At 38.8% G+C, this 461,373-nt stretch carries 379 protein-coding genes, 4 tRNA genes, 2 rRNA genes, 1 other RNA gene, 1 pseudogene, 3 CRISPR repeat arrays, 3 riboswitches and 1 other annotated feature (2 of these 394 cut by a window edge); of the genes and pseudogenes, 246 read left to right on the forward strand and 141 right to left on the reverse strand.

Annotated features, from left to right (window positions below; translation table 11 throughout):
• The 3 genes from RT761_RS08430 to tkt all read left to right on the forward strand — a co-directional run.
• On the forward strand, positions 1-1,027 hold the 3' portion of the coding sequence (locus tag RT761_RS08430) for a DUF4919 domain-containing protein (protein ID WP_218110981.1). 701 nt of this gene lie to the left of the window's left edge; 1,027 of the gene's 1,728 nt are visible here — the last part of the coding sequence; its start codon lies beyond the left edge, outside the window; the stop codon is at positions 1,025-1,027.
• A 723-nt stretch (positions 1,028-1,750) separates the two neighbouring features.
• The gene (locus RT761_RS08435; RefSeq protein WP_218110940.1) at positions 1,751-2,755 is read left to right on the forward strand and encodes an IS110 family RNA-guided transposase; all 1,005 of its coding nucleotides are present in this window, start codon (positions 1,751-1,753) and stop codon (positions 2,753-2,755) included.
• A gap of 260 nt (positions 2,756-3,015) precedes the next feature.
• Positions 3,016-5,049, forward strand: coding sequence for a transketolase (gene tkt, locus RT761_RS08440; RefSeq protein WP_218110982.1), 2,034 nt, complete (start codon positions 3,016-3,018; stop codon positions 5,047-5,049).
• 66 nt (positions 5,050-5,115) lie between these two features.
• Here the strand turns inward: tkt and RT761_RS08445 are convergent, their stop codons facing one another.
• The 5 genes from RT761_RS08445 to RT761_RS08465 form a co-directional block, all read right to left on the reverse strand.
• Positions 5,116-5,913, reverse strand: a complete 798-nt coding sequence (locus tag RT761_RS08445; protein ID WP_218110983.1) for a hypothetical protein — start codon at positions 5,911-5,913, stop codon at positions 5,116-5,118.
• Between the two features lie 90 nt (positions 5,914-6,003).
• Positions 6,004-9,678, reverse strand: coding sequence for a tetratricopeptide repeat protein (locus RT761_RS08450; RefSeq protein ID WP_218110984.1), 3,675 nt, complete (start codon positions 9,676-9,678; stop codon positions 6,004-6,006).
• A gap of 510 nt (positions 9,679-10,188) precedes the next feature.
• Positions 10,189-12,369, reverse strand: a complete 2,181-nt coding sequence (locus RT761_RS08455) for a DUF4919 domain-containing protein (RefSeq protein WP_218110985.1) — start codon at positions 12,367-12,369, stop codon at positions 10,189-10,191.
• Between the two features lie 645 nt (positions 12,370-13,014).
• Complete coding sequence (locus RT761_RS08460; RefSeq protein ID WP_218110986.1) at positions 13,015-13,185, reverse strand: hypothetical protein; 171 nt, start codon at positions 13,183-13,185, stop codon at positions 13,015-13,017.
• A 64-nt stretch (positions 13,186-13,249) separates the two neighbouring features.
• Positions 13,250-15,166 carry a S9 family peptidase gene (locus tag RT761_RS08465; protein WP_218110987.1) on the reverse strand — a complete coding sequence of 639 codons (1,917 nt, stop codon included), beginning with the start codon at positions 15,164-15,166 and terminating at the stop codon, positions 13,250-13,252.
• A 259-nt stretch (positions 15,167-15,425) separates the two neighbouring features.
• Between RT761_RS08465 and RT761_RS08470 the strand changes: the two genes are divergently transcribed.
• A complete protein-coding gene (locus RT761_RS08470) occupies positions 15,426-18,299 on the forward strand; it encodes a PD-(D/E)XK nuclease family protein (protein WP_218110988.1) in 2,874 nt (957 codons plus the stop codon).
• Positions 18,286-21,903 carry a UvrD-helicase domain-containing protein gene (locus RT761_RS08475; RefSeq protein WP_218110989.1) on the forward strand — a complete coding sequence of 1,206 codons (3,618 nt, stop codon included), beginning with the start codon at positions 18,286-18,288 and terminating at the stop codon, positions 21,901-21,903. Before RT761_RS08470 ends, RT761_RS08475 begins: the two co-directional genes overlap by 14 nt.
• 198 nt (positions 21,904-22,101) lie before the next feature.
• On the opposite strand, the gene RT761_RS08480 is transcribed toward RT761_RS08475, so the two are convergent.
• The 6 genes from RT761_RS08480 to RT761_RS08505 all read right to left on the reverse strand — a co-directional run bounded on the left by RT761_RS08480 (position 22,102) and on the right by RT761_RS08505 (position 29,334).
• On the reverse strand, positions 22,102-22,935 hold the full coding sequence (locus RT761_RS08480) for a carbohydrate ABC transporter permease (RefSeq protein WP_218110990.1): 834 nt from the start codon (positions 22,933-22,935) through the stop codon (positions 22,102-22,104).
• Positions 22,932-23,843 (reverse strand): carbohydrate ABC transporter permease, encoded by a 912-nt coding sequence (locus tag RT761_RS08485; protein ID WP_218110991.1) that lies wholly within the window; start codon positions 23,841-23,843, stop codon positions 22,932-22,934. Before RT761_RS08485 ends, RT761_RS08480 begins: the two co-directional genes overlap by 4 nt.
• A gap of 173 nt (positions 23,844-24,016) precedes the next feature.
• On the reverse strand, positions 24,017-25,207 hold the full coding sequence (locus tag RT761_RS08490) for an ABC transporter substrate-binding protein (RefSeq protein ID WP_218110992.1): 1,191 nt from the start codon (positions 25,205-25,207) through the stop codon (positions 24,017-24,019).
• A gap of 477 nt (positions 25,208-25,684) precedes the next feature.
• Positions 25,685-27,208 (reverse strand): sugar ABC transporter ATP-binding protein, encoded by a 1,524-nt coding sequence (locus tag RT761_RS08495; protein WP_218110993.1) that lies wholly within the window; start codon positions 27,206-27,208, stop codon positions 25,685-25,687.
• Positions 27,209-27,282: 74 nt separating this feature from the next.
• Complete coding sequence (locus RT761_RS08500; RefSeq protein ID WP_218110994.1) at positions 27,283-28,299, reverse strand: sugar ABC transporter substrate-binding protein; 1,017 nt, start codon at positions 28,297-28,299, stop codon at positions 27,283-27,285.
• Between the two features lie 66 nt (positions 28,300-28,365).
• Complete coding sequence (locus RT761_RS08505) at positions 28,366-29,334, reverse strand: ABC transporter permease (protein WP_218110995.1); 969 nt, start codon at positions 29,332-29,334, stop codon at positions 28,366-28,368.
• A gap of 687 nt (positions 29,335-30,021) precedes the next feature.
• On the opposite strand from RT761_RS08505, the gene RT761_RS08510 reads away from it, so the two are divergent.
• The 5 genes from RT761_RS08510 to RT761_RS08530 all read left to right on the forward strand — a co-directional run bounded on the left by RT761_RS08510 (position 30,022) and on the right by RT761_RS08530 (position 36,655).
• Positions 30,022-31,560, forward strand: coding sequence for a xylulokinase (locus tag RT761_RS08510; RefSeq protein WP_218110996.1), 1,539 nt, complete (start codon positions 30,022-30,024; stop codon positions 31,558-31,560).
• 46 nt (positions 31,561-31,606) lie between these two features.
• Positions 31,607-32,284 (forward strand): deoxyribose-phosphate aldolase, encoded by a 678-nt coding sequence (deoC, locus tag RT761_RS08515; RefSeq protein ID WP_218110997.1) that lies wholly within the window; start codon positions 31,607-31,609, stop codon positions 32,282-32,284.
• 119 nt (positions 32,285-32,403) lie between these two features.
• A complete protein-coding gene (gene hxlB / locus RT761_RS08520; RefSeq protein WP_218110998.1) occupies positions 32,404-32,961 on the forward strand; it encodes a 6-phospho-3-hexuloisomerase in 558 nt (185 codons plus the stop codon).
• A gap of 296 nt (positions 32,962-33,257) precedes the next feature.
• Complete coding sequence (locus RT761_RS08525) at positions 33,258-35,450, forward strand: bifunctional alpha,alpha-trehalose-phosphate synthase (UDP-forming)/trehalose-phosphatase (RefSeq protein ID WP_218110999.1); 2,193 nt, start codon at positions 33,258-33,260, stop codon at positions 35,448-35,450.
• Positions 35,447-36,655, forward strand: coding sequence for a glycosyltransferase (locus RT761_RS08530; protein ID WP_218111000.1), 1,209 nt, complete (start codon positions 35,447-35,449; stop codon positions 36,653-36,655). The genes RT761_RS08525 and RT761_RS08530 overlap by 4 nt, the downstream gene beginning before the upstream one ends.
• A 17-nt stretch (positions 36,656-36,672) precedes the next feature.
• On the opposite strand, the gene RT761_RS08535 is transcribed toward RT761_RS08530, so the two are convergent.
• Entirely contained in the window at positions 36,673-37,899 is a 1,227-nt protein-coding gene (locus RT761_RS08535; RefSeq protein WP_218111001.1) for a hypothetical protein, read from the reverse strand.
• A gap of 191 nt (positions 37,900-38,090) precedes the next feature.
• Here RT761_RS08535 and RT761_RS08540 point away from each other — a divergent pair, with 191 nt between their 5' ends.
• The 13 genes from RT761_RS08540 (at position 38,091) to RT761_RS08600 (ending at position 52,830) form a co-directional block, all read left to right on the forward strand.
• On the forward strand, positions 38,091-39,101 hold the full coding sequence (locus RT761_RS08540; RefSeq protein ID WP_218111002.1) for a substrate-binding domain-containing protein: 1,011 nt from the start codon (positions 38,091-38,093) through the stop codon (positions 39,099-39,101).
• Between the two features lie 77 nt (positions 39,102-39,178).
• The gene (locus RT761_RS08545; RefSeq protein ID WP_218111003.1) at positions 39,179-40,078 is read left to right on the forward strand and encodes an acetamidase/formamidase family protein; all 900 of its coding nucleotides are present in this window, start codon (positions 39,179-39,181) and stop codon (positions 40,076-40,078) included.
• Between the two features lie 14 nt (positions 40,079-40,092).
• Positions 40,093-41,604 (forward strand): sugar ABC transporter ATP-binding protein, encoded by a 1,512-nt coding sequence (locus RT761_RS08550; protein ID WP_218111004.1) that lies wholly within the window; start codon positions 40,093-40,095, stop codon positions 41,602-41,604.
• A gap of 29 nt (positions 41,605-41,633) precedes the next feature.
• On the forward strand, positions 41,634-42,710 hold the full coding sequence (locus RT761_RS08555) for an ABC transporter permease (RefSeq protein ID WP_218111005.1): 1,077 nt from the start codon (positions 41,634-41,636) through the stop codon (positions 42,708-42,710).
• 33 nt (positions 42,711-42,743) lie between these two features.
• Positions 42,744-43,379, forward strand: coding sequence for a GntR family transcriptional regulator (locus tag RT761_RS08560; protein ID WP_218111006.1), 636 nt, complete (start codon positions 42,744-42,746; stop codon positions 43,377-43,379).
• 44 nt (positions 43,380-43,423) lie between these two features.
• Positions 43,424-44,386, forward strand: coding sequence for a sugar phosphate isomerase/epimerase family protein (locus tag RT761_RS08565; protein WP_218111007.1), 963 nt, complete (start codon positions 43,424-43,426; stop codon positions 44,384-44,386).
• Positions 44,387-44,397: 11 nt separating this feature from the next.
• Complete coding sequence (locus tag RT761_RS08570) at positions 44,398-45,255, forward strand: sugar phosphate isomerase/epimerase family protein (RefSeq protein ID WP_218111008.1); 858 nt, start codon at positions 44,398-44,400, stop codon at positions 45,253-45,255.
• Between the two features lie 5 nt (positions 45,256-45,260).
• Complete coding sequence (locus RT761_RS08575) at positions 45,261-45,662, forward strand: cupin domain-containing protein (RefSeq protein WP_218111009.1); 402 nt, start codon at positions 45,261-45,263, stop codon at positions 45,660-45,662.
• Between the two features lie 212 nt (positions 45,663-45,874).
• Complete coding sequence (locus tag RT761_RS08580; RefSeq protein ID WP_218111010.1) at positions 45,875-46,666, forward strand: electron transfer flavoprotein subunit beta/FixA family protein; 792 nt, start codon at positions 45,875-45,877, stop codon at positions 46,664-46,666.
• A complete protein-coding gene (locus tag RT761_RS08585; RefSeq protein ID WP_218111011.1) occupies positions 46,663-47,649 on the forward strand; it encodes an electron transfer flavoprotein subunit alpha/FixB family protein in 987 nt (328 codons plus the stop codon). The genes RT761_RS08580 and RT761_RS08585 overlap by 4 nt, the downstream gene beginning before the upstream one ends.
• Complete coding sequence (locus tag RT761_RS08590) at positions 47,646-49,061, forward strand: FAD-binding oxidoreductase (RefSeq protein WP_218111012.1); 1,416 nt, start codon at positions 47,646-47,648, stop codon at positions 49,059-49,061. Before RT761_RS08585 ends, RT761_RS08590 begins: the two co-directional genes overlap by 4 nt.
• 165 nt (positions 49,062-49,226) lie before the next feature.
• On the forward strand, positions 49,227-50,963 hold the full coding sequence (locus tag RT761_RS08595; RefSeq protein WP_218111013.1) for an ABC transporter ATP-binding protein: 1,737 nt from the start codon (positions 49,227-49,229) through the stop codon (positions 50,961-50,963).
• A complete protein-coding gene (locus tag RT761_RS08600) occupies positions 50,956-52,830 on the forward strand; it encodes an ABC transporter ATP-binding protein (protein ID WP_218111014.1) in 1,875 nt (624 codons plus the stop codon). The genes RT761_RS08595 and RT761_RS08600 overlap by 8 nt, the downstream gene beginning before the upstream one ends.
• 597 nt (positions 52,831-53,427) lie before the next feature.
• On the opposite strand, the gene RT761_RS08605 is transcribed toward RT761_RS08600, so the two are convergent.
• Entirely contained in the window at positions 53,428-60,399 is a 6,972-nt protein-coding gene (locus tag RT761_RS08605) for a PKD domain-containing protein (RefSeq protein WP_218111015.1), read from the reverse strand.
• Positions 60,400-61,140: 741 nt separating this feature from the next.
• Positions 61,141-61,397: a binding site (T-box leader), on the forward strand.
• A 68-nt stretch (positions 61,398-61,465) separates the two neighbouring features.
• Here RT761_RS08605 and trpB point away from each other — a divergent pair.
• The 9 genes from trpB to RT761_RS08650 all read left to right on the forward strand — a co-directional run bounded on the left by trpB (position 61,466) and on the right by RT761_RS08650 (position 72,673).
• Positions 61,466-62,656: a tryptophan synthase subunit beta gene (trpB, locus tag RT761_RS08610; RefSeq protein WP_218111016.1), complete on the forward strand. Its 1,191-nt coding sequence runs from the start codon at positions 61,466-61,468 to the stop codon at positions 62,654-62,656.
• On the forward strand, positions 62,649-63,449 hold the full coding sequence (trpA, locus tag RT761_RS08615) for a tryptophan synthase subunit alpha (protein WP_218111017.1): 801 nt from the start codon (positions 62,649-62,651) through the stop codon (positions 63,447-63,449). The genes trpB and trpA overlap by 8 nt, the downstream gene beginning before the upstream one ends.
• A gap of 68 nt (positions 63,450-63,517) precedes the next feature.
• Complete coding sequence (locus RT761_RS08620) at positions 63,518-64,426, forward strand: sugar ABC transporter substrate-binding protein (RefSeq protein WP_218111018.1); 909 nt, start codon at positions 63,518-63,520, stop codon at positions 64,424-64,426.
• A 21-nt stretch (positions 64,427-64,447) separates the two neighbouring features.
• Complete coding sequence (locus RT761_RS08625) at positions 64,448-65,962, forward strand: sugar ABC transporter ATP-binding protein (RefSeq protein WP_218111019.1); 1,515 nt, start codon at positions 64,448-64,450, stop codon at positions 65,960-65,962.
• The gene (locus RT761_RS08630) at positions 65,959-66,894 is read left to right on the forward strand and encodes an ABC transporter permease (protein WP_218111020.1); all 936 of its coding nucleotides are present in this window, start codon (positions 65,959-65,961) and stop codon (positions 66,892-66,894) included. Before RT761_RS08625 ends, RT761_RS08630 begins: the two co-directional genes overlap by 4 nt.
• Positions 66,895-67,165: 271 nt before the next feature.
• On the forward strand, positions 67,166-68,671 hold the full coding sequence (xylB, locus tag RT761_RS08635; protein WP_218111021.1) for a xylulokinase: 1,506 nt from the start codon (positions 67,166-67,168) through the stop codon (positions 68,669-68,671).
• A gap of 385 nt (positions 68,672-69,056) precedes the next feature.
• Complete coding sequence (locus RT761_RS08640; protein ID WP_218111022.1) at positions 69,057-70,379, forward strand: DUF5018 domain-containing protein; 1,323 nt, start codon at positions 69,057-69,059, stop codon at positions 70,377-70,379.
• 684 nt (positions 70,380-71,063) lie between these two features.
• Positions 71,064-71,714, forward strand: coding sequence for a TMEM175 family protein (locus RT761_RS08645; RefSeq protein WP_218111023.1), 651 nt, complete (start codon positions 71,064-71,066; stop codon positions 71,712-71,714).
• A 197-nt stretch (positions 71,715-71,911) separates the two neighbouring features.
• On the forward strand, positions 71,912-72,673 hold the full coding sequence (locus tag RT761_RS08650) for an SDR family oxidoreductase (protein WP_218111024.1): 762 nt from the start codon (positions 71,912-71,914) through the stop codon (positions 72,671-72,673).
• A gap of 295 nt (positions 72,674-72,968) precedes the next feature.
• Here RT761_RS08650 and RT761_RS14375 read toward each other — a convergent pair whose 3' ends face one another.
• Entirely contained in the window at positions 72,969-73,418 is a 450-nt protein-coding gene (locus RT761_RS14375; RefSeq protein ID WP_218113412.1) for a zinc metallopeptidase, read from the reverse strand.
• A 719-nt stretch (positions 73,419-74,137) separates the two neighbouring features.
• Here RT761_RS14375 and RT761_RS08660 point away from each other — a divergent pair.
• From RT761_RS08660 to RT761_RS14380, 3 genes are all read left to right on the forward strand, one after another.
• Positions 74,138-74,683, forward strand: a complete 546-nt coding sequence (locus tag RT761_RS08660) for a chromate transporter (protein ID WP_218111025.1) — start codon at positions 74,138-74,140, stop codon at positions 74,681-74,683.
• Between the two features lie 4 nt (positions 74,684-74,687).
• Positions 74,688-75,206: a chromate transporter gene (locus RT761_RS08665; protein ID WP_218111026.1), complete on the forward strand. Its 519-nt coding sequence runs from the start codon at positions 74,688-74,690 to the stop codon at positions 75,204-75,206.
• A 546-nt stretch (positions 75,207-75,752) separates the two neighbouring features.
• Positions 75,753-75,890, forward strand: coding sequence for an IPT/TIG domain-containing protein (locus tag RT761_RS14380; RefSeq protein WP_425491275.1), 138 nt, complete (start codon positions 75,753-75,755; stop codon positions 75,888-75,890).
• A gap of 195 nt (positions 75,891-76,085) precedes the next feature.
• On the opposite strand, the gene RT761_RS08675 is transcribed toward RT761_RS14380, so the two are convergent.
• The 7 genes from RT761_RS08675 to RT761_RS08705 form a co-directional block, all read right to left on the reverse strand.
• A complete protein-coding gene (locus RT761_RS08675; protein WP_218111027.1) occupies positions 76,086-76,949 on the reverse strand; it encodes a carbohydrate ABC transporter permease in 864 nt (287 codons plus the stop codon).
• 1 nt (position 76,950) lies between these two features.
• Positions 76,951-77,847, reverse strand: coding sequence for a carbohydrate ABC transporter permease (locus RT761_RS08680; protein WP_218111028.1), 897 nt, complete (start codon positions 77,845-77,847; stop codon positions 76,951-76,953).
• Positions 77,848-77,870: 23 nt separating this feature from the next.
• Positions 77,871-79,214: an ABC transporter substrate-binding protein gene (locus tag RT761_RS08685; protein ID WP_218111029.1), complete on the reverse strand. Its 1,344-nt coding sequence runs from the start codon at positions 79,212-79,214 to the stop codon at positions 77,871-77,873.
• Entirely contained in the window at positions 79,207-80,640 is a 1,434-nt protein-coding gene (locus RT761_RS08690; RefSeq protein ID WP_218111030.1) for a trimethylamine methyltransferase family protein, read from the reverse strand. Before RT761_RS08690 ends, RT761_RS08685 begins: the two co-directional genes overlap by 8 nt.
• 153 nt (positions 80,641-80,793) lie before the next feature.
• Positions 80,794-81,561, reverse strand: a complete 768-nt coding sequence (locus RT761_RS08695) for a hydroxypyruvate isomerase family protein (RefSeq protein ID WP_218111031.1) — start codon at positions 81,559-81,561, stop codon at positions 80,794-80,796.
• Between the two features lie 90 nt (positions 81,562-81,651).
• Positions 81,652-82,902 (reverse strand): ROK family transcriptional regulator, encoded by a 1,251-nt coding sequence (locus RT761_RS08700; RefSeq protein WP_218111032.1) that lies wholly within the window; start codon positions 82,900-82,902, stop codon positions 81,652-81,654.
• A 45-nt stretch (positions 82,903-82,947) separates the two neighbouring features.
• Positions 82,948-84,255 carry a DegT/DnrJ/EryC1/StrS family aminotransferase gene (locus tag RT761_RS08705; RefSeq protein WP_218111033.1) on the reverse strand — a complete coding sequence of 436 codons (1,308 nt, stop codon included), beginning with the start codon at positions 84,253-84,255 and terminating at the stop codon, positions 82,948-82,950.
• Between the two features lie 284 nt (positions 84,256-84,539).
• On the opposite strand from RT761_RS08705, the gene RT761_RS08710 reads away from it, so the two are divergent.
• The 10 genes from RT761_RS08710 (at position 84,540) to RT761_RS08755 (ending at position 93,846) form a co-directional block, all read left to right on the forward strand.
• On the forward strand, positions 84,540-84,998 hold the full coding sequence (locus RT761_RS08710) for an IPT/TIG domain-containing protein (RefSeq protein WP_218111034.1): 459 nt from the start codon (positions 84,540-84,542) through the stop codon (positions 84,996-84,998).
• A gap of 167 nt (positions 84,999-85,165) precedes the next feature.
• Positions 85,166-85,534 (forward strand): cupin domain-containing protein, encoded by a 369-nt coding sequence (locus RT761_RS08715; RefSeq protein WP_218111035.1) that lies wholly within the window; start codon positions 85,166-85,168, stop codon positions 85,532-85,534.
• A 117-nt stretch (positions 85,535-85,651) separates the two neighbouring features.
• Positions 85,652-86,644 (forward strand): autoinducer 2 ABC transporter substrate-binding protein, encoded by a 993-nt coding sequence (locus RT761_RS08720; protein WP_218111036.1) that lies wholly within the window; start codon positions 85,652-85,654, stop codon positions 86,642-86,644.
• A 98-nt stretch (positions 86,645-86,742) separates the two neighbouring features.
• A complete protein-coding gene (locus RT761_RS08725) occupies positions 86,743-88,236 on the forward strand; it encodes a sugar ABC transporter ATP-binding protein (protein ID WP_218111037.1) in 1,494 nt (497 codons plus the stop codon).
• A gap of 1 nt (position 88,237) precedes the next feature.
• Positions 88,238-89,257: an ABC transporter permease gene (locus RT761_RS08730; RefSeq protein ID WP_218111038.1), complete on the forward strand. Its 1,020-nt coding sequence runs from the start codon at positions 88,238-88,240 to the stop codon at positions 89,255-89,257.
• An 11-nt stretch (positions 89,258-89,268) separates the two neighbouring features.
• Complete coding sequence (locus RT761_RS08735; protein WP_218111039.1) at positions 89,269-90,261, forward strand: ABC transporter permease; 993 nt, start codon at positions 89,269-89,271, stop codon at positions 90,259-90,261.
• A gap of 74 nt (positions 90,262-90,335) precedes the next feature.
• Positions 90,336-90,806, forward strand: coding sequence for a VOC family protein (locus tag RT761_RS08740; RefSeq protein ID WP_218111040.1), 471 nt, complete (start codon positions 90,336-90,338; stop codon positions 90,804-90,806).
• Between the two features lie 666 nt (positions 90,807-91,472).
• Positions 91,473-92,201 (forward strand): sulfurtransferase TusA family protein, encoded by a 729-nt coding sequence (locus RT761_RS08745; RefSeq protein WP_218111041.1) that lies wholly within the window; start codon positions 91,473-91,475, stop codon positions 92,199-92,201.
• Between the two features lie 61 nt (positions 92,202-92,262).
• Complete coding sequence (locus RT761_RS08750; protein ID WP_218111042.1) at positions 92,263-93,450, forward strand: anaerobic nitric oxide reductase flavorubredoxin; 1,188 nt, start codon at positions 92,263-92,265, stop codon at positions 93,448-93,450.
• 15 nt (positions 93,451-93,465) lie between these two features.
• A complete protein-coding gene (locus tag RT761_RS08755; RefSeq protein ID WP_218111043.1) occupies positions 93,466-93,846 on the forward strand; it encodes a RidA family protein in 381 nt (126 codons plus the stop codon).
• Positions 93,847-94,012: 166 nt separating this feature from the next.
• Here the strand turns inward: RT761_RS08755 and RT761_RS08760 are convergent, their stop codons facing one another.
• Positions 94,013-95,158, reverse strand: a complete 1,146-nt coding sequence (locus tag RT761_RS08760) for a site-2 protease family protein (protein ID WP_218111044.1) — start codon at positions 95,156-95,158, stop codon at positions 94,013-94,015.
• Between the two features lie 589 nt (positions 95,159-95,747).
• Here RT761_RS08760 and RT761_RS08765 point away from each other — a divergent pair.
• Together RT761_RS08765 and RT761_RS08770 are read left to right on the forward strand one after the other, a co-directional pair.
• The gene (locus RT761_RS08765; protein ID WP_218111045.1) at positions 95,748-96,143 is read left to right on the forward strand and encodes an FMN-binding protein; all 396 of its coding nucleotides are present in this window, start codon (positions 95,748-95,750) and stop codon (positions 96,141-96,143) included.
• 136 nt (positions 96,144-96,279) lie between these two features.
• Positions 96,280-97,002, forward strand: a complete 723-nt coding sequence (locus tag RT761_RS08770; protein ID WP_246465123.1) for an ABC transporter ATP-binding protein — start codon at positions 96,280-96,282, stop codon at positions 97,000-97,002.
• A 45-nt stretch (positions 97,003-97,047) separates the two neighbouring features.
• On the opposite strand, the gene RT761_RS08775 is transcribed toward RT761_RS08770, so the two are convergent.
• Genes RT761_RS08775 through RT761_RS08785 form a run of 3 tightly spaced genes read right to left on the reverse strand, consistent with a single transcriptional unit; the run spans position 97,048 to position 100,353 of the window.
• Positions 97,048-98,193: a hypothetical protein gene (locus RT761_RS08775; RefSeq protein WP_218111046.1), complete on the reverse strand. Its 1,146-nt coding sequence runs from the start codon at positions 98,191-98,193 to the stop codon at positions 97,048-97,050.
• Positions 98,186-100,045, reverse strand: a complete 1,860-nt coding sequence (locus tag RT761_RS08780; RefSeq protein ID WP_218111047.1) for a glycosyltransferase family 2 protein — start codon at positions 100,043-100,045, stop codon at positions 98,186-98,188. Before RT761_RS08780 ends, RT761_RS08775 begins: the two co-directional genes overlap by 8 nt.
• Positions 100,042-100,353: a hypothetical protein gene (locus RT761_RS08785; protein ID WP_218111048.1), complete on the reverse strand. Its 312-nt coding sequence runs from the start codon at positions 100,351-100,353 to the stop codon at positions 100,042-100,044. Before RT761_RS08785 ends, RT761_RS08780 begins: the two co-directional genes overlap by 4 nt.
• A gap of 155 nt (positions 100,354-100,508) precedes the next feature.
• Here RT761_RS08785 and RT761_RS08790 point away from each other — a divergent pair, with 155 nt between their 5' ends.
• Positions 100,509-101,576 carry a mannose-1-phosphate guanylyltransferase gene (locus tag RT761_RS08790; protein ID WP_218111049.1) on the forward strand — a complete coding sequence of 356 codons (1,068 nt, stop codon included), beginning with the start codon at positions 100,509-100,511 and terminating at the stop codon, positions 101,574-101,576.
• A 20-nt stretch (positions 101,577-101,596) separates the two neighbouring features.
• On the opposite strand, the gene RT761_RS08795 is transcribed toward RT761_RS08790, so the two are convergent.
• The 4 genes from RT761_RS08795 to RT761_RS08810 form a co-directional block, all read right to left on the reverse strand.
• A complete protein-coding gene (locus tag RT761_RS08795; RefSeq protein ID WP_218111050.1) occupies positions 101,597-102,199 on the reverse strand; it encodes a phosphomannose isomerase type II C-terminal cupin domain in 603 nt (200 codons plus the stop codon).
• Positions 102,200-102,279: 80 nt separating this feature from the next.
• Positions 102,280-102,366, reverse strand: a riboswitch (cyclic di-GMP riboswitch).
• Between the two features lie 209 nt (positions 102,367-102,575).
• Positions 102,576-103,202, reverse strand: coding sequence for a DUF6062 family protein (locus tag RT761_RS08800; RefSeq protein WP_218111051.1), 627 nt, complete (start codon positions 103,200-103,202; stop codon positions 102,576-102,578).
• 245 nt (positions 103,203-103,447) lie between these two features.
• Positions 103,448-104,470, reverse strand: coding sequence for an endo alpha-1,4 polygalactosaminidase (locus RT761_RS08805; protein ID WP_218111052.1), 1,023 nt, complete (start codon positions 104,468-104,470; stop codon positions 103,448-103,450).
• Between the two features lie 45 nt (positions 104,471-104,515).
• Positions 104,516-104,947, reverse strand: coding sequence for a hypothetical protein (locus RT761_RS08810; protein ID WP_218111053.1), 432 nt, complete (start codon positions 104,945-104,947; stop codon positions 104,516-104,518).
• Between the two features lie 649 nt (positions 104,948-105,596).
• Between RT761_RS08810 and RT761_RS08815 the strand changes: the two genes are divergently transcribed.
• Genes RT761_RS08815 through RT761_RS08825 form a run of 3 tightly spaced genes read left to right on the forward strand, consistent with a single transcriptional unit; the run spans position 105,597 to position 108,175 of the window.
• Entirely contained in the window at positions 105,597-107,000 is a 1,404-nt protein-coding gene (locus RT761_RS08815) for an NfeD family protein (protein ID WP_218111054.1), read from the forward strand.
• A gap of 4 nt (positions 107,001-107,004) precedes the next feature.
• Positions 107,005-107,982, forward strand: coding sequence for a flotillin-like protein FloA (gene floA, locus RT761_RS08820; RefSeq protein WP_218111055.1), 978 nt, complete (start codon positions 107,005-107,007; stop codon positions 107,980-107,982).
• Complete coding sequence (locus RT761_RS08825; protein WP_218111056.1) at positions 107,975-108,175, forward strand: hypothetical protein; 201 nt, start codon at positions 107,975-107,977, stop codon at positions 108,173-108,175. The genes floA and RT761_RS08825 overlap by 8 nt, the downstream gene beginning before the upstream one ends.
• 97 nt (positions 108,176-108,272) lie before the next feature.
• Here the strand turns inward: RT761_RS08825 and RT761_RS08830 are convergent, their stop codons facing one another.
• The 9 genes from RT761_RS08830 to RT761_RS08870 all read right to left on the reverse strand — a co-directional run bounded on the left by RT761_RS08830 (position 108,273) and on the right by RT761_RS08870 (position 120,863).
• The gene (locus RT761_RS08830) at positions 108,273-109,088 is read right to left on the reverse strand and encodes a carbohydrate ABC transporter permease (RefSeq protein ID WP_218111057.1); all 816 of its coding nucleotides are present in this window, start codon (positions 109,086-109,088) and stop codon (positions 108,273-108,275) included.
• Positions 109,076-109,951: a carbohydrate ABC transporter permease gene (locus tag RT761_RS08835; protein ID WP_218111058.1), complete on the reverse strand. Its 876-nt coding sequence runs from the start codon at positions 109,949-109,951 to the stop codon at positions 109,076-109,078. The genes RT761_RS08830 and RT761_RS08835 overlap by 13 nt, the downstream gene beginning before the upstream one ends.
• A gap of 115 nt (positions 109,952-110,066) precedes the next feature.
• Positions 110,067-111,347 carry an ABC transporter substrate-binding protein gene (locus tag RT761_RS08840; protein WP_218111059.1) on the reverse strand — a complete coding sequence of 427 codons (1,281 nt, stop codon included), beginning with the start codon at positions 111,345-111,347 and terminating at the stop codon, positions 110,067-110,069.
• Positions 111,348-111,595: 248 nt separating this feature from the next.
• Positions 111,596-113,305: a C-GCAxxG-C-C family (seleno)protein gene (locus RT761_RS08845; RefSeq protein ID WP_218111060.1), complete on the reverse strand. Its 1,710-nt coding sequence runs from the start codon at positions 113,303-113,305 to the stop codon at positions 111,596-111,598.
• A gap of 152 nt (positions 113,306-113,457) precedes the next feature.
• A complete protein-coding gene (locus RT761_RS08850) occupies positions 113,458-114,972 on the reverse strand; it encodes an FGGY-family carbohydrate kinase (protein WP_218111061.1) in 1,515 nt (504 codons plus the stop codon).
• A gap of 561 nt (positions 114,973-115,533) precedes the next feature.
• On the reverse strand, positions 115,534-116,319 hold the full coding sequence (locus RT761_RS08855; protein WP_218111062.1) for a hypothetical protein: 786 nt from the start codon (positions 116,317-116,319) through the stop codon (positions 115,534-115,536).
• Positions 116,320-116,773: 454 nt separating this feature from the next.
• Entirely contained in the window at positions 116,774-117,247 is a 474-nt protein-coding gene (locus RT761_RS08860; RefSeq protein ID WP_218111063.1) for a VOC family protein, read from the reverse strand.
• A 69-nt stretch (positions 117,248-117,316) separates the two neighbouring features.
• Positions 117,317-118,093, reverse strand: a complete 777-nt coding sequence (locus RT761_RS08865; RefSeq protein ID WP_343073780.1) for an ABC transporter permease — start codon at positions 118,091-118,093, stop codon at positions 117,317-117,319.
• Positions 118,094-118,115: 22 nt separating this feature from the next.
• Complete coding sequence (locus RT761_RS08870) at positions 118,116-120,863, reverse strand: LamG-like jellyroll fold domain-containing protein (RefSeq protein WP_218111065.1); 2,748 nt, start codon at positions 120,861-120,863, stop codon at positions 118,116-118,118.
• Positions 120,864-121,094: 231 nt separating this feature from the next.
• Here RT761_RS08870 and RT761_RS08875 point away from each other — a divergent pair, with 231 nt between their 5' ends.
• Entirely contained in the window at positions 121,095-121,886 is a 792-nt protein-coding gene (locus RT761_RS08875; RefSeq protein WP_343073781.1) for a PhzF family phenazine biosynthesis protein, read from the forward strand.
• A 131-nt stretch (positions 121,887-122,017) separates the two neighbouring features.
• On the opposite strand, the gene RT761_RS08880 is transcribed toward RT761_RS08875, so the two are convergent.
• Entirely contained in the window at positions 122,018-122,428 is a 411-nt protein-coding gene (locus tag RT761_RS08880; protein WP_218111067.1) for a DUF4064 domain-containing protein, read from the reverse strand.
• Positions 122,429-122,913: 485 nt separating this feature from the next.
• Between RT761_RS08880 and RT761_RS08885 the strand changes: the two genes are divergently transcribed.
• The 3 genes from RT761_RS08885 (at position 122,914) to RT761_RS08895 (ending at position 128,001) form a co-directional block, all read left to right on the forward strand.
• Positions 122,914-124,470 (forward strand): S10 family peptidase, encoded by a 1,557-nt coding sequence (locus RT761_RS08885; RefSeq protein ID WP_218111068.1) that lies wholly within the window; start codon positions 122,914-122,916, stop codon positions 124,468-124,470.
• A gap of 5 nt (positions 124,471-124,475) precedes the next feature.
• Positions 124,476-125,357 carry an MBL fold metallo-hydrolase gene (locus RT761_RS08890; protein WP_218111069.1) on the forward strand — a complete coding sequence of 294 codons (882 nt, stop codon included), beginning with the start codon at positions 124,476-124,478 and terminating at the stop codon, positions 125,355-125,357.
• Positions 125,358-125,847: 490 nt separating this feature from the next.
• Entirely contained in the window at positions 125,848-128,001 is a 2,154-nt protein-coding gene (locus RT761_RS08895; RefSeq protein WP_218111070.1) for a PKD domain-containing protein, read from the forward strand.
• Positions 128,002-128,348: 347 nt separating this feature from the next.
• Here the strand turns inward: RT761_RS08895 and RT761_RS08900 are convergent, their stop codons facing one another.
• The gene (locus RT761_RS08900) at positions 128,349-128,654 is read right to left on the reverse strand and encodes an antibiotic biosynthesis monooxygenase (RefSeq protein WP_218111071.1); all 306 of its coding nucleotides are present in this window, start codon (positions 128,652-128,654) and stop codon (positions 128,349-128,351) included.
• 118 nt (positions 128,655-128,772) lie between these two features.
• On the reverse strand, positions 128,773-128,979 hold the full coding sequence (locus RT761_RS08905; RefSeq protein WP_218111072.1) for a hypothetical protein: 207 nt from the start codon (positions 128,977-128,979) through the stop codon (positions 128,773-128,775).
• A gap of 396 nt (positions 128,980-129,375) precedes the next feature.
• Between RT761_RS08905 and RT761_RS08910 the strand changes: the two genes are divergently transcribed.
• From RT761_RS08910 to RT761_RS08945, 8 genes are all read left to right on the forward strand, one after another.
• Positions 129,376-130,386 (forward strand): LacI family DNA-binding transcriptional regulator, encoded by a 1,011-nt coding sequence (locus RT761_RS08910; protein WP_218111073.1) that lies wholly within the window; start codon positions 129,376-129,378, stop codon positions 130,384-130,386.
• Positions 130,387-130,593: 207 nt separating this feature from the next.
• Positions 130,594-131,826, forward strand: coding sequence for a M24 family metallopeptidase (locus RT761_RS08915; RefSeq protein ID WP_218111074.1), 1,233 nt, complete (start codon positions 130,594-130,596; stop codon positions 131,824-131,826).
• A 233-nt stretch (positions 131,827-132,059) separates the two neighbouring features.
• A complete protein-coding gene (locus RT761_RS08920) occupies positions 132,060-133,340 on the forward strand; it encodes an ABC transporter substrate-binding protein (protein ID WP_218111075.1) in 1,281 nt (426 codons plus the stop codon).
• Between the two features lie 137 nt (positions 133,341-133,477).
• Positions 133,478-134,371 (forward strand): carbohydrate ABC transporter permease, encoded by an 894-nt coding sequence (locus tag RT761_RS08925; protein WP_218111076.1) that lies wholly within the window; start codon positions 133,478-133,480, stop codon positions 134,369-134,371.
• Position 134,372: 1 nt separating this feature from the next.
• Positions 134,373-135,236: a carbohydrate ABC transporter permease gene (locus RT761_RS08930; RefSeq protein ID WP_218111077.1), complete on the forward strand. Its 864-nt coding sequence runs from the start codon at positions 134,373-134,375 to the stop codon at positions 135,234-135,236.
• 37 nt (positions 135,237-135,273) lie between these two features.
• A complete protein-coding gene (locus RT761_RS08935; RefSeq protein ID WP_218111078.1) occupies positions 135,274-137,829 on the forward strand; it encodes a glycoside hydrolase family 38 N-terminal domain-containing protein in 2,556 nt (851 codons plus the stop codon).
• Between the two features lie 2 nt (positions 137,830-137,831).
• A complete protein-coding gene (locus RT761_RS08940) occupies positions 137,832-138,749 on the forward strand; it encodes a nucleoside hydrolase (RefSeq protein ID WP_218111079.1) in 918 nt (305 codons plus the stop codon).
• A 276-nt stretch (positions 138,750-139,025) separates the two neighbouring features.
• Complete coding sequence (locus RT761_RS08945; protein WP_218111080.1) at positions 139,026-139,838, forward strand: SDR family NAD(P)-dependent oxidoreductase; 813 nt, start codon at positions 139,026-139,028, stop codon at positions 139,836-139,838.
• Here RT761_RS08945 and hydF read toward each other — a convergent pair.
• The 6 genes from hydF to RT761_RS08975 form a co-directional block, all read right to left on the reverse strand.
• Positions 139,816-141,039, reverse strand: a complete 1,224-nt coding sequence (gene hydF / locus RT761_RS08950; protein WP_218111081.1) for a [FeFe] hydrogenase H-cluster maturation GTPase HydF — start codon at positions 141,037-141,039, stop codon at positions 139,816-139,818. The genes RT761_RS08945 and hydF overlap by 23 nt on opposite strands.
• Positions 141,040-141,606: 567 nt before the next feature.
• Positions 141,607-143,040 carry a [FeFe] hydrogenase H-cluster radical SAM maturase HydG gene (gene hydG, locus RT761_RS08955; RefSeq protein ID WP_218111082.1) on the reverse strand — a complete coding sequence of 478 codons (1,434 nt, stop codon included), beginning with the start codon at positions 143,038-143,040 and terminating at the stop codon, positions 141,607-141,609.
• Entirely contained in the window at positions 143,021-144,115 is a 1,095-nt protein-coding gene (hydE, locus tag RT761_RS08960) for a [FeFe] hydrogenase H-cluster radical SAM maturase HydE (protein WP_218111083.1), read from the reverse strand. The genes hydG and hydE overlap by 20 nt, the downstream gene beginning before the upstream one ends.
• A gap of 12 nt (positions 144,116-144,127) precedes the next feature.
• Positions 144,128-144,379 carry a TM1266 family iron-only hydrogenase system putative regulator gene (locus tag RT761_RS08965; RefSeq protein WP_218111084.1) on the reverse strand — a complete coding sequence of 84 codons (252 nt, stop codon included), beginning with the start codon at positions 144,377-144,379 and terminating at the stop codon, positions 144,128-144,130.
• 451 nt (positions 144,380-144,830) lie between these two features.
• Positions 144,831-145,166 (reverse strand): hypothetical protein, encoded by a 336-nt coding sequence (locus RT761_RS08970; protein WP_218111085.1) that lies wholly within the window; start codon positions 145,164-145,166, stop codon positions 144,831-144,833.
• Positions 145,167-145,444: 278 nt separating this feature from the next.
• Positions 145,445-146,026, reverse strand: coding sequence for a DUF2179 domain-containing protein (locus tag RT761_RS08975; RefSeq protein ID WP_218111086.1), 582 nt, complete (start codon positions 146,024-146,026; stop codon positions 145,445-145,447).
• A gap of 564 nt (positions 146,027-146,590) precedes the next feature.
• Here RT761_RS08975 and RT761_RS08980 point away from each other — a divergent pair.
• Both RT761_RS08980 and RT761_RS08985 read left to right on the forward strand, forming a co-directional pair.
• Entirely contained in the window at positions 146,591-147,109 is a 519-nt protein-coding gene (locus tag RT761_RS08980) for a cysteine hydrolase family protein (RefSeq protein WP_218111087.1), read from the forward strand.
• 57 nt (positions 147,110-147,166) lie between these two features.
• Complete coding sequence (locus RT761_RS08985) at positions 147,167-148,636, forward strand: tetratricopeptide repeat protein (protein WP_218111088.1); 1,470 nt, start codon at positions 147,167-147,169, stop codon at positions 148,634-148,636.
• A gap of 1,257 nt (positions 148,637-149,893) precedes the next feature.
• Here RT761_RS08985 and RT761_RS08990 read toward each other — a convergent pair.
• On the reverse strand, positions 149,894-150,604 hold the full coding sequence (locus tag RT761_RS08990; protein ID WP_218111089.1) for a 4Fe-4S double cluster binding domain-containing protein: 711 nt from the start codon (positions 150,602-150,604) through the stop codon (positions 149,894-149,896).
• Between the two features lie 317 nt (positions 150,605-150,921).
• Here RT761_RS08990 and RT761_RS08995 point away from each other — a divergent pair, with 317 nt between their 5' ends.
• From RT761_RS08995 to RT761_RS09010, 4 genes are all read left to right on the forward strand, one after another.
• Positions 150,922-152,064, forward strand: a complete 1,143-nt coding sequence (locus RT761_RS08995; protein WP_218111090.1) for a uroporphyrinogen decarboxylase family protein — start codon at positions 150,922-150,924, stop codon at positions 152,062-152,064.
• Between the two features lie 108 nt (positions 152,065-152,172).
• On the forward strand, positions 152,173-153,315 hold the full coding sequence (locus RT761_RS09000) for a uroporphyrinogen decarboxylase family protein (protein ID WP_218111091.1): 1,143 nt from the start codon (positions 152,173-152,175) through the stop codon (positions 153,313-153,315).
• 90 nt (positions 153,316-153,405) lie between these two features.
• The gene (locus RT761_RS09005) at positions 153,406-154,512 is read left to right on the forward strand and encodes a DUF4432 family protein (RefSeq protein ID WP_218111092.1); all 1,107 of its coding nucleotides are present in this window, start codon (positions 153,406-153,408) and stop codon (positions 154,510-154,512) included.
• Between the two features lie 34 nt (positions 154,513-154,546).
• A tRNA-Thr gene (locus RT761_RS09010) sits at positions 154,547-154,622 on the forward strand.
• Between the two features lie 22 nt (positions 154,623-154,644).
• Here the strand turns inward: RT761_RS09010 and RT761_RS09015 are convergent.
• From RT761_RS09015 to RT761_RS09035, 5 genes are all read right to left on the reverse strand, one after another.
• Positions 154,645-155,061: a VOC family protein gene (locus RT761_RS09015; RefSeq protein WP_218111093.1), complete on the reverse strand. Its 417-nt coding sequence runs from the start codon at positions 155,059-155,061 to the stop codon at positions 154,645-154,647.
• 25 nt (positions 155,062-155,086) lie between these two features.
• Entirely contained in the window at positions 155,087-155,995 is a 909-nt protein-coding gene (locus tag RT761_RS09020; protein WP_218111094.1) for a class I SAM-dependent methyltransferase, read from the reverse strand.
• Positions 155,996-156,210: 215 nt separating this feature from the next.
• Positions 156,211-157,014, reverse strand: a complete 804-nt coding sequence (locus tag RT761_RS09025; protein WP_218111095.1) for a hypothetical protein — start codon at positions 157,012-157,014, stop codon at positions 156,211-156,213.
• Positions 157,015-157,228: 214 nt separating this feature from the next.
• Complete coding sequence (locus RT761_RS09030; RefSeq protein ID WP_218111096.1) at positions 157,229-157,969, reverse strand: class I SAM-dependent methyltransferase; 741 nt, start codon at positions 157,967-157,969, stop codon at positions 157,229-157,231.
• A complete protein-coding gene (locus RT761_RS09035) occupies positions 157,969-158,355 on the reverse strand; it encodes a DUF3795 domain-containing protein (RefSeq protein WP_218111097.1) in 387 nt (128 codons plus the stop codon). Before RT761_RS09035 ends, RT761_RS09030 begins: the two co-directional genes overlap by 1 nt.
• Before the next feature lie 243 nt (positions 158,356-158,598).
• Here RT761_RS09035 and RT761_RS09040 point away from each other — a divergent pair, with 243 nt between their 5' ends.
• Positions 158,599-158,877, forward strand: a complete 279-nt coding sequence (locus RT761_RS09040; RefSeq protein ID WP_218111098.1) for a DUF3303 domain-containing protein — start codon at positions 158,599-158,601, stop codon at positions 158,875-158,877.
• A 159-nt stretch (positions 158,878-159,036) separates the two neighbouring features.
• Positions 159,037-159,720 carry a cyclase family protein gene (locus RT761_RS09045; protein WP_218111099.1) on the forward strand — a complete coding sequence of 228 codons (684 nt, stop codon included), beginning with the start codon at positions 159,037-159,039 and terminating at the stop codon, positions 159,718-159,720.
• Here RT761_RS09045 and RT761_RS09050 read toward each other — a convergent pair.
• Entirely contained in the window at positions 159,713-160,177 is a 465-nt protein-coding gene (locus RT761_RS09050) for a putative immunity protein (protein WP_218111100.1), read from the reverse strand. The genes RT761_RS09045 and RT761_RS09050 overlap by 8 nt on opposite strands.
• Positions 160,178-160,581: 404 nt before the next feature.
• Here RT761_RS09050 and RT761_RS09055 point away from each other — a divergent pair, with 404 nt between their 5' ends.
• Positions 160,582-161,280 (forward strand): flavodoxin family protein, encoded by a 699-nt coding sequence (locus tag RT761_RS09055; protein WP_218111101.1) that lies wholly within the window; start codon positions 160,582-160,584, stop codon positions 161,278-161,280.
• Positions 161,281-161,408: 128 nt separating this feature from the next.
• Here the strand turns inward: RT761_RS09055 and RT761_RS09060 are convergent, their stop codons facing one another.
• Together RT761_RS09060 and RT761_RS09065 are read right to left on the reverse strand one after the other, a co-directional pair.
• On the reverse strand, positions 161,409-162,668 hold the full coding sequence (locus tag RT761_RS09060) for an anaerobic sulfatase maturase (protein WP_218111102.1): 1,260 nt from the start codon (positions 162,666-162,668) through the stop codon (positions 161,409-161,411).
• A 142-nt stretch (positions 162,669-162,810) separates the two neighbouring features.
• On the reverse strand, positions 162,811-164,454 hold the full coding sequence (locus RT761_RS09065; protein WP_218111103.1) for an arylsulfatase: 1,644 nt from the start codon (positions 164,452-164,454) through the stop codon (positions 162,811-162,813).
• A 478-nt stretch (positions 164,455-164,932) separates the two neighbouring features.
• Here RT761_RS09065 and RT761_RS09070 point away from each other — a divergent pair, with 478 nt between their 5' ends.
• The gene (locus tag RT761_RS09070; protein WP_218111104.1) at positions 164,933-165,790 is read left to right on the forward strand and encodes an EFR1 family ferrodoxin; all 858 of its coding nucleotides are present in this window, start codon (positions 164,933-164,935) and stop codon (positions 165,788-165,790) included.
• Between the two features lie 489 nt (positions 165,791-166,279).
• The gene (locus RT761_RS09075) at positions 166,280-166,489 is read left to right on the forward strand and encodes a hypothetical protein (protein ID WP_218111105.1); all 210 of its coding nucleotides are present in this window, start codon (positions 166,280-166,282) and stop codon (positions 166,487-166,489) included.
• 21 nt (positions 166,490-166,510) lie between these two features.
• Here RT761_RS09075 and RT761_RS09080 read toward each other — a convergent pair whose 3' ends face one another.
• Together RT761_RS09080 and RT761_RS09085 are read right to left on the reverse strand one after the other, a co-directional pair.
• The gene (locus RT761_RS09080) at positions 166,511-167,323 is read right to left on the reverse strand and encodes a hypothetical protein (protein ID WP_218111106.1); all 813 of its coding nucleotides are present in this window, start codon (positions 167,321-167,323) and stop codon (positions 166,511-166,513) included.
• A gap of 649 nt (positions 167,324-167,972) precedes the next feature.
• A complete protein-coding gene (locus tag RT761_RS09085; RefSeq protein WP_218111107.1) occupies positions 167,973-168,974 on the reverse strand; it encodes an AraC family transcriptional regulator in 1,002 nt (333 codons plus the stop codon).
• A 425-nt stretch (positions 168,975-169,399) separates the two neighbouring features.
• On the opposite strand from RT761_RS09085, the pseudogene RT761_RS09090 reads away from it, so the two are divergent.
• The 4 genes and pseudogenes from RT761_RS09090 (at position 169,400) to RT761_RS09105 (ending at position 176,935) form a co-directional block, all read left to right on the forward strand.
• Positions 169,400-170,594, forward strand: a pseudogene (locus tag RT761_RS09090) (IS256 family transposase).
• A 920-nt stretch (positions 170,595-171,514) separates the two neighbouring features.
• Entirely contained in the window at positions 171,515-173,062 is a 1,548-nt protein-coding gene (locus tag RT761_RS09095; protein ID WP_218111108.1) for a class I SAM-dependent DNA methyltransferase, read from the forward strand.
• Complete coding sequence (locus RT761_RS09100) at positions 173,052-174,527, forward strand: restriction endonuclease subunit S (protein WP_218111109.1); 1,476 nt, start codon at positions 173,052-173,054, stop codon at positions 174,525-174,527. The genes RT761_RS09095 and RT761_RS09100 overlap by 11 nt, the downstream gene beginning before the upstream one ends.
• Positions 174,524-176,935 carry an AAA family ATPase gene (locus RT761_RS09105; RefSeq protein WP_218111110.1) on the forward strand — a complete coding sequence of 804 codons (2,412 nt, stop codon included), beginning with the start codon at positions 174,524-174,526 and terminating at the stop codon, positions 176,933-176,935. Before RT761_RS09100 ends, RT761_RS09105 begins: the two co-directional genes overlap by 4 nt.
• A gap of 230 nt (positions 176,936-177,165) precedes the next feature.
• Here the strand turns inward: RT761_RS09105 and RT761_RS09110 are convergent, their stop codons facing one another.
• The gene (locus RT761_RS09110) at positions 177,166-177,321 is read right to left on the reverse strand and encodes a hypothetical protein (protein WP_218111111.1); all 156 of its coding nucleotides are present in this window, start codon (positions 177,319-177,321) and stop codon (positions 177,166-177,168) included.
• Positions 177,322-177,338: 17 nt separating this feature from the next.
• Between RT761_RS09110 and RT761_RS09115 the strand changes: the two genes are divergently transcribed.
• The 4 genes from RT761_RS09115 (at position 177,339) to RT761_RS09130 (ending at position 181,950) form a co-directional block, all read left to right on the forward strand.
• Complete coding sequence (locus tag RT761_RS09115) at positions 177,339-177,839, forward strand: hypothetical protein (RefSeq protein WP_218111112.1); 501 nt, start codon at positions 177,339-177,341, stop codon at positions 177,837-177,839.
• A 65-nt stretch (positions 177,840-177,904) separates the two neighbouring features.
• A complete protein-coding gene (locus RT761_RS09120; RefSeq protein WP_218111113.1) occupies positions 177,905-178,096 on the forward strand; it encodes a hypothetical protein in 192 nt (63 codons plus the stop codon).
• Between the two features lie 33 nt (positions 178,097-178,129).
• A complete protein-coding gene (locus RT761_RS09125; RefSeq protein ID WP_218111114.1) occupies positions 178,130-178,780 on the forward strand; it encodes a four helix bundle suffix domain-containing protein in 651 nt (216 codons plus the stop codon).
• Complete coding sequence (locus RT761_RS09130) at positions 178,777-181,950, forward strand: type I restriction endonuclease subunit R (protein ID WP_218111115.1); 3,174 nt, start codon at positions 178,777-178,779, stop codon at positions 181,948-181,950. The genes RT761_RS09125 and RT761_RS09130 overlap by 4 nt, the downstream gene beginning before the upstream one ends.
• A gap of 164 nt (positions 181,951-182,114) precedes the next feature.
• On the opposite strand, the gene RT761_RS09135 is transcribed toward RT761_RS09130, so the two are convergent.
• Positions 182,115-183,008, reverse strand: coding sequence for an EFR1 family ferrodoxin (locus RT761_RS09135; protein ID WP_218111116.1), 894 nt, complete (start codon positions 183,006-183,008; stop codon positions 182,115-182,117).
• Between the two features lie 358 nt (positions 183,009-183,366).
• Here RT761_RS09135 and RT761_RS09140 point away from each other — a divergent pair, with 358 nt between their 5' ends.
• The 6 genes from RT761_RS09140 (at position 183,367) to RT761_RS09165 (ending at position 189,450) form a co-directional block, all read left to right on the forward strand.
• A complete protein-coding gene (locus RT761_RS09140) occupies positions 183,367-184,185 on the forward strand; it encodes an SDR family oxidoreductase (RefSeq protein WP_218111117.1) in 819 nt (272 codons plus the stop codon).
• A 66-nt stretch (positions 184,186-184,251) separates the two neighbouring features.
• Positions 184,252-184,947 carry a DNA alkylation repair protein gene (locus RT761_RS09145; protein WP_218111118.1) on the forward strand — a complete coding sequence of 232 codons (696 nt, stop codon included), beginning with the start codon at positions 184,252-184,254 and terminating at the stop codon, positions 184,945-184,947.
• 210 nt (positions 184,948-185,157) lie between these two features.
• Positions 185,158-185,523 (forward strand): DUF4180 domain-containing protein, encoded by a 366-nt coding sequence (locus RT761_RS09150; protein WP_218111119.1) that lies wholly within the window; start codon positions 185,158-185,160, stop codon positions 185,521-185,523.
• A 539-nt stretch (positions 185,524-186,062) separates the two neighbouring features.
• Positions 186,063-186,638 carry a GNAT family N-acetyltransferase gene (locus tag RT761_RS09155; protein ID WP_218111120.1) on the forward strand — a complete coding sequence of 192 codons (576 nt, stop codon included), beginning with the start codon at positions 186,063-186,065 and terminating at the stop codon, positions 186,636-186,638.
• Between the two features lie 107 nt (positions 186,639-186,745).
• On the forward strand, positions 186,746-187,414 hold the full coding sequence (locus RT761_RS09160; protein WP_218111121.1) for a dihydrofolate reductase family protein: 669 nt from the start codon (positions 186,746-186,748) through the stop codon (positions 187,412-187,414).
• A gap of 393 nt (positions 187,415-187,807) precedes the next feature.
• Positions 187,808-189,238: direct repeats of the CRISPR family, unit length 30 nt; unit sequence GTATTTAGCCTACCTATAAGGAATTGAAAC.
• Between the two features lie 20 nt (positions 189,239-189,258).
• Positions 189,259-189,450, forward strand: coding sequence for a hypothetical protein (locus tag RT761_RS09165; protein WP_218111122.1), 192 nt, complete (start codon positions 189,259-189,261; stop codon positions 189,448-189,450).
• Between the two features lie 101 nt (positions 189,451-189,551).
• Here RT761_RS09165 and csx2 read toward each other — a convergent pair whose 3' ends face one another.
• The 6 genes from csx2 to cas10 are packed head-to-tail and all read right to left on the reverse strand — an operon-like array spanning position 189,552 to position 197,126.
• Positions 189,552-191,261 carry a TIGR02221 family CRISPR-associated protein gene (gene csx2 / locus RT761_RS09170; RefSeq protein WP_218111123.1) on the reverse strand — a complete coding sequence of 570 codons (1,710 nt, stop codon included), beginning with the start codon at positions 191,259-191,261 and terminating at the stop codon, positions 189,552-189,554.
• Positions 191,262-191,263: 2 nt separating this feature from the next.
• Positions 191,264-192,394 (reverse strand): type III-A CRISPR-associated RAMP protein Csm5, encoded by a 1,131-nt coding sequence (gene csm5 / locus RT761_RS09175; protein WP_218111124.1) that lies wholly within the window; start codon positions 192,392-192,394, stop codon positions 191,264-191,266.
• Positions 192,391-193,425, reverse strand: coding sequence for a type III-A CRISPR-associated RAMP protein Csm4 (gene csm4, locus RT761_RS09180; RefSeq protein ID WP_218111125.1), 1,035 nt, complete (start codon positions 193,423-193,425; stop codon positions 192,391-192,393). The genes csm5 and csm4 overlap by 4 nt, the downstream gene beginning before the upstream one ends.
• Positions 193,426-193,430: 5 nt before the next feature.
• On the reverse strand, positions 193,431-194,189 hold the full coding sequence (gene csm3, locus RT761_RS09185; protein WP_218111126.1) for a type III-A CRISPR-associated RAMP protein Csm3: 759 nt from the start codon (positions 194,187-194,189) through the stop codon (positions 193,431-193,433).
• A gap of 16 nt (positions 194,190-194,205) precedes the next feature.
• A complete protein-coding gene (gene csm2, locus RT761_RS09190; RefSeq protein ID WP_218111127.1) occupies positions 194,206-194,685 on the reverse strand; it encodes a type III-A CRISPR-associated protein Csm2 in 480 nt (159 codons plus the stop codon).
• 47 nt (positions 194,686-194,732) lie between these two features.
• Positions 194,733-197,126, reverse strand: coding sequence for a type III-A CRISPR-associated protein Cas10/Csm1 (gene cas10, locus RT761_RS09195; protein WP_218111128.1), 2,394 nt, complete (start codon positions 197,124-197,126; stop codon positions 194,733-194,735).
• Positions 197,127-197,540: 414 nt separating this feature from the next.
• Here cas10 and cas6 point away from each other — a divergent pair, with 414 nt between their 5' ends.
• From cas6 to RT761_RS09220, 5 genes are read left to right on the forward strand one after another with little or no spacing between them, the layout of a single operon-like run.
• Positions 197,541-198,236 (forward strand): CRISPR-associated endoribonuclease Cas6, encoded by a 696-nt coding sequence (gene cas6, locus RT761_RS09200; protein ID WP_343073745.1) that lies wholly within the window; start codon positions 197,541-197,543, stop codon positions 198,234-198,236.
• 18 nt (positions 198,237-198,254) lie between these two features.
• Positions 198,255-200,042, forward strand: a complete 1,788-nt coding sequence (locus RT761_RS09205) for a TIGR02556 family CRISPR-associated protein (protein WP_218111130.1) — start codon at positions 198,255-198,257, stop codon at positions 200,040-200,042.
• Positions 200,023-200,940 carry a type I-B CRISPR-associated protein Cas7/Csh2 gene (cas7b, locus tag RT761_RS09210; RefSeq protein WP_218111131.1) on the forward strand — a complete coding sequence of 306 codons (918 nt, stop codon included), beginning with the start codon at positions 200,023-200,025 and terminating at the stop codon, positions 200,938-200,940. Before RT761_RS09205 ends, cas7b begins: the two co-directional genes overlap by 20 nt.
• 12 nt (positions 200,941-200,952) lie before the next feature.
• The gene (cas5b, locus tag RT761_RS09215; RefSeq protein WP_218111132.1) at positions 200,953-201,702 is read left to right on the forward strand and encodes a type I-B CRISPR-associated protein Cas5b; all 750 of its coding nucleotides are present in this window, start codon (positions 200,953-200,955) and stop codon (positions 201,700-201,702) included.
• Entirely contained in the window at positions 201,659-202,168 is a 510-nt protein-coding gene (locus RT761_RS09220; RefSeq protein ID WP_218111133.1) for a CRISPR-associated endonuclease Cas3'', read from the forward strand. The genes cas5b and RT761_RS09220 overlap by 44 nt, the downstream gene beginning before the upstream one ends.
• Positions 202,169-202,500: 332 nt before the next feature.
• On the opposite strand, the gene istB (RT761_RS09225) is transcribed toward RT761_RS09220, so the two are convergent.
• Positions 202,501-203,244 carry an IS21-like element helper ATPase IstB gene (gene istB / locus RT761_RS09225; RefSeq protein ID WP_218110943.1) on the reverse strand — a complete coding sequence of 248 codons (744 nt, stop codon included), beginning with the start codon at positions 203,242-203,244 and terminating at the stop codon, positions 202,501-202,503.
• The gene (istA, locus tag RT761_RS09230) at positions 203,237-204,790 is read right to left on the reverse strand and encodes an IS21 family transposase (protein WP_218110944.1); all 1,554 of its coding nucleotides are present in this window, start codon (positions 204,788-204,790) and stop codon (positions 203,237-203,239) included. Before istA (RT761_RS09230) ends, istB (RT761_RS09225) begins: the two co-directional genes overlap by 8 nt.
• Positions 204,791-204,906: 116 nt before the next feature.
• On the opposite strand from istA (RT761_RS09230), the gene RT761_RS14185 reads away from it, so the two are divergent.
• The 9 genes from RT761_RS14185 (at position 204,907) to RT761_RS09270 (ending at position 215,684) form a co-directional block, all read left to right on the forward strand.
• The gene (locus RT761_RS14185; protein ID WP_281387960.1) at positions 204,907-205,032 is read left to right on the forward strand and encodes a hypothetical protein; all 126 of its coding nucleotides are present in this window, start codon (positions 204,907-204,909) and stop codon (positions 205,030-205,032) included.
• 172 nt (positions 205,033-205,204) lie between these two features.
• Positions 205,205-206,779: a CRISPR-associated helicase Cas3' gene (gene cas3 / locus RT761_RS09235; protein ID WP_246465341.1), complete on the forward strand. Its 1,575-nt coding sequence runs from the start codon at positions 205,205-205,207 to the stop codon at positions 206,777-206,779.
• The gene (gene cas4, locus RT761_RS09240) at positions 206,773-207,267 is read left to right on the forward strand and encodes a CRISPR-associated protein Cas4 (protein ID WP_218111135.1); all 495 of its coding nucleotides are present in this window, start codon (positions 206,773-206,775) and stop codon (positions 207,265-207,267) included. Before cas3 ends, cas4 begins: the two co-directional genes overlap by 7 nt.
• Positions 207,268-207,319: 52 nt before the next feature.
• A complete protein-coding gene (cas1b, locus tag RT761_RS09245) occupies positions 207,320-208,312 on the forward strand; it encodes a type I-B CRISPR-associated endonuclease Cas1b (protein WP_218111136.1) in 993 nt (330 codons plus the stop codon).
• Between the two features lie 5 nt (positions 208,313-208,317).
• Entirely contained in the window at positions 208,318-208,581 is a 264-nt protein-coding gene (gene cas2 / locus RT761_RS09250) for a CRISPR-associated endonuclease Cas2 (protein WP_218111137.1), read from the forward strand.
• A gap of 277 nt (positions 208,582-208,858) precedes the next feature.
• Positions 208,859-209,956: direct repeats of the CRISPR family, unit length 30 nt; unit sequence GTTTGTAGCCTACCTATAAGGAATTGAAAC.
• A gap of 174 nt (positions 209,957-210,130) precedes the next feature.
• A complete protein-coding gene (gene istA / locus RT761_RS09255) occupies positions 210,131-211,684 on the forward strand; it encodes an IS21 family transposase (RefSeq protein ID WP_218110944.1) in 1,554 nt (517 codons plus the stop codon).
• Complete coding sequence (istB, locus tag RT761_RS09260; RefSeq protein ID WP_218110943.1) at positions 211,677-212,420, forward strand: IS21-like element helper ATPase IstB; 744 nt, start codon at positions 211,677-211,679, stop codon at positions 212,418-212,420. Before istA (RT761_RS09255) ends, istB (RT761_RS09260) begins: the two co-directional genes overlap by 8 nt.
• A gap of 387 nt (positions 212,421-212,807) precedes the next feature.
• Positions 212,808-214,702: direct repeats of the CRISPR family, unit length 30 nt; unit sequence GTTTGTAGCCTACCTATAAGGAATTGAAAC.
• Positions 214,703-214,722: 20 nt separating this feature from the next.
• The gene (locus RT761_RS09265; RefSeq protein ID WP_218111138.1) at positions 214,723-214,905 is read left to right on the forward strand and encodes a hypothetical protein; all 183 of its coding nucleotides are present in this window, start codon (positions 214,723-214,725) and stop codon (positions 214,903-214,905) included.
• Between the two features lie 197 nt (positions 214,906-215,102).
• Entirely contained in the window at positions 215,103-215,684 is a 582-nt protein-coding gene (locus RT761_RS09270; RefSeq protein ID WP_218111139.1) for a GNAT family N-acetyltransferase, read from the forward strand.
• Between the two features lie 81 nt (positions 215,685-215,765).
• On the opposite strand, the gene RT761_RS09275 is transcribed toward RT761_RS09270, so the two are convergent.
• The 3 genes from RT761_RS09275 to RT761_RS09285 all read right to left on the reverse strand — a co-directional run bounded on the left by RT761_RS09275 (position 215,766) and on the right by RT761_RS09285 (position 218,668).
• The gene (locus RT761_RS09275) at positions 215,766-216,245 is read right to left on the reverse strand and encodes a YbaK/EbsC family protein (RefSeq protein ID WP_218111140.1); all 480 of its coding nucleotides are present in this window, start codon (positions 216,243-216,245) and stop codon (positions 215,766-215,768) included.
• Between the two features lie 147 nt (positions 216,246-216,392).
• On the reverse strand, positions 216,393-216,761 hold the full coding sequence (locus RT761_RS09280) for a hypothetical protein (RefSeq protein ID WP_218111141.1): 369 nt from the start codon (positions 216,759-216,761) through the stop codon (positions 216,393-216,395).
• Between the two features lie 122 nt (positions 216,762-216,883).
• Positions 216,884-218,668 (reverse strand): TIGR03768 family metallophosphoesterase, encoded by a 1,785-nt coding sequence (locus tag RT761_RS09285; protein ID WP_218111142.1) that lies wholly within the window; start codon positions 218,666-218,668, stop codon positions 216,884-216,886.
• Between the two features lie 1,115 nt (positions 218,669-219,783).
• Here RT761_RS09285 and RT761_RS09290 point away from each other — a divergent pair.
• Both RT761_RS09290 and RT761_RS09295 read left to right on the forward strand, forming a co-directional pair.
• Positions 219,784-220,581, forward strand: coding sequence for a tetratricopeptide repeat protein (locus RT761_RS09290; RefSeq protein ID WP_218111143.1), 798 nt, complete (start codon positions 219,784-219,786; stop codon positions 220,579-220,581).
• Positions 220,582-220,619: 38 nt separating this feature from the next.
• A complete protein-coding gene (locus RT761_RS09295) occupies positions 220,620-221,648 on the forward strand; it encodes a right-handed parallel beta-helix repeat-containing protein (protein ID WP_218111144.1) in 1,029 nt (342 codons plus the stop codon).
• A gap of 507 nt (positions 221,649-222,155) precedes the next feature.
• Here the strand turns inward: RT761_RS09295 and RT761_RS09300 are convergent.
• From RT761_RS09300 to RT761_RS14295, 4 genes are all read right to left on the reverse strand, one after another.
• Complete coding sequence (locus RT761_RS09300) at positions 222,156-223,295, reverse strand: M28 family metallopeptidase (protein ID WP_218111145.1); 1,140 nt, start codon at positions 223,293-223,295, stop codon at positions 222,156-222,158.
• A 160-nt stretch (positions 223,296-223,455) separates the two neighbouring features.
• Positions 223,456-223,773, reverse strand: a complete 318-nt coding sequence (locus RT761_RS09305; protein ID WP_218111146.1) for a DUF6506 family protein — start codon at positions 223,771-223,773, stop codon at positions 223,456-223,458.
• Positions 223,774-224,108: 335 nt separating this feature from the next.
• Positions 224,109-224,393, reverse strand: a complete 285-nt coding sequence (locus RT761_RS14290) for an HD domain-containing protein (RefSeq protein ID WP_218111147.1) — start codon at positions 224,391-224,393, stop codon at positions 224,109-224,111.
• Positions 224,394-224,417: 24 nt separating this feature from the next.
• Complete coding sequence (locus RT761_RS14295) at positions 224,418-225,338, reverse strand: HD domain-containing protein (protein WP_218111148.1); 921 nt, start codon at positions 225,336-225,338, stop codon at positions 224,418-224,420.
• A 508-nt stretch (positions 225,339-225,846) separates the two neighbouring features.
• Here RT761_RS14295 and RT761_RS09320 point away from each other — a divergent pair.
• The 5 genes from RT761_RS09320 (at position 225,847) to RT761_RS09340 (ending at position 230,067) form a co-directional block, all read left to right on the forward strand.
• Positions 225,847-226,206: a cupin domain-containing protein gene (locus tag RT761_RS09320; protein ID WP_218111149.1), complete on the forward strand. Its 360-nt coding sequence runs from the start codon at positions 225,847-225,849 to the stop codon at positions 226,204-226,206.
• A 20-nt stretch (positions 226,207-226,226) separates the two neighbouring features.
• Positions 226,227-226,514, forward strand: a complete 288-nt coding sequence (locus RT761_RS09325) for a DUF3795 domain-containing protein (RefSeq protein ID WP_218111150.1) — start codon at positions 226,227-226,229, stop codon at positions 226,512-226,514.
• Positions 226,515-226,556: 42 nt separating this feature from the next.
• On the forward strand, positions 226,557-227,873 hold the full coding sequence (locus RT761_RS09330; RefSeq protein ID WP_218111151.1) for an acyltransferase: 1,317 nt from the start codon (positions 226,557-226,559) through the stop codon (positions 227,871-227,873).
• Between the two features lie 530 nt (positions 227,874-228,403).
• Complete coding sequence (locus tag RT761_RS09335; protein WP_218111152.1) at positions 228,404-229,051, forward strand: M48 family metallopeptidase; 648 nt, start codon at positions 228,404-228,406, stop codon at positions 229,049-229,051.
• 140 nt (positions 229,052-229,191) lie between these two features.
• Positions 229,192-230,067, forward strand: coding sequence for a hypothetical protein (locus RT761_RS09340; protein ID WP_218111153.1), 876 nt, complete (start codon positions 229,192-229,194; stop codon positions 230,065-230,067).
• 58 nt (positions 230,068-230,125) lie between these two features.
• Here the strand turns inward: RT761_RS09340 and msrB are convergent, their stop codons facing one another.
• Positions 230,126-231,211, reverse strand: a complete 1,086-nt coding sequence (gene msrB / locus RT761_RS09345; RefSeq protein WP_218111154.1) for a peptide-methionine (R)-S-oxide reductase MsrB — start codon at positions 231,209-231,211, stop codon at positions 230,126-230,128.
• Positions 231,212-231,503: 292 nt separating this feature from the next.
• Here msrB and RT761_RS09350 point away from each other — a divergent pair, with 292 nt between their 5' ends.
• Complete coding sequence (locus RT761_RS09350; RefSeq protein WP_218111155.1) at positions 231,504-232,634, forward strand: DUF362 domain-containing protein; 1,131 nt, start codon at positions 231,504-231,506, stop codon at positions 232,632-232,634.
• Positions 232,635-232,640: 6 nt separating this feature from the next.
• Here RT761_RS09350 and RT761_RS09355 read toward each other — a convergent pair whose 3' ends face one another.
• The 6 genes from RT761_RS09355 to RT761_RS09380 form a co-directional block, all read right to left on the reverse strand.
• Complete coding sequence (locus tag RT761_RS09355; RefSeq protein ID WP_218111156.1) at positions 232,641-233,684, reverse strand: ABC transporter permease; 1,044 nt, start codon at positions 233,682-233,684, stop codon at positions 232,641-232,643.
• A complete protein-coding gene (locus RT761_RS09360; protein ID WP_218111157.1) occupies positions 233,674-235,200 on the reverse strand; it encodes a sugar ABC transporter ATP-binding protein in 1,527 nt (508 codons plus the stop codon). The genes RT761_RS09355 and RT761_RS09360 overlap by 11 nt, the downstream gene beginning before the upstream one ends.
• Positions 235,194-235,961 (reverse strand): SDR family NAD(P)-dependent oxidoreductase, encoded by a 768-nt coding sequence (locus RT761_RS09365; RefSeq protein WP_218111158.1) that lies wholly within the window; start codon positions 235,959-235,961, stop codon positions 235,194-235,196. Before RT761_RS09365 ends, RT761_RS09360 begins: the two co-directional genes overlap by 7 nt.
• Before the next feature lie 176 nt (positions 235,962-236,137).
• A complete protein-coding gene (locus RT761_RS09370; RefSeq protein WP_218111159.1) occupies positions 236,138-237,256 on the reverse strand; it encodes a sugar ABC transporter substrate-binding protein in 1,119 nt (372 codons plus the stop codon).
• Positions 237,257-237,812: 556 nt separating this feature from the next.
• A complete protein-coding gene (locus RT761_RS09375; RefSeq protein WP_218111160.1) occupies positions 237,813-238,154 on the reverse strand; it encodes a GIY-YIG nuclease family protein in 342 nt (113 codons plus the stop codon).
• A gap of 15 nt (positions 238,155-238,169) precedes the next feature.
• Entirely contained in the window at positions 238,170-238,931 is a 762-nt protein-coding gene (locus RT761_RS09380) for a DUF2087 domain-containing protein (protein WP_218111161.1), read from the reverse strand.
• A gap of 809 nt (positions 238,932-239,740) precedes the next feature.
• Here RT761_RS09380 and RT761_RS09385 point away from each other — a divergent pair.
• Complete coding sequence (locus RT761_RS09385) at positions 239,741-241,192, forward strand: right-handed parallel beta-helix repeat-containing protein (protein ID WP_218111162.1); 1,452 nt, start codon at positions 239,741-239,743, stop codon at positions 241,190-241,192.
• 13 nt (positions 241,193-241,205) lie between these two features.
• Here RT761_RS09385 and RT761_RS09390 read toward each other — a convergent pair whose 3' ends face one another.
• The 3 genes from RT761_RS09390 to RT761_RS09400 all read right to left on the reverse strand — a co-directional run bounded on the left by RT761_RS09390 (position 241,206) and on the right by RT761_RS09400 (position 244,258).
• On the reverse strand, positions 241,206-241,457 hold the full coding sequence (locus tag RT761_RS09390) for a hypothetical protein (RefSeq protein WP_218111163.1): 252 nt from the start codon (positions 241,455-241,457) through the stop codon (positions 241,206-241,208).
• A 467-nt stretch (positions 241,458-241,924) separates the two neighbouring features.
• Complete coding sequence (locus tag RT761_RS09395; protein WP_218111164.1) at positions 241,925-243,874, reverse strand: IS4 family transposase; 1,950 nt, start codon at positions 243,872-243,874, stop codon at positions 241,925-241,927.
• 27 nt (positions 243,875-243,901) lie between these two features.
• On the reverse strand, positions 243,902-244,258 hold the full coding sequence (locus tag RT761_RS09400; protein ID WP_218111165.1) for a hypothetical protein: 357 nt from the start codon (positions 244,256-244,258) through the stop codon (positions 243,902-243,904).
• 468 nt (positions 244,259-244,726) lie between these two features.
• Between RT761_RS09400 and RT761_RS09405 the strand changes: the two genes are divergently transcribed.
• The 5 genes from RT761_RS09405 to RT761_RS09425 all read left to right on the forward strand — a co-directional run bounded on the left by RT761_RS09405 (position 244,727) and on the right by RT761_RS09425 (position 251,389).
• Entirely contained in the window at positions 244,727-245,209 is a 483-nt protein-coding gene (locus RT761_RS09405) for a UPF0158 family protein (protein WP_218111166.1), read from the forward strand.
• Between the two features lie 169 nt (positions 245,210-245,378).
• Complete coding sequence (locus RT761_RS09410) at positions 245,379-246,449, forward strand: DMT family transporter (RefSeq protein ID WP_218111167.1); 1,071 nt, start codon at positions 245,379-245,381, stop codon at positions 246,447-246,449.
• Positions 246,450-246,711: 262 nt separating this feature from the next.
• Positions 246,712-247,959 carry a Glu/Leu/Phe/Val family dehydrogenase gene (locus tag RT761_RS09415; protein WP_246465129.1) on the forward strand — a complete coding sequence of 416 codons (1,248 nt, stop codon included), beginning with the start codon at positions 246,712-246,714 and terminating at the stop codon, positions 247,957-247,959.
• 82 nt (positions 247,960-248,041) lie between these two features.
• Entirely contained in the window at positions 248,042-249,685 is a 1,644-nt protein-coding gene (locus RT761_RS09420; RefSeq protein WP_281388067.1) for an NAD+ synthase, read from the forward strand.
• A gap of 198 nt (positions 249,686-249,883) precedes the next feature.
• Complete coding sequence (locus tag RT761_RS09425) at positions 249,884-251,389, forward strand: tetratricopeptide repeat protein (RefSeq protein ID WP_218111169.1); 1,506 nt, start codon at positions 249,884-249,886, stop codon at positions 251,387-251,389.
• Positions 251,390-251,709: 320 nt separating this feature from the next.
• Here RT761_RS09425 and RT761_RS09430 read toward each other — a convergent pair whose 3' ends face one another.
• A complete protein-coding gene (locus RT761_RS09430; RefSeq protein ID WP_218111170.1) occupies positions 251,710-252,816 on the reverse strand; it encodes a lysylphosphatidylglycerol synthase transmembrane domain-containing protein in 1,107 nt (368 codons plus the stop codon).
• 205 nt (positions 252,817-253,021) lie between these two features.
• On the opposite strand from RT761_RS09430, the gene RT761_RS09435 reads away from it, so the two are divergent.
• From RT761_RS09435 to RT761_RS09465, 7 genes are all read left to right on the forward strand, one after another.
• Complete coding sequence (locus RT761_RS09435) at positions 253,022-253,258, forward strand: hypothetical protein (protein WP_218111171.1); 237 nt, start codon at positions 253,022-253,024, stop codon at positions 253,256-253,258.
• Positions 253,259-253,351: 93 nt separating this feature from the next.
• On the forward strand, positions 253,352-254,344 hold the full coding sequence (gene lplA, locus RT761_RS09440) for a lipoate--protein ligase (RefSeq protein ID WP_218111172.1): 993 nt from the start codon (positions 253,352-253,354) through the stop codon (positions 254,342-254,344).
• Positions 254,345-254,367: 23 nt separating this feature from the next.
• Positions 254,368-254,715 (forward strand): cupin domain-containing protein, encoded by a 348-nt coding sequence (locus RT761_RS09445; RefSeq protein ID WP_218111173.1) that lies wholly within the window; start codon positions 254,368-254,370, stop codon positions 254,713-254,715.
• A 117-nt stretch (positions 254,716-254,832) separates the two neighbouring features.
• Positions 254,833-257,751: an HD domain-containing phosphohydrolase gene (locus RT761_RS09450; protein WP_218111174.1), complete on the forward strand. Its 2,919-nt coding sequence runs from the start codon at positions 254,833-254,835 to the stop codon at positions 257,749-257,751.
• A gap of 165 nt (positions 257,752-257,916) precedes the next feature.
• Entirely contained in the window at positions 257,917-258,864 is a 948-nt protein-coding gene (locus RT761_RS09455) for a uroporphyrinogen decarboxylase family protein (protein ID WP_218111175.1), read from the forward strand.
• Between the two features lie 51 nt (positions 258,865-258,915).
• On the forward strand, positions 258,916-259,812 hold the full coding sequence (locus tag RT761_RS09460; RefSeq protein WP_218111176.1) for a DNA-processing protein DprA: 897 nt from the start codon (positions 258,916-258,918) through the stop codon (positions 259,810-259,812).
• Positions 259,813-259,836: 24 nt separating this feature from the next.
• The gene (locus RT761_RS09465) at positions 259,837-260,526 is read left to right on the forward strand and encodes a SagB/ThcOx family dehydrogenase (protein ID WP_218111177.1); all 690 of its coding nucleotides are present in this window, start codon (positions 259,837-259,839) and stop codon (positions 260,524-260,526) included.
• A 68-nt stretch (positions 260,527-260,594) separates the two neighbouring features.
• On the opposite strand, the gene RT761_RS09470 is transcribed toward RT761_RS09465, so the two are convergent.
• Positions 260,595-261,581 (reverse strand): substrate-binding domain-containing protein, encoded by a 987-nt coding sequence (locus tag RT761_RS09470; protein WP_218111178.1) that lies wholly within the window; start codon positions 261,579-261,581, stop codon positions 260,595-260,597.
• A gap of 126 nt (positions 261,582-261,707) precedes the next feature.
• Between RT761_RS09470 and RT761_RS09475 the strand changes: the two genes are divergently transcribed.
• The 12 genes from RT761_RS09475 to RT761_RS09530 all read left to right on the forward strand — a co-directional run bounded on the left by RT761_RS09475 (position 261,708) and on the right by RT761_RS09530 (position 273,744).
• On the forward strand, positions 261,708-262,415 hold the full coding sequence (locus RT761_RS09475; protein ID WP_218111179.1) for an SOS response-associated peptidase: 708 nt from the start codon (positions 261,708-261,710) through the stop codon (positions 262,413-262,415).
• A 737-nt stretch (positions 262,416-263,152) separates the two neighbouring features.
• The gene (locus tag RT761_RS09480; RefSeq protein WP_218111180.1) at positions 263,153-263,461 is read left to right on the forward strand and encodes a DUF4342 domain-containing protein; all 309 of its coding nucleotides are present in this window, start codon (positions 263,153-263,155) and stop codon (positions 263,459-263,461) included.
• A gap of 25 nt (positions 263,462-263,486) precedes the next feature.
• A complete protein-coding gene (locus RT761_RS09485; protein ID WP_218111181.1) occupies positions 263,487-263,999 on the forward strand; it encodes a flavodoxin family protein in 513 nt (170 codons plus the stop codon).
• Between the two features lie 219 nt (positions 264,000-264,218).
• Positions 264,219-265,427 carry a tetratricopeptide repeat protein gene (locus tag RT761_RS09490; protein WP_218111182.1) on the forward strand — a complete coding sequence of 403 codons (1,209 nt, stop codon included), beginning with the start codon at positions 264,219-264,221 and terminating at the stop codon, positions 265,425-265,427.
• Positions 265,424-265,915, forward strand: a complete 492-nt coding sequence (locus tag RT761_RS09495; RefSeq protein ID WP_218111183.1) for a GNAT family N-acetyltransferase — start codon at positions 265,424-265,426, stop codon at positions 265,913-265,915. The genes RT761_RS09490 and RT761_RS09495 overlap by 4 nt, the downstream gene beginning before the upstream one ends.
• A gap of 515 nt (positions 265,916-266,430) precedes the next feature.
• Positions 266,431-267,234 carry an amidohydrolase family protein gene (locus tag RT761_RS09500; protein WP_218111184.1) on the forward strand — a complete coding sequence of 268 codons (804 nt, stop codon included), beginning with the start codon at positions 266,431-266,433 and terminating at the stop codon, positions 267,232-267,234.
• 31 nt (positions 267,235-267,265) lie between these two features.
• Entirely contained in the window at positions 267,266-268,609 is a 1,344-nt protein-coding gene (locus RT761_RS09505; protein ID WP_218111185.1) for an ABC transporter substrate-binding protein, read from the forward strand.
• Between the two features lie 82 nt (positions 268,610-268,691).
• Positions 268,692-269,558: a carbohydrate ABC transporter permease gene (locus RT761_RS09510; protein WP_218111186.1), complete on the forward strand. Its 867-nt coding sequence runs from the start codon at positions 268,692-268,694 to the stop codon at positions 269,556-269,558.
• Entirely contained in the window at positions 269,555-270,379 is an 825-nt protein-coding gene (locus RT761_RS09515; protein WP_218111187.1) for a carbohydrate ABC transporter permease, read from the forward strand. The genes RT761_RS09510 and RT761_RS09515 overlap by 4 nt, the downstream gene beginning before the upstream one ends.
• A 17-nt stretch (positions 270,380-270,396) precedes the next feature.
• On the forward strand, positions 270,397-271,428 hold the full coding sequence (locus RT761_RS09520; protein WP_218111188.1) for a LacI family DNA-binding transcriptional regulator: 1,032 nt from the start codon (positions 270,397-270,399) through the stop codon (positions 271,426-271,428).
• A gap of 307 nt (positions 271,429-271,735) precedes the next feature.
• A complete protein-coding gene (locus tag RT761_RS09525) occupies positions 271,736-272,902 on the forward strand; it encodes a M24 family metallopeptidase (protein ID WP_218111189.1) in 1,167 nt (388 codons plus the stop codon).
• Positions 272,903-272,982: 80 nt separating this feature from the next.
• Positions 272,983-273,744 carry a carbohydrate ABC transporter permease gene (locus tag RT761_RS09530; RefSeq protein WP_246465343.1) on the forward strand — a complete coding sequence of 254 codons (762 nt, stop codon included), beginning with the start codon at positions 272,983-272,985 and terminating at the stop codon, positions 273,742-273,744.
• Between the two features lie 29 nt (positions 273,745-273,773).
• On the opposite strand, the gene RT761_RS09535 is transcribed toward RT761_RS09530, so the two are convergent.
• The 3 genes from RT761_RS09535 to RT761_RS09545 form a co-directional block, all read right to left on the reverse strand.
• Positions 273,774-275,990: an amylo-alpha-1,6-glucosidase gene (locus tag RT761_RS09535; RefSeq protein WP_343073746.1), complete on the reverse strand. Its 2,217-nt coding sequence runs from the start codon at positions 275,988-275,990 to the stop codon at positions 273,774-273,776.
• Positions 275,971-277,032 carry a glycosyltransferase family 4 protein gene (locus RT761_RS09540; protein WP_218111192.1) on the reverse strand — a complete coding sequence of 354 codons (1,062 nt, stop codon included), beginning with the start codon at positions 277,030-277,032 and terminating at the stop codon, positions 275,971-275,973. The genes RT761_RS09535 and RT761_RS09540 overlap by 20 nt, the downstream gene beginning before the upstream one ends.
• 256 nt (positions 277,033-277,288) lie before the next feature.
• A complete protein-coding gene (locus tag RT761_RS09545) occupies positions 277,289-280,474 on the reverse strand; it encodes a transporter substrate-binding domain-containing protein (RefSeq protein WP_218111193.1) in 3,186 nt (1,061 codons plus the stop codon).
• 295 nt (positions 280,475-280,769) lie between these two features.
• Here RT761_RS09545 and RT761_RS09550 point away from each other — a divergent pair, with 295 nt between their 5' ends.
• The 3 genes from RT761_RS09550 to RT761_RS09560 all read left to right on the forward strand — a co-directional run bounded on the left by RT761_RS09550 (position 280,770) and on the right by RT761_RS09560 (position 286,475).
• On the forward strand, positions 280,770-282,110 hold the full coding sequence (locus RT761_RS09550) for a DUF2254 domain-containing protein (RefSeq protein ID WP_218111194.1): 1,341 nt from the start codon (positions 280,770-280,772) through the stop codon (positions 282,108-282,110).
• Between the two features lie 177 nt (positions 282,111-282,287).
• Positions 282,288-282,593 carry a ferritin family protein gene (locus tag RT761_RS09555; RefSeq protein ID WP_218111195.1) on the forward strand — a complete coding sequence of 102 codons (306 nt, stop codon included), beginning with the start codon at positions 282,288-282,290 and terminating at the stop codon, positions 282,591-282,593.
• A gap of 372 nt (positions 282,594-282,965) precedes the next feature.
• Complete coding sequence (locus tag RT761_RS09560) at positions 282,966-286,475, forward strand: PAS domain S-box protein (protein WP_218111196.1); 3,510 nt, start codon at positions 282,966-282,968, stop codon at positions 286,473-286,475.
• Positions 286,476-287,070: 595 nt separating this feature from the next.
• Here RT761_RS09560 and RT761_RS09565 read toward each other — a convergent pair.
• The 7 genes from RT761_RS09565 to RT761_RS09595 form a co-directional block, all read right to left on the reverse strand.
• A complete protein-coding gene (locus RT761_RS09565) occupies positions 287,071-289,344 on the reverse strand; it encodes a glycoside hydrolase family 3 N-terminal domain-containing protein (RefSeq protein ID WP_218111197.1) in 2,274 nt (757 codons plus the stop codon).
• A 48-nt stretch (positions 289,345-289,392) separates the two neighbouring features.
• Complete coding sequence (locus RT761_RS09570) at positions 289,393-290,346, reverse strand: ABC transporter ATP-binding protein (protein ID WP_218111198.1); 954 nt, start codon at positions 290,344-290,346, stop codon at positions 289,393-289,395.
• The gene (locus RT761_RS09575) at positions 290,339-291,331 is read right to left on the reverse strand and encodes an ABC transporter ATP-binding protein (RefSeq protein ID WP_218111199.1); all 993 of its coding nucleotides are present in this window, start codon (positions 291,329-291,331) and stop codon (positions 290,339-290,341) included. Before RT761_RS09575 ends, RT761_RS09570 begins: the two co-directional genes overlap by 8 nt.
• The gene (locus tag RT761_RS09580; protein ID WP_218111200.1) at positions 291,332-292,186 is read right to left on the reverse strand and encodes an ABC transporter permease; all 855 of its coding nucleotides are present in this window, start codon (positions 292,184-292,186) and stop codon (positions 291,332-291,334) included. It lies immediately after the preceding gene.
• A gap of 10 nt (positions 292,187-292,196) precedes the next feature.
• Positions 292,197-293,201: an ABC transporter permease gene (locus RT761_RS09585; RefSeq protein ID WP_218111201.1), complete on the reverse strand. Its 1,005-nt coding sequence runs from the start codon at positions 293,199-293,201 to the stop codon at positions 292,197-292,199.
• Positions 293,202-293,263: 62 nt separating this feature from the next.
• Positions 293,264-295,159 (reverse strand): ABC transporter substrate-binding protein, encoded by a 1,896-nt coding sequence (locus tag RT761_RS09590; protein ID WP_218111202.1) that lies wholly within the window; start codon positions 295,157-295,159, stop codon positions 293,264-293,266.
• 137 nt (positions 295,160-295,296) lie between these two features.
• Positions 295,297-296,325: a LacI family DNA-binding transcriptional regulator gene (locus RT761_RS09595; RefSeq protein WP_218111203.1), complete on the reverse strand. Its 1,029-nt coding sequence runs from the start codon at positions 296,323-296,325 to the stop codon at positions 295,297-295,299.
• A gap of 190 nt (positions 296,326-296,515) precedes the next feature.
• Here RT761_RS09595 and RT761_RS09600 point away from each other — a divergent pair, with 190 nt between their 5' ends.
• Positions 296,516-298,261, forward strand: coding sequence for a dipeptidase (locus RT761_RS09600; protein ID WP_218111204.1), 1,746 nt, complete (start codon positions 296,516-296,518; stop codon positions 298,259-298,261).
• Positions 298,262-298,384: 123 nt separating this feature from the next.
• Here RT761_RS09600 and RT761_RS09605 read toward each other — a convergent pair whose 3' ends face one another.
• From RT761_RS09605 to RT761_RS09645, 9 genes are all read right to left on the reverse strand, one after another.
• Positions 298,385-299,197 (reverse strand): DUF6544 family protein, encoded by an 813-nt coding sequence (locus RT761_RS09605; protein ID WP_218111205.1) that lies wholly within the window; start codon positions 299,195-299,197, stop codon positions 298,385-298,387.
• Between the two features lie 43 nt (positions 299,198-299,240).
• Complete coding sequence (locus RT761_RS09610; RefSeq protein WP_218111206.1) at positions 299,241-300,143, reverse strand: polysaccharide deacetylase family protein; 903 nt, start codon at positions 300,141-300,143, stop codon at positions 299,241-299,243.
• A 285-nt stretch (positions 300,144-300,428) separates the two neighbouring features.
• Positions 300,429-301,349, reverse strand: a complete 921-nt coding sequence (locus RT761_RS09615) for a sugar ABC transporter substrate-binding protein (protein WP_246465345.1) — start codon at positions 301,347-301,349, stop codon at positions 300,429-300,431.
• A 117-nt stretch (positions 301,350-301,466) separates the two neighbouring features.
• Positions 301,467-302,402 (reverse strand): ABC transporter permease, encoded by a 936-nt coding sequence (locus tag RT761_RS09620; RefSeq protein ID WP_218111208.1) that lies wholly within the window; start codon positions 302,400-302,402, stop codon positions 301,467-301,469.
• Between the two features lie 233 nt (positions 302,403-302,635).
• On the reverse strand, positions 302,636-304,162 hold the full coding sequence (locus RT761_RS09625) for a sugar ABC transporter ATP-binding protein (protein ID WP_218111209.1): 1,527 nt from the start codon (positions 304,160-304,162) through the stop codon (positions 302,636-302,638).
• Between the two features lie 239 nt (positions 304,163-304,401).
• Positions 304,402-305,277, reverse strand: coding sequence for a sugar phosphate isomerase/epimerase family protein (locus RT761_RS09630; protein WP_218111210.1), 876 nt, complete (start codon positions 305,275-305,277; stop codon positions 304,402-304,404).
• A gap of 15 nt (positions 305,278-305,292) precedes the next feature.
• The gene (locus RT761_RS09635; RefSeq protein WP_218111211.1) at positions 305,293-306,330 is read right to left on the reverse strand and encodes an ABC transporter permease; all 1,038 of its coding nucleotides are present in this window, start codon (positions 306,328-306,330) and stop codon (positions 305,293-305,295) included.
• Entirely contained in the window at positions 306,314-307,843 is a 1,530-nt protein-coding gene (locus RT761_RS09640; RefSeq protein WP_218111212.1) for a sugar ABC transporter ATP-binding protein, read from the reverse strand. The genes RT761_RS09635 and RT761_RS09640 overlap by 17 nt, the downstream gene beginning before the upstream one ends.
• A gap of 67 nt (positions 307,844-307,910) precedes the next feature.
• Positions 307,911-308,921 carry a sugar ABC transporter substrate-binding protein gene (locus RT761_RS09645; RefSeq protein ID WP_218111213.1) on the reverse strand — a complete coding sequence of 337 codons (1,011 nt, stop codon included), beginning with the start codon at positions 308,919-308,921 and terminating at the stop codon, positions 307,911-307,913.
• A gap of 234 nt (positions 308,922-309,155) precedes the next feature.
• Here RT761_RS09645 and RT761_RS09650 point away from each other — a divergent pair, with 234 nt between their 5' ends.
• The 5 genes from RT761_RS09650 (at position 309,156) to RT761_RS09670 (ending at position 314,288) form a co-directional block, all read left to right on the forward strand.
• Entirely contained in the window at positions 309,156-310,634 is a 1,479-nt protein-coding gene (locus RT761_RS09650) for a DUF1538 domain-containing protein (RefSeq protein ID WP_218111214.1), read from the forward strand.
• A gap of 7 nt (positions 310,635-310,641) precedes the next feature.
• Positions 310,642-311,310: a P-II family nitrogen regulator gene (locus tag RT761_RS09655; RefSeq protein WP_218111215.1), complete on the forward strand. Its 669-nt coding sequence runs from the start codon at positions 310,642-310,644 to the stop codon at positions 311,308-311,310.
• Positions 311,311-311,678: 368 nt separating this feature from the next.
• Positions 311,679-312,056, forward strand: coding sequence for a cupredoxin domain-containing protein (locus RT761_RS09660; RefSeq protein WP_218111216.1), 378 nt, complete (start codon positions 311,679-311,681; stop codon positions 312,054-312,056).
• 228 nt (positions 312,057-312,284) lie between these two features.
• The gene (locus RT761_RS09665) at positions 312,285-312,692 is read left to right on the forward strand and encodes a hypothetical protein (protein WP_218111217.1); all 408 of its coding nucleotides are present in this window, start codon (positions 312,285-312,287) and stop codon (positions 312,690-312,692) included.
• 306 nt (positions 312,693-312,998) lie between these two features.
• Positions 312,999-314,288 (forward strand): iron-containing alcohol dehydrogenase, encoded by a 1,290-nt coding sequence (locus RT761_RS09670; protein ID WP_218111218.1) that lies wholly within the window; start codon positions 312,999-313,001, stop codon positions 314,286-314,288.
• A gap of 141 nt (positions 314,289-314,429) precedes the next feature.
• Here the strand turns inward: RT761_RS09670 and RT761_RS09675 are convergent.
• Positions 314,430-314,505 (reverse strand) — tRNA-Lys (locus RT761_RS09675).
• Between the two features lie 348 nt (positions 314,506-314,853).
• Here RT761_RS09675 and RT761_RS09680 point away from each other — a divergent pair.
• The 19 genes from RT761_RS09680 (at position 314,854) to RT761_RS09770 (ending at position 333,829) form a co-directional block, all read left to right on the forward strand.
• Positions 314,854-317,864: ribosomal RNA gene (locus tag RT761_RS09680) — 23S ribosomal RNA — on the forward strand.
• 57 nt (positions 317,865-317,921) lie between these two features.
• A 5S ribosomal RNA gene (gene rrf, locus RT761_RS09685) occupies positions 317,922-318,038 on the forward strand.
• A gap of 212 nt (positions 318,039-318,250) precedes the next feature.
• On the forward strand, positions 318,251-319,000 hold the full coding sequence (locus RT761_RS09690; RefSeq protein ID WP_218111219.1) for a YebC/PmpR family DNA-binding transcriptional regulator: 750 nt from the start codon (positions 318,251-318,253) through the stop codon (positions 318,998-319,000).
• 6 nt (positions 319,001-319,006) lie between these two features.
• Positions 319,007-319,519 (forward strand): crossover junction endodeoxyribonuclease RuvC, encoded by a 513-nt coding sequence (ruvC, locus tag RT761_RS09695; protein WP_218111220.1) that lies wholly within the window; start codon positions 319,007-319,009, stop codon positions 319,517-319,519.
• Entirely contained in the window at positions 319,482-320,108 is a 627-nt protein-coding gene (gene ruvA / locus RT761_RS09700; RefSeq protein ID WP_218111221.1) for a Holliday junction branch migration protein RuvA, read from the forward strand. The genes ruvC and ruvA overlap by 38 nt, the downstream gene beginning before the upstream one ends.
• Positions 320,105-321,109, forward strand: coding sequence for a Holliday junction branch migration DNA helicase RuvB (gene ruvB, locus RT761_RS09705; protein WP_218111222.1), 1,005 nt, complete (start codon positions 320,105-320,107; stop codon positions 321,107-321,109). Before ruvA ends, ruvB begins: the two co-directional genes overlap by 4 nt.
• Positions 321,106-321,675 (forward strand): epoxyqueuosine reductase QueH, encoded by a 570-nt coding sequence (locus tag RT761_RS09710; RefSeq protein WP_218111223.1) that lies wholly within the window; start codon positions 321,106-321,108, stop codon positions 321,673-321,675. The genes ruvB and RT761_RS09710 overlap by 4 nt, the downstream gene beginning before the upstream one ends.
• 38 nt (positions 321,676-321,713) lie before the next feature.
• The gene (locus tag RT761_RS14300) at positions 321,714-321,869 is read left to right on the forward strand and encodes a DUF2905 domain-containing protein (protein ID WP_246465346.1); all 156 of its coding nucleotides are present in this window, start codon (positions 321,714-321,716) and stop codon (positions 321,867-321,869) included.
• A gap of 3 nt (positions 321,870-321,872) precedes the next feature.
• Complete coding sequence (locus RT761_RS09720) at positions 321,873-323,309, forward strand: SpoIID/LytB domain-containing protein (RefSeq protein WP_218111224.1); 1,437 nt, start codon at positions 321,873-321,875, stop codon at positions 323,307-323,309.
• Complete coding sequence (gene queA / locus RT761_RS09725; RefSeq protein ID WP_343073782.1) at positions 323,309-324,334, forward strand: tRNA preQ1(34) S-adenosylmethionine ribosyltransferase-isomerase QueA; 1,026 nt, start codon at positions 323,309-323,311, stop codon at positions 324,332-324,334. Before RT761_RS09720 ends, queA begins: the two co-directional genes overlap by 1 nt.
• A gap of 81 nt (positions 324,335-324,415) precedes the next feature.
• Positions 324,416-325,537, forward strand: a complete 1,122-nt coding sequence (tgt, locus tag RT761_RS09730; protein ID WP_218111226.1) for a tRNA guanosine(34) transglycosylase Tgt — start codon at positions 324,416-324,418, stop codon at positions 325,535-325,537.
• Positions 325,538-325,565: 28 nt separating this feature from the next.
• Positions 325,566-325,901: a preprotein translocase subunit YajC gene (gene yajC, locus RT761_RS09735; protein ID WP_218111227.1), complete on the forward strand. Its 336-nt coding sequence runs from the start codon at positions 325,566-325,568 to the stop codon at positions 325,899-325,901.
• Between the two features lie 37 nt (positions 325,902-325,938).
• Positions 325,939-327,132, forward strand: a complete 1,194-nt coding sequence (secD, locus tag RT761_RS09740; protein ID WP_218111228.1) for a protein translocase subunit SecD — start codon at positions 325,939-325,941, stop codon at positions 327,130-327,132.
• 18 nt (positions 327,133-327,150) lie between these two features.
• Positions 327,151-328,026 carry a protein translocase subunit SecF gene (gene secF / locus RT761_RS09745; RefSeq protein ID WP_218111229.1) on the forward strand — a complete coding sequence of 292 codons (876 nt, stop codon included), beginning with the start codon at positions 327,151-327,153 and terminating at the stop codon, positions 328,024-328,026.
• A gap of 5 nt (positions 328,027-328,031) precedes the next feature.
• Positions 328,032-329,735, forward strand: a complete 1,704-nt coding sequence (recJ, locus tag RT761_RS09750) for a single-stranded-DNA-specific exonuclease RecJ (RefSeq protein ID WP_218111230.1) — start codon at positions 328,032-328,034, stop codon at positions 329,733-329,735.
• A gap of 14 nt (positions 329,736-329,749) precedes the next feature.
• Positions 329,750-330,265, forward strand: a complete 516-nt coding sequence (locus tag RT761_RS09755) for an adenine phosphoribosyltransferase (protein ID WP_218111231.1) — start codon at positions 329,750-329,752, stop codon at positions 330,263-330,265.
• Positions 330,266-330,510: 245 nt separating this feature from the next.
• Positions 330,511-332,721 (forward strand): RelA/SpoT family protein, encoded by a 2,211-nt coding sequence (locus tag RT761_RS09760; RefSeq protein ID WP_218111232.1) that lies wholly within the window; start codon positions 330,511-330,513, stop codon positions 332,719-332,721.
• The gene (gene dtd, locus RT761_RS09765) at positions 332,718-333,173 is read left to right on the forward strand and encodes a D-aminoacyl-tRNA deacylase (RefSeq protein ID WP_218111233.1); all 456 of its coding nucleotides are present in this window, start codon (positions 332,718-332,720) and stop codon (positions 333,171-333,173) included. The genes RT761_RS09760 and dtd overlap by 4 nt, the downstream gene beginning before the upstream one ends.
• Positions 333,170-333,829, forward strand: a complete 660-nt coding sequence (locus tag RT761_RS09770; protein WP_218111234.1) for an MBL fold metallo-hydrolase — start codon at positions 333,170-333,172, stop codon at positions 333,827-333,829. Before dtd ends, RT761_RS09770 begins: the two co-directional genes overlap by 4 nt.
• A 250-nt stretch (positions 333,830-334,079) precedes the next feature.
• Here the strand turns inward: RT761_RS09770 and glmM are convergent, their stop codons facing one another.
• The gene (gene glmM, locus RT761_RS09775; RefSeq protein WP_218111235.1) at positions 334,080-335,429 is read right to left on the reverse strand and encodes a phosphoglucosamine mutase; all 1,350 of its coding nucleotides are present in this window, start codon (positions 335,427-335,429) and stop codon (positions 334,080-334,082) included.
• 327 nt (positions 335,430-335,756) lie between these two features.
• On the opposite strand from glmM, the gene RT761_RS09780 reads away from it, so the two are divergent.
• The gene (locus RT761_RS09780; protein WP_218111236.1) at positions 335,757-336,446 is read left to right on the forward strand and encodes a GAF domain-containing protein; all 690 of its coding nucleotides are present in this window, start codon (positions 335,757-335,759) and stop codon (positions 336,444-336,446) included.
• A 5-nt stretch (positions 336,447-336,451) separates the two neighbouring features.
• Here RT761_RS09780 and RT761_RS09785 read toward each other — a convergent pair whose 3' ends face one another.
• Positions 336,452-337,231: a metal ABC transporter permease gene (locus RT761_RS09785; RefSeq protein ID WP_218111237.1), complete on the reverse strand. Its 780-nt coding sequence runs from the start codon at positions 337,229-337,231 to the stop codon at positions 336,452-336,454.
• Between the two features lie 70 nt (positions 337,232-337,301).
• On the reverse strand, positions 337,302-338,153 hold the full coding sequence (locus tag RT761_RS09790; RefSeq protein WP_218111238.1) for a metal ABC transporter ATP-binding protein: 852 nt from the start codon (positions 338,151-338,153) through the stop codon (positions 337,302-337,304).
• A 144-nt stretch (positions 338,154-338,297) separates the two neighbouring features.
• Here RT761_RS09790 and RT761_RS09795 point away from each other — a divergent pair, with 144 nt between their 5' ends.
• The 3 genes from RT761_RS09795 to RT761_RS09805 all read left to right on the forward strand — a co-directional run bounded on the left by RT761_RS09795 (position 338,298) and on the right by RT761_RS09805 (position 341,101).
• Entirely contained in the window at positions 338,298-338,714 is a 417-nt protein-coding gene (locus RT761_RS09795; protein ID WP_218111239.1) for a secondary thiamine-phosphate synthase enzyme YjbQ, read from the forward strand.
• 87 nt (positions 338,715-338,801) lie between these two features.
• Complete coding sequence (iorA, locus tag RT761_RS09800; protein WP_343073784.1) at positions 338,802-340,526, forward strand: indolepyruvate ferredoxin oxidoreductase subunit alpha; 1,725 nt, start codon at positions 338,802-338,804, stop codon at positions 340,524-340,526.
• Positions 340,523-341,101, forward strand: a complete 579-nt coding sequence (locus RT761_RS09805) for an indolepyruvate oxidoreductase subunit beta (RefSeq protein WP_218111241.1) — start codon at positions 340,523-340,525, stop codon at positions 341,099-341,101. The genes iorA and RT761_RS09805 overlap by 4 nt, the downstream gene beginning before the upstream one ends.
• A 78-nt stretch (positions 341,102-341,179) precedes the next feature.
• On the opposite strand, the gene RT761_RS09810 is transcribed toward RT761_RS09805, so the two are convergent.
• Together RT761_RS09810 and RT761_RS09815 are read right to left on the reverse strand one after the other, a co-directional pair.
• A complete protein-coding gene (locus RT761_RS09810; RefSeq protein WP_218111242.1) occupies positions 341,180-342,442 on the reverse strand; it encodes a hypothetical protein in 1,263 nt (420 codons plus the stop codon).
• Between the two features lie 1,263 nt (positions 342,443-343,705).
• Positions 343,706-344,521, reverse strand: coding sequence for an alpha/beta hydrolase (locus tag RT761_RS09815; RefSeq protein WP_218111243.1), 816 nt, complete (start codon positions 344,519-344,521; stop codon positions 343,706-343,708).
• 206 nt (positions 344,522-344,727) lie between these two features.
• Here RT761_RS09815 and RT761_RS09820 point away from each other — a divergent pair, with 206 nt between their 5' ends.
• From RT761_RS09820 to pckA, 5 genes are all read left to right on the forward strand, one after another.
• Positions 344,728-345,741, forward strand: coding sequence for a substrate-binding domain-containing protein (locus RT761_RS09820; RefSeq protein WP_218111244.1), 1,014 nt, complete (start codon positions 344,728-344,730; stop codon positions 345,739-345,741).
• A 79-nt stretch (positions 345,742-345,820) separates the two neighbouring features.
• Complete coding sequence (locus tag RT761_RS09825; RefSeq protein ID WP_218111245.1) at positions 345,821-346,615, forward strand: ATP-binding cassette domain-containing protein; 795 nt, start codon at positions 345,821-345,823, stop codon at positions 346,613-346,615.
• A complete protein-coding gene (locus RT761_RS09830; protein ID WP_218111246.1) occupies positions 346,608-347,591 on the forward strand; it encodes an ABC transporter permease in 984 nt (327 codons plus the stop codon). Before RT761_RS09825 ends, RT761_RS09830 begins: the two co-directional genes overlap by 8 nt.
• 44 nt (positions 347,592-347,635) lie before the next feature.
• Positions 347,636-348,655: an ABC transporter permease gene (locus tag RT761_RS09835; RefSeq protein ID WP_218111247.1), complete on the forward strand. Its 1,020-nt coding sequence runs from the start codon at positions 347,636-347,638 to the stop codon at positions 348,653-348,655.
• A gap of 58 nt (positions 348,656-348,713) precedes the next feature.
• Positions 348,714-350,261, forward strand: a complete 1,548-nt coding sequence (gene pckA / locus RT761_RS09840) for a phosphoenolpyruvate carboxykinase (ATP) (RefSeq protein ID WP_218111248.1) — start codon at positions 348,714-348,716, stop codon at positions 350,259-350,261.
• A 54-nt stretch (positions 350,262-350,315) separates the two neighbouring features.
• Here pckA and RT761_RS09845 read toward each other — a convergent pair whose 3' ends face one another.
• Both RT761_RS09845 and RT761_RS09850 read right to left on the reverse strand, forming a co-directional pair.
• Positions 350,316-350,744, reverse strand: a complete 429-nt coding sequence (locus tag RT761_RS09845) for an ACT domain-containing protein (RefSeq protein ID WP_218111249.1) — start codon at positions 350,742-350,744, stop codon at positions 350,316-350,318.
• Between the two features lie 28 nt (positions 350,745-350,772).
• Positions 350,773-352,044 (reverse strand): phenylacetate--CoA ligase family protein, encoded by a 1,272-nt coding sequence (locus RT761_RS09850; protein WP_343073785.1) that lies wholly within the window; start codon positions 352,042-352,044, stop codon positions 350,773-350,775.
• A 256-nt stretch (positions 352,045-352,300) separates the two neighbouring features.
• Between RT761_RS09850 and RT761_RS09855 the strand changes: the two genes are divergently transcribed.
• The 13 genes from RT761_RS09855 to RT761_RS09915 all read left to right on the forward strand — a co-directional run bounded on the left by RT761_RS09855 (position 352,301) and on the right by RT761_RS09915 (position 365,145).
• Positions 352,301-353,023: a cytochrome c biogenesis CcdA family protein gene (locus RT761_RS09855; protein ID WP_218111251.1), complete on the forward strand. Its 723-nt coding sequence runs from the start codon at positions 352,301-352,303 to the stop codon at positions 353,021-353,023.
• Between the two features lie 27 nt (positions 353,024-353,050).
• On the forward strand, positions 353,051-353,851 hold the full coding sequence (locus RT761_RS09860; protein WP_218111252.1) for a DUF4032 domain-containing protein: 801 nt from the start codon (positions 353,051-353,053) through the stop codon (positions 353,849-353,851).
• A complete protein-coding gene (locus RT761_RS09865) occupies positions 353,833-356,466 on the forward strand; it encodes a calcium-translocating P-type ATPase, SERCA-type (RefSeq protein ID WP_218111253.1) in 2,634 nt (877 codons plus the stop codon). Before RT761_RS09860 ends, RT761_RS09865 begins: the two co-directional genes overlap by 19 nt.
• Positions 356,467-357,183: 717 nt before the next feature.
• Positions 357,184-357,666 carry an adenosine-specific kinase gene (locus RT761_RS09870; RefSeq protein ID WP_218111254.1) on the forward strand — a complete coding sequence of 161 codons (483 nt, stop codon included), beginning with the start codon at positions 357,184-357,186 and terminating at the stop codon, positions 357,664-357,666.
• Between the two features lie 28 nt (positions 357,667-357,694).
• Positions 357,695-358,192 (forward strand): nitroreductase family protein, encoded by a 498-nt coding sequence (locus RT761_RS09875; protein WP_218111255.1) that lies wholly within the window; start codon positions 357,695-357,697, stop codon positions 358,190-358,192.
• An 18-nt stretch (positions 358,193-358,210) separates the two neighbouring features.
• Complete coding sequence (locus RT761_RS09880) at positions 358,211-358,690, forward strand: metallophosphoesterase (protein ID WP_218111256.1); 480 nt, start codon at positions 358,211-358,213, stop codon at positions 358,688-358,690.
• Positions 358,691-358,928: 238 nt separating this feature from the next.
• Complete coding sequence (gene phoU / locus RT761_RS09885; RefSeq protein WP_218111257.1) at positions 358,929-359,591, forward strand: phosphate signaling complex protein PhoU; 663 nt, start codon at positions 358,929-358,931, stop codon at positions 359,589-359,591.
• Entirely contained in the window at positions 359,575-360,186 is a 612-nt protein-coding gene (locus RT761_RS09890) for a pyruvate kinase alpha/beta domain-containing protein (RefSeq protein ID WP_218111258.1), read from the forward strand. Before phoU ends, RT761_RS09890 begins: the two co-directional genes overlap by 17 nt.
• Positions 360,187-360,252: 66 nt before the next feature.
• A complete protein-coding gene (locus tag RT761_RS09895; RefSeq protein WP_218111259.1) occupies positions 360,253-360,690 on the forward strand; it encodes an OsmC family protein in 438 nt (145 codons plus the stop codon).
• A gap of 377 nt (positions 360,691-361,067) precedes the next feature.
• Positions 361,068-362,105 (forward strand): alcohol dehydrogenase catalytic domain-containing protein, encoded by a 1,038-nt coding sequence (locus RT761_RS09900; RefSeq protein ID WP_218111260.1) that lies wholly within the window; start codon positions 361,068-361,070, stop codon positions 362,103-362,105.
• Between the two features lie 2 nt (positions 362,106-362,107).
• On the forward strand, positions 362,108-363,157 hold the full coding sequence (locus tag RT761_RS09905) for a galactitol-1-phosphate 5-dehydrogenase (RefSeq protein ID WP_218111261.1): 1,050 nt from the start codon (positions 362,108-362,110) through the stop codon (positions 363,155-363,157).
• Between the two features lie 61 nt (positions 363,158-363,218).
• Entirely contained in the window at positions 363,219-363,899 is a 681-nt protein-coding gene (gene rpe / locus RT761_RS09910) for a ribulose-phosphate 3-epimerase (protein ID WP_218111262.1), read from the forward strand.
• A gap of 13 nt (positions 363,900-363,912) precedes the next feature.
• Entirely contained in the window at positions 363,913-365,145 is a 1,233-nt protein-coding gene (locus RT761_RS09915) for an amidohydrolase family protein (RefSeq protein ID WP_218111263.1), read from the forward strand.
• A 411-nt stretch (positions 365,146-365,556) separates the two neighbouring features.
• Here the strand turns inward: RT761_RS09915 and RT761_RS09920 are convergent, their stop codons facing one another.
• On the reverse strand, positions 365,557-366,744 hold the full coding sequence (locus RT761_RS09920; protein WP_218111264.1) for an acetate/propionate family kinase: 1,188 nt from the start codon (positions 366,742-366,744) through the stop codon (positions 365,557-365,559).
• Positions 366,741-367,688: a PP-loop family protein gene (locus RT761_RS09925; RefSeq protein WP_343073748.1), complete on the reverse strand. Its 948-nt coding sequence runs from the start codon at positions 367,686-367,688 to the stop codon at positions 366,741-366,743. Before RT761_RS09925 ends, RT761_RS09920 begins: the two co-directional genes overlap by 4 nt.
• Positions 367,689-368,265: 577 nt before the next feature.
• Here RT761_RS09925 and RT761_RS09930 point away from each other — a divergent pair.
• The 15 genes from RT761_RS09930 (at position 368,266) to RT761_RS10000 (ending at position 381,445) form a co-directional block, all read left to right on the forward strand.
• A tRNA-Met gene (locus RT761_RS09930) sits at positions 368,266-368,342 on the forward strand.
• 39 nt (positions 368,343-368,381) lie between these two features.
• Positions 368,382-369,761 (forward strand): tRNA lysidine(34) synthetase TilS, encoded by a 1,380-nt coding sequence (gene tilS / locus RT761_RS09935; protein WP_218111266.1) that lies wholly within the window; start codon positions 368,382-368,384, stop codon positions 369,759-369,761.
• Positions 369,762-369,765: 4 nt separating this feature from the next.
• Entirely contained in the window at positions 369,766-370,311 is a 546-nt protein-coding gene (gene hpt, locus RT761_RS09940) for a hypoxanthine phosphoribosyltransferase (RefSeq protein ID WP_218111267.1), read from the forward strand.
• A gap of 181 nt (positions 370,312-370,492) precedes the next feature.
• Positions 370,493-372,373, forward strand: coding sequence for an ATP-dependent zinc metalloprotease FtsH (gene ftsH, locus RT761_RS09945; RefSeq protein WP_218113417.1), 1,881 nt, complete (start codon positions 370,493-370,495; stop codon positions 372,371-372,373).
• Positions 372,370-372,780 (forward strand): thioesterase family protein, encoded by a 411-nt coding sequence (locus tag RT761_RS09950; protein ID WP_218111268.1) that lies wholly within the window; start codon positions 372,370-372,372, stop codon positions 372,778-372,780. The genes ftsH and RT761_RS09950 overlap by 4 nt, the downstream gene beginning before the upstream one ends.
• 51 nt (positions 372,781-372,831) lie before the next feature.
• Positions 372,832-373,512 carry a potassium channel family protein gene (locus tag RT761_RS09955; protein ID WP_218111269.1) on the forward strand — a complete coding sequence of 227 codons (681 nt, stop codon included), beginning with the start codon at positions 372,832-372,834 and terminating at the stop codon, positions 373,510-373,512.
• Positions 373,512-374,363 carry a damage-control phosphatase ARMT1 family protein gene (locus RT761_RS09960; RefSeq protein WP_218111270.1) on the forward strand — a complete coding sequence of 284 codons (852 nt, stop codon included), beginning with the start codon at positions 373,512-373,514 and terminating at the stop codon, positions 374,361-374,363. Before RT761_RS09955 ends, RT761_RS09960 begins: the two co-directional genes overlap by 1 nt.
• 255 nt (positions 374,364-374,618) lie before the next feature.
• Positions 374,619-375,035 (forward strand): NUDIX hydrolase, encoded by a 417-nt coding sequence (locus RT761_RS09965; RefSeq protein ID WP_218111271.1) that lies wholly within the window; start codon positions 374,619-374,621, stop codon positions 375,033-375,035.
• 172 nt (positions 375,036-375,207) lie between these two features.
• Positions 375,208-375,468 carry a stage V sporulation protein S gene (locus tag RT761_RS09970; RefSeq protein WP_218111272.1) on the forward strand — a complete coding sequence of 87 codons (261 nt, stop codon included), beginning with the start codon at positions 375,208-375,210 and terminating at the stop codon, positions 375,466-375,468.
• A gap of 40 nt (positions 375,469-375,508) precedes the next feature.
• Positions 375,509-375,799 carry an HU family DNA-binding protein gene (locus RT761_RS09975; protein WP_218111273.1) on the forward strand — a complete coding sequence of 97 codons (291 nt, stop codon included), beginning with the start codon at positions 375,509-375,511 and terminating at the stop codon, positions 375,797-375,799.
• A gap of 111 nt (positions 375,800-375,910) precedes the next feature.
• Positions 375,911-376,723 (forward strand): histidinol-phosphatase HisJ, encoded by an 813-nt coding sequence (gene hisJ / locus RT761_RS09980; protein WP_218111274.1) that lies wholly within the window; start codon positions 375,911-375,913, stop codon positions 376,721-376,723.
• A gap of 60 nt (positions 376,724-376,783) precedes the next feature.
• A complete protein-coding gene (locus tag RT761_RS09985; RefSeq protein ID WP_218111275.1) occupies positions 376,784-376,954 on the forward strand; it encodes a hypothetical protein in 171 nt (56 codons plus the stop codon).
• Positions 376,947-378,389: a pyruvate kinase gene (gene pyk / locus RT761_RS09990; protein ID WP_218111276.1), complete on the forward strand. Its 1,443-nt coding sequence runs from the start codon at positions 376,947-376,949 to the stop codon at positions 378,387-378,389. Before RT761_RS09985 ends, pyk begins: the two co-directional genes overlap by 8 nt.
• A 102-nt stretch (positions 378,390-378,491) precedes the next feature.
• Positions 378,492-379,067 (forward strand): glycerol-3-phosphate responsive antiterminator, encoded by a 576-nt coding sequence (locus tag RT761_RS09995; protein ID WP_218111277.1) that lies wholly within the window; start codon positions 378,492-378,494, stop codon positions 379,065-379,067.
• A 104-nt stretch (positions 379,068-379,171) separates the two neighbouring features.
• Positions 379,172-381,445: a PAS domain S-box protein gene (locus RT761_RS10000; RefSeq protein ID WP_218111278.1), complete on the forward strand. Its 2,274-nt coding sequence runs from the start codon at positions 379,172-379,174 to the stop codon at positions 381,443-381,445.
• Positions 381,446-381,495: 50 nt separating this feature from the next.
• On the opposite strand, the gene RT761_RS10005 is transcribed toward RT761_RS10000, so the two are convergent.
• The gene (locus RT761_RS10005) at positions 381,496-382,245 is read right to left on the reverse strand and encodes a hypothetical protein (RefSeq protein ID WP_218111279.1); all 750 of its coding nucleotides are present in this window, start codon (positions 382,243-382,245) and stop codon (positions 381,496-381,498) included.
• A 113-nt stretch (positions 382,246-382,358) separates the two neighbouring features.
• Positions 382,359-383,318, reverse strand: a complete 960-nt coding sequence (locus RT761_RS10010; protein ID WP_218111280.1) for a tetratricopeptide repeat protein — start codon at positions 383,316-383,318, stop codon at positions 382,359-382,361.
• Positions 383,319-383,558: 240 nt separating this feature from the next.
• Here RT761_RS10010 and deoC (RT761_RS10015) point away from each other — a divergent pair, with 240 nt between their 5' ends.
• The 14 genes from deoC (RT761_RS10015) (at position 383,559) to speE (ending at position 398,168) form a co-directional block, all read left to right on the forward strand.
• Positions 383,559-384,308 (forward strand): deoxyribose-phosphate aldolase, encoded by a 750-nt coding sequence (gene deoC, locus RT761_RS10015; protein ID WP_218111281.1) that lies wholly within the window; start codon positions 383,559-383,561, stop codon positions 384,306-384,308.
• Between the two features lie 420 nt (positions 384,309-384,728).
• Positions 384,729-386,840, forward strand: coding sequence for an oxidoreductase (locus RT761_RS10020; RefSeq protein ID WP_218111282.1), 2,112 nt, complete (start codon positions 384,729-384,731; stop codon positions 386,838-386,840).
• 264 nt (positions 386,841-387,104) lie between these two features.
• On the forward strand, positions 387,105-388,022 hold the full coding sequence (locus tag RT761_RS10025; RefSeq protein ID WP_218111283.1) for a sugar phosphate isomerase/epimerase family protein: 918 nt from the start codon (positions 387,105-387,107) through the stop codon (positions 388,020-388,022).
• Between the two features lie 125 nt (positions 388,023-388,147).
• Positions 388,148-389,194 carry a substrate-binding domain-containing protein gene (locus RT761_RS10030; RefSeq protein WP_218111284.1) on the forward strand — a complete coding sequence of 349 codons (1,047 nt, stop codon included), beginning with the start codon at positions 388,148-388,150 and terminating at the stop codon, positions 389,192-389,194.
• Positions 389,195-389,301: 107 nt separating this feature from the next.
• Complete coding sequence (locus tag RT761_RS10035; protein ID WP_343073749.1) at positions 389,302-390,801, forward strand: sugar ABC transporter ATP-binding protein; 1,500 nt, start codon at positions 389,302-389,304, stop codon at positions 390,799-390,801.
• A 24-nt stretch (positions 390,802-390,825) separates the two neighbouring features.
• Entirely contained in the window at positions 390,826-391,842 is a 1,017-nt protein-coding gene (locus RT761_RS10040; RefSeq protein WP_218111286.1) for an ABC transporter permease, read from the forward strand.
• 14 nt (positions 391,843-391,856) lie between these two features.
• Positions 391,857-392,840, forward strand: coding sequence for an ABC transporter permease (locus RT761_RS10045; RefSeq protein ID WP_218111287.1), 984 nt, complete (start codon positions 391,857-391,859; stop codon positions 392,838-392,840).
• 795 nt (positions 392,841-393,635) lie between these two features.
• Positions 393,636-394,085, forward strand: coding sequence for an SsrA-binding protein SmpB (gene smpB, locus RT761_RS10050; RefSeq protein WP_218111288.1), 450 nt, complete (start codon positions 393,636-393,638; stop codon positions 394,083-394,085).
• Between the two features lie 9 nt (positions 394,086-394,094).
• Positions 394,095-394,450, forward strand: a transfer-messenger RNA (tmRNA) gene (ssrA, locus tag RT761_RS10055).
• Positions 394,451-394,760: 310 nt separating this feature from the next.
• The gene (locus tag RT761_RS10060) at positions 394,761-395,432 is read left to right on the forward strand and encodes a DUF1405 domain-containing protein (protein ID WP_218111289.1); all 672 of its coding nucleotides are present in this window, start codon (positions 394,761-394,763) and stop codon (positions 395,430-395,432) included.
• Complete coding sequence (locus RT761_RS10065; RefSeq protein ID WP_218111290.1) at positions 395,402-395,911, forward strand: acyltransferase; 510 nt, start codon at positions 395,402-395,404, stop codon at positions 395,909-395,911. Before RT761_RS10060 ends, RT761_RS10065 begins: the two co-directional genes overlap by 31 nt.
• Positions 395,911-396,654 carry a peptidoglycan editing factor PgeF gene (gene pgeF, locus RT761_RS10070; protein WP_218111291.1) on the forward strand — a complete coding sequence of 248 codons (744 nt, stop codon included), beginning with the start codon at positions 395,911-395,913 and terminating at the stop codon, positions 396,652-396,654. Before RT761_RS10065 ends, pgeF begins: the two co-directional genes overlap by 1 nt.
• Positions 396,655-396,992: 338 nt before the next feature.
• Positions 396,993-397,337: an adenosylmethionine decarboxylase gene (speD, locus tag RT761_RS10075; RefSeq protein WP_218111292.1), complete on the forward strand. Its 345-nt coding sequence runs from the start codon at positions 396,993-396,995 to the stop codon at positions 397,335-397,337.
• Positions 397,338-397,340: 3 nt separating this feature from the next.
• The gene (gene speE, locus RT761_RS10080) at positions 397,341-398,168 is read left to right on the forward strand and encodes a polyamine aminopropyltransferase (RefSeq protein ID WP_218111293.1); all 828 of its coding nucleotides are present in this window, start codon (positions 397,341-397,343) and stop codon (positions 398,166-398,168) included.
• Between the two features lie 845 nt (positions 398,169-399,013).
• On the opposite strand, the gene hisD is transcribed toward speE, so the two are convergent.
• From hisD to hisZ, 3 genes are read right to left on the reverse strand one after another with little or no spacing between them, the layout of a single operon-like run.
• The gene (gene hisD / locus RT761_RS10085; protein ID WP_218111294.1) at positions 399,014-400,315 is read right to left on the reverse strand and encodes a histidinol dehydrogenase; all 1,302 of its coding nucleotides are present in this window, start codon (positions 400,313-400,315) and stop codon (positions 399,014-399,016) included.
• The gene (gene hisG, locus RT761_RS10090) at positions 400,308-400,949 is read right to left on the reverse strand and encodes an ATP phosphoribosyltransferase (protein ID WP_218111295.1); all 642 of its coding nucleotides are present in this window, start codon (positions 400,947-400,949) and stop codon (positions 400,308-400,310) included. The genes hisD and hisG overlap by 8 nt, the downstream gene beginning before the upstream one ends.
• The gene (gene hisZ, locus RT761_RS10095) at positions 400,942-402,153 is read right to left on the reverse strand and encodes an ATP phosphoribosyltransferase regulatory subunit (RefSeq protein ID WP_218111296.1); all 1,212 of its coding nucleotides are present in this window, start codon (positions 402,151-402,153) and stop codon (positions 400,942-400,944) included. Before hisZ ends, hisG begins: the two co-directional genes overlap by 8 nt.
• A gap of 291 nt (positions 402,154-402,444) precedes the next feature.
• Between hisZ and RT761_RS10100 the strand changes: the two genes are divergently transcribed.
• The 15 genes from RT761_RS10100 to RT761_RS10170 all read left to right on the forward strand — a co-directional run bounded on the left by RT761_RS10100 (position 402,445) and on the right by RT761_RS10170 (position 419,148).
• A complete protein-coding gene (locus RT761_RS10100) occupies positions 402,445-403,467 on the forward strand; it encodes a phosphoribosylaminoimidazolesuccinocarboxamide synthase (protein ID WP_218111297.1) in 1,023 nt (340 codons plus the stop codon).
• A 19-nt stretch (positions 403,468-403,486) separates the two neighbouring features.
• A tRNA-Arg gene (locus tag RT761_RS10105) sits at positions 403,487-403,562 on the forward strand.
• Between the two features lie 374 nt (positions 403,563-403,936).
• A complete protein-coding gene (gene ypfJ, locus RT761_RS10110) occupies positions 403,937-404,779 on the forward strand; it encodes a KPN_02809 family neutral zinc metallopeptidase (RefSeq protein WP_218111298.1) in 843 nt (280 codons plus the stop codon).
• A 144-nt stretch (positions 404,780-404,923) separates the two neighbouring features.
• Positions 404,924-406,378: an IS4 family transposase gene (locus RT761_RS10115; RefSeq protein ID WP_218111299.1), complete on the forward strand. Its 1,455-nt coding sequence runs from the start codon at positions 404,924-404,926 to the stop codon at positions 406,376-406,378.
• A 152-nt stretch (positions 406,379-406,530) separates the two neighbouring features.
• Complete coding sequence (locus RT761_RS10120; protein WP_218111300.1) at positions 406,531-407,481, forward strand: sugar-binding transcriptional regulator; 951 nt, start codon at positions 406,531-406,533, stop codon at positions 407,479-407,481.
• Positions 407,482-407,593: 112 nt separating this feature from the next.
• Positions 407,594-408,934 (forward strand): ABC transporter substrate-binding protein, encoded by a 1,341-nt coding sequence (locus RT761_RS10125; protein ID WP_218111301.1) that lies wholly within the window; start codon positions 407,594-407,596, stop codon positions 408,932-408,934.
• 99 nt (positions 408,935-409,033) lie between these two features.
• Positions 409,034-409,921, forward strand: a complete 888-nt coding sequence (locus tag RT761_RS10130) for a carbohydrate ABC transporter permease (RefSeq protein WP_218111302.1) — start codon at positions 409,034-409,036, stop codon at positions 409,919-409,921.
• A 26-nt stretch (positions 409,922-409,947) separates the two neighbouring features.
• A complete protein-coding gene (locus RT761_RS10135; protein ID WP_218111303.1) occupies positions 409,948-410,784 on the forward strand; it encodes a carbohydrate ABC transporter permease in 837 nt (278 codons plus the stop codon).
• A 359-nt stretch (positions 410,785-411,143) separates the two neighbouring features.
• On the forward strand, positions 411,144-412,229 hold the full coding sequence (locus RT761_RS10140; RefSeq protein WP_218111304.1) for a uroporphyrinogen decarboxylase family protein: 1,086 nt from the start codon (positions 411,144-411,146) through the stop codon (positions 412,227-412,229).
• A gap of 30 nt (positions 412,230-412,259) precedes the next feature.
• A complete protein-coding gene (locus tag RT761_RS10145; RefSeq protein ID WP_218111305.1) occupies positions 412,260-413,474 on the forward strand; it encodes a uroporphyrinogen decarboxylase family protein in 1,215 nt (404 codons plus the stop codon).
• Positions 413,475-413,597: 123 nt separating this feature from the next.
• Positions 413,598-414,893 (forward strand): ABC transporter substrate-binding protein, encoded by a 1,296-nt coding sequence (locus RT761_RS10150; RefSeq protein WP_218111306.1) that lies wholly within the window; start codon positions 413,598-413,600, stop codon positions 414,891-414,893.
• Positions 414,894-414,997: 104 nt separating this feature from the next.
• Complete coding sequence (locus RT761_RS10155; RefSeq protein WP_218111307.1) at positions 414,998-415,882, forward strand: carbohydrate ABC transporter permease; 885 nt, start codon at positions 414,998-415,000, stop codon at positions 415,880-415,882.
• Between the two features lie 16 nt (positions 415,883-415,898).
• Complete coding sequence (locus tag RT761_RS10160) at positions 415,899-416,738, forward strand: carbohydrate ABC transporter permease (RefSeq protein WP_218111308.1); 840 nt, start codon at positions 415,899-415,901, stop codon at positions 416,736-416,738.
• Positions 416,739-416,830: 92 nt separating this feature from the next.
• Complete coding sequence (locus tag RT761_RS10165) at positions 416,831-418,033, forward strand: alcohol dehydrogenase catalytic domain-containing protein (protein ID WP_218111309.1); 1,203 nt, start codon at positions 416,831-416,833, stop codon at positions 418,031-418,033.
• A gap of 2 nt (positions 418,034-418,035) precedes the next feature.
• The gene (locus tag RT761_RS10170) at positions 418,036-419,148 is read left to right on the forward strand and encodes a mannitol dehydrogenase family protein (RefSeq protein WP_218111310.1); all 1,113 of its coding nucleotides are present in this window, start codon (positions 418,036-418,038) and stop codon (positions 419,146-419,148) included.
• A gap of 866 nt (positions 419,149-420,014) precedes the next feature.
• Here RT761_RS10170 and RT761_RS10175 read toward each other — a convergent pair.
• The 5 genes from RT761_RS10175 to RT761_RS10195 all read right to left on the reverse strand — a co-directional run bounded on the left by RT761_RS10175 (position 420,015) and on the right by RT761_RS10195 (position 427,021).
• Positions 420,015-420,410 (reverse strand): HEPN domain-containing protein, encoded by a 396-nt coding sequence (locus RT761_RS10175; RefSeq protein WP_218111311.1) that lies wholly within the window; start codon positions 420,408-420,410, stop codon positions 420,015-420,017.
• Positions 420,410-420,730 (reverse strand): nucleotidyltransferase domain-containing protein, encoded by a 321-nt coding sequence (locus RT761_RS10180; protein WP_218111312.1) that lies wholly within the window; start codon positions 420,728-420,730, stop codon positions 420,410-420,412. Before RT761_RS10180 ends, RT761_RS10175 begins: the two co-directional genes overlap by 1 nt.
• A 267-nt stretch (positions 420,731-420,997) precedes the next feature.
• Positions 420,998-422,377 (reverse strand): MATE family efflux transporter, encoded by a 1,380-nt coding sequence (locus RT761_RS10185; RefSeq protein ID WP_218111313.1) that lies wholly within the window; start codon positions 422,375-422,377, stop codon positions 420,998-421,000.
• A gap of 250 nt (positions 422,378-422,627) precedes the next feature.
• Positions 422,628-424,706, reverse strand: a complete 2,079-nt coding sequence (locus RT761_RS10190) for a thioredoxin domain-containing protein (protein WP_218111314.1) — start codon at positions 424,704-424,706, stop codon at positions 422,628-422,630.
• Between the two features lie 638 nt (positions 424,707-425,344).
• Positions 425,345-427,021 (reverse strand): thiamine pyrophosphate-binding protein, encoded by a 1,677-nt coding sequence (locus RT761_RS10195; RefSeq protein WP_218111315.1) that lies wholly within the window; start codon positions 427,019-427,021, stop codon positions 425,345-425,347.
• A 636-nt stretch (positions 427,022-427,657) separates the two neighbouring features.
• On the opposite strand from RT761_RS10195, the gene RT761_RS10200 reads away from it, so the two are divergent.
• Positions 427,658-429,496 carry an ABC transporter substrate-binding protein gene (locus RT761_RS10200; protein ID WP_218111316.1) on the forward strand — a complete coding sequence of 613 codons (1,839 nt, stop codon included), beginning with the start codon at positions 427,658-427,660 and terminating at the stop codon, positions 429,494-429,496.
• Positions 429,497-429,574: 78 nt separating this feature from the next.
• On the opposite strand, the gene RT761_RS10205 is transcribed toward RT761_RS10200, so the two are convergent.
• From RT761_RS10205 to RT761_RS10250, 10 genes are all read right to left on the reverse strand, one after another.
• Positions 429,575-430,996 carry an ABC transporter substrate-binding protein gene (locus RT761_RS10205; RefSeq protein WP_218111317.1) on the reverse strand — a complete coding sequence of 474 codons (1,422 nt, stop codon included), beginning with the start codon at positions 430,994-430,996 and terminating at the stop codon, positions 429,575-429,577.
• Positions 430,997-431,003: 7 nt separating this feature from the next.
• Positions 431,004-431,858, reverse strand: a complete 855-nt coding sequence (locus RT761_RS10210; RefSeq protein WP_218111318.1) for an ABC transporter ATP-binding protein — start codon at positions 431,856-431,858, stop codon at positions 431,004-431,006.
• Positions 431,855-432,910 carry a FecCD family ABC transporter permease gene (locus tag RT761_RS10215; protein WP_218111319.1) on the reverse strand — a complete coding sequence of 352 codons (1,056 nt, stop codon included), beginning with the start codon at positions 432,908-432,910 and terminating at the stop codon, positions 431,855-431,857. The genes RT761_RS10210 and RT761_RS10215 overlap by 4 nt, the downstream gene beginning before the upstream one ends.
• The gene (locus tag RT761_RS10220) at positions 432,907-433,800 is read right to left on the reverse strand and encodes a sirohydrochlorin cobaltochelatase (protein ID WP_218111320.1); all 894 of its coding nucleotides are present in this window, start codon (positions 433,798-433,800) and stop codon (positions 432,907-432,909) included. The genes RT761_RS10215 and RT761_RS10220 overlap by 4 nt, the downstream gene beginning before the upstream one ends.
• 100 nt (positions 433,801-433,900) lie before the next feature.
• A riboswitch (cobalamin riboswitch) is annotated at positions 433,901-434,070 on the reverse strand.
• Positions 434,071-434,144: 74 nt separating this feature from the next.
• Positions 434,145-434,843 carry a precorrin-2 C(20)-methyltransferase gene (locus RT761_RS10225; RefSeq protein ID WP_218111321.1) on the reverse strand — a complete coding sequence of 233 codons (699 nt, stop codon included), beginning with the start codon at positions 434,841-434,843 and terminating at the stop codon, positions 434,145-434,147.
• Positions 434,840-436,540 carry a cobalamin biosynthesis protein gene (locus RT761_RS10230; RefSeq protein ID WP_218111322.1) on the reverse strand — a complete coding sequence of 567 codons (1,701 nt, stop codon included), beginning with the start codon at positions 436,538-436,540 and terminating at the stop codon, positions 434,840-434,842. The genes RT761_RS10225 and RT761_RS10230 overlap by 4 nt, the downstream gene beginning before the upstream one ends.
• Entirely contained in the window at positions 436,512-437,273 is a 762-nt protein-coding gene (cobM, locus tag RT761_RS10235; RefSeq protein ID WP_218111323.1) for a precorrin-4 C(11)-methyltransferase, read from the reverse strand. Before cobM ends, RT761_RS10230 begins: the two co-directional genes overlap by 29 nt.
• Positions 437,270-438,463 carry a precorrin-6Y C5,15-methyltransferase (decarboxylating) subunit CbiT gene (gene cbiT, locus RT761_RS10240; RefSeq protein ID WP_218111324.1) on the reverse strand — a complete coding sequence of 398 codons (1,194 nt, stop codon included), beginning with the start codon at positions 438,461-438,463 and terminating at the stop codon, positions 437,270-437,272. The genes cobM and cbiT overlap by 4 nt, the downstream gene beginning before the upstream one ends.
• The gene (gene cbiD / locus RT761_RS10245; RefSeq protein ID WP_218111325.1) at positions 438,456-439,517 is read right to left on the reverse strand and encodes a cobalt-precorrin-5B (C(1))-methyltransferase CbiD; all 1,062 of its coding nucleotides are present in this window, start codon (positions 439,515-439,517) and stop codon (positions 438,456-438,458) included. The genes cbiT and cbiD overlap by 8 nt, the downstream gene beginning before the upstream one ends.
• Entirely contained in the window at positions 439,514-440,137 is a 624-nt protein-coding gene (locus RT761_RS10250) for a precorrin-8X methylmutase (RefSeq protein ID WP_218111326.1), read from the reverse strand. The genes cbiD and RT761_RS10250 overlap by 4 nt, the downstream gene beginning before the upstream one ends.
• A gap of 89 nt (positions 440,138-440,226) precedes the next feature.
• Positions 440,227-440,396: riboswitch (cobalamin riboswitch) on the reverse strand.
• A 93-nt stretch (positions 440,397-440,489) separates the two neighbouring features.
• On the opposite strand from RT761_RS10250, the gene RT761_RS10255 reads away from it, so the two are divergent.
• Positions 440,490-441,875: a cobyrinic acid a,c-diamide synthase CobB gene (locus tag RT761_RS10255; RefSeq protein ID WP_218111327.1), complete on the forward strand. Its 1,386-nt coding sequence runs from the start codon at positions 440,490-440,492 to the stop codon at positions 441,873-441,875.
• Positions 441,876-442,350: 475 nt separating this feature from the next.
• Here RT761_RS10255 and RT761_RS10260 read toward each other — a convergent pair whose 3' ends face one another.
• Positions 442,351-442,491 carry a hypothetical protein gene (locus RT761_RS10260; RefSeq protein ID WP_218111328.1) on the reverse strand — a complete coding sequence of 47 codons (141 nt, stop codon included), beginning with the start codon at positions 442,489-442,491 and terminating at the stop codon, positions 442,351-442,353.
• Between the two features lie 665 nt (positions 442,492-443,156).
• Between RT761_RS10260 and argS the strand changes: the two genes are divergently transcribed.
• The 15 genes from argS (at position 443,157) to wecB (ending at position 458,130) form a co-directional block, all read left to right on the forward strand.
• A complete protein-coding gene (gene argS, locus RT761_RS10265; RefSeq protein ID WP_218111329.1) occupies positions 443,157-444,821 on the forward strand; it encodes an arginine--tRNA ligase in 1,665 nt (554 codons plus the stop codon).
• A gap of 15 nt (positions 444,822-444,836) precedes the next feature.
• The gene (pyrG, locus tag RT761_RS10270) at positions 444,837-446,480 is read left to right on the forward strand and encodes a CTP synthase (RefSeq protein ID WP_218111330.1); all 1,644 of its coding nucleotides are present in this window, start codon (positions 444,837-444,839) and stop codon (positions 446,478-446,480) included.
• Positions 446,473-447,339 carry a glutamate racemase gene (murI, locus tag RT761_RS10275; RefSeq protein WP_218111331.1) on the forward strand — a complete coding sequence of 289 codons (867 nt, stop codon included), beginning with the start codon at positions 446,473-446,475 and terminating at the stop codon, positions 447,337-447,339. The genes pyrG and murI overlap by 8 nt, the downstream gene beginning before the upstream one ends.
• A gap of 21 nt (positions 447,340-447,360) precedes the next feature.
• The gene (gene ispE / locus RT761_RS10280; RefSeq protein WP_218111332.1) at positions 447,361-448,287 is read left to right on the forward strand and encodes a 4-(cytidine 5'-diphospho)-2-C-methyl-D-erythritol kinase; all 927 of its coding nucleotides are present in this window, start codon (positions 447,361-447,363) and stop codon (positions 448,285-448,287) included.
• Entirely contained in the window at positions 448,280-449,032 is a 753-nt protein-coding gene (locus RT761_RS10285) for a nucleotidyltransferase family protein (RefSeq protein ID WP_218111333.1), read from the forward strand. Before ispE ends, RT761_RS10285 begins: the two co-directional genes overlap by 8 nt.
• A gap of 233 nt (positions 449,033-449,265) precedes the next feature.
• Positions 449,266-450,534, forward strand: a complete 1,269-nt coding sequence (rho, locus tag RT761_RS10290) for a transcription termination factor Rho (RefSeq protein WP_218113418.1) — start codon at positions 449,266-449,268, stop codon at positions 450,532-450,534.
• Between the two features lie 162 nt (positions 450,535-450,696).
• Positions 450,697-450,903, forward strand: a complete 207-nt coding sequence (rpmE, locus tag RT761_RS10295) for a 50S ribosomal protein L31 (protein ID WP_218111334.1) — start codon at positions 450,697-450,699, stop codon at positions 450,901-450,903.
• 356 nt (positions 450,904-451,259) lie between these two features.
• Positions 451,260-451,916, forward strand: coding sequence for an FAD-dependent thymidylate synthase (gene thyX, locus RT761_RS10300; RefSeq protein WP_218111335.1), 657 nt, complete (start codon positions 451,260-451,262; stop codon positions 451,914-451,916).
• 56 nt (positions 451,917-451,972) lie between these two features.
• A complete protein-coding gene (locus tag RT761_RS10305) occupies positions 451,973-452,794 on the forward strand; it encodes a DUF1385 domain-containing protein (RefSeq protein WP_343073787.1) in 822 nt (273 codons plus the stop codon).
• 1 nt (position 452,795) lies between these two features.
• Entirely contained in the window at positions 452,796-453,866 is a 1,071-nt protein-coding gene (gene prfA, locus RT761_RS10310; RefSeq protein WP_218111337.1) for a peptide chain release factor 1, read from the forward strand.
• Positions 453,867-453,869: 3 nt separating this feature from the next.
• Positions 453,870-454,736 (forward strand): peptide chain release factor N(5)-glutamine methyltransferase, encoded by an 867-nt coding sequence (prmC, locus tag RT761_RS10315; RefSeq protein ID WP_218111338.1) that lies wholly within the window; start codon positions 453,870-453,872, stop codon positions 454,734-454,736.
• Positions 454,737-455,044: 308 nt separating this feature from the next.
• Complete coding sequence (gene rpiB / locus RT761_RS10320; protein ID WP_218111339.1) at positions 455,045-455,485, forward strand: ribose 5-phosphate isomerase B; 441 nt, start codon at positions 455,045-455,047, stop codon at positions 455,483-455,485.
• Positions 455,482-455,943 carry a deoxycytidylate deaminase gene (locus RT761_RS10325; RefSeq protein ID WP_218111340.1) on the forward strand — a complete coding sequence of 154 codons (462 nt, stop codon included), beginning with the start codon at positions 455,482-455,484 and terminating at the stop codon, positions 455,941-455,943. Before rpiB ends, RT761_RS10325 begins: the two co-directional genes overlap by 4 nt.
• Positions 455,940-456,998 (forward strand): glycosyltransferase family 4 protein, encoded by a 1,059-nt coding sequence (locus tag RT761_RS10330; protein WP_218111341.1) that lies wholly within the window; start codon positions 455,940-455,942, stop codon positions 456,996-456,998. Before RT761_RS10325 ends, RT761_RS10330 begins: the two co-directional genes overlap by 4 nt.
• Positions 456,970-458,130 (forward strand): non-hydrolyzing UDP-N-acetylglucosamine 2-epimerase, encoded by a 1,161-nt coding sequence (wecB, locus tag RT761_RS10335; protein ID WP_218111342.1) that lies wholly within the window; start codon positions 456,970-456,972, stop codon positions 458,128-458,130. The genes RT761_RS10330 and wecB overlap by 29 nt, the downstream gene beginning before the upstream one ends.
• On the opposite strand, the gene atpC is transcribed toward wecB, so the two are convergent.
• From atpC to RT761_RS10355, 4 genes are all read right to left on the reverse strand, one after another.
• Positions 458,131-458,556 (reverse strand): ATP synthase F1 subunit epsilon, encoded by a 426-nt coding sequence (gene atpC, locus RT761_RS10340; RefSeq protein WP_218111343.1) that lies wholly within the window; start codon positions 458,554-458,556, stop codon positions 458,131-458,133. It abuts the gene before it with no gap.
• Positions 458,553-459,962 carry a F0F1 ATP synthase subunit beta gene (gene atpD / locus RT761_RS10345; protein ID WP_218111344.1) on the reverse strand — a complete coding sequence of 470 codons (1,410 nt, stop codon included), beginning with the start codon at positions 459,960-459,962 and terminating at the stop codon, positions 458,553-458,555. The genes atpC and atpD overlap by 4 nt, the downstream gene beginning before the upstream one ends.
• A gap of 36 nt (positions 459,963-459,998) precedes the next feature.
• Positions 459,999-460,877: a F0F1 ATP synthase subunit gamma gene (locus RT761_RS10350; protein WP_218111345.1), complete on the reverse strand. Its 879-nt coding sequence runs from the start codon at positions 460,875-460,877 to the stop codon at positions 459,999-460,001.
• Between the two features lie 98 nt (positions 460,878-460,975).
• Positions 460,976-461,373, reverse strand: partial view of a F0F1 ATP synthase subunit alpha gene (locus tag RT761_RS10355; RefSeq protein ID WP_218111346.1) — the 3' end only. The gene runs 1,126 nt beyond the window's last position; 398 of the gene's 1,524 nt are visible here — the last part of the coding sequence; its start codon lies off the right edge, out of view; it ends in the stop codon at positions 460,976-460,978.

Raw genomic sequence — 461,373 nt, forward strand, 5'->3', positions numbered from 1 at the left:
ACCCATCACCACCTATACCGATCCCACCGGTCAGTTTTCCATTCATTTTCCTGCTGGTTTTTCCCTTCTGGCTTCACAAACCAACCTTATACAATGTTTAACCCCCAACAATGGCAATCTCTATCTGATCATCTCTGATTATGCGAATACGATGAAAGCTTTTTCCGATGAGGTCCTAAACAGACCGGCGTCTTTCTCCGGGGAAAGCCAGTTCCAGGCTGGAAACCTATCGGGAAAAATTCAGCTCTATACTATGTCTGGATCTTTTCAGGTTCTGGATGGAAAAAGTTACGCCGTTCTCCTCGTCACCTATGCTGGGATAGACTATGGCCTGGTGGTGGTACTTCCAGCCGAATCATATTCAGCTGCTCAAAACTGGCTCTCCGCCCTGGTAACTGGGGTTCAATACCAGCCCGCCACCTCACCACCACCAGTGGTTTTAACTCCAACTGTAACTCCCACTTTCCAGGTTACAAACTCTCTGGAATATACTGTGCTCGATGGATTATTCCAAGTTTTACTTCCCGCTGGATCGAGTCAAGGAGGGAAGTGGCCAAATATTGCTGAATACCAAACTCCCAGTCAGGGGACTCTCTATATTCTCAGTGGGGACACTGCCGGAACTCTGAATCTTTTCCGTCAAGACTTGACCCAAAAACAGGGCAAGATGCTGAGTCAGCCGGTGCTTTTTCAAACCGATGAAGGTGTCCAAGGAAGGATGGAAATAAACACCATGGTAGGAAACTTTCAAGCAGCCGATGGGAAAGACTATATTAGTTTTCTGGTGAGCTATGAACGACCCGAAGGTGCCCTGGTGATTATTGTTCCCAACAACCTCTATACTGAAGCTCAGGGCTGGATTTCCCCCCTCATCACCGATGTGACGTTTCAGGCTATTCAACCAACCCCATCTCCCTTTCTAACACCGATGCCGACTGCAACCACAATGGTAACACCTCCTCCCTCTCCATCAGTTTCAACAACCACACTCCCATCCGAAACCTTACCACCTCTATCCGGTTTATAGGTTCTTGTTCAACGATATTTTTCTTGAATAGCTTTTTCATTTTTAATTTGTATGGCATAATAATGAAACTGGACAACCATTTATTTTGTAGCGGCAAATATTGAACGGCCGGAAAAAATTCGTCCTCACAAAATTAATTCTTTTATAGAGAAGTTGATAGGGGCAGACACACCGGTCTGCCCCTACAGAAAATATTGTTTTTATCCGAAAATATAAAAATTGATAAACGGAAACCCGAGGGGCGGATACATTGGTCCGCCCTTCGGAGAATAAAAAATAGTGAAAAATGATAATAATTTTATGAATAGACTGTCATGCCGATAAAAGGCATCCGATGAGGATGATAGTACCTATCTAAAACAGCTGTTGCGAGGAATGCAATCATTCTTTAATTAGACGACGTGACAATCTCATCAGCTCATTCCGTTATTTAGAGGAGTCCGGTGTTTTGAGAATCCCATTCACCCACTTCGTCATCGTATATTGATTCCTATACCAAAAATACCAAATAATTACTAAAATGTTTTATAAAAGAAAAAAGAAGGTGGAAAAAGGACATTTTCGTCATTGGTTAAAAAACCGTTCAGAATGTTGTCCACCACCTTCTTCTCTTCCCCAAGACTTTACAGAACATGAGGCAACTAAAGCCTGAATAAAAAAACGATGAAAGTCCAAGGAAGAATAGATCAAAATACCAACCAAAAGAAAAGGGAGATAAAAAACATGAAGTACCAACAAGTAGTGGGCATGGATATTGCGAAAGACTCAGTGCAAGCCAGTCGCTTTGATGGAACAACTTTTTTTGATTTTTCCTTTCCCAACCAAGAAAAGTCGTTCCTGAAAGAGGTTCAGAAAAGCATCCCAAAAAGTGATCCCTCTCACACTCTTTTTGTCATGGAAGCAACTGGAGCGTATCATCTCAAACTCGCCACTACCCTCTATAAGAAAGGTTACTCCGTTGCCGTCGTCAATCCCTTCATCATCAAAAAATATGCCGAGATGCTCTTAAAAAGAGCCAAGACTGATAGGAAAGATGCTCGGTTGATTGCCCAATTTGGTTTTTATCAGGAGGTCACTCTCTTTGCTCCCAAAGAGAGCATGGCTGAAGAAATAACTCAAGTCTTAAAAGGTCTAGACCAACTCAAAAAAGAAAGAACCAACTTGAAGAATTACCGAGAAGCATTCACCTGCCATAACGAGATCAACCCAGTGGTGAGGGATATCTATCAAAAACAGCTGGAAGAGATCGAAAAAGCGATCAAAACCCTCGAAGCCGAAGCAAAACGACTGGTTTCCCAGTATGCTCCGAAAGAATACCAACTGCTCCTGAGTATCAAAGGAATCGGGAAATGCTCGGCGACTGCTCTTTTAGGACTCCTCCAAAAGATGGATCGCTTCTCTCGAGGGAAAGAAGTGGCCAGTTTCTTAGGCCTTGCTCCCCAGATCTCTCAATCTGGAAAAGACAAAGGCAAAGCCTGGCTGAGTAAAAAGGGGAACGGCTATCTCCGTAGGCTTCTCTATCTTGCGGCTCTTTCGGCTTCACGGTCTAATGCTCAATGTCGGGAACTCTATCAGCGACTCCTTGCGAAAGGAAAACCGAAGAAAGTCGCTCTCATAGCAGTCGCCAATAAGCTCTTAAGACAGGCCTTTGCAGTATTAAAAAGTGGTTGTCCTTATGATCCTCATTACCTAAAACTAAAAAGTAATCTTGAAGTAGTTTTGACTTGACAATTAACACAGAACATTCTGAGGAGCGTCTTTTGCGACGTGAGAATCCCATCTTTTAAAATATTTATAAAGAATAAAGAATGAAAAGATGAGATCCTCACGCCCTCGAAAAGAGAGGGCTCAGGATGACGGATATGGTGTCAGATAAGATCCTCACGGCTTCTCAATACGAAGCTTCAGGATGACATGATTTTTTACTGGTTCCTGTATTTTCAGAATAAATCAAGAAATGAATAATTGGAAGGAAAGGAGAATTTTTTATGAACATTGAAGAACTTTCGGTTAAAACCATACGTATGCTGGCTTTGGATACCATTCAAAAAGCCAATTCTGGTCACCCTGGACTACCTTTGGGAGCAGCTCCAATGACCTATGCTATATTTAAAAAATTTCTATCCATCAACCCCAAAAATCCTTGCTGGGTGAATCGGGATCGTTTCGTTCTTTCCGCTGGTCATGGTTCGGCACTTTTATATGCAATGCTTTATTTATCTGGATTTGAAAAAATGACCCTGGAGGAGTTGAAATCTTTCCGCCAATGGGAGAGCAAAACTCCTGGGCATCCAGAATATGATTTAGAGTGTGGAATAGAAATTACGACTGGACCATTAGGACAGGGTTTTGCCACTGGAGTAGGGATGGCTATTGCGGAAAGTCATTTAGCTGCAACTTATAATCGCCCTGGATTTAACCTGGTTGACCACTATGTCTATGCTATCGTGAGTGATGGTGACCTCATGGAAGGAGTTGCTGCCGAAGCAGCCTCACTAGCTGGCCATCTCCAATTAGGGAAACTCATTTACCTTTATGATAATAACCATATTAGTTTAGCATCAGAAACTGGGCTTCATTATACCGAAGATGTAAGGAAAAAATTTGAAGCTTTTAATTGGCAAGTGTTAGAAGTTAAAGATGGCAATGATTTAGCTGCAATCGAAAAAGCCATTCAGGAAGCCAAAACCGAGAGCACCCATCCGAGTTTAATTATGGTTTCCACTCATATCGGGTTCGGAAGCCCAAAACAAGATAGTTTTGGGGTTCATGGTTCTCCCCTAAAGCCCGAGGAAGTGGTTGCTACCAAAAAGTTTTATGACTGGCCGGAAGATAAACCTTTTTTTGTACCCGAGGATGTCTTAAGTCATATGAGAGAAACCGTCAATAAAGGATCTCAGATAGAAAAGGAATGGGATGCTTTATTTGCTGAATATACCAAAAAGTATCCAGCTGAAGCTGAAGAATTTGAAAAAAGAGTGAAAGGAATCCTTTCCGAGAATTGGGCACAAAACATTCCTTCTTATTCTTCGGAAACAAAAAGCATTGCCACTCGTAGCGTTGGAGGAGAAGTCATGAATGCTATTGCTAAAAATTGCCCGTCTTTGATGGGTGGTTCAGCTGATTTGGATCCTTCTACCAACACTGTTCTTAAGGGAAAAGGGACCTTCCATCCACCAGTTCCTGGAGCAGAAAAAATGCAGGGAGTAGTCGCCGGTCCTTTTGGTTACTCTGGAAGAAACATAATGTTTGGTATTCGAGAGCATGCCATGGGAAGCATTCTTAACGGAATGGCACTTCATGGCGGTATTATTCCGTATGGTGCTACTTTCCTTACCTTTTCCGACTATATGCGACCGGCTATCCGTCTGGCAGCGCTTTCCAACCTCCATGTTATCTATGTATTTACCCACGACTCAATCGGTCTCGGCGAAGATGGACCAACCCATCAACCAGTAGAACAAATCAGCAGCTTAAGAACAGTTCCTAACTTAATGGTTATCCGTCCCGCTGATGCCAACGAAACCGCCCAAGCCTGGAAAATAGCGATTCGTGCCAAAAGTCCGGTAGCTTTAATTTTCTCCCGCCAGAAACTACCGGTGATCGATCAAACCAAGTACGCATCAGCTGAAGGAGTCACCCGGGGAGCTTATATTCTTTCTGATTGTGATTCTTCAGCTCCTGATCTTATTTTGATTGCATCCGGTTCTGAGGTTGGACTTGCTTTAAAAGCTTCCGAAAAAATGACAACTGAGGGAACCAAAGTTCGAGTGGTCAGTATGCCATCCTGGGAACTTTTTGAACAGCAATCGGAGGAATACCGTCATCAAGTGCTCCCACCATCGGTTAAGAAACGGATTTCAATTGAAGCTGGAGTTTCAATTGGATGGGAAAGATATGTTGGAGAACAGGGAGTTATTATTGGAGTGAATCGATATGGTGCATCGGCTCCAGGTGAATTAGTTATGGAGAAATTTGGTTTCTCAGTAGATAATATTATTCAGAAAGCTAAAAGCCTATAATCTTTTAAGCGGTATGAACTGTTGGCATGGGGAATAGATAAAAGAGCTTACCCCATGCCTCTTTTTTTATTTTAAGGAATTTTTATAAGAAGTCATCATCCGGCTAAAAAAGTCTTTATATTTTTGCTGATAAACTGAAGATGGAGCCCAATATATAACAGCATTACCTAAATTACTCTCGTAAAGCGAATATACCCAGGTTTCGATACACATTGTCATCTCGGTTCCTTGGAAATTTCCCTGTAGTTCATAACGAGCAATGGTTTCGTTCGCCCCATAGGAAGCTACCGCTTGATTGGTGATATTTTGCTCGTCCTTATTGATAACTCGAATATTAGAAACAGTTGAGGAAAGCATTTGGACAATGGCGGCAACATAATCGGTGGCATTGGAATACCTCACGTAGCTAATGATATAAAGCCTTAAAGATACTAAGCCACTGGCATCCTCATTCAAACTAACCATCCGGTTGAAGCTGTCGGGAATAACCTGCCAGTTTTCCGGATATTCGATTTGGCCTCTTCCCACCTGATCCATGGTACCGACTACGTCTTTAAGATTAAATTTTTTCCAGACTGCAGGGATTGGTTGTCCTTGGTTTTGAGTTTGGTTGGGGTCAAGGATCTGAATTTGGCCAGGTTGAGGTGTGCTTGGAATTGGAAGGGACGGTTGCTGAGAGGGAGTTACCGGTTGACTTTGGGAGAAATCAAGAGTTGGGAGCTGGCCGGGAGTTTGACCGGAAGAAGGGGTAGGTTGGCCAACACCGGGAAGATTGAGAATATTTTCACTATTTTGGGCTAATCCCAGTCCAGAAACCCAAGTTATCATGAAAGCAACGAAGATGACAAATCTTAATCTTTTCATATAATGGACTCCTCCTTTAGAGATGTATTACTTTCTCCTGAAAATCCAGTAATGAACGTAGTATTTTCAGTGACATTAAAACGCTTTCCCTTATTTCTTAATTTTCACTCCAGTGATAGCTGGCATGATCCAGGATTGGGCTGATTGATATTCTTCTGATGGGACGATTATAAGAAGGAGTACACCGGTTCCTGGATAGATTGCGCTCAGAAGAGCATAGTTTTTCTGATTCCGAGAATAAGTATAAGCCTTGACTATAGCATCATCATCTTCGACCTTGACTGCTACTTCCCATTGAAAAGGTTGACCAGCAACAATCTGGTTGACTTGCCCTTGAATATCAACCTCAGGTGGGTAATCAAACAAATATAACTCACCATTGTTTGGGGTTGAATAGCGGGTTCCATATTGAATATCCTGTAAAAAGTTTATTCCGTTTGGTGGCGTAAAGATCAGCTGAGATGTTTCATCGAGGGGTGTTGTAATCTGATTGGTAGTATACAAAGGAAAATCCAGACCCTGAGTGAAGGTTTGAGGGGTTTGGTCTCCGGAAGAAATTGATAATACTTTCTCCTGAAGAAATTGTGAAACTTCACTGACCAAGATATTCCCATCCCGATTATAGTCAGCATTCGATGTAAATCCATAGAGTTTCATGGCGGTTTTTTGGTCAGAAAGAATCGTGGTATCGCCGCTTAATGCATAGAGAAGAGAGAAGGTGAAATACCCAGATTTGGTAATTGCTGACTCATAAGCGCTTTCAGTTGCCGATGAAGCGGCAAAAACCACAACACCGATGTTTCTATATAAATTACGAACAGCCTGTTCTTGAGCAAGTACCCCTCGCTGGTAAATATCGACCGCTGCTCCGGAATGACAAGTGTCTAAAATGGTAATCTGTTTTCTGGCTTTGACCCGATAAAAGAATTCGGAAATGAGATTGGAGGTAACCATATCTTGATCGAGTTGATAAATAGATCGAGGTACAACAAAAACATCTTCCGGTAAAGCAAAAAAGAGGGGAGGTTCCCACCCCTCCTGACGGGAACCACCGTGCCCACCCCAGTAAAAAATGACTACATCCTGCTCTTGAGCTTGATTTATAATTTTATTCATCGACTCAACCACCTTAGCACGAGTGGCATCCTTATTAATAAGAAGAGTGGGAATGATTTCCTGATAAAGCAATCCTTTTTGAGCTAACAAAGTCTCAACAAACATTATGGCATCATACTGGGGAGCATACAGGTCATTGACTTGAGGATCTTTATAATCACTGACCCCAACTGCCAGGATATATAATTTCGGAAGGAGTTTTTCTTTTTTACAATGAACTAGAATTTCAGTCGGATTTGATTCGGTATGTTCTTGGTTTAAGGCTTTAATTTTTATCTGGTTATCACCTGCTATGAGTTTTAAATTGAGTGTTTGAGTTATTTTTTCCTGGTTCAGGTTTTCGGTTATCCGATTGAAAAGTTTTCCGTTCAGATAAATTAAAATTTCTTCGATTCCGCCACCCTGGTCGGTTATTTCAAAGGTAACAACAGCAGTATCTCCATCATAGGTTTGTTGGTTTTGAGGCGATAAAATTTTAACCAGAGGAGGTTTTTTGATGGATTCTATTTGTACCCGAGGATGGATTTGTTCTTCCGCAATGATTTCTTGATCGGTCATAGTTTTTTCTATAATTTGCTGGATAAGATAAGGGTGATAGAATTCCTCAAAAAAACGGGAAGCCGGATAAAATTCAGCTGCACTATCCTTTCCCTGGTTGAGATGCCATCCAATAAGCTCATCCGCTCCTTCGCTGGCATCGAAATATCCTTGAGGAGTCCAAATCGTCCACAGATTTTGATCGGGGAGCAAAAAAGCACCAAATAGTTCACGCCCATCTTTTAAACGGTACCAGTGGAGCGTGCCATCCCCATAAGCAGCGACTACCTTTAATCCGTCATGAGATATATTGACTCCCCAACAGGCTCCAGGAGTACGAAAATGCCATATTTCTTGCCCATTTCGATCCAAACAGCGGAGATACCATTCAGTTCCTAAGACTACCCATTGACCATCAGGTGAAATAGTCAAGCTTCGACATCTTTCATTAGGCTTGAGGACAACCGTTTTTCCATTTATACGAGGTGAATATTCGTTCCACCAGCCGGTAACCATAAGGCCAGGTGACTGGGTGAGTGGGGAGTAAGAATCGGTCATTGGCTGGCTGACATCGAGAAAGCGGCGTTCTAATATAGAGAAGCGAAAGGGTTTAGATGATTGATAAGGCAAAATTTCAATGGTTTTTCCATTTGAGCTGAGGGTGAAGTTCTCGACCGCCGCTCGAAAGTCAAGAAGCGGAGATTGATGATGAAATTCTTGTTTCCCTGAAGCATCAAGTTTTCCCCAGGCAGGATCGTTGGAGGTATAAATCAACCCACTAAAGTCAACGGTGGTTAGTGCCATCAGGGTATTGCCAGCAACGGGAATGGCAACCGCTGAGCCTCGACCGGCATCTGACCATCGGACCAAACTCACTCGATCTTGTAAGTGAAAACGTCCTCCTGCATAGAGGTAGAGTGACTCCCCATCACGTGACCAAGCAACTAAGGGAAGATTTCCGTTATTGATTTGGCTACAGTCAGGAGAGAAAAGGTGGGTGAGGTCAGGGATTGAATAAACATCTACTCGAGGGGAATCAAAAAAGCCGACAGCAGCTTGATTTCCTTCGGGTGAGAATGCCACGGTATGTGGCCGGTTTGATCCAGAAAGAACCAGTTTTTTTTCTAAATTTATTATTCCCTCTTGATCGATTTGATATAAGCGGATAGTTCCACCGAGACTCGTGGTCATGATTTGATTGCTTTTATTCCAATCGAGACCCAATGCGTCTTCTTCACCATAATCAAGGTCTTTTGAGGCGAGAGAATAATCTTCGGTATTATAAATCCGAAGTCCTGAACCTTCGGCACCAAGGGCGGCTAAAAATTTTCCGTCGGGAGAATATTGGATTTGGGTTATAGAAGCCGGAAATCCCGTCATAGTACCCAGCAGTATTCCGCTTTCACGGTCGAAAAACATCATGACTTCGGTTTCTTCCCATACTCCGGCAACACTTCCACAAGCAATAGTTTCGCCGTCTGGAGAAAGGGCAACTGAAGATATCTGACCGTCAATTCCATCGCCGATCGGTGGTCGAATGATCTTTAGCAACCGGCCAGTTTCCTGTTCCCAAATCCGGATGGTTTTATCATCGGAACCAGTAACTATAAAACGAGACCATTCTCTATCGATTGCAACACTATTTATGGCAGCGATATGCATATCGGTATTGATTTGGAAAATTGGTTTTTCAGGGGGTTCGGAGAAAAGTTTTTTAGCTATTTCGCGAGCAATCTCAGGATCAAGGTTTTTTAAAATGGAATATTCTTTTTGGGCGGATTCTAAGTCATTGTTGATTAAATAAGCAATAGCGAGATTGGCATGAAAAATATCACTATTCGGTTCAAGTCGGATCGATTCTTGGAAAGATTGAATGGCCTGGTTGGTTTCACCTGCCAGCAAGTAGGTTTGACCGAGTTTAGAGTATACCAAAGCCCAATCGGATTTTAAGTCCAGAGCGTTTTCGAAAGCATCAATAGCCTCTTGATATTTTCCCTGTTCATAAAAAGACTGACCCAAATCAAAAAAATCCTGAGCTTCATTCGCATAGATCGATAAAGAAATTGAGAGGAGAAGCAAGATAATCAGTGCTGAAATCAACCGATGAAACACATCAAACCACCCTCCTTAATAATAAAAAGACAATCACCCTTCCATTTTGGAAGGTTCTAAAGTCTTATCTTTCCATTCTATCCTGAAAATCTATATGAAAGCATGATAAATTAGGCTCCAACAAAAGATTATTAATTGTAGGAGCGCAATGTATTACGCCCGATGTTTATATAATGTAGCGACATGCCATGGCATGTCGAATCTTGGATTTTCATTCTCATCTGGTGCTACCAAACTGGTATGAAAGTCTATCCTGAAAATACCGAAATATTTTTAAGATAATTCTTTTAGAACAACTTACCAGGAGCCTTATCCTGGGCTTTCACCATCATCCTAACCTTCTCCTCATCAAGGGAGAAGGAAATATTAATTCTTTTGTTCTTTTTTTCCTTGCCCCTCCGTAGGAGAGAGGGGCAAGGGTGCAACTCATATTCATCCTCATCTAGTGTTGTTATGGAGCATGAGGATCTATGCTATAAGTCCATGAGCTTGATTTATTTTGTCCGCTATTTACCGAAATTGAATTCCAGTTATGGTAGGAATTATCCAAGCTTGTGAGGCATTATATTGATCAGCTGGAATAATGATGATCACCAGAACAGAAGTTCCAGGATAGGTTGAAATTATCATGGCATAATTGGTATTGTTTTGAGCAAAACTGTAAATTTTTACCTGAGCTTGACGATTCCCAGCGTTTAAAGTTGTTTCCGCCCGGAAGCTTTTCCCTCCAGCCAAACCCCCAACCGTGTTTTGGGCTTCCATTTCTGATGAGAAATTCATAACGTAAATTTCACCATTATTAGGACTGGTATAAACGACTCCATTCTGAATATCCTGTTTTTTTGAAGAGGCCGAAGGTAGAGGAACGCTAAAAGTATTGGATGGATGCTGATACCAATTTCCAGCTATCGGTTGTTGGGGAGTAGGAGAAGTATAGGTATCGATCGAAGGTAGAGAGGTATTTGGTGAAATTGGTTGAGATCCGGCAGAACCCTGGATAGAAACAGTGGAAAGAGCTTGAATAAAAATACTCTCAAGGTTGGGGAAATCACTCACTGTGCTATAAAAGAGGAATGAATAGGCATTATTCCCAAGGACAACGAGAATCGCCATAGCTTTAAGTTGTAGATTATCTACAGTAAAGAGAAAATCATGACGTAAAGCTTGAAGACCCAAAAAGCTGGTTTCAATAGTTTGTTGAGGAACATACCCATTGAAGTCAGGAGGCTTTAAATATGCTTCTTGAAGATAACTGAGATATCCTTTCGGGTCAAGGGGAGAAGGAAGTTTTTCAAGATTTATTAAATATTCAGCTATTACGATATTTTGTTGATTAACAAGTTGGTAATACCCAATTTCAGAAGGATCTTCAGTGGGTTGGGTAACCCATCCTGGTGGTGGATTAACGATTAAACTTTGGGGAGCAGAAGCAATGGTAGGCTGGGGAAGAGTTGTAATGGAAGGCGAAGGTGTAACTGGAGGCATTAATGATGGTTCGGGAATAGGAATCATCGCTGTTGGGGCAACGGGTGCTGCTGGAGTTGCAGTTGGATAAGAAGAAATTCCACTTATAGTTGCCTGTCCCAGTTTGGTTAAAACCTCAGTTCCCTGAAGATTTGGGTTGAGTTGGGCATACTGATATGCAACTGTTCCCTCCAGATTTTTAATAGTCGGATCCGCGCCGGCCATTAATAAAGCCTCAATAATTCTTGGTTCGGAGGTTAAACTGGCAGCATAGATGAGAGCGGTATCGCCTTTGTTGTTTTTGGCATTAATATCAATCCCTAAGCTAAGCAAATAATTTATCACATCAAGATTACTGTTGCCCATGGCTGCAATCATGAGGGCAGTGTTCCCATCTTTATCTCGAAGCCTTAAATCAACTTTTTGATCTTTGATCATAGTCTCAATTTCCTGTTTGGTTCCTGTGACTAAGGTGGCGATAAATAAATTATCTAGAAATTTTCCCGATTCTATAACAGAAGTTGGTTCTACTTGAGAGGTAGTTTCTGGAGTAAGGCTGCTTTCTTCATCAATTTCAACGGCTTTATCGTAAAATAGGTCAATATTAAAATAAAAATCACGGGTTTCTCCAGTTTCTGTATTTTTGGCAACCAGGAAATCGAACCTTTTCCCATCTTTTTCAACTAATGTTTGGGATTCTTGCTCAAACCCTAAAACGTCAAGAACATCATATTCTTCCCTAACCTCGATGACCGTCATAGCTGTTTCAGGGCTTTTTCCATCTCCAGATTGAATAATAGAATCGACTAAACCAAAAAAGACATCTTCGTGGAATTTTTGTTTTTGGGTATCACCTAATTTTCCATAGGCTTCAGAAAAAATATAATGGGTCATAATTCTTAAATAGTTCGTTTCTAGAATCGAGGTTCCTATTTCTAAGGCTTTATCATAGTTGCCGCTTTTATACTCTTGCCACATTTGATCCTCTTTTTCCTTAAGATCCTGCATTATTTTATAAGGATTATAGTTGGGAAGCTGAGCATAAAGGACTCGTAATTCTGCAAAATTGATACTGGTATCCCCATTTTTAAGACGATCGAGGAGAGTTTGATAGTAATTGGCTGGATTATCTTGAGTATTTCCCTGGTCAACAACAATAAGAAAAACTATACAAAAGATCAATAAAAAAGAATAATAATAAAAAAATCTGGATCGATAGGACATCATGATCCCTCCTTATAATCAATAATCACGGCTTTTTGAATTAAAAACATCTATAAATATTTTAATAATTGTATCATTCAATCTAATCAAAATCAGAACAAAAGAACTTTTTTTAGAAAAATTTTTGATAAATATTAATAGGAGAAACCATTATGTTACCTAGCAGCATCAAATAATAGTGAAAATCCAAGATACGACATGCCATGGCATGTCGCTACATTAATCAGGCACGATAAAGGCTGAGGACCGATGGGAGAATGGGGGTGAGGGTAAATAAAAAAAAGAATGAAAGGATAAAAGAAAAAATTACAAGATGAGATCCTCACAAGGAAAAGCACCACTCAGGACGACGCTTTTTAAAAATCTTTTGTAGGGGCTTGATTTATCATGCCCGTAAGTTATCAGAATAGACTTTCATGCAACTTTGGTGATACCAGATGAGGATGAAAATAGTTACCTCCTCACCCTGACCTTGTGTACGGAGAGGCGAGGAAAGAAAAGAGTGGCTCTCCTATCTGGGGAGAGGAAAAAAGAAATGGAGAAAGGTGACAAGTGGGGGCAAATCCCCACTTTAAATTTATTGCCTAAATTCTTATTCATTTAGAAACGAGAGTATTCCATTGGTGAGAAACCATCACTCGGTTAAACTCAAGCTTTGTTTTTCCACCTTAGAATAGCCATGACGATAAAACCAACCCCTAACCCCATCATAATTCCTGCCCAGGTATGTTTAAAAAGAATTCCCAACCCCATTCCAATAAAAAGGCATCCAGCAAAAGCAATACCGCTCAATGACCAATCATGGTTTTCATCAGTCATGAAAATCCCTCCTTAAATTTTTAAACTATATTATTCATTGAAATCAAAAAACTTTTGGCCAACATTAGGGTCCAACTTTTCCGCCTAAATGTTCTGACAAGAATCCTTCCATGGCTCGATAGAAATCAAACCGGTTCTCTTCGTTGGCAAACCCATGGCCTTCATTTTCTTTTACCATATATTGAACGCTGATTCCTCTTTTTTCCAAAGCAGCCACAATCTGATCCGACTCAGCTTTTTTTACTCGAGGATCGTTAGCACCCTGGGCAATAAAGAGTGGGGTTTTGATCCGATCGACTAAAAAGACTGGAGAAACCGATTCCAAGAGTTCTTTATCTTCCGCTGGGTGACCGATCATTTCGTAAAATTGCTGACGGAGTGGTTCCCAGTATGGTGGGATGGTTTCTAAAAGTGTAAAGATGTTAGAAACGCCAACGTAATCTATGGCAGCGGCGTATAAGTCTGGGGTGATCGTGATTCCGGCAAGTGCAGCGTAACCCCCATAGGAGCCACCGTAGATACCAATTCTCTTTGGATCGGCAATGCCCTGGTCGATAAGCCATTGAACTCCATCAGTTATATCATCCTGCATTTTTCTGCCCCATTGTTTAAAACCGGCTGTCCAAAATGTACGCCCATAGCCAGTGGAACCGCGGAAATTCATTTGTAGTAAAACATAACCTCGGTTGGCTAAAAATTGAACTTCGGCATTATATCCCCAACTGTCTCGATACCATGGACCACCGTGGGGATTGATCACTACCGGTAAATTTTTTGATTCAACACCCTTGGGGAGAGTGAGATATCCATGAATGGTTAAGCCATCTCGCGAAGGGTAAGAAATTGGTTCCATATCAGCCATATACTTTTCATCAATCCAGGGGCTGATATCGGCAATCTTTTGAAGTTTGCTGGTTTCGACATCATAGAGAAAGTAGGACCCCAATGATTTATCGCTATAGGTTCTTATTATAAAGCGATTTTCGTCTCGATTCACACTTGAGAGAGCCAATTCATATTCAGGGATTTTCTTGGTAAGGTCTTGAAAAATGGATTCAACTTCTTCATCAAAAAAATGATAATGGAGTTTATCAGTTAAATAGGTAACAGCAATCAGCTTTTTTTTCTTGTCTGATATTAACAATCCGCTTACATCAACATCGGTATTTTCATAAATGAGTTCGAGCTCTTTTTGAGTTTTAGGATCAAACACTATCAGAGCGGATTTATCGCGGCCTAAATTGGAAAAAGCATACAAACGTTGATTATCATAGGTAAAGGATACTGGAGTGAGTGTTTCTTTAAAATCAGTAGTCAAAATTGTTTGGAAGGGTTGTGACTCGTTATCTCGGTAAAGAATACTGGTGTTAACTCCATCACTGGTTATGGCGAGTCGCAGTAGGCCTTCATGATCGGTTAACCAGCCGATGATATTACCCGGGTTTTCGCCAATTAATTTCAATTCACCAGTTTCAATATTAATTCGATAGGCGTCGTAAAACCTTGGATCTCTCTTGTTGAGAGAAATAAGCATGTCTTGATCGTTGTCCCTTAAATCGTCAATTACACCGGCACGAACTCCCTCAAAGGGAGTTAAATCAACGGGATTTGAACCATCAATATTCACGGCATACAAATGAAAATTTTCTTCTCCAGCTTGATCACGAGCATAGACGATTCTTTCATTGCTTGCCCAAAAATATCCCACTAAATCTCGATCGGTAACTGACGTGACCCGCTTGGCTTCAGTTTCACCAAACTTTTGGATAAAAATATTTAACCGATTTTCCCAGGGAGCGAGAAAAGCGAAATATTCACCTTCAGGAGAAAGAAAATAACCAGCTTTCTCGGGATTACGGAAGAAATCTCGCAAGGGAATGAGTGATATTTCTTCTGAAGAAGCGTTTGCTAAATTTCCGAAGCTTACTAGAGAAAAGAAAATAAAAGCCAGTAATAAACAATTATAAGTATTTCTTTTCATTGTGAAAACACCTCAAATATAATTTAATTGGTTTGCAATTAAACTTTAAGAAAAATGTAGGTTCCCTTTCTATTTAATTTTCTGGTTTGAATGGTTGATAAAAATGATAATCTAATAAAGTCGATAACAATAAAGAAATCTGATTTCCATTATAATAGAATACATTATAGGTTGAAAGTGAATAAATCTTTGAGAAGGAAAAAGAATGATTGGAAAGAACTATAAAGTTTAAAAAATAGCATGAGGAAGGTTTTCTAAATTGCCGTTTGAAGTATTTCATTATAAACGTTTAAATGATGTCAAAGAATATCTTGGTCAATTAACTACTCAAGTAATCAATCCGATTATTATTGTTCCTTCTTTATCAGATAAAAGTGAATTTCGTGAAATGAGTCCTTTTGAAGAATCCAAAATTTTTCAATGGAACGACTTATATAATGAAATTCATACATTTTTAAAAAACCAGGTGAGTATGCCGCCGAAAAGGAAAGAAGTCGATCAGAGTATAAATTGGTTGTTGATTCATAAACTTTGGAAAGAATTGAATGAAAAAACTAAAACTATCGAGGTTCCGGAGGGATTACGAAGAATAGAAAGTGTCACTCATATTTTAGAAAGCATCCGTGAACTCCTCCGTGAAGAAGTGAGTTGGAGCGATTTCAATCGCTTTATGGGTTGTGATGATTGTTTTGATGATTCCCTTTGTAATCAAATCCAGGACCCGACCAGCTGGTTATGTTGGATTTACCGGAGATACCTTAAGGAATTTGAACAGTATCAACTCAGTGATAACCTTCAAATACCAGGTTTAACTGCCGATCTGATAAGAAAATCCTGGCAAAATGAAGAGTTAAAAAAGTGGATTAATAAAAATACTTTTATTTTTATTGGTTTTTTTCAATTCACTCCAGGGCAAAGGCAATTATTGCATAGTTTGAATTCGAACTCTGGTCAGGTTTACATTATCAAACCTTGGTGTGGAATCCCTCTATTTGATAAAGATTTTTCTGTGCAACCAGACCATTCTAATTATCCCCTACCGATAAATAATCCAGTTCCAATTGGTGAAATTGCTGCTGGAGATGCCCGCCATCAGTATGAAACCATTGCACGTGAGTTGGTTTTATGGTCGGCAGAGAAGGGTCAACTTTCCCGGTGGGGTCAATTCCCCGGTTGGGATGATATTGTGACGATCATTCCTCCCCAAAGAAGAAAAACTTTTCAAGAAGTTTTGCAGAAATACCAGATTCCCTTTCAATTCCTGCAAGGATTTTCAGCCAAGGAATCCCCTTTGTGGGGAATTCTCAAACGATTACGAAGTGCTGGTCAAAATAATTGGCCAGAAGAAGAAACTCTTCATCTTCTAACCGAACCATTATTAGGAGAAACGGATATTTCTGTCAAAGAGGCTTATCACCTATCACCTCGGGGAATTGAAGGATGGAGAGATTTCTTAAAAGATTCTCCCCAATCTTTATTGAAATTTGATCAGCTGGTCAAATCTTGGCGAACTATTGAATCCTGCAGAACACCACAAGAGGTTTATCACGTCCTTCACCGGATTTTTAACAAAACTTTCAATATTTCTATTAATGCCTCAAAACTTTCTGGGTTAGATCCTTCCCGAGATGAGTTGGTTGCTTTGCTAACAGCTTTTTTGATGGAAATTGAGCAAAAAGTTCTTTATTTTTCTGAAGATGAGACTTTGGCATCCTTTGTTCAGCAAATAAATTTTGCTTCAACTAATGAAGTTTATGGTTTTTTGGAGACATGGATTAATCACGCCACCCTCCGCCCACCACTTATCGAAAAGGGATCCTTGAGAGTGTATCTCAGTTCTCCCCCATCGTTGACCGAAGCACCAGTGGTGATAATTACTGATATAATTTCAGCTTTCTGGCCGGGAAGCTTTTTGAATACCCCTTTTTTGGAAGACGAACTGAAAAAAAAATGGAATCAAAATCCAGGATTAAATCAGGCCACTCTTCCTACCATACATCAAAAGAGAGATGAAAAACGAGCTTTATTTCGAAGACTCATTGCCACTGGATTCCAATATACCATTGTGACCTACCCATTACAGGACGAAGCAGGACGGCCAACATCACTTTCTCCTTATTATGATGAAATATTTACAGGTGATGATCCTTGGGCAGGAAAAGTGGTTTTCTTTAAACGACCATTGAGTGCTATCCTTCCTCAAGCCATTGAACCATATTTAAAACCGGTGGAAATCCCAGAGGATGTACCCTTGATTGCTCGTAGTCTTCCTTGGTTACCCAATCAAATTTCAGAGATACCTCCGATACCGATCAGCGAGTTGGACACCTGGGTAGAATGCCCTTTTTTGTTTTACCTCAAAAATTTCTATAAATTAACCGAACCGACTCCACCCGGTTTTGATCCCCGTCGAGGTGGAATAGTTTTGCATGAATTGTGGGGAAAAACGTGGGATACCTATTTAAAAGGAAAATCAACCAGTCTTCGGGAACTGGTGTTGTCGCTATGGCCGGAAATTGTCCAACGGGTTTATCCAGAGCTTTTGACGATTTTTACTAGCGATGAACTTCGCTTGAGGCTTGATGCTTTAAGATTGGCCGACTACCAGGAACATATGGAAAGTTTTATAAATCATTACCGTACCGAAGAAAAAAATGAATTTGTACTCCCGCCGTATGAAATAAACCAACTTTCTTTTACTGGTCGTTGCGACCGTCTGATTGGTTTAAAAGACGGATACTGGCTGATCGTAGATTATAAAAGTGGGAAATCAAATTATGCGAGAACATCGTTGCAGTTGGCTGGATACAGCCACGTTTTAACCAATAATGGATATCCTGTTGTTGGGTATGTTTATCTCTGTCATGGCGATGGAAAGGCAACCGGAGCGTTTGAAGGAACTTTCTTTGGCAATGAACTGAGAAAGTCGTTTTTGGGGTCGAGTCGCTCTGGTAAAGATTTAAGCGTCGAAATAGATCTTGCTCGACAAAAAATGAAGGAACTCTCCTTGGGTTTGGCAAGCGGTGATGTCCAACCAAATTATCATAGCCAAACTTGTAGTGGATGTTTTGGGAGATCACTTTGTCGAAGAGACGAGATGCGAAGTCGTGGAGGAGAAGATGAAGAGAGTTGAAAAAAAAGAATTCCTGGAGCTTATTGCCGATTCCCGACCAGCTCAACAGGAAGCAATCATGGCTGATGAAGATTTGGTGGTGGTGAATGCTGGCGCTGGCACCGGAAAAACCGAAACCTTAGCTCGCCGCTATGCCTGGTTGGTCACCACTGGACGAGCAAAATTCAATCAAATCCTGACTCTAACCTTTACCGAAAAAGCCGCCCTTGAAATGAGAGAGAGAATTCGAATGCGACTGCGGAACTGGTATAAGCAATTATCTAATCAGGGAAACTTTCAACATCTTTACGAAGCAATTGATAACCTCGATGAAGCTCCCATATCCACCATTCATTCTTTTTGCATGAGAATAATTCAAAAGGCAAGTTTGTATTTTAATATTGATCCAAATATCCGAGTCATTTCATCACCGGAAGAGTTCGGATTTTGGAATAATCTTCAAAATATTTTAAGTCGAAATGACTGGAATTGGTTTGATGAAAACGTTTCTGATCCGGTATGGCGAAGTCGTTTGTCGGTATTAAACCAAGAACCATTTTTTCTCCTTTTAAACCATGGTGGTGCTGATGGTTTAGTTCAGTTGGTCAATAGTCTTACCGACCTTTTTGGAAGTTGGGGAGAAAAACCTGAATGGCTTTGGCAGAAAGGTGAAAGAGTTGAAAGGGATTGGGAAGAAATCCAAGAAAGCCTCCTATCCTGGTATGCACCTGAATGGGACAAGGAATGGTCGTTTTGGATAGAGCAAATTTTGCCTTTAATAGGTTTACGCGGATCGAGTAAAGTCATTGATACCTTTATCGATTTTAATCTAAAGTGGCATAATCGACCAGACAAAAGACAACTTCCCTATTTTATGAGTGATTTAATTGATTCCCTCGCGGCCATTGCCAGGAGCTCAAGGAATGCAGTATATCTGAAAATCCAAGATCAGCTTTTACTTTCAAGGCCTTTCCAATCTATGATTGAATACCGAAATCAATTAAAAGAGAAGTACATTCGTCTCATTGATATCTTGTGTGGGAAGGGGGAATTAACCGAAGACCTTCGTTGTCGTCAATTACTCATACAATCATCAGCCATTTTCTGGCATATCTGGGAAGAATTTAAGAAGAAAAAAAGTGTGCTGTCCTTTAATGATATGATTGCCTATGCCGGTGAGGCAGTAAAAAGGTATCCCACTTTAACTGCACAATATTGCTCTATTATGGTTGATGAGTTTCAAGACACCGATCTCCTCCAGGAATCCTTGATTCGTAATATAGTCCAAAACAACCAAGCCTCACTCTTTGTTGTTGGGGATTTGAAGCAGTCCATATATCGTTTTCGCCATGCTGACCTGAGTATTTTCCATCAATATATTCAAGAAACTCAATATAATCCAGAGGGTGGAAGACATATCGTGCTTAGTGAAAGCTTTCGTAGTCGGGATGATTTGGTCAGCGAAATGAACAGTTTATTTAGTTTTATCTGGAAAGATGGATTAAGTCAAAAAATCCTTCATGAATATGAACCACTCCAAGTTCCCAATGAGCTCTCCTGGTGGGAAGAGCGCTCAACATCGGTATCGGCTCCTCATCTGCGGTTTCTCTTCCTAGGAAACACCGATCAACCGACCAAAGAAACCGAAAAACGCTGTCTTCTGACACGATACTTAGCAGATGAGGTCAATAATTTGGTAGGGAAAGCAATAGTTTGGGATAAAGCAGAAAAAAAAGCCCGCTTGTGTCAGTACCGAGATATTGTGATCTTGGTTCCCACTCGAACTTTTTATAAACCGCTCGAGCAAGTGTTACAAGATGAATTAAATATACCAGTTATTTTCGTTACCGATGTCAATTATTTTTCTCGAGGAGAAACCTTGGATGCCGTAGCCTATTTAAAAACCGTTGTTGATCCTCAGGATGACCTGGCTTTAGCTAACTATCTTTCTTCCCCCTTTTCCGGACTCAGTTTGGCTGAGGTACACGACTTGTTTGTCAATGCTGATAAATCATGTAAAAACGGTTGGTTGTGGAAAAATTTGCAGGAGCAATATCCAAATTTCTGCGAAAAGTTGATTGATTTGAACCAAAAGATGAAATTAACGGGTCCAGCTTCAATTTTGTCCGAGCTTTTAAAAGAATCCTCCCATTTAAAAGCAATCCCACGGTCTTTGCGAAGAAGAGTGGCAGTCAACCTCCGGCGGGCCATTGATTTAGCCCGAGAATATGAAAATACCATTGGAAACAGCGGATTGGGTTGCACCCGTTATTTACAAGATGCCATTTTGAAAGAAGTCAAAAGTGAGGAGGCCAATCCAGTAGGAGAAGAAGAAGATGTAGTAAGAGTGATGACTATTCACTCTGCGAAAGGTTTAGAATTTCCTGTCGTTGCTCTTTTTGGTTTGGAATATACTCCCTATCGACGCCCAAGGAACAAATTTCAATCCTCGCGTGAACTGGGAGCGATAACCAGGTATTTCCCGGATTATTGGGAGATGAATGGTCAACCACATGTGGAGAGTGATGTTGATTTTCCTTCTTTTTTTATCGAACAGCAACTCCAGCAAGCCGAGGAAGTTTCTGAACAACAGCGGTTATTTTACGTAGCTTGTACGCGGGCTCAAGATACTTTGATTTTATCGGGTGTTTGTCCGATCAGCAACGGAGAAATAGTTATCAAACCGAAAACCTGGTTGAGCTGGGTTTGGGATTGGATTGAAAAGGAAAGAAATGAGGATCCTCGACAATACCTAATCAAATTTTTCCCTGGCTACCAAGATTCTTTATTCATTTCCACTTCAAAGGCAAATGAAGAGATGGAGGGAGGGATGGAGCTTCCTCGGCAGCCTCTTCCTCGTTTACAACGCCTGACAGCAACCGCTTATGCCTTTTATCGGTTTTGTCCCCATGCCTATCGAATGAGATATCGGCAGGGGATCACTTTACCGTGGGAGCTTCCTTCTGATGATGAAAAAGGGGGAGCCGATCTGGGGAATATGGTTCATTGGATTCTGGCTCAATGGGATTTTAATGAACAAAGTCTGAATCATTGGTTGCCACTTCATCAGGATAAATTTCTGGAAATAAAATCGCAGCTTTCGATTGAGCTTCGACCTTTTTTGAATACCAACCAAGATTGGGAGAAAGTAAAAATTTGGTTAACCAATTTATCTCAAAGCCATCTGGGCTTATCTCTCCAAAAAAATTACAATGACCAAAAACTTGAGCGGGAAAAGCCTTTTGAAATCAAGATTAATGGAGGATTGGTATTGGCAGGGATACGAGATCTTTTGTGGAAGGATGAACAGGGAGTGCATATTATTGATTACAAAACCTCTTCGCCCGATGAGTCAGTATTTCCTCTTTATCGAGAACAAATGTACTTTTATGGCTTGGTAGCCCAAAAGCAATATCCTGGCCTTCCGATCCATCTTGGTTTATATTTCGTTCGAGAGAATTTATACCAGAAAATTCATGACTTACCGACGGAAGATAAGATGATGCTACAAGTGGGTGCGGTCGCTCAAAATGCCGCTTCTCAAGGAAGCTTTCAGCCAGCTATCGAAAAATGCCCATCATGCCCCTGGAAAAACCATTGCTCTTTTTATTCAACTAAAGAGTAAATTATTCTTAAATTGTGGTTTTTTATAAAGTTAAAACCTTATGTTTTTGAAGCATAAAATGACAATTCAAAATTCCTCTCTCTTGATGGGAGAAAATCAGGACGGAGGTAAAATCCAAGATTCTAATCCAAGTTTGATGTTAAGAAATTGGCCAAAGGGAAATATCGAAGTTTCCTCTCAACTTAATTTTGTCCCTTCTTATTTGGTTGTCCAGCCAACTAAGCCTTTAATATAGTATTTTTGTAAGAAAGCAAAGATAAATAGGGGAGCAATCATCGAGACAATTGACGCAGCAGTGAGAACTCCCCAGTCGACATGATATTGGCCTCTCATAAGAGGAATTCGTTGGGTTGCGAGAAGTTTGCCGGGGGTATAGACGAGGATAAGAGCCAGGAAAAAATCACTCCAAACCCACATAAATTGAAGAACAATCGAAGATATAAGTGCAGGCCAGGATATTGGAAGGATAATTCGAGAAAATACTACAAAATCCGAAGCTCCATCAATCTTGGCGGATTCTTCGATCTCAATGGGAAGAGTAATAAAGAAATTTCGAAGAAAGAAGATAATCCAAGGCATGCCCCAGGCTGAATGGATAAGAATTAATCCAGTGTAAGTATTCAGGAGGTTTAAATTTTTCATCAGCTGGAAAATTGGAATCGCAATCATTTGTTGGGGGAGAGCCATCAGTATAATCACTAGAATAAAAAGCGAGGTTAGCAAAGATAAACGAAAACGCGCAAAACCATAGGCTGCCAGTGAAGCGGCGAGGATGGGAATGAGTGTTGAGGGGAGAGCAACCAGCAAGGAATTAAAAGTACCCTGAGAGAGAGGGGCGGTAGGATGATTCCAAGCATTTATGTAATTCACCATCGAAGGGGTAAACGGTTTCAAATTCCACCAACCATAGATGACTTCTTGTAAGGGTCGAATTGAAGTCATGACAATTCCTAAAAAAGGAAGAATCCAAATGATGGATATCAAAATTGCTATAAAGTATTTTATTGTAGTGGTAATTTGATTTCTCTTCATCTTTCCTCCCCCAAGCTACTCTTAATTAAGGGAATAGTTACAAACAGGGTGAGTAACATCAGCAAGGTTGCGATAACTGAAGCATTTTGGAAATTGAATTGACGAAAGGCATAGAAATACATTTGTAGAGCCATAACATTAGAAGCTCCGCCAGGGCCACCCATAGTAGCTACATAAACTAAATCAAAAATTTTGAGTTCCCAGAGGATGGTCATAGTGATGACGACAACAGTCATTTGTTTTAAAAGTGGTATGGTTATTCTAAAGAAGATGACAAAAGGAGTAGCGCCATCTAAAGCAGCAGCTTCGTAGTATTCTTTGGGGATGTTTCCCAAGCCAGATGAATAGATAATCATGCTGAATCCGGTCCATAACCAGACAGAACCGAATATGAGCGAAAGAAGGGCAGTTTCTGGATAGGCTGTCCAGGTAAAAGCTTGGAATCCAAGAAGCTCCAGGATCGCATTGATAATACCCACCTCTTTTTCATAGATAAATCGTAAAATAACACCACCAATTACCATAGGGGTAACCATTCCTAAGAATATTGATGATTTAAATATATAGTTATACTTCAAATCTTTGAAAAGGACCGCCAAAACTAGACCTAAGAAAGTAGTAAGGGGGAGGTGGATTAAAATCCATAGAAAATTATGAGGGAGTGCCCCCAGGGGAAAACCCTGGGTAAATCCTTTCTGGTTAAAAACATCTTTGCTGGATAAAACCTTTTTATAGTTATCTAAAAAAACAAACTGATGGTCTTCTGAAGTAAAGCTCGTCCAAAGGGTATTTAAAACTGGATAGAGCAGGAATATGATCATTAAAATTAACGCAGGAAGAAAAAAAACTATTTGATGAAGAGTTGTTTTCAAGCTTTTTCGTCGTTTTCGACGATGGAAAAGATCCATAAATCCCTCCCGAAGTTAGAATGGGCAAGGAGTTAATTCTTCACTGAATTTTTTAGACAGAAATGAGGATGGTGACTTTGAGGGAATATGCTCACTGCACCATCCTCATTTCTGTATTCAGACTGAGGAAGAGCTTTTCTTTTAACGGACTTTTTTTAGAGCCCTTCATAGAATCATTGTTCAAACACCGATTCCAGTGTATCTAAGACATCATCTACTTGCTCGGGTTTAACCCAGAGGAGTTTCAACTGATCCCAGAATTTTGATTGGAATTCACCTCCAATGGTATCATCCAAATCAGGGAGAGCCATTTTCCCTTCGAGTATTTGAGCAACATTTCGATCTACTTCAGGATAAAACTCGATTGGTACATTTAGATAAGTTGCCAGGTGGCCTCCTTGCTGAACCTGAAGTTCTTGTCCTTGAGTTACCAAGAAGGCTAAAAGTTTTTTAGCGTTTTCTGGATTTTGGGTATAAGCAGGAATGAAAAGGTAATCTGGAGCGAAAACCAATCCCTGGGTTCCGGGGAGCGAGAAAACGCTAAGGTCAGATGGGTCGTCTACCATTCCAGTGATCCAACTTCCCATAAAGAACAAACCATAATCACCATTCCACCATTTTTCCAAAACCATCGTCCATTCAGAAGGCTCACCAAAGTAATTTTCCTTGAGAAGAACAGCAAGCCTATTTTCAAAGATTTCTTTAACTTTTGCATCATTCCAATGAATAGAATGGTTGATAAGATTATGGAAAAGCTCGGTACCGCCAAAGGCAACTATAAAGTGCTCGGTTATATCAGATAGAGGCCAACCTACTCCATTGCCACTGGCTATCGGAGCCGAAATACCCTCGATACCTTTCATTTTTTCTAAAAGTGCTTGGAAGTCTTCCCAATTATTTGGAACCGTCAGTTGATTTTTTTCGAAAAATGATTTTCGAAACCAGAAGCCAGGTTTTACCTTACCGGTATAGGCAGCTCCATAAAGCTTGCCGTCTACTTTTAATCCGTCCAAAGACCCTGGAATGAAGTCATCCTCAGTTATGACAGCTGAAATATCCATTATATGGCCTTTTTTAGCTTGGTCTTGAATGAACCAGCTCTGCATGAAAATAAGATCACCAAGAGTACTTTCGGCAGTAAATTGGGCGGGGAGAAGCGTGGAAAGGTCTTCAGCTCGGTAGGTCAGAAATTCAACTTTTATGCCAGTTTCTTCCTCAAAAGCTTTTAAAACCGGGAGAAAGGCATCCATTTCACCTCCAGACCAAGGACCAATAACGGTAAGAGAACTATCTTGAGAGTAAACCGGAAGTCCAATGAAAAGAATAGCCGAAAAAATTACCACAATCCAGGTTATAAATTTCATCTTTATCCCTCCTAATCAATAATACCCAAAAGAAATTGGGCAGATTATAAACGGCTTTAAGTCATTCCGAAAATACTAGTAGGTTTTAGAAGGGAATCGATATTAAAGAAAATAATGAGGTTAATGGCTAATTTACTGTTAGCTTAAAAACAGATTTTCTGTTGTGAATAATAACTCATTAAATCAAATTAACTTTGTTTTTTATAAAATTACGATAACAGATATATTCAATGTATCTATTCAATTTTTTTTATAATATCATTTGGATTAAAAAGGGTCAAGTTACTTTAGAAAAGACTTTCCTATGATTACTCAAAGTTGGTTAAGCCAGCTGAAAGTTAAAGAAATATGAGGCAATAATAGCTAAGATATAAGAAAGAAATTAACCAGTTGATTTTATCGAAAGTATGCGGCTTCAATTAAGACCTTTTTTTATCGATAAAAATCAATTAAAAGCTACAGGCTTGAGGATTAATTTCAAGAAGCTCTTTCTTTGTTATTCTCCAAAGTGAAACTCATAATTTTGACTTGATCAGCTTCTTGATGGTGAAGAACCCCTTTTAATTGACCATGATGCATGACCATAATCCGGTCACAAAGGGCGAGAACTTCAGGAAGCTCTGATGACAGGAGAATAATGGAAACGCCCATCTTGGAAAGGTCGTCTATAAGTTTGTATATTTCTGCTTTTGCTCCAACGTCGATTCCATGGGTTGGTTCATCCATAAACAATATTTTTGGTTGATGCATAAGCCAGCGAGCGATAATGGTTTTTTGTTGGTTTCCACCGCTGAGGTTTTTCGAAATTTGTTTCAAGCTAGGAGTTTTAATTGACAATAAATTAACATATTTATTAGAGATTTCTTTTGATTTCTTTTTATTTATAAACTGTAATGCACTGGATAGCTCTTTTAGGTGAACGATGGTCATGTTATCCTGCACCGATAATTTTAACAACATACCTTGTTCTTTACGATTTTCGGCTATCATACCCAAACCGAGTTTTATAGCATCCACTGGATGATTGATTTTAACCTCTTTTCCTTTAATTAATACCTTACCGGAAGCCTTCTTTTCCATACCGAAAATACTCTGGAGCAATTCAGTTCGTCCTGACCCAACTAAACCAGTTAAACCTAAAACTTCACCTTTGTAAAGTTTGAAACTGACGTTTTTTACTTGATCTGAAGCGGTTAAGTTTTGAACTTCTAAAATAACCTCTCGATCGGAGTAGTCTTGTATAAACTCTCGATGAGCTTTTTTTTCAAAATTACGACCGACCATAAGAGACACCATTTTTTCCAAGGTTGCATCTTCTTTCTGAAGTGTATTTATATAACTCCCATCTCGTAAAACGGTTATTCGGTCGGCAATTTCTAAAACTTCTTCAAGTTTATGGGTGATAAAAAGAATCGAAACACCTTCGTTTTTTAAAGATTTCATAATTTTTAGAAGAAGAGTTATTTCACCAGTAGTGAGTGATGAAGTCGGTTCGTCCATGATGAGGAGCTTGGCATTTAACGAAACTGCTTTAGCAATTTCAACTAATTGCATTTGAGATACGCTGAGATATTTCACCAAAACTCTCGGATCTATATTATCTACTCCAAGGCTTCTTAAGTATTTCCAACATTCTGAAACCATTTTTTTGCGATCGATAAAGCCAAAAGATTTGGTTAGCATTCTGCCTTGATAAATATTTTCAGCGACACTCATGTAACGAGACAATGAGAGCTCCTGATGGATCATAGCTATTCCGGTATGCTGGGCGTGTCTTGGATCCCTAAATTTGACAACGTTTCCTTCAAATTCGATGTGGCCTTCATCGGGATGATAGACACCCGAAAGGATATTCATCAAGGTAGATTTTCCTGCTCCATTTTCACCAATAATGGCATGAATTTCACCCTTTTTAATATCAAAACTAACATTATTTAGGGCAACAACTCCTGGGAATGCCTTGGTTACATTTACAATTTTACAAATGATTTCTTCACTCATTATGCGCTTCCTCCATTGTTGTTGAGTAACAAGGCGGTTTTTACCGCCTTGTTACTTTAATCAATATGATTCATTTATTGCGGGATCTTCTCGTTCACATTTTCTGGAGTAGCAACATCCCCTTCGAAAAAGTTAATTTCTTCTGGAACAATACCAGCGACGATCTGATTGAAAGCCGAAATCACTGGTGCATACCCTTGGTTGAAAGGATCCTGATCGAGGCAGGCAGTGACTTCACCCGACCGAATATAAGCAACAGTTTCTTCCATCCAGTCATGGCACACCAATTTCAATTTCCCAGTCAATCCAGCATCCTTAATGGCTTTGGCTGCTCCAAAAGGACCACCGGCAGTGACATAGATACCTTTCAAATCAGGATTAGAAGTAATCAAGTTCTGGGTAACGTTATAGGCTTCCTCAGCTTTATCTTGGTTTTCAAATTCTCCCACCAGAACCATCTTCTCGTTTTTGTCGATGACATCTCGAGCACCAGTTCTTCTCAATTCATGGCCCAACACATTAAAGGAGCCAGTTATGATGGCATATTTTCCTTCTCCATCCATGGCATCCATTAAGAGCTGACCGCACTTTTGACCACCGGCAAAACCGTCTTGGCCCCAGTAAGCGATTCTCTTTGACTCCATGCCGGGCTCAGTGTTAAAAGAGTATACTTTAACTCCGGCATCCATGGCTTTATCTACCACTGGTTGAAGAGCTTCGGAAAGACCGAAGAGGGTGACAGCATCATATTGGGCGGTAATGACATTCTGCATGGCATCTTCAAACTTTTTGGGATCAAAGTCTGGAACCGAGATCCAATCGACTCGGCAGTTCCGGTCTTTTAAAACTTCCTTGGCGAAGAGAGTCCCCTTCATAACTGCCATTCCAAAAGGATTGTTCTGCACCATAATAGTGGCAATGCGCAAGGGTTTTTCAGATACTTGGTCAACAGGTAATACATAGAGTGACGCACCGGCTGGAGCTTTGAGTTCAGCTGCCGGAACAAAGTCTGCAGCAAAAACGATTCCGGTAAACAATGAAGCACAGAAAATTCCAAGCAGTGCTATTAATAATAGCTTTGTTTTTGACATAATCTTACCTCCTCAAGGGTTTTTATATTTTAATAGCATAAGCTATTAAAACCAATGAAAATACGGTTAAGCTGTTCCTTTTCTTCTTAAGCTATCTATTGAAACAGCTCCAATTATTACTACTCCGATTACCACGGTTTGCCAGTAACCAGGAACAGCCAATAGGACAAAAGCATTTTTTAGAACTCCCATTAATGCTGCACCTACTATAACCCCCAAAGGATTTCCTTCTCCTCCGGACATACTAATACCACCAATAACCGCGGCAGCGATAACATCTAATTCATATCCATTCCCGTAAAAAGCATCTGCTCCTTCAAGCTGACCCATGAGAATAAGGCCACATATTCCGGCTAAAAAACCAGTTATGGTGAAAACCATGATTTTTACTTTTTCGACTTGGATACCGGAAAGTTTGGCAGCTTTTTCACTGTTACCTACTGCATAAACATTTCTCCCAGGAACAGTATTATTAGCAAATATGTAACCAATTGCTACGATTATTAGCATAACTAAAACCGAAACTGGTACATTTCGAATATAACCGCCTCCAAATACCGATATCCAAGTTGGATTATAGTGAATAGGAACTCCCATAGTAATGAGAAGCGAAAAACCTCTGGTTATACTCATCATACCCAAAGTTGCAACAAAAGCCGGAAGGCCTATTTTACTAACCAGTAAGCCATTGGATAAACCAACCACAGCACCCATTCCCAGAATTGCAATGAGCGTTAATAAAGGAGAGGCTCCGGATTTCGCAACCATAGCACCAAAACATGCAGTAAAACCTACTAAAGATCCCACCGAAAGGTCAATCCCACCAGTAATGATGATAAGAGCTTGTCCAACAGCCAATATGGCTATGAGTGAAAATTGTCGGAAAACATTTACGATGTTTCTTGCGGTTAAAAAGTACGGACTGGCAATGGATAGCCAAACGCAGATTGCTAATAGAGCAAACAAAACGCTAATTTCCGGTCTCCCCAATATAGCCTTGATATTATTATTGAATGAAGTATTTTTAGAACTCATAGTTCTCCCCTAGGTACATTAGATTTTTTATTTCATCAGATTATCTAAACTATGGTACAACAAAAAAATGGCATGATTATTAGACTTTAGTCCATTCTTTTGCGGAGCAACCAAGGAGCCCCGAATCGATATGGTAAAATGTTTGAGATTCAAAACATAATTCTGAGTAAGTCAATTAATTTTCATTGAAAATCTGGTTATTTTTTGATGTTTTATAGTGAGATGATCGTAAGATTGAAGAAGGGGACGAAAAAAGAGCACACCTATATATCGGGATAAAACTGAAGAAATTATGAATAGAGAAAACAGAAGCTTATTAGGAAAAACGAAGTTAAATAGAAAAATAGGACTTAAAAAAAATGAAACTAACCATTTTTTAGAAAGAGTATCAGGAAAATGATAACTCATCGTTGTTCTTTCAATGGTTTTGCTTCCCTTCAAGTAATTCACAAGAGATTCTTGCCCCCCTCAGAAGACCATTAATCAAACAACTTTTTAAAAAACTTTATATTACAATTTATAGATGAAGTAAGAAAGCTTTCTTTATTATAATTCCCGGAGTTAAAAAGTCAATCAGATAATGATGATTATTGTCCCGACTATCTTGCTATAGCTTCTAATTCACATTATTCTTGATAGAATATCTTAAACATTTTATTATTTTGAAATTTCTTAGAGGATGGAAAAATGGCTAAACATATCATTGTTTGGGATTTAGGAACCGGAGGAAACAAGGCTTCTTTATACGATGAAGAAGGGAACTGCCTGGCAGGAGTATTTGTTCCTTATGATACGATTTATCCTGCCCACGGGTGGCATGAACAAAAACCAAATGATTGGTGGAAAGCAATCGTTCAAAGCACCAGGCAATTACTAGATAAAACCAATGTTAAAAAGGAAGAAGTATACTGCTGCAGTATTTCAGGCCATAGTTTGGGCGCAGTTCCCTTAGATAAAAAGGGAAATCTATTGAGAGAACAGACGCCGATTTGGTCCGATGGTCGAGCAGTAAAACAAGCACAAAAATTTTTTGATGGTTTTGATGAAATAAGATGGTATTCGATAACCGGAAATGGTTTTCCACCCCAATTATATTCTTTGTTTAAAATATTGTGGTATAGGGATGAAGAGCTGGAAGTATTTAAAAAAATAGATAAAGTAATTGGAACGAAAGATTATATTAATTTTAAATTAACTGACAGAGTTACAACTGATTTTTCTTATGCTTCCGGATCGGGAGTGTATGACCTAAAAAATTGGAACTATTCCGAAGAACTTATAGAAGCCAGTGGGCTCTCTGCTTCAATTTTCCCCGAAATAGTTCAATCAACCGAAATTATCGGTCAAATTAGACCAGATCCAGCAGAAGAACTTGGTTTGCACTCCAGTGTTTATGTGGTATCGGGTGGGGTGGATAATTCTTGCATGGCCCTTGGTTCAAAAGCCTTTAAGGAAGGTAGAGCATATAATTCTTTGGGTTCTTCTTCCTGGATTGCCGTCTCTTCTCGTTATCCCTTACTCGATCCAATTGCCCGTCCCTATGTCTTTGCTCATGTCGTTCCTGGTTTTTTCGCTTCAGCTTTGGCGATTATTTCAGCAGGTTCAAGTTTCCGGTGGTTAAGAGATCACATTACCATTGATCTAAAAAACCAGGCTAATAATCAGGGGGTAGATGTTTATGAATTGATGACTGCAGAAGCTTCTCAATCGAAGGTTGGTTCTCACAAACTATTATTTAATCCCAGTCTAGGCGGTGGAATGCCTATTGATAAAAGTATCCATATTCGTGGGGCTTTTGTCGGAATTGATTTAGCCCATACCCGAGCTGATATGATTCGAGCAGCGATGGAAGGCATTGCTCTTGGGTTAAAATGTTGTCTGGATAAACTTGAAGAGATGACGAGTTTGAGCAATGAAATGTTATTGGTCGGTGGAGGGAGTAAGAGCAAGCTCTGGCGTCAAATCTATGCTGATGTATACAATATGAAAGTCAGTAAAACTAATATCGATGAACAGGCAGCGGCATTAGGGGCTGCTGCCTGTGCAGCAGTTGGAACTGGCTTATGGAAGAGTTTCGAGAGGATCGATGAATTGCATGATCTTGTAGAAAGTATTACTCCTATTCCCGAGAATGTAGAGAAGTACCAAAAGATTTATGAGGTATATAAGAGAGTTTCAAATAGTTTATCGGACATTGGCGATGAAATGGGAAAGCTGGTTATTTAGTTATAAATCATAAAAATCATAATTTAGAAAAGAGGCATTATTTTAAATGAAAATTCATCCGAAAGAATTGGTTAAAATGATTGATGTCAGTATGTTGCAGTCGGTGAATACTGAAACCGATATTCAATATTTAATTGAAAAGACTAAGAAATACCAATTTATTTGTGCTTTTGCTTTACCTTGTTACTCTCAAACTTTGGTGGAAGCTTTTAAAGATGAAGATATAATGGTTGGAGCACCAATAGGCTTCCCAACCGGAGCTGAGTTAACCAAAGTGAAGGTATTCCAAGCAAAAACTCTTTATGATATTGGATGTGACGAGTTTGACATGGTTATGAATGTCGGATGGCTTAAATCAAAACAGTTCGGAAAAGTAGCAAAGGATATTCAAGCCGTTTATCAAACAATAGTGGAAAAACCATTGAAAGTCATTGTCGAAGCTATGTATCTTACTGATGATGAGCTAACTGATGCCTGTAAAATTGTTATGAACAGTGGAGCTGAATTTATAAAAACCGGGACTGGTTGGGCATCGAAACCAACAGAAATTCGACACGTTGAAATAATGGCTAAAGCTATTCAAGGAAGAATAAAAATGAAAGCCGCTGGTGGTATTAGAGACTACGAAACTCTTTGTAAAATGCATGATATGGGTGTTTCACGATTTGGAGTAAGTTTGAGTTCGGGAATCAAGATTGTTGAAGAAGCGAATTCAGAGCAGTAATAATTTTATTTAAAAAAAATCCGGATGATTCTCTCTATTTATTAATAAACCGCGAACTCTTTTGAAATTTATTGCTTTTCCTTAATTTATAGTTACCACTATTAAAAGGGGTGAAAAAGATGATAATTCGAGAATTAGCTGCAACTGTTGTGAATGAGTTGAAACAGGTTTTTGAGAGATTAAATGAGGATGAAGTGGAAAAATTTACTCAAGCAATTGTTGATGCCAAACGGGTATTTTTGGTTGGTGGAGGGAGAGAAGGATTATCTTTAAGAGCTTTTGCTATGAGGTTAACCCATCTTGGCAAAATTGCTCACTGGATTTGGGATGATACAACACCGGCTATAGGTGAAAGAGATTTATTGGTTGCCACTTCTGGAGGCGGAAATGTTCCCCATATTCATCATATTGTTGTGGAATCAAAGAAAGCAGGAGCCAAAATTGCCATTGTAACTGGTAATCCCAGTCGAGAAACCCCCAAGCTGGCAGATCTTATTCTCATGGTTCCGGCTTCGGTTTATCGAGGAGGACTTAACACTGTTCCTTCCATTCAACCCATGGGATGTCTCTTTGAGCAGTCTCTTTATATAGTCTTTGATTTGATAGTCCTCATCCTTGCTGATAAGATGAAAGTTAGCCGAGAAGAAATGGAAAAACGTCATCGAAATGTTGAATAAAAAGTAAAATTGCTTTGATCAATGATTAGCGATCAGTGGAAAATTTCACTTTTATCATCCCCTGGTCTTGAAAGAAGGCAAGGTTAGGGGAGGTATTATTTTTCAAATAATTCAATCTATGGTATATTTTATTATATGATACGAAGGTTAAAGAGATTTTCTATTGATTTTTATGGTGAAGGATTTTCGTTCTTTTCAGTCATAGCTCACTATACCCTTTAATTATATCGTAGAAAAAACTGCTCATTTCTTTCGTGTTCATTCCAAACCAAGACTGAATGATAAGGAGGTAGAAAATGCCTCGATTAGTGATTATTTCTAACCGATTGCCGATTAGTATTCAGAAAAAACCTGGAGGTAGTATTGAATATCAAAGAAGCGCTGGGGGACTAGCCACCGGCCTTGGTTCTTTTTACAAAAATTATGAAAGTTTATGGATAGGCTGGCCAGGCATAGTCCGTGAAGGTTTAAAATTAGAAGAGACCAAACTGGTTAAGGATTCTTTAAAAGAAGAAAAATGTTACCCAGTCTTTATGGGAAGAAGAGATATTGATTGGTATTATAATGGATTCTGTAATCGAACCATTTGGCCTTTGTTCCATTACTTTCCTACATATGTAAAGTATGATAATGAATATTGGGAAACGTATAAAAAAGTCAACAAGATATTTTTCGATACCGTTGCGGACATTCTTCAGCCGGACGACTTGGTCTGGATTCATGACTATCAACTGATGCTTCTTCCTAATTTGATACGTGAAATGTATCCTGAAATCGTTATTGGCTTTTTTCTCCATATCCCATTCCCTTCTTATGAATTATTTCGCTTGCTTCCCTGGAGAAATGAAATATTAATGGGTTTTCTTGGGTCTAACTTAATTGGTTTTCATACCTATGACTATGCTCGGCATTTTCAATCCAGTGTTCGGCAATTATTGGGATTGGATTCTTTATTAGGACAAATTAATGTGAATGGAAGAATTGTAAAAGTGGATGCCTTTCCCATGGGTATTGATTATCATTTTTACTCGCAAGCGAGTAAAAATAAGGAAATTATTAATGAAAGTGATAAATTGAAAGAAAAATTTGGCAATCGTAAAATCGTTATTTCGGTTGACCGATTGGATTATACCAAAGGAATAATAAAACGATTAAAAGCCATTGATCTCTTTTTGGAAAAAAATCCTGAATATGAAAAGAAATTCACCTTGGTACTGGTGGTGGTTCCATCGAGAATCGGGACTAAGAATTACTTTCTTTTAAAAAAGCAAATTGATGAAATGGTTGGCTATATAAACGGAAAATATGGTTCAATTGATTGGATACCCATTTGGTATCTCTACCGGCAATTACCGCTCATGAATCTCACAGCTCTTTATAACATCGCTGATGTTGCATTGGTAACGCCATTGCGAGATGGTATGAACTTGGTTGCTAAAGAATATTTAGCGACGAAAGCTGAGAGGAAGGGGGTTTTAATTCTTAGTGAAATGGCCGGAGCAGCTCGAGAATTAGGAGAAGCCATTATCGTCAATCCAAACGATGTAGAAGCAATTGTTGAGGCCATAAAAAAAGCATTCTTGCTTTCTGCAGAAGAACAGGTTGAGATGAATCGAACCATGAACCACCGCTTGTCACGTTATACGATCGAAAAATGGGCGAAAGAATTTCTGGATAATTTAATCAAGGCAAGAGACACCCAGCTAGAATATTCGACAAAAAAACTGACTAAAACCATTCGAAATCGTATTCAGAATGAATATATCTCTGCTCACCAACGCCTATTGTTGTTAGATTATGACGGAACACTGGTTTCTTTTGCTGACGCTCCTCGAAAAGCGAAACCCGATGAAAAGCTCCTTCATTTATTGGAAAAATTGACCAGAGACCAAAGAAACCAGGTGGTGATAATCAGCGGGAGAAAGAAAGAAACCTTAGAATCCTGGTTTGATTTTTCCAGATTGATATTGGTTGCTGAACATGGCGCTTGGATTAAGAGAATCCCAGATGATTGGCAAACTATTGAACCTTTGTCGAACCAATGGAAAGAACAGATACGTCCACTTATGGAACATTATGTCGACTGGACACCCGGTTCATTTTTGGAAGAAAAAGACTTTTCATTGGTATGGCACTATCGGAAAGCTGATCCAAACTTAGCCGATGTTCGGACAAAAGAATTGGAAAATGCTTTGCTGGATTTGATTGCCAATCTTAATTTAGGAGTTTTAAGAGGGAACAAGATTGTCGAAGTTAAAAATGTGTCCATCAATAAAGGTCGAATAGCGAGCTTATTGTTAAACGATTATCCTTCTGATTTTATCCTGGCTATCGGTGATGATTATACCGATGAAGATATATTCACGATGTTACCTGAAACTGCCCATTCAATAAAAGTGGGAATTGGATCGACATATGCCAATTACAGCATTCAAACACCGGGAGATGTTCGGCAACTCCTTCTGGAAATAACGGAGGTGACTAAATGAAGAGATTAGAAGATTATCAAGAAATTGTAGGAGATGAAGTAATATTTCGAATTCATAACAAAATGACGAAATTGTATGGAAAACATGTCGTGCATGTCAACTCGACCTATCAGGGTGGTGGGGTGGCTGAAATGTTATCTTCTCTAGTCCCTTTGATGAATGATATTGGCCTTGATGCTGGATGGAGAATTTTACATGGGAACCCTGATTTTTTTGGAATTACTAAAAAATTTCATAATGCGCTTCAAGGTGACCCTCTTCACTTTACACACATTAAAAGGGATTTATATGTTAATAATAATGAAGATTTTTCACAGTTTACTCACCTTGATCATGATGCCTGCATTATTCACGACCCCCAACCTTTGCCCTTGGTTCGTTTTTATAAAAAAAGACAACCGTGGATTTGGAGATGTCATATTGATTTGACTGATCCCAATCAGCGTCTTTGGAATTTCCTTAAAAGTTTTATATTAAAGTATGACTTAGTAATTGTTTCGAATGAAAAGTATCTCAGAAAAGATCTTCCAGTTAAACAGATTATCATCCCACCAGCCATTGATCCCCTTTCACCAAAAAACAAACCACTCACTGAATATACCATCCAAAAAACTATGAAGAAATTTAGAGTTCCCCTCAATAAACCTATCATTACTCAAATTTCTCGTTTTGATAAATGGAAAGATCCTGAGGGAGTCATAGACATTTATCGAGAGGTCCGAAAGGCAATTGATTGCCGTCTGGTTTTGTGTGGAAGCATGGCTAGCGATGATCCCGAAGGATATAAGATTTATTCAAAAATTATGAAAAAACATGATGCTCTCATAAAAAAGCGAGAACTAATCCTGCTTACCACCGAAAACAGTATTCTGGTTAATGCCTTACAGAGACAAGCGAATGTGGTCATTCAAAAATCAACTCGCGAAGGTTTTGGACTGACTGTTACCGAAGCTCTTTGGAAAGGAAAACCGGTAATTGCTTCCAATATTGGAGGTATACCTTTACAGATTCAAGACGGAGAAAGTGGTTTTCTCATCGATCCTCAAGACAAAAAAGGAACTGTCGAGAAAGTCATTTCTCTCCTTAAAAACCCTGAAATGGGAATAGAAATGGGAGAAAAAGGGAAGGAACACGTACGAAAAAATTTTCTTATAGTCAGATTATTAGAAAATTATCTCGACCTCCTAGCTGAAGTAATCAAATAAAGAAAAGTACTTTTTCTTTAATCGTTTATTCGAATGAGTAGTGGTAGAGTTTTGGTGACGGTGGCTTGGAAGGCTCCTAAGAGCCAAATATCGTTTTCAACTTGTAGAAATTGAACTGGGCTTTCGTCATTTAAAGTTCCCAGGCATTTATTTTCCAAAATATTACCATCTCGGTCCAGTTGAATGACCCAGATATCCCAACCGCCTTGGTTATTAAGGATGTCTCCATCTTTTGATTCGGTCATTCCTGCTATCCAAATGGTTTCTTGTTCATCATATAAAACAGTTATTCCAATATCCCGATATTGGCCTCCCAGTCGCCGTAACCATTTTATATTTCCATCAATATGGTATTTTAAAATGATCAGATCACTCTTCCCTTTTGGAAGTCCCCAGTCGTTATTATCTGAGTCAGTTGTTCCAATTATTAAAAAATGATCATCATCAATTTTTTCGATATCATTTACTAGATCTGAGCCTGAACCATTCATGATGGTTTTTTCGTTGATCACTCGGCCGAAATTATTAAGCCCAACCATCTGTATATTCCATCTCTCACCAGGAAACCAGGTGTTATAGACCACGTAGAAAAGCTGGCCAATTTTTATCATTTGTCCCATAACATTATCTTGTTGATTACCAATTTCCGTGGTCCAAATATTCTCTCCGTTGAAACCAAGACAATCTAATCTTATCTGCCAATCATTCCTTGTCTTTAGTCCTTGCGATAGAGTAGTATGGGTTCCGCTTAGGAGAAGGATTTCTTTAGCCTGCTGATTGATTAGTAGACTATTATTAAAAGTCAAATCAATGTTTTTCAAAGTGGCAATGTTTAGAATTTCGCGGTCAAAATTGGTTGAGAGAGTTACAACTTGGGTATCGGGCAAGGGATTTTTTTCATCATTCATAGAGGGTGTGGATACGAAGATCAGCTTTCCCGGGTTCCAGTAAGCTGCTTTTGAAATGAGCCCAATGGTAGACTGATCAATCACTTTCTCTTCAATAAGCTCTCCATCCTTTGAAAAAAACCAAAAATGATTAAACCTTTTACCAATCTCATCTTCGGCAATCCCAATGAGGATAATTTTTTGCTCGGTTTCATCCCAAACTAAATTTACAGGAGTGATGCTGGGAAAGGATTGAGAAGATTGAATTGATAAGTATTTAGCAAAAGATAATGATGAAAATAAAAAAGGAATTAGAAAGCCTGTCAATACCATTCTAAAAAGTTTTCTTGGAAACATGAGACCTTCCTCCTGATAATTTATAACTAAGAATTTAATTCAATTTTGAGATGATAATAGCATATATGTAAAAAGTTAATTTTTTCTTGACAAATCAATTCATTCCTATATACTCTAAAGGTACACTGTATACTGTATACAAAGAATTATAATACAGGATACAGTAAAAAAACCAGTAAGGGGGGTTCGTAGTGAAATTAAAAGTTTTGTTCATGATATGTGTTTTAGTCTTTAGTTTGGTATTTGCTTCAACACTTCCAGTTTTTTCCCAAGAAAAAGAGCAGTATTACTGGATAGCCAGTGTTTCAACCCTTCCGCTTTTTTTAACCCATGATTATCCAGCGTTAAAGGAAGAAGCCGACCGGGTAGGTGCTGAGATTCATTTCATGGGACCGCAAAACATTGATATTGAAATGCAAAACAATGTCCTCCAGCAAGTCATGGCTAAAAATCCAGATGGAATACTTTTTATGCCTTTTGGAGAAGGTCACAATACCGTTATTGACCAGGTTTTAGCTCAGGGAGTGCCTCTGGTTTGCATTGACGGTGATGCACCAAATACCAACAGAATTTGTTATTCCGGAACCGACTGGGAAGAATTGGGAAGATTTCAGGCAAGACTCATGGCTGAACTCATTGGAGAAAAAGGGAAAGTAATGTTGAGTGCCGTTATTCCAAACGATAATACCTTAAAAGCACGGAACGGTATTGAGAAAGAAATGGAGAAATATCCAAACATTGAAATTGTTGGTCTCCAAAACGACCAAGGTTCAGTTATCGAAGCGGCCAGGCTCACTGCCGAAGCCATTCAAGCTAACCCAGAAATTAATGGATTCATTGGCATCAATGCCTCGAGTGGTCCGGGTATTGCCCGAGCTATTGAGGAAGCAGGAAAAGTTGGAGAAATCAAAGTGGTTTGCGTTGACAATACACCTGACATTATTGAAGCAGTTAAAAAGCAAACCATCCAAGCTGCCGTAGTTCAAAAGCGGGAAGCCTTCGAAATTTGGGGATTCCGAGTTCTTTATGAATACAATCACCCCAGCACACCAATCTTGCAGAAATATAAAGATATGGGTTTCCCCATGGTGCCGAAATTGATTATGACCGGTGTTTTGGTTATGACTCCCGATAATGTCGATCAAATGATTGATGTTTTGGATTACCAAGAACAAGTCTATAAGGATATGGGATTAATGTAAGAGGAAACAAAAGGGGCGAAACCTCTTTACGCCCCTTTTGTTTTAATTATTAAAATTTGAGGAGGGAAAACAGGAGAATGTTCCACGTTATTCCAAAGTCTTACCGAACCTTTCGTTTTTCATCACATTTTCAGCCAACTATAATTGTTTCACCGGGAGATTATCTTCTTTTTCATACTCAAGATGCTCATAATGGAACCATTGACATATCTCAACCATGGACTGATGTGCCTTTTCCTGAGCTTGATCAAGATAGTGGGAATCCGGTGACGGGGTTAGTTTCAGTTAAAAATGCGTTGATTGGAAAATTGCTTCGGGTAAAAATTTTACAAATCATTCCTGATCCGGTTGGGATATTGCCGGTGAGGTCATATATGGGAATAATGCGCAATGTGGTTTCAGACCGTTTAGCACGAACTGTAAAATACCAAGATAAAAAGATATGGATTTCTCAGGAATTAGCACTTCCCGCTCGACCAATGGTTGGAACCATTGGCATTGCGCCAGAAAAGGGTGAGATTCCGACTATTACAGCTGGTTCCCATGGTGGAAACATGGATGATAACTTGGTTGATGAACATGCTGAGGTTTTCTTTCCCATCCAACAGCAAGGGGCATTGCTCGGTTTAGGAGATGTACATGCTGCCATGGGAGAAGGTGAGCTCACTGGTGGAGGGGTCGATATTTCTGCCCAAGTATTAGTTCAAGTTGATGTTGTTGATTCTTTCTTTCCATCAAAAAACCCGGTTATCATAAGAAAAGGGATGGTTAGTACTCATGGGTTTGGTAAGGACTATTCAGAAGCGGCTAAGATAGCCTCAGAAGAAATGGCCCAACTTTTAATATACCAATTAAAATTATCCAAATATGAGGCAGTCCTCCTTATGGCAGCTCGGGGTGATTTAGGGCTTTGCCAGGCTTGCTTGTCCGATTCGTCAGCTACCGGAGTGAGAATGACTTTCCCAATCCTATGGTAAGAGGAGGTTTATCTTTGAAAGAAGCCATTTTAGAGATGAAGAGTATTACCAAGGCTTTTCCTGGCGTTATTGCTCTTGATTCAGTGAATTTTTCTGTATTTCCTGGGGAAATTCATGCTTTAGTTGGTAAGAATGGAGCCGGAAAAAGCACACTTATATCAATCATTTCCGGAGTATATGGTCCAGATAAGGGTGAATTATTTGTTGATGGATCGAAGGTTTCATATTCCCATTTGCATAATCTACCAATATCTACGGTATACCAGGAAAGTACTGTTTTTCCAAATCTATCAATTGCTGATAATGTTTTTGCCGGTGATGAACCTATCAATCATTTATCTTTAGTTTCAAATCAAACCAAAATTGGAGAAACTAAAAAGCTTTTAGAAATTTTCCAGTTGAATTTCGATCCTTTGACCTTGGTAACCCAACTCTCCCCAGCTGAAAAAAAATTAGTGGAAATTCTTCGAGCATTGCAAAAAAAGAGTCGAATTATGATTTTGGATGAACCAACTGCTGCGTTAACTTTGTCGGAAACCAAAAAACTTTTTCAACTCCTTCATAATTTAAAAAAATCTGAAATTGGAATTATCTATATTTCTCACCGCTTGGAAGAAATATTCGAAGTAGCCGATAGGGTTACAGTTCTTCGAGATGGAGTTTGGCAAGGAACTGAATATATCAATCAAATTGACATGCCACGTTTAATTACGATGATGGTAGGAAAAAAGAAGGAATTAATTGAGGAGGTAAAAAAAGACGAGGTAGAAGTTAGAACCAAGGGTGAAGTGCTTTGTGAAGTTAAAAATTTAACTCACTATTATCGAAAATTTAAAAATGTAAATTTTCAAGTTCGAAAAAACGAAATTTTAGGTTTAGCTGGTTTAATTGGAGCAGGAAAGACCGAATTGGCCAAAGCGATTTTTGGCCAAGAAAGATTGGAAACCGGGGAAATTGAACTTGAAGGGGAAAAGATTTCTATTCATAGCCCCTTAGATGCGATTCACTATGGAATTGTTTATATTACTGAAAACAGGAAAGAAGAAGGATTGTTTTTAGATACTTCAATTAAAAATAATATTGTTGCTCCGGATTTAACTACAGTAGCAAACAATCTGGGTTTTATAAGTGATCATAAGATTAATCAAATATCCAATCAGGTCATTCAGCAATTTAATATTAAAGCTTATGACGCCGATCAAATTACCAATACCTTAAGTGGTGGAAATCAACAGAAAGTCCTCCTGGGGTTATGGCTTCATCTCAAACCAAAAGTATTGTTGGTAGATGAACCGACTGTAGGAATTGACGTTGAATCAAAAACTGAAATTTACAAACTTCTCAGAAAAATAGCCGACTCTGGAGTGGCTGTTATCATGATATCTTCTGAAATTAAGGAGTTGCTGAATAACTCTGATCGAATCATCACCATGTATAAAGGAACCATCATTGAAGAATTTATTGCTTCACAAGTGAGTGAAAAGGAACTTCTGGCATCGATTTCCGGGATTTCCAATCGAGAATAGAGAAGGTATCTTTTAAAAGGGGGTTTATTATGTCCAATCGGATTAAGCAAGATGAAAATTCTCGTACTTCAAAAGAGAAAATGATACCAGAGCAGAAATCGTCGGGAACAAAGGGATCTTTCTCAATTCCTGAAGAATCGATTTTAACAAAACTTTTAACCCGACGAGAAATAATTCTCATCATCTGCATCGGAATTATAGTTATTTTTGTTCCATTCTTTAATAAGAACTTTTTAACCTTCTCAAATTTAAAGATATTGCTCCTTAGCAACTCAACGGTTGCAATTATGGCTCTTGGAATTGGTATGCTCCTTATAATGGGAGAAATTGATTTAAGTATTGGAGCCAATATGGCTTTGTCGGGAGTTTTGGCGGCTATTTTTATGCAAACCTATGGCTATAGTGTGCCAGTATCCATCGGAATTGCTTTGATTGCAACCCTTTTGGTAGGGTTAGTTAATGGACTTTTGGTTGTAAAGGTTGGTATTAATTTTCTGATTACAACCTTAGCTATCCAAGGCATTATTCGAGGAACCGTCATCATTTTGGCGGAAGGAGGAGTAGCTTTCCTTCCCCCGGCTTTTAATAAGATTGGCCAAAACACATTACTAGGATTTCAACTGCCGGTTTGGTTTATGTTTATACTAGTCTTATTTTTTGGTTTGATGGTTGCGAAACATCGATTTTTCCGTCAGCTCTATTTCATCGGTGGAAATATTAAGGCAGCTCGTTTGGTAGGAATATCCACTGACAAAACTCGGATGATTGTCTATCTTTTATCAAGCCTACTAGCTGGAATGGCGGGTATTCTCAATACTGCCCGTTTTGGTTCTGCTTTTCCTTCTGCAGGAACCGGTGCTGAGATGAGCTGTATTTCAGCAGCAGTGTTGGGAGGATGTAGTCTTTCCGGCGGACAAGGAAATATGTTCGGAGTATTTCTGGGTGTTATTTTTATTGGTCTTTTGTCCAATGTGTTAGTCATGTTGAATGTTTCAACCTATTGGCATCAGATTATTAATGGCATGGTTCTTATTGCTGCCATAACCTTTGATATTGTGATGCAGAAGGTTAGAAAAGAAAAACAAAGGAAAATGTTATTACAATAAAGTGTCGTCGAAAGTCGAAGGGAGACTTGTAACTTGGCGCTTATAAAAAAAGACCTTTTTGAAGAAGCTTATACCATCATTAAAGAAATGATCATGGAGGGAAATTTAAAACCGGGAGAAAGATTGGTTCAAGAGCAAATTGCCCGAAATTTGGGCATTAGCCGAACCCCAGTCATGCATGCATTAAGAATTCTTGAGACAGAAGGATTATTAACCGCAAACCCTCGAACCAAAGTGATGCAGGTTCGTGATCTCTCTCAGGAAGAATTGGTGACGATATTTGAAATACGATTATGTATTGAACCTTTAGCAACACGATATGCCTGTCAAGTTATTACTGATGAAGCTGTTGAAGAATTAGAAAAGAATTTTACCGCAGCATTTAAAAACAAGAATGAAAAAGAATATCGTCGTTTAGATAACAAATTACATACCTATATTTCAGAAATCTGTCCTAATCGCGACTTAAGAGACTTTACCATTCGATCCGGTTTAATTTCCAGATTTCTCATCAAGGGACTTATTCGTCCACCCCGGGAAACCTATTATGAGCATCTCCAAGTATTGGAAGCATTTCGTAAAAAGCAACCACAAGAAGCCGAAAAAGCAATGAGAGAACATATCAAAATTACTTTAGCTTATATTCAAAGAAGCGGAAAAGAAGAATAGTCGGGAAGTTCTTTTCTGAACTGAATATTAGAGGGGGTTTAATCATGACATTACAATTTGCAACTATTACAGGTTTTTTTGGACAACTCAAAGATCGTTTTAAATTTTACCATGAGACAAAAATTTTGGAAGAAAAGTTGAGCTTAATCAGCCAGGTGGAAGGAAATCAGGGAGTTGAACTGATCTATCCTTATGATTTTAAAGATAAATATCAGACTAAAACTCAGCTTGAAAAAAATAGATTAATTGGAGCAGCGGTTAATGTCGACATTAAAGGCGAGATGGTCTGGAATCAACGATCTCTTACTGCGCTCTCAGCAGAGACACGGAAGAAGGCTTTCGATTATATTGCTCAAGGAGCTGAAATGTCTCGTTTTTTGGGTGCAAATTTAGTCACTGTTTGTCCCCTTCAAGATGGTTATGACTATCACTTTGAAGTTAATTATGAAAGAAGTTGGCAGTATCTTATTGATGGATTAAAAGAAGTAGCCCAATCTTATCCCGATGTAAAAATAAGTATAGAGTATAAATTCCAAGAACCACTCTCCCATTATTTGGTGGGCACAGCTTTCAATGCTCTTTATGTTTGTCTCAAGGCTAATGTTCCTAACCTGGGCGTGACTCTCGATTTTGGACATGCCTTGCAGGCGGGAGAAAATCCGGCTGAAACCATGACAATCTTAGCACGAGAAAATAAACTGTTTCATGTCCATATTAATGATAATGATGGGAAGTGGGACTGGGACCTCATATCCGGGAGTAGGAATTTAATGTCCTATCTTGAATTTCTTTACATAATGAAAAAAATTGATTATCGAGGATGGATTGCTTTAGATGTCACTCCAAGACACCGTAATCCAATTGAAATATTTTCTACGAGCATTTATATCACCAAAAAATTAGCCAAGCTGGCTGAGAGGTTAGATGAATTTCCGCTCCAAGAATCGATGGAAAAGGATTCTCCCCAACTGATTATCAGAAAAATTTATGATGAACTTATTAAATGAAAGGATATCTTATGGACTGGCCAATAGTGGTTGGATTAGTGAATTATCAAGGATACGGTATTGATCAGGTTTTTAGAAATTTGTATGGTCTTGGTGCTGAGTATGTTGAAGTTGATTATATTAAAACACCCTTGGGAGTTGTCAATGAGTATGGCCTTACTCATTTAAACGAAAGCGATCTTCAAAAACCAAAGGATTTTTTTCAACTACTGAATCAGTATCAACTCAAAGCTCTCACCTTCAGTGGGCATGTAAAATTATCCATAGAAGAAGATGTGGAATTATTTCTCAAAAAAATGGAATTTGCCAAGAAAATTGGAGTGAAATACATTACCACTGGAGAAGGTCCAGCTGAAAAAAGACAAGAAATTTTTAAGCATATCCGGTGGATTGAAAAGAAAGCGCGAGAACTGGATTTATTGGTTTGTCTTGAAACCGAAATGTCCAATACCTTGATTACTCGAGGTACTGAAGGGATTCCGATTATTAATGAAATAGCCTCACCCTATATTAAAATGACTTATGACACTGGGAATATTTACTACGCTCAGAAAGGAAATATTGATATAATCGAAGATTTAAGGAGTGCTATTGATTACATCGAGGTCATTCATTTTAAAGATCCATATATTATTGATGGAACAATCCAGTTTGGTGAGATAGGAAAAGGAGAAATCAACTTTTTCGAGTTGGCAAAAATAATGAAGGCAAAGGGTCGGATAATACCGATCACTATTGAAATTCCCTATTTTTTCCAAAGTAATCAATGGGGTCCATTTGAAGTATCAGAAAAAATTCTTCCGATTGAGGATGTTAATCGTTTATTAAGCAAGTCAATAGGTTTTATTCAGGATCTATTTAAGGAGTAACCGATATGAAAATCAAAAAAAGCCATGAACTGAATGGAATACAAGTTTCTAAACCCTTTAGCAGAGAAGTCCGAGTGATATTTTCACCAGATGTTGATGAAGGGTGTGGATGTAATCTCATTCGAGCGACCATTTATCCTTTCAGCAAAACTGATTATCGTCCGAGGGATCGAGTTGAAATTGTCTTTATTGTATCGGGGAAGGGGATATTTGTTTGTAACGATAAGAAATATCCCATCGAGAGTGAAACAGCACTCTACATCGAAAAGGGCGATAAGATACAGATAATCAATACCGAAAGCCAAAATCTCAATCTGATTTCTTTCTATACCAACCCCTATAATTCCTATGACCTTTATCAAAAACTTCTTAGTGCTGCTGAAAGAGCTCAAAGAGAAGTTGATTAAATAAAACGTCTAGCGGCAGCTTCTTTATAAGTTCTACTTTAAGATGCCTCATTGAAAATTGAGTGTTCACTCTTTTTTTATTGCCAAGAAAAAACAGATGTTCCTATAATTTGTATAATTGCTATTCGTGGTGCAAAAAGATAACATTAAATAAAAAAGAATTGGTTCTTTTATATATAGATTGACATTGAAAATCGAAGAGGTTTTTATCTATGGAAATAATTGTATTGATAAAGCAAGTACCAGAAATTGGAGAGGCAAAGATTGATCCGAAGACTGGAACCTTGAATCGGAAAGGGATATCACTTACCATTAATCCAATTGATTTGAATGCCATTGAATTGGCTCTTCAGATAAAAGAAGAGCAAGGTGGCAAGATACGAGCAATAACTATGGGACCAGAATCAGCCGAGAAAGCTTTACGAGAAGCGTTAGCTCTAGGATGCGATGAGGCTTTTCTTCTCACCGGTCAGGAATTTGCAGCCTCCGACACTTATGCGACTGCTTATGCCTTAGCTCAATTAGTTACTTTTTTAAAACCTTGGGAAGTTATCATTACCGGAGAAAAAGCCATTGATGGTGATACTGGCCAGGTTGGCCCGGCTGTAGCATCGTTTTTAAATATTCCCATTCTCACCTATGCCATTCAGTGTCAATTGGTTAATCGCTCTCTTTTTTTAATCGAAAGAACCATTGAATCCGGAGTTCAAAGAATCACGTTACCTCCTCCTTTTTTGATTACCGTTACCAAAGGGATGAATGCCCCACGATTTCCCACACTGAGAGGAAAAATATTCGCCCGGCAACAAGAAATTCAAAAATTCAATGCTCAGTCTCTGGGCATTTCTGTTGATTCGATAGGGTTATCAGGTTCACCCACCCGAGTTGTGAAAGTTGAAAACTTTAAAATTGAACGAAAGGGAAAGATTTTAAAAGATATGGATCCAGTGCTTATGGCAGATCAATTGGTTCAGTTTTTAGTTGAACGAGGAGCTTGTAAATGAATCACCATTTGCTGATAATAGGTGAAATTCACCGAGGGAAAGTCGAACCGACTACATTTGAAATATTGGGAGCGGCACAACAACTTCGCAATAAAGGCGTTGAAAAGGTTGGCGTTTTTTTTGGATCTGGAAAGATTAATATAGAAGAATTACAAAAACCGCTTCAGTTTGGAGCAAATTATGTTTACGGGATTAAAAATCCTATATTCGATGAGTTAGCCTTTCACCAGTCAACTCAATTCATTATAAATGTGATTCAAAAATTTAAACCAACCATCATTCTGGCAGCAGCTACCACCCGGGGAACTACCCTCATGCCCTATCTAGCAGCCAAACTCCATACTGGCTTAACCGCCGATTGTACCGGTTTTGATATCGATTCCGAAGATGGATCACTATTGCAAATCCGACCGGCTATTGGTGGAAACATTATGGCAACTATAAAAACCAGAACCTTTCCCCAAATGGCGACAGTTCGTCCCAATACTTTTAAACCAATTCAGAGTGAATATCCTGATTCAACTCTTGTGATTGAGGAAGATAGTACAACCTACTCCAGTGGATTCATAAAAAATGAATTTATCGAGGAAGATCATAATCTTGATATTGCCAAAGCGAAAATCCTGTGTAGTGGTGGTCGGGGATTAAAAAATGCTACTAACTTTTCTCACCTTGAAGAATTAGCGCAATGTTTAAAAGGTTGCGTGGGTGGAAGTCGAGTGGCGGTAGAGCAAGGATGGACCTCTTTCCCCCATCAAGTAGGTTTGAGCGGGAAAACCGTATCACCTGAATTTTATCTTGCTTTTGGAATATCAGGAGCGATTCAGCATTTAGCTGGGATGCAAACCTCTCGTTATATCATCGCTATCAACCGGGACCCAGAAGCCCAAATCTTTCATCTTGCCGACTTTGGTATTGTTGGAGATGTATTGGAAATTCTCCCGCAAGTCATTCGAATATTAAAACAAAGGAAAAATAAATGAATCAGTTTAAACCGATCGATGATCGGGATATTCAATATTTTAAGACTATTATTGGTGAACAATTCGTTTCTGGAGATCCAGAAGTCCTTAAAAACTACTCAAAGGATGAGACTCCTGATGAAACCCTGCGATTGTTGCCCGAAGTGGTTATAAAACCAAAAACAACCGAAGAAATCCAACAAATAGCCCGGTATTGTTTTGAAAAAAATATAGCGATAACACCACGAGGAGCAGGCAGTGGACTTTCAGGGGGATCGATACCGGCTTATGGTGGTGCTGTCTTGTCTTTGGAAAGAATGAACCGGATTTTGGAAATCGATACTGAAAATTTGATGGTGGTTGTCGAACCAGGAGTTATAACCAATGACATTAACCGTCAGTTAAAAAGCTACAGTCTTTTTTACGCCGGCTATCCAATGAGTCTGGAAACTTGTCAGATCGGAGGAAATGTTGCCGAAAATGCTGGAGGTGGAAAGGCGGTTAAGTATGGTGTTACCGGTAATTATGTTCGAGGAGTGGAGTTTGTCACTGCAACGGGAGAAATGGTTCATTTCGGGGGGAAAGTTTATAAAGATGTTTCCTCTTATGATATCGTTCATCTCATGGTAGGATCAGAAGGAACACTTGGAATCATAACCAAAATTTATCTCAAGATTATTCCCCTTCCCAAGGAAAGAATTGTTTTGCTGGCTCCCTTTGATGATGTAAACCAAGCTTTGCGACTGCCAGTGATTTTACTGAAAGAAATGAAGATATTGCCCACTTCCCTGGAATTCATGAACCATGAAAGCTTATGTTTTGCTTATAAATATTGTAACCGCTCCTATCCCTTTCCAGATGCAAAATCACATGTATTGATTGAGATAGATGGAGATGATGAAGAGAGAGTATTTTCGCTATCGGAAAAAATAGGGAATCGCTTATTTGATGTGGGGGCGAAAGAAATCTATATGGCCGATAATTCGATTTTAATCGAAGAAATATGGAAAATGCGACGGGCAGTACCGGAAGCCATTCATCTTGCCCTCCCAGTGGAAATGAACGAGGATATATCACTTCCGATTCAAGAAATTGGTAACATTCTCCTTGTTATTGATGATTTGAGCCAACACTATCATTTATTTTCCCCGGTATATGGACATATTGGAGATGGGAATTTACACGTTACTTTGGCACCAAAACAAATTGAACACTGGAAGAAAGATGAGCCAATTATTCGCAAAATGTTTTATGAAAAAGTAAAAGAATTGGGAGGAGTTTTGAGTGGGGAACATGGAATTGGATTAAAAAGAAGAAACTATCTCTCTCAATTTTATTCGCCGGAAGAAATAAGGTTGATGAGAAATATTAAAAAAGCTTTTGATCCAAAAGGAATTCTTAACCCCGGGAAAATCTTCCCTGACCAGGAATAGCTCCTGATTTCTTCAATTAAATTAAAAAATTAATGGACATTCAGAGTTGACAGAATTTGGTCTCGGGATTATGCTTTATTTTCTTGGATAATTTTTTTATAAGGGAATATGACAAATTGAACTCAGAAGACTCCTTTAAAGGTCATAATTCCGGGAGGTAGATGCTTGGGCAAGCTGTTATCCTATTTAAAGCCTTATTGGAAGTTTGTGGTTTTGGCACCACTATTAATGGTAGTTGAAGTCATAGTCGACCTTCTTCAGCCAACTTTATTAGCAAAGATTGTGGATGTTGGGATTGCCGGTCAAGATTTAACCTTTGTTATGAGAACCGGCCTTTTAATGATTGGCATAGCCGTTATTGGTATGTTAGGAGGAGCGGGCTGTACAGTTGCGGCCAGTATTGCCAGTCAGAACTTTGGGACCGACCTTCGGTCTGACCTCTTCAAAAAAATCCAAAGCTTTTCTTATGCAGACCTTGAAAAGTTTAAGATTTCAACTTTAATTACCCGTCTTACCAATGATATAGCCCAAGTGCAAATGTTAGTCCTCATGTCATTAAGGATTATGGTAAGAGCTCCGCTTTTAGGTGTAGGGGGAATTATCATGGCTATCTCAATTAACGCTCGGTTAGCCATGATTCTCTTCGCATCTGTACCCGCACTTTTACTGATCCTATATTTTGTTATTCAAAAAAGTTTTCCTTTATTTACTACAGTTCAAAAGAAGTTGGATCGAGTAAATGCGGTAATGAGAGAGAATTTATCAGGTGTTCGTTTGATAAAAGTCTTTAATCGTTCAGATTACGAAAAAAAACGGTTTTCTGTAGCCAACAAAGAATTAATGAACACCACAATAAAAGCTTTTAAATTAGTCATATCAATAATGCCGGTTATGATGTTAATTATGAATTTAAGCTTGGTGGCAGTGATTTGGTTTGGTGGTATACAGGTCAGTGGTGGAACGATGAAAGTTGGAGAGATCATGGCTTTTATTAATTATTTTATGCAAATTCTTTTCTCGCTGATGATGGTGAGCGCAATATTTATATTCATAACTAGAGCAAATGCATCTGCAGAACGTATTCATGAGGTTTTATCCATTGTTCCCCAAATTCAGAACCCATCCCAACCTGACTCAACTCCAATAAAAAAGGGAATAGTTGAATTTGAAAAGGTTACCTTTCAATTTGGAGAAGACGGGGAAGAACCGGCTTTGAAAGATATTTCCTTTGTTGCTCAACCTGGGGAAACCATTGCTATATTAGGAAGAACTGGATCGGGGAAATCAACTCTTATGAACTTAATTCCTCGACTCTATGATGTAAATAAAGGAAGAGTTAAGATTGATGAAAGAGATGTCCGGGTTTTCGATTTCGAAACTTTAAGATCGTCTATTGGTATCGTTCCACAAGATACTATCCTTTTTTCCGGGACCATAAAAGAAAATATTAAATGGGGGAATCCCCAGGCATCTGATCAAGAAGTTATTGCTGCTGCAAAAATTGCCCAAGCCGATCAATTTATCATCCAATTTCCTGAAGGCTATAATACACTAATTAATCAAAGAGGGACTAACCTCTCTGGTGGCCAAAAACAACGAATTGCTATTGCCCGGGCGATTGTAAAGGAGCCGGCCATATTAATACTTGATGATAGTACCAGTGCTGTCGATTTGGCAACGGAAAAAAAGATCCTATCGGCTTTAAAGAAAACTTTGGTTGACACCACAATTTTTATTGTTGCCCAGAGAATTAGCACTGTTTTAGATGCCGATTGTATTTTACTTTTAGACAATGGGCAGATTGTTGGACAAGGAAATCATTCCCAGCTTATGATGAATAATTCTATCTACCAGGAGATATATCAATCTCAACTGGGAGAAGGGGTGACAATTTATGATTGATCCGAGAGCTTCAAAGCCTGGATTTTATTCAGGACCTCGACAACCAGGTCGCCCCATGAGTGGAATGGGAGGACATGGTCCTCATCAAATACCGGGACCGGTTTCAAAGCCAAAAGATACCAGGAAAACCATAAAGCAATTATGGATTTATTTAAAAGACCATCGTGTTACCCTTATCTTTATTTTTATATCGGTGGTAATATCTTCGCTATTGAATTTGATTGGACCTTATTTAATTGGGAAAGCCATTGATGATTTTATAATCCCAGGTGATTTTATAGGTTTAATGAGGATAGCTTTGATGATGGTTAGTATTTATGCCCTGGTTTCACTTTTTACCTATATACAAAATCGTCTTATGATTCAGATTGCCCAAAAAACAGTGTTTAACTTGAGAAAGAATTTGTTTTCCCGGCTACAGCATCTTCCGATAAAATTTTTTGATAACCACCTGCACGGGGATTTAATGAGTCGTTTAACTAATGATATTGATTTGATCAGTAATGCTCTCAGCTCAAGTATTGTACAGGTTTTTACCAGTATTATTTCTCTGATTGGTACAGTTATTATGATGCTCTGGCTCAGCCCTACGCTAACCATGGTTAGCGTAACTGTTGTTCCCTTAATGTTTTTATTCACCCGGATGATTGCCAGTCGAACTCGTGAATCCTTTCTTCAGCAACAATCACAATTAGGCGATTTGAATGGTTTAATTGAAGAGAATATTTCTGGGCAAAAGGTGGTGAAAATCTTTAATCGTGAAAGCCAAGAGATTGATGAATTTGAAAAACAAAATTCTGCCTTAAGAGGGATTGCTATCCGTGCTCAAATTTATTCAGGCATTCTCCCTCCCTTAATGAATTTGTTAAATAATTTTGGTTTTGCCGTTGTGGCAGGAGTAGGTGGATATATGGCAATTCGCCAAACCATAACCATAGGTATTATCGCTAGCTTTATAACCTATTCACGCCATTTTGCCCGTCCTTTGAATGAATTAGCCAATCAGTTTAATTTAATTCAATCGGGATTATCAAGTGCTGAACGAGTTTTTGAAGTTATGGATGAACCACCCGAAATGGCTGACTTGCCTAATGCTGCTGGGACTGAAGCTGTTCGGGGAGAGGTTGAGTTTAGCAAGGTGAGTTTCGGTTATAAACCGGAAGAACCAGTTTTAAAAAATATCAATTTCCATATTTTCCCTGGTCAAACTGTTGCTATAGTCGGGCCAACCGGAGCGGGAAAAACAACTATGGTTAATCTTTTAACTCGTTTTTACGACGTCGATTCCGGTACTATATTGATTGATGGGATTGATATTCGTAATATTAAGCGTTCTACTTTACGATCGTTGTTAGGTATTGTCTTGCAGGATACTTATCTTTTTGCCGAATCAGTAAGGGATAATATTCGCTATGGGTATCTTGAAGCCTCCGATGAAGAAATTGAAAATGTCGCACGTCTGGCTAACGCTGAACAGTTTATCCGACATTTACCAAACGGTTATGATACTATCCTGACTGAAGATGGGAGTGATCTCAGCCAGGGACAAAGACAGCTAATTGCCATTTCTCGAGTTTTGCTGGCAAATCCTTCAATTTTGATTTTGGATGAGGCTACCAGCAACATTGATACCCGAACGGAAAAATACGTTCAAAAAGCTATGCTTAATCTTATGAAGGGAAGAACCAGTTTGGTAATCGCTCACCGATTAAGTACTATACGAAATGCCGATTCGATTCTGGTTATCAATAAAGGAGAAATTGTTGAGCAGGGAAATCACCAACAATTATTGGATAAAAAAGGATTTTATTACGACTTGTATATGAGCCAGTTTAACTCCAAATCCATCCAAAACTTGGAGATTTAGTGCTTATTATAGTAATAATTATTTCATGGTATCATTTTTTTAATTATAGTATGCATGGAAAATGAGATGGATGTCTTTCGTTAGTAAAATTCTCAGGTATTAATTGATTGATTTTTTTCCCCTGAAAAGGGCACGAATAATTTTATTATTTAATTAATAATTGATATTATTTTTTATAGAAGAGACTTGCAATTTTTTTAAAAATATGTATCATGTATTGGTGAGGTTAGGTAAAGTATTTTATATGAAATCGTATTCATTCTAACCCTCATTCTAGTTTCCCCCTCAGGGGAGGAGAAGGCTTAGGTTAAAATGAGCTAGGGGTGAGCTTGTTCAAACCTGAGCCTCTCCCGTTCAGTAAAATCCGGATTTGTTTTTATTTCCTCAAAATACTTCTTAAATTAGTTCATAATTTTAATCCAAGAATTCAGGTCCAGTGTTTATTGTTTTAAAATTAAGCATAAGAAGGATATGCATGTATCTTCTTTATGCTGATCTTCTTTGGCAGAGTGGTGATGAAAAAAAATTGAAAAAGAGAGGATATTGAAGAAATTTTTCTATTCACCTCTTACAATCTTTATCACAAAGATTCTTTTATTAAGATGGCGGAACAAAAATATAAATATATTCTTTCTCAGGATCTTTATTATATTTTTTACAGTTTTTAATTGCATCATTTTGAGCTTTGGTACAAGCATCGATGGCTTTATCAAAAGGTACCGATTGGGGATCAATTTTTACCACAGCATAGGTCAAAAACTGACCAGGCGTGCTCGTTACTTTTTTGATATACGGTGATACTTCAATATCAAAAAGTTTTAAAGCGAAATGGACGATTTCTGATCCAATAATCCAGGACCCCATAATGAAACCCCCTAAAGGTTCAACAACGCTGATACCTGCATCGATAGCAGTTGCACAGGTGTTACGGGCGGCTTCTTTTTTGCTGAGTACATCGTCGGCTTGAGTGTAAAGGTAGAGATTATATCCAGTTTCAATGGTACCAGTGACCATCCCAATTACATTGAGAGAACCGCTTACGCTTTTGATTGGAATCCCTTTTACCCAGAAGCTTTTTTCTGGCATAACGAGATAAGAAGGTAAATACGCTCCAAGCCGGGTTTGAGCTGCGATTCCTGCTAATTTAAAAGCTTCACCAGATAATTCAAGACCTCCCTTAAAGATATAAACACTGACTCCCACCCAATCATCCTGGGAAGAACAGGCATAAATTTGGCTTCCACTGCTAATAAGAATAGTCCCAACTTTCGCTCCAGAGATGAAAGCCTTGAATTGGAGAGAATGGTGCATTTGACTGAGGAGCGATGATTGATTGAGTTCGGTTTCCTGTACAATCTCGGTTTTTTCCTTAACCCGTATCAGAGTTTCTTGTTGGAGAGTTTGGGTTTGAGTTGTGGTTTCTTTGGCAAGAATGGTTCCCGAGGATGTTTTTTGAGTTAAAAGAGTTTGAAGAGATTCAGTATTGGAAAAAGCCTCGTCTCCCGATTCAATCCAAGAGGTATCGACTTTGGTTTCGATGGGTTGAGCGCTGGCAATTTTTTGCCAAGAACTATAGATTTTTATTCCAGCTGAAATCACGTTTTTCACTTTTTTGAGGTTTTCGAGGAGAGGATCTGCTGATATATCAGATTGAGGAGCAACGCCTCCAAATCCACTTTCAGAAAGCAGAAAAGAGGTTTCTTCTCCGGAGATACTTTTTCCTTCCGACCACCACTGTCCGGGTAAATTCCAGGGAAGGTTTTGGAAAAGAAGAGAAAGTTCATACTGGTTTGGAGCAACCAAACAAACAACATCGACCTCATCCAGTGAACTTCCCTGGATCAAATTTTTAAGTTGAGGTTCTAACCCTGCTCTTTTCCATTGGTTACGCATTCCGATAGAATTGATACATCGGATGGCATAATTCACTCCGTCTATGGTTTGAAAATAGTCATAACAACCATAAGGTGAAGGCCAGCTATTTGCCGATGATGAAAGAGATGTTATGAGCTGTTCCAAAATCTGATCATTGAGAGGATGATTTGGTCGAGGTAAAAGGCGGGGGATCCATTCCTGAGTTGGACTGAGAGTCTCGACAATAACACCGGAAACTGTAATAGGAGAGTAAGGAGGATCTTGAATAATTGCCATAACTTGTTGATTATTGTCCAGAGTGATTGATTGAGTGGTCTTGGCTGGAAGCGGGAACGGTTCGAAAGTAATTTTGGAGCGAGATTTTTTAACCCAAAAAGGAGTGAGTTTTATAAACAATGAATTTCCAGGAGTTAATCGTTCACCTGGCAATTTGACTGAAGCATAGTAAAGGTGATTACCCTGAGGCTGAGCCAGGACCTGATCGGTATAGAGAACTGTATTCCAGGGAAGGATTGGTCCGGGTTTTAGAAGTGGACTCGATGAAGATACGGGGAGGTTTATCTGAATACTGTTTCCTGGAAATTGAATAACCTGATCGGAGTGGTAGACTTCCACTAACCAGCCTAATTGGGCAAACCCATCTCCCGGAGAAGAGGGGAGTTTGGTTTGGTCAGCATCTTCTTTAATACGCCATTGAAAAGTAAGGGTTCGGTCAAGAAAATCATCGCTTCCTGGAACTTCGACCATCATATAGCCACGGTGAATACCGGTTTCGGTAAATGTAACCACATCTATGGGTTCAACGTTGTTGATCAAACCTACTCCGCCCGCAGTCTTAGAATGATAATAAAAATCAACATATTCTTGATTTTTTTTGATAGCGAATTCGTACATTCCTAAAAATTCATCCCTCCAATTTAATTGAAGATTGCCTCCCTCAAAGGAAGTGATAGCGAATGGTGGCACACTTGGTTCGGTTTTCCCTGATGAAGGAGGTCTAAGATGAGGTTGGGCATGATCGTCAAAAGGGAGTTGGGGAATTTCAATGTCGATTACATTATTCCAATCATCTTGAAGCTGGCTTTGAATTGAATCCCAAGATGGAGCATCAAATTGGTTCTGGCTTTGTATAGAAAACTGCATATTTTGGGAAACAGGTAATATGGTAAAAATATTGAGTTCACCAGTTTGACCGGGAAACAACATTGAGTTAGCCAGCTCTTTATTGTGCTGAGCTGACGTGACTTCGCTTTCGATGATTCCTTCTCTTCCTAAATCGTGAAAAAGTTTGAATTTTTCGTCTGGGTCGTCATAGCAATAATAGGACCACCGGACTGTATGACTTCCCGGACCACCTATTCCGTAAAAGCAAAGCGGGAGAGCTTTCCCTAGCATGCTGGGATGGTAAATTTTATGCCAGCATTCCTGATAGGTCGTTCGCGGTGCTAAATCCTTCCCATCGATGACCCCATCTCCATCGGAATCGGGATGGTTTAAAAAGGTGGAGCAATAATCGTCGTTTTCGGCCAGTATTTCACGGATATCAGGCATCCAGTCTTGATCTTCATCTTTCATGACCAAAAGATTGAATTCAGCCTCCAAGAGGTTGCTTACTCCATGGTCGGCAATCACAATTTGGTCGCTGCGAGGGAGGGCACAGCGTACTGTTACTGATTGAGAGACAACATCAGGGCTTTGCCACAAAACGGTGTTTTGAGATTGAATATACGTGCCAGCGTCAAAGGAAATGTGAAGGAGGGCATGAGGAAGAGGACGAGGTTTCTCCGGATTGGTTACATCAACGACGTAAAAATGGAGTTCATGTTGAGAATCAGTAAAAAAGTAGGGGGTGACTAAGGTTTGAAGATCGGTCTGAATTTCAATATGGGAATATTGTCGAGGATTGGTTCCCAAGGCTAATTCTTCACTATTGCTAATTCCATCACCATCATCATCAAAGGCAACCTGGGCGATTGATTCGCTGGAATTTCCGGCAGTATCCCAGGCTACAACCCTGACTTCCACACCCGCATCCCGATAATCATTGGAGAGATACCAACTCGCTAAAATATCATCTTGAGGGTTTTGTTTTTCATTAAAAGGAGGAAGGGCTAAATTGACTTGATTCCAACCTCGTTCGCTCCCAGCTTTACGATACCACACTCCATAATGATCAAAGTTTTTCTCTTCAATATGTCCTTTGAGAGTATACTGGTCTTGGTCTATTGTAGCCATTCCCGATGAGAGGATGAATACTTTGGGAGGTATATTATCGATTTCGACTTGACCACGAGCCAGAATCACTTCTTGACCGATGGACCACTTTTCAATTCGGATTGGTAAAGGTTCGTTGTACGACCAATCGGATTCCATTATTTCAAGTTCATTCTCCTGCGCCAGGAGTCCAGGAATCATAAAAGACCAGCCGGGTTCCTGCCCCAATGACCATTGAAAGTTCCCTGACCGATCATAGGCAACCACCGACTGAAAATAAACCTTATAAAAAAAGTCTTTGCCAACGGCAAAAGGTGCTATGAGATCATCCTCGATATCGTAATTCATCCGGGGGACAATCCCATTTTTTTCATCTTCCAGATTTCGAGGAATAATGAGGCGTACCTTATCGGTTTTGAGATCCAATTCACAAAATGCAGGTTCAAAATCTCCTTTTTGGTTTTGGTGCATGACCTGAACATAGATACCATCTTCAGGAGCTGAAACAACAGGACCAAAGAATCCTGGTTTTTCTGCCCAGTGGTGAGATTCATGGGCGGTTTTCTCATGAGTTGTCGAATTCACTGCCAGTGATATGGTTTTTACCGCTTGACCTTGAGGGTCAAAAATCCAGATCTTCCCCGGGTAACCTTCGGAGAATATCATATTCTCCTCTTGATCAATGAACAAACCTCCCCAGCCACCCGATGGGGTTTCTTTTTTTAAGTCCAAAGGAATTATTTTTTTGAAAACACCTGTGGAAGAGAATAAAGCAACTTGCTTCATTCCTGGTAGATATATATCACCATTCGGACCAACATAAACTCCTTTTACTTGTTGTGATGTGTTGAAATAAGCCCATATCGGAAAGACCTGTTCGATTATTCCCTCGTTGTTCATGATCACACATCGTTCTAAGGCATTATCCAAAACGACCAAGCGATTTTGGTCAAGGCGAGCCATTCCTACTGGATTAAGGTAGGTGTCAGGCGGAGTTACAATTTCGGAGAGGATATGACCTTCTTGATCCATGATGACTATTCGATGGGAACCCTGCTGGTCGGTGACGTAGCAGATATCATCCTTGATGTTTAGGGAACGAATATAACTCAAATCTCCTGGTTGCCCCCAAGTATCAAGAACCTCGCCGAGGGGAGAAAGTTTGCAAAAAAGAAAAAAGGAGGAAGACGATTTTTCATCAGAAAATTCCAGAGGATGGAAAAATTGAGATGTTGCGATTAAGATTGAACCATCAGAGAAAATCCCTATTTCTCCCAACGCTGGGAGTGGAATGGGACCCCCACCATACAGGTTGGTGATCGTGTGGATAAGAACTCCTTCCGGCGAGAATATCTTAATCATCCCCGTTGGTATATTTTTTTGAAATTCCATCATGGAGACATAGAGATACCCATCTGGTCCAAAAGTAATATCGTATATTTCATTATGAAAAGACTGGTTTTCGACGACTGGTATTTCCCGAAGAAAGTGACCATGGTCGGAAAAGACCAGAATACTCCCCCAATCTTTACAGCTGATGAATATTTCTCCGCTGCTATGTACTGCTAATTTATCTTGATGATCGATTTTTATTTCAAGATCTTGAAAGCGACAGAGGATCATTTCCGACCGCTGGTCAGGATTAATTTTAAAAAGATATTTGGTATTGATTCCAATAATGTCTCCCTGGGGAGAATATGCCAACGCGGTGGTTGTTTTTTCTTTTCCCAAAAATCGGATAAAATCCCCAGTTGGACTCAAGATCTGTAAGGGGCAACCCTCACTGGCTAATACCAAGTTACCGTTATTGTCAACAACCAAGGCTTGGGGTTGGTGGATAATCGCTTTTTGTTCTTGGCTCAGATTTCCGGTTTGTCGGATTAACTGAACTGGGGTCGATACTTCGATATCGTAAACTTGAGAAGGAAGAGCTTCGTTACAAAGCCCATTCCACCGAGAACGATCGGAATCCATGTGTGCTATATTGGCTCCCTGATAACGATTAATATCTTTTGGTAATATCTTATCAATGAGTTTCCCTCCTGAATAAAAACGGATACTGAGTGGGATTTCTCGATTTAGTTTCCCTCCAATTTTGGTAATATCCTTTTTATCGGGGCTCCAAGCTGGCGAGAAAGGATTGGGATCGACGGATAAATCACTAAACATAAGAGTGGTATCAGCTGGTGCCGAGCGCCGAACAATGAGTTGGTAGTCTTGCAACCTTTCTCCCTCCGGTGATCGAGTAAAGATATGAATTGAATTGGTACCGACCTCCAAAGGAATGGGAGTGGAGGCAGTGCCACTGGAAACCGGGGTATCAGAGATCTCAATAGCGAGTTCAGGACAATTGGAAATTGGGGTAACGGCGATGGTCTCGGTTGCATATCCGACATTCACCTTATATAACTTGATCTCAGGATCGAAATGAGGTTGGAGATCCCCGTGGTCGAGGGTAAACCCGGTAAGTTGAGGATCAGGGCAGATTAGATTGAGTGAAAGCACATCCAAAGTATGGTTTTGATTACAGTTGTTGGTGACGGTAAGGGAGACGGAAAAATGTCCATAATGAGTATAACTATGAGTAATGGTTGGCTGATCAGAATGTTGGCTGTTCCCGTCACCAAAATTCCAGAAATAATCTAAAATGGTTGATTCCATGCCAGGATCAGATCCAGTGCCGTTGAATTCAACCTTAAGCGGGTTTTCATGAGACTGTTGAGAAGTGAGTGTCGCTGTTGGAGTTGGGCAGGGAATGGTTGTCGGGATCGGTGTTTCGGATGGTGTTGGTGAAGGAGTTTCAATTGGCGGTGGAGATGGGGTCTCGGTTGGACTCGGTTCGGTAACGGTTATGGTCGTTTCAGTTGTTTTAAATTTATGACAAGAGTTGGTTACTCTCAGTTGGACTTGATAGACCCCAGGTTCAGAAAAGGTATGGGTGGGATTGGCTTGGTTTGCCGGCAGGGAAAGGTCACCAAATGTCCATAAACAGCTTGAAATTGTTTCGCCTTCACCAGGATCTGATTGATTCGAATAAAAGTTGACGGTAAAGGGCGCATTCCCCGATAATGAAGGAGTGACAGTGATGCATGGAGAAGGATCAGGGCAGGGAGGAAGAACGGTAATTATTTGATAAAAAGACAGGCTTTTTTGATTATTGTTATTGGTAACCTGAAGCGAAACAGTAAAGGAACCGGGATTTGAGTAAGTATAAGTTGAACATGGATCACTGCCGGTACTAATCCAGTTGTCAGTTACCCTCTCGAATTTCCAATCGTATTGAGTGATATATGTCCCTCTACCAGGGCTTGAAGCGCTGGCATCAAAGGCAACGGTGAAGGGGGCAACTCCCGAGGAAGGAGTGGGGGTGAAAGAAGCCTGGGGAAGGATAGCATTATCTGATAAAGCGAGCGTTGAAAAACTTAGAATACTGGTTAAAATAAGGAAAATGAAGAATAATCCTTTCCACGGAAAAACCATTCGATACCCCTCCCTCATTCATAGAGACTAAAAAAATGAAAGATATTAAAATAATACCTTATCGAGTGGGAAAATACATCATTTTATTTTCTTTACCTTAAAATAAAAGGCACCCTCCTCGACATGGAGTTTCACTCCTCGAGGATGGGAATTGCCTAATTCATTCTTTAACATTTTTTAGATTATATTTTAACCGTTTTTTGTATTTGCAGGATAGACACTCATGCTGCTTTCGCAGCACCAGATGAGGATGAAAATATAAACTCAGAAACCAATCTCCCCCTATAAAAAAGGGGTAAGGGGGATTTGAATTTTTGGAAACCAAACGAATCCTAAAACATCTCCCTTTATCCAAAGGGAAAGGAATAAAAAAGATTGATCTCATGAGATTGCCACGTCACTTCGTTCCTCGCAATGACGACTAGAATTCCTTCTCCCTTGATGGGAGAAGGTGAGGATGAGGGTGAAAACCCAGAATGAGATCCTGGTGAGTTGCTCTAAAAGAATTCCCTTAAAAAATGTTCCGGTATTTTCAGGATAGAACATCTTGTTGCTTAGCAGTAACCAATGAAAAAAATGGGGAGGATATAAATTTAGAAATCGACATCTCATGGCATGTCGCTACCCTAAAAAATCTGGTTTGAGATCGTTTTAACCCTTAAGATGAAATCCTGTTGTAGTTGATGGATTGGTATTGACAAAAGACGAGTCATGTGGTCAAATATTCAAAATCGAGAATAGGTAAACGCTGGGAAAAGGAAGAGTAACCTCCGAATCATGCATCCAAAGAGATCCAGGATAAAGGGTGGGAGCCTGGTGTTGCAACGGGAGTGAATGGACCTTGGAGCGGCTCTGCGAAAGCGAAGGCGAGTAGGGTGAGAAGGGTCTTTCCCTTTAAAGGAAGCTGGGTATCGGAGTGATCCCGTACCTGAGAGAGTGAATGGCAAGATCTGCCATTAATAAGAGTGGTACCGCGAGTGAAAGCCCTCGTCTCTTGACGAGGGCTTTTTTTATTGCTGGTGATAGGTTGGAAGGCCAATATAATTAAAAAGAGGAAGTGAGAGCTATGCATGCCAAAGGATTTATAGGAGAATTCGGAGGACGGTTTGTCCCCGAAATTCTCATGTATCCCTTGAGTGAATTAGAAAAATCCTACGAATATTATTTGAATGACCGGTCATTTCACGAGGAACTTGGGTATTACTTATCCCGTTACGCCGGACGTCCCTCACCATTGTATTACGCCTCAAGGCTGAGTGAGTATTGTCAGGGACGGAAAATATATCTGAAACGAGAGGATCTCAATCATACTGGTTCCCACAAGATTAACAATACGCTGGGACAAGTATTGTTGGCAAAAAAGATGGGGAAAAAACGAATCATCGCTGAAACCGGAGCAGGCCAGCATGGAGTGGCAACTGCCACTGCCTGTGCCCTTCTTGGAATGGAATGCCAAGTATATATGGGAGCTGTTGATGTAGAAAGACAAAAACTTAATGTTTATCGCATGCAAATATTAGGAACTGAGGTTATACCGGTTAAGTCTGGTACTCAAACCTTAAAAGATGCGATTAATGAGGCGATGCGAGATTGGGTACAAAATGTAGATAATACCCACTATGTCATCGGGTCGGTAGTGGGACCGGATCCATATCCTCGCATGGTACGAGATTTTCAGTCAATTATTGGTGGTGAAGCTCGCCAACAGATTCTTGATGTTGAGAATCGACTTCCCGACAAAGTTATCGCCTGCGTTGGGGGAGGAAGTAATGCCATGGGAATTTTTCAAGGTTTTCATAAGGATCTCCAGGTTGAGCTCATTGGAGTAGAAGCTGGAGGTTTGGGATTAGAGACTGGAAAACACTCGGCAAGTATTGGGAAAGGCTCGAAAGGGATTCTCCACGGGAGTTTGAGTTACGTTCTTCAAGATCAATATGGACAAATCCTTGAAACACATTCAGTTGCAGCAGGCCTTGACTATCCAGGAGTTGGCCCGGAACATAGCTTTCTTTCGGTCAACGGACGAGCACGATATGCCGCAGTCACCGATTCAGAAGCAGTTGAAGCTTTCTTAGTTCTTTCCCATTTGGAAGGTATTATCCCAGCTCTGGAAAGCGCTCACGCAGTCGCATATGTGTTACAGATGGCTGCAAGTGTTCCGAAAAATTCAATTATTTTAATTTGTTTATCGGGACGGGGAGATAAAGACGTGGAAGAAGTTATTAAATATCAGGAAGGGATGAAAAAAAATGACTGATCGGTTAGCGGAAACATTAAACGTCAAGAAAATTGAAAAAAAGAAACTTTTCCTTCCTTATTTAACCTTTGGATATCCAAATATCCCGATATTTTTAGATTTATTGAAGATATGCCAGGATCAAGGTGTAGATGCTATTGAAATTGGTATTCCCCATTCTGACCCAGTTGCCGACGGTCCGATACTTCAAGAATCTTCCTATCATGCCTTGAAAAATGGAGTCACACCGAAGATGATTCCAGAGGTTCTCTCCAGTGTCCAGCTCAAGGTTCCTCTTATTGCAATGACTTACGGAAATATTGTTTTTCAGTATGGAATCGAGCGTTTTGGAAAGGATTATCACCAAGCTGGTTTTCAAGGTTTAATCGTAGCTGATTTCCCCTTGGAAACTTCCCGGATGCTTGATGACCTGAAAGAAATGCTTTCAGTTATCATCCTTGCTTCAACCAATACATTGGCTGAAAGACTACGAAAAATTGGGCAAGAAAGCTGTGGTTTCGTTTATATCGTTTCTGGAAAAGGAATCACCGGAAAAACCAATATCGACCTTGAACAAATCAAACCGGTGATTACTGGCTTGAGAAAAACAACCACAGTTCCTCTCCTCATCGGTTTTGGTGTCAATTCGCCTGAAATAGCCCGGGAATTAGCGATGATTGCCGATGGTGTGATAGTGGGGAGTGCAGTAGTCCGTTTTATTGCTCAACACATCGATGACCCTGAATTGATGTGCGGATTTGCCAGGTATCTATCCCAATATCGTCAGGCATTGGATCAAGTGAGTGTTATTTAGGATTTTAAAAGGGAGTTTAATCAAATACTCCTTTTAAAATAGAAGAATAGAAGGAAGGTGAAAGAAAAATGAAAAAATTATTATTCTCAATTTTAGTTTGTATTATTATTTTAGTTATTCCGTCGGCATTTGCTGAAGAAACAAAAACTGTAGCCATGCTAACTCCCTACTTGGCTTCAGTAACAACCAACCAGATGATTAAAACCTTCGAAAAAGAAGCAAAAGTCAGGGGATGGGATGTGGTTACTATAGACACCAAAGGTGATTTTGGAGCTCTGGCAAGCCGGATGGAAGATATGATCGCTCGGAAGGTTGATGCAATCGTATTGGGATCAGCAGATCCCAACCAACTTAAAGATCAAATAAAGAAGTCAAATGAGGCTGGTATCCCGGTTTTAGGAGCCGATGCCGGTTGGATTCCGGGAGTGACCTGTAATGTCACTTCTGACAACTATGTTATGTCGGAGATGATGACCACATTTTTGTTTAATGCAATCGATCGAAAAGGGAATATTGTGGTTTTCACTCACCGGCCTCACCACGGAGTGAGAAAAAGAACATTGATTTTGGATGCCATTTTAATTGAAAATCCGGATATTAAAGTCATCACTGAGCACCACGTTCAAGTTCCAGGTCCCATAGAAGATGCGCGAAAGGCAATGGAAAGCATCTTGATTGCCAACCCTCAACCTGGCTCCATTCAGGCTGTTTGGGCAGGGTGGGATGAACCAGCTATTGGGGCAACTCAGGCGATTATTGCTGCCGGCAGACAAAATGAAATTGTAGTCGCAGGTGTTGACGGAACCAGCCAAGCAATTGAGCTTATTGAGAAGGGGATACCTTTGATTGCCACCGTATCCCAGGATTTCGAAGGTATGATGGTGATCCTCGTTGAGCAGTTGGAACGAATTTTTAGCGGGAAGAACCCCATATCCATTGAAGTCTACACACCATCGAAGTTAATTTATATGGATTAAAAAGAGTAGAATGGGTCGAACATGGCATATCTTCTAGAACTCAAGGGAATAACCAAAAAATTTCCCGGGGTGGTTGCGCTCCAAGATGTCGATTATTCATTACAAAAAGGGGAGATTCATGCCTTAGTAGGGGAAAATGGAGCAGGAAAATCGACTTTAATAAAAATCATAACCGGTGCTCTCCAACCCGATGTTGGCTCTCTATTTTGGATAGGTCAGCCAGTATCTCTGGATTATCCTTGGCAAGCACGTCAGATTGGTATAGCTTTTATCCATCAAAATAGAAGCTTAATTCCCTTTTTTTCTGGATTTGAGAATATTTATCTTGGTCGACCCTATCCTCGAAAACGAACCGGTCTGGTTTATTGGAAAAAAATGAGGGAAGAGGTGAACGCAGTCATTTCCCAGTATCACCTATCGGTCAATTTGGACAAGCCAATCCAAGAACTACCAGCTGGCCAACAAACCATGGTCGAAATTGTCCGAACTCTTCTGGATAAAACCAATTTGATTGTATTGGATGAGCCCACGGCAACACTCACGAACGCCGAAACTCAGCTCTTATTTCAAGCCATCAGAACCCTAAAAGAGCAGGGAGTTGCATTTGTCTATGTTTCTCATCGTATTGATGAAATATTTGAAATTGCTGATTTTGTCACGGTTTTGCGAAATGGAAAGGTTGTAAAAACCCTCCCTATTCATGAAGCAAAAAAATCGGATATCATTTCTTTGATGGCTGGGGAAACAGTAATAAGCACATTCCCGCCACCTCCACCAATTGAATTTTCGCAAACTGTTTTATCGGTTCAATCGCTCACAGTTACACGGAAGCAAATGAAAAATATCAATTTCTCTCTCAGAAAAGGAGAAATATTGGGAATTTTTGGATTAATTGGCGCTGGGCAGAGTGAATTGATAGAAACATTGTTTGGGATGCATCATCCTTTTTCGGGTACCATTTTAGTAGATAGCGAAAAAGTAAACATAAAAAATTCCCGGTCTGCAATACAAAATGGAATTCTACTCGTTCCCGGAGATCGATTACTCCAGGGTCTGATTTTCCCCTTTAATGTGAGAGAAAATATCACTTTGCCCATGTTGTACCGGTTTCGAAAAAATAGGTATTTTCCAATTCCCAATCGAAGGAAAGAAATGAAGCTGGCCAAAGAAATGATTACCAATCTGAATATACGAACATCGGGAGTAGAACAGAATGTGGCTACACTGAGCGGGGGAAACCAGCAAAAGGTTGTCTTATCCAAGTGGATTGGATATGGTGCCAAGGTCTTATTGTGTAATGAACCGACTTGTGGTGTCGATGTTGTTTCGAGAAGAGAGATTTACCGTTTTCTCTATGATCTTGCCCGTAAGGGGACGGGAATTATTGTTTGTTCAGCGGACATTGAAGAAGTATTAGCAATTAGTCATCGGATAGGAGTTATGAGCCAAAGAGAGTTCGTTGGTATATTTCCTAATGAAAATATAACCAAAACAGAAATTTTATCACTATGCTGTTTAAGGAATGGAACAGAATGAGTAATAAAATTCTAAGACAATATGGAACTCTTATTGCTTTATTGGTGGTTGTGGTCATATTCTCAGTTTTAAAACCTGGAGCCTTTCCAACCTTTGCCAATTTGGTCAATATTACTCGTCAAATTTCACTTCTCACTATTATTTCGGTTGGGGCGACCATTGCCATGGTGGTTGCAGAATTTGATCTTTCTGTTGGAGCGGTAGCTAGTTTCGGTGGCGTCTTGGCTGCCGGGTTTGCTGTTCAAGGAATGAATATCGTTCTCTCAATACTCATTCCAATTGGGCTGTCGTTTTTATTCGGACTGGGAAATGGATATCTGATCACCCGCTTTCGGATATTTTCATTCATTGCGACCCTTTCAACAGGAACAGTGTTAGGAGGAATTACCTTTTGGTATACTGGAGGGGCAACTATTTTTGGTGGTATACCTGATTCTTTTCTGTGGCTCGGTCAAGCGAAAATCGGCTTTGTTCCGATTCCGACCATTCTGATGATAATAGTGGTGATTTTTTTCTGGTTTGTTTTTAGCTGGACGGAGTTCGGTCGCCGGTTATACGCAATTGGGGGGAACCCGGTGGCGTCTCGATTGAGTGGCGTTCATGTAAGTCGAGATAAAACTTATGCATTCGGGCTTTCTTCACTATTATCGGCTTTTACTGGAGTAATTTTGGCATCTCGGCTTGGTTCTGCCCATCCTACCGCCGGAAGCGGAATGCTTCTTCAGGCGTATGCTGCTGTTTTCCTAGGAATGACAGCATTTAAGGCTGGCATTCCTAACATCTGGGGCACCTTCATTGGGAGTCTGCTCATCGGGGTTGTTGCGAATGGATTGACTATGCTCCAGGTTCCCTATTTTCTTCAAGACATAGTGACCGGAATGATTGTGATTCTTGCGGTCATATTGCAGCATATCGATGAATGGAAGGGATAATTAACGAAATAAAAGCCATACCACTTTCATGACAGCAGATGAGGATGAAAATGACTTGTTTAATAAATTAGTTCTCTTTTAATACGGAGGGATAAATCGATTTAAAAGGAATTTTTATGCAGCTGTATTTTCAGGACAAACTCTCAAGCTGCTTCGCAAGATCTTTTGAATAGGAAAACTTGGAGAGTCTATCTTTTCGATATTTTAAATATTTTTATTTAACACCGTAGGTTGATTTTCTGTAAAAATTGTTAAGAAGGATGTTGATGCAATGAAATTGATTCCAAAACAACCCGGGGTTCTTGGAATAGATGTTGGGACCAGCGGGATGAAAATGGCTTTTTATGATTTTGAAGGGAATGAAATCCTTTCGACGAGAGAAGAATATCCAACTTATCATCCCCATCCAGGATGGATTGAGCAATCGCCGGAGGATTGGTGGAATGCGGTCATTCATGGGTTGGATACTTTTTGGAAGAGGAATTTAAATCCTCATCAAATTGCAGCAATTGGTTTGAGTGGCCAGATGGAAAACTGCTTACTTCTTGATCAATCTGGTAACCCCCTTCATCGAGTATTACTCTACTCCGATTCTCGTGCAATTCGAGAAGCCGATTTGATAAATAGAAAAATTGGGAAAAAAAGAATCTTACAAATTTTTGGAAATCGAATTGACCATGCCACGACGATAGCAAAACTACTCTGGATAAAAAGGAATCATCCAGAATGGTATCATTCAGCTGAAACAATGGTCTGTGGCGCAAAGGATTATATCATTTTCCGTTTAACTAACCATCTTGTAACCGACCCGACCAATGCTTCAACGACCGGTTCTATGAATATTCTTTCAGAACAGTGGGAAAAGTCTATAATAGAAGAAGTCGGTTTGCACAGTTCACTTTTCCCCGCTATCGTTTCGGCAACGGAGCAGGTTGGCGTCGTCAGTAAAGATGCATCTATACCAACCGGAATCACTACCGGGTGTCCGGTTTTTTGTGGGTTAGGGGATGCAGGGGCATCACAGGTAGGAGCGGGCGTGATCGGCTCCGATCGTATACATTGTTATCTGGGAACCACCGGCTGGGTTGCAATAATGAAACCTGAATACCATCTACCCCAATCTGAAGGACTTTTTGTTCTCAACGGCCCGGAGTTACGCCAATATTTATATATTGCACCATTGCTCAACGCCGGCCGTGCCTATGATTGGATTTTAAGGATTACAACGGGAGATAAGAAAAAAAAATATCATGAGATGGAACACCTTCTCTCTACTGTTCCTTGCGGATCGAATGGGGTATACTTTTTGCCCTATTTAGTAGGAGAACGGTGTCCCAATCGAGATTCAAATGCAACCGGTGTATTTTTTGGCCTCACAGATCAGACAACCGATCTTGAGATGATCCGAGCAACTTTAGAGGGAGTGACGTATGGAATTCGGCAGTCTCTTGAAATAACGATGGATTCGACTACACTGAATGAGATTGTTGTAATCGGTGGTGGAAGTCAGAGCAAACTTTGGTGTCAAATGATAGCCGATGTATGCGGAAGTAAGGTAACAGTTCCAATTAGAAGCACCGCAGGTCCTTGTTTTGGTGCTGCGCTTTGCGCTTTGGTGGGGATGAAGGTAAAGAGAGATTTTTCCGATATTGAACCTTTACGGACTCAAGGCCAACAATTTTATCCTCGAGAAAAGAACCGAGAGATATATCAAAACTTGTTTCAATTCTACACAAAACTGTATCCAACTTTGAAACCTTTATTTAAAAAAGAATAAAAATGACGAAGGATCGAGCAGATATGATGATCCATAAAAACTGAAAATAGTAACAACCAAAGCAATGAGCCATTATTATCTTAAAGAATCGTTAAATTTTACTCTTTCATATTAAAATAAATTCTAATTCTTGAGAATTAATACATTTCATGAAATTGACGATTATCTCCATAGAATTAGTGATATTTAATTATTATCCAAAGGAGAGGAGTTCGGTTTATTTGTATAATTTTATAATAATTCTAAAAAAAGGTTGATGGAAAAAATAAGTTGAGTTTTTGTAAGACCCCATGATGTATGCATATTAACAAACCTTTCGTATTAATAAAAAAAATAACAAAGTTACTTTTATTATGTTACTATTGGAAAAAAGGAGGGTTATAAATTGCGGTATTTTAAGGTTTTGATACCTATCATTATTCTTGTCTTGGCAATAATTGTTGAAGGAGGATGTTTTCAAAAACCAATATTTTCACCAAGTAAACCCATCATCAAAGGAAAAATTGTCAATCAGATTATTCATAAAATGGAAAAAAAGATGAGTGAACAAGCAGTAACCGACGCTATAATCAATGTAATTGATCCTAAAACGGGTTTTACTCTTGCTCGGTCAACAACTGATCAAAATGGTTTTTATTCTCTCCAAGTCCCATCGGGAGGACCTTATGTTGTTCAAGCCGAAAAAGAAAAATTAAGATTAACAAAAGTAATTCCAATACTGAAAGCTGGAGAAACCAAGATTATTCAATTAACCGATGCTCGAAATACTGCCTTGGTTTTAATATTTCAAGAATTAAAAAAAAGAGGTCAATATGCCGAAGATTTCGATGAGAATTGCTATTTAAATAACCAATATTTTTCTGATTTAGAGAGTTTGGTTAATGCCTCATTATTAAATAGTAAAGATCCAGCTAAAAATCAAATGGTTCAGAATTATATGCTCTTAGTTCTTTCCCAGTCTGGCTTAGACGCCCAAAACAATCTTGGGCAAACAGCTTCTCTTTATCCGGCTTACCGATCGGATAAAAAAAGTGGGTTTTCCACTCTTAAACTGCAATTAAATGATCAAGCTGCAGCCTATGCTATGGATTTCAGTGAGAACGATTCATCGACTCAAACCAATATTACCCTTACCGTACCCTATGGGACCGATGTTTCTAACCTGGTTGCGACATTCACGACTTCAGAAGGTGCAACGGTAAGGGTTGGAAGCGCAATCCAGGAGAGTGGAATAACTCCCAACGATTTCTCCCGACCGGTAGAATATGTGGTCACGGCTCAAGACGGTGTTTCTAAAAAGACTTATACTATTGCAGTGGTGGTTGCTCCCAATACCGAGTGTGAAATCACTGAAATGAAATTTTCCTCTTTGGATTCAGAGGTAGTTGGGATTATTAATGATAATAATATTACCCTTACCGTACCATACGGAACTGATGTTTCCAACCTGGTTGCGACTTTCACGACTTCAGAAGAGGCAACAGTCACAGTAGGAAACGTAGTCCAGGAGAGCGGAGTCACTCCCAACGATTTCACTAAACCAGTTGAATACTTAGTCACTGCCCAGGATGGGGTTAATAAAAAGAACCTTACTGTTACTGTGGATATCGCTCCCAATACTGAATGTGAGCTAATTACGTTTGGTTTTATTGACCCACCGGTTAAGGCGAAGGTGACTGATGAAGAAGGAGCGTTATCACGACCCTGATTGAATGACCTAAAAACGTACTTTGAATGAAAAGTCTATCCTGTATGTAAACCGCGACAGGATTTCAGCCTACGGCGTAAGATGAAAAAGAAAGAGAGTAAAAAAATAAAACTGATTAGGATAAGCCTTCCCCGTTTTCATTGTCATGTGGTGCTGCTATGAGACATGAGGGTCTATCCTGTAAATACCATCAAATATTTATTCGCCCATTGAGGGGGGGGTGTGCCTTTAATCGGTCATCCTGAGCCCTCGCTTTTTGAGGGCGTGAGGATCTCATCTTTTAAGTTTTTTCTTCATAAATACTTTAAATGATGAGATTCTTACGTCGTCCGGCAAAAACACCGGACTCCTCAGAATGACTAAGTGGATGGTAGAGATTGCCACGTCGCACAAGACGCTCCTCGCAATGACGGATTTAGATAGGTATTTTCATCCTCATCTGGTGCTGCAAAGCAGCATGACGGTCTATCCTGTAAATACCATCAAATATTTATTCGCCCATTGAGGGGGGATTCAGGGGGGGGTGTGCCTTTCATCAGTTTTCCTGAGTGATGCTTTCCCGCGTGCGGATCTCATCATTTCGGATTTTTCCTTAAAAATATTTAAAAGATGAGATTGCTCTCCTTTAATTTTGCAATTTGTTGAGAGACGATTTACTATGTTACTCTATTGGTTTGTGGGAATATGAATATTGAGAAAACACCTCAAAAAAATAAGTTTTTTTTAGCCAGTGACCGGATACAGGCCCTTACCGATGGAATCTTTGCCATCGCTATGACCCTCATGGTTTTGAGCATTGACCTTCCCAAGTCAGTGGATGAAATTGATCCCAATTCGTTGGGAAAATATCTACTCAGCCTGAAACCGGATTTTATCCATTATGCAATGAGTTTTATACTTTTAGCTCTTTTTTGGGTTGATCACCATCAACAATTCTATTACATTAAAAAAATTAATAGGAAAATCCTTTGGATCAATATATTTAATCTTCTTTTCGTAGCTTTATTTCCATTTTCCACCTCCTTAATGGGTGATTACCCCAATCAACCAGTAGCAGCCGTTTTTTTCATTTCAAACCTTTTGTTGATCAGTCTTTTTCTTTCCTGGAATTGGTCAGCAGCTACATCTCATTCCGACCTCGTTGACCCAAATCTGGATAAAACTATTATTGTTCGGGAAAAAAGGTATCGTCTTATTTTCATAGTTATATCTTTAGTATGTTTAGTTTTGGCGTTTGTGATACCCGAGTGGAGTACGATCCCTTACGTTTTTTCGTTTTTTTTCCATTTCTTCCTAAAAAACAAGAATCAAAAAAATTTGGAAGAGATTCAATAAAGAACTTCTCTTTGTACTGCGGAACTTACGAGAAATGGAATATGAAAACTTCTACTTGTAAACTCCACAGGATAGCAGCCTAAGGCGTACGATGAAAAAGATAAAAAACCAAACCTGATGCAATAAAAATGAACCTAATTTGTTAGCACCTAAAAAGAAGGGGGGAAATTATCCGAAAAAAATAAGGAGGGTTGAATATGAACAATACCTTTCGTGACAAAGTCGCTTTAATTACTGGTGGTGCTTCAGGAATCGGAAAAGCAACAGTATTAGCATTTGCCGAGGCTGGTGCTAAAGTTGTCATTGCCGATGTTTTAGAAAAAGAAGGAGAAGAAATAGCTCGATCTATCCAAGATAAAGCGAATGAAGCAGTTTTTATCAAGACAGATGTTTCGGATACCACTCAAGTTAGAAGTCTTATTGAAAAGACGATATCTCGTTTTCAGCGATTGGATTGTGCCTGTAATAACGCCGGAATTGAAGGGGAAAATGCTCTAACCGCTGAGAGTTCCGAAGAAAACTGGGATCGAGTGATTGCCATTAATTTGAAGGGAATCTGGTTGTGTATGAAACATGAGTTACAGGTTATGGTAAAAAATGGAGGAGGAGCTATCGTGAATATGGCATCAGTCGCTGGATTGGTTGGATTTCAAGGGCTTTCAGCGTATTGTGCTTCTAAGGGTGGAGTTATTTCTTTAACCCAAACAGCGGCCCTCGAGTATGCCCAACATGGCATTCGAATTAATGCGGTTTGTCCTGGAATTATCCGCACTGCGATGGTCGATCGGGTTATTGGCGGAGACCCAAAAAAAGAAGAACAATACACCGCCTTGGAACCCATAGGAAGGTTGGGAAAACCGGAAGAGATTGCTAAAGCTGTGCTATGGCTATGTTCGGATGAAGCATCCTTTGTTGTTGGACATCCTATGGTAATCGATGGAGGGTTTGTTGTTCAATAACCGAATGAAAGTATTTTTAAGTATTGATGCTATTAAGCAATAGGAGACAATCTCGCATTTGTTCACTTTTTTTGAGATTGTCTCCTAAAAAATAAGTTTTTATTCATTAAAGGAATCAAGCATATTTACGGATCAAAAAATCTCTTCATTCTCATTTACCACCATTTAAAATTAGACAATATATTTAAAAATGAATGATGTTACGAGAAAGAAGACCGATTACAGTGATAAATAGGAATATTGAAATCTGCCGAAAAAGTCCTGTAAGGTAAGTTAAGGCTGCTGATCTCAAAACCTATTGTACGCTTTCTTCCTCTTCTTTAACCATAATTTTACTCTTTTTAAGGAGGGAAATTGCCCTCTTACTAGCATTCAGCTCGACGGGGAGGGTGATAATAGTAAATACAACAAAGGCTCCGAGCATAAAAAGAGCTAAAATCCTAAAAATGGGAATTCCAAACCATAGGCCACCAATAAATACCAATGGGCTAAATTGGCTTAAAATACTTAAGCGCTTGGCCAGTTTATTGCGTATTTTAATATATCGATATCCTTCTGCATCCTGTAAGGCATGACCAACTTCATGGGCGACAACTCCTAAAGAGGTGATAGAATCGGATTCAGAAATACTTGCTGATAAGGTGATTTTTTTGGATTTAGGATTATAATGATCGATGAAGTATGCCGGAATTTCCTCGACTATGACATCCTTTAACTGGTTTTCATCTAGGAGTTGTCGAGCAATATTTTTTCATTTATGTTTTTATGGTTTTTTACTATCGGTATTGTTGAAGAATATTTTGGACACGAAATTGTGCATACCAACTGAATAAAATAGGGGTAATAAGAAGCAAGTGTAAAAGACTCATAGGAGATTCCCTCCCTTTATTGGTACGAGATAGTAAACAAATATACAGATTTATAAATCAGATCCACCCCGTCATTCCGCGATATTCCTCCTTTGAAAGGGAATTGTTTAGTCGTCATTGCGAGGAGCAAAGCGACGTGGCAATCTCTTAAGAATAATTTTTATTCTTTATTCTTTATTTTCCCTTTGGCGAAAGGGAGATGGTTCGGGATTCGATCTATTCCCATTGGAGCCAAATCCCCCTCACTCCCTTTTCTAAAGGGGGACATTGATTCCTGAATACATATTTCCATCCTTATCTGTTGATGGAAAGCAGCATGGTAGTCTATCCTGAAAAAGTTATTTATTACGCTTATTAAAAATTGATTCATAATAAAAGGAATATTAAAAAACTACAAAAACACATCGTTAAAATATCGTAAATTCGGAATGCATTCTTTCTATTCGAATGCATTCATTTTATTATTCTTTGTTTTTAAGTGAGCAAAAAGTTAATTGTCTCAACAAAAGAAAGAGATTCAAACTAGTGTACCATGTTGATAGATAAAAAAAATAACTTGAATTCATCAAATTTACTGAGCAAAGGTGCAAGAATAATGGAAGAAAAAAAACAATTAAAAGTTGTATTCGAACTTTTTTCAATTTTTTTGTACGTTTCGGTTTTTACCGTCGGTGGTGGCATTGCAATGGTTCCTTTATTAGAAAGGATTTTAGTGGATAAGAAAAAATACCTTAAATTGGAAGAATTTATGGAAATATATTCTATATCCCAAATTGTACCGGGTTCACTCATGATCTGTATGGCAACATACATTGGTTATAAGATTAGGAGGTTTTGGGGAGCCATTTTTTCTTGCATGGCAATTATCATACCACCGTTGGCCATAATAACCATGATTGCATTTTTTTATCAAAGTTTTATAGAAATTGCGCTAATTAAAAAATTGATGCTGGGTATTTTATGTGGTGTTGTTGGAGAAGTCGGTGGGATAATTTATAAAATGTTTAAAAGAATACGATTTAATTTAGTTAAAGTTTTGATTCTTTTCTTTTCAATTACCTTAATTTTTATTTTTAAAGTAAATCCTATTTATACCGTTTTAATTGCTGGAATTATGGGCATATTTTTATTAAGGAGCTAAAGACATGTTATTCAAAGTATTTTTAGAATTTTGTAAAATTGGTGTTATTGCTTTTGGAGGTGGAAATGCAATTTTCCCAATATTGCATAAAGAAATTGTGGAAGATCTGAATTGGATTTCAATGAAAGATTTTCTTTCCATGGTATCCATTGCTGAAACGACTCCCGGTCCAATTGGCATGAATCTTTCTACTTTTATAGGATACCGCTTGGAGGGATTTCCTGGAGCATTAGTGGCTACTCTGGGTTATAACTTTCTACCTTTTCTCATTATGTTTTTTCTTGCTATAACCCTTTTAAAAATTAAGGAAAACACAATTTATCAGCGGTTTTTAAGCGCTATAATGGTTGTTGTGCTTGTTCTCCTTATGCGCTCGATTTATCTTATAACAAGTAGTGGTTTTTTGGGCTTTCGTCCTTATTTGCTTGCCGTGGCTGCATTCTTTGTTTTTATGTTTTTTAAAAAATTAAATCCTATCTATTTACTTCTCATCTCGGGTTTAGTTGGAATGATAATCTTTTAAATGAGCACGTTTCGATACATTATGAGTATATAAAAATCGATGGAGATCCGGTTAAGAGCCAATAATAGTTCGACTTATTAAGAATGAAAAGGTATCATATTTTAGTAAACCACGGGCTCTGAGGAATTAATTCCTGGAGAACTGGGGAAAAGGACCGTCTTTTCAAAGAGGGCGTTCGAAGTTTTTCCAGGTGGAGAAAAGAAGTCCAATTCTGAAGCGTAGAGGATGTAAATGACATGATCAAAAACACCTCGGCGAGAAAAAGGAAGAGGTTTGTTAAAATCTGTTTTTTTGTGTTTCCGCAAGAATTGGTTCATTATGAACTCCTTTTTTTTGTATTATTTTGCCTGGAAATGTATTCATTAAAATTTCATTGCGTTCACTCTGTTATTTATAATTCGACGTGAAAAAACGAGGAGGAATTAATGTTAAAACAATAGCGTTTTTTTACTTTTTAAGATAACGTTGATTGTTTTTTTTAAATGTTTACCCCAAGCAATATAACCAACTCCATTAATTTTACCTTCGCCCACTCCATCACCACACATTAATACCATTACTCCTCAATCGGGACCGTCGGGTACGAAAATTACCATTGCCGGTTCAGAATTTGGTTCCTTACAAGAGCAAAGTCTCCTGATTTTTAAAAGAGGAGATGATAAAATTTTAAGGGTAAGATTATAATCTGGTCGGATAACACCATTATTACTCGTGTTCCTCAACTCATGAAAGATACCTATCGGGTTTTAGTTATAGTTAGTTATAGTGAATGGAATCCAAAGCGATGAGGTCGAGTTTAGGTTGCAGGTGCCAAGTTCTTGTCCGCAGTGTGCCAGGTGATAAATATCATAAACATTTATTATTTAAAATAAAATTGGCTTATCCTTTGACCGCACCGGCAGTCAATCCCTCAACCAGATATTTTTGGAGTATTAAGAAAACAATCAAGACCGGAAGCGTGGCAACTACGCTGGCAGCCATCATATCCTCCCAGCGAACGTCAAATTCGCCTACAAAAGAGAGAACTATTCCGGGAGGAAGAGTCCGCATAGCATCTTGAGACATGAGGGTGAGGGAAAACATAAACTCATCCCAGGCAGAGAGAAATGCAAAAATGCCAATGGCAACAACCCCAGGAGATACTAAAGGAATGACTACTCGCCAAAGAGCACTCATCCGACTACAGCCATCGATCAAGGCAGCTTCTTCAAGTTCTAAAGGAATTTTGTCGAAAAACCCTTTTATCATCCAGATACAGAAAGGCAATGAGAAGCTGGTGTAGGCAATAATCAAGCCGGTATAGGAATTTAAAAGTTTCAATCGCATAAACATGATATAAAAGGTGATTAAAAACATTGGAAGAGGAAACATTTGAGTTATCAGGATGCTGGTAAAAATACTTTTCCTTCCCCGCCGATGGAAACGAGAAAGTGCATATCCTGAAAAAATTGCTAATAGGATACAGAATATTACAGTAGCACCGCAAACTATGAGGCTATTTTTAAAATAAGTTAGAAAATTTACTCCTCCAGCCCCAGCTCGGGAGATAAAAATCCGTTGATAGGCAGCTGCGGTTGGATTGCGGGGAATCCAGCGTGGTGGTGTTTCAAAAAGATCATGATGATCTTTGAAAGAAGTCGATACCATCCAGGCAATTGGAAACAGAACAGCTATGAGCAAAATTATGATAACTAGGTACTGAGTGGTACTCGACAGGAGGCGGATGTTTCGGTAGCGCGACATGTCAATCTCCTTCCCCGAATTTTAAGGTTTTAATGTAGGATAGACTGAAAATCAACATAGCTATTAAAGACAAAGAACCCATGGCTGCTCCCATCCCCATATCATAATTTCGAAAAGCAGTTCGGTATATCTGAATCCCCATGGTTGTCGTCTGATATACTGGGCCTCCCTTGGTAAGAATCCAGATGATAGTAAAGTTTTGGAATTCCCAAATGATTTCCAGGATGGTTACGATGATGATTATTTCTTTGAGGCTAGGCAGAATTATATATCTCAGTCGCTGAAAAAAGGTTGCCCCATCAATAGTTGACGCTTCAAAAAGTTCCTTAGGAATAGTTTCGAGGCCGGCTAAAAGCATGAGCATAAAGAAGGGAAAATATTTCCAACTAGTGGCTAGAATTACCGAAGGTAACGCTAAGCTGGGATTAACCAGCCACGATTGGAATTGTCTGATTAATCCCAAATCTTTCAAAAGAAAGTTCAATATTCCATACTGGGGATTGAATATCCAAAGCCATAATAATGCTACAACTGTAGATGGAATGACCCAAGGGAGAAGAAACAGGCTGCGAAAGAGACTACGATTTCGAATCGGACCATAGAGCAGGAGAGCAATAAGGAAACCGAAGAAAAAAGAAACCCCGGTAGAACCAAGACAATAGAGAAAGGTTCGATAAAGGGATATCCAGAATATCCGATTTCCAAACAACAGCATCCGAAAGTTCTGAAGGCCATTAAAGACCACTCCTCGTGCAGGATCGGTTAGCCGGTAATAATGGAATCCAAGAATGATCCCATTAATCAGTGGGTAGCCTATGGTTAAGATTAAAATGGTAGCCGAAGGAAGTATCAGGAGAAAATAGAGCCTTTTATCGCTTCGTTTTTTTCCAATTAGCATTTTAAGTTCTTCTCCCAGTTCATTTACATTGAAAGTTCTATATCAATCTGACGGACAGCTTCATCCAGAGCACCTTGAACATCCCGACCCATTAAAACCACTTCTTGGACGGCTGCCATGACGATTTCTCCAACTCGACCCCAACGAGGTCCCCAGCCAAGCGGTTTTTTCATGTACTCGGTCTGGTTCAATACTTGTCGGACAAAAGGATCGTCCTTGTATATCGGATCGTTAAGGAGTGAAATCCGTGTGGGCATGAGACCGGTATCTTGGTAGTAGGTCTTGGTGATTTCAGGATCGCTGATGAGAAATTCCATATATTTCCAAGCTGCTTCTTTATTTTTACTATCTTTTGACAGGACCAGCATATGAGAACTTGGGTTTGAATATCCATAGGGAACATCATCAGGGATGGCTGAACCCTTAGGAATAGGAGCCAGCGCCCAGTCTTTATCGAATTCTTCTTCACGAGGATTCAATCCACGCAAAATTCCTCGAATCCAGGGTCCTTCCAGCATAAAACCGAGCTTTTCCTGAGCAAAAATGACTCGAATTTCTCTAATGCCAAGACCCGGATCCATGTATTTATTCTTTACCAGACTATTTACCCATTCCACGGCTTCGACTCCAGCAGCATTGTTGAGGATCACATTTCCTTCTTGGTCAAAAACCTCAGCTCCAAAATTCCATAACCAAGGATGTAAATAATCAGCTGAGAATGAATCTTTGGACATATTCAGTTCTATCCCTAAGATGTCATCTCCCAACCCGGATATTGCCGCAATAGCTTGATTGAAGTCATCCATGGTTGGAGGCGGTTGATCGGGATTGAACCCAGCTTTTTCTAAGAGTACTCGATTATAGCAGAGGAGATTTGGATTATCATTCCAAACTAAAGCATATTGATCTCCTTGCGCCTTCCCCAAATCAATAGAACTGGGGAAAAGATCTTTTGAAAGATCTTCGGAAAGATAACCACTTAAGGGCTCCAAGCCACCCATAGCTGCCAATTGTTCCAACCAGATAACATCCACGGTGGTAATGTCTGGTGGATTCCCTGCTGCTATCATAATGGCCAATTGGTCAGGCGTTTCTTCATAAGGGAGAGGGACGGTTTCAACGTCAATGTCTGGATTCATCTCTTCAAATTTCTTCTCCGCCTCCTGTAAAACGCTAATTCCCCCCGAAGTAACCTCTGCTGCCATCCAACTATGAAAAGTGACTGTGGATTTCGCAAAAGCGGGTATAGCAAGAGTGAAACTGAATATTAAAAGAACCACGGCTAATGCCCATCGACTTTTATACATGGCAATTCCCCTTTCGTATAGGTTTTTTATTACTCTTAACTTTTTTAATTTTTTACTCATTTTCCCTCCTTTCCTCAAAGGAATTGATGATTTGATCCATTTTGTAAACAATGTTCTGAGAAAGTACTTTTTTTGAAATTCGGGTTAAATATCTATCGATCTTTTGTTGAGCAGATAAAACAACATCGTTCATTCCAGAGTTCTGACAATTTTGATAATGGTCCAGGATAGAAATCGAGCTTTTCCAAAATTGACCACTTCTCAAGTGAGTGAGAGTAGAATCTTCAGTAAGGTAATTCCCTCGCTGACCAACTCGGCTTATTTCATTGAGATATATCATCTCCTGACTTACTTCCATACCCCTTAAAATTCGTTTGATTTGCCCAATGATTTCTGCGTCAAGTATGAGTTGTTCCAAGCTTATGGTAAGACCGGTAGCGAACATTCCAGCATTAACGATTAAATGATTACCAGCCAACGCTGAAATAAAAGCGCTGAGGGTTCTTTCCCAAGAGTTTTGCTCATCGTGAAAATGGGAATCAGAGTTGGGAGCTGTGGTATGAGAAGGGATGTGATAAAATGCAGCCATTTGGGCACCAGCAACTCTTAAAATATTAGTTTCAGGGGTACCGATAACTGCCATATTCGATCGCATATCATAAACCGTCCAGGAACTGGCATACATGACCGGTGTTTTTTCTCGTATCAGTTGTGAAAAAACAATACCTGAGAGGCACTCAGCATTATGCATGGTTAAAAGACCAGCTAAAGAATAAGGAGCGGAAGCTCCAGCAATTGGTTCGGGAAGAACGGCAAGAGGAATACCGCTCGAACATACCTCATACAAAGCTTCAATAGTCCCTTTTTCCCAAAAAAGTGGACTGGTGGGGGAAAGCTGGCTAATTAAGAAGGGGCGTTTAGAAACCTCCGGATTAATGGCTTTGGCCATTTGAATTATTGCTCGGTTTATAAAAGCACTTTCAGACGAATAAAAGAGAGGCTTGGTTGAATTGTTTAGAGCAGCCTTGACAGCATAGAGAAGAGTAGATTCAGCCGGTGTATCCTGTGGCATAACCGGAATACCTATCAGGTCAATTTCATCCAGCTGGTCAGCTATACAGACAAATTTTTCAACATCTTCAACCAAAGAATCTCTTCGTATTCCAGTTTGGTGATCAAGAAAAAAAACCGCATTGTGCCCGCAGGCAAAAAGAGGCTCCCCCTGTCCGATCCTTTTCCAAGATTTATCGTCCACAGCAAAGAGGGCGAAAGAAGATGGAACTTGTTTCAAACAAGAGTTTACCACCGATGAGGGTATCCGGACCACTCCCGAATTATGGTCGACCGGTAAGCCTTTCTCAGCTAAAAAACTTCGGACCATATCACTGAGTACAACCACACCCTCTTGCTCGAGTATTTCGAGAGTTGCATCGTGGATGAGGTGGATTTCTTCTTGAGATAATACTTCCGTTTGATTCAGTTTCAAGACGACTACCCTCCTTTATTATTATTTATATCATACATTCTGGCAAAATTTTCCCCAATTTTTTTAATTTTTAAAATAGATTTACCTTTCAACCATTTACAAGTATTTTAAATAGTAAAGATTGATAAAATGAACTTAAGAATTGATCACGAGCTATTCATCAAGAAAATACTCCCGGACTTTTTCTAATGATTTTTCATCAGACAGGGTTGGCCAATATTCGAGTCCAAAAAAACCATCATATCCGGTTTCCTGTATGGCTAAAAATATATTTCTATAATCTAATTCACCATAAAAATGTTCATGTCGTCCAGGAACACCGGCAGAATGGAAATGACCAATTAGTTCGATATTCTCTTGAATGGTTGAGATAATATTTCCTTCCATGATTTGCATATGATAAATATCGTAGAGCACTTTGATTGAAGGGCTATTGACCTGTCGAATGATATCAAAACCAAGTACTGATGAATCTAGGAAATACCCTTTATGATCGACTTTTGAATTTAAAACTTCTAAGCAAACCACGATTCCAGCTTTTTCAGCCAAACTGCTAATAGCTTTTAAATTTTTTATGATTTGATTCTTTTGAATTTCTATGGATTGTCCGTCATTTTCTCCGGTTAGAACAATAACTCTTTTAGAACCAATTAATTTGAGCAATTCGAGAGATTCGGAAAAGTGTTGAAGGTATATATTGGTGTCGGTGTGTAAACGGATATTTCCCCAGGGATCTTGCAGAGTACAGATGCCAATTTTAATGCCGGTTTTTTGGCAGTAATCGGCAATTCCCTTAAGATCCTTTCCGGATAAATCCCAAAATTCCACTGCGTTGTAACCGAGCCTATGGATGGACTGGATTTTTTCTAGATCAGTTTTTCCATTAAACAGCGGTTCAAAACAGACTGAAATCTCTACCATTTTAACTCCTCCTCGAGGATAAATTGATTTGATTTTGGTGAGGGTAACAATAATTTACCCTCACCAAAAAAAGGGACTAATTTCTATAATTTATTGATTCCAAATCCGAGGGTTGTGTCTTTTTAAAAAGGCGGAGGTTAACCCTTGGTTATTTCCTGTTAAACGTTGGAAGTAATCATCGATCGCAAAAAAGAGAGTGCACATGATTTCTTCATTTTTTCCCAGAGTCACAGTTTTTACCCGAGGTAGGAAAAGGACTGATCGTTGAAGTCTTTGGACTATCCTTTCTTGAAGAATTTCAGAAAATATTTCGGTTACCTTGCCTCCAAGGACCAAAAAATCTGGGTTGAGCATTGCAACCAAATTAACCGCTATTCCCTCGGCTTTTTCTAAAACCGGTTTTAAAATTGTTTCACAGTGGGAATTGCCCTTTAAAAAAGTATTGCGTAAAATCATAATTTCATCGCTTTCCGATTGCCTTTGATTCCCGGGAAAAGAGTTGGGACATTTTTCTCGAAAATCCTTAAGGATAGTATTTAAAGAGATTTCGCTTTCCAGGGGAGGTATATCATGAAGAGAAATGGGGCCCATTTCATCCACAGGGTTACAAACCATATAACCAACTTCTCCAGCGGCTCCTTGAGAGCCCCGATAGATTTTTCCATTTAGGAATAAACCAGCTCCAACTCCCCTTCCCAGGTGCAGATAGACTAAGCTGACATTTGGAACATCAGAACTCAGTATTCCTTCACCAAAAGCCATAGCGACTACCTTGTCAAAGACCAAAACCGGACAGGGAAATTCTCGAGAGAAAATTTCACGAATTTTTGCTCCTTCCCATTCAAAAAGGCTGGAAATTTTACCCATTTTATGGATAAGGTCTAATTCGGGATCGTAAATACCCGGGATTCCTATTCCCAAGGAAACCAATTGTGACCAGGACTTGTGATTTCTGATTAGAAATTCATTTAATATTTTTTTGAGAAACGCAGCTAACTCTATAGGGGTAGGGTATTTTTTGGTTATTATTTCTTCTTTATAAAGCAGTTGGCCAGAAAGATTAGATACGGCAAATTCGGTTATATTCCCGGGAACTAATCCTGCTACCAATTTGTTGTCGGGAACAAAAGAAAGAAGGATTGGTTTTCGCCCACCTCGAGAGATCCCCTCAGAATCCTCACGAATTATTCCTTCCTTTAAACATTCTCTAATAATGTGGGAAACGACTGCTGGGCTGACATCAGCTTTTTCAGCTAGATCAGCCCGACTAAGAAGTGAATGATTCAATAAAAAACTAAGGATTTTTCCTCGGTTTAAAAACTTCATATCCCGATGTTTCAAAGGATTACCTCACAAAAAAGAATTGAGGGAAAACTGTTAAGAATTTCATAAATAGGCTCGAGCAACTTTACGAATTGCCTCTACAGTAAGGTCACAATCTTCTTCACTCATTTGGGGCGGAATGTCAAGGTGAACAGAACGATCTAATAGAACCAAGGTTTGGGGACACATTTCTCGATTGTAATTGGGAACTGATCCTTGATGGTAGGGGCAGTTATATGGACAACCTTCGGGAGTTGGAGTCCATTTATTCATGATCATTTCCCAATGGGAGTAAATATGCCAGTCGGGGATCCCTTTATTGAAAATAGAACTGGCTTCAATACCTTCAGCCTTTAAAGCAGTGGCAAACTTTTCGGCTAATTGCCCGTTTTCTAAATAGAAAACCAATGAAACCCCTGTGTCCCCAGCTGGGTCATGAACGTACCTTAGCTCGATTCCTGGAATATCACTGATGCCATTTTTAATTCTGGATTTATTTTTGCGCATTCTGTTGAGTATGCCGTCAAGTTTGTGAAGCTGAGCAAGCATCACCGCACCGATGAGTTCGGACATCCGGAAATTAACTCCGGGGAAAAGTTCTCCCTGGTAACGAGCTGAAGCAAATCGCTTGGCTGGACCACCCGGTCTCCAACAAGCAGCAGTATCATGATAAGCTTGAGCACGATCAAAAAAGAGATCGTTTTCGGTGGTAACCATACCACCTTCACCAGCAGTGATAATTTTATGAAACTGGAAACTAAAGGCGTTGCAATCGCCAAAGCTCCCCAAATACTTTCCTTTATAGCTTCCCCCACAAGCTTGAGCAACATCTTCAACGACTTTAAGATTGTGTTTTTTTGTGATTGAGAGAATTCGCTCCATATTGCAGGGGACTCCGCGCATATGCACGGGAATTACTGCTTTGGTTTGTGGGGTGATTTTCTTTTCCAAATCAACGGGATCAATGGTGAGCGAATTGTCTACCTCAGCGATAACTGGAATCGCTTTTGCCGCTAATATTGCAGCACAGGAGGCAAAGAAAGTATATCCCGGGACAATCACTTCATCACCAGGACCAACACCGACTGCCACAAGAGCAGTGATTAGCGCTGAGGTGCAAGAATTCACCGCCAATGAGTGTTTGACTCCTATTTTGCCGGAAAATTCTTCTTCGAGCATTTTGACTCGAGATGGATATTCTCCAGGTCCGTAATAACGGAAAAGATATTTATTATCCAGAACTTCCAATACGGCTTGCTTTTCTTCTTCACCGATTTCCAAACCACCAGGAAACATAGGTATGGATGGAGTGGTTTTTACCGGTTTTCCACCTTCAATGGCAAGTTTTTCTTTGTCTGAGTTAGGTGACATAAATATTCCCTCCTATTTTAACTTCGTTTTTATTATAAAAAAATAAAGTTTAAAGTCAATAAATAAACAATGTTTATTTGTAGTCTATAAATATTTTTTTATAGCTATTTGGAATGGATTGGTTGCATGAAATGTAAAAAGAGAATAGATTTTGAAATTGTGGAATTAAGAAAAGATAAAATAGTGATTCGATATCTCGGATTTATTTAACTTAGGATTTAAAAAAATGTACTAAATAAAGTATCATATATTAGTATTTATTATAAAATTAAGGAGGAAATACTATGAACTTAAAGAAAATTTTTTGTTTTTTTATTCTCCTGTTTCTTGTTGTTGTTCTTCTTCTTGTGATATCTGGATGTTTACCACAATCGTTAGAGCCTTCACCGACTCCCTCCCCGACAACCACACCTTCTATCGGTTCAGAGCCCCATATTGAATCTATGTTTCCTCTTTCTGGTACACCTGGAACGAAATTAACGGTTTTGGGATCAGGATTTGGAACCTCTCAAGGTTCAAGCCAACTCATATTTAGAAGATGGAAGCAAACATCTATTGACTTAAACGTAATCACCTGGTCAGATACAAGTATTACTGCCGGCATTCCTCTGACAGCCGAAGGTATATACCAGCTTATTGTTTTAGTTAACGGTGTTGAAAGTAATGCACTTGAATTTAAGGTTTTTGAAGGAACAAATGCTTCACAACAGACAGTGCCATCATGTCCAAGTTGTGGAAGATAGAATAGATTTTTAAAATAATGCACGTTTTAAAATAAAAAGGAAAAAATAGCTTATTTAATCATTTATGTTTAGTATTGTATTGAATGGAAGAAAAAATGTTCTTCGAATGCTCTTAAATTTAAAGAGGGCAGATTATTGCTAAAAAAGAATAAACAAAGGAGGAAGAATTGAAGGGAAGGATAATAAAAAGAGGTCAAGGAAAAATAATTATGGAAGGAGACGAATTAACTGAGATTTATGCTTTTACCGATAAAATTGTTTTTTCCGTAGGTACTCTCCTTCCCGGTCAACGTGCCTGTTTAGGTTTTGGTCATAAAAATGCCGATGAAATCTGTTATGTGATCCAAGGGAAAATTGTGATTCATTTTCCCGATGAAGAGGAGTATCATTTATTGGAAACAGGTGATGCGATCTTGATTCCTCCGAGTGTATCTCATTATTCCATCAATGTGGGAGAAGAAAAATCGATCACGGTTTGGGCTGGTGCTGGACCAGATATGGAACATTTTCTAACTGAAGAAAAAGTTAAAACTTGAAGAGGAGAAAATAGATTTTTGGTTCAAATTTTCATTGACAATAAAAATATGGTGTGTTAATTTCATTTTATTATATGCAACACCGATCAAGGATTGTTGCGAAAAAGGAGGAAAAATATGCGGAATTTAGCTCGAGTATTTGTACTGGTCATGCTGGTTTTATTGGTTTTAAGCGCAACCGTGCTCGCCCAGGATAAGTTTGAAATCGTTATGGTTGCAAAGCATGAAGGAATTTCTTGGTTTGACGATATGCGAACTGGTGTTGAAGAATTTGGTAAGGATCATGAAGATGTCACTTCTTACCAAATTGCTCCAGAGGGTGGAGACCCTGCCAAACAGGTTCAAATGGTTGAGGACCTGATTGCCAAAGGTGTTGACGCCATACTGGTAGTTCCAAATGACCCGAAATCAATGATTCCGGTCATCAAAAAAGCCAAAGATGCTGGTATTATTGTAATCAGCCATGAAGCAGAAGAGCTGAAAGGGATTGTTGATTATGATATGGAAGCTTTCCGGAATGAAGATTTTGGCGTTTTAATGTTCGAAAGTCTTGGCCGAGAGATGAACTATGAAGGCGAATATGTTGGTATGGTTGGTGCCTTGACCATGCAAACCCACATGCAATGGTTCCAAGCCGGGCATGATTACGCAGCAGAGAAATATCCCAACATGAAATTCATCCTTCAAGAACCGGTTGAAGATTTTAACACTGAACAAACTGCTTATAATAAAGCAAGAGAATTGCTTCGTACCTATCCCAATATCAAAGGAATGTTTGGCTGTTCCGCTTCATCAACTATCATGCAAGCCCAAGCTGTTGAGGAACGTGGTTTGCAAGAACAGGTAGCTGTAGTCGGATTAACTCTTCCATCTATGAGTAAAACCTATCTGGAATCTGGTTCTCTCCGTCAAGCACAATGTTGGCGACCAGCTGATGCAGGTTATGTGTGCGCAATGATTGCTTATAAAGTTCTAAAAGGAGAACCACTTGAAACTGGTATTAGCCTTGGTAAAGAAGGATATGAGAGCGTGACCGTAGAAGATGGTATTATCTATGGCAACGCACCCCTGGTACTTACCAAGGAAAATGTGAATGATTTCCCCTTCTAAAAACTCCTTTTAATAATAATGAAAACTTATCCAAATCTATGCCCAGCTTCCTAAAGGCTGGGCATAGATTTGGATAAGCCTCTTAAGGCGGAAGAATCATGGGACCACAATTAATTTTAAAGCTAAGCAATATCAATAAAACTTTTCCTGGTGTGCAAGCTCTAAAAGGTGTTGACATGGATGTACACTATGGAGAAGTTCACTGTTTGGTAGGTGAAAACGGTTCGGGAAAGTCCACCTTAATCCGCATTATCTCTGGTGTTGAATCACCTGAAAGTGGAACAATAGAAATTAACGGAAATACCTACAAAAAACTGACCGTTCGACAAGCCATGCGTGAGGGAGTACAGGTTATCTATCAGGATCTTTCTCTCTTTCCTGATCTCTCTGTTGGAGAAAACATTGCTTTTAATTGGCTGGTAGAAAATTCACAGTGGTTTATTAACCAGAAAGAATACCTTCAAAGAGCGAATGAAGAACTCGAACGCCTTGATTCTAAGATTGATATGAAGGAACAAGTGAGCAATTTATCAATGAGCCAAAAACAAATTGTGGCGATTGCCCGGGCATTGGTTTTAGATGCTAAATTGCTTATATTTGATGAACCAACTACAGCTTTGACTAAAAAAGAAATTGATACACTATTAAAAACCATCGAAGAGCTGAAACAAAGAAATATTACCTCGATATTTGTCAGCCATAAATTAAACGAAGTATTTCGCATCGCTGATATCATAACAGTTTTGCGAGATGGAGAAAAAATCGGTGATTTCGCTGCCAATGAATTAGATGAGAACAAATTGGCATTCTATATGACAGGGCGGGAGATAATATATGAAACATTTGAACCAGACGTTAAAAATGGGAAGCGAATTATCGAATTAAGGGAATTAACTCGAAAACCCCATTTCAGTAATGTTAGCTTATCAGTCGATGAAGGAGAAATCGTTGGTATTACTGGACCTCTTGGTGCTGGACGAACCGAGCTGGCACTATCTCTTTTTGGTTTAAATCACCCGCAGTCAGGTGAAATATTATTCGAAGATAAACGGGTACATATTGGCAATCCGGCCAAAGCTCGTGAACTTGGAATTACCTTATTGCCCGAAGATAGGCACAGCCAAGGGCTTTTTAGAACCAAATCCATCACCGACAACCTAACAGCTGCAACCCTTGAACAATTGAAGCATTTTCTTGTAATTGATCAAACCAAGGCAAAAGAAGAAAGCAATAAAGTTTTCAATGAGCTTCGCATCAAAGCTTCTTCTATGGATACAATTGTTGAAACATTGTCTGGTGGAAACCAGCAACGAGTCGTGTTGGGAAAATGGCTGGCGACTAATCCAAAATTATTTATCCTTGATAGCCCAACGATTGGAATCGACGTTGGGTCTAAGTCGGAAATTTATGAAATAATCCATGAATTAGCCCGAAATCGAATGGCGATTATTATGATTTCTGATGAAATTCCCGAAATATACCATAACTGTAATCGTGTAATTGTCATGAGGGATGGGAAAATAACTGCAACTGTTAATACCAGTGATACCACCGAGGATGAACTTCGTAGCCTGGTGGAAGGAAGGTCTTAGGATGAATGGAAGAAGGTATCCAATCAGAGACTTAATGAAACGACAAGAATCGGTATTGTTTCTTATTCTGTTTGCCTATTGTGCATTTGTTAGTATAGTGAATCCGGCATTCTTAGCGCTGGATAATATTTTTGATATTATAAAAAGTAGTGCCGGAATGATGGTATTAGCTATGGGAGTATTAGTGGTATTAGTTTCTGGTGGAATTGATGTATCCTTCACGGCTATGGCCATCTTTAGTGGATACATTACTATACGAATTATGATAGCGTTCGGCATCGATAGTTTGTTTTTAGCTTATTTAGCTTCGGCTTTAATTGGTTTAATACTGGGTTTTTTAAACGGTATCATTATACATAAATTTAGATTAAAGCCCCTTATCGTTACTTTAGGAACACAAAATATTTTCATCGGGGCTTTATCGGTATTCTTTGGAACCAAATTCATTCCAGTTGGGCAGATGCCGAAATCTATTGTTCGATTCGGTACCAATTCCCTCTTATCCATTCCTCTATCGACTGGAGGAACAGCGAATCTCACTTTATTCCTCATTCCAGTTGCCTTGGTTGTATTTGTAACCTGGTTTATTTTAAATCGGACCATGTTAGGAAGAAGCGTATATGCTTTGGGAAGTAGCCCAGTTGCTGCACAAAGAGCTGGGTTAAATATCGCATCAATTCGTTATTTTGTTTATTCTTACATGGGTGTTTTGGCAGGAATTATGGGGATTATATACGCAGCTGAAGTTCGTTCACTAAATCCAATTTCCTTAGTAGGTGAAGAACTCACCATTATTGCTGCAACAGTCCTTGGTGGGGCTAAATTGACCGGCGGGAGAGGAACGGTTTTAGGGGCATTTTTTGGAGTGCTCATTATTTCTGTTTTAAATACAACTTTAATTCTTATCGGTCTTTCTTCTTCTTGGAACAATTTCTTTGTTGGAATCATCATTCTCCTCAGTGTTGGAATAACCGCTTATCGAAATAAAAAAGAGAGCGAAAAGAACCTGATCTTTCTGTGAGGAAAACACAAATGGTAAAAATATCCAAAGAAATGATCATCCTTTTTGTAATATTTGGGATTGTATTGGTTGGAATTGCATTTCTATTGGGAGGAAGTTTCTATAACAGTCGTAACTTTGTCTCGATGGGTTTTCAAATTCCTGAGTTTGGTTTTTTAGCTTTAGCCATGTCCTTGGCAATGCTAACTGGTGGGATTGACTTATCCATAATTGGGAATATGAACCTATCCGGAATTTTAGCTGCCCTAATCCTTACCAACCAAACCTTGCTTACCACAGCTGGAACGGTAGTAACAGTTGCTTTAGCAATATTAGTAGCACTCTTATTTGGTTTAATTTGTGGTGCTTTAAATGGGATACTTATTGGCTTTATAAGAATACCTGCAATGTTAGCAACCATAGGTACTATGTTGTTTTATACCGGTATTGGTATGGCAATTACCGGAGGACGAGGAGTGGTAGGCTTTCCAGAGGTTTTCATGTTGTTTGGGAATTCTCGATTTCTTGGATTACCAATTCCTTTACTCATCATGTTTATTGTTTTTGCCCTGATTGCCTTAGCTTTGGAACTCACCGTATGGGGACGAAGTGTTTATTTGACGGGAAATAACTATTTAGCAGCTCTTTTTTCCGGTATACGAACCAAGAAAACTGTTATTTTAACCTACATGATCGGCGGATTAATGTGCGGTTTCAGTGCCCTGATCCTTATATCGAGAGTGAATTCAGCACGGATTGGTTATGGAGATACCTATCTTCTCCAAGCAATTCTAGTTTCAGTGATGGGAGGAATCAATCCTGAGGGTGGTTCGGGGAAGGTATTAGGAGTATTAGTGAGTATTTTAATACTTCAATCACTTTCCAGCTCTTTTACCTTGTTTGCGATAACTCCCTATGCAAGAGGATTAATCTATGGTTTGATGCTTTTGATCATCATGATTGTCAATTATGTTTATGGAGAAGGATCTAAAAGATCATTAAGAAAAGCAAAAACAGAACAATAACAATGAAATATCGAGAAAAATATTCCAGTTAAGAGGGTATTGGAATATTCGAGATGTAATAAGGAGGAATCGTTATGCAAGATGGAGAATTAATTCAGATTGGGTATTTAGTAAAGGATTTAGAGGGCGCCGTAAAGTTTTACATGGAAACCTTGGATGTTGGCCCCTGGGAAATATATACTTTTGCTCCTCCAGTGCTTCGCGAATCAATGGTACGAGGGAAGCCCTCAAACCATGATTTTCGCATTGCTATAGCTTCACCAGGTCATATTCAGGTTGAACTCATTCAACCATTGACTGGTCGGAGCATTTATAATGAATACCTGGAGCAAAAAGGAGAGGGGTTGCATCACGTCAAGTACTATTATAAGGATTGTCAAAAAGCAATTCAGGAATTTGGGAAAAAAGGAATAACCGTAATTCAAAGCGGAAAGTTTGATGAAGATGAATATTATTACCTGGATACTTTAAAGTATTATGGAATGGTTATTGAAATCGGGAATGGGGGAAAGATCAGACCTCCTGAAAGAGTTATTTCAAAGTAAATTGATTTTAATTATCTGAATAAAATCCAAGGCTATTGGGTTATTATTTTGGTTGTAGGCTTCATAACAGGGTGCAAAGAAATTGCACCCTGTTTTTTATTTATTATTTTATTTAAATCTAATATTTAATTATAGAAGGGTTAAAAAGATGAAATCCTAACGAATTAATAAAATGAGGATTTAAATTAATGGTGATGATAATACTTATAAAAAATATTGATTTTGGTCTTAAGAAAATACCTCAACAATTGGCTCTGTAAGTACCGGCATAAATTTTATTTAATCTGACAATGAATGAACTGTAGGGTTTGTGTTTTCCAAATCAAACTAGACGATATAGAAGTGAACTGTATTGATTGCCTTTTCCGAGTATTTTCATTAGACTGATCACGAATTACTTGTTTATTATTATTCCTCTTTTTTGTTAAGTTCTTTGTTGTTTATTGAGCTTATCGATTGTTGTAACCTTTTAATAAATAAAAAGCTTCTCTCAACTTAATGCAAAGCAATAAACACCCAAAATTTAGTTAGGTTAAAATATTGAATTGTAAAGGGGAAAAGAGTATTTTTAAATTATTATGCATCATTCATCAAACTAATTATGGGATAAAATAAAATTGAAATTCATGAAAAAAAAGAACCCTAAGAATGAAAGGAAAAATAATAATGGAAAAAAATTGGATAAACAAAAAAGAATCATTTGAAGTAGTGGATGTAAGAAAATTAATGATTAACTTTTTACCCATTTTACTTAAAAAAGCCCAAAATATTCCCGTAGGGAAAGGACTTTGTATTATTCAGAGTTTTGAACCCATTCCACTTTACTCGGCTTTGGCGGATCTGGGATTTGATTATATTACAGAAAAAAAGTCCGAAAGGGAGTATCGGGTATATTTTTATAGATTAGAAGAAAGAGACGTCACCTATGAAACCGGAGCAGATATGCCTTTTAAGCCCACAGCGATCATTAATTACAAAAAAATTGATGATTTATTTGCCAGCCAGGTAGTAAATTTTTGGAAATATATTTGGGAAAAAGAAAACCCAGCTATTGATCTCAAAACAAAACTCCTTCTGTCTATGAGTAATGCAGTGGGTGGTTCACGTTTTAGACAGGCAACCCGAGAGCTCATCAAAGCCTATTCGTTAGGAACGACCACTGAAGAGCTGGATGAAATCTTTGCATTATTTGTTTGGAATCAGGGAATCGGCAATTTTTCGTCAGAAATCGGACCTTCAACTTTATTCGGAGCCTATCAACAGATTAAAAACAGTGAAAAAAAAGGTATGGAGAGAAAAAAGATCGTTGACTCTCTGCTTGAAATTTTTGGAGATCAAAATCCTGAAGTTAACACGTTATATGAAAAAAGAAAAAAATTATGTAAAAAGTGTTAAAATTTGAAAGAGAAGCAGGAAGCGAGATATGGATTGAAATTATAATAAAGGGGATGGGTTCATGAAGAAAAAAATAAAAAATAACGTATATTGGGTGGGAAAAGTTGATTGGGAACTGAGGAAATTCCATGGAGATGAATTTTCCACGAATCATGGTTCTACCTATAACTCCTATTTGATTCAAGAGGAAAAAAATGTTCTCATTGATACAGTTTGGATTCCTTTTGCCGAAGAATTTGTTAAGAATTTGGCACAAGAAATTGATTTAAATAAAATAGATTATATTATAGCGAATCATGGAGAAGTGGACCACAGTGGCGCCCTTCCAGCCCTCATGAAACACATTCCCAATACTCCCATTTATTGCACTGCGAATGCCGTGAAATCATTGAAGGGTCAGTACCATCAAGAATGGAATTTTCAGGTGGTAAAGACCGGGGATAAATTGAGTGTTGGCGGAGGAAAAGAGTTAGTATTCGTTGAAATGCCAATGCTCCATTGGCCGGATAGTATGGCAACTTACTTAACTAAAGATAATATCTTATTTAGCAACGATGCTTTTGGTCAGCATTTTGCCACTGACAAATTATATAACGACTTGGTGGATCAATGTGATTTATTTAAGGAAGCAATGAAGTATTATGCCAATATCTTGACCCCTTTTAGCCAAATTTTAAAGAAGAAATTAGCCGAAGTCATTTCATTGAACTTAACCATTGATATTATTGCAACCAGCCATGGGGTTATTTGGAGAGACAATCCCATGCAGATTGTCGAGAAGTATTCCCAGTGGGCAAATGATTATCAAGAAAATCAGATAACAATTATTTATGATACCATGTGGAATGGGACAAAAAAGCTTGCTGAGAGAATTTCTGAAGGAATTGGAATGGCTGATCCGGATGTTGAAGTAAAAGTTTTTAATCTGGCTAAAAACGATGACAATGATTTGATTACCGAAGTGTTTAAATCCAAGAAAGTTATTATTGGATCTCCAACAATAGGTAATAGTATTCTTCATTCTATTGCCGGTTTTATTTATTTGATGAAAGAAATGAAATTTAAAGGGAAAAAAGCAACATCTTTTGGTTGTTATGGCTGGAGCGGTGAATCAACGAAAATTATGAATGAAAGTTTGGCTAATGCTGGATTTGAAATTATTAATGAAGGCTTCAGGAACAATTGGAATCCCGATGAAAGGCAGCAAAACGAAGCTATAGAATTCGGGAAAAAGATTGCCAAAGCATAAAAAGGAGTGATAGCGATGGATAGTATTCAAGTAGTAGTTGCTGGACCCAAAAACGTTCCGTATTCCGGTGCATTGTATGCTGGAGATTTTATTTATGTTTCAGGACAGGTTCCTCTTGATGAATCAAAACAAGTAGTGGGAGAGGATATTGAGACACAAACAACTTTTGTTTTGGAAAAAATAGAAACCCTACTAGCAAAAGCTGGAGCAAATTTAAATCACATTGTGAAAACCACAGTTTTCTTGACAGATATGAAGAATTTTTCAAAGATGAATGAAGCTTATGGCAAGAAATTCAAAGATATCTATCCCTGCCGGAGCTGCATCGAAGTTGGGCAATTACCTGCGCCGGTTCTAATTGAGATCGAAGCCATTGCCTATTTTCCGAAAAAATAAAAAGATCTCTTAAAGCAAACTCTCCCTGAATAACTAAAATATCATCCTTATCTCCCCTTTGCTAAAGGGGAGATAAATTTGCGAATAAGTGACTTTTATCCTTATCTAATGCCACACAAGTGATGTAGGAGTTAATTATCGGTTTCTCGTTACCATTATTTTCCGCTCACTTATTAAGGTATTTATCTCCTTCCAATTCCATTTTTAAAGAGAAAAATTGGAGGAGATCTTTCAGGGTGATGACCCCTATCAATTGATCGTTCTCAACAACCATCAAGCGACTATTCCCGGTGCGATTCATTAAGGATAGCGCTTGAGTGGCATCAGCATCAGGATGGATGGTATTATCGATTGAACAAGATTTAGAGACTTCTCCAGCGGTTTGGGTGTTCCATTCTTCCTTGGGTATTTCTTTAATATCACGGGTAGTTAAGCATCCAACTAATTTACTATTCCGAACAACCGGAAACATTTTATAATTGTAACGGTAAATATAATCCTCAACCACATCTTTAAGGACAACAGCTTCTGAAATAGTAACTAGATCGGTTTTCATAAATCGGCGAACAGTTTCACCTTCTAAGGCTTTGGAGACCATGAGTCTTTGCATCGAAACCTGAGAGGCATTTTGAAGAAACATTCCAATTAAAAATAACCAAATGCCACCAATAAAGGACCCCCGAAAAATGCTAAAAACACCAAGGAAAATAAGAGTAAAACCGAATATTTCCCCCATTCGTGAAGCAATGCGAGTCGCCCAACGCAAATCTTTTTTTCTCCACCAGAGAATTGAGCGCAGAATTCGACCACCATCCAAAGGGAATGCAGGAATCAAGTTAAAACCAGCTAACGCCCAATTAATTATTCCTAAGTATCCAAAAACACCGGTAATTCCCATTGAGATTCCAAGTCTTTTTAGGATTAAATAGATACTGTAGAAAATCAAACCCAGGATAATACTAGTTACTGGACCAGCTAACGCCATATAGAATTCAGTTTTTGCATTAGCTGGTTCCTCGGTCATTTCGGCAACACCGCCAAACATAAACAGGGTAATCCCCCGAATTGGCAACCCGAAACGCCGGGCAACCAAGGAGTGAAATAGCTCATGAATGACAATCGAGACAAATAAACCGACTGCTCCAAATATACCCATCCACCAGTAAGTTATTGAAGATAAACCTTGATAATATTGGGGAAAGACTCCTAGTGATAACGACCAAATCATGAGAAAAAGGACGATTATCCAGCTAGGATCGATTTTTATTTCAAATCCGAATAATTTGATTATGGAGAGCGACTTACCAAACATATCAATCACCTCATTTAATTAGAGGTATTAGTAATAATTGACTTGCTCCAATATTTTCATTAGAAACCATAGCTGAGATAAAAAAAGGCTTGATTTGGAGTTTTTATTGTAGATGTTAATAGTATTTTTGCTTGATTGCTTCTTAGAGAAAAGTTAAATAGTGAGTTTTAAGATTATTGATCTATCCATTTAAAAAAACAACTTAAATGTGATAATTATTCCTTTATCATTAAGATGGATTGGTAAAAGTTAAAATGGTGAGACAAGAGGAAAAGATAAGTGGAAAAAAAATGTAAGATTAAAATTTTTATGGAGAATAATAAAAAATGAAAATCTCACAACCTTAATAAGCGAGGACTCAGGACGAGGTCATTATTAATTGTTCTTTTTTTAAAAAGTAAGAAATATAATCCCCATAGGCAATGAAAACACTGGGATTAAAGGAAGAACACTTTTATGGTTTTTTCATATCTATTCATTATCCAACAAATACCTTTAAACTTGTATTTTGTTGATATTCAAAATATATTCAGAATAGGCGAAAAGTGATACCATTAATCAAATATTAAAAAAAAGAGGGGAAATTTGTATGAAAAAATGGAAGAAATGGTTGCTTATAATCGGTATTATAATTGGTGTCTTTATTATTGGTATGTTTTATTATGCTATGGCTGGTATGCAAGAGATAAAGGAAATGGTAATAACTGATATTGATTTATCAGAAGTAAAAGATGGAGTATTCTCCGGTGAGTTTAGAGGAAATAGATGGTCTAATACTTTGGAGGTTACAGTTGAGGATCATAAAATAACCGATATAAAAGTTATTAAAGATTTTGGGATCTCAATACCTGGATTTTCACAAAAATTTATAGAGAGCCTAAAAGAAAAGCAAAGTTTAAATATTGATGCTATTTCTCAGGCGACCATCAACACTAAAGCGTATTTAAAGTCAATAGAAAACGCTCTCAAAAAAGGAATGGAATAGGTCAGACGCAATAATGACCGAGGGAGGAGAGGGGGTGAGAAAAAAAGAGAAACGGTAGAAGGAAAAGATGGGAATGAAAACCTAAAGGTCTTTACGGGTAAGAAAGGAGGAGGGAAAGATTGAGAAACCAATAATAATGGTTTCAGAATTAACTAAGATATATCGAACTGGATCAGTTGAGGTCATTGCTCTAAAAGATGTAAGTTTCCAAGTTAATAAAGATGAATTTATTGCGATAATGGGACCATCTGGTTCAGGAAAATCAACCTTAATGTATATTATTGGGTGTTTAGACCGAGCAACCAGAGGAAGTTATTATTTTGAAGGCCAGGAAGTATCCCGATTAAAAGAAAATACTTTAGCTATCATACGAAATAAAAAAATTGGATTCGTTTTTCAGACCTATAACCTGCTTCCACGTCTCAACGCTTTTCAGAATGTAGAACTCCCCTTAATCTATGCTGGAATCTCTGGTACTCAAAGGAAAAAAATTGTTAAAAATGCACTCATCCAAGTTGGGTTGGAAGACCGACTATTCCATCGTCCAAACCAACTTTCAGGAGGAGAATCTCAACGAGTGGGTATTGCTCGAGCATTGGTTAACGATCCAAGCATACTCTTGGCGGATGAACCAACTGGAAATCTTGATAGCAAAACCGGTGAAGAGGTAATGCAAATATTTCAGAACTTAAATGAGCAAGGTAAAACGATTCTTCTAGTTACCCACGAAAGAGAAATTGCACAACATACTAAGCGGATCCTTCACTTTCATGATGGAAGGTTAGTTGGAGATGAATTAGTCGAAAAACCGCTACAAGCCAGCGAACAACTAAAGCATATATCAACGTCGGTTCCCTAATGGGCGAAGATTTTTTGAATAAATACTACCTTACTTATTAGCGATTTAAAAAGGTGGCCATTCATAGTTTGGTGAAAGATAAGTATCTTGACCAAAATTGATGAAGGACAAGGGAACCGTGTGGGTAGTTTTCTGCACTATCGGTTGGTTAGGAGTAAGAGTATTTTGATATGAGCCTTGAGCTGAAAAATAGGAATCCTGTCGGTTTAAAAAGAAATACCACCCTAAGCCTGAAGCTATAAGGAAAACGATAATGCCAGTAATTAGCTGATAACCACTTTTTTTATTCCAAAGAAGAAGACCAATGATAGTCAAAAATGAAATCGGAAGAAACAGCAGCTGATTTTGAAAAAGAACAAAAGAGAGAAAGATGACGCTAATCATCCAGAAAATTCTTACCTTACCTTGAAAAAAGAGCAATCCGAGAAAGGGATAAATAAACCAGAGTTTAGAAAAAAACATCAGTAAATTATATAAAGATGTAGTCAAAAATTCTGGGAATGAATATATCAGGTTCATTGGAGAAGTATTGAGAAATAAAAAGGGATTACCGGAAAAAACCCAATTAAAAAAGAGAATAGTAATTAGGAAAAAAGATGGAGGGAAGAGTGATACCAGAAAAAGAGATACTTTTCTTGAGAGTGAATCGTGGAAAAATAACCATTGAAAAATAATAACCGGAATACAAAACCAGAGGAATGATAGATGAGTTAAAGTTCCCACACCAAGGCTTATGCCTGCGAGAAAGAAAAAGTAAATTGATTGGGTTTCGTGGTATTGAACGATATAAGCTATGACGATGACGATAAAAAGAGCGAGCAGAAAATATGATGGTGAGGAGATTGACAAAAGAAAAAAAGGAGAAGAAATAATCAAGAGAATAAAAAAAGGGGGAAGATTTTTATTAATAATAATTTTGGATAATAGCCAAACTGCAAAAGTTCCTATTACCGGAGGTATGAGGTTGGGAAAATAGCCAATCAAAGCAAAGAAGAAAGGCAAAAAGGGATAGGCAAGAAAGAGTATTTTCGGTTGTTCGGCTCCGGAAGAAAAGAAGATTTGTGCCCGGTTACTATAAAAATCGACTTCGGACGATATCAACCCTTTTTCTCGTGCTAAAAGAGTAAAGAAATAAAAGAGAAAAAAGCAGAATACATAGAAAATAATAGCAGGAATGGTTTTTTTATTCATCTTGTTTTTCCTCTAACTGTAACCCATGAATAGTTTTTTCCCAGAAGAAGGGACGAGTAAAGAGCTGGAAAATACCTTTCCAAGCAGCAATGCTAGTCAACCACCAATATAAAGGATTTAAAAGTGAATAAAAAATTAGCTTGTCAATACCTCTTCTGAAAACTGCCAACATGCTTAGATAAATCCCTAAAAAATTACCGATGATAAGGTTAAAAACTCCTAAGTATAAAATGGGTCCGGAAAAATAGCTTTGCAGAAATTCACCCCGATTGAAAAGCCAGATAAAAAAGAGAATCCACAAAATGAGAGAACATGCCTGCCCAAGAGTGGTTCCACCAATAAATACTTGGAGGGTAAACCATCCTTTCCAACCTGAATTTCGGATAACCTGGAGAGGATGGCGATTATGAACTAAAAAAGTTTGTAGGTACCCCTTCAGCCATCGTGAACGTTGTCGAATCCAATTTTTTATCTGGCTATTCGCTTCTTCAAAAGTTGTTGAAGGAAGAACTCCGACCCGATAGCCTCGATAGCTGGCTCTCATGCCTAAATCAGCATCTTCAGTAACATTATACGGATCCCATCCTCCTAATTCTCGTAGGATTTGGGTACGAAAATGATTGGATGTTCCTCCGAGAGGTATGGGTAAATGATTGATATAAAGACCTGGAAGGAGGTAATCAAACCAGTAGGAATATTCTAAAGTGAATAATCGAGTGAGGAAATTTTGGTTGGCATTATAGAAATTGAGAGCGTTTTGAAAACACATAATATCCGGGGATGATGAGCGAAAATAAGCTACCGATTTTTTTAGCTGATCTCTTTCTGGGATATCCTCTGCATCATATATAGTGAGAAATTCACCCCGTGCAAAAGCCAGCCCAAAATTGCAGGCTCGAGGTTTGGTTTTGGGTATTCCTTCGGGAACAATGACAAAGCGAACGTTGTAAGGTGGTTTTTCGGCTTTACAATGAATCAAGGTTTCATGATCATCTTCTTCGATAAGAAATATGACATCAAGTTTTTCAGGTGGATAATCAAGATTTCGGATAGCGGTTGTCAGTTGACGAATCACGCTTTGTGGTTCGTAGTAAAGAGGTAATAAAATGCTATAAATGGGAAGATCACCGGAACGAATCTGATCCTCATTTTTTTTGAATAACGAGCTTGTTGCGTCAAGCTTTGCTCCGGAAGAGCTCAGTACGAATCGAAATATTACATTCATTGCATAAAAAAGATTAGCTAAACCCAATAAAATTAGGACAGTTAATCGGGGGAGAGTAAAAATGCCAATAACAATGAGAGCACACAAAAATCCTAAGCCAATCCACTGAACAGGAGTAAAGACTCTTATTGCTGATTCCTCTGGAGAGCGATAAAAAAGACCGGAAGTTGCTTCTTGTAAAAATTTATCTTTAAAAAAGATGTGAGCCAGCCAATCTAATTCATAGAGCGTGATCAATTTAAAAACCAGTTTTTTTTCAGGAAACTTTTTCTCTAAAAAATGTTGAAGAGAAGAGTTTTTGGGGTTGGGAGTAAGGATTTCTAATTCATCCTGATTGTAGCGATAGGGGAAAAAGGAAAATTGAAAAAAGTCTTGGGAACTAAAAACCGAAAGCAGTTCCGGATCGATTTTTTGAGTAAGAAGTTTTAAATTTTCTCCAGCGTATTCAAAAGAACCTTGTTGGGTGATAACCTGATAGAGTTGGATAGGATTTACAAAACCAAGAGAAATAAGAATTTCTCCCAAAAGACTCCCGGTTTCCTTTTGGAGTTCAAGAGCCTGAGCTAACTGTTCTTTGGTTATTAAATTTTTTTCAAGTAATATTTCACCTATGGGTTTACTAATCATTTTTTTATTGGGGGTTGAGTCATTCTTGAGTAAAAAACCCCAAAAAAGACCCCTACCAGGATGAGAGAAAGAGTTAAGAGATAAATTCGAAAACGTTGATAGAAATTTCCACCTATAATATTTTCAAAGAATGTATGAAAATTGAGCCCACCTATTAGAAATTTAGAAGATTTTTGGACGAAATACTGGTTTTTCAAATAAAGGGTATCTGATTTATATAGGTGATGATATAATTCCAAGTTCTCAAAACCAAAACTAATAGTGGTTATGGTAACAATAAACAATACTACTAGAAAGAATGTTTTCATTATTTCTCCCTCCATGATAGTTTATCGGACAAATGGTGAATTTTATTATGTGTAACCGGGTTATGTTTTAGCAATTATCAGAAAATGAGTCGATAGATAGCTGGGAAGGATATAATATGATTATTCTTTCATGATGGTAAATGGAGATGATGATTATGCCGATTGCCCTTATAATGGCTGGTGGGAAAGGTGAGCGTCTCTGGCCGTTAAGTACCTCAAAAAAACCAAAACAATTTACAGCGTTAATGGACAAAACATTTTTTCAAATGACTGTTGACCGAGTTCTTCCTTTGGTGGGAGAAGACGGTATTTATGTGGTAACCCAGGAAAATTTTAAATCCGAAATCTTAAAGGAAGTTCCTTATTTATTAGAAAAAAATATCATCCTTGAACCAGTTGGGAGAAATACTGCTCCCTGTATTGGGTTAGGTGCACTCACAATAGCTCGTAAGAACCCCAATGAAGTCATGATTGTAATTCCATCTGATCACCTGATTTTCGATGAAGAAAGATTTCGTGAAGTTGTTCGTTTTGGTTGTGAAGTCGGGATGAAAGATTATCTGATTACTTTAGGAATAACACCAACTGAAGCCCACACTGGTTATGGTTATATCCATTATGGGGATGAAAAATTTTGCAAACAAGATATAAAAGCCTGTCAGGTGCTTGGATTTATTGAGAAGCCGGATATTAAAAAAGCAAATTACTATTTTTCCAATCCTACCTATCTGTGGAACAGTGGAATATTTATTTGGAAAGCTCAAACCATTTTAGAAGAAATAACAACCCATATGCCCAGTCTTTTTCAGGGACTTAACACCATTCAACACTATTGGGGAAGGCCAGAGTTAGAAACCGTGAAATCTCAGGTATTCAATACACTTCCATCGACTTCCATCGATTACGGTATTATGGAGAAATCAGAGAGAGTGTTGGTAATCCCAGCTACTTTCCAATGGAACGACATTGGATCTTGGTCGGCACTGGAAAAAGTATTTTCTCAGGATAAATCAAAAAATTTATCCATTGGTTCCTATTATGGATTACAGAGTCAAAATAATATTATCTATTCCCAAAAACCAATTATAACCTTTGGAGTTAATGATTTGATTATTGTTGAATCGGATTCTGCTGTTTTGGTGATGCACAAAAGTCTTGATCAAAAAATCAAAGAGTTAATACAGGAACTTAAAAACAACGACCAGTTCAAGCATCTTACCTAACTTTTTTTATTGGTTTAAAGCTAAATTATTTCACTTCGGTTAAAATCGTCTTCAATACGAACAATATCTTCTTCGGAGATACAATTACCGTTTTGAACTTCAATTATTTCCAGGAGTTCATCGCCGCGATTTTCCATTCGGTGGAAGGTCTGCATGGGAATATAGGTACTCTGATTCGGATCTAAAATGAAGGTTTGATCTCCAACGGTGACCAATGCTACTCCTTTGACTACCAACCAGTATTCATTGCGATGGTAATGCATTTGTAAGCTTAAACGGTAACCAGGATAAACAACAATTTTTTTAACCTTGTAGTGAGGTCCCTGGTCGATAATGGCATAATATCCCCAGGGTTTTTCGATTTGAGTCGGTTCTTTTTGTGCAGAATCTTCAGAAAATTCATTTTTATTTCTTAGGTTTACTTCATTTTCAAGACAAACTGATAAATTACTTTTTTCGTTTGCTTTTAGATAAATCGGAGTAGAAGGTGTTGATTTTTTTTCAGGTATAAAGAGGCCATTTGATAAAAAGTGATCAGTTTCAACCTCATCTAAGCTTTTTTTGTCAAATTGCTGGCTTATATCACTCTTTGAAGTTGGAGATTTACTATCTTTACGAGCCATTTTATAAATCCTCCTATGGAAAACTTTCCTATGGAAATGGTTCGTATTTTACAAGTCATCATTTCGTTTTTTAGGTGGATTTTGGCGGCTCGACTGCCATGGCATATAAACGCTTTAGGCTCTTAGCTTTGCGCCTTTTCCTTTAGGAAAGTTTGCCTTTTCAGGTACCCATACTTTTTCATATATTATCGGCAAAAAAGAAATTTCCTTTAGAATAGAATTAATATATTTAATAAGTTAGACAAAAAATAAATATACTATTTGAATCAGAAAATTTATCGAATAAATAGCCATGCTACTTGATGGTAGCAGATGAGGATAAAATACTTATCTAAAAGCGTCAAAGTGAGGAGCGCATCGATACATCTATAAAAAACTACTTTCTACTATGTATACGATGAGATTTTCTTAATCGCTGACTGGCAAAAAATTCTAAAACCTCTTGCCAGGAATTGCTTTCTTCAATTGAGATGGTATCTTTATTTGCTTGATAATCAAATTTTTGAATGAAGGATTTAAGATTTTCGTCTATATTTTTTAGACTTTTAAGAGTCTGTTCCCTAAGTTCCGATGAAATTGAAGGAGTAAGTTGTAATTCATTTTGGTGAATGATACAAACGAAGGTATATTTTCCCCAGACATTTTTAAAATCCTTCCAATGCTTTTGAAGAATATTTTCAAGATGATGGATTTTATCTTTCCAAAGATTGCAGAGTGGACAATTTTTTAGGGTGGGATGGTTTTCATTTTTTAAATAGGTATTGAGCAAATCCTCATAGACAATACTCATACCCAAAATTGATGGTCGAGTATCGAAAACCCTTCGTAAATGATCCTGACAAAAACCTCCTTGATCGCGGAGTTTTTGACGGATCTCTGGATCGGTGACAAATTCATAGAATAATCCATCTAAAGATTGTTCTTCAAAAGTTTTTTTATAACTGCAAATTGGACAACCATTTTCTGAGAAGAGTTCCAGTAAATCGTAATAAGTTTTATCCACGCTTCATCTCCTTGTAACAAATAAGCTCCATTTCGGGATGTTATCACAAATTTATTAAAGGAGAAAGAAATGAACCCAGCTGTGAACATAATTATTTGCAAATAGGAACCTGTTATTGTGAACCGGAGCAATTTAAGGTTGACTCAAGTGTCGATAAGAATGACAGTTTTATAATAAAAGGTGAGAAGGTTATCGTTAACATAGATGATTATACTTATTGGATTGATATTTCCAATCAATTCTATTTATTGAAGTTCCTCGAAATATTCAAAAGAATCAATCAAATCTAAGTAAACTCCATCAAAACCAGCTTTGAGTATTTTATCAAGATAAGCATCTGGATTTCCAAAAATTATTTGCTGCCAATTTTTATCCCAGTAACGAATTTTATAATTTCCACTCCAATCTGGGTTTTCTTCTTCTAACCAAGGTGGAGGATTGATATCCCATTCTTTTTGCCAATAATAGCGATAATTTTCTGCTTCTCCAATTGAGAGATAGGATAGGACTAAACGCTTACCACCATTCATTTTTTCTTTTAAATGGTCAATATCTTCATGGGTAAACATTTCATCCTTTGAAAAAAAGGCATCAATTATGAATAGGTCGTAATTGGTGCGAGAAAGAGCTTCAATCATTTCTTCGGTATTAGAAAAGCTTGAAGGATTAATGAAATAGAGAAAATTCTTGGCATGAATTATTTTTTCAATATTTTCGGAGTTTGCACGATAGGGCACCGAAGAGTTATCCGGAATAATATTGAGTTCTCGGCTTTCAGCAGGGAAACTAATAAATTGCTGTAAATTGTTACTTTCAAGGGAGTTCTTGATGTTGAAAGGCTCTGAGCAATAATCGGTAACTAAGACTGCTTTACCCAAAACTCGAATTTTATTCAAGAAACCAAGCCAATTTGAAGTTATGATTTCCGGTGTATGTTCATCATCGCCAAGAAAACCAAAATATAATTCTTCTTGGCCAACCCCATCTATTGCTGAGAGGTATTTGGAGATCAGCACACCTTCCGGTTCGCCATTACTAGTAAGAAGGCTAAGTCCATTCTGAGGAACAATTATAAAATAGGGATGAAATAGATGAGAATATCGGGAAATTACCTGGATAAAATGTCGCATCTCATCTCGATAAAAAAAAGAATCACTATCAGAAAGGTTTTGGTTTATCAAATCTTGGCAATAGGTTACTCCCGATAGTACGATAATAAAAAGGAGAATAGTATAAGCAATCTGATTTAAAAAGAATATTTTTCGCATTGCTTATTTTCATTGATAATTATTTAAACGAATTTTAAGAATTTTCTAAATCACCTCGATTTTAATATTGACCGGTCCACCGATATTTGATCCATCAAAAATAATATATGTATAGGTTCCAGATTGGGTGAGAATAAGTTCAGAGATATTGACACCATTTAATGAACTACCCAAGTCTGGCGTATAGATACTCGTCATCCCATCTGGATATTCAAGGGAACCGTAAGGTTCCATCATTGAGCTTGAACCGGTTAAGGTGATTCGAATTCTTTGCCCGTTATTGGCAAGAAATGTTACTTCTGCAAAACCACCACCTGCTCCTATCGTTCTATTCGTATTGACTATAGTTGATGGGAGTTGTTGACCAGCTGGTAGGGGGGGTGGATTGAGTGAAAGGGTATTGATATTGCAACCAACGGCTATTGACAGAACGAAAAACAAGGTAAAAAAAGACAACCACAGAATGAATTTTCTCATCTTTTTCCCTCCTTAACTAAAATATATAGATTTATTATATTACTTCATATTTTTTTAGTATATCTAAAAATGGGAGAGGAAGTTGAAAATTTACCGGGATAATACAGTAATAAAAAAATTACTTCCTCATCATGGCTTTCACCCCATTTTTCTTTTTTTCTCTCTCCTGGTGAAAGAGGAACTCTTTATTCCGTCATCCTGAGGAATCGTTTTTAATCCGTGAGGATCTCATCTTTAACAAATTGTGGATTTGAAGAATTGGAAAAGATGAGACTCTCTCTCGCCTTAGTTGGTAAAATTCTACCGACCTCCTTTGAATAACAAATTGGCTAAATGAGATTGCCACGTTGTCCAACCGAAGAACGGTTGAACTCCTCGCAATGACGGATTTAGATATAGATTTTCTTCCTCATCTAGTCTTATAAAATACTACCAGGTTTAATCCGGAAAAAGGTTATAATTACTTTATGTTATTATTAACTGATAACCGGAAAGTTGACCAAAATTAAATGATTTTTTTCATCGAAAAGTGCAATGTTTTTATTAAGTTATTCTTTGCTAAATTGAATCGAAAAGCTATCATATATAAAATAGTTAATAAGAATATTTAATTATGTTTGAAAAAAACGAGATAAAGGAATATTATTAAATGAAAATTGCTTTATTGAGTATGAAAGAAAAACTTATTTTTCGAGAGACAATGAGAATATTCCACTATTCTATAATGTTGATACTGATTGTTTTATCCCTTTCTTTATCTGCTTATTCTGCTGAAAAACCTGTGGTTTTTTGGATTCCACTTAAGGATATTCCTGACTTTGGAGCCGTTGAATGGGGGTTGGCCAGCTTTGCTAAGAGATCTCTTTCCGAGGCTGAAAAACAGGGTGCTGAAATCGTCGTTTTCGAAATTGATACTTTCGGGGGACGGGTTGATGCTATGCTCTTTATGAAAGACCTGATCATGCAAGCTCCAATGAAAACCGTGGCTTTTATTAACTCAAAAGCCTGGTCGGCGGGTGTCTTTTTGGCACTGGCTAGTGAAGTGATTATTATGGTACCGGATGGAAGCATGGGAGCCGCTGAACCGAGAACCGGCCAGGAGACGGCAGAAACCCCGCCTGATCCCAAAACTGTTTCAGCAATTCGGGGGCAAATTGAAGCTTTAGCAGAAGCTCGTAATCGCGACCCTCAGCTATTCGCTGCAATGGTGGATCGAAACGTAGAAATAGCTGGTTTAAAAGAGAAGGGGGAATTGTTAACCCTGACGGCAACAACTGCCTTAGAAAGAGGAGCTGCCGATCATCTAGCTCAAAACCAGCAAGAAGTGTTTAAGGCATTGGGATTAGAAGATCCGGTTGTTGTTACACCATCTCCTTCCTGGTCGGAAACTTTAGCTCGGATTTTAACCCATCCCACGATTATTCCAATTTTACTCCTTATTGCTTTTGGAGGAATTTTTCTTGAAATAATGACACCTGGGTTTGGATTCCCGGGTATAGCCGGTATTATTGCTTTGCTTCTCTTTTTTGGAGGGAGATATTTTGCCGGTCTCGCCGGATGGGAGCCTTTAATGCTTTTTGTGGTTGGGATACTCTTATTAGCCTTGGAATTATTAGTCATTCCGGGCTTTGGTATAACGGGCATTACTGGTATTGGTGCTTTAGTGATTTCTCTCTATATGGTTTTAAGGACTACCAGCATTCTATTCTGGGAAATTGCTTTTAGCCAATTACTATTTTATATCGCTATAATGGGAGGAATCTTTTTAATCCTCCTTTTCTTTTTACCCAATAATCCCATTTGGAAAAAACTGGGGTTACATAAAAAAGAGAAAGAAAAGGAAATTCCCGAAGAAAAAATTTTAAATTACCAGAGCCTGATTGGGAAGAAGGGAGTCACTAAGTCTGTACTCCGGCCTTCGGGTATAGTGGAAATTGATGGCAAGCGATATGACGTGGTTACTCGTGGTGAATTTATCGAACTGGGCAAAGTGGTAACTGTTGACGAAGTGCAAGGGAACCGGATCATAGTCCAAATTAAGAGAGAGGTGTAAATATATGGATATTACCGGATACTTGGTACCGGCAATCATTATATTGATTCTGGTTATTGTATTTTTTTCACTGGTTCCATTGGGACTTTGGATATCAGCCTTAGCGGCTGGGGTGAAAATTAGCATTCTTAACTTAATCGGTATGAGACTGAGGCGTGTTCCTCCCGCGAGCATTATACTACCATTTATTAAAGCAACCAAAGCTGATATAAAGCTTGATGCCGAGTTGTTGGAAGCTCATTATTTAGCTGGAGGGAATGTTGACAGAGTAGTTATTTCAATGATTGCAGCCGAGAGAGCAGGCATACCGCTTTCATTTCAAAGAACCTGTGCCATTGACCTAGCTGGAAGGAATGTTTTAGAGGCGGTTCAGTTGAGTGTTCTCCCTAAAGTTATTGAAACACCGGAAGTTGCAGCAGTTGCCAAAGATGGAATAGAGCTTATTGTAAAGGCTCGAGTTACTGTCCGTACTAATATTGATCGTTTGATTGGTGGAGCAACCGAAGAGACTATAATCGCTCGGGTTGGAGAGGGCATTGTAACCACCATTGGATCATCGCTTACTCACAAAGCAGTGTTAGAAAATCCAGATTCTATTTCTAAAACCGTTTTAGAAAAAGGTTTGGATGCTGGTACAGCTTTTGAAATTCTCTCTATAGATATTGCTGATATTGATGTTGGAGAAAACATTGGAGCCCGTTTACAAACTGACCAAGCTGAAGCCGATAAGAGAGTTGCTCAAGCCAAAGCCGAGGAAAGGAGAGCCATGGCTATTGCCAAAGAACAGGAGATGTTAGCTTATACCCAGGAAATGAGGGCAAAAGTTGTTGAAGCTGAAGCCGAGGTTCCCAAAGCGTTGTCACATAGTCTGCGAGAGGGAAAGTTTGGATTTATGGATTATTATTCCCTTCAAAACTTACAGGCAGATACCAAAATGAGGGAAAAACTGGGTAAAAAGGAGGATAAGGGAAAACGTGAGTGATTGGAATTATAAGAATGAAAACCCCTTCGCCGATGATTTGGGAAACGATTCATTTGAACAAGTCATTGAGGAAAATTTTGATTCCTTTTACCTTTTTCATGAGGTTTTTTCGAAACCAGCTTGCTATCGAATGAATCCACTGCTGGCTTTATATCCTTGGAAACCCCAGACATTGAGAATGTTTTATAAGTAGTCAAATGGAATCTTTAGAGTGATTTGGAATTAAAATAAGGATATGTTTTAAAAAGATCCTCATATCAATTTAAATCAATGAGGATCTTTTTAATTGTTTAATTAACCTTAAAGAAGTAAGGAAGGAATTTCACAAAGAAATAGGACAAAATCAAAGGTGGGATGGAAAGAAGGATAACCGATGCGCAAATTTGTCCCCAAGGAACTTCCATTCCAACCACCGCAAAAGCAGCTGAAGCAACCGGCATAGTCACTGCACGTTGAGAAGTAATGACAAAGGCTAGGAAGAATTCATTCCACAAAAGAATAAAGATAAAGATACACATACCCAAGATGCTGGGAATTGCTAAAGGTAAAGCTATGCGAGAAAAGACTTGAAATTGGGTACATCCTTCTAAGTGAGCAGCTTCCTCGCATTCAACGGGCACCTGCTTGAAACATTCAATTGTTAACCAGATCATGGTGCTAATTGCAATGGTCAGATATGTAAATATGACTGCTGGCATGCTGTCCAGAAGCCTTAACCGCATCCAAATCAAGAAAAAAGGGAGGGCAACCGCGACCGGAGGCATGAATCTTAAAGACAGGATAAAAAAGCGAAGATCGGCACTTCTTTTAAACTTTATCCGAGCAAAAATGTATCCAACGGGAACCCCAAAAATAAAACCCAAGAGAAGCGATATGGGAACTATGATAAGACTGTTACGGAGACCGTGCATAAGAGTTGGCATTTGAAGAACTCTTTTATAGTTATCCATTACTGGAGTAAAGATTAACTTAGGAGGATAACTAATGATATCAACCCTTGACTTAAACGAAGACAAAAACATCCAGAGAATCGGGGCTAAAGCAATGATTAGAACGATAATTATGATAATTTTATAGAAAATATTCTTTCCATTTAATCGTGCCATCTGACTAGCCCCCTCCATACGATAGTAATCAAAACAATGGTGATCACCAGCATAACAATTGACATTGAAGAGGCGTAAGAGACCCGACCTGCTGAACCAATTCCCTGCCAATAAGCATACATATCCAAAGTTTCGGTAGCAATACCAGGACCACCTGCAGTTAGCACAAATATGAAATCAAACGAACGGAGGGATTCCATCATTTTAATAAAAAAGATTGAGAGAAAGGGCGGAATAATCACCGGGAAGATAATGAAGCGATAGAGTTGCCACCTTTTGGCTCCATCGAGTGAGCCAGCTTCGACAATTTCCTTGGGAATATCTTGTAAAAGAATAATGGTTAAAGCCGCAATCAAAAAGGACCACTGCCAGATGTCGATAGCCGCTACTGAGTAAAGAGCATAGGTGGGATTTTCTAAGAAGCCAATAGGTCCGATTCTAAAAAAGCTTAAGAAGTAATTAATGATTCCAATTGATGACGAATACATTAATCGCCACATATAAGCTGCCCCCACACGGGGAAGCAGGGCAGGAATAATAAAGATAAAGAGACAGATGGTTCTAAAACCACCTTTTGCATTATCGTTTATTAGAGGAGCTAACAATCCGGCACCAAAAAAAACCGAAAATCCAACAGTAATAACCGACCAAAACAAAGAAATACGGAGAGAATTGAGAAAACGCCCATCAGTGAAGAGTTGTATATAATTTTTCAATCCGACGAATCGAATTGGGCGGGAATTTCTTAGGTCCCAATTTTGCAGTGAATAATAAAAAGCGTTGAGCAGTGGATAGAAGGCTAAAAAAAACAGAATAATAAAAGTTGGAATCATAAACACTAAAAAAAATTGTTTTTTGGTCACTATTGAGCCCCCTTCTTGTCATGCGGTTTAAATAAATAGGGAATAATCTTATTATTGATTTTTTAAAAAGTGAGAAAGGGGGTTTCAGAGAACCCCCTTTCTCACGGAAAAACAACTATTTTCCTAAGACTTCTTTTGCATAAGAAACTGCATCATCCAAAGCAGCCTGAATATCATATGATTGACCGGCATAAGCTTTAGTGAAGAGTTCTTCGAGCTTGACACCCAGATAATCACCAATTTCTGGCCATTCCGGTATTTGTAGTATGCACATTTGTTGAATTTTCATCATCTCAACCTGGGCTTCAACAAATTCTGCCGGATAGGCAGCGGCAAATTCGGGGCTGGCAAAAGTTGATTTACGTGCGTTGGTGAGACCAGAACCTGCTACAACCTTCCGAATTTCATTTTCTTTACTGGTAAACCAACCTATGAACTTTCCGGCAGCAACTTTTAGTTCTTCAGTTGGACAACCTGCAACAGAAATTCCCAAACCATGAACCGCAGTATTGGAGATGGCACCCATGGGACCGGCGACTGGTTTTGAGTAGCCTACTTTGTCGTACACAACCGATCCTTTGGGATCCATAGTGTAATCCATTTTTAGGTTGGCATATTCAACAATTGCAACCTTTCCGGCATTGAAGTTATCCATTGCATCCGACCAGGAAAGGGTAGGACTAGGGCTGTGTTTAATGAGTTCAATATAATACTCAACTGCTTTTACGGCTTCTGGCGAATTAAAAACTGGGACTCCATTTTCATCAAGATACTGACCGCCAAACATCTTGAGATAGGGGCTAAATCTCCAGACGTTCATTCCCGACCCACGAAGTCCACGGACGGCGGTTCCGTATAGCTCAGGAGGATTATGGAAGTGTTTGACAACTTCTAAGTACTCATCGAGGGTTTGTGGGACGGCAATCCCATCTCTTTCAAAGAGATCTTTCCGATAAAACATAACATTTCCTTCAAATGTCATTGGAGCACCGTAGGTTATATCATTGAAAGTTAGAACAGCTACTAGTGGTTCGGAAAAATCAGCGAAATCATTTTCTTCGGGGTAATAATCTTTAATGGGGACTAACCAGTTGTTGACTGCAAACTCGGCGACATTGGCTTCATCCATGTAATACACCTGATATTGACCAGCTTTGGTTGAGGCATCAAGACGGGATTTTGATCTTCGTTCTAATTCAGCAAAATAATGAAACACAACATCGATATTTTCTTTTTCTTCAAATTCTGGGAGGTATTGCTCAAGAAGTTCCCATTCTCGCCGGGGTTGGGTGAGAACGTTGATGGTAATTTTATTCTGTGCAGAAGCTAAACCGGGGATAAACAATAAACTCATAGTTATTGTGATTAATAAGAGTACAAATAGTGATTTTTTCATTCTTTCAGCCTCCTTAATTATTTATAAATGATAAAAATGCTACTTTGAGAAATTTGTCACTATCACCTCCTAAAACAGAATTTAAATCATTATAACTAATATACACGACCAATAATGAAAAAACATCGAAATCTCAAAATATATCAATTATTCACTCAATGGTTTTAAATAGTATTTTTATTTTTTTAATTAAATTAAATAATTTATTATTAAAGAATCAAAAATATAAAAAAAATCAAATAAAAATACTATAAATATCCTTCATCCCTTAGAATGTCGGCTACCCAGGAGGCGGCCATAGCTACAACTGTGGTACATTTGTCGAGGTGAGCTCCAGCTTCTTCGAACTCTTTTCGAACTTCTTTTGATTTTAAACAAAAGGATTTTCCGAAGATTTGTTTGTGAATGTCAGCACAAATCACGCTTCCATAGGTTTCAATAAATTTATCATGGAGTTTTTGCGCCATTTCATAGGCTTTGTACTGGGTTTCTTTATCACCATCAATGTCTAATTTTTCAAGTCGCCTTCCGACGTAGCTTCCCATTATCATTGTGCCCCCTGAATAACCACCACAGGGACCGTCGCCAGTAATCGCCATGCCTCCGGAAAAACCACTCGCTGATTGGAAGAGAGAAGGATTTGATTTTCCGACATACTTAAAGAAAGCGGCAATGAGGCATTGAGCACACCCTCGATATTCCTTTTCGTACTCAAACCCAATTTCGTAAAGTTGTTTTTTTACTTTTATTCTGGATAAATCTTCATTTACATTTTTTGTTTCACTGAGTTTTTGATAATGATCGGAAATCAATTGAATCAATTCAACTTCCCGATCAAGCTGGCAAAACTCTCGAATGGCCTCTTTTATCGAGTGATTTTTTAAGTATTCCTGAATGGTTCGTGATGCTTGATCTTCTTCTGAAACAAAAAGAAAGGCAGCAGCAACGGCTTTCGCCAGAAAATAGGGCATAATGCCATTTCGGATGCACATGAGAGCAGGTCCGATAAGCCGATCTTCTTTTTTCAGCTTTCGAATGGGATCGGCTCCTACCCGGTTAATTTTATCTTTTAACATGGGGTTTGCCATATTTTTTAGAACTCGGTTATTCCATTCCTTCATTTCCTCATCAGAATAACCAAACTCTTTTTGTAGCGCTCGGCTTGATTCGTTGAGTGCTTCGACTGCCATTTGTTGAATTGCTTGATCTTGAATGGATTCAATAATATATTGATATTCTTTTTGCTCTCCCAGGTAGGCATACACAGCGTGAATGGTATTATAGGTATACATTTTTCTCTTTTCCTCGTGCGACATATTGGTGGTGTAAACAAAGCTTTTAAATTGGGGTGGTTCTCCCTTGAATGACTTTCTATCCAAGGTAAGTTCCGGGTATCCATTGGTTAAAACGGTTAGCGCATCCTTTTCTTTCATTTCTGGAGTGGGCTCAATTCCCATTCGGATAATTAAGGTATCTACCAACCCAATATATTGGTAAAAATATTCCCTTCCGGCTTTAGAAAGCTCTTTAAAAAGATATTTTTTGAATTGCTCTGAGGGCTGAAAGGTATTTGTGCTCATGAGAATATCAAGAGGACGATTAATTTTATTCATAGATCGTTTTTCAATAATTAAAGCAATGTCTTTGGCGATCTGTTCGAAAGCTGATGGGAAGACAACCAGTGATAAAATCGAACGTTCATTTATTTTTTGGAAAATTTGGTCTTTTTCGCTGATATGAAAAGCCTGAAAATCTTTAATAATGACTTCTTCTTTTTCTTCAAGACTGGGGAGGTTTACTATAGTGTATTGCTTTTGGGAATTTAATTGCTTTATTAACTCCCAATTGGAATCGACAAAGGTTAAGTTGTATCCTGCCTTAAAAAATAAATCTGCGATAAATCCTCGACCAATCTTTCCTGCTCCCCAAATGATAATATTTTTTGCTTGATTTGACATATTCGTTATCCTTTCTTAGGTTTTTAACTTAGAGACATATTGTTTCGAAAAAAAATATGGTTTTTTTGAAGTAGTGTTGTCAATATTTTCGGTTATTCATTGAAAATGGAAAAAATGCTTTTTTAGAAGTTTTTTCCCATCCAAAACTGATATTAAATGAAAGAAAACAGTTGACTTATAGTTTTATTGAGTGTTTTATATTCATGGTATTTTTCATTATACACTTTATTCATTTCTCTATTTGGAGAAAATTCCTGATATTCTAAATTTCGATTGACAGCATCAATACCTTCTTCGAAATTTGTAAATATACCGACTCCGATACCGGAAAGAATAGCTGCTCCTAAACAGCCGGCTTCCACATTTTTTGAAGATAATATTGTTTTACCGGTAATATCCGCTTTTAATTGAAGCCAAAAGTTTGATCGTGACGCTCCGCCCACCGATTTCATTTTATGAATTGTAGTTCCTGATATAGATTCCATCAGTTCGAGATTGATCCTCATTTCGTAAGTTATCCCTTCGAGAACAGACCGTGCTATGTCATTTTTGTTCGTTGCTAAAGTCAAACCATAAAAAACACCTTTCGCGTTTGGGTTCATAGTTGGATTTCCACTCCCTGATAAATAGGGAATGAAATAAAGATTTTTAGGATGGCTTGGCATGTTCGCTTCAATCACTTGATAAACATTCTCTTGAGAGTCTTTTGTTTGATCATTATTTGTTTGGAAAAAATTGTCTTTAAACCATTGATAGGCAGCACCAGCAGTTAAAACTTGAGAAAAAGAGCAGTAGGTATTGGGATAGCAATGGTTATAACAGCAAATTTTTGCATTGAACATGGTCTCATTGAGGTGAGGTTGTGAAAATGGGACAAGAATGACTTCAATGGTACCAGTTGTGTCCAAGGCCGAACCTTCAGAAACGACACCCATACCAATTGCTCCACAAGGTTGATCATGCCCTCCGCAGATAATTTGGGTTTTTTCTGAAAGAGCAGTTTCTTTGGCAACTTTTTTACTGAGATGGCCAATGGAGATGCCCGAAGGACAGGGTCGAGAAAGCTGATCTTCCCGTACAGAGCAAAGGTTTAAGATTTTCTCATTCCAGGATTTTTGATGTAAATCGAAAAACAGAGTTCTTGCCGCGCTTGAATAGCTAATTGTATAATCTGCCCCCAAACGAGACGCAATAAAATCTTCATAACATAAAAACTTTACTGTTTTATCAAATATTCGAGGATAATGATTCTTTAACCATAATATCTTACAGGCTGAGTAGGTTGAATGAATCGGCATACCGGTTGTTTTAAAGACCCATTTTTCTCCGAGTTTTTCACTCAAAAAGGTTGTTTCACGCGCAGACCTGGTATCGAAAGCCAGAAGGCTGTTATGTAAGGGAACCAATTGGTGATCAAAGGGAGTAACTGTATCTCCCATGGCGGAAATGCTGATTGCTTTTATATTCCGTTTGTTATCCAGAGAGGCGAGTTCATTTAAGATTGAGACTATAGCTTCCCAAACCTGGTTAGGAGTAAGTTCAAAGTGGCTTTTACTTTTTGAGGAAACCGCATATCCTCGATAGGACTTACCAATAACCTGGCCTCGATTTGATAGCAGAATACCTTTTGCCGAAGAAGTGCCAATGTCTAATCCGATAACACTCATACCATTCACAACTTTCATTTTAATTGAAAAAACAACGAGACTTCACTGGAGAATCTCGTCTTTTCTATTTTATCATCGAATTTTAAAATGGGATTAACCTTGCTTGAGAAAGATGGGAATATTTTCTATCCTGGGAATCCCATCAAATACATTCCACCATTGAGGAGTGATTCAGGGGTGTGTGCCTTTCAATAGTCGCCCTGAGCGATGCTTTACCGCGTAAGGATCTCATCTGACACTGAAGGTATCATCCTGAGGATTCGTATTGAGAAGCCGTGAGGACCTCATCTTTACGTCTTTTTCTCGCCCTCTCCCCCTCGCACCTTTGCCACCTCTGCTTTTTCATTGCTATCTGGTGCCGCGAATAAGCAAGAAAATCTGTTCTGTAAATACAATGAAAGAGGATGGTAGGAATAAATTCTTTCTGTGTTAAGGAATTGTGTAAATCACTGAAAAGGAGCTGTTAATGGCTATTGGGTTTGTTTAAGAACGGAATAAATGGAAGGATTCCCGGTAAAAATGAGAATCCTTCCATTTAAAACAAAACGTATTTATAGAAATTTATTGATGGGTAGGTGGTGGAGGGCTATAGGGTGGAAGAGGGCTGGGTGTTGGAGTTGGATAGACTTCGGTACATTTAATCGTTACTGAAAAACAGGCGGTTTCTTTTTGATAGGTTGCATCTTTGGGAGTAAATTCCCATGACCCAACTAAAGGGATATCATTAGCTGAAGTCTCAATGTCAGTAACATCTAAAAAAGTGACAGTAGAATCAAGGTCAGTTTTTTTCAAGCTCCATTTATTCCAAAAACTTCCATCAGTACAAGGGAGTGTTTTGATGAGATTAACAATTATACTTGTACTGGTTGTGACCGGCGATACATCAACGACCCATACACCGGTTTCCGGGCTTCCCTTAGCTATTAAGGTTTGGGTTTCACCACCAGCGACAACGTGAACTGTCACTTTTTTTTCAAAATTGCAATTACCCTCGACAGTTAAGGTATAATCGGTGGTGGCTAGAGGACTCACATTTTGAGAACCAGATAAGGCTGTAAATGGTCCATAAGATGTTCCGAATTCAGAGGTAATTTTTATTGAGGTTACATCGCTTGAAACATTCCAGTATAGAACGGCTGTTTCGCCGGGACAGATAAGGACTTCGGACGGACATTCGTTAATCTCATTTGGGGATGGTGCTCCGATAAGAGTGGCAGCACAAAACCGAGCCCATGTTGTACATACTTCAGGAGTGCAGCTATTCATAAGGAAAGTGAAACCAACAAGGGAAACGACGAAAATGATTAAAATTAAAATTTTTATGAAATGATATAATTTAAAACTCAAGACCTTTCCCCCCTTTAAAAAATCAAACTACTTATATATTTAAATACGAAAAAAATGGAATAGGGTTAACAGGGGGGTCAAGAGGGGGAAAAAAAGACCACGGAATCTAACGAACCTTCCTACCTTCATCTCACCAAGGAAATTATATGGCCACTCAACTCCCTCAGTGTTTCAGAACCGGACTTCCTTCTCTCCTGGTAGAGAGGTTTCGAACACTCACTTTCGCAAGGGAGGTTCTTTTTTCCAATTCTCCGGTTCTCCGATTCCTCAGAATCCGTGGTGTTAATATATTATCTTTAACTTATAAAAATGTCAAATTGTAGATGATTAAAAAAACCTTGATTATAGCCATTTATTAATGGATAAAATCCTTAAAACCCTTCCTTGACCAGCAAAACGCAATTCAAAACAAAAAACTTTAGTTCCCTTTCCTCTTGGCCTATTTGCTTCTCTTTTAAGTTTCAGGATACCTTCTTTCCGGCTCGCGAATTTTTCCATTGTTACCAATTTCGTAAATTGTTCCTAAGGATGCTTCGGTATCAAGATAATAAAATTCGTCCTCATCGAATTTTCCACTTTGAATGACTTCAATACCCTTTTTCTTAAACTCTACAAGGGCTTTATGACAATCCTCATAAAATAATTTTATATGGTGTAGACCTTCGCCTTTTTTCTCCAAAAACTCATCGTAGACACTGCGACCGGTTAATGGCTGCATGAGTTCAATTTGAATGCTTCCAGCCCAAGTAACGGCAAGGAGATATTTGTGGTTAGAAGGTTTCCCCCTTACCATAGAATCTCGGACATCTGGAGGTCCAAAGGTGTAAATATCCCAAGGACCAATATGAAAAGCTTCCCAAAAATATTTCATCGCAGCATCAAGATCTTTTACTACATGAGCAACTTGGATGACATCGCCATCTTTCATACTTTTTACCTCCCTTTCATTGAAAATATCAGTATAATATTAATATGTTGCCTCTATCTATTGAGCCAATTAATGGCTGGAAATCGCTTTTTTTCGAGATTTGGATTTTTCATTAAAGTAATTTATTGCAAGGACTGCAATGATAATAAAACCCCACATAGCTCTGATGAAAAAAGGATCCATACGTAATAAATTAACCCCACTGGAAATAACTTGCAGAATAACCACCGAAACGACCATACCAGACACCTTACCGACTCCTCCAGAAGGATCTACACCACCCAAGAAGCAGGCAAGGATAGAAACCAGGAGATAGGACTCAACATAGTTGGCTTTTACCGAGTTGAGCTGGCCAATCATGATGAAGGCAGTAATAGCTGAAAAAAGAGACGAGAGCAAGAATCCCTTAAGAATAATGGATTTGGTATCGATATTTGAAAATTTAGCTGCTGTATAATTGGAACCTAACATATACAGACTGTAACCAAAAGTTGTTTTATCCAAAATAATGTATAAGATAAAAGTAAAAATAACAAATATATAAAATGGTATTGGGATTCCGAGGAATAAACCATTTCCTATGGTAATCAGAGACTTAGGGAAACCGGTTAGAGTATATCCCTTGGTGAGAACAATATTTACTCCATTTAAAAGGGTCATAGTGCCGAGCGTTGCTAACATATCGGGTACCCTTAAATAACCGGTTAAAAAACCACTCAAAAGACCAGCACCCATAGCGGCAAGAATACCCATAGTCATTGAAATGATGACCAACAAACCTGATGCTTCTGTTGGGTTCCCTCCGGTGAGGTGGCGAAGAGCCAGAGCTGTGATTATTCCAGTGATTTAACTATTTGATAATTTGTTTTCACATAGTCTTATCAGTAAATTTAAGCGATTCAATAAAGTGTTTTTCAATTGGCAAAAAAGAATTCCAGAGTGAGTCCTTAGCTGCTAAAAAAATGAGCAGATTTTCTTGTTCAGCGTTGACTTTTTCAAAAAAGTAAAAACGAGCCCGAACCTTGTTTTGAACGTAATGCCCTTCAATAAATTGAGCCATTTTGTTATCAATAATAAGACTATTTTCGTGATCAATAATTAAGTCCTCTTTTACTGGATCAAGAGAGCTTACTTTCATTACCGAAATAATACCATCAGGCAGGTTGGGATCTTCGCCGACATACCATCCACCAAGATTCATATTATCAGTTTCCGTGGATTTCCAGTGTTGAGGAATTTCAAAGGTAAAGTTTCCTCTTTGGACAGATATCCATTCACCAATCTCAAAGGGATTTAATTTATCATTATGGGATGGAGATACAGATACTGTAAACATCGATTGAATTTCTTCATCGCTAAGCACTCGATTGTAAACTCTCACTTCGTCGATGAGTCCATCGAAGAATTCAGAAAAGTCGGCTGGATTATCTCCTAAGGTAAAAGTATTGTTGCTAATCACACCGGTTACACCAGTGGTTCCGTAGGAGATTTTTTCTCCATTTTTATAAAAAATAACATCGGTTGGGGTAAACACGACTGCAAGAAACTGCCATTGGTCCAAATCAACACTTTGTCCGGTTGCCCAGTCAGAACCGCCGATAAAAACGCTCCATCCATCGTTTTCAATCAGGAGCGAACGATCATATCCGCCATCGTCATGAGACCAAATCTGTCTGCGTCCATTACCAGAACGGGGATACACCCAGCAAGTAATCGACAATATTGGTATTTTTTCCGGGTTGATGTCAAGAGGTGTTATAACTGTACTGTCTATTCCATTGAAATCATATGCCTTTCCAAATTTCCCCAGAACGATTTTAGTAGAAGTTGAGAATCCATGATTTCCCGAGCCACTCATATCTTGGGAATCATTATCGAAAGGGAGATAAAGAACCATACCGGTTTCCGGAGAAAGTGAACCAATTGGTGGGGAAGGGGGTAATATCGGAGATTCTTGATCAATCACAGTAAAGGGATCGCTGATTGCCAGTCGGGTATACCCATCGTTAATAAAAAAGCGAGCATCATATTCTCCGGGTTCGGAAGGAACCTCAAAAGTGAGTGAACCCTCTTTTTTCCCGTCGGTATATTGCCAGGTTAGATAATCCCTATCAGAGGCATCTTTTTTGTATAAACCAATCCAATCTCTTTCATTAGTCGAAGCATTGAAGAAAGACACAGTTATAGTCTGGCCAGGCTTAAATACTTTATTGTTTAGCGACAAGCTGGGTTGGGGAAGAACTATTTTAAAGGACACCGAGGCAATTTCTTTACCATTGGAATCGGAGTCGTGCATACGAAAATCGTATTCTCCTGGTTCAGAAGGTGCAGTAAAGACCATTTCTCCTTGTGTTTGTCCAGATAAATATTGATAGGTTAAATCATTTTGATCGTTAACATTTTCATCACCATGTGGAATGTCGGAGGGAATGATTCCAATCCAAGCGCTGGATTCAAGTCCAGGAGGAGCAAAAAATAGGAGTTTAATTTCTTCGCCAGGGGAGAAGCTATCTTTTTCTAACTGAAGTTTAGTATGAACAGTTGATTTTTTAACCAAGAAAACAGCGCTTTTACCAAGTAAAGTCATCCCGTCATTTTCAAATATACGAACGTTGTATTCTCCTTCCTCTTCGGGAGCAGAAAGAGTTATGGTTCCAGAAGTTTTCCCATCTAAATATTTCCAGGTGAGGTAATCCCGATCGGAAGCAGAATTTTTGTAAAGACCAATCCAGTCCTTTGGATTGCCAGGTACTCCTCTAAATTCGATGTTGAATTCGGTAGCGGGGTAAACCGGTTGTTTTGGTATATTGATAGTCACACCTGTTTCAGGGATGGTAATTTTTATTGATTCTAAGATTTGGTTGAAAACCGGTTCGGCTTCTGACCATAGAAAATTGCGACTACCAGCTATGAAACCATAGGTTTTCTCAGTATGTAAAGGATTTTTCGAAAGTAATAGCCATATTTTTATGTTTGAGTCTGGAATCTGTCCTTCTATGAAACGAAATGGAACTTCGTTTATTATTTTCTCACTTTCCCGTTCTATGGTCATATAATTTAATTGATTTTCGATATCGGCTGTATTGATAATTCCAAAAGCAATATCTGGATCAGAAGGGTCTCCCTGGTACCAACCAACCATTTCTTCGTCGGGGGGCATTGGTTGCCAGTTTTTGGGAATTGTTAAAGTTGTAAAATCAATAGTCACCTCTTCCCAACCGCTGACCTCAACTTTTATTTTTTTGGCTTCAAAAATTTCACTTTTACCTAGTAATTTCATGCCATCATTAGCAAAACCCCGGAATTGATAAGCTCCTTCTTCTGCGACGGGATTGAAAATGAGAGAGCCCTTGTTTAAGCCGTTTAGATATTGCCATTCAAGGTAATCCCGGTCGGACGCATCAGCTTTATATAGCCCAATCCAGTCTTTGGGGTTTACTAAATCTGAACTAAACTCAATGGTAATTGGTTCACCAGGACGAACCGGTAAAGATTCCACATTTATTAACAGATTTTGTTCACTTTCTTGGGCGAAAAGAAAGGAACTGATGAAAAGCATGGTCATCAAGAACAAAAAGAGGATAAACGATTTGAAAAACCATCGTGATGAATACATTCGATTTCCCTCCCTCAGGTTTTTTTGAGATATAAATCGGATTTCAGGAACTAAGACTTTGATATACTATTTCTATTATAATAGTTGAGAGTAAAAAAAAGTAACCCACTCCGATAATTTTTTCTCATTAATTTAAAAATACGATAAAATTGAAAAGAGAAGATTTGGTAGATTACCAATTATTTAAGTAAAATAGTTCAAAATTAACCTATCTTGGGGGAATATAAATTGATTAACATACCAGTATTTCAAATCGATGCCTTTACCGATAAACCTTTTATTGGGAATCCAGCTGCAGTGTGTTTGTTGATGGAAGAAAAAAGTGATGAATGGATGCTGAATGTGGCTCGAGAAATGAATTGTTCTGAAACAGCATTTTTGCTCAATAAAGAAATGGGAATATCGTTGAGATGGTTTAGTCCCAAAACTGAAGTCGGTTTGTGTGGCCATGCAACCTTAGCCAGTGCCCATGTTCTCTGGGAAAAAGGGATTGTCCCCAGAAATGAGGAAATTTTATTTTTCACCAAGGGAGGTTTATTAACGGCTCAATATAAAGAGGGTTGGATAGAGCTTAATTTTCCAGCCATTGAAGAAAAAAAAGTGCTTCCTTCAGAAATATTGCTTGATGCCCTAAAAGTACCGGTCCTTTATGTTGGAAAAAGTAAATACGATTACTTGGTGGAAATTGAGACCGAAGAGATATTAAAAGACATGAACCCAGATTTTGAAACGTTAAAAATAGCAGTACCTCGAGGAGTTATCGTTACTTGTCAATCGGATCGACCAAAATATGATTTTATTTCTCGGTTTTTTGTTCCTTCTTTGGGAATCAATGAAGACCCGGTAACCGGATCGGCTCATTGTGTATTAGGCCCTTACTGGCAGAAAAAGCTCAATAAGTCCGAACTAATCGCCTACCAAGCTTCAGAGAGAGGTGGGGTTATCAAAGTCAAAATTGATGATGATCGGGTTTATATCAGTGGTAAAGCGGTTACCATTACTGATGGAGTTCTCTTGGTGTAGCTTTCAAAAAAAGATTTGACTAGGTGCTATTTTGAAAAAATAAGTTTTTCACAGCATCAAACGACGTAACTATAGAATAAGGATATTTTTCCTTATCACTGTATTTTTCTTAATCTTGGTCCTTTCACTGATCATTGATCTCTAAGTATTTCTTCATACTCAGGAACGCTATCTCTGCTAACCAGAGCCAGAATACCTCCTATAATAAATAAAACTCCTGGAACGATAAAACCGACTAAGAGAAAAACATATCCAGCAATGGCGGAAATAAGAAGAAAAACTCCTGCTAATTGATGCCGTTTCTTCACGTTTATTCCAGCAATTAAGCCAATAATGGCAAAGACCAGAGCACCGATTCCTCTTGCAACGACCATATCCCCAAATAAGGGTAAGAGACGATGAATATTCATAGGAACCTCAACTTCGTTAGGCATTATAGTTCCTACAAATTGCATGGCAATTCCGGCTATTATAACCACCGCAGAAAATATCATTCCTAAAATGCCACCAACTATTCCTAAAATTGTGGCAGTATTCCTCATGCAATGAACCTCCTAATCATTTCTTGGTATAGAGTTTAACTGATTAGAGCTTTTCTTTAAATAGGAAAAGGAAAAGGTAATAAATATTATTTGACTTTGAACTATCAGATGAGATCCCCATATCCTCGAAAAACGAAAGCTCAAGATAACTTTAGTATTTATATCAAACTAAATCTTCATTAAAGCAAATCCATTTTTATTACCTTTTTATCAATTCAAGATCTTCGAATAGATTTAAAAAGAAAAATTAACACTATTAAAATTCTTAAAAATGACGATATTCGTATAAAATAGAAGATAGTTTTCTGTTATTAAAAGGAGAGTTTTAATAGTGAAAACAAGTTATTCTAACATTTCCTCTTTTTTGGCTTAATTATTATGCTTTAACTATTACAATATTGATTAATTTATTCCTTATTCCTAGTTCAGCAAAAAGATAAATTATAAACTCGGTTTTAGCTTTGAGGTGAGGAGGAACATTTAAAATGATTTTTGGTGCTTGTTTCATAAACAAAAAAATTTGGTTGATCTTTCTTATTTGTGGATTTCTCATTGTATATTTCGGATTGAGGGCTATAAATCCAAGCTGTATGGCATTAGCAAACCCGGAGAACGATACAAAAGTCACCTATCATACTTTGTTGATCAATAATAATGAAGAAATCACCTATTCGGCAACGGTTGGTTTCATCCCGATTATTGACCAAAAAAACCAAACCGAGCAAGCTCGAATTTTTTATATTGCCTATAACCGACAAGGAATTGAAAATTTGGAAAAACGTGCAGTTACTTTTGCCTTTAACGGAGGACCGGGAGCGGCATCAATGATGCTTCATCTAGGAGCTTTAGGTCCACGAGTAGTGGAAAAAAGTGCTGATGGAACCAGGTTGATAGCTCCACCTTTTCGATTGGTTGATAATCCTAATACTCTAATAGATATTACTGATCTGGTTTTTATCGATCCAGTAGGGACTGGCTATAGTCGGGTAACTGATGGAACTGATCCAACCCAGTTTTGGGGAGTTAATGAAGATATACATTGTGTTGCTCAATTCATCCAATTGTACTTGAATAAAAACGGGAGGAGCACATCACCGGTTTTTATAGCTGGGGAAAGCTATGGTGGAGTTCGAGGAGCAGGACTAGCTAAAGTTCTTCAAGATATTGGAGTATACCCATCAGGTTTGATATTCATATCACCGGTTTTTGATTTAGGAACGATTCAGTGGAGTTCATTAGACGATCGTGCTTTAGCGCTCACCATTCCTACTTATGCAGCCGCTGCCTGGTATCATAAAAAAATTGATCCAGATTACCAGGGAGATTTGGATTTGGTGTTGCGAGAAGTCAGAGCTTGGGTTGAAGACCATTATTTAAAGGCACTCTGGAAGGGAAGTGCTATGAATGAAGAAGAGAGAGATAAAATTGTTGAAAAATTAAGTCAATATACTGGTATTGCCGAGGATTTCATTCGGGAAAAAAATTTAAGAGTCTATGAAGATGATTTTGCTTCCGAGTTGCTCAACAATGCTGGTTTAGCACTGGGTATTTATGATATCAGGGTAACCTTTCCTGGAGACTATACCGATGAAGATGATCCTAGTTACTTTTTGATAGGCGGTCCTTTTAAGTCTTGCATGGCCAATTATCTTAAAGATGATCTTCAATTCGAAAGCAACCTTTCCTATCTTTCTGGTTCAGCAGAAGTGTATGAAAAATGGAATTGGGAATCGGGGCGTCCAGCATCAAAGTATGAGGGAACAGTTAGCCTCGGGTATCCAGATATAAGTGATCAATTATCCAAATCAATGCACCGTAGTGATTTTTTGAAGGTTTTTATTGCCAGTGGGATATATGATTTGGAATGTCCATATGATTCTGTTCTTTACAGCGTAAATCACCTTGACCTTCCAGCCGAACGACGGGACAATATTACCCATCGAGTCTATATGGGGGGCCATATGCTCTATACCAATCCAGAAGCCCATGCCCAATTAAAAAAGGATTTACATGAATTCTATAAGGATATCCTTGGAGAGTGAAATATATGGTTCTGAAAAAAAATGGTGTGAAGCCCTCTGAAAAAATTAAAATCTATACCTTGGTTGATAACACAGCCGGTTACGGTTTTCAGGGAGAATGGGGGCTTAGTTTTTATATAGAAGCTCAAGGACATAAAATTCTATTTGATACCGGAATGACCTCTCTGGCCTCCGAAAATGCTCGACTAGCAAAAATCGATCTTTCATCGATCGATACTTTGGTTCTGAGTCATGGGCATAATGACCATACAGGAGGTTTAGCTGATTTCTTGAAATATACTGGGGATGTTCCAGTTATTTCTCACCCGGATATTTGGACCAAAAAATATGTCCAAGAAAACCAAAATTCTTTAGATTATATTGGAATTCCGGTTTGTCGAGAAGAATTAGAGAGCAGAGGAGCACAATTTCATCTAACTACAAAAACTTTTGAAATATGTCAATCCATCATAACCACCGGTGAAGTAGAGCTCAACAATCCTTATGAAAAAATTGATGGTGATTTATTGGTGAAAACCGCTGGAGAATTTTATTGTGATCCAATGATGGATGATTTGTCTTTAATTATCCAAACCGATCGAGGTTTAGTGGTTATTACTGGTTGTGCTCATCGGGGAATCGTGAACACACTCCAGCACGCTCAAAAAATTACCGGGGATCAGCGAATTTTATTTGCTATCGGAGGATTCCATCTCTACCAGGCTTCTCAAGAACGGTTGGATTGGACGGTTCAAACCCTGCTTTCTATGGGTATCCAAAAAGTGAGTCCCTGCCATTGTACTGGATTCCATGCCATGGCTCAGATTTATCAAAATATGCCCAAACAGTATCAACCGATTTACGCTGGATCAGTTATTGAATTAGAAACCGGGCTTGGTAACGGGTGAGATCCCCCCCCCTCAATGGGGGATTTCATTTGATGGTATTTTCAGGATAGATCCTCATGCCACTTGTGTGGCACCAGATGAGAATGAAAATACTTACCCAGGAATCGTTTCCCCCTTTAGAAAAGGGGGTTAGGGGGATTTGAGTTTTTGGAAACCAATCGAATCCCAAACCCTCTCCCTTTATCCAAAGGGAGAAGAATAAAAAAGATTAAGCTCAAGAGATTGCCACGTCACTCCGTTCCTCGCAATGACGAATCAGAGTTCCTTCTCCCTTGATGGGAGAAGGTGAGGATGAGGATGAAAACAAAGATTCGACATGCCATGGCATGTCGCTACATTAATCGGGTGCAATAAATTGTGTCCCTCCATTTTATATTCTTTGATAGGGACTTGATTTATCATACCTATGTATTTTCAGGATAAAAAGGAACAATAAATATAAATTATTCAATAAAATATTTAAAATAAACCAGGAAAGGAGGGAAATAAAATGAAATTGAAATGGGCATTTTTGATAGAAGTATTTTTGGTAGTCTTTATGGTTGCTTCTTTTTCCATTCCAGTTTTTTCCTACAACAACGATAACCAAGCCCGAACAATGGAGGGCGGACCCCATCGAGCCATTAATTATTATGCCATTCAGTCATTTTTAAATAATAGAAGAAGCGATTCCATCTTTAACAAGTACGATTTTACCAACGGAAGTGATTTAGCCGGGATCACGGTCATTCAACCTGGTGATTGGAAAGATGACATTCTTGAAGGGGAAAGAGAAGGAAAATGGTATCAATGGGTGGTAGAAGGTGGCTATACCGCCGATGAGCCGGAAAGGTACATGTCACTCCGTCATTTTTATGACCCATTAGGTGTTAATCAAGGAGCAAACTATCTCACCGATCATGTCAATGAATTTATGACGTCAATTATTATGGGAACCAATCCCAAAATAGATGCAAAATGGTGGGGAGCATTGTATTCGCCCTATTCGATTGATGAGGGGAAGGAATTTATGATTTTGGCTTTTTCGTCGGCGAATTTGCCGGTAAAGGAAAAACTGTTCGCAGCTGCTTGGAGGTCATTGGGTGAAACCATGCATTTATTAGCCGATATGACAGTTCCTGCTCATGTTCGTAATGATTCCCATCCTGGCGTTGAATGGACGCAGTATATCACCGATAAATATCGGGCCGATCCTTATGAAGAATTTGTTGATCAAAAGGTTGTTGAAAATTGCTTGGGTTCTCCTGATTCAGAGTTGGTTGAGGTAATTAACCAAATTCCCAAAAATGAAGATGGTTTCTTGAATGTTTTAAGTCTGTTTGATTGTGTGGCAACTTACACCAATCGAAATTACTTTTCACTTGATACCATAGCGGGTATTGAAAAAGCGCTAGGTCAAGCAATAACCAACAGTAATGGTATGCCAGAATACCCATCGCCACGTTTGGAGGACTTGGAAACTGATGGGGAAGGGTATTATTACCGAAATGACTATTTTGGGAAAGTCTATTTAGTTCGAATGCTTTATCAGGAAAAGTTTTCGTTATTTGGTAAATTAAGCCTAATTCCAAAACCTGAAATTGATGATCAATGTTCTTTAAGCCAAGCCCAGCGTTTAATACCGGCAGCTATTTATGCCAACGAGAAATTAGTAGAATGGTTTATTCCAAGAATTGAAGTTATAATTGATTCTTTTATTCTCAATGAAGCAGGAACAGATGGAAGAGAAGGTATCATCAAGGGTCGAGTCGTTCATAGTCCATCAGGTATGTATGATCAACCCCTTTTGTTTACCATGCCGACCGATGGAATGATTAGTATGGAGATAAATGGAGAAATCTTCGAAATTCAACCGGGAGCAATTTCAATTCAAAAAGGAGTCATAGAGGGAAAGGTTCAATCGGTACCTGCCGGAACAATCAAAGATTTAAGCTTATTGGTGGATATCGGTGGGATTCTCGTTTCATCGTCAGATCTGAAAATCTATAATCTTCAGATGCATCCTGAGAAATTAGATGGTTTGAGTAAAAAGAAATATGGCTTTTACGTGCAATCGGATAATCCTCCTTCCTGGGTGAGCTATATTTGGGATTTTGGTGATGGAAGGGTCGAAGAAACCAGTGGCACATCATTAACCCACACTTATGAATCAGAGGGAGAATATCAGATTCGAGTTCAGATGAAAGATTCCAATACTGGAAAGGTTTTAGCTATCACTCATGGAAAAGCATATATTTCTCGTCAAGAAGAATCTCCAGAGGAAGTTGTAGTCGTTACGCCTAAACCAACAATAATAGCTGAGCCAACCCCAATCGAAGTGATTCCTTCCCCGGTTGTTACCCAAACACCAGCTCCAACTCCTAATGAAGAAGCACACCGACAACAGGTTCTTACCGAATACCGATCAATTTATCCTGGTTATTTATCCTGGTTTCATAAAATCGGTCGTGTTGAGGTTGTTGCCAATGCCGATGAAGTTGGATCCGATCTCTATCGGGTAGCTTATATACTATGGCAGATTATCGAAGATGGGCCCAGAAAAGGCGAAGAATACAAGGCAGTTGAACTTGATTTGAATTTTAATTTAGGCCAGCTGGAGGCTGATTTGGGGCTGATGAAGAAAAATTTAGGATTAGAAGAATAAATTTGTTTAGTTCGTGAGGTTTTTTAGCAGCAAAAGATGAGGGTAATAAAAGACCGAGGGGGAGAGTGGGAGAAGGTCATGTCTTTTTCGTCATTTTGTGGAGCGTATTGTCCGACGTGAGAATCTCATCCTTTAATGTATTTATGAAGAAAAGACCTAAAAGATGAGATCCTCACGCGCAAAATTGTGCAGTACCATATGAGGATGAAAAAAAGATTCGACATGTCATGGCATGTCGCTACCTTAATCGGGTGCAATAAATTGCACCCCTACATTTTAAATTATTTTGTAGGGGCTTGATTTATCAAGCCCGCAAGTGGATTTACAGGTTAGATATTTATTTCATTTTACGATAATGGAATCTGTGGTGCAAGGGCTCGATAGGGTATGCCTTCTCGTGGTTTGGCCATCCAAGGCGCAACGGTTTCTTTCCATCTCAAGTAATGGGGAGTCTGTTTATGGGCTGCAGCAGCTTCTAAAGAATCATAAGCCTCATAGAGGAGAAATTGAATCGGATCATTATTGCTTTGCAGGACATCAAAACGAAGATTACCTGGTTCTTTGGCTGAATAATTATGGTTTTCCAAGCTCGCTTGTATGAAATCATTCACATTTTCCGGCTTCACCCAGACATATACGCAGGTCACATACATAATTCAACCTCCATCTATTCATAAATTTTAAACAATATTCATCAACTTGTTTTAGGAAATCCCTGACCACCTGGAGGTATTCCTCGGTCTTTTCTAAGTGGTGACTGTGTGATGTGCTTTAAAAAATGACCGGCCGTTCATTTCCGATAAGTGCAACGGGTTCTAAATAATCATGAGGAAAACCGGGACCTCCATGAAGAGCGAGCAGTGGAATTCCTTGGCTTTCAGCCCCACTGATTTGATACCAGACTTTTTTCCCTCGACTAGTGATAAAACCTTCCTGGGAAGAAAGGCCATTGATGGAAGAAATGCGATTTTTGTTCATCAAAAAAACCTCGAATGGAAAGGAATTGATTATAAATCAATTTCTAAAATTATAAACAATTTTAAGGAATCGTCAAAATATATCATTAGCTTTTTTAGATTCTCTATGCATTGATTGGAAACAATTGAAAAGTTTTGGAGATATTTTAAAGAGCTGTTTGTTGAATGGAGAAAAGGATGCCTTAGCTCTGGAAAAAATCGAGCAAGAAAGATTTTTATAGAAGGTTTTTAGTCTTATAAAAGAAATGATGTCTTTGTAAATAGCAATCCCTCTCTGAGCAATACAAACGATTGTAATATATAACCCTAATAAAATGGCACTCAAATAATCATTTATATTAAAAAATAGTTGACACAAGACAAACGTTTGTTATACTGATGGCATGGAGGGAACAAGATGCCGACAACTATAAAAGATATTGCGAAATATTTAGGTATTTCACCAGGGACGGTTTCCCGAGCTCTTCAAAGAAGCGCTAGAGTTTCAAAAGAAACCATCCAAAAAGTAGAAGAAGCAGCCAAAAAGTTGAAATATCGGCCAAACATAACTGCTCAAAGGTTAGTATCAGGAAGAACTCACAATATTGGAGTTATTTTAAGTAAAGATATCCGCGAGTATACCTCAGTTCAATTATTTAACTCAATCATCCTCAATGGTATTTTGGAAGTTGCTGAAGCTCATAATTATAATCTTAATTTTGCCATAGACTCTCAAGGCAAAAAGCAAGGGGCTTTATTCCGAATTTTACAAAACCACGATGTTGATGGGGTATTAATCATCAATGTTGTGAGTGAAGATATCATTGCTACCCTTCGGACTAGCGGGATACCTGTTGTTTTAATTGATAATCATTTTGATAACCACTCGGAATTCGCTGTGAATAATGACGATCGCTATGGCGCTTATATTGCAACCAAGCATTTGATAACTTTAGGGTACCCATCAGTGGGAATGATGGGGATTACTGAAGAAGCATTTCATCGGGAATGTCTATCCGGATATATGCAAGCCCTTACTGAATATGGGTTAAGAGTAGAACCATATTTTATTCAAAAAGGAACTGGAAGTATGGAATCCACTTATGAATTAACACGAAAAATGATTAAAAACAACCATCTCCCCAAAGCCTTTTTTGTTGTAACCGATGAAATGGCGATTGGTGTTATACGGGGTCTTATTGACTCTGGATTAAGTGTTCCACAAGATGTTGCTGTGGTTGGTATGGATGATATCCCACTGCTTGATTATGTAGACCCTCCTTTGACCACGGTGAGAATTTATATAGCAGAAATGGGCAGAACCGCAGTAGGGATGCTTCTTGATTTAATTCGGGGACAATATCATGGAAAAAACCAAATTGCCATCCAACCGAAGTTAGTTATTCGTAAAACATGTGGGGCAAAATAGCGGTTTATTATGCTACTACGTATTTAAAAAAAACAAAAAGTCAAGCGAATGCTAAGCAGCTAAAAGATTAGGGGAAAGGAAATAAAAGTGGTATTGAAACTCTTGGCTAAGAGCCGGTTACTGGCTTTATAAACAAGGGTGATAGATTTAAAAAATTAAATTATTAAAAACGACTCAGTAAGACATTAACAATTGGGAGGATAAAAAATGGGATTTAACTTAGAAAGTTTTATTGCACAATGTCAGCCAATTGATCTTTCGGTTCACATCCCTCGACAAGAATTTGAAGACCGAGTTGAAAGAATCCGAGCCGAAATGAAAAAACGCCAGGTTGATGTTGCAATTGCTTTTGGCAATGAATTAAGGCCTGGTGATACCGGCTGGATTACTAATTATGATCCACAAATTGAACCAACTGCTGTTGTGATTGGTCTCCAGAAGGTTTTTGTTTTAGGTGGTCCAGAAGGGAAACTTTATGCAGAACAATCTATGCAAGTTGGAGAATTTCGTTGTCTCCAGGAACTTAAAATCCCCGAAGAAGACTATCCAGGTTTTGATTTTTTTACACTTAATGAAATCTTCAATGAAGCATCTAGTTTTCCACCAAAATCTGTAGGTTTACTAACCTGTTTGGATATCATCACTCAGGCTTTTTATGAGCTTATTATTAATACTCCCGTTCAAAAAGTTGATATGACCGATTTTCTACTCAAAGCTCGATATTTTAAAAGTAAAAATGAACTAAAGTGTATGCGGGCAGCTTCGCAAATTGCAACTTATGCTATGCAGGCAATGATTCAATCCATAAAACCAGGTAAACGAGAGTTGGAGATAGCAGCCGTTGGAGAATTTGTGATGAAGCATTTTGGAGCCGACCGCATTGGGGTATCAACCATTGTTGCCTCTGGGGAGAGGGCTTCTTCGGTTTTAGGAAGGGCTTCGAATCGGATTATTAAAGAAGGAGAAATGATTTTATTCTCGATAAGCCCTCGTTATGAAGGAATGGCATCTTGTGTGGGTCGATCGGTCATTGTGGGAGAGCCAAACACCAACCAGAAAGAGATATTTCAACATGTTCATCATGCGTATCAGCTTTCTATTGAAAGAATTCAATATAACGCACCCGCCCGAGATGCAGATTTGGTGGCACGGAATTATTTAAAACAATATGACTTAGAGCCCCTTTATAGCCAGATTCATAATATTGGATGGACAGAAGCTATGGAAGGGTATGGGGCGGCAACTCAATATTCAGAGTTCTTATTCCCCAAAGGAATTGCTCTGCAGTTAGATATCGGAATATTTGCAAAACCATTTAAAAGCCTTAAGGCCGAAACTGTAGGAATAAGATTGGAGGATCCTCTCTGTATTACCCATGAGGGCATTACTGAAAATATGACAACTTTACTGCCCGATGTTCAAGAGTTAGTTAAATTTTAAAAAAAAGGAGGCGATACCAAAAATTACTTGTAGAAAAGGTAGCGAGATGGGGAGAGTAAGTCACCCCCACAAAGTTGTTACTCTCCCATTTACCCCGCACTCCCTCTTTTCTGTTATTTGGGTATAGAAAAGAGGGAGTTGAACCATAAAAAAATTGATGGTTGATTGGAAGGGGGAAGTGTTGTTTGGGAGAGTGAAACCAGATCAAATTAAAAATTTTAGGGAGGGTTGTTATGGACAGCTTAAAAATATTTCGTTCAATTATGATGTTCACTATAGTTTTGCTTATGATAATAGTACTATTTTTACCTGCTTTTGCACAAAAAACGACCATTGAATATGCAGTTTGGGGTCAACCTTATGAAGTCGAAATGGAGCAAAAATATCTTGACCTTTTTATGAAAAAAAATCCGGATATTCAAGTAAACCTCACAACCGCACCATTTGGGCCACATCATGAGAAACTTTTAGTTCGAATTGCCGGTGGAAACGCTCCCGATGTATTTGTTTTATCTGAATTAGCCGTAACACAATATATTCAGCGCAAACTTCTTGCAAATCTCGATGAATACATTAAAAGAGACAACATTGATCTATCTCAATTTTATGATGCCTGTCTTGCTTATGTCGATTCCGATGGTGAACCTTATGCTATTGGAAGAAGAGGTGGGAGTATTTATGGGTTGCCCACATGGAATAGTCCCTGTCTCATAAGTGTCAATTTAGACATGATGGGTGAAGCCGGTTTAACTGTAAATGAGGACTGGGATTGGGATATTTTTCTTGATTACTGTAAAAAGTTGACTTTGGATAAAAATGGAGATGGAAAAAGTGACCAATTTGGAACTCAAAATATCCTGGCCTGGCAGCCAGCAGCGTGGTCCTTTGTAGCCAGTAATGGTGGAAAATGGTTTAACGATGACGAAACCGAATCGACCTTAACTTCTCCTGAAACTATGGAAGCTTATAAGTTCTTAGCTGATATGAGCTTAGTCCACCACGTTGCTCCTACCAACCGCGAAAGGAAAGGTTGGGCTTTAGCTGAAGAATTTGTTGGTAAAAATGTTGCCAGTGCATGGAGCCATCCTTGGGGATTGGAAGCTTGGAGCGCCGCTGATTTTGAATGGACTCCGGTTCTCCCGCCGATGAAAAATGGAAACCGGGCTCTTGAGTTTGAAACTTGTACTATTGGAATGTTTTCGAATACCAAGCATCCCGAAGAAGCCTGGGAATTGGTGAAATTTTTAGGAACCGATCCTGAATGTCTACAAATTATGCTTGACTACAATGTAGCTCCAGCTATTAAGTCTTGGGCGGATAAGGTAAGCGATCCCAAAATGAAGAAATTCATTGAATCCATGGCTTATGGGGTCGCACCTCAATTTATTGCTCAGTGGCCAGAAGTTGAAGAAATATTAAATTCTGAGCTCGATTTGGTATCAGAAGAGTTAGCCACTGTTGAAGAAGCCCTCGAAGCTGCTCAGAGCAAAATTAACGCCTTACTTCAGGAGTAATTGGATAATGAAATTGGTGTCAGTTTTAAAAAAGGGAAAATTCTAATTTTAAGCTGTATTAATTTCCCTAAGGGACAGAGTGCTGGAGATGTTCTTAATCTCCAGCACTTAAAAAAAGATAAGGATGGATCGGCTACATGTTATCAAGGGTTAGAATCAAGGAAAACCTCTGGGGTTATTTGTTTATTATGCCCTGGCTTATTGGGTTTATTCTCCTATGGGGAGGACCGGTAGTAAGTTCATTTATTATCAGTCTTTACAACTGGTCAATTCTCGATCCACCCAAGTGGTTAGGATTAAGAAACTATGAAAGATTGGTTACCGATCAGTTATTTTGGCAATCTTTAAAGGTTACCGGAATTTATATCATCATCGTTGTCCCGGCCTTATTATTTTTAAGCTTATTTGCTGCTATGTTACTAAATAATAAACTTCGTGGGGTCCGACTTTTCCGCACCATCTACTATACTCCAGTGGTTGTCTCGGGAGTAGTGCTGGCAGTAGCCTGGCTCTGGCTTCTTAACCCAAATTATGGTTTTGTGAATTATTTCCTACGTACAGTATTTGGAATTGAAGGACCCCGCTGGTTAAATAGTTCTTTTTGGGCGCTCCCATCGGTAATCACAGTGAGTTTATGGCGAATTGGAACTACTATGGTTATTTTTCTTGCTGGTATACAGGAAATTCCTGCCCAACTTTATGAAGCAGCGGATATCGATGGTGCAAAATGGTTAGCTAAATTTCGATACATTACCTTGCCCATGCTTTCTCCGGTAATCCTATTTAATGTGTTTATGTTAATTATCGAATCATTTCAAGTATTTACACCAGTGTACGTAATGACCGAAGGAGGACCTCACTATGCAACTCTGATGTATGTTTTATACCTCTATAACAATGCTTTTGGTTTTCTCAAAATGGGTTATGCATCAGCGTTAGCTTGGGTTTTCTTCATGATTATGATGGTATTTACCATTATTTTGTTGAAATCATCCAGCCGATGGGTATTTTATCAGGGAGGAGAGAAGTAATATGACAAAAAAACCACCTCAAGTTCAACTCGGTTATTCAAAACCTTCTCTTACTCGAATTTTTTTGTATATCATTATGATTGCTGGCGGAGTAGTGCTTATTTTTCCTATTGTTTGGATGGTGATCACCGCTTTAAAGGGATCAGAAAGCCTGACTGCCTATCCACCAAACCTCTTTCCTTGGCCAATGATGTGGAGAAATTTCATCGATGGTTTAAAAATTCTTCCCTTTGCAACCTTTTATAAAAATTCTCTGATTATTACCACCAGTTGTATGGTTGGAGATGTTTTAACTTCGGCTCTGGTGGCTTATGGTTTCAGTCGTTTTAAATTCTATGGCCGTGAAGTGTTGTTTATTCTGGTTCTTTCGACTATGCTGCTTCCTTTGCAGGTAACTATTGTTCCACGGTTTATCCTTTTTCGAAAATTTGGTTGGGTGGATAATTTTTGGCCAATCATAATTCCAGCTTTTTTGGGAGGAAGTGGGTTTTATATATTTCTTCTTCGGCAATTTTTCTTGGGGATTCCCAATGAAATTGCCGATGCGGCTAAAATTGACGGGTGCGGTCCTTTGGGGATTTTTTGTAGGATATACCTTCCACTTTCTAAACCGGCTTTGGCAACCATCGCCATATTTTCCTTTATGTATAATTGGAATGACTTCTTTGTCCCCCTGGTTTTTTTAAACTCTAAAGAAAAATACACTGTACAACTGGGTTTAAATCTATTTATGGACCAATATAATGTTAATTGGAGTTACCTGATGTCTAACGCTATTTTAGCAACGCTCCCCTGTTTTATCATATTCTTTTTTGCCCAGAGGTTTTTCATTCAGGGAATTGCAATGTCCGGTGTAAAGGAATAACGATAATTGATCGAGAAATGAGGAGGAGACTGATACCATGGAAAAAAATAAAAAATGGATATGGGTTTGCTGCCAACACCCAATGCCACTTTTGGTTCAAGATCAGGGAATACCTGATGTTTTAGAAAGAATTCCACCCTGGGGTGATCCGGATTTACCCAGTTATATAAAAAAATTCAAAGAAGTATTTGACTCTTTAGATAAATTTCCTCATCTTCGTATTGACTTCGAAATATCGGGAAGAGAACTTGAAGATGTAGCTGAATGTGATCCAGCCCTAATAACACGCATGAAGGAACTTATTAAAGCTGGAAAACTCGGTTTTGTGGGTGGAGACTATTCCCAATCTCACTGTCATGTTTATGGGTCAGAATCCAGTATACGACAAATCCAATATGGGAAAGAGGTCTTTCGGAAATTGTTAGAGTATGAAATTGATATTTTCTTCCATCAGGAAACCGGTTTACATGATCAACTTCCCCAACTCCTCAATTCCTTTGGGTATTCAATTGCAGTTCCACCCCGTTTTCCCTATGTTATTCGTTTTGTAGAGAATAAATCTCCAGAAATAACTGTCCATTATGGAGTTGTTGAGTATGTCAATGGTGAAGATTTTACTCATTGGAAAGGTTTGGATGGGTCGGTCATCCCACTCTATCTCTCCATGCCAGCTCCTAGTGAATCGAAGGAAATATATGATGTCTTCGATCGGTATAGTCGTCCCAATAGCAGGAAAAGAAGAACCGGAGGTGCATCACCCTTTGAGTCATTCATGGAAAGGGAGAAGCAGAAAGACCCAGTCAACGTACCAACACTTTTAATTGAAAATCCTGACATGAAAAGGTTGGACGATGGATATTACTTGGAAAGAGATAACACTGGTGAATTTTCCTTACTTGGATCAGCTCTCCATCAACGCTTGCAATCCTCATCGATAACCTCGGCAGCCCACCTTTATGCCTATTGGTCGTATATTGAAGGAGTTTGGGCAGAAGAAATGTCTCGAAATAATAAAAAAGCTGAAATAGCAGCACTTCAAGCTGAAGCTTTGAATGCTATGAATTGGATTTTAAATGGTACTTCGGAAAAACCTGAACAATTTGATGAAATTTGGAAAATGATTCTTTCCTCTCAACACCATGATGTATATTGGATTGAAACCACTGATTTAAAGAGAAAATCTCTCTCATGGTTGGATGAGGCTATAAAAAGTTCAGAAATGATCTCCCATGATGTAGAATCAGAATTAGCCAATCAAATTGATACCAGCTGGATATCATCGGGGAAAGCCTTGGTTCTCTATAGTACTCTTTCTCGAACTCGCAAATTGGCAGAAAAGTTTTTTCTCCAATTTGAAAAAGGAGAGTATTCTTCGTTTCATCTTTACAATTCTAAAGGAGAAAAACAAGAGTTTCAGTTAGTTGAAAAAGAAACCTGGGAAGATGGAAGTATAAAGAAATGCGATGTCCTTTTCCAACCTGATATACCAGGTTTTGGATACCAAACCTATATGATTCAAGCTTGTGATTCTAATCCATCAGATCCCATTGAGATTGAACTTTCCTTTTATAACTACGAGAATGATTTTTATTCGATTAAAATTTTAGGTGATGGAACCATCTCTTCCTTACAGGAAAAGAAAAGCGGAGTAGAGCTTATAAATCCGGAAAAATATTATGGAAATGAAGTACGGGGGCAGCTTAGCGATGGTGATTGGGTTACCAATCGCTCATCGAGTTCCAGTGTTCGATTGATAAAAGGAGACTTGGCTGATATCTTATTCACTCAAGGTCAAATTGGACCAATAATGTCGCAATTAAAAATTTATCTTTATCGTGATTTGCCGGTAATTGACTTTAATCTATCCCTCGATTTTGGAAATGAGGGACTGAGTCTGGGTGATTTCTGGGATGATACGATGAAGTTGAACCTCTATTGGCCGATTAATACCAACCAGCATATCTGGTACGATATCCCCTTTGGAACAAGAACGGGAAGACCTGGTCGACCATTATATTGTATTGACTGGATTGATATAGGAAATGAAAAAGCTGGATTGAGCTATTTCAATCGGGGAACGACCAAACACCGAATAGAAGACGGGGTTTTGATGAATTGTTTGGCTTGGGGTGGAAATAATTTTTCCAACCGCAATCCTGGTCTTTGGGAAAATGTAGAACGATATGATATTCGTTTATATGGAAAACACAACATTCAGTATTCGATTCTTGCTCATTCCAGAGATTGGAAAACCGCCAATAGCTATAAGTGGGTGGAAAAATTAAGTCATCCCATCCACGCGAAGCTTACCGGAAAACATCCTGGTGTATTCCCAAATAGCTTATCGATTTATGAAAATAATAACCCGGAACTGATTCTAACTTCAATCCGCCGAGGAGAGAAACCTCAGGAAATTGTGGCTCGGGGCTTTGAGAACCAAGGAAAAACCATATTAGTTCAGTCTGGCTTTCTGACGGAAAATGACCAGAGAATTCAATACCATTCACTGAATGGAAAGAATATTCAATCGGTTTCACCCTACCAAATATTTGAAATCACACTTAAAAAAGGAAATCGAGATTTAGGAGGCTAAAAATGCCAAAGATTATTCTTGATACCGACATAGGGTCCGATGTTGATGATGCCATGGCTCTGCTTTTTGCTCTTCACTCCCCAGAATTGGATATAAAAGGGGTGACCACCGTTTATGGTGATGTTCGTCTGCGAGCAGAAATAGCTTTAAAACTTATTGATTTGGATGGAAAGAAAGGAATTCCAGTTGCTGTTGGTTCGGAATTTTCCTTGCTTCGAGAAAGAAATATTTGGAGAGATGGTATTGAGGGGAAGGGGATAATTACCGGAGAAGAGACCGATCTCATCCCAATCAATGAATCGGCAGCGGATTTTATCATACGGATGGTCCATGAAAATCCTGGAGAAATTGTTTTAGTTGCGGTTGGGCCTTTAACAAATCTCGCGGTTGCCTTAATTAATGATCCAACTATAATTCCAAAGATAAAAGAGATCATTTTTATTGGTGGGATGGCTCGGGTTGGTGACAATAGCTTGGACGTGCCGGCTATAGAATACAATGTTCGTTGTGATCCCGAAGCTGCAAGATTAGTCTTTCGTTCGGGTATTCCAATAGTTATGCTAGGCATGGATGTAACCCGAAGAAATGCAACTTTTATCGATAGTAAAGATTTAAAGAAAATAAAAGAGGTTGGAGCTCCAGTTCATCTTATGGCGGTAACCCTGCTTGAGATTTATTGGGATTATCTTCAGAAAGATGGGAGTTGGATGCACGATGCCCTGGCTCTGGCTTTTACCATTGATCGCTCATTAGTTAAAACCAGAAAATTATTTGTAGAAATCGAAACCAAGGGAATTTGTACAACTGGTCTCACCCTGGTGACCGACCAAAAAGATAGAAGCAATGTTGAGGTTGGGGTTTCACTTGATGAGAAACGATTTCTTCCATTTTTTTTGGAACGGATCTGTCGTCAAACTTAAAAAATATAAAAGTCAGTAAATTGGGAAATTCCCCTTTTGTCTCTCTTTGCTAAGGGGGAAGATTGAATTCTAAGTAAATATTATCATCCTCATCTGTTGTTAGGAAGGTGGTTTGGAAGACTATCAAGTAGATACATCTAATGGCTGGATAAATCAAACCACAAAGAATGATTAAAAATTTAGTGGTGCAATAAATTGCGTCCATATTTAATGTAGCGACATGCCACGGCATGTCGAATCTTGGGTTTTCATCCTCATCTGGTGCAGCTATGCAGCATGAAGGTCTTTCCTGATAATCAAAAAAGCGCATGGTATAATGACCAAGAAATAACTGAAAGGAAAGGAGAGATTGATCTGTCTCAAACCATATTTTTAAAAAATAGAGTGGCTATAGTAACAGGTGCCAGTCGGGGAATAGGAAGGTCAATAGTCAAATCCTTAGCCGATGAAGGAGTTCACTTGGCACTGGTTGCACGTTCGCTGGAAAAGATGAAAACCCTAGAACAAGAAATCCAAACCAAAAGGATAAAAGTTCGCATTTTTCCGGTTGATATTGCTGACCCAGATGTTCCCGAAGAAGTTGTTAAAGAAACCATCGAGGAATTTGGAAGATTGGATTTTCTTATCAACAACGCGGGGATAGCTCTCTCCAAACCCGTGGTTGAAACTACCGTCGAGGAATGGGATCGACAAATGATGGTCAACGCTCGAGCTCCCTTTTTATTCTCTCGAGAAGTTATTCCTTTTTTAAAAAAATCTGATATACCATCAATAATAAATATTTCCTCGGTGGTTGGCTATAAAGGATACGTTCTTCAGGGAGCCTATACAGCATCAAAGCATGCTCTCATGGGAATGACCAAGGTGTTAGCCCAGGAAGTGCACCAGGATGGTATTCGAGTCTATGTGATAGCTCCAGGAGGAGTCGATACCGATTTGGCTTGGAATATGAGACCAGATCTCGATCGATCTATTCTCATCTCACCTCAAGAAATTACCGACCTAATTCTCTATCTCCTTAAACACCGAGGAAACGCTATGATTGATGAGATCAATGTTCGTCGGGTTACCAACCAGCCCTGGAAGTGAAGAGAAGGTCGAATTCTGGAAAAATTTTTAATACTCGGGGAATTAACCCCTGAACATAGGCAATAAAAACGCCGTAATTAGTGATTGCCACTCCCGATTCCCGAGCAGAATGAAGACGATACAGCATTTCCTTATGATTGATCATGCATCCTCCGCAGTGTATAATTAGCCGATATTCATTGATGTTTTCCGGAAAGTCATTACCAGCGGTAATATCAACTTCAATACCAAAGCCAACTCTTTGTCGAAGCCAGCGGGGTATTTTCAATCGTCCAATATCATCAGCCTGAGGATGGTGGGTACAAGCTTCAGCTATCAGAACTTTGTCCATCGGCTTGAGAGAGTCAATCACCTGAACTCCTTCAACCAGAGTGGTTAAGTCTCCTTTGTTTCGAGCGAATAAAATCGAAAAACTGGTCAAAGGTTGATCAGGAGGGAGGACAGCGGCTACTTTGTGAAAAACCTGAGAATCGGTGACCACCAAACGAGGGGGATATTTTTGCTTATTCAAAATTTCGGCTAATTCACTTTCTTTGGCAATGATGGCTGAAGCTCCGGCATCTAATATTTCACGTATGGTTTGGACCTGGGGGAGGATCAGCCGCCCCTTGGGAGCACCGAGGTCAATCGGGACAACTAAAAGTACTACGTCTTTAGGCTGAATTAAATCTTTGATCAAGGGTTTTTCTTCATACTGACGTTTTAGGATTTCAACCAATGAATTTTTTAATAATTCGATGCCTTTTCCGGTTTGAGCATCGATTTGAAAAAGAGGGATCTGAAACTGATCGAGTTCTGAATTCTGGAGAGTTTTCCCATTGGTTTTGTTTTGAACCCCAATGGTGAAAATTTTGTTTTCTTTGAGCAAGGCGATCAGTTCTTTTTCAAAGAAAAAATCTCCCCCCTGGTTATCCCAAACCAATATAGCGATATCACAACGGCGAAGAATTTCCAATGATTTCTTTTTTCTTAATTCACCTAAAAACCCTTGGTCATCCAATCCAGCAGTATCGATAAAAACTACCGGTCCAAAAGGTAAGAATTCAATAGATTTGAAAACCGGATCGGTAGTGGTTCCTGGCTCACTGGAAACAATGGCAACTTCTTGATTGGTCAGAGCATTGATCAGTGATGATTTGCCGACGTTTCTCCGGCCAAAAATACCGATATGGGGTCGAAGGCTTCGTGGAGTTCCGTTCATAACTTAACCTCCAATTATTTCTATCCTGTAAATACTGAAATGAGTAATAAATGATTAAAAAAATAAGAAAGGCATACCTCCCTTAAATCTCTCCTTGATGGAGGAATAAATACAACAATTCCTCTCCTTGGAGGGGTGCCGCTTTCGCGGCAAGGAGGGTGCTTTTGGTTTTTTTGGTTACCCTGAGATAATGAGAAAGTAACAAAAAAATTTTGCTAAATGAGATTGCCACGTCACTCCGTTCCTCGCAATGACGGAGCAGTAAAAACTCAAATCCCTCTTACCCCCTTTGCTAAAGGGGGAAATGATCGACATATAATTTTTTCATTGTCAACTGGTGCTACTAAGCAGCATGAAGGTCTATCCTGAAAACCCACGGGCATGATAAATCAAGCCCCTACAAAAGAATATAAAATTGTAGGGGCATAATGTAATGTTCATGATTAATGTAGCGACATGCCATGGCATGTCGAATCTTGGGTTTTAATCCTCATTCTCAACTTCTCCCATCAAGGGAGAAGGAAAAAATGATCAGAAGGAAATTTTAAAAAATTGCATCGTCTCCGGTTAAAAATATAAATCTCGTTCGCCATTTTCGATGAGCCTTAGGCGTTCCTCGGTTAGTTTTCTCACTTGTAAATTGGGAATGGCTTCAAGATGTTCCTTGATAGTTAATTCACCAATTTTTTTAGTTTCTTCTGAAGCATAATCTTCTAAAAATTCCTTAAAAGTAAGGATGGCATTGGGCTGACACACATTTTGAATCTGTCCGGATTTTGCCAAAGGCATGAAACGATCTCCAGTTCGACCTTTACGGTAACAAGCGGTACAAAAGCTGGGAATATACCCCGATTGGCATACACTCCTTAGGACTTCATCAGGGCTGCGGTGGTCTTCTACTTGAAATTGAGGAGAATCCTGAATTATTCCAGCCCTTTCCTTTATTTGATCATATTCTTCCCGATACCCGCCAACACCGGTACAAGAACCAGCACTAAGCTGAGAAATCCCCAGCGAAGCTAACTCATCTCGAAAAGAGGCTTTTTCCCGGGTGGAAAGAATGATCCCGGTGTAGGGTACTGCCAGACGGAGCACGGCAATAATTTTGCGGAATTCATTGTCATTGACTAAATGCTGAGAGAGGAGTGAATCAACTCCCAAAGCTGGTCGTAAACGAGGTACCGAAATAGTGTGCGGGCCAACTCCGAAAATTTCTTCGAGATGAAGGGCATGCTGCAGCAACCCGAGAACTTCAAATTTATAATTATAAAGACCAAACAAAACTCCAGCACCAACATCATCGATGCCGGCTTCCATGGCTCGATCCAAAGCAGTGGCATGATAATCATAATCGCTTTTTGGTCCCTGAGGATGCATATATTGATAGGTTTCACGATGGTAAGTTTCCTGGAAAAGAATGTAGGTTCCAATTTTAGCTTCTTTCAATTTTCGGTAGTTATTGATGGTGGTGGCGGCGATATTGACGTTGATCCTTCGAATACTTCCTTTTCCCTCATTGACTCCATAAATGGTATGAATGGTTTCAAGAATATACTCCAAAGGACAGTTTACCAGATCTTCCCCGGCTTCCAAGGCTAATCTTTTGTGGCCCATGGATTCGAGAATTTTTACTTCTTCGACGACTTCTTCTTGACTTAAACGACGACGGTGAAACTCGTTGTCTTGTTGATACCCACAATATCGGCAATTATTAATGCAGTAATTACTAATATAAAGAGGAGCAAAAAAAACTAATCTTTTTCCGTAAATTTTTAACTTAATTTCTTTGGCAACATGATAAATTTCTTCTAGTATTGCTGGATCATCGGTTTGGAGGAGGATGGCGCATTCTTCAGGAGAAAGGCCTTGAGCCATTCGAGCTTTCTCGATGATATCCATAATTTCTTTTCGATGACGATTTTTCCCCTTTTCTAATAAATCCTCAATACTTTTTTCGTCAATAAAATCAGCTTTTTTTCTTTCATTGAGAACCAAAACCATGATAAGCCTCCTTTTTAGTTAAAGAATATTTTTTTATTTTTACCGCGTGGCCATAACTCATCGAAATAGTCCGATTCATTTCTTTCAAGAGTTTTTTCAGATTGTTCATGCTTTGTTTAGGATCTTCGATGATGTCGATTTTTTGAGGATAGATGGAATATTGATCGCGAACTGTTAGAGGCGTGAAATTAGGCATGATGACGTTTGCTCCCGATCCTAAAGCTAAGCGACGAGCATCATCATTTACCGTACTAATAGCGGTGGTAGCCGGAAGATGAATGGTTGGAAGAACGATTCGGGTAATAGCCAGAATTTTTAAGGTTTGTGAGAGAGAACCAGCCGAATAACATCCCAGTGGTGTGTCGGGATGGGGAAGAAAAGGCCCAATACCGGCCATTTCAACATTTAATTTTTTCATAAGGAGAACATCATCAATCAGTGATGTTAAAGTTTGGCCAGGAAGCCCAACCATATTTCCCGAGCCAATTTGATAGCCGAGATCCTTTAAATCCATCAAGCAATTGATTCGATCTTGAAGGTTTTTCCCCGGTCTTATTTTCTGGTAAAGAATTGGGTCGGCGGTTTCATGTTTTAATAAATAGCGGTCAGCCCCAGCATTCAGCCAGATTTGGTAACTCTGATGGGGGTGTTCTCCTAATGATAAGGTAATCGCTACGTCAAAATGCTTTTTAATGAATTCGATGACGTGTGCAATATCATAAGGTTGATAAAACCGGTCTTCTCCTGATTGAAGGACGATGGTTTTTAATCCGTATCTAACTGCTGTTTGGACCGATTGGTAAATTTCCTGATTGGTTAAGCGATACCGAGATATTTTGTGGTTTCCTGCCCGTAATCCACAGTAGAGACAATGACAGGAACAGTAATTGGAAAACTCAATAATCGCCCTGAGGTGAACTTCATCACCAACCTGCTTTTTACGAATTTGATTGGCGTATCTTAGAAGAGCAGGAAGTTCAAACTCGCCTAAATCAAACAGTTGTCGAAGAGATTCTTGATTAAAATTTCCCGGTTCTTTGGTTAGCATAGGCTGGTTATCTATTGCTTCTCTCACTCGTTTCCTCCTTTATCGAGTGACCAAGGTACTTTTAACTTTGATACCGGGAATTTGTCCCAAACGGCCGGTCAAAGCTCCAATTTCATCGGTACTTCCGTCAACAATAATGGAGATAATTGACAATGATCTCTCGTGATAGGGGAGCCCCATTCGACCGATAATGACTTCGTTAAATGTACTAAGAAGTGAGTTGACCTGAGGAACTTGTTGCCGGTCTTCGATAATGATACCAATGACACCAATCCGTTTTTCGGAAACCATATCTATCACCCCTGGAAACTTATCTTTGCTGATAACCTATGCCGGAGGAGGGATAGTTCGGTATCGTAAGAAGAAAAAAAGAGGCAAAAAAGGATTTATCCAATAAAAAAGCCTGTTTATTAATCAAACAGGCCAAATGGATTCAAGGTTAAACTTCGCTGCCCCTTGACCACAGGACCGTTCGCCCGTTTGCCTCAGGTATACGATATCTTTTCATCCCATCCGGTTAGAAAAACTTCCTTCCGGTCAGGTGTCTTAAATATACTACAAATTTGAAGAATTTTCAACAGATCGAGGATTTTAAGTGGATAATTAAAATTAAGAACCTTGTTTTACTTAAAAAAGATTGAGAAGTGAGTTGTATAGTAAAAAAATACACCATCGAACTCACCTTCTCCTTTTTATAGGAGAAGGTGAGAATGGAAATGAAAAAGCAACGAGAAACCGCTTTTTAAACTTCGTTACAAACCGGTTGGAATTTTTGAATGAGTGTATTGAGAGTCTTTTTTCTAATTAAGGCTTCGGCATCTGGCATTTTCAATTGGGTGATAAAGAGGTTTTTTTCTGATCCGGCTTGTTTTGTCCAGCAAGAATATTTTATGTGAGAGCGAAAGAAAGTTTGATCACTTAAATTTTCACATTCACCAAAAAAGAGCACCAGGTATGGCTTAGGTTTCACTTTAGGGTCATGAGCCAGTACTGCATAGATGCAGGGTTGTTTGGGTGGTTGCCATTTCCCAAAGGGGGTCGGCTCGTCAAAGATATGGTCACCAAATTGAATACTCATAATTTCCCTCCTTTAAGCTTGAACCACATCTTAACAGAAAAAATGGTTCTTTTTAGTTTTTTTTAATCTTTTGACTTCAAAGGTTTCAATAAAGAATAAATCGGTGTTGGTTAGGGAAAAATGGTTATGCAGTTCTTGAAGAAAAATAACTTTCACTCTGACTTCAATCATTTATGAAAGCGTTACTGCTTATTTAAAGGAATGAATTGAATATATTTTACTCTAAAATACCTTTCTGAACAAGAATTTAATTTCATCCCTAAAATAACAGCTTTAAATCATTTACGTAAAGATTTAAAAGATGATAAGCCAGGAAAATTTAACCAGCTTCCCTTACGAGGGAAGATACCTTCATTTATTTGCCTCACATCTTCTAAAGAATAAAAAGCCTGAGGATTAAATTGATTAATGAATTGAATAACCTCGCGAAGGTCCTTTCTTTTAATAATGACAAAAACAACTGTGACTGGTCCCTCGGATCCTTGACCGGAAATACAGGTTACTCCGATATTGCGATTTCGGAGTTGATCTAGGAGCAGTTTAATGTCTTTGTTGGTTATGATTCGGACAATAGTATGTCCCATCGCCAACCTTTCTTCGAACCACATTCCGACATAATTCCCGGCAGCAAAACCACTGGCATAAGCGAGAAAGTAGGAAACTTCGGTCAAATTCATCATTATCTGCCGAATAGCTAAAAGCCAAATTATAACTTCAAAAAAACCAACTATAGGAGCTATATTTTTTAAGCCCCGAGAAACCATAATAATTCGCAGTGTTCCTAAGGTTACATCCGCCATACGGGCTAAAAAAATAAGTGCCGGAAACAATATATAGTAAATAAATACCGAATCGTTCATTTTATTCCCTCCGAAAAAAGAAAAAGCTGTCTTTTGTATTATGATTAAGTATGAGAATTAGTTTTTTCTAATTTTATTTCTTTTTTATTATATGACATAATTTAAGAATTAAAAAATTTCCTGCAATTATAAAAAGATTTTGCAGAGGCTTGATTTATCATACCCGTTCTAAATCCGTCATTGCGAGGAGTCTGATCGTTTTTTGATTAGATGACGTGGCAATCTCATTTAGCCAATCTTTTTTGTCCTTTTCCAAGGATAAGCAATAAAAAAATTAAAAAATAAAGACACCCTCCCCGCTGCAAAGCTCCACCCTCCAAGGAGGGGAATTGTTATGTTCATTCCCTCATTAAAGGGGGGACTAAGGGGGGTGTGCATTTCTCATTTTTGTTTGATCACTTTTCACTGTTTCCGGTATTTTCAGGATAGACTCTAATACCACCATGTCATTTCTCATCGTAGTGTTTATCAATAATAAAAACCTATGGAACCGATAACCGAAAGGATTTATAATAAAATTATAAAAAAGAAACATAAATCCATATTTTGATATGGGGGAGATAGATGATGAATGCTTTAATAATTATCGATTTGCTGAATGATTTTATGCGACCCCAAGGGGCTTTATATATAGGTGATCATGTTCAACCGCTAATTCAATTTTGCCAAGAACTCATTAACCAGAAGAGAAAAGAAAACTACACTATTATTTATTCTTGTGATACACACTGGGAAAACGATGAGGAATTTTTACTTTTCCCACCTCATGCAATTCGAGGAAGTTGGGGACAAAAAATCATCGAAGAAGTAAAGCCACAAGAGGGAGAATTTATTATACCGAAACGGCGATTTAGCGCTTTTTTTGGCACTGAACTGGACTTGCTCCTTCGGGAAAAAAAGGTCGAAAAAGTAGAAATCGTTGGTGTTTTAACCAATATCTGTGTTCTTTATACCGCAGCCTGGGCGCAAATGCTCCATTATCAGGTTGCAGCTTATCGTCAGGGATTAACATCAAATGACTTGCAAGCACATGAATTTGCCTTAAAAGAAATGAAAAATACCTTAGGAATTGAAATACTTTAAAACAATTGAATAAAAGAAAGTTGCGAATACCATTATTTTATAAGGAGGAGCGGGTATTTGATAAATTTCAAATCCTACTTTTTTTTTGGAATCATCCTGGTATTTCTTGGATTCATGGTTTCAGTTGGATATGGAGCACAACCAATCACCCTTCTAACTGTTCGATATGGTTCTTATTCTGAAGAACAAAAAACCAGAGTGGCGTTTGATTTTTCAGCTGATCTTCCACATTTTAGCTACAATACTGATTTGGAAAAGGGTGAAATACAATTCATTTTTGAAAATACTCAGGCTGCTAAAGGAACGCTTAAAACCTTTCTCATTCAAGACGAAAGAGTTGATAATCTTTCTGTAAAAGAAACCGAAAAGGGTATTGAAGCTACTTTTGTTTTGAAGGTACCATGCGAAATAACCGAGGGGAATATACAAAAAACCACCTTATATTTTGACTTAACAAAAAATTTAACCTTAGCAGATAGTTCGACATCGTTATCGGAAGAACCAACTGGTTTTGGAAAAATAACCGGTAAAATTTATGACAATCTAAGCGGAAAAACAATTTCTGGAGTGAAGATCAGCATTGTTGATCAGAACCAGCAAACAATATCAAACGATAACGGTTCCTATTTTTTCCAAAATATTCCTGTGGGCAAAGCGATATTAGATTTTTCTCATCCCGAATATAATAATGAATCCAGAATGGTTGCTATTAGCGAAAATCAAGAAACCTATTTGAATATCGCTTTAAAACGAGTTGAAGGCCTTGCTTCGCCAACCCCAACAGCAAAGCCAATTTTGACAACTCCAGCACCAGATTCTATTCCTTCCACTCCCACGATTGACCTTTTTTATAATCAGGAAGCGTTAGAACTCTTTCAACTTGGAGAATATCATTTTCAATCCAATCATTTTGAAGAAGCAATCGATGCTTATCAAAAGGCAATCGAGCGTGAACCTACCTTTGCCGAAGCTTATTATAAGTTAGGGATTTCCTTGGGAAAGCTAGGGAAACCAAAGGATGGAATTTTAACTCTCGAAAAAGCACTTTCTTTAGATCCTTATAATGCTAGTGTTTATAACGCCTTAGGGGCAATGTATGGAATGCTACAGCTATATGACCAAGCTATAGAACAGTTTGAAAAAGCAGTTGATATTGATCCCCAATTATCTTTGGCATATAACAACATGGGAATCCTTTTTGGAAAACAAGGAGATCACAAACGAGCTCTGGAAGTATTAAAGCTGGCTGTTCAAATTGATCCTGAATCGGCTGAAAGCCAAGGGGCTTTGGGTGTTGCTTACGCTATGGCTGGGCAACCTCATAACGCTATTAAGCCACTGCAAGAAGCTGTTCGCATCGATCCCAATTATGCCAAAGCTCATTTTAATTTAGGGATTACCTATCTGTGGTTAGGGGATTTCCTTCGGGCAAAAGAACAGTATGAAATACTAAAAAAATTGAATACTGAGATGGCTCAAGATTTATTGATTGAGCTTCAATCTATGGAGGGAGCTATTGAGCAGTGAGGGTGAAGTTCGAACATGGAGGGGAATTGTTCAATATATTTTCCCAAAGAGGGGGGATTCAGGAGGGTGTGCCTTTTTCATTTTGTTTTAATCACTTTTCATTATTTTTAATTTTAGGATAGACCCTCATGATGCTTTAGCAGCACCAGATGAATATGAAAATAAGTTGTCCCCTCACCCTGACCCTCTCCCACGGAGGGGCGAGGGAAAAAAGAACAAAAAATTCAGAGTTCCTTCTCCCTTGATGGGAGAAGTTGAGGATGAGGGTGGATTTTTAAACTGTTCACGATTTACACTTCACAGTTCACGGTATTTTCAGGATAGACCCTCATGCTGCTTATGCAGCACCACATGAGGATGAAAATGCCTTCCCAGGAATCGTTTCCCCCCTTAGCAAAGGGGGTAAGGGGGATTTGAGTTTTTTTCCTGCTCGGTCATTGCGAGGAGCGTCTTGTGCGACGTGGCAATCTCTACCATCCACTTAGTCATTCTGAGGAGTCCGGTGTCTTCTGCCGGACGACGTCAGAATTTCATCCTTTAAAGTATTTATAAAGAAAAAAAAACTAAAAAGATGAGATCCTCACGCCCTCAAAAAGCGAGGGCTCAGGATGACCGATTAAAGGCACACCCCCCTTTATCCCCCCTCAATGGGGGAATTTATAAGATGGTATCTTCAGGATAGACCCTCATGCTGCTTATGCAGCACCACATGAGGATGAAAATGCCTTCCCAGGAATCGTTTCCCCCTTTAGCAAAGGGGGTAAGGGGGATTTGAGTTTTTTTCCTGCTCGGTCATTGCGAGGAGCGTCTTGTGCGACGTGGCAATCTCTACCATCCACTTAGTCATTCTGAGGAGTCCGGTGTCTTCTGCCGGACGACGTCAGAATTTCATCCTTTAAAGTATTTATGAAGAAAAAAAAACTAAAAAGATGAGATCCTCACGCCCTCGAAAAGCGAGGGATCAGGATGACGGAGGGGTTGGATGGAGATCCTCACGCCCTCAAAAAGCGAGGGCTCAGGATGACCGAGGGGTTGGATGGAGATCCTCACGCCCTCAAAAAGCGAGGGCTCAGGATGACCGATTAAAGGCACACCCCCCTAACCCCCCTCAATGGGGGAATTTATAAGATGGTATTTTCAGGATAGATCCTTATCCCAAATCAAAACTACAGATATTTCACTAATACTATATTTTTAAAGTGTATTGTAATGCGTGAGAATCTCATCTTTTCTTATTCCTTAATTCAAGACTTTAATTCAAAGCGATTTTGGTTTATGACTCGTAAGATACTGCTGGGTCCAAGGACAGGAGGCAATGCAGATTCCACAGACAGTTCCTTCAATTCCAACTGGTTTGGAAAGTTTAATAATAGTTTCTAAGCAAGTAAAGGCATTAAAGAAATTTTCACGGGGATGATTTATGTCCCAATTATTTCCTAATGGAGCATGGCCCGGACAACTATCAACGCATACCATACAATCACCACATTGACTTTTATTGTTAGGTTCTGCAGTCGGCAGGGGGCAATCAGTAAGCACCGAGGTAAGACGTATAGCACTTCCGTATTGCTTGGTGGTGAGGAGGGCTGATTTTCCAATCCAACCGAGACCGGCACGGGTAGCTATTGTTTTATGAGGCAAAAAAGTTGTTAGAGTTTTGCGATTGAAATTCTCAGTTGTCGGCTCGAGAGGAAATGATTTATATCCATGATTAAATAGTAATTTTGCGGCAAATTTTCCCAAATCGGAAAGAAAAAGATTCACTCTTTTGTATTCTTCGAAATAGTCTGCAGTAGGTCCATTGTTAATTTTTGCAATTATAGCTGGGTTCAGGGCAACTGCTATTGAAATAGCATAAGGAAATGATTTGGTAATATCAGGAGAAAGACCACTTAGATCAGCAAAACCAACCAGAGAAGCTCCTTCTTCTAAAAGTGACTGAGTTATTTTTTCAACGTTAAATTTCATTCATAATCGCTCCTGTTTGTTTTAATTAGACTTTGTTCTATTCCTTTTTTCCAATTATAACCTTTAAACTGATTCATTGGTTTAATTAATGAAGTCCTTCCATAAATTTTTTATTTCGGAAATCATTAATTAATTGGATATGGAGATGAGATTGAAAAGAAATATGTTATAGTAAACAAGAGAATAGCTTGTTATTTCGCACTTTTTAACCGGAAGTTGATGAAGTTTAATATTTCTTTTTCGGTAGGACATTGGTTTATTTTTTATGAGCAGTTCGTATATCAACTTGAAACCAAAGACAAAAAGGGGAAAAATCAATGAATGATATGACCTCAAGAGAGCGTTTTCGAAAAGCATTAAATCATCAAGAACCCGACCGTGTTCCCATCGATGTTGGTCAAGATTTTCATAATGGAATCCACGAAGTTGCCTATCGAAATCTTCTTGCCTATTTGGGAGAAGAGGATGATATCCGGTTATATGATCGGATTCAACATTTGGCGGTTTGTAAGAAAAGCATTTTAGAGAGGTTGCATGCTGATACCCGGTATGTATTTGCCAGTGCTCCTTCCAATTGGCAATTAAAAGTTCACGCTGACTCCTCTTGGGTTGATGAATGGGGAGTCGTACGAAAAAATGTTGGGCTATACGACGAGAGCATCCAGTGTCCTTTGGCAGGTGCATCAATTGACGAAATTAAAAATTACCAAATGCCTGATCCGGTTGATCCTACTCGTTTTGCTGGTTTGAAAGAAAGGGCGAAAGAACTTTACGAAGGAACCCAATATGCCATTATTGGCGGTAGCGCCGCTTCACTATTTTACCTTTCTTCCGAATTGATGGGTTTTCAGGAATACATGGAACGTTTGGCTCTCGAACCTCAAGTTATAGAAATCCTGGTGGATCGCATTTTAGAATGGGAAATACAGTTTTTTGAGAAGTACCTGGAGCAAGTTGGTAAATATGTCGAATTGGTTTGGATGGGCGACGATTGGGGAATGCAGTCAGGTCCGATAATGAACCCAAAAATATTTAAAAAAATATTTATGCCTCGTTATAAAGAATTTACTCATTTTGTAAAATCCAAAACCCAAGCAAAAATTGCTTTGCATTCATGCGGATCAGTCCTTTGGGCTATGGAAGACTTATATGAAGCTGGAATTGATGTCATTCACCCTTTGCAAGCGACTGCCTTTGATATGGGGGATCCGGAAAAAATCAAAAAGAGATTTGGCAATAAACTGGTTTTCTACTCCAACCTTTCCAATCAATCCATCATTCCCCATGGTACTCCCGAAGAAGTGACAAAAGAAGTCCGGGAAAAGATCAAAGTCTTAGCTCCAGGCGGGGGCTATATCATTTCCGGGGGTCACAATATTCAGGCAGACGTTCCGCCCCAAAACATCCTTGCCTTATTTGATACTGCCTATCAGGAAGGTCATTATCCGATCCAAATTTGAGATAAGGGCAATTAAAACCAATGTAAAGCTATACTGGAAATTATTCAAGCTATTAGTCACGAAAACTTGTTATAAATCTGAATAAATCAATAGGGAGGAGATAAGCCAATGAATGCACGGGAAAGACTCATCACCACCTTTCAGGGAAAAAAAGCCGATCGAGTGCCAGTTTCACCGTTTATTTTCTTAAATAATATATATGAAATGTTTCAATATAAACCGGATATTGACCATTTTCTTAGTCCTCAGGATTTTGATGTTGCAGAAAAATTTGTTGCCCATCATGACTACTTTGGTTTTGATGTGCTTTTTTCACCTGGACTATTATGGGACTCATATATTCCCGAAACCTCGGAAAATTGGGAGGTTACTATAACCAAGGAGGGTGATGCCGACTCTCAACTCCGAACCACCCTGGTCAAGACCCCTGAAGGAAATTTAACCCAGGTCATGCGCTTCAATCGGAGTTCAACCTACATGGTCGTATTAGCAGTTGAAAAATATATCATTGAGAATAAGCAGGATTTTGAAATATTTGCCAAATATGCTCCCCCAGCTCGGTTTATCGATTGCGAGTTGATCAGTAAAGCTCGAAAAGTGGTTAAGGATAAAGGTCTGGTTAACGTCGCAACTCATGGTGCTTTTAATACTCTGAATCAATTTCGAAAATTAGAAGACGTGATGATGGATCCGGTGGTAGATGAAGGGTTTTACCGAGCCATGATGGAATTTTTCCTGGACTGGAATATGGCTCATCTGCGGGAAGTCATTGCCGCTGGTTCCGATTCAGTCGAAATCGGTGGCAATTTAGCTACCAGCGGAGTGGGGCCTCGATTTTTCCAGGAATATGTCATGGAGTACGAAAACCGACTCTGTCGGCATATTCATGAAGCCGGAGCTTTTGTCGTGTACCACAACTGTGGAGATGCCCAAAAAATCATGCATTTATATAACGACCTGGATATCGATGTGTGGGGATATGTAACTACTCCTCCATTTGGAGATGTGAATCTTGATGATGCCTTACGGATTATTCGTCCCAATATGGCTCTTCGAGGAAATATCGATCAGGTTGAATTCCTACGTCAAGCATCACCCCAAGAAATAAAAGAAAAAGTCAAATGGCTGCTTGATAAAGTAAAACCACGAGGAAACTGGATTCTCTGTACCAGCGACTTTTTCTTCGATGAAACACCTTATGAAAATATCCAGGCTTTTGCTGATGCTGGTCTTGAATATGGAAAATATTGATCGAATCCAATCAACTAACCATCAAGAAAAGTGAAATGCTTTACATGCTTTGAATGGATTATCAATTTGTGACGAGTGGGGTTTAAGAGAATGGACAAACCGGTCTATAACAATTTTTATCACTATAACCGTAATTACGGTTGTCGGGTACAGGAAATAATTTGGAATGGCTTTAAAACTCTTATCATTGAAAACGAGAAGTTGCGAGTTAGTATTTTAGTTGATAAAGGGACGGATATTTTTGAACTGCTTTATAAGCCCATGGATATTGATTTTATGTGGCGGAGCCCACTTGAAGTAAACACCTTGAATCCAAATTTACCAACCAAGAGTTTCGATGTGGGAAATTATATGGATACGTATGAAGGCGGCTGGCAGGAAATCATCCCGAATATCAGCACCCCGAGCAATTACAAAGGGGCAGCGATGGGTTTTCATGGGGAATTGGTTTTATTGCCCTGGAAATATGAAGTTATTACCGATACACCCTATGAGGTAAAAGTTTTATTGAAAGTCAGAATGAAGAGGGCACCTTTATTAGTAAAAAAGTATATCACTCTCAAATCCAACGAATCCCTTCTGGAGTTCGAAGAGATCATTCAGAACGAAGCCGATGAGGAATACCAATTCATGTGGGGGCATCACCCAACCTATGGAATACCCTTCCTCGATGAAAATTGTGTTATTGATCTCCCTCAGGGTGTGATTGGTCAGGTTTATCAGGAGGATTTTTCTGGAACCAGTATTTTTCCAGCCAACAAAGAATTCACTTGGCCTTACCTGAAAGACTTGCGAGGAAATCAGGTAGACCTCAGCCGAACCATGACCCCGGAAATGAAGACGGCATTTAATATTTATATTAAAAATCTGAAAGATGGTTGGTATGGGATCACCAATCTATCCAAAGGGATTGGCATTGGTTTTCAATGGGATGTCAATATTTTTAAGTATCTGTTGATGTGGTCGGTCTATCGCGGTTTTTATGGATTCCCTTTTTATGGCAAAACCTACAACCTGGCTTTGGAACTCTATTCTGCCATTCCCGATGATTTGGATGAAGTTATCCGGCTCAATCGTGCACTGTGCCTGAAACCAGGTGATGAACTACACACCATTTTTCATACCATCGTTTATCAATCTTCATCCCGAATCCAAGGTTTTAACCAACAGCACCAACCGATTCTTCTTGACGAATAAATGCAGCTATTGTAGTATTTTGATTTGCATGGATGCCGGTGTAGCTCAGCAGGTAGAGCAGTTGATTCGTAATCAACAGGTCACCAGTTCGAATCTGGTCGCCGGCTCCAGAAGACTTATTTATAATCACCTCTAATCCGTATCCTGGATGAATTGCCAGGGAATACCAAATTTATCAATTAGCATTCCATAGCATTTGCTATAAAAGGTTTCTTGTAAATCCATCAAGATTCTTCCACCATTTTTCATCTTACTAAACAACGATTTAACCTCATCTAAATCTTTACTTCTAATGGTAAGAACAATGTTATCTCCTTGGTTGACTTGCATATCAGGAATTGTATCCATAAACATCACAACAGTGCCAAAAATTGTAAGGCTGGCATGCATGACTAAGTTTTTGGTTTCTTCGGTCACCGGCATTTGGGAATTAGGCGGAGCCTCTCCGTAGGTCATGATGTTTGGTTCTTCTAAATCAAAAATCTGAGCATAAAACTTTAATGCCTCTCGGCAGTTTCCGTTAAAATTAATAAAGACATCTAAAGGCATTTTCATTCCCACCTTTTAAATATGTTTATTTTTTTGTTCCCCAGGAAAAAATTACATCACAGGTGTTTTTAGAAATATTATTCTTCTGAAAATAGGTACGAACTTTCTCTGTTTCATTGCTCCTGAGCTCGGGAGGCAATCGATGATACCACCAAAGCCCAGATGTAGAAGCAAAAAAGTCAAATAATTTCCCTCCATTCTCAAATTCATCGATCCAGGTCAATCGCTTGGTTTGTATTTTATCTAAGTTTGCTTTTATAAGAAACATCCTCACCTTTTTTTCATCTCGCGGCCAATATTCAAAGCGATGAGTAAAATAGTAACGCTTATTCATTGATTTCACCAGTGCTTCGATAGGTTCTACAAGATGATCAGGACCATGTATGGATAGTGCAAGGGTGCCACCGGGACGAAGTATCCGAGCTAATTCGGAAATCGCTTCTTGCTGATTGGGGACCATCCCTAAAACCATATTACAAAAGACAATATCAAAGGAGGAATCACGAAAGGAGAGTTTCTCAATATCACCTTCATAAAAGGAGATTACATCATCAGGATATCCATTATCAATACTTTTTTTCTTGCACTTTTCTAACATTAACGGAGATATATCAACACAACTAATTTTCTTGGCGGCTTTTTCTAATACCATGAAAGAAAGAATCCCTGTCCCGCAACCAACATCGACAACTCTTTTTCCTTTACAGTCAATTTCTTGAAGGAGAATGTTTGCTATTTTCTCGTAATGAAAGGTTGATAATTCATCATATTGATGAATATAATCGGAGAATTTGCCATTATAGCCATCTTTCATTTTCTCTTTCATAGCTGAAGAATCCCGAGCATTCCCAGTTATCCAAGCAATAATGCCGCTCATCGTTGTCATAAGCCTTAAAGGGAATGCCATCTTACCAGTATAAAATAGGGTTGGCATTTTCCCCTCCTTAGGAGCATTTACTATCTATATAATGCTTACACTCAACAGTGGCAATGGAGTGCAGAAAGTTAATGATACCCTTTGAATTAATCCACATTGCCACCTATGACAATAAATTGGTTCAAACCGATAATGACTCACCCTTTATTCGCTATTTCAAAAGATGAATTAATAGAAACACCTATCGAGTTAACTGGGAACAGATTAACCCCTTATCGCGGACTCCTAGTTGGCCATGGTGTCGGGGTTGGAGGTGGATAGATATCAGTTTTTTCACAGCGAATAGTAGCTATGAAACAGGCAGATTTTTCTGAATAAGAAAAGGTACCACCAAGACCAACAGGGTCGAAGCGCCAACGTCCGGGGAGGTGAGTATTATTCGCTGAACCATCTCTTTCAGTGATATTAAAGAAGATAGGATAAGAACCATCCCAATTGGTTTTCTTACAGCTCCAATTTTCCCAGTATTGGGAAGCACCAGCACACTGAGCAGACCGGATTGCTTCTACAACTAAATTCTTAGACACGCTTTTGGGATTGATATCACAAAAGAATCCAATATCGATGTTTCCATTAGCTACAATGGTATAAGGTTCTGGACCTTTGATTACACGAACAGTAATTGATTTCGTAAAAGTGCATTTCCCTGAAAATGTCACTTTCCACTCTCCTGAAACGTGGGGCATCACGGTCGCATATCCTTCTGAAATGGGAAAGTCAAACACTTCTCCCCCGGGTCCAATGACATGGACATTGCTGGTTAAAGAAGCATCAGCTTTCCAAAACAACACGATTTCTTCTCCATCGCAAATAGTTAAATTATTGTGACAATCTTCGAGTCCGGCTTGAACCGAAGCGGGAGCATATTCTTTAATAACGGCGCAAAACTTGGTGTTATCAATAGAACAGGGGTCAATTTCTCCTGGGCAACCAGCTACTATGAGCATCAATCCACCAATAAACAAGCTGAGGATGGCAAAAAGGAATATTTTACTCCTTGTTGGACTCCTTTTCATTTCTTCCTCCTCCTTGAAAAAAAGATTTAATCAAAAGAGTATTTTTCTTGGCAGGTTAGAAACAGCATAGAAATTGCTGTGTGAGCTAAGTAAGAGTTTTTGAGTGTTTTTCATTATACTCTTTTTTTTATATTTTCAATAGATACCACCATAAGCAATGTTTTTAAGCTCATGCTCTCTTTTTTGAAGCTCGTTACGCTGTCAAAAAAAAGCATTAAACCCGTTGAAGAATAAAGAAGGCATAACCGTAACTTTCTTCGGAGCAGTGAAAAATTTTGATTTCCTTGATAATATCGGCAGCGAAGTCTCTTACCGATGAATCAGGGTGATCAAGCAAGTTTTTCGCTCGAGGTTCAAGAATATCGTAATAATCTTTTACCCAAGTTTCTTTGGGAAGAATAAATGTTTCAAGTACCTGATAACCGGCAGTTTCGGCAATTTCACAAATTTGTTTTATAGTATGCATATCCGGATAAACGGATAAAAAGAATTCCTTTACCGTATTGGGAATCTTATTATGAAGCCAAGATAATTCACTAACAACGACAAAGCCAGATGGATTTACTACTGATGCCCAACTTTTTAACGCATTGGAAAAGCCAATAGTATAGGCAGCTCCTTCCGACCAGAGGAGATCGATTTGCGGGAATATAGAAGGAATATCCTTCATGTCCATGCAGTGAGTCTGTATAAGATGATCGATTCCAACTTTCTGAGCGCATCGGGCTAATTCATTTAAAAAGGGTTGATGAGTATCGATAGCATGAATTAAAGCGTTAAGTTCTTTGGCCAGAATTAAGGTTTGGCGACCGGTCCCGCACCCAGCGTCAACAACAACTGAAAACTGTTGTGTCGGTAGGCGACGAAGAGCTCGCAAAGTATAAGCGTCATCTCCTGGCCCTTGCTTTTTCAGTCCTCCAAAAAAAAGATCAATAATCTCGGGAGTGAAGTTCATTATTTTGCCACCTTATAATATTTTTTATGATGAACACAAAAAATACTGTCTTCCTTCATCCATCTTTCTTTTTCATGTTCTATAAATTTTCGGATTCCAAATTCCTCAATAAATTGTAAATTTTCTAACATGCTCATTTGGTATTTGGTTCGGTATCTTTTATCCAAATTTTTCAATCTGGTACAGGGGAATTTTTCGCATTTACTTGAGCAGTATTTTAATTGTTTCTGTTGAAGAATCTCACAGTTTTTAATGATACATTTCCTACAGGAATTTAAGATATTTTCATCATTTTCCCGACAACCAAGGCATCTATTTTTTTCTCTCAAATAACCAATACATAGACTGCAATTCATCCCACAAGGAGCAATTAAGTTTGATTTCATAGAAGATCCTCTTTTTTAAAAATTATATTTATAATAACCTTTGGTTTTAAAATTGGAAAGCTGCTCTTGAGAGGTTTTCCAATGAGCAATAAATTAAATATTGCACCCCAATTCTTTATAAATCAAAAACCGAGTGATATAATTTTTTTTACTCAATAAGATTACCATCAGATAACTCACTCTTTTCCTACGATACTATCTTCCTTAAAAACCGATACAAATTTAATCAGGGAGGGTAAGGGAATGTTATTTGTCGTTTTAAGCAATTCAAAAAATGGGACCTGTAAGGAGAGAATAGCCCGTCGAATGCAGTGGAAAAATCCAGAAGGGACTAATTTGATAGCTGAATATTGGCTGACGACTGAATTTCCCAACGTAATCCAAATCGTTGAAACTGATAATGCTCAACTTTTATTGAGTGCCGTTGCTGAATGGGATGATGTATTTGATATCAGCATTTATCCGGCGATTACAGGAGAAGAAGGAATGAGGAATGCCCAAGAGATGATGAAAAATTTGTAATGTTAATGTTGAATGTGTAACATTACTTCCCCTGTAAGGAAACTAATTACAGGGGAAGTAAATGATGGTTTCTTTATCAAGATAATAAACAACAGGATATAATGAAAAGGGTCTGGTTTAAGTTGTGACAAATTGAGAGATACAAGGAGAGAGACGAAAATGCAAAAAATCGATCAAGCAGAAATACGCACTATCGACATCACAAGTACCATTATTCCGCCGGAAGAGCCATTTGGTCCTGATCAAATTTCCACTCGGGTTATAAACGAATCATTGATATATCCTTTAAAAAAATATCAGTCGGCCATTGATGATTCCACTTATTTAATGGTAACCCTCAAAAGTCATCTCGGTACTCACGTTGAATGTCCCAATCATTTGCTTCCAAATGGAAAAGACATTACAGAATTTCCTGTTGAAACCTGGTTTGGAAGAATGGTGTTTTTTAAATTTGATCTTCCCCCACAAACGCCTATTACCCGAAGCCACTTAATAGAAATGGACCAAGGAAGGTTAAAAGGAAAGGATATTGTTCTTCTCCATAGTACGGCAACCAAAAAAGATGAAGTCCCTCAATTAACTCCGGAAGTTGGACACTACTTTCTTGAGAAAAAGGTTAAAATGGTAGGGTTTGATACTTCAATCGGATTTGCCTTGCCGGCAAAGGGGAATACTCATGATATCTTGCTGGAGAACAACGTTCCCCTGCTTGAATGGGTTATCAACTTGGATAAGCTTCAACAGGATGTTTCCTATCTGATATCATTACCGGGATTGAAGGTAAAAGGCATGGATGCATCACCAGTTTGGGCGGTGGTGCTAGAAGGGATGGAAGTTAGGTAGCTTTTTCCAAATCGAGTAAATGCTCCAGTTGCCATTGACGTTCCTTGACGGTATTTGTATAAGCTTGGTTTAGATTGGAAGAATAGAACACAGCCTTAGCAGCATACGATGCAGCGTGGACTGCATGACTGGCAACATGAGCTGTTGAAGCTGCCTGACCGGCAGCGCGAGCAGCGAATTTAGCAGCTTGATTATTCGTTTCCCGTGCTGCAGCATGAGCGGCGAAGGCAGCTAGACGGACATCATGCACAGTAATTTCTCCACGAATCCAGGCTCGTCCTGCTTCGATGGTTTTTCGCGGTCGATTGTCATTAACATGAATATCTTCAAAATTTGGCAGGACTCGTTGAGCGCAATCGGTTGCCCAGATTACCAGGGTTTTATGGTTCTGGTTGTTCGCCAGCTTAAGAATCGACATTTTTAATTCCAAAATATCTTTAAATTTCATTTTTTTCATTTATAAAACCTTCTTTTGTAAAAACACGAGAATGTTCAAGAAGATTATTCTTCGCCTCATAGCTATTCTTCATTGTGAAATATTATAATTCATTCATGAAGCCTACCTTCCCAAGGGTATTATCTTTTTCTGTTTTACGTTGCAATTCGTGGAATAGAAACACCCAAGCTAACCCTCATTTGAGAAGGATTTACTTCAATTTTCTTATAAATCTATAGTTATCCGTTTGTTACTCTTAAGTAAAACTTGAACTTGAAAAAAGATTTGAGTATGTATTTGACATCAATCAACGCGGCTTTAATAGATACTTGGACAATATGTAAGGAATCTGGTTGAAAATATATTTTCCAGGTAAAATAATATAAAAAAATTATAAGAGTTTTTTGAAAAAGTTGGAGGGAATAGTGAAAATCACCGTCATCCATGGGCAGTCACACCGGGGAAGCAGTTATCATATTACACAACAGATTTTTGATAAAATTTCGAATACCAATAAAGAAATCTATGAATATTTTATGCCCAATGATACGCCAAGCTTTTGTGTAGGTTGTTATCAATGCATTATGAAAAGCGAATCCGCCTGTCCTCAGGCGGAAAAAGTACAAAACATTGTTGCTTCTATGGAAGCATCCGACCTCATCGTGATCAATTCTCCAACCTATTGTCTTGAAATGACTGGACAGTTGAAAACTTTTTTCGACCATCTTGGTTATATGTGGCTTTCTCATCGTCCCAAACCAGTAATGTTTCAGAAGATTGGTATTGCTATTTCAACAGCCGCCGGAGGTGGATCGAAGAAAGTGGCCAAATCTATAGCAAAACAGCTATTTTGGATGGGAGTTCCTAAAGTTTATCGGTTGAATAAAAATATAAAAGGTTCTACCTGGCAGACGATATCTAACAAAATGAAAGAGTCAATAGACAAGGAGACTACCAAGCTCTCCCGAAAAGTGGAGGCAAACATAGGGATAGTTCGTCCTGGGTTAGGGCTAAGATTTTTGTTTACCATAATGAGATCGATGCAAAAATCAAACAATTGGAATGAGGTTGATAAGAATTATTGGAAGGAAAATGGCTGGCTGGATAAGAAAAGGCCGTGGTAAGGAGAAAAAAATCAAATATTTATTGCCTTGTGTTTTTTAAATCATATATCGAAGCTTGATTTATTAAACCTTCAAATGGATTGACAGAATGGATGCCATGATGCAACCTATTTGCATAGCGACTCCTATTATCTCAGCTTATATCCCGGAAGATTTTTCATCAGTTCTTTTGCCATATCTTGCATATACGGATCGATATGAGAAAAGTATTTTCGCAATCCACTGCATAGGTAATTCAACCCGGTTTCACCATCAGGGGTTTTGAGAAAACGGTTTTTAGGGCATTCTCCCCGACAAGCAAAAAGATAAGGACACTTCCGACACCATTGGGGGAGGGATTTTTGTTTGGATAATCCGAAATTACTTTGATTGGTGGAGTACACCAAATGACTCAAGCCCTCAGTAATATGACCTAAACGGTATTCAGGATAAACAAAATGATCGCAAGAATAAATGCTTCCATCGGCTTCCAAAGCCAAAGCCTGCCCGCACGTTTCAGCAAAAACACAAAGCGAACTTTGCATCCCCATCCACTGACCTAATGCACATTCGAATAAAAAAACAAAAGCTTTTCCTATGTCTCGCTTATACCATTCATCAAAAACTCGGCACAAAAAATAGCCGTAGTCGTCTGCATCAACCGACCAATCGGTGACGAATGAATCGGGATACCCAGGTCGGGCTTCCATAGAATCATAATCAGGCAGGAGATTTTGGTCCCAGTGTTGAGGAGCAACGGTACGGAATTCTTTGGGTTCGACCAATGGGATAAACTGAATTCGGGTGGAACCGATCTCTTGTCTCAGGAATCGATACACATCCAAAGGGAACTTGGCATTCTTTCGGTGAACCACGGTAAGGGTATTGAAGGGTATTTCAAACTTCTTTAAAAGCTTGGCAGCTTTTACAATCTGTTGCCAGGTTGGCTGCTTGGAGGCATCAATCCGGTAGCAATCGTGGAGCGGTTGAGGTCCATCAATACTCAGGCCAACCAAAAAATTGTTTTCCTTTAAAAAACGACACCAATTTTCATCAATGAGTATACCGTTGGTTTGAAGGTCATTTTCAATTTTCTTCCCTGGAGGGCAGTATTTTTTCTGAAGGTTAATGGCTTTCTGAAAAAATTCAAGGCCAAGAAGAGTGGGTTCTCCTCCTTGCCAGGTAAAAACGACTTCAGGGACTTCCTGAGCATTGATGTATTGCCGGATATATTCCTCTAAATTATCGTCAGAAATTGCTTTGGTGCTTCCGATGAGATCCTTTTTACTTAAGTAAAAACAATATTCACAACGGAGATTACATTGGGCACCGATGGGCTTGGCCATAAGGTGAAAAGTTCGTTTTGGGGTTGGTGATAAGATGAATTTATAGGTTTGATTGGAGTTCACATAGCCTCCCATTTATCGGTAGATCTTTATACGATTCCTTGTTGCTCTTTGCAGTTATTATAATCTTAAATTATCAATTCTCACACAGGAGGGAGACGAATTCCCTCCTGTGATCGGAAAAAAGAAGGAAAGTATCTCCTCCTCAATCGCCTAATATATCTTTAGGAGGATATTTTTGGAAAGTAGCTAAATGACTTTTCATCGGTCCTAAAAATATATCCGAGTAAATGACCTTACGAAGAAAAAAGTTATGGTTTTCCTTTGGATCAAGATAGAGATTAAATGCTTTTCCAAAATAATAGTTCATAATGTATCCCGAAAATCCCCCCTGGAGACAATTATCCCGGTCATCATCGGATTCGGCTAACATCATGTACTTATATTCACCAACTCGTACTGCCGAAAAGTTTCTACCCAACCAGTAGTAAATATATTTACGATTGGATTGCCCGTTATTGGAGAGTAAGAAAGAGGTTTGGTCAATGCCGTCGATATAACGGTCGGTTGGCATCTGATCTTTGGCACCACTTAAAGCAAGAGAGGTGTTGAATAAATCGGCAAGGTCAAACAGCCCATCGGATATTCTCCCGGGCGAGATCATGTCTTTCCAATAAAATATACCCGGCACTCGCATTCCACCTTCCCAGGTCGATCCTTTCGCACCCCTAAAGGGGCTGAAGCCGCTATCCGGCCAGAGCTCCATTTCAGGGCCATTATCGGAAGTTATGAAAATTATGGTATTTTCCAACTGACCAGTTTCTTCCAGGGCACTTACCAGTCGTCCCAGGATATAGTCCAGCTCAATCATGACATCCTTGTAAGGATATTTAGCGGGAGATTTTCCCAAGAATTGAGGATTGGGGTAATTGTCGAAATGAGCGCCTCGGGTGCAGTGATAGAGGAAAAAGGGTTGGTCGCTATTTGCCATATTTTTAATAAATTCCACCGAGTAATCAGCCCATTTTTCGTCGAGGATCGAACAGGTAGGGATATCGATTTCGGCAATTGGTTCGACTTCACCGCCTTTTTTAGCGTGAACCCAGTTTTTCTCAAAGGCTAAATTTCTTATCATTTGAGTTCTTTCCGGGCTCAAAGCTACGTCCGGGTTGAAATAAGGATCACGCCATTCGGTATAGTAATCCGATACGCTTAAAAATCCATAAAAATCATCAAATCCCACATTTTGGGGTTGTGAACCTTTATTTTCTCCAACATGCCACTTCCCAACTGCCTGGGTCACATAACCAGCTTCACTCAGGATCTGAGGAAGGGTGATTTCTCCCTCTAATCCTCCGGTTTCATCTTTACCGCTTGGCCGTAAAATACCATGCCGCATAGGAAGACGCCCGGTGAGAATGGTAGCTCGAGTAGGAGAGGATGAAGGTTGAGCATAAGCAGAAGTCAATTGAAGACCTTCTCGGGCTAACCGATCCATATTGGGAGTCGGTGCTCCAGCCATAGCACCTCCGCCATATACCCCTAAATCTCCCCATCCCACATCATCCATAATGAAGAAAAGGATGTTTGGTTTTTTTCCAGTTTTTTCTTCAAAAGCGATCAGTTTATCAAGAGCCTCTTTTTCTTGGTCGGGATGAGGTATGACTGGTTCCAGATTTGGAGCGACTTGCACCGTTTTCTGAACCAAGGCATCTTCAAGGTCTGCTGCTGACGCCGACCCTACCAGCAGCAGACAACCGGCGGCACCAAAAAGTGAAGCGGCTGTTTTAAGACGAAAGGCTTTTTTTCTATCAAAATAATCATTGTTATTTGACGAAATACTGACCATGGTTCCCTCCTTAAAATGGTATGATTTAAATGCTTTTTAAATTTGATTCACGAATCAATAAAAAACTACACTCCTCTCATTATAATGGTTTATTGTTTAAATATATTGAGGAAAAATATATTCATAATTTGTATTATCGGTATAAATAAGTGTTTGATTAGGAATGATGCAGTCTCAAATTTGAATTTATCACTTGGAATAATTGGGTTAAAGAATATAAGTGTAAAAAATTTCCGAGCTTTTTAATGTTGAAATTGTGCTCAATTTAAAAAAATAATGTTAATTTAAAAGCTATTGAAGGGTATTTTTATTGATTTGGCAGTTATTATTAACTTTAAACATTTCTCAAACTCTAATAATTGAAAATTCAATGTTGATTTTTTGATATGTTCTTAAATAATATATTATTTGGAAAATGAAATTAAATTTTTAAAATACAAGAAGTAGAACGGTAAAGAAAAGAAGGGGAGAGAGCCAGATGAGTACCGAAATATTTTACTTTTCAGGGACGGGGAATTCTTTGTACGTTGCCAAGGAACTGCAAAAGCGTATTCCAGATACTCAACTTATTCCGATGGTAAAGCAATTATCTAAAGAGGTTATAAAAACTGAAGCAAAAGTTGTAGGCTTTGTCTTTCCGGTACATGCCATGACCCTCCCCATACCGGTGAGGAAATTTCTTAGAAAAATTGATCTGAAAACTAGCCAATATGTTTTTGCGGTTGCTACTCGGTTGGGCTTGGTATTCAATGATTTTAAAAAAGTTGACCAGCTATTGAAAAAGCAAAGAAAGCGATTGGATTCACATTTTCTGATTAATATGTATAGTAACGACGTAAAGTTTGAGAATTATCAAACGCCAACTCCACAAGAAATTCAAAAAATTGAGTCTAAGGTTAATGAACACTTGGATGCTATTGCTAAAGTTATCCTTAATCGAGAAAGAAGTCTTGAGAAAGATACTGATTATTTAATTGGCTTACCTTATAACCGGTTTTTTAATTTCTTCTTGGAACGGTTAGTGGTATTTGCCCATGGTTTTTCTGAGTATATCGGTGGGGTGAATTATTTTTACACAGATTCTCGTTGCAACGGTTGTGGAATATGCTCCCGAGTTTGCTTGTCTCAAAAAATCAGGATGATAGATAAAACCCCGGTATGGGATAAAAAAGTACTTTGCTACATGTGTTATGCTTGTGTCAATTTCTGTCCAAAACAGGCAGCTCAGATAAAAGGTATTCCGGGAGTTATCAAATCCTATTCTCAAGCCAATGGCCGGTATCCCCACCCTTATGCAACAGTCAAAGCCCTGGAAGATCAGAAATTAAGAGTATAAACCTACGACCTTTTCCGCAAAGAAGATAAAGAGGGATTTGAGTTTTTTACTGCTTCTTCATTGCGAGGAACCCGGCGATGTGGCAATTTCATCCAACTTCTCAGTTATCCTGAGGCTTCGTTTTATGAATCCGTGAGGATCTCATCTGACGCTGAAGGTGTCATCCTGAGGCTTCGTTTTTCGAAGCCGTGAGGATCTCATCTTTTGTTCATATTTCTTTTCCTTTTCTCGGGATAATCATTAAAGATATAAAAGCACCCTCCACGTTCGTAAAGCACCCCCCACGTAGGGAAATTGTTGAATTCATTCTTTATCTTTTTTTGTTTCATCACTTTTCATTTATTCTGGTCTTTCAGGATTGTAAGCGGTAAATTTTAACTCCTAAGAAAGGAACGAAAAAGAGAAATACCATTTTACAGAGATGATACAATAGATAGAGAAGTTTTTAATGCGTGAATAAAAGTTACTTTGAAATGAGGAGTAAAAAAATTGAACTACCAAAATCAACAAGATGATAGTAAAAAATTAGTTTGTGAGGAAAGAAAAGTCGAGAAAATATCCCTTCATTTATCTACTTTGGAAACACTTCGTGAAACTTGGTTTGCCCTTGGGTTTAAAAAGGGTGCAATGATAGGGAAAGAAGCCAGTGATGAAGAAATAAAGAGATGCTATCTTAAGATTCGTGGCACAGCAAAATGATTTATCTTTAAGTTAAATTTTTTATCTTCTAACGAATTCCAAGAATTCATTTTGAAATTCAGAAAAAGCAATATTAAAAATCTTCTTGAAAACTACATCATGATTGGTATTAGTAAAAAGCCCGGTCATATATTGGTGGAATTTTTCTTCTCCATATCTTTCTATCAAATAATCAACGATATAGGCAAATTCAGAATATAAAAAAGCGATCTTATTTTCCACATTCATTTGAATATCCTCTTCCTGGCTGGTTTTGTAAAACTGCGGAGGGAAATAATTACCCTCTCGGATTAATTCATAAACCTGACTTTTACTGGGATATATAGAAGTTCCCGTTTGTTCAGCAGTATACATGGCAATGCCTTCCATAAGCCATTTTGGATATCGAAAATCAGCGATTAATCCCATATTTTGATTCAAAAGAATATGGGAAAGTTCATGTTTGAGATATATTTCCAAGGAAATGACTCCTTTTTGCGCTTCATCAATTGCCCAAGGTGAAGCCATTAAACTTCTGTCTGGATAGGCAATGAACCGAGCATTGGTTCTCGCTCTTTTTAAATAGGAATTTTCATCGGAAAAAATAAATATTTTCGGCTTTTTTGAAAATCTGAGATCATGGGAAGACTCGACGATTTTAGGATAGGAATCAATAACCTGGTAATCTTGAAAGGTGCTACCGTTTTGAATATAGACAATAGTGTTTTCCTGTTCGTACTTTTGAAATCCAAAGGCCACAGGAGAGAAGGGAAATAGCCTTCCAAAGAGGAAGAGATAAAGGAGGACAAAAAAGACAGCAACTGGAATGATGATGTAGATATATTTCCGTTTCATTTTTATTTTCAGCCTCTTTTTTTTATATATTATTAGAAAATTATGAATTCGTTCTCTGCAAAACTACAATTCTTTATAAGCCGAATGTCAGCAACTCCTAATTACTGGATTTCGATTTACTTCATAGCGGAATTGCGGGTTTTTCCTATTTCCCTTCAATTCAAGATTTGCAGGATATTTGAAGGGAAAATCTTCATCTTTGTTGAGCAGGTTAGACCTTCATGCCACATTGTGGCACTAGATGAAGATGAAAATGATAGCCCCCCTCATTCAGACCCTCTCCCACTGAGGGGCGAGGGAAAAATTAGTTCCCCCCTTGAGCAAAGGGGGTCAGGGGGATTTGAGTTTTTTGGAAACCAATCGAATCCCTCTCGTTCTCCCTTTGTCCAAAGGGAGAGGAATAAAAAAGATTGAGCTCAAGAGATTGCCACGTCAATCCGTTCCTCGCAATGACGAATTAGAGTTCCTTCTCCCTTGATGGGAGAAGGTAAGGATGAGGGTGAAAGTCCTAATTAAAACCAGGCTTGGAATTTCATAATAATTCTTGGGGAAAAATTTGTGCCATTATTAGGTGTGACGAGGGAAATAAAATTATAGATTGTTGAGTCAGGTGAGAAGATATTATTCCTAAACACCTGACTCGGGTATTTTATAACGGTTTTACACCGACACAGATATCGACGATTGATTTCCCTTCGGGATGGGTTTTCGGATCGTTGTAATACATCTCAAAGCAAGGTCGATCATCGGGTTGGTAGCCACTCTCAGGAAGCCAAGTGCCGTAAACCCAATCCCAGGCTTCCTGGTATTCATCATCGCTTAACTCAAAACGAGCCATGGCATACTTGCCGGCAGGAAGAACCATCTTGCCGATTTCTCCGTCAACGACTGTGTCGGCGGGAACAGAGACACAAACACTAACCCGCAGTTTTGATTCATCGGTAATGTCCGGATTGTCGTGATAGATGATGATAGTTTTAGTATCGGGAAAGCGCAATAAATTGCGGGAGCCTGCCCACTGGAACAGCTTGTTAAAAAGCCCTTCAAAGAGCTGACCGTCGCCTTTGTATGGACCAACATAACGCACGTAAGCCAGCGTCATTTCCGGAAGCTCCTTTACTTCAACAACCCTATTCACATTTTCCATCAATTCATACCTCCATATCTGAGTATTGTCTGCATACTCAATATAGACGTTTGACGGAACACTTGCTTTTCCAGCATTGCGAAGCTGTTGTCCCTGCTTGCTATCTTCTTTTCCGAGATTGCTTTTGCTTATAGAAGCGGCATGGCTCTGATCACGCCAATTGGTCGCTGTACACCCAAAATACTGCTTAAAGCTTTTCGCAAATGAAGCTGAGCTGGCAAAACCACATTCTAGGGCAATATCAATTACTGGCTTAGCGGGATCGTTAAGAAGCATGGTGGCTCCTTTTTCCAGCCGCAGCCTCTGGATAAATTGGAAGAGGGTTTCCTCAGTAAAGATATGAAAGATCCTGTGGAAGTGGTATTTTGAAAAACCAGCAACAGAAGCAATCTCTTCCAGGGTAAAATCCCTGTCAAGATTACCTTCAATATAATCTACAGCTAAATTTATCCTGCTCCAGTACTGTGTAGCCATCTTGGAGCGTTTGGCTTGTTCAGCCTTCATAGAAGGAAATCCTTTCAAGTTGTGCCCAAAAGATATGTAGAGATTAACGAAAAAAGAAAACGCATCCAAAAGTGAAGTTCAAGCATTGCCAAGAAACCACTTAGATCCACGAAAGGAAAATACACCTCGAGAAAATAAAAGCATTTTTTGAAAAAAGTGTCAAAGTAAATCTAGGTTTGTATCCATTTCATTTTTTATAAATCAAGACCATTATTCTTCCTATTTAATGCTAAACTCCAATAGCCATATTGATGTATTTTCTTTTCCAATGCTATAAGTGCGTAATCGAGTTATAACTAAAGAATATTTTTATTTGACGAGATAACGTATACTAAAGTTCGCAATTTCGCACCTTGAAAAAAGCCACCGGAGACTCCAAAATGAAGGTTGTACGAAACAAAAACTTCATCGAGGAGGAATATCCGATGGCTCAAAATAATCATACACCATTTCTCAAAAAAATGCTCCTTGAATTCATGACTGAACCTGATCCGCTTTATGCAATGCTCGAGTGGTTGACCAATGAACTCATGAAACTGGAAGCTCAAAAACAAAGTAGGAGCTCACAAGGGAGAACATTGCCCAACCCGAACCACCCATTTCTCTGGAACCCGAGTCAGACGATTTGATACGAGGTTAGGAACCATCTACCTTCTGGTTCCAAAACTAAGGAAAGGAGGCTATATTCCTTTTTTTGTGACCGAAAGGAAACGCTCGGAGCAAGCCCTCCTCCAGGTGGTTCAAGAAGCCTTCATCAATGGTGTCTCCACCCGAAAGATGGAGCGCCTTGCTCAAAGCTTAGGGATTGAGTCCCTCTCTGCTGGTCAAGTATCAGAAATCACCAAAGACCTCAATGAACAAGTGGAATGGTTCCGTACCCGTCCTTTAGAAAAAGAATATCCAGTCATTTGGGTTGATGCCCTCTACGAAAAGGTTCGCTGTGAAAGACACATCATCAGCATGGCCATTGCTGTCGTTCAGGGTCTGACAAGTGAGGGAAACCGAGAGATCCTGGCGGTCGAACCCATGTTTGCTGAATCAGAAGACACCTACACTCATCTCTTTGAACAGCTTAAAAGACGAGGAGTGGAAACAGTCTGGCTGTGCATCTCCGATGCTCATACTGGACTGAAAAATGCCATTCAGAAATGTTTCCTAGGATCAAGTTGGCAACGGTGTAAAGTACACTTTATGCGAAATATATTAGTCCATATCCCTCATAAAGAAAAAGAATCTTTTGCCGCGAAACTGAAACAAATATGGTACCAGCCTGACCAAGAGTGTGCCAAGCAATATGCCCATTTAATCATCCAGGAATACCGAGATCGCTTTCCTCAAGCCATTGCTCTTTTAGAGGAAGGACTGGAAGACTCGTTACAATTCCTGGCTTTCCCTCACCTTGACCAACGAAAGATCTCCTCGACCAATTCGCTCGAGCGAGTTCATAAAGAGATTCGTCGCCGCACCCGAGTGGTAGGGATCTTTCCTACCACTGATTCCTATCTCCGGTTGGTCACCAGTTATCTCATTGAGTATACTGAAGATTGGGTGAGTAGTAAAAAGTACATTAGTTCTGAAGCCATTACCAAGCAACAAGTAGAGCTTCTAAAGATAGCCTAAAAAAAGAAAAGAAAACAAAAAGAAAGAAAGAGGCTGTGGATAGATGGACAACCCTGCGGGTTGACCACGGATCCACAGCCCGACGACTCATGAATAGTTATTCACTAAAATACCAGAAAGAATTGACCAAATAGAAAGATTGTATTCTTCTCTTTGTTTATTTTCCATATTCATAAAAAGGAGGTGAATAAATCGAGTCATTTTTCAAAGAGAGATGGCTTTTCATTCAAGTAAGGTCATCTCTGTGTTTAAAAAGAGTCTCCGGTGTTTGCTAAGAGTAAATTGCGAACATTATTTGACACATACTTTGACGATATAATATAGATAGTTAATAATAACAACTATTTATGGAAAAAAGAGGAAAATATCTATATAATGAAGATATGATCTCAGCTTCGGAGGGGAAGCGGTGGTCTCGAATATATTATTGTAAGTTTAATATTACTGGGCATTTATACGAATTCCCCCCCCTTTTTTATCCTGGCCTTTTTATCAATAATTACGAGAATAACATTAGTGATTAAAAATTATCCAATAAATAATTCAAAGAAAGAGCTATTTAAACCCGGAGTAAACGGTGATTAATCTTATCCGTTCCTATCTATACATTATCTTCAACCATAATTAATTAAGGAATGCTCGAAGTTTTTTTCGAAAGTTACTCTCTACACCCTGTTGAATAAGCCGTAAAAGGAGTATTTCAATATAAAAGAAATGGACAGGATTAAATGAAGACGGTGCTGTACTGTTACAAATTGTGTATAGTGTAAACAAGTCGGTTTTGGCTTTAAGTATTTTTGGTATCGAATTAATGAGGTGAGTGCTCATATGAATTAAACAATAGATACCAAACCGGCACGCCTGTCGTTTATATCATATTTTAAGTTAAATTTGAATTCTTAATTTGAAAGGGAAAAAAAATGGAAAAGAAAGGAAATGGTGCTAATCTCGGTTTTGAAAACCAGATGTGGGCTGCCGCCGACAAACTCCGAGGGCATATGGACGCCTCCGAGTACAAGCATGTGGTGCTCGGATTGATTTTTCTCAAATACATTTCCGACGCCTTCCAGGCTAAGCATAAGCAGCTTGAAGCGACGATGGATACCGACTATACCGATCCAGAAGACCGTGATGAATATTCAGCAGCAAACATCTTTTGGGTACCGAAGGAAGCCCGCTGGACTAACCTCCAAGCCAACGCCAAGCAACCGACCATCGGCAAACTGATTGATGATGCGATGATGACAATTGAGAAAGAGAATCCAAAACTCAAAGGCGTTCTTCCTAAAGATTATTCTCGTCCATCTCTAGATAAATACCGCTTGGGTGAACTTATCGATATCATTAGTAAGATCGGCCTTGTAGACGATGAATCCCGCTCCAAGGATGTTCTAGGCCGGGTTTATGAGTATTTCCTCGGACGTTTTTCAGCCGCTGAGGGCAAAGGTGGTGGTGAGTTCTATACACCCCAGTGTGTAGTTAAATTACTTGTCAGAATGATTGAGCCTTATAAGGGTCGCGTATTTGACCCGTGCTGCGGTTCAGGGGGCATGTTCGTCCAAAGCGAGCGTTTTGTGGAAGAACACGGCGGTCGATTAGGCGATATTGCCATTTACGGCCAGGAATCTAACCCCACTACCTGGCGGCTGGCCATGATGAACCTGGCCATAAGAGGATTGGACGCCGACCTTGGCGGTCAACCTTCGGATAGTTTCCACAACGACCTACACAAAGATTTGCGGGCGGATTTTGTCCTCGCCAATCCACCTTTCAACATGAGCGATTGGGGTGGCGAACGTCTTCGTGAAGATGCTCGCTGGAAATATGGCGTTCCTCCGGTGAACAATGCCAATTTCGCCTGGATCCAGCACTTCATTCATCATCTTTCACCTACAGGAGTAGCTGGCTTCGTTATGGCAAATGGTTCTATGTCAACCAACACCAGTAGCGAGGGAGAAATACGCAAAAACATCATCGAAGCCGATCTGGTGGACTGCATGATCGCCCTACCCGGACAACTCTTCTACACGGTGCAGATCCCGGTATGTCTATGGTTCCTAACTCGCAACAAGAAAAACGGCAAGTTCCGTGATAGGAGCAGACAGACTTTATTTATAGATGCCCGCAAAATGGGTTCACTCATTGATCGGATTCACAAGGAGCTTTCCGACGAAGAGATCGAAAAGATTGCCGGAAATTACCATGCCTGGAGAGGCGAAAGAGATTCCGGGACTTACGAAGATGTGCCGGGCTTTTGCAAAAGTGCCACAACCGATGAGATAAAAGAGCATGGTTATGTGTTGACCCCGGGTCGATACGTGGGCGCAGCCGAGGTAGAAGATGATGGCATTCCTTTTGAGGAAAAAATGGCCGAACTCACCGCCACGCTCTACGAGCAATTCGCCGAAGCCGACCGACTCGAAGCCATTATCAAAAGAAATTTGGAGGTTTTGGGGTATGGGGAGTGAGTGGCAGGAAGTCTCATTGGGAGACATCTTCAAAGTGAAACATGGTTTTGCATTCAAAGGTCAATTCTTCACTGATACAAGAACATCAACGATTCTCGTAACGCCTGGTAATTTTGCTATTGGAGGAGGATTTCAAAACCCAAAACCGAAGTATTATAAAGGCGAAATCTCTGAAGAATATATTCTTAAACCAGGCCAAGTTATCGTAACAATGACTGATCTTAGCAAGGAAGCGGATACTTTAGGTTATGCTGCTATAGTCCCAGACGACGGTAACATTTGGCTTCATAATCAACGAATAGGATTACTTGAGTTCAAAGATTCTTTTCCCACTGATTCAGTTTTCATTAACTATCTCCTTAGAACCAACGAATATCGATCTTGGATAATTGGCTCAGCATCTGGCACTACTGTAAAGCATACATCACCAAGCCGTATTCATGCTTTTAAATGTAAAATTCCGCCGATTAACGAACAACGAGCCATTGCCCATATCCTCGGATCGCTGGATGACAAGATCGAATTGAACCGCAGGATGAACAAAACTCTGGAGGCCATAGCCCGCGCCATTTTCAAATCGTGGTTTATTGATTTTGATCCTGTAATTGATAATGCATTACAGGCAGGTAATCCGATACCTGATTCGATGGCTGAACGCGCGGAAATGCGGCGACAAATATTGGATCAAAATCAACCCTCATCCTCCAGCTTCATCTCCCAAAGGGCGAAGAATAGGAAATATAGTGGAGGTTTTGATTTTTCCGGTTTGGGTGAAATTTCTATAGATGAAATCTATGGATTATTCCCTGACAGTTTCCAAGATTCAGAGTTGGGTCCGATTCCGAAGGGGTGGGAGGTTGTTCCATTATCTGAATTTTTGAACATCATTGGTGGTGGGACACCTAAAACAAAAGTAAAAGAGTACTGGGGAGGTAATATCCCCTGGTTTTCAGTTATTGATGCGCCCAGTGAGACAGATGTATTCGTTATTGATACAGAGAAGCATATAACACAGCTTGGGGTTGAAAGATCATCGACCAAAGTACTACGAAAAGGAACAACAATAATTAGCGCCAGAGGTACGGTAGGGAAGTGTGCTCTTCTTGGACGTCCAATGGCAATGAATCAATCTTGCTATGGTATTCAAGGCAAAAACGGAGAAAGTGATTATTTTGTCTATTTCGTGATCAAGAGGCAAGTTTCAGACCTACAGAGAAGTGGGCATGGATCAGTTTTTAATACGATTATACGAGATACTTTCAGAACCATTCGAATTATACTACCACCAACTAAGTTAACTATTTTATTAGAGGATACAGTTCATGAATTAATGGAATTAATGCTTTCAAACTTATTTGAGAATTTAACTCTTGCCTCTCTTCGCGACATCCTTCTTCCCAAGCTCATCTCCGGCGAACTGCGTGTACCAGATGCCGAGAAGTTCGTTGAGGAGGCTGGGGTATGATCAAGAAGATAAAGTTCATTGGTAACCTTGCCGTCTTTAAAGATTTTGTATGGGATAATGAAGCATACGACTCAAATGGCAATATTGAGACTTTTAAAGATATAAATATCATCTACGGTAGAAATTATTCAGGCAAAACCACTCTTTCACGAATTTTGCGCGGAATGGAAACGGGGAAGCTTTCCGAAAAATTTGAAAACCCATCATTTAAAGTTGTTTTTGCTGATGGGACAGAAATAACAGAAAGTATCCTAACACAACATGGTAAAAAGATTCGAGTATTCAACGAAGATTTCGTTAGGGAAAATTTACGATTTATTGTAAATCCTGACGATAACATAGAATCCTTTGCAATATTAGGTGAAAAAAACAACAAAATCGAAAAAGAAATCGAAGAACTCGAAAGTAAGCTTGGTACAAATGAAGAGGGGGAAGAAACCGGTTTATATGCGGAGTTGAGAGAAGCCAGCAAAGATTTTAAAAATGCGAAACAAGACTATGAAAGTGCGAACGATGCCCTGTCTAAGCAATTGAGTGAAAAAGCAACTGATAAAAATATTGGGATTAAATATAGGCCAGAGCGTTTTGGTGATCAAAACTATAATATACAGAAGCTTCAAAAAGATATTGAAAAAGTTCGAGATACTAACTATAAACCGCCAAAAGATGAGCAAATTATTCAAAGTGAAAATCTTATTACTGAAAAGACATTACAACCTGTATCACCCTTTTTTGCGCCAAGTCTCAATTTTTCTGCTCTGGTGATTGAAGCTGAATCTTTTATAACCAAGAAGATCAGTGAATCTGAAAAAATTGAAGAACTGGTAAAAGATGCAGTTTTAAACCGTTGGGTCAAAGAAGGCCGCATCTACCATAAAGAAAAGCGCAATAAATGCGCTTTCTGTGGTAATCCAATCACTGAAGACCGGTGGTTGAAACTAGAAAAACATTTCGATAAAGAGTCCGAACAACTTGAAAAAAATATTGATGCTCTGATTAACAAGATTGAGAAAGAAAAAAGCATTGTATCCTCTGCACTATCAATTAACAAAGCACTTTTTTATTCAAAATTCCACGGAAAACTTGACGAACTGAATAACAATCTAAAAGAAGCAGTTGACAACTACACAAAATCTCTGGATTTAATGATTGATAAACTAAAGAACAGGAAGAGTGACATTCTGAACCAGAAATCGTTTGTAAGACCAGATGATACCTCTGGCGATCTGCTATTTGCTTGGAATTCATATGAAGCAATACGGAGTGAATCAGACGGGTTTTCAACCTCGTTAAGCAGTCAGCAGACGATTGCAAAAGAGGCTTTGCGAATAAAGGAGGTTTCAGACTACCTCCTTATAATCCAATACGAAGAGAGGTTCTCTTCCATTGAAAAACTAAAAGCCAAGCTAGAAAAGGTCGAGCATCGAAAAAACCAAATTAAAGGAGAGATCCATCTGAAAGAAGAACGAATCTTATCGTTGAGAAGAAAACTTAGTGACGAGGAAAGGGGGGCAGATAAAGTCAATGAATATTTGAATAATTTCTTTGGACATAGCTTTCTTTCGCTTGAGGCCCAAAAGAATAAAATGGTTGGAGAGGGGTCAAAACAAATCTGTTATGAAATAACCCGTGATGGTAAAAAAGCATATCACCTGAGTGAAGGTGAATGTAGTCTTATAGCATTTTGTTACTTTATTGCTAAACTAAATGAAATCGACACGAAAAATTCAAAACCGATAATCTGGATTGACGATCCGGTATCATCACTCGATGCAAATCATATCTTCTTTGTTTATAGTTTGATAAACGCTGAGATAGTTTCTAAAAAAAGATTTGAGCAACTTTTTGTGTCAACACATGACCTTAATTTTCTTAAATACCTAAGAAGATTGTGTGGAAAATATGTTAGTGTAAATGGGAAAGAGAAAGATTATCAAAAGTGCTATTTTGTTGTAGTCCGATATGGTAATGCTTCAACCATTTGCAAAATGCCAAAGTATCTAAAGGAATACGCAACCGAATTCAACTACCTTTTTCAACAAATACACAAATGCGCAGAAATCGATGTTGTTAACGACACCAATTATACAACTTTTTACAACTTCGCGAACAACGCTAGAAAGTTTCTAGAAATTTACCTCTACTACAAGTATCCTGATAAAGGAATGAGCGACGATACATTACGCTGCTTCTTTGGTGAAAAAATGATACCCGCAATTTTAACAGATAGAATTAATAACGAGTATTCTCACTGCGCAGTTCTCGAGAGAGGAGCAACACCAATTGAAGTACCAGAGATGCAAGCTGCAGCACGGTTAATTATTGAAAGGTTAAAAAGGGATAGAGAACAGTATTCTTCTTTGTTGAGAAGTATTGGGGAGGACAAAGTACCAGAGATGCAAGAATGATCCTCCAATTCCTCCTTCCAAAAATCATCTCCGGCGAGTTATGAGTCCCGGATGTGGAAAAGTTCGTTGAGGAGGCCTGGGCATGAGCAGCCTAAAGGTTATTGAGAAAAGGGTCTTTGAAGACCTATTCGGAATGGTAAGTGGATATGTGCTTGACTTTTCGAACAACACATTTGCTGAGTTCTTTCGCGAAACCACCAATATTAACATCTACTCACAAAAATATGCGTTCAATGGCGATTCCAAAGCCAAACGCTTAAGAGCGTTTTGGGAGACCGAATCTGACACAATGGTTGGCAAGGTTCTTTCAGAACTACTGGAGCTCTGGAGATACAACACTTCACGAAATGACAGCGCTGACTACTCAAAGCAATACGAGCAGGCATTGGAGATAGTCTCCAGGTTGACTGGTAAGCAACCTGATATTAAGGTTACGGAATATGAATTCTTGCTACGACGATATGAAAACTTTTCCGTCAGAGATCTTCCAATTGCTCCCAACCTAATACCGGTGCTCGAATCCCGTTTAGCCGAGGTAGAGTATTGCCTGGAATCAGCCCCATTGGCGACAATCTTTCTGTGCGGAAGTATCCTGGAAGGTATCCTATTAGGTGTGGCATTGGAAAGACCGAGGGATTTCAATCAAGCCAACAACTCTCCGAAAGACAGAAACAACAAAGTCAAGTCGTTCCAGGAGTGGACGCTGGCCCAATTTATTGATGTTGCCCACGGACTGGGGATTTTAGAACTAGATGTTAAAAAGTTTAGCCATGAACTGCGATATTTTCGAAATCACATTCATCCCTATGAGCAAATCGCATCGAAATTTACACCCAACAAGCATACCGCAGAAATCTGCTTTCAAGTTTTGAAGGCGGCTATCGCCGATCTGTCGGGAAGATAAAAGTGGCGTGAAGGTACGGTACATTCAATCTCCATTTGCGTGATGATAGACAGGATAAGTTGAATATGAATTGGATTAAAGAAAAAATCTTTGAAAAAAAACCACAGTCAATTGGTTCTAATCCTTGGACTGGGAAAACACCTTTGGACCAGATATTAGTACCACTGGTCCTGTCTGTTAACTCGAAGATTATGACCTGGTTATCCTGGTGGGAAGGTTTCGATCAGTTTTTGAGAACATTAATCAAAACATCCTAATAGATGATTTTGAGTTTTTAAGGAGGTCCTGCGATGACGGAACAAAATGGTCAACGTGGACTGAGTAGGCGAGCAATTGAAAATACAAATTCTGAGGGATTGATCCCGAAACACGGTGGTTACAGGAAGCTTAAGAGTTTTCAGATCGCGCAACTTGTATATGATGTTACAGTGCGCTTTTGCGATTGCTATATTGATCGATTTAGCCGGACAAAAGATCAGATGGTGCAAGCAGCAAGGTCGGGGGTACAAAATATTGCCGAAGGTAGTAAAGCGTCAGGTACATCGAAAAAGACCGAGCTGAAATTGACCAATGTAGCCAGGGCAAGCCTTGAAGAGCTGCGTTTGGATTATGAAGACTTTTTGAGGCATCTAGGTCTGCCCCAGTGGGGGTGGGAAGATCCTCGAAGAGCGGAGCTAATTAATCGTCGCTGTAACTCTGTAGAGGAAGTTGCGAAGTGGATTAAAGAGGTGCATGAAAGGATCAATAAAAAAGGTCAGTCCACGAGGTCCACTAAGTCCACCTATCCTGAAATCACTGCCAATGCCGCTTTGGTTTTGATCACAGTTGCTTGCAGCCTACTGGACCGTCAGTTGGTAGCACAAGCAGAAGCCTTTGAAAAAGAAGGAGGATTTACCGAACGCCTCTATCAAAGAAGAATCCAGGCTCGGAGGAGACAATGACCACCATAACCGAAACCACCCTCGAACAAACCGCTCTCGATTGGTTTGAATCCCTAGGTTGGAAAACCGCCTTTGGACCAGAAATCAGTCCCGATGGACTGGCCTGTGAACGTGAAGATTATGACCAGGTCGTCCTGGTGGGAAGGCTTCGGACAGCTCTTGAGAACATCAATCCGAGCATTCCGGTGGGTGCTATTGATGAGGCGGTCAGGAGAATCATACGGACCGAATCGCCCAGCATGATCGAAAACAACCGGCGTTTCCATCGAATGCTTACCGATGGTGTGGATGTCTCGTTTCTGCGGGGTGGAAGAGAAGTCCACGACAAGGTCTGGCTGTTCGATCTTGAAGACCTGGAAAATAACGACTGGCTGGTTGTTAATCAGTTCACGATTATCGAGGACCGCAGAAACCGGCGGCCCGACATAGTGGTTTTTGTCAATAGCTTGCCCTTGGGGTTAATTGAGCTCAAAAATCCCGCCGATGAAAAGGCAACCATCCGTCATGCCTTCAACCAACTTCAGACCTACAAGAGAGATATCCTAAGTTTGTTTATCTATAACGAGTTTCTAATTGTGTCCGACGGCTTTGAGGCTCGAAGTGGGACGTTGACCGCCGGATGGGATCGATTTATGCCCTGGCGTACCATCGACGGCAAGGAAGTGTCCCCACGTGGTTCTGTAGAACTCGAGGTGCTGCTCAAGGGAGTTTTTGAAAAGCGGCGGTTTCTCGATTTGGTATTAAATTTTGTCGTATTCGACGATGACGGCGCCACTATTGCCAAGAAAGCGGCAGCCTATCATCAATTTCATGCCGTGAACAAAGCGGTTGAATGCACCTTGTCGGCATGTGGTATCACGGCTAAACCTGGTTTGTTGTATGCTCGGTATCCAAAATTTGACGAGCTTAACCCTTTTAAAGTTCGTGAGAAGGAGATTGCTTACGGTCCTGGTACCGAACACTTCGGTGGTCGCCGCATCGGGGTGATCTGGCATACCCAGGGAAGCGGCAAGAGTCTTTTGATGGCTTTTTTTGCCGGTAAGATAATCCGTCATCCAGCTATGGAAAATCCAACCTTACTTATGATAACCGACCGGAATGACCTGGACGACCAACTTTTCGACACGTTTTCATCCTGTCGCGATCTGTTACGTCAGACACCAGTTCAAGCCGAAAACCGTGAGCATTTGAAAGAGTTGCTTCAGGTTCCCGCAGGCGGGGTAGTTTTTACAACGATTCAGAAATTTCTGCCTGACGGTAAGGGACAGCAATACCCCGAGTTATCCACTCGCCGGAACATCGTAGTCATTGCCGATGAGGCACACCGCAGCCAGTACGATTTCATTGATGGGTTTGCACGCCACATGCATGATGCGTTGCCGAATGCCTCCTTCATAGGGTTTACTGGCACACCAATCGAGCGAGACGATCGCAGTACGCCAGCGGTCTTCGGTGATTATATAGATAAATACGATATCCTCCGCGCAGTTGAGGATGGGGTTACAGTGCCGATTTATTATGAAGGCCGCTTGGCGAAGATTGATTTACGAGAAGAGGAAAGACCGACAATCGACCCCGAGTTTGAAGAAATCACCGAAGGAGAAGAAGAATCTTACAAGCAAAAATTGCGCACCAAGTGGGCCGCCCTGGAAGCGATGGTCGGAACGGAAAAGCGAATTGCGCTTGTTGCGGAAGATCTCATTCACCATTTTGAAAACCGACTGCAAGTATTAGATGGGAAAGCCATGATTGTCTGCATGAGTCGTCGAATCTGTGTGGACACGTACAATGCCATTATAAAGCTCAGACCTGATTGGCATAGCGATGATGACGACAAGGGTGTAGTGAAGATCGTCATGTCCGGTTCCGCATCGGATCGTGCTGAATGGCAGCCCCACATCCGTAATAAACAGCGACGTGAAGCGCTGGCCAAAAGATTCAAAGATCCGGCAGATGCAATGAAAGTAGTGATCGTACGGGATATGTGGCTAACCGGATTCGATTGTCCTTCACTGCACACCATGTACATCGACAAGCCGATGCGGGGTCACGGCCTGATGCAGGCGATAGCCCGAGTCAACCGAGTATTCAAAGACAAACCGGGTGGATTGATTGTTGACTATCTCGGCTTGGCGGACCAGCTGAAACGAGCCCTTGCAGATTACACCGAAGCGGGCGGCCGTGGTAAGGCTGTGGTTAACCAAGAAGAAGCTGTTAAGGTAATGATGGAGAAGTATGAGATTGTCGTTTCTATGTTTAATAATTTTGATTACGTCTCTCTTCTTAAAACTGAGCCAGCAAAACGTATCGCTGGTATTGCGAATGCTATGGAACATATCCTTCAACTGGAAGATGGCAAGAAGCGTTATTTGACAGAGGTCACGGCATTGTCGAAAGCATTTGCTCTCGCTGTTCCACATGAGCAAGCTCTTAAAATTCGTGATGAAGTTGGATTTTTCCAAGAAGTCCGAGTTGGGCTGGTGAAAGCAACAGTTGAAGGCGAGGGGAAGAGCCCTGAAGAGATGGATACTGCGATTCGTCAACTCATATCGCGGGCTATAACCTCAGATGAGGTCATCGACATTTTTGCGACAGCAGGATTGAAGAAACCTGATATCTCGATTCTCTCAGACAAATTCCTTCAGGAAGTGCAACAGCTTCCACAACGAAATCTTGCGGTGGAATTATTGAGAAAGCTCCTGAATGATGAGATTAAGACACGGTCCCACAAGAATGTTGTTCAAGCACGCTCCTTTGCAAAGATGCTGGAGAAAGCTATACGAAAATACCAAAACAGAACGATAGAAGCTGCACAAGTGATCGAGGAACTCATCAAACTTGCCAAAGAAATGCGCGAAGCTCATCAGCGTGGTGACAACCTTGGTATGAGCGATGATGAAATTGCTTTCTACGATGCATTAGAGGTGAACGACAGTGCGGTTAAAGTTTTAGGGGATGAAACGCTGAAAATGATAGCTCAAGAACTGGTTAAAGCCGTCAAACGGAGCGTAACCATAGATTGGACGGTACGCGAAAATGCTCGTGCTAAGATTCGAGTGATTGTGAAACGAATTCTGCGTAAATACGGGTATCCACCAGACAAACAGGAAAAAGCGACTTTAACTGTTCTGGAGCAAGCCGAGGTACTCTGTAAAGAATGGGTAAAGTAACAAAAACGTTATTAAAAAGTTTCCGTACCTTCTTACCAAAATTGAAAGTTACCTTAAATGGTAAACTCTATGGAATTATATTCAGCAAAAGGATACCCACCAATATTGAAAACGGATACGGAAAAATCAATGGAAAATAGTCAGGGGGGGGAATTTATCCTTTTTCATTTCAGGCCGGTCTTTTGCCAATACATATCCGATAGTTTGACATCGGGATGATGATACCTTTTCCCGGTCGAAGTTGCGTAGCCGAACTGAATTGATGCATTGGGGCACCATTGCAAGCAAGCAAAACACTGTTCGCAGTGATGCTGCCAGACAGGCCGACCATTCACCATTTCAATGTTTTCGACCGGACAGACCTTAGTGCAAATTCCACAACTCTGGCACTTGTGGTCGGATGTAAAGCCATGGTCTAGCAGTTGTAAACTTTCCTGGAAGGGAAGATTCGTTTTTTCCTTGAAGCCACCTATCTTTAACCAGGTGGATTTTTGCAGAGTTTCTCTAAGATTTAGAAAATCAACAAGGTGTTCTATCGCCTTCGCCATGACTTCAAGTTTTCTTTTTTGTCTGGACTGAACTACTCGACAAATATCATCCAGCTTAAGCCTCCAATTATTATAGAATTCTTGCTGTTTTTTCGGGTTTATTTCTTTGAGGACGAAGGATCGGAAGAAATTCTTGAGCTTCAATGAGGGTATTACATAATTGTAGGGCATTCGGACAGAAAAACCCGCCGCCAGAGAGCCATTTTTTTCATGAAGCATTTTATCCAGGTATTCCAAGGAAATACCCGAACTTCCTCCGTGGGTACAAACCGCGAAGATATATTTGCTGTTCAGGTCATTCATCAGATCCACAAACCGTTTAACAATAAAAGGGACTCCCTGGTTATATACTGGGTATACGATTCCAATTGATTCAGCATCGGATGTGATTTCCTCCCGGTGGATAAGCGAAGGGATCGGGACTAGATTTGCCCCGATTATTTCAGCGATATCCCTGGCTACAACCAGCGAATTCCCAGTTCCAGTGAAAAAATAAATGACCTTTCTCATAAAACCCCCTTTTAATCTCCTTGGTTTCCGTGGAAGAATATCACGTTCAGCAATAATATTTTACACCGTGGTTTTCGTTTTAATACTCTCCCTGGGTATCCTCTTCAAAGGATTAGTAGAGGTTATTTCATATTCATCCATCAGTGGGAAAGACAGAAGCTTCAGGATTTTCCCGTGTGTCTAGTATCCTCAGCTGAGTTCATAAATCATTACAGTCAATTTTTATAACAATTTTTTTATATTTTCTATGCGATAATAATTGATTAGTGACAGTAAAATTTGGATCACAGCATAGGTATCGTTTCAAAAAACCTGAAATGTTTAAAATTTGTATCTTGAAAAGGTGAGGGACAAAAAGATGATGTTGAATAAGACAATGGAAGGGAAGGTCGCTATCGTTACCGGAAGTGCTTCGGGAATAGGTGAAGCTGCAGTGAAAATCTTGGCTGAGAATGGATGCAGGGTTGCAATGCTGGATAACGACAAGACACGCTTGGAAACGGTGTTGCGTGAAGTCCAGACTCTTCAGGAAGAATGTTTTGCTGTTGGTGGTGATGTAACCGAAGAAAACACTGTTATTGATTTTTTCAAGGAAGTTATCCAAAAATGGGGGAAGCTTGATGTTCTAGTCAATAGCGCTGGACGAGATTCTCTTGCTCCACCAGTATCTGAAGTAACCCTGGAGGAGTGGAATAAAACTATAGCAGTCAACCTGACCGGGGTATTTTTATGTTGTCGAGAAGCTTTTAAAATTATGGAAAAGCAACCGACTGGTGGTAGAATCATCAACCTTGGATCGACTTCAGCTAAACTTGCCTCCAGCCCTGGCCACAGTCCGTATCGAGCCTCAAAGCATGGAATGATGGGTTTCAGTGAAAACATTCTTTTAGAGGGTGTCAAAAAGAATATTGCCGTAACGGTTATCAATCCCTCTCACGTCAAGACCCCCATGACCGAAATCATCGACAAAGGACTCTATGCCGAAGGATTACCGTCCTACTTAGAGGGATGGTTGGATCATGAAGAAGCCGAAAAGGGGATCTACGCCAATTGTATCGATGTCGATTATGTAGCTAAAATCCTTTTATACATAGCTTCTCTACCACCCGAAATTACCATTCCCCAATTTTCGGTGTATCCAACTTTTAAGGCGCACCGGTACGGCATGAGGGCGTGAAAGGAAAGAAAAACCGAGGAGGAGAGAAAGGAGAGGGGGAGAGAAAGATGAAGAAGGAAAGGAACTATGATGAAAAGCATACATGAAGAATTCAAAAAATTGAGCGATCAGGAACGTGCTGCGCACTTACAAAAATACTTCAAGACTGGGAAAGGTGAATATGGAGAAGGGGACGTATTTTTAGGTTTGAGAGTTCCCACGATTAGAAACATCGCTAAAAAATTTAACACTTTATCCATAGATGAGGCTGAAGAATTTCTCCAATCACCCTATCATGAAAAACGTTTATTTGCCCTTTTTGTGCTCATCGATCTTTTTAAAAAAACGAAAGAGGAAGATAGAAAGAAAATCTATATTCTCTATCTCAAAAACACCAAGTTTATCAACAACTGGGATTTAGTCGATGCATCTGCTGGACCGATTGTTGGTGCTTATTTGTTCAAGCGTGATATAGAGCCAATTTACGAGCTGGCACAGTCAGAAAACCTATGGGAACGCAGAATTGCCATAATGGCTACATCGTATTTTATAGTTCATAACCAATTTTCCGACACTTTGAAGATTGCTGAAATGCTTCTCAATGATACGGAAGATCTTATTCATAAAGCAGTAGGTTGGATGTTGAGAGAGATTGGGAAGAGAAATTTAGAAATTGAGGAAAGTTTTCTAAAAAAGTATTACCATAACATGCCCCGGACGATGTTGCGTTACGCTATAGAAAAATTTCCCGAAGAAAAACGGAAAAGCTACTTAAAAAAGTAGGAATCAACCAGGGAAGTTTCTCAGTATAAAACAATTGGCATCTTCAAGTCCAGAGATGCGAAAAACCAGAAACTTCCTATTTATATCACTTATCTATAGGTTCAAGATGGAAAAAACCCAAATATCTTGTCTTTTTCTCCTTAAGCCTTTATTATCAGTAAATTAGCAAAAAGAATATGAAGTCAGATTAATTACAGGGTGAGCGAGAATATGCAAATAAAAACGATAAAAAAGAATGACATTAAAATTGCCTCTGTCAATAGCGATGAGATACTTATAAGCGATGTTCAGTCAGCATTGGATTTTATGGCCACAGTCCAGTATGAGGCTGGGTGTAATCGCATTATATTGAATAAGCCGGCGATTGTTGAGGACTTTTTTCACTTAAGTACCAAAATTGCTGGTGAAATTCTACAGAAGTTTGTAAATTATCGCGTAAAATTTGCCATTATAGGTGATTTTTCTGCCTATACCAGTGTAAGCATGAAAGCCTTTATCCTTGAATGTAACCGAGGAAAAGATATTTTTTTCTTACCAGATGAAGAAAAGGCCGTCGAAAAATTAAGTACGGTTTAGTTTTGCACTCAAACTGGTAGATCGAGATGGTAATCAACTAATAAAGACATTATTCTTTTTGTTTAACGCACCAATTGAAAATTCCCTTAATATTGAAATCGAGAAAAGAAAAAAAACTTATGAGTGTTTGGTCATTCTGAGGAGGCCGGTGTTTTCACCGGACGACGTGAGAATCTCATCTTTTTCAATACCACAATTCAACACATAATAAAAGATGAATCATGAGATTGCCACGACCTCAACAAACCAGGTCTCGCAATGACGACTTAAAGTTTCTTCTCCCTCAATAAGAGAAGGTGAAGATGAGGGTGAAAGCCCAGGATCCGATATGTACCATGGTATGTAACTACAAAAAGCAGACGCAATAAATTACTCCCCCTACAATTCTTAAGGCTTTTGTAGAGGCTTGATTTATCAATTTTCGAATAGTTATACAGTACATGGTTTTTTTAAAAAGAACATATTCATGAAGTATCTTGGCAATAACAACTATTACTTTTTTGAAACATTATAATTTTAAAAAAGGAGGGGATAAATATATGGAAATTACCATCAAACCACTATCAAAAGAATTAATTATCGATTTTTTCTACTTCTTTGATGACATCGCATTTACGGACAATCCTGATTGGTCAGACTGTTTCTGCTGTTTCTACCATTTTGGTGGAAGTGATGAGGAGTGGATGAGGAGAACAGCGGAAGAGAATCGTCAAACTGCTGAAACGATGATTCAGACAGGAAAGATGAAAGGATATTTAGCCTATAAAAAAGAAAAACCAATTGGATGGTGCAATGCGAACGATAAAAAGAACTTTGCCAGGTTAACTAAAATAAAGGAAGTATGGGGAGAAAAAGAGGAAAGAATCTGTTCAATCGTATGTTTTCTCATTTCTCCAGGAAATAGAAAAATGGGAATTGCGAGCAGAATGCTGGAGCAAATATGTAAAGATTATGCATTATCTCAATATGATTATTTAGAGGCTTACCCAAGAAAAGGGAATTTATCCAGTGCTGAACAATATCATGGCCCAGCATCTATGTATCTTAAAGCTGGATTTGCCCTATATAGAGAACTTGAAGGATATGACATTATGAGGAAAAAATTAAGCGAATGATAATGGTACCAAATACTGTAAATTATATGTTTTACTGTCATTAGAACAACATTTGTTCAAAAATATACTTTTTTAAAGAAATATAAAATCCTATTGGAGAATAAGAAATGTTGCCACGGATAATTATTCATAATGCCATCAGTCTTGATGGGCGAATCGACTGGTTAAACTTTGATTTCGGTTTATTCTATGGATTCATCTCTCGTTGGAATGAAGATGCAAACATGGTCGGGAGCAATACACTTTTGAAAGGATTTGAAGAACTAAACCAAGATCAAAATGAAACCCCAGAAGAGATGGAGCCAGGCTCAAATGATCAAAGGCCATTACTGATTGTACCTGATAGCCAAGGAAGAATAAGAAGCTGTAAGCTTGTTTTAATACAGCCCTATTGGCGGGGAGTAGTAGTGTTATGCTCCGAAAAAACACCTAATGAATATTTGTATTATTTGAACGGATCAAGGATCGAATATCTCATGGTGGGGAAAGAGCATGTCAACTATAGGTCTGCTCTACAAAAGCTTTATGATCAATACCAGATTAAGACCATACGGTTAGATAGCTGTGGAACCCTCAATGGAATTCTTTTGAGGGAAGGATTGGTTGATGAAGTGAGCATCCTTATTAACCCAAGCCTGGTGGGTGGAACCACACCCCAATCATTTTTTAAGGCTTCAGACTTAACCAGCTATGAAGGGGTTATTAAGCTGAAGTTGTTAAGTGTAGAAAAAGTAACTGAGGATATCGTTTGGCTGCTCTATGAAGTAATAAAATGATCAAAATCCAGTTAATACTGGTTTCACAATGCCTGCATAGGTAGTAGTTTTCGTTAGTAGAGGTGTTACACTCCAATGCTTAAGCCAAGATTCGAAAAAAAAACAATATTTAACTTCTTTCGACTCTAAAGATCTTAGCCAATACTGTGGTAACCAAAAGAAAAACCAGGTCAATAAGATTACCAAAAAGGGAATCGATAAATTTTCGTCGACCTGTAATGATGTAAAATTCCTGGGGGATCGACAGAACCTCAAAGAGCTCATGATAAAACTAAAATAACTGCATCATTAAAACAAAATTGAATCCAATTCCCAATCAATTTTTAATAAAATCATGATATAATAACAAAAAAGGCCGTTTTTTTAAATGCATTTATAGAGCCAAATGAGCGAGTATTTAGCCTACCTATAAGGAATTGAAACTACCACTTGCTAATTTTCGGGAGATCCATTAGCAAGTATTTAGCCTACCTATAAGGAATTGAAACTAAACTGATTTTGGATATGTTCGAATTTCTTTAATTTCGTATTTAGCCTACCTATAAGGAATTGAAACTTTTTTTCACGCTCCTTTAATCTCATTAATTTTTATGTATTTAGCCTACCTATAAGGAATTGAAACCTTTATTGATCCTGTTTTGGATTACCAAAACAGGATGTATTTAGCCTACCTATAAGGAATTGAAACAAATAGTTTCGAGTAAAATCTTTCGTAACTGCGACAGTATTTAGCCTACCTATAAGGAATTGAAACTTCCATTGACCGGAGACGTAGCCAAGGGATTTGTCGAGTATTTAGCCTACCTATAAGGAATTGAAACTACGGTTTATTGCATCCCCACAAAAAATTGTTTTGAGTATTTAGCCTACCTATAAGGAATTGAAACTGAAATGCCCGGTTAATGCCGGGCATAAGGGTAAATAGTATTTAGCCTACCTATAAGGAATTGAAACTAACAGCGGTCTTCAAAGCCCCCGATTAAATAAGATCCGTATTTAGCCTACCTATAAGGAATTGAAACTCTTCTATTGGATAGACATCGATAAATTTTTCTTGTTGTATTTAGCCTACCTATAAGGAATTGAAACATCACATCGTCTTCGTCGAAATATTTCCCATGTTCTTGTATTTAGCCTACCTATAAGGAATTGAAACTTACCTATTCCGATGATGACTATACCGAAAAATCAATGTATTTAGCCTACCTATAAGGAATTGAAACTCGGATAGTCCGGCATTAAATTTCCTCCAGCTCGAGTATTTAGCCTACCTATAAGGAATTGAAACTAGGTACTCATTGGAAAAAACGTTGAAACACTGCATTGTATTTAGCCTACCTATAAGGAATTGAAACGTTCGTTTGGGTTATAAATACGGGCATAATTATCAACAGGTATTTAGCCTACCTATAAGGAATTGAAACAATACTTGCAATTCATCCCTTTTTAAGTTTTTTCGTAATATTTAGCCTACCTATAAGGAATTGAAACAATCTACTACATATTGTGGCATGAGATTGCACTAACATAGTATTTAGCCTACCTATAAGGAATTGAAACAGTGCTAAAATTCAACTGGAAAATGATATACTAGAGTATTTAGCCTACCTATAAGGAATTGAAACAATTATGCTGACTACTGCGGGGATATGGTCATTCGTGCGTATTTAGCCTACCTATAAGGAATTGAAACTTGGGATCATCGGTTTTATCTACCTTCTCGGTGTCGTATTTAGCCTACCTATAAGGAATTGAAACCCGGATATTTTGATAGTTGGGAAATAGCAACGGTAAGTATTTAGCCTACCTATAAGGAATTGAAGCCTCAATTATTATGAAATGAGGTGAAAGAATGGCAAGAAAATGTGATCAATGCAATGGAACTGGTCGCTGTAACCACTGTAAAGGATCGGGTAAGAAAAACTATCCAGGATATGGAAAGCCCAGTGATGATCCCTGCGTCTGGTGTAATGGGAGCGGAGTCTGCCAATGGTGTCGAGGGAGAGGTGAGCGTTGAAAGTTCCCAAAATATTTAATCAGAAGAGCTAAAAAGCCAGGATTGAGAGGAAAAAATTAGACCTCTTTCATAAGAGGCGAGGATCTTTATTTGGATTAAATCTTTTAATTTTCTTTACTATTATTGGTCGAGCAAAAATTTTTCTCCTAAGACAAATGGGTTGATTTTTTGCTCTTCCTGAGAACGCTTATCAATCAGAGCAAAACGCTTGGTGTTAAATACTCCATAATTATGAGCAATGTCAAGCAACCGCTCTATTATATATTGCATAGCAGTTGTCCCACCGGTAATGCAACCTTCAATACAATCATATTCACTTAGGAAGTGATCGATAGATGACTGGTTTCCATTTAGAGATTCAACTTTATGGTTTTTTAATTGGTTTACCGGAATAAAATCAGTATGAGCATCGCCTAACAATAAAGTAAATATATTTTGATCAAGAATTTTTTTACTTTTTCGAATTTCATTAAGAGCGGATGATAGTAGCGGTTGAGTTTCTTTAGAAAAAAGTATCAATAGATCATCAAATCGACTTAAAAGCGCTGCTGAATACAAAACTCCCGGCGATAACCCTAACGGAACAATGACTAATTTTTTCCGTACATTCAAAGGAAAAGTTTTAATTAAATCCTCCTTTAGCAAGCAAACGACCTTGGAGCAGAGTTCATTTACTTTATCTTTCTTCCCTTTAATTCCAATGGTTTGATCTTTAAAACCAGCATGAGCAAATTCATTCCTTTGGTTTCCAATTGAGCTCCAAAGATCACCGATTTCTTTGAGGACATTATCTGGTCCGATACCCTCTCGAGATCGCTTTGACATACCATTGAGAATTCTTCGAGCTCGCTCACGAGTTTTGTTGTATTCCAACCAATTTCCCATATTACGGGTTTTGATCAGCCAATTTATCATCAGTTCTCCCAAGATAATGAGACAATGGTCAGGATTTCCATGTCGGTTGTACCATTCGGCAATTTTATATTCTCGAAGCAACTCATCAGTATTGAGTTGAATTTGTTTTTTTTCTTTTAATTTTATAGTAAAATCTGCTAACTCTTCAGATATCTCACGGAAAACCAGAGCTAAGAGACCCTCAAAAGAACTTTTATCAGACTTAAAATCAACTTTTTGAAGAAGATGATTTACATCCAGACCCATTTCTAAGGGAAGACAGAAAGATGTTGAGAGACTCAGTTTTTGAAGCGGCTCTTTTAAATTAGAGAGCTTATAACCAACTTCTTTGTTGTTTTCACGCTGAAATATCCGAGAGGATTCTCGACAAGCAATTTCCCAAAGCGGTTGTATGCTGCCGGTTTCTCGGAAAGTCTGCACGGCATGGAACCAAAAAGCCATTGAGAAGAGGGGAGTGAGGTCTATAATGGGATTGGATTCTTTTCCTTCTTCAAAAGCTCCGTAGTAAATACCATCAATGCTGACATTTTTAAAGGCTCGCAAAAACAGAATTGAAACAAAGTAAACAAAAGGGAGACTTCGAAAAGAGTGGGTGACATCGAGAATGACGCGTTCGCCCTCTTTGACTATTTCAGTGAGAATAAGAACAATTTGAAAGATGGATTCTTCGTCTTCAGCATAGGGAATGGAAACCATTTCCAGGTTGTGGTAGCCGTATTGGTCGAACTGAGTTTGCAAATCCGAAAAGAATTGGGCGGTTGCTGGGGTAACTAAGAGTAAAAATTTTTCATCTTTTGGAATATCAAGTAGTTGAGCAAGGACCAAAGTTGAAAAACATCCTGAGCATTTTCTTTCTTGAAAGACGTAACAAGTTTCCTGGTACTTACCAGCTTTACCGATCGAGGTGACGATCATCTTTAAGCTTTAACTCCTTTATCTTGTTTGATTAAACTCCATCCGGTAGGCAGATAATGATTCTCCAGAGTATGTACTGTCCAACGGGTGGTAGGAAATTCCTGAACCGATTTGATTCTCCTCCAGTTACTTTTGTAAATTTCTTTTTCTTCGTTGGATAAAAAGTAGCCAATAGAATTAAAATAATAGGTTTTTCCAAAGCCAATTCTAAGCAGAGAACCTCCTTGTTTTATTTTATTCTTATTTTCGTTTAAAAGACGAGTATATTCCTGAACGAGTGATTTATTTTCTTCCAAATGTAGTTTCTGGTTTAATCGCTCAATTTCATCTATAAGGAGAAGGCGTGAATATTCCCAGATAGCCTTAAGAATGGTAGCTGTCCCTTTAGCAAAAAACTCCTTCCAATATTCAGGAATATTTGCTTTCTCGTAACCAGGCAAGATATTGATTTCAAATTTCATTTCAGTGCCTGGATAGAATCCTAAAAGAAGGGTGGGAATTGCACTTCTTGAGCCTCCTTTTCGTTCTAAAGCGTATACCCGAAGTGATTCTAGAGGGGATGGAGAGGTATCGGTTACCTGGAGAAAACGGAGGGCATCATTTTCAGGAAGATACTGAGACCGATAACCAGGTAAACAAAAAATATCTGAACCATAGTAGAGCTGACGAGGCGAATTGGGGAGATGGGGAGTTGCTCCATATCCCAATCTTCCATTATTTTGTTTTTTAATGTAGTCAAACATCAATGCAGTCCGAATGGCGCCTTTAATTGAGGACCCTGGTATGTAGGGTCTTCTTCCAGTTAAAGTAGGCAAAAAAAGTGACCAGCTTCGAAAAGTCATTGAATCGGGAAAAGCGAGGGGGAGAATTGCCTTAGAAAAATTATGAGGGGAAAGGTTGTGTTCTTCAAAAAAAATAGCCAGCGATCCCCGCTGAGAAGCAGCAATCGAAGCAATCTCTTTTACTAAATACCGTGTACTTTCACCCTGATCCATAAGCCATTGGTTTAGTTTTTCCTGATCAATGAAATAGATAACTCTTCTTATCCTGTCATGAATATAGTCGGTTATGGCAGATGCATTTTCTCCATTCCGGACACAAAGGGGAGTGAGGATTTGTAATGACAGCATCATAATTCTTGACCTCCTTTTCGTCCAAACGGCCATCCCATTGCCTTTCCATAAGCAATAGCTCTTTTATCAGAAAGCGGTGAAACCTCCAGATTCTTTCCCCAAAAAGGAATTTTAACTAATGATCCTTCTCCCAATACATAATGAGACTTCTTTCTTTTGCCAATTGGTTGATTCCAAAAGAGAAATCCTTCTCTTTTGAGTAGCTCATAGGATATAAGCTGATCCATTTCTTCTCGTCTGGGGACTGAAGAACTCAAGAGCATCATGATGGCACCTTTTTGAGGAAGAGGAAATAATTCATATTCCCAAGATGCAAAAGTTCCTTTTCCACTTGCTCGTTCTCCTCCTAAACCTTCTTCAATGAATAAATTAAGAGTCGAAATGAGATCGGCTGAAAGGGATCCTTCTATCAGGAAGAAAAGAAAAGGAGTAAGAGATCTATCTAACGTAATTTTTTGAGGACAAAATTCCATTTCCGCTTGGTAATAAAGATCAAGAGATTTTGCATTGGTTCGGCTAATTGGAACTTTTGGTTCCAAAGTAGTCCTGAAAAAATGACCATTTTCTTCATACCAGGAAATGCTTTCTTTAGAAGTGATACAAAGTTGTGGATTAAGAAGGTTAAATTGATCAGGATCGAGAAGATTAATCTGAAATATTTCTTTTTCTGCATCAAAAGTTTGAAAAATTTTCGACAATGCAGCAGCTGACAGCCAAGAAATTCGTTTCTGTTTCTTGCGCTGAGTTGGATCGGAAAGTTCAAGAAATCGACCCTTAGGTCGAGGGAAAAATAAAATATCCCGTTTCGCTTTTTCTTCTTGGACTCGTAAACCATAAAATACCGACGAAATGCACAGAGAATCCACTAAAGGAATAAAGCGTTCCTCCCCATGGAGCTTAATACCTACATTAACTAATGCTGAATAGAGGGTATCGGAATGAACCAGATCTTCTATCCGATCCATTCGCCCCTTTCCAATTCGCATTCGAAAGTTATCGGAAGGAATTAATTTTATCACTTGGAAGGTCACGGAGATCACCTCTCCAAGTGTGATAAAAGAGCTTGAATTAATTCGCTCGCGTCAAAATCAGTATCGGTTTTTTCGAGGAGAGTTATTGGAAGATTATTTCCCAGGTATTCCGATTTTCTTTTCAGTGAAAAAGTAAGATTCTGGAAACGAACCTTACCCGAACCTCGAGTGCCACTGCCACCTAAATACTCATCCTCGACCATCCTAATCCCCTTTATGAAGAAACGAATAATTTGGTCGATTTGATCCCGATCATTATCAAAGATATTTAAAACCATTTCAAAGTTAAAGTTTGTACCAGCTGGAACTCTTTCTAAAGTACGAGGATTTGAGGCGCTTCCTTTAATTCGGTCAATTATATTTTCCATTTTTTCTTCAGTAAAGACCTTTTCTTCAACGAGTGCAGGAAACTTTTTTTCGAAATCTTCAATATCAAACCAAGCATCGCGAACACACAAACGGCTTAAGGTTTTCTTATCATCATCTGATGAATGACTGCCAAAAAGGAGGCATACCAAACATTTTCCACAACCACAAGGGCCACCCTCATTACGCGTTCCTTTTTTACCTTCAGCCCGCTCCAGGGTACAGCGCATTTTTCCTTTTAATGAAGAACCAGGGATATAAGGGAAACCATTGACGGTTTTAATAACCGGATTGTCCATTCCACCAATTTCACCAGTTTCTCGAGATCCACCAATATGAAGACCAGTCTGAACTGCTATTTTTCCGTTAAGAAAGAGTTTTCCTAAAAATTGACTCATCGTACTCCCTCCCTAATTATTTGTTAGAATAATATTTATGATAAGCAACCATTGCTTCGGCGCATTTTTGGATACCTTTATAACCTGCCCGGTCTTCATTTGATTGTAAGGCTAATATGGAATCACTGAGAAAAGTAATGACTAATCCGACTGATTCTCGGACTCGGATGTCCTCTCGACCAACAATATAAGCTAATCGTGGGACAGCAAGTAGAAGCTCTCTTCCATCTTTTGCATTTTTTATGATTTCAAAAATTTTTCGTATTTTAGTTGAATTGACGTTTTTTGCCCGCTCTCTTATAAAATCTTTTAATTGCAGATTGAAAATTTTAAAATCATCCATACCCATTCGCTCAAACTGCAATACATTTTCAGGGTAATGAGCAGTTTTAAAAAATTCCTGGAGGGTTTTCCGCCACTGTTCTTCTGGTGAACTCTCTTTCCCATAACTTTGGTTGAAATTAGGTGCTTGTCTTCTTCCGGCACTCATATTCATTCTTGCCTTCCTCCTTTTTATAAATAGAAAACAATTTATATATTATTTTAAACCATGGCTTTTCTGGTTTTCATCTCGGCAAACCGGTTGGCAACCAAAATAAGACGAGGGTTCTTAATTTTTTGGTCTCTGAAAATATTGTTTAAAATAATTTCTTCTATCAGATCAGCGATTCCCCTATCATTTCGAAGATGATAGAGAAAATTCCAGATTGCTGGAGGTTTGATAATTTTTTGGTTGGATTGGTCTATGAGAGGATTAAAATCATTTAAAGAATTGGATATTTTATGAATCAATGCTCGGCTGGAATTGCCTTGGTTGATGGTATGGGCAATTTTTTCTCCCAATTCCCAGGCGATTTTCAACTCTGACCAAGTTAGAGTTTCATTGAAAATAGTCACTTTATCTTTAACAGTAGTATCTTCTCCTGGATAGAGATAGGTTTTCGAAGCGACAAGAGCTTCTTCTGCTAAAGAACCAGTCCGTATGACCGGATAATCATAGGGAACACACACAATTCCACCTGAAAGGGTATACATAGGGTTCTTGCCGGTATATTCTTGAAAGGATTCTCTTATTTTTCTGGCAAAGTCGACAGCAGCTTCCCAATTTCCTACTATAAATAAATCATCTCCACCCACAAAGACCGGATAAATTTTGGTTTGATCCGGATCGTACTTTCGAATAAGATGCACCAGGTAGAAATTAAAAAAGAGCTCAATTCGTCTCGAAAGAGTCCGAATGCGAGAAAACGAGGTAGCTTCTCTGGAACGTTCTTTCTCTTTGCTGGTGATATTAGAGAATAGTTTTCCCAGATTGTCAAGATCCATTTTAAGATAAGCAAGTCTGGGGCTTCCGGTTTTCTTATCGTTGTTCTCGGAATGAAGGCTGGTTAAAGCAATTTGATCAAAAGTCTTATTGGGGAAAGAAAAGCTTCCGGATAGGAATCCATCCAAGAGAGATTGATCTGGACCATGAAGGTCCATATTTTCCAACCGATAAATTTTCTCCTCAGTTTTAATTTTTGATAAAGAAGCTACAAAGCTAATTGTATATCCAAGTGAAGCAAAGAAATCAGAAACGGAAGAATGAGAAAACCGTTGATCTGGGGATACTCTTTTTTCAACAAGATATTTGGCATTTTTCAAGGTTTCAGTAAGTTCAACCAGTGTCCGGCAAATTGGGCAAAGAACTTCATCGTGATCAGAATAGGGAGTTCCTTTGCGCCCACATGAAATGCAATGTTCCCGTTCCTGAATTATTTCATTCTTTGGAACAAAGAGTTGATCATAGAGGTCTTCTTTGATTTCCCAAAAACGCCGCTGTTTTTCTTTAATCATCATATCGTGGAGTTTTTCAAGGGTGATCGGAAATGAAAAAATGCCTTCCAAGTTGGTTTTCACCGATGAAAGAGTAAAAGCAATTTCTCCCTGGTGGAGGTCCCAAAGTGTAGATGAAACCTTCTTTCGGATTTGAATCATTTTTTCTTCGCAGGAACAAGGCAGAAGGAGCTGGAAATTTCCTCCTCCCACATAGAGGATATTGGCTGGAGTTAACTGACATTGATCTAAAATATATTTTGCGATATATCGAGGAATGAGGTCTAAATATACCGATCGCCCTTTGAGGCTTCGAGCTGCTTTTTTTGATGGAATATTAAAAATGAAATTTTGTGTTCCGGAAAGATCACCCTCAACAACTAAAAAAATATCTTTAAAACCGATAGCACCATCTTTCTGCTCAATCCATTTTTTAATTTCTTGGAAATCGTTGGTTTCAAGAAGGTCTTGCTTCCAATCAATATAAAGAGCATGAGCAAGAGCTGCGGTGACCCGTGAATGGTCGTAAAGCGATATATCAGTTTTAAATCGCGTGGTTTGGGCTGGAATAGAGGAGAAATAAATTTCAAGGATTCCTATAAGTTTTTCAAGAGAATCAACCATTGGAAAATCGGTTAGCATCTGATCCATAAGTAATTTATAATTTGTGGTTTCTACTGTGTCTTTTGTGGTGGGCATAAGCGTTTCATAGTCAAGGGGTTTTAAGGAGTAATAAAGAGGCTTTGAATTTTCACCATTTTGAGAAAAAATTGAAAGGAGGGGGACTTTGTAATACATCTGAAGATTTTCTTCATCTTCTTCCCATTCTTCATCTGAAATCCAATCTGCTATCTGGAGAATGAGTTCTTCTGGAGTACGAGGATTGTGATGGAAAAGGACGAGTTTCTCAACTTCTTTAGTGAAAAGGTCTTTTAATCGTGGATTTAAAAAAGAGCTTTGGGCACTCCTGAGGGTTTGGATTAAAAAAGCTGAATATTTGGCATGCGCATGGTTTACTTTCTCTTTACGGAGCTTTTCAGGTAAATCGAAATAACGGCATCTTTCAAGAGCTTTTCCAACATCATGAAGTAAAGCTCCAAGGACGAATTGTTCTCCATTCATTGACGTCCCTCCTTGAAGAATTTAACAACTTTTATTGTTTATTATACATATAAATATATATTAAGTAAAAATATAAAAATTTAAAAAATATATTATTTTATTTGATTTAGGATATACTAAAAAAGGGTTGTAGGATATGCATTTATCAGGTGATATGAATATTTTTCATCTATTGGTGATCGTATTAATTTAATTTTATAGCTATCTACGATTCAAAAAAATGTAACTAACCTTGATTTTTCCTACTTGGATATAGAATGAGTTTCTATCTCAGTTATTATTCATAAATGTTAATTGCTGTACCGAATGAATATTATTTGTTAAAATATTTTATGTTTTTATTGATTTAAGTGAAGAAGGAGGGAATATTCACTGAGAATTAAAATTAATTTACAATCTCAACACCCAATTTCCTTGCCTATTCATCACAATACTCACCTTCAGGGTTTTATATATTCTAATCTCAATGATGGCTTAGCAGATATGCTTCACAGCCAAGGGTATCAATTAGGCAATAGGAACTTCAAATTGTTTACCTTTTCTCGTCTGATGGGGAAAATGAGTTTTAATCCAGAAAAAGATTTCACTTTTTATCCCCCAGTTTCCTTGATTATTTCCTCACCAAAAGTCAATATTTTAGAGAATTTAGCCCAATATTTAGTTAGGAAGAAGGAGCTATTTTTAGGAAAAAATAAAGTATGGGCTGAAAGTATAGAAGTCATGGTCGATAAAAAGCTAACTTCTGAAGTAAAAATCATAATGACTTCACCAATAGTTATGTATAGCACTTTGTATCGTCATGATGGGAAAAAGAAAACCTACTATTATAATCCTTGGGAAAAAGAATTTTCGGAGAAGCTTCGCGACAATCTACTTAAAAAATTTACCCTCATAAGTGATACAAACCCCAGTCAAGACTACCAATTCCACATCACTCCTTTGCTTGTAAACAAAAGCCATGAAAAGATCATATTTTATAAACAAACCGTCATTCATGGTTGGATGGGGCAATACCAGCTATCAGGGAGTCCAGAACTAATAGGAGTTGGTTACAACGCTGGGTTAGGATGCAAAAATTCAGCCGGGTTCGGGTGTTTTGAGATTCAATGAGGAAGGAGGTGAGAAGTCATGCTCGAAACCATTAAAGAATTAGGTGAATGGAATATCAATGAAGAAGAAAAAGAAATTCTTTCAGTTTTAGTTGAAAACCCATTTCCGCAGCAACAACCAAAAAAGGAATATGTTTTTTTGGCGATATGTATTCAAAATCAGCTCTTTGAAAAGGTAATTATTGAAGAATTCGAACCAAGTAGAGTCATGAAATATCTCTACCGCAAAGGAGCGGCAAACGGTCCTGATTTTACTCCCTGTGCAAAACTAACCCATCCAAGAAAAACTTGGAATATGAAAATCCGTGGATGGTTTGAAAAAGTCCAAAAGAACCAAATTGATTTAGAAACCGAAGATATATATTTCATTACTTATATCCTCAAAGAAATGCAAGATAAAGAGCCTCTCATTTTATCCGAAGTAGAAAGATTAACCCAAGGATTTACTGCAAAAACCAATTGCCTCATTTCAATAAAGATTGATGGGAAATATATTGGCGAGTACTCATTATTTAAAAAAATGTTGCTCAGGCTGGTTAATGAAAAATTCGATACAATATCTACTTCTAATCAAACCTGTTCTATCTGCGGAAATATTCGAGAAAAGGTATATGGAAATGCTAGCTCTTATGCCTTTTATACAATTGATAAACCTGGTTTTATTGTGGGGGGATTTGAAGAACAATTATCCTGGAGAAACTTCCCACTTTGTTCAGAATGCATATTAGCCATTGAGGAAGGTAAAAAATACCTTCAACAGAATTTGATGTTTAACTTTTATGGACTTCAGTATTTTTTAATACCACGATTCCTTTTGGGTAAGAATTTTGTTAAAAGTGAAACATTACAAGCACTAAAAGGAAATCGAACCATATCTCTATCGAATATAGAACGAAAAAAATTCCTTATAACCGAAGATGATATCCTTGATGTCTTGGTCAATGAAAATGATGTTTTAAATTTTAGTTTTTTGTTCCTTCGAAAGTCACAATCAGCCGAGAGAATTCTTCTGGTTATTGAAGATGTTTTTCCTTCCCGATTAAAAAGAATTTTTGAAGCTAAAAAAAGAGTAGATCAGCTATTTGACGACGAAAATTACAATTTTTCTTTTATCAGGCAATTTTTTGGAAAAACTGAACCTGAAAAGAAAAACGCTGATCTTAATGGCTATTTTTTGAACATCATTGATTCGGTTTTTACTGCAAAGCTTATTAATAAAACATTTTTATATCGTTTTTTCATGAAAGATGTTCGAAGAGCATTTCAACGGGATGAATATTTTTCTCTAATAACCAAAAAAGCTTTGTGTAACTTAATATTTTTTCAATATTTGAAGATTATTTCCTTTGATTGGAATGGAGTTGAATGTCTGATGGGTCAAAATCAATCTATTGATAATTTGTTTGATAAATATGGGGAATTTATGCGTGACTCCGTCAAGAGAGGAATCGTTTTAACCGGAGTTTTAACCGAGTTGTTGCTTAGAAAGCAATATCACGACCGGAAAGCCAAGCCTTTTATGAAAAATCTCAAGGGACTTCGAATGAATGAAAAAGATATTCGAGGCCTTATTCCCAAGGTTCAAAACAAGCTCAGTGAGTATGATTCTTTCGATCAAGGAAAAAGAATGATTGCAACTTTGGCAACTGAATATTTAATGAGTGGAGGAGATGATTGGAATATGTCAGTTGATGAAATCAATTTTTTCTTTGCAGCTGGCATGAATTTAACTAGTGAAGTTGCAAAAATCATTTATCAAAAAGAATTACCCGAGGAGGTACAAGAAAATGACCCAACCAATCAATAATCGTTCGGAAATTTTATTTCTTTATGATGTAAGCTGGGGCAATCCCAATGGTGACCCGGTTGATGAAAACAAACCACGAATTGATGAAGAGACTAGTCGTAACATTGTAACCGACGTGAGGTTGAAGAGAACCGTAAGAGATTACCTTCATGATTACCGAGGTTTGGATATTTTTATTAAAGAAATACGAGATGACAATAAAAAATTGGTTACCAAAGAAAATAGAATGGAAAAATTCAAAAATCAAAATGAAGAAGTGATCAAACAATGCATCGATATCCGACTTTTCGGAGCAACAATAGCTATTAAAGATTTTACCTTAGCACTAACTGGACCGGTGCAATTCAAATTTGGAAAATCGCTCCACCGAGTAGTGCCAGCATTTGTCAAGGGAACAACTGTTATGCCTTCTGGTGAAGATAGAGCCCAAGGTACTTTTACCGAACGATATGTTCTTCCCTATTCCTTGATTGCTTTTTACGGTGTAGTCAATGAAAAAGCTGCTCAAAACCAAGGATATTCTTTGGCAACTGATCAGGATATTCAACTTTTATTAGAAGCTTTATGGAATGGAACAAAAAATCTTATTTCAGTTTCAAAAGCTGAGCATCAGCCCCGAATGCTTATATGGATACAGTATCAGTCTGACAAATATCACATTGGTGAGCTTGACAATATGATTCAATTTGTCCATGAAAAACGTGATGAAGAAATTCGCTCCATAAAAGAGGGGACAATAGAAATCAATCAATTAGCTCAGGTTTTGCAAAAGAGAAAAAATGAAATACATACTATTGGTTATCAAATTGATGATCAAATCAAATTAACTATTAACGGAGAAAATACCACCTTTCCAGAAGTATTTTCTGACTATCCCCTTAAACCATTTCATTTTTAAATGGAGTAGGATATGAAATATTTAGCCTTTGACATTTATGGGGACTATGCTCATTTCAAGAAATTCTATACTACCTCATCTCCGTTAACCTTTTCTTTTCCGCCTCCACCAACTATTGGAGGCATGATAGCTGCTATTTGTGGAATTGATAAAAAAAATTATTTAGATATTTTATCATTTGATAAATGTCAATATGCAATTCGTATTCTAAGTCCAATTCAAAAAGTACGCATGGGCCTAAATCATATCAACACCAAGGGAAATGCTTGGCAGTTGATAAGCAAGAAGAATCATGAACCAAGAACGCAGATTCGTACCGAATTCCTAAAGTCTCCAAGATATCGAATTTATTTTTCTCATGATGAAAATGAAATTTATCAAAAAGTTCGTTCCCATATTTGTAACCACTGGACCTATTACACCTTTTCGCTTGGTCTTTCGGAATTGATAGGAGATTATTCTTGGGTTGGAGAATTTGAAGGAAAGGTAATAAGCTTTGAAGACCATTTTTCAATAGATTCGGTTATTCCAATTGCTCAAATCAATCTTAGTGAAATGAAAATTGAAGAAGGAAAAAGATATTTTCGTGAAAGAATACCGGTTTATATGGATAATAATCGGATAGTTAAAAGTTATGAAGAAGTGTTATTTGAGTCAAATGGGAATAATCTCACATTTAAAAAAGGAAAGTGTAATGAATTAGAGAATGGAGAAAAAATTGTTACCTTCTCAACTTTATTCTCATCCCGGGAAACTTCTTGAAGAACATTTAATTTCAACACAAAAGCTAATCGTTCATTATTTAAGTGAAATGCCTGACGATTTGGCAGAATCAGCTTTAGGAATAACTGCCAAAATCGTCGGGTTAACTCATGACTTAGGAAAAGCTACTGACTTTTTTCAAAAACATTTAAAAGGTGAGCGAGTTCCTAAAAAGCTGTCACGTCATTCGCTATTTTCCGCTTTGATAACCTACCATATACTCAAAGAACAATTCCAAAATAATGAAATGCCTATGCTGGGTTATATGACAGTACTACGCCATCATGGAGACCTCGAAAATCCTGAAACGGAAGCTTACCTTGAAGATGAAGAAATAGATTTGGTTAAAAAACAGATTGACAATATCGACCAGGAAAAATGGTCAATTCTAATTGACAACCTCTATAAATATGGTCTTCCGACCATTCCTACTGTTTATTGTCTTATGATAAACCCAGTAGTATGATGTTTTAGACCCATCGAGTGCACCAAATAAATCCACTAGGTGCATACGTTAACTCCATAGCTATATATGACGGTTTAAATGAACCACAATAGCTATAAGCCCACTTTTCCGAATCATGAGTTTTACTGTTCTGAGAATAGTACTCTTTGATGGGTAGTTTGAAGGAACAAGATTAAGATTTCTATAGAACACCAGATGCCGAGGCTGTGGAGAGCGTGAACAACGTGTTTTGGTCGTCCACGAAGCGGAGGGTTGTCCACAAGAGGTCGGTACTATCCATCAGCCTCTTTAACCGGCAGACATAAATACACTCTTAATTACTTAGTTCTGGCTCAATTTTTAATCCCATGTCGTTCCCTCATTGACACTTTGCCGTCAATAAGGATGGTATAGGAATCATGGACAATACGATCAAGAATGGCATCTGCTAGTGTATCTTCGCCGATCTTTTCATGCCACCCACGTGGAGCAAATTGGGTGCAAAAAATAGTAGAAGCATTCTGATGTCTTGCTTCAACGATCTCAAGGAGATCCATTGCCTGGGTGTCTTTAAGTGGAGTTAAGAGCCATTCATCCAAAATGAGTAAGCCAACCTTTTTGTACTTCTTCATCACCATCTGATAGACACCTTCACCTCGAGCCACTGCCAGTTCATCCAGAAGATCCGGTAGTCGGATATACTTAACGGTATAATAGTTGCGACAAGCCGCCATACCAAAAGCACAGGCAACATAAGATTTCCCGTTTCCAGAGGCACCCATGATGATGAGGTTGCGTTTCTCCTGGATGTAAGCGCACCCAGATAGCCGTAGGATTTGTGCCTTATCTAGTTTCCTGTCGGCATGGTATTCAATATCTTCAATGCTAGCCTGAGGATAGCGGAAATCTGCTTTTTTAATGAGATGGAGCAGTTTATTGCTTCTGCGTTTAGCCCATTCCACATCAACAAGAATACCAACCCGTTCTTCAAACGATAGCTCCTGATATTTCTCATCAGACAGTTGGCGTTTGAAAGCATCCGCCATAGCGGAGAGTCGCATGTCATGCAGCTTGTTCATGGTCGTAGAATTAATCATTGTCTTTTCCTCCATAGTAGCCGGCACCCCGGACAAATCCGTAGATGTTGGGATTGTCTTTTGTCGCTTTTTGTCGATCTGATTGGACTGATATTCTATCCTGACCGGTTTTGAGGATGGTCTGGATGATTTTGAAACTCGGACTGGGCGTGTAACAAAGTGCCCGCTGGCACGCTTCTTCAAAGCGGGATAAAGAATACTTGTCAGCGAGTTTCATAAGCGATGTACAAGAACGGTAACCTTGTTTCTCAACTCTTGATGCTGACAAAAGAGCATTCACCACAATGACGGCATGAGGTCCAATGGAAGCAGCCCAATTCCTAAAATGATCAGCATTTACAGCCAGGTACTGTTTATGTTTCTCTGGCATGTGATCCGGTACCGTGACAATCTGGCCTTCCTGACCGCGAATCCGAATATGGGAAGCAATGCGATGATTGTGGTAAAAAACTTCAACAGTTTTGCTGGTTATACGTACCTCCACTTGATGCCGGATGTACTCATAGGGCACTGAGTAGTGATTTTTATCCACAATTATGTGATAATCGTACTGTACGGACGCCGTTGACCAGGTGGCAAGCTCGTATGGGGAAGTAGGCAAAGGCAAAAGCAGTGCTTTTTCCTCTTCTAGGAAGGCGCTTTTCCTGCTTCCCGGCTTCTTTTGAAAAGGTTTCTGGTTGAATTCTTCCAGCTTAAGACGGATGGCGCTATTCAGTTCGTGTAATGAAAAGAACTGTTGGTTTCGCAAAGAGGCAATGATCCAGGTGGAAATAATACCCACCGTACTTTCGGCATGGGGCTTGTCTTTGGGGCGCCTGACTCGGGCTGGAATGACTGCTGTCCCGTAATGCTCGGCCATTTCTTGATAGGTTCTATTAATCTTGGGATCTGGTCGAGAGGCTTTATCTACACTGGTTTTTAAATTGTCTGGCACGAGGATTCTGGCCACTCCACCAAAGTATTTGAACGCATGAACATGAGCATTGACCCAGCTTTCCATATCCATTGACAGGAAGGCTTCTACATAGGCATACTGGCTGCAAGATAGGCTCGCTACGAAGATATAGGCTGGAATAAGTTCACCGGTTAGATTATCAACAATAAAACCAGTCTTTCCAGCCCAGTCCACTTCCAGCATTTCACCGGGTTTGCGCTTAATGCGCATAGTGGCTTTGGTGGTATTGGCATACTTATGATAATACCGACAGAATTGGCTGTACATGAGTGGGATTTCACCATTGAAGCGGCATTGTTCATGGTACTCATGCCACAACAAACTTAAGGTGACACCACTTTTGGCCATTTCTTTATGAACATATTCGCAATCCGGTATTTTTCGATTGGACTGACTCCTTTTTTCCGGAAAAAGGAGTTCCTGAAGATCTGCATCCGACATGTTTTTATCGAAAGGCCATGAAATCTCATGCCTTTCTGCCCGTTCAACCACATTACGGATTGTGGTCCGTGAGCACTGGCAACTGGCAGCAATGCCACGTTGACTCACACCTTGGCTGTGAAGCCGAAGAATTTCTCGATACTTGATCATTTATTTGATCAGCCTCCTAATGAAGATTTACACTTTACAGTGTATTTCCTCATTATATGTCAGGTGGATCTCTCCATGACCAAGGTGGGCCTATTTGATACTCATGGTGGACCTTTTTGAGTATACGAGTGGGTCTATCCCAAAATATTACTCATTCCTACTCTCCAGAATTTGAAGAACTGGGTTCATTCTTTTCCTACTTTAATGAAGGAAGAGCGGAGAAAATGGAGGAAAACGAATAACATCAAAATATATTTTTTTGCCAATCTACTTTTTTCTCTTCTCATAGATGGGGATAAAACCGAAGTAGTAATAAAATCTGGTCTTCCGTCAAGAAATCTAACCATTCCATTTAGTACCATCCAAAAATATCGAGAAAGATTCCATATTCATGAAGCAAGTGCATTGAATCAAATGCGGGAACGAGCTTTCCAAGAAGCAATAAATATCAATCAATCAATTGAAAATCCACTATTCTCATTAAATTTACCAACCGGAATGGGGAAGACAATCGCAGCTCTTGCCTTTGCTTTTAAACTTAGAGAGAAGATTCATCAGCAATCAGGACTGCTTCCTCGAATTATTTATGCCCTTCCATTCTTAAGTATTATAGATCAATGTGCGGAAGTGATTGAAGAGATATTGTCTTTTGAATTCCCAGACTTGGATAGCAGCTTATTCCTTAAACACCATCACTTATCAGGTATAAGCTATATAAAACCCGATGAATATTTTGAGCCAGATGAAGCAAAAATATTGATTGAAGGCTGGAATGCTGAGATCGTTCTTACAACTTTTGTACAAATATTTCATACTTTGATTGGGTATAGAAATCAGTCTCTACGTAAATTCCACCGACTTTGCCCTTCAATAATAATATTGGATGAAGTTCAAAGTATACCGGTTAAATTTTGGGGAGCAGTGAACAAGGTTTTAAAGGACTGGTGTAATTTAAGTCATTCATATGTATTATTAGTTACGGCCACTGAGCCTCTTTTATTTGAACCATCACAATTAATTACATTGGTGGAAAAAAACCATTATTTTAAAAATTTAGATCGAGTAAGGATCTATATTCATAAACAAGAGTCAACTTTAGAAGAATTCGTTGAAAACCTGCCCAAGGACATCAGGGGGAGAACACTTTTTGTTTTCAATACAATTTCTTCAGCGCGTCAAGCTCACCAATTAATAGAAAATCATTATCAAAAATCGATTGAATTTTTATCGAGTCATGTTGTTCCCCAGCAAAGATTAGAGAGAATAAAAGCAATTCGCAACGGTGAATCTTCAATAGTGGTTTCAACTCAATTAATCGAAGCCGGAGTGGATATTGATTTTGATATAGTCTATCGAGATTTTGCCCCCCTTGATTCTTTAAATCAAACTGCAGGAAGATGCAACAGAAATAGTTTAAATAACAAGGGAGAAATGCATTTGATTTTTTTGCTCAACGAAAAAAATAAATTGTACGCTAATTCAATATACGATCGAATTTTATTAGGTGCAACTCGAGAGGTCCTTGACTCTCAAGATTTTATCGAAGAAAAGGATTTTTTAGGCTTGGTAGATAGCTATTATAGAACAATTTGTCAAAGAAAAAGTAAAAAAGAATCGGAAAGTTACTTAAATGCTTTAAGCAAGCTCCGATACCAACTTGCTGCTGATGATGAAAAATCAATTAAGGACTTTGAACTAATAGAGGAGGATTTTCCAAGATTCGATGTTTTTATTGAGATAAATGATGAAGCCAAAAAATTATGGGAAACCTATCTTTCTCTAAAAGAGATTGGGGAGGTATATAAACGCCGACTTGAGTTTCAAAAAATAAAGAATCGATTCTATCATTATGTTATTGCAGTTCCTTTTACAATTCAAAACCAACCACCACTTGTTTATGGATTTGGATATATAAGCCAGTCGTCTCTTGATAGCTTTTATGATTCCAAAACTGGCTATAAAATTCAAGGAGATATTTTCCTTTGGTAAAAATTAATGGAACTATGATTAATTATTATTCAATATGTCACCGTTCGGTATGGTATCTCATTCATGGATTAGAAGCTGCCCAGGACCATCCTTTTTTGGAAATTGGTCGCTTTATTACTCAAGAATCATTTGCTCGTTCAAAAAAAGAGGTCGTTTTTGATAATTTAAAAATTGATTTAGTAAAAAAAGAAAATAATGATGTTGTAGTAGCAGAGATTAAAAAGTCCTCTAAAGCCAAAAAGACTGCCCAACTTCAATTAGCTTACTATCTTTATCGTTTAAAAGAAATTGGAATAACAGCACGAGGAGAGTTGCTATTCCCCAAAGAAAAGAAAAGGGAAAAAATGGTTTTATCTGAGGAACTTGAGAATATGCTAAAAACTACTATTCTGGAAATTGAAAAGATTTCAAATATGGAAAAACCACCAGAATTGAAAAAGATACCTTATTGTCGAAATTGTGCTTATCGAGATTTTTGTTGGTGTTAAAATCAATTATTTCGAAATTTTTAAAAGAAAAAGTTATCATGAGGATTGGATAATGAAAAAACGGATTTATATATTTCAGAATGGTGAATTAAAAAGAAAAGATAACACCCTTTATTTTGAAAATGAACAGGGAAAAAAATTCATCCCCATTGAAAATACTTCAGAAATTCTCATTTTCGGAGAAGTAGATGTAAACAAACGTTTTCTTGAATTTACAACACAAGCCGAAATAATCATCCATTTTTTTAATCATTATGGATACTACATTGGAAGCTTTTATCCTCGTGAACATTATAATTCAGGGTATATGATTTTAAAACAAGCTGAATTTTATATGGATATGACGAAACGTTTATCAATAGCCAGATTATTTATTAAGGGAGCAACTTTTAATATTCTTCGAGTTCTAAAGTATTATCAAAAACGAGGAAAAGAAGTTGAAGATGTAATCGTAGTGATTAATGATATTCTAAAGAAAACTCATTTAACTGATGATGTAAACGTTCTTCTTGGTTTGGAAGGAAATATTCGGAATACCTATTATCAAGCTTTTGACCAAATAACTGAAAATGTCGATTTTTCTTTTGAAAAAAGAAGCAGAAGACCACCCGAAAATGCCTTGAACGCCTTGATTAGTTTCGGGAATTCATTATTGTATGTAGAAGTGCTTCGAGAAATATACCAAACTCATCTTGATCCAAGAATTGGGTATCTGCATACCACCAATTTTCGTAGTTTTACCTTGAATTTAGATATCGCTGAAATTTTTAAACCGATAATTGTTGATCGATGTATTTTTAACCTCTTAAACAAAAGGATGCTTAAACCAAAACACTTTTTAAAAGAACTAAATGGAGTTGTCTTAAATGAGGATGGACGTAAGTTATTGATTCAAGAATATGAAACAAGGTTAAAAACCACTATTAAATTGTCGGGGACCAAAGATGAAGTATCCTATAGCCGAATTATTCGTCGAGAATTATATAAATTAGAAAAACATCTCATGGGTGAAAAAGAATATGCTCCTTATGTTAGTGGGTGGTAAAAAATATGTTTATTATAGTAGTTTATGATATTTGTGATAATCGGGTAGTACGAATCCTTAAAATATGTAGAAAGTATTTAAACTGGGTTCAAAATTCGGTTTTTGAAGGAGAAATTACCAAAGCAAATTTTGTTAAATTAAAAGCTGAGTTAGAAAAAAACATGAAAAAGGAAGAGGATTCCGTAATTATTTATGGTTTGCGAACTACTCTTTACAGTTTTCGCGAAACTATTGGGAAAGAAAAAGGAGGAGAAGAGATAATCATATGATTCAACATCTATCGTCTCATAGAAATTATTAGAATAATTTACGGTTAAATTTACAGATGTGTGATTTTATTATTGAACATAAAATTTATCTGTCGACCTCCAATGATGTAAAATTCCCAGGGGATCGACAGATAAATTTTAAACACTCAAAAAAACGGGAAAGCTTATTAGTAAAGATAAAAATCGATTTATACCTCAATAAATGAAACAGCTACATCTGATAAAATAACAAATAAAGGTGCATTTTGAGAGCATAATAATAGAGCCAAATGAGCGAGTTTGTAGCCTACCTATAAGGAATTGAAACTTTTCCGGAGATATTCTATGGAAAAAACGTTGAAGTGTTTGTAGCCTACCTATAAGGAATTGAAACAAGCACTGCATTTTGTATCTGGATCGATATCCAGGAGTTTGTAGCCTACCTATAAGGAATTGAAACAACAAGAGCTAAAAAAATATATATTGGATCATAAACTGTTTGTAGCCTACCTATAAGGAATTGAAACCCGACAACGAATTAAATATTTTCAATTCATCCGAATTGTTTGTAGCCTACCTATAAGGAATTGAAACCAAATACGATATAGTTTATAGCGTATCTGTTTATCATGTTTGTAGCCTACCTATAAGGAATTGAAACTTGGGTTTTCGGGCAATTTTAAAATATTTTTAATTTTTGTTTGTAGCCTACCTATAAGGAATTGAAACTTACTGTAATTATTGCTTATATCTTGTATCCTATATGTTTGTAGCCTACCTATAAGGAATTGAAACAATTTTTTAGTGCTGCCATTGATCCTGATGTACTTCGTTTGTAGCCTACCTATAAGGAATTGAAACTTTTTAGGAGATATTCTCTGGAAAAAACGTTGAAGTGTTTGTAGCCTACCTATAAGGAATTGAAACAGGAATTCTCATTAGATCGGTCATTTTACATGGACGGTTTGTAGCCTACCTATAAGGAATTGAAACAAGCAAATGCCGGTGAGTCCTAATCTTGTAATGTCTTTGTTTGTAGCCTACCTATAAGGAATTGAAACAATCCGATTGAATTGCGGGTGTTTGATTCACTTTCAAGTTTGTAGCCTACCTATAAGGAATTGAAACGGAATATCCATTAGCAACTCTAACAACTCAAAAAATAGTTTGTAGCCTACCTATAAGGAATTGAAACTAAGTATTCTCTGGAAAAAACGTTGAAGTATTGCATTTGTTTGTAGCCTACCTATAAGGAATTGAAACTACGTTTGTTAAAAACTCATGTAAATCATCGGCTTGAGTTTGTAGCCTACCTATAAGGAATTGAAACTGAATTGTATGGTTTTAAGATTAGCCGTGATATTTAGTTTGTAGCCTACCTATAAGGAATTGAAACATGAGATTAAAGGTGGTGGATGAGTAATATTTTGGGATAGACCCACTCGTATACTCAAAAAGGTCCACCATGAGTATCAAATAGGCCCACCTTGGTCATGGAGAGATCCACCTGACATATAATGAGGAAATACACTGTAAAGTGTAAATCTTCATTAGGAGGCTGATCAAATAAATGATCAAGTATCGAGAAATTCTTCGGCTTCACAGCCAAGGTGTGAGTCAACGTGGCATTGCTGCCAGTTGCCAGTGCTCACGGACCACAATCCGTAATGTGGTTGAACGGGCAGAAAGGCATGAGATTTCATGGCCTTTCGATAAAAACATGTCGGATGCAGATCTTCAGGAACTCCTTTTTCCGGAAAAAAGGAGTCAGTCCAATCGAAAAATACCGGATTGCGAATATGTTCATAAAGAAATGGCCAAAAGTGGTGTCACCTTAAGTTTGTTGTGGCATGAGTACCATGAACAATGCCGCTTCAATGGTGAAATCCCACTCATGTACAGCCAATTCTGTCGGTATTATCATAAGTATGCCAATACCACCAAAGCCACTATGCGCATTAAGCGCAAACCCGGTGAAATGCTGGAAGTGGACTGGGCTGGAAAGACTGGTTTTATTGTTGATAATCTAACCGGTGAACTTATTCCAGCCTATATCTTCGTAGCGAGCCTATCTTGCAGCCAGTATGCCTATGTAGAAGCCTTCCTGTCAATGGATATGGAAAGCTGGGTCAATGCTCATGTTCATGCGTTCAAATACTTTGGTGGAGTGGCCAGAATCCTCGTGCCAGACAATTTAAAAACCAGTGTAGATAAAGCCTCTCGACCAGATCCCAAGATTAATAGAACCTATCAAGAAATGGCCGAGCATTACGGGACAGCAGTCATTCCAGCCCGAGTCAGGCGCCCCAAAGACAAGCCCCATGCCGAAAGTACGGTGGGTATTATTTCCACCTGGATCATTGCCTCTTTGCGAAACCAACAGTTCTTTTCATTACACGAACTGAATAGCGCCATCCGTCTTAAGCTGGAAGAATTCAACCAGAAACCTTTTCAAAAGAAGCCGGGAAGCAGGAAAAGCGCCTTCCTAGAAGAGGAAAAAGCACTGCTTTTGCCTTTGCCTACTTCCCCATACGAGCTTGCCACCTGGTCAACGGCGTCCGTACAGTACGATTATCACATAATTGTGGATAAAAATCACTACTCAGTGCCCTATGAGTACATCCGGCATCAAGTGGAGGTACGTATAACCAGCAAAACTGTTGAAGTTTTTTACCACAATCATCGCATTGCTTCCCATATTCGGATTCGCGGTCAGGAAGGCCAGATTGTCACGGTACCGGATCACATGCCAGAGAAACATAAACAGTACCTGGCTGTAAATGCTGATCATTTTAGGAATTGGGCTGCTTCCATTGGACCTCATGCCGTCATTGTGGTGAATGCTCTTTTGTCAGCATCAAGAGTTGAGAAACAAGGTTACCGTTCTTGTACATCGCTTATGAAACTCGCTGACAAGTATTCTTTATCCCGCTTTGAAGAAGCGTGCCAGCGGGCACTTTGTTACACGCCCAGTCCGAGTTTCAAAATCATCCAGACCATCCTCAAAACCGGTCAGGATAGAATATCAGTCCAATCAGATCGACAAAAAGCGACAAAAGACAATCCCAACATCTACGGATTTGTCCGGGGTGCCGGCTACTATGGAGGAAAAGACAATGATTAATTCTACGACCATGAACAAGCTGCATGACATGCGACTCTCCGCTATGGCGGATGCTTTCAAACGCCAACTGTCTGATGAGAAATATCAGGAGCTATCGTTTGAAGAACGGGTTGGTATTCTTGTTGATGTGGAATGGGCTAAACGCAGAAGCAATAAACTGCTCCATCTCATTAAAAAAGCAGATTTCCGCTATCCTCAGGCTAGCATTGAAGATATTGAATACCATGCCGACAGGAAACTAGATAAGGCACAAATCCTACGGCTATCTGGGTGCGCTTACATCCAGGAGAAACGCAACCTCATCATCATGGGTGCCTCTGGAAACGGGAAATCTTATGTTGCCTGTGCTTTTGGTATGGCGGCTTGTCGCAACTATTATACCGTTAAGTATATCCGACTACCGGATCTTCTGGATGAACTGGCAGTGGCTCGAGGTGAAGGTGTCTATCAGATGGTGATGAAGAAGTACAAAAAGGTTGGCTTACTCATTTTGGATGAATGGCTCTTAACTCCACTTAAAGACACCCAGGCAATGGATCTCCTTGAGATCGTTGAAGCAAGACATCAGAATGCTTCTACTATTTTTTGCACCCAATTTGCTCCACGTGGGTGGCATGAAAAGATCGGCGAAGATACACTAGCAGATGCCATTCTTGATCGTATTGTCCATGATTCCTATACCATCCTTATTGACGGCAAAGTGTCAATGAGGGAACGACATGGGATTAAAAATTGAGCCAGAACTAAGTAATTAAGAGTGTATTTATGTCTGCCGGTTAAAGAGGCTGATGGATAGTACCGACCTCTTGTGGACAACCCTCCGCTTCGTGGACGACCAAAACACGTTGTTCACGCTCTCCACAGCCTCGGCATCTGGTGTTCTATAGAAATCTTAATCTTGTTCCTTCAAACTACCCATCAAAGAGTACTATTCTCAGAACAGTAAAACTCATGATTCGGAAAAGTGGGCTTATAGCTATTGTGGTTCATTTAAACCGTCATATATAGCTATGGAGTTAACGTATGCACCTAGTGGATTTATTTGGTGCACTCGATGGGTCTAAAACATCATACTACTGGGTTTATCATAAGACAATAAACAGTGGAATAAAATGACAACTAAGTTTGTAGCCTACCTATAAGGAATTGAAACTTAATAGAGTATCAAAAAAATTTTGATACTCTAAAAGTTTGTAGCCTACCTATAAGGAATTGAAACCGGCTAAAACAACCGACAAAATGCCAATATCCCTTGCGTTTGTAGCCTACCTATAAGGAATTGAAACATAAATTTTTCCTGTTCCTGAAATAATTCTTTTGCTTGTTTGTAGCCTACCTATAAGGAATTGAAACTCAAGACCATCATCATCAAGCGTGTCGGCTATCTCGTTTGTAGCCTACCTATAAGGAATTGAAACAGTGTCATTGTCATACATCCAAAAACAGATTACAGAGTTTGTAGCCTACCTATAAGGAATTGAAACTCTCCACCTTCCCAACTAACTTCAATTCCCATTTTTTGTTTGTAGCCTACCTATAAGGAATTGAAACTACGGTATGATGATTAACCATATGGGGGTATTAGGATGTTTGTAGCCTACCTATAAGGAATTGAAACCGTTTTCCGTTGTCAATGGTATAAAATGTTTCATCATTGTTTGTAGCCTACCTATAAGGAATTGAAACCTTGAATGACCCCATACCGGAAATGGTCAATCGATTACGTTTGTAGCCTACCTATAAGGAATTGAAACTTTTGTAAGCTTCACAGAGTTGCTTTAGCAAGATTGGAGTTTGTAGCCTACCTATAAGGAATTGAAACAGATTAGCCGTGATATTTATTTTTACTTAAGAAAATTGTTTGTAGCCTACCTATAAGGAATTGAAACAAAATACCTTGGCATAATAATATTCAAACTCTTCCAGGTTTGTAGCCTACCTATAAGGAATTGAAACAAACCAAACCCATTCAAGACGTCGCACCAGAAGCGGGTTTGTAGCCTACCTATAAGGAATTGAAACCGTTATAGGTTTCTTCCTGCCAGGTTTCTTCTTTTTTGTTTGTAGCCTACCTATAAGGAATTGAAACTTCGACCGCCGTTGTTTTGAGAAGGAGACGAATAATGTTTGTAGCCTACCTATAAGGAATTGAAACAGGCAATATCCGCAGCTTAACTCTTGGATAGACACCGAGTTTGTAGCCTACCTATAAGGAATTGAAACTCGAACTGGACAAATATATGTGCAAAAAGGGGTTAAAGTTTGTAGCCTACCTATAAGGAATTGAAACCAAAGCGAAATGGATGAGATCGAAAGAGCAAAGGCCGTTTGTAGCCTACCTATAAGGAATTGAAACTCACAATCTCCTCGGAAGGGGATTTTCTTAATTATCCGTTTGTAGCCTACCTATAAGGAATTGAAACTGACTATATCAATAATAAGACTATTTGTGCGCTGAACGTTTGTAGCCTACCTATAAGGAATTGAAACTCAGCTTAGCAAATCCTATTTTATCAAGATCAGATCGTTTGTAGCCTACCTATAAGGAATTGAAACCTGCCTCGCTGTTTATCGTGCTTCGTACCACGGCAAGTTTGTAGCCTACCTATAAGGAATTGAAACTATTATCAGAATATGGATGAAGGCAACGGACGGAGGTTTGTAGCCTACCTATAAGGAATTGAAACTGTCAATCAGCCATTGCCTTACCTTCCCATAGACGTGTTTGTAGCCTACCTATAAGGAATTGAAACTTAGTTTTTTGTATTGTTACTATTCTTCTTTTCTATGTTTGTAGCCTATCTATAAGGAATTGAAACATATTAAAGATCTACGTGAAGGAGAAAAATTGTGGGAGTTTGTAGCCTACCTATAAGGAATTGAAACTGCCATTTCTGGCGTAATTGCTCGATGGATTTTTCTGTTTGTAGCCTACCTATAAGGAATTGAAACAATCCAATAAAGGATTGCCCGTTCAAATTGAGGGTTGTTTGTAGCCTACCTATAAGGAATTGAAACCTCAATTATTATGAAATGAGGTGAAAGAATGGCAAGAAAATGTGATCAATGCAATGGAACTGGTCGCTGTAACCACTGTAAAGGATCGGGTAAGAAAAACTATCCAGGATATGGAAAGCCCAGTGATGATCCCTGCATCTGGTGTAATGGGAGCGGAGTCTGCCAATGGTGTCGAGGGAGAGGTGAGCGTTGAAAATTTATAAATAATAATTATGCTAGGGGGAAAAGAACCAGGATTGAGAAAAAAAAGATATAAATTCAACATTCGTTTTAAGTATAATTAAAACAAGATCAGGGTAAAATTGCCATAATATGATTATCCATCGATCTAAAATTTTTAGCTTTTAAAGGACTTGATAGCGGTGATTGAGTTATTATTTAGGGGAAGGAGGGGGATTGGGTGTATTTTAAAAAACTGCTGGGAGAAAAGTGTTATCTTTCACCTTTGAATCTTCAAGATTATGAGATTTATACCAAATGGATAAACGACATTGATGTATCCTTAGGAGTAACCTTTGCCAGTGCCCTGATGACGCCCGAACAAGAAAAAGAAATTCTGGAGAAACTATCCCGAGCGGAATATAATTTCGCCATTGTGGAGTTAAAAAAAGATGAGCTCATCGGTAATATTGGCTTCACCCATATCGACTTTATCAACCATACTGCCGAAATGGGAATATTCATTGGTAACAAGGATTATTGGGGGAAAGGTTATGGAGCAGAAGCCATAGAATTATTGCTGGATTTTGGCTTTAATATATTGAACCTGCATAATATTAATTTGAAGGTATATTCCTACAATAAGCCAGCCATCAAATGTTATCAAGAAGTAGGATTTAAGGAAGTTGGGAGGCTTCGGGAAGCAAAACAAATAGCCGGACAAAAATTTGACCAAATTATAATGGACATCCTGGAAAAAGAATATAAATCGAAACTCATTAAGGGTTTAGTCGACAAGAGAAATCAAGAAAATAAAAAATGAAGAAATGCCTTTTCTCCTATATAAATTTAACAATTAATGTCATTTTTACATTTTCTAAATTAAACATTGATCCAAATTTGGTTACTTAATACTAATAATCTTACCTTTAGTGATTTCGACTAAGATTTTCGGAGTGAGCTTAAAAACCGCATTGGGAGTTCCGGCTGCAGCCCAGATTTCTTCGAATTGCATTAAGTCTTGATCGATATAGATAGGAATCGGATTTTTATGTCCAACAGGTGGGACACCTCCAATGGAGAAGCCGGTTTGTTCTAAAACAAAGTCAGCGTCGGCTTTTTGCAGTTTTTCCTTGATCACTACCACAACGGCTTTTTCGTTTACCCGATTCATTCCGCTAGCAATAATCAGGATAGGTTTTTGCGAGTTTGCTCCTTTAAAAACCAATGATTTCGCAATTTGACCCAAGGTACAGCCTACTGCAGCTGCGGCTTCTTGCGCAGAACGAGTTGATGCTGCTAACTGAACCACATTCAATTCAACTCCAAATTCATTCAAAACAGTTTGTACGATTTCCGCCTTTTTCTTTAAGTTATCCTGCATAAAATTCACTCCTTAGAAGCTGATCAATATATATTATCAGTGTGTATATTTCTAACTAAATTAGCTTCAGATTTCTTTCCAGTTAACTTGAATCGTCCTACCTCTTTCTTCAGTTTATCACAATGTATTATCCAACATTTGACTATTTTAGGGTTTTCTAGAGAATTTGAGAAGAGAAAGGACCATTTGAATTTGAAGAGAATAAGGATTTTTAAATAACCAGCCTAAGTTATCAATAAGAAGAATAGAACGACACACTACTTCCAGCAGTAAATGAAAATGAAAGCCTCTAATCACCACATGACAATGAAAATGCCAATCTAATACCGTTTTAACCATCTCCGTCATACTGAGGAGCGTAATGTGCGACGTAAGAAATTCCATCCGTTCCAATTCACCAATTTCACAGCTTTTTAAAAATTCAAGAATTAAGACCCTTCCCACCAAGCCTTTGAAACTGGAGAAAAAAAGAGAGAGTACTGCTTTATCCGGCCCTTTATCCTCTATGATAGGCATGTTGTGTGAACCGGGGGGGGAAGCGAGTAATTTATCGAACGATCAGGCTTCAATGTAATGCAGGGAAAGGTTATGAACAACCATGGAAGTGATAAGACCATTCCCTGCATTTAAGTAAGAATTTACCGCTGTGTTGTTTCGATATTCTGTAACATTTTTCTCATGGCTGGGCTCAAGGGTGTCACAAGTTCCGCATTGTACGACCCGGTTGGCATGAGTTCCACGGTGGGATCATTGGTTGGGTTCCAATTGGTCAACGTATCCCAGGTTCCAGCAATCTGTGCTGCTGCGATAGCGTATTTACGGGAGGTTGCGGCTGGCGTTCCTTCAAGGACTGCCGGGTCAACGTTGGTGATCATAATGGAAATGGTGGCATCGCTGTTGAGATAGATTTCGAAGGTACGAAATTGCTGTGGGAAGTCCCGAAGCGACGACGTTTCCACCTGCCAGAAACCTTTCTCCGGTGCACCTACAGGATCAGGCGACACAAAGGCTTTCACGGTATTCAGATGACGATGTCCGGCTATCCACATGATAAAATTCGGGTGGCTTTGAAGCTCCGCAATCAGATCCGGCAGGGTGACGGCATTTTGTGGATCCGTCCACCAGCCCATTTCGGAATTGGGTGCTGTCACTTCGACACCAATCGGAACGTGCGCAGCAATGATCATGAGTTGTCCCGCAGCAGAACCGTCAGCCAGTTCTTTTTTAAGCCAGTCCCACCGAGCCGAATCAAGAAAGCCGTGCCCATGAATATCGACAGAGCCGCTGTCTTCCTGCTGGGTATTGTCCAGAACGATCACCTTGAGCGGAATGTTCGATTTCGGGACAAAACTATAACAGGCAAAGCCATTTTCGACATCTGTCAGATTGAAACCGTGACCGATAGGTAGAGTTGATGTATTGAAGAATTCCTGCATCCACTCAGTTCTTAAAAGTGAACGTCGGTCAGGATCAGCTGCAACTTTCGGAGGCGTCTTAAAATCCTTGACAGGTCCCGCATATTTGATATTCCCGTAAGGCGTTGAGCCGTCAAACACACCGACATAATAATCCCGGTTGTTAATTTCTCGGGGATCACGGAGTACATCACCCGTAGCGAAGACTTCATCGGCTACGTAGGACTGTCGAAGATCCTTGCGCAGGCTGTAGTCTACGGGGATGGAACCCATCCAGAAATGATCGTGGTTGCCCAGTGTTTGATACCAGGGGATCGACTTGTCGAGCCCCGCCGCCTGGTAAGGCTTCTGATAATCAATGGTTTCGGCTCCCAGATGGGCGCCGGAACTGGGTGTAATGACCTTGCCGTCGATGACATCGATATACCAGCGAAGTTCATTGTATTGCGTGGAGTTGATAGCGTCACCCAGAGAAATACCGAAGTCCAGGGGATTCTGCTTATGCAGGGCGTTGACGGTTTGGATGGCGGCATCGAGCACATGCGTGGTATAGAGCATAACCCCTGAACACAGAGAAGTCCCTATCGGCAAATTGGGATGCAGGCGTTGAATATAAATCAACTGGTTGGGGGATTCCTTATCGGTGATATGGATATCCGAGATGGTAAAGAAATTTAAAAGCTTCATTATTCTGGTGACGGCTGAACCACTGTAGGACGCTGGCATGAGATCAAGTCGCTTGTTGTAGGGGAGCCCCGGGCCATACGTCCAGTTGCCATAGCCATACTGACTGTATTTAGAAATCTCCCAGAGATTGATAGCAGTCGTTGGGGTCGGCTCCGGCACGATCGTCCTTTGAGTCGTCGTTTGAACATCGGATGCAATCGGGTAGCCTGTGGGCTGTTGTTGATCTTTGACAGTAGCTTTAGAATACCCTGGTAAAGAGAAAATCAACATGCCCATTAATAAGGCTAAGCAGAACTTTTTGTTTACAAAAAACGGTTTCATGAAACGTCTCCTTTGTAGATGTAGTGAGTAGAGAATAATGAGAAAGGTTAAAACGAAACCCCAAACAATCAATTCTATCCCATCATTCTTATAACCTTTTTATAAACTTCTCAGTTTTTTCAGGACATAAAATAGGCTGAAACTCTTGATTCTATTGATTTATCAAATAAAAAATACCCCTCCTTTTTGGTATGCATGACATAGGGCAAGATAGACAACCCGACAAAACCAAAAAAGAGAGGTGTCTGATGATTCAAATTATAGCAGAAACCCGAATTAAGGAAAATCTTGGGGCCAGGTCTTGATTCTCGAATTTTAAAAAGCCATGGGCGAACATCTAGGTTCGCCCCCACGGTTTCTATATATCAATTTTTACTGTCTCCTAATGTTCCAATATTATTTATATTCATAGGGGCAGACCTGGGTATCTGCTTTCATTATTATGAGAGAACACCAGGTAATTCCTCTCCTAGTAGAGGTGGCGCTTCGCTACTGTGAGGATGTCTATATTTTTTGTATGGTTATCCTGAGAATAGGAGAAAGGAATATGAATAAAAGATGAGATTGCCACGTCGCATAAGACGCTTCTCGCAATGACGGAGTGGGTGGATGAGATTGCCACGTCACTACGTTCCTCGCAATGACGGATTTAGATAGGTATTTTCATCCTTATCTGGCGGTGCTGGGAGGTATGATGGTTTACTCTGTAAATAACCGAATATGTAAATAGTGATCAAAAAAGAAAAAGGCACGCACCCCTGAATTCCCCATCAATGGGGGAATAAATACAACAATTCCCCTCCTTGGAGGGGAATTGTATCGCAGCGGGGAGGGTGCCTTTAATCTGTCATCCTGAGCCCTCGCTTTTCGAGGGCGTGAGGATCTCATCTTTTTCTCCCTCTCATCCCCTCGACGCTTTCCGTCAATTCATTTTCGATTTTTTCCTGCTAACCAGGTTTTGCGAACCAGCATGGAGTTCAATTCTGAAAATTATAAAAAATCTCTTTATAAATAGTAATAATTTATTATTCAAGCTGCCAGTTCATGCTTTTTGTTCTTAAAAGAAATGTATAATAAAAGAAGATGTTGTACTTTTGCCGAGGAGGGGTTATTTTATGAATAAAAGGATTTTGAAACATCTGTTTATTTTTGTTTTATTCATTACTTTGTTTTTTGCCATGACTCCTATTTATGCCCAGGAACAACTACCGCCTCTTCAAATGAATCAATCACCTACACCAAAGTCATCCTCAAATATTGATAACAAAGCGAAGGAATTTTATGCTCAAGGTTTAAGTTACTTTGAACAGAAAAAGTATGAAGAAGCAGCTCAAGCCTTTCAAGAAGCTATTAAAATACAGCCCGATTATCAAATTGCGTTTTATTACCTGGGGATTACCAATAGTTGGCTTTATCGCTTTCCCGAAGCCGAACAAGCGCTCAAAGAAGCCATCCGATTAAATCCTCAAGATTTTTATGCTTATAAAGAGCTAGCTGATGTCTATACTTGGTTGGAGCGATATGAAGATTCGATTCAATATTCCCAGGAAGCTGTTCAATTAAAACCTGATTATGCAGATGCTTATATAACAATGGGTTTATCTCAAATTAAATTAAAAAGATATGAAGATGCAATTAAAATGTTAAGGGTAGCGATCTCTCTCGATCCAAACCAGGAATATGCTTATTTTTACCTTGGAGTTGCCTTAAGTTGGCTGAACCGATTTCAAGAAGCCAAGGATGCTCATTTAAAAGTCATTCAATTAAAACCGGATTTCGCCGATGCCCATTTAGAACTGGGTGTCGTCTATGTATGGCTTGGAGACAAGACCTCCGCTATGGAACAATATAATATCCTCAAAAATTTAGATAGCAGTAAAGGCCAAGAACTTCTTGATGTAATAACTAGGTAAAATTGAGTGTTTTTCTTATCAAGGAGGGAGAATTTTAAATGGTCAATCGTTTAAAAAAAGACGTTTATCATTTCTTTTTAGGTATTCTGTTTGTTGTTTTCTTAACCGGATGTTCTCCGATACCACCACCAGCACCAACACCAGAGAACCCGACCTTGCCAGTGAACAATTCGACTCAAGGTACCTCATTTCCTACCATTCAAGCTGCTATTGATGCTTCTATACCAGGCGATATCATCATCGTCTATCCCGGAATCTATTATGAGAATATCGATTATAAGGGGAAAAATATCACAGTTCAAAGTACCGATCCTTTGAGTTCGACAATTCTTTTAAAAACCATCATCGACGGTCAAAAGAAGGGTTCAGTGGTTACATTTAAAAGTGGAGAAACCAATAATGCAGTTTTAAAGGGATTTACTATACAAAACGGCAGTGGTTCAAATATTGGCAATTGGTCAAAAAATGGTGGGGGTATTTATTGTATCCAATCATCTCCCACTGTATCGTATAATTTTATACTCAATAATAACGCAGATATTGGTGGAGGTATTTATTGCTCATTTTCTTCAATGATTATCCGGCAGAATAAAATCGGTTTAAACAGTGCTAAGGGTGGTGGTGGGATTTTTTGTGGTGGTTCATTGTCAACAGTTATCTCTCAAAATACCATTAGCGAAAATAGTGCCACCCATAATAGCCACGGCGGCGGAGTCCTTTGCTATAATTCCAGCCCCAACATTGTTTCCAATGAAATTTCCTGGAATGATGCAACCAATGGAGCAGGGATATGTATTCTTGACAGCATGCCGGTTATTTATGGAAATGATATCCATAAAAACACCGCAACCCAATACGGTGGTGGAATATTTGTATCAAAACAATCAATAGTTAAAGATTCTCGTGGTGATTCCTGGCTGCGGATGAATGATCCGCCTCACGCCGAAACCAATAACTTATATTCGGGAAATACCCATCAAGGAGCACTGAATACAGATGGGTCCAGTGTTTATTTTGAAATGAACGTTTTCACTATCAGAACCTTGGGGCCAGGTCTTGATTCTTGAATTTTAAAAAGCCATGGGCGAACATCTAGGTTCGCCCCCACGGTTTCTATATATCAATTTTTACTGTCTCCTAATATTCCAATATTATTTATATTCGTAGGGGCAGACCTGCGTGTCTGCCCTCATTATTATGTGATAATACCATATAATTCCTCTCCTCGGAGGAGTGGTATTTTGCGATGGAGGTTGTCTTTATATTCGGAATGGTTATTCTGAGAGAATGAGAAAGGAATATGAATAAAAGATGAGATTGCCACGTCACTACGTTCCTCGCAATGACGGAGTGGGTGGTAGAGATTGCCACGTCACTACGTTCCTCGCAATGACGGAGTGGATGGTAGAGATTGCCACGTCACTTCGTTCCTCTCAATGAAGGAATGAGAACGAACATGATAAATCAAGCCCCTACAAAAGATCAATAAATTGTAGGGGCGACAATTTATTGTGACCGGTCTCTATATCAATGTAGCGACATGCCATGGCATGTCGAATCTTGGATTTTCATCCTCATCTGGAGCTGTTATGCAACAAAGAACAAATTAGGTTGCTGGTTGATAACAAATTATCCGGTTCTACTGCATCAATGGTATCGGTCTTCCAATGCCAGTTTACCGGCAGGCCTTTTTTGTTGAGAGCAATAAAGGTAAGAGCCCGATAGCCACGAGCCAGGAAGGGAGTGGCGTCGGTAGAAAGCCCGAGATAAGGCCGGATATCGATGGATATGGATAAGTTGTGGGAAACTTCCTTCACCTGTTCAATTAACCTTCGGTCGGAGTGAAAAACCGACCACATACCTTCTTTAGAGGCAGCCACTAAATGACCAGCGCCACAATTATCACTATTCAAGATAAGAGATTCACCAATGACTGAGCGGTATTTTTTCTCAAAAGCGATTGCACCATTCGTGCCCGATTCTTCTGAACCAGTAAAAACTACCCAAAAAGGAATGTTTTCATTGGCTAACCGACGAGCTACCTCAAGGCAGATGGTGACTCCACTGCCGTTATCATTTCCACCAGGCGATGGCTCCATGAAAAACTCACGATGGATATGACCCACCGAGAGTAGAATAAGATAGGCGGCGGGAATCCAGGATAGGATATATAAAAAGTTCCAGGAAAAGATAAGATTCAATAAAGCGAGGCAACAGATGGCTATCGAAGAAAAGATGGTAAGCTGAACCGAAAGGTGGGGATCACTGATAAAACGAGGATCGAAAAATATTGAAGGGGTGGCCGAATCGATATGAGAAAAAAGGATGATCTGTGGTTTTTGGCTCTTTTTCCCAATAATATTTACCGACTTCTTCCGCTTAAACAAAGTTGTCAGAACTGGAAAGCTGTTCATTTCAAAGTATTCGACAATGGTGAGGAAAACTGAAAGAACCAAAGCGCTTGGAGCCGATATTTTCATGAGAATTACTGAAAGGATCAAACCAATCCAGATTAACAAATAAGGCCAGGTATAGGTTGTTAATGATGGAAACTCATCTTCGATAACTTCGAATCCGAAACTGAGTAGTTGTTTCTTGATCCACCGGGCGCAGCTCTTTTCTTTTACCGAACAAGCCGGACGTGCCCCCAGATTTTTCAAAAATTGAAGCGTAATATTAATCGCTCCAGTTTGACTATCCGGATTTATATCCATCCTCAACCCCTTCCTCAGTTACTGTTATATTTTATATTACCAGGCAAATAAAGGAAAAAAATACAATAAGCGCTTTTGATGCTTATAAATTATTAAATTGGCCGGTAAGGGTATTTCGTAAAAAATGGGCAAACCTACTTTGATAAAGGCCGGTTCTTTCCTACTTATTAAAGAATTCTTTTTGTAATACCGGCTGTGTAATTTGATTGCTTGGACCATCTCCTCGGGCAACGCTAACCGACACTTTGCCTTCCAGTGTTCGGAATATCTCTGCCACATCACCATGGGTAAAGCCTGGGCAGAGTGTTATACCATCAATCTTTTCCTTTTCATAAAAATGTTTGGCAATTTTAACAGCTTCGTCTTGGCTTTTCACCACAACGATAAAAAGTTTCATCTTTCCGGTGTCAATCGTGCTTTTATGTTTGTCACAATCTGCATCGGGAGCATGAGCTATGAATAAAGACTTAAAAGCCATAAGGCACCTCCTTTTAATGCTTAATTTCAATAGTTTAATAATAATATTTATCTACACTGAAAACCCACGGGCATGATAAATCAAGCCCCTACAAATATTAAATAATTGTAGGGGCACATTGCATTGTGCCCATTCTTTAATTAATGTAGCTACATGCCATGGCATGTAGAATCTTAATCTTTCACCCTCATCCTCACCTTCTCCCATCAAGGGAGAAGGAACTAATTCATTCTTTTTATTTATTTTTTTCCCTCGCCCCTTGGTGGGAGAGGATCGGGGTGAGGGGGATACCTATTTTCATCCTCATCTGATGCCATGAAAATGACATGAAGGACTCATCTAAAAAGATCGATGATTAAAAAAATGTCTATTCCATCTAATTTTCTGTCTTTTAACTCGTTAAATAACTTTCCTTTTGCTTCGATAAGCTGGGGTGAAGCAACTCCATTTATGATGGAGAAGTAGGTCTCAAGGAAAGCAGCGATCTTATCACAGGTTTTTATGAGCTTTCCATCAATGGGTGAGTATTGATCGAAATTATACTGATTTGGGATGATTTCGTTTTCCAAATTGCGAATGTTTTTCTTCTCATCCAGGATCTTGGTTTCAAATTCATTCATGGTGAAATACAAAATTTCATCATATCATTCTTCTTTCAGCAGAGGCTTGAGTTTTTTGCTTATTTGGTCTGATTCTTCCTCTTTAATGAGAGTTTCCAATTCACCAAGTGCTCTCTTTACCGGAGAGATAATATCTCGGGTAAGGACCTCAGGTAAGTCATGGAAGAGCGCTCCATACCAGTTGTTATAAATCCGCTTTGCACAGGGATCAGGTTCTAGAAATAAGGAAAGAAAGTAACTTAACATGGCAACAATCAACATATGCCCCAAGACCGAAGTTTTTGGAATTCTCTCGATATGGGCCCATCTCCTTTGAAATCGTAACTGTCCGCAAAGATCTATAAAATTTCTCAGATTTTTATCCAGGTAGAGGATCTTTTTAACGCTTTTAATTTCCAGGTGTTTGTTAACTTGAGATTGAATCTCCTCTCTTGTTGATTCAACACCAAATAGGGGAGGACTAAAATGAGCAATGACGTTGAACTCCCATTGGGTCGCCAAAAAATGAGCTGCACTGACCAGTTTAAACTCAATTGAGTTCAAGTCTTCATCTTCTGGGTTAAATGATATGAATTGAATAAACTTGTTATAAAAATCCACCGAAAGATGAGTGAGACTTTCCTCCATTTCTCTCTGAACAAAATCATTCAGCTTTTTCCTGGCTTCATTTTGAGCCAATAGAGAATGATAAATTTGAGGTTTTAGATCGGTTAAGATGGTCCTTTGAAAATATTGGAATATGCCGTATTCAATCATTTTTCTCCAATTAATCAATTGGCCTTCTTCATCTTCCTCAATTTTTCCAAGAATCCAGGCAATGATCATCTTATGAGCTTGTTTATCGAGTTCAGTAAATTCGATTGGTCGAATCTGATCGTTCCATCGCTGTAAACTGGCTGGTTGAAATATCTTCTCGATTAAGCTTTTGGTAATAATCCCCTTCATATGTACTTCCTTTTAAATCTAAAGTCTAATTTTTAAAACACAGATAAGTGGGCATTTGAAATAATTATATTATAATCAAGAAAATAGTATTGAAAAGATAAAAGGGAAATGGTGCAAGGATAGATTTTCATGCTGTCTATCAGCACTGAATAACAATGAAAATTTATTCTCAAATCAGTCATTGCGAGGAGGCTAACTTTTTTTTGGTTAGACGACGTGGCAATCTCTACCACTTAATTTGTAATTCTGAGAAGTCCGGTGTTTTCTATCGGACGACGTGAGAATCTCATCCTTTTAAATCTTTTCCAAAATTGATATATGAAAAGATGAGATCCTCACGGCTTCGAAAAACGAAGCCTCAGGATGACGCCGGCTGCGTCAGATGAGATCTTCACGCGGGAATGCACCGCTCAGGATGACGTTAATTATTTATTCATTGTTATATTTTCAGGAAAAAAATCTATGCTATAGGAGAAAAAGGGGAATTTAACAAGAAGGAGAAAATGAAATGGATAAAGTGAACTTAAAAGATAAATTGAAAAAATTCGACCAGTTATGGAGTCCAAAAATTATAGGAGAAATGAATGAATTATACATCAAGGTCGCAAAACTAAAAGGAGAGTTTGTGTGGCATCATCATGATAACGAAGATGAGCTGTTCTATGTAGTCAAGGGAAAACTGGTTATAAAACTGAGAAATAAAGATATTGAATTAGAGGAAGGAGAATTTTTCATCATTCCAAAAGGAATTGAACATCTACCGGTTGCCGGAGAAGAGGTTCATGTTATGCTGTTTGAACCAAAATCAACATTGAATACGGGTAACGTAAAGAATGAAAGAACACAAGATAATCTGGATTGGATATAATGAAATTGGAGGGAAATGTTATGGACCAAATATTATCGGTTTGTGGCTTGATTTGTAATGAATGTGAATATTTTAAGATAAATTGCCAAGGTTGTTATGCAGTTAAAGGTTCAACCTTCTGGGCAAAAGAAATGCCGGACAAAATTTGTCCTTTATTTCGATGTGCCATCAATGATAACCAATTGAGTGGCTGTGGCCAATGTCCTCAACTTCCTTGTAAAACCTATAGAGAATTTAAGGATCCCAATCTATCCGATGAACAACATGAAAAATCACTTGTCGAAAGAGTAACCAGGTTAAAAAATTGATAGGGAAAATTAAAGAAGTCAAAGTATAATGAGGTCATGATCATGAAGAAAAACCCAGTTACCGAATACATTCGAGCCGAAGAGAATCAATGCCCGACGGCTGTGTGGAAGTTTTCGGTTTTAGATCAGGCCTGTTTTCCAATGATAATCCGTGGAACCTTGGTATATGATGTCCAGTTGGACGTTGATACCATGAAAGCAGGATTTAAGAAACTTCTTTATTACTATCCTCATCTTTCAGGAAGAATGAAAGATAAAAGCGGTATCCAATTCACCAATGATGGAGTTCCATTTACTGTGACCAGTGAACCTGACCTTTTATTAAAAGACGCACTTAAAAAAGGGCAAGACGTTGACCGTTTTTCCTCGGATATAAAGCCTTCCAGGATAAGACGAGGCATTGATGCCCCTCTAAGCGTTAAGATCACCAAGTTACAAGATGGCTCGGTTTTGGGAATTAAATGCTCTCATGCCTGTATGGATGGAGATAGTTTTTATACCATGTTATACAATTGGGGACAAATCTGTAAGAATGAAAACTTCATTGAACCGGTTTTGGATCAGTCATTGTTTCATGTTCCTATGAATCTTTCCAGGGAGGAGGTACAGAAAGCAGCTTTCAATCGTGGTTGGAAAAAAGTCTCAAAATTAGCTTTTCTTAAAATTCTTCCCACTTTTATGTTCGGTATCGTAAAAGAGCGAACTGATGCCTTTTATTTTTCTGCTGATGGGCTAAGCCAACTAAAACGGCAAATATCTACTGACGTCAGTTTTCCCTGTAGTACACATGTTGCCCTTTCTGCCTTTCTTACCAAAATGCTCCTGAAACTGTTTAACCATAGCGAAAAAACCACCTGCGTTCAGGTAACCGTGGCAAATTTACGCAATCGTCTGACTGAAATCCCCTCGACTTTTGTAGGGAATGCATCGTCTATTGTTGCAACGCCAAATTTTTCAGCCGGAGCAAGCCTCGAAGAAATAACGGGTATTATTCATCGAACACTTCAACCACTTAGAGAAACATCATTGGAAGAACTGAGGAATATCGTGTCCTTGAGTATCCAGGCAATGAAACTCAAATTACCAGTATTGCCGTTTGATTTCACTGAAATGTATTCAAAGAAACCAACAGTTTTTTATATTAATAATTTTTCAAAGTTTCATATTTATGATTTAGACTTCGGTTTTAGAAAGCCAGTGTCAATTATCCCCCATAATCTCTCTGATCAAGTTCTTATCTGGCCTGCTCATCCTGCGAAAGGAGGAGTAGAAGTTTATTTTTCAGGGATTCCTGCTCGTATGATTCGTAAAATGAAAAAAGACGATCCCTGGTTTCAAGAAATGAAGCAATATAACTGATTATTTTTTTGAGACATTTATGCAAGCTTTCAATTTATTCGTAAGTATTTAGCGCCATGTCCTGATTTTTGAATGAAAGGAGAAAAGGGAAAGATTTTTTCAATTGCCAAACTAAATTCAATTTGTTGCCAATATAATCCGAATAAATTCCAACCAAGGGAAATCGTTTGGAGTGATGCCGGGTGAAATTGATGGATAGACAATGGGGTAAATTCAATCAGGGCAGACACAGAGGTCTGCCCTTACAATGATAACTAAAAAATTAAATAAAAGATAATTCAATGGATTTGAATTGTAGGAGTGAACTTGCGTGTTCACATATTTTTGTGTGGTATGAAGAGAGATTTTAGACGAATGCAGGTTAAAATATTTACAAAAAATATAAAAATGAAAGAATAATGTTATTATTTAAATAAAGGTTCTGAAATTAAGATAGAAATGAGGGTTGGATTATTAAGAAAGCTGTTAAGAGCCAGCGTATTCAGATTGGGAAAGTAGAAGTAGAATTAACCCAAAAAGATATAAAAAATATGCATTTGAGAATTCTTCCTCCTGATGGCAGAGTGAAAGTCTCCGCTCCTTTCCGAATGGATATTGAGACCATCCGCAAATTTGTTCTTCAAAAGTTATCTTGGATTGAAAAACACCAAGCGAAATTCTTACAACAGAAAAAGGAAACACCACACGAATATATCAACGGTGAAAACCATTATTTTGCTGGTCGCAGTTATCTGCTTCGGGTTGTTGACTATGCAGGATTTCCAAAGGTAATGATTCATGATCAAAAATATATCGATCTTTTGATATCACGAGATAGTGATCGGGAGAAGCGAAAAGAAGTCATAAGCGATTGGTATAGAGAACATTTAAAATTAAGGATTCCAGAGCTCGTAAAAAAATGGGAGAAAATCATTGGAGTCGAGGCAAAGGAATGTCGAATCAAACAGATGAAAACCCGATGGGGATCTTGTTCCATCAAGCTTCGGCGGGTTTGGTTGAATTTGGAACTGGCTAAAAAACCAGACCATTGCTTGGAATATGTGATTGTCCATGAGTTGGTTCATCTTTTAGAACCAAAACACAACAGCAGTTTTAAAGCGTATATGGATGGTTTTATGCCGCAATGGAGGAAGTATAAGAAAGAGTTAAATCAGGGAAATGAGTCTCTTCTTTCTTGAAACTAGATGAAGATGAGAACGAAAGGTTCGACATGCCGTGGCATGTCGCTACAATTAACCTGAGTTAGGATTCAGGATGACAACTTTTATCGTTATTGTTTGAATAAGATATAATTAATGACAAAGGGAGTTGGGGAAAAGTGAAAAGTAGAATATTTTTAAGAAGACTAATTTTATATTTAGAAATAAATCTTGGTCTATTCATTCTAATTTTTATTCTTTGCCCTGCTTATACCTATGAATTAAACCAATTTTATGGAAACCATACAAAAGAAAATTCTATTCAAAACTTGATAACTAACCAAACGGTTGGAATCACTGATAATAATGCAAGATTCGTTCAAGACAACAGCCACGTTCCAATGATTAACCCAGGAAATAACAAACCGATAGAGCTGGTTTTAACGCCAATGGTTACTGATGAAGAAAATGGTGGGGCAGATAAAAAACAAGAAGGTGAGGGTGTGGCCAGGGAATCTGATTATTTCCAGGAAGGAGATTTCGTCACGGTTCAACCGTTCTTGTTTGATGCCATAGGAAATGGTCCTGTCTATGGGTGGACCTGGCTCACTCAGACGGGTGACCGAGCTTCTTGGACTTTCAAACTTAAGCCAGGATCGGTTAACGTTAAAACTGCTGCCCTGAATTTTTCTTTCTTAGTGACCAATGGGGTGAATGGAGGAAGCGGGTATACCTCCAATCCCAAAGTGAAAATTTTTGATCTAAATGGCAATGAATTGGGGAGTTCTGCTCTCCAACTGACCAATACCTTTCGGCCGAAATACTCGGGTAATACCGTAGGGATCGGCTATCCGGCATCAGGCGCAATTGAGTCTTCGCTCTTGAGACAATTGGTTTCACAAGGTCAAAGCTTCGTGGTGTCCATCGAATGGCCAACTCCCGACAAACATCATATTGCAGCAAAGAAAGATTCGGTCCTTCTCGCTTACGTCATTTCTGTTGAAATGACAGGGAGATCTGAACAAAATTTTACTACCCAGCGGGGAAGAAAGTGAATCACAAAAAGCTTACAATTACCCTGTGGGATAATAATCCCACAGGGTAAGGTGATTATTACTCCTCAAAAAGTTTGGTGAATTCTCCATACCCTTCTTTTTCTAAATCCTCTTTTGGTATAAAACGCAATGCTGCTGAATTAATACAGTAGCGACGTCCGGTCGGTGGAGGTCCGTCATCAAAAACGTGGCCGAGGTGTGAATCAGCATATTTGCTGCGGACTTCGGTTCGCATCATAAAGTGGCTACTGTCGGTGTTTTCTGCAATATTCTCTGGAATCAGAGGCTGAGTGAAGCTAGGCCAGCCGGTTCCGGATTCAAACTTATCAAGAGAGTTGAAGAGTGGTTCGCCGGAAACAATATCCACATAGATGCCTTCTTTTTTGTTGTCCCAATAATCATTGTTGAACGGCATTTCGGTGGCATTTTCCTGAGTGACTTCATATTGGAGAGGAGTGAGCTTTTTTTGAAGCTCTTCAGGTGATGGTTTCTGATAGTTAACAAATTTATCTTGATTTTCAATCACGCTTTCATCATCCTTCCAGTATTTTTCTTGAAATTGATCCCGCCCGGAAAAAGAACGATAGACTTCATAGCGATTGCTAGATTTTTTATAGTAATTTTGGTGATATTCTTCGGCCGGATAGAAAACCGAAACTGGGAGAATCTCGGTTACAATGGGATCATTGAATTTTCCCGACTTTTCCAGATCTTCTTTTGACTGCTCGGCGATGGTTTTTTGTTCTTGGTTGTGGTAGAAAATGGCAGTTCGGTATTGTGAGCCTTGATCAACAAATTGACCAAAGGGGTCAGTCGGATTGATGCTTTTCCAGAAGGCGTCCAGGATCTCCCTATAGGTTATTTTATCTGGATCATAAGTGACCTCGACCGCTTCATAATGACCAGTGGTTCCCGAACAGACTTGCTCGTAAGTGGGATTTTCGGTATGGCCTCCGGTGTAACCTGATACGGCTTCGATGACACCCTCCAGTTTTTCCATGGCGCTTTCCAAACACCAGAAACAGCCACCTGCCAGGGTAGCTTTTTCCAGTTTCGAAGGATTCTGATTTGACTCTTGTGCTAATGCATAACTTCCAAAAATAAAGGGCAAAATGATCAGTAATGCAAACAGGAGCCCTTTCATATTGATCACCTCATTCATTATCTGCGAAATTTCTTTTAATATTATGTAATGAATTTTTTGGCTTTTTTATTCCTCAAGGGAGAGTATTAGCGGAAAGCGCTGAGGGGGAGGGGGGCAATGAAATACGAGAGGGCGATGGGGAGAGGGGGCGACTTTTTGGTTCCTTCTTCCTTGATGGGAGAAGGTCAGGATGACGGTTTTTTAAAATTATTCAGTTCTAACTTATCATTATTTAAAGTTTATTTGGTACAATTGATATATTTTTCATCCAAGAAAAAGAGAAGGAGACGACATGGGACAAGTCAGTATCGTTCGGGTCAAGGAGAATATTAAAGAAAGCTTATACCACTCTATCCAGCTGATTGGAGGAATTTCAAAATTTATCCAGCACGGAGATCGAATTCTTTTAAAACCCAATCTCAATGGGTGGGAAGGGACAACTAACCGGATAATGGTAGAAGCATTGATTCAACTTCTGCTTGATTATCAGGTTCGGTCGATAGCCATTGGTGAATCGACCTTTGGTGATGCCCAAACGACCAAGGTTTGTTTTCAAAAAACCGGCTTTCAAGATTTAGTTAAAAAATACCACCTTCCTTTGATCAATTTTAACCAATCGGAAACGGTATCGGTTCCAGTTCCGCATCCGCTTATTCTCAAAAACATTCCAATTGCGAAAGAGTATTTTGAAGCCGATGTCATCATTAATTTACCAGTGATGAAGGTCCATTATGCGACTGGCATTACCCTGGGTTTAAAGAATCTCAAAGGATTTCTCCCTCCCGAAGAGAAAAAGCATTTTCACGAAATTGGTCTGGATCAGGCAATTGTTGATCTCAACAAAGCCATAACCACCCAACTCACCATTGTTGATGCCATTCAAGCTATGGAAAGAATGGGCCCTCGGGGTGGTGATATGGTTTCGCTCAACTTAATCATGGTTGGCGAAAATAACTGGGAAGTCGATTGGGTGGGGATGAATATAATGGGGTACCAACTTTCCGAGGTAAAGCACCTTCGATACTACCTGGAAGACAAGAACATTGATGAGCAGAGGATTCAAGAAGTCAAAGTAGTGGGAGAAAGCATAGAGAATGCCCGGCATCCTTTTAAAAAAGTGGCTATGGAAGCAATCATTCCGCCCTCTTTTAATCTCTACCAAACCAATGCTTGTAGCGCCTGCATGAATGCCTTGCTGCTTTCCTGCTCCTTTTTAGAAGGAATCCCGACAGTTCCGATTGATGTCTTTCTTGGTTCAAATATTGTTGAATTTCCTTCCAACCATCATCTTCGTCTCTCTTTTGGAAATTGCTGTACAAAAAAGACTGATAATCCGCTTTCGATACCAGGTTGTCCTCCTTATCCTTTTAATTTAAATTTACTTTTAAAACAAAGAGGATTGATAAAAAAAGAAGAGAGTTAATATTTTTTATGAAATGAGTTTTCGTCTTCTCCATTGGTCAAAGATCACCACTGAGACAATGATGATTCCGTTGATGACCCGTTGCCAGAAGGGTTCAACATTGAGAAGGTTCAAGCCGTTTGCTAGCACTCCCATCAGAATGGCGCCGATAAAAGTTCCAAATATAGTTCCCTGGCCGCCAAACAGATTGGTTCCTCCAATGACAACCGCGGCAATGGTCTGAAGCTCGATACCTTCAGCCATCAAAGCATTCGCGGAGTTCATCCGTCCAGTGAGAACCAATCCGCCAATTCCACAGTAGAGTCCGGATAGACCGTACACCCAAATTTTGGTCCATTCGACGTTAATGCCTGAAGCACGGGCTGCCTCCTTGTTACCGCCAATCGCATAGATGGACCGGCCGAAACTGGTCCGCATCAATATAAACCAGGTGATTCCTATCATAATGAGAGCAACGATCATCGGTGCCGGGATTTGGAAGATGTCGCCCGCTCCTAACCAAACCAGAGCAGGAGGAAGATATCCTTTTAAAGCGGTTGCAGTGAAGTGAGAGGGAACTGGCAGCCCATCGGTAATCAATAGAGCCACACCTCGGAAAGCACCAAGCATGCCTAAGGTACCGATGAAATCGGGGATTTTTCCTTTGGCAATAAGAATTCCATTGGTAAAACCCGCCAGCATGGCAATGATAACGCCTAAAAAAGCACCGGAAAGAAAATCCCATCCCCAGTAACTCATGGCCACGGCTCCAACACTTCCTCCCAGGGCGATCAAAGGCCCAACCGAAAGGTCAATACCGGCAGAAATGATCACCATGGTTTGAGCACAGGCGGCTATTAAAACGACGGAAACCTGACGAAAAATATTAAGAACATTACTGATAGTAAGAAAATGTTGAGAAGATAAGGCAAAAAAAGCACTTAAGCCAATCAAGCCGATTAAAGAACCACCCTTTAGGAGAACCAGATGTACCAGATTCCCAGGTTGGTAAGATGGTAATAAAACTCTTTCTTTTTGTTCATTCTTGGTTGAATGATTCTTATCCATCATTTTCCCTCCCATAATGAACTCCACTGGCGGCTGCTAAAATTTCTGATTTATCTAATCCCAGAGGATTATTAAAGGTGGTCACTATTTGTCCGTTTCGAAGTACCACAATCCTGTCCCCCATTTCAATGGCTTCCAAAGGATCCGATGTGATATAAATGACGGTTAAACCTTTCTGAACCATCCCTTTGACAAAGTTGCGGATTTCAAATTTGGCTCCAACATCGATCCCGCGAGTTGGCTCATCCATGATCAGGATTTTAGGTTCTCGTGCCAACCAGCGTGCAAGGAGTACTTTCTGTTGGTTCCCACCACTCAGGTATAAAATTTCGCGAAAAATATTCGGGGGCTTAATTCGCAAAGCTTGGACGTAATGCTTGGCAACCTCATGTTCTTTTTTGATCTGGAGGACTCCGTTTCGAATCATTTTTTTGAGTATCGCCAGAGTAATGTTGGCATAAACAGGTAATTCGTAAATTAAGCCAAAACGGCGGTCTTCGGGAATATAGCCGATTCCAAGCTGGATGGCGATTTTGGGATGATTGATGGTAACCGGATTCCCAAATAAGCGAATGGTCCCTTCCAGGGTTTCGAAACCAAAAAGTCCTCTCGCTAAAGTAGTTTTTCCCGAACCCATCAAACCAAAAACGACCAGAATTTCACCCTGATAAATATTTAAACTGATTTTTTTCTTGTAGAATTTGGTTCCTATTTCTTCAAGAGATAAGGCAATGGTTTTTTCTTTGGTAGGAGGAGTATGGTGGAAATTTTTTAAATTTATATATTTACCGGTCATATGATAAATGATGGTTTGTTCGTCGAGATTTGGTTTGGTGTCGGTGATTACCTTTTCACCGTCTTTTAAAACCGTAATTCGATTAGAGATTTTCACTGCTTCATTAATTTTATGAGAAATAAAAATAATCGATTTCCCCTCGTTTTTGATTTCCTTTAAAATTTGAAAAAGCCGGTTGATTTCTTCTCCGCTCAGAGCTGAAGTCGGCTCGTCGAGAAGGAGAATTTTAACGTGGGAGTGGCTGATGGCTTTTAAAATTTCAATCAACTGTTGTTCGGCGACTGAAAGAGTGCCGACGAGAGCTCGAGGATCAACTTTCACCTGAAATCGATTGAGAAGTTGGTTGGTAGATTCGTTCATTTTTTCCCAATCAACACTGATCCCTTTCTTGGGCCATCGGCCTAAAAAGATATTTTCAGCAACCGAAAGATAGGGAAGGAGAGATAAATCCTGATGAACCAGGGCAATCCCAGCTTGAAGAGCAAGACGAGGGTTTTCTAAATGGAGACTTTTGTTTTCCAGTAAAATTTCACCAGAATCCCGGGGAATGATACCTCCTAATATTTTCATAAGAGTACTTTTCCCGGCACCATTTTCTCCTAAAACGGCATGGACCTCTCCAGAGTAGATATCTAAAGTAACATTTTTCAAGGCTTCGACACCAGGGAATTTTTTACTGACATTTTTAATAACCAAGGTTGGGGTGGATTCAGGGTTCACCATATGGTGTACCCTCCATCAACATTCATGATGGTTCCATGAGCATAACCAATTACCTCGGAACTGAGGGCAAGAATGGCAGTAGCGATTTCCTCTGGTTTTCCCAACCGTTGGATCGGTCGGCTGTTTTCTAATTTTTGACGTACGGAAAGAGGATCACTCGATTGTACCAGGGATTCTTCCACCAACGGGGTGAGGGTTGTTCCCGGACAAATACAATTGGTTCGAATGCCGTAAGGGATTAAATCAATGGCACAGCTTTGAGTGATCGAGATAACTGCAGCTTTGGTGAGGTTGTAAACAATCTGATTAGCAATTCCAACCAATCCAGCTTCGGAGGCAACATTGACGATCACTCCTCGATTTTGCTTGATCATTTGGAGTCCCACATGTTTAATACACCATAAAACTCCTTTAATATTGACCGAGACGATTTTCTCCCAAATTTCTTCATTGAAGGATAAAGCATCACCGTGGGCATATAATCCGGCATTGTTGACCAAGACGTCAATTTGATGGTGCAGTGTGATGATGGAATGAACCATTTTTTGAACTTCTTCTTCTCGAGTTATATTGACTGGGTGGAATTCAGCATACCCTGAGTGGTTCTGGATTTTTTTCTCGATTTCTTTCCCCCGATTACTGTCCAGGTCGGCAATCATGACCTTGGCTCCTTCATGGGCAAACAGTTCGGCAGTAGCCGAGCCGATTCCAGCAGCAGCTCCGGTAATAATTATAATTTTCTCTCGAAAGCCGAAATCCATTCTTTTTCTCCTTTCAGTTCCTCCCCGACATGAAGAGGAGAGTGCAATGGTATTTTTTCTTTGATCTTTGAAACAAAAAGACAATCATGGCTTTTATTGAGCGGTATTATGGATTGGTACTCAAAAGAGCCATGATTGTCTCAAGAATGAAGGGGAGCAGATCTTAAAAGATACTATTATTTTTGATAGGCTTCTTTGATAGCATTCCAATCGATAGGCTCTAATTCGGGATTGGGATAGAATTTATCGGCATTCCCCTGCCATTCAATTCTGGGTCGGATATCAAAGAATTGAGGAACCATATCCTTTAAACCAAGCGCTAACATCACAGCGTATTTGGTTCCGTACCAACCCCATTCTGGAAATCCATGCCAGGTTTCTGCAATGAGCCGCCCTTCACGTATTCTTTCCACAGATTCCGGGGTTCCATCATTAGTAAATATTTTCACTTCCGGACGATTCATTCTTTCACAAGTAAGCATCGCTCCTAAACCCATTTCATTTGATGCTGCCCAGATAAAATCGAGCGTCCCCTGGGGATTAGCCGAGAGCATATCTTCGGTGACTTTAATTCCTTTTTCACGGTTCCAGTCGGCGGGAAGGGTGGTGACAATTTTTATATTGGGGAATTGGTCAATAACTGAATGGAAGCCTCTTAAACGAGCTACGGAGAAAAATCCCCCGGCAATTCCTTCAACAATCGCACCATTCAAGGAAAGATCTTGTAAGCCGGCTATGACTTCGGGTGTATAGAGATTTTGCCAGAACTCTAAATCTAAATAAGTTGATTCGGCAGCATCGACTTTTTCCCCTTCGCCTAAAATACCCGGTCCACCAAAATGATCAATGACTGCGTAAGCGGATACAGTTCCAGCAACGGTATTATCAAAACCGATATAACAGTCAACATCGACTCCTTCAATTGGTTCGAGAAGATTCACCACAACCACCGGTATTCCAGCTTCTATGGCTTTTATGAGAGCTGGTTTAACAACTTCGACTTCGATAGGGGAGATAGCGATTACATCAACCTTTCTTTGAATAAAGTCTTCAATAATGGCTATTTGGCTGGCGAATTCGATATGTGAAGCGGGAGAACGGGTAATGATTTCTACTGGTATGTCATTTTCGGTTGCCTGTCGAGCTGATGCTTCAAAGAAATCGGTAGCAGTTTTAAAAACACCGGTAATATCAGGCGGTGTCCAACCGATGGTGATTTTCGGTATATCGGCGGCTAAAGCTCCAACACTTAAAACGAGAATAATAAGCAAACTGACGAAAATTTTTTTAAACATATTACCCTCCTTTGTTTACAAATAAAATAAAAAAGTAACCAAAATTCGAACCCGTTGGTTTATTTTCTGTTTTTCTCCTCCTTTCAAAAAGAATGAATTTTATAAACAATTAAGAGCGAGTGGAAAAGACCGTAGATATAACCTCAGTGGGGGGAGTAATGTTATGTTGTTAAAAGGAATAAATCTGAAGACTGAAATTGCGTTGTTAAGTCGTTTGACCTAGAAATGTTAGAATGGTTGAGCAGAGAGTCGATTCAATCTTGATCGGGTTGATTCAATTGCTATCCGTAAACCCCTCCAATATTCTCAAAAATTTTGTTTACATAAAGCCATCAGGAAAAAAAGCCCAAAATAATGTTGAAGTGGTAAAGTCATTATAACCACTTAAATTATATCATCACCCTCGACAATGTCAATGAAAATGAAATAGCTGTCGAGAGGAGTTAAGTATCGAGGGAGGGAGGGGAGAGTATTGGCGAAAAACGCCAAGGGGGGAGAGGGGGGAGAGGGAGCGAGGGGGCGAGAGCATTTACTCCCTCCTCACTCAATGCACTTTTTAGTTATACCCACGGTCTCCGTAAGGCTGAAGTTTATCCAGCCATTTTTCTTCAAGTTTTTTCAAAGCATCGGCTGGAGCGGTGTAATCGTCTTCTTTCTGTTTTAATTCCTCCAACACTTCAACTACGAAAGCCTCTTTACCAAACTCAGTCCATTCTTTCTGAAGAGCTTTATTGGGGTAACTCCCCATTTCTAACTGGAAGGTTTTACCATTTAAAGTTTTAAGATTAAGTGTACTTCCTAAAAATACTTTTTGGTTTTGGGTATTTTTAATTTGGTACACACCGGCAACTGATTTACTTTCTTTAAATTGTCTTTTTATTTCCTTTTTGTAATCCATAAGCATCCCTCTTCTTTATAATCCTTCTTTCAACCAGTACTGACTTCCATCGGGTTTTCTTTCCATAAAACCATATTCGATAAGGTATCTCCGAATGGTTACGAAATCGGGATATCGTTTCTTAATGATTTGATTGACTTCTTTTTCATCATATTTCCGATTTTTTTCAAAATCAAAAGCAAATTCTCTTAAAATGACCAATTTGTATTTTTCTTTGGCCGGAAAGGCTTTCAAATGAGCAATGGTCCCTTTAGAAAAAAAATTCTTTATAATTTTTTCTTTTTCTTCTTCAGTAATATTGTATCGTTGATCAACAATTTTAGCATTTTTATGGAGAGGTACAAAAACCGGTGCGAATTGATCCTTTTCTTTTAAAATTTCCATAAGAACCAAAAATAATTTGGATTGACGTTCTCTTTCTTTAAATTGAAAGCGATGATTCCGAATGGTCGAGACACTTCCAATGTTCATTTCCTTTTGTATTTCGCTATTGTTTTTTCCTTGATAAAAAAGATTAAGCAATTTTCTTTGGTGATCAGTCAAACCAGTTAATCTTTTATCTAAATTGATTAAATACTCAAAAACGGAATGATGAGCTTTAAGAATATGGATTTCTATAAATTTTTCGGCTTCATACAGCATTCCAGAATCAGAATATATAATTCCTTTTTCAATTTCCTTGCCACAAAGGAGACAAGTGAAATATTTATCTTGGTCCAAATATCCTCGTTTTAAATCGATTGTGGAGGCATTCCAAAATAATTCTGAATTGCTCATTGAATAAACACATCCTTAAATAAATTGAAATATAATAGATATAATATATTATTGTTTATTTAAGTGTCAAGATTAGTTAATAGAATAAAAGACGGTTAAATGAATTGAAAAGTGATTAAAAAAAACGAGAAAGAATGAATTCAACAATTCCCTTCTTTGGAGGGATGCAGCTTTACGGCGGGGAGGGTGACTTTCATTTTTCCTTGGTTATCCCTAAAAAAAGGACAAAGAAACAGGGATAAAGGATGAGATCCTCATGGCTTCTGAATACGAAGCCTCAGGATGAAGATGGTAGTGTCAGAGGAGATTCTCACGTCGTCCGGCAATAGACACCGAACTCCTCAGAATGAAGGATTGGGTGGATGAGAGATTGCCACGTCGTCCAACCAAAAAACGGTTGACCTCCTCGCAATCAGGCTGTGGCACAATCCCGTTCATACACTAAGAATAGCTTAAAAGTGGAGGATACAGTACATTTATCTTCAGTTTTTGGTTATCTATTCCCAATATTCCTGTAAAATATTAACCTAAGTGGTGGTAAAAAATTTATAGAATAATTATGACACAGCCTGAATGACGGATTTTGATAGGTATTTTTACCATCATTTGATTCCACACAAGTGGCATGAAAATAAATTAAAGAAACCTATGGGCATGATGATGTTTGGAATTTAACATTACCTAGTAAAATAAAAAAAGCATGAGGGATTATTCTAAAAGGGAAGTTTTCATTTTGGAGCGAGTTTGATAGAATTGAACCGGAAATGAGGACGAAACAAAAATTGTGATCTTTTCGAGGGAATGAATCTATGAAGGTTTGTAATCGTTTTTATTTGGTTATGGTTGTACTACTGATGGTTGTTGCTACCTCTGGATGTATTGGAAATATCGGAGAGCTATCGGGAATGTTAAGCGGTCAGTCGGGGAGTACCTACTATGTTTCCACAGAGGGCGATAACAACAATTCGGGAAATAGAGAAAACCCCTGGAAAACCCCCGGGTATGCCTCAAGACAACTGCAGCCAGGCGATACTCTGATTATTTTAGGTGGAGAATACCAGATTGATAATCAGGAAGAAAATCAAATTAAACCAGCTTCGGGAACTACCTCTTCCTGGATTACCATCAAGGGTGAAGCTGGAAATAGACCCATCCTAAAGGGAAGAGATAACTGTCCGGCTATCATTGACCTCTCAGGAAAGAGCAACCTTCGAATCGAAAATCTTGAATTAACCAACGATGAGGTATCAGTTGTTCAAAATGCCATACGGGTGGTAGGCGGAGTAGTCCAGAATTTAATTTTTAAAGAGCTTTTTATCCACCACATCGATGGGAATGGCATTCTCATGGCTGATGCTTACGGAATAGAAATAATCCAAAGCAAGATTGAGTATTGTGGGAAGGAAGCAATGGTTGGCAAGAACTTCCAGGGAGATGGATGGAACCGGATAACCATACGTGACAGTCAATTTTCTTTTAGTGGCCATTATCCATCATCAAAAAAATCCAATGATGAACATACCTTTGATGGCTTAAGGATTGGTTCATCGGTTGGCCCAATTGAAATAACCAACTCAATATTTGAACAGAATTTAGGAAATGGGCTTTATACCAGAGCCAAAATGAATCGAATCATAGAATGTGTTGTCGATAATAATAGTGAAAACGGGATTGTTATGGGTGGTCAAGACGGGATAGTCATGAATACCCTCATTTATGGAGTAGGAGGGAAAAATCCCAAGAATTCAATAAGCTCAGGGATGGTAATAGATGAAATTGCCGGAGAGGATGCCAAGTTTAAAATCGTGAATGTAACTATTGATACCCCTCCAGAAAACCAGGGATTCCCTTTGAAAGTGGGAGTATCCCAAAAACCAGAGATTGGAGAAGTCCTGTTCAAAAATAATATTATTGTTTGTGGTACTCAACCAGTTAATATCGGTAAAAATATTTCTCTAAAAGCTTCGAATAACCTGATATATAGGCCAAATGGGAAAACGGTTTTAAAATTTGGAGAAAAAGAATATTCCGGCGAGGAGTTAAAAGACGCGCAATTAATTGAGAATTTCATTGCCGAAGACCCACTATTTGTTGCTCCTTCTCGTGGTAAAAATGGTGGATACCATATCCAGGAAAATAGTCCAGCCCGAGATGCTGGGGTTTCGACCGATGCTCCGTCAGTTGATCTTGATGGAAGGCTACGACCTCAAGGAAAGGGGTATGATTTAGGTGCTTATGAATTTGAAGACCCAGCATCATAATAGAAAAATTTATTCATAAAATATTGACATTTTTTATAAAAGATGGTATTATATACTCAACATGGGTTCCGAGGAATAGGAAAGCCGTCAGGGTTAAAATCGATGAAAGCTCGAAATGGGCTGGAGTTGAAAAACTCTTTTCACTAAAAGAAAGAGAAAAGAGGTTAAGCCCGCGAATTGCTGGAAAAGAGATTTTTCGGTGATAAAAAGGCTGGAAAGTTCGTTGGGGCCCGTGTTTCTTTATGAGTTCTAACTTTTTAATCATTTTTTACTCTGCAAGCCCCCCCAGAAATGATCTTATAATATTTTCTTGATCCCCAAGCTCTTACTGCAAAAGGAATCAAATCTATTTTTCAATTTTTTTAATTTTCTTTTGTGCTTTCTATCCTGAAAATACCAATATTGGTGAAAAAAGAATAAACAAAAAAGACAAGGCACACCCCCCTTAAATCCCCCCTCAATGGGGGAATGAATTCAACAATTCCCCTTTTGGAGGGGTGCCACTTTCGCGGCGGGGAGGGTGTCTTTATATCTTTATAGAGTAATTTTTAGAAAATAAAAAAAGAAATAGGAATGAAAAGATGGGATTCTCACGCCGTCCGGTAAAAGAAAACGAACTCCTCAAAATGACAGACTAAATAAATGAGATTGCCACGTCGCACAGGACGCTCCTCGTAATGACGGAGCAGGAATAAACCAAATCCCCCTAACCCCCTTTTCTAAAGCTCATCGTTACCCATATCTCCCCTGTCTGGACACCGAAGGAGGTTTGCAAGGCGGATCAAATTGACAGTAAGGAAAGAGGACCTTGTACGTCGAGGTGATATCGTCTAAACGTTGGAGTCCCAACCACATGCTTTTGGTTCCAGGATGGCCATCCCCTTTGCGCCCCAAGAACCCTCCCAAGGAAGCCACCATCCTGATGGCTTCTTGAAGAGTCGGAGGATGAGCTGGTGGAAGAGGATTGTGAGTAACATAGGCAACTAAAGCTTTCCACTCGGCTTCTTCAAAGAAAACAGTACAGGGAACATCGGGGGTTTCTCGTCCTTGCTTGGCTAAAAAGAAGATCCGCCAGGCAACCACGAGATCAATAGCCAGACAATTTTCAATTCGATCGGCAGTTCGAAGCTGGCGCTCTTCAATTTTGCAGCCACTCTTCAAGGTCCGGTGGTAGATTTCAATCAACCACCGATGACAGTACCACTGTATTCGTTCACAGGCATCTTGAAAGTGATGAACCGGCATGGTGGTGAGGAGCACCCAGCTGATGGGGTCACTCCCATCGGGAGGAGGAGTCTCTTCTTCCGCGCTCACCGCCCACAGCGTAACGGGAGGTTCTTGAGGACGGTTGCGAGGCGGTTGAAGGGTCACCTCGCAAAAGCGAACAACGAGTTCGGCGTGACGGGCTCGACGGTTTTTCCGTCGGGGAACGGTGATGGGTTGACATCCAGCACCTGGGGTGGTGGCCAGTTTTTGGAGATAGGTTCCTTCTTCTCCAGCCAGAGCTCGTTTTTGAAAAGCTCGAATGAGCAGTTTGGGAGCGTGGGGATGGGTCGTCGCCCGCACAAAGAGATCATACAGATCAGCTTCCCGATCGGCGATACTCACCAGAGTGGTCTGAGGGCATTCTTTTTGCAGACGAGCGGTGGCATCAAAACTTGTTAACCAACGCTGGCTTTCTTTTTCTTCTAAGGGAAGCACTGAGCGCCGGTGTTTTTTCCCGAGGCTTGCTGGATCACGGGCATAACATTGGATATCGACTAATCCTAAAGGAACCCCATTGGGAGTCACGGCTAAGCTAGCATGCAGGAGGAGTCCAATGGCTTTTTGGGAGCTGGTGCCGATTGGTCCGAACCCTTCGGTCTCAAGATGGGTTTGATAGTTGAGGGTGGTGGTGTCTTGACAGACCAGAGCCAAGGGTTCTTGAGCGACTCGATGTTGAGTCGAGCGGAAGTGGGGAGCAAGGATGGTCTTCAGGTTCATGGCTGGATGATCGAAAAACCGGTAGCACGCCTTGGTTTTGGCTCGGCTGCCACAGACTTGGGGGATATTCCCGGTGGGACAGGCATAGAAATCCCGGACCAGGGTGAGCAAGCGTTTTTTGAGTCGGAGATCGCCACAGCTGACTCCTTGGAATTCCTCTTCCACCCAATCGGCAAATTCCACTGGGGAGGAAGGAGGAAAAGTAGACACATCTCTTTCATTATACCGTAAAAGGGTCCGATAGTGACGGTGGAGCGGATAGAGAAAAAGACGTTTGACTGAAACGGGATGCTGGGCGAACCGGTCTTGGCGACCTCGGCCGTTGGTGAAGCCGGCGTCGATCCAGTTGGCGGCTCGATAAGCGGTTCCTCGATAAAAGCGGGTATCAACAAAAGTTTCAAGGAGCAGCGGCCTCACCTGATAGCGATGGTACCAATCAGCAGGAAGCCGACGGATCGCCAGTGAGAGGACAAAAGACGCCAGATTCTTCACCCTTACCTCAGGACGGAGGAGAAACCGGCTGTTATTGACCACCTGTGATAAGTTGGCGGCTCGAGTGTGATCATTCCAGCCGATAAAGGTATCTCGGGCTTTCACCCGCCAGGCGGCAGCGCTAAAGGCCAGACCCCCAATCACTCCATAGCGGTGACTGTGAATGAGGTAGCGAAGCTGGGCTCCGCATAAAGGACCGGATCGCAAGGGATGGTAGCGATCAAAAAGAGTATTTCAGAGGTGAGAGGCTGATTTATCCTGACTGGTCACCAGCACAAGCTTTGTCTCCCCGAGGTCAGCTATTGAACCAGTGATACCCGGCAAGGGTTCAAGGAAGGGATCAGGCCCTGATTTTCGTTGAGGAATCGAGCGGTGATGAGGAGCCGGGAGAGTCAGTTTCCCCCATTTTTCTAGGCGAAGGAGTGCCACCCGGGCGCTCATCTCTTTCCATTTTCCATTGGGGCTTTTCCAGTCCAACCATTCACAGACCAGTCGAGAGAGTGCCCTTCGAGAAATGATCGGTTCCTGGTTGACTTTTTCTTGTATAGTTTGGATCATCGTATCGGTAAACTCGTGACCGCAGACTTTCATGCGGAGGAGTATAGCACCTTTTGCCCATTGTGTCCAGAGTAAGGTTATGGGACACGATGAGTTTCTAAAGGGGGAAATTGATCGGCATATTATTATTTTCATCCTCATTTAGTGCTGTAATGCAACATAAGGATCTATCCCCATTATTTTTAAACACCGCTACTTAAACTCTTTCGCTTCTTAATCGAAAGTAGAAGAAAGAAGCATGCTCTTAATTATAACTAAGTAAAGATAACTACTATAATTGTATGAAAGTTGAAGATTCGAGGAAAATTGACTTATTTTCTTTTTAGGATATATTAAGAAATATAGGCAAGATTTATATTATATTCATTTTTGGAAATACCGATATTTAAAAATTTTGAGTAACATAATTAAATCTTTGAATTAATAATCATCTTGATTCCGTCAAACTTAAAAAATAGGTAATGTAATACTAAAAATTATATGATTGGTGGGAATCTGAAAATGAAACCAATGAAACTACAGGATATTATTGATCAAATTGATTTTCAGACAGATGAATTTCATTCATACATTAATACTGAAACTGGTGAAATAATTGGTTTTAGTTCTGAAGAACTTGATATTGCTGAGGAATCAGAAGGTGATATTGATTTTTCAAAATACCCCGAGTGGCAGAAAAAACCTATTAATGAAGCCAAAGATGTATTAGACAACTGGAACACTCACAAATATATTAAATTCCCGGATAGGTGGTATGTCAATGAATATAGTATTATGGAAACCTTTTGTAGCTCTGTAAGAGATGAAAAAATCAGAAATGTCCTTTTTTCTTCTATTAGAGGAAGTGGTGCTTTCCGTCGGTTTAAGGATGTAATTCATATATTCAACATTGAAGACTCTTGGTACCAGTTCCGTGATGAAGCATTGAAAAAAATTGCAATTAAATGGTGTGAAGAAAATGGAATTTCCTATATAGAAACATGACATAGAGGCAAAAACCGATATTTGCTTGTTTTGGACAGGGTAGATCAAAAAGACGATTTAGTTGGAAGACCAAAAAATGAAAGAAACCTACTCCCCAACATTTCCTGTTAACCTTCGAAGGAGTAAAATAAAATAAAAAAAAAGAGAAGGGGAAGAAGAAGCAGTTGATATGAATAAAACGGTTTTGATCCCTACCCTGTATGCTTTGACAGCGGCTTTGCTTTTTGGACTAAGCACCCCTTTGAACAAGCTGCTCTTGAACACTATCGAACCGCTGGTTCTTTCCGGCTTTTTATATTTAGGAAGCGGTTTAGGTATCCTCATTTTTCGATTGATTAAAGAAAAGAGTCTATTTACTCGAACCGAGTCTCAATTACAAAAAGGTGAGATTCCTCAGTTTATTGCGGCAGTCACGGCGGGAGGCATTTTAGCCCCATTGGTTCTTCTCTATAGCATCCGGGTTACCCCGGCATCGACAGCGTCGCTTTTGCTCAGTATTGAAGGTATTGCAACAACTTTACTGGCTGGGATCTGGTTCGGAGAATATATTGGAAAAAGAGTATGGTTGGCCATTGCCATGGTGACACTGGCAACTATGCTTTTATCGGTGCAATGGAATCAAGGATGGGGATTTACAATTGGGGCTTTTGGAGTAATAGCTGCCTGTTTTATGTGGGGATTGGACAATAACCTCACCAGGAATTTAAGCGCCCGGGATCCACTTTTATTAGTTATCGTCAAGGGTTGTGGTGCAGGAGGATTTTCTCTTCTTTTAGCCCGCTTCTTCAACCTCACTTTTCCCAGTGTTCAAATAATTTTAATCGCAATGGTGATTGGCGTTTTATCCTATGGGTTGAGCATTGTTTTTTTTATTCTCTCCCTCCGCAGTCTTGGTTCATCCCGCACGACGGCCCTATATAGCATTGCCCCTTTTGCCGGTTCATTTCTTTCTTTTTTAATTTTGGGAGAACGGCCTCAGCAGGTTTTTTTCCTTTCTTTTCCCCTCGTTCTGATAGCCACTCTGATTCTTCTTACCGAAATCCATTCTCACCTACATCTGCATCAGGCTTATTCACATGACCATCGTCATTCTCATCAGGACGGTCACCATAACCATAATCATCCGGACCTGTTCCGAGAAAAAAATTTTGTACATTCTCACCTTCATGATCATGAAGAATTAGAACATAATCATGAACATCTTCCGGATATTCATCATCGTCATCAACATGAAAGGTAAAAAAACGCTTTTCCAGTTAGTTTTTCTCGTTATTTCAAAAAAACAGAAAAAAATATTGGCTTTCCTCTTTTTAATTTATCCATGCTGTGGTAAATTACTCAAAATTACATAAGTCATTTTTTAAGGGTGAATGTACACCTTCTTCCTCAATGACGAGGAGAAAATGACAACGACCTCGATGACGAGGGACGTTTGTTCTCGATGGAGAGAGATGCAATTTCTCGACATGATATTTTCTTGTCTCAATGAGGAGGAATGTTACGTGTCTACTACTAACCCCTTTGCAATAGCGCAAGCCCAGCTTGATAAGTGTGCTGAAATCATCCAACTTGATCCTGCCATTCATGCAATACTCCGAATGCCTAAGCGTGAAATTCATGTTTCTATTCCAGTGCGCATGGATGATGGATCGATAAAAGTATTTCAGGGATTTCGAGTTCAATACAACGATGCTAAGGGACCAACCAAGGGCGGAATTCGATTCCACCCCCTGGAAACTATTGATACCGTTCGGGCTCTGTCCGCCTGGATGACTTGGAAATGTGCGGTAGTCGATATTCCCCTGGGGGGAGGAAAGGGCGGAGTCATTTGTGATCCGAAAAGCATGTCAACCGGCGAGTTAGAACGGTTAAGCCGGGGATATATTCAAGCAATATGGCAGTTTATCGGTCCGGATAAAGACATCCCGGCACCGGATGTATATACTAATCCACAAATTATGGCCTGGATGATGGATGAATATTCCAAATGTTCTGGAAAGAACCAGTTCGGGGTCATCACCGGAAAACCCCTGGCAGTTGGAGGAACGGTAGGTCGAGGTGATGCAACCGCTCGAGGTGGTATGTACGCTCTGCGAGAAGCAGCTGAAGTCTGCGGTATTGACCTCAGCCAGGCGACTGTCGCTATCCAGGGATATGGTAATGCCGGTTTTTATGCTGCTAAACTGGTACGGGAAATGTTTGGCTCAAAAGTAGTTGCTCTCACTGATAGCCAAGGTGGGATCTATAACCTTGAAGGCTTGGTTCCCGATGCAGTTTTGGAATATAAAGAAAAAACCTGTTCGGTCAATGGTTTTCCTCAATGTGAATCCATTACTAATGGAGAGGTCCTTTCCTTAGACGTAGATGTTCTCATTCCAGCGGCGCTTGAAAACGTCATTACCGACCAAAACGCCGGAAACATCAAAGCTCGAATTGTCGCAGAATTAGCTAATGGGCCGACAACTCCTGAAGCCGATGATGTATTGTTCGAGAACGGCGTTCATGTAATTCCAGATTTCCTCTGCAATGCTGGTGGAGTGACGGTTTCTTACCTGGAAATGGTTCAGAATTTCTATATGTACTACTGGGACGTAGACCGAGTTTATGATTGTTTGAACAAGAAAATGACCAGTGCCTACCATGCGGTTCATTTAACTTCGAAAAAGTATTCAATCAATATGCGTCAAGCAGCTTATATCGTAGCCGTTGAAAGAGTCGTTGAAGCGATGAAGTTAAGAGGTTGGGTTTAAAGAAACAACTGACTTATATCCTCTCTCGTGCTGTTGTTTAGGCGCGAGAGAGGGAGTTCAGGGAGGGTTAAATATCCTAAAAATTGGTATTGCGCAAATAAACCCAAAAGTGGGTCATATTGAAGGAAATGTTCAGAAAATGAAGCAATTCTATAATGAGTTGCTTCCCCAAAAGCCCGATTTAATCGTATTTCCTGAATTGTGTGTGGTTGGTTACCCCCCTAAAGACCTTCTGGAACGTTGGTGGTTTATCGAACAGATCCAAAAAGCCAAAGAAGAACTTATTGCCCTGACTTCAAGTTCTTTTCATCCAGGAATAGTATTTGGATTACCCCTTCCCACTGGTGAAAAACAAGGAAAGGGATTGGTTAACGCTGCCCTGCTGGCTTTTCAAGGGAAAATAATTCACCAGCAAAACAAATCCCTTTTGCCAACTTACGATGTTTTTGACGAAACCAGATATTTTGATCCCGCCCAACAACAGGAGTTGGTAGCTTTTAAAGGAGAGCTTTTAGGGATCAGTGTTTGTGAAGATGCCTGGAATGATCCGGAATTTTGGCCGAAAGGCCGAAGGTATCAACTTGACCCCATTCAAGTTATGGCTGAAAAAGGAGCGACCTGTCTTGTCAATATTTCCGCTTCTCCCTTTCAAATTGGCAAAGAAAAAGTGCGTTTTCGATTGATTCATAATCATTCACAGCGTTTCCATTTGCCTTTTGTTTATGTCAATCAGGTTGGAGGGAATGATGACCTGATTTTTGATGGGAAAAGTCTGGCATGCAATAATCAGGGAGATTTCATCAAAAAAGCACCAGGTTTTCGGGAATGGGCTAGGATTGTTGATTTGGCAGATCAATCAACTCTCATAGGGGATCTCTTTCAGGATTCAATCGAGTCGGTATTCGATGCTTTAGTGCTTGGGGTCCAAGACTATATGAAGAAGTGTGGTTTTAAAAAAGCCGTCATTGGCTTATCGGGAGGAATCGATTCGGCTTTAACCGCAGTTATTGCCACTCGTGCGGTAGGACCAAACAACGTTTTAGGCATTTCAATGCCCTCACCCTATTCTTCGGCAGGGAGTATCGAGGATTCCCAAAGGTTGAGTGAGAATCTTGGGATTCCCTTTGAAGTGATCCCGATATCCTCGATTTATTTCTCTTATCTAAAAACTCTTTCCAAAAGCTTTGCCGAAACCAAGAAGGATACCACCGAAGAGAATTTGCAAGCCCGGATTCGAGGAAATATTTTGATGGCTTTTTCAAATAAATACGGCTATCTTTTATTGTCAACCGGAAATAAAAGTGAGATGGCAACCGGTTATTGTACTCTTTATGGCGATATGAGCGGAGGTTTGGCGGTCCTTTCGGATGTTCCAAAAACCATGGTTTATCAGATTGCTGACTATGTCAACCATAAAAGCGAAATCATACCCCGAGAAATTATTCAAAAAGCACCATCGGCGGAATTAAAACCCAATCAATACGATCAAGATACTCTTCCACCTTATCCAGTCTTAGATCAAATTATTGAGTTGTGGATTGAGGACGGCCTTTCCGTAGAGGAGATAGCTGCCCGAGGATTTGATCGCAAGACGGTGTTATGGACGGTGAAAAGAATTGACCGGAATGAATATAAAAGAAAACAGGCTCCACCGGGATTGAAGGTTACCTCCAAAGCTTTTGGAAGTGGCAGGCGAATGCCTATTGCTACTGATTATTCATATTGACATCTTTTTCTGCAAAAAATTTTATTCCTTCTTGAACTATATTGCCAATTAGAGGGTTTTAAATAAGATATAATGAAAAATAACGGCGTAATGCTTCAAAAATCTAAATCCAATAGTTGACATGATTAGAATTCCGGAAGTTCTTAGATTTTTCAAAATACCAACTTTTTTAAAACATGGTTAAGAGGAGGGTCAGCCATGAGAAAATTTTTTCTCATTTCAATCATGATAGCTATTTCTCTGTTTTTCGTTCTTCAAAACGGATGGGTTTATGCCCAAAACCAATCCTCAACTGAAAACAATCAATCAGACTTGATTGAATTAGGATTGTCCTATCTCCGCCTAGGGATGTTTCAAGATGCCGTTCAAGCTTTAGAAGAAGGATTATCAAGTGACAAAAACAACAAAATAGGGTGGCAAAACCTGGCTGCTGCCTATCGAGCTCAAGGTTTCTACGATGAAGCCGAAAAAGCATATCAATCGGCACTGCAGTTGGACAATAAAGATCCTCGGGTTTGGTATGAAATCGGTAATCTTTACTATGATATGAGAGATTACCAGATGGCGATTGATGCTTATGGTAAGTCGATTTCCCTCAACAACAGCCAACCCGAAGTACATTATAACCTTGGAAATGTTTATTACGATCTGCAAGATTATGAAAAAGCCCGAGACGCTTATCTTAAAGCGGTTGAGATTGTACCAAAATATTTTGATGCCTTAAATAATTTGGGCAACGTTTATTATTATCTCAATCAAACTGAAGAAGCCGAAGAAGCCTATTTCGAAGCAGCTGCTGCCCAACCAGGAAGTCCTTTACCATATTATAATTTGGGTAATATTTATTATCGTAACCGGAATTACGACCTGGCCATTGAACAATATAAACAGGCTTTAGATTTAGATCCAGAATACCTTGATGCTTTAAATAATCTGGGAAATGCTCTTTCAGAGTTAGGAAATTCCGAAGCTGCTATTGAAGCCTATCAAAAAGTGATTGAGATTGATCCCTATTACGCCAATGCTTATTTTAATGCTGGTTTAGCCTACCGAGATTTAGGTGATTCTCAAAACGCAATCTTACAGTACCAAAAAGCTTTGCAAGTGGTTCCTGATGATGCTGAAATCTATTACGAATTAGCAAACGTTTATTATGATATGCAGGATTACCAAAAAGCCATTGAAAACCACACCAAGGCAGTAGAAATTGATCCCGAATACCTTGCAGCCTTTAACAATCTGGGTAATGTCTATGAAGCGATGGAAAACTATGAAAAGGCGCTGGAAGCATACGGAAAAGCAGTAGAAATTAACCCCAATTACACGACCAGCCTCTATAACATTGCTAATATTTACTATAACCAGGGAAATTATTACAAGTCGATAGATCCTTTCCTGAAGGTGGTTGAGTTAGATCCCCAAGATTACGAAGCTTGGAATAACTTAGGGAATTCCTATCTTGAAATTGGAAGATATTTGGCCGCGCTGGATTCTTATCGGAAGGCCTTACGAATCAAACCGGATTACGATATTTCTCATTATAATGTGGGATTGGTTTCGTTGAGACTGGATGACAAAGAAACAGCGATGAGAGAGTACGATTACTTATTGCCGATCAACAAAAAGTTAGCCGATTCCCTGATGGACGAAATTACCAGAAGGTCAAGAGAACCCGAAGCCGAGGCTCAAGAGTCAACCGAGTAAAATTAAAGGGGCAAGGGGGTATTGGCGAAAAACGCTTAGGGGGCGAGGGGGGAGATTTTTTTGGTTCCTTCTCCTTTGATGGGAGAAGGTCAGGATGAGGGTAAAAATTCAGATTGAGATCCAGGATAGGTGTTTTAAATTAAGTCTGGAAGAGGTGCTCAGGTTCCCCCCCTCACCTTCAGCCTTTCCCACCAGGGGAGAGGAAATTATGAGAAGAAAATCTCTCCCACCAGGGGAGAGGAAAACAAAGAAAAGAATTAAATACCCGGAAAAGATGAAAACAAGTAAAGTGAGAAAAAGTGGGAAGGAAAGGCAATTTTTTATTCGCTATTTGATATATGTGGATTATTTCCGCTTAGGGCTGCTTTGGTTGAAGGAGCAACCTGAGGAATCTTTTTTCCGATGACAAAGAGGACTCGGAAAAAAGTCATAGCTCCAACTATCATAGTCAAAAAGAAGGTTATGAAGCGCCAGAATAAAATGAATAAGCTGATTTTTTCCGGACCGGTTGAGGGAAGAAAAATCGAACTGATGGAAAGCTCGACCCCTCCCGATGCTCCAGGAGTTGGCAAAAAGCCGAAAACCAGGTAAAGAGGGATTTGATCGCCTAAAACTTGTTTTAAAGGAACATAAACTCCAAGTGATTGAAGAACAAAAAAGGCAACTGAAAAAAAACATACAAAATAAAAACTATAACCAACAATGTTTAAAATAAGGTATTGAGGCTTATTGATAAAGAGAATTCGAAAACCATTCTTAAAGTCAACAAAGAAATCATTAACCCATTTTAAAACACTATCTTCTGAAAATTTGATTTTGGGGAAATACCGATTGGCGAATCTCATTCCCCAGTGTGCTATGCGGTAAACCAAATCTAAACGATTTAAAAAAAAGAAGAGGAGAAAAATCAAAGTACTATAAAAAATAAGAAAAGAGTAGAGAAGATGGAGAAGGATACCTCGTAAGGCGAAATGGACACCGAGAACCAAAACTAAAAACAAAAGAAGAATTAAAAGAGTGACTTGATAGAGAATGCCACAAATAGCGGTCAGACAACCAGCTTCACCCCAGGTCATTCCAGACCGATTTAATATCAGCATTTCTGCCGGACTACCACCGGTAGCGGAGGGTGTTATTGAAGACATAAAATAACAGGATAAAACTCCAGTCAAACTATTCCGGTAAGAAATTGGCTTTCCCCAAGCGCGAGTGGTGAAGAATAAGCGAAGAGCATCGATTAACCAGGCAGCGATGATTGAAATAAAACCTCCAACCAGCCAGAGTGGCTGGAATTGAGATAAATTAATTGATATTCCCCGAAAGGATAAAATTAAAAAAATTGCAATAATGGTTCCTAAGCTGATGAAAACCGAGATGAGAATTTGTTTGATAATCTTTTGGGGATTGTAAGTTTGTCCATCTAGCATTTATCTCGTTCTCCTGTGTTTTGCTCAAAAGTCGTGATTATTATTTTTTGATAGCTGGTGGTAATCAGAATTCTAAAAGATTTTACCGTAATCGGTTTCTGACGAAAAGTCCCTTGAAAGATTTTTATGGATAATGATCGAGTATGATTGAACGGGATTTTTCTTTTAGCTCAAACTCTGATGATTTAATGTTTGGAGAGAATTGGTGAAGAACGCTGAGGGGGAGAGGGGGCGAGGGGGAGAAAAAGCAGAAAAGAAGGGGGCTCAGGATGACCGATTAAAGAATTCATATGATAATATTTTCGTGATGGACCCACAAGCCACTTTGGTGGAATCAGATGAGAATGAAAATCCAATATACGACATGCCATGGCATGTCGCTACATTAATTAAAGAACGGTCGCAATTCATTATGCCCCAACAATTTTCTATTCTTTTGTAGAGATTTGATTTATAAAGTCCATAATTGGGTTTACAGGATTGAATATTTCAGTAAAATTATGAAAATTAATAATCATAAATGAAAGGAGATTGTATGATTTACATCATCAACGACTCTCAAGATCCATATTTTAATTTAGCAAGTGAAGAGTACATCATGAATACATTTCAAGATAACGAAAAGTACTTGATGTTATGGCAAAACCGGCCATCAATCATCATTGGAAAACACCAAAACACCATTGAAGAAATCAACGGCGAATTTGTCCAAACCAACAATGTCGCCGTGGTGAGAAGATTATCCGGTGGAGGAGCCGTATATCACGATTTAGGCAACCTAAATTTTACTTTTATAGTGAAAGTTTCAGAAAATTCGTTGGATTTCGATTTTAAAAAATTTACTGAACCAGTAGTTGCCGCCTTAAATCGGATGGGGATTCCTGCTGAATTCAATAGTCGAAATGATTTGTCTATTGAAGGAAAAAAGTTTTCCGGAAATGCGCAATATATCCGAAAGGGAAAATGTCTTCATCACGGGACCTTGCTGTTTAATACTAATTTAGATCACCTGGAAATGGCACTGCGGGTATCAAGCGATAAAATAGAATCAAAAGGGATTAAGTCGATTCGGAGTCGAGTTACCAATATTTATCCCTATTTAAAAAGCCCTTGTTCGATAGAGGAATTTAAAAATTTACTTATAAATCAATTTTGTCTAATAAATGAAAAGATTCAGTCGATAAATTTTAGTGAAAGTGACCGTAAACAAATCGAGGAGCTAGCCAATAGCAAATACCGAACCTGGGATTGGAATTATGGTGAATCGCCATATTTTACCATTAAAAAATCTCAACGCTTTGAATTTGGTAAAATCGAAGCCTGGCTGGATGTAAATCAAGGGATAATTCGACAATGCAAATTTTATGGTGATTTTTTTGGAAGGGAAGATAAGGCTGATATTGAAAATTTATTGATTGGCAGCCGCTATGAGAGGAATGATATCACTTTTCAATTACGAGATATTCAGATTGGAAGCTATTTTCACGGATTGAATAATGAGCAGCTTATCAAACTTTTAATATCTTAATTGGTAAAGAGAGGAGCATGAATATGATTCGAACCAAATTGAGCAAGGTTAAAGAAATCAAAACCCCACACGGGAAAAAGGTCCGCTGGCTGATTTCAAAAGAAATGGATGCTCCCAATTTTGAAATGAGACATTTCACCATCACCGATGAGAGCCAACCTTCAGAAGAGGCTCATCCCTGGGAACATCAGGTTTACGTTCTTTCAGGAGAAGGAATCATAAAAAGTGGAGACACTGAAATCAAGGTCGAATCAGGAGATGCTATTTATATTGCTCCCAACGAACCGCATTTAGTTCAAAACCTTCCTCAACAAGAATTTACTTTTCTTTGCATCATCCCGGCCGGATGCGAAGATCGAGTAAAGAAGTAGGAATTTTTTAATTTACCAGTAGGAAGAAATCAGTCATATGGGATAATCATGGTTTGGTGTACCTGTGTTCTTCTTGATTACAGTTTAAGATATTGAGTTTCAGAATCAGGACGGAGAATGCCATTTCTCTCTATTTCTCTCAGCTGGTCCTATTCAGCAGAAAAAATTATCAACACTGGAGCAGCTGAAACGAGATTGGCATTAATTGGAAATCTGAGAACAGTCGTTGATGAAGCAGATGTTATTCAAGGAATCGATCAGGCTAAAGAAGACAACCTTATTTATCTCAAGTCATGGAAAAGGAAAGAATTAATGGAAAAGAAAAATATCCCGATTAAAACCATCATTATTCTTATGTTTGTAATACTAATGATAACAATTTCCGCCCTCATCGGATATATCGTCTATTCAAACTGGTCGTCTTCAATAAAACAATTTATAACCATTATGGTGAAAGATTTGAATGATGAGATTTACCATCAGGTGGAAACCTTTATATATGTGCCCGAACATATCAACCAGGTTAATAAAAGCTTCATCGAGGATGGTGTTGTTGATTTAAGGAATGTAGTTGAAAGAGAAAGTTATTTTGTTGGAGTATTGGAAAACCACAGCTCACAATCGATCTATAGCTTTAGTTACGGAACTGAGCAAGGTGAGTATTATGGAGCTCGGAGAAACATAAACAATGTCATTGAAATAATGAGGAATGACGTTAGTACTAATGGACATTCCTGGTATTATTCAGTTAATGAAGATAAAACTGCAGGTGAACGAGTGGTCGATGCTGGAAAATTTGACCCCCGGACCCGAGATTGGTATAAAGCAGCAAAAAAAACTGGGAAAGCAGTATTTTCACCGATATACAAGCATTTTGTAATGAATGACCTAACCGTATCGGTTGCTATGCCAATTTATAATAAGGAGAGGGAATTACAAGGAGTATTAGGTTCTCATGTTACATTATCAAGAATCAACAACTACTTGCAGGAAATTGTCCTGGATAAAAATGCCTATGCTCTTATTGTCGAGAAAGATACCGGTTATTTAGTTGCAAACTCATTCGAAATGGCTAACTTTACATTTCTTGAAGATGGAAGCATAAAAAGAGCCACGATCCAAGAAATAGAGAATCAAGCCATAACTCGAGCCCGAGAAAAATATAATATCGCTGAAAATAATAGTTTCGAAGTTGAAACCGGAGAAGATCGATTATTTGTTAATGTTTTAGAATTTAAAAAAGAAGGATTAGATTGGCTGATTTTAACTGCTATACCGGAAAGTTTATTCTTGCCAGTAGTAATAGAAAATATGAGATTAACCTTAATCCTGGCGATAACAGCCGTATTATTATCATTATTCATCTACCATAAGGTCGTCAAGAGTTACTTGAAACCTATTGAAAGTTTAATCGAGACCACCGCTCAATTTTCTCATGGCGACTTCTCCAAGAGGGTCCCTATTATGAGAAATGATGAAATAGGAGGAATTTCGAGGTCATTTAATGAGATGGCAGATACTTTGCAGACACTTTTTCATTCTCTGGAAGTTCAGGTGAAAAAACGGACCCATGAGCTGGAAGAAGCGAATAATGCTTTGAAGGAAAGTAAAGATCAACTGTACCTGATTTTAGATTCAACAGCCGAGGGAATCTACGGTATCGATAAGAATGGTAATTGTATATTTTGTAACACAAGCAGCTTGGAAATGTTGGGTTATAAAAGTCATGATGAACTGATTGGGAAGAATATGCATTGGCAGATTCATCATAGTCATCGAGACGGGACTCCAATGCCCATCGAAGACTGCAAGATTTTTAAAGCATTAAAAACTGGAAATGGTACCCGTGCTGATGATGAAGTATTTTGGAAAGCCGATGGAACCAGCCTTGCCGTTGAATACCATTCCTATCCTCAGTTTAAAGATGGAGAGTTGGTTGGTGCTGTAGTAACTTTTTTGGATAATACTGAGCGAAAAAGAAATGAAGACTATATTAAATATTTAAGTTACCACGACTCGTTGACCGGGCTTTATAATCGAATGTTTTTTGAGGAAGAAATGAGGCGGTTAAATACTGAAAGAAGCCTTCCTTTATCAATCATTTTCGGCGACGTTAATGGGTTGAAATTGACTAACGATATCTTTGGCCATACTGCCGGTGATGAGCTTTTGAGGAAAACCGCTGAGATATTAAGAAAAGTTTGCCGGGAAGAAGATATTATAGCTCGATTGGGTGGAGATGAATTTGCAATTTTGCTGCCAAAAACCAGCACTCAGGTTGCTCAGAAAATTATTGAGAGGATAAAAAATGAATTTTCGAAAGAACCTATAGGTGTCATTAAATATTGCATGTCAATGGGATATGATACCAAGGTCAAGGTAGGCAAGAGCATCGAAAGAACTTTGGAAAATGCTGAGGATATGATGTACAAGGAGAAAATGCTCAATCGGAAAACCATTGATTCCAGCATGATTCATACCATTATTGAAACCTTGCACAATTTTAGTGAACGAGAAAAGCAACATTCGATCAACGTAAGTGAATTATGTCAAAACATCGGTCGGGCAATGAAATTACCCGATCCGGAAATTCGAAAACTGAAAGAAGCCGGATATTTACATGATATCGGGAAAATAGTTTTAAATAATGAAATTCTCAAGAAAAAAGAGAAATTAACCGAAGAAGAAAAAAAGGAAATGCAACAGCATCCGGTTGTTGGGTATAGGATTTTAAATTTGTTTGGCGAAACCTTGGATATAGCTGAAGGCGTTCTCCACCACCATGAAGGGTGGGATGGATCGGGTTATCCAAAAGGCTTGAAAGGCGAAGAAATTCCCAAATTGGCAAGAATTATTAAGGTAGCCGAAAGTTACGATTCGATGGTAAACAAACATCAATACCATCATATGAGCCATGAGGAAGCATTAAAAGAAATTGAAGCAAAATCAGGAATACTCTATGACCCAGAAATTGTGAAGATATTTGTCCAGACTATGAAGGACGACCAACTATCACCATCTGAAAAATATAAATAAATTTTTAAAAAAAGGAATGCTTCATTAACTTATTTTGGTGACAAAATTTTTTCCTCATTTTTCCTCGACTGGCTACGACTGAAGATGATAAATTATAATATATATAGAGGAATGTATAGATTGGGAAAAATGGCTATAAATTTTTAATCAAGGAGATCACTTACTATGAGGGATCAAGTTATTCGAGCTATTCGAAGAAATCATCCCGACTATGTTCCTTTGATCATCTGGAACCAAGACTATGATCAATCGGATATTGTTTATGGAGAAATACAAAAACATTTTTTAGGAGAAAACCGAGACTACTCGGAATGGGGCTTTTTTTGGTCAAGGAAAGACGAGACCATGGGTCAACCGCGAGACCCCTTGATTACAGATTGGAATGAGATCGATAAACTTGAGCCACCACTTTTGGACTTACCCGGTCGATTTGATGAGCTCTTTGAAAAGAAAAAGACCTATCCGGAAAAATTTCTCATGGCCAGTTTGGCTTTGTCGGGATTTACCACGATGACTTTTTTAGCCCGCTTTGAAGAAGTATTGATTCATTTGTCCACCCAATCTCGACTACTGGAGCGATTGATCGATGTGGTGTTTGGTTTTGAAGAAAATTTAATACAGGAAGTCTCGAAATGTGGTGTGGATGCTATTGCTTTTTTGGATGATTGGGGCACTCAAAACGGTTTGATGATTTCTCCTGATCAGTGGAGAAAAATTTTCAAACCTCGATACCAGAAACAGTTTGATTTAGCTCACCAACAAGGGATGTATGTTTATTTTCATACTTGCGGATATATTTACCCGATCATTGCAGATTTTATCGAGATTGGAGTCGATGTTCTCAATATCAGTCAACCCAATCTCTATGATATTCCCCAAATGGGAAGAGATTTTGGGGGAAAGGTTTGTTTTTGTTGTCCAGTGAGTTATCAAACTACCGGAATATCAGGAAATCCTTCAGAAATTGAACAATATACCGAATATTTATTTGAACACCTGGGCAGGTTTAATGGAGGATTGATTGGTTACGCTGAAGAATATCATTCGATTGGAATGAGCGAGGAGAACTATCAAGCCAGCATTCAAGGATTTAAGAAATTACGCTATGTATAAAGAAAAAGGAAGCAGCGCTTTTTTTTAAGTTAAAAAAACGAGGTCATAGATATGATTGGTGTTTCTCAAGAAGCTGCCTATTGGGTGGCAATTGCTCACCTTCCAAATTGGAGCAGAGAAAAAATCAATAATTTTTTTGACCGATTATTGAGGAATCATTTTGCTTTTCATGACTTTTTTGCTTTGAAACCCGAAGAATGGGAAAGTCTTTTTCATTTTTCCCGAGAAGAAATAGTAATTTTTCAATCATTACAAGAAAAACTTCCGTATTATACAATCATTACCCAAAAAATCTCTGAACAAGGCTTTGATATTATCCCAGTTCATTCCAATTTTTATTCAGTGCATTTACGAGAAAAACTGGGAAAATCTCATGCTCCGACTCTCTTTTATACCAAAGGAAACACTGATCTTTTTAATGCACCTGCAGCATGTATTTTAGGCTCGAACCGCAGTTCGGGAAATGGGCTCATATTTATACAGAACCTTATTCGACGTTTTGTCCGAGAAGAAGTTGCTTTGATAACCAGCTTTGAACCTGGTTATCATCGTTATATTCTCAATTTATGCCTTCAATTTGGAGGGCGAGTATTAGTTATACTGGACCAGGGAGTTCTGTCGTTAAAAAGACCGCTGGATGATTTCGATCAATACGTTATGAATGGCCAAGTGCTATTCCTCAGCACTATCTTTCCAAAAAATAACAATGGGAAGAAGTGGGCTTTGCAGAGGGATTTACTGCAATATGGATTAGCTAAGGACATCTACATTGCTGACGCTCTTGAGAAAAGACAAATATGGCGGTGGATTTTGAGAGGATTAAGGCAAAATAAGACCTTTTTTGTCAGATATCCCGAAGAAAACGAAAAAAGCGCCAATCGTTTTTTTATCGCTAATGGCGCGGTTCCAGTTGATCTCAATGGAAGAATTATCAATAAATCTGATTGATAAATATTTACAGGAGGTTTAATTATGATGCATCCAAGAAACAAATTTCTCTCTTATTTCTGGATAATTTCTTTGACTTTATTGTTAGTGATAATAAGTTTTCCTGTTAATGGAAAGGAACTTGTCGGACTTCCTCAAATTGAACTCAATGATAATGATTTAATCTCAGCTATAGTCGATCGCCAAGCAGAGCGGCAGTTTTCAACTGAACCAATAGCGCTGAAGGACTTGGCTCTAATTCTCTGGGCGGGAAATGGAATAAAAAGCCCTCAGGTTGATAGCGTTTCTCATGCTACTCGAACCATTCCCTCAGCCATGGGAATCTATCCCATTGATGTATATGTATTTGCCATACAGGTTGAAGGCCTCCCATCCGGCATTTACCTGTACATGCCGGATAAACATGCCCTCCAAGAAATACCGAGCATCAATGTGGCTGAAGCATTAACCAAAATAACCAATCAAAGAGCAGTTCAGAATGCCTCTGTGGTTTTTTTAATCGCTTTTCATCAAGAAAAGTCTTCCCGAATGAATGAAAAGTTCGCTTACTTTGAAGCTGGCGAAGTGGCTCAAAATATCAGTTTGATGACAGTAGAGCGTGAGCTGGGAAGCTATGTTATTGGTATGTATTACCAAGAAAAGATAATCGAGGTTCTTAAAGAAGAAAATATTGAACCGATTGTATTGATGGCGGTGGGAAAACCATTGCTATAAGGTGTGGAATAAAAAAAACCGCGGTTTAAGACTCATTTCCTTCTTGACCGCGGTTTTTTTAATGATTTTTACCGGATATAATCTTTAGAGAGAACTTCAATTTGTTCAATTTTTTCCGGGCTATCGATCAGAAATCCACCGGTTTTTACGGTTGGTAAGAAACCGTAAAGTTTGTAATGATAGAGGACCAATACACCATAGAAACCGGCAAGATATTGTTGTGAATCAATTGCAGCAGTCATGTAGCCTTCTTTTAACCCAACCAGCGTTCCTGGGGTCATATCGAAACCACCAGCAATGACTTCACCAGGCTGTCTTCCAACCGCTTTCAAGGCATCAGTTAAACGATCAGTTACGATTCCGCCCAAACCGATTATAAAGGTGGCTTCGGGATGGGAAATGAGATAAGAAGTCAACCTTTGCTCAACGGTAGTCATTTCCAAGCCACCGGCATCGATGATTTCTGATGAAGTGATGCCAAATTCTTCCATAGCCTTTTTAACACCATCGGAACGAACGACACCGTACATCGCTCCTGGAACTTCAACTGACATCGCTACATGAGCTTGGCTGAGGTCTAATCCTTTCTTTTTCCCTTCTTCAAAGAGCCGCATTGCCAAATCATAACCGGCTTTAAATTCATCCTGCCCAATATAAGTTAAGCGTGAGTTTCCTCTATCACCTTCGGTATCATCATTATCGATGGCTACTACCGGAATACCTTTGGCTAAAGCCTCTTCCACTAATTTATCCCAAACCGTATCATCATTAATGACCAGGGCAATTCCATCAACATTCATAGCAACTGCTTCTTGCATCCTTTTTTGTTGTAGGGCAAGATCACCACCAACCAAATCGAAATCCACTTTGCAGTTGAGCAATTTTGCTGCATCCTGAGCCCCTTTAACGACGACTGCCCAAAAGGGGTCGTCACCTCCGTGGGTTACAAAGCGGAAATACAACTCTCCTGGTTCACTTTCCTGGGCATAGACTGCCGTTCCCAAAACCAAAGCCAACACAAGAAAGAGTGAAATAACGATAAATTTTTTAAGCATTCTTATCCCCCCTAACTATTGATATTTATTATTGTGCCATATTTTCATTTTTTTGCAAACCTGGGAATAATGGAAAGCCAGGAGACGAGGGCAAGATAAAGAGGACTGACTACTTGTTATAGCGGTATGTCCCTTTTAAATATTTTCAAGCTTCGCTATAATAAATATATGTGTGGTCGATTTGCCCTGATTATTACTCCGGCGGAATTAGAAAAAATATTTGGATTGAGATTGGATGAGGAATTCAATCCCCGATATAATATTGCTCCCAGCCAAACTGTGCCAGTAATTACCTATCAAGAAAAAGATAAAAAGAAAAAGATTTCTATCATGAAATGGGGGTTAGTTCCATCTTGGGCCAAAGATCCCTCGATCGGAGATCGGATGATTAATGCCCGTTCCGAAACCATTCAAGAAAAACCTTCTTTTCGCAGCGCTTTTCAGAGGAGAAGAGCACTAATACCCACCAGTGGTTTTTTTGAATGGAAGCAAGAAGGAAATGCCAAAAATCCCTATTTTATTGGAATGCAAGAAATGGAAACCTTTGCTTTTGCTGGTTTATGGGAAAGATGGGTGCACGATAATAATTTTTTAGAAACATTTACTATACTAACCACCGAAGCAAATAAATTGATCCATCCAATCCACAACCGCATGCCGGTAATTATACCGGAAAAAGCTTACGATAGGTGGCTTAGTCCTTCTACTGAGCTTTCTCATTTAATCCCCCTATTAGCACCTTATTCCGAAAATAAAATGGAAGCCTACCCCATATCAAAATTGGTTAACAACCCCAAAAACGATGTTCCTGAAATTCTAGAAAGATTTAGATAATGTTTAACACCCTTTTTTTAGAACTGTCCCCCCCAATTCCATTTCTCGAAACCTAATGGAGATGAAAACCTAAGATTCGACTTGTGTGCCTTGGCAGGTTGCTTCATTAATCGAGTGTGATAAAGGCTGAGGGGGCGATAGGGAGAGGGGGTGAATGAAAGAAGAATTAAAGGATAAAAGAAAAAATTAAAAGATGAGGACCTCACGATGAAAAGTACCAATCCGGAGAGCACCTTTTTTAAAAGTCTTTGGTAGGGGTTTAATTTATCATGCCCAAGTTAAATCCGTCATTGCGAGGAGGTCAATAGTATTTTGGTTGAACGACGTGGCAATCTCATTTAGAAAAATATTTTTATTGATATTCCTTTCTCATTTTCTGAGAATAACCAGGAAAAACCGAAAAACACCCTCCCCGTCGCAAATCGGTACCCCTCCAAGGAGGGAATTGTTGAATTCATTCTTCCTCGTTTTTGTTTGTTCGCTTTTTTTATTCATTTCTGATTTTTGGTTAGATATTTTTGCTTCATAGTAGCACCAAATGAGAATGAAAATACCTATTCATAGGCGTCATTCTGAGGAGTCCGGTATATTTTACCGGACAAAGTGAGAATCTCATTCTTTTAAAGTTTCTATAAAGAAAAAATTTAAAAAGATGAGACCGTCAATCTATTTTTAGAAACAGTTTATGAAATGAGATTCAAATAATAAAATATTTTAAAAATAAAGGAGGAAAGTCAATGACCAGCCGAAAAACCTGGACTGAAGAAATTGAAGTCAATGCCCGCGACATAATTGAAAAAATTAAGGAACTTATTCAAGAAGGGAATGTCCGGCGATTAATTATTAAAAAAGAAAATGGTGATCTTCTTTTAGAAGTTCCCTTAACTGCAGGTGTGGTTGCTGGAGGATTAGTAACCTTAGTAGCTCCGGTTCTAGCAGCACTGGGAGCAATGGCAGCTCTTTTAACCAAAGTAAAGTTTGAAATTGTAAGAGTCAAAGAAGAAAATACTGATGATAAGAAAGATGATGAAGATAAAGAACAATAAATGATAACCAGGAGGGAAAAGTTTAATGGCTTCAACGAAAATCAAGAGCTTAGTTTGCTATTATTCACTGGATGGGAATTCTCGGCATATTGCTAAAGCAATTCAACAGAAACTTGATGCTGATATTTTAGAGTTGCGAATTAAAAGTCCCTATAAATATAAAGGTTTTTTAAAATATTTTGTTGGTGGTATGCAGGTCATTTTTCGCAGCCGACCTCCTCTTCTCCCTCTGGGAAAAGACTTCCGGGATTACCAACTGATTATTTTTGGGACTCCAGTATGGGCGGGAAGCTATGCGCCGGCGTTTCGGACACTTTTTAACTCTATAGAATTCAAAAAGAAAAAAATAGCCTTGTTTGCTTGTTGTGGGGGGAAAGCTGGGAAAACGTTTGATAATTTTAAAAAGGTTTTAAAAGGGAATGAGTTTTTAGGAGAGATAGAGTTTCAAGAACCATTAAAAAAAGATTCAAATGGAGCCAAGGAAAAAGCCCAACGCTGGGCTCAGGAAATGCACGGAAAGGCAAAAAGTGATTCCTGAGGAAACCGTGACTTTCTTCTCCCTTGATGGGAGAAGGTGGGGATGAGGTGAAAACCAAGAATTCGACATGCCATGGCATGTCGCTACATTAATCGGGCTCAATAAATTGCGCCCCTACATTTTAAATTCTTTTGTGGTGGCTTGATATATTATGCCCGTGAATCTCCAATGTAGAATAATTTAAAAATAAATAAATAAATAAAGGAAGAAAATTGCTTTGTGAATAAAGAAGAACGAAAAAGTATTTATTTAAAAGGCAGGGGTTCAGATATGGATGATCTTTCAACTTATCAATTGAATAGAAAAAGAAGCGATGGATTCCTGTTTAAAAGAATCATTAAACTTTTTGAAATTTCATTTCTTTGTGGAATATTCTTCCTCAATATTTGGCCAGCTTATAGTCAGGAGAAAGAAAGTTTTGATTATCAAGGTTTCCAACCTGCTAAACAGGGAGAAGAGATACCAAATTTTCCCATGGTTATTGAATACCTTTCTATAATGAATAAAACTGAGCTTTCTCCAGCCTCAATTTACCAGGTTCACCTTGAGCCAACTACTCAACAATATGATTTCATGATTTTGTTGGTTCATGATTTGTCGGCTTCTATTTATGGATTTACCAATAATTATCAAGAGGTTGATCTCTTAGCTACCTTTTCCAACGCAACAATCAATGATGTCAAAATCGTGATTTGTGAAAAGGAAAATCAAATCCATCTTTGGAGTCAAGCACCCTTTTCGGCTATGGAACAAGAAGTAGTTTTAGAGTGGGATGGAAATAATTTAATTGAAAAGTTAAGAAAGCATTCCGACCCGACTTTAGAGGTTTTAGAACTACAAAAAAGATATATTGAAATTGGAGAATGGGATAAAGTAGCCATCCCCGAAGAACTCGATCTCCAATATCCAAATTTCTATTCCGACTTCAACCGAATGGGAATATATGCACTGCAAACGGCACATCAAATTGCTTTGGAAAAATATAAAAATAAATCATTATCGGAAGCAGTAGAAGCAATGGAATGGGGTATTCATTTTTATTTTAATGCTTATCCCTACTCAAAAACTCATTCCGAAATCATTTTTAATCTTCAAAATATTGAAAATATATCGGTCGAGGATTTAGCTAATTTTTATTTGACCCCCATCGAATCATTATCTTTGGAAGAGATTGCCTTGTATCTGAATGATTATGCTTTTTTTCTCTCGGAAATAGATCAAAATCAAAAAGCCGAACCTATTCTTCAAAAAGTTATTGAATTCAATCCCAACCGAGTCGTGGTATATATTAATATTGGTGATGTATGCTGGAACTTAGGAGAACAGGAAAAAGCTCGTGAGTATTATCAAAAATATGTCGAATTACTGGGAGCGGATAATCCACGAATTCCAGCTCGAGTCAAAGAAAGGATAAGTATGAAGAATTGAAGATATACCTGGAAGTCATTAAAAAAAGCGACATACCGAATCTGCAAATTTTATTGATTAAATGTTCTGAATTTTTGACTTTTCAAGATGAACATCCGGTTGAACCAGATTCGGCTGAGAAACTATTTTATGACCATCCGGAAGGTTATGATATTTCTTCGAAAAGAGTCTATGGGATATATTTAAAAGAAAACCACCAGCTAATTGGTGTGGTTGATCTACTCTTTTATTATCCAGATACAACGAGCGCTTGTATCGGGCTCCTTATGCTTGATCCAGACTACCGAAATTCTGGTTTAGGAAAAGAAGCCTATTTAATGGTTGAAAAGGAAATACTTAAAAATTCAATGATAAAAATTCGTCTGGGAGTATTAGAAGGAAATATACAAGGCTTTTATTTCTGGGAAAAAATGGGATTTACCCTTACTGGCGAAAGGAAACCCTATTTATCCAAATATTTCCAAGTTATGGAGAAAAATGTATCTTGAATAGGCATTCATACCTTTTTCATTACACCAGGTGAGGATGATAATCCACAAGATTCGACACCATGGCAGGTCACTTTATTAATAGGGTGCGATAAAGGCTGAGGGAACGAGGGGAAGAATTGTTTACCATCTTTCGCCATTGAAGGGGTATTCAAGGAGGGTCTCCATTATCCATTTTAATTTGATCGCCTTTCGCTCTTTTTGATATCTAACAAAAAAGACAGTTATTCTCTCCCTTGACATAAAAAATTTTTTTATGTTAATATTTTAACGTTAAAATAATCGGATGTAGAAGATACCAACCAGTCATTTCCAACTAAATGATCTTGGGATCTTTTTTCAAGATTGTGAAATGAGTATTCGAAAAGCAAAGAATAATGCAAGGTCAGTGCTTATTTTCCTCCTTTATATACACTCAGAACCGCCAACAAACAAAATTTAAATTTTTAGTCATTGAAAATAATCATTTATTTTTAAAATTAAAAAATTAGAACTTAAAGTCTGAAGGTGAGAAGATGAAAATTGACGTTCATGGACATATTGGTTCGGTTAATCTACACCCCAATTGGACAGCCAATGCAAAACAAGTTAGTGAAATGACCCAAAAATCCGGTGTCGATCATTGTTTTGTCTCTTCAGCAATGAGCATCATGTATGATACCTGCCAAGGAAACGATGAAGTTTTTGAAGCCGTTCAAAATTTTGACAATCTTTGGGGCTATATGGTAGTCAATCCATTTTTCCCTGAATCTTTTCGTTATCTGGATTATATTGGAAAAGAAAGAAAAATTGTTGGATGTAAAATACATCCCGATTATCATGGTTATGATCTGTCTTCATCAATGGGAAGAGACTTAGTAAGAAGAGTTGTTGACCATACCTCCCTCATTTTGTTTCATACTTCTTGCATGGCCGGGACCGGTTTTTCCAGGATTGAAACCATCGGTGAGTTGGCTTCAAAATATTCCCAAACGACATTTATATCAGCTCATTTGGCTGGATTATATCAAAATCCCTTGTATCCTTACTACATTAATTATTCTGGATTAGAAGAAGCAGCCCAAATGAATCTTCCGAATCTACTCATTGATACTTCCAGCTTTTGGATATATGCCTATCCTGGTGTCATGAAAAGAATTGTTGAAATAGTTGGAGTTGATAAGTTAGTTTTTGGTACGGATATTCCTATTCAATCGGATATGCAAATTCGTTTTAAAATTATTGCCATCGATAGCTTGGAGCTTCCCCAAGCCGATAAAGATAAGATATATGCAGGGAATATCCAAAAGGCAGTTCAAAGATTAAAGGAAATTATTTAATTTTTAAATTTAAAATTAAGGAGGAAAGAAAATGTTTCAATTAAAAAATGAATTAATTATTTGGCTATTGGTTATTTTAATCGTGGGTGCATTTTCTACTCAACTTCTAGCGGCTGAGAAAATTGTGATCAATGAAATGATGTTTTCCGGTGCTGCCCAGGAAGTATTGATTGAGCAGGCAAAACGGTTTATGGAAGAAAATCCTGATATTGAAGTAAACATCACTTGGGTTGATTATGCTTCATTGCATGAAAAAATGATGACTGAATTGGTTGGTGGTACCGGTAGGTATGACGTAATGGCTGCCATAACCGATTTTATGCCGGAATTTATAGGCGGCGGCTATCTTGAACCACTCGATAGCCTAATTGAAAAGGACCCTCCTGAAGGATGGCCAGATGATTTTCCTGATTCGTTATTGAGATATCAAAAAGATACCGATGGAAAAATTTATGGTTTGCCTTGGTGGGATGGACCAGTCATGTTTTATTATCGAAAAGATCTCTTTGAAAACCCTCAAGAGAAAGAAAATTTCCAAAAGGAATATGGTTATGAGCTCAATCCACCAATGACCTGGAAAGAGTTTTTAGATATTGCTCAATTCTTTACTCGAGATACCGATCAAAATGGGACGGTTGATTTTTATGGAGCGGTTCAGGGTGCCCGTCAGGGAGGACAAAATTTAGTCTATGATGTCCTGTTGATGCTTTTTACCAATGGGATTGAAATCCTTGATGAAAACTTCAAACCGGTATTTAATACTGAAGCTGGAGCTGAAGCCATTCAATTCTACGCTGATTTAATGAATAAATATAAGGTTTCTCCTCAAGCATCGACAACTTATGATGTTCCAGAAAGTGGGGATTTCTTTTTAAATGGAAATTGTGCTATGCACTGGAACTGGGCTCATATCGCTGGTTTTGCTGAGGACCCCGAGAAATCAAAGATTGTTGGGAATTGTGGCTATAGCCTCATGCCTAAGGGAGAAAATGGAAGCAACAAATCCCTCATTTCCTATTGGACCTATGCCATACCGAAAGCCAGCAAGAATAAAGAAGCTACTTATAAATACATAAAGTTTATAACTTCAAAAGAGATGGATAAACTGATGGTCGAATATTATGGTCAACCAGTGAGGCTTTCGACCTGGAACGATCCTGGATTTGTGGAAAAGTACCCCTTCTTCCCTTGGATAGCGAAAACCCATGAAGATATTGGTGTTGTACCTCAGGTTCCTGAATTTACTCAGATTAATGATGTTCTTCAGATTGCCGCATCAAAGGTAATTGCTCAGCAGACAGATGCCAAGACTGCGTTGGATGAGGCTGCCCAAATGATAGAACAGATCATGAGGGAGCAAGGCTACTACGATTAAATTTTTATAGCAGAGCCACCCGAGGTATTGATCCTTCGGGTGGCTCCATAAATGACTTCGTAAAAATTGGAGACTGTTTCCCATGATTCAGCTCAATAAACACTTTGATAAAACTATGTTGGTGTTACCAGCTGCTTTGTTTCTCATTCTATTTTCAATTTATCCGCTTATTTTTTCCTTCCGATTGGTTTTTTTCAAATGGTTTCTAAATAAACCAAATCCTCCTTCATTTATAGGGTTGAGTAACATCCAAAATATATTGTTAGATACCCGATTTTGGAATTCTCTCCGAGTCACTTTGGTCATTTTATTAATTGCAGTAACCGTAGAAACGCTGGCTGGTCTATTCTTATCACTGCTTTTTAGGGACAAAGTGTATGGAAAGAGAATAATAATATCTCTTTTGATGATACCTATAATGATATCTCCCATGGTTATTGGTATCATCTGGAGATTTATCCTTAACCCCGAAATTGGGATCGCCAACTATATTTTAAAAATGATTGGTTTACAACCATTGGTTTGGTTGGGAGATATCAAATATGCACTTTCTACGATTATCCTTATAGATATCTGGCAATGGACACCTTTTATGTTTATTATTTTTCTTTCTGGAATGCAGGGGATATCACCCAATCTCTACGAAGCTGCTGAAGTCGATGGAGCATCGGAGTGGGGGCTTATTCGATTTATAACCATTCCGATGCTTAAACCCATAATGTATATCGGTATTTTAATCCGGAGTATTGATTCTTTTAAAATGTTTGATTTGGTATATATTCTGACTCGAGGCGGACCGGTTAATTCCACCGAAACAGCCAGTTTATATATTTACAAAACTGGATTTAACTTTTTTAATATGGGAAAAGCAAGCACGATGTCTTACATTTTATTGATAATAATGACATTTTTGATACAAAGATTTATTGGTAAAAAGGAAATAGTATGAGAAAAACATCCATAACTCTCAACGTGATTCGGTATCTGGTAATTATATTCATGGTTTTTTTAGTGATATCGCCATTTTTATGGATTATCAGTACTTCACTGAAATCAAGACTGGAAATTAATAATCCAGAACCAATCATTTTCTTTAAGCCATCTCTTCAAAATTATTATGATGCTTTCCAAAAATCCAATTTTGGGAAAAACTTTTTTGATTCAATAACGGTCAGCTTTGGGAGTCTGCTTCTTTCCTTGTTACTGGGTGTGCCGGCTGCTTATGGTATTGGCCGACATCAGGTAGGGGGAAAACGTTTTTCGTTTTGGATTTTATCGACTCGTATGATTCCGCCAGTTGCCGTTGCACTTCCTCTTTACATTTTATATCGAGATTTTAAGCTGCTTGATAGTCATTTGGGCTTGATTTTTTCCTATACGCTTTTTAACCTTTCTTATATCGTTTGGATGATGGCCGGGTTTATCAGAGAAATACCCAAAGAACTGGACGAATCGGCGATGTTGGATGGCTGCAATGTCTGGCAAACCTTATATCGAATTATACTTCCTATTATTGGACCGGGTTTAGTTGCAACCAGCATTTTTTCTTTAATTATCTCCTGGAATGAGTTTTTAATGGCACTGATTCTGACCTCGATTAATGTTCGAACGTTGCCAGTTGCCATAGCTACTTTTGTTACTGATCGGGAAATACTATGGGGACAGATGAGTGCTGCTGGGGTTCTATCAATAATTCCGGTTATTATTTTTACTATGATTATTCAGAAACAACTTATCCGCGGCTTAACTCTGGGAGCTATAAAAGAATAAAAAAAGAGTAGCGTGGGGTGATTTCCATTAAAAAAAAGCATGGTATTAAGGATGTGGCTCGTGAAGCTGGGGTATCGGCTCAAACAGTGTCGAATTATTTTCATCGAAGAAGTGTAGTGAGTCCAAATACCCAGATGAATATTCAAAAAGCAATTAAAAAATTGAATTATACGCCGAATATCTTTGCTCGAGGGTTAAGAGGAACCAAAACCAGGACTGTAGGAGTGGCTATTCCTGAAATAGCCAACCCATTTTATTCGGATATTTTGGACGGTCTGGAAAAAATCGCCACCCGGAGAGGATATACTCTGATTGTTTCCTGTAATAGTTATAATAAAAACAAACTGCAAAGGGATTTAGATGTTCTTTCCAATCATGTCGATGGAATTGTCGTTTGCACCTTCACGGTTGAAGACGAGAAAATTAGTCATTATCTGGCCAAAGGGATTCCTATTGTAGCTATTGATATTAAAGTCGAAAATGACTTGATTCCATCGGTAGAAATTGATAATTATCAGACTGTTTATATCTGTATTCAATATTTAATTAATTGTGGTCATCGAAATATTTATTTCTTTTCCGAACCCTTACTATTGCCGATGTTCCACGATCGACTCAATGGGTATCTTGACTGCTTAAAAAGGAATAATCTTCCTATTGAGCCAGATAAAATTATCATTGAAGAGGGTCTCAAGGTACAAAAAACCGAAGCAACTTATCGTAAGTTGTCTTGCCTAATTGATGCGATGAATTTTCCATCTGCCCTGTTTGCCACCTCGGACCTTATGGCCATTGGAGCCATGAAGGCTCTTGTTGAAAAGCATATCAACATTCCCGAACAAGTGTCTCTAATTGGCTTAGACAACATTCTCCTTTCAGAATATTCGCAACCACCTCTAACCACCATTGATTATCCAAAAAGGGAAATGGGCCATAAAGGGATGACAATGTTAATTGATTATATTGATGGGAAACCGGTTGAAAAAAAAAGAATTCTGCTTAAGACCCAAATCATTGAAAGAAAATCCGTTATAAATATTAAGATATGAAAAAAGAAATTTGCCACTCATTCCTTAATATTATAAGATTAGGATAACCATATCCTTCTCAGCACCAGATGAGGCAGAGATCGCCATGTCGTTCAGTGTGCTCATTGTGAGGACGGATTGGATTTTACGCCCTCACAATGCGAAAGTATGGGATGACGCATCGCAATAATTCCTTCTCCCTTAATGGGAGAAGGTCAGGACGAAGATTAAGTTATTTCTTATTAAGGTCTCTACCGAATAGATTAAAAATTGCTCTCAAAAGTATTTTAAATATTTTTTATGTTAAAAAGGAATAAGGAGGTCAGGAATGATCAATCAAATTCCACAACATGAATTTGCTCAGCGAGTGAAATCACTTCAAGAAAAAATGAAAGAAGAAAAATTGGATATTGTCATCACCTTTGGTGATGAAGCCGAACCCCAGTATGTCCGATATTTTTCTGATTACTGGCCATCTTTTGAATCTGCAGGAGTTTTTATTTCCAAAGTTGGGGATCCTTCACTTTTGATTGGGCCGGAGAGTTATACCTTTAGCAAAGCCTGGTCAAAAATACCTCGAATCCTAAAACTAAAGGAATATCGGGAATCATCAGAACCTGAATACCCTGGTGTTCCATTGACAACTTTTGCCGATCTTTTTAATGAGGTCATTGATAATTCTTCTTTTCGGAGAATTGGGATTGTTGGTTATCCCTTGATGCCAACCCCGGTGTACGAAGCCATTACTAAGACAGCCCAAGATTTTCGTTGTGAAGTCGTTCGAGCAGAAAAATTAATCATCGGAATGAAACAAATTAAAAGCGAAACTGAAATTGAAATCATGCGTAATGCTTATAACATCAGCCAAAAATCTTTCGCCAATGTTTTGAAGAAAATTCAACCGGGGATGAGTGAAATTGAAGTAGTTGCTGAATCAGAATATTTCATTCGTAAATTTGGAGCAGAAAATGAAGCTTATCCGATGTGGTGCATTTCCGGAGAAAATTCTACTCATGCAATTGCCCGGCCCACTCACAAAAAGATCCAAAAAGGTGAAATGATACAGATTCAAGTTGGAGCCCGTTTAGGTGGATACGCCTCAAGTATCGGACGGCCGGTTGTATTTGGTCCAGCTCCACAGGATGTCTTAGATTTGATGAAAATTGGTTTGGAAGCTCGTAATCTGATTGTCAGCAATTTAAAAGCCGGAATCGAAGCCCGTAAAATTGACACTCTCTATCGAGATTTTCTCAAAAAGAACGATGCATTAGAATGCATGATATATGGGCCTTGTCATGGCGTCGGGCTTATGGAGGGGGAACATCCCTGGATCGAAGCCAATTCTGATTATAATCTACAAGAAAATATGACCTTTTGTGTCGATATTTTCCTAAAACGAGAACATTTTGGTCTGCGTTGGGAAGATGTGGTTCGGATCACAAAAGATGGAGTCGAGGAATTTTGCACCGACTTTAAGGATCTTATTATTTTATAAACATCTATTCTTGAAATGGGTAGGTAATAATTTTAATTCGCAAATTGGTTACCGAAATCAGGGAGGGGATTTTTTTGTTGGTGACACTGTTTCCCTTTTTTTTGATGATATCGACGTCTTTTAAAATAAAGGGAGAATTTTTCACTCGGCCTCCCATATTCATTCCAAATCGATTCAACTTTGATGCCTATCGAGCCGCACTCCGATCGGGAGGTCAGAAAGCCTTAATTGACAGTTTTATTATTGCGTTTGTTTCGATGTGTATTGCGTTGATACTGGGTACGATGGGTGCCTATGGATTAAGAGAGTTGTTAAAAAAGGGGAAGAACTACGGATTTTGGATGCTGATCATTGAAATGATGCCCCCCATAGCGGTGGTTTTGCCATTGTTTATTCTTTTCAAATACATCCATTTGCTTGATACCTATCCGGCACTCATTTTAGGGAATACGGTTTTTGTTCTACCATTTGCTATCTGGCTTTTGTTAGGATTTTTAGAGGACATACCAATACCCATCGAAGAAGCGGCACTTATCGACGGATGTTCCAAGTTCCAGGTGTTTTCCCATATAATACTTCCTTTGTTGCGATCGGGATTAATCCCAGTAGCATTTTTTTCCTTCATTCTTCCCCGGAATGAATTCCTTATGGCTTTGGTTTTTTCCCGAACCAAGGTAACACCTCTTACCGTGGTGATTCCTAGTCTGGTGATGTCCGATACGGTTGCCTGGGAGCAAGTAGCCGGTTTGAGTGTCATGGCAATTATTCCACCGGTCATTGTGGCGATGGTTTTCCAGCGCTATATTATTCGCGGTTTGACCTTTGGAGCAGCGAAGGGATAGCGGTTTATAATGGTGATACAAATGACTTATTACTTTATTACCACAACTGTCACTGGGCCTTGCCGTCGAATAATATTAATTCCCACATCTTTATCTTGCTTGGTGAGAGATAAATCTAAAATAGCATCTTTCACGCGAAGGCCAGTAATTTGTATTTCCCGAAGAAAATCAGGCAATAAAGGTTTTGTAAAAGAGATTTTTTTCTCAGCACCAAATATTTCAAGACCTAAGCAAGCTTGAAGGAGACTGAAAACAACTGCTGCTGACCATGATTGTGGGGAACAGGCAACAGGATAATGAGTTGGACTTTCACCGGGACGACGGTCAAAACCACAAAAGAGTTCGGGGAGTCGATGTAAATCAAAAAAGAGGCTAGAATCAAAAAGGCCAGTAAATATTTTTAATGCCTTTTCCTTGAAGCCATAACGAGCAAAACCCAGGGCAATAAGGGCATTATCGTGAGGCCAAACTGATCCATTATGATAAGACATGGGATTATAGCGGGCTTCGGTTGTTGCAACGGTACGGATTCCCCATCCAGAGAAAAACATTTTATGAGTTAGTGTTTTTCCTAAAAGGGCAGCCCGGTCTTCATAAGCCAATCCAGTAAAAAGACAGTGACCAGCATTTGATGCTCGTGTTTTGCAGAGTTTTTGATTGCCATCTAATGCAAGAGCATAGGTTGAAAGGTCCTCGCACCAAAAAATTTCATTAAATTTTTTCTTGAGGTTTTTAGCTTGTTGAGCAAACCCTTGAGAACGCTGGTCGTATCCTAAGACTTCAGCTAAAAATGAAGCTGTAATCTTTGCAGCATAGACATAACCTTGAACTTCACATAAAGCAATGGGTGGAGGAGCGTCGGAACCATCTGAATGAAAAACGGAATCATGAGAGTCTTTCCAACCCTGATGAACAAGGCCATGAGGAGTGTGGCGGATATAATCGTAAAATCCATCCTGATTGTTATCACCGTAATTGTCGATCCAATTCATGGCTCTTTCTATGTTATCCCAAATGGTACGAATGAAAGCTTTATCGCCTGTCCGTCGATAATATTCTCCTGCCAGCATGACAAAAAGTGGAGTTGCGTCGATTGAACCATAATAAAGACCAAAAGGGATTTCGCCATTATTTGCCATTTCACCTGAACGAGTTTCATGAAGTATTTTTCCTGGTTGAGCATCATTCATATCGTTTTCTTCGGTTGCTTGAGTTGCAGCAAGGTATTGTAAAACCCCACGAGCAATTCCAGGGTTAAACCAGAGACACTCAAGCGCGGTAATGATCCCGTCACGACCAAAAACAGTACTAAACCAGGGAACACCCGCATAAGGATAAGGCCCATATTTGGTATCGGTTTGCATCATATGCAGATCAGCAAGGGATCGGTTTAACCAGTCGTTAAATTGTTCATTTGAAGTATAAATTTTTGGCTCGACCTTTTTGGCTCTTTTTAAAGTAATCGATGCTTTTTTAACCGTTTTTTTATAAGGAATAATCGAAAATGAGGCATAATCAGGTTCTTCGATGCTTTGGCTATCGTGGGATATTTTGCTGGATAGACAAAATGTTGTAAATTGAAAATTCATTTCTTGACGTGGTTGAAGATGAATGTGAAAGGAAGCTTCAGTTTCAGTAAGTTTATAAGGGTGTGGATTAAAAAAAATCAAGGTTTGACGAATCAACCCATCAAGTCCGAGGTACCGAAAACATACTGAATTTTCTCGAAATAAGGCTTTAAATCGATGACCATGTTGAAGTCGTTTGGTCCCTCTTACTTCGAAAATATCTGCAAAATCAACATCATATTTGAGAGAAAAAGAAAAATCAATAGTTGATTGACCAAAGTTGTGGATACTAAGCTGTTCATAACAGGTCGACTTCCAAAGAATTTTTGATCTAAAAAAGTGAACTGTTCCATGAGGAATCACTATTTCTCCCATTCGAGATATATCAGGATTCATGAGATCTATGGCTAAAACTGCATTATCATCTTTCACGGTTGAACTTAAAAGAAGTGGCCGACTTTCCTCAAGCATTAAAATCAGTTGCGAAAGATATCGCGTGTCATGGTAGTAAATACCAAGTTCATTGGTACCTAATTCATCAATATCTCCAAAACGGTCAAAAACGGCAAATGTTTCTCCATTTTTTAACACTCGAATTCGATCATCAATTCTTGATGAGGTGGAAAGAATGTAATAATTGTCCGATATACGGAGTATTTCATCGATCAAAAGGTCCACTCTCCGAATTAATACCTTTTTTTGAGAGCAAGTTATTGTATACTTGCAAATAATGGTTTGCCATTTTTTGGGCAGTAAATCGCATTTCAAATACCTCCCGACATCTTTTGCGACTGAGATCGGAGATTCTTTTGGCTGCTTCAATAGCATCTTTTAAGTCTTTTACGATAAAACCAGTATGTCCTTCTTCTATTACCTCGGGTACAGATCCATGATTATATGCGATAATTGGTGTGCCACAAGCCATAGCTTCGATCATGACCAATCCGAAAGGTTCAGGCCAATCGATAGGAAATAACAGAGCATAAGCATTTCCCAGGAACTCGTTTTTCTCTCCATCTCCAATTTCTCCTACAAACTCGATCAAAGGATCGCGCAGCAAAGGTTCAACAACACTTTCAAAATAATCTAAATCAACACGATCAACCTTTGCGGCAATTTTCAAAGGAATACCAATATGTTTGGCAATTTCTATCGCCCGATCAACGCGCTTTTCAGGAGAGATCCGTCCCAGAAAGGCAAAGTATTTTCCCTTTTCAGATCGAAACCGATAAAGATTATCAGGGAGGCCATGATATATAGTAGCTTGCCAATTGACCCAGGGAATTGGTTCTCGCTGTGCGTTAGAAATTGATACTAAGGGGAGATCTTTAAACTCTCGATAAAGAGGGATCAGATCAGGGATATCGAGACGTCCATGTAAAGTAGTTAGGTGATCTATTGGGTGATGTCGGGAAAGTGAAAAATGAAGATAGTCAACATGAAAATGGATCATATCAAAATCATTAGCGTGTTGAAAAACTTGCTCCAGCATAAGGATATGGTGAGCCAGTTGGTCTTTACAATGTTTGTCCAAGCGGAGTGAACGTCGGCATACTGCAAAGAGTTTTGCCTTGGTGATCGAATCGCCACTGGCAAAAAGAGTAACTTCATGGCCTTGATTGACTAACTCTTCAGTGAGATATGACACAACTCGTTCCGTTCCACCGTAGTACTTAGGCGGGACACTTTCATAAAGGGGAGCAATTTGCGCAATACGCATAAACATTTACTCCTGGTTTTTTTAGAAATTTCATGAATTTATATTTTATTTTGAACAAAATGAAATTGTCAAGTATTGAAAAAAACAAACGAGAGAAGCGAATGCCCTATAAGAAAACGTTGAATAAATACATTTCAACAGAGAAGGGGAAATAAGGGAAAAGAATTTATCCACCAGAGTAAAAACCAAAGGAGTGAGAGGGAAATAGGGAGAGGAATAAGTTTTTTGAATAAAATCTGGTAAAGGCATTTAAAAATTAAATGATATTTTCTAAAATATTACGAACCTTAGTGCTGAGGTCTTTTATTGAAAAGGGTTTTTGAATGAAATGAACATCTTCATCAAGAACGCCCTGGTGTGCAATGACATTGGACGTATAACCTGACATATAAAGAACTTTTAAATTTGGAAATACTGTTTGGAGTTTTTCAGTGAGCTCAGGACCACTCATGTCAGGCATAACTACATCGGTAATAAGAAGATGTATCGGACTAATACCCTCATGTGCTATGTTAATGGCTTCTTGGGGAGTTTGAGCGGTTCGGACCTGGTATCCTAATTGTTTTAACATTTTTTCGGTCATTTTAAGGATGGCTTGGTCATCTTCAACTAAAAATATTGTTTCTATCCCTTTTTTTAACCCCAAATCTGATATTCCTTCTTGGATTGGCTCCGATTTCTTTTTAAATCGAGGTAAATAAATTTTGATGGTAGATCCTTTTCCGAGTTCGCTATAAACATTAATAAAACCATTGTTTTGTTTAACAATACCATATACAGTAGGCATTCCTAAGCCAGTGCCTTTCCCAAATCCCTTGGTGGTGAAAAAAGGCTCAAAGATATTAGCTAAAGTTTCTTGATCCATTCCACATCCAGTATCGCTTACCGACATAAGAACATATTCACCGGGTATATATCCAAAATGCTGTGCGCAGTAGTTATCATTAAAAAAAGCATTGCCAGTTTCGATGGTTATTTTTCCATGTCCCGTAATAGCATCACGAGCATTGATACATAGATTGGTTAATATTTGGTCAATTTGTGAAGGATCAATGTTAACCGACCATAAATCCTTAGACGGGTACCAGTCAAGCTCTATGTCTTCACTGATCAATCTCCTCAGCATATTTAAGGTTCCCTCAACGATTTGGTTCAGATCGAGAATCTTCGGGGAAATAGTTTGTTTGCTGGCGAAGGCTAATAGCTGCCGAGTTAAATTAGCGGACCGTTCAGCAGCATGGTAAATTTCAATGAGGTATTCATGGAGGGGATGAAAAGGATCTACTTGATTAAGGGCTAATTCAGCGTGGCCGAGAATAGCTTGCAACATATTGTTAAAATCATGAGCTACACCTCCTGCCAACCTTCCAACTGATTCCATTTTTTGAGCTTGAAGGAGTTGAGCTTGAAGCCTTGCATGCTCTTCTTCCATTTTTTTCTTTTCAGTAATATCACGGGTAAACTCAGCAAGTGCGACAACTTGACCGTTTTTATCAAAAATTGGATAACCACGCATGTGCCAGTAACGACCATCAGAGGTTTGATTAATGGCTTCACGGGGTGCTTTATCATGAAGCGCCTTTAGAACCGGGCATTCATCACATGGTTCATGATGTTGATGCCACAACTCATAACAGTGTAGCCCGACGACTTCCTTCGGAGTTTTTCCAAAAGATTCGGTGGCGAGGCGATTGCTCCAAATGATCCGTAAGCTGGTATCATAGTAAGTAATTAACTCGTCTGTAGAATTTAAAATAAGTTCTTTTTGTCTTTCACTTTCATGTAATTCATTAGTTCGAATGTTAACTTGCTTGCGAAGCATCCACGACCAGAGGAAAAAAATAAAGAGCAGAGCCAGCAGGGGAATAATTACTCCGGCGATGTATCTCAGGATAGTAATCAATTTTAAAGCTTTTACGTCATAAATGCCCATCCATTTTTCATAAATTTGACGATATTCTCCGGTTTTAGAAATAACGTTTAACCCTTCGTTTAATTGACTTAAAAGTGCTTTCTGATTTTGATTTACTGCGAAACAATAATCGGAGGTTGTAAACGGTTCTCGACCGAGGGTTAAATTATTCCAACCTTGCTTTTCGATCCAGTATAGAGCAGCTCTCAATGAAACCAGGGCACAATCGTAATTTCCCTCGGCTAATACCTGAAGGGCATCTTCTTGTGAATCAACAAAAATAGCTTGGTCTGCAATACCATTTTTTTGAAGAAAATCGTGCATGATATCACCGCGCTGGACGATAATCTGTTTACCCTTTAAATCATCTAAAGATGCTGGGGGACTTCCTTTACCAACACGGATTATACTGACATAGCTGATAGTGGAATGAGGGGGAGTAAAGTCAAAAATTAAGCCTCGTTCGGGGGAATAGAGCATACCCTGAATCGCATCTATTTTTCCCTTAATTAAATCTTCGCTAATTTTCGCCCAGGGACCAAGGCGGATCTCGATATCGAGGTCCATTTCTTTTGCAATTGCTCGAGTTATATCAACGTTAAATCCATCGGGTAAGCCGTTTTCATTAATAAATTCAAATGGAGGAAAATTATAATCACCACCGATAATGATACGACGATTGGTCGGGAGTTCCATAGCAGCAAACCATTTGGAATGGAGGTATTGATAGGTCCCATCAGCTATAACTAAAGCTAGTCCTTCATTTAACAAAGCAAGTGTTTCACGGTCTCCTTCTTGAACGGCAAAGCAAAAATCCTGACGAAAACCATCGATAGGTTTGTTGACAATCCGCAAATTCTTCAGTCCAGTTTCTTGTAGAAGACGAAGCGCCACCAATCGCTGAATAACTACTGCATCGTAATTGCCTTGGGAAAGCCCAAGCAAGGCTTCTTTGAAGGTGGAGGTGGTTTCGATTTCAGCTCCAATATTCTCACGCCGAATGAACTCTTCAGCATTATCACCTAGCATTACGGCTACCTTTCGTCCTTTTAAATCATCAAGATTTTGGATATCTTCGGTATTAGCTTGAACAACAAGAGCGCCATGAAGAGACATATAGGGGGGAGAAAAGTCAAAAGACGATTCTCGCTCCGGTGTGCGACCTACCAATGGTAAGGCTTGAACCTCTCCCTTTTCCAGCCAGCTTTTAACCTCCGCCCAAGGACCAACTCGAAAAGCTGCTTTTCGACCCATTGCGGCAAGAGCAGCGCGAATAAGTTCGACAGAGAAACCGTTGGCTTGACCGTCAACATCAACAAAGCAAAATGGGGGGTAATTGATCTCGCATCCAAGTAAGATTGGTTCCTGGGTATTGGCAAGATCTGGATATAAAAAAACTGACAAAACTAAAATTACCATCAAAAAGATAAATTTTTTAAGTTGATGGCACTTATGTAAATTTGGTTTTAGGTAATCGGTTAGAAAAACCACTTTTTCCATATACCACGCAAAGGTCAGAATTTTTTTCATTTCTTGGATGAGAAATATAGATCTAAAAACATACTTTATTCTACAATATTATCGTTAATATAGTTTTAATTACGAAAAAATATCAGTAGGAGACAAAACCTGGTATAAAAATTTGTAATGGTAGAAATCGGTTTTTAACTCCGCGAAGCAAGTCTGTCATCCGATTTTAGTTCAAAGAACTTTTTATTTTTAAGATATTTTTGTAACTTATCAGATAGTGGTAAAATTTTCAAAAAGAATGAATTTAATGTTTGGTATGAAAAGTACTTTTTGAAAAATGAGGGATTTTTACTATATGGAAAAAATGAAAACAAAACTTTTTTATGTTTGGAGGTCAATAAGTAGTAATTTTTGGTTCATACCAGTCTTGATGGTTTTATTGGCAGTTGGATTATCTATTATCATGCAGGAAATAGATAAAAGAGTATGGATTCAATCTTATCCATTTTTTGATCTATTGTATGCTGGTGATCCAGAAGGAGCTCGTTCAGTCTTAACCACCGTTGCTAGTTCCATGATAACGGTTGCTGGGGTGGTTTTTTCACTTACAATGGTTGTTCTCACATTAGCATCCTCACAATTTGGCCCTCGATTATTGCGTAACTTTATGTCCGATCGAGGTAATCAGATTGTTCTAGGAACGTTTGTTGCTACTTTTATCTATTGTTTATTGATTTTACAAACTATAAAAACTACCGGCGAAGAGAAGTTTACCCCAAGTATATCGGTAAGCTTCGCTATAGTATTGGCAATGGTTAATATTGGGGTGTTTATTTATTTCATTCACCACATCTCTACTTCAATCCAAGCTGATCGAATTGTTGCTAAGGTATTTGGAGAGCTGGAAAAAGATCTTCAAAGATTATTTCCCGAGGGAAGAAAGTGTATGGTTGATGAAAAAAAACAAAGAGAATTGTTACAAATCTTTGAAAATGTCAAAAATGAATCTGGTTTAACAACCATTGCTCCTCAAAGTGGATACTTACGAACTATCGCCGAAGATTCATTGTTAGAAATTGCAAAACAGAACGAACTCATCTTGCATGTTCAATACCATCCGGGAGAATTTATTGTAGCAGGTGGATCTTTAGTATTAGCTTATGGTGCAAAAGATTTTGAAGAAGAAACCTCCGGACAAATCATTGCTTGTTTTAGGTTGGGATCTCAGCGAACCCCAGATCAAGACCCCGAATTTGCCATCCATCAATTGGTGGAAGTGGCATTAAGAGCGTTATCCCCTGGCATTAATGATCCTTTTACTGCAATAACCTGTATAGATTATCTTGGAGCAGCTTTATGCTATTTAATCCATAAAGATTTTCCAACACAATTTCATTGTGACGATGAAGGGAAGCTCCGTTTAATAATGCAACCTACCAATTTTACCGGAATGTTAAATGCAGCTTTTGACCAGATTCGACAATATGGTCAAACAAGCGTAGCGGTGACGATTCATTTACTGGAAGCACTAAAGACGATCGCAGCTCAGGCTCGAAGTTTAGAACAGTATCAATCGATCTTGCGTCAGGCTGAAATGATAAAACGAATGAGTGAAACTGCTTTATATGAAAAGCTTGATAAGAAAGATGTTAAAAACCGTTATTTGGACTTACTTGAAGTTTTAGGTGAACTTTAGCCTTACCCTGATTCCTGGTTTTTTCTTTTACTAATATGGGATAATAAAATAAAAGAAATGAATTGATTGAGTAGATGAATTTAATGTTCTATCAATTCATTTATTTACTTACCGAAAAAGAATGCGTTAATTTAAAAATGAAAAATAATAAAGTATTAGAAAGAAAGGAGCAATAAAATGCCAGAATTTAGTAACCCGTTTACATTACTTAAAAATGATCGAAAACTGACTCACGAGGAGTTGGTGCGAGCTATACGTTTTATGATTGCAGCAGAATTTGAAGCTATTCAGTTATATCAACAAACTGCTGAAAGCACCAGTGATAAATTAAGTCAAGAGGTCCTTCTTGATATTGCCAATGAAGAAAAAGAACATGTGGGTGAATTTCTCCGCTTACTACGGGAATTGGACCCTGAAGAGGAAGAGTTTTACCAAAAAGGGTTTAAAGAAGTTGAGGAAATTCTGAAAGAATTAAAAAAATAACTTTAAAGAAAGTCTTTTGGATGTATATCAGTTCAGAACTCAAAAAAGAAACAGATAATTTCATTTAAAAAGGCTATGTTATAATAAAAGAAAATAAATACTGTAATTATATATTAACCGGTTTTAATTTGACGAAGGCTATTATGAAGTTAAATTGGGAAAATTAAAAGTGAAGATGACTCCTATTGCCTTGAAATTTCTCACAAGAAGCAAGGGGAAAATCTATTTAGTTGGTTCTAATTATTCTTTCTTAATGATGAAGGAAAATTCAAGATGCAACTAACTACAGAACAATTTTTCCCATCACTCACCATTAAAGTAATGTTTGTAATACTTTATGATTGATGGTTTTGATTATAAGGAGACCATGGTGTGAGGGCGGAGCAAAAGTATTTATTGTCAATAGAACAATATCCTGAAGGCATCGCTCTTTTCCGAGAAGAGTTGTCAACCGACGGAAAACTAGAAGATTTTGTCTTTATCGAAGTAAATCAGCCGTGGGAACGACTCACTGGTCTATCCCAAAAGCAAGTCATCGGGAAAAAAGCCAGTGATATCCTTGCTGAGATTGATTTCCCGGTAGAAAATTGGATTTCACTTTGCGAGAAAATTTGGCTAAATAAAACACACCTTCGTTTCGAACATTTTTTTCAACCCATAGATCGTTGGTTTGAAATTACTTCCTTTTATGATCAGACCAATATTTTAGTATGTATTTTCCGCGAAATCACTGATCTAGACAAAGACCACGATTTAATGTCCCCTTCGATAATTGAAAAGGACGTAAAAAACCTAAAATTAACCGACCTTATTGACAAACCTGCTCTTCAGTCTTTAATCAATGATTTTTATAATCTCACAAAAATTAGGATTAGCCTTCTTGATGTAGAAGGTAAGGTGTTAGTGTCAACAGGAGATGAGGAAATCTGCAGAAGATTTCACCATAGACACCCAGGAACTAAAATGCATTGTCAAGAGAGTAATACTCAATTAACCAAGGACATACCAGAAGGCACTTTTAAAGCCTATAAATGCAAAAATAACATATGGGACATTGCTACTCCGATTGTCATTGAAGGGAAAACCCTGGGTAATCTTTTCTTGGGGCAGTTTTTTTATGATGATGAGCCGATTGATTACGAATTCTTCCGAGCGCAAGCAAGGCAATATGGGTTTGATGAACATAAATATATTGCCTGTCTGAACCAAGTTCCTCGTTATAACCGAGATATTGTTCAATCGGCTTTAACATTTGTTAGTAATTTGGCAAAAATGATCTCAGTTATGGGATTCAGCAGCATAAAGCTTACTCGTTCTTTAGAAGAAAGGAATCGCTATTTAAGAGAAATGCGAGAAAGTCGGGAGCGACTGACTGCCACCCTTCATTCCATTGGTGATGGTGTTATCAGTACCGATAAAAATGGATTTATCACCAATCTTAATCCAATGGCCGAGATAATTACTGGTTGGAAAGCAACCGAAGCTAAAGGAAGAATGATCGATGAAATATTCTCCATTAGAGATGAAAAAAGTGATTTTTCCTATAATTATCAAATTGTCGGGGTTTTAAATGGCAAAGGTATCCATAACTTTACCAACAGCATCATTCTTATTGACAGAAATGGCATAGCAAAGCCAATCGATGGGAGTATTGCTCCAATTCAAGATCAATTTGGTAAAAGAATTGGGGCTGTCATTACTTTCCGTGATCAATCCATGAATCGAGCCATAACACGGGACCTCAGAATTATGAAATCCGCAATCGAGTCCTCCATTAATGCTATTGCAATGGCTAACCTCAATGGTTTGATAACTTATGTTAATTCAGCTGCTTTACGATTATGGGGCTATGAAAAAAAAGAAGAAGTGATGGGAAAACCAGTCAGGTATTTTTGGGGGAAAGAATTTGAAAAATTACAGGTCATGAACAAAGTTAGAGAAAAAGGAGAATTTTTTGGAGAGTTATCCGGTAGGAAAAAAGATGGTACTTTTTTCGATGTTCAAATCTCAGCTACTCTGGTTACCAACGAGGAGGACCAGCCGGTTTGTTTTATGGATTCTTTTGTGGATATTACCGAACAAAAGTGGACGGAAAAAACACTGGCAGAAGAAGCTATCCGGAGAAGAATATTAATCGAACAATCCAGAGATGGTATTGTGGTAATGGATCAAGAAGGCGGTGTATTTGAAGCTAATCAACGATTTGCCGATATGTTGGGATATACCATGGATGAAATTTACCGCCTTCACGTTTGGGAATGGGATGCTCAATTTACACGTGAACAGTTGCTCAGTCAAACTCAATTGGTTAGTGAAGCTGGAGATCACTTTGAAACCAAACATCGTCACAAAAACGGTTCAATAATCAATGTCGAAATCAGCAGTAATGCTGCAGTATTTGACGGGAAAAAGCTGATATTTTGCGTTTGTCACGATATTACAAATAGAAAAAAGATGGAAGAAGAATTACGCCGCGAAAGGACGCTTCTTCGAACTTTAATTGATAATTTACCCGACGCTGTTTATGTAAAAGACCGGGAAACCAGAAAGCTACTTGCTAATCCAGCTGATTTAGAAAATATGGGATTAAAACGAGAAGAAGACGTTTTAGGAAAAACTGATTTTGAGGTATTTCCTCAAGAAGTTGCACAACTATTTTACAAAGATGATATGTATGTTCTCAATAAAGGAAAACCCATAATCAACAGAGAGGAACGTTTGGTCCGGCCAAGTGGTGAAGAGCATTTTCTTCTATCTTCAAAGATTCCTTTATTTGACGAAAAAGGAGAAGTAATTGGATTGATAGGCATTGGTCATGATATAACCGAGCAGAGGAAAGCCAATGAGCGAGTTAACTACCTCTCTTTTCATGATTCCCTTACTGGACTTTATAACCGAGTGTATCTGGAAGAAGAAATCAAACGACTTGACACTGACCGACAGGTTCCAATAGGCATTATTATGGTTGATATCAATCGCTTAAAATTGATTAATGATGCCTACGGCCATCCAATGGGAGATCAGTTACTAAAAACATCATCGGGTGTATTGAAGAACGTATGTCGGAAAGAAGATATAATCGCCCGCTGGGGCGGAGACGAGTTTGTTATTTTTCTTCCAAAAACTTCAGTGAAAGAAATTGACTCTATTAAAAAAAGGATTATAGAACAATGTAAAAAGACTCAGGTATGTTCGATACCTTTATCAATGTCGATAGGCTTTTCAGTAAAAACCCAAGTCGACCAAGACATTATGAAAACATTCAAAGAAGCGGAAGATAATATGTATCAGAATAAACTCATTGAAAGTCGGAGCTCAAGAAACACCTTTTTATTAACTTTAAAATCAGCTCTTCAAAAGAAAAACGATATATCTAATGAACATATAGATTATCTTCAAAATTTGGCTCAAATCTTTGGTGAGGCTGTCAATCTTACCGGAACTGACCTGGATCGTTTAATCCTTTTAGTTACCTTTCATGATATAGGGAATATTGCATCACCCGATGAGATAGTCAACAAAACCGGTCCTCTCACTAAAGAAGAACAGTCAATCATTCAAAGGCATTCAGAAATTGGTTATCGAATAGCCCGAACCATTGATGAGTTGTCGGGAATAGCCTATGCTATATTATCTCAGCATGAAAATTGGGACGGAAGCGGATATCCTCAAGGCTTAAAAGGAGAAGAAATCCCATTACTTTCTCGTATGAATGCCATTATAACCACCTATGATGAAATGACCAGAAAGAATAGATTTAACCAAGGAAGAATTTGTTCCAAAGCAAAAGCTTTAAAAGAGCTCGAAAGGTGCGCTGGAAAAAAATTTGATCCCGAATTGGTTAATTTATTTATTGATAGGATGAAAATATTATCTGTATAATTAGGATTTAAAAAAATCATATAAGAAATAATTGAATAAAGAAAGATAGCCTTTCCGCTGCATTCTGATGATTCTCCTGCGAATAAGCCCGTGACATTTTTTTTAGTACCATATGACAATGAAAATAGGTATCTAGGAATCGTTTCCACCTTTAAAAAAGGGGGTAAGAAGAATTTGAATATTTTCCTGTTCCGTCATTGCAAGGAGCGTCCTATGCGTCGTGGCAATCTCATTGAGCCATTCTTTCATTCTGAGGAAGGTAGCATTTACCGGACATGATAAGCATCTCATTTATACCAATTCCACAATATCACACATAATAAAAGATGACTGAAGAGATTGCCACGACCTCAAAAAACCAGGTCTTGCAATGACGACTCAAAATTCCTTCTCCCTTGAGGGGAGAGGAAATAAAAAAAAAGAATCAAAAGATGAGATCCTCAAGCCCTCTCTTTGTGAGGGCTTGAGGATGACCGATTAAAGAATTCATTTGATGGTATTTACAGGATAAACAGTTATACTACTTGGTGATACCATATAAGAGTGAATACCCAAGATTCGACATGCCATGGCAGGTCGTTACATTAAATTTTCCTTATTGAACACTAACTTCACTTTTGAAGTGCCGGTATTTCGTTAACTGAAATTCTTTGATGGCTTCAAATTGACCTGAAAGTCGGATATCCTCTGATGATGAACCAACCATTACATTAAAAAGGCCTGGTTCAATTATTAACCGCATATACTCATCATAAAAGGCCAATTGATCGGGAAAAAGGCTAAATAAAATTGTTCGTTCTTCGTCAGGTTCAAGATGTATTCGCTTAAATCCTTTTAACTCTTTAACCGGACGAACTAGAGATGCTATCGGGTCTTGGATATAGAGCTGTATGACTTCATCACCAGCTTGATGACCGACATTTTTCACTTTACATTGAATTTCAATTTTTTCCAGCGATTTAATTTCTTTTGGGGAAATGTTCAGGTCGAAATATTCAAAGTGGGTATAACTTAAACCATGCCCAAAGGGGAAAAGAGCATGAGAATCGGTAGAAATATATTCATTAAAAGCTAATGAAACTCGATTGTAATAAACGGGGAGTTGTCCCAATTCTTTAGGAAAGGAAATAGGAAGCTTCCCTCCGGGATTGTAGTCTCCGAACAAAACGTCAGCTATTGCATTGCCTCCTTCTTCACCTGGATACCAGGTTTCAATAATAGCAGGAATATATTCTTTTTCCCATTGAAGAGCAAGAGGTCTTCCATTGATAAGCACTAAAACGATGGGTTTTTTCAGCCGACTTAATTCTTTTAAAAGCTCTCCCTGCATATCCGGAAGTTCTAAGTCGGGACGATCGCTGCCTTCGCCGGAAATAGATTGTTGGAAAAGACCGCTTTTCTCACCCATAACTGCAATAATAACTTGTGCTTTTTTGGCAATTTCAAGAGCTTCTTCGAAGCCCTCTTGTGAATTTCCGCTGAGATCACATCCTTTAGCGAAGAGTATCTCTCCCTGAGGAAGTTTATTTTTAATTCCTTCAAAAACATTTACGGTATTGGTCGAATCCTGCCAAACTGCTTCTTTTCCTTTCCAGGCTTGCACGCTGGGAATATGGACTGAATAGCTGTAATCTCCATGGAGGTGAAGACCTTCCCGGGCATTTGGACCAATGATAGCTAAAGTCTTAAGATCTTTTTTAAGAGGGAGTACATCATTGTTTTTCAGAAGGACTATTGAAGCCTGGGCAATTTCCCGAGCTAAATGACGATTTTCTTCAGGATCTAAAAGAGATGGCACCCGATCGGGGTTAATATATATCTCTTCCTCAAAAAGACCCAAACGCATTTTGGTAATCAATACTCTTCGGACCACCTCGTTGATTAGCTCTTCGTTAATTAATCCTTCCCGAACTGCTTCAAAAAGAGGTTCACCATAACAAATCGTATCGGGAAGTTCAATATCAATACCAGCTTGCAAAGATTTCTGAGCAGCTTCTTTGAAATTTTGAGCGACATGATGAAGAGTTACAAGCATTTTAATCGCTTCGTAATCGGACACAACTATTCCAGAGAATCCCCACTCTTCTCTGAGGACTTTGGTAAGAAGGTATCGGGAAGCAGTACAGGGAATACCATCGATATGATGATAAGCATTCATAACCGAACCAACCTGAGCTTCTTTTACCGCAACCTCAAAGGGGAAAAGAAATACTTCTCTCAGTTCTCTTTTTCCCACTCGGGCTGGTCCCATATTTCTTCCTCCCTCAGAAATGCCATAAGCAGTAAAATGTTTAGCGGTGGCAATAACCCCGGTTTGAAGGTCTTCTCCTTGAAGTCCTCGAATATAGGCAACACCTAATCGCGAAACCAAATAAGGATCTTCACCGAAGGTTTCCTCGGTTCTACCCCAGCGAGGATCTCGAGGAATATCCAGGACTGGAGCTAAACCCTGATGACCTCCCATGCTACGGATTTGTTTACGGATAACGGTAGTCATCTTTTCAACCAACTCAGGGCAAAAAGTACTGGCTAAACCAATAGCTTGGGGAAATACTGTGGCCCCTCTTCCGGTAAGTCCGCTCAAGCACTCCTCATGGATAATTGCTGGAATTTGCAAACGAGTTTCTTTTTTAAGAAAACTTTGAATTGCATTTCCTATTTCCACAGCAATTTGGGGTTCGGTATCGGGATCACCTATCAGGCGGGTAATCTGGCCAATTCCATGACGGAGGAGCTCTTTGGCTTTTTTAGGCGAAAATGAATCGTTTTCCACCAATTGATAAGCATGAACCGCACCTAACTGGGCAATCTTTTCTTCTAAAGTCATTTGTGATAGAAGATTTTCAATCATGTGAATTCCTTTTTTCATAAGATTATCACTCCAAGTTTATATTTTTAATGGTAATACCAAGCAAAGCTATTTTTGGTAAAGATGACATTTCACTACAGTACCATCTAAAGAGGTATCTTCCGGTACTTGTTGCTTGCAGATTTCCATAACTTCCGGACAACGGCCGGAGAATTTACACCCCTTACGCAGATACTCTTCTTTTTCTTCCAAAAACTGAATGGCAGCTTTTTCTGGTATTTGGGGATCCGGTTGAGGAATGGATTCAATAAGGAGCTTGGTGTAAGGATGTTTCGGATTTTCCAGCACTTGATCAACCGGTCCGGTTTCAACGATATGCCCTCGAAACATAATGGCAATCCGGTCGCTGATATAGTAAGCCGTAGCCAGGTCGTGAGTGATGTAGATAACGCTCACTTGAAAGGAATCGCACATTTTTCGAAAAAGATTTACCACCGACATTCGCAAAGAAGCATCAACCATCGATACCGGCTCATCAGCAATGAGAAGCGAGGGATTGGTTAAAAGAGATCGAGCAATAGACGCTCGTTGCAGTTGTCCCCCAGAAAGTTCACCGGGATATTTTCCGGCAATATCGCAAAGAGATAAGCCAACTGCTTGGAGCTTTTCCTCAATTAACTCCTCAGTCTCTCTCTCATTCTTATCTAAATGGAAGTTTTGGATGGTTTCGAAGAAATAATCTTCAACTTTGCGCAGGGGGTTAAAAGTTTCGAAAGGATTTTGGAAGACAGCTTGAACCTTTTTAAACCAGGCTTTTTTATCTCTCAGCTCAACCAAATTTTGATCTTCATAAAGTAGCTCACCAGCGGTCGGATATTCAAATCCGAGAATCATTCGAGCAGTTGTCGTTTTTCCGCAGCCACTTTCTCCAGCCAGAGTGAAGATTTCAGCTGGTTGAATAGAAAAAGAAATCCGATCCACCGCGGTAATTTTCGTTCGAGAGAACAATCCTCCTAAGGAATAAATTTTGGTTAGATTTCGTGCTTTAAGAATTTCAGACACTTGGTTCCCTCCTTAACCAGCAAGCAACTTTATGTTTATGAGTGCTGTTATTAAGAGCGGGCATCTTATCTTGACAAAGATCAGAAACTTCAGGGCATCTTGGATGAAAAGGGCACCCCGATGGGGGATTGAGGAGAGAAGGAGGAGCACCGGGCACACTCTTTTTGCTTGATTTATCTCCTATCCGAGGAAGCGAGTTTATGAGAAACTGAGTATAGGGTTGGAGGGGATTAGAAAAAATTTCTTGAGTCGGACCCACCTCAACAATTTTACCGGCATACATAATTGCCATACTTGTAGTGATATTGGCATGAATGCCCATGTCATGAGTAACTAGTACAAAGGTATTTTTGAGTTCTTTCTGGATATCCCGCATAAGTTGGAGAACTGCTCTTTGGGCTACGACATCAAGAGCTGTGGTTGGTTCATCGGCCAGAATTACCTGAGGTTTCAGCAAGGTGGAAAGGGCAATAGCGATTCTTTGTCGCATTCCACCTGATAATTGATGGGGAAATGCATCTAAAATATGAGGAGAAAGACCTAATTGTTCGAGATGATGGCGAGCTAAGGAAAGAAGCTCGCGACCGGCTTTTCCTCGAACGTGACTTTCCAGAAAATCCAAATAGGTTACCTTTAGCTTTTTAACCGGATTAAAAACACTCATCGATCCTTGGGGGATATAAGAGATATAAGTCCAACGCAACTCTCTTTTTTCTTTCCCGTTAAGAGTGAGTGCATTGATAAAATTGCCTTTAATCAAGTAACTTACCTTTCCTTCAAACAACTGAAGGGGAGGTTCAATAGAAGCAAATAAGGCTTTGAGAAGTGTGGTTTTCCCGCAGCCGCTTTCTCCGGCAATACCATAAATTTCATTTTCGGGTATACTTAGGGTCACGTCATTAACTGCTTTAACAGTTTTCTTTTTTCCCATGTATTCTAAAACATAAAAAGTCTGGAGTTTTTCAACTTCAACGATTCCCTTCATTTATTTTGCTCCTATTCTTTGAATCCTCATCCTGGGATCTAAATATTCACTCACGCTGATTGAAAACCAGTAGAGAGCGACTAAAAGGAGGATGGTTAAAATAACCGGGGTTAGTATCCACCACCAGTGTCCGAGAAGAATGGCTTGATAGTTAATTGCCCACTGTAATGTCGTACCTAAGGTGGGAATATCTAAGCTGACCAAACCGAGGATCGCTAAAACAATTTCCATCCCGATAGCCCAGGCTATATTATTAATAAGTGTTGAGAAAATTAGAGGAATGGTTAAAGGGAGATATTCTTTGCTTACCAATGAAAGAGTACCATTTCCAGAAAGAACTGAAGTTAGGGTAAATTCTCGCTCACGAAGGCTTAAAACTTGAGACCGAATGGTTCTTGCGTCCCATGCCCATCCGAAAAAAGCTAATAGGAGACCGGTACTCACTAAAGTTAAAGCTTCGCGCAATAACATAGCTACCAAAACTAAAATTAGAAACAGAGGGATAACTAACAGTCCATCGGTGATTCCCATCAGCACTCGGTCGTAAATGCCCCCTTTGTATCCGGCTATGAACCCGACCATGACTGCAATGACTCTCGAAATGAGTCCAGCAATAAGGGCAATTATAAGCGAATTACGTATGGCAAAAGTTGCCTCCCAAAAAACATCCTGGCCTTTAGAATTGGTTCCCAGTAAATTGGACCAAGACGGAGCTTTATCCCGCGGAACCTGCAGCCACTCTATAGGGTCATAGGGTGAAAAAAATGAAGCTATGGCTAAAAAGGACAAAAAACAGATAAGGATAAAACCTACGGCAAATCGATAATCCTTGAAAAGGTCTTTTAAAACTCCCATATTTTACCACCTATTTATGTCGGATTCTTGGATCGAACAATGGATAGAAGAGATCTAAAATTAAAACCGCTGTAGTGATAGTGAGAATAGAAAGAACGGTAATCCCCATAACCAGATTATAATCGCCACGGGTTACTCCCCGGTAAAGGAGCAAACCGATTCCTGGATAGGAAAACACCATTTCAACGATCAAAACTCCGCTAAATACTTGCCCCAAAGCTAAGGCCAACTGGGTAATTTGTGGTAACATGGCGTTTCGTAATACATAACGATAAATGATAAATCTTTCTTTTACCCCTCCGGTTTGAGCATATTGAACATAATCTTCTCTTTTTACATTTTGAACCAGGAGTTTCATTTGTTGAAACCAGACAGCACCGCCAAGAATGACCAGAGTCAACGCCGGAAGAAAAGAATAACGCAGTATGGTCATAATGAATCTCCAGTTCAGAACAGTTCTCCTTCCTAACATCATTCCACCAACCGGAAAAAGCTGCCAAACGTAGCCAAAAAGAATGAGCACAATAATACCAAATATGTAATGAGGAACAGGTCTGACAATCATGATGAGAGCATCTATAATTTTAGACCAGTTTTTACGAGAAAAATATCCGGCAATACCCCCTAATATGTTTCCCAATATCCATGATATGAGGGTTGAAGTGGCGAAAAGTCCAATAGTCCAAGGAAGATAGGTTTTGAGGAGTTCAGAAACTGGAGTAGGGAATTGGAAAAAAGAAGGACCGAAATCTAAGGCAAATACTCTTTTCCAGGTAGTTACATATTGTTGGAAGAGAGTCCCTTCTAAACCATAGAGTTCCTTGAGAGTTCCCATAAGGCTGTCTACTGCTGTTGGGTCTAAGGAGGATCCTTGAGATTGAATTTGGGCGATCATTTCTAAAACCGGATCTTGGCCGGTTAAACGGGGTATAAAAAACACTGCTGTGATTCCGCAAAAAATAACTACTATATATTGAATTATCCTTGGGATCAAATAATCTCTGAAAAATCTCATGATTTACCCCCTGATGAGATACCCTGGTGAATTATCACCAGGGTATCTCGAAGCAATTGGTATTATTTTTTCTTCAACAATGGAAGCATGTATTTAAGATTTGGCCAATGGTGATAGGGTTGACTATAGGGATTTTCTGCTCCTGGCCAGTTTACCCAATAGGTTTCATCCCAGGCAACAGCACCACAATAACCATAAGTTGGAATAGTTGGCATTTCTTCGACTAAGATTTTTAAAGCTTCAATTCCTAATTCAACAGTTTCCTCAACGGCAGCAAATGGATCGGTTTTTTCCAGCTTTTCAATGATTTCATCTAAAACCGGGTTGCACCATCGGGCTGCTCCACCGGGGCCAAGTGCTACTGGTTCTCCAATAGGAGTGAGAAGACGTGAATGCCAGGGGTCAAAGGTTCGAGAAAGGTCAACGCCAGCACCCCAAGGTTCAGCAGCCGGCCATTGTGTGGAAACATCAAACTCACCATTAAGGACCAAAGTGTTGAAAGCTTCAGTTGGTCCTGCTGAAGCGTCAATTCCGAACTTCCTCCATTGTTCAGCAGCAGCATTAGCATTTTTCAACTGATGATGAGTAGGACTGGGGTCAGAGAGAAGGTTAATTTTCCATGGAGATCCATCGGGCAAAAGCCATTTTCCGTCTTCACCCTTGGTAAAACCATTTTTCTTGAGTAATTTTTCAGCAACATCGGGAGCGTACTTCCACCATCCTATGCCAAATAATTCTTGTATTTTGGCTGGATCATCCGGTATTGGATAGCCTCTTTCTTTAGCGGCTTCTACGATTCGATTGGGAACATCAGGATCGTAGGGTTTGAAAGTTTCTCCATTGCCTAAATCAAGTTCGAAATCTTTCAACCAATCCTGCATTGGGATAAAGAAAGCTTCTAGATAAGCAGGAACTGGAGGGAGATGAAGGTTGCTGACTGGTGCCATTAAGTCGAATGCAATCGCCATATATTCAACAATGTCAATTGACAAGGTTAAAGCCCAACGCACCTCTTTATTGTCATAGGGTGGTACCATGTTGTTGAACATTATCCCAGTAATGCAAGGGTCAATGTTGACTACCCAAGGCCAATCTCTTCTCCAACCACGGGCAGCGTCACTTTTATCTAAAACAGCACGCAGACCTTCTGGAGTGTGTTGAGCCATGTCTATTTCATGACGAAGTTGGGAAAGAATCTTTCCTTCTTCGCTTTCAAACCATTGGAAGAGAACGTATTTCGGTTGAGGCTCTCCAAAAAGTTTTCCAGTTGGTGTTTTGTCCCAATCTTCTCTTCTTTCCCAGAGTGTCCAGAATCCAGCTGGATCATAATCAAACAATACATAGGGACCATTGCCCACCGGAGGATTGTATTCAAAGGTCAACTGGTCTTCAACATTTTCGAAAATATGCTTCGGCATGATCCGGAGGCATCCCCAACGATCTAAGAAGTGGGTATGGAAACGAGAATTTGGAATTTTAAGGTCCACAACCACAGTAAGGTCGTCGGATTTAGAAACCTTATCAACATACTGGGCCATTGGTCCGTGGTAGAGGAGCCCTTGAGTGTTAATGTGGATGTCAATGGTAAAAATAACGTCATCGGCAGTGACCGGAGCTCCATCGCTCCAGGTGCAACCTTCACGCAAATTGATGGTCATCTGGGTGAAATCATCATTATAAACCGGAAGACCGGCTGCCATACCAGAAATGATTTCTCCAGTGGCGTAATCAACTGTCCACAGTGGATCGAGGAGCAGCTGTTGGATTCCACGATCCTGGTTTCTCCAACCAGCCCAGAGATTAAAGTTATTGGGCATTCCAACCCGACCGGTTAATTGGTCTACAACTAAGGTTTCTCCTCGATTAATTCCTGCTGGAAGTTGTGCAGAGGCAACGAAAGACACAAGCAAAAGCAAGCCTAAAACCAATGATAACCATTTTCCCCACCTATACTTCATTAAACTTTCCTCCTTTATATTTAATTAACAGCCTCCAAAATAATTTATTTTTAACACGGTTTGCTTTAATTCCTGTAAATCTATGAATATCCCCTGAAAGATCGAAAAAAATTATGGAAATTCTACAATAATTATTATTAAGTTTTTTGATTTAGATTATCCCAGGTATCCAATCGACAAGGTAAAATAACCTTTCTTCTATCGCCTCCTTTAATGTTTTCTATAAGCATGGTTGCTGCCAATTTTCCCAATTCTTCAAGCGGTTGCTCAACAGTTGGAAGAGGTGGATCAGTATATTTCACCGCTTCAATTCCATCAAACCCGACAATGTCTAAATCTTGAGGAACATTTAAGCCATTTTCTTTAGCAGCTTGAAGCGCTCCAATAGCCATTTTATCGTTCGCAGCATATATAGCAGTTGGATAAGGTTTTTTTTCGAGAAGTCTTTCCATGGCTGTTCTTCCGCTGAGACGTCGGAAGTTACCTTCTATAATATACTCTTTTTTTAAGGAAATTTCATTTTCAAGGAGAGTGTCGACATAGGCCCTATAACGTTCTTGCGCATGGAGATGATCCATCGGACCGCGTATATGGGCAATACGTCGGTGTCCCTTTTTAATTAAATAATTGATGGCTTCTTTGGTACCCCCATAATGATCAATGTCTATGTAACTTACTCCTTCGCCATCAACTTTCTGATTAACGATAACAAAGGGGAAGTTTTCCTTCACAAGATCGCCAACCTCGGAATAGGAAATTGGCCAATGAGAAAGAATAATCAGTCCTTCAAATAAGCGGTTATGAGCAATATCCAAGAAAGCGGTTCTCTTATCTAAGGGATGTCCATTATAGAATTCGCCCTTGACTACCATCTGGAGATAAAATTCCTGATAGGATACTGCAGTAAGGAGACTGTTAATCAATTCCCCATAAAAGGCAGAAAGTTTACCTTGTTCTTTTATAAAGGCACAGAGAAGGACGGTATTAGTTTTCCCTTTGATCAAACTTCGAGCTAGGATATTGGGACGATAGCCGAGCTTTTGTGCAGCATCTAAAACCTTTAGTCTTGATTTCTCGGAGACTCCTTTTTGATTATTTAACACTAAAGAAGCCGTAGCAAGTGATACTCCAGCTAATTTTGATACATCTTTTAAGGTAACCGACATTATACACCTAAAACGTTTTAGATTTTCTCTTATTCTAATTTTTTATTATAGTTATGTCAAGAAATATATTTCAATATTCAAGTAATTTTTTTCTTTAAATATTAAAATTTTATTCAAGAATGGAAATTTTTGAGATATTATAAATAGGAGAAATTTGGAAAGTAAAAAATTCTTCGAAGAGGGGGCTAAAATGATCTCATTCAAAAAGCAATTGCTATTATCAATGATTTATACTTTTATTCTAGTATTGTTATTTCAGTCAACAGCTTTATCTTGTACAACTTTGATTGTCACTCCAGGCGCCACTATAGATGGTTCAATGCTGGTTGCTCATTCCGATGATAACCATCTTATCGACCAGAGGATTATTTATGTGCCAGCCATGGATCACCAAGAGGGTGAACTCCGACCAGTTTATTGCTCAGCAGCGGCAATCGATGAATTTCCACAATATGCCAGTTTTTTTTATCCTCGGATCAATGCAACTGATCGTGGGCCAGGATACAATACCCCCGGGTTTCCTCAATCAATTCCTTTGGGATATATTCCTCAAGTCGCCCATACCTATGCTTACTTTGACGGTTCATACGGCATTATGAATGAAAATCAGCTCATGTTTGGAGAATGCACCGACGGAGCAAAAGTACAGCTTGATCCAAAACCGGAAAAACTGATATTTTATTCTTCAGAATTATCACGTGTTGCACTGGAACGCTGCAAAACCGCTCGAGAAGCGGTTGAGCTTATGGGAAAACTAATCGATGAATACGGATATTACGGTACTGGAGAAACCTTGCCAGTAGCTGATCCCAAAGAAGCCTGGGTCATGGAAATGGCTCCTTCACCAGATGAAACCGGTGGGTTATGGGTTGCAAAAAAAGTGCCCGACGGTGAAATCTTTGTTGCTGCAAATCAGTTTCGTATTCGAGAGATCGATCCAGATGATCCTGATATTCTTTTTTCATCCAATTTATTTGAAATAGCCGAAAAACATGGCTGGTGGAAAGCGGCCGATGGCCATCTTGATTGGTTGAAAACCGTGAGCCTTGGTGAATATAATCATCCCTATTATTCCTTGCGCCGGGTATGGCGGCTTTTTTCAATGGTTGCACCCTCTCGTGAGTTTTCTCCCTGGGTTGAGGATGGCTTTACTCGGGATTATCCTTTTTCAATTCAACCCGATCAAAAGCTCAGCGTAAGAGATGTAATGATGCTGATGCGGGATCATTATGAAGGAACCGAGTTTGACCTGACCAAAGGAATCGCAGCCGGACCCTTTGGGAATCCCAGCCGTTGCTACGGACCGAATGATGGACAAGGTGATGTTGGAAACCCAAATAGGGAGTTGCTCGGAGCCTGGGAAAGACCAATATCGGTATTTTATTGCGGTTATTCCACTATTTGTCAAGGGAAAGCCGACCTTCCTGATCCAATCGGAGGGATTTTATGGGTCGGTTTGGATAAGCCTTCTGAAACATTATTTATTCCCTTTTTTGCTGGAGTTCAATCCCTTCCTCTATCTTTCTCTCAGGTCGATACTGCACAATTTAGCCGGGACAGTGCCTGGTGGGCTTTCAATTTCGTTTCCAATTGGGCAAATTTAAATTATAAAGCAATGCGAGCTGATATCGCCCTCATGCAGGATAAATATGAGTTAAAGATGCTGGAACTTTTACCAGTAGTTCAAAAGACAGCGCTGGAAATCTATCAATCGAATCCGGATTTGGCTCGGGAATATCTTACCAATTATTCAACACAAAACGCCGAATTTTTGGTAAAAGAATGGTGGAACTTTGCCGACCAACTCATCGTCCGCTATGACGACGGTATGTTTAGCGAACCTAAAAAAATGGCCCAACAAGTGGGTTATCCTCAGGAATGGTTGGATCTTACCGATTGGTCGCAAGGCCCAATAACTTATAAAAAAAGGAATTAATTAGTTGATTGGGCACAACTTATTGTGCCCAATCAATTTTTAACCTATGGTATATTTTTATTTAATAATTCCACAAATGAGCTTAAGGATAAACAGATACATTGTTTCGAAACACCAAATTAGTTATAAACCATAAGCATTTACGTAGTTACTTACATCTGCTTGATAAACGACATCATCAACGGTAAAAACTGCCCAGGGTTTTCCTTCATCAAGCCAGGTGGCACTTCCTTCTACCATAAGAAAATGTCCATCGACAGAACCCCATTTCAAGGTTTCAGCAAGCCAAAGCACCTTATGCTTATCACCAGAGCTTTTATAGCGCATGGCCTCCATAAGTTTTAAGTAACCGGTTTGAGGGTCAAATCGCACAATAAAGCGCTCTTCCTTCTCTCTGAAGGGAACAACTAGAACTGCTGAATCTTGATCGAGCGGTTCCCAACGAACTCTGGGATCGGTCAACCAAATGGCTGGAAAAAATGTAGACTCTGCCCACATACCGAGATTGCCTCCTTGATCGATTTCTGGACCTTCACTGATTCCGAAGGGGAGTTCCAGACGACCTTTGCCGTTTAAATAGAACTCATTAACTCTTATAATAGGAAAACCAAGGAGAGTGGACTCAATATAATGACGGTATCCTTTCCCGGTTTCATGGACAAAGCGGAATCGTCCGGGGAAGGTTATACCCATAATACGAAGGCGTAGGCGACCACTGACAACTGCTGAATCAATAACCGGAATGTTATCCCCATATATTAATTGGTAAAAACGTTCTACCGGTTTTGGTAAACCGTCTGGTAAGGGAATTGTATTTAGGATTAATGTAGCCGACCGTGGGAAGGGGGGAAATGGTCGAGGTTTGATGTGAATGCCAACTAAAAATAGTGCAACTACAATTACCAGAATTAAAATAACTATGCATAGTGCCTTCATTGCGACCTCCGTTTCTAATACTAATAAGATGGTGCCTCACCCATCATTCATCACTCAGTTGTTTGTTCCAAATTTTGGCGAAATCCTGAAAAGTATAAAATTGTCCCCCAATCTGAAGCAATTCATCAATAAGGATGGAAAGCTCTTGGAGGGCCTTCAGACCGCAGTTTTTAGTTATAAAGGGAAATGGTTCGATAGTAGCTTCTCCATAAGTAAGCCGACTGGGTACCTCAATAAATTCCCAAGGATGGAGATAAAAACAAAAAACCTTAGGGAGGTTTCGCTCGGAGAAGTAGGTAATCATGTTTTCGATATGATTCATTAATACCTGGGAACCTTCGATTCGAAAAATTGGCCACTGATCACGGTCTCGTCCGTATTCATCGTGGCTTTCAATGGTTAAGTCGGCAAAGGTTGGAATTTCTAAAATATTTAAATTGCCACTTTCGGTCCAATTCTCTCGTGAAGGATGGTAAGGGGTAAGCTGTTTTTTATAATAATACATTGGGTAAGACGAGTCGGCTAAATAACCTAAATCATTCAATGTATTCAAGGTTATTTCGTTTCCCCAAAACCGGGTGGTACGGAAAGAAAGGGGTTGAGTTCCAATGACGTCGCCGACTATTTCAGTTGCTTTTTGAATTCGATAAGCAACCTCTTCAGAGAGCACTGGCTTAATGAGGGGAATATCAAAGTATGGCTCACCAAGCGTCTCATGTTGGAGAGTATGACAGCCATTTTCATGACCACATCTTTCAATCTCTTTGGTCAAGGGTTTAAACTGCGATATGATATCGGCCACCCATAAAAAGGTTGCCGGAATTCCTTTTTTATTAAAAAGTTTTAAAAGTAAAGGAGTTCCCTTTTCAACTCCTTGCAAAAAGGGAGTGAAACTGCCGATATCGGTTTCCATATCAATTCCCAAGAGAACAAAAACATCATTCATGAGGGTACCTCCTGCTGTTGATTATAATATATTTCATAGAAAATAATTGGATATTGGTGGAATTTTTAAGTTTTGAATAGGCATAAAAATAATTAAGGGGGAAGGAGTAAAAAGGATAGGGATGAGGGACGACTTTTTTTTCTTTTTGTCTTGACGAAAGAAGATCAGAATAAAGCTAAAATTATAACTAAACGCTGTTTTTCAGGGGGGCATTAAAAAAAGTAATAAAAAACCGATGTCTGGTTGATTTTTAAATAACCAGACATCGGTTAAAAAGTTTTCTATTTATTGAAGAAATTCATCCACATTGCTTTGATCGATGATAAAACCATCAATCGGAATATATTTTGGCACTTCTTTCCCATTAATGATGTCAACCAAGAGCGAGATTGAATCACGACCCATTTTCACGTTATCTTGTTTGATGGTAGCCAGGATTTCACCTTCTTTAATTGCTTTTAAGTTAGCTGGATCGCCATCGAATCCAACAATAATAATCTTTCCCGTCAGTCCTCTTTCGGCTACCACGGATTTCGCTGACATAGCTCCTGGATCCCAGGCAGCGAAAACTGCTGTTAGGTCTGGATTGGCGGCTAACTCGTTTTGGGCAACTTCATAGGCTTTCTCTGGAAGCCAATCGGCAGCCCGGAAAATCACTTCAACCCCAGCAGCTTCAAGAACTTCGGTTACGCCATTTTTACGAGCATCGCCAGTTTGGTGTCCTAAAACACCACCAATGATTAATACTTTTCCAGGTCGAGTCATGTGGTCGAGGATATATTGACCGGCAATTTTGGCCGAGGAAAGGTTATCAGTTTGCACCAGGGAGGCAATATGAGGATGGTCGATGCCGGTATCGACGGCGACTACCGGAATTCCAACTTCACTTGCTTTGTCCAGTGAATCGTCGAATGCCCTGCTGTCAGCTGCGCCTACAATAATTCCGCTAACTCCCATTTGAATAGCATTATCGAAGGAGTTCTTTTGAGCTTGAGCATCCATGCTGGGAGGAGTGAGATCGATAAACTCTACACCAAGTTCATTAGCTTGATTGCGGGCTTCATTTCTTAAAGTAATCCAAAAAGGCAGGTCTGTAGAGGCTCCTATATAGGCTATAGAAATTTTCTCTTCTTCACCCAATGCCACATTTCCGACTAAAACACAAAGAAAAAGACTCAATATTCCAAGTAAAAAAAGCTTTTTCATCACAATAAATCCCCCCTTCAGATTTAATTTTAATTTTTTCCTTATTGACTTTTGATTAAAAGTTTATTATTTCTGGAAAAAAAGAGACTCAAACTCGCTGGTAAAAGAGCACCCATTCTATAAAGTTCTTTTTCGTTGAGCGGTATCAATCCAGACAGCTAAAATAATAACGATACCAATAGAAACCCGTTGCCAGGAAGAACCAACTCCCATATGACTTAATCCGCTTGCTAAACAAGTCATGATCAGGACTCCGATGATCGTTCTTCCAACTCCACCAATCCCACCTGACATGCTGGTTCCACCAATAACCACGGCAGCAATTGAATTCATTTCCATGCCCTGACCAAAAGTAGAATTAGCAAAATTTAACCTGGCAGTTAATAGTACTGCCGCCAGTCCCGCCATTAAACCACCGATGGCGTAGTAAATGACCTTGCATTTGTTGACTCTAATTCCGGACAAACGAGCGACTTCCTGGTTTCCTCCTATAGCATAGGTATTAAAACCAAGGCGAGTTTTGCCCAGTATAAATGCTACCACCAGGTAAGCAGCAGCCATAATTAAAACTGGTATAAAATAGCCTGATCCCAGTGCCCGAAAAGCACGAGGAAAGGAAGACATGTCTTTTCCGGCACCCAACAATTCTGAGAAACCCCGAAGTACCATCATCATCCCCAAAGTAACGATCAATGGTGAAACGCCGGTGATTACAATAATCAAGCCATTTACGGTTCCCCAAAAAGCGCCAATGCCGAGAGCGATGAATACTATGAGCCAAACTGGATATTGGAGGTTGAGCATGCTGCCCACAGAAACAGCTACAAAAGTAAGAATCGATCCAACTGATAAGTCAAGACCTGCGGATAGAAGAACAACCGTGGTGCCCACCGCCATGACACCCAGGACTGTTGCCTGGGAAAAAATGGTTTGGAAATTGCTGATTGCTCGGTAGGTTGGTGCAAAAATGAAAAAAATCACATTGATAGCAACCAATCCTAAGAGAGCTTGTGTAGCCCGTTGAAATTGCTTCAACAGGGATGATGAAACCATGTTCCCTATCCTCCCCTATATACTCTATTAAAGCGAATCACATGAGGCTTCATTGTTTTAAACGATGCTTGATTAAAGGCTTATCTTCTTTTTTTAATAAACAATAGTTTTTTTGGCAATTTTAAGGTAATTTTGATCATCTCTCTTGGCTTCTTACAAACCTAAAAACAATCTTCTCTTTAAACCACCTCCTCAAATCTCCAGCCGCTATAAGGCGAGAGCAATACTGACAATTAACGAAATTCTCCAACACCTATGGCGGCCTTGAGAATGTCATCTTCACTTGCTGAACTACGAGGAAATTCTTTCACAATTTTACCCCGCCGCATTACCATGACACGATGACTCATTTCCATGGCTTCAGCATAATCGGAAGTAAACATAATGATAGAGGTTCCCTCAGCCAGGAGTTCTTGCATAATTCGGTACACCTCTCTACGACCAATGATGTCGATACCACGAGTAGGTTCGTCAAAAATGATGACTTTGGCATGAGTACCTAACCACTTAGCTAAAACAAGTTTTTGTTGATTTCCTCCGGAGAGCTGACCTGCCAGGGTAAAACGATGTGGTGTTTTGATGGTTAGCTCTTTTATGTAAAAATCTATCTCATCATTCATTTTTTTTATTTTCACCATGCCGAAAGGACTCAATCGATTAATATTGGGTAGTCCATAATTGTTTCTTAAGGATTGATCGAGAATTACTCCTTCAGTTTTTCGATTTTCAGTAAGAAATGAGATACCATGACGGATGGCTTCTTCAGGAGTTCTTACCATAACTTTTTTATCTTCAATATAAAGATTTCCACTGGTAGGTGGGTCAACACCGGCGATCGCCCGAGCCAGCTCGGTTTTTCCAGCTCCCATTAAACCGGTTATTCCTAATATTTCTCCTTTTCGAAGTGAGAAATCAACACCTTGAACCAATGTGCCTTTATAAAAATTTTCCAATCGAAGAATAATTTGTTCCCGAGGAGCCGGAAGGGAAGGATATTGTTTGCCAATTTTCCCACCGATCATTTTTTCAATCATAGTTTCAAGAGTGAGGTCGTGAATTGAAAAAGTACCAACGTTCTTTCCATCCCGTAGGATGGTGACTCTATCACCTAATTCGTAAACTTCAGCATAGCGGTGGGAGATATAGATAAAGCCAACACCCTCTTTTTTGAGGTGGTTAATTACTTTGAAAAGGTCATTGCGAGAAGTGCTTTCTAAAACATCAGTTGGTTCATCAAGAACGATAACCCGAGCATCGGTAACCAAAGCTCGAGCAATCTCAACCATTTTTTGCTGGGTAACGCTGAGTGTTGATACTATTCGGTGAGGATCTAATTGAATATTAAAGCGTTCTAAAAGCTGGGAAGCAGTTTTGTAGAGGGTAGAGGTATTAATAACACCCAAATTCCGAATTATTAACGGTTCAACTCCAAGGAATATGTTTCGGGCAATATCAATTTGAGGAACCAGATTGAGTTCTTGATAAATAAAACGAAGTCCTTTTTTAAGAGGGACTTCTGGAGATTCGATGATGACTTTTTCACCATAAATAAAAATTTCTCCACTATCAGCAGGGAATGCTCCACTCAGTACCTTAATAAGAGTTGACTTTCCAGCTCCGTTTTCACCAAGCAGAACATGAACTTCTCCGGGAAGGAGTTCAAAATCAACCTGGTTAAGAGCAATAACTCCAGGAAAACGTTTGATAATCCCCTTCATCACGACCAAAGGAACGCTTAAGGTTGAGTTCAACTGATTCATAATTTCCCCTGCCTCATTTATTTTGTATATGTGTTCTATTTATGATTATAGATGAAATAATGCAACCGATTACAATTTATCATAGAAAATATCCTCTGTCAAAGCATCGTGCATTCTTTAAAAATCGAAGATAAAACAGCAAATTTTAGATCGATTAATTGTAACCGATTGTTTAATGAATAGTTATTTTGTAGCAATTTTTCCAGCTATAAATTCAAGGGTTATTTTTTTAAGTTAGGCTAAAGGCTTTTTTCCTCTGGAATGTTCAAAATTTGGAGAGTTTTCCTGAGCCAATGAAGAGATTTCTCGATTAATGGTCCGCCCTGGCCCTCACATTCTATACTCAATACACCGTTATAGCCAAAATCTCGGAGCATTTTAATAACGGTTACAATGTTTTCGGCATTTACTCCATCACCAATAGCTGCATGGCTAATACCGATACCGGTTTCTTTTCCTCGCAAGGAATCTGCTAAACTTTGTGATACATCTTTAATATGGACATGTTTAATTCTTTTAATAAATTGTTTACAGTAAGCAACTGGATCTTGACCGGCTATAAAACTATTACCAGTATCAAGATTCAAGCCAAAATAATCGCTTTGAGCAAAGTTGAGCATTTTATCTAAAAGTTCTGGTTTCGTTGTGAAATATCCATGGACTTCAATATTAATGTTAATCTTATATCGTTCGGCTTTCTCAATAATGGTTCCATAAGCATGTTTCATAAGTTCCAAGCAATCGATTTCGGAGAGTCCTTCTGGTTTAAGCAACCCATCAGTAGTTGCGATATTGGGACAATTGGCAATCTTCGCCCAGGGGAGTGTTTTTAAAACATACTGCACACCGAAAAATAAACCATCATGTCCCGATAAAGGATAAGCTGCATCAATTTGAGAAAAACCAACACCGTAGGATTCCATCTTTTCTTTAATTTCCAGAGGGTCTTCGGATAAAGAAATATGAGGGAAATACCCCAAACCATGTATCCAATTAACTCCTTCTAAAGATCCGCATTCGATAAAATGAACATCATTTTTTTGTGCCCATTGCAAGGCTTTTTCGAAATTAAAAACTGACGAATTAAAAGCATCAGTGTGAAAACTAATTTTCATAAGAAGCTCTCCTTTTTACCCAATAGCTTTTTTAGTACTTTTTCCTGATCGAGCATGACTCTTATAGGAACTAAAAATACTCATAGCCAGCGAAGCGATGATGAGTAAACCAAAGGTAACCTGTTGATAATAGGGGTTCACCCGCATCATGTTGAGGGCATTGGAGATGATCCCCATGAGCAGGACTCCCAGAAGGGTTCCGATAATTCTTCCTTTTCCTCCCGATAGAGGTGTACCACCGATGACTACAGCTCCAATGGCTTTCAGCTCAATACCGCTTCCGGTTGAAGGTTGGGCAGCGCCAATCCTCGAGAGTAAAACCATGGAGCCGATTCCAACTAAAAAACCGCTGAAAAGAAAAGCATGATACTTGGTTTTAACCACCGAAATACCCGAGAGATATGCTGCCGCTGGATTGCTACCTACTGAGTAAATTCTCCGTCCAAACTTGGTATAAGCCAGTATGAAATGAACAATTAAATAAGCGCCCAAGCTGATGACAAAGCTCAAAGGAAGTATATTTCCTAAACGAGTCATACCAATCGTTTCAGCCTGGCCGTAGATAGTTTGAAAAGATCCTTTGGTGATGGCCAAAGCGATTCCCTGGAAAACACTGATAAATGCCAGGGATGTAATAAATGAAGGGGCTTTAAAGGTATGAGCAGTCAACCCGACTAAAAAACTACTAAAAATTGCCAGAGCAATACCAATGACAAAGGAAGGGAAGACACTAATCCCGCTTTTAATCATAATTGCCATTACACAGGATGATAATCCTATATTGGCACCGACTGAAATATCAATTTCACCGGAAATGATTAATAATGTCATTCCTGATGAGACAATTCCAAGAACGGCTATTTGTTCCAAAACATTAATAATATTGCTTATGGTAAAAAACCTGGGATTAACGATTCCAGTAATGATAGCAATCAGAAATTCAGCTAATAGAAGAAGAAACCACTGACTTCGGATCACCGATTGAAGCTTATTATTTTTAACCAATGTTCCCTTTACCATATCAGGTGATTTCATACTAGGGTTTGTCTGCATTAGTTCTTTCTCCCTTTTCCTCAACCCCCATGAATTTTTTGATTAAATCTTCTTCTTTGATTTGATGGTTATCAAGGATTTCCACAATTCGGTTATCGCGCATCACTACAATCCGGTCGCTTAAAGAAAGCAGTTCTGGCATATCAGAGGAGACCATAATGATACTCTTTCCTTTTTCGGCTAATTCTATTATGAGTTCATAGATTTGCTGCTTGGCACCAATATCTACTCCCTTGGTGGGCTCATCAAAGATACACAAAATGGCATCATCAAGAAGCCATCTGGCGATAACCACTTTTTGTTGATTGCCTCCTGATAGCTCTTCTACCAGTTGATTGATATCACTGGTTGCGATGGATAACTCTTCCACCATTTGATTTGAGAGTTCTTTTTCTTCATCGCGATCGACGATAAAGCCTTTAAAAATGTCATTATGGACTAAGGCCATGTTTTCAATGAGGTTTCTGCCAATGAAGAGACCGAGTTTGCGACGATCTTCAGTTATCAGGCCGATGCCAGCTCGAATAGCATCCCGGGGGTTATGAATTATGGCTTCTTTTCCGTTGATGATTATCTTTCCGCTATCGGATTGCTGAATCCCAAAGATCAGCCCGACCAATTCTGAACGACCAGCACCTACTAAACCTCCAACTCCTAAAATTTCACCTTTTTTAATTTCAAAATTAACCGGGTGCAGGACGTCTTTTTTTGATAGATTTTGAATTTGGACTTGTATCGGACCAATAGGAAATTTTTTTCTGCGATAAAAAGCTGAAGCCTCTCGGCCAACCATACCCCGAATCACCGTTTCTATATCAACTGAAGCCACCTCATAGGTGTTGACTAACCTTCCATCTTTTAAAATTGTCACTCTATCGCCTATCATAAATATTTCTTCTAAATAATGTGAAATATAGATAATACCGATACCACGTTGTTTAAGGCTCTGAATGATACTCATCAAAGCTTTCTTTTCTTCTAAACCGAGGGAGCTGGTCGGTTCATCCATGATGATGATTTTAGAATCACGATAGAGAGCTTTAACAATTTCAAGCATCTGTTTTTGGGAAACGGAGAGATCCTCCACTAAAGCGTCAACCGGTAAATTCATGTGGAGAGTGTTGATTATTTCTTGTGCTTTTTGAAATTGTGTTTTTTTATCGACAATAAAGGGAAGAGAAGCTGATTTTTCATCACCAAGGAAAATATTATCAGAAACGGTGAGAGACTCAACCAGCTCGGCATCTTGATAGACAGTGGAAATCCCCAATTCAATGGCTTTTCTGGGAGTCATTGACGCCACTTTCTGACCGGTAATATATAACTCACCGCTTTCGGGAGAGATGGCTCCTGACAGAATTTTGATGAGAGTTGATTTTCCAGCGCCATTCTCACCGACCAGACAATGAATCTCACCCTTTTTTAAGTCGAAAGAAACATTATCAAGAACTTTATGAACGCCGTAGATTTTGATGATATTTTGGAGAGAGACTAAAAGTTGGTATTTTTCCATTTTTTATCGGATTTAGAAAAGTAATGCAACGGGGGGTTTCCCCGTTGCACTCTTTTCTATTCAAATTTTAATAAACTTCAAGGTCATTATATTGAGGAAAATAGGTTTTGGTGAGTTCGATCCAAACTGGATCGACATCCCAAGGAACCACCTTGGTTTTATCGTCTATTGTTTCAGGTGTTATTGGTGTATTTGGTAAAAGAATTTGCTGGCGTTTGTCAGTAATCTGTCCTTTCACATAAGAATGGAGAGCCAGGAAAGAAACTAGGCCCTCCCAACCGGGTGAAGTCGAGATTGAGTATTGAATGCCTCCCTCTTTAATCAATTCAATGCCATACGGAGCTCCATTGGTAGTGATGACTTTGATAGGATTATTCAATAAATCTCGTCCTTTAAGCATTCGAACTACTGCTGCACCCATCTCTTCATTAAAGACAAAAAGAATGGTGAAATCGTACCCGGATTCGATAAGATCTTGGGCCTGGTCGACAGCGACAGTAGGAGTGTATTTTCCATCTCGCACTGCTACAATTTCATTCTTACCCAATTCGGCAACTTTGGGTTCGAAGGACTCCCGGAACATTTGAACTGGAATGTGTTCAAACAAACCCATGATGACTGCAATTTTTTCTCCTGGATAATTGTTAGCGATATATTCGGCAACATTCACACCCATACCTTTCCAGTCAAAATCGATGCAGGCGACCACCTCATCGGGAGAGGCTAAGACCTGACCGACATTGTCGGTAACCACTAACGGGACTCCGGCAGCGGCACATTCACGGGCAGCTATAAAAGCACCGTTGGGGTTGAACGAGAAAATACACATTCCATCAATGCCCATATCTATTAAAGTTTTAATGTTGGTAATTTCTTTTTCGGTGTCATAATCGGAATTCAAGACGATCACCTCAACACCAGCCATCTCAGCTCCATAGGAAAATCCCTCAACATCCTTTTTATACCAAGTATCTGGACCAGGCGTAACGTATCCGTAAGTTAAAGCAAGAACTGGTATTGAAATAGATAGTAAGAGAGCCAGAATTAGAAGACTTAAAAACACTTTTTTTACCTTCATGGTAATTCCCTCCTTTATTAAATTCTAAATTCAATTGTAGGTTTTCATTGATTCGATTGTCAAGTAAGTTGGCTGTCACAATGAGTAAATCAAGAGAAGCTAAGGAAAAGGTTGTCTTGATAAGAATCTCAAATTCTTTTATGATGTGTTCAGGAACTAATAAATAAGCTTAAAAATAATTCATCAGTTATAAAAAAGACCATTGCAATTTTTAATTGAAAGGAACTAATATTTTTGAATATTCTGGTTGATAAACTAAGAGAAGTATTCGTTTCGGTTTTTCCTATCACCATTATCGTTTTTATTCTCCATTTTACAATTGCTCCGGTGGAATTGTATCAGCTGTTCAGATTTATAATTGGTGCTGCTTTAATATTTATTGGTCTATCAGTTTTCTTATTAGGTGTAGACTTGGGTGTGAGTCAAATTGGTCATCTCATGGGTTCGGTATTGGTAAAAAGTAACAAGATAATAATTATAGGCATTGCCGGCCTCATTTTGGGATTTTTTATTTCGATTGCTGAACCTGATTTGCATGTCTTAGCCAATCAAATTGATTTAGTGACATCTGGAACCATTTCCAAAATAAGCATTTTGATTACCGTTTCTATTGGAATAGCAATTCTTATGACCATTGGTTTGTTTCGAATTATATTTAATATATCTCTTCAAAAAGTTCTCATAGGAATGTATTTTATAGTTTTAATTCTCTCTTTTTTTTCAACCCCGGAATATTTAGCAATAGGTTTTGATGCTTCTGGTGCAACCACCGGTGCTATGACCGTTCCTTTTATCTTAGCTCTCGCCGTCGGTATTTCTTCTCTAAAAAAGAACGGGATAGCTTCGGAGGAAGATAGCTTTGGTTTAGTCGGTATTACTTCAATAGGGCCAATTCTATCTATTATTCTGGTAAGTTTATTAATAAGGCAAAATACATTCTCAAATGTAGCAGTCAATCAAATTCCACATTCTTCATCCGTTCTAGATCCCTTTATTCAAAAACTCCCGGTTATAATGATTGAAATAATGCTCGCCATGTTTCCCTTGTTGGTTGTTTTTATATTGTATAAGTTTATTGTCAAAGATTTACCAAAAAGAGCATTCATTCGAGTTTTTAAAGGACTCATCTATGCCTATATTGGACTGGTGATTTTTTTGCTTGGTGTCAACGCAGGATTTATGGAAGTTGGGCATATAATCGGTTATAAGGTGGCATCACTCAATAGCCATTGGATAATTGTTATTGTGGGTTTTATTTTAGGGTTGGTCACAGTATTAGCTGAACCGGCTGTCCACGTTTTAACCGAGCAAATTGAGGATATAACTTCTGGATATATTCAGAAAAGAATAATCAATATTGCCCTATCGGTAGGAGTGGGTATTGCTGTGGCTTTGTCAATGCTTAGGATTGTCATACCAGGAATTCAATTGTGGCACTATCTTTTGCCGGGATTTTTTATTGCTTTGGTGATGTCTTTTTTTGTCCCAAATTTATTTGTTGGAATTGCTTTTGATTCAGGAGGTGTTGCCTCTGGTCCAATGACGGCAACTTTTATTTTAGCATTCTCACAAGGTACGGCCAGTGCAACTCAAGGTGCTAATATTTTAATTGATGGATTTGGAATGATAGCTATGGTGGCATTAACACCGTTGATTGCTATACAAATTATTGGTATTCTCTATAAACGAAAATCAGGAAAAAGAGGGATATAAAAGAAGAATGGATATATGTCCTGAGAGTAAAGAGTATGAATTGTTTTGTGTAATAGTGAACCATGGTGTTGGGAGTAAAATTATTAAATTTGCAAAACAGCATGGTATTAGTGGTGCAACTGTTATTTTAGGCAAGGGAACAATCAAGAACCATTGGTTAGAAGCTCTTGAGCTTTTTGAAATAAGAAGAGAGATTGTATTTATTGTGGCTGAAAAAGAATTAGGATATTTGGTCATGAATGCCATCGAAAAGAAATTCGACTTACAAAAACCGAACCAAGGAATTGCTTTTACGTTCTCTTTAAGTAATTATTTGGGAGCTCAAAATTGTATTTTTAGAAAAAAGACGAAAAGCGAGATAGGGGAAAATATTATGTATAATGCGATATTTGTGGTAGTTGATAAGGGTCAAGCAGAATCGGTTATTAATGCAGCGAAATCAGCTGGTGCGCGGGGAGGAACCATTATTAACGCCAGAGGCTCCGGTATTCATGAAACCGAAACCTTATTTTCAATGGCGATCGAACCCGAAAAGGAAATCGTTTTTATTATTTCGAAGAGCGATCTCACCGATCCAATTGTTCAAAAAATTAGGGAAGAGCTCAAAATTGATGAGCCAGGAAAAGGAATTATCTTTGTTCTCGATGTAAACAAAACTTATGGCTTATTAAAATAGGATTCAACCGAGCATTTCCAGTAAATGGTAAAGAATTTATCTCTTGAACTACTTGATCATTCCTAATTAGTTTCGAGAAACTCTCTTTCATTTTAAGCTAACTTGGTAACCGTCTAAAATAACTGCTACAGAGTTAAAAAGATTTAAAAGAATAAATTTTTTAAAAGGGACTCTTGAAGTTTTCATTGTTATGGTTCATGGCAAAAGTGACCCAAACGTCAATCCTAAAATTTTTAAATGATTTATATAATTGTCCTCCTATTACTTCTATGAGAATTATACTGGAATTTTTAAAATACACTAAATAGTTTGCTATAATAAGGGAAATATTGTTTTTTTGATTTCAGTTCTTGAGGAGGGAAAGAGAATTGGGCAATTTTATAAAAAGAATTTTATATCCCGGTTTTTTCATATTGGTTTTGGTAATTATCTTCTCCGGTTGTACCCCTCATTCACCTCAACCTACAACAGTACCAGAAAACACGGTATTTATGATTAATGACAGCTTTGTTCCTCAAACGATCACTGTCACCCCAGGAACAAAAATTACTTGGGTAAATATGGATACAGAAGTCCATTCAGTTACCTGTCAAATGTCAAATGAGATGGAGGGAGTGTTTTTTGATAGTGGAGCTATAGAACCAGGATGGATCTATGAAAGAACTTTTATAAACACTGGGCAATTTCACTATCGTTGTAAATTTCAACCTACGGGGAGAATGACTGGGGTAGTTATAGTTCAATAAGCCGATAGAATAGACCTACACTAGGTGCTTTGAGGAGACTTAGGGAGAGTCTAGGAAGACTCACTTTATCAAAAAAATATTATTGAACGAGATTTGTTGTTGTGGGAAGAATTAAAAGATCACAAAGATTATAACCGATTGAATTTTGAAGACTTGTATAAGCAAAGAATCAATAATATACTTTTTTTAAAATGAATAAAAGATATCATTTATTAAAGGAGGTATGTATTGAAAAGAGCTTTTATTTTAGCTATTTTATCTTTAACGTTTATCATTTTCTTAAATGGTTGCAGCGGTACTCCACAAAACGACCTATCGAGCAATCTAGTTTGCTCCATAACTACCCAGCTTTCCAATAATCAAATCTGTTATCAGAGTAGCCTTGCCAATAATAGCACTCAGGGTTTTACAATTACCAAGGTTGAAGTAACAGTTTGTGTTTTAGGTATTTGTGGGCCGGCACAGGGTATTCCTGAAGCAGAAGCTTATTGCCCAGCGGGACAATCCGAGACAAATTCAGGATGTGTAGATTTGACTGTTACTCCAGGAATATTGACAGGAACTTTAAAAATTGCTTTCAGTGGAACTTACGATGATGGAACACCAGATGAAAAAACTTGTACTGTCAATTGGTGATTTCCCAAAAATGAATTGGGAGATTGAGAATTTTGAGATTTTTTTAGTAAAAAAATGCAAGGCTTTTATTATTTGAATATAATTATTAATTGTTATACTTATATTGGAAACCCATCTACGGGATTGATAAAATCAAGCCCCTACAAAAGATTTTACACATTTTATTGTACTCGTTTAATGTAGCGACATGCCATGGCATGTCGAATTCCTGTTTTATATCCTATCCAGATTTTCATTATCATTTGGTAACAAAAAGTGGCATAAATGTCTATTATTATATAAATTAATGTAAAAGGTGTGGATTTAATGGATAAGAACCAATTAAAAAAAGAAGCATATGAATTGATACGCAATTTTAAAGGTAAAAGCTATAGCTTTGGCCTCGATGTTTTGGACTCAGTCGGTCAACATACAGCAAAATGTGGAAAAATAGCATTAGTCATAGCCAATACGAAATTACATGAACAAATTATAAACCGGATATTAAATTCATTGAAAAAACATCAAGTCACCATTGCTGGAGGAAGGGTTTTCCACAATGCTAAGCCCAACACTCCTCGAGAAGATGTCTATCGGTTAGAAAGCTATATTTTACATTTTAAGCCTGATTGTATAGTAGTTATTGGGGGTGGGAGCTCGATTGATGCGGCCAAAATAGCCAATGCATTAGCTTCCCTCGGTGTTTATAGCCCAGAAATCGATACCTATTTAGGTGCTGGTTTGGTAACGAAGGGGATAAAGCAAACCGGCAAAAAGCTATTGCCTTTAGTTGCAGTTGAAATGGCGGCTAGTTCTGGATCACACCTTACCAGGTATGCCGTAGTAACTGATCCAGTTGCTGGTCAGAAAAAACTGATTGTAGATGATGCCATAATACCAAATCGAGCAATTTTTGATTATACGGTTACAACTACCGCGCCAACCGAACTCACCGTTGATGGAGCGATGGACGGTCTTTCTCATTGTTTGGAATCTTTTTACGGTGTAAGTCAGGATAAAATGGAATATCTTAAGAAAATATCTCTAACCGGTATCGAATTAATTTTGGATAACACTAAAAATGCAAGCGAAAACCCTAATGATTTGGAAGCCAGAGAAGGATTGGGACTTGGAACCGATTTAGGTGGGAATGCAATTATGATTTGTGGAACCAACGGCGCTCATCTTTCCAGCTACTCTTTAGTAGATATATCCAGTCACGGGCGCGCCTGTGGCATTATGAATATTTATTATACTGTTTTCTTTGCTTCTGCTATTGAAGAAAAAGTCCGGTTATTCGGGAATCTTCTCAAGGAAAAGGATTTTATTTCGGTGGAGCTTAATCAATTACACGGAAAGGATTTAGGGGTTGAGGTAGCAGGAGGGTTAACCCGGTTTTATAAAAGCATTAATTTTCCAATCAAATTATTAGATCTCCCGGGATTTAACGATCAATATATTGAGCGCACCTTGCAAGCGGCCAAGGATCCCCAGTTAGAAATGAAGCTCAAAAGCTTGCCGGTTCAAATCAACGCAACTGAGGTAGATGAATATATGGCGCCAATTTTAGAAGCTGCCAAAACCGGGAATTTCGATTTAATAAAAATGAAAGCATAATTTCTTTTATTGATGATTGTTAATTAATTCGCCAAGAGAGTCCATAAAAGATTCTTTATCTCCCATTAAAGTCAAAAATATTCGTAGAGGCATCGAGGGTTCTTTAAATTAAAAAGGTTGGATATTAAAGCAGGAAAAGAATGGTGAGCCATGAAGGATTCGAACCTTCGACACCCGGATTAAAAGTCCGGTGCTCTACCAACTGAGCTAATGGCCCACTCGTCAACTGCAAAAATATATATCAATTTGGTGGTTCTGTCAACCGGTTATGAAGAGTTTTCATGAAATATAAAGAGGAAAAACGGGAGAAGGGAAGGATGAGGGTGAATTTTTTTAGCTCAGTGCTCACACTCACTTCTTACCCTTTTTTTCAGAATAGAAAAGAAATAAAGAAAAAATTCATTTTGCCCCTTGCAAAAAAGACTGGATGCTATTAGAATACTATTTGCCAGTGAAATGGCATTTTTAAGAAGCACCTTGAAAACCGAATAGAATCTGTCAGGAATACACTTCAATCAATCAAACCTTTTGTTAAACCTGATCAAAAAGAATTTTAGGATTTTGCGGTCAAGTTAAGAAAGGGCGTACGGTGGATGCCTTGGCGTCAAGTGGCGATGAAGGACGTGGCCAACTGCGATAAGCTTCGGGTAGCTGTAAGCGAGCGTTGATCCGGAGATCTCCGAATGGGGCAACCCGCTGGAGCCAACCTCCAGCATCCTCTTCACTGAGGAAGCAAACCAGGGGAACTGAAACATCTCAGTACCCTGAGGAACAGAAAACAACCGTGATTCCCGAAGTAGCGGCGAGCGAACCGGGAACAGCCTAAACCGTATCCGTGTCAAGCCCGGAAGCGTTGCGGATACGGGGTCGTGGGACCAACTGTGGTGGTGTCCGGCACCACCCAAGAGTCACCAAATACCCTGGTAGTCGAAGAGGTCTGGAAAGCCTCGCCAAAGACGGTGAAAGCCCGGTAGGCAAAACCAGCGGTATCTCTTGAGTTGGCTCCCAAGTACTGCGGTCCACGTGGAATTCCGTGGGAATCTGGGGGGACCACCCCCTAAGGCTAAATACTCCTTGACGACCGATAGTGAACCAGTACCGTGAGGGAAAGGCGAAAAGACCCCCGGGAGGGGAGTGAAATAGAACCTGAAACCGTATGCCTACAAAACGTAGAAGGGCGATGATCCGGACCTAGTCCGAGTCCGCCTGACTGCGTGCCTTTTGGAGAATGAGCCGGCGAGTTACGGTGATTGGCGAGGTTAAGTGGGTTTTCCCCACGAAGCCAGAGGGAAACCGAGTCTGAAGAGGGCGCATCAGTCAGTCACTGTAGACCCGAAGCCAGGTGATCTATCCATGGCCAGGATGAAGCGGGGCTAAACCCCCGTGGAGGTCCGAACCAGTGTAGGTTAAAAACTGCTTGGATGAGCTGTGGATAGGGGTGAAAGGCCAATCAAACCTGGAGATAGCTGGTTCTCCCCGAAATAGCTTGAGGGCTAGCCTCAGGCAAAAGGAGAGGGGGTAGAGCACTGGATGGGCTAGGGGGCTTACCCGCCTACCAAACCCAACCAAACTCCGAATACCTCTCCTCAACGCCTGGGAGTCAGACAGCGGGGTATAAGCTTCGTTGTCAAAAGGAAAACAGTCCAGACCGCCAGCTAAGGCCCCCAAACGCAGACTAAGTGGGAAAGGTGGTGACACTGCCGTAACAGCCAGGAGGTTGGCTTAGAAGCAGCCATCCTTTAAAAAGTGCGTAATAGCTCACTGGTCGAGCGGTGTTGCGCCGAAATATTCACGGGGCTCAAGTCTGCTGCCGAAGCTGCGGAATCAGCATACGCTGGTTGGTAGGGGAGCGTTGGGTAGGCCGTCGAAGTGGGACCGTAAGGACCCATGGAGGTATCCCAAGTGAGAATGCCGGCATGAGTAGCGAGAAGAGAGGTGAGAATCCTCTCCGCCGTAAACCTAAGGTTTCCTGAGGAAGGCTCGTCCTCTCAGGGTTAGTCGGATCCTTAGCCGAGGCCGCAAGGCGTAGGTGATGGGCAGCCGGTCCACATTCCGGCACTACCGCCAATCGTTTGTAGCGATGGGGGGACACAGAAGGGTAGGCCAGCAGCGTGAAGGACGTCGCTGTCTAAGCCGGTAGGCGGAGGAAGGAGGCAAATCCCTTTCCTCGAGAACGCCGAGAGGTGACGGGGAGCTCCTACGGGAGCGAACTGGTTGATCCCATGCTGTCAAGAAAAGCCTCTAGTGAGAACGGCGGTATCCGTACCGCAAACCGACACAGGTAGGTGGGAAGAGTATTCCAAGGCGCGCGAGTGATCCCCCGTTAAGGAACTCGGCAATCTAACCCCGTACCTTCGGAAGAAGGGGTGCCCCATACCGGTTGAGAGGTTCGCCCTCACAGGCCGGCAGGGGTCGCAGAGAAATGGCTCTGGCGACTGTTTAATAAAAACACAGGACTCTGCTAAGCCGCAAGGCGATGTATAGGGTCTGACGCCTGCCCAGTGCCGGAAGGTTAAGGGGAGGGGTCAGCTTGGAAAGCAATTTTCGAGCGAAGCTCTGAACCGAAGCCCCGGTAAACGGCGGCCGTAACTATAACGGTCCTAAGGTAGCGAAATTCCTTGTCGGGTAAGTTCCGACCCGCATGAACGGCGCAACGACTGGAGCGCTGTCTCAACGGGGAGCTCGGCGAAGTTTCATTACAAGTGCAGATGCTTGTTACCCGCGACTAGACGGAAAGACCCCGTGAACCTTTACTGTAACCTGATATTGAATCCGGATATACCCTGTGCAGGATAGGTGGGAGGCGGTGAACCGGGAGCGCTAGCTTCCGGGGAGCCATCCTTGAGATACCACCCTTGGCCTATCCAGGTTCTAACCCGCTTTGGTGAATCCCAAAGGGGAACAGTGTCAGGCGGGCAGTTTGACTGGGGCGGTCGCCTCCTAAAATGTAACGGAGGCGCCCTAAGGTTCCCTCAGCACGTTTGGAAATCGTGCGTCGAGTGTAAGGGCAGAAGGGAGCCTGACTGCGAGAGGGACACTTCAAGCAGAGACGAAAGTCGGGCCTAGTGATCCGGTGGTTCTGAGTGGAAGGGCCATCGCTCATCGGATAAAAGGTACTCTGGGGATAACAGGCTGGTCTCCTCCAAGAGTCCACATCGACGAGGAGGATCGGCACCTCGATGTCGGCTCGTCGCATCCTGGGGCTGAAGTAGGTCCCAAGGGTTGGGCTGTTCGCCCATTAAAGCGGTACGTGAGCTGGGTTTAGAACGTCGTGAGACAGTTCGGTCCCTATCTGTCGCGGGCGGAGGATATTTGCGGGGAGCTGTCCCTAGTACGAGAGGACCGGGATGGACGAACCTCCAGTGTTCCAGTTGTCCTGCCAGGGGCATTGCTGGGTAGCTGTGTTCGGAAGGGAGAAGCGCTGAAAGCATCTAAGCGCGAAGCCCACCCCAAGATCAGATATCCCACTGGGTAACCAGGTAAGACCCCGGGAAGATGACCCGGTTGATAGGCTCCAAGTGTACAGATGGTAACATCTTGAGCTGAGGAGTACTAATCGGTCGAGGACTTGACCGCATTGCACTCATCATTTCAAATAGACACCAGGTATTCCTGACAGATTTTAGCACGTTTCCCGGTGGCCATGGCGGAGGGGCCACACCCGGTCCCATTCCGAACCCGGAAGTGAAGCCCTCCAACGCCGATGATACTGCCTGGGCAGCTGGGTGGGAAAGTAGGACGCTGCCGGGAGCTAATATGAGAATGACAAAAATAGGGCTGGAGAGATGATCTTCAGCCCTATTTTTTTGAATAAAAAGATATAAAACACTGGAGTGTTTAAAAAGAAAATACCAAGATAAGAAATAAATTAACTCGTTACTGATTACTGTACTGAAAGGGTAGAACTACAAGAAACTTATATGGTAGAATATGTTGAGACTTTTTTATGAAGGGGGAAACCTATGTCTGGACATTCAAAATGGGCATCTATTAAACATAAAAAAGGGAAAACTGATGCAGCTCGTGGGAAAGCGTTTAGCAAATTGATTCGGTTAATAACTGTAGCAGCAAGACAGGGTGGAGGAAACCCAGATAATAATCCAAGACTTAGAGACGCAATATTAAAAGCCCGTGAAATTAATATGCCCGCAGATAATATTGATAAGGCAATTAAAAAAGGAACTGGAGAACTGGAAGGAGTAGCTATTGAAGAAGTAACTTATGAAGGATATGGACCCGGAGGAGTAGCGGTGATGGTTGATGCAACAACCGACAATCGAAATCGAACCACTGCAGAGGTACGACATTTATTTAGTAAATTAGGTGGAAATTTAGGAGAAAATGGCTCGGTTGCTTGGATTTTTGAAAGAAAAGGCTTGATTTCCTTTGATAAGGGAAGCGTTGAAGAAGATGATTTAACGATGATAGCTATAGATGCTGGTGCAGAGGACATACAGACCTCCGACACGACAATTGATATTGTTACTTCACCAGGAGATTTTGATCGGATTAAAGATTTGATTGAAGAAAATAAAATAGCATATTCCAATGCTGAAATTACTATGGTACCAAAAACTACTGTTCATCTGGAAGGCAAACAAGCTCAACAGACACTTAACCTTATAGATAGCTTAGAAGAATTAGATGATGTACAGGAAGTTTTTTCCAATTTTGAAATTTCTGATGAGTTACTTGAGTCGTTGGAGCAGTAATTTCTGATGTCATCACAGGGAAAAATTGTCTTGGGAGTTGATCCGGGCACAGCAACGACCGGATATGGTATTATAGCGAAAAGAAAAGGGAGCGAAAGGATTGAAGTTGTCAAATGCGGTGTTATTGTTACCCAAAAAGAACTTTCACTCCCTGAAAGGTTATATATAATTTACCAAGAAATGGGTCATTTAATTAATGATTATCATCCTGTTGAAGTGGCGGTTGAGGAGATTTTTTTTAATAAAAATTCCAAGACCGCTATTTCTGTTGGTGAAGCCAGGGGAGTGATCTTGTTAAACGCTGCTATGCAATCTATTCCAGTATTTGAATATACTCCTCTTCAGGTAAAGCAATCGGTGGTCGGATATGGGAGAGCAAAAAAGGAGCAGGTAATCTACATGGTAAAAACGATACTTAATATTCAAGAGATAAAGTTAACTCCCGATGATGTCGCCGATGCTTTGGCGGTAGCCATTTGTCATGCTTTTCAATCTGAAACCAATTATTCCTATGTTTGATTCAATTCGAGGAACGATTGCAGCAATTGAAAATGATGAATGGATTCTTGAAACTGATTGGTATGGCTTTCGGATTAAAGTGACCCCCTTTGTTTCTTCGGGAAAAATTGGAGAACAAAAAAAACTCTATATACGTTTTTATTTCCGTGAAGACGGAGAGTTTTTTTACTACGGATTTGAAGATCTTAAGGAAAGAGAAACCTTCGATTTAATTTGTGGGGTTAAGGGTATTGGACATAAAACTGCCCTTAAAATTCTTACCCGAATTCACTGGAAAGAATTTACTGACCTTATTTTAGCTGAAAATGTTGATTATCTCTCTTCTCGAATTAATCTTTCTTCAAAAACGGTTAAAAGACTTCTCTTGGAATTAAAACCTCGTTTAGGTAAGGTCGACTTTATTGCCTCATCTGCACCGAAGATAACAAAAACCTGGAAAGAGGTTAAAACAGCTCTGGCTGGTTTGGGGTATTCTGCAGGTGAAATTGAAGGTGTTTTAAATATTCTCTGGCAAGAAGACCAAACTACATTTGACGATACTGAAATTCTTTTGAAAAAGGCATTGGGTAAAATAGGTGGTTTGAAATGAACGATACTCCAAAACCAAATGATTTCATCCCTTTTTTAAAGGATAACGATGATGATACATCTTTACGACCCAAAAGACTGAGTGAGTTTATCGGTCAGGATAAAGTTAGGGCGAATCTCAACGTTTTTATTCAAGCTTCATTAGCTCGAGATGAGTCTTTAGACCACGTTATTCTCTATGGGCCTCCAGGTTTAGGAAAAACAACTTTAGCATCAATTATTGCCAACGAAATGAATGCCGCAATTCGCTATTTATCTGGTCCCAGCTTAACCCGTTCAGGAGACGTTGCGTCAATTCTGACCACAATATCAGATCGGGATGTTTTATTTATCGATGAAGTCCATCGGCTCCCCAGAGTGTGTGAGGAGATTCTCTATGGTGCCATGGAAGACTTTGCTCTGGATATTTTAATTGGAAAAGGGCCAGGGGCAAGAAGTGTAAGAATAAATTTACCTCCATTCACTCTCATTGGAGCAACGACCCGCATCAGTCTTTTGAGTGCACCCTTAAGAAATCGATTTGGAATCATTGAAAAACTCGATTTCTATAATCAAGGCGATTTATCGGCTATTGTTCTTCGCTCAGCGTCGGTTATGAACATTCCGATTAACCAAGATGCTTCAGATGAGGTAGCTAGAAGGTCTCGCGGGACACCTCGCATAGCCAACCGAATTTTAAAAAGAGTTAGAGATTTTGCCCAATATTACGGAAAATCGACGATTGATAAACAATTAGTAAGAGATGCCTTAGAATGCCTTGAAATCGACGATATGGGTCTTAACCGCATGGATCGAAATTTATTGAAGATTTTAATGGACCACTATCATGGAGGACCAGTGGGAATCAACAACTTAGCAACGATGTTAGGTGAAGATACTGCCACAGTCGAAGAAGTCTATGAGCCTTTTTTAATTAAAGTTGGCTTACTAATTCGTACTCCTCGAGGAAGAATGATCACTCCTCAAGGCCATCAATATATTAAAGGGAAAAAGTTATTATGAGCAAACCGCAGCTTCTTCTTCATGCTTGTTGCGGACCTTGCGCGGCGGGAGTGTATGAAGAGCTTGAAAAAGAAGGGTGGGAGGTCACCTTTCTTTTTTATAATCCTAATATCCATCCCTATGATGAATATTGTCGGAGAGAAGAAAATTTTTACCGATATATAGAAACTACCGGACAGAGGGGCATAACCCCTTTTCCTTACCAACCTATGGATTATTTTCAATCAATTTCCTCAGAAATCAATCGTTGCAATGGATGCTACCGTCTACGATTAAAAAAAGTTGCAGAATGGGGAAAAAAGAACTCATTTCAATATTTTTCAACGACTCTTACTATCAGCCCTTATCAGAATCAGAAAAATATTTTTCTAGTTGGTGAACAAATAGCGAATAATGTAGATATGATTTTTTTAAAAAAGAACTTCCAACCCTTATATCGAAATAGCAGAGATCGCTCAATCGAATTAAACCTTTATCGACAGAAATATTGTGGTTGCCTTTTCAGCTTGTGGGAGGGAGACAAAAAACGAATATGGAAATTTCTTTTTGGGCAAAAACCATCTTAATTATTGGTGTGATTTTAATCATAATTGGTTTAATCATGATGTATTTACCAAAAATACCAATTCTTCAGCGTTTAGGAAGGCTTCCGGGTGACATTATTGTAAAAAAAGGAAACGTTACCTTTTGTTTCCCCTGGGTGACCTGCATAATCATCAGCATCATATTAACAATTATATTCTCAATCTTTAGGCGGTAAGACATGATGAATAAAAAGAAAACAATTATTCCCTTGATGTTTTTATTTCTTTTATTTTTCTTTACTGGTGAAGCTGTTCGTGCCCAAAATGAACCGGTTGTGACAGTTTGTATTGTCAATGGAAGATCCGAGGTTGTGCTTTCTTCTACTGCTGGATTGAAAGTTATAATTGATGAAAAAGGTTATTCGATATCAGCCCAGGAGCAATTGTCTTTTGGAACCAGCAAGAATAAAGTGATTTGGGAAGAGAAAAAACTGGTATCTTCGGTTTTTCGAGTTACAACCCAGGGTAAAGGTTTTATTTTGGTAAACGATCGTCCTTATAGAGGTTCTTTGACTTTAAAAAGTGTGAACGGAAACCTGACTGTCATTAATCATCTTTATTTAGATGATTATATTCGAGGAACGATTAAGAAGGAGATAAATCCACATTGGCCCGAAGAAGCCGTAAAAGCTCAAATTGTTACTGCTCGTACTTATGCTGTAAAAAACTTAGCGCGTCACCGTGATCAAGGTTATGATTTTTGTGCTTCGTCGCATTGCCAGGTTTATGGAGGAGTGAGTGCTGAAGATCCTATTACCAATAAACTAATAGATACTATAAAAGGCTTGATTCTTATTTACCAAGGTCAACCAGCAGGAGTTTGTTTCCACTCTGAGAGTGGTGGATATACCGATTCAGCACAAAATGTTTGGGGGAGAAGTGTTTCTTACTTGGTGAGTGTTGAATCTCCCTGGGAAAGCGACTCTCCTAACGCCCAGTGGGAGTTGGAAATCAGCTCGGAGGAATTGAATCGGTCTTTACAAAAAGCCGGCTTTATTCAGGGTACGATTGTTGATGTTCAAGCACAACCAAACTCCGGAAGCCATCGAGTAAGAGAATTATTAATTCAGACCACACTGAAGAGATACCGAATTCCAGCGAGCAAGGTTCGCGAAGCCCTGGGTTACGACCGGCTTCCCAGTACCTTTTTTCAACTCACTCCTATTACCAAAACCATTATTCAGTCCAGACCAACACCAATGCCCAAAGCGACTCCATTGCCTTCGCCTCTTATTTCAGATAATTCATGCCATGACGATGAAGATCCGGGCTATCGGGAAATGTTAGATAAAGATTGGAACCTGGACGATATCTTAACTTTTTTAAGTCTTCGGGAACAAGAGAGACAGAAATCAAATTTAGGACAAACCAACCAAACATCTCCTTCTAACTCTAAAGAGGAATTAAAAGAAAAAGAAGTTCATAATATTTATAATAATCCTAAAACCAATTATCGTACCAATACCGTTTACTTATTTAAGGGGAAAGGTTATGGACATGGGGTTGGCCTCTCCCAGTGGGGCGCTAGGGGAATGGCTATGAAAGGGTATTCCTATCAGGAAATATTGTTTCATTATTTTCCTGGTTGTGAAATAAAAAAGGCTCGTTTTAAATGATTTTAACTGATCAATTTGATTTTCATCTTCCTAACGAACTCATCGCCCAGCGGCCGGTTATTCCGCGAGATCAATGCCGATTAATGGTCATCAATCGCCTCTCTCAAAATATTGAGCATCGCAGATTTTTCGATTTAGGCCTTTATTTGAAACCGAAAGACCTTGTTGTCATCAATGATTCTCGAGTGATTCCAGCCCGTTTTTTTACAAAAAAAAATCCAACCGGTGGGAAAATCGAACTCCTTTTTCTGCATCGACGCCAAGGGCTTTGGGCTTGTATGCTTAATCATTCCCGACGGATTAAAGAAGGAACCATTCTCTCCCTTCCGGGGCACCCAGAAATTTTTTGGCAGGTGGAAGAAAGAGAAAAGGATTGGTGGCTTCTTCGTCCCTCTTTTCCCCCCGAAAAAGAAGACGAAATATTTTTTAATTTTGGAGCGACACCAACACCGCCATATATTAAGACTCCAAACGTAAAGTTAGAAGAATACCAAACGATATACGCAAAACAGAAGGGTTCGGTTGCAGCCCCAACAGCTGGACTGCATTTTACTCAGTTACTTATTGATACGCTCAAAATTCAAGGTATTCAATTTGCTTCGATTACTCTTCATGTTGGTCTGGGAACTTTTTTTCCAGTGAAGACTCCAATTATTGAAGAACATCAAATGCACAGCGAGTGGTACCAGCTAAACCGAATGACGGCAGAGATGATTCGAGAGACCAAAAATAATGGAGGTCGAGTGATCGCAGTTGGGACAACGGTCGTTCGTGTTCTTGAATCAGTTTATCATCAGCATGGAAGAATAGTTGAACAAAGTGGAGAAACTGATATTTTTATTTATCCAGGATTTCAATTTCAAATAATTGATGCCATGATCACAAATTTTCATATTCCACGTTCCACTCTCTTTATGCTGGTTTGTGCTTTTGCAGGAACAGAACTGATGAAAACCGCTTATCAAGAAGCCATTGAAAAACGTTATCGTTTTTTTAGCTTTGGAGATGCAACTTTCATAATATAAAAGTATAATTTATAAAGTTTTTAACCATAAAAATCCATCAACCAATTCGTGCTTATTTGAATAAAGGAGAAATCAATACTCATGAAATCTTTTACGTTCTTGCATCAGGATGAAAAAACAAAAGCCAGAGTGGGAATACTTCATACCGCACATGGCGATATTCCGACCCCGGTATTCATGCCGGTTGGGACTCAAGGAACAGTAAAAGCCATGGCTCCTGATCGTTTAAAAGCTATTGGAGTGAAAATGTTGTTGGGCAATTCTTATCATCTCCATCTCCGTCCGGGAGAAGATTTGATTGGCGAGATGGGTGGTCTGCATCGTTTTATGTCGTGGGATGGTTCTATACTCACCGATAGTGGTGGTTTCCAAATCTTCAGTCTTTCTGGTTTAGTAAAAATTGATGACCAAGGAGCTCTTTTCCGGTCTCATTTAGATGGGTCTCTTCACAATTTTACTCCTGAAACATCAATGCAAATTCAGCAAGACATTGGTGCTGATGTGGTTATGATTCTTGATCAATGCGTTGGCTACCCAGCGAATGATTTTCAAGTCAAGACTAGTACTAACCGAACACTGGTGTGGGCGAAAAAATGTCGGGAAGCATTTCAATCAGACTCACAAATGTTATTTGGGATTCTTCAAGGAGGGACTCTTCCCGAGTTGAGAAGATACAGTGCCGAAGAAACTGTAAATATTGGTTTTGATGGGTATGCCATTGGAGGATTGAGTGTCGGAGAACCAAAACCGATTATGTATTCAATAATTGATGAGGTAGAACCTTACTTACCAAAATCGCAAGCTCGGTACCTTATGGGTGTGGGATCACCTGATAGTATCATTGAAGGGGTGATGAGAGGAATCGATATGTTTGATTGTGTTCTGCCAACCAGGAATGCGAGAAACTCAGCATTACTAACCTGGTCGGGAAGAATGAATATCGACCGATTAGAATATTCTCGAGATTCCAACCCAATTGATCCCCATTGTCAGTGTTATACCTGTCAAAATTTTTCTCGTTCTTATTTGCGTCATTTGTTTAAAGCCGGAGAAATTTTAGCGGCTGAACTGGCTACTATACACAATCTTTTTTTTATGGTAGAGTTAATGAATCGCATTCGTAAGGCCATTTTAAACGGTTCTTTTCAAGATTTATCATCTGATCTCTTAGCACGCTTCCAGGGACAGATTGTAAATACATAAAACAAATTTTTAAAGGAGTGATTTGAATATGGGTTTCTTTACCTCAATAGCGTATGCTTCAACTGGCGGCGCTGCAACTGGTGGTGCCGCACCGGCAGCCGCACCAGCGGGTAGCATGTTTACACAACTGCTTCCACTCATTTTCATCATCGTTATATTTTACTTTTTGCTCATTCGACCACAACAGCAAAAACAAAAAGCTCAGAGAGATTTGATCAGTAGCATACAGAAGGGAGATCATGTAGTTACCATTGGAGGAATTCATGGTACCGTGATTCAGGTGTCCGATGATGAAATCACCCTCGAAGTTTCCAAGGGAGTCAATATCCGTTTTGTCAAATCAGCAGTTTCTACGAAAAAGTAAAAAAGGAAAAGAAATTGGTTAAAGGGGGCAGGATATTTTGACAAAGAATTGGAAAGATTTTCCCTGGAGATTAATCATTACCATCGCTTTAGTCGTTTTGGCTATTATTTCAGTATTTCCTGTCGAGAAAAAAATTCGTTTGGGTTTGGACTTGAAAGGAGGGTCCCATATCCTTTTAGAGTGTGTTGATACTCCAGAAGCTCCCCTAGATGAAGATTCAGTGAAACGAGTGGTTGAAATTGTTCGAAATCGAATAGACCAATTAGGAGTAGCTGAACCATTAATTCTCCGACAGGGTGAAAAAAGAGTCTTAGTTCAGCTTCCAGGAATTGCCGATCCCCAAAGAGCAGTGGAGATTATTGGACAAACTGCTTTGTTGGAATTTAAAGATGAAACTGGAAAAACTCTACTAACCGGAGCAACACTTAAAAATGCTCAAGTTCAATATGACCGTTTTGGAAGACCAACAGTCTCTATATCTTTTAATGATGAGGGAGCAAAGCTATTTGGTCAGGCTACTACCACCAATGTTGGGAAACCAATTGGCATTTATCTTGATGGGAATTTAATATCCAATCCAGTTGTTCAGGAACCTATTCTCCAAGGTGATGCTCAAATTACTGGTCAGTTTACTCTGGATGAAGCCCAAAATTTAGCTATATTATTAAGAGCTGGTGCCCTTCCGGTTAAAGTGGTTGTTGCTGAAGAACGCTCGGTTGGGCCATCCCTTGGAAAAGACTCAATTACTAGTGGATTAAGAGCAGCAATAATCGCCGGTATATTTGTATTTATTTTTATGTTCCTCTACTACGGTTGGTTAGGAATTCTTGCTGATATTGCTTTAGTATGTTATGCACTGTTTACATTAGCTTTGCTTTCTGTTTTACAGGCGACTCTTACTTTGCCAGGTATTGCAGGATTTATCTTATCCATCGCCATGGCGGTTGATGCGAATGTTTTAATTTTTGAAAGAATCAAAGAAGAATATCGTGCTGGAAAAACATGGAGAGCAGCAATTCAAGCTGGTTTTGATAAGGCATTCCGAACCATTCTTGACTCGAACATAACCACCATTATTGCCGCTGCGTTGTTGTTCTTTATTGGATCGGGTTCGGTGCGTGGATTTGGAATTACTCTCACCTTAGGTATCATCTGTAGTATGTTTACTGGAATATGGGTGACAAGAGTGCTGATTGATTATCTCGCACCAAAACCAACAATTAAATCGTAGGATGTGGAGGGACCCGATATGGAGATATTTGTAAAACCAAATTTTAATTTTGTTGATCATCGGAAATTACCTTATATAATTTGTATCATTTTTATCATACTTACTGTGGTTGGATTAATCCGTGGTATAAATTATGGTGTGGACTTTCGTGGTGGAACACTTCTTCAATACCATTTTACCCAAGAAGTAACCGCTGAACAAGTTCGGGAGGTATTAGACGAATTCGATCTTTCAGCAAGCACCATTCAAAGATTTTCAGACAATGAAGTTGCCATCCGAACACCTCAGCTAACTTTGGACCAGAGAAATCAACTTACTGATACCTTAAAAAATCAAATTGGTGAACTAAAAATAGTTCGAAATGAAGAAGTTGGACCAACGGTTGGCAGTGAATTAAGGCGAGCGGCCTATTTGGCTCTCATTTTTTCTATTATAGGAATTTTGATATATGTTGGAATACGTTTTGAATTGCGGCCAGCTGTAACATCAGTTTTAGCGTTAGCCAATACCGGTATTATGACTTTGGGGTTGGTAGCATTATTAAATATTGAATTTGACACTACTATATTAGCAGCCCTTCTCACAGTTTTAGGATATTCGATTAATGACTCTATTGTGGTTATGGATAGGATTCGTGAACGATTAAACTACCGCAAGCGAGAAGACGCCAAAACCCTTATCAATACCAGTCTCAATGAAACCCTTTCGAGAACTATAATGACTGGAACCACTACAATAATTGCAGTTATAATCCTTTATTTTTTTGGAGGAAAAATGTTGCAACCCTTTGCTCTTACGATGCTTATGGGTTTGTTATTCGGAACTTTTTCTTCAATATTTGTAGCTGCGATGCTTTTTTATGAGTGGGAAGTCAAAAAACCTCTGAGGAGGTAAACTATTTGAATCAGAGGAAATGGCAGATCCGAAAAGTAAACAGAGGCTGTTTGAAACATTTAGCAGGCAGCCTCTGTTCGCCAATCTCGATTGCGCGAGTCCTTATGAATCGGGGTATTATTACCCCTAACCAGGCTCAGTCATTTTTAGACCCCGACCTGTCCTCTCTGGATAACCTTCGTTCTCTACCCGACCTCAGAAAAGCTGTTTTGCTAATAGACGCAATTATTAAAGGAAATGGGAAAATCCTTATTTTTGGTGATTATGATGCTGATGGATTAACTGCTTGTGCGATACTATTTCTTTTTTTAAAAAAAATAACTCCTTACGTGGAAACTTACATCCCCAGTCGTTTTCATGAAGGGTATGGTTTATCTGAAAAAGCTGTAGAAAATATAATCAAAATGAATCCCGATTTGGTTATTACTGTGGACTCTGGGATAAAAGATATCAAAGGAGTCAGTATATTAAAAAATAAAGGAATAAAAATTATTATAACCGATCATCACGTTCCCCACCCCGAGGAGAGACCTGATGCCGATGTTCTGGTTTCTACCTGGGATTGGAATGATAAAAAAATAATCCTTCCTTTATCTGGAGCCGGAGTAGCCTTAGCTTTAGCGCACGAATATGCCATATATCGGGGAATGACCCTTTCTCCTATTGAAGAATTTATTTCTCTAGCTTGTGTAGGAACAGTTGGAGATGTCGTCCCATTATTGGATGAGAATCGGGTTATAGTAAAATATGGTTTGAAGAAAATTAATCAAAATCCGGGTTGTGGCTTGCAAGCGCTTATAGAAGTGGTTGGTTTTAGTAATAAAGACATACAATCAGAGCAGATTGGTTATATTATTGCCCCTCGTTTAAATGCTGCCGGGAGAGTAGAAGACCCAAGGGCGGCATTTGAACTTTTGATTAGTGATAATTATCATGACGCTCTGCAACAAGCCAAGCTTCTTAATGAGTATAATCAAAAGCGACAAAAAGAAGAAACGAAAGTTTTTTCAAGCTTGATCGAAGACAAAAATAATCAGGAAGCAATGAAAGATGAAATCGTAGTGGTTTCTGGAAAGAACTGGAGTACTGGCGTTTTAGGAATAATTGCTTCCAGGTTAAGCGAACGCCTATTACGGCCGGTAATTGTACTGAGTGAAAACGATTCTGTCGCCGTTGGTTCAGCAAGAAGTATTTTAGGATTTAATATTACTGATTCTTTGGAAAAAGTCTCATCATTACTCATTCGGTATGGAGGCCATGAAATGGCTGCCGGTCTCAAAATTTCTTTAGATAATCTGGATACTTTCCGACAGCGATTAAATGAATTATTCAGTGAACGAGTAAAGATGCTGAAAGAAAAAAATGGTATAGTTGTAGATGCTCAGGTAACCATGGCTGATGTTGATTCACAGTTTATGCTATGGTTAAAAAAACTGGAACCTTTTGGAGAAAAAAATCCGAATCCATTGTTTGTTTCTTCAGATGTTATTGTCAATGAAAGGTGGTATTCGGGAAAAAACCGACAGCGGTTGGAATTAGTTCTTATGCAGAATAATAAAATGAGACAACATCGTATTGATGCAATGATTCGGAGCGAGAATGTATCTGATTTAGCTTCAAGCTCACTGATCGATTTAATATTTGAAGTTCGTAAAGGATATTGGGATCAGCCTTATTTAAAGATTATGGATTGGCGAATAAAAAAATGAAAGGGATGAAAGAAATGGATTTAGCCTCTATTATTCGTAATATTCCTGATTTCCCAAAAGCTGGAATTCAATTTAAAGATATAACAACTTTATTAAAAAACCATGATGCTTTTCGCCAAGCTGTCGATTCGCTCTATCATCTTTTTAAAGATCAAGAAGTGGACATCGTTGTTGGGATAGAAGCCCGAGGTTTTATTTTAGGTTCTGTCGTTGCCTATCTTTTGGATGCCGGATTTGTACCGGTTCGAAAAAAGGGAAAGTTACCTGCAGCAGTTAGATCAAAGACTTATGATTTGGAATACGGCAGTGCCACCCTGGAAATGCACCTGGATGCCATAGAAAAAAATCAAAAAGTGGTGATTATCGATGATTTGCTGGCAACAGGTGGGACAGTCCGTGCCGTGTGTGAGATGATTGAGGAAGCCGGCGGAGAGATCGCCGGAATCGCCTTTTTAATAGAGTTAGAGTCTTTACAGGGGAGAAAAGCTATCGATAAATATCAGGTTTACTCTTTGATTAAGTTAGACTGACCAAATTTTCCCTTCTCACTTAATGGGAGAAGTTAGTGATGAGAGTGATAATGCTTATCTAAAACCGTTATTGCATGGTGTTGAACCATTCTTTGGCTAGAAGACGTGACAATCTGATCCACCTACTTCGTTGGTGGGGGATGTCACAAAGTGACGTGGTGAGTCTGGGTTTATCATATTTTGTATTTTATGATAATTAATTAAGAAGCTCACACCTTTCTTTCTGAAAAAAAAGGGAGGGAAATATGCTTCGTAATGAGGAAGAAATAAATAGTATTTTTTCAAAAGCTATAACTCTTGAATCACTTCAAGAAAAAATTGATTCATATAACCCCAATGGCGACCGAGAACTGATAAAAAAAGCTTATGATTACTCATTAGCTGCTCACACCGGACAGAGTCGCCTTTCGGGCGAGCCCTATATAATTCATCCTTTATCAGTAGCTCACATTGTTGCCGACCTTCGAATGGATGACAGCACTATTGCCGCTGCTTTGCTTCACGATGTGTTGGAAGATACCAAATCGACAGAAATTCAAGTTGGTGAAATATTTGGAAAAGAAATAACTCTTTTAGTGAAAGGAGTAAGCAAGTTAAATGTTGGTTTTCATTTTACTTCCAAAGAGGAAGAACAAATAGAAAATTACAGACGTCTCTTTGTAGCAATGGCTGAAGATATTCGGGTCATTATTATAAAATTAGCTGATCGTCTTCACAACATGAGAACTTTAAAATTCCAATACCGGGACAAAAAGGAGTTGATAGCAAGAGAGACCTTGGAAATTTTTGCCCCAATCGCACATCGTCTTGGTATTGGTATGATTCAGACCGAATTGGAGAATTTAAGTCTTTATTTTCTTGATCCAGAATCTTACTGTAATATCCAACAAGGTATTGAAAAAATTAGAGATCACCGTGAAAAACAAATCCAGGAAGCGACAGAAAAGCTTTCTCAAAGGATTCAACAAGCCAATTTAGTTGTAGAAATCCAAAGCCGTTTGAAAAACATTTATAGTATTTATTTGAAAATCAATCGTCAAAATGTAAGCCTTGAAGATCTACATGATTTAATTGCTCTTCGAGTAATAACCAATACTGTTGAAGAGTGCTATGCAGTATTAGGACTGATACACTCTCTTTGGGTGCCGGTTGCGGGAAGGTTTAAAGATTATATTGCTCTCCCCAAATCGAATATGTACCAATCACTTCATACCACGGTAATCGGTCCTGGTGGAGTTCCAATGGAAATTCAAATCCGAACCAAAGAAATGCATCATGTTGCTGAATATGGAATTGCTGCCCATTGGAGGTACAAAGAAGGGAAATCCGCCGATTCGGCTGATGCCTTTAATGAACGCATGGCTTGGTTAAGGCAAATATTGGAATGGCAACAAGACCTGAGAACCACCCATGAATTTGTGGAAAGCCTCAAAATTGACCTTTTTGATGATGAAGTTTATGTTTTTACACCCAAGGGAGATTTAAAAAAACTTCCCAAAGGTTCAAGTCCAATCGATTTTGCATATTTAATTCATACTGAAGTGGGGAATAACTGCATTGGAGCGCGAGTGAATAAGCAGATTGTCCCACTGGATTATGAACTAAAAAGCGGAGACATTGTAGAAATTATTTCTTCCCGTTCCTCTTCTGGACCTAGCCTAGACTGGTTGAGAATAGCAAAAACTCCTGCGGCTCGAAATAAAATCCGAGCATTTCTGCGCAGAAAGAATCGAGAAACCAATCGAGAAAGAGGAAAATTATTTATGGAGAGAGAGCTGGAAAAGTTTTCGCTTACTCCAGAAGAACAAAACCTGGTGAATGCTAAAATTACCGAGTTTATGGAAGCAAATAACTATAAAACAATTGAGGATTTGCATGTTATAATCGGAGAAGGACGACTTACCATTCATCAATTTATTGGAAAAGTTGTTCCATTTGATATTCGAAAACGTTTTCAAACTCGAAGAAAAGCAGATACAAAAAAAACTGCTCAAACCAGTGGAGATGGGGTTATCATTCAAGGAGCGACTGGTTTGGCTGTTAAGTTAGCTCGTTGTTGTACTCCAATTCCTGGCGATAAAATTGTCGGTTATGTAACTCTGGGGAAAGGCATTACTATTCATCGACTTGATTGCCATAATTTAGTTAGATTGACCCAAGATGAAGAGCGTTTAGTGGAGGCAGAATGGGATGAAAATTATGGCCGCTTTTACGATGCTGGTTTGGTTGTTGATGCTTTGGATCGCCCAAAGCTTCTGGTGGATATTACCAATACAGTAGCCAATTATGGTGTAAGTATTCGATCAGTCCATGCTCATTCTATGATGAACGATGCTCGTATATATTTAGTAATATCGGTAAAAAATAAAGTTGAGCTTGATAATTTATTTCGTGAAATAAAAAAGGTTTCCAATGTTAGGAGTGTACGAAGAGGAGGAATATTTGGTTTACGGTGAAAGCGCTTATTCAAAGAGTGAACAAAGCACAAGTTTTAATTGACGGGAAGATAGTTGGAAAAATTGGGAAAGGAATGGTGGTATTTTTAGGAGTTGGTAAAAACGATAATTCACTAGACATAGATTTTATGGTGAGAAAAATTCCTCAGCTTCGAATATTCGATGATGTTCAAGGAAAAATGAATATCTGTCTAAAGGAAATCCAAGGCGAGATTCTCCTTATATCACAATTTACTCTTTATGGAAATTGTAGAAGAGGGCTTCGACCGAGTTATGATGAAGCGGCAGCACCCCTAGAAGCCAAGAAACTTTATGATCAAGTCGCTCAAAATCTGCGTGATCAGAATATAACCATTGCTGAAGGGGTTTTCGGAGCGATGATGCAAGTTGAATTGAGCAACGATGGTCCAGTGACGATTTTGCTTGATAGCAAGGAAAGGAGAAAAGCATGAGTAACAATGTAAGAGTCGAAGTCTATACCCTCGGTGATTTAATGACCAATTGTTACTGTCTTTATAATAGCAATGAAGCTCTCCTCATTGACCCTGGTGGCCCTTCTCAAGAGTTGGTCGAATTCATAACTTCTAAAAATTTAACTTTAAGATATATTATTAATACCCACGGTCATTTTGATCATATTAACGGAAATGATTTTTTTAAAAACTATTTTCCCTTTGCCAAGATAATAGTTTATGAAGCTGATGTGGCCTATCTTAACCACCCTGATCTAAACTTATCGGTAGAATTTTTTCGACCTTATCAATCGCCTGAACCGGATATTCTAATTCGAGGAAAAAAAGAACTTTTTGAACTGTTTGATGAAGAAGTTTACTTTTATCATAGTCCTGGCCATACACCGGGAAGTATGTGTTTATCCTTTCCTAAACAAAAATGGCTTTTTTGCGGAGATACACTTTTTTCTGGTTCAATAGGAAGAACCGATCATCCGGGGGGTTCATTTCAGGAGATCCTTGAATCCCTGACCATGATCATGCAATGTTTTGATGATGAAACCAGAGTTTTTCCTGGTCACGGCCCGGAAACAACGATTGAAAATGAGAAAAAAATGAATCCGTATGTCCTTGAATACGTGAATTGTATTAGTTAATTCCTCACATTATTTTATAAAGACACTCCCCTAACCCCCCTCAATGGAGGAATTCATTTGATGGTATTTTTTGGATAATCCTTCACACTGCATGGCAGCGCCAGATGAGAATGAAAATAGTTGCCACCCTCATCCTGAATCTCTCCCATCAGGGGAGAAGAAAAAAGAAAAAATAGAGAAGGTGAGAAGGAGATTGAAATACTCAAAATTGGGTGCAATAAATTTCACCCCTACATAAGAAAACCAAGTATTAAATTGAATTAATGATATCTATATATTTTTGAACAATAGCTTGAGCTCTTTCGGCATCTCGAGATTCAGCAAAGATACGAAGGAGAGGTTCGGTACCTGAAGGTCGGATTAAAAGCCAAGAACCGTCGGGATAAAAAACTTTGTATCCATCAATCGTAATCCGATTTTCTTCTTCCGAAGTTAATCGATCTATTTCACTCAATATTTTCTCTTTTTTCTCAGGATTAACAGGCTTTTTCATTTTAATCTGGAAATATTGAGGAAGTTCTTTCAGAAGGTCATCAAGAGATTTTTCTTTGGTTGCCATGATGTGAAGGATTCGGGCTGCTGCTATAGCGCCGTCTCTTCCCCAAACAAAGTCTGGAAAGATCATTCCTCCGTTCTCTTCACAACCAAAAATCCCCTTATTTTCTTGTAAAGCTTTGGCTACCACTAGGTCACCGACAGCGGTGGCAAGAAATCCCCTTCCGGTTTTTATAGCAATATCCTTTAACATACTGGAGGTCGCAACGGTTGTTACAATTGGGCCGGGGATATTCTGCGAGGCTAATTCATTGGCAACCAAACTTACACTATAGTCACCTGGAACAAATTCGCCATTCGGTCGAATCACAATTAAGCGATCACCGTCTCCATCCTGAGCAAAACCGATATGAAAGGATGCATGGGTAATAAGAGTGGTAAGATCGGTTAAATTATCGGGAGTAGGCTCAGGATTTCTCCCTGGAAAGCGACCATCTGGATGGGCATTGAGACTTACAACTCGGCAGCCAAGATCGCTTAATAACTGAGGGGTAATCAAACATGGCGCACCGTTTGCACAGTCAACAACAATTCGGAATCGGCTTTGTTGGATTAGAGGGAGATTCACTTTAGCAACAATTGCTCGAATATAATCATCGTTTACATCTCGTTTAATAGTTTTTTGCGGAACATCCGTCCAGGGAACCAAATGATATTTTTCAGAATAAAAAATTTTTTCTACATCAACATCCTTTTCGCGATCTAAACCTTTACCGGTTTTTTCCATAAATTTAATGCCATTCCATTGAGGAGGGTTATGGCTGGCAGTAATCATTGCTCCCCAAGCATCCCATTGTCGACAAGCCCATTGAAGGGTGGGAGTAGCGGTGAGCCCTAATTCAATCACTTGGCAACCACAAGCAAGGAGGCCGGAAATAACGGCATCATAGATCATTTCACTGTGTTTTCGGGCATCTCTTCCCACAACAACGATTTCTCGATTGATATAAGTTCCGAAGCTGTAAGCTAATTTTAATGCAAAATCCGGTGTGAGCACTTCATTTACAATTCGCCGAATACCAAAAGTTCCGAATAGCTTTTCCATGGGAATACCTCCTTATATGAATGAAAAGTCTAACGACTTAATTCATTTTTCCTGAGAAATAAGACTTTAAAAAGGTTGGAATTTTTATCTTTTTATGAAAGGTACAAAAAATCCAAATAACAATTACTATCCTTGAGCACCAACTCGTAAATAAAACGGATTTCCACCCATAAATTATTGATTTTGCTTTTTAGAGGGGATTTTAAAAGCTTACCTCCTCATCCCTGGTTTTTTCCTAATAAGAACATATTTATTGTTTCATATCAACGCTATTTCACTCATTACTGTTATATAATTATAGTGCATTTTTATCCAGGGAGGCAGATTATGAAAGAAGAACTTGATGCCATATCGCAAATAAGTCAATTAATAATATCAGATAAGGGATTTGAAGATGTTCTACGGCTTATGGTGAATATCACTGCTCAGGTGATGAAATCCAATATCTGTTCGCTTATGCTGCTAGATGAAAAGAAAAAAGTTTTAGAAATTAAAGCAACTCAGTCGGTGAGCGAAGCTTATAATAAAAAGCCGCCGATCAAATTGGGAGAAGGGGTAGCTGGAAAAGTTGCTTTAGAAAAAAAACCGATGATAATAGCGGACGTGCGCAATGACCCTTATTACCGAAATAAAGAAATTGCTGAAAATGAGGGCCTTTGCTCCTTGGTAAGCCTCCCCTTAATGGTCAGGGGGAGAATAGTTGGTGTGCTTAATCTCTATACCTCAGAACCACGAGATTTTCATGAAGACGATATCAAAACCTTAACAACCATTGCCAACCAAGCAGCCGTCGTTATAGAAAATTATCGTTTGCTCATGGAAAGCGAATTTGTCAAAGAAGAATTAGAGACACGGAAAAAGATTGAAAGAGCAAAGGGATTTTTAATGGCTGAATATAATATCAATGAAGAGGAAGCTTACCGAAGGATTCAGAGATACAGTATGAATAAACAGAAGAGCATGAAAGATGTTGCTGAAGCAGTAATTCTTGCTTGGGAAATGAAAAAAAAGATATGAAACTTTTAACCTTTCTTTTTTGATGAAAAGATAGAGGTTACCAAAAAAATAATCGTTGCAACGAGAACTATGGTTGCTCCTGATGGTGTGTCTAAAAAATAGGAGAGGATAAGTCCTCCTCCTGACGAAGCAACTCCAAAGACAATAGCAGTTATTAAGGCTTTTTTAAAATTATCAGTGATTTGTAAAGCTGCAGCTGAAGGGATGATGAGCAAAGCCGAAACCAAAACGATTCCAACTACTTTTATTGAAATGACAATCGTGAGAGAAATAAAGCTAACCAGTAAGTAATATATTATCGATACAGGAATTCCGCTTACTTCTGCCATTTCTTGATCTAATACCAAGAGTAAGAGCTCTTTATAATAATAAAGAACAAAGAAGAAAACAACCCCTTCGACAAGAAGTGCAAGATAAAGGTCGTTCAAAGTCACTGATAATATATTGCCAAATAAATACCCGAATAGGTCAACATTTACGCCTTTCAGGAGACCGAAAATCAATATTCCAAGCGCCATTGTGCTAGCAAAAAAAATTCCAATCGTTGTATCTTCTTTTATGCGACTTTTTTTTGAGATATATGCAATTCCTAAACCAGAAGCAACACAAAAGATAATTGAGGATAATACCGGATCAATTTGAAGAAGAAAACCGATGGCTACTCCTCCAAAGGCAGCATGTGAGATACCAGCTCCCATAAAGGACATTCCTTTTAAAACAACATAAACTCCAATTACAGCACAGAGCGAACCAATTAATATTCCTGCCAATAAAGCACGTTGCATAAAGGTATAACTGAGAATGTCCAGTTCAAATCACTCCTTGGAATCGAGCGCTTAATACAAGCGGGAATTCTTAGGTTTTATGCTGATTTTCAACGTCTTCTGTGGTTTCTCCTGCGCAATAATGAACCGGTGAAGATTTTCGAACAACAATATGAGGAACAATTCCATGATGGAAGAAAGCTGCTTCGCGACCGTACATTTCTGTTAAGGTTTCATCGGTTATCCCCTTTTCTGGTCGATCATGGACAAATACCTTTCGATTGACGCAGGCGATAGTATCGACATATTGGGCAATGACACCAATGTCGTGGGAAACTGTGAGGATAGTAATCCTTTGTTGATGTAGAGTGAGAAGGAGTTCATACAAACTTTCGCTGTTTTTTGGGTCAACAGCGGTGGTTGGTTCATCGAGAATTAACATGTCAGGATTATTTATTAAAGCCCGAGCGATCATTATTCTTTGTCGCTGACCACCAGATAATTTGCCTATTTGCTTTCTGCGTAAGGATTGAAGGCCAGTCTTTTCCAAAGTTTCATTCACTGCTAAGCGATCGTATTTATGCGGGAGGCGTCCAGGACCAATGGTCGCGTACCTGCCGGTTAATACAAAATCTTCAACGTTGATGGGGAAGGAGTAGTCTATTTTACTCATTTGTGGAACATAACCTATTTGTTTTCGGATGCTGGGATGTTCGTTGATATTTTTCCCAAAAACCAACACCTTACCGGAAGTTGGTTTTAAGAGACCTAAAATGAGTTTTAGCAATGTCGTTTTTCCTGCTCCATTTGGTCCAATAACGGCAAGAAATTCTCCTTTTTTAACCTGAAGAGAAACATCTTCTAAAACTTCCAAATCTGGGTAAGAAAATGAAACAGACATGAATTCTATATCATATAAAAAACTCGTTTGGTTCCTATCCATTGGTAATCACCTTCATCATCGAGACATAAATGAACCTTACCTAAGATGGAGTAAAATCAACTGCTTCTTAATGCTAATCAATGCTTCATTTTCTGTCAAGGTCGGTTACAATTATAGAGAGAATTTAGAAATTGAGGTGGATTTATGAAAAGCTATCGAAAGGAATTATGGTTTGAAATATCACAACGGAGAAGTTTTACTTGCATAACACCAACTGTCAGAACCTATGTTGAAGAAAGCCGAGTAAAAGAAGGATTACTCCTTTGTAATACGATGCATATTACCGCGAGTGTTTTTATTAATGATAATGAGACTGGTTTACATAATGATTTTGAAAAGTGGTTGGAAAAATTGGCTCCAGAAAAACCCTATAATCAATACCAACACAATGGTTATGAAGATAATGCTGATGCTCATTTGAAGAGAACCATAATGGGGAGAGAAGTTGTGATTGCAATAACGAATGGAAAATTGGATTTAGGACCATGGGAGGAAATTTTCTATGGTGAGTTTGATGGGAAAAGAAGAAAGAGAGTTCTAGTAAAAATTATTGGAGAATAACTTAAGCCAAATTTAGCTGAATTATATATTTCCGTTTTGATGGAAGGAGCGAAATCATTGAAAGAGCAAAAAAATAATTCTTGCTTAATGTTAGGAAATGAAGCAATTGCCAGGGGTGCCTATGAAGGGGGTGTTCAGGTTGGTTCTGGTTACCCAGGAACTCCCAGTAGCGAAATTCTTGAGTATCTCAGTCAATATAAGGAAGTCCATTCAAGGTGGTGTCCAAATGAAAAAGTTGCTCTCGAGGTAGCTGCTGGAGTAGCTATAGCAGGAGGACGAGTTTTAGTCACTATGAAACACGTTGGTCTAAATGTTGCTGCTGATCCATTGATGACAATTTCTTATACAGGAGTGAGAGGAGGGCTGGTTATAGTCGTTGCCGATGATCCAGGGATGCATTCTTCTCAAAATGAGCAAGATAGCCGTAACTATGCAAAGTTTGCCAAAATACCTTTTTTAGAGCCAGCAGATAGTGAGGAAGCCCGGATTTTTACAAAGGAAGGGTTTATTATAAGTGAAAAATTTGACACTCCAATTATGATTCGTTCAACCACCCGAGTTTCACACTCTCGATCAGTTGTATTTCCTCAGGAACGAATTCATTTTACACCTTTTCCTTATCAAAAAGATGCAGAAAAATATGTTATGATTCCAGCATTTGCCAGAAAGCGAAGAGTTGCTCTTGAAAAGCGCTTAGAGGTATTAAGAGGTTGGGTAGAAGAATCAGATCTAAATCGTATTGAAATGAGAGACCCTCAATTTGGAATAATCACTGGAGGAGTCCTCTATAATCATGTTCGTGAAGTATTTCCTCAAGCTTCAATATTAAAAATAGGAATTGGTTATCCTCTTCCTTATCAGACGATATCAGATTTTGTCAGAAAAGTTAAAAATGTAGTGGTTGTTGAAGAATTGGATCCTTTTTGGGAAACTGAAATTAAAGCAGCCGGCATTCCGGTTGAGGGGAGAAATCGAATTCCAGGAATTGGTGAAATCACCCCCGATGTTCTAAAGGTAGCATTTGGAGTACCTCAACCCGTACCGTCAATTGACGATTTAAATCAATATATTTTCCCCAGGCCACCTGTATTGTGTGCTGGTTGTCCTCATCGGGGAGTATTTAGGATTCTTTCCGAACTGAAAATTACCGTTACAGGGGATATCGGATGCTATACCTTGGGCGTTATGCCGCCAATTTCATCTATTGATTCCTGTATTTGTATGGGGGCATCAATTTCAAATGCTGAAGGTTTCAAGTTAACTCATCCAGAACTGACCGTTGGAGCGGTAATTGGTGATTCAACATTTATTCATAGCGGGATCGGCCCTCTTTTAGATGCAGTATATAACCAAACCAATATTATAGTCTTTATTTTAGACAACCGCATTACCGCAATGACTGGGGGGCAAAATCATCCTGGAACGGGAATAACTTTGATGGGAGAAAAAACCTCAGCACTCGACATTGAAGAACTGGTAAAAGCTTTAGGAGTGAAAGAGGTTCACCATTTTAGTTCATTTGATATTTTACATTTCCGATCGCTCCTGAAGGAAGTAATAAAAAAGAATTCTGGACCAACCGTTTTTATTCTCAGTGAGCCTTGTCAGCTTATTCGAAAAAAAGGAAATAAAAATTTCTATCAAGTAGATCCAAATCTCTGTCGGCTTTGTAAGAAGTGCTTACAATTAGGTTGTCCGGCAATACGACTCGATGGCGAACGAGTTCAGATTATCGCTGAATATTGTCGTGCTTGTGGTGTTTGTAGTCAGATATGCCAGTTTAACGCAATTAAGGAGGAATACCAATCATGAAATTTGGTGGTATTGTTATTGTCGGTGTGGGTGGAACCGGTGTTTTAAAAGCAAGTGAAATACTATCGAGATTCCTCCTTATTCAGGGATTTGATGTTCGTCAATCAGAAGTTCATGGAATGGCTCAACGCGGTGGATCAGTGATAACTCAACTCAAATATGGTGAAAAAGTGTATTCCCCTTTGTTAGGGAAGGGCGAAGCTCAATATATGATTGCCACTGAAGAAGTTGAAGCGCTTCGATATGGTGAATTTCTTTCTTCTGATGCAACTATCATCATTAATTCCTGGAGGCTGAACCCATTGGGTACCAAGCCAGAACCTTATACCGGCTTATCCGCTCGTTTATATAGGGAAAAAGGTATTCAAGTGTATGAAGTGAATGCTAATTCGGTAGCTGAATCCCTGCAGAATTCAAGAGTTGCAAATTCAGTATTGATTGGTGCTTTTAGTAAAATATTTAATGCCGATAATGAAAATATATGGGAAGATGTTGTCAGGGAAACATTTCCTCAGAAGTTTTTTGATATCAATATGAGGGCCTTCTTAAAAGGGAGAGAATTGGTTACTATCTAATAAGTTAATTTATACATAAGAAAGAGAAATAACATAACAGATATGTTAGCTAAAATTTAAAATTGCACCTTTTAAGTTTTAAAATTGCACTAATTTTAATTCCGAACATTTTATCTTTTCTATTCCCACCAACTGGGATTTATACCAAAAACGAATTTCAGCAAGGTTCATTTCGTCATCTGGGACAATACGGAGCTGAACCTTTTCCCGGATCGGAACCCCGGGAACCTTGAATTCAACATTTTGAAAGGAGATCTTCCGGTAGGGATTCACCACCCGTTCCGCTCGTAAGCAGAAGATATCTTTGGTAGATTGGAAAGGAACCGGAAGAGTAAATTCTCGAAAAAGTGATTTTCCTTGCTCGAAAGCTTTTGCCATCCGGAGCGCTGGTATTTCTCCGGTAGTACTATGAACCTGATGATAATTATAGCGATTCATTTCATTATTGAGGATCTGTTGTCCCTCTTCAATGGTAGTGGCGTTTTCCCGATAACAGGTCCGAACAATGCGATCCTGCAACCACTGAAAAGGTCTTTCAATTTTGCCTTTGGCTTGGGGTGAAAGAGCATAGGCGATCTTGACCCGGCATTCATCTAAGACCTGTTTCCACTGGGGATTGATTTCATCAGTGAGACGTTGATGTTTTCTCCAGAAACTATCCCGGGTTTGAACAAAACGAAAGATCGAGTGATTGTCGACATAATAAGAATAAGGAAAGCCGTAGCGCAGCCAGACGGTTTCTAAAGCTTGGATATGGTTCCAGCTGGTCTCCCTTAAGACGAACTGGGCAAAGACAATCATCCGACTATAATCATCTAAGCTGGTGATAAGATACCACTTGTCTTCGGCACTGGGTGAAAAGCGGTGATGGGAGGAATCATGTTGGATGAGTTCTCCGATATAGTGGGTGAGGACTTCCCGGTCATGAGTTTTTTTGGGTGGTTTTTCTTGAAAAAAGCCATGTTTTTTCGCCCGGTTAATGATGGTGGGAAGAGATACTTTTTGCTGGTATTTCCGAAAGAGTTCATCTTGTATGTAACTATAGTTGTAGGTTCGAATGGGAAGGTCGGGATTCACGATCAGGACTTTTTCCAGAGCCAGTTCGTTAAAGATGTTGATTTCAATCTCGGGAGCAAGGGTTCGAGGTGGTTTTTCCCTGGGAAACACCAGAGAAAAATGTTTCGGATCAGTCTGATACCGGTTGAGGAGCTGGAAAAACCGTCTTCTTTTAATACCGAGGATATCTAAAAGATAAGAAAGCTCAAGGGTCTTATCAAGATATCGTTCCAAATAGGATTGAACCATTTCAGTGGAAAATCGCTTATGAAGTTGTTGTCCCATGGATTTCGACCTCCTTCTTCTTAAAAAGAAGTCTATACCATAGGAGGCTCTGGTGGATACTGACGCTGATGGGGATAATAGAAAGGATCATTATCCCCATCGCTTGGACAACTCTTAAAACGAGTTGCCCACAGTTTCCACCAGCCGACGACGAAATATTTATATGGTAATAATGATCTACCCATTACAATTTAGTGCACTTTTAAATTTTAATTTAGTGCACTTTTAAATTTTAATTTAGTGCACTTTTAAAACTTAAATGACAATAACATAACAGATATTGACAAATTTAACTAAATGAATATAATAATGTAAGGAAATAACGTTTAAAAAAATATAAATAAATAGAAAATCCCCTCCTTGCATTTATAGGGAGCCGACTCGCCCGAGTTAGCTCCCTATAAATGTTTTTAGGGATCATTTACTTAAATGATTGTTAGCGACCTATAAAAAAACATGAAAGACACATGCCATTGAATCATCAATCAATGGGAGAATGAATTTAACAATTGTCCTTCTTGGAGAGGTGCCGCTTTGCGGCGGGGAGGATGTCTTTTGGTTTTTTTATGGTTACCCTAAGAGAATGAGTAAGTAACACAAAAAATTTGGCTAAATGATATTGCCACGTCGCCTTACTCCTCGCAATGAAAGAGCAGTAATAAATTCAAATCTCCCTAACCCCTTTGCAAAAGGGGGAGGTACCACACATATGGCATGAGGTTCTATCCTGAAAATACCATCTTATAAATTCCCCCATTGAGGGGGGATAAAGGGGGGTGTGCCTTTAATCGGTCATCCTGAGCCCTCGCTTTTTGAGGGCGTGAGGATCTCATCTTTTAAGTTTTTTCTTCATAAATACTTTAAATGATGAGATTCTTACGTCGTCCGGCAAAAACACCGGACTCCTCAGAATGACTAAGTGGATGGTAGAGATTGCCACGTCGCACAAGACGCTCCTCGCAATGACGGATTTAGATAGGTATTTTCATCCTCATCTGGTGCTGCAAAGCAGCATGACGGTCTATCCTGAAAATCCACGGACATGATAAATCAAGCCCCTACAAAAGAATTAAAAAATAGAAGAGCTCAATTTATTGCGCCCGATCAATGGAGCGACATGCCATGGCATGTCGAATCTTTGTTTTCATCCTCATCTGGTGTTGCTAGGCAGTATAAAAATCTATCCCGAAAAAGCAGTGAGAAGTGAGTGGTGAAATTTATCTTTAAAGCCAACACAGATAACTACCCAGAAAAAAGTAAAATTTATTTATGATAAGTGATTTGAGAGAATTGACCAATAATTTTTCTTGGAACTCCAAAATAGCGCTCAAATAACAAACCATGACCAGTTGGAAACCAAAATATTTTTTTTGGTGAAGAAGCAGCATCAAAAAGTGCCCAAGTACATTCGGGAGGAACAATGACATCTTGGCTGGCATTAAAAAAATAGACAGGAACCTGATCCAAATGAGATATCCAATGCAATGGATCGATATCCTTCCATTGCCGAGCAAGGTCAAAAGGTGAGATTTTTTTCTTAAGAAGGCTATAGCGGATATTGACCATGGAATCAAGCAGGCTTTCTCGAGCAAGAATTTCTAAATTTCCACCTCCTACCACCAGGGCAATTCCTTTAAAATTTTTATATTGGCCACAAACAATACTACCAATTATCGCGCCCAAGCTTACCCCCCAAAAAAAAAGAGAATGACGATCAAAATCAGGATGATTTTCAATAAACCGAAGAGCGATTAAAGAATTGTTAATAGTTCTAAAAAAAGCTTTTTTATCATTTTCAATGTCAGGAGAAAGAATGTCTTTTCCAGCTTGAGTTCGATCACCATGATATTCCATGTCTATGGCTAACGCCATAAAGCCCGACTTTCCAAGCTCATTGGCAAGGAATTGGATGTTTTCTTTGCTGCCACGATAATAATGAAGGAAAAAAATGGCCGGGTAGGGAGGGGGTGTGGTTGGTTTAATCATCAGTGCGGGTATTTGTGGGTTAATATAGAACTTGGTTAAGAGATAGTTTTTACTTTGACGAATTATTCGATGGGATTTTGAATCAGCATTCATTTCTTTTCACCAATAAGCTTTTATTGTTGTTTTTTATCAAAAAATATAAATTGACAGCTCAAACCAGCTCAATTATACTCTAAAAGAGGTCGGAAGTCTTATTGTGTTTTTGTTTTAGGGTGATCGAAAATGGCAAGGAGGTGAAAATCAAATAGTTTTATATGAAGGTGATTATTCATTAAAAAAAATTAAAAGGGGGGTTATTTATGAAAAGAAATAGATCAAAGTTGGTCTTGTATATTAGTATTATTACAATTCTTGTCCTCAGTCTTTTCCTCTCTGCTGGCATCTCCAATGCACAAGATAAAAAACTAACTTTCTATTATGTTGACCACGGAACACCTGGTAATCCTTTCTGGGCAGTTTATTACAAGGGGATCGAAGATGCTATTCAGTGGTTAGCTCAATTTGGTGTAGAAGTGAAGCATCTTTCTGCTGAAGCTGATGTAAAAAAACAGATTGATATGCTAAAAATGGCTGTAGCAGCAAAACCTGATGGGTTGGTTACCTCAATAATTGATCCGAAAACTTTCGATCCCATTCTTCGGCCAGCTATTGAAGCAGGTATGGCGTTAATGGCAGCTAATGTAGAGGATCCTCGTCCTCCCGAGGAAAGAATTCCCTATTTAGCCTATTATGGAGAAGACACTTGGAAATCTGGTGTTGAGTTAGGAGCAGCTTTAATTAAATACATCAAAGAAACCAATGGTTTCCAACCAAAACATGTGCTTCTGTGTAATCCCATGGCAGGCCATTACGTTTGGGAAGCACGACTCCAAATGTTGGGAGAAACCTTGGAAAAAGAATATGGAACCAAGCAAGATAAAGTGGTTGTTGGTGAAGATCCAACCAAAGCCATGGAAATTATTCGAGCCTTTTTGGTAAAGAATCCTGATGTTGATGTTATTTGTGCCCCAACCCACTTTACCCATGCTAATGTAGGTTTGGTAAAAGAATTAGGCAGAGAAGCAGGCAAAGATATTTATCTTTGTTGTTTTGATATGATGCCGGAAACGCTTCAGGATATCAAAGATGGAAAAGTTGTTTGTACTCATGACCAGCAACAATATTTACAAGGCTTTCTCCCGCTGATCGATCTCTATCTCTATAAAGCAAAATACAATGTTCATCCTTACGGAATTGTATCAACCGGACCAATTATTATTGATCGATACAACGTAGATACAGTAATAGAGGGAGCAAAAGCTGGATATCGGTAGATTTGTTGAGTAAAAAATCCTGCCCGTTTTTTAACGGGCAGGATGGGTCAATTCCCATTCTTGGAGAGGAGATAGGATTATGAACACTGAGACTGCATCGATTGCAAATGAAACCTCCCCACTTCTCAAAATTAAAGGATTAACCAAACGTTTTGGAGGAGTCATTGCCCTCAATAAAGTAGATTTTGATGTCAATTACAATGAAGTTGTTGGACTTCTTGGTGATAATGGAGCAGGAAAATCTACTTTGGTAAAAACTATAATGGGAGTTTTCCCACCCGATCAAGGTGAAATGTTTTTCATGGGGAAAAAAATTTCTTTCCGTTCACCAGAAGAAGCAAGAGCGGCTGGCATTGAGATAGTTTATCAAGGAATGAACCTCATTGAAACCATGAACATCTGGAGAAATTTTTTTGTTGGTAAAGAAGAAGTAAAAAAAGATAGTTTTTTTAAATTTCTTGATGTTCAGATCATGAAACAACGAACCAGTGAAAATTTAGAGAAGGTCCGGGTCAGTATGCGTTCCCCCGACGAATATGTCAACATCCTATCGGGAGGTCAGAAACAATCAATTGCCATAGGTCGAGCCCTTTACTTTGGCGCTAAGTTACTCATTCTCGATGAACCAACAACCGCTTTATCAGTTCGAGAAACTGAAAAAGTGCTTGATTTTATTAAATCACTCAAAAAGGAAGGCGTTTCGGTTATATTCATTACCCATAATATTTATCATGTATTTGATGTTGCTGATCGCTTTGAAATTTTAGACCACGGTGTCAAAATTGGTTCTCTTTCTCGTCATGAAGCTGCTGCTGGAACCTGCTCTCCAGAAATTATTATGGAAATTATCAGAAAGGGGAGGAAAGATGCCTGAGCATAATCAGCTTAAACCTTCAAATTCATCAAAACCCCTTCTATTGCGGTCGGAATTAATAGTTATTCTTCTTCTTCTGGTTTTTTTTATTCTTTTTTCTCGGATATCTGCTGGGTTTTTTTCCTCAAGCATGCTCAATGTCATTTTTTTAACTGGTTCTGAATTAGGGATTATTGCCTTAGGTGTAACCTTATTAATTATCTCCGGTGAAATGGATCTTTCAGTTGCATCGGTTTTTGTTTTCAGCAATTACATAGTTTTAATTAGTAATCAATTTGGTTTGCCGATTCTGTTCAGTTTTATTTTTGGAATTATTTTTGGAATTGGTGCTGGATTCTTAAATGGATTTTTCACTATGAAATTTAAAATTCCGTCATTTGTTGTTACCCTGGGATTTATGATTTTTTGGCGGGCAGTATTAGCTGGATTAACCAATGGAGAACCTACTTATTACGAGGGAGCTCCGACTCGATTTTTTGAGATATTGGGTGGGCAAATCGGATTCATACCGAATCAATTTATCTGGTTCTGTATTTTAGCAGTTATATTCAGCATTGTCCTCAATCGAACCAAGTTTGGTAACTGGATTATGGCAACCGGAGGAAGCATTCAAACCGCTCGGGCTTTAGGGGTTAATGTTTTTCGTACTAAAATGATCTGTTTTATGATTTCATCAGCTTTAGCCGCCTTTGCCGGAGCATCGTTTTTGGTTCGTTCTAGTTACCTTGATCCTATTGTGGCTACTGGGATGGAATTAGAGGCGGTAGCAGCTGCTGTTATTGGAGGGACTATTCTTACCGGTGGAATTGGGAGTATCATTGGAACATCGATATGTGCCTTCCTTCTTAAGGAAGTCCAAGTAGGAATTGCGACTTATGGAATTCGAGTCGAATATTATAATGTTCTGGTAGGAATCTTGCTCATGATTGCTGCAGTAATTAATAGCGCCTTGATTAAAAAACTTCTAAAAACTTAAAACATGAGGGTTAAAAGGATATGAAGAGAACGTAGGGGGAGAGCATGAAAAACATACTTAATCATTATCGGGAAAATCAAGCAGCCACTCGGGATATACCATTTAAAAGAAAAGTCACCTTACGATACGAAATAACTGTTATCCTTGCCTTGGCAATTATTTTTGTATTTTTTTCAATATTATCTCCAAATTTCCTTGGACCGCTTATCCTTCCTGGAATACTCCTGATCGGGGCAGAATTGGGAATATTAGCCTTGGGTCAAACTTTTGTTATCATTGTAGGAGAAATTGATCTCTCGATAGCATCAGTTTATGGCTGGGCGGCAGTTATTGCCACTCTTTTGTCCAATAATGGTTTTCCTTATCCGGTCAGTTTAATTATTGCGATTGCTTTTGGATGCATGGTCGGTTTTTTGAACGGGTTAATAACTCAAAAGTTTAAAATTCCTGCTTTGATTGCGACCTTGGGCATGATGTGGATCTTGAGGGGAAATTTAATTGGGCTCTTTGGCGGCAGTTTTATTTCTTATAAAGGGAAAGAATCAATCCTGCTGCAATCACTTGGTGGTCGTATTGGCTATTTCCCACGTCTATTTTTCTGGTTTATTGGCATTGCCCTGCTACTCAATTATATTTTATACCATACCCGAATAGGGAATTGGATATTTGCAACTGGGGGAAATCGTGAAACCGCACGAGCTTTAGGTGTGAACACCACCCGGAGTAAAATTGCTTCTTTCGTTATTTGTTCTGCTTTAGCAGCTTTTGCGGGTGGGGCTTACATTGGAAGGATTGATTGGTTTATGACTCGGATTGGTATGAGTAGTATGGGTTATGGTTTAGAAATTGAGGCGATTGCAGCATCTATTATGGGAGGTACCGCTTTCACTGGAGGGAAAGGAAGTATCATTGCTGTTTCAATCGCAGCCTTTGCCTTTTCTTCTTTTAAAAGTGGTTTGATACTAATTGGAGCAACTGGTTACTGGATTGATGCCGCAGTAGCAGTTCTTCTTATCCTTTTTTGTCTTCTCCAACGAATGGGCCGCAGTAGTAATCATACTTGATGAATGAAAAATATATGGTAGAATTGAAAAAATTCTTTTTTGGGAAGGTGAGAACCGGATGCTGAAAGCCCACTATTCATTCGAGAAATCAGGTGTATTTAACCCCAAACAAGTGTTTTATCATTTAAGCATACCTGAGTTGTTTGAACATGCATTACAAAAAAAAGAGGGCATACTATCATCAACAGGTGCGTTCAGTGTTCTCACTGGAGCTTATACTGGGCGATCACCAGAAGATCGTTTTTTTGTTGATGACGAAACGACCCATAATTTGATTGACTGGGGCAAGGTTAATAAACCGATATCACAGGAAATATATGAGCGTTTGTATGCCAAAATGATGAGTTATCTTCAGCAAAAAGATGTCTATCTCGATGACGCTTATGTTGGAACCGACCCAAAAAATCGCTTGGCAGTTCGTTTTATCAACGAATATGCATATTGTTCAATATTTGTGAATAATATGTTTTTAGAACCGAATACCCAAGAATTGCAATCATTTGTTCCAGATTTTACTGTATTCTGTTTCCCTCGTTTTAAAGCAATTCCTGGGATTGATGGAGTTCGTTCTGAAGCGTTTGTCATTATCAATTTTAAGGAGAAAAAAATAATAATCGGTGGTACCTCCTACGGTGGTGAAATAAAAAAAGCCGTTTTTACTGTTATGAATTTTCTTCTTCCTCAAAAAGGAGTTCTCCCAATGCATTGCTCGGCTAATATTGGTAAAGATGGAGATGTGGCAATATTTTTTGGCTTATCAGGAACTGGTAAAACTTCACTTTCAGCTGATATTGAAAGACGTCTAATCGGAGATGATGAGCATGGTTGGTCAGAGCAAGGGATCTTTAACTTTGAGGGAGGCTGCTATGCAAAATGTATCAATCTTTCAAAAGAAAAAGAACCACAAATTTGGGATGCTATCCGCTATGGAGCAATAATGGAAAATATTTACCTTGCACCAGATTCTCGCCAACCTGATTATACCGACAACCGATATACCGAAAATACACGGGTGAGCTATCCAATTGAATTTATCCCAAATGCTTTAATACCAGGAATTGCAAAACATCCGCAAGTAATTATATTTTTAACTGCCGATGCTTTCGGAGTTATGCCGCCAGTAGCGAAGTTAACCACCGAAAAAGCTATTTATAACTTTATTTTAGGTTACACCAGTAAATTGGCTGGGACAGAAAGAGGGATAGTAGAACCACAGGCCACCTTTTCAGTGTGTTTTGGAGCACCTTTTATGCCTCTCAACCCCAAAACCTACGCTCAAATGTTGGGAAAGAAAATTTCCCAACATGGTTCCAGAGTTTATTTGGTAAATACCGGTTGGGTTGGTGGTCCCTACGGAATAGGAAAGAGAATCGATATTGATTATACCCGGAAAATGGTCAAGGTAGCAATTGATGGGACGATTGATCAGAATGGTTATCATGAAGATACAGTTTTCCAGCTTTTAATACCAAACGAATTGCCTGGTATTCCCAATGATATATTGAATCCGGGGAATCTTTGGAACAATCATTCTGACTATGCCAACGAAGCTCAAAAACTGAAAAATCGTTTTGATGAGGTTATGAAGAAATACCTCCCTCTTTAAAAATGGAATTCAAAAAAATAAAAAGCGGTCGTCTAGGACAGCCGCTTTTTATTTTTAATACTTATAAATCTCTTCATCGGTGAGGAGCTGAAAGTTATTTCTTTCTAAAACACTCTGAGCTCGTGGCTGGCTTTCAACCTGAATAATGAGTATTGCCTTCTTGCCACTGGCTACAACAAATCCGTAAGCATCTTCGATGTTGATGCTATTTTCCGCTAAGACCTCGGCAACCCGATGGAGACCACCTGGTAGGTCTTCCATAATGACTGCGATGACTTCTTGTAAATAGGAAGGAATTCCTTGGCTACGAAGAATTTCAAAAGCTTCATGGGGTTGATCGACTAAAACTTTAATGACCCCGAATCCATTTGCGCTGGATATGGTTATTGCCCGAATATTAATGGAAGCTTCTGTAAATAAACGTGTTAATTTTTCTATTCTCCCCGGTTTATTTTCAGCAAAAATTGAAACCTGATGAGCCATATTCGGTCCGCACTCCTTTCAAGGAAAGTTATAATTGACGTTTATCAACTACCCGGACAGCTTTTCCCTCGGTAGTGGGAAGCGTCCCTGGTTCAACTAAGATAATCTCTGGTGTAACTAATGTTTCGGAGCGAATTTCTGCTTGAATCCGTTCTCTTAATCTTTCCAACTTGGGAAGGTCACCAATAAAGAGTTCGGGTTTGATTTCTATTTCGACTTTCATAGTATCCCGAAGATCTTTTCTCTCTAAAATGATGAGGTAATTTGAACCAACCTCAGGGTTATTCATCAATACTTTATCGATTTGTATCGGAAAAATATTTACACCGTGATAAATAAACATATCATCGGTTCGTCCTTGGATTCGGGAGATTCGGTAGTGGGTTCTTCCACAGGGGCATGGTTCATCGATCCAATAAGCCAAATCTTTCGTTCGATAACGGAGTATTGGGGTGGCCTGTCGACTTAAAGTAGTGAGAATCATCTCTCCTAGTTCCCCAGCTGGACATGGCTCGAGAGTTTTTGGATTAACGATTTCTAAAATATAGGCATCTTCCCAAACGTGTAATCCATTCTGATAGGCGCACTCAAAAGCCACACCAGGACCGTTCATTTCAGACAAACCATAGGAATTAAATGCTTTAGATTGGTAAAGTTCCTCAATTCGTTGACGGGTTTCTTCGCTGTGGGGTTCAGCTCCGATCAGCATTATCTTCAAGTTTAAATCTTGGGATGAATCTAAGCCTTCACTTTTAATAAGATTAGAAAGCAGGAGTGCATAGCTGGGTATAATATGTGTCACCGTCGTTTGAAAGTTTTTAAGAAACCAGATTTGACGTTTACTGTTGCCTGCTGCAATTGGGATTACCAAGGTACCGATTTTTTCGGCTCCATAATGCATTCCCAAGCCACCGGTAAAAAGACCATAACTCATCATGTTTTGAAAAATATCATTTTTCCGAACCCCCACACCATAGAGTGAGCGTGCTACTAAATTTGACCAAGAATCAATATCAGCAGCGGTATGATAAATAACCGTGGGAACGCCGGTTGTTCCAGAAGAAGAATGGAGACGAACGACTTGTTCCAGTGGCGTAGCCAAGAAACCGTAGGGAAATCCACTCCTTAGGTCTTCTTTGGTTGTGGGAGGGATGTTTTGCAAATCCTTAAGGGTTGATATTTTTTCTGGTTGGATGTGGAGTTTATCAAACAACTTCTTATAATAGGACGTTTTTGCCGCCTGTAGCACAGTTGCTTGTAACCGTTTTGACTGTAATTGGGTCAATTGTTCTCGATCCATGGTTTCAATCTCTTTTTCCCAATACAATTGATATCACCTTCTTTTTTTCTTCTTCAAATGCTTATCCAAATCAAGACGAATAAATTATTTCCTTCAACATTCAAAAACTAAAAAATAAAAAAGCTCATAGTATTTATATCACACTCAGGTTTAAATTTACCATGGAATAATCATATTTTTACGAAAAAGCTTTGTTATAATAGTAAGGACCATCAATTATCTTATTGGAAAAGCAGTCGGAAGCGAAGGTGCAGATATGGATATTCAATTAAATGGCTTGGTAAGTTTTTTAGCTGGTTTACTGTCTTTTTTATCCCCGTGTGTTTTAGGCATAGCCCCAGCCTATGTGAGTTATATCAGTGGAGTTGAGTCATTGGAAAAAGAACGCAAGAAAGTTTTTCTCCATACCATTCTTTTTGTGGTTGGATTTTCTCTGGTTTTCATATTCATGGGTATCGGTGCTTCTTTTTTAGGAACTTTTCTGATGAAATATAAAATATGGTTTAACCGAATAGCTGGTATTATAATTATTATTTTTGGTCTACAAATCTTGGGAGTTTTAAAAATTAAGATGTTTTATGCCGAAAAGAGAATTCAGCCCAAGAAAACTTGGGCAAAGATGAGAAGTCTGATATTGGGTATCACCTTTGGGTTGGGATGGACACCTTGTGTCGGTCCAATTTTAGGTTCCATCCTCCTGTATGTGTCGACTTTGGGGAATGTTCTTCAGGGAGGTATTTATTTGTCTTTTTATGCCCTTGGATTAGCTATTCCCTTTATTTTATTGGGGATTGGTTGGGGATATATGATAAGTGCTCTTCGGACACTTCAAAAAAGAGGTCATATCATTGAAATAATTAGTGGAATCTTGCTGATTTTCTTGGGAGTCATATTGATGTTTGACCAAATGGATGCGTTCATGACTTTTTTGGGATTAGGGAATCTGGTTCCTGGTGAAAGCTTATTTATGAACCAATAACAGAAAGAATGAAGGGGTTTTATCGTAATGAGAGCTCAACCGGTTAAAGGGTTTGGAGTTGTCTCAAAAAAATTGAATTTATCGAACCGAGCCTATCGGGGAATTCACGCTATTCAGGTAAAGAATATTGTTGGAAGTGTGGGTCGAGTACAGGACCTTTTAAGTGGATTTAAATTGAAAAATCCCGATGTTCGGTATTATCGATTAAGAAAAATTATGGAAAAAGGTGATGTTGTTCCCCCCATAATTGTGTATAAAGTTGGTAATGAATATTATGTTTTGGATGGAAATCATCGAGTGGCAATTGCCAAAGAACTTGGTGTAGAGTTCATTGATGCCGAGGTAATTGAGTTTTTCCCAAGCGAAAGAAAAGAAAGCCGAACTCTTAGGAAAAAGAGAATTGAGTTTGAAAACCTAACCGGATTGAAAGGAATCGACTTAACCGAACCTCGTCATTATGATACATTTATTAACTATATCCATGACTATGCTCAACGAATGGAGTTATTTCTCAAGAGAAAAGTTGCCATAAATGAAGCTGCTTTGAATTGGTTCCTTTCGGTCTATACACCTGCAGTTCAGTGTATTGTAGAAAAAGGCTTAGAGGATGTATACCAGGGGAAAACCTTAGGTGATATTTTTTGTTTTATTCTTGACTATAAATGGTATAAAAGTCAAAAAGAGGGCTATGATATTGGCTTTGACAATGCAATGCAGGGTTTTATTGAGGAAATTTTAGGAAAAGATGAACCTGAAGAGAAGAAATCCTTGATAGAAAAATTCGAGGGCTTGTTGGAGGAGGTTTTACCGTGGATCAAAAAGGAATAAACTGGCATACACTTACGTCTCAGGCAGTCATCCAGCAACTTAAAACTGACTTTGAAAAAGGCATAGGAACTGAAGAAGCTCAAAAAAGGCTCATCGATAATGGTCGAAATGCTCTTCCTACTGGGAAAAGAAAAACCATTTTAGGGATGTTTATCGACCAATTTAAAGACTTTTTAATCCTTATCTTAGTTGCAGCTGCAGTTATCTCGGGTTTGTTGGGCGAAACCACCGATGCAACGGTTATTATTGTCATATTAATCATAAATGCTGTTTTAGGAGTTAGTCAAGAAAGAAAAGCTAGTAAAGCGTTGGATGCTTTAAAAAAAATGTCGGTTCCCGAGTGTGATGTAATTCGCGATGGATCGTTACAAAAAATATCATCAGAAGAATTAGTTCCTGGTGATATTATCCTCCTTCATGAAGGTGATTATATACCAGCTGATTTACGGTTGATTGAAGCATATAACTTACGTGTTGATGAAGCGAGCCTTACCGGCGAATCTGTACCAGTTGAAAAAGTAATTGAACCAGTGGCGGATGATCTACCCATTGCTGATCGGATTAATATGGCCTATTCAGGAACTATTGTCGCCTATGGTCGTGCCAAAGGAGTTGTTACCGAAACCGGACTGAATCGGGAAATAGGGAAAATAGCTCAATTATTAGAAAAAGAAGAAGAAGTCATTACCCCTCTTCAGAAACGCTTAGCCGGCCTGGGAAAGCTGTTAGGATATTTAACTTTAATCGTTTGTGGAGTGGTTTTCGTAGTTGGAATCATCCGAGGGGAGCAAACTTTTGACATGTTTATGACCGCAGTAAGTTTAGCAGTAGCCGCAATTCCAGAAGGTCTTCCAGCCATAGTAACCATAGTACTTGCTTTGGGTGTCACGCGCATGAGTCAACGTAATGCCATAATTCGCAAACTACCTGCAGTTGAGACCTTGGGAAGTGCTACCGTGATTTGCACCGATAAAACCGGAACCTTAACCCAGAACCAAATGACTGTTCAAGAAGTTTTTCAAATGAATGACGAGGAGAAAGAGGCTCAGGTACAAGCTTTTTTACCCAGCGAAGTCCTTATTAAAATCGGAGTTCTTTGCAATGATAGCTCAATTGCCAAAGATAATGGTAAAGTACAGCGCTTCGGTGATCCAACTGAGTTGGCTTTAGTCGAGTTGGCTGAAAAGAATGGCTATTCCGCGGAAAAGATTAGACAGGATTTTCCTCGTTTGGACGAAGTCCCTTTTGATTCGAAACGAAAAATGATGTCAACCCTTCATGAGTTCAATGGGAAAAAAAGAATTTTAGTGAAAGGTGCCCCAGATGTTTTAATTAATCGTTGTAGTTCTTATCAAGAAGGAGATCAAAAACATCCTCTTGGAGAAGAAGAAAAACAACTCATTCTAAGCACGATTGAAGAAATGGCCGGGAAAGCTTTGCGAGTTTTAGCTTTTGCCGAAAAAGAAATGCCGGATAAAAAGAAAATCAGCCAGGAAGATGAAGTCGATCTCAATTTTTATGGCTTAGTAGGCATGATTGATCCTCCTCGTCCGGAAGTAAGGCAAGCTTTGGAAGAAGCCAATAGCGCCGGAATTGAAACAATTATGATTACCGGAGACAATCTCCTCACCGCGAAAACCATTGCCCAGGACTTGGGATTACTTCAATCCGGAGATGAAGCCATCACAGGTCAAGAGATGGAAAAGCTTTCTCAAGAAACCCTAATGGAAAAGATCAAACAACTTCGAGTATTTGCTCGGGTATGGCCGGAACAAAAGTTAAATATTGTTGAAGCTCTTCAAAAGAACCATGAAGTAGTAGCTATGACTGGTGATGGAGTGAATGATGCGCCAGCTTTGAAAAAGGCTGATATTGGTGTAGCAATGGGTATCACCGGAACCGATGTTGCCAAAGAAGTGGCCGATGTTGTTTTAATGGATGATAACTTTGCTACCATTGTTAAGGCGATTGAGGAAGGGAGAGTCATTTTTGATAATATCAGGAAATTCGTCATGTATCTTTTAGCCTGTAATATCGGTGAAATATTTGCTATTTTTATACCGATATTAATTGGGTTGCATCGTCCTCTGGTTCCAGTTCAAATACTGCTTATTAACTTAGTAACCGATGGTTTGCCAGCAATGGCACTGGGAGTTGACAGTCCAGAACCAGATATTATGATGAGAAAACCTCGTAACCCCAAGGAAGGGATTCTCAATCCACAATCCATGAAAATTATCCTCTTTAATTCGGTATTTATTGCTATTTCGGTCATCATCGCCTTTGTTACCGGAACATCGATGGGTGGAATTGAAACTGGTCGAACCATGGCATTTGTCACTCTGGCGTTTTCAGAACTCCTTCGAGCTTATAGTTTTCGCTCAGAGAAAAGAAATTTTTGGCAGATTAATCTCCGTTCCAACCTCTATCTCATTGAAGCTGCATTACTATCAGCAGCCATTGTTTTAATCACCGTAATCGTTCCTTCGGCGGCTCGAGTGTTTTCTAACGTTCAGCTTAATGGATTGGAATGGATGTATACAATAATATTTTCTTTCATTTCATTTTTTGCTTACGAAATCTGGAAAATCTGGGATAAAAATCGTCATCCTTAATAAGAAGATCGCAGGTAAATTTTTAATAATAACTTTTTTTAAACGTCATTGCGAGGAGTCGGAGTTCCTTCTCCAGAAGGTGAGGATGAGGGTGAAAGCCCAGGATGAGATCCTGGTTAGTTGCTCTAAAAGAATTCCCTTAAAAAACGTTTCGGTATTTTCAGGATAGACCCTCATGCTGCTCTTAGCAGCACCAGATGTGGATGAAAATACCTATCTAAATCCGTCATTGCGAGGAGCGTCTTGTGCGACGTGGCAATCTCTACCATCCACTTAGTCATTCTGAGGAGTCCGGTGTTTTTGCCGGACGACGTAAGAATCTCATCATTTAAAGTATTTATGAAGAAAAAACTTAAAAGATGAGATCCTCACGCCCTCAAAAAGCGAGGGCTCAGGATGACCGATTAAAGGCACACCCCCCTTTATCCCCCCTCAATGGGGGAATTTATAAGATGGTATTTTCAGGATAGACAGTGTCATGCTGCCTATCAGAACCATATGAAGATGAAAAACCAATGATTCGACATGCCATGGCATGTTGCTACATTAAATAGTGACTGGGTATTATGAATTGTCGCTCCCCCTTTTTTTAATTCTTTTGTAGGGGCTAAATTTATCATACCTGCAAATTGATAAACAGGATAATAACTATTAAAAAATCAAAAGATAAAATTACCATACCAGGTAACCATAAGAAAACAAAGGAGGTAAAGAAAGTTGGAAATTGAACTTATCACCTTAGAAAATCCCAAACTCTATAATTTTATATTAGGGCAAACTCATTTTATAAAAAGCGTCGAAGATATTTATGAAACAGTTATTGGTTCATCTCCATCGATTAAATTTGGCTTGGCTTTCTGTGAGGCTTCTGGCCTCTGCTTGGTTCGTTGTGAAGGCAATGATGCCGAACTTATCGATTTAGCTACTAAAAACGCTCAGAAATTGGGTTGCGGTCATAGTTTTATTCTTTTTCTAAAGGATGGATATCCAATCAATATTTTAAATGCTTTGAAAATGGTTCCTGAAGTTTGCAGGATATTTTGTGCATCAGCTAACCCTTGTGAGATTGTAGTCGCACGTTCTCAACAAGGGAATGGAATTATGGGAGTTATCGATGGTTTTCCACCCAAAGGAGTAGAAAGCGAAAAAGATAAAATTGAACGCCAGGAACTTCTCCAAAAGTTTGGATATAAACGGTAATAAATAGTGTGATGAAAGGAGAGGAAGTATGAATGCGATAGAAGTATTAAAAGCCAGACGTTCAATCCGTCGTTATCTGAGCAAAACTGTTGAAAAAGAAAAAATTGAAATTATAATCGATTGTGCTCGTTTAGCCCCAACTGCGATCAACATTCAGCCCTGGGAATTCATTGTTTTAACTGATAATAAAATAAAAAAAGCCGTAGCAGAAGCAACTGATCATGGAAAATTTATACAAGATGCACCAGTTGCTATTATTGTTATATGTAAAAATGTAAAATATTTTCTAGAAGATGGTTGCGCAGCGACAACCAACATTTTAAATGCAGCATATGCGTTGGGTTTGGGAGCTTGCTGGATTGCGGGAGATAAAAAACCTTATGCAAATAAGATCCTTGAGCTTATACAAGCACCAAAAGAATACCAGCTGGTGAGCCTCATTTCCTTGGGATACCCTCTGAAAGCTACTTTAGATAACCAGATGAAAAGACCACTTAACGAGGTCATTCACTGGGAAACATTTTAACCATGGGAGTTAAAGGCTATGAAAATAGGGATACTTTCTGATTCTCACGATGCTTTGGGGAAAATTCGAAATGCAGTTCAAATTTTCCGGGAAAAAAAAGTTGATGGAATCATTCATGGTGGAGATTTTGTAGCACCCTTTTCGGTGGCAATATTAGCTGAATTACCAATTCCCTGGTGGGGCGTATTGGGAAATAATGATGGTGAAGTTGTGGGGATATTTCAGAAGTCAAAAGGATTAGTCCGCTCCTACTATCAAGAAATAGAAGTCGATTGTTATCGGATTTGGGTTTCTCACTACTATCATCCAGCCGAACTGGCTTTTCAATCGGGGAAATATGACTTATCAATTTTTGGTCATACCCATGAAAAAAAGATACAGGAAGAAAAAGGTCGATTCTTGTTGAACCCTGGGGAGTGTTGTGGCCTCCTTACTGGAGTGGCTTCGGTTGCCATATTTGATTTAATGAAAAAAGAAGTCGAATTTCTAGAAATTTAATTATTCTGGAATGAATAATGATCTCTTTTGTTTTATTGGATAGTAGGGTTCTCCCCATCTATCCGAATGTTGTGAATTGAAAAAATGTAAAAAAACGTATATTATGCTTATAACCTTATTAAATTGAGTTATTCAATCAATAATTGGTTTAAATCACAATCGATGAGATGGTGAGATAATTAGAATAAAGCACCTGGGATGATTTACGGTGGAAAATATTATTTCGGGAGGAGAACCAATGGAGATAATTCGAGGTCATTTTACCCGTCAGCTAAGAGAGGTCCAGGAAGATTTGGTAAATATGACCCAGGCTGCTAAAAAGATGTTACAAATGTCGATTGAATCGCTTCAAGAAAGAGATGTAGCCAAAGCAAAAGAAGTTATTGCACTGGATGATATCGTTGATTCATATAATTATAAGATAGAAGACAAATGTCTGAGAATGATTGCTCTCCAACAACCAGTAGCTAAAGATTTACGAGTTATAGCTGCTGTAATGAAGATTATAACCGACGTAGAAAGAATTGGTGATTATTCGATTGATATTGCCAAATTCAGTATCCGACTTGCCGATAAGCCACTTTTTAAACCGCTTATCGATGTCCCAAAAATGGCAGATATCGTCGTAAAAATGTTGGAAGAAACCTCGGCAACTTTTATTCAGAAAGATTTAAATGTAGTTCAAAAAGTTGTTGAAGATGATGATAAAGTTGATACCCTATATCGAGCGGTTCATGAGGAAGTTGTCAATTTCATTGAAAAAGACCCTTCAGTTACTAGGCAAGCGATTTGGATTCTTATGATCGCCCGTTATCTGGAAAGGATTGGTGACCATATTACCAATATAACTGAACGGATTTATTATATGGAAACTGGTGAAATGATTGAACTTCACCAATAAGAACGAAATGATGAAGCGGTCAACTGAAAAGACAATTCATTATTTTTCTCAACCTGGTAAAGAAAATACCCAAAAAACCTTAGAATTAGCTGTTGGGAGAGCCTCATTGCTTCAATTGAAAGCAATATTGGTCTCGACTAAAAGCGGTGAAACGGCATTGCGTTTAACAGAGGCAGCCCAGGCATCACATTACAATGGAAGAATAATTGCCGTGACTTACCATCAGGGATTTTTTAATAATCAATCGTCAACCATATCAGAAGACGTTCAAAAACTTCTTTCCGAGAAAAATATTTCAATCGTGATGTCATCACACGCCTTGAGTGGGGTAAGCCGTTCTTTTCGTGAGAAATATGGGGGAATCAGTATACCGGAAATTATTGCTGAAAGTTTCCGAAGAATATCCCAGGGGTTTAAAGTCGCAGTTGAAATTACTATCATGGCAGCTGATGCCGGTGCGGTTCCATCGGATCAAGATGTAGTCGCAATCGGTGGGCAAAGCCAGGGAGCCGATGCTGCTTTGGTTTTAAGACCGGCTCATCAGAATTCTTTTTTTGATTTGAAAATAAAGGAAGTTATCTGTTTTCCTTCTTAAAAAATATTTATTGAGAAAAATAAGGACGGAGAATTCGGAATCATTATATCAAAGGAGGAATAAAACATGGTAGCGACTTTTAAATCAAGTGGACATTGGGATGGGTGTTTAAGAATAAAATCGATAGTGCGTGACTTTTCACTTTCTTATGATGAGCCACCTTCCTTAGGGGGTGAAGATACTGCTCCCAATCCGGTAGAAGCATTGCTTTCATCTTTGGTTGGCTGTTTAGGTATTGTTGCCTGTGTGGTAGCTAATGAAAAAAAGATACCTTTTGAAGGAATCGATATTAGTGTTGAAGGTGATCTTGATCCAAGAGGATTTATGGGACAGGATAAAAATGTCAGGCCTGGAATGCAAGCTATACGATATAGTATCAAAGTGAAAGGGGACATAAGCGAAGCTCAACTTAAGGATTTTTTAGAGGAAATTGAAAAGAGATGTCCGGTTTCCGATACTTTGAAAAACGGAACAAATGTAACTGGTCACATCACAAATGCTTAATAAGCAGTAAAGTATGAAATAATTGGTATAATTTGAATCGACTTGACAAAAAATGATCTGATTAAAGATTACCGTTCAATGTGTATTTCCAAGTTGGAGGTGTAAATGGTAAGCTGTTGATTTTTTAGCCAGAGGGCAACAATTCCCTCTGGCTTTTTCATTTGAATCGATTTGATAAAAAAATTCTGATTAATAGGTTTTATTCATTGAAGCCGATAAAAAAGTTACTCTTTAAATTTCATGTCTTGCTTTCTCATTTTTTACTAAGTAAAGGTTTTGAATGATTTATTTTGCTCAAGACGAATTGTTGATCATCCATCGTTTTTACTATTTTTGCTAAAATTACTGAACTATAAAATAAATAATGGAGGAATCTCATGAAAGCTGCAGTTTTAGAAGGAATTGACCAACTCGTTGTTAAAGAAGTACCAGATTATAAAGTTGGGTTGGGAGAAGTTCTAGTTCGAGTGAAAACCTGTGCAGTTTGTGGGTCCGATTTACGAATTATGCATTCAGGAAATCCTCGTGTGAAGTATCCTCAAATAGTTGGACATGAAATCGCCGGAGAAGTTGTTGAAGTGGGAGATGGTGTTGAACGGCTAGGAGTGGGAGACCGAGTAGCCGTTGGTGCTGATGTTCCTTGTGGGAAATGTTATTGGTGCCAGAATGGTATGGGAACCAACTGTGCTATTAATTATGCGGTCGGTTATCAATTTCCTGGTGGTTTTGCTGAGTATATCCTTTTGAATGAACTCACCGTAAACCAACAGGTCGTAAATTTGATACCTGATAACCTATCCTTTGATGAAGCCAGCTTGGCAGAGCCCTTGGCCTGTGCGATTAATGGATTGGAAATGAGTCAATTGGGAGTTGGAGATACCCTATGTATTATAGGGGCTGGTCCAATTGGTTGCATGATGATCGAATTAGGAAGACACATGGGAGCAACCAATATCATAGTTATTCAAAGGTCGCAAAGGCGTTTGGATATGGCTAAAAAATATAGCGCCGATCATTACTTCCTCAGTGATGACCCTGATATTGATGCGAAAGTGAAAGGAGTAACTAAGGGCGAAGGGCCTGATGTAATCATGATTACTTGCGCTTCGCCTGAAGCCCAAGAACAGTCTCTCCTTTTAGCACGGCATCGAGCACGAATTAATTTTTTTGGAGGCTTAGCTTCAACCGCTAGAAAACTCAACATATCCAGTAATCTTATTCATTATAAAGAACTTACCATATTAGGAAGTCATGGCAGCCTACCTCGCCATCATAAGAAAGCAATTAAAATCATTGATAGAGGAATGGTTCATACGGCTCAATATATAACTCATCGTTTTCCTTTGGATCAAATTCATGAAGCTTTCCATGCTGCTGAATCAAGAGAAGGCTTGAAAGTGGTGGTGAACCCCTAAAGATGGATACCATGAAAGCATTAGTTCTACTGAAAAAGGGCGATATTCAATATCAAAGCGTTCCAAAACCAAAGCCTGAAAAAGGAGAAGCTCTAATACGGGTAAAAGCCTGTGGTATATGTGGATCAGATATTCCTCGAATTTATGGAGATATTGCTTATTATTATCCCTCAATCCCCGGACACGAGTTTGCTGGAGAAGTTGAAGAAGTTGGCGATCTCAGTCAGGACGGTAAATGGGTTGGGAAAAGAGTGACGGTTTTTCCCCTTATTCCCTGCTATCATTGTCGATTATGTCAAATTGGGTTATATGAAATGTGTGAAAATTATGGATATATTGGCTCGCGACGTGACGGCGCTTTTGCCGAATATGTTACTGTTCCGGTTGCCAATTGTATGGAGCTTCCTGAAAAGGTTTCTTATGAATCAGGGGCTTTCAGCGAACCGGCGGCAGTGACCCTACATGCTCTGCGGAGGTCATCGATACCATTTGGAAAAACCGTTGCTGTTTTTGGGTTGGGGCCCATTGGAGTGTTGTTTGGAATCTGGGCAAAAATTTCAGGAACTAGGCGTGTAATTGGCTTCGATATCGATCAGCAAAAAGTTAATTTTGCCCGAGAGAATGGTTTTGATGATGCTATTGTTCCCGAACCAGAAAAATTGAAAAGAGCAGTGGAAAGCCATACCGAAGCTTTGGGTTTCGATTTAACCTGTGAGGCTTCGGGGAGCAACCTTGCCTTAGTAAATTCATTGAAAGTTACTCATAAATTCGGAGAGGTCCTTCTCTTAGGAAACCAGGAACGGAACGTGACCTTAACTCCTCAAGATATGAGTCTAATTTTGAGAAAACAGTTAACATTATACGGAACCTGGAATTCTCGATTTACCCATATTGGATCGGATTGGAAAGCGGTTTTGGAGTTTGAGAATTCAGGTCAAGCAAATTTTAAACCATTCATTTCTCATCGTCTTCCTTTACAAGAAGCTCCTGAGTTCATTCAGCTGATGAGAGATAAAAAGGTATTCTACAACAAGGTTCTCATCATTCCATGAAAAACCGATTCACAAAAGGTTTAATAAATCAACTAAAAATTCCGAAGGAGGAAAGTCAGCCATGAATGAGGAAACGATAAAAATTAGTGCATCCCTGGATTGTGCTAATTATTTAGATTTGTTATCAGATATTCGGAAGTTAGAAGAAGGCGGGGTCAACATGCTTCACCTGGATATCATGGATGGACATTTTGTACCAAATTATGCTCTGGGTACCAATTTACTCCGAAAACTCCGTCCTCAAACCAGCCTTCTTTTTGATGTTCATTTCATGACCAGTAATCCTGAGGTGTCAATTCCCATTTTTGCCGACTTGGGTGCCGATATCATTACCTTTCATGTTGAAACCACATCTCGTCTTCATCAGATGGTCAGTTCTATAAAAAATTTGGGGAAAAAAGCCGGTTTAGCCTTAAATCCTTCAACGCCACCAGATATTTTAGAGTATATTTTTCCTTATATCGACATGGTATTGGTTATGACGGTTGATCCAGGATTTGTTGGACAAAAATTTGTACCAGAAGTAGTTAAAAAAGTTCAAATCATCAAAAGCCTGATTGATTCCAGACATTTAAATATTGATATTGCCGTAGATGGAGGGATTGGCGAGAAGACAGTTCCACTTTTAAAAAAGGCCGGTGCCAACGTATTTATTGCTGGGACTTCTAGTATATTTTCTGGAAAAGATGAAATTGAAATTGCTGCTAGAAAATTTAGAGAACTGTGTGAAAAAACTTATTAAGAGGTGAAAAAATATGTCTTTTTATGAAGATCTTTTTAATCAACTCTTGACCTGGAAAAAAATCGATACCCATGAGCATTTTCTTCCTCAAAATACTTATCAAGATCATCCGGATATTTTATTTGCCATTCTTCGTGAAAGTTATCTTCCCTGGATTGTGTATGGTGCACGGGATCATAATACTGTAACCGTAACCCGAGAAGGTCTTTTAAAAGGAATGAAAAAAATACCAGCCAGTGCTTTTTTACGGTATATCATTGAAGCTTTTCAGTATATGTATGGTTTTTCCGATGATCAAATCAAAGAAGAAAATTGGGATCAACTATCCCAGCTTATTCGAGAAAGTTATTCAAAGAAAAATATGTTGAACTATTGGATATTTGATAAGTTCAATGTCGAAAAAGTTGTCCATGATCGATATTGGAAATTAGGTGAATTCGATATTGACCAGAGCCATTACTTTGCCGTTTTTAGAATTGATCCGTTGTTCTGTGGCTATTCAAAAGAAAAATTAAATCATGACCGAATGAACCCGCATATTGAAGCGGCCAAACAGGGAATTCACATTGATACATTTGATGAATATCTTGCTTACATAGATCAACTTTTTAAAAAAGCAGTTGCTGAGGGTATCGGGACCATGAAATGTGCGGTTGCCTACGACCGGACTCTCCGCTTTGAAAGAGTCGAGAAAGAGCAAGCCGAGAAGGCTTTTTATAAAAAAGATGGTACCGAGCTCCCTTCTGAAGTGAGAGATTTTCAGGACTATATTTTCCATTATTGCCTTCAAAAAGCAGTAGATTATCGTTTACCGGTCCAAATTCATACCGGTCCGGGAAAAGCTTTCGAGACGGCTGCCTCACATTTAGGGAATATTTTTGAGGAATACCATAACTTAAAAATATCTCTTTTCCATGGGAGTTTTCCTTGGGTTGGGGAACCAGGAGCAATGTCACTCTTTTATCCGAACCTGTATTTAGACTTGGTTTGGTTACCGGTTATGTCACCTTCCTATGCTGTTTTGGCTTTATCGGAATGGATAGAAACTGCCGGTGGAGCTCGAATCATGATGGGAGGAGATTCCTGGAATGCTGAAGGGGCAGTTGGGTCAATTCTTTATAATCTCAAAACCATTGCTCAAGTATTGGCGGAAAAAGTTGAAAAGAAATATTTGAGCCGGTCATCAGCCGAACAAATTGGAAAAATGATTCTTTACAATAATCCCATGGAGTTTTTAAGCAGATAAACCATTGGAATATTTTCTTTTTTTTCTCTCCCGAAAATACAATTTCAACCAAATTCCCGTTATATTGACCTCTCCCTCCCATCAAGGGAGAAGGAACTCTGACTCATCATTGCGAGGAGCGAAGCAACGAGGCAATCTCATGAGCTCAATCTTTTTTATTCCTCTTTTTTAGATAAAGGGTGTTTGAAAAGGGTTCGATTTTTTATCTAATTCTTTCAAATCCCCTTAACCCCCTTTTCTAAAGGGGGAAATTGATTTCTGAATAGATTTTCTCATCCTCATCTCGTTTCACTAAAAAGCATAGATGTTTTTTTAAGGAAAAATTTCAAAAAAAGGATTCATCTTTTTATCAGAAAAGAAATGAAAAGTATCTAAAATTATAAACAACCTGAAACTTTGTATTCGAGAAACCTATGCCTGAAGATAAGCATAGGTTTCTCGAGCTATCATTAATTCCTCGTTAGTTGGGATTACCCAGACTTCGACTTGAGAAGTATTATTATGAATTGATTTAGGAAGAGGATCGTTGGATCGGTTTTTTTGACTGTCGATTACAATCCCTACTTGATCGAGGTTATGGCATATTTTCTCTCGAACGAAAGAATCATTTTCACCGATACCTCCAGTAAAAACCAACGCATCGAGCCCATTCATTAAAGCGATAAATGAGCCAATATATTTTTTTACCTGGTAAACAAAAACCTCGATTGTGAGCAAAGCCCGCTCGTTTCCTTCTTTAGCAGCTTTTTCCAATTCCCAAATTTCGGTACTTTGTCCAGAAATGCCAAGTAAACCTGACTTCTTCACCAATAATTCGTTGATTGCAGAATAACTCATCTTCTCTTTTTCTTGGAGGTAGGTAATAACCTGAGGATCAAAATCTCCCGGTCGAGAGGACATTATAATTCCACTTTGCGGAGTGAAACCACTGGAAATATCTAATGATTTTCCATCTTGAATTGCACAGATGCTGCTTCCACTTCCCAAATGGCAGGAAATAACCCGACTAGATGCGGTAGTCAATTGAGATATTTTTTCCGATATATATCGATGGGAATTTCCATGAAAACCAAATTTAAAAATTCCATGTTTTTGACAAAGTTCGAAAGGGAGCCCATAGGTATAGTGAGCTAAGGGAATGCTTTGGTGGAAGGTGGTTTCAAAAACTCCAACCAAAGGGACTTGAGGGAGAAACCTTTGGAAAATGTCGATGGTAAGTAATGTTGGTGAATTGTGAACCGGTGTAACGCTTTCTAATTCTTGAAGAGCACTAATTACCTGAAAATCAATCAAAGAAGTGGAATTGACTCGATTTCCTCCATTGATGCACTTAATGCCGATTGCCTTAAGCTCTTTCAAATCGTTGAGAGGTCCGTATTCAACGATGTTATTTATTATGGTTTTTAAACCTTGTTCATGAGAACACTGGGGCATGGAGGTTTGAAATATTTTCCCGTTAATCTTATGTTCCCAAAGCGAGTCATCGCGATACAATTGTTTTATTGCTCCTCGGCCAAGGGAAATTTCTTGTTCTTTCTCAATTTCATAGAGTTCATATTTGATTGAAGACCCACCGCTGTTTAAAGCCATAATTTTCATAACTCATTATCATCCTTTCCAATACAAAGTTGAGATTTGCTTTGGGCGGTTTCAAGTAATGTACAAAAGGAACATCTTTCTTGAGTGGTAGGCATACCACAAGAAGAACAATTATTGAGGACAACCTTTGGTTGCTTTTCTGGAAAGAGGGATTGCTTTTTTTCTAAGTAATGAAATAAAAAATAATGTTTGGTTCCAAAGGATTGCTCCTCAATAATATTCAGAGCCTTTTTAAAATCAAGACTGGAAGCTTTTTGAGAGAGAGGACAAATGCTATCGCAAAAAGGGATTTTCATCTGTTGGACGTACCAGAGGATTTCCTGGTCGGTAAGGGTATAAAAGGGTTTTACTTTTTTTACTAAACCTGGGTAGTCGCTGGGTAAGCACGGGCTTTGATGCTGCAGATATTCTTCTCTCCATCGGAGTATGTTTCCCAAAAGGGTGGCGGCTTCGTCATCGAGGTTATGACCGGTAGTTAAAACCGAAAAGTGATGATGAAAGGCATAATGGTTCAGTAAATATCTCTTGACAAGGCCACAAACTGAGCAGGTAGGCCGAGGGATCTTTTTTTGTAATTCCGGTAAAGAAAAACCCAAATGTTCTTTTACATGGATAACCACCAGCGGAAGGTTTTTTTCTTCCGCGAATTTTTGAACAGCTTGAAGGGATTTATCGGAAAAATTGGAGATTCCAAGATCCAAGTGGATAGCAGTTACCTGGTTACCAAGATCAGTTAATACTGACCATAAAGCCATACTATCTTTCCCACCTGAAACCGCCAACAATACCGGTTCTTTTTTTGAAAACATCTGATACTTTTTTATAGCTTGTATGGTTTGTTTTTGAATGAATTTAATAAAGCATCTCTGGCAAAACGCAACATGGTGTCGCTTAATACGAAGAATAGCTTCATCTTTACAGGCAGTACATTTCAAACCCTTCACCTCAGCTGATCATTTCTTACTTATTTTGAATTAAAACATATTCAAGTAGAAATTTCTATCCTGAAGAACCGCGGGCATGACAAATCAAGTTTCTACAAGAGATTTAAAAAAATGCCGTCATCCTGAGGCTTCGTATTCTGAAGCCACGAGGATCTCATCTTTTTATTATCTTTAAAAAAATTTGCTAAATGAGATTGCCACGTCGTCCAACCAAAGAACGGTTGAACTTCTCGCAATGACGATTTTATATAAGTATTTTTATCCTCGTCTGCTGCTATGCAATACAACCGTCTATCCTGCTAAAACAGTGAGCGGTGAGTTGTGAGCGATGATTAGTAAAATTTCAACCGCTTCTCAACCTTCTTCCATCAAGGAAGAGGGAACAATTAGACCAATGAAATTGAAAATTTCGTAGGGGCAGGCCTATGTGTCTGCCCTCATCATTTTGATACAACATTATGTAATTATCCTCCTAAGTTAGACCTAGGGGGAAGTTCCATTTATTTATCTTTAGAACGATTATTTTCTTTGTGAGCACTTGTAAATTGAACTGTTGGTGAATATAATAGGTACTGCTGGCGGTGTAGCTCAGTTGGCAAGAGCATCCGGCTCATACCCGGAGCGTCAGGGGTTCGAATCCCTTCACCGCCACCAGTTTCCTCAATGTTATTCCTATCAGGAGCCCTCGCTGGTATGAAGAAGTATCCTTATTTGGTTAAATCCGTTTCCCGGCTCATTCAAGAGCAGGAGTTAATTATTTCGGGAGACCGAGTTTTAGTTGCTTTTTCTGGTGGTCCCGATTCTACTGCCTTATCCGATATACTTGAACAACTTCGAGAAGAATTCAAATTTCAATTAGCTCTTTTTCACTTAAACCATGGCTTGAGGGGACAAGAAGCTCTCCGTGATCAAAATTTTTGTATTGAATGGGCTAAAAAACGTAATTTAAAGATATTTGTTGAACAGCATGATATAAGAGCATATAAAAAGGAGCTATCGATTTCTTTAGAAGAAGCTGCTCGAAAAGTTCGCTACCAAAAATTAAAAGAAGTTGCTGAGCTCTGGAAAGCTGATAAAATTGCTCTTGGCCATCATCGTAACGATCAGGTAGAAACCATCTTGATGAACATCATTCGAGGAACTGGATTAGATGGTCTCAGAGGAATGCCCTTTCGAAATGGAAAATTTATACGTCCTCTTTTAAAGACAACCCTTGATGAAATTCGCCACTACCTAAAAGAGCATAACTTGACATATGTTGTTGATTCAACAAACCTTGATAAATCTTTTTTAAGAAATCGAATTCGTCATGGATTAATTCCCTTATTAAAACAGGACTATAATGCCAAAATTGAAGACGTAATTTTTCGCATGGGATTAAATATTCAAGAATCTCTTTCGACATATCCAGAAGAGAAGTGGCCAATTGAAAAAAAGGGTCAACTTTATTACTTGCCTCTGAGTAGCTTGGTTGAAACTTCTGACTACAAAAGAAGACGAGGTTTAATTGAATTAATTAAACAGGTAAAAGGAGATACCTATCACATAACCAGAGCCCATTTTAAAGCACTGGAATATATTGTAAAAAAAGGGAAAGGGCAAACCATTCTTCCGGAAAAGATTTCTTTTTGGGTGGATGATGGTTTTATTTATGCTCGTCGGGGCGAATTATTATTAGGATATATTCCCACATGGTCTTACGATTTAAAAATGCCCGGGAGCAATCAACTAGAAAATATTGGATTAATTATCGAGTCTTTTTATAAGAACTCCACAGTTCAATTTGGTTTGAAGACTTTGTGGTGTGAAATTGATCTGAATAAATGTGAATTTCCTTTGTTGGTAAGGAATTATTTAAATGGAGATCGAGTAGTAGTTAATGGAAAAGAAAAGAAATTAAAAACATTTTTTCATAGCCAAGGCATTCCTGAAAATTGGAGAAGAAAGATCCCAATTTTATGTGATCAAAAAAAGATTCTATGGATACCCGGAATTTTACTTGACGAAAGAGCTCAAGTTCAGGAAAATAGCAAAAGCATTCTTATTGTCACGATGAGGGCATATAAGAGGTGAAAAAATGGATGATTTTATAGATAAAATATTAATATCTCAAGAGGAAATCGAGACTCGAGTAAATGAATTGGCTAAACAAATAAGCAAGGATTATGTCGGCAAGGAGATCCGTGCTATCGGAATTCTACGCGGAGCTTTTATTTTTATGTCAGATCTAATCCGGAATATTTCGGTTCCCTTAAGTGTTGACTTTATGTCTATATCAAGTTATGGGGATGACAGCGAGTCGGGTGGAGTCATTAGAATATTAAAAGACTTAGATAAACCAATTCATAATAAGCATGTTCTTATCATTGAAGATATTGTTGATACCGGCCTCACTCTGCAACATCTGAAGGAGGTTCTTGCCATTCGAGAACCAGCAAGCTTGAGAGTATGTGCATTATTGGACAAAAAAGAAAGAAGAATAGTCAATAATTTAGAAGCTGAATATACCGGTTTTGTGATTCCTGATCAGTTTGTGGTTGGGTACGGTTTAGATTATGCTGAAAAATACCGGAATTATCCTTTTATCTTTGTGCTGAAATCAAAATATTATCAAGGGATTTGATATGTTACAATTATTTTAAATTATTATTTTTTTAGAATACACTTATATAAAAATATCTGAATAAATATTAGAAAATGACAAAAGGAGAATATTGATTATGTTTCTTAGTCGGAATAATCAGAGGAGGATGAAATAATAAGTGAAACTGAATAATACCCCTGGAGGGAAATTTTACAGAAACATGGGATTTTATCTCTTGTTTCTTATCATAGTAGTTTCATTAGTAACCTCCTTTATGCAACAGGAAATACCACCTCAAGCTTTTACCTATACCGAATTCATTGATTTGGTTAAAGAAAATGAGGTTGAGAGCGTTACTATAATGGATAAAAATATATTAGGCAGCCTCAGAGACGGGACCAACTTTACCACGTATGCTCCAGAAGACCCTCAATTGATTGAAATCCTAAGAAACCAAAATGTCAACATTGATGCCAAACCGCCTACTGAGCCGTCTTGGTGGTCAAGGATTCTTGGATCGCTTCTACCAACAGCTTTGCTTATTATTGTGTGGATTTTTTTACTTCAGCAATTTCAGGGTGGAGGAAGTAAAGTCACTTCATTTTCCAAAAGTCATGCTCGAATGGTAGATGCCGAAAAGGTGAAGATTACCTTTGACGATGTTGCAGGTATTGAAGAGGTAAAAGAAGAATTAAGTGAAGTGGTTGATTTTCTAAAGAATCCTCGAAAATTCCAGAAATTAGGAGCTCGAATCCCCCGTGGCGTATTATTATACGGACCGCCAGGCACAGGGAAAACCCTTTTAGCCAAAGCAGTAGCCGGTGAAGCAGGGGTTCCTTTTTTTAGCATCAGTGGTTCCGATTTTGTGGAAATGTTCGTTGGTGTTGGAGCAGCCCGGGTTCGAGATCTGTTTGGAAATGCCAAACGAAATTCTCCTTGTATAATTTTTGTTGATGAGCTGGATGCTGTTGGGCGGCATCGAGGTGCTGGTTTAGGGGGAGGACACGATGAAAGGGAACAAACATTAAATCAACTTTTAGTGGAAATGGATGGGTTTGATCCAAATCAGGGGGTTATATTGATTGCGGCTACCAACCGACCTGATATTCTCGATCCAGCTCTCCTCAGACCAGGTCGCTTTGACAGGAGAATTGCCGTACCACGGCCTGATGTTTCTGGAAGAGAAGCGATCCTCAAGGTTCATGCTAAGGGGAAACCCTTGGGGAAAGATATTGATCTCAAAATATTAGCTCGAAGAACTCCGGGCTTTGTGGGGGCTGACCTTGCCAACATGATGAACGAAGCAGCATTGCTTGCCGCCCGTAAAGGAAAAGATTTCATTGAAATGTCGGATCTGGAAGAATCCATTGATAAAGTTGTTGCTGGACCGGAAAGGAAAAACGTCATAATTAGCGAGAAGGAAAAGAAAGTTGTAGCTTATCATGAGGCTGGTCATGCATTAGTAGCAAGGTTTCTTCCTAACACCGATCCGGTCCATAAAATATCAATAATTCCGCGTGGTGGAGCAGCTCTTGGATATACCTTACAACTTCCAACTGAAGATCGATATCTTATCAGTAAACAAGAATTGATGACTCGTTTGGCAGTCCTATTAGGAGGGCGAGTCGCTGAAGAAATCGTTTTTGGAGATATAACCACTGGTGCTCATGATGATTTGCAGAAAGCAACTGAAATAGCCAGAGAGATGGTTTGTGAATATGGTATGAGCGACACCCTGGGACCTTTAACTTTAGGACGCAGACATAAGGAAGTTTTTTTGGGGAAAGACATTGCAGAAGACCGAAATTACAGCGAAGAAGTTGCTTATACAATCGACAAAGAGGTTAGAAGCATTATTGATAGTGCTTATGAACAAGCTCGAAAATTAATCGTGGAAAATCGAGATAAACTGGATAAACTTACCACAATACTATTAGAAAAGGAAGTCTTAGAGAGAGAAGAAATTGATAATATCTTAGAAATTAATGAGAAAGAGAACTCTGAAATTCCAACAGAAAAGGATAAAAATCAACAAACTTCTACTGCACCATTATTGTCAGATATACCTTCGGACCAGGAAGGGAGGATTAATACAAAATGAAGAGTAATACCCTTCGGATTGGTTTAACCGGGGTTGCTTCAGCTATTGTAGGGAAAGAAAATACTGCCGATAAGTTTGAAAAAGAGATGGTTCCGGCATTTGCTACTCCTATGTTGGTATCGCTTATGGATAATGCTGCCTTTTATGCAGTTAAGAATCATTTAGCTGATGGTTATGAAAGCGTGGGAACCCGGATTAGTATTTCCCATATTGCTGCTACGCCACCGGGAATGAAAGTTACTGCTCGGGCAACTTTAGTAGAAATTTATAGGAACCGATTAGTTTTTGAAGCCGAAGCATTTGATGAAATCGAAAAAATAGGTGAAGGAAAATTAGAACGATTTGTGGTTAGAAGGGACAGCTTTTTAAAGAAACTTGATCAAAAAACACGAATAATATCAAAATAATAGGATATAATTCAATACTTTAATTTTTTAAATATGAAATGGTGATGAAAGATGCGGCAATTTGCAGTATTTGGATTAGGTATATTTGGGAAGAATATAGCCTTAGCGCTTTATCAACAAGGTTTTATGGTTTTAGCAGTCGATATTGATGAAACACCGGTGAGAGATTTAGCAAGTGAGGTAAGCGAAGTTGTTCAAGCTGATACAACTGATGAAAAGGTTTTGGAGGCACTTGGGGTCAAGAATTTCGATGTTGCTATTGTCAGCATTGGAAATGATATACAATCCAGCGTCCTGACAACCTTAGCATTAAAAGATATGGGAGTACCATTTATCGTAGCTCGAGCTATTAATGAAAATCATGGAAAAATTCTTAGTAAAGTTGGAGCTGACCGAGTCATTTTTCCTGAAAAAGATATGGCGATTAAAGTTGCGAAAACTTTGACCTTTCAAAATGCGATACGAACTGAAGAACTTTTTCCTGGTTATAATATTGTTGAATCAAAGCTTCCTGTAGTTTTGGCAAATACAACTTTAAGCAAGTCACAACTTAGAAACCGCTTTGGTGTTACTGTTTTAGCCATTAGAAGGGCAGATGAATACATAGTATCTCCTGCCGCCAGTGAAATATTGAACAAAAATGATATCATCTACGTCTTAGGAGATGAGAATCAGCTCAAGAAGTTTTTCCGTGAATTAGCTTCAGAACGAACCGATAATGGGGGATCTTAATGAAAGCACAAGCTGAATGTTTTGGTTGTAATATTCGACAAGCCTTAGAAGCAATAGAGAAAACAGGGAAAGATCAGCAATTTGCTTGGCAAGTGTTAAAAAGTATATGTAAAAATTATGCTCAAGCCGATTCAAAATGGACACCAGCTTTTATGACAACTGTTGCTCATCGCATTGCACAGGACATGATTGGTATCGAGGATATCTTTTATGAGGAAAAAAGATATTATAATCAGATGGCCTTGGAGCTTTATCCTCAATTAAAAGAATATGTGGAAAAAAGTCAAAACCGCTTGGAAACAGCTTTACGGATTGCAATTGCTGGAAATATAATTGATTTGGGTGTTTACAAAGAAATCAAGGTAGATGAAATTCTCTATCAGATTGAACATACTCCCTGGGGAATTTATGATTGGATTGATTTTCAATCTGATCTGAAAGCTTCTAAAAATCTCCTCTATATCGGTGACAATGCTGGTGAAGTCGTATTTGATCGAGTGTTTTTAGAAGAAATAAATCAAGGGAGAAAAATATATTTTATTGTTAAAGAAAAACCAATTTCCAATGATGCTCTCCGGGAAGACGCTGTTGAAGCTGGTATAGATAAAATAGCAACAATATTAACCACAGGCCAGGGTGAAATTGGGATAGATATTGAACGTGCTCCTCAGGACGTACAAGAGATATGGCATAAAGCTGATTGTATTTTTTCTAAAGGACAGGGAAACTATGAAACTCTGAGCGATCGACCAGAGGGCATCTATTTTCTCTTAAAAGCAAAATGTAAAGCGGTATCTCGAGAGCTGGGTGTAGAAAAGGGAGCATTAATTTTAAAGAAAAATAGGAGCTAAAAGAGATTTGATTACGGTACTGGGATTTCTATACTTTTTTTTCTTGACAACCCAGCGATATTGTAAATAATATTAATTATTAATCACTTGCTAAAATAATTGTTAGTCTTTATCATATAAATGGTATATATCTAAAAAACTGGCTTTTTATTTGCAAAAAACCAATTTTCATGTAAAAATTGTGAATAAGTTTTTGATTTATTAAGACGGGTTTAAAAATGCCCAATCCCATACTGTCAAGGAGATCGTCAAAAGGTGAATATAACTAACGTTCAAGCCTGTGGCGGGATAGTAAGGAAATTCGAAGGGCAAAACCAATATATTCTCCTCATTAGAAAAAAGAACTCCCCCCTATGGACCCTTCCCAAAGGCCACCAAGAAAATCATGAATCTGATCAGGAAACTGCAATAAGGGAAGTTCAAGAAGAAACCGGCTATCAATGCAATATTGAAAAAACAGCAGGGGAAATCAAATTTCAATACCAAAAAAATGGTCAGAGCTTCTTTGAAAGAGTTAAGTATTTTGTTATGATACCTGAAAACAATATAAACGCTTTTGATACTGAAGAAATCGAAGAAGTTCGTTGGGTGGAAATTAAAGAAGCCAAGAATTTTCTTTTTTATCAGAACGAAAAGGATCTTATTCAAATTATAATCGAAAAAAAATTTTGAATTTAAAAATTGAGAAAGGGGGAAAAGTAAGAAAATATTGAAAAAAATGTGTACAGCGCTTGAAATTTTCGGTGAAATATTGTAAAAGGAGGGGGAATGTTGGTTTCCCCGGGATCACAGGGAAACGGATCCCCAAAAATAGCAGTTCAATGCGGACTAAGGAGGTAGGCAAATGGAGCTTCTCAAGATCTCTTCCAAAACAAGACCAGCAGCATTAGCGGGGGCTCTGGCAGGGGTAATAAGGGAACATGGGAAGGCAGAGATGCAAGCTGTTGGAGCAGGAGCGGTTAATCAGGCGGTAAAGGCGATAGCTATTGCTAGGGGTTATCTTGCGCCAAGCGGTGTAGATCTGGTTTGTATTCCGGCCTTTGTTGATGTTAAAATTGATGACAATGAGAAAACTGCAATAAGATTCATAGTTCTTCCTGGATAGGGGAAATCAGAATTTAAATTAAAAGGAGGTAAGTGGAGGGATGAATAAACAAGAATTAGTAAATGTATTATCGGAAAAAATTAACAAAAACCGCAAAGATAAAATATCTAAGAAAGATATGGCGATGATTGTTGATAATTTATTTGATTCTATCCAAAAGGAGTTAAAAAAGGGAGGGAAAATTCAACTCGTTGGTTTTGGGACCTTTGGAGTGAAAACCAGAGCTGGTCGGAGAGGTAGGAATCCACAGACTGGAAAAGAGATCCAAATCCCTTCCACAAAGGTACCGTTTTTCCGTCCTGGTAAAGGCTTAAAGGAAATTGTAAAATAATTTTTTAGAATTATATTATATTGAGATCAATAAAAAAGAAGGGGCGATGCCCCTTCTTTTTTATTCGTAAAGTATAAAAATCTTGTAATTATTGAACAAGGAGATATCGATATGTTATGCGATTACCATATTCATACTCATCGCTGTGGCGATGCTCAAGGTAACTATGAAGAGTATATCGAGAACGCTTTGAAGGTAGGATTAACCGAGATTGGCTTTTCGGGTCACTGCCCCCAATATTTTCTACCCAAGGAGAAAAGAACCCGCCATTGTGCAATACCTGATGAAGAACTGGAAATCTATGTTGAAGAAGTGGAATCTCTTAAAACAAAATATAAAGATTCAATTACCATAAAAACCGGCTTAGAAGTTGATTATATCCCTGGAAAAGAGAAAGAAGCTTTATCAGTTGTAGAATTCTATGATTGGGATTACCTATTTTTGTCAGTTCATTTTTTAGGCGATTGGGCTTTCGATCACCCCAAATATATTCATTGCTATGAAAATCGGGATATCAATGAAATATATCGATCATACTATAAAACCTTAATGCAAGGTATTGAGACTGGTTGTTATAATATTATTGCTCATTTTGATCTACCGAAAAAATTTCGTTTCCAACCAACCGAAACTATTATTGAAGAAGACCAAGCAATTGAATTGTGTAAAAATTTTAATATGGCAATTGAATTGAATACCGCTGGATACCGAAAACCAATTGGAGAAGCCTATCCATCAGAAGATATTTTAAGAAAATGTTTTCAAGCACAAATTCCGATTTGTCTTGGTTCTGATGCTCATCGTCCTGATGAGGTCGGAAAAAATTTTAAAACGGCCTTAGATTTACTTAAAAAAGTGGGATATACTCGTTTGACTCAATTTAATAAAAAGAGAAAAACATCTTATCCTATTGGAAAGGAATAAAAAAGCCATTATCTCGATAATTTATTTGAGTGGAGGAAGAGGAGTTAGGGAGAGATTAAAATGAGGTTGATTATAACTATGATTTCAATAGTCATCATCGTACCTATCCTCTTTCTAAAATTAGCCCAAGACCATCCCCAATCAATCTTTTTTCGAAATTTTATTTGGATCATAATTATAGCTTTAGTTCTCATTTTTTTATCTGCCATAGGAGGGAAAAAAAGTGATTGACTTTTTGACATCAGTTAACAACCTCCCACGAAAAACAAAAATAGTTGCTACAATTGGACCTAGTGTTGCAAATCCAGAAAAAATTGTGAAGTTAATACAAGAGGGAGTAGATGTTTTTCGTTTAAATTTTTCACATGGTACTCTGGAAGAACACTTTTCCGTCCTTCAAACCATTCGGAAATACGATTCCCAACAAAAGGAGTTTCATGGTGTAATTGGTGATCTTCCTGGCCCAAAACTCAGAATCGGAGAAATACAGGGAGAGGAGGCAGAGTTATTAAATGGAGCAATCATTTATATCATACATTCAACTCTTCCTGGTTCCTTGCCGGTAATTACCGTTGAAAATGATATGTTATTTGCTCTTCTTAAAGCCGGAGATATTTTTTTTATTAATGACGGTTTGGTGCGTTTAAGGATTCTTTCCAATCAGAATCGTATAATTTTGTGTAAAGTTGAAAAGGGAGGGATTATTTCTTCACGAAAAGGAATAAATATTCCCTATTTACCCGATAGTTTTCCTTCTTTAACCGCCCGGGATCTTCTCATTTTAGAAGCGATTAAAGATTGGGATTTGGATTTTCTTGCTCTTTCGTTTGTTCGAGGAGTAAAGGATATTCTTACTTTGCGTAAAAAAATTAGCCCATTCAAGAAACCCTTTTCTATTATTGCTAAAATAGAGAAGCCACAGGCTTTGGATGAAATCGAAGATATCGTTGAAGCATCGGATGGAATAATGATTGCCCGGGGCGATCTTGGAGTTGAGATACCAGTTGAATCGGTTCCTTTTTGGCAAAAAAAGATAATATTTGAATCACGCCGTAGATGTAAACCAGTTATAGTAGCAACACAAATGTTGGATAGCATGATAAGAAATCCAATCCCAACCAGAGCCGAAGTAAGTGATGTTGCAGGTGCTATTTTTGATGGAACCGATGCGATTATGTTATCAGGTGAGACAGCCATGGGTGACTTTCCTATGGAATCGGTTCAAATAGCTAGCAAAATTGCTCGATATACCGAAAATCATGCTGATTTTGTTCCTGATGTCCAGAAAATTATATCCGACAATACTGATTTGTCCAGTGCAATATCTTTTGGTGCCTGGGAAATAGCTCGCAATCTTAAACTTCCTGTAATTGTAACAGCAACTTATTCGGGAAGTACTGCCCGAAGGATATCCCGCTTTCGACCTAATATTCCGATATTGGCTTTTTCACCACAATATCATATTCTCCGCCATCTAAAACTTTCCTATGGAGTAATTCCCTTTTCGATGAATTTATGTACTGAACCATCTGAATTAATTGAAGAAATGAAAAGACTTACTCTTGCATCTCGTTTCGGGAAAAAAGGAGATAAAATTGTTATTACAGCTGGAGTTCCATTACAGAAATCAGGTTTTACCAATTTACTCCAAGTTGAAGAAATTTAATATTAAGTCAAAAAATAAGATATTTCAATAACTTTATAGTATTATAATTTTACTTTGAATCAATTGGAATATATGAAATACAGATATTTGAGGAGCTCGTTTATGGATTTTATGGATCTCCTTCGTTCTTATCCGGTGATTCCCGCTCTACGTTTTGAAGGACAAAAAAAGATAGACTTATCATCCATTCAAACTGGTGGACCTTGTTTTCTTCTCGATGGCAATATAAATACTATTAAATTAATTTTAGAAAAAATAGAAAAACATTTCTCAACCTTTTTTTTACATCTTGATTTGTTTTCCGGTCTTTCTGCCGATCAAGATGGCTTAATCTTTATGAAAAAACATTTCCAGGAGATCAACGGAATTATATCGACCCGATCTCGTACTATATCTTTAGCAAAAAAACTCGGTTTTATAACAATATTTAGAATTTTTCTTTTAGATAGCGAAAGCTTAAATACCGGGTTGAAAGTTGCATCTCAATTATCTCCCGAGGCAATTGAAATATTACCAGGAATTATATTTCCCTTTATCCAAAAACAAATCCCCATTAAAAATCTACCTCCAGTTATTTGTGGAGGATTCATAAGAAACCGTGAGGAAGTAAAATCAATTTTACAATCTGGTGCAACAGCCGTATCAACCAGTTCGCCGGATTTATGGATGAGAGGATGAAATCTTCTATCAAAGATCAAAAAATCTATTATATAAAATAGATCAAGAAACCGATATTTTTAGGAATCGAAGGGTAAATATGAGAACTTTTGTAGGAGGAAAAAATGATTGAATTGTTGGATAAAGAATTCATAGTCCTCATCCTTCAAAAAAACCAATCTCTTTTTGACCAGTTAACTTCCAAGTTGTTTAAATGCTATCCGAAAGTCCATTTTTTTACCGCAACCAATGTAGCCATCGGTCTTGATATCGCTCAAAGGGAAAAACCCGAAATAATATTTTTAGAAAATTCGATATTTCATCAGGGACAACAACAATTTTATCAAACAATCCGGAACCATGAATTAACTAAGGATATACCGATCATTCTACTTCTTCCAGAAAACTTCAAATTTCAAAATCAACACCAGCTATTGGAATTTGAGGCAGATGGCTTTCTCAGGTATCCCTACGACGAAGATGAATTAATTGTACTTGTCAATGCTCTTTTAAAAATAAAATCAATCCCTTTTCGGAGAAATAACGGGATAAAAAATATCATACTTCAATATGAAAGACGTATTCAGGAATTGGAAAATGAATTAAGTAAAAGGAAACATTCCGAAGAAGAATTGAAAGTAAATATTGATAAATATCATTCTTTTTTTGAAAACAGTATTGATGCAATGTTGTTAACTCAACCTGATGGAACAATATACGCTGCTAACCCCGAAGCTTGTAAAATGTTTGGTTGGACTGAAGAGGAAATTATTAGATTAGGAAGAAATGGTGTTGTCGATGTCAATGATCCGCAACTTCCTCTCTTATTAAAAGAAAGGAGAGATAAGGGAAAAGCTAAAGGTGAATTGTTGTTTATCCGAAAAGACGGAAGCCGCTTTCCAGCCGAATTGACATCAGCAGTATTTTATAATTCCCGCAATCAAGAGAGAACCATCATTATCATTCGGGATATAACTGAACGAAAAAAGATTGAGGAAGCCTTAAGAAAAAGTGAAGAAAAATTCCGTCTAATTGCGGAAAATACCGGAGACAACATCACGGTTTTAGATCTTAAATTAAATCTTACCTATGTTAGTCCCTCAATAATAAAGGTCCGTGGTTATTCTGCTGAAGAAGCTATTCATCAGACTTTAGATCAAATATTTACACCTGAATCATTAAAAAAACTGATGCAAATCTTTGAAGAACAAATGGCCTTAGAAGCCAGTGGTAGCGCCGACCCGAAAAGAACGATAAGTTTAGAAGTTGAAGAATACCATAAAGATGGATCGACCATTTGGGTTGAGAATACCATGTCTTTTTTAAGAGATGATTCTCAAAAACCCATCGGCATTATTGCTGTAACGCGTGATGTAACCAAGAGGAAACAGGTTGAACAGGCATTGAGGGAAAGTGAAGATTATATCAAAACCGTCTTAGACAATCTTCCAATTGGAGTGGCAGTTAATCTTCTTGACCCTCATGTCTCGTTTCGCTATATGAATGATAACTTTCCGAAATTTTATCGGACTACACGGGAAGCGATAGAAAAAGAGGGTTCTTTTTGGGAAGCAGTATATGAAGATTTAGAATTCCGAGAAATAATTAAAAAAAGAGTTTTAGAAGATTGTGCCAGTAATGACTTAGAACATATGCAATGGAATGATGTTCCTATTGTTCGTCAAGGACAAGAGACAAAATATATAAATGCCAGAAACATTCCCATACCGGGAAGAGATCTCATGATATCAACTGTTATGGATGTAACTGAGCGCAAGAAAGCAGAGTTAGCTTTAGAAACGAGCAATAAAAAACTACGGAAAACCTTAGAATCAATAGTAGAAACTATAGCGGAGATTGTAGAAACTAGGGATTATTATACTGCCGGTCATCAGAGAAGAGTCGCTCACCTCGCCCAAGCGATCGCATTGGAATTAGGTTTAGAAAATGATCGGGTTATTGGCCTCTATATGGCAAGCGCTATTCATGATATTGGGAAAATAGCAGTGCCCATAGAAATCCTCATTAAACCAACAAAACTGTCTAATATTGAATTTAGCTTGATAAAGACCCATTGCCGAGCAGGTTATGAGATACTTAAGGATATTGAGTTTCCTTGGCCAATAGCTGATATTGTTTTACAACACCATGAAAGAATCAACGGTACTGGGTATCCTGCTGGCCTAAAAGGAGAAGAAATAATTTTAGAAGCGCGAATTTTGACTGTGGCAGATGTGGTTGAGGCGATTGCTTCCCACCGGCCGTATCGACCAGCCAAAGGAATTGAAATTGCTCTGAAGGAAATAAAAGAGAACCGAGGCACTCTTTATGAACCAGTCGTTGTTGACTGCTGTTTATCCCTTTTTGAAGAAAAAGGTTATCAGTTTCCTATCCTATAACTTCAATGATAAAAGTAATGATCCCAAATTCAAAAAAACCTTATTCATTCCTAACGATTAGGTGATGGTTTAATTTCAAATTCAAAGCTCACTTCTTTGATATCTTCAAGAATTCTTTTTTGATTCTCATCCTTGCTCTTTTTCCCTTTTAACTTTTCTCCGTTTTTTCCCACTAAATTTTGAATCGCTGGAATTTGGTTTTCTGGGTAAAAGGAGACTCGGATTTGGAAGGGACCTTGGGAGAACTGATAACTTTCTGGAGCGCTGAAAGTTGTTTGAAAGGAATTTTTGAGGACAATAGCATTGGTTTGCAAATCAAATTGATTGGGGTATTTTGGAGTACTGAGCTGACGAAATAGAATTTCTAAAATTGAACCACTGGGAAGATCGGTTTCTCCAGTGATTTCTACCAATTGGTCAAAGCGAGTAACTAAAGAAATTGAGAGCGATACATATTGTTCAGGTTGAGCTTCCTTGCTGGAAAAATATTTTTCCGATTCTCTTAACCAATCAAGAGTTGATAATTGGTTGGATTGCCTGCCGATGCGGTTCTCATTGGTATTTTGATCAGATATCTCATTGGCAACAGGAGGTACTTCATCATTTGAAGGCAATATTGTCTGCGGAGGAGGAGAGGTTATAATCAATATAATGAGTGATACCAGGGTAAGTGTTCCATAAATCAGTATGACCAAGAATCTTCTTTTCTTGAAATGAAAAATAACCAGAGACGGATTGATCAACCCTATAATAAAAAGGACTAAAGAGATCATTGTCAGGATCAGGAAGAAATAGACCATAAAAATTCTCATACTCCTAATGAAGCATTGAATCCATTTTAGGAATTCCCAAAAAATGGAAACTGAATAATTATATCAATTTTTCTTAAAACATTAACCAAGAGCTCTTTTGTTCATGGAAGGCTCATTGGAAGCCTTAATTGGAGCATGGCAATTTTCATTTTTGTGACTGGTATCATGGTAGTTTGATTTTGATTTTCGGCTAATTCAAGAACACGTGCGTAGGCTTTTAAGGCTTCTATAAAGTTATTTTCATCCTCATAAATAGTTCCCAATAAGTTTAATGCCCCTAATGAATCAGGATTTTCCTTGAGAACAGTAGAAAGTGAATCTTTAGCCTGGTTTTTCATTCCTAAACGAAAATACCAGGTTGCTCGATCAAGAAGAAAATCTTCTTGAGATGGGTAAAGTGATAACGCTTGATTAAAGCTTGCTTGAGCTTCAGATGAATTGTTTAATTTTTCTGCAATGGCTCCTTTGATAAGCAGGGGTACGGGTCGTTCGGGAAAAAGAGTGAGAGCTTCTTCGCATTCTTGAATAATATCGTAGTATATATTAATTATTATATCCTGGTCAGTTTCAATAAGTGATTGGTCGATTTTCTTCTCAATGGATGAATTTAAATCTAAGTACCTTCTTTCTTGAGGAGGAAGGCGGAGTAAGGTAAAATAGACTAAAAATAAGATTACAAAAAAAATTCCAAATTGGAGAAGGTTTTTTTTGATAACTTTTTTTCGATTTTTTTCGTACACAGTATCCAACCACCACCACCAGTGATCAGCCGGTGGATTAAGTGCAGCTCGTTGGTCAATAAATGATTTTTTACCGGTTATTTTTACCAAAAGGCGGCTTTGCTTTTTAAGTAAAGAATCAAAGTTCCCTAAACGGGTTTCCTCAGGGTCTAAGGAAGCGTTTTTAGAACGAAAAGAATTAAGCCCCCTTTCTATATCAGTTCTAATACGGAGGATTTCAATACCGTTTCCTTTCTGGTCTTTTAAATTGGCGACTTTTTTTGCGTAAATTTCAATGAGATTTCTTATATCATCTAATGATAGATGTGGATTTTCAGCCATTCCTTATACCACCTCCGGATTATCATTCTAAACTAAAAAGAGCTAAGGGTAAACATTGATTATCGAGAATAAATTATTAATTATTGTGTTCTATGCATTATGCTATAAGCCTTTGGTTTGATAGAAATTGGAAGTTTTAGTATTGATGAATAAAAAACCGTTGAGTACTATATTATAAGTATTAACAAATTAAAAGAAATGAATATTTTTAAAATAAACAAGATTGAAGGGGGTTAGCACATGAATACTGCGCAACCAGAAAAGATAACTGCTAAAGATATTGCAAAAATGATAGACCATTCACTCCTCAGGCCGCAGCTTACTCGAAAAGAAGTTATAGAAGGATGTCGATTAGCCAAAGAGTACGATGTAGCTTCGGTTTGTGTAAAACCTTGCGATGTCCAAGTAGCTGCAGAAGTTTTAAAAGGAAGTGATGTATTAGTTACAACCGTCATAGGATTTCCCCATGGAGCTCATCGGACTGATGTAAAAGTATTTGAAGCAGAGAAAGCCATGGATGATGGAGCAGTAGAGCTGGATATGGTAATTAATATAGGACGACTTTTATCCAGGGAGTTTGATTATATCGAGCAGGATATAAAAGCAGTTGTTGACATTGCTCATCAAAGAAATGTTATTGTTAAAGTTATTTTAGAAAATTATTATCTTACCGATGAACTTAAAGAATTGGCTTGTAAAATTTGCGAAAAAGCCGGTGCTGATTTTGTCAAAACTTCTACTGGTTTTGCTCCAGGTGGAGCGACTATTGAAGACCTAAAGCTTATGCGAAGATCAGTTAATCCAACAATTCAAGTCAAAGCAGCTGGTGGAGTACGAACTTTGGAGGGAGCGTTGGCAGTTCGTGCAGTTGGTGGAGTTCGATTTGGCGCGACCGCAACCAAAAGTATAATGGAAAATGCTTACAAAAGCGAAGCAGCAGGAACATTGGTTCTTCCATTGGAACCGAAAGATTTAGGCCCAAGTAAATAAAATAAGTGAAAACATTAAAATTCATAATAATAATTTTGACTATCTAACCTGAAAATCCACGAGTATGATAAATCAAGCCCCTACTGAAGAATATAATAATGTTAGGACGCAATTTATTGTGCACGATCTTAATTTTATGTAGCGACATGCCATGGCATGTCGAATCTTAAGTTTTCACTCTCATCTGGTGTAGCTAGGCAGTATGAAGGTCTTTCCTGAAAATACAGGAACGATTAATAAAGGTGTAATTCTAAGCCCTCCTTTTTGGGGAATGATTATAACATCTTGTTTAATTATTATTTAAAATACTTGTGAGGATGGAAATCTTACCTTGTCCGACAAAAGACAACGGACTTTTTAAAATAATAAATTTGTTTAATAAAATAAGCAAAAATGAAGAATAAAGGGAGGTATTAATGCATGCCATTTGAACATATGTTTTCACCAATTAAGATTGCTCAAGTTGTTGTACAAAATAGAGTCGTTCATGTTCCTACCGATATTAGTTCGGCAAATGCTGATGGTTCAGTGAACGAAAGAGTGATTCGTTATCATGAAGAAATAGCTAAAGGCGGGTGTGGGTTGATAATTGTTGGGGCAACTTCGCCAGATAGAGAAACCGGTCGCCCCACGGTTACTTGTTTATCTGCTGATGCCGATTACTTTATACCTGGACTTCATCATTTAGCAACAGCAATGCAGCGCCATGGTGCCAAGTGTGCAGTTCAAATCCAACACCCCGGCCGACAGGCTGCATATCCTCGGAAAGGATTGATTTCCTGTAGTGATATGGTTACTGATGTTCCCGGTTCAGCAGGACATGAAGTTATTTATGCTGGCGCTGAGGCGAAAGGAAAAGACATTCGAGGAATGGACATCGAGGAAGTCTATGATTTAATCGAGAAATTTGCTGAAGCAGCCTGGAGAATCCAACAAGCTGGATTTGATATGGTTGAGCTTCATGGTGCACATGGCTATATGATCGCTCAATTTTTAAGCCCCTATACCAATAAAAGAAATGACCGTTTTGGAGGTCCATTAAAGAATAGAATGCGGTTTGTTTTGGAAATTATCAGCCGGATAAAGTATAAATGTGGTCCAAGTTTCCCTATCGGAGTGAGATATTCTGGAGAAGAATGGATGCCCGGGAGCCGAACCCTGGATGAATCGATTGAAATCGCCAAAGAGTTAGAAAAAGCTGGAGTGGCATTTTTGGATATCAGCGCTGGTATCTTTGAAGCTGCTGGTCCGACCATGGACCCAATGTATTACGAAGAAGGATGGAATACATATACTGCCGAGGCAATTAAAAAAGCGGTAAAGATTCCGGTTATAACCAGCCATACCCTGCGAACTCCTGAATATTGCGATAAAATCATTGCCGAAGGAAAAACCGACATGGTTGGATTATCGAGACAAATGATCGCCGATCCCTATTGGGCGAATAAAGCCAAAGCGGGAAAAGTCAAGGAAATTAGAAAATGCATTTCCTGTCTAATTGGATGTTGGAAAGAGTCGCTTTATATTAAAAGAGAAATGCGATGTGCAGTAAATCCAGCTATTGGCGACGAAAGATTCTTAGATTTAAAACCGGCATCAACTAAGATGAAGGTCGCTGTGGTTGGTGGTGGAATTGCCGGAATGGAAGCAGCTAGAATTGCTACCTTGAGAGGACATCAAGTCACCCTTTTTGAGAAAGAGGATGAATTAGGGGGAATTTTAAGAACCTGTTGTATGGTTCCTCCTAAATCGAAAATGAAATGGTATATGGATTGGATTCGGGAACAAATCAAAGCATTAAAGGTTGAAGTAAGGCTCAATACAGTTGCAAGTCTGGATGAACTCAGAAAATTCGATGTTGTTTTGTGTGGGACCGGTGCCAAGACGGTCGTTCCTGATATATCCGGTGCGGAAAAAGCAATAAAATTTGAAGACGTTCTTCGCTGTGCAAAGAAAAATTGTGAATATTGGCCGAAAGAAAGAATAGTCAAAGCGGTTAAGATTGGTCAGAAAGTCTTGGTCTGGGGAAATCATTATGCGGCTACCGATACCACTGAAGCCTTGGCATTGAGAGGCAAAGAAGTTATTTACGTTACTGAAGATAAAGAAGTTGCTCCTAATATCGAACCAATTCATCGTGAAGTTATGATGATGCGATTTAACGGTGGGAATGGTCAAGGGCTAGAAGAAAAAGCCTTCAAATATCCAGTTGAAATACGTCTCAATACCACCGTTGTTGAAATCAAAGATGGTGAAGTAGTCCTGATGAACGATGTTTTTGAAAAAGAAACCATTGCTATAGACACTGTCGTATTAGCAAAAACCGAACCAAATACCGAACTATATGATAGTTTGCTGGCAGCCGGCCTCAATGTCGTTAACATGGGTGATTCTAATTTAGTCAGAAACGTACGAGGGGCAATGACTGATGGTGCCAATGCCGGATTAATGATAGATGGAGACGTTTTTATGAATGCGAACAATGCTCTTTCCCGTGCGTTACCTTATGATGTAAAACTTCAGATGAAATAATCATGCCAATTCTATAGGGATTATCAAACAGTTGATGAAAAGGATATGATATAGAAATAAAATCTTTTATTCATTAAAATGGTTTTATGAAAAGGGTTGAGGGGGGTTTGAATTGTTGAAAAGAAGAAGTAAGCCCCCCTTAGCCTTATTTCAATGAAAAAGTGACTTTTATTTGAACAATCTCAAGTAATTATTTTAAACTTCACTGAATATAGTCTAAATATTAATCACGGATCGTGGCATCGGTGAGGAGGATAGATATCTATGTTTAAACTTGGTTTTGTCAGTGCGATTTTATCCGATTTAAGTTTTGAAGAAGTGGTTGATTTTGCGTCCATTAATGGATATGCCTGTGTTGAAATGCTTTGTTGGCCAAAGGGAAAGGCAGAAAGAAGATATGCTGGTGTTACCCATATTGATGTTAATGATTTGGATGAACAAAAGATCAAATCAATAAAAAAATACGCTAGGGAGAAGAATGTTGAAATATCAGCATTGGGCTATTACCCTAATCCTCTTGATCCTGACACAGAAAAAAGGAAATATTATATTGAACACATTAAGAAAGTCATTACCGCAGCAGCAAAACTCGGACTCAAAAATGTGAATACCTTTGTTGGGAAAGATAAGAATAAGAATATTGAAGAAAATTTTAAAATCTTCAAAAAAGTATGGCCAGCAATTATAAAACACGCTGAACAAAGTAAAATAATGATTGGAATTGAAAATTGTCCCATGTTTTTTACCAATGACGAGTGGCCAGGGGGAAATAATTTGGCAACTACTCCAGCGATTTGGAGAAGAATGTTTGAAGAAATAAAAAGTGATAATTTTGGCTTGAATTATGATCCTTCCCACTTGCTCTGGCAGCAGATTGATTATATAAAACCTATTTATGAGTTTAAGGACAAAATTTTCCACGCTCACATTAAAGATGCTAAAGTTTTTCAAAATAAATTAGATGAGGTTGGAATTCTGGCTACGCCTTTGGAGTTTCATGCACCTAAACTACCAGGGTTGGGAGATGTAAACTGGGGGAAATTCGTTTCTGCTCTCACTGATATTGGTTACCAAGGCAGTGTCTGCGTAGAAGTGGAAGATCGGTCTTTTGAAGATTCCTTAGATTCTCGAAAAAAATCATTGATTTTAAGCAAGCAGTACCTCAATCAGTATGTGGTTTAAAATAATTCATAAGTTTTATTCTATGATAATATTTACTGAAGAGGGAGGTGAAATAGAAGAAAAATATAGATGAGAATGAAGAAGTTCGTTCTTTTTAGATTTTAAATTAAGAGGAGGTTACTATTATGATTAAAAGAATATCAAAGCTCGTTACTCTCTTAGTAGCTTTTGGATTGGTTTTTGCATTTTCAGTTGGAAGTTTTGCTCAGGAACCGCCAGTGGTAGGTATTTCTACTGGTTCATCAGGTACTTCTTGGCGAAATATCATGATTGCAGCTTTGGAAGAAGTAGGGAATGAATATAAAGCTGCCGGTAAAATTGCAGATTATAAAATTGTCAACAATATAACTAATGGTGATGCAACTGAGCAAGCGAACATCCTGCGTGATTTTATATCCCAAGGTGTAGATATCATTATGGTTAACCCTAATTCACCAGACGCCCTGAATGGTGTCATCAGCGAAGCTCAGGATGAAGGAATCTTAGTTATTGCCTACGATGCCACCGTTACCGCTCCTAACGTTCTCAATGTTACGTTGGACCACTATGCATGGAATACCAAGAATGCTGAATACATTTGTTCAACACTGCAAAAAGGGAATGCTATCCAAATTTACGGCTTGGATGGTCATCCAGCAAATAACGATCGAATTCGAGCAACCGATGATGTTTTGAAAAAATACCCGGACATTAAATTAATAGCCAACACAACTGGTGGTTGGGATCAAACCAAAGCGAAAGAAGTGGCAACACAGATTATCGGTTCTGGTCAGCAAATTGATGCAGTGTTTACCCAGGATGGTATGGCTTTTGGTGTTTTATCGGCCTTCCTTGATGCCAACAAGCTTCCCAAAGTCATGTTTGGTGATCCTGGAACCGCTTTCTTTAAAGAATGGAAGAAATTAAGAGACCAGGGTGCTGATTTCAAAGCTTGTGCTCAACCGAATCCTCCAGGAATCGGCGGGACGGCTTTCCGTATGGCATTACAGCTTTATAATGGAAAGAATTTTAAAACAGGAATATTAGTTGACAATACCTATTTCTACAAAGTTGGGATGTTTATTACCGATGATAATTTCGATGAAGGCTGGGAGCTCCTGAAAGATCAGCCCGATGATTTCTTATTAAGCGAAATTATGCCAGAAGATCAAGTTGCCGAACTTTTTGAGTAAAAAATCCAGTTTCATAGCTGATTAGTGAGTTAAAAAGGGGGGGGAGGCTAGTGTTTTTGACCCCCCCTAGTGGGAAAAAAAGTTTTTTATATTTTATAAGGTGAGTGATGGCTGTGTTAGTCCTGGAAGCCAAAGGTATTAAAAAAAGATTTGGAGGAGTTGTTGCTCTTTCCGATGGAAATTTGCGCTGTTATCAGGGACGAATTACTGGTCTTTTAGGAGCGAATGGTTCGGGGAAAAGCACTATTTCCAAGATTATTACCGGTGTTTATTCTGCCGATGAAGGAGAAATAATTTATAATGGTAAATCAGTAAAATACCGCAATCCCAGCGAAGCCAGGAAAGATGGAATCTCTATGGTATTCCAAAATCTAAGCTTAGTACCGGATTTAACCGTATGGCAAAACATTGTGCTGGGTGCTGAACAAAAAAATGGAATATTTTTAGACAATATCCATGCCAAAGAACTCTCAAAAAAAATTTTAAGCCAACTTCTCCCAGACTTGGATATCAACAAAAAAATAAGTGAATTGAACCCTGGAGAGATGCAAATCGTTGAAATAGCCAAAGCAATTTCTGAAGACCCCAAGCTTCTCATTCTTGATGAGCCAACCGCAGCTTTAGAACAAGCTCAAGTAAAAAGCCTCTTTATTTCTATGAAAAGTTTAGCCCAGAAGGGAGTAGCAATGATCTTTACTTCCCATCGTCTATGGGAAGTTATGGAAATCTGTGATGATGTAACCATTTTTAGAAATGGAGAAAACGTAGCGAACATCGATTTTGCTGAAGATGAAAGAGATCCAGAAAGAATTGTGAGTTATATTACCGGGGAAACCCAAAAAGTATCCAGTGAAAAAAAAGTAAGTGAGAATACCAATGAAGTTGTCCTTCGAATAAATAATTTAAATTATGGAAAAATTTTAAAAGATATTTCCTTTGATTTAAAAAAAGGAGAAATTTTGGGAATTGGGGGGTTGGCTGGTCAAGGACAGCACGAACTGATGTTGGCACTAGCTGGGAGTTTTCCTGGTTTACGTTGTGAAGCAACCATTATGGATAAAAAAATCCGATTGAATAAACCAGCTAATGCAATAAAAAATGGGATTTTACTCGTTCCCGGTGATAAGCATTTAGAAGGTTTATTTTTAAATCATTCGGTATTTGATAATATGATTTTCCCGAAAATGGGGAACCAAAAACACCCTTTGTTTGTTCCTTTCAAAAAATATCGGAATGAATGTGAACAAGTGATTGATGTCCTTTCTATTAAAACTTCGAACATTGATATGCCGGTTGAAACCCTATCCGGCGGAAACCAACAAAAAGTTGTAGTCGGGAAATGGTTATCTTTTGATACCAACGTTCTCTTATTAGCCGATCCGGCGAAGGGGGTAGATGTAGGAGCAAAAAGAGATCTCTATCAATTTATCGTCAACCAGGTTCGCGATACAAAAATGAGTGTTATATTATATGCGAGTGATAATGAAGAATTAATCCAATACTGCGATAGAATATTAATCATGTATGAAGGCCAAATCGTAGCAACACTTGAGGGTGATGAAATAACTGATGAAGCTATTGTGGCTAGTTCAATGAGGATAAAATAAAAGATAGGGCGTGAAAAGAAGGGAATGAGCAAAATAATTAAAGCAGAACCAAATACTTCCTTCATCAAGAGTATATTTAAGCCTGAATACTCCAATTTATTAATTCTCATTGTGATGTTTACTATAACCGCTGTTCTACAAAAGAATTTTTTCGAAATTAAAGCCATTGTTCGAAATATCAACGCTTTTATGCCTTTAATACTTCTTACCATGGGTGGAGCAGTCGTTATTATATCTGGTGGTTTAGATCTCTCGGCAGGTTCAGCGCTCTCACTTTTTACTTGTGTCTTAACAACGGTTATGAAGAAGAACGATCCAGTAACTGGAATTTATGCATTGATTATTACATTAGGCGTGGCAATATTAGTTGGAGTTATCAATGGAATCGGGATTGGATATTTAAGAATCCCTCCGGTTATTGTAACCTTCGCCACGTCTTATATGTGGCTGGGGATAGCTTTATTCTTAAGGCCTACTCCCGGTGGAGAATCGGTTGATTGGTTTAAGGGCTTTTATAATTTCAATGCAGTGCAAGGGGCACCAGAAATTTTGAAGAAATTTGGTAATTATATTCCGCCAGCCTTAATCCTCATTTTAATTGCTTGTTTTCTTTGGTTCATTATTAGCAAAACCAAAACTGGGCGATATATTTATGCAGTGGGAAGCAGTAATGACAGTGCGTATGCCAGTGGAATTAATACAGCTAAAATCCAATTGATGGCTTGTGTTATCAATTCAATTTTCATTTTTTTAGCAGCTTTGTTTTTTGTAGGCCAAAATCAGTCGGGAGATGCCCGGATGGGAGACCCTCTGACTTTGAGAGCAATAGCCTCAGCAGTTGTTGGAGGAATTGCTTTGACCGGTGGGCGTGGAAGCGTCTATTTTGCCTTGGTTGGAGCATTGATTATGAGTTTTGTTAATAAGATTATATTTTTTGCAAATATCCCCAATGCTTACCAGACTCTGGTTTCTGGTTTAATAGTTATCATCGCCATTGCTGGACCAATTGCTTATACTCTGTATAACAGAGAAAGAGCTTGAGGAGAAGAGAAGAAATGGGAGTTGAACTAAACCGACCGAAGTCAATACCTCTGATAATTTTTGAAAAATATAAGAAAGTGGTAGTCGCTTTTATCTTAATCATCCTTCTCTTTGTTTTGGGTGAAATTATTTTATCCAACTTTTTAAGAGTGGATCAGGTTTTATTGACTTTAAAGCTTGCCTCATTTACTGCTTTTTTTGCCCTCTGTCAAATGATTGTCATTGCTGCCGGAGGTGGTGGTTTAGATTTGTCAGTAGGATATATGGCTACTATGACGGCGGTATTCACTGCTAGTATGATGGATGGACAAAATGGAAATCTATGGTTGGCAATTATCGTTGCTTTAGCTTTTGGAATTGCCGTTGGTCTCTCTAACGGATTGTTAACTGCCTATTTAAAACTACCTCCGTTAGTTGTTACCATGGCCATGGCTAATATTCTTCAGGGTATTATTAACGTTTATACCGCTGGAAGAAATATCACTGGAAAACCATCACCAGTTTTGACCATTATTGCTGCGAAATCGACCGGTAGTTTTCCGAATGTGGTGTTTATTTTAATAACTCTCACTATTTTAGTCATGATTGTATTGAATAAAACTAAATTAGGTATGATACTTTTTGGAGTTGGGTCTAATGAAAGAACCGCCTATCTTAGTGGTTTTAATGTCAAGTTGGTGAGATGCATTGCGTTTACTATCAGTGGAGTATTAGCCAGCCTGATAGGATTATTATTAATTGGTAATATGGGGATCGCTTTCAAAGATATGGGTTCGAATTATGTTATGCCCAGTATTGCTGCTGCAGTGGTTGGTGGTGTTTCTTTAACCGGTGGCGACGGCAATTATTTTGGAGTTATTTTAGGAGCCATTTTTTTACAAACCCTCACTAATCTCTTGATCGCAATGGGTTGGGGAGATGCCGGAAAATGGTTGGGGTTTGGAATCGTCCTCTTTGCCCTGCTGATTGTTTATGTAAGTAATCGAAGGACCCGGTAAAGAAAAATCACTCTTCATTGATCGCTGTATTTCAAGGATAAATCTTCATGCTGCTTTGCAACGCCAGATGACAATGAAAAAATTGTATGTCGATCAATTTCCCCCTTTAGAAAAGGGGGTTAGGGGGATTTGAGTTTTTTACTGCTCCGTCATTGCGAGGAACGAAGTGACGTGGCAATCTCATCCACCCAATCAGTCATTCTGAGGAGCGTCTTGTGCGACGTGAGAATCTCATCCTTTTCAATTCCCCAGTTCCACGATTCCTCAATTCCACAACATATAAAAGATGAGATCCTCGCGCCCTCGAAAAGTGAGGGCTCAGGATGTAGTCTTTATTAATCATTTCGGGATTTTCAGGATAGACCTTCATGCCACTTTGGTGGCACCAGATGACAATGAAAAAATTGTATGTCGATCAATTTCCCCCTTTAGAAAAGGGGGTTAGGGGGGATTTGAGTTTTTTACTGCTCCGTCATTGCGAGGAACGAAGTGACGTGGCAATCTCATTTAGAAAAATTTTTGTAAAACAATAAAAAGGATGAGGTCCTCACGACTTTTGAATACGAAGCCTCACGATGACGTGTTTATTAATCATTCCGGGATTTTTTGAATAGAATAATAATTTTAGGTTTTAAAAATGATAAAGATTTGAAACTTTAAATGATTAATAGACGTAAACCTATAATGCTGTTCTATAAAGAATAAAATAATTTCTTATATAATAGTAAATGTTGTAACTAAAGAGAAAAATAAGGTTTAAAGGAATAAAATTAGTAAAAAAAGGTTTAACTTAAAATGAAGATCATTGCTGAAAACCGAAAAGCACGACATCTTTATCAAATCATTGATACCTTAGAAGCTGGCATCGAACTCAAAGGGACCGAGGTCAAATCTCTCAGAAATCATTTAGTCAATATGACCGATGCCTTTTGTCGGGGAAAAGATGGAGAGTTGTGGTTAATGAATCTCCACATTTCTCCCTATGTATTTGGGAATTTATACAATCATGATCCGTTACGGAGTCGAAGATTGTTATTACATAAAAAAGAATCGATACGTTGGTCATCGTTATCCGAACAGAAGGGTTTGACAATCGTTCCGATTCGTTTATACTTTAATGATAGAGGAAGAGCAAAAGTCGAAATTGCTTTGGTCAAACCAAAGAAACTGTATGATCGACGACAAGAAATTCAAGATCGAGAACAGGAAAGAGAACTACACAGAGCTCAAAAGTATCGAGAATGAATCCGATATGGGGGCGAAATGGTTTCGACGGGATTCGGATGGGTTCAATAAGGCGAGTCGAGGTCTCCACCGGGGCTCGTAAAAAGGTGGAAACGATTAAACGCCAACGATAATTTGGCATACGCTGCCTAATTAGGCAGCACATCTCTCAGCCCACCGTTCGCTAAGCTGAAGAGGTGACGATCAGCGGACTGGTTTTCCGGAAGCGCCTGGGTACCGGAAATAAGAAAAACCTGGGATAGTGGGTTATCAGGTCCCCGCCTCAAGGATCGATGACTGGCGATAACTCAAAATTGAGGATACACTCGTAGGCTTATTGGATTCATGAATTTCGGACGCGGGTTCAACTCCCGCCGCCTCCACCAGTATAAAGGTAGATAAATAATAGCGTAGAGATGAATTCTCTCTACGCTATTTTCTTTTTTAAGGATGTTTTAATGAAAGGAAAAGATAGATCCCCATACTGCTTTCATTGCACCAAATAATGATGTAAATACTTTTCTCAAACCGTTATAATGAAAACACTCTCATGAAAGGGGATGAATGCCAAATTCAAATCCAAAACAAAAAGAATAAATAAATAACAATTCTTTCAAGGAACAATTTATTGAGAAAAATTATAATATATCAAGTTTTAGTTAATCCAGTAAGGTTTCTATGTTATAATACTTCATCATGAAAAAACGACTGGTAGATGTATTTTACGATGTTCAGCCACTTTACATATTTATAATTATTGGAAATATAATCAGTGCAATTTATGGATACTATTTTTACTGGGAACAATTTTTTGCTACACCTTGGTATAAATGGATCTTTGTCCCTGATTGTCCTCTATATGATAGTCTTTTCATAGTTGCCTTCATCCTCATTAAACACAAAAAATCCAATGATTTTCTAAACTTGCTAGTTATTACTAATACGGTTAAATACGGTCTTTGGACAATTTTAACTATACCTCTTTTTTCAGAAATGTTTCTCCCCGCTGGTGTTCATACGGCGATTCCATTGTTCGGAAATATAACTTTAACTTTCCAGCTGAGCTCACTAAACTGGTTGTTGGTTTTTTTACATGCAATTATGGCTCTACAATCCTTATTGATTTATCCATTTGTTAAAAAATGGACGCTCGGGATCATATTCGTCATAATAGGGTGGTTATTTGTTAATGACTATTTTGATTATTGGCTGAATACCTATCCAACCGCCCATCTAAACTATATGATTCATGATCCTCGCATTAACGCCATTATCGCTCAAAATATATTTGTGAATGTTTTCTTCTTATCTTTATTCTTAATAAAATGGAGACAACAATGGGTTCGCGGCGAACTGAAGTCCGTTTAAAAGTTAATAAAAACAATAGTCTTTATTATTGGTATAAAGTGAAGAATCCTTTTCTGGTTATTCTCAATACCTTGGTCATATTTATTTTTGGATTTTCTCCTTCATTACGCCTAAAAACCCTTTTATATCGAGCATTAGGAGCCAAAATTCATAAAAGTGCCAGCTTAGCCTTGGCGGTTGTTCTCGATTGTTTTTTTCCCGAGTTGATAGAAATTGGAGAAAACAGTATTTTAGGATTCCGAACTACTATTTTGACCCATGAATTTCTTATCAAGGAGTTTCGTACCGGGAAAGTAAAAATCGGAAAAAATGTCATGATTGGAGCTTGTTCGTTAGTGTTAGCTGGTGTGGAAATTGGAGATAATACAACGGTTGCCGCCTTTTCTCTGGTTAATAAAGACCTTCCACCAAATGCTATTGCTGCCGGTGTGCCTGCTCGGATTATTCGAATGAAAAATCAAACAGATGATACAATTTAATGCTAAGAATTCTTTGCTTTAAAACTTTAAAGCTTTTTTCTCAGCTCACTCACTGTTTAACCACTCGACATTATGAAAGAGATATCACTACCAATCAGGGTCAAGAGTATTTTCTCAAAAGTAATCAATCGGATCAATTCAATTTCATACTCCCCAAACAAGTTCACGGTTCTAAGATACAAGTCGTTAAAAACGAAAATTTATTGCTTAATAAAAAGCAATTCGAAGCAGATGCAATAATAACCAACCAAATGAATGTCTGGATCGGAATATTAGTCGCTGATTGTTTTCCGATACTTATGTTTGAACCATCGGTGAATGTGATCGCTGTTATTCATGCTGGGTGGAGGGGAGTCGAGCAAAATATTCATTTAAAAGCACTACAATGCATCATAGAATTCATGAATAGTTCGATTAAAAATATTTTCATTGGCATAGGACCCGGTATTGGTTCTTGTTGTTTTGAAGTCGGGAAAGAAGTGAGTGATAAGTTTGAAAAAAGATCTATTACCTCTGCTCAATTTGTTCATCCGATTTCCGAGCAGAAAGCCATGGTTGATTTAAGGGGATTGATAATTTCTGACCTCGTGATGGCAGGAGTTTCCCTTAAAAATATTGAGAATATGAATTATTGTACTTCTTGCTTCACCGATTTATTTTACTCCTACCGTAAAGAAGGAAAGAACACCGGAAGAATGTTGTTAGCAGCTCGGTTAAATGAATCATCACAAGATGATAAATAAATATTCAATTTGATAAGGTATAAAATATGCTCATCTTTATCTGCTCCCTTGGTGAGAGAAAGTGGAATGAGAGTAAAAAAACCTGAATTGATATCCAGGTTTGGTGTTTTGAAATCAAAGTTTGAAAGAAATAACCATGTTTCCCCCTCACCTTAACCATCTCACATTAGGAGAGAGAAAAAAGAAAGAGAACTCTCCTACCAGGGAGAGAAATATGAAAAAGAAAATTCCCACTTAGGAAGAGGAAAAGAAGGATTTCTCTTACCAGGGATGAGGAATAAAACGGGAGACGGTCTTTTTAAGATTAAAATGTTGTTAAGGTAAGATGAGGTGATAAAATGGAAAAAGAATATTTGGCCAAACATCTCATGATAGAGATAATAAATTCATCTTTTTTAAATGATGCTGAGCTCATGGAAGATTTTTTAACCAATGCTGCCCACCTATTTGGAAGTGAGATATTAGTCCTAAAAGTTCATCAATTCCACCCGCATGGTCTTAGCGCTCTTATGATAATGCCCGAATCTCACATAGCGGTTCACACTTGGCCAGAATACCAATTTGCTTCCATGGACATATTTCTAAAAGCCAGTAGCGAACCAAGTCAAAGTTTACCTTTAATTAAAAAATATTTTCATCCTGAAGATGTCAAAATTGCCGAATTAGAAAGGGGGATTAATTGAGAAATGGCTCTTTGGTATTATGAAGACTATATTCCTCATTATCGTTTGGGTTTGGAAATTAAAGAAACCCTCTTTCTGGGAAATTCACTCTACCAGAAAATTCAAGTTGTTGATTCCTACCTCTATGGGAAAGTTTTATTATTAGATGATATTGTTCAAACCACTGAAAAAGATGAGTTTATGTATCATGAAATGTTGATCCACCCAGCATTACTAACTCATCCACAACCAAAAAAGATTCTCATTGTAGGAGGTGGTGATGGTGGTGCATCAAGAGAAGTTTTAAAGCATCCGGTTAAAAAAGTGAAGTTAGTTGATATAGATTCCGCTGTTATTGAAATAAGCCGCAAATTTCTGCCAGAATTAGGAAACTGGAATGACCAAAGATTAGAAGTTTTAGTGGAAGATGCTGTTAAATATTTAGCTTTATCAGAGGAAATATTTGATGTTATTGTTATGGATTCCACCGATCCACTGCCTTCTGGTGTCGCTGAACCGTTGTTTTCAAAAGAATTTTTTCAGAGCGTCTATGATCACCTTAGTGAAGATGGTGTTTTGGTTTCACAAATAGAGCCGCCTTTTTTCCAACCAGAAAGAGAGCAGAGACATTGGGAAAGTTTAAATATGTTTCCCCTGGTAAAGGTGTATTGGGGGTTAGTTCCAACCTATCCCGGCGGCATTTGGACCTATATGATTGCATCAAAAGGAAAGGATCCCGCAGCCAGCTTTAAAAAACTCTCTTTCCCAACTCGTTATTACACTCCAGAAATCCATCGGGCAGCTTTTGCTCTCCCACCTTTTATGCAAGAAAGGCTATCTAAAAAGCCATAACGCATGTCGAGTTTTATGCTCGCTAGACAAGGACACGAAGTGGCATGAGGTTTAAGCCTGAAAAACCATGAGCTTGATTTGTTGCATCCGGTCTTCATTGTATGTAGCGACATGCCATGGCATGTCGAATCTTTGGTTTTCATCCTCACCTTCTCCTATCAAGGGAGAAGGAACTCTAAATCGTCATTGCGAGGAACGGAGTGACGTGGCAATCTCTTGAGCTCAATCTTTTTTATTTTTCTCACTTTGGATAAAGGGAGATTAAGAGGGACTCGATTGGTTTCCAATAAATTCAAATCCCCCTAACCCCCTTTTCTAAAAGGGGGAAATTGATTGGCTTATAAATATTTTTATCCTCATTTGGTGCTGCTATGCAGCATGGGTGTCTATCCTGAAAATACCATCTTATAAATTCCCCCATTGAGGGGGGATAAAGGGGGGTGTGCCTTTAATCGGTCATCCTGAGCCCTCGCTTTTTGAGGGCGTGAGGATCTCATCTTTTAATTTTTTTCTTCATAAATACTTTAAATGATGAGATTCTTACGTCGTCCGGCAAAAACACCGGACTCCTCAGAATGACTAAGTGGATGGTAGAGATTGCCACGTCGCACAAGACGCTCCTCGCAATGACGGATTTAGATAGGTATTTTCATCCTCATCTGGTGCTGCTATGCAGCATGGGTGTCTATACTGAAAAGCCAAGGACATAATAAATCAAGCCCCTACAAAAGATTAAAAGAAATGGAGGAGCACAATGCAATTTGATCAATCTTTAATTAGTGTAGCGGCATGCCATGACATGCCAATGCCGAAACTTAGGCTTATATCCTCTTTTAGTTTTAGTATTACAGTGTATCATAAGGGCTTATTCTGGCTAACAGAGATTTTCGGTGAAAAAAGAAACCCTCTCTCTCCGCCAAGCTGGCATATCGAGAGTAAACTAACGTAGAATCTCCTTTTTGAGGGAAAATGTAGGAAGAAGTTTTGATAAAATCACGAACTGAAAGAGGACTGCAGAAGCGACTTCCGCTCATAGTTGGTAAAACATGATTGGGTCCATACCCATAATCTCCAAGTGCAACAGGTGCTCCATTTCCAAGAAATATTGCCCCAGCATGTTGAATTAGGGGTAATAGACGAAGATGATCTGCACAGCATAATTCTAGGTGTTCGGGAGCGATTTTGTTGGTTAATTCAAATGCTGATAATAAATTATCGACCTGGAAAAGATAAATAGGGATGATTTTTTTAAAGGGAAGAGGATGATCGATTAATTCTTTTTGAATCGATTTTTGTACCTGAATTATAACTTCATCACTGGTTGAGAACAAAATTGCCCGGGAGAGAGGATCGTGTTCGGCTTGAGCGAGAAGATCAAGAGCAACCCAGTCAGGACGGCAATCTTCATCGGCAATGATGACTACTTCTGAGGGACCGGCTAATGAATCAATGCCAATGATTCCAAATAAAAGCCTTTTAGCGACAGTGACATAAATATTTCCTGGGCCGACAATTTTATCAACTCGGGGAATTGATTCAGTACCAAAGGCAATTGCGGCGATAGCCTGAGCACCACCAGCTCGGACTACCTTGTTGATACCGAGATAGTGGGCAATTCCTAAAATATCTGATGAAACTACGCCATTTGAATTGGGTGGAGTGAGAAGAAGGATATTTTTCACTCCGGCTATTTGAGCCGGAATGACTGTCATGATTACTGACGATGGATAGGAAGCTCTCCCACCCGGAACATAAGCAGCTACCGAGTCTATTGGAGAGATAATTTCCCCAAGAATTGATTGGTTTCGAGAAAAACACTTGGAATGTTCTGACTGTTTGTTGTGAAAATCGCGAACGGTTTGAACAATGAGTTCAACGGTATCTCGAAACTCCGGTTTGATACGATGCCATGCATATTCCAGCTCGGATTTGGGGATGATAAAATCATTTATTAGACAATGGTCAAATTGTTCAGTTAATTCTCGTAGCCCAGAATCACCTTCTTTCATAACCTTTTCAATAATACCTTGCACTGTCTTTTCAACTTCCTTTAATTCACGATAAATAATTCGAGGATCAATTTGGAGTTCGGAAGGAAGGGTGTTGGTATCTTTAATGGTTTTGGTTTGAATTATAAAATCACTCATTTCCGATTACTCCTTTCAGTTGTTGGACGAATGAAAAAATACTTTCCATTTTGGTTTTTATGCTAATTCGATTAGCAACTAAACGGGCTGATACAGGAAAGAGCTCTTCAATAATTTTCAGTTTATTATCCCGAAGAGTTTTACCAGTTGAAACTAAGTCGATAATCGCATCGGTCAAACGAATAATTGGAGCTAACTCAATTGATCCATAGAGATAGAGGATGTCAGCGTTTAAGCCCTTTTCTTGAAGGTAATGGCGAGTGATGTTGGGATACTTCGTAGCAATCCTTAAGGAATCTTTTCCAAAAAGTTCAGCAGCCGAGAGATTTTCCGGTCCAGCAACCACCATTTGGCAAATACCGATCTGTAGGTCACATAGTTCATAGACTTCGTTTCCTCTTTCTTGAAGGATGTCTTTCCCAACAATTCCTATATCGGCAGCGCCAAATTCTACATAAGTAGAGCTGTCTTTTGGGTGGGAAAGAATGATATTCCAAGGCAGCGATAGATCTTCAAAAATTAACTTACGTGAATTCAGATTAAAATCAGATGGCCAGGAAGGTATTTTTGAAAGTAGGACAATAGTTTCATCTTTTAGTCGGCCGGTAGGGATACAGAGGGTGAGTTTATCCATTTTTGATTACCTCTTGTATCTGTTCATATATAGTATCCCAATTTATGTTAGTCCAGGTGTACTCTTTGAATCCATCAGTTAATTTGAGAGTAAAGGGAACATCATTTTGTTCTTGGGCAATGACGGCTCGAAGCTGTTTACGTAACTTTTGAGTTAGAATGAAGACAGCTTTACGATGCTCGGATGGATAAAAAATAGTATAAGACTTAAAGGTTTGGTTAATATCCTGTTGAGACTTTTCGCATACCTCAACCAGACGTTCAATAAAAAGAGCAAAACCACAAGCAGGGCGATCTTGACCAAAAATACCAAATAATTCATCATAACGACCACCGGCTAAAAGAGGAGATCCGGAAAAAGGTGAGAAACCCTCGAAAATTATTCCTGAATAGTAATCAAAATCCCGAATAAGACCTAAGTTCACCCAAATATTTTTCTCTAATCCATAATCGGACAAAATATCCCAAACTTTTCCTATTCTTTCCAAGGAGTCGGTGATTTGATGATTTCTCGGTAATTTATCATTAATGTCATTTAGGAATTCTTTTTTTCCTCGGAGAAAAGGGAAATCAAGAAGCAGTGAAACCAGTTTGGGTTCTGCTGGAGAATTGTTTTCTAAAAAGTTTTTCAATGCAATAAAATCCTTCGCTTTCACTATGGCTTTTAATTTTTGCTGAAAACTGGATGAATACCCTGAAGCATTGAGTATTCCTCGGAAAAAACCGACATGACCAATATCCACGGCAAAATCACGGATTCCGGATTTTTGCAGGGCGATAATTGCCAAGGAAACCACTTCGGCATCCACAGCTGGTGAATTATCCCCGATATTTTCTAATCCCATTTGAGTGAGTTCGCTCTCGGTACGAAGGGGCGAAGAAGGGTAGCGGAAAATTTTTCCATCGTAAAAAACTCGAATAGTTTTGTTTTTGCCAATTAAATCACTACTATATTTTCGAGCTATCGAAGTCGTGAAATCAGGACGAAGGCAGACTAATTTTCCTTCACGATTAATGAATTGAAAAAGCCGTTCTTTTAATTCATCACCTATGACTTTCTGTAAGGTAGCATAATATTCAAGGGTGGGTGTTTCAACTTCTTCAAAACCCCAGGAACTGAATAAATGTCGAAGTTTAAATTCAATTTCTCTTTTTTTAAGAACTTCTTGGGGATGGTTATCTTTCATACCCAAAACTAAATCCAAATAAATCTCTCCTTTCCAGGAAAAATCAATAACACAAATTTATTGTATCATTAATTCTATTTTGTTAACTTATTTGCTGGCTTGATAAATCTGGATTCGATAAAATTTTTTAAATTGCACCTTGAAATTCTACACCTCGGAAGAGTAGAGCTCAATAACGGGAGATGTCTTTCAATAAACCTATCCTCGAGGTTTATTAATCAAACCCCTGTAAATCAGCAAAATCAGATATAATAATTCTAATACCAGAATGAAAATCAGCGATCCCAAACCGAAAGGAGAATTTTGTCCATGGGAAGCGTGAAAGACCTTTTAATTCAAACATCACCTCGTGAAAATATTATGGGAAAAGGTCAATTTATCTTTTCTGATCGTTATTCAGTTTTTGATTGGGGAGAAATGCCCGACCATATTCCCTACAAAGGAGAATCTCTCTGCTTAATTGGAGCCTATTTCTTTGAAAAGCTGACCGATTTGGGGTACCTGACCCACTATCGAGGATTGGAAGAAAAGGGACAAACAAAAAAACTGGCTCAGCTCTCCAGTCCTTCTCCTGTTATGCATGTCTCGCTCGTCCAGGTAATTCATCCCTCACAAAGTGATGATACTTATGATTACGGCGTTTATCACCATGACCATACCAATTTTCTCATTCCTTTTGAATTCATATATCGGAATTCCATTCCATTTGGAGCCAGCTTTAGAAAAAGAGTCGAGAGTGGGTCTATAAATTTAAAAGAATACGGTTTGGAAAAAATGCCTTCACCAGATAAAAAACTTTCGACCCCGATTCTCGATGTGTCAACTAAGTTGGAGGAACAAGATCGATACCTGACTTGGAGCGACGTTCTGGATCTCAATATTATAAATACTGAGGATATTAACCATATCAAGAAAACATTAACATTTGCTGACGAGTTGATAAGCAATGAAGTGAAAAAAATTGGTTTAGAGAACGAGGATGGGAAAATTGAGTTAGCTTTCGATCCAGAAAGAAATCTGATGTTTGTCGATGTGTTAGGTACCCCCGATGAATGCCGTTTCACCTGGAAGGGAATTCACCTCAGTAAGGAGGTCGCTCGAGAGTTTTATCGAAAAACATCATGGTATGAAGAAGTAAGCCAGATTAAATCTCGTTATTCAGTTGGTTGGAAATATTACGTAAAAAGTAAACCACAACCATTACCGAAAAAGCTTCTCCAGGCAATTGGCTGGATATATCAAAGAATTGCCATAGATATAACTGGAAGGGAATGGTTCTCGGAAGTTCCTTCTTTAGAAAAGATAGTTGAAGAAATCAAAGAGTTTGTATAGAATAAACATGTCTTTCTGTGCGCCCGTGGCTCAAAGGATAGAGCAGCGGTTTCCTAAACCGCAGGTTGAAGGTTCGACTCCTTTCGGGCGCACCAAATTATAAATATATAATCCTCATCAGGAAGGTTATTATTTCCATCTCAATTGACGGGAGAAGGCTTGGATTTAGAGCCAGGTTGAATATTTAAAAATTAAGCATAAAGAGAAAACTAACACTTCCCCCTCATTTCTGTCTGCTACTGATTTCATACCATTAAAACATTGAAATCTCCAAAAAGTGTTTTTTCAGTACAACAAATATTTTTTTGCTCATCACTCATGACTCTATTTATAAGTTAAAATATTGGTTGGAGAAAAGATTTTAATCTTCTCGCATTTGCAAATCTGAGTTATCGAAATTTTGGTAATATAGACAGATTGTTTTTTATCATGAGATGGTTTTTTTAATGACTGTGAGGATGTGATAGGTATGTATTGGAAGGGTAGAAGGCAGAGTAATAATATAGAAGACCGGAGAGGGACAGCAACCAAAGGAGTCATTGGTGGTGGAATTGGAACTATAATAGTTGTCTTATTGTTTGCTTTGCTTGGTGGGAATCCTTCTGCTATTTTAGATCAAATCTCCATTCCCAATTCAGAATATGCGAATGATTATCAGGAAACCGAAGAAGAAAAAGAACTCGTTGAGTTTGTTTCAGTAGTTCTTGCTGAAATTGAAGATGTGTGGACAGCAATTTTTAAAGAAAATGGAAGAGAGTATATTTTACCACGACTGGTGCTCTATTCCGGTTTTGTTGACTCAGCCTGTGGAATGGCTGGTTCTTCAACCGGTCCTTTTTACTGCCCTGGAGATTATCGAGTTTATATTGACCTCAGCTTTTTTAATGAACTTCAGCATCGATTCCAAGCACCAGGTGATTTCGCCATTGCCTATGTGATCGCCCACGAGGTGGGGCATCACGTTCAAAACCTTTTGGGAATTACCGATGAAATAATGTCATACCGTAATCGACTTAGTCAAAAAGATTTTAACCAGTTAATGATTCGATTAGAGCTCCAAGCTGATTACTTAGCCGGAGTCTGGGCGCACTATGTTAATCGAATGGATCTTCTTGACGAAAGCGATGTTCAAGAAGCCCTTAATGCTGCCAGCGCAGTTGGTGACGACCGCATTCAAAAGAGTACTCAAGGATATGTTGTACCCGATAGCTTTACCCATGGTACATCCGAACAGCGGAAAAGATGGTTTTATAAAGGTTTCAAGTCAGGCAATTTGAAGGATGGCGACACTTTTAACACTGATGTATTATAAATTTCCTCTTTGATAAAGGGAGAAGTTTTTTGACCCACAATTTTTATTTACCCTATTCTTTTTATTTAAACTCCAATTAAAGTATTAACTCAACTTTCGCACTAAAATAAATGCTGAAAAACCTTGATTTTAAAGGGTTTTTTAATGAAAACACCCCTCCTTTCTGGTAGAATTGACTTAAGGAAAAAAACCAATCACCACAAAGAGAGAGGTGTCTTCATGACTATCCTACCAGAAAATTTGAAAAATGAAAGGACCTTGTTACCCATGTTTTCCTCCTTTATGAAGGAGTTTAAAGTGAACCAACTGTTTCGAAAATGCCATATGAACAAAAAGAAAGGGTTCCCAGTCAAAGACGTCTTTCAGATGATCTTTCTCCTAGTCTTTACTCAGAAAAACGTTGCTGGTCTTCTCCAATCTCGACATCCCCTTTTCCAAGGAAAGAAAGACACTCTTTACCGTTTCCTCCACAAGACCAGTGGGAGCTGGCGAAAATTGCTCTTTCTTTTGAGTACCAAAGTAGTCTCTGAAGCGCTCCTTCCTTTTACCAGTTTGAAACGCTACACCTGGGTGGTGGATGATTCCCCCTATGAACGGCCTCGGAGCTTGAAAGTTGAAGGGCTCTCTCGATTCTATGATCACGCCCAAGGACGGTTCAGTCGGGGTTTCAGAATGCTCACTTTAGGACTCACCGATGGTGCTACATTCATTCCCTTTGCTTTTTCATTGTTAAGTTCTCACCAAAAAGAAAACCAGCTCTGTCCCATGGATGCCTCCGTTGATGGACGAAACAAAAGAGCTCGTCTTCGGAAAGAATCCCAAGAAAAAGCTCCAGATGTCTTCTTCAACCTCCTGGATGGAGCCTTGAAACACTGTCCTTTGGTCTCAACTATTCTCTTTGATAGTTGGTTCAGTTTTCCAGCCCTCATCCGCAAATGTGCTCTTCGCGGATTATCAGTGGTGTGCATGCTCAAAAACACCCCAAAAATTTACTATTCTTTTGGTGGAAAAGTTCTTTCTCTTTCCTCTCTTTTCACCAGAATTCAGAAAAGACCACACGGCAATATCATTGGATCGGGTGTCGTGAATCTCAATCTCACTGGGAAACCACTTTTAGCTCGGATTGTCTTTGTCCGAAGTGAAAAACAAAAATCTCAATGGTTGGCACTGCTTTCAACTGATCTGTCTCTTTCTGAAGACGAGATCGTCACCCTCTATGGGAAACGCTGGGATATCGAGGTTTTCTTCAAGATGGTGAAATCGGTCTTGAAACTCACTCGGGAATTTCAGGTTCGATCCTATGATGCTCTGGTATCCCATACCAGTATCGTCTTTATCCGCTATATCATGCTCGCGGTTATTGCCCGGAGAAACACCGATCCCCGAACCTTTGGCGAGCTTTTCTATGCCTGCTATGATGAAATTCAGGATATCACTCTTATGGAAGCACTCACTCTTCTTCTTGAGCTCCTGAAGACGACCATCAAACAGATTCTTGTCCTTTCAGAAGAAAAAGTCAAAGAGCTACTCATCTATTTTGTAAATAGTCTTCCAGCATGGTTGAGAGAAAAAGTGCTATTATTGAACTGCGAAAGTTGAGGTATTAATTTGAATAACGACATTATCCTCTGAAGTGATTTATTATTATTTTTGAAAGAATAAAACCTCTATTGACAATTAGATGGGCACGTTATATTTTAATAATGAACAAATGAAAAATACATTTGTAAAATTTCAAGTGGGAAAAGAAAATGGACTATCATCAAGAGACAGAATTAGTTTATCAAATAGCTCATCTCTATTATAACGAAGGCATGACCCAAGAAAAAATTGCCAAACAATTAGGCATGAACCGTTTAAAAATTCACCGCTATTTGGAAGCAGCCAAAGAAGAGGGGATTGTCCAAATCTTGGTCATTAATCCTCTTTCCCATGTTGCAGAACTTGAAAGCTTCATAAAGCAAAAATATAGATTGGAAGAAATAATTGTTGTTCCAGCACTGACTAAGAATGAATACTTTATAAGAAAAAGTTTAGCGAGATCTGCTTCTAAGTACTTAAGTGAGAATATCCACGATGGTGATTGTATCGGTATCGGTTGGGGTAAGACCATGTATGAAACTTTAAAATATTTTCAATCAAGCAGAAAAATATCGGCAACTGTAGTTCCTTTGATTGGAGGTATTGGTCAGTATGCCGCCGACTTCCAAGTAAATGAGATGGCTCGTCAGTTTTCAGAAAAAATAAACGGTGAATTCGTCCCCCTCTATGCACCAGCAATAGTTGATAGCGAATCAATAGTCAAAGCATTGTTTTCCGATAAAAATTTCGAGAAAGTTTCGAAATTGTGGGAAAGGTTGGACATAGCGATAGTTGGAATCGGTGGACCTATTGCCAAGGACACCTATCTTCCCGATACATCTCTTAGCGATAATGATTTAAAAATTCTTATAAATAAAGGCCATGTTGGCGATATCCTATTTAATAATTTTGATAAAAATGGAAAAGTATGTAATGAATCATTAACTAAAAAAAGGGTAGGAATATCTTTTGAGCAATTAAAAAAAGCTAAAAAAATAATCGCAATTGCAGGATCTTTACGGAAAAAGGAAGCAATTCTTGCCAGTCTAAAGTCTGGTTATGTTGATGTCCTTATAACCGATCAAATTGTTGCTAAAGAATTAGCAGGAAATGAGCAATAGGGATAGTTTAGTTTTTTGAAGGAGAATTAATATCGTTAAAACAAAAAAAGGAGGTGTAATGAGAAAAAATAGTATCGTTATCTTTTTTTAAAAAATGAAAGGAGCTGAAAGTATGAAAAAGTCATTTTTAACAGTTATTTTAAGTCTCTCATTTGTAGTATTCTTTTCTTTGAGCGTTTTTTCGGCAGAATTTCCCGGACCTGATGCAGCAAAAATTGACTGGAATCAGTCTAATGGGCAATCAATTCGTGTTATGGCATGTAGCCGAGATGCGATTACTTATTTGAAAAATATCGTTCCTGAGTTTGAAAAACTTACTGGAATTAAAGTTGCTATTGATGATTATCCAGAAGCTGAGTTCTTTCGTAAGATCATTATTGACCTTTCATCAGGAAATCCTGTATCTGATGTATTTATGTTAAGCCATGCTTATTCCACCATGTATGAAGCAGGCGGATGGTTAGAACCTTTAGAACCATATTTGGAAAATTCGAGCTTGACTGATAAAGCATGGTATGATTTCGAGGATTACCCTGCCGGTAGTTTAAGTGCTGTGGTGATTAACGGTAAATTATACGGAATACCAATTGCTCCTGATAATCAAATTGTTTTCTACAGAAAAGATCTATTTGAAGAAGCGGGACTTCTTTATCCGAACAATATGGATGAACTCTATGATGATGCCGTAAAATTAAATAATCCACCCAACCATGCTGGAGTCGTTTTAAGATTAGCAAGAGGTGCCGGTACTCACTGGCCATGGAATGGTTACATTCAAAATTATGGTGGATCCTGGCTCAATACTGAAACTAAACGACCAGAATTGGATAGTCCGCAGGTTATTGCTGGAACTGAAATGTACTTAAAACTTCTCAAAGATGCAGGACCAGCTGGAGCGGTTAATTATAGTTGGTATGAAGCGAGTTCAGATTTTGCCCAAGGCAAAGCAGCAATATTTGCTGGTGACGCTAATATATTTATGAGCTCGTTTGAAGATCCTTCTCGGTCTCAAGTTGCTGGTAAAGTTGCTTATGCATTATTACCGCCAGCTCCCGATGGAAATAATGCGCCAGCTGCAGGTACTGCTTGGCATTGGGGTATGAGTAGCGTTTCTAAATCGAAAGAAGCTGGATGGTTGTTTATTCAATGGGCAACCAGCAAAGACATAGCTCTGAGATTAGGTATTGATACAACCGAAATCATGAGAAACTCAATATGGCAAAGTGAAACTTTGAAAAATAAATATCCAACAGTTCCAGATTGGATTGAAGCCAGTTCAGCTACCATGAATCAGTTCTCTGGTTTGTATCGATTCCCCAGAGTAAAAGAATTTGGACCTTTAGCTGATATTGTTGAAGCTCTCTTGCAAGAAATGTTCTTAGGACAAATATCAGTGGCCGATGGAATGGCAAAAGCCCAAGCACAAACCTTAGAAGTCATGAAAATGGAATAAAAAGTCATAGAATCTACTTTGATAGGGGCTCAATAAATATACTAGAAGCCCCTATCAAAGAATAGTAGAGAGAAATCTTTGAAATATGAGGGAAAAGGAATGATAAAAAAAATTTCTCAACGCCATAAAATAGTGTATTATCTCCTTTTGCCAAGCATCATAACCCTAATTCTGTTTACGCTTTTTCCTTTTTTTTATAACCTTTGGGCAAGCGTTCAGAACTATGATTTAATTTACCCAAATCAAAAACATTTTATAGGGCTGAGTAATTTTATTAAAGCCTTAACCAACCAGGAATTTTGGAATTCGTTAAAAACGACCTTCTATTTTAGTGGTCTTGGAATAATCTTACAATTACTCATCGGATTAGGGGTTGGATTGCTTTTTGGGAGAGAATTTAAAGGAAAAAACATTTTGCGTACTCTATTGATTTTACCCATGGTTGCAATGCCCGTTGCAACCGCCTACATATGGAGAATTATGTTTAGCCCTTCTTTGGGAATTATCAATTATGTCTTTCAGAAAATAGGTCTGCAAGGTTCCGAGTGGATTGCTGGATACAATTCGGTGATACCTTCCTTAGTTATTGTCGATACCTGGCAATGGTCTCCTTTCATGATTTTAATTATTTCCTCGGGACTTATGTCGCTCCCCAAAGAACCGTATGAAGCTGCCAAAATTGAAGGAGCAACGGGTTTTCAAACCTTAAAAAATATAACCTTGCCTCTTTTAAAACCAATTATAAGCATAGCATTTGTCTTTCGGCTAATTGATAGTTTCCGTACTTTCGATATTATTTACTCACTTACCGGGGGTGGACCTGGGCATGCCTCAGAGACCCTGAACATAAATATTTATCTTAATGCTTTTCGTAACCTTGACATAGGTTATTCTGGATCTTTAGTCATAATTTTTCTATTTTTAATCAATATTGTTACCCTGTTTGTGATTCGCAGGACTGGTTTTGAGGAAAGCATTTTAAAGTAAAGATTTAATGGAGGAAATTATTCAAGATGAGAAGCTGGAAAGGAATAGAAATACTTAAAAACCGGATCGCTTTTATTATTGTTTTAGGTATTGTTATAATAATGCTTTTTCCCATAATCTGGATGGTTACTACCTCTTTTAAAAATTCAGTAGATTCTATGAGCATTCCTCCCAAGTGGTTTTTTCAACCGACCGCTGAAAATTATGAAAGTATACTTAAAAATCAAGACTTTATTAATGCTTTCAAAAACAGTTTATTAGTCGCAGGGATATCTTTGGCGATAGTTCTTATTATTGGTTTACCGGGAGCCTATGCTTTGGAAAGATTTAACTTTAAAAGAAAGAAGGACTTAGCATTTTGGATTTTAAGTACCCGAATGGCTCCACCAATTGGTGTTCTTCTTCCTTTTTATCTCATGTTCAGAAGGTTTAACCTAACCGATACTCGTATCTCTCTCATATTGATGCACATTACGATTAACTTAGCGTTGACGATATGGGTTATGAGAGGATTTTTTCGGGAAATTCCTTACGAGTTAGAGGAGTCCGCACAAATCGATGGTTGCAGCACCTTAGGATCTTTTTTTAAGATCATTCTTCCCCTTTCTATTAATGGAATAATTTCCACGGCAATTTTAGGGTTTATCTTTTCTTGGAATGACTTTATATTTGCCAGTGTTCTTGCCGGTGGTAGCTCTCGAACTCTACCTGTTGTTGTAGCTCGGTTTATCGGATATTATGAAATTAAATGGGGAGAGCTTTCGGCAGGAGGAGTAGTGGCCATTATTCCAGCAATTATATTTATTGGTTTTGTTCAAAAATACTTAGTACGAGGCCTTACCTTTGGTGCTTTAAAAGAATAGTGTATATTACACAAATATTTTAAAAAATAGCTATTAAACAACTGAATCCCTCTTAATCTTCCTTTATTTAAAGGCGGACTAAATTGGTCCGAAATAGTCGTTTACTTTTCTATACTTTGAGAAAGCATGAAAAGAATCAGTCTCATCCAGGAATTTTAAGAGAATAAAAAGAATATTATTTAAAAAATTTCCCTCTTGAGTATTAGCTATGACGTTAAATGACTCATTAAGTATGATAAATAATGGTCGTAAAATTTTGAAAAAATCTACTTTAAGAAAAGAACACATCGTAAAACCAAAAAATATTTTTATTATTCTAAAATAATAAATAAATTAATAATATAATTTGGGGGGATAGAATGAATCATCGTGATAGAGTTACACAAAGTATTTATCACGGGAAAACTGATCGAATAGCTACCGGGGAGTGGGCAATTGATAAAATTTTAATGAGTAAGATATTAAATAAGAACCTGAAAGAATTTGATAAATATCATGACACCATTAAGGTTTATGAACTTCTGAATATAGATTTAAAAGGTGTTGATTGTACTTTTGAATCAAGTCCGGTAAAAGAATGTTTAGGAATAAGCAAAGCAGGGCGAAGAATTATTAAAGATGGTTGGGGAGAAATATTTGAAGAATCGGAATTTGGAACCTTGAATGCTGGATTAATTGAATCACCGATTAAAAGTCCTGCTGATATTTATTTATATCGCTTTCCACCGATCTCTATTTATGAAAGAAATGCTGAAGAAATTGAAAAATGGGTTCAAGAAACCGATTTTTATATAGGTGCTTTGGTTTGGGGAGGCCGTGGCATGTTGACCTCGTTACTTGGATACGAAAACTATATGACTTGGTCTCTTACCAACTGTTCTGAACTTGAATGCCTCATTCAAGAATTTACTCAATACAACTCAGAAATCGCCAAAATGTATATTGATGCTGGTGTTCAATTAATTCTATTAGAGGATGATTTAGCGGGAAACAAGGGATTACTGATGTCACCAAATTTTTATCGAACTTCACTTTTTCCACATTTAAAAGCTGAAATTGAAGTAATCAAAAAATATGCTCGCTCAAAAGGAAAAGAGATTCCAGTTTTTTTTCATTCAGACGGAAATATTAATCAAGTCATTCAAGATCTCATAGATATCGGAATTGACGGGCTTCATCCCCTTGAGCCGGCAGCTGGAATGGATATTGCATCAGTAAAATTACAGTATGGAAATAAAATTACGCTTATGGGAAATATTGATACCAGGTTTATCCTTCCGATGGGAACTCCCGTAGATGTTGAAAACGAAGTGAAACGGGTTTTAGATGCCGCTTCATCGGAAGGGGGATTGATTTTATCAAGTGCAAATATGTTTACTGCAGATGTTCCAGTTAAAAACGTATTCACCGTTTATGAAACTGTTAAGAATTATATAACTGGTTAAACTCTTTTTTTTATATGGAGCTGATGGAAGATGAGTGATAATAATACAATATATGATGAAATTAAAAACCTTTTCGATCAAAAATCTTTGCTTTATGAAAGTGATGAAAACAAAAGAAGACTGCAAATGTGGGGACCGAATATCTGTCCTGATGAATATTTACCAGGAATAATTGCTCCCATACCAGCGAATAAAAGAAAGGAAAAAAGAATACCAATAACTGCTGATTGGGATCGAATTCAGAAAGCTAAGTTGTTGAAATTTGATATTATTGATTATTATAAAGATCCGAGACAATATCTAAAATGGAATTTAAAAATTGATATTCACCGTTTTCTAAATTTTCCTGATGATACTCCTTTGTTAAAAACTGTACCAATATTTTTAGGGATTGCATTTGAGCCTAGTCTTTTCGGGGTTGAGGTAATCTATTCTAAAGATCATGAACCGCTTTTTACCAGCGAAGGAGCAGTTATCAAAACTCGAAAAGATTTTTTGAAAATTCCATCATTAAATTTTTATACCAGTGGGCTAATGCCCTTGGCTCATAAGTTTTATGAAGTTCTCAATACCCTGGTACCTAAGGATTATCAGGTCATCTTTCATAAATGGGACAGAGCGCCTTTTGGTGTTGCCTGTGGATTGAGGAGCATGGAAAATCTTTTAATGGATATGGTAGAAGAACCAAAATTTGTTCATCAATTAATGACAATGATTACCGAAACTCGCAAAGAATTCACCAGAGAAAGGAGAAGATTGATTGGAAAAGAAGAAATTGAGAGTAGTTTAGCCAATGATGAAGCCAGCTGTCCAATCATATCTCCACGGATGTATGAAGAGTTTTGTTTACCTTATGAAGATGATTTAGCAAGGTTTTATGGGAATATCCGTTGGTGGCATAGTTGTGGTTCAAAATCTTCATTTATTTCAACTATAAAGAAAATAAGTTGTCCAGTTGGAGTCATAGATTTGAATTGGTGGAATGATGATGTCTATAAAGCGATAAAAGAGCTCAATGGAAAAATACCCTATCATATTCGGCTTGGTGAAAATGAAATTATGCAAACCAATCAAGATATAATACGAAATACAATAAATGCTATACTGTCCATTACAGAAAATGATAACTGTATGTTTCGAATTGATGGATATCAGCCATCAAACCCAACTGAAGAAGATGTTCATACTATGAAGAGATTTATAAATTCTGTAAAAGAAATTTCTGAGAAAAGAGTAGGATATTGATTCTTAAAAGGGGGTGATATGCTTATAAAAATATAGTATTATTTTTTTTATTAATTTTTATTTCGATTCATTTCTTACAACGGTATTTTTTAAAACAAAAAAATGAAATAGGGAGGGTTAGTAATGAAAAAATCAATGATTATTGTTTTATCCTTAGCAATGCTTCTTTTGGCCTTTACTCACGCATTTGGTGCCCCAGTCATTCCCCCCGCAAGTGAAGCCAACATTAATTGGCAACAATTTGCTGGTACAACATTGAATGTTATGCTTTGTCGGCATCCATGGCAGGAAACTATTGAACCCTATTTCCCCGAATTTGAGCAACTTACTGGAATGAAGATTGTCACGACCATACTACCTGAAGCAGAATACTTAACAAAAGTTCCCGCCGATTTAACTGCTGGCACTTTTGCTTTTGATGTTTTTATGACCCAGTATTATGACGCCCCAAAATATGATCAGGAAAGATGGACCGAGCCATTAGCAAAATTTATACTAGATCCTAACTTGACTGATTTAAATTGGTATGACTGGAATGATTTTTATTTACCAGCTCAAAAAATGCTGACAATTGGTGGTACCGCTGGTGATCGAATCGCTATTACTGCAGAAGTACAATCTTTAATTTACAGGAAAGATATGCTTGCAGAAGCCGGTGTGACTGTTCCGGATACATTCGATGACCTTTTGGTTACTACTGAAAAGATTAACGGAGCTTTAAAAGATAGGTATGGAGTGGTTATAAGAGGGAACACCGAGCTTTGGTGGCCGCTCTATGGAATCATGAAATCCTACGGCGGAGATTACTTCACTGCTGATTATAAACCGGTAATCAATAGCCCGGAAGCCATTGCAGCGGTTAAAATGTATACCGCATTGCAAAAATTTGCACCCCCAGGAATCACTAACTTCAATTGGGAACAAGTAGTTACTTCCACTGCTTCCGGATTAACCTCAATGTATCTTGATTCCTCAGGTCTTTTTACCACTCTCTTTTTAAGAGGTCTTGAGCCAGAAAAAGGTGGAATTGCCCCATTTCCACAGGGACCAGGTGGGAGAATCCCCCATGCCCATATGTGGTCAATTTCAATTGCTGCTGCTTCAAAACAAAAGGCGGCATCTTGGTTATTTATCGAGTGGGCAACCTCAAAAGAGATCCAGTATAAGCAAGCTTTAGCAAATAATTTACCACCCAGAAAATCAGTTCTTGATTCACCAGAAATTATTGTGAAAAATCCGGAATTTGTTTTTGCAACCAGCAAGGGTTTGTTTGATGGGGTTCTTTCACGTCCGCATTTAAAGTTTTTCGACTTAATGGATCCTTTTGCACGAGGTGTCCAGGAAGTCCTTATGGACCAGAAAGACGTTGAAACTGCTTTAAACGAAGTTCAAAAAACCTGGGAAGAAATGCTAAAGTAACCAAATAACAAAAAAAACCATTTCCTACCAATTTTTAAACGGATAGAAAAAAGGGAGAGGGATTTATTCCCTCTCCCTAATTTTAATGAATAAGAGAGGAATCAATGAATACAACAAGCAAAGTTGCGAAACCAACTAAAATAAAAAACCGGTTACCTTATCTATTCACTTTGCCTGTCACGCTGGCAGTTTTTGCATTGCTCATCTATCCAACAGTGTTTGTTTTTTACTTGAGTTTTCATTCATCATTAGCAGGAATTGACAATTTAGAGTTTGTCGGGTTAAAAAACTTTCTATTTATGTTTCAATCTCCAACATTTTGGGTAACCTTAAAAAATACACTTCTATTTACCTTGGGTGCAGTTACGATTCCTTTTTTACTCGGGTTACTTATCGCCTATTTACTCCATATCATTCAAAAAGGAGTGGCTTTTTTTCGGGTAGTCTTCATTCTTCCTTTAGCAGTAGCTCCGGTTGTAACTGCTTTGACCTGGAATATGATTCTAAATCCACTTTATGGAGTTGCCAATTATTTTTTAAAATTAATGCATATTCCTGGTTTACAATGGGCAGCACATTCAAACACAGCTTTATTGTCAGTTATTTTGATTGAGGTTTGGCAGTGGGTCCCATTCATGATTCTGATCCTCTATGCTGGTTTTCAAATGATACCCGAAGAACCGCTAGAAGCGGCAATGATAGATGGAGCATCCGGCTGGCAAGGGTTTTTTTACATAACCCTTCCACTTTTAAAATCGACAATCATTATAGCTATTATCTTTCGGCTAATGGATGCCTTTAAATCTTTTGACATTATTTATTCAGTAACCAAAGGTGGTCCTGCCTATGCGACCTATACAATGGTTATTGGTGCTTATCAAGAAAGTTTTCCTTTTCATAGCTTGGAAAAAGGAGCTGTTTTAGGAATTGTGATGTTGGTCATAGCATTTATAGGATCGAAACAAGCATTAAAATTTTTGCCGAAGTAGCGGAGGGATAAAGAGAGTGAGTTCAACCAAACTGAAAAATAAATTTGTTCGGTTTTTTTTCATTTATCTCATTTTAATCCTGTTTGCCATTTTTACCCTTTTTCCATTTTACTGGATTTTTACCCAATCAATAAAAAATCCTAAGGATACCATTTCCTATCCACCCAAGTTTACTTTTCAACCGACCATTTCCAATTATCAAAAAGTATTATCAAAACCGGATTTTATCGAGTCGTTTGTTGATAGCATTGAAGTGAGTATAAGTTCAATCTTGTTGACCCTTTTAATTGGAGCGCCTTTTGGGTATTGCCTTGCCCGTTTTGTCTATAGAGGTAAAGAAGATATGGCTTTTTTTGTTCTTTCAACTCGATTTATGCCCGCAGTTGTTGTCGTTGTTCCATTATTGAGAGTTTTCAAATTTTTAAATTTAGTTGATACGATAGCGGGTTTATCTATTGCTCATATTTTAGTGAATTTAGCTTTGGTTGTCTGGTTAAGTCGGGTCTTTTTTGATTCGGTACCAAGGGAAATCGAGGAGGCAGCGACCATAGATGGATGCTCAACTTTAAAAGTATTAACCAGGATAACTTTGCCTCTTGCTGCTCCTGGTTTATTATCGGTTGCAGTGCTGTCCTTTGTGTTTTCTTGGAATGAATTTATTTTTTCTTTAACACTAACCAGCATTCAGGTGAGGACACTTCCACTTTATATTGCAACCAGTTTTGTTGGAAGCTACGCAGTTGACTGGGGGTCATTATCGGCAGCTGGAATGCTTGCAATTCTTCCCACGGTTATTTTGTTATTATTGGTACAAAAACACTTGGTTAAGGGTTTAACTTTTGGGGCTTTACGATAAATAAAATCATGGAGCTATCTGTTTTTAAAAATTAGCATAAGGGAACTTTGTATTGAACGGCTGATATTAACCTTAGGAAAAAGGAGAGGGATATGAATTCTTATCATTCCAAGGCATTTGTATACCATGGCCATCCCGAACAGGTTACGTTGGAAACCATTGATTTAAACTGCGGTCCTAATGACTTAATTGTCAAGGTATTGATGTGTGCCCGTTGTGGAACCGATAAATCAATTTTCCTCTATGGTCATAAGAATGTCGATCCTTATGCTCCTGTCGTTCTTGGTCATGAGTTGATTGGGATTATCGTCGAGATAGGTGACAATGTTAGAAATTGTAACGATGGGATTGGGTATGTTCAAGGAAAAAGATTATTCCCTGATTATCTCAATTTTTCTGTTGGCGAGAGAGTGACCTTCCAATCCCGCATCGCTCGCTATAAAAATGGCTTGATGCTTATTCCCAAACCGATAGCCAACCTTTCTTTTCAAATTAATGGCGGATATGCTCAATATATGAGAGTTCCGGAAGAAATGATTCGCTCGGAATCAGTGATTCGGGTTCCTGAACAAGTATCTGATGAAGAAGCCTGTTTGATAGAACCAGCAGCTTGTGCCTTGGAGTCGATTTATGCCACTCCTCATCCATTTGGAGTTGATAAGGATGGGAGGCATATCTATAAAGCCGGTATACAACCTGGTGGGAAAACCTGCATTATCGGTTCGGGAACCGTCAGTATGCTTTATGCATCATTGGCAATTTTGGAAGGTGCGAGTGAAGTGGTCATGGTGGTTCGATCTGAGAAAAAAGAAAAACTCATTCATCAAATTTTAGGAAACCAAGTGAAAGTATATGTTGTTCCTCAATTCAAAAATTCCACCATCCAAGAAAGTTTATTAAATGAAGAAAAAATTGTTCATGATTTGGAAGCAATGACAGAGAGATATTTATTTGATGATGTGGTTTGTGCTTGTTCTGATCCTAACGCTCAGAGACTTATGCTCAAGCTCTATACCCGAGAAGGATATGGTGTTGGAGCGTGTTTTGGGGGAACCCATTCTATGGTCGATCAAGCTGACATTGATCAGAACCATTATCGTTGTGCCAAAACCATTGGAACCAGTGGTTGTTCAACCGATGCGATGAAAGCGGTACTAAAATGGCTTCATGAAGGGAAATTATCTTTCAAAGGCTTCATTTCATCCAGGAAATTTACCTTTGATGACTCCCCTCAAGAATTTTTCACCACTTCAGCCGACGGGCTTAAACCGGTTCTTTACCCCTGGGAATCCTGATAATGATTAAAAGAGTGGTTATAATTGGAACCGGAGCTTTGGCATTAGGTTTTTTAGGTGAACGCTTAGCTCCGGATTATGAAATCACCTTTATTGATAAGAACATAAAAGCTTCTTTTTTGGAAGAACTTCAAAACCAACAACAATATAACCTCAATATTTGTTATCGGGATGGTATAGAATCTGTTTCCGTTCAAGGACGATTTAATGTCATTAACCTTGACCAAGATAAAGAGAAAAATAACTTTTATAAAGTACTTACTGAAGCCGATTTGATTTTCACCACAGTAGGAAATCAGAATTTACCGATCGTTATTTCCCAGATTGTTCCAATTCTCAATGCACAACCGAGGGAAAATCATATCCTTTTATGTGAAAACGGCCGTAACTTGGCTCAGACCTATCAAAAATACTTTAAAGCGAGCAAGGTAGTTGATACCGTGATGTCTCGGATGTGCCGTTTTGCCAGTCACGGAGAAAGTGGTTACATGCCTCTTTGGAAAGACCTTCCTGACAGGTTGGTAGTTGAATCTTACGACTTTCTTCAACTCAATGAAGCAGTATGCTTAACTAACCAATTTTCTCCGGTTTTTACCTTAGTTGAACCTGAAATTTTTGCTACCTGGGAAGATATTAAATTCTTTGCCCACAATGGGGCTCATGCTTTTATTGCCTATCATGCTTTTCTTGATGGAATAAAATATTTTTCCGATGTCGATCAAATATTAAAAGAAAAAGCTGAAAAAATGATGTTTAATGAAATCATCCCGGCTCTTCATCATGCTCACCCTCATTTTCCTTTCCAAGAATTGAAAGATTATGGCGAAAATCTTTTAGAAAGAATATATAATCCTTTCTTTCATGATTCAATTGAAAGAGGTATTCGTGGTATATTGGAGAAATTAAAACCAAACGAACGGTTAGTGAGTGGGTTGAGATTTATTCATCACCAGGGAATAAAACCTGTTCATTTTGCCAGTGCTATTTTAGCTGGTTATAAAATCGTTTCCAAATTAGAGCTTCTCCCTGAAACTATTAAAGATTTTCTAATCAATCACTGCGCTATCATCGAAGAAGAACTTACTCAATTAATCATGGGTAATCCCGAAATATAGGCAACTATAATATTTTATGTTGCCAGATGATGATGAAAACCCAAGCTTCGACATGCCATGGCATGTCGCTACATTAATTAATGAATGGGTACAAAACATTGTACCCCTATAATTTTTTAATCTTTGGTAGGGGCTTTATTTATCATGCCCGTGGTTTTTTGGATAGACCTTCATGCCACTTTCATGGCACCACATGAGGATGAAAATACCTATCTAAATCCGTCATTGCGAGGAGCCCAACCGTTTTTTTGGTTGGGCGACGTGGCAATCTCATTTAATATTTTTTAAAATAATTAAAAGATGAGATCCTCACGCCCTCAAAAAGCGAGGGCTCAGGATGACGGCATTTTTAAGAATTAGTGTATTTTCAGGATAGACCGTCATGCTGCTTTGCAGCACCACATGAGGATGAAAATACCTATCTAAATCCGTCATTGCGAGGAGCGTCTTGTGCGACGTGGCAATCTCTACCATCCACTTAGTCATTCTGAGGAGTCCGGTGTTTTTGCCGGACGACGTAAGAATCTCATCATTTAAAGTATTTATGAAGAAAAAAATTAAAAGATGAGATCCTCACGCCCTCAAAAAGCGAGGGCTCAGGATGACCGATTAAAGGCACACCCCCCTTTATCCCCCCTCAATGGGGGAATTTATAAGATGGTATTTTCAGGATAGAATAATAAATAAAGAAATACAGAGGGAAAGTGTTATGACATTAAAGGAAGCAATTGTATGTTTAAAAAAAAGAAAAGGCACTTTTACAAGAATTTTCAATTAATGTATTGTATGTTTTTGTATCAATTATAAGGGAGGAAGATTAGCTAAGAAACTATATGTGCCTCGTAGAGAGTGAAATATACTTATTTTTAAGAGTTTTTTTGGAGATAATCTTTAACCTTTATAATAAATTCTTGAGCATGATTTAATATTTCACTCGTCTCTTCTAATGAAATTGAATGTATCGGGTTGTAATCTGCATCCATTCTTTTTGAAAAAGCATAATGAAGCCAACGTGATAGGTATACCGAAAATAATCCTCTTTTAACAAATATTTTATCGAAAAGTGAAATAGCTCCTGAATGTTTGGATGTTTCTTTTGATTCAATAGTAAGAAGTGCTAAAACCATATAAAACATAGCATAATAAGATCGGTTAACCGAAGCCCTAAAGCTACCATTTTCAAAAAGAATTTCAGCAGCTCTCATTGATTCCTCAGCTTGTTCAATTCGGTAATGAATCAACTCTTTCAGGTTGTTATTCATTACGCTGCAAAACCTTCCCGGCGTATGGTTTTTACTATCGAACTTTCGGAAAGAGGTCCAGACTCAAATTGTTCTTGTGAAAAAATGAGAGGAGAAATAATTACATCTCTTTGAAAACCAACTTCCCAGGCAATATCAATAATCTGTTTACTAGAATCCGTGGTTAAATCTTTAATAATGACGCATACATCCAGGTCTGATTCCCAAGAAGCATTCCCTTTTACCCTGGAACCAAAAGCCCAGATACGGGCATCTGGAAATGCCCGACGGATTTGATGGGCAAAAAGGTTAAGAGTAATTACATCAGCATTAGATAACACTTTAAAACTCCTTATTTTTTAATTTGAGTTAATTATAGTATAAGTTTCTTAAATAGAAAAAGAGGAAGGTATAAACCCTTTTTTTATTATTTATAAATTCTTTAAAATGATGAGACCCCCAATGCCATCAAAAAATAAGGAGACGATTGGAAGAAGGTTAGGGTATGAGGGTGTAAACCAAGACTCAAATCCAGGTTGAGTATCTTTCAATAAAGCCCGAGAGAAATATACTAGCCTTCCCCTCAGGCTTTAAGATTGTTTCTACGCTTACGATGCCTCCATGTTGACTTTAGCAAAAGTCTCCAGATGTTTTCGATCTAAATTTTTGTATTCAATACCCAAAAAGATTGCAGTTAAAACGAATGACAAACCATCAGAAACCGGCGCTGCGATAAAAATACCGTCTAAACCAAAAAAACGGGGAAGAATAACCACCAAGGGAAGCAATATGAGCAATTGACGAATAAGGCTCAAAAACATTGCTTCTTTAGCTTTCCCCACTGCAAAGAAATATCCGGTTCCTACCACCTGGAAGCCAACCACTGGCAACATGAGTTGAATTATTCTCATTGCCCTGGTTCCCATTGATATAAGGTCTTGGTCAGTTTTATTAAAAAGCATGATGAACTGCTGGGGGAAAGCCATCAAGAAAATGAAACCCAGGATCACCACACCGGTTGCCGATAAACTGGCTGTCTTCACCGTCTCCTTTACTCGGTCAAATTGTTGAGCTCCATAGTTATAACCAATAATTGGTTGAGCACCCTGGTTAATTCCAAAAATCGGCATAAGGATCAACATATTGACACTGTTGATAATTCCCATTACCGAAATAGCAGTATCTCCACCATATTGGTTTAAAAAATTATTTAGAATAACATAGAGCAGAGTTGCTCCCATTTGTAACACAAAAGGTGCCGTTCCAATTGATAGTATTTTCGAAATAATTGGTTTAAAAAGCTTGAGGTTTTTCGCATGGAAACGTAGAGTGCTTTTTCCACTGAGAAAATACCTGAGTACCCAAACTGCTGAAACCATTTGCGATAAAATGGTAGCAATTGCTGCTCCCTTGATTCCCCAACCAAACCAAAAAATAAAAATTGGATCAAGGATAGAGTTTATCAATGCACCAATCAGCATGGTGGCCATGGCGGTTCGAGGATTTCCTTCAGCCCGAATGATGTTATTCATTCCAAAGCCAACTCCCATGAATATTCCACCAATAAGAATTATTCTTAAATAATCTATGGCATAGGGGAGGACGGTTTCGCTCCCTCCGGAAATAATTAAGATTGGCTTGATAAATAACAAACCAATTACTGATAATCCAATCGAAATTATAACTATCAATGTGAAAGCATTACCTAAAGTTCGCTCAGCTTCTTCTTTTTTTCTTTCACCTAATTTAATCGAGACCAATGCAGTAGATCCCATGCCGACTAACATCCCGAAGGACATCATGAGCATCATATAAGGGAAACTTATTGCAATTCCAGCAATACCAAGTGAACCAACACCTTGACCAACGTAAATCCGGTCAACAATGTTATACAGGGCATTGACTAACATACCTACAATGGCTGGAATAGAAAATCGCCATAACAAAGTTGATATTTTTGTGTCTCGAAGCTGTGCTGAATGGTCCATTATTAAAACTTCCTTTCAAAAAATAAATAGCGAATAAAATTCTCCCGATTTTTGATAGATTAAGGGAGATTGTTAATCATCGCTCAATACTATAAAGAGAATATTGAAACCCCTATCCTATCAGAATATAATTATATTTACAAGAGGTATATTTTGGGTAATTCGGTGTTTTGCTATCGGTTATGAAATAGAAAATGGAATGAATGAAGGCACTAAAAAACCTATCAATTAAATTCCAGCTCGGATAAATTTACAGAATCTTTACTCTATTTTTTATCTTTTCAATATCATTTATACCCGGCTGGCACTGGTAGTTTTGACAGAAGTAAAGAGTTGGTTTGCCATCAATAGGATAATAAAAGTTCAGGTGGGGTAGGTTTTTTTCTTGCACTGATGATGGAGCATATAAAAGCAGAAGTTGAGGGTGGTACTCATGGTTCAGTATTTCAATAATTTCCTGGGTTGCTTTGGATTGAAGATCACCGGCAATAATAACTTCAGCACCGTGTCCAAATTCATAAAGGAGTCCCATACCAAAAAAAAGATGAGCAGTAGGATAGGTTTTTAAGTTATTAAAGAAAGCTTTAGCCATTTCTTTAGATTTTTGTTGGTAAAAAAAATCCGAAAAGAATCGATTAAGCAGTATTAAATCCAGAAAGGCAACTGAATTGCCTGATGGAGTTACTCCATCGTAAAATTCTTTTTTTCTAAAGGGGAGAGAGTCAGTAAAATCAGCACTCAAATAAAAACCATGGTAATCTTTATCCCAAAAATGTTCCAAGGTGTAACGCATGAGTTGGTCGGCTTCAATGAGATACGAACTTTTGAAGGTTGCTTGATACAGCTCAATTAATCCCCAAATAAAAAATGCATAATCATCAAGGATAGCGGGAACATCGGCTTGGTTTGCCTGATATCGATGCCATAAACCTCCTTCGGGAGTTTTCATATGATTGAGGATAAAATCAGCTGCAGCAGATGCAGTCTTTTGAGCACCAGGAATTGATATAATTCGTGAAGCCCGAGCTAAGGCTGCAATCATCAAGCCATTCCAACCAACAAGAATGGTGGTATCAAGAAAAGGGTGGTTTCTCTGATTGCGAGCTTCGATGAGCTTCTTGAGTGCATTTGTGATTGTTTTAAGAACAATATCCTTATCCCATTCTTTTTCCTCAATGAGAGTTTGGAGCGGTTTATCCAAAAATAGTAAATTTTTCTGATTTTTCTTTCCATTTGAAGCGTCAAAGTAATTACCTTCTGGCCGAATCGAGTATGCTTCATTAAAATAAGCGATTTCGTCATCGCTCAGAATTTTTTGAATTTCTTTTTGGGTCCATAGGTAGTAACTTCCTTCTTCGCCATCACTATCAGCATCAATTGCTGTATAAAAGCCGCCTTCTGGGTGGGTCATATCATTCAAGATAAACCCATACATATCCTCAACGGTATTTTTAAAAAGAGGCTCTTGGGTAGCATGGTAAGCTTCTGCATAGGCTAAGATCAGCAGAGCTTGATCGTAGATCATTTTTTCAAAATGGGGAACACGCCAAGCTAAATCAGTTGCATAGCGGTGGAAACCACTCCCAAGATGGTCGTAGACACCGCCCATTCTTATTTTTTTTAAGGTTTTTGTAACCATATTCAAGGCTGTTGGTTCATGAAATATTTTCCAATAACGAAGAAGAAAAAGATGATTGATAGGAAAAGGAAATTTTGGTGCTGGTCCAAAACCGCCATGCAAAGAATCAAAAGTATTTCGCAATTCGTTAAATAATTCAGGTATTATCTCTTTATCAGGTTCAGGTGAAGGAGTTGGTTTATGGATCGACTCCATAAAAGTAGTTAATTCTTCTGAAGCTTTTAAAACGTCTTGGCGTTGAGAAGACCAAACCTCCTTAATTTTTGAGAGAAATTCCAATAAGCCGATTTTACCAAAACCACTGGTTAAAGGAATATAGGTATCGGCAAAAAAAGGCTTTTTCTCTGGGGTCATAACTATTGTTAAAGGCCAACCTCCACCTCCAGTTAAAAACTGACAGGCATCCATATAAATCGAATCGATATCTGGGCGTTCTTCTCGGTCTACTTTAATCGAAACAAAATTCTGATTGAGTAAGCGAGCTACTTCCTCATTTAAAAAAGATTCCTTTTCCATAACATGGCACCAATGGCAGGTTGAGTATCCAATCGATAGAAAGATGGGTTTGTCCTCTTCTCTGGCTTTTTGAAAGGCTTCCTCGCTCCAAGGGAACCAATCAACTGGATTATAGGCATGTTGAAGAAGATAAGGACTTATTTCGTGGATGAGGCGATTCGGAACTTTGGTCATGGATAGGCTCCTTTTTAAATCGTTGTAATAGATAATACCATGGTTGGGTTGATTTTATTTCCAGCGGTGTTTTATAAAGGGGTTTTTACTAATTTCACTACAAGGAATCAAATTGGCTTTAGGATTGATGAAATGGGAATCACATTTTTTAAAACGGTAATTATTCGATTTAAAATATTTTAAAAGATGAGATCCTCACGGCTTCGGAATACGAAGCCTCAGGATGACGGATGTGGCGTTGATGAGATCCTCACGGCTTCGGAATACGAAGCCTCAGGATGACGGATGTGGCGTTGATGAGATCCTCACGGCTTCAAAAAGCGAAGCCTCAGGATGACGGCAGAGGGGTCAGATGAGAATCTCACAGCTTTTAAATAAGCTTCAGGATGACGGATGTGGCGTTGATGAGATCCTCGCCCAAGGGAAAGCCCCAATTTGGATAACGCATCAATATATAATTCCTTCTCCCTTGATGAGCGAAGGTGAGGATGAGAGTGAAAGTTCAGATTGAGATTCAGATTGGGTGCTTTAAAATTATGCCTTGAAACGATTCATAGATTTCCACCTCACCTGAATCCTTTGCCACCAGTAGATAAAAAAACGGAATGGGGCAAGCTGAAAAAGATATTTTTGGTCAATCAAAGTTTCTTATACGCCTTAAAGCCCTCAGCTACATCTTCGTAATCAACAATAAAATCAAGAATAGCTGATTGGCCTGATTCGTTGGCTTTTAATGCTCTTTTCAGGGCATCGTGGATATCTTCTGGCTTTTCAATTCTTTCGCCATAACACCGGTAAGAATGAGCCATTTGTACAAAATCCGGCTGGACAGTAAAATCAGTGGCAATATAACGCTCACCCAAATCTTTTTGTCCCAGTTTGGTCCAACCTAAACTAAAGCTATTTAAGATCACCCAGGTTATTGGAGCATGGTGTTGGACAGCAGTTGGCACATCCTGGTTATACATTTGGAAAGCTCCATCTCCAGTGACACAAACCACCTTTTTCTTTGGATTGGCAAGTTTCACTCCTACGGCTCCAGAAACTCCTGAGCCCATACAGGTTTGCTCCCCGGGAGCGACATTGCCGTTTCGATCAAGAACGCGATAGTAAGGGCTATAATAGGTCCAGAGGTCTTGACTGCCGTTCTCATGAACCATGATGGTATTTCTCCCAAATACCTGATTGATTTCATAAACAACTCTTTTGCTTTTAATTGGAACTTGATTACTCTTTTGGCATTCCTCGAAAACCTGGGCTTCATAATTCTGCTTCATTTTTGAGTAATTTTTTTTTCTTCTTTCCCACTCTGGTGAATCCAAAATTTTAATATTTTCTAAAATTGAAGCCAAAACAGTCTTGGCATCTCCTAAAATTGGGACATCAGGAATCCAGTTACGACTTATTTCAAAGGACTCAATATCAATTTGAATAAATTTTGCATTTTTAGGGAAGAGTTTCCAAATACCGGTTTGGAATTCTTCATTCCGAGAACCAACCGTGATCAAAAGATCAGCTTTAGGAAATACTTGTAAACCTAATTGATTCCGGTACAAACCGACTTGTCCAAAATAGAGCGGATGGTCTTCTTCAATAATGCCTCGACCTGAAGGTGTTGTCATGACTGGCATTCCCAGCCGTTCAACAAGTGATTTTAGTTCGTCATGAGCACCCGAGCTTCGAGCACCTCCGCCGGCAACGATAAAGGGGTTTTCACTGTGCTTGAGGAGATTGACTGCTTGGTTAATTTGTTTGGGGTCTCCAGCGGTTCGAAGAGAACGGATAGCAGGGATATAGTCAGGAATATCAGCTTGGCTTCGCCCAACTTCCACTGGAATTTCGATAAAAATTGGACCAGGCTGTCCGTTGGTGGCAAGGGAGAACGCTCGATGAAGAACCCAGGGGATTTTTTCTAGGTAAGGGACTCGAGCAGCCCACTTAGTCACTGGAGTCATGATTCCAATCTGATCGGTTTCTTGAAAAGCACCTTTTCCTTCTAAACGGCCATCCGTTCCAGGGCAAAAGGCAACAACCGGAGCACATGTTGCTAAAGATTCCAGAAGAGCAGGAGTGAGGTTGGCACATCCCGGACCAGGACTAGCAAAGCACACTGACGGTTTACCGGTAGAAAGAGCGTGAGCCATAGCCATAAATCCTCCGGCTGCTTCGTGTCGAGCTTGAATTGCTTTTATGGATGGCTCGTCATAAAGGACGTCGTAAAGATCTTTCGGACTACCGGGGAGTCCGTATACGAATTGAATATCCTCAGCCTTTAAGGCTTTAACTACTGCTTGCCATCCGGTCATGATTGGCATAATTTATACCTCCTTTATTCATCATCACATTAATGTTAAAAAATTATTATTGCCATTCATCATTAAATTCTTTGAATACCATATCATTGTCAATGGTTTATTTTCAACTCAAGAGATCTCTTTGTTCCGGTGTAGGCGGGGGACAAGATACTATTTATTCTGTCATGAAAACACCATCAAATGTATTCCTTTCATCGGTCATTCTGCACACCCGTTTTTTTAGGAAGTGTGGATCTCATCTAACACAAAACGTGTCATCCTGAGCCCTCGCTTTTTGAGGGCGTGAGGATCTCATCTTTTTAATTATTTCAAAAAATTTCCTAAATGAGATTGCCACGTCGCTGCGCTCCTAGCAATGACTGAGCAGTAAAAATTCAAATCCCCCTAACCCCCTTTGCTAAAGGGGAAAAGATTCCTGGGTACCTATTTTTTATCCTCATCTGGTTTTGCTTTGTAATGCAGATGTCTCTCTTATTTATAAAAGAAGGTGTCCTAAAATAAGATAATTTGTATGCGTAAATTAATTATTTTAAGAAAATTACCGAAATATATGGTATGAAAAATAAATCGCAAACTGTGAATGATCTAAATTTTTTTAATAATATGTCATAATTAAGTACTTCTGGAGGGGGAAAAATGAAAAGGAATTTATACATATTAATCATAATCTTTTTCTTCATTATAACCTTTACCGCCGGTGCTCAGATAAAAGATCCGAATACCTATGTTCTTTTAACCATTGGGGAACCTGACAGCATGGATCCTGGATATGCTTACGATTCACATAGCGGTGAAACATTAACCTTCGTTTACAATAATCTGATTGCCTATGATGGAGAGAATATTTTTAAATTCATACCCATTCTTGCCAATGCTGTTCCTTCTAAAGAAAATGGATTGATAACCAACGGTGGGAAAACCTATATTTTCCCGATCCGGAAAGGCGTTTTCTTCCATAATGGAAATGGATTAAGCCCGGATGATGTGGAATATACTTTTGAAAGGAACATTCTTTATGATTCTGTCGGAGGTCCTTATTGGATGATTATAGGAGCTTTATTCGATTGCCAAACCTTGAATGAAATGGTTGCGAGCAAAATTGGGTTACCGTTAACTGATTTAGTCAATGAAGATGGGTCTTTGAAAAACCAAGAATATGCCGATCGTTTAATTAAATTCTATCATGAAGATATTGATCCTGCTATTGAGGTCAAAGACGATAAGGTCATCTTTCATCTGGCGAAACCATTCGCTCCTTTTTTAAGTTTGTTGTCGAAGTATGCATATTGGAGCAGCATCATGGATAAACAAACCTGTATCGAATGGGGATGCTGGGATGGAAAGGCTGATGGGTGGTGGAAGTATTACAACCAGAAAAAAGAATCTTCACCTTTATTTAATAAAACCAATGGGACCGGACCGTTTATTTTAACTGAATGGGACCGGACCCAACAGAAAGTAGTATTGAAAAAAAATCAGCAGTACTGGGGTGAAAAAGCAAAGCTTGAACAAGTTATTATTTGGGGTGTAGACGAATGGAATACCCGCCGGGCAATGTTCGAAGCCGGAGATGCCGATCAGGTTTATGTTCCCACCCAGTATATCCAGCAATTAGAGAATTTAAAAGAAAGTCAGGTTTATCAGGAGGAGCGGATTACCATAACAAATTTACAATTCAATTGGACCATCAACAAAACCAGTCCTTTTTTAGGAAGCGCCCAATTGGATGGGAATGGAATACCTCCCGACTTTTTCACTGATGAAAATTGTCGACGGGCTTTCTGCTATGCTTTTGATTATGAGGCCATGATTAATGACGTTCTGCAAGGTTATGGGAAAAGAATTGCATCAGTCCTTCCTTCTGATTTATTGGGATACAATGACCAGCTTCCTCGATATGAATATGATTTGATAAAAGCTAAAGAAGAATTTCAAAAAGCCTGGGATGGTAAGGTTTGGGATAAGGGTTTTCAAGTAACCCTGGCTTATGATACCGGGAATGAAGTATTCCAGACTGCCTGCGAAGTATTAAAGGAAAACATCGAATCTTTAAATCCACAGTTTAAAATCGGTATCCAGGGAATACAATGGCCCAGTTTTCTGGATTCTTTTAAATTAGGTCAGTTACCAGCAATCGTAATCAGCTGGATTGCCGATTACCCCGACCCCCACAACTTAATTTTTAGCCATTATCATAGTAATGGAGCAATTGGAGGAGCTCAAGGTGAAGGTTTTGCTGAATTTGCAAAGAATAACTTGAATCAGCAGATTGATGCCGCCCTTAGCGAAACCAATCCAGAGGTCCGAAAAAAATTATATGAAAATATTCAAATCGATGCTTACGAACATGCTCTGGGCATACCCTTATTTCAACCCGTTGAAATCCATTTGATGAAAAATTGGGTCAAAGATTGGGTGTTTAACCCAATTCAATGTGGTGAAGCTAATTATGATACCATCTATAAAAAAGAGTAAGGTGCTATTTATTTCTTCATTGGTTTATGGCTCTTTAAAAATATGAATGTTGGTGGATATCATCTTTTTGATTAAGTTTTAATCCCAAGGGTGTATTCGTTTTCCCGTTTGCTGGGACTGTTTTAAAATTTGAAGTGCTTCTTTACCGGTGAGAGTTTGATCGGGTATAAAAGTTTCATCCCTAATAATTCCGTCAAAAAGTCCAGCTTGGTAAGTTATCTTGATGGCAGTGTGGTAAGGACGATCTAAGTGACTTATATCAGAGGGAAGAGTTCGGTCTTTTTTAAGATGTTCAAAGTCAAGTAAACAATACAACCAAAATGCAGCTTCTTTTCTGGTGATGGGTTTATCAGGATAAAAATAATAATTTTCTTCCTTCAATTCCGGATCGATGATTCCCAAATGGATAAGAGTTTCTACATATCTACTGGCTGGATCGGTCCACTGAAGATCGATGCAATTCCCATAGGAATAGTGTTTTTTATCCTGAAAGTCTTTTATTGTAGGGACGTAGAGTTGAATACCGTTTATTTGAACCATCAAGGTGGCGAAATCTTTCCTGGATATCTGGGGAAGATTAGTAAATTTATCAGAATTGATGGTTTTATTTGGATGGAATATTCTAAACAATTCTTCCAGACCCCAAAGGAGTCGTGGAGTGGGGCGACTGACAATTGATTCATTAACCACGAATACCTGTCGGTTTTGAACGGCCTGAATATTATTAAAGCCAGGGCGTTCATAAATAGAAGGAACTGATGCTCGATTCATCCGACCGGTTTGGGCGATATAGATATCGATGTCTTCAGCCTTAGAAAGCAGCCGTTCAATACCATAATCGGCAATGCGAGATCCCAATCGGGTGGCAAGGGCATCCGTAGCTACATTTAAACCGCCTGCCATTTCAATGAGCTCATCAACAATACTTCCCGGAACAATAGTGGAGTATTTATCTCCGATTGCTTCAAAGAAGACCCGAGGACGGTCATTTGGCTCAAAGGAAAATATTTTTGCTTCATCCCGGAGGTGTTGGATAAGTTGCTTCGCTGATTTAACACGTCCAGTTATCATGCCAAGCTTTAAAAAATAAGGTTCGAGGTCATTCCAGTTTTCTGGATTGAAGTTTATAACCGGGATACCGGCTTTTTTTAAGGTCTCAACAAATCGGGGATAGCGTTCAAGAATAAAATCCCGGATCAGAACGACATCAGGGTTTAAAGCAATAATTTTCTCTGGATCGGCTCGATAATCACAAACGGTTTTATTAATCACCGAAGGCGGATAATCTTCGCTTCCTGATATTCCAATGATTTGTTCCTCTGCTCCGAGATAATAAAGGTTCTCAGTATGAGCAGGATAGAGGGATATAATTCGTTGAGCAGGGTGGTTTAAATGGGTTTCCAACCCAGAGTCATCGATTATGTTTATTTGAGCCATTCCCAGCCCCGAAATAATTAAAAGCATACAAAGGAAATGAATAATTATTAGTAATTTTTTCATGAGTTGACTACTCCTTTTTTAAAAGTTTGGATAAATCTTCATTCTGATTGACAGCGCCAAATGAGGGTGATGATTCGTTAATCGCTGTCGCACTGATTGGATAATAACAATTCTTTTCATCATCGCTGAATTGTGAAAAATGAATATTTACCTTAAAGACTCTTTTTAGTATCTCTGATTGAAAGGCTTTTTCTTTTTCGGTATAGAGTGATATTCCCTGGGGTTCAAAGAAAAGAACTCTATCAGCCAATAAGGGAGCCATAAAAAGATCGTGAACCGAAGTAACCACCAGAGATCCTTTCCGAACCAAGTCTTTGAGTAATTGAATAAAAAATAATGAATAATGAATATCTAAGTTCGAAAAAGGTTCGTCGAGAAGCAGAATTGGTGTTTGCTGACAAAGTGAACGGGCCAGAGCAACCCGTTGTTTTTCTCCACCACTAATTTCAGTCATTTTTTTGTAGGCTAATTCACTTAAACCAGTTTTTTCTAATATGGATAGAGTGATATGATGGTCTTTCTGAGAATAATCGGAAAAGTTTGATTTATAGGGATAACGCCCCATAAGAACCGTTTCATAAACGGTAAAGGGAAAATGTACGGCATAATTTTGTGGTACGAAGGAAACGAGTTGGGCAATTTTTGATCGTTTATAAGAATGAAGATCAATGCTGTTGAGCCGAATTGAACCTGAGACCGGTTTAAGGAAGCCATTTAAAATTCGAAGCAAGGTGGTTTTTCCGCTTCCATTTGTTCCTAAAAGGACATAAGAGCAGCCTCTTTCTAAGTTTAGAAAAAGTTTTTTAATAATTGGCTTATGGGGTAAATAGTGAAAACTGAGGTTTTCTAAGATAAAACTCATTGATATTTTTGTCCTTCCGATTTTACCAGGAGAACGCAAAAAAATGGACCTCCCAATAGAGTTGTAATCACTCCAACCGGTATCTCGAGTTGAAAAAAAGCTCGGACAATATTATCGGCAACTAAGAGCAAAAGGGCTCCTCCGATGATGGAAATTGGAAGGAGTAATCGATGATCGGGTCCTATTACAATTCGGAATAAATGAGGAACGATAAGGCCGACAAACCCGATCACTCCTCCAATTGATACCGCAGCAGCAATGGCAAAAGAAGAAATAATCAAAGTAAATAACCGAATAAAAACTGGGTTTAAACCTAACTGAAGAGCTTGGTCGTCACCAAGACAGAGGATATTCAGAGAATCGCTGACCAAAACCAGCATGATGAAAAGGATAACGCTAAAAGGCAATAGGAGGGTGATATTTTGCCAGGTTAATCCTACCAAACTTCCCATGATCCAAAAAAGGACGCTGCTCACCTCTTCCTTAAAAAGATACTTTAAAAAGCTAATACCAGCTGAAAATATTGAGCTGACAATGACCCCTGATAAGATAAGCCGAGTTGGGTACAGGGTTTTTCTAGTCCCACCCAAAAGAATAACAATCACTAACGAAATCAATCCCCAAAAAAATGCTAAAAATACCGGATTTTGAAATCCTAAATAAAGAGCCAGAGCGCCGCCGAAAGCCGCACCAGAAGAAATCCCCAGGGTAAAGGGACTGGCTAAAGGGTTGAGCAGGACCGCTTGAAATAACGTTCCACATCCAGCGAGAATGCCACCAATCAACATACTTCCCAAAATGCGGGGAAGACGAATATTAAAAACCACATCATGCCATAGTTGATTTTCACTGGTGTGACTAAACATAATAGTAAGAACATCGAGAAAAGGAATATGAATAAATCCAGAACCACAAAAGAAGAAAAACATTATAACTAACCCACTTAAAAGAATGAAGGTTAGGATACCCGCTCTTTTTTTTCTTTCAAAGAAAACCCGAGACCGGTCAGCTATCCCTGACCGGTCTCGGATGAATCCACAATGAGTCATCATTTCTTAGGAAAGAGGTCTTTGATATGATCAATCCAGATTTGGACCATTTGATCGTTTTCTCCTAAACCATCTAGGGTGGTTTGAACCTCATAGCCAGCTTTTTTAAGTACCGTCTTCCAGGAATCGGCTTCATCTCCAGCAATATCATTGCGAGCATGGTCTCCGGCGACCAACATAAAGGTTTTTAGGGTGACTCGTTGAGCATTCATGGACTGTAACTGGACAAGAACATCTTCGATGGTTGGATACCCTTCAATGGTTCCAACCAGTACCTTGGGTCCATAGTGTTTTTGAAGTATATTTTGGAGCTGAGAATAACAGCTGTTGGCGGGATGCTCGGTTCCATGACCGACTAAAACCAATACCTCTCCAGCATTGGAAGCGTATTGCTTCATATCGTTTTCTAAAGCAACCACGATCTTTTCATAATCAACTTCGCTGGTCAGCAAGGGATCACCGATTTCGATTCGAGAAAAAATAGGCTGAAAGTGAGGATCGTTCATGGTTCCAAAAGCCTTGGTGATGGAAAGAATCTCGTGGAATTCACTCCCCGACATGATTTGCAGAGGTTGAACGACTACTGAAGCAAAACCTTCATCGGCTAATTTTGCCAAAGCTGAAATGGGACTGTCGATAATCACGCCATCTCGTTCTTTGAGAATGTTTCGGATAATTCGTGAACCATAACTCAACACGATAGTATATTCGGGAAATGCTTGTTGAGCTGCTTTTACCACGTTTTCAATGGAAACAGCAGCTTCATGGTAAGACGTTCCAAAAGCAGCGATGAGTATTGCTGATTTTTCTTGCTGCTCAGCAGCATAAACTTGAAAACTGGTTAAAATCAATACCACCATTAAAAAAAGAAAAATTGTGTTTTTACAACTCATTGCTAAGACCTCCCTTATGAATTAAATAATATTGGTTCTTTCTTCACCCGGGGGATCAAGCAAAAAAATAAATCGCCTTTTGTCTCTCGCAAAAGCCGAAATTTCCCTGATTCCTCGGGTTGGTATCCTGACTTGAAGGCGCATCCTACTCGGTTCTCCTTCCCAGCTTAATTCGCCAGTGGTTTTTTGAACCTTTCGTTCCTTCTCACAGTGGCGGGACCGCACCGGATTTTCACCGGTTTCCCAATTTCCCGTGGAAGATTGCTATTCGATTGTCTACTGGTATGAATCTTAATTTAAATAGTTCAATTTTGCAAGGAAAAATGAACTATTATTGAAAAATTTTAAAGGTTAGTTTTCTTTAAAATGATACTTGAGAAATATCCATAATGATCGAGTGCGGTTTTATGATTTAAATCCCGAATCGTCTCTTGATCGGTTCCTATTTCGCAACAGATCTTTCGAACTGAAAACTCTCGGGTTTGGGACTCAAAATGAGCTAAGTTTGCTATTTGATTGATTTTATAGATAACCACAGTATCACTTAAACCTAAAACCGAAGATATCTTTTCATGGTTTACATCACCGGTGATAACTGATAAAGTTTGGTTGTTTCCTACTGCTGGAATCTGAAGGCGAGATAGAGCTAATTGATAGGCACTTAAACCTGGAATAATATCAATTTTAATTTCAGGATATTGTTCCTGCAAAAATTGATGGAGCTGAAAATAACTGGAATATAAAAAAGGATCTCCGATAATGAGAAATGCCGCTTGATCGTAAAGTTTTAATTTGGTCATCATCGAATCAATATTCGATTGAATGATTTCCGAAAATCGAGGATTGGAGAAATATGGAAAATACAACGGAACAATTGAGACACTTTTTGAGATGTAGGGAAGAGCAGTATGATAAGCTCGGCTGGATAAATCACTTTTCATCGAAGGGACAAATATCAATTGGCTGTTTTCGATGACCTTCTTCGCTTTCACGGTAACCAATTCGGGATCTCCAGGACCGAGACCAACCACTGACAGTTTCAAAGATTATACCCCCTATCAGTAATGAGATATTTTCCAAGGCGTTTGTTTCTTAACCCTCCAATAATCAGCAGCGTGTTCATGTCAAGATTGGAATGAACCAGCTGTTGGAGCTGGATGAATTCCTTGGTCCCATCTTTTTTAATGATGGCCACGTTGGTTTCTAATCCCCGATTTTGTTGAACGATATCAACCAGCTCTTCAATTTTTTGAGACCGATCCTTTTTAACTAAGTTATAGACTACGATTGGAAGCTCAGTTTGAGCAAGGAGTTGAAGATTGGTGATAATATTATCCCAGCCAATTAAATAATCACTCAGACTGATAACACAAAAACCATTTACCAACGGAGACCCAATCAGAGAAGCCCCCCAAATGGCTGCTGTAATTCCGGGAACGATACGCCATGGAATGTTTTCTTGGATTGCCAGTTCCACCCCCGGAGCTGTCATTCCAAACACCCCTGAATCGCCACTGCTGATTACCGCTACCCGATTCCCTTTTTTAACCAATTCAATCGCTTTTTTTACCCGCTGGATTTCTTCGCCCATCTGGGTAAAAATCGATAGAATGCGGTTTTGATAACGAAAAGGCACCATTTTTAGATAGGTCTCATACCCAATGATCAGGTCACTTTCTTCAAGGGCTTGTATGGCTTGGATAGTCATCAGGTTGGGCTGACCGGGTCCGATTCCAACAAACATTAAACTTCCCTGAGGATTCCAGGGGAGTCGTCCTAAGGCAAAGGTCATATCGGGATAGACGGTTTTTCCCACTAAAATCTCAGCACCACGAATAATCAACGACGGTTCAGATAAACCGGGAATTTTTAAATGTTTTTGGGCACAAGGAGAATAAAATTCCCCGGAAACATTCTTTAGTTGATCTGGTGAATATCCGGTAATATTAATTGAAATTTTTTGAACCAAGGGGAGAAGTGAAGGAACTTTTCGGTCAAGAGTGAGGACTTCAGCCACTGAAAGGTGGGAATATTTATTTTTTTCAATAAAATCATGGTAAGAATCTACAAATTTATCGAGGGAAAACTGCTTTCGAAATCCAGTTCCGATTACTAAAGAACGAGGTCGTACAAAAACCGCTTTTGGGGAAGAAAAAATCCGATCAGTGAGATATAAAAAGGGTTCTTGGGGAAATTGGTGGTGAGATGATTGAATTTGATATCCAGGGAAATAGGGTGGTGAAAAGGGTTCATCAAAACAAATGGGAATAATTTCGCCCTCTATCAGACGACTTTGAATGGTTTTTAAAAGATAATGAGGATCTTCAATTTGGCAATCCAATCGCTCGGCGATCTCTTCTGGACTGAGATAACCGCAGGCATCGGTTCCAGTCGTGATCACCGGTATGAGTTGAAGCTGTTCAGCAATTAAACGACAGAGGGTATTCATGGAACGGGAATGGCCTCCGTTCACCACGATACAAAACTTGGCAGCTCCATCAATGACGATGATTCCCGGATCGATCAGTTTGTTTTTGAGAAAGGGCGCAGTCAATCGAGTAGCAATTCCAAGGCTTCCTATAAAAATTAAGATGACATCAGTTTCCCATTTTTCCTGAAGGTTTTTTTGGGAATTTTTCCAACCTTCGACGAATTGAACTGGTTGCAAAAAATCAAAATCGGCAATATTTTTTGCTAAGAGAGCATAGTGTTTATGAAAAGGGAAAATGACGGTTTTCATTTATCCATTCTCCATAAAGATATGATCGATAGCGCTCCGAATGATTTAAAAAAGGTCCAATCAGGAGCGTTGCAGAGCGGTGGATTCCAGCCTCTTTTACTGCTTGAGAAATTTTTTCCAAGGTGCTCTGAATAATACGTTCATCCGGCCAAGTTACTCGATAAGCACAGATTATTGGGGTCTCTAATGGATATATTTTTGATAATTCTTCAACCACCTGATCGATAAAACCACTACTGAGGAGGATGACCATCGAGGTTCGATGAGCTGCCAGGGTTGAAAGCTGTTCGCTTTCTGGTACAGGAGTTTGTCCGCCCATTCGAGTAATGATCAGAGTTTGAGTCCCATGGGGAAGAGTGTATTCCTTTTTAATCCTGGAAGCCACTGCGCCGACCGAGGACACACCGGGTATGACTTGATAGTTGATGCCGCGGTTATCTAATTCATTGATTTGTTCCTGGATTGCTCCATATAGAGAAGGGTCTCCGGAATGAAGTCGAATAACTAGGTGATTTTGAGAGACTTCTTGGATCATATAATCGATGATTTCTTCGAGCGTATGGGTTGAGCTGTCAACTAATCTCGTCTGAGGAGAACATACTTTTAGAATGTCATGGTTTACCAAAGAACCGGCATAGATAACACAATCGGCTTTTTCTAAAAGCTTTTTCCCTTTTAGGGTTATGAGTTCAGGATCTCCTGGTCCTGCGCCGACAAAATAGACCGGGGTCATGATTTAACTGCCTTGATAAAAAAAATGGGATTGAGAGATTTCACCATCAAGTTTTTATCATTGGGATCAATCCGGGATATACTTTGCTGAAAAATCGATAAAGGCTGAAAAGGATTATTTTTTATCCGATTTATCCCCTCAGTCACATGCAAAAGAGACAGAGCAGTCATAACCAAGATTCCTCCTTTTTTTAATAATTTAGAACTATTATCGATAATCGAGGATAGAGAACCTCCACTTCCTCCAATAAAAATGCGATCGAAGAGCTTTTGGGGAATGTCGTTCGGTGCTGTACCATGGATGCATTGAACATTATCGATCCTAAAACGTTCACAGTTTTGCTGAATGAGCTGACAGGCTTCTTGATTTTTTTCCAGAGAAAATAAAATACCTTCGGATATCCGTCGAGCAATATCAATGGTAATGCCGCCTGAACCGCCACCTATTTCCAGTACAGTCATGGCTGGTGAGAGCTCCAGTAATGAACAAACCATCATTCGGGTCTCTTTTTTTGAAAAAGGGATATTGGTGCGAATATAATCCTCGTCCTCAAAAAAACCGATCCCTTTTCTCTCTCCCGGGGAAAGGTAAATGAGGACAAGATCGCTTTTGGAAAGGTGAGTACTGCAGAGTTCTTGAACAGTACCCGATTGGATGAATTCCTCAGGAAGAGACAGGTTGACACCTAACGTTCCCCTCCGGTTGGGAGAAACCAAAGCGGCAATTTTTAGAAGATCGGTTGCCGAATGAAGACCACCGGTAAAAACCATCATTTCATACCCTTGTTCCAAAGCCAGAATGAACGGTGAGAGTTTTTTATTTCCATGCAAATTGATAATTTTGAGAGTGTTCCAGTTTATTTTTAAACGACTGCAAAAATACTGAAAACTACTGATTCCGGGGATAACTTCGATATTGAGTGGAAAGTGAAAATTATTCAATAAGCTAAAGAGTGTTGCGTCACCGGATATCAAAACCGCAGTCAATTCATGTTTATTTTGAAATTCGATTAATTGATGGAACAAGCTATTCATATTGACGGTTAATTTAACTTTATTTTGATGTTCCCACAAATCGAGTAAGTCAGGTCGTCCGATTAAAACCTGGGATTGAGCAATGACCTGATGAGCCATGGGGAGTAGATATTGAGGATTTCCTGGGCCGGTGCTGATAAAAACAATCCTATTCATCAAGAACATCCTTTCCCAAGAGGCCTTGTTTTAGCGAAAAAATATATACTTCAACCGATAACTCACCTTTGATCCTTTTGTTAATTTTCCGAGTAATTTCATGGGCAAGATAATCCCAGAATTGAGCAGCCGTTGGCCAACTAATTAAGATTTGAGAAACCTGTTCAGCTGTGGTAGCTAACCAAATATCATCAAAAAATTGAGTTGGTAAACCAAATCGAACTAAATGGGCAAATAGTATTTCTCGTCGGGCATCGGCAACCTGGTTATGAGTGTTAAATATTCCACCAGCAATTTTTACCATTTTTCCAATTTGACCAATCACAACGATTCTTTTTGCTTTTTCGATTCGAGCAGTATCCAGAGCAAATCCGATATATCCAGATGTACGGATGATGTATTGAGAATCCCAGCCAAGGCTTTGAGCAAACTTCTCTCCATAATTTCCTGGAACCAGGACCAAGGTGGGAAACCCCAGAGCGATTCGTTGACGAATTTGTAAGCGAATCGTTTCCATAAAAGAACTTTGTGACATGGGGAAGACTCTTCCCGTAGTTCCTAAGATAGAAATACCGCCTTCTATACCCAGCTCGGAATTGAATGTTTGGGTTGCTATCTTCGATCCATTCGGAACATATATTTCAACCTGAAGGTCCCAGTATTTGGGAAGAAATCGCAGTAAGTTATCGGTGATTTGTTTTTTGGGAACGGGATTAATAGCCCATTCTCCTGGTTCGAGATATAAACCCGGTTTGGTTACTTTTCCAACTCCTTCTCCCCCAATAATCGAGATATTCTGTTTTCCTGGTCTTAGTAGGAGAGAAGCACCGATCAATATACCATCGGTGACATCCGGGTCATCGCCAGCATACTTTTTCACCATTGAGAAATAGTGTCCATCGGATCTTACTCCAACTTGAATAATTTCAACGTCGATATATTCTCCATTGGGAAGCTGAGTCTTGACATAAGAAGGGTCTTTTCCTAAGGCCTTAAAAAGTGCTCCAAGAGCGGCAGCCGATGCACAAGTTCCAGTAGTGATTCCCAATTTCATCCTTTAATCTCCATTCCATTTTCTCCCAGCTTTTTTTTAAGAAGGGCATTGAAGACTGAAGCAGCTATAGAGCTTCCTCCGCGAGGACCGGAAAGAACGACAGCTGGAACACCGGTTTGCAACAATTGCTGTTTGGAAAAAGCTGCCGAGATAAAACCAACCGGCATGCCGATGACAAAATCAGCCTGATATCCCCGGTTGATATGTTGAACTAATCGAAGGAGACCAGTTGGAGCATTTCCAAAAATAAATTTTCGGATGTTTTTTTCACAACTTAAATCTACAGCTGCTTCTGAGCGGGTTATATTATCCCGTTGAGCTCGGGCATAACATTCTTGTTGATGAACGAAAACAGTGAGTTTGATTCCACATTGCTGAAGGAGACGAGGGGATATTCCACTGGAAACCATTTCAGTATCACAATAAATTTCGGAACCGGATTCGATTTTATTCATTGAGGTCTCAATGAAACCTGGTTGAATAAAAATAAGTGAAGCGATCGAAAAGTCAGCGGTTGCGTGAACGGCTCGCTCGACGAGGAAACGACCATACTCGGGAAGGGAATAATGATCTAAAACGGTTTTAATCAGCTGAAGACTTTGTGATTCAATAGAATCCATTATATCGACCTCTTTCAAAGTTAAATAAGCCTGATGACCCGGGTCGATATCAAAAAACATTTCAGCTTCCGTCTCGCGCAAAAGCTGAACACTGAGATATTCCCCGGGCCGGTCTCCTGGCTTGAAGGTTTTTTCCTACTCGGTTTTCCTTCCCGGCGACATCGCCAGTGGTATAACAAACCTTTCGTTCCTTCTCACAGTGGCGGGACCACACCGGATTTTCACCGGTTTCCCGAACACCCGTTGAATGTTTCTATTCAGTTGTTTTTATCTTCATCACATGGTAGATTAAATCATTATTTTCAATTTGGCAAGGGGTTTCTCTTAAAATTTATCAAAGGATGTTACAAAGATGACGCGTGGAATTGTTATTGCTGCTCCTTATAGTGGCTCCGGTAAAACTACTGTGACTCTTAGCTTGATGCGGGCATTATCTCGTCAATTCCGAGTAGTTCCTTTTAAGATTGGGCCGGATTACATCGATCCTTCCTATCACCAAGCTGCTGCTAAAAATGAACCACACAATTTAGATCTTTATTTGCTGGGAGAAGAGAACTTAAAAAAAATGTTTTTCCAGTCGGTTCGGAAAGATGAAATAGCAATAGTTGAAGGGGTCATGGGATTATTCGATGGATTAGGAACCGAGTCCTGGGCAAGTACCGCTCATGTGGCCAAAATTCTTAAGTTGCCGGTTATTTTGGTAGTTGATGTGAGATCGATGTCAACCAGTGCGGCAGCCCTGGTTCACGGCTTTCAGACCTATGATCCCGAGCTTCAAATGGTGGGAGTTATCTGCAATCTAACCTCAAGCAAAACTCATTATAATCATGTTAAGGAATCCATTGAGAGAGATTGTAACCTCCCAGTTATTGGTCATCTTCCTTTTAAAAAATTTCTTGATTTGCCAGAACGCCAGCTGGGCTTGATCCCTGCTTGGCATATAACTGATATCGATAAATGGCTTGATCATTGTGCCGATTTTCTTCTTAAAAACGTGAATCTCAACCAGATCATTGACCTTATGAAGCCTTTAGAAAAAGTCGATATCAACTCAAGTCTTCAGGTAAAATTACCTCCATCAGAAACAATTCGCATTGGAATTGCCAATGATGGTGCATTCCATTTTTACTACTCTGATGGTTTAGAAGCCTTTCGTTCTGCCGGCGCTGAACTGGTTTTCTTTAGTCCACTGAATGACAAATTTCTCCCGGAAGGACTGGATGGGATTATTTTGGGGGGAGGCTTCCCAGAAAAATTTGCTTTAAAACTCTCTTATAATCAGTCAATGCGGAAATCAATTCGATCGGCGATCGAAAATGGTCTTCCGACTTATGCTGAATGCGGAGGAATGATGTATTTGACTCAGGAAATTGAGAATTATACCCATCGTTTTTATCCAATGGTGGGAATTTTTCCAGTAAAGGCGATAATGGGTAAACGGCTCCAGCACTTTGGGTATGTTGAAGCAAAAGTAACCCGAAATAATATCCTCGCACCGGATGGTGTGGTTTTGCATGGCCATGAATTTCATTATTCTGAGCTGGTAGGCTCTCAACTCAATTCCAGTTACCAAGTTAAAAAGCCAACAGGAGGGAAAACTTGGGAATCGGGTTTTGTCTATAAGAATTGTTTGGCATCTTATGTACATCTACATTTTTATGCTTATCCAGAATTAATTTCTAGTTTTCTCAACCATTGTCGCCAATGGAGGAAAAACCATTCCTATATAATTTCTTAAACTCATTATTCTCATTTCAAGGTTTATATAATTGATCCTCATGTAACTTGTAGAAACCAGATGAGGATGAAAATTCTTACCCAAAAATCGTTTCCCCCTTTAGCAAAGAGGGTTAGGGTGATTTGAGTTTTTACTGCTCCGTCATTCAGGCTGTGTCATAATTATTCTGTAAAATTTTTACCACCACTTAGGTTAATATTTTACAGGAATATTGGGAATAGATAACCAAAAAACTGAAGATAAATAGAATGTATCCTCCACTTTCAAGCTCTTCTTGGTGTGTGAAAGGGATTGTGACACAGTCTGATTGCGAGGAGGTCAACTGTATTTTGATTGAGCGACGTGGCAATCTCTACCACCCTGTTTGTTATTCTGAGGAGTCCGGTGTCTTCTCCCGGACGACGTGAGAATCTCATCTTTTTCAATACCACAATTCGACACATAATAAAAGATGAATCATGAGATTGCCACGACCTCAAAAAACCAGGTCTCCAATGACGACAAGAAGTTTCTTTTCCCTTGATGGGAGAAGGTGAGGATAAGGGTGAAAACCCAGAATGAGATTAAGGTTGGTTGCTTTAAAAGAATTACCTAAAAAACGTTTCGATATTTTCATGATAGACCCTCATGCTGCTTTCGCAGCACCAGATGAGGATGAAAATACCTATCTAAATCCGTCATTGCGAGGAGCGTCTTGTGCGACGTGGCAATCTCTACCATCCACTTAGTCATTCTGAGGAGTCCGGTGTTTTTGCCGGACGACGTAAGAATCTCATCATTTAAAGTATTTATGAAGAAAAAACTTAAAAGATGAGATCCTCACGCCCTCAAAAAGCGAGGGCTCAGGATGACCGATTAAAGGCACACCCCCCTTTATCCCCCCTCAATGGGGGAATTTATAAGATGGTATTTTCATGATAGACATTCATACTGCAAAGGTGTATCAAAAGAGGATGAAAATAAGTATTTCTCTAACTTTAATTCTCTCCCACCAGGAGAGATAAAAAAAGAGGAATGGGAAGAAATTGAAATGATAGATTTCAATATTTTTCTTGAATGAATACAAAAAAAAATATATAATGGCGCAGGAGATATTATTCGTTCATTTTCAACTTACAGTGTTCATCTGCGTTTCTAATATTTGAAAAATATTTCTTTACAAATCCAATATAAACTGGCTATTCATTAAAATTGAATTTAAAATAAAAGATGTTTAATATTGACAAATGGACCAATGAGGGTCCATTTTTTGTGTTTTAAACTTGGTATGGAGTGAGTCAGATGAGTCGTTTAATAACCGATGTTATAAAAGAAAATCTTCAAAAAGTAGTCAATGAACAATATGGGAACTTTTCTGAAGGAATGCTTTTTACCGTTGAGCCCACTCGTGATAAAGCTCACGGAGATTTTGCCAGCAATATCGCCTTTTTGCTATCAAAGAAGGCACGAAAATCTCCCCGGGAAATAGCCAACCACATCGTATCGCTTCTTAATAAATCTCTTAATCACATTGCAACTATTGAGATAGCCGGTGGAGGTTTTATAAACTTTTTTCTGAACGATCAAATTATTTATTCATTTATGAAGGATATTTATCAGGAAAAGGACGAGTATGGATCGGTTCAAATTGGCAATAATGAAAAATTTCAAGTAGAATTTGTCAGTGTCAATCCGACTGGACCGCTCCATGTTGGCCATGGAAAATGTGCAGCTTTTGGCGATGCCCTGGCAAGAGTTTTAAAAAAAGCCGGCTTTTCAGTCGAAAAGGAATATTATATAAATGATGCCGGTAAGCAAATAGACTTATTGGGTCTTACCTTGGAGTTCCGTTATCGGCAGCTTTTTGGCGAGAAGATTGAAATACCGGAGGGAGGATATAAGGGTGATTACATGATTGATATCGCCCAAGATTTGAAGAAAGAAAAAGGTGACACCCTTTTATCACTATCAAATGAAGAAAAAACCGGAATATTTAAATCTTATGCCGTTTCAAAAATATTACAAAGCATACAAAAAGACTTGAGTGATTTTCAGGTTTACTTTGATGTTTGGTTTAGCGAAAAAACTCTCTATCAAAACCATGAGGTTGAAAAAGCTTTGAATCAATTAATCAAGCAAGGTTTCACTTATGAAAAGGACGGAGCTCTTTGGCTAAAAACCCAGCAATGGGGAGATGATAAAGATCGAGTATTAGTCAGAGAAAACGGATCACCTACTTATTTTGCCTCTGACATTGCCTATCATTTTAATAAATGGCAGAGGGGTTTTGAGAGAGTGATCGATATCTGGGGAGCCGATCATCATGGATATATTCCACGAATGAAAGCCGCGGTTAATGCTCTCGGTTTAAAAAAAGATTTTTTGGAGATTTTTATTGTTCAGTTTGTAACCCTATTGAGAAATGGACAACCAGAAAGAATGTCGACTCGACAGGGTGAGTTTGTCCCTCTTCGCAATTTGATTGATGAAGTTGGAGTTGATGTAGCCCGTTACTATTTTCTCATGAGAGATCCTGCAACCCACCTTGAGTTTGATATTGAGCAAGCCAAAAAGACATCGATGGATAATCCAGTATATTACGTTCAGTATGCTTATGCACGCATCTCTTCGGTTTTTCGAGAAATGGAAAAGAAAAATTTATCCAATACAGATATAGATCGAAAATATGAATCGTTTCAAAATGAGCAGGAAAAATTATTAGCTAAAAATTTGATATACTTTCCTGAAGTGGTAAAACGATCAGCGTTAGCACGGCAACCCTATATGATCTGCAACTATGTGACGGATTTAGCAGGTTCATTCCATACTTTTTATAATAATAATCGAATTTTAGATGAAGATAATTTAGAGTTAACGGCTTTTCGACTTAACTTATGCCGTGCAACTCGACAGGTGCTCAAAAATGCTCTGGATTTGTTAGGCATTTCAGCACCAGAAACGATGTAGGGAAGGTCGATAAGTATGAATGGTAAGGAAGGAAAATTTATTTTTGTTACTGGAGGAGTGACTTCCTCATTAGGAAAGGGGATTACTGCGTCATCAATTGGTCGAATTTTGAAAAGCCGACAACTCAAAATAACCATGCAAAAGTTCGATCCCTATATTAACGTTGACGCCGGAACTATGAATCCCTATCAACACGGTGAAGTTTTTGTTACCCAGGATGGAGGAGAAACCGATTTAGATCTTGGACATTATGAGCGCTTCATCGATGAAGAATTATCGAAATCAAGTAATGTAACAACTGGAAAAATTTATAGTTCGGTAATTGCTCGTGAACGACACGGGGATTATTTAGGGGCAACCGTCCAAGTTATTCCTCATATTACCAATCAGATAAAAGAAGAAATATTTCGTCTGAGAGAAGAAAGTCAGGCTGATGTTTCGATTGTTGAAATAGGTGGCACGGTTGGTGATATTGAGTCACTCCCGTTTTTGGAAGCAATTCGCCAAATAAAGAATGATATTGGAAAATCGAATTGCCTATATATTCATGTTACTCTCGTTCCCTTTCTCGATGCTGCCGGAGAATTAAAATCCAAGCCTACTCAACACAGTGTTAAGGAACTGCGAAGTATTGGAATCCAACCCGACATGATAGTTTGCCGTTCTGCTCATGCTATGACCAGAGAAGTTATATCTAAAATTGCTCTTTTTTGCGATATTGAGAAGGAAGCCATCATTCCCGTTCTTGATGCCGAATCAATCTATGATGTCCCAATTACTTTGGAAGAAAAAGGAGTTGGCAATCTCATTATTAACAAACTTCAACTGAATGCTGCAGAAGTTGATCTCCGAGAATGGTCAGAAATTATATCTCGAATGAAAAACCCCAATCAGAAAATCAATATTGGTTTAATTGGAAAATACGTGGAATCAAAGGATGCCTACTTAAGCATTAACGAATCGCTAAAACACGGCGGGGGTGCCCTCGGGGTAAAGGTTTGTATCAAACCAATTGAAGCGGAAAAAATTCAGGAACATAATGTTGAGGAATACCTTGGAAAACTCGATGGGGTTTTGATTCCAGGTGGTTTTGGAAAAAGAGGAATTGAAGGAAAAATTATTACCGCGCGGTATGCTCGGGAAAATAACGTTCCCTTTTTTGGGATCTGCTTAGGAATGCACACAGCGGTGATCGAATTTGCACGCAATGCTGCTGGAATGATTGGTGCGCATTCAACCGAGATAAATCCCGAAACACCCTTTCCAATCATTCATCTTTTACCTGATCAGAGAACTAAAAAAGATTTAGGTGGGACCATGAGACTGGGAAATTACCGTTGTCAACTGAAAACCAATACGAAAAGCTACTTATTATATCAACAAGAAGAAATTATGGAGCGTCATCGCCATCGTTATGAATTAAACTCAGAATATATAGGTCAATTGGAAAAATCAGGAATGGTAATGGCAGGATTTAATCCAGAGTTTCAAGTTGTTGAAATGATTGAACTCACCAACCACCCCTGGTTTGTTGGAGTCCAATTTCATCCTGAATTTAAATCCCGTCCCAATCGACCTCACCCACTTTTTTATGGATTTGTCCAAGCGGCACAAAAGTACCATCAAAACCAAAGAATTGGAGAGAAGACTTTTGGATAGCAATTCAAATCCTATTGGTGTGATTGATTCCGGTGTCGGGGGTCTCAGTATGGTCGTTGCTTTAGATCGGTTGCTTTCTTTGGAAGAAATCGTTTATGTCGCCGACCCTTTTTATTTCCCATATGGTGAAAAAGACAAAAAAGAATTGATTCATATTGTTTCATCATTGATCTCCTACTTAAATGAGGTTTTAAAAGCAAAGCTTATTATTACTGCATGCGGAACAATTAGTTCAAACTGTTTGGATGAACTATCGGCTTTGTTTCAGCTCCCGATTATTGGGATCATTGATCCGGCATCCAAAGAAGCTGTAAAGAAAACAAAAACCGGCAAGGTCATTGTGTTGGCGACTTCAGCAACTGTAAAAAGCGGTACTTTCCGAAAACATATTCAAAGAATTGATTCTTCTATTACTGTTAAGGAGGAAGCCTGGCCGGAATTTGTTGAGGCGGTTGAAAAAGGGTTGCATCAAACCGATGAATGGGAAAAATGGATTCGTACCCAGTTTATTCGATTTCAAAAAGAAAATTTTGATACTATCATTATGGGTTGTACTCATTTTGCTTTAATATCAACTTTTTTTCAAGATATTTCCGAAAGTTCTTTTATAATTATTAATCCAGCACTCGCAACTGCGCAGGAAGTAAAAGAATACTTAAAAAAATCAAATCTATTAAATCAATCAAAGGTGGGTAAAAAGAGAATTATTGTGCGAGGTAACAGTGCTAACCTACAAAAAACCATTCAAAATTTCTCCAACTTAAAAAAAATTAATATTGAGGCATTTCCTGAAAAGTATAGCGAAAAATTCTCCATTAACACTCAGGGATTATTTATCCCAGCCTCAACTCCAACGTAAAAAGCTCTGGAAAGATCACAAATGAAAAACGACAATATTTATCAATTCCGTTCTTATGCCAAAATGAATTGGTTTTTAAAAATTGGTCAAAGACGTCAGGATGGATATCATAATATATTATCAGTCATGCAATTGATCGATTTTTATGATACTATTGATCTTTATTTTACCGACCAAAATTGTGATGAAATTCAATGTAACTATGAAATACCAACTGGGAAGAAAAGCCTCCTTGGTCGTTTATTCCATCTCTTACGTGATTTAAAACCCCAGTTAAAGGATCGGTATTTCGGCGTTAAAATAACTAAAAATATTCCTCCCTCTAGTGGTTTGGGAGGTGCAAGTAGCAACGTGGCAAACATATTAAAAAAAATGAATGAAATACTCCAATTATCTTTTGAAAATGAGAAAATGATTGAGATATCAGCAAAACTTGGTTCTGATATTCCTTTCTTTACAACCGGTTTTCCCTTTGCAATAATAAGCGGGAAGGGTGAAAAAGTTATTCCTCTTCATCAGCCGCCGGAAAAATATATTGTTCTGGTTTTTCCTGAGGTGGGCATTGATACGTGCTGGGCATACCGAGAATGGGATATTGAACAGGAAAAGGATAAATTTCAAGATTTGCCTCCAGTGAAAGAATTTATAGATGACTTTTCTCCAAATCAGATAGAGAAATATATCTGGAATGACTTTGAAAAAATTATTTATAAACATTTTCCAGAATTTGGTAGCTACAAAGAAACATTAGAGCAAATGGGATGTTCTTCGGTATTCATGACAGGGAGTGGCTCAACGATCATAGGTATTGCACCAAATCAAGAAAAAGCTGTTGATATTGTCAAGGAACTGAAGCAAAAAGGAATTCATTCTCGATGGTCGACAACGATTTTAAAAGATGATAGTAACCCTAAAGTTGTTCTAGAGGGAGGGGAGAACCATGACTGATGCCATAATATTAGCAGGTGGAGATAGTAGTCAAGAATTTTTAAAAAAATTTGGTGTGAATAACCGATCACTACTTGTCATTCATAATAAATTTATGATAGAGTATGTAATAGAAGCCCTCAAAGAGGTTTCCTCAATTAAACGAATCGTTGTGGTTGGACCCGTCAAAGAGCTGAAATCCAGGATAGGTAAATCAGTTGAAGAAGTTGTTCCTCCTGGAAGTGATCCTTTTGAAAGCACTTTAAAAGGTCTTGATTACCTCAAACCGGGAAACAAGGTATTGGTAATATCAAGTGATATTCCACTCATCAAAGGAGAGATGATAGAGGACTTCTTTCTCAGATGCAGCAAACAACCTGCTGATTTTTACTATCCGATTGTTCGGAAGGAAGTGTATCAAAAAAAGTTTGGCCAATCAAAAAGAACTTTTGCAAAGTTGACAGAAGGTTCTTTTGGTGGCGGAAATATGTTATTCATTGATCCCACTCTTGTTCAAAAAAAGAGAGAATTTATTTCTCAAGTGATCAGAAACCGCAAAAGTCCTTTTATGATTGCCAGAATATTAGGTTTAAATATCATTTTTAAATATATTTTCAAAAAACTATCAGTCAAAGATATTGAAGATCGAGTCGCAAAGATTTTAGAGATGAAAGGTTTAGCTATCATTACTCCTTATCCAGAGATCAAGTTTGATATCGATTCACCTGAGCATGTGGATATAGCAAGGAAATTTCTTAAAAAATAGTGGTTTAGGCCAAATCCTTTTTTGTTTAATATTCTTACCAACTATTTGAAATTACTGCTTTTTGGATTTACGCATCGATAAACCAAGCATTGTTTCTAATCCAATGATGTCTTTGAGAAAAACGAGGAGGTACAATTGCATTGAGTACAGAGAGCAATCAAGTTGATTTAGAATTAGAGGAAAAAGAGTTAGAAAAAGAAAAAGTGCCCGAAAAAGAAAAAACTAGGGCGGAATTGCAGTTTTCTTTAGGTGAATTAAAAATCAAATCCAATAACGAATTGGGTGATATTGCCCAAAAAATGGGTATTGTTGGTTATAGTCGAAAAAGGAAAAGTGAACTGATATTTGAAATATTGAAAAAGGCGACTGAATCGAAAGGTTATATCTTTAGTGAAGGAATTTTAGAAATAACTATAGAGGGATATGGTTTTCTCCGAACATCAGATGATTTTACTGTTAGTGAAAATGATGTTTACGTTTCACCATCTCAAATCAAACGTTTTGCCTTGAGTAGTGGTGATAAGGTTGCAGGACAGGTAAGACCACCAAAAGAAGGGGAAAGATATTATGCCTTGCTTCGAATCGAAGCTATTAATGATGAAGATCCAGAGCAAGCCAAAAAAAGACCACTTTTTGAAAACTTAACTCCAATTTTTCCTGATCTTCAATTTGTATTGGAAACCAAGCCGAATGAAATTTCTACTCGGATCATCGATCTTTTTTCGCCTATTGGTGTTGGACAGCGAGGCCTTATTGTGGCGCCACCAAAAGCCGGAAAAACCGTTTTATTAGAAAAAATAGCGAATGGAATTACTACCAATTACCCCAACGTTGTCCTGATAGTATTGTTAATTGATGAACGTCCCGAAGAAGTTACCCAAATGGAACGCTCGGTAAAGGGTTTTGTTATTGCTTCAACCTTTGATCAAAAACCAGAAAATCATATACGAGTAGCAGAGCTAACTCTGGAGCGTGCGAAAAGGTTGGTAGAAGAAGGGAAGGACGTTGTCATTTTACTGGATAGCATTACCCGGCTAGCGCGAACCAATAACTTAGTCGTTCCTAATACCGGAAAAACTCTTTCGGGAGGAATTGACTCCTCCGCTCTCCATTGGCCAAAAAGATTTTTCGGAGCTGCTCGGAATATCGAAGAAGGTGGAAGTTTGACTATTTTAGCAACTGCGTTGGTCGAAACCGGATCCCGTATGGATGAAGTTATTTATGAAGAGTTTAAGGGAACTGGGAACATGGAGCTTCATCTTAGCCGAGCTTTATCGGAAAGTCGAATATTTCCGGCTATTGATATCCATCGATCGGGTACGCGAAAAGAAGAGTTGCTAATTAAGCAAAATGATTTAGAAAGAATTTGGATGCTGAGAAAGCTATTAGCGAGTGTTGACCAGCAAGAAGGAGCTCAAATGGTTATCGACCGCATGAAAAATACCAAGTCAAATCGAGAGTTTTTGAAAATGATTGATCATGTATTGAAAAACTCCCGTTAACTTTGACACTTAAAATTAGTATGTGATATAATACCCAGCGCTTTTCAAATCATTTTTGTTCGTACTGCAATTCGTTATGTATTAAAAGTATTAGTGAATAATATTCTTTAAAAAAATATTGATACCTAAATACTTAAAGCAGAATTGGGTGAGGTGATAACAATGAAAAAAGGTATACATCCCGATTACAAAGAAACGCGAGTAATTTGCGCTTGTGGAAATAGTTTTGTAACTCGTTCCACAAAAGTTCCAGAAATACGAGTGGAAATCTGTGCTAGCTGTCACCCGTTCTTTACTGGACAACAAAAATTAATCGATACTGCTGGTCGAGTTGAGAAATTCCGGGCAAAATACGGCGACAATTTTTAGTTGCAGTTTCGAGAAGAATTTAAAAAAGGGTAGTGTGTATAATTTACATGCTCCCTTTTTTTATTGGAATAAAAAAGTTATAGCTAATGAAAGACAATGAAAGTTGATCTCCTTAAACATTAGATTGCTGTTTATACCCATCGTGACGTAGCATAAAAAGGAAATATTTTCCCTCTTGCCTTGTTCTATTTCTAATGTGGAAAAAGGGAAAAATAGAAAGCGCATTAAGCAGACCGGAAATTCTTTACTGATTTTAATTTCTCTTTCATCGTGGGAAAATGTTGGAATGGGAATGAAACTGATACCCATCAATAAATGCTCGTTATTCATTATTGTTTTAAAAAAGGAATAGAGCTATGAATGTAAGGCTCATAAGTTCAACCCCGAATCCAGAACTGACCATCGCGAGAGCTGCAAGACTCTGCTATCGAAGCGGTTATGATGAAGATATGACGATAGAGAAAGCTCAAAAATTGATACGTGAAATCGTTGCCCGTGGTCATGAGTCGGTTTTAGAGCACGCTTCCTTTACCTTCCTAATTGAAGGAATTTCACGAGCTGCTTCACATCAATTGGTTCGCCATCGTTTAGCAACCTATTCACAACAAAGTCAACGATATATAAATTTTAAAAATCCCGAATTTATCGTTCCGCCTTCAATTAAGGAAAATAAAACTTTAATGAATTATTTTTTGGAGCAAAACAGGAAAAGTTCTAATATATATCAAGAGATGATTAAGATGGGAATACCGGAAGAAGATGCTCGTTATATCTTACCTCAGGCTGTTGCCAGTAAGATTGTATTAACGGCTAATGCACGTGAGTATCTCCATATTTTAAAACTTCGGCTTTGTACTCGGGCTCAGTGGGAAATAAGAAGTGTTGCTATGGAGATATTAAAAATTTTGAAAGAATTGGCACCAACTGTTTTTGAAAATGCCGGTCCGCCGTGTGCAACCGGAATCTGCCCCGAAGGGGATAAAGGATGTGGACATCCGTGGAACAAAAAATAAAACCAGAAAAATGTGAAAAGCATAATGTGGGAGGGCAAGCAATAATAGAGGGGGTTATGATGAGAAGCCCCTGGAAAATTTCAATAGCAGTCAGGAAACCCAATGGCACAATAGTTACTGATATTAAAGAGAAACCGATTTTATCAAAAACGAATAAATTTTTTGCTTTACCAATTGTTCGCGGAGTTGTCAATATGGTTGACTCACTCATCATTGGATTGAAAGCTTTATCTCTGTCAGCAACCTTGGCTATGGATGAAGAAGAGGAAAAGCTATCGGCTTTTGATCTCAGTATTGCCATGCTACTTGCTTTTGGTTTGTTTGTAGGATTGTTTATCGCACTTCCGACTTTTCTGACCTCTCGTATTGACCACTATATTCATTCGACAATTCTTTACAATATTGTCGAAGGGTTGATCCGGGTTACTATTTTTTTATTATATCTATATATTATTTCTCGAATGAAAGATATTAAAAGAATTTTTGAATACCATGGAGCAGAACACAAAACAATATTTGCTTACGAAAATGGTAAAGAACTAACATTAGAAAATATTCGAAAATATACCACCCATCATCCCCGTTGTGGGACCAATTGGCTTATGATTGTTATGATTATAAGCATTTTTATTTTTTCCTTTTTAGGCCGTCCAGGAATAATAACTAGAATCATTAGCCGGGTTGCTCTCATACCTATAGTTGCAGGCTTAGCTTATGAAGCAATTCGCCTTTTGTCAAAATATCAAGATCGTGGTTTGGCGAATATATTAGCCTATCCTGGTTTGCTCCTTCAAAGAATTACCACCCAAGAACCGGACGATTCACAGTTAGAAGTCGCTGTTGCAGCTTTAAAAGGAAGTCTTAAAGAGGAGTGTTAGTATGTGGCAAAATAAAGCTGAGGAGATAAACAACCGATATCTTGAGCTCACTCATCTACTGTCAGATCCAAAAATTACTCAAGATTTACAACGTTATCGTCAGCTCACCAAAGCTATTTCCGGAATTGAAGAAACTGCCAAAAAGTATCAGGAATATCTAGCAGCCCAGAAGAATTTAGAAGAAGATAGAAATTTTCTTAAAACTGAGCAGGATTCCGATTTACGTGAGCTGTTAGAAGAGGAAATAATGGGTCTAGAAAAAAAAATTATGGTACTGGAGGAAGAGATTAAATATTTACTCATTCCCCGTGACCCAAATGATGAAAGAAATACTCTCGTAGAAATACGAGCTGGAACCGGAGGAGAGGAAGCAGCCCTATTTGTTTCCAACCTTTTTAGAATGTACTCCCGCTTTGCTGAAAGTCAGGGATGGAAGTGCGAAGTAATGAGCACCAACCCGACCGAACTTGGTGGTTTCAAGGAAATTATCTTTGCCGTAGAAGGTGATAGTGCTTATAGCAAATTCAAATATGAGAGTGGAGTTCATCGAGTTCAAAGAGTTCCAATCACCGAAGCCGGCGGGAGAATACACACTTCAACTGTAACTGTAGCGGTTCTCCCTGAAGCTGAAGATGTCGACATCGATATCAATCCGGAAGAATTACGCATTGATGTATATCGTTCATCTGGTCATGGTGGTCAAAGCGTTAATACAACCGATTCAGCAGTGAGGATAACTCATCTTCCTACCGGCATGATGGTTACTTGCCAGGATGAAAAATCACAGCATAAAAATAAAGCCAAAGCGCTGAGAATTCTTCGTTCAAGACTTTTAGAAATTGAACAGCAAAAACAAAAAGACGAAATCGATCGCGATCGAAGGTCACAAATCGGGAGCGGAGAAAGAAGTGAAAGAATTCGTACCTACAATTATCCTCAAAATAGAGTAACCGACCATCGAATCAATTTAACTCTTTATAAGCTGGATCTGATCTTGGAAGGTGATCTTAACGAGGTTATTGAATCCCTGGCTGCTGAAGAAAGAATGAGAATGTTAGAGAAAGTGGGATAAATCATGTCAAAAGTGAGAGACATTTGGAGTCACCTGGTTCTCACTTTACGTGAACATAATCTTCCAGCATCCACTCGCGAAGCTCGTTTTTTACTGGCCGGGGTTCTTTCTGTTTCACCTTCTCACATTTACCTCTATTGGGATCAGGATTTATCTGTTGAAAAGACTGAGCAACTCAATACCATGGTAGAAGAACGCCTCAAGGGAGTTCCTCTACAATACATACTGAAAGAATGGGAGTTTTTTTCCCTTCATTTTTGTATGGAAAAAGGAGTTTTTATACCGAGGTTGGATACTGAATCATGGTTGGAGGAGGCGATTCTTTCCATAAGGTCTCGATTTGATACCCAACCTGTTGTAGTTTGTGACCTTTGTTGTGGTTCGGGAGTGATCGGTCTTACCATTGCTTATTGGTTGACTGAAACAAGAGTTGTAGCAATCGATCGATCGGAATTAGCTTGTTTTTTAACCAGAAAAAATGCCTATAAACTGGGTTTAGAAGAACGAGTATCAATATGGCGGTCGGATTTATTCAATGATATCCAAACTATTGATGAATTGCAATTTGATTTTATCCTGTCAAATCCTCCTTACGTGAAGGAAAAAGAGTGGAATTCCTTAGCTTCTGAGATACGTCTTTACGAACCAAAGGATGCGTTGGTTTCAGGTCCAGATGGATTGGATCTTATCAATCGTATCTTATATGAATCACCCCCTTATTTGAAAAGCCAGGGTTGCCTTTATATCGAACATGATCCTTCCCAGGTAGAGGAAATTGAAAACATCTCCATAGATACTCAATTTATTAAGGAGAAAGTCATTTTTGATTATCAGAAAAGACCACGAGCTACGGTTTTTATCCGAAAGTGAAAAGAGAAAGCTTGCACTTTTTCTTGGAGCTCGACGAGGAGGAAAATAACGAATTAAAAATCAATCTCCCCCATTAGCAAAGTATGTTAAAAGGAGGGGAATTTTTTTAAATATTCCGTCTCACCTTAATCCTCTCTCACTAGGGGAGAGAAAAAAGAAAATAATTAATATTTCCATCTCTCTTGATGAGAAAAAGAGGAATGAGGGTGAAAAAGAGATTACGTGATATTTTTAACTTATAAATACTGATGGGGTAGACAAAATAGTAGGAATAATAGTATTCTTTTCAAAGGAGGTTCCATTAAACGATGAAAATAGCGTTAGGTTGCGACCATGGTGGTTATGAACTTAAGGAAGATTTGAAGAATTATTTAGAAGAACAAGGCCATGAAGTTGTTGATTATGGGACCAATAGCCCTGAGATGGTTGATTATCCTGATATTGTATTTCCCCTGGCTAAAGACGTGGCCAATGGCAAATGTGAAAAAGGAATTATCTGTTGTGGGACAGGAGTCGGTGTCTCAATAGCTGCGAATAAAGTTTATGGAATTCGAGCAGCCAACTGTCATGATACTTTTTCAGCGAGAGCTTCGAGGGAACATAATGATGCCAATATTCTTACCCTCGGAGGCAGAGTAATTGGAAAAGGCTTAGCACAAGAAATTGTTCAAGTATGGTTAAAATCAGAATTTATCGAAGGAAGACATCTGAGGCGCATTAATAAAATCTCAGACTACGAAAAGCAATGAACTCTCGACCGGATTGGGATGAATATTTTATGGCAATCGCCGAGTTGGTTAGTACTCGGTCAACCTGTTTAAGAAGAAAAGTTGGAGCCGTTCTGGTTCTCGATAGAAGGATTCTAGCGACTGGTTATAATGGAGCTCCCAGTGGTTTGGCACATTGCACCCCGGAGACCTGTTTGCGAGGTAAAAGGCAAATTCCTTCAGGGAGTCAGCAGGAACTCTGTCGTGGATTACATGCTGAGCAAAATGTTATAATACAAGCAGCCCTTCATGGGGTCAGTACCAGAAAATCAATTCTATATTGTACTCACAAACCTTGTTCGCTTTGTGCTAAAATGATAATCAATGCTGGGATTTCGAGGATTGTCTATCAAAATCCCTATCCCGATCCATTGGGAGATGAATTGATAAACGAGGCTGGTTTAGAAGTTTGTATATTTAAAGGTGGGTGCGAATCGTGACATTTCTTCATTTAATCGTGGCAAGTTTAGGAGCTTTTTTCCTTTCTTTCTTCTTTACGCCATTGATTATGAAGTTTTGCCAAAAAAAGAACCTTCTTGATCAACCAGATGGAAACCGTAAAATTCACAATACACCGAAATCTCGCTTAGGGGGAGTGGCGGTTGCAGGTTCCTTCTTTATTTCTCTTCTCCTATTCCGTTCTTTTCTGCCGTACCCAATGTCTTTTTGGTATATATTAGGATTAGCATTAATTTTTCTAACCGGTTTTTTTGATGATATTTTTAATTTACCACCCTGGAGCAAGATAGTTGGTCTTGGGATAGGTACTCTTATTCTTATTTTTGATGGAGTAATTATAGAGTTTATTACTCTACCATGGAATGTTCTTTGGTACATTGGGATTTGGGGAATTCCCTTTACTTTCTTCTGGATTTTAGGGATTACAAATTCCTTAAATCTTATCGATGGAATGGATGGTTTATCCAGTGGAATTGCCGCAATTGCTGCCTGTACTTTAGGGATCATTGCTCTACAACACGGTAGATGGGAATCAGCTCTTATTTCTTTTTTACTTATGGGTTCTGCAATTGGATTTCTTCCTTATAATTTTCCTCCAGCTAAAATATTTATTGGTGATGGAGGAGCGCTCTTTTTTGGGGGAGTTTTAGCGACGGTATCGGTGGAAGGAGCTCTTAAAAGTGCAACAACTTTTACTTTAGCTGTTCCTATCCTTATTCTGGGGATTCCAATTCTCGATACATTTTTTGCCATTGTTCGTAGGAAAAAGAATAAACTACCGATTACCAGGCCGGATCGTGGTCATCTTCATCACCGGTTATTAGAAAAGGGTTTAACCCAACGAGAAGTTATTTTACTTGTATATTTAATTAGTGCCAGCCTCAGCGTCCTGGCCATTTTAATTGACCGCTTCTTAGCGAATAGCACCTATTCTCTCCTGCTCACCTTAACATTATTCTATGTCTCTTGGAAATGGGGAAAACATTTAGGTGTAACGGAGCTTTCATGTGGGACTCAAAGAACAGAAAAAGTTTAAAATTGCATTCATTGCAGGAACCCGCCCTGAAATAATAAAAACCGCACCGGTTTATCTTGCCCTTGCTCATCACCAAGATTTTGAACCGGTTTTTATTAATACCGGACAACACCAGGAAATGTCTCATATGTTTTTAAGCTTATTCAATATTATTCCTGATTATGACCTTAATATTATGAAACACGGGCAATCACTCAGCTTTTTAACTGCATCTATTCTTCAGGAATTAGAAACTGTTCTTCAAAGTGTAAATCCCAATTGGATTTTGGTTCAAGGTGATACGACATCGGCGTTCTGTGGTGCCTTATCGGCTTTTTATCAAAAAATTCCTGTTGGTCATATCGAAGCTGGGCTTCGTACTGGGGATATCTACAGTCCCTTCCCCGAAGAAATGAATCGAATTCTTGTTGGTCGTATGAGTGCTTTTCATTTTGCTCCAACCCATAAAGCTAAAGATAACCTACTCAAGGAAGGGATCCCCCCACATAAGATAGTGGTTACTGGGAATACCGTTGTTGATGCGCTTCATTGGATTCAATCTCAAGATAAATGCCTTACACCTTCAGAAATAAATCGTTTTTTGCTCTCAAATCCGGACCAGAGGTTGGTTCTAATTACCGCTCATCGGAGAGAAAATTGGGAAGGTGGAATTGCGAATATTGCAGAAGCGATATCTCGATTAGCTAATCGTTTTCCAGAAATCATATTCGTTTTTTCGGTTCATCCGAATCCGGTAGTCAGGGACCAGATTTACGCAATTCTATCCAACAAGACAAACGTCTTTCTCCATGATCCACTTGACTATATTGATTTTATAAAAGTGTTGAGTCGGAGCGAATTAGCGATTAGCGATTCAGGAGGAGTACAGGAAGAAGCACCATCTTTGGGGATTCCGGTTATTATCACCCGGACAGCAACCGAAAGACCTGAGATTCTCGGAACTGGATTGGGATATTTAGCCGGAACGGATCAAGAAGCTATTATTCAAATAGCTACTGAATTGCTCACACAAAAAAAGAAAAAAGAAGCTAAAAATATCTTTGGAGACGGTTTTTCTTCTCAAAGAATTGTTCAAGCCCTTCTTTTTTCCCTGAGTAGGTCAAAAACGAAACCGGATGATTATTATTGTTGATTAGGAATATCTACCAGTTTTTCCCGCTAATTCTGCTGCTCGTAACCGAGCTAATGAGCGTTTAAGAGCAGCTTCAGCTCGAATAAAATCTGTTCCTGGAGTTTTATCTTTAATTCGTTGCTGGGCACGAGTGGCTGCCTCTTGGGCTCGGGCGATATCAATGGTATCAGCGCTTTCAGCACTATCGGTAATAATAGTAACTTGATAAGGGGTAATTTCTGCTGCACCACCACTTATAGCAACATATTTTTTCTGGTCATCTTGGGTTGTATACTTCAAAACACCAGTAAGAAGCTCTACTAAAAATGGAGCGTGACCAGGAAGAATCCCTCTTAATCCGTCAGGACATTCGAGAGTAATCGAATAAACTTCGGGGAAAATAGAAGTTCGCTCTGGTGTTACAATATGGAGCTCCATTTTTTTCATTCTTTTTTCAGCTCCTTCACTCGTGCTTCAACTTGTTCGATGGCGCCGGTCATATAAAATGCTTGTTCAGGCCAATCATCACATTGACCTTCGACAATATTTTGAACACCAACTAAGGTCTTTTCTAAGGGGACAAATTCTCCAGGAATACCGGTATAGTTTTCGGCTGCAAAAAATGGCTGAGTAAAAAATCGTTGCAGTTTTCGAGCACGATTGACAATCTTTTTATCTTCGTCAGAAAGCTCATCGATTCCTAAAATAGCTATGATATCCTGTAGCTCAAGATAATGAGCGATAATTTTTCTTGTTTCCTGTGCCAACTTCCAATGAGTGTCTCCAATAATCAAAGGATCGAGAGCTCTTGATGTTGATTGGACTGGGTCAACGGCTGGATAAAAGCCTTGTTCAAATATTTTCCTGGAAAGAACGGTAATGGAGTCAAGGTGGGAAAAGGTGGTGGCTGGAGCTGGATCAGTCAAGTCATCAGCCGGAACATAAACCGCTTGAACTGAGGTTATTGATCCATTAATGGTTGAAGCAATTCGTTCTTCAACCATTCCCACTTCTTCTGCCAATGTAGGTTGGTATCCCACGGCTGAAGGTAACCGTCCCATAAGAGCAGATACTTCTGATCCTGCCTGAACATAACGAAATATGTTATCGATGAATAGCAACACGTCTTGAGAAAGTACATCTCGAAAGTACTCTGCCATAGTAAGAGCAGTGAGAGCGACCCGAAAACGAGCTCCAGGTGGTTCGTTCATTTGGCCAAAAACCAAGACCGTGTGACTAAGCACCCCGCTTTTTTGCATTTGAAGGTAAAGCTCATTCCCTTCTCGAACTCTTTCTCCCACACCGGCAAAAACCGATACCCCACGATGTGCTGTAGCCGTCCGATGAATAAGCTCCATAATTAAAACTGTCTTACCAACGCCGGCGCCTCCAAATAAACCAGTTTTGCCTCCGGTGATATAAGGACAGAGCAGATCAATGATTTTTATTCCTGTTTCAAAGACTTGAGTTGATCCTGATCTTTCCGTCAGAGGCGGAGCTGAACGATGGATAGACATTTTTTGTTTCGCTTTAACTGGTGGTTTCCCATCCGAAGGTTCTCCTAAAACATTGAACATTCTGCCCAAAGTTTCTTTACCAACGGGAACTTGGATAGGATTTTCGGTGTCTATAACTGTAACCCCTCTTTGGAGGCCACTGGTATCCTGAATAGAAATACACCTCACCAAACCATCTTGGAGATGGCTCTGAACTTCAAGAACTAAGGGTTTAGAAGAGTTCTTGAGATTTCTTCTTTCGATAACCAGGGCATTGTGGATGGACGGGATCACTCTCGAATTAAACCTTACATCAACAACTTGTCCGATAACCTGTTCAACAATACCTGTATTCATTTATTTCACTCTTTCAAAAATATTTGTTATTTGGATTTAAATTGTCCCCAACACTTGGGAAGCACTTGTTACTTCGTTCAGTTCCTGGGTAATTTTTTCTTGACGTCTTTTTTGATAAGCTACCTGTAAAGAATGAATCATGTCTTCAGAATGACTGGTCGCCGCATCCATTATTTTTAAACGCGTTGCTTGTTCACTTAAAAAGGATTCGATTAAAAAGACATAGAGCTGACTGGCGACATACTCAAAAGTTAAACGTTCAACGAGAGTTGGAGTAGTACTAAGAATGTCGGTTCTTAAGCGTAAATCTGCTTGGATTTCAGTGGGTAGATTAATTCCCTGCATTGGAATTGGGATCACTCTTTGGATAATTGGTCGATATTCGTTGACCGAAAGGTATTGATTATGAGCAATATAAAGGTGAGAGAAAATTTGTTGCTCATGAAATGAACGAACTGTGTATAAAATTTCTCTGACATCCTGATAGTGAGGAGTTTGTTGAACTGGGAGAGAATGAGTTAAGAGGACTTCATAAGGGTTTTTATGGAATTGGTTAATTCCTTGAGTCCCCAAGATAATTAGATGAGGTTTATTTCCTTCATGTTCTTGGTCCTCCATGAAAGCTTTCATTTTATGAGCTAAAGTGACATTGAATCCTCCAACCAACCCTTTATCGGAAAAAATTCCAATGAGAGCAAATCCTCGAGGAGGATGGGGAGTAATTAATTCTTCACGATAATGTAGATGGACAATTTCATTTAACCGAAGAAGAGAATTGGAAAAAGTTTTGGCGTTTTCAAGAATTTTTTTCCCGGTTCTCCAACGAACTGCTGAGATAGTCTTCATAGCTCGAGTAACATGTTGAATTTGTTTTATTAAATCAATTTGGTTTTTTATGGTTTGTATTTTTGCCAATGCTTATATCCTTCTCAAGATAAAATATTAAAATTAAAATTAATAATTGAAGTTACATATAATCAAAGATGAGAAGTCCATTTAAGAAATTATTGGGTTTAATTTGAAACATTTTTTTCTTGAAGAAATTGTTCAGTAAAAGAACGAATAAATTCTTTAATTTCTTGTTCTAATCTTGAATCTAATTCTTTATCTTTTCGAAGTTCATTTAATAAATCAGCTTTTTCAAGAGCTGCTGTTTGATAAAGATTCGCTTCCCATTGTTTAACGAGATGAAGCGGTACATGATCAATAAGGCCTTGTGTTGCAGCGAATACAGCCAATATTTCCAGGGAGATATCCAAAGGTTGGTATTGAATTTGTGTTGTTAATTCCAAAACTCTTTTTCCATGCTCCAACTGTCGAGAAGTAATGACATCCAACTCCGAACTAAATCTAGCAAAATCTTCTAACTCAAAATACTGGGCTAAGTCAAGTCGGAGGCGTCGGGCGACCT

It is taken from the genome of Atribacter laminatus (assembly GCF_015775515.1).
GTDB lineage: Bacteria > Atribacterota > Atribacteria > Atribacterales > Atribacteraceae > Atribacter > Atribacter laminatus.

Coding starts and splice junctions, on each gene's coding strand:
- RT761_RS09015 (WP_218111093.1), bottom strand. CDS start 155,061: ATGCCTTTAGATGTCTTTATTAATTTTAACGGAAACTGCCGAGAGGCA.
- RT761_RS10285 (WP_218111333.1), top strand. CDS start 448,280: ATGACTGATGCCATAATATTAGCAGGTGGAGATAGTAGTCAAGAATTT.
- RT761_RS09620 (WP_218111208.1), bottom strand. CDS start 302,402: ATGGTTTCATCATCCCTGTTGAAGCAATTTCAACGGGCTACACAAGCT.
- RT761_RS08940 (WP_218111079.1), top strand. CDS start 137,832: ATGCCAAAGATTATTCTTGATACCGACATAGGGTCCGATGTTGATGAT.
- RT761_RS08485 (WP_218110991.1), bottom strand. CDS start 23,843: ATGGATCTTTTCCATCGTCGAAAACGACGAAAAAGCTTGAAAACAACT.
- RT761_RS09555 (WP_218111195.1), top strand. CDS start 282,288: ATGCCAGAATTTAGTAACCCGTTTACATTACTTAAAAATGATCGAAAA.
- RT761_RS09995 (WP_218111277.1), top strand. CDS start 378,492: ATGGATTTTATGGATCTCCTTCGTTCTTATCCGGTGATTCCCGCTCTA.
- RT761_RS08970 (WP_218111085.1), bottom strand. CDS start 145,166: ATGAGTATTCAATTTGGTGACCATATCTTTGACGAGCCGACCCCCTTT.
- RT761_RS08785 (WP_218111048.1), bottom strand. CDS start 100,353: ATGAAAACATTCTTTCTAGTAGTATTGTTTATTGTTACCATAACCACT.
- cas7b (WP_218111131.1), top strand. CDS start 200,023: ATGACCCAACCAATCAATAATCGTTCGGAAATTTTATTTCTTTATGAT.
- RT761_RS09400 (WP_218111165.1), bottom strand. CDS start 244,258: ATGAAAGTCTGCGGTCACGAGTTTACCGATACGATGATCCAAACTATA.
- RT761_RS08710 (WP_218111034.1), top strand. CDS start 84,540: ATGAACTTAAAGAAAATTTTTTGTTTTTTTATTCTCCTGTTTCTTGTT.
- RT761_RS08505 (WP_218110995.1), bottom strand. CDS start 29,334: ATGAGTTCTAAAAATACTTCATTCAATAATAATATCAAGGCTATATTG.
- RT761_RS08500 (WP_218110994.1), bottom strand. CDS start 28,299: ATGTCAAAAACAAAGCTATTATTAATAGCACTGCTTGGAATTTTCTGT.
- RT761_RS14290 (WP_218111147.1), bottom strand. CDS start 224,393: ATGAATGAATTTGAAACCAAGATCCTGGATGAGAAGAAAAACATTCGC.
- argS (WP_218111329.1), top strand. CDS start 443,157: ATGAGTCGTTTAATAACCGATGTTATAAAAGAAAATCTTCAAAAAGTA.
- RT761_RS10045 (WP_218111287.1), top strand. CDS start 391,857: ATGGGAGTTGAACTAAACCGACCGAAGTCAATACCTCTGATAATTTTT.
- tilS (WP_218111266.1), top strand. CDS start 368,382: ATGAAGAAGTATCCTTATTTGGTTAAATCCGTTTCCCGGCTCATTCAA.
- trpB (WP_218111016.1), top strand. CDS start 61,466: ATGCATGCCAAAGGATTTATAGGAGAATTCGGAGGACGGTTTGTCCCC.
- RT761_RS09845 (WP_218111249.1), bottom strand. CDS start 350,744: ATGGCTCATCAGGTTTCAATTTTTGCTGAAAATAAACCGGGGAGAATA.
- RT761_RS10040 (WP_218111286.1), top strand. CDS start 390,826: ATGAGCAAAATAATTAAAGCAGAACCAAATACTTCCTTCATCAAGAGT.
- xylB (WP_218111021.1), top strand. CDS start 67,166: ATGAAATTGATTCCAAAACAACCCGGGGTTCTTGGAATAGATGTTGGG.
- hydG (WP_218111082.1), bottom strand. CDS start 143,040: ATGGTTTTGGTTCTCAATGAAAGAAAAAAAGCTGATTTTATTGACGAA.
- RT761_RS10155 (WP_218111307.1), top strand. CDS start 414,998: ATGAATACAACAAGCAAAGTTGCGAAACCAACTAAAATAAAAAACCGG.
- RT761_RS10025 (WP_218111283.1), top strand. CDS start 387,105: ATGTTTAAACTTGGTTTTGTCAGTGCGATTTTATCCGATTTAAGTTTT.
- RT761_RS09425 (WP_218111169.1), top strand. CDS start 249,884: ATGAGAAAATTTTTTCTCATTTCAATCATGATAGCTATTTCTCTGTTT.
- RT761_RS09565 (WP_218111197.1), bottom strand. CDS start 289,344: ATGAAAAAAGGAATTCACATGATTGAAAATCTTCTATCACAAATGACT.
- RT761_RS10000 (WP_218111278.1), top strand. CDS start 379,172: ATGATTGAATTGTTGGATAAAGAATTCATAGTCCTCATCCTTCAAAAA.
- RT761_RS09030 (WP_218111096.1), bottom strand. CDS start 157,969: ATGAACTTCACTCCCGAGATTATTGATCTTTTTTTTGGAGGACTGAAA.
- RT761_RS08935 (WP_218111078.1), top strand. CDS start 135,274: ATGGAAAAAAATAAAAAATGGATATGGGTTTGCTGCCAACACCCAATG.
- RT761_RS09160 (WP_218111121.1), top strand. CDS start 186,746: ATGTTGCCACGGATAATTATTCATAATGCCATCAGTCTTGATGGGCGA.
- RT761_RS08895 (WP_218111070.1), top strand. CDS start 125,848: ATGAAATTGAAATGGGCATTTTTGATAGAAGTATTTTTGGTAGTCTTT.
- RT761_RS10130 (WP_218111302.1), top strand. CDS start 409,034: ATGATAAAAAAAATTTCTCAACGCCATAAAATAGTGTATTATCTCCTT.
- RT761_RS08905 (WP_218111072.1), bottom strand. CDS start 128,979: ATGAACAAAAATCGCATTTCTTCCATCAATGGCCTTTCTTCCCAGGAA.
- csm5 (WP_218111124.1), bottom strand. CDS start 192,394: ATGATGCTGTCATTACAAATCCTCACTCCCCTTTGTGTCCGGAATGGA.
- rpiB (WP_218111339.1), top strand. CDS start 455,045: ATGAAAATAGCGTTAGGTTGCGACCATGGTGGTTATGAACTTAAGGAA.
- RT761_RS09770 (WP_218111234.1), top strand. CDS start 333,170: ATGAGTAACAATGTAAGAGTCGAAGTCTATACCCTCGGTGATTTAATG.
- RT761_RS08810 (WP_218111053.1), bottom strand. CDS start 104,947: ATGAGAAAATTCATTCTGTGGTTGTCTTTTTTTACCTTGTTTTTCGTT.
- pgeF (WP_218111291.1), top strand. CDS start 395,911: ATGCTAAGAATTCTTTGCTTTAAAACTTTAAAGCTTTTTTCTCAGCTC.
- RT761_RS10065 (WP_218111290.1), top strand. CDS start 395,402: ATGGGTTCGCGGCGAACTGAAGTCCGTTTAAAAGTTAATAAAAACAAT.
- yajC (WP_218111227.1), top strand. CDS start 325,566: ATGGGTTTCTTTACCTCAATAGCGTATGCTTCAACTGGCGGCGCTGCA.
- RT761_RS09805 (WP_218111241.1), top strand. CDS start 340,523: ATGAAATTTGGTGGTATTGTTATTGTCGGTGTGGGTGGAACCGGTGTT.
- deoC (WP_218111281.1), top strand. CDS start 383,559: ATGAATACTGCGCAACCAGAAAAGATAACTGCTAAAGATATTGCAAAA.
- RT761_RS10060 (WP_218111289.1), top strand. CDS start 394,761: ATGAAAAAACGACTGGTAGATGTATTTTACGATGTTCAGCCACTTTAC.
- RT761_RS10230 (WP_218111322.1), bottom strand. CDS start 436,540: ATGAAAACCGTCATTTTCCCTTTTCATAAACACTATGCTCTCTTAGCA.
- RT761_RS08490 (WP_218110992.1), bottom strand. CDS start 25,207: ATGAAATTTATAACCTGGATTGTGGTAATTTTTTCGGCTATTCTTTTC.
- rpmE (WP_218111334.1), top strand. CDS start 450,697: ATGAAAAAAGGTATACATCCCGATTACAAAGAAACGCGAGTAATTTGC.
- RT761_RS09020 (WP_218111094.1), bottom strand. CDS start 155,995: ATGCCAACCCTATTTTATACTGGTAAGATGGCATTCCCTTTAAGGCTT.
- RT761_RS09985 (WP_218111275.1), top strand. CDS start 376,784: ATGAGGTTGATTATAACTATGATTTCAATAGTCATCATCGTACCTATC.
- ypfJ (WP_218111298.1), top strand. CDS start 403,937: ATGTATTGGAAGGGTAGAAGGCAGAGTAATAATATAGAAGACCGGAGA.
- RT761_RS10215 (WP_218111319.1), bottom strand. CDS start 432,910: ATGATGACTCATTGTGGATTCATCCGAGACCGGTCAGGGATAGCTGAC.
- RT761_RS08780 (WP_218111047.1), bottom strand. CDS start 100,045: ATGATTAGTAAACCCATAGGTGAAATATTACTTGAAAAAAATTTAATA.
- RT761_RS09475 (WP_218111179.1), top strand. CDS start 261,708: ATGTCCCTTTTAAATATTTTCAAGCTTCGCTATAATAAATATATGTGT.
- RT761_RS09825 (WP_218111245.1), top strand. CDS start 345,821: ATGAACACTGAGACTGCATCGATTGCAAATGAAACCTCCCCACTTCTC.
- atpC (WP_218111343.1), bottom strand. CDS start 458,556: ATGAAAAAAATGGAGCTCCATATTGTAACACCAGAGCGAACTTCTATT.
- cas5b (WP_218111132.1), top strand. CDS start 200,953: ATGAAATATTTAGCCTTTGACATTTATGGGGACTATGCTCATTTCAAG.
- RT761_RS09275 (WP_218111140.1), bottom strand. CDS start 216,245: ATGCAGGATAACTTAAAGAAAAAGGCGGAAATCGTACAAACTGTTTTG.
- RT761_RS09005 (WP_218111092.1), top strand. CDS start 153,406: ATGGACAAACCGGTCTATAACAATTTTTATCACTATAACCGTAATTAC.
- RT761_RS08535 (WP_218111001.1), bottom strand. CDS start 37,899: ATGTTTCCAAGAAAACTTTTTAGAATGGTATTGACAGGCTTTCTAATT.
- floA (WP_218111055.1), top strand. CDS start 107,005: ATGGATATTACCGGATACTTGGTACCGGCAATCATTATATTGATTCTG.
- RT761_RS09755 (WP_218111231.1), top strand. CDS start 329,750: ATGGATTTAGCCTCTATTATTCGTAATATTCCTGATTTCCCAAAAGCT.
- RT761_RS10325 (WP_218111340.1), top strand. CDS start 455,482: ATGAACTCTCGACCGGATTGGGATGAATATTTTATGGCAATCGCCGAG.
- cas10 (WP_218111128.1), bottom strand. CDS start 197,126: ATGAATGGAGAACAATTCGTCCTTGGAGCTTTACTTCATGATGTTGGA.
- RT761_RS08660 (WP_218111025.1), top strand. CDS start 74,138: ATGGAAGAAAAAAAACAATTAAAAGTTGTATTCGAACTTTTTTCAATT.
- RT761_RS09575 (WP_218111199.1), bottom strand. CDS start 291,331: ATGAAGGGAATCGTTGAAGTTGAAAAACTCCAGACTTTTTATGTTTTA.
- RT761_RS09120 (WP_218111113.1), top strand. CDS start 177,905: ATGAATTGGATTAAAGAAAAAATCTTTGAAAAAAAACCACAGTCAATT.
- RT761_RS09280 (WP_218111141.1), bottom strand. CDS start 216,761: ATGCCTATCATAGAGGATAAAGGGCCGGATAAAGCAGTACTCTCTCTT.
- RT761_RS09640 (WP_218111212.1), bottom strand. CDS start 307,843: ATGGAAAAATACCAACTTTTAGTCTCTCTCCAAAATATCATCAAAATC.
- RT761_RS08790 (WP_218111049.1), top strand. CDS start 100,509: ATGCCGATTGCCCTTATAATGGCTGGTGGGAAAGGTGAGCGTCTCTGG.
- RT761_RS08860 (WP_218111063.1), bottom strand. CDS start 117,247: ATGAAAGATGGCGATGTCATCCAAGTTGCTCATGTAGTAAAAGATCTT.
- RT761_RS10195 (WP_218111315.1), bottom strand. CDS start 427,021: ATGCCAATCATGACCGGATGGCAAGCAGTAGTTAAAGCCTTAAAGGCT.
- RT761_RS09670 (WP_218111218.1), top strand. CDS start 312,999: ATGGATAAGAACCAATTAAAAAAAGAAGCATATGAATTGATACGCAAT.
- RT761_RS09790 (WP_218111238.1), bottom strand. CDS start 338,153: ATGGATAGGAACCAAACGAGTTTTTTATATGATATAGAATTCATGTCT.
- RT761_RS09080 (WP_218111106.1), bottom strand. CDS start 167,323: ATGAAACGGAAATATATCTACATCATCATTCCAGTTGCTGTCTTTTTT.
- RT761_RS08760 (WP_218111044.1), bottom strand. CDS start 95,158: ATGTTTGGTAAGTCGCTCTCCATAATCAAATTATTCGGATTTGAAATA.
- RT761_RS08740 (WP_218111040.1), top strand. CDS start 90,336: ATGCAAGATGGAGAATTAATTCAGATTGGGTATTTAGTAAAGGATTTA.
- RT761_RS09095 (WP_218111108.1), top strand. CDS start 171,515: ATGGAAAAGAAAGGAAATGGTGCTAATCTCGGTTTTGAAAACCAGATG.
- RT761_RS10260 (WP_218111328.1), bottom strand. CDS start 442,491: ATGAAAATATCGAAACGTTTTTTAGGTAATTCTTTTAAAGCAACCAAC.
- RT761_RS09545 (WP_218111193.1), bottom strand. CDS start 280,474: ATGAAAAAAATTCTGACCTTTGCGTGGTATATGGAAAAAGTGGTTTTT.
- RT761_RS09130 (WP_218111115.1), top strand. CDS start 178,777: ATGACCACCATAACCGAAACCACCCTCGAACAAACCGCTCTCGATTGG.
- RT761_RS10005 (WP_218111279.1), bottom strand. CDS start 382,245: ATGGTCTATTTCTTCCTGATCCTGACAATGATCTCTTTAGTCCTTTTT.
- RT761_RS09045 (WP_218111099.1), top strand. CDS start 159,037: ATGCAAAAAATCGATCAAGCAGAAATACGCACTATCGACATCACAAGT.
- RT761_RS10035 (WP_343073749.1), top strand. CDS start 389,302: ATGGCTGTGTTAGTCCTGGAAGCCAAAGGTATTAAAAAAAGATTTGGA.
- RT761_RS09150 (WP_218111119.1), top strand. CDS start 185,158: ATGCAAATAAAAACGATAAAAAAGAATGACATTAAAATTGCCTCTGTC.
- ruvA (WP_218111221.1), top strand. CDS start 319,482: ATGCTTTTCAATCTGAAACCAATTATTCCTATGTTTGATTCAATTCGA.
- RT761_RS08480 (WP_218110990.1), bottom strand. CDS start 22,935: ATGAAGAGAAATCAAATTACCACTACAATAAAATACTTTATAGCAATT.
- rpe (WP_218111262.1), top strand. CDS start 363,219: ATGAATGAGGAAACGATAAAAATTAGTGCATCCCTGGATTGTGCTAAT.
- istA (WP_218110944.1), bottom strand. CDS start 204,790: ATGATCAAGTATCGAGAAATTCTTCGGCTTCACAGCCAAGGTGTGAGT.
- RT761_RS09585 (WP_218111201.1), bottom strand. CDS start 293,201: ATGAGATTTTTCAGAGATTATTTGATCCCAAGGATAATTCAATATATA.
- RT761_RS10200 (WP_218111316.1), top strand. CDS start 427,658: ATGAAAAGGAATTTATACATATTAATCATAATCTTTTTCTTCATTATA.
- cbiD (WP_218111325.1), bottom strand. CDS start 439,517: ATGAAATTGGGAATCACTACTGGAACTTGTGCATCGGCTGCCGCTCTT.
- RT761_RS08880 (WP_218111067.1), bottom strand. CDS start 122,428: ATGAGGAATACTGCCACAATTTTAGGAATAGTTGGTGGCATTTTAGGA.
- RT761_RS09445 (WP_218111173.1), top strand. CDS start 254,368: ATGATTCGAACCAAATTGAGCAAGGTTAAAGAAATCAAAACCCCACAC.
- RT761_RS09895 (WP_218111259.1), top strand. CDS start 360,253: ATGGTAGCGACTTTTAAATCAAGTGGACATTGGGATGGGTGTTTAAGA.
- RT761_RS08600 (WP_218111014.1), top strand. CDS start 50,956: ATGATTGATCCGAGAGCTTCAAAGCCTGGATTTTATTCAGGACCTCGA.
- atpD (WP_218111344.1), bottom strand. CDS start 459,962: ATGAATACAGGTATTGTTGAACAGGTTATCGGACAAGTTGTTGATGTA.
- RT761_RS10030 (WP_218111284.1), top strand. CDS start 388,148: ATGATTAAAAGAATATCAAAGCTCGTTACTCTCTTAGTAGCTTTTGGA.
- RT761_RS08845 (WP_218111060.1), bottom strand. CDS start 113,305: ATGTCAAATCAAGCAAAAAATATTATCATTTGGGGAGCAGGAAAGATT.
- hisD (WP_218111294.1), bottom strand. CDS start 400,315: ATGAGTGATTTTATAATTCAAACCAAAACCATTAAAGATACCAACACC.
- RT761_RS09460 (WP_218111176.1), top strand. CDS start 258,916: ATGATTGGTGTTTCTCAAGAAGCTGCCTATTGGGTGGCAATTGCTCAC.
- RT761_RS09480 (WP_218111180.1), top strand. CDS start 263,153: ATGACCAGCCGAAAAACCTGGACTGAAGAAATTGAAGTCAATGCCCGC.
- RT761_RS09815 (WP_218111243.1), bottom strand. CDS start 344,521: ATGAATGCTGATTCAAAATCCCATCGAATAATTCGTCAAAGTAAAAAC.
- RT761_RS09615 (WP_246465345.1), bottom strand. CDS start 301,349: ATGAAAAAGCTTTTTTTACTTGGAATATTGAGTCTTTTTCTTTGTGTT.
- RT761_RS08675 (WP_218111027.1), bottom strand. CDS start 76,949: ATGTCGCGCTACCGAAACATCCGCCTCCTGTCGAGTACCACTCAGTAC.
- RT761_RS09900 (WP_218111260.1), top strand. CDS start 361,068: ATGAAAGCTGCAGTTTTAGAAGGAATTGACCAACTCGTTGTTAAAGAA.
- RT761_RS08900 (WP_218111071.1), bottom strand. CDS start 128,654: ATGTATGTGACCTGCGTATATGTCTGGGTGAAGCCGGAAAATGTGAAT.
- RT761_RS08475 (WP_218110989.1), top strand. CDS start 18,286: ATGAAGAGAGTTGAAAAAAAAGAATTCCTGGAGCTTATTGCCGATTCC.
- cbiT (WP_218111324.1), bottom strand. CDS start 438,463: ATGAATAGGATTGTTTTTATCAGCACCGGCCCAGGAAATCCTCAATAT.
- RT761_RS09645 (WP_218111213.1), bottom strand. CDS start 308,921: ATGAAGGTAAAAAAAGTGTTTTTAAGTCTTCTAATTCTGGCTCTCTTA.
- RT761_RS09065 (WP_218111103.1), bottom strand. CDS start 164,454: ATGGTCAGTATTTCGTCAAATAACAATGATTATTTTGATAGAAAAAAA.
- hisJ (WP_218111274.1), top strand. CDS start 375,911: ATGTTATGCGATTACCATATTCATACTCATCGCTGTGGCGATGCTCAA.
- RT761_RS08460 (WP_218110986.1), bottom strand. CDS start 13,185: ATGACTGATGAAAACCATGATTGGTCATTGAGCGGTATTGCTTTTGCT.
- lplA (WP_218111172.1), top strand. CDS start 253,352: ATGATTTACATCATCAACGACTCTCAAGATCCATATTTTAATTTAGCA.
- RT761_RS08555 (WP_218111005.1), top strand. CDS start 41,634: ATGTCCAATCGGATTAAGCAAGATGAAAATTCTCGTACTTCAAAAGAG.
- RT761_RS09035 (WP_218111097.1), bottom strand. CDS start 158,355: ATGAAATCAAACTTAATTGCTCCTTGTGGGATGAATTGCAGTCTATGT.
- RT761_RS08945 (WP_218111080.1), top strand. CDS start 139,026: ATGAAGGTCTTTCCTGATAATCAAAAAAGCGCATGGTATAATGACCAA.
- RT761_RS08770 (WP_246465123.1), top strand. CDS start 96,280: ATGGTTTCAGAATTAACTAAGATATATCGAACTGGATCAGTTGAGGTC.
- RT761_RS09295 (WP_218111144.1), top strand. CDS start 220,620: ATGGTCAATCGTTTAAAAAAAGACGTTTATCATTTCTTTTTAGGTATT.
- RT761_RS08705 (WP_218111033.1), bottom strand. CDS start 84,255: ATGTCACCTAACTCAGACAAAGAAAAACTTGCCATTGAAGGTGGAAAA.
- RT761_RS09850 (WP_343073785.1), bottom strand. CDS start 352,044: ATGGATCGAGAACAATTGACCCAATTACAGTCAAAACGGTTACAAGCA.
- RT761_RS09300 (WP_218111145.1), bottom strand. CDS start 223,295: ATGGATATAAATCCGGATAGTCAAACTGGAGCGATTAATATTACGCTT.
- RT761_RS10115 (WP_218111299.1), top strand. CDS start 404,924: ATGAAAACACCCCTCCTTTCTGGTAGAATTGACTTAAGGAAAAAAACC.
- cas1b (WP_218111136.1), top strand. CDS start 207,320: ATGAAAAAACGGATTTATATATTTCAGAATGGTGAATTAAAAAGAAAA.
- RT761_RS10020 (WP_218111282.1), top strand. CDS start 384,729: ATGCCATTTGAACATATGTTTTCACCAATTAAGATTGCTCAAGTTGTT.
- RT761_RS08840 (WP_218111059.1), bottom strand. CDS start 111,347: ATGAAAAAATCACTATTTGTACTCTTATTAATCACAATAACTATGAGT.
- RT761_RS08465 (WP_218110987.1), bottom strand. CDS start 15,166: ATGAAAAGAAATACTTATAATTGTTTATTACTGGCTTTTATTTTCTTT.
- csm2 (WP_218111127.1), bottom strand. CDS start 194,685: ATGAATATGAGTGCCGGAAGAAGACAAGCACCTAATTTCAACCAAAGT.
- RT761_RS09450 (WP_218111174.1), top strand. CDS start 254,833: ATGCCATTTCTCTCTATTTCTCTCAGCTGGTCCTATTCAGCAGAAAAA.
- ispE (WP_218111332.1), top strand. CDS start 447,361: ATGAAAAACGACAATATTTATCAATTCCGTTCTTATGCCAAAATGAAT.
- RT761_RS08920 (WP_218111075.1), top strand. CDS start 132,060: ATGGACAGCTTAAAAATATTTCGTTCAATTATGATGTTCACTATAGTT.
- RT761_RS09540 (WP_218111192.1), bottom strand. CDS start 277,032: ATGCGTATTGCGCAAATTGCTCCCCTTTATGAAAGTGTCCCGCCTAAG.
- RT761_RS09025 (WP_218111095.1), bottom strand. CDS start 157,014: ATGAAAAGGAGTCCAACAAGGAGTAAAATATTCCTTTTTGCCATCCTC.
- RT761_RS09525 (WP_218111189.1), top strand. CDS start 271,736: ATGATCAATCAAATTCCACAACATGAATTTGCTCAGCGAGTGAAATCA.
- RT761_RS08830 (WP_218111057.1), bottom strand. CDS start 109,088: ATGGCACGATTAAATGGAAAGAATATTTTCTATAAAATTATCATAATT.
- RT761_RS08910 (WP_218111073.1), top strand. CDS start 129,376: ATGCCGACAACTATAAAAGATATTGCGAAATATTTAGGTATTTCACCA.
- RT761_RS08645 (WP_218111023.1), top strand. CDS start 71,064: ATGAATATTGAGAAAACACCTCAAAAAAATAAGTTTTTTTTAGCCAGT.
- RT761_RS10210 (WP_218111318.1), bottom strand. CDS start 431,858: ATGAGTTTTATCTTAGAAAACCTCAGTTTTCACTATTTACCCCATAAG.
- RT761_RS09290 (WP_218111143.1), top strand. CDS start 219,784: ATGAATAAAAGGATTTTGAAACATCTGTTTATTTTTGTTTTATTCATT.
- RT761_RS08570 (WP_218111008.1), top strand. CDS start 44,398: ATGGACTGGCCAATAGTGGTTGGATTAGTGAATTATCAAGGATACGGT.
- RT761_RS08455 (WP_218110985.1), bottom strand. CDS start 12,369: ATGATGTCCTATCGATCCAGATTTTTTTATTATTATTCTTTTTTATTG.
- RT761_RS09510 (WP_218111186.1), top strand. CDS start 268,692: ATGATTCAGCTCAATAAACACTTTGATAAAACTATGTTGGTGTTACCA.
- smpB (WP_218111288.1), top strand. CDS start 393,636: ATGAAGATCATTGCTGAAAACCGAAAAGCACGACATCTTTATCAAATC.
- RT761_RS09135 (WP_218111116.1), bottom strand. CDS start 183,008: ATGAGAAAGGTCATTTATTTTTTCACTGGAACTGGGAATTCGCTGGTT.
- RT761_RS08685 (WP_218111029.1), bottom strand. CDS start 79,214: ATGAGTAAAAAATTAAAAAAGTTAAGAGTAATAAAAAACCTATACGAA.
- RT761_RS09325 (WP_218111150.1), top strand. CDS start 226,227: ATGGACCAAATATTATCGGTTTGTGGCTTGATTTGTAATGAATGTGAA.
- RT761_RS08720 (WP_218111036.1), top strand. CDS start 85,652: ATGCGGAATTTAGCTCGAGTATTTGTACTGGTCATGCTGGTTTTATTG.
- hydF (WP_218111081.1), bottom strand. CDS start 141,039: ATGAACGGAACTCCACGAAGCCTTCGACCCCATATCGGTATTTTTGGC.
- RT761_RS09125 (WP_218111114.1), top strand. CDS start 178,130: ATGACGGAACAAAATGGTCAACGTGGACTGAGTAGGCGAGCAATTGAA.
- RT761_RS08980 (WP_218111087.1), top strand. CDS start 146,591: ATGATGAATGCTTTAATAATTATCGATTTGCTGAATGATTTTATGCGA.
- RT761_RS10150 (WP_218111306.1), top strand. CDS start 413,598: ATGAAAAAATCAATGATTATTGTTTTATCCTTAGCAATGCTTCTTTTG.
- RT761_RS09855 (WP_218111251.1), top strand. CDS start 352,301: ATGGATATTCAATTAAATGGCTTGGTAAGTTTTTTAGCTGGTTTACTG.
- RT761_RS09465 (WP_218111177.1), top strand. CDS start 259,837: ATGATGCATCCAAGAAACAAATTTCTCTCTTATTTCTGGATAATTTCT.
- RT761_RS09955 (WP_218111269.1), top strand. CDS start 372,832: ATGCGGCAATTTGCAGTATTTGGATTAGGTATATTTGGGAAGAATATA.
- RT761_RS09905 (WP_218111261.1), top strand. CDS start 362,108: ATGGATACCATGAAAGCATTAGTTCTACTGAAAAAGGGCGATATTCAA.
- secF (WP_218111229.1), top strand. CDS start 327,151: ATGGAGATATTTGTAAAACCAAATTTTAATTTTGTTGATCATCGGAAA.
- RT761_RS10175 (WP_218111311.1), bottom strand. CDS start 420,410: ATGAATAACAACCTGAAAGAGTTGATTCATTACCGAATTGAACAAGCT.
- RT761_RS09470 (WP_218111178.1), bottom strand. CDS start 261,581: ATGCTTAAAAAATTTATCGTTATTTCACTCTTTCTTGTGTTGGCTTTG.
- deoC (WP_218110997.1), top strand. CDS start 31,607: ATGAAAATTCATCCGAAAGAATTGGTTAAAATGATTGATGTCAGTATG.
- RT761_RS08590 (WP_218111012.1), top strand. CDS start 47,646: ATGAATCAGTTTAAACCGATCGATGATCGGGATATTCAATATTTTAAG.
- RT761_RS10010 (WP_218111280.1), bottom strand. CDS start 383,318: ATGGCTGAAAATCCACATCTATCATTAGATGATATAAGAAATCTCATT.
- RT761_RS09635 (WP_218111211.1), bottom strand. CDS start 306,330: ATGCAGACAAACCCTAGTATGAAATCACCTGATATGGTAAAGGGAACA.
- istA (WP_218110944.1), top strand. CDS start 210,131: ATGATCAAGTATCGAGAAATTCTTCGGCTTCACAGCCAAGGTGTGAGT.
- msrB (WP_218111154.1), bottom strand. CDS start 231,211: ATGAAAGGGCTCCTGTTTGCATTACTGATCATTTTGCCCTTTATTTTT.
- RT761_RS10205 (WP_218111317.1), bottom strand. CDS start 430,996: ATGAAAAAATTACTAATAATTATTCATTTCCTTTGTATGCTTTTAATT.
- RT761_RS08870 (WP_218111065.1), bottom strand. CDS start 120,863: ATGTATTCATCACGATGGTTTTTCAAATCGTTTATCCTCTTTTTGTTC.
- RT761_RS09500 (WP_218111184.1), top strand. CDS start 266,431: ATGAAAATTGACGTTCATGGACATATTGGTTCGGTTAATCTACACCCC.
- RT761_RS08915 (WP_218111074.1), top strand. CDS start 130,594: ATGGGATTTAACTTAGAAAGTTTTATTGCACAATGTCAGCCAATTGAT.
- RT761_RS09950 (WP_218111268.1), top strand. CDS start 372,370: ATGAAGAGTAATACCCTTCGGATTGGTTTAACCGGGGTTGCTTCAGCT.
- RT761_RS09550 (WP_218111194.1), top strand. CDS start 280,770: ATGGAAAAAATGAAAACAAAACTTTTTTATGTTTGGAGGTCAATAAGT.
- RT761_RS08630 (WP_218111020.1), top strand. CDS start 65,959: ATGAGTAATAAAATTCTAAGACAATATGGAACTCTTATTGCTTTATTG.
- RT761_RS08725 (WP_218111037.1), top strand. CDS start 86,743: ATGGGACCACAATTAATTTTAAAGCTAAGCAATATCAATAAAACTTTT.
- RT761_RS08625 (WP_218111019.1), top strand. CDS start 64,448: ATGGCATATCTTCTAGAACTCAAGGGAATAACCAAAAAATTTCCCGGG.
- RT761_RS10185 (WP_218111313.1), bottom strand. CDS start 422,377: ATGGACCATTCAGCACAGCTTCGAGACACAAAAATATCAACTTTGTTA.
- RT761_RS10135 (WP_218111303.1), top strand. CDS start 409,948: ATGAGAAGCTGGAAAGGAATAGAAATACTTAAAAACCGGATCGCTTTT.
- RT761_RS09050 (WP_218111100.1), bottom strand. CDS start 160,177: ATGAAAAAAATGAAATTTAAAGATATTTTGGAATTAAAAATGTCGATT.
- RT761_RS09285 (WP_218111142.1), bottom strand. CDS start 218,668: ATGAAACCGTTTTTTGTAAACAAAAAGTTCTGCTTAGCCTTATTAATG.
- RT761_RS09960 (WP_218111270.1), top strand. CDS start 373,512: ATGAAAGCACAAGCTGAATGTTTTGGTTGTAATATTCGACAAGCCTTA.
- RT761_RS09505 (WP_218111185.1), top strand. CDS start 267,266: ATGTTTCAATTAAAAAATGAATTAATTATTTGGCTATTGGTTATTTTA.
- RT761_RS09405 (WP_218111166.1), top strand. CDS start 244,727: ATGAAACCAATGAAACTACAGGATATTATTGATCAAATTGATTTTCAG.
- speE (WP_218111293.1), top strand. CDS start 397,341: ATGGCTCTTTGGTATTATGAAGACTATATTCCTCATTATCGTTTGGGT.
- RT761_RS09760 (WP_218111232.1), top strand. CDS start 330,511: ATGCTTCGTAATGAGGAAGAAATAAATAGTATTTTTTCAAAAGCTATA.
- RT761_RS08620 (WP_218111018.1), top strand. CDS start 63,518: ATGAAAAAATTATTATTCTCAATTTTAGTTTGTATTATTATTTTAGTT.
- ruvB (WP_218111222.1), top strand. CDS start 320,105: ATGAACGATACTCCAAAACCAAATGATTTCATCCCTTTTTTAAAGGAT.
- RT761_RS09795 (WP_218111239.1), top strand. CDS start 338,298: ATGAAAAGCTATCGAAAGGAATTATGGTTTGAAATATCACAACGGAGA.
- RT761_RS08815 (WP_218111054.1), top strand. CDS start 105,597: ATGAAAATTGCTTTATTGAGTATGAAAGAAAAACTTATTTTTCGAGAG.
- RT761_RS09605 (WP_218111205.1), bottom strand. CDS start 299,197: ATGAAGGCACTATGCATAGTTATTTTAATTCTGGTAATTGTAGTTGCA.
- cobM (WP_218111323.1), bottom strand. CDS start 437,273: ATGACCCCGGTCTATTTTGTCGGCGCAGGACCAGGAGATCCTGAACTC.
- RT761_RS10120 (WP_218111300.1), top strand. CDS start 406,531: ATGGACTATCATCAAGAGACAGAATTAGTTTATCAAATAGCTCATCTC.
- RT761_RS09970 (WP_218111272.1), top strand. CDS start 375,208: ATGGAGCTTCTCAAGATCTCTTCCAAAACAAGACCAGCAGCATTAGCG.
- RT761_RS08605 (WP_218111015.1), bottom strand. CDS start 60,399: ATGGTTTTTCCGTGGAAAGGATTATTCTTCATTTTCCTTATTTTAACC.
- RT761_RS08510 (WP_218110996.1), top strand. CDS start 30,022: ATGGCTAAACATATCATTGTTTGGGATTTAGGAACCGGAGGAAACAAG.
- hxlB (WP_218110998.1), top strand. CDS start 32,404: ATGATAATTCGAGAATTAGCTGCAACTGTTGTGAATGAGTTGAAACAG.
- RT761_RS10170 (WP_218111310.1), top strand. CDS start 418,036: ATGATTAAAAGAGTGGTTATAATTGGAACCGGAGCTTTGGCATTAGGT.
- iorA (WP_343073784.1), top strand. CDS start 338,802: ATGTTAGGAAATGAAGCAATTGCCAGGGGTGCCTATGAAGGGGGTGTT.
- ftsH (WP_218113417.1), top strand. CDS start 370,493: ATGGGATTTTATCTCTTGTTTCTTATCATAGTAGTTTCATTAGTAACC.
- RT761_RS08765 (WP_218111045.1), top strand. CDS start 95,748: ATGAAAAAATGGAAGAAATGGTTGCTTATAATCGGTATTATAATTGGT.
- RT761_RS08565 (WP_218111007.1), top strand. CDS start 43,424: ATGACATTACAATTTGCAACTATTACAGGTTTTTTTGGACAACTCAAA.
- RT761_RS09785 (WP_218111237.1), bottom strand. CDS start 337,231: ATGCAACGTGCTTTATTGGCAGGAATATTAATTGGTTCGCTCTGTGCT.
- RT761_RS09070 (WP_218111104.1), top strand. CDS start 164,933: ATGAGTACCGAAATATTTTACTTTTCAGGGACGGGGAATTCTTTGTAC.
- RT761_RS09365 (WP_218111158.1), bottom strand. CDS start 235,961: ATGGATTTCGGCTTTCGAGAGAAAATTATAATTATTACCGGAGCTGCT.
- RT761_RS09390 (WP_218111163.1), bottom strand. CDS start 241,457: ATGATTAAAAAGTTAGAACTCATAAAGAAACACGGGCCCCAACGAACT.
- RT761_RS10250 (WP_218111326.1), bottom strand. CDS start 440,137: ATGGATTCTATTGAATCACAAAGTCTTCAGCTGATTAAAACCGTTTTA.
- RT761_RS09410 (WP_218111167.1), top strand. CDS start 245,379: ATGAATAAAACGGTTTTGATCCCTACCCTGTATGCTTTGACAGCGGCT.
- RT761_RS09430 (WP_218111170.1), bottom strand. CDS start 252,816: ATGCTAGATGGACAAACTTACAATCCCCAAAAGATTATCAAACAAATT.
- RT761_RS08890 (WP_218111069.1), top strand. CDS start 124,476: ATGGTTCTGAAAAAAAATGGTGTGAAGCCCTCTGAAAAAATTAAAATC.
- RT761_RS09145 (WP_218111118.1), top strand. CDS start 184,252: ATGATGAAAAGCATACATGAAGAATTCAAAAAATTGAGCGATCAGGAA.
- RT761_RS14295 (WP_218111148.1), bottom strand. CDS start 225,338: ATGAAGGGGATTATTACCAAAAGCTTAATCGAGAAGATATTTCAACCA.
- RT761_RS09040 (WP_218111098.1), top strand. CDS start 158,599: ATGTTATTTGTCGTTTTAAGCAATTCAAAAAATGGGACCTGTAAGGAG.
- tkt (WP_218110982.1), top strand. CDS start 3,016: ATGAACATTGAAGAACTTTCGGTTAAAACCATACGTATGCTGGCTTTG.
- ruvC (WP_218111220.1), top strand. CDS start 319,007: ATGTCATCACAGGGAAAAATTGTCTTGGGAGTTGATCCGGGCACAGCA.
- RT761_RS10190 (WP_218111314.1), bottom strand. CDS start 424,706: ATGACCAAAGTTCCGAATCGCCTCATCCACGAAATAAGTCCTTATCTT.
- RT761_RS09385 (WP_218111162.1), top strand. CDS start 239,741: ATGAAGGTTTGTAATCGTTTTTATTTGGTTATGGTTGTACTACTGATG.
- RT761_RS09485 (WP_218111181.1), top strand. CDS start 263,487: ATGGCTTCAACGAAAATCAAGAGCTTAGTTTGCTATTATTCACTGGAT.
- RT761_RS14300 (WP_246465346.1), top strand. CDS start 321,714: ATGTATTTACCAAAAATACCAATTCTTCAGCGTTTAGGAAGGCTTCCG.
- RT761_RS09580 (WP_218111200.1), bottom strand. CDS start 292,186: ATGGGAGTTTTAAAAGACCTTTTCAAGGATTATCGATTTGCCGTAGGT.
- RT761_RS09330 (WP_218111151.1), top strand. CDS start 226,557: ATGAAGAAAAACCCAGTTACCGAATACATTCGAGCCGAAGAGAATCAA.
- RT761_RS08750 (WP_218111042.1), top strand. CDS start 92,263: ATGAAGAAAAAAATAAAAAATAACGTATATTGGGTGGGAAAAGTTGAT.
- RT761_RS09810 (WP_218111242.1), bottom strand. CDS start 342,442: ATGGGACAACAACTTCATAAGCGATTTTCCACTGAAATGGTTCAATCC.
- RT761_RS09630 (WP_218111210.1), bottom strand. CDS start 305,277: ATGAAAATTAGTTTTCACACTGATGCTTTTAATTCGTCAGTTTTTAAT.
- prmC (WP_218111338.1), top strand. CDS start 453,870: ATGTCAAAAGTGAGAGACATTTGGAGTCACCTGGTTCTCACTTTACGT.
- RT761_RS08745 (WP_218111041.1), top strand. CDS start 91,473: ATGGAAAAAAATTGGATAAACAAAAAAGAATCATTTGAAGTAGTGGAT.
- RT761_RS09820 (WP_218111244.1), top strand. CDS start 344,728: ATGAAAAGAAATAGATCAAAGTTGGTCTTGTATATTAGTATTATTACA.
- RT761_RS08735 (WP_218111039.1), top strand. CDS start 89,269: ATGGTAAAAATATCCAAAGAAATGATCATCCTTTTTGTAATATTTGGG.
- RT761_RS08775 (WP_218111046.1), bottom strand. CDS start 98,193: ATGAATAAAAAAACCATTCCTGCTATTATTTTCTATGTATTCTGCTTT.
- RT761_RS09780 (WP_218111236.1), top strand. CDS start 335,757: ATGAAAGAAGAACTTGATGCCATATCGCAAATAAGTCAATTAATAATA.
- thyX (WP_218111335.1), top strand. CDS start 451,260: ATGAATGTAAGGCTCATAAGTTCAACCCCGAATCCAGAACTGACCATC.
- RT761_RS08925 (WP_218111076.1), top strand. CDS start 133,478: ATGTTATCAAGGGTTAGAATCAAGGAAAACCTCTGGGGTTATTTGTTT.
- RT761_RS08695 (WP_218111031.1), bottom strand. CDS start 81,561: ATGGTAGAGATTTCAGTCTGTTTTGAACCGCTGTTTAATGGAAAAACT.
- RT761_RS08995 (WP_218111090.1), top strand. CDS start 150,922: ATGAATGATATGACCTCAAGAGAGCGTTTTCGAAAAGCATTAAATCAT.
- RT761_RS08650 (WP_218111024.1), top strand. CDS start 71,912: ATGAACAATACCTTTCGTGACAAAGTCGCTTTAATTACTGGTGGTGCT.
- RT761_RS09690 (WP_218111219.1), top strand. CDS start 318,251: ATGTCTGGACATTCAAAATGGGCATCTATTAAACATAAAAAAGGGAAA.
- RT761_RS09360 (WP_218111157.1), bottom strand. CDS start 235,200: ATGGTGAACCCTGAATCCACCCCAACCTTGGTTATTAAAAATGTCAGT.
- RT761_RS09205 (WP_218111130.1), top strand. CDS start 198,255: ATGCTCGAAACCATTAAAGAATTAGGTGAATGGAATATCAATGAAGAA.
- RT761_RS10220 (WP_218111320.1), bottom strand. CDS start 433,800: ATGAGTTGTAAAAACACAATTTTTCTTTTTTTAATGGTGGTATTGATT.
- csm3 (WP_218111126.1), bottom strand. CDS start 194,189: ATGAGTCAATTTTTAGGAAAACTCTTTCTTAACGGAAAAATAGCAGTT.
- RT761_RS10140 (WP_218111304.1), top strand. CDS start 411,144: ATGAATCATCGTGATAGAGTTACACAAAGTATTTATCACGGGAAAACT.
- RT761_RS09455 (WP_218111175.1), top strand. CDS start 257,917: ATGAGGGATCAAGTTATTCGAGCTATTCGAAGAAATCATCCCGACTAT.
- cas2 (WP_218111137.1), top strand. CDS start 208,318: ATGTTTATTATAGTAGTTTATGATATTTGTGATAATCGGGTAGTACGA.
- prfA (WP_218111337.1), top strand. CDS start 452,796: ATGTGGCAAAATAAAGCTGAGGAGATAAACAACCGATATCTTGAGCTC.
- RT761_RS09975 (WP_218111273.1), top strand. CDS start 375,509: ATGAATAAACAAGAATTAGTAAATGTATTATCGGAAAAAATTAACAAA.
- RT761_RS09350 (WP_218111155.1), top strand. CDS start 231,504: ATGGGACAAGTCAGTATCGTTCGGGTCAAGGAGAATATTAAAGAAAGC.
- RT761_RS09920 (WP_218111264.1), bottom strand. CDS start 366,744: ATGAAAATTATGGCTTTAAACAGCGGTGGGTCTTCAATCAAATATGAA.
- RT761_RS09860 (WP_218111252.1), top strand. CDS start 353,051: ATGAGAGCTCAACCGGTTAAAGGGTTTGGAGTTGTCTCAAAAAAATTG.
- hpt (WP_218111267.1), top strand. CDS start 369,766: ATGGATGATTTTATAGATAAAATATTAATATCTCAAGAGGAAATCGAG.
- RT761_RS08585 (WP_218111011.1), top strand. CDS start 46,663: ATGAATCACCATTTGCTGATAATAGGTGAAATTCACCGAGGGAAAGTC.
- RT761_RS08525 (WP_218110999.1), top strand. CDS start 33,258: ATGCCTCGATTAGTGATTATTTCTAACCGATTGCCGATTAGTATTCAG.
- RT761_RS10100 (WP_218111297.1), top strand. CDS start 402,445: ATGGGAAGCGTGAAAGACCTTTTAATTCAAACATCACCTCGTGAAAAT.
- cas3 (WP_246465341.1), top strand. CDS start 205,205: ATGCGGGAACGAGCTTTCCAAGAAGCAATAAATATCAATCAATCAATT.
- RT761_RS08850 (WP_218111061.1), bottom strand. CDS start 114,972: ATGAGTGTTATCGGATTAGACATTGGCACTTCTTCGGCAAAAGGTATT.
- RT761_RS09880 (WP_218111256.1), top strand. CDS start 358,211: ATGAAAATAGGGATACTTTCTGATTCTCACGATGCTTTGGGGAAAATT.
- RT761_RS09875 (WP_218111255.1), top strand. CDS start 357,695: ATGAATGCGATAGAAGTATTAAAAGCCAGACGTTCAATCCGTCGTTAT.
- RT761_RS10125 (WP_218111301.1), top strand. CDS start 407,594: ATGAAAAAGTCATTTTTAACAGTTATTTTAAGTCTCTCATTTGTAGTA.
- RT761_RS09105 (WP_218111110.1), top strand. CDS start 174,524: ATGATCAAGAAGATAAAGTTCATTGGTAACCTTGCCGTCTTTAAAGAT.
- RT761_RS09355 (WP_218111156.1), bottom strand. CDS start 233,684: ATGATGGATAAGAATCATTCAACCAAGAATGAACAAAAAGAAAGAGTT.
- RT761_RS09710 (WP_218111223.1), top strand. CDS start 321,106: ATGAGCAAACCGCAGCTTCTTCTTCATGCTTGTTGCGGACCTTGCGCG.
- RT761_RS09110 (WP_218111111.1), bottom strand. CDS start 177,321: ATGCCTGCTCGTATTGCTTTGAGTAGTCAGCGCTGTCATTTCGTGAAG.
- RT761_RS08530 (WP_218111000.1), top strand. CDS start 35,447: ATGAAGAGATTAGAAGATTATCAAGAAATTGTAGGAGATGAAGTAATA.
- pckA (WP_218111248.1), top strand. CDS start 348,714: ATGCTGAAAGCCCACTATTCATTCGAGAAATCAGGTGTATTTAACCCC.
- RT761_RS09830 (WP_218111246.1), top strand. CDS start 346,608: ATGCCTGAGCATAATCAGCTTAAACCTTCAAATTCATCAAAACCCCTT.
- tgt (WP_218111226.1), top strand. CDS start 324,416: ATGAAATCTTTTACGTTCTTGCATCAGGATGAAAAAACAAAAGCCAGA.
- RT761_RS09915 (WP_218111263.1), top strand. CDS start 363,913: ATGTCTTTTTATGAAGATCTTTTTAATCAACTCTTGACCTGGAAAAAA.
- RT761_RS09370 (WP_218111159.1), bottom strand. CDS start 237,256: ATGTTTAAAAAAATTTTCGTCAGTTTGCTTATTATTCTCGTTTTAAGT.
- RT761_RS09380 (WP_218111161.1), bottom strand. CDS start 238,931: ATGAGCAATTCAGAATTATTTTGGAATGCCTCCACAATCGATTTAAAA.
- RT761_RS10165 (WP_218111309.1), top strand. CDS start 416,831: ATGAATTCTTATCATTCCAAGGCATTTGTATACCATGGCCATCCCGAA.
- phoU (WP_218111257.1), top strand. CDS start 358,929: ATGGAGATAATTCGAGGTCATTTTACCCGTCAGCTAAGAGAGGTCCAG.
- RT761_RS09625 (WP_218111209.1), bottom strand. CDS start 304,162: ATGAATCAGTTGAACTCAACCTTAAGCGTTCCTTTGGTCGTGATGAAG.
- RT761_RS08435 (WP_218110940.1), top strand. CDS start 1,751: ATGAAGTACCAACAAGTAGTGGGCATGGATATTGCGAAAGACTCAGTG.
- istB (WP_218110943.1), bottom strand. CDS start 203,244: ATGATTAATTCTACGACCATGAACAAGCTGCATGACATGCGACTCTCC.
- RT761_RS09595 (WP_218111203.1), bottom strand. CDS start 296,325: ATGTCGGTTACCTTAAAAGATGTATCAAAATTAGCTGGAGTATCACTT.
- RT761_RS08580 (WP_218111010.1), top strand. CDS start 45,875: ATGGAAATAATTGTATTGATAAAGCAAGTACCAGAAATTGGAGAGGCA.
- RT761_RS09305 (WP_218111146.1), bottom strand. CDS start 223,773: ATGGCTTTTAAGTCTTTATTCATAGCTCATGCTCCCGATGCAGATTGT.
- RT761_RS09320 (WP_218111149.1), top strand. CDS start 225,847: ATGGATAAAGTGAACTTAAAAGATAAATTGAAAAAATTCGACCAGTTA.
- RT761_RS09720 (WP_218111224.1), top strand. CDS start 321,873: ATGATGAATAAAAAGAAAACAATTATTCCCTTGATGTTTTTATTTCTT.
- RT761_RS09100 (WP_218111109.1), top strand. CDS start 173,052: ATGGGGAGTGAGTGGCAGGAAGTCTCATTGGGAGACATCTTCAAAGTG.
- RT761_RS10145 (WP_218111305.1), top strand. CDS start 412,260: ATGAGTGATAATAATACAATATATGATGAAATTAAAAACCTTTTCGAT.
- RT761_RS09140 (WP_218111117.1), top strand. CDS start 183,367: ATGATGTTGAATAAGACAATGGAAGGGAAGGTCGCTATCGTTACCGGA.
- RT761_RS09085 (WP_218111107.1), bottom strand. CDS start 168,974: ATGAAGGCTGAACAAGCCAAACGCTCCAAGATGGCTACACAGTACTGG.
- istB (WP_218110943.1), top strand. CDS start 211,677: ATGATTAATTCTACGACCATGAACAAGCTGCATGACATGCGACTCTCC.
- RT761_RS09515 (WP_218111187.1), top strand. CDS start 269,555: ATGAGAAAAACATCCATAACTCTCAACGTGATTCGGTATCTGGTAATT.
- RT761_RS08805 (WP_218111052.1), bottom strand. CDS start 104,470: ATGCGAAAAATATTCTTTTTAAATCAGATTGCTTATACTATTCTCCTT.
- RT761_RS09590 (WP_218111202.1), bottom strand. CDS start 295,159: ATGAAGTATAGGTGGGGAAAATGGTTATCATTGGTTTTAGGCTTGCTT.
- RT761_RS09600 (WP_218111204.1), top strand. CDS start 296,516: ATGATCTCATTCAAAAAGCAATTGCTATTATCAATGATTTATACTTTT.
- trpA (WP_218111017.1), top strand. CDS start 62,649: ATGACTGATCGGTTAGCGGAAACATTAAACGTCAAGAAAATTGAAAAA.
- RT761_RS08665 (WP_218111026.1), top strand. CDS start 74,688: ATGTTATTCAAAGTATTTTTAGAATTTTGTAAAATTGGTGTTATTGCT.
- RT761_RS08755 (WP_218111043.1), top strand. CDS start 93,466: ATGGATAGTATTCAAGTAGTAGTTGCTGGACCCAAAAACGTTCCGTAT.
- RT761_RS09335 (WP_218111152.1), top strand. CDS start 228,404: ATGCATTTGAGAATTCTTCCTCCTGATGGCAGAGTGAAAGTCTCCGCT.
- RT761_RS08795 (WP_218111050.1), bottom strand. CDS start 102,199: ATGGCTCGTAAAGATAGTAAATCTCCAACTTCAAAGAGTGATATAAGC.
- RT761_RS10255 (WP_218111327.1), top strand. CDS start 440,490: ATGACGCGTGGAATTGTTATTGCTGCTCCTTATAGTGGCTCCGGTAAA.
- RT761_RS08965 (WP_218111084.1), bottom strand. CDS start 144,379: ATGGTTTCCGAAAAACGGATTGGTGTCATTGGTATCATTATCGAAGAC.
- RT761_RS09835 (WP_218111247.1), top strand. CDS start 347,636: ATGAAAAACATACTTAATCATTATCGGGAAAATCAAGCAGCCACTCGG.
- RT761_RS08495 (WP_218110993.1), bottom strand. CDS start 27,208: ATGAGTGAAGAAATCATTTGTAAAATTGTAAATGTAACCAAGGCATTC.
- glmM (WP_218111235.1), bottom strand. CDS start 335,429: ATGGAAAAGCTATTCGGAACTTTTGGTATTCGGCGAATTGTAAATGAA.
- RT761_RS08575 (WP_218111009.1), top strand. CDS start 45,261: ATGAAAATCAAAAAAAGCCATGAACTGAATGGAATACAAGTTTCTAAA.
- RT761_RS09655 (WP_218111215.1), top strand. CDS start 310,642: ATGGATATATGTCCTGAGAGTAAAGAGTATGAATTGTTTTGTGTAATA.
- RT761_RS09155 (WP_218111120.1), top strand. CDS start 186,063: ATGGAAATTACCATCAAACCACTATCAAAAGAATTAATTATCGATTTT.
- speD (WP_218111292.1), top strand. CDS start 396,993: ATGGAAAAAGAATATTTGGCCAAACATCTCATGATAGAGATAATAAAT.
- RT761_RS08930 (WP_218111077.1), top strand. CDS start 134,373: ATGACAAAAAAACCACCTCAAGTTCAACTCGGTTATTCAAAACCTTCT.
- RT761_RS10305 (WP_343073787.1), top strand. CDS start 451,973: ATGATGAGAAGCCCCTGGAAAATTTCAATAGCAGTCAGGAAACCCAAT.
- RT761_RS09610 (WP_218111206.1), bottom strand. CDS start 300,143: ATGAATGATGTTTTTGTTCTCTTGGGAATTGATATGGAAACCGATATC.
- pyrG (WP_218111330.1), top strand. CDS start 444,837: ATGAATGGTAAGGAAGGAAAATTTATTTTTGTTACTGGAGGAGTGACT.
- hisG (WP_218111295.1), bottom strand. CDS start 400,949: ATGGATAAACTCACCCTCTGTATCCCTACCGGCCGACTAAAAGATGAA.
- RT761_RS09000 (WP_218111091.1), top strand. CDS start 152,173: ATGAATGCACGGGAAAGACTCATCACCACCTTTCAGGGAAAAAAAGCC.
- RT761_RS09375 (WP_218111160.1), bottom strand. CDS start 238,154: ATGGATTACAAAAAGGAAATAAAAAGACAATTTAAAGAAAGTAAATCA.
- RT761_RS08680 (WP_218111028.1), bottom strand. CDS start 77,847: ATGCTAATTGGAAAAAAACGAAGCGATAAAAGGCTCTATTTTCTCCTG.
- RT761_RS08885 (WP_218111068.1), top strand. CDS start 122,914: ATGATTTTTGGTGCTTGTTTCATAAACAAAAAAATTTGGTTGATCTTT.
- RT761_RS08730 (WP_218111038.1), top strand. CDS start 88,238: ATGAATGGAAGAAGGTATCCAATCAGAGACTTAATGAAACGACAAGAA.
- RT761_RS08545 (WP_218111003.1), top strand. CDS start 39,179: ATGTTCCACGTTATTCCAAAGTCTTACCGAACCTTTCGTTTTTCATCA.
- RT761_RS08990 (WP_218111089.1), bottom strand. CDS start 150,604: ATGAAATTTAACGTTGAAAAAATAACTCAGTCACTTTTAGAAGAAGGA.
- csx2 (WP_218111123.1), bottom strand. CDS start 191,261: ATGATCGTCACCTCGATCGGTAAAGCTGGTAAGTACCAGGAAACTTGT.
- RT761_RS08975 (WP_218111086.1), bottom strand. CDS start 146,026: ATGAACGATTCGGTATTTATTTACTATATATTGTTTCCGGCACTTATT.
- RT761_RS08445 (WP_218110983.1), bottom strand. CDS start 5,913: ATGAAAAGATTAAGATTTGTCATCTTCGTTGCTTTCATGATAACTTGG.